This window comes from Polycladidibacter stylochi (genome assembly GCF_001562055.1).
Taxonomy (GTDB): Bacteria; Pseudomonadota; Alphaproteobacteria; order Rhizobiales; family Stappiaceae; genus Pseudovibrio; species Pseudovibrio stylochi.
Genome location: NZ_LLWE01000024.1, coordinates 57,270 through 518,642, shown reverse-complemented (window position 1 = coordinate 518,642; position 461,373 = coordinate 57,270). Strand labels below are relative to the sequence as shown.

General features: G+C 46.8%; 412 protein-coding genes, 4 tRNA genes, 1 other RNA gene, 4 pseudogenes and 1 riboswitch (2 of these 422 running past the window's edge). Of the genes and pseudogenes, 222 read left to right on the top strand and 199 right to left on the bottom strand.

Annotated elements, in window-relative coordinates; all coding sequences use genetic code 11:
* From sdhA to AYK67_RS08750, 4 genes are all read right to left on the bottom strand, one after another.
* Positions 1-294 carry the 5' end (the start) of a succinate dehydrogenase flavoprotein subunit gene (sdhA, locus tag AYK67_RS08765; RefSeq protein ID WP_068085034.1) on the bottom strand. Its footprint begins 1,569 nt before the window's first position, so only the first 294 of its 1,863 coding nucleotides appear in the window; it begins with the start codon at positions 292-294; the stop codon falls past the left edge of the window.
* Positions 295-298: 4 nt separating this feature from the next.
* The gene (gene sdhD / locus AYK67_RS08760; RefSeq protein WP_068085031.1) at positions 299-682 is read right to left on the bottom strand and encodes a succinate dehydrogenase, hydrophobic membrane anchor protein; all 384 of its coding nucleotides are present in this window, start codon (positions 680-682) and stop codon (positions 299-301) included.
* Between the two features lie 10 nt (positions 683-692).
* Positions 693-1,091: a succinate dehydrogenase, cytochrome b556 subunit gene (sdhC, locus tag AYK67_RS08755; protein ID WP_068085028.1), complete on the bottom strand. Its 399-nt coding sequence runs from the start codon at positions 1,089-1,091 to the stop codon at positions 693-695.
* A gap of 336 nt (positions 1,092-1,427) precedes the next feature.
* Positions 1,428-1,910, bottom strand: coding sequence for a GNAT family N-acetyltransferase (locus AYK67_RS08750; protein WP_068085026.1), 483 nt, complete (start codon positions 1,908-1,910; stop codon positions 1,428-1,430).
* A gap of 126 nt (positions 1,911-2,036) precedes the next feature.
* On the opposite strand from AYK67_RS08750, the gene AYK67_RS08745 reads away from it, so the two are divergent.
* Complete coding sequence (locus AYK67_RS08745; protein ID WP_068085022.1) at positions 2,037-2,735, top strand: sulfate transporter family protein; 699 nt, start codon at positions 2,037-2,039, stop codon at positions 2,733-2,735.
* Positions 2,736-2,757: 22 nt separating this feature from the next.
* On the opposite strand, the gene AYK67_RS08740 is transcribed toward AYK67_RS08745, so the two are convergent.
* Complete coding sequence (locus tag AYK67_RS08740; protein ID WP_068085019.1) at positions 2,758-4,224, bottom strand: sensor histidine kinase; 1,467 nt, start codon at positions 4,222-4,224, stop codon at positions 2,758-2,760.
* The gene (locus AYK67_RS08735) at positions 4,211-4,945 is read right to left on the bottom strand and encodes a response regulator (protein WP_068085014.1); all 735 of its coding nucleotides are present in this window, start codon (positions 4,943-4,945) and stop codon (positions 4,211-4,213) included. Before AYK67_RS08735 ends, AYK67_RS08740 begins: the two co-directional genes overlap by 14 nt.
* A gap of 195 nt (positions 4,946-5,140) precedes the next feature.
* Between AYK67_RS08735 and AYK67_RS08730 the strand changes: the two genes are divergently transcribed.
* From AYK67_RS08730 to wecB, 14 genes are all read left to right on the top strand, one after another.
* Positions 5,141-6,385: an ABC transporter substrate-binding protein gene (locus AYK67_RS08730; RefSeq protein WP_068085011.1), complete on the top strand. Its 1,245-nt coding sequence runs from the start codon at positions 5,141-5,143 to the stop codon at positions 6,383-6,385.
* Positions 6,386-6,522: 137 nt separating this feature from the next.
* On the top strand, positions 6,523-7,434 hold the full coding sequence (locus AYK67_RS08725; RefSeq protein WP_068085008.1) for a carbohydrate ABC transporter permease: 912 nt from the start codon (positions 6,523-6,525) through the stop codon (positions 7,432-7,434).
* Positions 7,427-8,314 (top strand): carbohydrate ABC transporter permease, encoded by an 888-nt coding sequence (locus tag AYK67_RS08720; protein ID WP_068085004.1) that lies wholly within the window; start codon positions 7,427-7,429, stop codon positions 8,312-8,314. Before AYK67_RS08725 ends, AYK67_RS08720 begins: the two co-directional genes overlap by 8 nt.
* An 11-nt stretch (positions 8,315-8,325) precedes the next feature.
* Entirely contained in the window at positions 8,326-9,438 is a 1,113-nt protein-coding gene (locus AYK67_RS08715) for an ABC transporter ATP-binding protein (protein ID WP_068085000.1), read from the top strand.
* Between the two features lie 346 nt (positions 9,439-9,784).
* Entirely contained in the window at positions 9,785-10,291 is a 507-nt protein-coding gene (locus AYK67_RS08710) for an AprI/Inh family metalloprotease inhibitor (RefSeq protein WP_068084996.1), read from the top strand.
* A 132-nt stretch (positions 10,292-10,423) separates the two neighbouring features.
* On the top strand, positions 10,424-11,578 hold the full coding sequence (gene zapE, locus AYK67_RS08705) for a cell division protein ZapE (protein WP_068084993.1): 1,155 nt from the start codon (positions 10,424-10,426) through the stop codon (positions 11,576-11,578).
* 186 nt (positions 11,579-11,764) lie between these two features.
* On the top strand, positions 11,765-12,727 hold the full coding sequence (gene mdh / locus AYK67_RS08700) for a malate dehydrogenase (protein WP_068084990.1): 963 nt from the start codon (positions 11,765-11,767) through the stop codon (positions 12,725-12,727).
* Positions 12,728-12,810: 83 nt separating this feature from the next.
* The gene (gene sucC / locus AYK67_RS08695) at positions 12,811-14,010 is read left to right on the top strand and encodes an ADP-forming succinate--CoA ligase subunit beta (protein WP_068084987.1); all 1,200 of its coding nucleotides are present in this window, start codon (positions 12,811-12,813) and stop codon (positions 14,008-14,010) included.
* A complete protein-coding gene (gene sucD, locus AYK67_RS08690) occupies positions 14,010-14,930 on the top strand; it encodes a succinate--CoA ligase subunit alpha (RefSeq protein WP_068084984.1) in 921 nt (306 codons plus the stop codon). Before sucC ends, sucD begins: the two co-directional genes overlap by 1 nt.
* Before the next feature lie 221 nt (positions 14,931-15,151).
* Complete coding sequence (locus tag AYK67_RS08685) at positions 15,152-18,121, top strand: 2-oxoglutarate dehydrogenase E1 component (RefSeq protein WP_068084980.1); 2,970 nt, start codon at positions 15,152-15,154, stop codon at positions 18,119-18,121.
* 73 nt (positions 18,122-18,194) lie between these two features.
* Positions 18,195-19,694, top strand: a complete 1,500-nt coding sequence (odhB, locus tag AYK67_RS08680; protein WP_068084977.1) for a 2-oxoglutarate dehydrogenase complex dihydrolipoyllysine-residue succinyltransferase — start codon at positions 18,195-18,197, stop codon at positions 19,692-19,694.
* Between the two features lie 102 nt (positions 19,695-19,796).
* Positions 19,797-20,168 (top strand): hypothetical protein, encoded by a 372-nt coding sequence (locus AYK67_RS08675; protein WP_068084973.1) that lies wholly within the window; start codon positions 19,797-19,799, stop codon positions 20,166-20,168.
* A gap of 51 nt (positions 20,169-20,219) precedes the next feature.
* On the top strand, positions 20,220-21,623 hold the full coding sequence (gene lpdA, locus AYK67_RS08670) for a dihydrolipoyl dehydrogenase (protein WP_068084970.1): 1,404 nt from the start codon (positions 20,220-20,222) through the stop codon (positions 21,621-21,623).
* 184 nt (positions 21,624-21,807) lie between these two features.
* Positions 21,808-22,920, top strand: a complete 1,113-nt coding sequence (gene wecB, locus AYK67_RS08665; protein WP_156453092.1) for a non-hydrolyzing UDP-N-acetylglucosamine 2-epimerase — start codon at positions 21,808-21,810, stop codon at positions 22,918-22,920.
* A gap of 180 nt (positions 22,921-23,100) precedes the next feature.
* On the opposite strand, the gene AYK67_RS08660 is transcribed toward wecB, so the two are convergent.
* The 6 genes from AYK67_RS08660 to AYK67_RS08635 form a co-directional block, all read right to left on the bottom strand.
* Positions 23,101-24,546 (bottom strand): FGGY-family carbohydrate kinase, encoded by a 1,446-nt coding sequence (locus tag AYK67_RS08660; RefSeq protein ID WP_068084968.1) that lies wholly within the window; start codon positions 24,544-24,546, stop codon positions 23,101-23,103.
* A gap of 16 nt (positions 24,547-24,562) precedes the next feature.
* Complete coding sequence (locus AYK67_RS08655; RefSeq protein WP_068084966.1) at positions 24,563-25,342, bottom strand: SDR family NAD(P)-dependent oxidoreductase; 780 nt, start codon at positions 25,340-25,342, stop codon at positions 24,563-24,565.
* The gene (locus AYK67_RS08650) at positions 25,329-26,288 is read right to left on the bottom strand and encodes an electron transfer flavoprotein subunit alpha/FixB family protein (RefSeq protein ID WP_068084964.1); all 960 of its coding nucleotides are present in this window, start codon (positions 26,286-26,288) and stop codon (positions 25,329-25,331) included. Before AYK67_RS08650 ends, AYK67_RS08655 begins: the two co-directional genes overlap by 14 nt.
* Position 26,289: 1 nt before the next feature.
* On the bottom strand, positions 26,290-27,084 hold the full coding sequence (locus AYK67_RS08645; protein ID WP_068084962.1) for an electron transfer flavoprotein subunit beta/FixA family protein: 795 nt from the start codon (positions 27,082-27,084) through the stop codon (positions 26,290-26,292).
* Positions 27,084-28,382, bottom strand: coding sequence for an MFS transporter (locus AYK67_RS08640; RefSeq protein ID WP_068084959.1), 1,299 nt, complete (start codon positions 28,380-28,382; stop codon positions 27,084-27,086). The genes AYK67_RS08645 and AYK67_RS08640 overlap by 1 nt, the downstream gene beginning before the upstream one ends.
* A 93-nt stretch (positions 28,383-28,475) precedes the next feature.
* Complete coding sequence (locus AYK67_RS08635) at positions 28,476-29,960, bottom strand: FAD-binding oxidoreductase (RefSeq protein ID WP_068084958.1); 1,485 nt, start codon at positions 29,958-29,960, stop codon at positions 28,476-28,478.
* A gap of 224 nt (positions 29,961-30,184) precedes the next feature.
* On the opposite strand from AYK67_RS08635, the gene AYK67_RS08630 reads away from it, so the two are divergent.
* The gene (locus AYK67_RS08630) at positions 30,185-30,886 is read left to right on the top strand and encodes a MurR/RpiR family transcriptional regulator (RefSeq protein ID WP_068084956.1); all 702 of its coding nucleotides are present in this window, start codon (positions 30,185-30,187) and stop codon (positions 30,884-30,886) included.
* 36 nt (positions 30,887-30,922) lie between these two features.
* Here the strand turns inward: AYK67_RS08630 and AYK67_RS08625 are convergent, their stop codons facing one another.
* Complete coding sequence (locus AYK67_RS08625; RefSeq protein ID WP_068084953.1) at positions 30,923-31,636, bottom strand: FCD domain-containing protein; 714 nt, start codon at positions 31,634-31,636, stop codon at positions 30,923-30,925.
* Positions 31,637-31,981: 345 nt separating this feature from the next.
* Here AYK67_RS08625 and AYK67_RS08620 point away from each other — a divergent pair, with 345 nt between their 5' ends.
* The 5 genes from AYK67_RS08620 to AYK67_RS08600 all read left to right on the top strand — a co-directional run bounded on the left by AYK67_RS08620 (position 31,982) and on the right by AYK67_RS08600 (position 37,207).
* Positions 31,982-32,881 (top strand): dihydrodipicolinate synthase family protein, encoded by a 900-nt coding sequence (locus AYK67_RS08620; protein WP_068084950.1) that lies wholly within the window; start codon positions 31,982-31,984, stop codon positions 32,879-32,881.
* A gap of 274 nt (positions 32,882-33,155) precedes the next feature.
* Positions 33,156-34,130 (top strand): TRAP transporter substrate-binding protein, encoded by a 975-nt coding sequence (locus AYK67_RS08615; protein WP_068084947.1) that lies wholly within the window; start codon positions 33,156-33,158, stop codon positions 34,128-34,130.
* Between the two features lie 122 nt (positions 34,131-34,252).
* Positions 34,253-34,708, top strand: coding sequence for a TRAP transporter small permease (locus AYK67_RS08610; RefSeq protein ID WP_082735713.1), 456 nt, complete (start codon positions 34,253-34,255; stop codon positions 34,706-34,708).
* A 13-nt stretch (positions 34,709-34,721) separates the two neighbouring features.
* On the top strand, positions 34,722-36,011 hold the full coding sequence (locus AYK67_RS08605) for a TRAP transporter large permease (RefSeq protein ID WP_068084945.1): 1,290 nt from the start codon (positions 34,722-34,724) through the stop codon (positions 36,009-36,011).
* Between the two features lie 74 nt (positions 36,012-36,085).
* Positions 36,086-37,207, top strand: a complete 1,122-nt coding sequence (locus AYK67_RS08600; RefSeq protein ID WP_068084944.1) for a glycoside hydrolase family 88 protein — start codon at positions 36,086-36,088, stop codon at positions 37,205-37,207.
* A 406-nt stretch (positions 37,208-37,613) separates the two neighbouring features.
* Here the strand turns inward: AYK67_RS08600 and AYK67_RS08595 are convergent, their stop codons facing one another.
* Positions 37,614-38,774 carry a glutathionylspermidine synthase family protein gene (locus AYK67_RS08595; RefSeq protein WP_068084942.1) on the bottom strand — a complete coding sequence of 387 codons (1,161 nt, stop codon included), beginning with the start codon at positions 38,772-38,774 and terminating at the stop codon, positions 37,614-37,616.
* Between the two features lie 516 nt (positions 38,775-39,290).
* On the opposite strand from AYK67_RS08595, the gene AYK67_RS08590 reads away from it, so the two are divergent.
* Genes AYK67_RS08590 through AYK67_RS08580 form a run of 3 tightly spaced genes read left to right on the top strand, consistent with a single transcriptional unit; the run spans position 39,291 to position 41,001 of the window.
* On the top strand, positions 39,291-39,938 hold the full coding sequence (locus tag AYK67_RS08590) for a DUF2491 family protein (RefSeq protein ID WP_068084940.1): 648 nt from the start codon (positions 39,291-39,293) through the stop codon (positions 39,936-39,938).
* Between the two features lie 15 nt (positions 39,939-39,953).
* Positions 39,954-40,364 carry a DUF350 domain-containing protein gene (locus AYK67_RS08585; RefSeq protein WP_068084935.1) on the top strand — a complete coding sequence of 137 codons (411 nt, stop codon included), beginning with the start codon at positions 39,954-39,956 and terminating at the stop codon, positions 40,362-40,364.
* A 13-nt stretch (positions 40,365-40,377) separates the two neighbouring features.
* Positions 40,378-41,001 (top strand): DUF1190 domain-containing protein, encoded by a 624-nt coding sequence (locus AYK67_RS08580; protein WP_068084932.1) that lies wholly within the window; start codon positions 40,378-40,380, stop codon positions 40,999-41,001.
* A 57-nt stretch (positions 41,002-41,058) separates the two neighbouring features.
* Here AYK67_RS08580 and AYK67_RS08575 read toward each other — a convergent pair.
* A pseudogene (locus AYK67_RS08575) lies at positions 41,059-42,840 on the bottom strand (IlvD/Edd family dehydratase).
* A 41-nt stretch (positions 42,841-42,881) separates the two neighbouring features.
* Entirely contained in the window at positions 42,882-43,592 is a 711-nt protein-coding gene (locus AYK67_RS17675) for a FadR/GntR family transcriptional regulator (RefSeq protein WP_068084930.1), read from the bottom strand.
* A gap of 340 nt (positions 43,593-43,932) precedes the next feature.
* On the opposite strand from AYK67_RS17675, the gene AYK67_RS08565 reads away from it, so the two are divergent.
* The 8 genes from AYK67_RS08565 to AYK67_RS08530 all read left to right on the top strand — a co-directional run bounded on the left by AYK67_RS08565 (position 43,933) and on the right by AYK67_RS08530 (position 52,680).
* A complete protein-coding gene (locus AYK67_RS08565; protein ID WP_068084927.1) occupies positions 43,933-44,829 on the top strand; it encodes a dihydrodipicolinate synthase family protein in 897 nt (298 codons plus the stop codon).
* A gap of 194 nt (positions 44,830-45,023) precedes the next feature.
* Positions 45,024-46,043: a TRAP transporter substrate-binding protein DctP gene (dctP, locus tag AYK67_RS08560; RefSeq protein ID WP_068084923.1), complete on the top strand. Its 1,020-nt coding sequence runs from the start codon at positions 45,024-45,026 to the stop codon at positions 46,041-46,043.
* Between the two features lie 68 nt (positions 46,044-46,111).
* Positions 46,112-46,708 (top strand): TRAP transporter small permease subunit, encoded by a 597-nt coding sequence (locus AYK67_RS08555; protein WP_068084922.1) that lies wholly within the window; start codon positions 46,112-46,114, stop codon positions 46,706-46,708.
* Complete coding sequence (locus AYK67_RS08550; RefSeq protein WP_068084921.1) at positions 46,708-48,009, top strand: TRAP transporter large permease; 1,302 nt, start codon at positions 46,708-46,710, stop codon at positions 48,007-48,009. Before AYK67_RS08555 ends, AYK67_RS08550 begins: the two co-directional genes overlap by 1 nt.
* A 120-nt stretch (positions 48,010-48,129) precedes the next feature.
* Positions 48,130-49,338, top strand: coding sequence for an enolase C-terminal domain-like protein (locus tag AYK67_RS08545; RefSeq protein WP_068084915.1), 1,209 nt, complete (start codon positions 48,130-48,132; stop codon positions 49,336-49,338).
* A gap of 3 nt (positions 49,339-49,341) precedes the next feature.
* A complete protein-coding gene (locus tag AYK67_RS08540; RefSeq protein WP_068084912.1) occupies positions 49,342-50,253 on the top strand; it encodes a dihydrodipicolinate synthase family protein in 912 nt (303 codons plus the stop codon).
* 19 nt (positions 50,254-50,272) lie between these two features.
* Positions 50,273-51,241, top strand: a complete 969-nt coding sequence (locus tag AYK67_RS08535) for a C-terminal binding protein (protein ID WP_068084909.1) — start codon at positions 50,273-50,275, stop codon at positions 51,239-51,241.
* A 608-nt stretch (positions 51,242-51,849) separates the two neighbouring features.
* The gene (locus tag AYK67_RS08530; protein WP_068084905.1) at positions 51,850-52,680 is read left to right on the top strand and encodes a hypothetical protein; all 831 of its coding nucleotides are present in this window, start codon (positions 51,850-51,852) and stop codon (positions 52,678-52,680) included.
* Positions 52,681-52,725: 45 nt separating this feature from the next.
* Here AYK67_RS08530 and AYK67_RS08525 read toward each other — a convergent pair.
* Positions 52,726-52,800, bottom strand: a tRNA-Gln gene (locus AYK67_RS08525).
* A 357-nt stretch (positions 52,801-53,157) separates the two neighbouring features.
* Between AYK67_RS08525 and purU the strand changes: the two genes are divergently transcribed.
* Both purU and folD read left to right on the top strand, forming a co-directional pair.
* The gene (gene purU, locus AYK67_RS08520; RefSeq protein WP_068084902.1) at positions 53,158-54,015 is read left to right on the top strand and encodes a formyltetrahydrofolate deformylase; all 858 of its coding nucleotides are present in this window, start codon (positions 53,158-53,160) and stop codon (positions 54,013-54,015) included.
* 43 nt (positions 54,016-54,058) lie between these two features.
* A complete protein-coding gene (folD, locus tag AYK67_RS08515; RefSeq protein WP_068084898.1) occupies positions 54,059-54,970 on the top strand; it encodes a bifunctional methylenetetrahydrofolate dehydrogenase/methenyltetrahydrofolate cyclohydrolase FolD in 912 nt (303 codons plus the stop codon).
* Between the two features lie 70 nt (positions 54,971-55,040).
* Here the strand turns inward: folD and AYK67_RS08510 are convergent, their stop codons facing one another.
* On the bottom strand, positions 55,041-55,868 hold the full coding sequence (locus AYK67_RS08510; protein WP_068084895.1) for a lytic murein transglycosylase: 828 nt from the start codon (positions 55,866-55,868) through the stop codon (positions 55,041-55,043).
* A 383-nt stretch (positions 55,869-56,251) separates the two neighbouring features.
* Here AYK67_RS08510 and AYK67_RS08505 point away from each other — a divergent pair, with 383 nt between their 5' ends.
* Entirely contained in the window at positions 56,252-57,253 is a 1,002-nt protein-coding gene (locus tag AYK67_RS08505; RefSeq protein WP_206597513.1) for a BMP family lipoprotein, read from the top strand.
* Positions 57,254-57,312: 59 nt separating this feature from the next.
* Here the strand turns inward: AYK67_RS08505 and AYK67_RS08500 are convergent, their stop codons facing one another.
* Positions 57,313-58,752, bottom strand: coding sequence for an aminotransferase-like domain-containing protein (locus tag AYK67_RS08500; RefSeq protein WP_068084893.1), 1,440 nt, complete (start codon positions 58,750-58,752; stop codon positions 57,313-57,315).
* Between the two features lie 77 nt (positions 58,753-58,829).
* On the opposite strand from AYK67_RS08500, the gene AYK67_RS08495 reads away from it, so the two are divergent.
* Both AYK67_RS08495 and AYK67_RS08490 read left to right on the top strand, forming a co-directional pair.
* Entirely contained in the window at positions 58,830-59,435 is a 606-nt protein-coding gene (locus AYK67_RS08495) for a LysE family translocator (RefSeq protein WP_208976242.1), read from the top strand.
* Between the two features lie 127 nt (positions 59,436-59,562).
* Positions 59,563-59,784 (top strand): annotated as a pseudogene (locus AYK67_RS08490) (hypothetical protein); the annotation flags it as partial.
* 79 nt (positions 59,785-59,863) lie between these two features.
* Here the strand turns inward: AYK67_RS08490 and AYK67_RS08485 are convergent.
* From AYK67_RS08485 to AYK67_RS08470, 4 genes are all read right to left on the bottom strand, one after another.
* Positions 59,864-61,069, bottom strand: coding sequence for a GIY-YIG nuclease family protein (locus AYK67_RS08485; protein ID WP_068084887.1), 1,206 nt, complete (start codon positions 61,067-61,069; stop codon positions 59,864-59,866).
* Positions 61,062-63,113 carry a DEAD/DEAH box helicase gene (locus AYK67_RS08480; RefSeq protein WP_068084880.1) on the bottom strand — a complete coding sequence of 684 codons (2,052 nt, stop codon included), beginning with the start codon at positions 63,111-63,113 and terminating at the stop codon, positions 61,062-61,064. Before AYK67_RS08480 ends, AYK67_RS08485 begins: the two co-directional genes overlap by 8 nt.
* 15 nt (positions 63,114-63,128) lie before the next feature.
* Entirely contained in the window at positions 63,129-64,031 is a 903-nt protein-coding gene (locus AYK67_RS08475) for an Abi family protein (protein ID WP_068084877.1), read from the bottom strand.
* Between the two features lie 159 nt (positions 64,032-64,190).
* Positions 64,191-66,980 carry a class I SAM-dependent DNA methyltransferase gene (locus AYK67_RS08470; RefSeq protein WP_068084874.1) on the bottom strand — a complete coding sequence of 930 codons (2,790 nt, stop codon included), beginning with the start codon at positions 66,978-66,980 and terminating at the stop codon, positions 64,191-64,193.
* A gap of 316 nt (positions 66,981-67,296) precedes the next feature.
* Here AYK67_RS08470 and AYK67_RS17670 point away from each other — a divergent pair, with 316 nt between their 5' ends.
* A complete protein-coding gene (locus AYK67_RS17670) occupies positions 67,297-67,635 on the top strand; it encodes a helix-turn-helix domain-containing protein (protein ID WP_068084872.1) in 339 nt (112 codons plus the stop codon).
* Entirely contained in the window at positions 67,635-68,654 is a 1,020-nt protein-coding gene (locus tag AYK67_RS08460) for a type II toxin-antitoxin system HipA family toxin (RefSeq protein WP_082735712.1), read from the top strand. The genes AYK67_RS17670 and AYK67_RS08460 overlap by 1 nt, the downstream gene beginning before the upstream one ends.
* An 83-nt stretch (positions 68,655-68,737) precedes the next feature.
* Here AYK67_RS08460 and AYK67_RS08455 read toward each other — a convergent pair whose 3' ends face one another.
* The 6 genes from AYK67_RS08455 to nudC all read right to left on the bottom strand — a co-directional run bounded on the left by AYK67_RS08455 (position 68,738) and on the right by nudC (position 73,209).
* The gene (locus AYK67_RS08455; RefSeq protein WP_068084869.1) at positions 68,738-69,007 is read right to left on the bottom strand and encodes a hypothetical protein; all 270 of its coding nucleotides are present in this window, start codon (positions 69,005-69,007) and stop codon (positions 68,738-68,740) included.
* Between the two features lie 8 nt (positions 69,008-69,015).
* Positions 69,016-70,311 carry a hypothetical protein gene (locus AYK67_RS08450; protein ID WP_162265094.1) on the bottom strand — a complete coding sequence of 432 codons (1,296 nt, stop codon included), beginning with the start codon at positions 70,309-70,311 and terminating at the stop codon, positions 69,016-69,018.
* A 199-nt stretch (positions 70,312-70,510) separates the two neighbouring features.
* On the bottom strand, positions 70,511-71,083 hold the full coding sequence (locus AYK67_RS08445; RefSeq protein WP_068084863.1) for a hypothetical protein: 573 nt from the start codon (positions 71,081-71,083) through the stop codon (positions 70,511-70,513).
* Positions 71,084-71,286: 203 nt separating this feature from the next.
* Positions 71,287-71,363, bottom strand: a tRNA-Arg gene (locus tag AYK67_RS08440).
* A 206-nt stretch (positions 71,364-71,569) separates the two neighbouring features.
* A complete protein-coding gene (locus AYK67_RS08435; protein ID WP_068084860.1) occupies positions 71,570-72,181 on the bottom strand; it encodes a histidine phosphatase family protein in 612 nt (203 codons plus the stop codon).
* Between the two features lie 38 nt (positions 72,182-72,219).
* The gene (nudC, locus tag AYK67_RS08430; protein WP_068084858.1) at positions 72,220-73,209 is read right to left on the bottom strand and encodes an NAD(+) diphosphatase; all 990 of its coding nucleotides are present in this window, start codon (positions 73,207-73,209) and stop codon (positions 72,220-72,222) included.
* Positions 73,210-73,547: 338 nt separating this feature from the next.
* On the opposite strand from nudC, the gene ffs reads away from it, so the two are divergent.
* The 5 genes from ffs (at position 73,548) to AYK67_RS08405 (ending at position 77,608) form a co-directional block, all read left to right on the top strand.
* Positions 73,548-73,644, top strand: an RNA gene (ffs, locus tag AYK67_RS08425) — signal recognition particle sRNA small type.
* Positions 73,645-73,758: 114 nt separating this feature from the next.
* On the top strand, positions 73,759-75,633 hold the full coding sequence (locus tag AYK67_RS08420) for a DNA polymerase III subunit gamma/tau (protein WP_068084855.1): 1,875 nt from the start codon (positions 73,759-73,761) through the stop codon (positions 75,631-75,633).
* A gap of 124 nt (positions 75,634-75,757) precedes the next feature.
* On the top strand, positions 75,758-76,063 hold the full coding sequence (locus AYK67_RS08415) for a YbaB/EbfC family nucleoid-associated protein (protein WP_208976256.1): 306 nt from the start codon (positions 75,758-75,760) through the stop codon (positions 76,061-76,063).
* Positions 76,064-76,181: 118 nt separating this feature from the next.
* Positions 76,182-76,793, top strand: coding sequence for a recombination mediator RecR (gene recR, locus AYK67_RS08410; RefSeq protein ID WP_068084849.1), 612 nt, complete (start codon positions 76,182-76,184; stop codon positions 76,791-76,793).
* 152 nt (positions 76,794-76,945) lie between these two features.
* On the top strand, positions 76,946-77,608 hold the full coding sequence (locus tag AYK67_RS08405) for a septation protein A (RefSeq protein WP_068084843.1): 663 nt from the start codon (positions 76,946-76,948) through the stop codon (positions 77,606-77,608).
* A 33-nt stretch (positions 77,609-77,641) separates the two neighbouring features.
* Here the strand turns inward: AYK67_RS08405 and AYK67_RS08400 are convergent, their stop codons facing one another.
* Both AYK67_RS08400 and AYK67_RS08395 read right to left on the bottom strand, forming a co-directional pair.
* Positions 77,642-78,187 (bottom strand): ActR/PrrA/RegA family redox response regulator transcription factor, encoded by a 546-nt coding sequence (locus AYK67_RS08400; protein WP_068084840.1) that lies wholly within the window; start codon positions 78,185-78,187, stop codon positions 77,642-77,644.
* Between the two features lie 130 nt (positions 78,188-78,317).
* Positions 78,318-79,667 carry an ActS/PrrB/RegB family redox-sensitive histidine kinase gene (locus AYK67_RS08395; protein ID WP_068084837.1) on the bottom strand — a complete coding sequence of 450 codons (1,350 nt, stop codon included), beginning with the start codon at positions 79,665-79,667 and terminating at the stop codon, positions 78,318-78,320.
* A gap of 236 nt (positions 79,668-79,903) precedes the next feature.
* On the opposite strand from AYK67_RS08395, the gene secB reads away from it, so the two are divergent.
* Positions 79,904-80,389 carry a protein-export chaperone SecB gene (secB, locus tag AYK67_RS08390; RefSeq protein WP_068084836.1) on the top strand — a complete coding sequence of 162 codons (486 nt, stop codon included), beginning with the start codon at positions 79,904-79,906 and terminating at the stop codon, positions 80,387-80,389.
* Positions 80,390-80,441: 52 nt separating this feature from the next.
* Here the strand turns inward: secB and pyrF are convergent, their stop codons facing one another.
* Positions 80,442-81,158 carry an orotidine-5'-phosphate decarboxylase gene (gene pyrF / locus AYK67_RS08385; protein WP_068085363.1) on the bottom strand — a complete coding sequence of 239 codons (717 nt, stop codon included), beginning with the start codon at positions 81,156-81,158 and terminating at the stop codon, positions 80,442-80,444.
* 209 nt (positions 81,159-81,367) lie between these two features.
* Between pyrF and hisB the strand changes: the two genes are divergently transcribed.
* The 8 genes from hisB (at position 81,368) to AYK67_RS08345 (ending at position 87,355) form a co-directional block, all read left to right on the top strand.
* Entirely contained in the window at positions 81,368-81,961 is a 594-nt protein-coding gene (hisB, locus tag AYK67_RS08380; protein WP_068084835.1) for an imidazoleglycerol-phosphate dehydratase HisB, read from the top strand.
* A 24-nt stretch (positions 81,962-81,985) separates the two neighbouring features.
* Positions 81,986-82,522 (top strand): DUF2628 domain-containing protein, encoded by a 537-nt coding sequence (locus AYK67_RS08375; protein ID WP_068084833.1) that lies wholly within the window; start codon positions 81,986-81,988, stop codon positions 82,520-82,522.
* Between the two features lie 14 nt (positions 82,523-82,536).
* The gene (gene hisH / locus AYK67_RS08370) at positions 82,537-83,187 is read left to right on the top strand and encodes an imidazole glycerol phosphate synthase subunit HisH (RefSeq protein WP_068084830.1); all 651 of its coding nucleotides are present in this window, start codon (positions 82,537-82,539) and stop codon (positions 83,185-83,187) included.
* A gap of 36 nt (positions 83,188-83,223) precedes the next feature.
* Positions 83,224-83,967: a 1-(5-phosphoribosyl)-5-[(5-phosphoribosylamino)methylideneamino]imidazole-4-carboxamide isomerase gene (hisA, locus tag AYK67_RS08365; protein ID WP_068084825.1), complete on the top strand. Its 744-nt coding sequence runs from the start codon at positions 83,224-83,226 to the stop codon at positions 83,965-83,967.
* Positions 83,964-84,743 carry an imidazole glycerol phosphate synthase subunit HisF gene (hisF, locus tag AYK67_RS08360; RefSeq protein ID WP_068084822.1) on the top strand — a complete coding sequence of 260 codons (780 nt, stop codon included), beginning with the start codon at positions 83,964-83,966 and terminating at the stop codon, positions 84,741-84,743. Before hisA ends, hisF begins: the two co-directional genes overlap by 4 nt.
* 146 nt (positions 84,744-84,889) lie before the next feature.
* Entirely contained in the window at positions 84,890-85,213 is a 324-nt protein-coding gene (locus AYK67_RS08355) for a phosphoribosyl-ATP diphosphatase (RefSeq protein ID WP_068084821.1), read from the top strand.
* Positions 85,214-85,265: 52 nt separating this feature from the next.
* Positions 85,266-86,231 carry a type I pantothenate kinase gene (gene coaA, locus AYK67_RS08350; protein ID WP_068084820.1) on the top strand — a complete coding sequence of 322 codons (966 nt, stop codon included), beginning with the start codon at positions 85,266-85,268 and terminating at the stop codon, positions 86,229-86,231.
* Between the two features lie 272 nt (positions 86,232-86,503).
* The gene (locus tag AYK67_RS08345; RefSeq protein WP_068084819.1) at positions 86,504-87,355 is read left to right on the top strand and encodes a hypothetical protein; all 852 of its coding nucleotides are present in this window, start codon (positions 86,504-86,506) and stop codon (positions 87,353-87,355) included.
* 77 nt (positions 87,356-87,432) lie between these two features.
* Here AYK67_RS08345 and AYK67_RS08340 read toward each other — a convergent pair whose 3' ends face one another.
* Positions 87,433-92,247: an NAD-glutamate dehydrogenase gene (locus AYK67_RS08340; RefSeq protein ID WP_068084816.1), complete on the bottom strand. Its 4,815-nt coding sequence runs from the start codon at positions 92,245-92,247 to the stop codon at positions 87,433-87,435.
* 380 nt (positions 92,248-92,627) lie between these two features.
* On the opposite strand from AYK67_RS08340, the gene argC reads away from it, so the two are divergent.
* The gene (gene argC / locus AYK67_RS08335) at positions 92,628-93,569 is read left to right on the top strand and encodes an N-acetyl-gamma-glutamyl-phosphate reductase (protein ID WP_068084812.1); all 942 of its coding nucleotides are present in this window, start codon (positions 92,628-92,630) and stop codon (positions 93,567-93,569) included.
* A gap of 40 nt (positions 93,570-93,609) precedes the next feature.
* Positions 93,610-94,215: a 3-isopropylmalate dehydratase small subunit gene (leuD, locus tag AYK67_RS08330; protein WP_068084809.1), complete on the top strand. Its 606-nt coding sequence runs from the start codon at positions 93,610-93,612 to the stop codon at positions 94,213-94,215.
* 94 nt (positions 94,216-94,309) lie between these two features.
* On the opposite strand, the gene AYK67_RS08325 is transcribed toward leuD, so the two are convergent.
* The 3 genes from AYK67_RS08325 to AYK67_RS08315 all read right to left on the bottom strand — a co-directional run bounded on the left by AYK67_RS08325 (position 94,310) and on the right by AYK67_RS08315 (position 96,355).
* Positions 94,310-95,050 (bottom strand): tellurite resistance TerB family protein, encoded by a 741-nt coding sequence (locus tag AYK67_RS08325; protein ID WP_068084808.1) that lies wholly within the window; start codon positions 95,048-95,050, stop codon positions 94,310-94,312.
* A gap of 113 nt (positions 95,051-95,163) precedes the next feature.
* Positions 95,164-95,652, bottom strand: coding sequence for a Crp/Fnr family transcriptional regulator (locus AYK67_RS08320; protein ID WP_068084807.1), 489 nt, complete (start codon positions 95,650-95,652; stop codon positions 95,164-95,166).
* Positions 95,653-95,671: 19 nt separating this feature from the next.
* Positions 95,672-96,355 carry a response regulator transcription factor gene (locus AYK67_RS08315; RefSeq protein ID WP_068084804.1) on the bottom strand — a complete coding sequence of 228 codons (684 nt, stop codon included), beginning with the start codon at positions 96,353-96,355 and terminating at the stop codon, positions 95,672-95,674.
* Between the two features lie 186 nt (positions 96,356-96,541).
* Here AYK67_RS08315 and AYK67_RS08310 point away from each other — a divergent pair, with 186 nt between their 5' ends.
* From AYK67_RS08310 to AYK67_RS08290, 5 genes are all read left to right on the top strand, one after another.
* Positions 96,542-97,156 carry a L,D-transpeptidase family protein gene (locus AYK67_RS08310; RefSeq protein ID WP_193788921.1) on the top strand — a complete coding sequence of 205 codons (615 nt, stop codon included), beginning with the start codon at positions 96,542-96,544 and terminating at the stop codon, positions 97,154-97,156.
* A gap of 134 nt (positions 97,157-97,290) precedes the next feature.
* The gene (gene dapF, locus AYK67_RS08305; RefSeq protein ID WP_068085361.1) at positions 97,291-98,166 is read left to right on the top strand and encodes a diaminopimelate epimerase; all 876 of its coding nucleotides are present in this window, start codon (positions 97,291-97,293) and stop codon (positions 98,164-98,166) included.
* Positions 98,163-99,422 (top strand): tRNA (N(6)-L-threonylcarbamoyladenosine(37)-C(2))-methylthiotransferase MtaB, encoded by a 1,260-nt coding sequence (gene mtaB, locus AYK67_RS08300; protein ID WP_068084797.1) that lies wholly within the window; start codon positions 98,163-98,165, stop codon positions 99,420-99,422. Before dapF ends, mtaB begins: the two co-directional genes overlap by 4 nt.
* A 60-nt stretch (positions 99,423-99,482) precedes the next feature.
* The gene (gene ftsY, locus AYK67_RS08295) at positions 99,483-100,796 is read left to right on the top strand and encodes a signal recognition particle-docking protein FtsY (RefSeq protein WP_068084795.1); all 1,314 of its coding nucleotides are present in this window, start codon (positions 99,483-99,485) and stop codon (positions 100,794-100,796) included.
* Positions 100,797-100,906: 110 nt separating this feature from the next.
* Complete coding sequence (locus AYK67_RS08290) at positions 100,907-101,380, top strand: methyltransferase family protein (RefSeq protein ID WP_068084794.1); 474 nt, start codon at positions 100,907-100,909, stop codon at positions 101,378-101,380.
* 38 nt (positions 101,381-101,418) lie between these two features.
* On the opposite strand, the gene AYK67_RS08285 is transcribed toward AYK67_RS08290, so the two are convergent.
* The 6 genes from AYK67_RS08285 to AYK67_RS08260 form a co-directional block, all read right to left on the bottom strand.
* Entirely contained in the window at positions 101,419-103,047 is a 1,629-nt protein-coding gene (locus tag AYK67_RS08285) for an ABC transporter ATP-binding protein (protein ID WP_068084793.1), read from the bottom strand.
* An 11-nt stretch (positions 103,048-103,058) separates the two neighbouring features.
* Positions 103,059-104,153 carry an ABC transporter permease gene (locus AYK67_RS08280; RefSeq protein WP_206597520.1) on the bottom strand — a complete coding sequence of 365 codons (1,095 nt, stop codon included), beginning with the start codon at positions 104,151-104,153 and terminating at the stop codon, positions 103,059-103,061.
* 92 nt (positions 104,154-104,245) lie between these two features.
* On the bottom strand, positions 104,246-105,352 hold the full coding sequence (locus tag AYK67_RS08275; RefSeq protein WP_068084787.1) for a microcin C ABC transporter permease YejB: 1,107 nt from the start codon (positions 105,350-105,352) through the stop codon (positions 104,246-104,248).
* A gap of 13 nt (positions 105,353-105,365) precedes the next feature.
* Positions 105,366-107,240, bottom strand: a complete 1,875-nt coding sequence (locus tag AYK67_RS08270; protein ID WP_068084784.1) for an extracellular solute-binding protein — start codon at positions 107,238-107,240, stop codon at positions 105,366-105,368.
* On the bottom strand, positions 107,240-109,162 hold the full coding sequence (locus AYK67_RS08265; protein ID WP_244266892.1) for an extracellular solute-binding protein: 1,923 nt from the start codon (positions 109,160-109,162) through the stop codon (positions 107,240-107,242). The genes AYK67_RS08270 and AYK67_RS08265 overlap by 1 nt, the downstream gene beginning before the upstream one ends.
* A 215-nt stretch (positions 109,163-109,377) precedes the next feature.
* Positions 109,378-109,923 carry a c-type cytochrome gene (locus AYK67_RS08260; RefSeq protein WP_068084780.1) on the bottom strand — a complete coding sequence of 182 codons (546 nt, stop codon included), beginning with the start codon at positions 109,921-109,923 and terminating at the stop codon, positions 109,378-109,380.
* Between the two features lie 527 nt (positions 109,924-110,450).
* On the opposite strand from AYK67_RS08260, the gene AYK67_RS08255 reads away from it, so the two are divergent.
* A complete protein-coding gene (locus AYK67_RS08255; protein WP_068084777.1) occupies positions 110,451-111,341 on the top strand; it encodes a prephenate dehydratase in 891 nt (296 codons plus the stop codon).
* 49 nt (positions 111,342-111,390) lie between these two features.
* Positions 111,391-112,392 carry an adenosine kinase gene (locus tag AYK67_RS08250; RefSeq protein WP_068084774.1) on the top strand — a complete coding sequence of 334 codons (1,002 nt, stop codon included), beginning with the start codon at positions 111,391-111,393 and terminating at the stop codon, positions 112,390-112,392.
* Between the two features lie 66 nt (positions 112,393-112,458).
* Here AYK67_RS08250 and AYK67_RS08245 read toward each other — a convergent pair whose 3' ends face one another.
* From AYK67_RS08245 to ubiE, 34 genes are all read right to left on the bottom strand, one after another.
* A complete protein-coding gene (locus AYK67_RS08245) occupies positions 112,459-113,082 on the bottom strand; it encodes a 2,3-bisphosphoglycerate-dependent phosphoglycerate mutase (protein WP_068084771.1) in 624 nt (207 codons plus the stop codon).
* Between the two features lie 31 nt (positions 113,083-113,113).
* Positions 113,114-113,923: a 4-hydroxy-tetrahydrodipicolinate reductase gene (gene dapB, locus AYK67_RS08240; protein WP_068084769.1), complete on the bottom strand. Its 810-nt coding sequence runs from the start codon at positions 113,921-113,923 to the stop codon at positions 113,114-113,116.
* Positions 113,924-114,128: 205 nt separating this feature from the next.
* On the bottom strand, positions 114,129-116,252 hold the full coding sequence (gene pnp, locus AYK67_RS08235) for a polyribonucleotide nucleotidyltransferase (RefSeq protein WP_068084767.1): 2,124 nt from the start codon (positions 116,250-116,252) through the stop codon (positions 114,129-114,131).
* Between the two features lie 292 nt (positions 116,253-116,544).
* Entirely contained in the window at positions 116,545-116,814 is a 270-nt protein-coding gene (gene rpsO, locus AYK67_RS08230) for a 30S ribosomal protein S15 (RefSeq protein ID WP_068085358.1), read from the bottom strand.
* 207 nt (positions 116,815-117,021) lie between these two features.
* Positions 117,022-117,969, bottom strand: a complete 948-nt coding sequence (gene truB / locus AYK67_RS08225; protein WP_068084764.1) for a tRNA pseudouridine(55) synthase TruB — start codon at positions 117,967-117,969, stop codon at positions 117,022-117,024.
* Between the two features lie 11 nt (positions 117,970-117,980).
* A complete protein-coding gene (gene rbfA / locus AYK67_RS08220) occupies positions 117,981-118,406 on the bottom strand; it encodes a 30S ribosome-binding factor RbfA (protein ID WP_068084762.1) in 426 nt (141 codons plus the stop codon).
* 73 nt (positions 118,407-118,479) lie between these two features.
* Positions 118,480-121,533, bottom strand: a complete 3,054-nt coding sequence (gene infB, locus AYK67_RS08215) for a translation initiation factor IF-2 (RefSeq protein ID WP_068084760.1) — start codon at positions 121,531-121,533, stop codon at positions 118,480-118,482.
* Positions 121,534-121,540: 7 nt separating this feature from the next.
* Entirely contained in the window at positions 121,541-122,200 is a 660-nt protein-coding gene (locus tag AYK67_RS08210) for an RNA-binding protein (protein WP_208976241.1), read from the bottom strand.
* 88 nt (positions 122,201-122,288) lie between these two features.
* A complete protein-coding gene (gene nusA, locus AYK67_RS08205) occupies positions 122,289-123,965 on the bottom strand; it encodes a transcription termination factor NusA (RefSeq protein ID WP_068084757.1) in 1,677 nt (558 codons plus the stop codon).
* An 88-nt stretch (positions 123,966-124,053) separates the two neighbouring features.
* Complete coding sequence (gene rimP, locus AYK67_RS08200) at positions 124,054-124,644, bottom strand: ribosome maturation factor RimP (protein ID WP_068084754.1); 591 nt, start codon at positions 124,642-124,644, stop codon at positions 124,054-124,056.
* Positions 124,645-124,967: 323 nt separating this feature from the next.
* Positions 124,968-125,654 carry a tRNA (guanine(46)-N(7))-methyltransferase TrmB gene (trmB, locus tag AYK67_RS08195; RefSeq protein WP_068084751.1) on the bottom strand — a complete coding sequence of 229 codons (687 nt, stop codon included), beginning with the start codon at positions 125,652-125,654 and terminating at the stop codon, positions 124,968-124,970.
* 175 nt (positions 125,655-125,829) lie between these two features.
* Positions 125,830-127,014 carry a methionine adenosyltransferase gene (gene metK / locus AYK67_RS08190; protein WP_068084750.1) on the bottom strand — a complete coding sequence of 395 codons (1,185 nt, stop codon included), beginning with the start codon at positions 127,012-127,014 and terminating at the stop codon, positions 125,830-125,832.
* 124 nt (positions 127,015-127,138) lie between these two features.
* The gene (locus AYK67_RS08185; protein WP_068084747.1) at positions 127,139-127,546 is read right to left on the bottom strand and encodes a helix-turn-helix domain-containing protein; all 408 of its coding nucleotides are present in this window, start codon (positions 127,544-127,546) and stop codon (positions 127,139-127,141) included.
* A gap of 213 nt (positions 127,547-127,759) precedes the next feature.
* Positions 127,760-129,373, bottom strand: a complete 1,614-nt coding sequence (lnt, locus tag AYK67_RS08180; RefSeq protein WP_068084744.1) for an apolipoprotein N-acyltransferase — start codon at positions 129,371-129,373, stop codon at positions 127,760-127,762.
* A 50-nt stretch (positions 129,374-129,423) separates the two neighbouring features.
* Positions 129,424-130,560, bottom strand: a complete 1,137-nt coding sequence (locus tag AYK67_RS08175; protein ID WP_068084741.1) for a transporter associated domain-containing protein — start codon at positions 130,558-130,560, stop codon at positions 129,424-129,426.
* Positions 130,561-130,603: 43 nt separating this feature from the next.
* Positions 130,604-131,113, bottom strand: a complete 510-nt coding sequence (gene ybeY, locus AYK67_RS08170) for an rRNA maturation RNase YbeY (RefSeq protein ID WP_068084739.1) — start codon at positions 131,111-131,113, stop codon at positions 130,604-130,606.
* Positions 131,106-132,170, bottom strand: coding sequence for a PhoH family protein (locus AYK67_RS08165; protein WP_068084738.1), 1,065 nt, complete (start codon positions 132,168-132,170; stop codon positions 131,106-131,108). The genes ybeY and AYK67_RS08165 overlap by 8 nt, the downstream gene beginning before the upstream one ends.
* A 193-nt stretch (positions 132,171-132,363) precedes the next feature.
* On the bottom strand, positions 132,364-133,749 hold the full coding sequence (miaB, locus tag AYK67_RS08160) for a tRNA (N6-isopentenyl adenosine(37)-C2)-methylthiotransferase MiaB (protein ID WP_173645109.1): 1,386 nt from the start codon (positions 133,747-133,749) through the stop codon (positions 132,364-132,366).
* 172 nt (positions 133,750-133,921) lie between these two features.
* The gene (gene olsA / locus AYK67_RS08155) at positions 133,922-134,743 is read right to left on the bottom strand and encodes a lyso-ornithine lipid O-acyltransferase (protein WP_068084736.1); all 822 of its coding nucleotides are present in this window, start codon (positions 134,741-134,743) and stop codon (positions 133,922-133,924) included.
* Between the two features lie 6 nt (positions 134,744-134,749).
* Entirely contained in the window at positions 134,750-135,184 is a 435-nt protein-coding gene (locus AYK67_RS08150; protein WP_068084733.1) for a Fur family transcriptional regulator, read from the bottom strand.
* A 60-nt stretch (positions 135,185-135,244) separates the two neighbouring features.
* Positions 135,245-135,733 (bottom strand): ribosomal protein S18-alanine N-acetyltransferase, encoded by a 489-nt coding sequence (rimI, locus tag AYK67_RS08145; RefSeq protein ID WP_208976240.1) that lies wholly within the window; start codon positions 135,731-135,733, stop codon positions 135,245-135,247.
* Positions 135,730-136,410 carry a tRNA (adenosine(37)-N6)-threonylcarbamoyltransferase complex dimerization subunit type 1 TsaB gene (gene tsaB, locus AYK67_RS08140; RefSeq protein WP_068084732.1) on the bottom strand — a complete coding sequence of 227 codons (681 nt, stop codon included), beginning with the start codon at positions 136,408-136,410 and terminating at the stop codon, positions 135,730-135,732. Before tsaB ends, rimI begins: the two co-directional genes overlap by 4 nt.
* A gap of 106 nt (positions 136,411-136,516) precedes the next feature.
* Positions 136,517-137,080 (bottom strand): NifU family protein, encoded by a 564-nt coding sequence (locus AYK67_RS08135; protein WP_068084730.1) that lies wholly within the window; start codon positions 137,078-137,080, stop codon positions 136,517-136,519.
* A gap of 237 nt (positions 137,081-137,317) precedes the next feature.
* Entirely contained in the window at positions 137,318-137,812 is a 495-nt protein-coding gene (locus tag AYK67_RS08130) for a universal stress protein (protein WP_068084728.1), read from the bottom strand.
* 96 nt (positions 137,813-137,908) lie between these two features.
* Positions 137,909-139,213: an ATP-dependent protease ATPase subunit HslU gene (gene hslU, locus AYK67_RS08125; protein WP_068084725.1), complete on the bottom strand. Its 1,305-nt coding sequence runs from the start codon at positions 139,211-139,213 to the stop codon at positions 137,909-137,911.
* Positions 139,210-140,310 (bottom strand): hypothetical protein, encoded by a 1,101-nt coding sequence (locus tag AYK67_RS08120; protein WP_068084723.1) that lies wholly within the window; start codon positions 140,308-140,310, stop codon positions 139,210-139,212. The genes hslU and AYK67_RS08120 overlap by 4 nt, the downstream gene beginning before the upstream one ends.
* Complete coding sequence (gene hslV, locus AYK67_RS08115; protein ID WP_068084718.1) at positions 140,297-140,857, bottom strand: ATP-dependent protease subunit HslV; 561 nt, start codon at positions 140,855-140,857, stop codon at positions 140,297-140,299. The genes AYK67_RS08120 and hslV overlap by 14 nt, the downstream gene beginning before the upstream one ends.
* Before the next feature lie 111 nt (positions 140,858-140,968).
* Positions 140,969-141,541 (bottom strand): NADPH-dependent FMN reductase, encoded by a 573-nt coding sequence (locus tag AYK67_RS08110; RefSeq protein WP_068084714.1) that lies wholly within the window; start codon positions 141,539-141,541, stop codon positions 140,969-140,971.
* Positions 141,542-141,613: 72 nt separating this feature from the next.
* Positions 141,614-142,237 (bottom strand): class I SAM-dependent methyltransferase, encoded by a 624-nt coding sequence (locus AYK67_RS08105; RefSeq protein WP_068084713.1) that lies wholly within the window; start codon positions 142,235-142,237, stop codon positions 141,614-141,616.
* A 67-nt stretch (positions 142,238-142,304) separates the two neighbouring features.
* Entirely contained in the window at positions 142,305-143,429 is a 1,125-nt protein-coding gene (gene dnaJ, locus AYK67_RS08100) for a molecular chaperone DnaJ (RefSeq protein ID WP_068084711.1), read from the bottom strand.
* 342 nt (positions 143,430-143,771) lie between these two features.
* Positions 143,772-145,673: a molecular chaperone DnaK gene (gene dnaK, locus AYK67_RS08095; protein WP_068084710.1), complete on the bottom strand. Its 1,902-nt coding sequence runs from the start codon at positions 145,671-145,673 to the stop codon at positions 143,772-143,774.
* Between the two features lie 315 nt (positions 145,674-145,988).
* Positions 145,989-146,651, bottom strand: a complete 663-nt coding sequence (locus tag AYK67_RS08090; protein WP_068084709.1) for a TetR/AcrR family transcriptional regulator — start codon at positions 146,649-146,651, stop codon at positions 145,989-145,991.
* 368 nt (positions 146,652-147,019) lie between these two features.
* On the bottom strand, positions 147,020-148,603 hold the full coding sequence (gene ubiB / locus AYK67_RS08085) for a 2-polyprenylphenol 6-hydroxylase (RefSeq protein WP_068084707.1): 1,584 nt from the start codon (positions 148,601-148,603) through the stop codon (positions 147,020-147,022).
* A 6-nt stretch (positions 148,604-148,609) separates the two neighbouring features.
* A complete protein-coding gene (ubiE, locus tag AYK67_RS08080; protein WP_068084704.1) occupies positions 148,610-149,413 on the bottom strand; it encodes a bifunctional demethylmenaquinone methyltransferase/2-methoxy-6-polyprenyl-1,4-benzoquinol methylase UbiE in 804 nt (267 codons plus the stop codon).
* Between the two features lie 113 nt (positions 149,414-149,526).
* On the opposite strand from ubiE, the gene mutM reads away from it, so the two are divergent.
* The 10 genes from mutM (at position 149,527) to AYK67_RS08030 (ending at position 160,593) form a co-directional block, all read left to right on the top strand.
* The gene (mutM, locus tag AYK67_RS08075) at positions 149,527-150,423 is read left to right on the top strand and encodes a bifunctional DNA-formamidopyrimidine glycosylase/DNA-(apurinic or apyrimidinic site) lyase (RefSeq protein ID WP_068084701.1); all 897 of its coding nucleotides are present in this window, start codon (positions 149,527-149,529) and stop codon (positions 150,421-150,423) included.
* 304 nt (positions 150,424-150,727) lie between these two features.
* Positions 150,728-151,672, top strand: a complete 945-nt coding sequence (locus AYK67_RS08070) for an L-lactate dehydrogenase (protein ID WP_068084699.1) — start codon at positions 150,728-150,730, stop codon at positions 151,670-151,672.
* 248 nt (positions 151,673-151,920) lie between these two features.
* Positions 151,921-153,348 (top strand): NADP-dependent phosphogluconate dehydrogenase, encoded by a 1,428-nt coding sequence (gene gndA / locus AYK67_RS08065; RefSeq protein WP_068084696.1) that lies wholly within the window; start codon positions 151,921-151,923, stop codon positions 153,346-153,348.
* A 110-nt stretch (positions 153,349-153,458) separates the two neighbouring features.
* Positions 153,459-154,094 carry a GntR family transcriptional regulator gene (locus AYK67_RS08060; protein ID WP_082735709.1) on the top strand — a complete coding sequence of 212 codons (636 nt, stop codon included), beginning with the start codon at positions 153,459-153,461 and terminating at the stop codon, positions 154,092-154,094.
* A 95-nt stretch (positions 154,095-154,189) separates the two neighbouring features.
* Positions 154,190-154,960, top strand: a complete 771-nt coding sequence (locus AYK67_RS08055; RefSeq protein WP_068084695.1) for a DeoR/GlpR family DNA-binding transcription regulator — start codon at positions 154,190-154,192, stop codon at positions 154,958-154,960.
* Between the two features lie 102 nt (positions 154,961-155,062).
* Positions 155,063-155,260 carry a hypothetical protein gene (locus tag AYK67_RS08050; protein WP_068084694.1) on the top strand — a complete coding sequence of 66 codons (198 nt, stop codon included), beginning with the start codon at positions 155,063-155,065 and terminating at the stop codon, positions 155,258-155,260.
* A 227-nt stretch (positions 155,261-155,487) separates the two neighbouring features.
* Entirely contained in the window at positions 155,488-156,753 is a 1,266-nt protein-coding gene (locus tag AYK67_RS08045; RefSeq protein ID WP_068084692.1) for an imelysin family protein, read from the top strand.
* A 60-nt stretch (positions 156,754-156,813) separates the two neighbouring features.
* Positions 156,814-158,355 (top strand): di-heme oxidoreductase family protein, encoded by a 1,542-nt coding sequence (locus AYK67_RS08040; protein ID WP_068085343.1) that lies wholly within the window; start codon positions 156,814-156,816, stop codon positions 158,353-158,355.
* On the top strand, positions 158,356-159,447 hold the full coding sequence (locus AYK67_RS08035) for an imelysin family protein (RefSeq protein WP_068084689.1): 1,092 nt from the start codon (positions 158,356-158,358) through the stop codon (positions 159,445-159,447).
* Positions 159,448-159,450: 3 nt separating this feature from the next.
* The gene (locus tag AYK67_RS08030) at positions 159,451-160,593 is read left to right on the top strand and encodes a DUF1513 domain-containing protein (protein WP_068084688.1); all 1,143 of its coding nucleotides are present in this window, start codon (positions 159,451-159,453) and stop codon (positions 160,591-160,593) included.
* On the opposite strand, the gene AYK67_RS08025 is transcribed toward AYK67_RS08030, so the two are convergent.
* Positions 160,546-160,797 (bottom strand): hypothetical protein, encoded by a 252-nt coding sequence (locus AYK67_RS08025; protein WP_068084686.1) that lies wholly within the window; start codon positions 160,795-160,797, stop codon positions 160,546-160,548. The two genes, AYK67_RS08030 and AYK67_RS08025, sit on opposite strands and share 48 nt — an antisense overlap.
* 40 nt (positions 160,798-160,837) lie before the next feature.
* Between AYK67_RS08025 and AYK67_RS08020 the strand changes: the two genes are divergently transcribed.
* The gene (locus AYK67_RS08020; RefSeq protein WP_068084683.1) at positions 160,838-161,815 is read left to right on the top strand and encodes a LysR family transcriptional regulator; all 978 of its coding nucleotides are present in this window, start codon (positions 160,838-160,840) and stop codon (positions 161,813-161,815) included.
* A gap of 12 nt (positions 161,816-161,827) precedes the next feature.
* Here AYK67_RS08020 and AYK67_RS08015 read toward each other — a convergent pair whose 3' ends face one another.
* Genes AYK67_RS08015 through AYK67_RS08005 form a run of 3 tightly spaced genes read right to left on the bottom strand, consistent with a single transcriptional unit; the run spans position 161,828 to position 164,459 of the window.
* Entirely contained in the window at positions 161,828-162,613 is a 786-nt protein-coding gene (locus tag AYK67_RS08015; protein ID WP_068084680.1) for a heme ABC transporter ATP-binding protein, read from the bottom strand.
* Positions 162,614-162,622: 9 nt separating this feature from the next.
* Positions 162,623-163,681, bottom strand: a complete 1,059-nt coding sequence (locus AYK67_RS08010; protein WP_068084679.1) for a FecCD family ABC transporter permease — start codon at positions 163,679-163,681, stop codon at positions 162,623-162,625.
* Positions 163,671-164,459 carry a heme/hemin ABC transporter substrate-binding protein gene (locus AYK67_RS08005; RefSeq protein ID WP_162265093.1) on the bottom strand — a complete coding sequence of 263 codons (789 nt, stop codon included), beginning with the start codon at positions 164,457-164,459 and terminating at the stop codon, positions 163,671-163,673. Before AYK67_RS08005 ends, AYK67_RS08010 begins: the two co-directional genes overlap by 11 nt.
* Positions 164,460-164,844: 385 nt before the next feature.
* On the opposite strand from AYK67_RS08005, the gene hmuQ reads away from it, so the two are divergent.
* Positions 164,845-165,159, top strand: a complete 315-nt coding sequence (gene hmuQ / locus AYK67_RS08000) for a heme-degrading protein HmuQ (protein WP_068084674.1) — start codon at positions 164,845-164,847, stop codon at positions 165,157-165,159.
* A gap of 67 nt (positions 165,160-165,226) precedes the next feature.
* Here the strand turns inward: hmuQ and AYK67_RS07995 are convergent, their stop codons facing one another.
* The 3 genes from AYK67_RS07995 to AYK67_RS07985 all read right to left on the bottom strand — a co-directional run bounded on the left by AYK67_RS07995 (position 165,227) and on the right by AYK67_RS07985 (position 167,023).
* Positions 165,227-165,547 carry an EthD domain-containing protein gene (locus AYK67_RS07995; RefSeq protein ID WP_068084671.1) on the bottom strand — a complete coding sequence of 107 codons (321 nt, stop codon included), beginning with the start codon at positions 165,545-165,547 and terminating at the stop codon, positions 165,227-165,229.
* A gap of 66 nt (positions 165,548-165,613) precedes the next feature.
* Entirely contained in the window at positions 165,614-166,498 is an 885-nt protein-coding gene (locus AYK67_RS07990; protein WP_068084668.1) for an NAD(P)-dependent oxidoreductase, read from the bottom strand.
* A gap of 12 nt (positions 166,499-166,510) precedes the next feature.
* Positions 166,511-167,023, bottom strand: a complete 513-nt coding sequence (locus AYK67_RS07985) for a gluconokinase (RefSeq protein WP_156453087.1) — start codon at positions 167,021-167,023, stop codon at positions 166,511-166,513.
* A 163-nt stretch (positions 167,024-167,186) separates the two neighbouring features.
* On the opposite strand from AYK67_RS07985, the gene AYK67_RS07980 reads away from it, so the two are divergent.
* Positions 167,187-168,098 carry a Rossmann-fold NAD(P)-binding domain-containing protein gene (locus tag AYK67_RS07980; protein ID WP_068084666.1) on the top strand — a complete coding sequence of 304 codons (912 nt, stop codon included), beginning with the start codon at positions 167,187-167,189 and terminating at the stop codon, positions 168,096-168,098.
* A 546-nt stretch (positions 168,099-168,644) separates the two neighbouring features.
* On the top strand, positions 168,645-169,058 hold the full coding sequence (locus AYK67_RS07970) for a DUF411 domain-containing protein (protein ID WP_162265095.1): 414 nt from the start codon (positions 168,645-168,647) through the stop codon (positions 169,056-169,058).
* A 59-nt stretch (positions 169,059-169,117) separates the two neighbouring features.
* On the opposite strand, the gene AYK67_RS07965 is transcribed toward AYK67_RS07970, so the two are convergent.
* Positions 169,118-170,296, bottom strand: coding sequence for an acyl-CoA dehydrogenase (locus AYK67_RS07965; RefSeq protein ID WP_208976255.1), 1,179 nt, complete (start codon positions 170,294-170,296; stop codon positions 169,118-169,120).
* Between the two features lie 34 nt (positions 170,297-170,330).
* Positions 170,331-171,863, bottom strand: coding sequence for an L-piperidine-6-carboxylate dehydrogenase (gene amaB / locus AYK67_RS07960; RefSeq protein ID WP_068085340.1), 1,533 nt, complete (start codon positions 171,861-171,863; stop codon positions 170,331-170,333).
* A gap of 202 nt (positions 171,864-172,065) precedes the next feature.
* Between amaB and AYK67_RS07955 the strand changes: the two genes are divergently transcribed.
* The 9 genes from AYK67_RS07955 to gyrB all read left to right on the top strand — a co-directional run bounded on the left by AYK67_RS07955 (position 172,066) and on the right by gyrB (position 183,044).
* Entirely contained in the window at positions 172,066-172,962 is an 897-nt protein-coding gene (locus AYK67_RS07955; protein ID WP_068084657.1) for a LysR substrate-binding domain-containing protein, read from the top strand.
* A 136-nt stretch (positions 172,963-173,098) separates the two neighbouring features.
* Entirely contained in the window at positions 173,099-173,872 is a 774-nt protein-coding gene (locus AYK67_RS07950; RefSeq protein ID WP_068084656.1) for an enoyl-CoA hydratase, read from the top strand.
* A gap of 219 nt (positions 173,873-174,091) precedes the next feature.
* Positions 174,092-174,355, top strand: a complete 264-nt coding sequence (rpsT, locus tag AYK67_RS07945) for a 30S ribosomal protein S20 (protein ID WP_068084655.1) — start codon at positions 174,092-174,094, stop codon at positions 174,353-174,355.
* A 639-nt stretch (positions 174,356-174,994) separates the two neighbouring features.
* Entirely contained in the window at positions 174,995-175,441 is a 447-nt protein-coding gene (locus AYK67_RS07940) for a rhodanese-like domain-containing protein (protein WP_068084653.1), read from the top strand.
* Positions 175,442-175,730: 289 nt separating this feature from the next.
* Positions 175,731-177,203 (top strand): chromosomal replication initiator protein DnaA, encoded by a 1,473-nt coding sequence (gene dnaA / locus AYK67_RS07935; RefSeq protein ID WP_068084647.1) that lies wholly within the window; start codon positions 175,731-175,733, stop codon positions 177,201-177,203.
* A 193-nt stretch (positions 177,204-177,396) separates the two neighbouring features.
* Positions 177,397-178,515 (top strand): DNA polymerase III subunit beta, encoded by a 1,119-nt coding sequence (gene dnaN, locus AYK67_RS07930; RefSeq protein ID WP_068084644.1) that lies wholly within the window; start codon positions 177,397-177,399, stop codon positions 178,513-178,515.
* A gap of 58 nt (positions 178,516-178,573) precedes the next feature.
* A complete protein-coding gene (gene recF, locus AYK67_RS07925; protein ID WP_068084642.1) occupies positions 178,574-179,704 on the top strand; it encodes a DNA replication/repair protein RecF in 1,131 nt (376 codons plus the stop codon).
* Between the two features lie 115 nt (positions 179,705-179,819).
* Entirely contained in the window at positions 179,820-180,437 is a 618-nt protein-coding gene (locus AYK67_RS07920) for a LysE family translocator (RefSeq protein ID WP_068084641.1), read from the top strand.
* Positions 180,438-180,575: 138 nt separating this feature from the next.
* Entirely contained in the window at positions 180,576-183,044 is a 2,469-nt protein-coding gene (gyrB, locus tag AYK67_RS07915; RefSeq protein WP_068084640.1) for a DNA topoisomerase (ATP-hydrolyzing) subunit B, read from the top strand.
* A 64-nt stretch (positions 183,045-183,108) separates the two neighbouring features.
* Here the strand turns inward: gyrB and AYK67_RS07910 are convergent, their stop codons facing one another.
* Entirely contained in the window at positions 183,109-185,262 is a 2,154-nt protein-coding gene (locus AYK67_RS07910; protein ID WP_082735707.1) for a methyl-accepting chemotaxis protein, read from the bottom strand.
* Between the two features lie 302 nt (positions 185,263-185,564).
* On the opposite strand from AYK67_RS07910, the gene AYK67_RS07905 reads away from it, so the two are divergent.
* Positions 185,565-186,599 (top strand): LacI family DNA-binding transcriptional regulator, encoded by a 1,035-nt coding sequence (locus tag AYK67_RS07905; RefSeq protein ID WP_068084636.1) that lies wholly within the window; start codon positions 185,565-185,567, stop codon positions 186,597-186,599.
* A gap of 82 nt (positions 186,600-186,681) precedes the next feature.
* Here the strand turns inward: AYK67_RS07905 and pap are convergent, their stop codons facing one another.
* Positions 186,682-188,175, bottom strand: a complete 1,494-nt coding sequence (gene pap / locus AYK67_RS07900) for a polyphosphate:AMP phosphotransferase (RefSeq protein WP_068084633.1) — start codon at positions 188,173-188,175, stop codon at positions 186,682-186,684.
* Between the two features lie 359 nt (positions 188,176-188,534).
* Between pap and AYK67_RS07895 the strand changes: the two genes are divergently transcribed.
* The gene (locus AYK67_RS07895; RefSeq protein WP_068084632.1) at positions 188,535-190,553 is read left to right on the top strand and encodes a bifunctional DedA family/phosphatase PAP2 family protein; all 2,019 of its coding nucleotides are present in this window, start codon (positions 188,535-188,537) and stop codon (positions 190,551-190,553) included.
* Between the two features lie 46 nt (positions 190,554-190,599).
* On the opposite strand, the gene AYK67_RS07890 is transcribed toward AYK67_RS07895, so the two are convergent.
* Positions 190,600-190,923 (bottom strand): ArsR/SmtB family transcription factor, encoded by a 324-nt coding sequence (locus tag AYK67_RS07890; RefSeq protein ID WP_068084629.1) that lies wholly within the window; start codon positions 190,921-190,923, stop codon positions 190,600-190,602.
* A 338-nt stretch (positions 190,924-191,261) separates the two neighbouring features.
* On the opposite strand from AYK67_RS07890, the gene AYK67_RS07885 reads away from it, so the two are divergent.
* The 3 genes from AYK67_RS07885 (at position 191,262) to AYK67_RS07875 (ending at position 203,872) form a co-directional block, all read left to right on the top strand.
* Positions 191,262-192,626: a DEAD/DEAH box helicase gene (locus tag AYK67_RS07885; RefSeq protein ID WP_068084627.1), complete on the top strand. Its 1,365-nt coding sequence runs from the start codon at positions 191,262-191,264 to the stop codon at positions 192,624-192,626.
* Positions 192,627-193,322: 696 nt separating this feature from the next.
* A complete protein-coding gene (locus tag AYK67_RS07880) occupies positions 193,323-200,387 on the top strand; it encodes a DUF7507 domain-containing protein (RefSeq protein WP_162265092.1) in 7,065 nt (2,354 codons plus the stop codon).
* An 8-nt stretch (positions 200,388-200,395) separates the two neighbouring features.
* On the top strand, positions 200,396-203,872 hold the full coding sequence (locus tag AYK67_RS07875) for a hypothetical protein (RefSeq protein WP_068084622.1): 3,477 nt from the start codon (positions 200,396-200,398) through the stop codon (positions 203,870-203,872).
* Positions 203,873-203,942: 70 nt separating this feature from the next.
* On the opposite strand, the gene coaBC is transcribed toward AYK67_RS07875, so the two are convergent.
* Together coaBC and AYK67_RS07865 are read right to left on the bottom strand one after the other, a co-directional pair.
* Positions 203,943-205,172, bottom strand: a complete 1,230-nt coding sequence (gene coaBC, locus AYK67_RS07870) for a bifunctional phosphopantothenoylcysteine decarboxylase/phosphopantothenate--cysteine ligase CoaBC (RefSeq protein WP_068084620.1) — start codon at positions 205,170-205,172, stop codon at positions 203,943-203,945.
* A gap of 136 nt (positions 205,173-205,308) precedes the next feature.
* Positions 205,309-206,592, bottom strand: coding sequence for a penicillin-binding protein activator (locus AYK67_RS07865; RefSeq protein ID WP_068085337.1), 1,284 nt, complete (start codon positions 206,590-206,592; stop codon positions 205,309-205,311).
* 294 nt (positions 206,593-206,886) lie between these two features.
* Here AYK67_RS07865 and rsmI point away from each other — a divergent pair, with 294 nt between their 5' ends.
* The 5 genes from rsmI (at position 206,887) to AYK67_RS07840 (ending at position 213,386) form a co-directional block, all read left to right on the top strand.
* A complete protein-coding gene (gene rsmI, locus AYK67_RS07860) occupies positions 206,887-207,795 on the top strand; it encodes a 16S rRNA (cytidine(1402)-2'-O)-methyltransferase (RefSeq protein WP_082735706.1) in 909 nt (302 codons plus the stop codon).
* Complete coding sequence (locus tag AYK67_RS07855) at positions 207,788-208,195, top strand: YraN family protein (protein WP_068084612.1); 408 nt, start codon at positions 207,788-207,790, stop codon at positions 208,193-208,195. Before rsmI ends, AYK67_RS07855 begins: the two co-directional genes overlap by 8 nt.
* A gap of 160 nt (positions 208,196-208,355) precedes the next feature.
* Complete coding sequence (gene gshB / locus AYK67_RS07850) at positions 208,356-209,303, top strand: glutathione synthase (RefSeq protein ID WP_068085334.1); 948 nt, start codon at positions 208,356-208,358, stop codon at positions 209,301-209,303.
* A 118-nt stretch (positions 209,304-209,421) separates the two neighbouring features.
* On the top strand, positions 209,422-210,978 hold the full coding sequence (locus AYK67_RS07845) for a YifB family Mg chelatase-like AAA ATPase (protein ID WP_068084609.1): 1,557 nt from the start codon (positions 209,422-209,424) through the stop codon (positions 210,976-210,978).
* Between the two features lie 167 nt (positions 210,979-211,145).
* Complete coding sequence (locus AYK67_RS07840; RefSeq protein WP_068084607.1) at positions 211,146-213,386, top strand: response regulator; 2,241 nt, start codon at positions 211,146-211,148, stop codon at positions 213,384-213,386.
* Positions 213,387-213,408: 22 nt separating this feature from the next.
* Here the strand turns inward: AYK67_RS07840 and AYK67_RS07835 are convergent, their stop codons facing one another.
* The 8 genes from AYK67_RS07835 to rph form a co-directional block, all read right to left on the bottom strand.
* A complete protein-coding gene (locus AYK67_RS07835) occupies positions 213,409-215,835 on the bottom strand; it encodes a transglycosylase domain-containing protein (RefSeq protein WP_208976238.1) in 2,427 nt (808 codons plus the stop codon).
* A 183-nt stretch (positions 215,836-216,018) separates the two neighbouring features.
* Complete coding sequence (olsB, locus tag AYK67_RS07830) at positions 216,019-216,957, bottom strand: l-ornithine N(alpha)-acyltransferase (protein WP_068084604.1); 939 nt, start codon at positions 216,955-216,957, stop codon at positions 216,019-216,021.
* Positions 216,958-217,338: 381 nt separating this feature from the next.
* Positions 217,339-218,073 carry a M48 family metallopeptidase gene (locus tag AYK67_RS07825; RefSeq protein WP_068084601.1) on the bottom strand — a complete coding sequence of 245 codons (735 nt, stop codon included), beginning with the start codon at positions 218,071-218,073 and terminating at the stop codon, positions 217,339-217,341.
* 163 nt (positions 218,074-218,236) lie between these two features.
* Positions 218,237-218,635, bottom strand: a complete 399-nt coding sequence (locus AYK67_RS07820) for a DUF2852 domain-containing protein (protein ID WP_068084599.1) — start codon at positions 218,633-218,635, stop codon at positions 218,237-218,239.
* 227 nt (positions 218,636-218,862) lie between these two features.
* Positions 218,863-220,146, bottom strand: coding sequence for a polyhydroxyalkanoate depolymerase (locus tag AYK67_RS07815; protein WP_068084596.1), 1,284 nt, complete (start codon positions 220,144-220,146; stop codon positions 218,863-218,865).
* 275 nt (positions 220,147-220,421) lie between these two features.
* Positions 220,422-221,585, bottom strand: a complete 1,164-nt coding sequence (gene hemW, locus AYK67_RS07810; protein WP_068084593.1) for a radical SAM family heme chaperone HemW — start codon at positions 221,583-221,585, stop codon at positions 220,422-220,424.
* A gap of 30 nt (positions 221,586-221,615) precedes the next feature.
* A complete protein-coding gene (gene rdgB / locus AYK67_RS07805) occupies positions 221,616-222,245 on the bottom strand; it encodes an RdgB/HAM1 family non-canonical purine NTP pyrophosphatase (protein WP_068084590.1) in 630 nt (209 codons plus the stop codon).
* 14 nt (positions 222,246-222,259) lie between these two features.
* A complete protein-coding gene (rph, locus tag AYK67_RS07800; protein WP_082735705.1) occupies positions 222,260-222,979 on the bottom strand; it encodes a ribonuclease PH in 720 nt (239 codons plus the stop codon).
* Positions 222,980-223,190: 211 nt separating this feature from the next.
* Here rph and hrcA point away from each other — a divergent pair, with 211 nt between their 5' ends.
* Both hrcA and AYK67_RS07790 read left to right on the top strand, forming a co-directional pair.
* On the top strand, positions 223,191-224,264 hold the full coding sequence (hrcA, locus tag AYK67_RS07795; RefSeq protein ID WP_068084587.1) for a heat-inducible transcriptional repressor HrcA: 1,074 nt from the start codon (positions 223,191-223,193) through the stop codon (positions 224,262-224,264).
* A gap of 50 nt (positions 224,265-224,314) precedes the next feature.
* A complete protein-coding gene (locus AYK67_RS07790; protein WP_068085326.1) occupies positions 224,315-225,127 on the top strand; it encodes a HesA/MoeB/ThiF family protein in 813 nt (270 codons plus the stop codon).
* A 35-nt stretch (positions 225,128-225,162) separates the two neighbouring features.
* Here AYK67_RS07790 and AYK67_RS07785 read toward each other — a convergent pair whose 3' ends face one another.
* The 8 genes from AYK67_RS07785 to AYK67_RS07750 all read right to left on the bottom strand — a co-directional run bounded on the left by AYK67_RS07785 (position 225,163) and on the right by AYK67_RS07750 (position 236,709).
* Positions 225,163-226,137 (bottom strand): precorrin-2 dehydrogenase/sirohydrochlorin ferrochelatase family protein, encoded by a 975-nt coding sequence (locus tag AYK67_RS07785; protein WP_068084584.1) that lies wholly within the window; start codon positions 226,135-226,137, stop codon positions 225,163-225,165.
* Entirely contained in the window at positions 226,115-228,814 is a 2,700-nt protein-coding gene (locus AYK67_RS07780; RefSeq protein WP_068084581.1) for a nitrate reductase, read from the bottom strand. The genes AYK67_RS07785 and AYK67_RS07780 overlap by 23 nt, the downstream gene beginning before the upstream one ends.
* Positions 228,807-229,163: a nitrite reductase small subunit NirD gene (nirD, locus tag AYK67_RS07775; RefSeq protein WP_068084578.1), complete on the bottom strand. Its 357-nt coding sequence runs from the start codon at positions 229,161-229,163 to the stop codon at positions 228,807-228,809. The genes AYK67_RS07780 and nirD overlap by 8 nt, the downstream gene beginning before the upstream one ends.
* Positions 229,160-231,622, bottom strand: a complete 2,463-nt coding sequence (gene nirB / locus AYK67_RS07770; RefSeq protein WP_068084575.1) for a nitrite reductase large subunit NirB — start codon at positions 231,620-231,622, stop codon at positions 229,160-229,162. The genes nirD and nirB overlap by 4 nt, the downstream gene beginning before the upstream one ends.
* Complete coding sequence (locus tag AYK67_RS07765) at positions 231,619-233,406, bottom strand: ABC transporter ATP-binding protein (protein ID WP_068084572.1); 1,788 nt, start codon at positions 233,404-233,406, stop codon at positions 231,619-231,621. The genes nirB and AYK67_RS07765 overlap by 4 nt, the downstream gene beginning before the upstream one ends.
* Before the next feature lie 9 nt (positions 233,407-233,415).
* Positions 233,416-234,498 (bottom strand): ABC transporter permease, encoded by a 1,083-nt coding sequence (locus tag AYK67_RS07760; RefSeq protein ID WP_068084570.1) that lies wholly within the window; start codon positions 234,496-234,498, stop codon positions 233,416-233,418.
* Between the two features lie 60 nt (positions 234,499-234,558).
* Positions 234,559-235,905 (bottom strand): CmpA/NrtA family ABC transporter substrate-binding protein, encoded by a 1,347-nt coding sequence (locus AYK67_RS07755; RefSeq protein ID WP_244266897.1) that lies wholly within the window; start codon positions 235,903-235,905, stop codon positions 234,559-234,561.
* 366 nt (positions 235,906-236,271) lie between these two features.
* Positions 236,272-236,709: an Lrp/AsnC family transcriptional regulator gene (locus tag AYK67_RS07750; protein ID WP_420800597.1), complete on the bottom strand. Its 438-nt coding sequence runs from the start codon at positions 236,707-236,709 to the stop codon at positions 236,272-236,274.
* 157 nt (positions 236,710-236,866) lie between these two features.
* On the opposite strand from AYK67_RS07750, the gene AYK67_RS07745 reads away from it, so the two are divergent.
* Both AYK67_RS07745 and ctlX read left to right on the top strand, forming a co-directional pair.
* Positions 236,867-237,949: an ornithine cyclodeaminase gene (locus tag AYK67_RS07745; protein WP_156453086.1), complete on the top strand. Its 1,083-nt coding sequence runs from the start codon at positions 236,867-236,869 to the stop codon at positions 237,947-237,949.
* 31 nt (positions 237,950-237,980) lie between these two features.
* The gene (gene ctlX, locus AYK67_RS07740; RefSeq protein WP_068084561.1) at positions 237,981-238,922 is read left to right on the top strand and encodes a citrulline utilization hydrolase CtlX; all 942 of its coding nucleotides are present in this window, start codon (positions 237,981-237,983) and stop codon (positions 238,920-238,922) included.
* A gap of 59 nt (positions 238,923-238,981) precedes the next feature.
* On the opposite strand, the gene AYK67_RS07735 is transcribed toward ctlX, so the two are convergent.
* Positions 238,982-239,743, bottom strand: a complete 762-nt coding sequence (locus AYK67_RS07735; RefSeq protein ID WP_082735704.1) for a TetR/AcrR family transcriptional regulator — start codon at positions 239,741-239,743, stop codon at positions 238,982-238,984.
* Between the two features lie 405 nt (positions 239,744-240,148).
* On the opposite strand from AYK67_RS07735, the gene AYK67_RS07730 reads away from it, so the two are divergent.
* Positions 240,149-241,039 (top strand): TAXI family TRAP transporter solute-binding subunit, encoded by an 891-nt coding sequence (locus AYK67_RS07730; RefSeq protein ID WP_156453085.1) that lies wholly within the window; start codon positions 240,149-240,151, stop codon positions 241,037-241,039.
* Positions 241,040-241,113: 74 nt separating this feature from the next.
* Here AYK67_RS07730 and polA read toward each other — a convergent pair whose 3' ends face one another.
* Both polA and AYK67_RS07720 read right to left on the bottom strand, forming a co-directional pair.
* Positions 241,114-244,047: a DNA polymerase I gene (gene polA / locus AYK67_RS07725; RefSeq protein ID WP_068084557.1), complete on the bottom strand. Its 2,934-nt coding sequence runs from the start codon at positions 244,045-244,047 to the stop codon at positions 241,114-241,116.
* Between the two features lie 48 nt (positions 244,048-244,095).
* Positions 244,096-244,962 carry a DUF2092 domain-containing protein gene (locus AYK67_RS07720; RefSeq protein ID WP_068084554.1) on the bottom strand — a complete coding sequence of 289 codons (867 nt, stop codon included), beginning with the start codon at positions 244,960-244,962 and terminating at the stop codon, positions 244,096-244,098.
* A gap of 154 nt (positions 244,963-245,116) precedes the next feature.
* Between AYK67_RS07720 and AYK67_RS07715 the strand changes: the two genes are divergently transcribed.
* Complete coding sequence (locus AYK67_RS07715) at positions 245,117-245,461, top strand: SMR family transporter (protein WP_068084551.1); 345 nt, start codon at positions 245,117-245,119, stop codon at positions 245,459-245,461.
* 7 nt (positions 245,462-245,468) lie between these two features.
* On the opposite strand, the gene AYK67_RS07710 is transcribed toward AYK67_RS07715, so the two are convergent.
* Positions 245,469-245,972 (bottom strand): FxsA family protein, encoded by a 504-nt coding sequence (locus AYK67_RS07710; RefSeq protein ID WP_068084547.1) that lies wholly within the window; start codon positions 245,970-245,972, stop codon positions 245,469-245,471.
* A gap of 291 nt (positions 245,973-246,263) precedes the next feature.
* Here AYK67_RS07710 and AYK67_RS07705 point away from each other — a divergent pair, with 291 nt between their 5' ends.
* From AYK67_RS07705 to trpS, 7 genes are all read left to right on the top strand, one after another.
* Positions 246,264-247,007, top strand: a complete 744-nt coding sequence (locus tag AYK67_RS07705) for a Tim44/TimA family putative adaptor protein (protein ID WP_068084544.1) — start codon at positions 246,264-246,266, stop codon at positions 247,005-247,007.
* Positions 246,952-248,136, top strand: coding sequence for a murein transglycosylase A (gene mltA / locus AYK67_RS07700; protein WP_162265091.1), 1,185 nt, complete (start codon positions 246,952-246,954; stop codon positions 248,134-248,136). The genes AYK67_RS07705 and mltA overlap by 56 nt, the downstream gene beginning before the upstream one ends.
* Positions 248,136-248,789 carry a Smr/MutS family protein gene (locus AYK67_RS07695; RefSeq protein ID WP_068084540.1) on the top strand — a complete coding sequence of 218 codons (654 nt, stop codon included), beginning with the start codon at positions 248,136-248,138 and terminating at the stop codon, positions 248,787-248,789. Before mltA ends, AYK67_RS07695 begins: the two co-directional genes overlap by 1 nt.
* Positions 248,786-249,157, top strand: a complete 372-nt coding sequence (locus tag AYK67_RS07690; RefSeq protein WP_068084536.1) for a helix-turn-helix domain-containing protein — start codon at positions 248,786-248,788, stop codon at positions 249,155-249,157. The genes AYK67_RS07695 and AYK67_RS07690 overlap by 4 nt, the downstream gene beginning before the upstream one ends.
* 95 nt (positions 249,158-249,252) lie before the next feature.
* Positions 249,253-252,075 carry a [protein-PII] uridylyltransferase gene (locus tag AYK67_RS07685; protein ID WP_082735703.1) on the top strand — a complete coding sequence of 941 codons (2,823 nt, stop codon included), beginning with the start codon at positions 249,253-249,255 and terminating at the stop codon, positions 252,073-252,075.
* Positions 252,076-252,080: 5 nt separating this feature from the next.
* A complete protein-coding gene (gene murJ / locus AYK67_RS07680) occupies positions 252,081-253,640 on the top strand; it encodes a murein biosynthesis integral membrane protein MurJ (protein WP_208976237.1) in 1,560 nt (519 codons plus the stop codon).
* A gap of 132 nt (positions 253,641-253,772) precedes the next feature.
* On the top strand, positions 253,773-254,858 hold the full coding sequence (trpS, locus tag AYK67_RS07675; protein ID WP_068084533.1) for a tryptophan--tRNA ligase: 1,086 nt from the start codon (positions 253,773-253,775) through the stop codon (positions 254,856-254,858).
* Positions 254,859-254,919: 61 nt separating this feature from the next.
* On the opposite strand, the gene AYK67_RS07670 is transcribed toward trpS, so the two are convergent.
* Positions 254,920-256,047: an HlyD family secretion protein gene (locus AYK67_RS07670; RefSeq protein WP_068084529.1), complete on the bottom strand. Its 1,128-nt coding sequence runs from the start codon at positions 256,045-256,047 to the stop codon at positions 254,920-254,922.
* Positions 256,047-256,403 carry a DUF3302 domain-containing protein gene (locus AYK67_RS07665; protein WP_068084527.1) on the bottom strand — a complete coding sequence of 119 codons (357 nt, stop codon included), beginning with the start codon at positions 256,401-256,403 and terminating at the stop codon, positions 256,047-256,049. Before AYK67_RS07665 ends, AYK67_RS07670 begins: the two co-directional genes overlap by 1 nt.
* A gap of 307 nt (positions 256,404-256,710) precedes the next feature.
* On the opposite strand from AYK67_RS07665, the gene trpA reads away from it, so the two are divergent.
* The 3 genes from trpA to AYK67_RS07650 all read left to right on the top strand — a co-directional run bounded on the left by trpA (position 256,711) and on the right by AYK67_RS07650 (position 259,966).
* Complete coding sequence (gene trpA / locus AYK67_RS07660; RefSeq protein ID WP_068085318.1) at positions 256,711-257,541, top strand: tryptophan synthase subunit alpha; 831 nt, start codon at positions 256,711-256,713, stop codon at positions 257,539-257,541.
* Between the two features lie 79 nt (positions 257,542-257,620).
* On the top strand, positions 257,621-258,553 hold the full coding sequence (gene accD, locus AYK67_RS07655) for an acetyl-CoA carboxylase, carboxyltransferase subunit beta (RefSeq protein ID WP_068085315.1): 933 nt from the start codon (positions 257,621-257,623) through the stop codon (positions 258,551-258,553).
* An 87-nt stretch (positions 258,554-258,640) separates the two neighbouring features.
* The gene (locus AYK67_RS07650) at positions 258,641-259,966 is read left to right on the top strand and encodes a bifunctional folylpolyglutamate synthase/dihydrofolate synthase (RefSeq protein WP_068084523.1); all 1,326 of its coding nucleotides are present in this window, start codon (positions 258,641-258,643) and stop codon (positions 259,964-259,966) included.
* 45 nt (positions 259,967-260,011) lie between these two features.
* Here AYK67_RS07650 and cysK read toward each other — a convergent pair whose 3' ends face one another.
* The 4 genes from cysK to mutS all read right to left on the bottom strand — a co-directional run bounded on the left by cysK (position 260,012) and on the right by mutS (position 265,272).
* Positions 260,012-260,977, bottom strand: a complete 966-nt coding sequence (gene cysK, locus AYK67_RS07645) for a cysteine synthase A (RefSeq protein WP_068084519.1) — start codon at positions 260,975-260,977, stop codon at positions 260,012-260,014.
* A gap of 215 nt (positions 260,978-261,192) precedes the next feature.
* Positions 261,193-261,885 carry an HAD family hydrolase gene (locus tag AYK67_RS07640; RefSeq protein WP_068084516.1) on the bottom strand — a complete coding sequence of 231 codons (693 nt, stop codon included), beginning with the start codon at positions 261,883-261,885 and terminating at the stop codon, positions 261,193-261,195.
* Positions 261,886-261,905: 20 nt separating this feature from the next.
* Complete coding sequence (gene dut, locus AYK67_RS07635) at positions 261,906-262,358, bottom strand: dUTP diphosphatase (protein WP_068084513.1); 453 nt, start codon at positions 262,356-262,358, stop codon at positions 261,906-261,908.
* Positions 262,359-262,527: 169 nt separating this feature from the next.
* Complete coding sequence (mutS, locus tag AYK67_RS07630) at positions 262,528-265,272, bottom strand: DNA mismatch repair protein MutS (RefSeq protein ID WP_068084510.1); 2,745 nt, start codon at positions 265,270-265,272, stop codon at positions 262,528-262,530.
* Positions 265,273-265,402: 130 nt separating this feature from the next.
* On the opposite strand from mutS, the gene AYK67_RS07625 reads away from it, so the two are divergent.
* The 4 genes from AYK67_RS07625 (at position 265,403) to AYK67_RS07610 (ending at position 270,455) form a co-directional block, all read left to right on the top strand.
* The gene (locus AYK67_RS07625; RefSeq protein ID WP_068084507.1) at positions 265,403-267,685 is read left to right on the top strand and encodes an NADP-dependent malic enzyme; all 2,283 of its coding nucleotides are present in this window, start codon (positions 265,403-265,405) and stop codon (positions 267,683-267,685) included.
* Positions 267,686-267,925: 240 nt separating this feature from the next.
* Positions 267,926-268,573 carry a phosphoribosylanthranilate isomerase gene (locus tag AYK67_RS07620; protein ID WP_068084505.1) on the top strand — a complete coding sequence of 216 codons (648 nt, stop codon included), beginning with the start codon at positions 267,926-267,928 and terminating at the stop codon, positions 268,571-268,573.
* 19 nt (positions 268,574-268,592) lie between these two features.
* A complete protein-coding gene (trpB, locus tag AYK67_RS07615) occupies positions 268,593-269,807 on the top strand; it encodes a tryptophan synthase subunit beta (protein ID WP_068084502.1) in 1,215 nt (404 codons plus the stop codon).
* A gap of 54 nt (positions 269,808-269,861) precedes the next feature.
* Positions 269,862-270,455, top strand: coding sequence for a glutathione S-transferase family protein (locus tag AYK67_RS07610; RefSeq protein ID WP_068084499.1), 594 nt, complete (start codon positions 269,862-269,864; stop codon positions 270,453-270,455).
* On the opposite strand, the gene AYK67_RS07605 is transcribed toward AYK67_RS07610, so the two are convergent.
* A complete protein-coding gene (locus tag AYK67_RS07605; protein ID WP_068084496.1) occupies positions 270,447-271,349 on the bottom strand; it encodes a methylated-DNA--[protein]-cysteine S-methyltransferase in 903 nt (300 codons plus the stop codon). The genes AYK67_RS07610 and AYK67_RS07605 overlap by 9 nt on opposite strands.
* A gap of 209 nt (positions 271,350-271,558) precedes the next feature.
* On the opposite strand from AYK67_RS07605, the gene nth reads away from it, so the two are divergent.
* Positions 271,559-272,254: an endonuclease III gene (gene nth / locus AYK67_RS07600; RefSeq protein WP_068084493.1), complete on the top strand. Its 696-nt coding sequence runs from the start codon at positions 271,559-271,561 to the stop codon at positions 272,252-272,254.
* Positions 272,255-272,306: 52 nt separating this feature from the next.
* Here the strand turns inward: nth and irrA are convergent, their stop codons facing one another.
* Positions 272,307-272,729 carry an iron response transcriptional regulator IrrA gene (gene irrA / locus AYK67_RS07595; RefSeq protein WP_193788920.1) on the bottom strand — a complete coding sequence of 141 codons (423 nt, stop codon included), beginning with the start codon at positions 272,727-272,729 and terminating at the stop codon, positions 272,307-272,309.
* A 382-nt stretch (positions 272,730-273,111) separates the two neighbouring features.
* Between irrA and fabA the strand changes: the two genes are divergently transcribed.
* From fabA to fabI, 3 genes are all read left to right on the top strand, one after another.
* Positions 273,112-273,624, top strand: a complete 513-nt coding sequence (fabA, locus tag AYK67_RS07590) for a 3-hydroxyacyl-[acyl-carrier-protein] dehydratase FabA (protein WP_068084488.1) — start codon at positions 273,112-273,114, stop codon at positions 273,622-273,624.
* A gap of 114 nt (positions 273,625-273,738) precedes the next feature.
* Positions 273,739-274,956 (top strand): beta-ketoacyl-ACP synthase I, encoded by a 1,218-nt coding sequence (gene fabB / locus AYK67_RS07585; protein ID WP_068084485.1) that lies wholly within the window; start codon positions 273,739-273,741, stop codon positions 274,954-274,956.
* 62 nt (positions 274,957-275,018) lie between these two features.
* Positions 275,019-275,849: an enoyl-ACP reductase FabI gene (fabI, locus tag AYK67_RS07580; protein WP_068084482.1), complete on the top strand. Its 831-nt coding sequence runs from the start codon at positions 275,019-275,021 to the stop codon at positions 275,847-275,849.
* 51 nt (positions 275,850-275,900) lie between these two features.
* Here fabI and AYK67_RS07575 read toward each other — a convergent pair whose 3' ends face one another.
* Positions 275,901-276,395, bottom strand: coding sequence for an SH3 domain-containing protein (locus AYK67_RS07575; protein WP_068085313.1), 495 nt, complete (start codon positions 276,393-276,395; stop codon positions 275,901-275,903).
* Between the two features lie 294 nt (positions 276,396-276,689).
* Between AYK67_RS07575 and AYK67_RS07570 the strand changes: the two genes are divergently transcribed.
* On the top strand, positions 276,690-277,676 hold the full coding sequence (locus AYK67_RS07570; protein ID WP_068084479.1) for a 2-hydroxyacid dehydrogenase: 987 nt from the start codon (positions 276,690-276,692) through the stop codon (positions 277,674-277,676).
* A gap of 131 nt (positions 277,677-277,807) precedes the next feature.
* Positions 277,808-279,082, top strand: a complete 1,275-nt coding sequence (locus AYK67_RS07565; protein ID WP_068084477.1) for a tetratricopeptide repeat protein — start codon at positions 277,808-277,810, stop codon at positions 279,080-279,082.
* 18 nt (positions 279,083-279,100) lie between these two features.
* Here the strand turns inward: AYK67_RS07565 and AYK67_RS07560 are convergent, their stop codons facing one another.
* The 10 genes from AYK67_RS07560 to AYK67_RS07515 form a co-directional block, all read right to left on the bottom strand.
* Positions 279,101-280,108: an alpha-amylase family protein gene (locus AYK67_RS07560; protein ID WP_068084474.1), complete on the bottom strand. Its 1,008-nt coding sequence runs from the start codon at positions 280,106-280,108 to the stop codon at positions 279,101-279,103.
* Between the two features lies 1 nt (position 280,109).
* Positions 280,110-282,047: a hypothetical protein gene (locus tag AYK67_RS07555; RefSeq protein WP_068084472.1), complete on the bottom strand. Its 1,938-nt coding sequence runs from the start codon at positions 282,045-282,047 to the stop codon at positions 280,110-280,112.
* Complete coding sequence (locus AYK67_RS07550) at positions 282,034-283,290, bottom strand: glycosyltransferase family 2 protein (RefSeq protein WP_068084469.1); 1,257 nt, start codon at positions 283,288-283,290, stop codon at positions 282,034-282,036. The genes AYK67_RS07555 and AYK67_RS07550 overlap by 14 nt, the downstream gene beginning before the upstream one ends.
* A complete protein-coding gene (locus tag AYK67_RS07545; protein ID WP_068084466.1) occupies positions 283,287-284,207 on the bottom strand; it encodes a hypothetical protein in 921 nt (306 codons plus the stop codon). The genes AYK67_RS07550 and AYK67_RS07545 overlap by 4 nt, the downstream gene beginning before the upstream one ends.
* Positions 284,204-284,998, bottom strand: coding sequence for a hypothetical protein (locus AYK67_RS07540; protein ID WP_068084464.1), 795 nt, complete (start codon positions 284,996-284,998; stop codon positions 284,204-284,206). The genes AYK67_RS07545 and AYK67_RS07540 overlap by 4 nt, the downstream gene beginning before the upstream one ends.
* Before the next feature lie 142 nt (positions 284,999-285,140).
* Positions 285,141-285,842 (bottom strand): DNA polymerase III subunit epsilon, encoded by a 702-nt coding sequence (dnaQ, locus tag AYK67_RS07535; protein WP_068084461.1) that lies wholly within the window; start codon positions 285,840-285,842, stop codon positions 285,141-285,143.
* 28 nt (positions 285,843-285,870) lie between these two features.
* Positions 285,871-286,449, bottom strand: coding sequence for a dephospho-CoA kinase (gene coaE / locus AYK67_RS07530; RefSeq protein ID WP_068084459.1), 579 nt, complete (start codon positions 286,447-286,449; stop codon positions 285,871-285,873).
* Between the two features lie 2 nt (positions 286,450-286,451).
* Positions 286,452-287,297 carry a shikimate dehydrogenase gene (locus AYK67_RS07525; protein WP_068084455.1) on the bottom strand — a complete coding sequence of 282 codons (846 nt, stop codon included), beginning with the start codon at positions 287,295-287,297 and terminating at the stop codon, positions 286,452-286,454.
* The gene (locus AYK67_RS07520; protein ID WP_068084453.1) at positions 287,294-287,890 is read right to left on the bottom strand and encodes a Maf family protein; all 597 of its coding nucleotides are present in this window, start codon (positions 287,888-287,890) and stop codon (positions 287,294-287,296) included. The genes AYK67_RS07525 and AYK67_RS07520 overlap by 4 nt, the downstream gene beginning before the upstream one ends.
* Before the next feature lie 8 nt (positions 287,891-287,898).
* The gene (locus AYK67_RS07515; RefSeq protein WP_420800596.1) at positions 287,899-288,759 is read right to left on the bottom strand and encodes a pyruvate, water dikinase regulatory protein; all 861 of its coding nucleotides are present in this window, start codon (positions 288,757-288,759) and stop codon (positions 287,899-287,901) included.
* Between the two features lie 429 nt (positions 288,760-289,188).
* On the opposite strand from AYK67_RS07515, the gene hemE reads away from it, so the two are divergent.
* From hemE to AYK67_RS07470, 9 genes are all read left to right on the top strand, one after another.
* Positions 289,189-290,220 (top strand): uroporphyrinogen decarboxylase, encoded by a 1,032-nt coding sequence (gene hemE / locus AYK67_RS07510; protein WP_082735700.1) that lies wholly within the window; start codon positions 289,189-289,191, stop codon positions 290,218-290,220.
* A 19-nt stretch (positions 290,221-290,239) separates the two neighbouring features.
* Positions 290,240-290,665 carry a protoporphyrinogen oxidase HemJ gene (hemJ, locus tag AYK67_RS07505; protein ID WP_068084447.1) on the top strand — a complete coding sequence of 142 codons (426 nt, stop codon included), beginning with the start codon at positions 290,240-290,242 and terminating at the stop codon, positions 290,663-290,665.
* Positions 290,666-290,923: 258 nt separating this feature from the next.
* The gene (gene rho / locus AYK67_RS07500) at positions 290,924-292,189 is read left to right on the top strand and encodes a transcription termination factor Rho (RefSeq protein ID WP_068085307.1); all 1,266 of its coding nucleotides are present in this window, start codon (positions 290,924-290,926) and stop codon (positions 292,187-292,189) included.
* 87 nt (positions 292,190-292,276) lie between these two features.
* On the top strand, positions 292,277-292,843 hold the full coding sequence (locus AYK67_RS07495) for a GNAT family N-acetyltransferase (RefSeq protein ID WP_068084444.1): 567 nt from the start codon (positions 292,277-292,279) through the stop codon (positions 292,841-292,843).
* Positions 292,844-293,022: 179 nt separating this feature from the next.
* The gene (gene mnmE / locus AYK67_RS07490) at positions 293,023-294,390 is read left to right on the top strand and encodes a tRNA uridine-5-carboxymethylaminomethyl(34) synthesis GTPase MnmE (protein WP_068084441.1); all 1,368 of its coding nucleotides are present in this window, start codon (positions 293,023-293,025) and stop codon (positions 294,388-294,390) included.
* Positions 294,391-294,657: 267 nt separating this feature from the next.
* Positions 294,658-296,532: a tRNA uridine-5-carboxymethylaminomethyl(34) synthesis enzyme MnmG gene (mnmG, locus tag AYK67_RS07485; protein ID WP_068084438.1), complete on the top strand. Its 1,875-nt coding sequence runs from the start codon at positions 294,658-294,660 to the stop codon at positions 296,530-296,532.
* Positions 296,529-297,200 (top strand): 16S rRNA (guanine(527)-N(7))-methyltransferase RsmG, encoded by a 672-nt coding sequence (gene rsmG, locus AYK67_RS07480; RefSeq protein ID WP_068084435.1) that lies wholly within the window; start codon positions 296,529-296,531, stop codon positions 297,198-297,200. The genes mnmG and rsmG overlap by 4 nt, the downstream gene beginning before the upstream one ends.
* 11 nt (positions 297,201-297,211) lie before the next feature.
* Positions 297,212-298,039, top strand: coding sequence for a ParA family protein (locus tag AYK67_RS07475; RefSeq protein WP_068084432.1), 828 nt, complete (start codon positions 297,212-297,214; stop codon positions 298,037-298,039).
* A 59-nt stretch (positions 298,040-298,098) separates the two neighbouring features.
* On the top strand, positions 298,099-298,995 hold the full coding sequence (locus AYK67_RS07470; RefSeq protein WP_068084430.1) for a ParB/RepB/Spo0J family partition protein: 897 nt from the start codon (positions 298,099-298,101) through the stop codon (positions 298,993-298,995).
* A gap of 177 nt (positions 298,996-299,172) precedes the next feature.
* Here AYK67_RS07470 and holA read toward each other — a convergent pair whose 3' ends face one another.
* The 3 genes from holA to leuS are packed head-to-tail and all read right to left on the bottom strand — an operon-like array spanning position 299,173 to position 303,426.
* Positions 299,173-300,222: a DNA polymerase III subunit delta gene (gene holA, locus AYK67_RS07465; RefSeq protein WP_068084427.1), complete on the bottom strand. Its 1,050-nt coding sequence runs from the start codon at positions 300,220-300,222 to the stop codon at positions 299,173-299,175.
* On the bottom strand, positions 300,222-300,827 hold the full coding sequence (gene lptE, locus AYK67_RS07460) for an LPS assembly lipoprotein LptE (protein ID WP_068084425.1): 606 nt from the start codon (positions 300,825-300,827) through the stop codon (positions 300,222-300,224). The genes holA and lptE overlap by 1 nt, the downstream gene beginning before the upstream one ends.
* Positions 300,814-303,426, bottom strand: a complete 2,613-nt coding sequence (leuS, locus tag AYK67_RS07455; RefSeq protein WP_068085304.1) for a leucine--tRNA ligase — start codon at positions 303,424-303,426, stop codon at positions 300,814-300,816. The genes lptE and leuS overlap by 14 nt, the downstream gene beginning before the upstream one ends.
* A 242-nt stretch (positions 303,427-303,668) precedes the next feature.
* Between leuS and AYK67_RS07450 the strand changes: the two genes are divergently transcribed.
* Positions 303,669-304,343: a YggS family pyridoxal phosphate-dependent enzyme gene (locus tag AYK67_RS07450; RefSeq protein ID WP_068084423.1), complete on the top strand. Its 675-nt coding sequence runs from the start codon at positions 303,669-303,671 to the stop codon at positions 304,341-304,343.
* 11 nt (positions 304,344-304,354) lie between these two features.
* On the opposite strand, the gene AYK67_RS07445 is transcribed toward AYK67_RS07450, so the two are convergent.
* Positions 304,355-305,320 carry an alpha/beta hydrolase gene (locus AYK67_RS07445; protein ID WP_068084420.1) on the bottom strand — a complete coding sequence of 322 codons (966 nt, stop codon included), beginning with the start codon at positions 305,318-305,320 and terminating at the stop codon, positions 304,355-304,357.
* 387 nt (positions 305,321-305,707) lie between these two features.
* Here AYK67_RS07445 and ffh point away from each other — a divergent pair, with 387 nt between their 5' ends.
* From ffh to AYK67_RS07405, 8 genes are all read left to right on the top strand, one after another.
* Positions 305,708-307,249 carry a signal recognition particle protein gene (gene ffh / locus AYK67_RS07440; RefSeq protein ID WP_068084417.1) on the top strand — a complete coding sequence of 514 codons (1,542 nt, stop codon included), beginning with the start codon at positions 305,708-305,710 and terminating at the stop codon, positions 307,247-307,249.
* Positions 307,250-307,567 (top strand): chorismate mutase, encoded by a 318-nt coding sequence (locus AYK67_RS07435; protein ID WP_068084413.1) that lies wholly within the window; start codon positions 307,250-307,252, stop codon positions 307,565-307,567.
* Between the two features lie 18 nt (positions 307,568-307,585).
* The gene (gene rpsP, locus AYK67_RS07430; protein WP_068084411.1) at positions 307,586-307,963 is read left to right on the top strand and encodes a 30S ribosomal protein S16; all 378 of its coding nucleotides are present in this window, start codon (positions 307,586-307,588) and stop codon (positions 307,961-307,963) included.
* 26 nt (positions 307,964-307,989) lie between these two features.
* On the top strand, positions 307,990-308,538 hold the full coding sequence (gene rimM / locus AYK67_RS07425; RefSeq protein ID WP_068084408.1) for a ribosome maturation factor RimM: 549 nt from the start codon (positions 307,990-307,992) through the stop codon (positions 308,536-308,538).
* 30 nt (positions 308,539-308,568) lie between these two features.
* Positions 308,569-309,270, top strand: coding sequence for a tRNA (guanosine(37)-N1)-methyltransferase TrmD (gene trmD, locus AYK67_RS07420; RefSeq protein WP_068084405.1), 702 nt, complete (start codon positions 308,569-308,571; stop codon positions 309,268-309,270).
* 208 nt (positions 309,271-309,478) lie between these two features.
* Complete coding sequence (gene rplS, locus AYK67_RS07415) at positions 309,479-309,934, top strand: 50S ribosomal protein L19 (protein WP_068084402.1); 456 nt, start codon at positions 309,479-309,481, stop codon at positions 309,932-309,934.
* A 307-nt stretch (positions 309,935-310,241) separates the two neighbouring features.
* On the top strand, positions 310,242-311,645 hold the full coding sequence (leuC, locus tag AYK67_RS07410) for a 3-isopropylmalate dehydratase large subunit (protein WP_068084399.1): 1,404 nt from the start codon (positions 310,242-310,244) through the stop codon (positions 311,643-311,645).
* Positions 311,646-311,883: 238 nt separating this feature from the next.
* Entirely contained in the window at positions 311,884-312,441 is a 558-nt protein-coding gene (locus tag AYK67_RS07405; protein ID WP_068084396.1) for an HNH endonuclease, read from the top strand.
* Positions 312,442-312,565: 124 nt separating this feature from the next.
* On the opposite strand, the gene acs is transcribed toward AYK67_RS07405, so the two are convergent.
* The 3 genes from acs to AYK67_RS07390 form a co-directional block, all read right to left on the bottom strand.
* The gene (gene acs / locus AYK67_RS07400; protein ID WP_068084393.1) at positions 312,566-314,515 is read right to left on the bottom strand and encodes an acetate--CoA ligase; all 1,950 of its coding nucleotides are present in this window, start codon (positions 314,513-314,515) and stop codon (positions 312,566-312,568) included.
* Between the two features lie 163 nt (positions 314,516-314,678).
* Complete coding sequence (locus AYK67_RS07395; protein ID WP_068084390.1) at positions 314,679-315,083, bottom strand: DUF1761 domain-containing protein; 405 nt, start codon at positions 315,081-315,083, stop codon at positions 314,679-314,681.
* A 73-nt stretch (positions 315,084-315,156) separates the two neighbouring features.
* Entirely contained in the window at positions 315,157-315,786 is a 630-nt protein-coding gene (locus tag AYK67_RS07390; RefSeq protein WP_068084388.1) for a glutathione S-transferase family protein, read from the bottom strand.
* A gap of 206 nt (positions 315,787-315,992) precedes the next feature.
* Between AYK67_RS07390 and AYK67_RS07385 the strand changes: the two genes are divergently transcribed.
* Both AYK67_RS07385 and AYK67_RS07380 read left to right on the top strand, forming a co-directional pair.
* A complete protein-coding gene (locus AYK67_RS07385; protein WP_068084383.1) occupies positions 315,993-317,387 on the top strand; it encodes a D-alanyl-D-alanine carboxypeptidase family protein in 1,395 nt (464 codons plus the stop codon).
* Between the two features lie 94 nt (positions 317,388-317,481).
* Positions 317,482-318,696 (top strand): CobW family GTP-binding protein, encoded by a 1,215-nt coding sequence (locus AYK67_RS07380; protein ID WP_068084380.1) that lies wholly within the window; start codon positions 317,482-317,484, stop codon positions 318,694-318,696.
* 36 nt (positions 318,697-318,732) lie between these two features.
* Here the strand turns inward: AYK67_RS07380 and AYK67_RS07375 are convergent, their stop codons facing one another.
* On the bottom strand, positions 318,733-319,668 hold the full coding sequence (locus AYK67_RS07375; protein WP_068084379.1) for a prephenate/arogenate dehydrogenase family protein: 936 nt from the start codon (positions 319,666-319,668) through the stop codon (positions 318,733-318,735).
* Positions 319,669-319,680: 12 nt separating this feature from the next.
* A complete protein-coding gene (gene hisC / locus AYK67_RS07370) occupies positions 319,681-320,784 on the bottom strand; it encodes a histidinol-phosphate transaminase (protein WP_068084371.1) in 1,104 nt (367 codons plus the stop codon).
* 312 nt (positions 320,785-321,096) lie between these two features.
* Between hisC and metX the strand changes: the two genes are divergently transcribed.
* Positions 321,097-322,308: a homoserine O-acetyltransferase MetX gene (gene metX / locus AYK67_RS07365; protein WP_082735698.1), complete on the top strand. Its 1,212-nt coding sequence runs from the start codon at positions 321,097-321,099 to the stop codon at positions 322,306-322,308.
* Between the two features lie 24 nt (positions 322,309-322,332).
* Positions 322,333-322,962: a methionine biosynthesis protein MetW gene (gene metW / locus AYK67_RS07360; RefSeq protein ID WP_082735697.1), complete on the top strand. Its 630-nt coding sequence runs from the start codon at positions 322,333-322,335 to the stop codon at positions 322,960-322,962.
* Positions 322,963-322,991: 29 nt separating this feature from the next.
* Here metW and AYK67_RS07355 read toward each other — a convergent pair whose 3' ends face one another.
* Entirely contained in the window at positions 322,992-323,792 is an 801-nt protein-coding gene (locus tag AYK67_RS07355) for a class I SAM-dependent methyltransferase (RefSeq protein WP_068084365.1), read from the bottom strand.
* Between the two features lie 173 nt (positions 323,793-323,965).
* On the opposite strand from AYK67_RS07355, the gene gloB reads away from it, so the two are divergent.
* From gloB to AYK67_RS07325, 6 genes are all read left to right on the top strand, one after another.
* The gene (gene gloB / locus AYK67_RS07350) at positions 323,966-324,775 is read left to right on the top strand and encodes a hydroxyacylglutathione hydrolase (RefSeq protein WP_068084362.1); all 810 of its coding nucleotides are present in this window, start codon (positions 323,966-323,968) and stop codon (positions 324,773-324,775) included.
* A gap of 365 nt (positions 324,776-325,140) precedes the next feature.
* Positions 325,141-326,367, top strand: coding sequence for an argininosuccinate synthase (locus AYK67_RS07345; RefSeq protein ID WP_068084359.1), 1,227 nt, complete (start codon positions 325,141-325,143; stop codon positions 326,365-326,367).
* A gap of 135 nt (positions 326,368-326,502) precedes the next feature.
* A complete protein-coding gene (locus AYK67_RS07340; protein WP_068084357.1) occupies positions 326,503-326,949 on the top strand; it encodes a carboxymuconolactone decarboxylase family protein in 447 nt (148 codons plus the stop codon).
* A gap of 2 nt (positions 326,950-326,951) precedes the next feature.
* The gene (gene sigJ, locus AYK67_RS07335; RefSeq protein ID WP_068084354.1) at positions 326,952-327,854 is read left to right on the top strand and encodes an RNA polymerase sigma factor SigJ; all 903 of its coding nucleotides are present in this window, start codon (positions 326,952-326,954) and stop codon (positions 327,852-327,854) included.
* A gap of 95 nt (positions 327,855-327,949) precedes the next feature.
* The gene (locus AYK67_RS07330) at positions 327,950-329,296 is read left to right on the top strand and encodes an anti-phage deoxyguanosine triphosphatase (RefSeq protein WP_068085298.1); all 1,347 of its coding nucleotides are present in this window, start codon (positions 327,950-327,952) and stop codon (positions 329,294-329,296) included.
* A 124-nt stretch (positions 329,297-329,420) separates the two neighbouring features.
* Positions 329,421-329,840: a hypothetical protein gene (locus AYK67_RS07325; protein ID WP_068084352.1), complete on the top strand. Its 420-nt coding sequence runs from the start codon at positions 329,421-329,423 to the stop codon at positions 329,838-329,840.
* Positions 329,841-329,857: 17 nt separating this feature from the next.
* On the opposite strand, the gene AYK67_RS07320 is transcribed toward AYK67_RS07325, so the two are convergent.
* A complete protein-coding gene (locus AYK67_RS07320; RefSeq protein ID WP_068084350.1) occupies positions 329,858-331,087 on the bottom strand; it encodes a hypothetical protein in 1,230 nt (409 codons plus the stop codon).
* A 139-nt stretch (positions 331,088-331,226) separates the two neighbouring features.
* A complete protein-coding gene (locus AYK67_RS07315; protein WP_068084348.1) occupies positions 331,227-332,408 on the bottom strand; it encodes an O-succinylhomoserine sulfhydrylase in 1,182 nt (393 codons plus the stop codon).
* Between the two features lie 50 nt (positions 332,409-332,458).
* Positions 332,459-332,536, bottom strand: a riboswitch (SAM riboswitch).
* Between the two features lie 120 nt (positions 332,537-332,656).
* Between AYK67_RS07315 and AYK67_RS07310 the strand changes: the two genes are divergently transcribed.
* Genes AYK67_RS07310 through AYK67_RS07300 form a run of 3 tightly spaced genes read left to right on the top strand, consistent with a single transcriptional unit; the run spans position 332,657 to position 334,953 of the window.
* Positions 332,657-333,772 carry a 2'-deoxycytidine 5'-triphosphate deaminase gene (locus AYK67_RS07310; protein ID WP_068084345.1) on the top strand — a complete coding sequence of 372 codons (1,116 nt, stop codon included), beginning with the start codon at positions 332,657-332,659 and terminating at the stop codon, positions 333,770-333,772.
* A 1-nt stretch (position 333,773) separates the two neighbouring features.
* Entirely contained in the window at positions 333,774-334,328 is a 555-nt protein-coding gene (locus tag AYK67_RS07305) for an IMPACT family protein (RefSeq protein WP_068084342.1), read from the top strand.
* Positions 334,329-334,335: 7 nt separating this feature from the next.
* Positions 334,336-334,953 (top strand): HAD family hydrolase, encoded by a 618-nt coding sequence (locus AYK67_RS07300; protein WP_068084339.1) that lies wholly within the window; start codon positions 334,336-334,338, stop codon positions 334,951-334,953.
* Between the two features lie 100 nt (positions 334,954-335,053).
* Here AYK67_RS07300 and AYK67_RS07295 read toward each other — a convergent pair whose 3' ends face one another.
* The 4 genes from AYK67_RS07295 to AYK67_RS07280 all read right to left on the bottom strand — a co-directional run bounded on the left by AYK67_RS07295 (position 335,054) and on the right by AYK67_RS07280 (position 337,854).
* A complete protein-coding gene (locus AYK67_RS07295) occupies positions 335,054-335,260 on the bottom strand; it encodes a YgaP family membrane protein (protein ID WP_068084336.1) in 207 nt (68 codons plus the stop codon).
* 85 nt (positions 335,261-335,345) lie between these two features.
* Positions 335,346-336,005: an HAD-IA family hydrolase gene (locus tag AYK67_RS07290; protein ID WP_068084333.1), complete on the bottom strand. Its 660-nt coding sequence runs from the start codon at positions 336,003-336,005 to the stop codon at positions 335,346-335,348.
* A 173-nt stretch (positions 336,006-336,178) separates the two neighbouring features.
* A complete protein-coding gene (locus tag AYK67_RS07285) occupies positions 336,179-337,498 on the bottom strand; it encodes an ammonium transporter (RefSeq protein ID WP_068084330.1) in 1,320 nt (439 codons plus the stop codon).
* A 17-nt stretch (positions 337,499-337,515) separates the two neighbouring features.
* Positions 337,516-337,854, bottom strand: a complete 339-nt coding sequence (locus tag AYK67_RS07280) for a P-II family nitrogen regulator (protein ID WP_068084327.1) — start codon at positions 337,852-337,854, stop codon at positions 337,516-337,518.
* Between the two features lie 428 nt (positions 337,855-338,282).
* Between AYK67_RS07280 and AYK67_RS07275 the strand changes: the two genes are divergently transcribed.
* Entirely contained in the window at positions 338,283-338,453 is a 171-nt protein-coding gene (locus AYK67_RS07275) for a sulfurtransferase TusA family protein (protein WP_082735725.1), read from the top strand.
* An 86-nt stretch (positions 338,454-338,539) separates the two neighbouring features.
* A complete protein-coding gene (locus tag AYK67_RS07270) occupies positions 338,540-339,025 on the top strand; it encodes a low molecular weight protein-tyrosine-phosphatase (protein ID WP_068084321.1) in 486 nt (161 codons plus the stop codon).
* A 71-nt stretch (positions 339,026-339,096) separates the two neighbouring features.
* On the opposite strand, the gene AYK67_RS07265 is transcribed toward AYK67_RS07270, so the two are convergent.
* Together AYK67_RS07265 and AYK67_RS07260 are read right to left on the bottom strand one after the other, a co-directional pair.
* Positions 339,097-339,960: a phosphatase PAP2 family protein gene (locus tag AYK67_RS07265; protein ID WP_082735695.1), complete on the bottom strand. Its 864-nt coding sequence runs from the start codon at positions 339,958-339,960 to the stop codon at positions 339,097-339,099.
* A 64-nt stretch (positions 339,961-340,024) separates the two neighbouring features.
* Positions 340,025-341,263 (bottom strand): hybrid sensor histidine kinase/response regulator, encoded by a 1,239-nt coding sequence (locus tag AYK67_RS07260; RefSeq protein WP_068084318.1) that lies wholly within the window; start codon positions 341,261-341,263, stop codon positions 340,025-340,027.
* A gap of 140 nt (positions 341,264-341,403) precedes the next feature.
* Between AYK67_RS07260 and AYK67_RS07255 the strand changes: the two genes are divergently transcribed.
* Positions 341,404-342,369, top strand: coding sequence for an AEC family transporter (locus tag AYK67_RS07255; RefSeq protein ID WP_068084315.1), 966 nt, complete (start codon positions 341,404-341,406; stop codon positions 342,367-342,369).
* Here AYK67_RS07255 and gluQRS read toward each other — a convergent pair.
* Positions 342,364-343,278, bottom strand: a complete 915-nt coding sequence (gene gluQRS, locus AYK67_RS07250; protein WP_068084312.1) for a tRNA glutamyl-Q(34) synthetase GluQRS — start codon at positions 343,276-343,278, stop codon at positions 342,364-342,366. The genes AYK67_RS07255 and gluQRS overlap by 6 nt on opposite strands.
* A gap of 83 nt (positions 343,279-343,361) precedes the next feature.
* Between gluQRS and AYK67_RS07245 the strand changes: the two genes are divergently transcribed.
* Positions 343,362-344,003, top strand: coding sequence for a DNA-3-methyladenine glycosylase family protein (locus AYK67_RS07245; protein WP_068084309.1), 642 nt, complete (start codon positions 343,362-343,364; stop codon positions 344,001-344,003).
* Positions 344,004-344,026: 23 nt separating this feature from the next.
* Positions 344,027-344,701, top strand: a complete 675-nt coding sequence (locus AYK67_RS07240) for an alpha/beta hydrolase (protein ID WP_068084306.1) — start codon at positions 344,027-344,029, stop codon at positions 344,699-344,701.
* Between the two features lie 9 nt (positions 344,702-344,710).
* On the opposite strand, the gene AYK67_RS07235 is transcribed toward AYK67_RS07240, so the two are convergent.
* A complete protein-coding gene (locus AYK67_RS07235) occupies positions 344,711-345,616 on the bottom strand; it encodes a polyprenyl synthetase family protein (protein WP_068084304.1) in 906 nt (301 codons plus the stop codon).
* A gap of 411 nt (positions 345,617-346,027) precedes the next feature.
* On the opposite strand from AYK67_RS07235, the gene AYK67_RS07230 reads away from it, so the two are divergent.
* From AYK67_RS07230 to ccmB, 3 genes are all read left to right on the top strand, one after another.
* Complete coding sequence (locus AYK67_RS07230; protein ID WP_068084301.1) at positions 346,028-347,290, top strand: SAM-dependent methyltransferase; 1,263 nt, start codon at positions 346,028-346,030, stop codon at positions 347,288-347,290.
* A gap of 205 nt (positions 347,291-347,495) precedes the next feature.
* Entirely contained in the window at positions 347,496-348,218 is a 723-nt protein-coding gene (gene ccmA / locus AYK67_RS07225) for a heme ABC exporter ATP-binding protein CcmA (RefSeq protein WP_082735693.1), read from the top strand.
* Positions 348,219-348,256: 38 nt separating this feature from the next.
* On the top strand, positions 348,257-348,916 hold the full coding sequence (gene ccmB / locus AYK67_RS07220; protein WP_068085293.1) for a heme exporter protein CcmB: 660 nt from the start codon (positions 348,257-348,259) through the stop codon (positions 348,914-348,916).
* Positions 348,917-349,080: 164 nt separating this feature from the next.
* On the opposite strand, the gene AYK67_RS07215 is transcribed toward ccmB, so the two are convergent.
* Positions 349,081-349,503, bottom strand: a complete 423-nt coding sequence (locus tag AYK67_RS07215; RefSeq protein WP_068084299.1) for an organic hydroperoxide resistance protein — start codon at positions 349,501-349,503, stop codon at positions 349,081-349,083.
* A gap of 129 nt (positions 349,504-349,632) precedes the next feature.
* Between AYK67_RS07215 and AYK67_RS07210 the strand changes: the two genes are divergently transcribed.
* The 7 genes from AYK67_RS07210 to AYK67_RS07175 all read left to right on the top strand — a co-directional run bounded on the left by AYK67_RS07210 (position 349,633) and on the right by AYK67_RS07175 (position 355,464).
* Positions 349,633-350,103, top strand: coding sequence for a MarR family winged helix-turn-helix transcriptional regulator (locus AYK67_RS07210; RefSeq protein ID WP_068084296.1), 471 nt, complete (start codon positions 349,633-349,635; stop codon positions 350,101-350,103).
* A gap of 281 nt (positions 350,104-350,384) precedes the next feature.
* Positions 350,385-351,152 (top strand): heme ABC transporter permease, encoded by a 768-nt coding sequence (locus AYK67_RS07205; RefSeq protein WP_068084293.1) that lies wholly within the window; start codon positions 350,385-350,387, stop codon positions 351,150-351,152.
* On the top strand, positions 351,152-351,340 hold the full coding sequence (ccmD, locus tag AYK67_RS07200; RefSeq protein ID WP_068084290.1) for a heme exporter protein CcmD: 189 nt from the start codon (positions 351,152-351,154) through the stop codon (positions 351,338-351,340). Before AYK67_RS07205 ends, ccmD begins: the two co-directional genes overlap by 1 nt.
* Positions 351,341-351,361: 21 nt before the next feature.
* The gene (locus AYK67_RS07195; RefSeq protein ID WP_068084286.1) at positions 351,362-351,982 is read left to right on the top strand and encodes a DsbE family thiol:disulfide interchange protein; all 621 of its coding nucleotides are present in this window, start codon (positions 351,362-351,364) and stop codon (positions 351,980-351,982) included.
* A 213-nt stretch (positions 351,983-352,195) separates the two neighbouring features.
* Positions 352,196-353,083, top strand: coding sequence for a cation diffusion facilitator family transporter (locus AYK67_RS07190; protein WP_068084284.1), 888 nt, complete (start codon positions 352,196-352,198; stop codon positions 353,081-353,083).
* Between the two features lie 64 nt (positions 353,084-353,147).
* Entirely contained in the window at positions 353,148-353,789 is a 642-nt protein-coding gene (locus tag AYK67_RS07185) for a Crp/Fnr family transcriptional regulator (protein ID WP_206597510.1), read from the top strand.
* A gap of 229 nt (positions 353,790-354,018) precedes the next feature.
* Positions 354,019-355,464 (top strand): pilus assembly protein, encoded by a 1,446-nt coding sequence (locus tag AYK67_RS07175; protein ID WP_068084276.1) that lies wholly within the window; start codon positions 354,019-354,021, stop codon positions 355,462-355,464.
* A gap of 112 nt (positions 355,465-355,576) precedes the next feature.
* Here the strand turns inward: AYK67_RS07175 and phaR are convergent, their stop codons facing one another.
* Positions 355,577-356,170 (bottom strand): polyhydroxyalkanoate synthesis repressor PhaR, encoded by a 594-nt coding sequence (phaR, locus tag AYK67_RS07170; protein WP_068084273.1) that lies wholly within the window; start codon positions 356,168-356,170, stop codon positions 355,577-355,579.
* A gap of 273 nt (positions 356,171-356,443) precedes the next feature.
* On the opposite strand from phaR, the gene AYK67_RS07165 reads away from it, so the two are divergent.
* Positions 356,444-357,625: an acetyl-CoA C-acetyltransferase gene (locus AYK67_RS07165; RefSeq protein WP_068084270.1), complete on the top strand. Its 1,182-nt coding sequence runs from the start codon at positions 356,444-356,446 to the stop codon at positions 357,623-357,625.
* A gap of 161 nt (positions 357,626-357,786) precedes the next feature.
* A complete protein-coding gene (phbB, locus tag AYK67_RS07160; protein WP_068084267.1) occupies positions 357,787-358,515 on the top strand; it encodes an acetoacetyl-CoA reductase in 729 nt (242 codons plus the stop codon).
* A 164-nt stretch (positions 358,516-358,679) separates the two neighbouring features.
* Here the strand turns inward: phbB and rpmF are convergent, their stop codons facing one another.
* The 3 genes from rpmF to AYK67_RS07145 all read right to left on the bottom strand — a co-directional run bounded on the left by rpmF (position 358,680) and on the right by AYK67_RS07145 (position 360,654).
* Entirely contained in the window at positions 358,680-358,862 is a 183-nt protein-coding gene (gene rpmF / locus AYK67_RS07155; protein ID WP_068084264.1) for a 50S ribosomal protein L32, read from the bottom strand.
* A gap of 153 nt (positions 358,863-359,015) precedes the next feature.
* Positions 359,016-359,675, bottom strand: a complete 660-nt coding sequence (gene mtgA / locus AYK67_RS07150) for a monofunctional biosynthetic peptidoglycan transglycosylase (RefSeq protein WP_068084261.1) — start codon at positions 359,673-359,675, stop codon at positions 359,016-359,018.
* 61 nt (positions 359,676-359,736) lie between these two features.
* Complete coding sequence (locus tag AYK67_RS07145; RefSeq protein WP_068085290.1) at positions 359,737-360,654, bottom strand: hydrogen peroxide-inducible genes activator; 918 nt, start codon at positions 360,652-360,654, stop codon at positions 359,737-359,739.
* 248 nt (positions 360,655-360,902) lie between these two features.
* On the opposite strand from AYK67_RS07145, the gene AYK67_RS07140 reads away from it, so the two are divergent.
* The 4 genes from AYK67_RS07140 (at position 360,903) to AYK67_RS07125 (ending at position 364,108) form a co-directional block, all read left to right on the top strand.
* Positions 360,903-361,454: a peroxiredoxin gene (locus tag AYK67_RS07140; protein ID WP_068084258.1), complete on the top strand. Its 552-nt coding sequence runs from the start codon at positions 360,903-360,905 to the stop codon at positions 361,452-361,454.
* 193 nt (positions 361,455-361,647) lie between these two features.
* On the top strand, positions 361,648-362,169 hold the full coding sequence (ahpD, locus tag AYK67_RS07135) for an alkylhydroperoxidase, AhpD family (protein WP_068084255.1): 522 nt from the start codon (positions 361,648-361,650) through the stop codon (positions 362,167-362,169).
* Between the two features lie 249 nt (positions 362,170-362,418).
* Positions 362,419-363,153 (top strand): fumarylacetoacetate hydrolase family protein, encoded by a 735-nt coding sequence (locus AYK67_RS07130; RefSeq protein ID WP_068084252.1) that lies wholly within the window; start codon positions 362,419-362,421, stop codon positions 363,151-363,153.
* Positions 363,154-363,298: 145 nt separating this feature from the next.
* Entirely contained in the window at positions 363,299-364,108 is an 810-nt protein-coding gene (locus AYK67_RS07125; RefSeq protein WP_068084249.1) for a nucleotidyltransferase domain-containing protein, read from the top strand.
* Positions 364,109-364,111: 3 nt separating this feature from the next.
* Here AYK67_RS07125 and AYK67_RS07120 read toward each other — a convergent pair whose 3' ends face one another.
* The 5 genes from AYK67_RS07120 to htpX form a co-directional block, all read right to left on the bottom strand.
* The gene (locus AYK67_RS07120; protein ID WP_068084246.1) at positions 364,112-365,647 is read right to left on the bottom strand and encodes an ArnT family glycosyltransferase; all 1,536 of its coding nucleotides are present in this window, start codon (positions 365,645-365,647) and stop codon (positions 364,112-364,114) included.
* 240 nt (positions 365,648-365,887) lie between these two features.
* Complete coding sequence (gene purH, locus AYK67_RS07115) at positions 365,888-367,504, bottom strand: bifunctional phosphoribosylaminoimidazolecarboxamide formyltransferase/IMP cyclohydrolase (protein ID WP_068084243.1); 1,617 nt, start codon at positions 367,502-367,504, stop codon at positions 365,888-365,890.
* A 153-nt stretch (positions 367,505-367,657) separates the two neighbouring features.
* Positions 367,658-369,376: a heparinase II/III family protein gene (locus tag AYK67_RS07110; protein WP_068084239.1), complete on the bottom strand. Its 1,719-nt coding sequence runs from the start codon at positions 369,374-369,376 to the stop codon at positions 367,658-367,660.
* 100 nt (positions 369,377-369,476) lie between these two features.
* Positions 369,477-370,889 (bottom strand): RsmB/NOP family class I SAM-dependent RNA methyltransferase, encoded by a 1,413-nt coding sequence (locus tag AYK67_RS07105; RefSeq protein WP_082735691.1) that lies wholly within the window; start codon positions 370,887-370,889, stop codon positions 369,477-369,479.
* A 183-nt stretch (positions 370,890-371,072) separates the two neighbouring features.
* The gene (htpX, locus tag AYK67_RS07100) at positions 371,073-372,107 is read right to left on the bottom strand and encodes a zinc metalloprotease HtpX (RefSeq protein WP_068084237.1); all 1,035 of its coding nucleotides are present in this window, start codon (positions 372,105-372,107) and stop codon (positions 371,073-371,075) included.
* Positions 372,108-372,390: 283 nt separating this feature from the next.
* Here htpX and AYK67_RS07095 point away from each other — a divergent pair, with 283 nt between their 5' ends.
* From AYK67_RS07095 to AYK67_RS07075, 6 genes and pseudogenes are all read left to right on the top strand, one after another.
* Entirely contained in the window at positions 372,391-372,636 is a 246-nt protein-coding gene (locus AYK67_RS07095) for a DUF1674 domain-containing protein (RefSeq protein ID WP_173645108.1), read from the top strand.
* Between the two features lie 291 nt (positions 372,637-372,927).
* Positions 372,928-374,151 carry an aminotransferase class I/II-fold pyridoxal phosphate-dependent enzyme gene (locus tag AYK67_RS07090; protein ID WP_082735690.1) on the top strand — a complete coding sequence of 408 codons (1,224 nt, stop codon included), beginning with the start codon at positions 372,928-372,930 and terminating at the stop codon, positions 374,149-374,151.
* A 3-nt stretch (positions 374,152-374,154) separates the two neighbouring features.
* Positions 374,155-374,568, top strand: a pseudogene (locus tag AYK67_RS17570) (DNA translocase FtsK 4TM domain-containing protein); the annotation flags it as partial.
* Between the two features lie 2,166 nt (positions 374,569-376,734).
* Positions 376,735-378,186 (top strand): annotated as a pseudogene (locus AYK67_RS17565) (DNA translocase FtsK); the annotation flags it as partial.
* Positions 378,187-378,440: 254 nt separating this feature from the next.
* A complete protein-coding gene (locus AYK67_RS07080; RefSeq protein WP_208976235.1) occupies positions 378,441-378,974 on the top strand; it encodes an outer-membrane lipoprotein carrier protein LolA in 534 nt (177 codons plus the stop codon).
* A gap of 36 nt (positions 378,975-379,010) precedes the next feature.
* Entirely contained in the window at positions 379,011-380,048 is a 1,038-nt protein-coding gene (locus tag AYK67_RS07075) for a hypothetical protein (RefSeq protein ID WP_068084230.1), read from the top strand.
* A gap of 20 nt (positions 380,049-380,068) precedes the next feature.
* Here the strand turns inward: AYK67_RS07075 and AYK67_RS07070 are convergent, their stop codons facing one another.
* The 4 genes from AYK67_RS07070 to yddG all read right to left on the bottom strand — a co-directional run bounded on the left by AYK67_RS07070 (position 380,069) and on the right by yddG (position 383,435).
* The gene (locus tag AYK67_RS07070) at positions 380,069-381,010 is read right to left on the bottom strand and encodes an AEC family transporter (RefSeq protein WP_068084228.1); all 942 of its coding nucleotides are present in this window, start codon (positions 381,008-381,010) and stop codon (positions 380,069-380,071) included.
* A gap of 275 nt (positions 381,011-381,285) precedes the next feature.
* On the bottom strand, positions 381,286-381,492 hold the full coding sequence (locus tag AYK67_RS07065) for a DUF1737 domain-containing protein (RefSeq protein ID WP_068084225.1): 207 nt from the start codon (positions 381,490-381,492) through the stop codon (positions 381,286-381,288).
* A gap of 59 nt (positions 381,493-381,551) precedes the next feature.
* Positions 381,552-382,451 (bottom strand): HpcH/HpaI aldolase/citrate lyase family protein, encoded by a 900-nt coding sequence (locus AYK67_RS07060; protein WP_068084222.1) that lies wholly within the window; start codon positions 382,449-382,451, stop codon positions 381,552-381,554.
* Between the two features lie 78 nt (positions 382,452-382,529).
* Positions 382,530-383,435, bottom strand: a complete 906-nt coding sequence (gene yddG / locus AYK67_RS07055; RefSeq protein ID WP_068084218.1) for an aromatic amino acid exporter YddG — start codon at positions 383,433-383,435, stop codon at positions 382,530-382,532.
* 164 nt (positions 383,436-383,599) lie between these two features.
* Between yddG and AYK67_RS07050 the strand changes: the two genes are divergently transcribed.
* The gene (locus AYK67_RS07050; RefSeq protein WP_068084215.1) at positions 383,600-384,070 is read left to right on the top strand and encodes a GNAT family N-acetyltransferase; all 471 of its coding nucleotides are present in this window, start codon (positions 383,600-383,602) and stop codon (positions 384,068-384,070) included.
* Positions 384,071-384,162: 92 nt separating this feature from the next.
* Here the strand turns inward: AYK67_RS07050 and AYK67_RS07045 are convergent, their stop codons facing one another.
* A complete protein-coding gene (locus AYK67_RS07045) occupies positions 384,163-385,182 on the bottom strand; it encodes a DUF2125 domain-containing protein (RefSeq protein WP_068084213.1) in 1,020 nt (339 codons plus the stop codon).
* A 93-nt stretch (positions 385,183-385,275) separates the two neighbouring features.
* Here AYK67_RS07045 and AYK67_RS07040 point away from each other — a divergent pair, with 93 nt between their 5' ends.
* Entirely contained in the window at positions 385,276-385,800 is a 525-nt protein-coding gene (locus tag AYK67_RS07040; protein ID WP_068084210.1) for a gamma-glutamylcyclotransferase, read from the top strand.
* A gap of 29 nt (positions 385,801-385,829) precedes the next feature.
* Here AYK67_RS07040 and AYK67_RS07035 read toward each other — a convergent pair whose 3' ends face one another.
* The 5 genes from AYK67_RS07035 to ftsE form a co-directional block, all read right to left on the bottom strand.
* A complete protein-coding gene (locus tag AYK67_RS07035) occupies positions 385,830-386,210 on the bottom strand; it encodes a hypothetical protein (RefSeq protein WP_068084207.1) in 381 nt (126 codons plus the stop codon).
* Positions 386,211-386,363: 153 nt separating this feature from the next.
* A complete protein-coding gene (locus tag AYK67_RS07030) occupies positions 386,364-387,158 on the bottom strand; it encodes a lysophospholipid acyltransferase family protein (RefSeq protein WP_068084204.1) in 795 nt (264 codons plus the stop codon).
* Between the two features lie 61 nt (positions 387,159-387,219).
* A complete protein-coding gene (locus AYK67_RS07025) occupies positions 387,220-387,876 on the bottom strand; it encodes a YdcF family protein (protein WP_068084201.1) in 657 nt (218 codons plus the stop codon).
* Between the two features lie 126 nt (positions 387,877-388,002).
* Positions 388,003-389,226 (bottom strand): cell division protein FtsX, encoded by a 1,224-nt coding sequence (locus tag AYK67_RS07020; RefSeq protein WP_208976234.1) that lies wholly within the window; start codon positions 389,224-389,226, stop codon positions 388,003-388,005.
* Complete coding sequence (ftsE, locus tag AYK67_RS07015) at positions 389,219-389,878, bottom strand: cell division ATP-binding protein FtsE (RefSeq protein ID WP_068084198.1); 660 nt, start codon at positions 389,876-389,878, stop codon at positions 389,219-389,221. The genes AYK67_RS07020 and ftsE overlap by 8 nt, the downstream gene beginning before the upstream one ends.
* 289 nt (positions 389,879-390,167) lie before the next feature.
* Here ftsE and AYK67_RS07010 point away from each other — a divergent pair, with 289 nt between their 5' ends.
* The 3 genes from AYK67_RS07010 to AYK67_RS07000 are packed head-to-tail and all read left to right on the top strand — an operon-like array spanning position 390,168 to position 391,982.
* Positions 390,168-391,028, top strand: a complete 861-nt coding sequence (locus AYK67_RS07010) for an MJ0042-type zinc finger domain-containing protein (RefSeq protein ID WP_068084195.1) — start codon at positions 390,168-390,170, stop codon at positions 391,026-391,028.
* Complete coding sequence (gene hpt / locus AYK67_RS07005) at positions 391,021-391,566, top strand: hypoxanthine phosphoribosyltransferase (RefSeq protein WP_068084192.1); 546 nt, start codon at positions 391,021-391,023, stop codon at positions 391,564-391,566. The genes AYK67_RS07010 and hpt overlap by 8 nt, the downstream gene beginning before the upstream one ends.
* A gap of 17 nt (positions 391,567-391,583) precedes the next feature.
* On the top strand, positions 391,584-391,982 hold the full coding sequence (locus AYK67_RS07000) for a response regulator (protein WP_068084187.1): 399 nt from the start codon (positions 391,584-391,586) through the stop codon (positions 391,980-391,982).
* 88 nt (positions 391,983-392,070) lie between these two features.
* Here the strand turns inward: AYK67_RS07000 and AYK67_RS06995 are convergent, their stop codons facing one another.
* The 4 genes from AYK67_RS06995 to argH form a co-directional block, all read right to left on the bottom strand.
* Positions 392,071-394,626, bottom strand: coding sequence for a TIGR02302 family protein (locus AYK67_RS06995; RefSeq protein ID WP_162265090.1), 2,556 nt, complete (start codon positions 394,624-394,626; stop codon positions 392,071-392,073).
* Between the two features lie 87 nt (positions 394,627-394,713).
* The gene (lysA, locus tag AYK67_RS06990; protein ID WP_068084181.1) at positions 394,714-395,985 is read right to left on the bottom strand and encodes a diaminopimelate decarboxylase; all 1,272 of its coding nucleotides are present in this window, start codon (positions 395,983-395,985) and stop codon (positions 394,714-394,716) included.
* 52 nt (positions 395,986-396,037) lie between these two features.
* Positions 396,038-396,259, bottom strand: a complete 222-nt coding sequence (gene lptM / locus AYK67_RS06985) for an LPS translocon maturation chaperone LptM (RefSeq protein ID WP_068084178.1) — start codon at positions 396,257-396,259, stop codon at positions 396,038-396,040.
* 141 nt (positions 396,260-396,400) lie between these two features.
* Positions 396,401-397,780, bottom strand: a complete 1,380-nt coding sequence (gene argH, locus AYK67_RS06980; protein WP_068084176.1) for an argininosuccinate lyase — start codon at positions 397,778-397,780, stop codon at positions 396,401-396,403.
* Positions 397,781-397,812: 32 nt separating this feature from the next.
* Between argH and AYK67_RS06975 the strand changes: the two genes are divergently transcribed.
* Positions 397,813-398,463 (top strand): TlpA disulfide reductase family protein, encoded by a 651-nt coding sequence (locus AYK67_RS06975; RefSeq protein WP_068084173.1) that lies wholly within the window; start codon positions 397,813-397,815, stop codon positions 398,461-398,463.
* Positions 398,464-398,546: 83 nt separating this feature from the next.
* On the opposite strand, the gene tesB is transcribed toward AYK67_RS06975, so the two are convergent.
* Positions 398,547-399,410, bottom strand: coding sequence for an acyl-CoA thioesterase II (tesB, locus tag AYK67_RS06970; protein WP_068084170.1), 864 nt, complete (start codon positions 399,408-399,410; stop codon positions 398,547-398,549).
* A 205-nt stretch (positions 399,411-399,615) separates the two neighbouring features.
* Here tesB and AYK67_RS06965 point away from each other — a divergent pair, with 205 nt between their 5' ends.
* The 8 genes from AYK67_RS06965 to AYK67_RS06925 all read left to right on the top strand — a co-directional run bounded on the left by AYK67_RS06965 (position 399,616) and on the right by AYK67_RS06925 (position 406,380).
* Positions 399,616-400,860, top strand: a complete 1,245-nt coding sequence (locus AYK67_RS06965) for a ubiquinone biosynthesis hydroxylase (protein WP_068084168.1) — start codon at positions 399,616-399,618, stop codon at positions 400,858-400,860.
* 36 nt (positions 400,861-400,896) lie between these two features.
* Complete coding sequence (locus AYK67_RS06960; RefSeq protein WP_068084164.1) at positions 400,897-401,742, top strand: SDR family oxidoreductase; 846 nt, start codon at positions 400,897-400,899, stop codon at positions 401,740-401,742.
* Positions 401,743-401,792: 50 nt separating this feature from the next.
* Entirely contained in the window at positions 401,793-402,305 is a 513-nt protein-coding gene (locus AYK67_RS06955; protein ID WP_068084163.1) for a TspO/MBR family protein, read from the top strand.
* A 34-nt stretch (positions 402,306-402,339) separates the two neighbouring features.
* Entirely contained in the window at positions 402,340-402,534 is a 195-nt protein-coding gene (locus tag AYK67_RS06950) for a twin transmembrane helix small protein (RefSeq protein ID WP_068084161.1), read from the top strand.
* Positions 402,535-402,567: 33 nt separating this feature from the next.
* Entirely contained in the window at positions 402,568-403,158 is a 591-nt protein-coding gene (locus tag AYK67_RS06945; protein WP_068085275.1) for a cob(I)yrinic acid a,c-diamide adenosyltransferase, read from the top strand.
* A gap of 484 nt (positions 403,159-403,642) precedes the next feature.
* The gene (locus AYK67_RS06935) at positions 403,643-404,392 is read left to right on the top strand and encodes an electron transfer flavoprotein subunit beta/FixA family protein (protein WP_068084157.1); all 750 of its coding nucleotides are present in this window, start codon (positions 403,643-403,645) and stop codon (positions 404,390-404,392) included.
* 20 nt (positions 404,393-404,412) lie between these two features.
* Positions 404,413-405,342, top strand: coding sequence for an electron transfer flavoprotein subunit alpha/FixB family protein (locus AYK67_RS06930; protein WP_068084154.1), 930 nt, complete (start codon positions 404,413-404,415; stop codon positions 405,340-405,342).
* Positions 405,343-405,498: 156 nt separating this feature from the next.
* Positions 405,499-406,380: a 3-hydroxybutyryl-CoA dehydrogenase gene (locus tag AYK67_RS06925; protein WP_068084152.1), complete on the top strand. Its 882-nt coding sequence runs from the start codon at positions 405,499-405,501 to the stop codon at positions 406,378-406,380.
* A gap of 96 nt (positions 406,381-406,476) precedes the next feature.
* On the opposite strand, the gene AYK67_RS06920 is transcribed toward AYK67_RS06925, so the two are convergent.
* A complete protein-coding gene (locus tag AYK67_RS06920; protein WP_082735686.1) occupies positions 406,477-406,941 on the bottom strand; it encodes a MarR family winged helix-turn-helix transcriptional regulator in 465 nt (154 codons plus the stop codon).
* Between the two features lie 308 nt (positions 406,942-407,249).
* Here AYK67_RS06920 and AYK67_RS06915 point away from each other — a divergent pair, with 308 nt between their 5' ends.
* From AYK67_RS06915 to folK, 4 genes are all read left to right on the top strand, one after another.
* Positions 407,250-407,648, top strand: a complete 399-nt coding sequence (locus tag AYK67_RS06915) for a hypothetical protein (RefSeq protein ID WP_068084151.1) — start codon at positions 407,250-407,252, stop codon at positions 407,646-407,648.
* Between the two features lie 166 nt (positions 407,649-407,814).
* On the top strand, positions 407,815-409,632 hold the full coding sequence (gene typA / locus AYK67_RS06910; RefSeq protein WP_068084144.1) for a translational GTPase TypA: 1,818 nt from the start codon (positions 407,815-407,817) through the stop codon (positions 409,630-409,632).
* Positions 409,633-409,810: 178 nt separating this feature from the next.
* Complete coding sequence (gene folP / locus AYK67_RS06905; RefSeq protein WP_244266890.1) at positions 409,811-410,629, top strand: dihydropteroate synthase; 819 nt, start codon at positions 409,811-409,813, stop codon at positions 410,627-410,629.
* A 2-nt stretch (positions 410,630-410,631) separates the two neighbouring features.
* A complete protein-coding gene (folK, locus tag AYK67_RS06900) occupies positions 410,632-411,129 on the top strand; it encodes a 2-amino-4-hydroxy-6-hydroxymethyldihydropteridine diphosphokinase (protein ID WP_244266896.1) in 498 nt (165 codons plus the stop codon).
* 6 nt (positions 411,130-411,135) lie between these two features.
* Here folK and AYK67_RS06895 read toward each other — a convergent pair whose 3' ends face one another.
* The 5 genes from AYK67_RS06895 to ccrA form a co-directional block, all read right to left on the bottom strand.
* Positions 411,136-411,567 carry a hypothetical protein gene (locus AYK67_RS06895; protein WP_068084142.1) on the bottom strand — a complete coding sequence of 144 codons (432 nt, stop codon included), beginning with the start codon at positions 411,565-411,567 and terminating at the stop codon, positions 411,136-411,138.
* Positions 411,568-411,815: 248 nt separating this feature from the next.
* A complete protein-coding gene (locus AYK67_RS06890; RefSeq protein ID WP_068085266.1) occupies positions 411,816-413,060 on the bottom strand; it encodes a quaternary amine ABC transporter ATP-binding protein in 1,245 nt (414 codons plus the stop codon).
* Between the two features lie 11 nt (positions 413,061-413,071).
* Positions 413,072-413,929 carry an ABC transporter permease gene (locus AYK67_RS06885; protein WP_068085264.1) on the bottom strand — a complete coding sequence of 286 codons (858 nt, stop codon included), beginning with the start codon at positions 413,927-413,929 and terminating at the stop codon, positions 413,072-413,074.
* A gap of 97 nt (positions 413,930-414,026) precedes the next feature.
* The gene (locus AYK67_RS06880) at positions 414,027-415,058 is read right to left on the bottom strand and encodes an ABC transporter substrate-binding protein (protein ID WP_244266889.1); all 1,032 of its coding nucleotides are present in this window, start codon (positions 415,056-415,058) and stop codon (positions 414,027-414,029) included.
* Positions 415,059-415,534: 476 nt separating this feature from the next.
* Positions 415,535-416,839, bottom strand: coding sequence for a crotonyl-CoA carboxylase/reductase (ccrA, locus tag AYK67_RS06875; RefSeq protein ID WP_068085261.1), 1,305 nt, complete (start codon positions 416,837-416,839; stop codon positions 415,535-415,537).
* Between the two features lie 248 nt (positions 416,840-417,087).
* Between ccrA and AYK67_RS06870 the strand changes: the two genes are divergently transcribed.
* From AYK67_RS06870 to AYK67_RS06845, 6 genes are all read left to right on the top strand, one after another.
* A complete protein-coding gene (locus tag AYK67_RS06870; RefSeq protein ID WP_068084139.1) occupies positions 417,088-419,079 on the top strand; it encodes a protein meaA in 1,992 nt (663 codons plus the stop codon).
* Between the two features lie 156 nt (positions 419,080-419,235).
* The gene (gene xth / locus AYK67_RS06865) at positions 419,236-420,027 is read left to right on the top strand and encodes an exodeoxyribonuclease III (RefSeq protein ID WP_274533522.1); all 792 of its coding nucleotides are present in this window, start codon (positions 419,236-419,238) and stop codon (positions 420,025-420,027) included.
* Between the two features lie 86 nt (positions 420,028-420,113).
* Positions 420,114-420,668, top strand: a complete 555-nt coding sequence (locus tag AYK67_RS06860; protein ID WP_068084137.1) for an RNA methyltransferase — start codon at positions 420,114-420,116, stop codon at positions 420,666-420,668.
* A 457-nt stretch (positions 420,669-421,125) separates the two neighbouring features.
* Complete coding sequence (locus tag AYK67_RS06855) at positions 421,126-421,632, top strand: invasion associated locus B family protein (RefSeq protein WP_208976233.1); 507 nt, start codon at positions 421,126-421,128, stop codon at positions 421,630-421,632.
* 230 nt (positions 421,633-421,862) lie between these two features.
* Entirely contained in the window at positions 421,863-423,131 is a 1,269-nt protein-coding gene (gene rlmN, locus AYK67_RS06850) for a dual-specificity RNA methyltransferase RlmN (protein WP_068084134.1), read from the top strand.
* 42 nt (positions 423,132-423,173) lie between these two features.
* Positions 423,174-424,247, top strand: coding sequence for a glycosyltransferase family 4 protein (locus AYK67_RS06845; RefSeq protein ID WP_068084133.1), 1,074 nt, complete (start codon positions 423,174-423,176; stop codon positions 424,245-424,247).
* Here the strand turns inward: AYK67_RS06845 and AYK67_RS06840 are convergent.
* Entirely contained in the window at positions 424,244-425,005 is a 762-nt protein-coding gene (locus tag AYK67_RS06840) for a GntR family transcriptional regulator (RefSeq protein WP_082735685.1), read from the bottom strand. The genes AYK67_RS06845 and AYK67_RS06840 overlap by 4 nt on opposite strands.
* A 294-nt stretch (positions 425,006-425,299) precedes the next feature.
* On the opposite strand from AYK67_RS06840, the gene AYK67_RS06835 reads away from it, so the two are divergent.
* The 4 genes from AYK67_RS06835 to AYK67_RS06820 all read left to right on the top strand — a co-directional run bounded on the left by AYK67_RS06835 (position 425,300) and on the right by AYK67_RS06820 (position 430,826).
* Positions 425,300-426,193 (top strand): N-acetylmuramic acid 6-phosphate etherase, encoded by an 894-nt coding sequence (locus tag AYK67_RS06835; RefSeq protein WP_068084132.1) that lies wholly within the window; start codon positions 425,300-425,302, stop codon positions 426,191-426,193.
* The gene (gene ptsP, locus AYK67_RS06830) at positions 426,193-428,748 is read left to right on the top strand and encodes a phosphoenolpyruvate--protein phosphotransferase (protein WP_068084130.1); all 2,556 of its coding nucleotides are present in this window, start codon (positions 426,193-426,195) and stop codon (positions 428,746-428,748) included. The genes AYK67_RS06835 and ptsP overlap by 1 nt, the downstream gene beginning before the upstream one ends.
* 54 nt (positions 428,749-428,802) lie before the next feature.
* On the top strand, positions 428,803-430,251 hold the full coding sequence (nagE, locus tag AYK67_RS06825; RefSeq protein ID WP_082735684.1) for an N-acetylglucosamine-specific PTS transporter subunit IIBC: 1,449 nt from the start codon (positions 428,803-428,805) through the stop codon (positions 430,249-430,251).
* 131 nt (positions 430,252-430,382) lie between these two features.
* Entirely contained in the window at positions 430,383-430,826 is a 444-nt protein-coding gene (locus AYK67_RS06820) for a hypothetical protein (RefSeq protein WP_068084129.1), read from the top strand.
* A 77-nt stretch (positions 430,827-430,903) separates the two neighbouring features.
* On the opposite strand, the gene AYK67_RS06815 is transcribed toward AYK67_RS06820, so the two are convergent.
* The gene (locus AYK67_RS06815) at positions 430,904-431,371 is read right to left on the bottom strand and encodes an SAM-dependent methyltransferase (RefSeq protein WP_068084126.1); all 468 of its coding nucleotides are present in this window, start codon (positions 431,369-431,371) and stop codon (positions 430,904-430,906) included.
* A 208-nt stretch (positions 431,372-431,579) separates the two neighbouring features.
* On the opposite strand from AYK67_RS06815, the gene AYK67_RS06810 reads away from it, so the two are divergent.
* Positions 431,580-431,888, top strand: a complete 309-nt coding sequence (locus AYK67_RS06810; RefSeq protein ID WP_068084122.1) for a TM2 domain-containing protein — start codon at positions 431,580-431,582, stop codon at positions 431,886-431,888.
* Positions 431,889-431,929: 41 nt separating this feature from the next.
* On the opposite strand, the gene AYK67_RS06805 is transcribed toward AYK67_RS06810, so the two are convergent.
* From AYK67_RS06805 to AYK67_RS06790, 4 genes are all read right to left on the bottom strand, one after another.
* On the bottom strand, positions 431,930-434,305 hold the full coding sequence (locus tag AYK67_RS06805) for a heavy metal translocating P-type ATPase (protein WP_082735683.1): 2,376 nt from the start codon (positions 434,303-434,305) through the stop codon (positions 431,930-431,932).
* Between the two features lie 70 nt (positions 434,306-434,375).
* A complete protein-coding gene (locus AYK67_RS06800) occupies positions 434,376-434,801 on the bottom strand; it encodes a YchJ family protein (protein WP_068084119.1) in 426 nt (141 codons plus the stop codon).
* Positions 434,802-434,837: 36 nt separating this feature from the next.
* Positions 434,838-434,912 (bottom strand) — tRNA-Gly (locus tag AYK67_RS06795).
* A gap of 40 nt (positions 434,913-434,952) precedes the next feature.
* A tRNA-Gly gene (locus tag AYK67_RS06790) sits at positions 434,953-435,027 on the bottom strand.
* Between the two features lie 358 nt (positions 435,028-435,385).
* Here AYK67_RS06790 and AYK67_RS06785 point away from each other — a divergent pair.
* The 4 genes from AYK67_RS06785 (at position 435,386) to AYK67_RS06770 (ending at position 438,022) form a co-directional block, all read left to right on the top strand.
* Positions 435,386-435,910 carry a prolyl-tRNA synthetase associated domain-containing protein gene (locus AYK67_RS06785; RefSeq protein ID WP_068084115.1) on the top strand — a complete coding sequence of 175 codons (525 nt, stop codon included), beginning with the start codon at positions 435,386-435,388 and terminating at the stop codon, positions 435,908-435,910.
* Between the two features lie 165 nt (positions 435,911-436,075).
* The gene (gene trxA, locus AYK67_RS06780; RefSeq protein WP_082735681.1) at positions 436,076-437,056 is read left to right on the top strand and encodes a thioredoxin; all 981 of its coding nucleotides are present in this window, start codon (positions 436,076-436,078) and stop codon (positions 437,054-437,056) included.
* Positions 437,057-437,094: 38 nt separating this feature from the next.
* Positions 437,095-437,778, top strand: a complete 684-nt coding sequence (locus AYK67_RS06775; RefSeq protein WP_068084112.1) for an LON peptidase substrate-binding domain-containing protein — start codon at positions 437,095-437,097, stop codon at positions 437,776-437,778.
* 52 nt (positions 437,779-437,830) lie between these two features.
* Positions 437,831-438,022 (top strand): Trm112 family protein, encoded by a 192-nt coding sequence (locus AYK67_RS06770; RefSeq protein ID WP_068084110.1) that lies wholly within the window; start codon positions 437,831-437,833, stop codon positions 438,020-438,022.
* Here the strand turns inward: AYK67_RS06770 and AYK67_RS06765 are convergent.
* The 3 genes from AYK67_RS06765 to AYK67_RS06755 form a co-directional block, all read right to left on the bottom strand.
* A complete protein-coding gene (locus AYK67_RS06765) occupies positions 438,019-438,342 on the bottom strand; it encodes a DUF167 family protein (RefSeq protein WP_068084108.1) in 324 nt (107 codons plus the stop codon). The two genes, AYK67_RS06770 and AYK67_RS06765, sit on opposite strands and share 4 nt — an antisense overlap.
* 21 nt (positions 438,343-438,363) lie before the next feature.
* Positions 438,364-438,654: a YggT family protein gene (locus AYK67_RS06760; protein WP_068084101.1), complete on the bottom strand. Its 291-nt coding sequence runs from the start codon at positions 438,652-438,654 to the stop codon at positions 438,364-438,366.
* Positions 438,655-438,808: 154 nt separating this feature from the next.
* On the bottom strand, positions 438,809-439,939 hold the full coding sequence (locus tag AYK67_RS06755) for an NAD(P)/FAD-dependent oxidoreductase (RefSeq protein WP_068084093.1): 1,131 nt from the start codon (positions 439,937-439,939) through the stop codon (positions 438,809-438,811).
* Between the two features lie 68 nt (positions 439,940-440,007).
* On the opposite strand from AYK67_RS06755, the gene mnmC2 reads away from it, so the two are divergent.
* The gene (mnmC2, locus tag AYK67_RS06750; protein ID WP_068084090.1) at positions 440,008-440,694 is read left to right on the top strand and encodes a tRNA (5-methylaminomethyl-2-thiouridine)(34)-methyltransferase MnmC2; all 687 of its coding nucleotides are present in this window, start codon (positions 440,008-440,010) and stop codon (positions 440,692-440,694) included.
* A gap of 13 nt (positions 440,695-440,707) precedes the next feature.
* On the opposite strand, the gene AYK67_RS06745 is transcribed toward mnmC2, so the two are convergent.
* Positions 440,708-442,123, bottom strand: a complete 1,416-nt coding sequence (locus AYK67_RS06745; RefSeq protein ID WP_068084088.1) for an L-serine ammonia-lyase — start codon at positions 442,121-442,123, stop codon at positions 440,708-440,710.
* A 176-nt stretch (positions 442,124-442,299) separates the two neighbouring features.
* Here AYK67_RS06745 and AYK67_RS06740 point away from each other — a divergent pair, with 176 nt between their 5' ends.
* The 3 genes from AYK67_RS06740 to AYK67_RS06730 all read left to right on the top strand — a co-directional run bounded on the left by AYK67_RS06740 (position 442,300) and on the right by AYK67_RS06730 (position 444,698).
* On the top strand, positions 442,300-443,106 hold the full coding sequence (locus AYK67_RS06740; protein ID WP_068084085.1) for a MipA/OmpV family protein: 807 nt from the start codon (positions 442,300-442,302) through the stop codon (positions 443,104-443,106).
* 169 nt (positions 443,107-443,275) lie between these two features.
* A complete protein-coding gene (locus AYK67_RS06735; RefSeq protein WP_068084084.1) occupies positions 443,276-444,082 on the top strand; it encodes a MipA/OmpV family protein in 807 nt (268 codons plus the stop codon).
* Between the two features lie 274 nt (positions 444,083-444,356).
* Positions 444,357-444,698 (top strand): L,D-transpeptidase, encoded by a 342-nt coding sequence (locus tag AYK67_RS06730; RefSeq protein ID WP_244266888.1) that lies wholly within the window; start codon positions 444,357-444,359, stop codon positions 444,696-444,698.
* 64 nt (positions 444,699-444,762) lie between these two features.
* Here the strand turns inward: AYK67_RS06730 and AYK67_RS06725 are convergent, their stop codons facing one another.
* Both AYK67_RS06725 and AYK67_RS06720 read right to left on the bottom strand, forming a co-directional pair.
* Entirely contained in the window at positions 444,763-445,785 is a 1,023-nt protein-coding gene (locus AYK67_RS06725) for a patatin-like phospholipase family protein (protein ID WP_068084078.1), read from the bottom strand.
* Between the two features lie 25 nt (positions 445,786-445,810).
* Positions 445,811-446,599: a 3-hydroxybutyrate dehydrogenase gene (locus AYK67_RS06720; protein WP_068084075.1), complete on the bottom strand. Its 789-nt coding sequence runs from the start codon at positions 446,597-446,599 to the stop codon at positions 445,811-445,813.
* A 326-nt stretch (positions 446,600-446,925) separates the two neighbouring features.
* Here AYK67_RS06720 and ispG point away from each other — a divergent pair, with 326 nt between their 5' ends.
* The 3 genes from ispG to AYK67_RS06705 are packed head-to-tail and all read left to right on the top strand — an operon-like array spanning position 446,926 to position 449,850.
* The gene (gene ispG, locus AYK67_RS06715) at positions 446,926-448,167 is read left to right on the top strand and encodes a flavodoxin-dependent (E)-4-hydroxy-3-methylbut-2-enyl-diphosphate synthase (RefSeq protein ID WP_068084074.1); all 1,242 of its coding nucleotides are present in this window, start codon (positions 446,926-446,928) and stop codon (positions 448,165-448,167) included.
* 44 nt (positions 448,168-448,211) lie between these two features.
* Positions 448,212-449,123, top strand: a complete 912-nt coding sequence (gene pdxY, locus AYK67_RS06710) for a pyridoxal kinase (RefSeq protein ID WP_068084073.1) — start codon at positions 448,212-448,214, stop codon at positions 449,121-449,123.
* 19 nt (positions 449,124-449,142) lie between these two features.
* Complete coding sequence (locus AYK67_RS06705) at positions 449,143-449,850, top strand: DUF429 domain-containing protein (RefSeq protein ID WP_244266887.1); 708 nt, start codon at positions 449,143-449,145, stop codon at positions 449,848-449,850.
* A gap of 41 nt (positions 449,851-449,891) precedes the next feature.
* Here AYK67_RS06705 and AYK67_RS17300 read toward each other — a convergent pair whose 3' ends face one another.
* The 4 genes from AYK67_RS17300 to AYK67_RS06685 form a co-directional block, all read right to left on the bottom strand.
* Positions 449,892-451,082: a L,D-transpeptidase family protein gene (locus AYK67_RS17300; protein ID WP_068084068.1), complete on the bottom strand. Its 1,191-nt coding sequence runs from the start codon at positions 451,080-451,082 to the stop codon at positions 449,892-449,894.
* Between the two features lie 291 nt (positions 451,083-451,373).
* Positions 451,374-452,330, bottom strand: coding sequence for a sugar-binding transcriptional regulator (locus AYK67_RS06695; protein WP_068084067.1), 957 nt, complete (start codon positions 452,328-452,330; stop codon positions 451,374-451,376).
* A gap of 279 nt (positions 452,331-452,609) precedes the next feature.
* The gene (locus tag AYK67_RS06690; protein ID WP_068084066.1) at positions 452,610-453,659 is read right to left on the bottom strand and encodes a galactitol-1-phosphate 5-dehydrogenase; all 1,050 of its coding nucleotides are present in this window, start codon (positions 453,657-453,659) and stop codon (positions 452,610-452,612) included.
* Positions 453,659-455,167, bottom strand: coding sequence for a xylulokinase (locus AYK67_RS06685; protein WP_068084065.1), 1,509 nt, complete (start codon positions 455,165-455,167; stop codon positions 453,659-453,661). Before AYK67_RS06685 ends, AYK67_RS06690 begins: the two co-directional genes overlap by 1 nt.
* A gap of 904 nt (positions 455,168-456,071) precedes the next feature.
* Between AYK67_RS06685 and AYK67_RS06680 the strand changes: the two genes are divergently transcribed.
* Positions 456,072-457,334 carry a D-tagatose-bisphosphate aldolase, class II, non-catalytic subunit gene (locus AYK67_RS06680; RefSeq protein WP_068084063.1) on the top strand — a complete coding sequence of 421 codons (1,263 nt, stop codon included), beginning with the start codon at positions 456,072-456,074 and terminating at the stop codon, positions 457,332-457,334.
* A gap of 670 nt (positions 457,335-458,004) precedes the next feature.
* On the opposite strand, the gene AYK67_RS06675 is transcribed toward AYK67_RS06680, so the two are convergent.
* The 3 genes from AYK67_RS06675 to rpmB form a co-directional block, all read right to left on the bottom strand.
* The gene (locus AYK67_RS06675; protein WP_068084060.1) at positions 458,005-458,316 is read right to left on the bottom strand and encodes a hypothetical protein; all 312 of its coding nucleotides are present in this window, start codon (positions 458,314-458,316) and stop codon (positions 458,005-458,007) included.
* A gap of 395 nt (positions 458,317-458,711) precedes the next feature.
* On the bottom strand, positions 458,712-459,362 hold the full coding sequence (locus AYK67_RS06670) for a VUT family protein (protein WP_068084057.1): 651 nt from the start codon (positions 459,360-459,362) through the stop codon (positions 458,712-458,714).
* Between the two features lie 15 nt (positions 459,363-459,377).
* Complete coding sequence (gene rpmB, locus AYK67_RS06665) at positions 459,378-459,665, bottom strand: 50S ribosomal protein L28 (protein WP_068084054.1); 288 nt, start codon at positions 459,663-459,665, stop codon at positions 459,378-459,380.
* Between the two features lie 344 nt (positions 459,666-460,009).
* Here rpmB and AYK67_RS06655 point away from each other — a divergent pair, with 344 nt between their 5' ends.
* Together AYK67_RS06655 and AYK67_RS06650 are read left to right on the top strand one after the other, a co-directional pair.
* The gene (locus AYK67_RS06655) at positions 460,010-460,867 is read left to right on the top strand and encodes a DUF3108 domain-containing protein (protein ID WP_208976232.1); all 858 of its coding nucleotides are present in this window, start codon (positions 460,010-460,012) and stop codon (positions 460,865-460,867) included.
* A 214-nt stretch (positions 460,868-461,081) separates the two neighbouring features.
* Positions 461,082-461,373: the start of an acetyl-CoA carboxylase carboxyltransferase subunit alpha gene (locus AYK67_RS06650; RefSeq protein WP_068084048.1), read on the top strand. It continues 665 nt past the right edge of the window; 292 of the gene's 957 nt are visible here — the first part of the coding sequence; it begins with the start codon at positions 461,082-461,084; the stop codon falls past the right edge of the window.

The following is a 461,373-nucleotide window of genomic DNA, read 5'->3' as shown; positions in this document are numbered from 1 at the left end:
AGTATCGCCCAGCCAGTCAGAGCCTTTCACGGTGTCGTACATATGCCACTGCCAGCAATCGGGCGTCATGTTCTGCAAGGAAGCTGCAATACCACCCTGTGCGGCCACAGTATGCGAGCGGGTTGGGAATACCTTGGTCACACAGGCGGTTTTCAGGCCCTGCTCTGCCATACCCAATGTGGCGCGCAGACCGGCACCACCGGCACCTACCACGATCACATCAAAATTATGATCAACATATTCGTAGGTTCTGCCGTTAATTGCGGTTGAAGCGGCTTGTGTTCTTTCAGCCATACTCTCACGCCCCCAAACTTATTTTTATAATGGCCACCACAGCTGCCAGGGCAACAAAGGACGAAAAGAAAATATTGCCAATGATTGCTAGAACTTTGGTGAATTCGCTATGAATATAATCTTCAATAATCACTTGCATACCAAGCTTCATGTGAAAACAGCTAACTAAAACAACTGCGAGAAGCATGATTGAGGTAAACGGGTTTTTAACCGCTTCAACGAAGCTGGCATAATCCGCACCCTGCATGGTGATTATAAAAATCACGAAGAAAGAAATCAGGAAAACATTGGCCAATGCACTTACGCGCTGGAGCCAAAAGTGGCCTGTTCCATCTTTTGCTGAACCAAGACCGCGGACTTTTGAAAGGGGTGTACGTAAATCACTCATAACGGCCTCCTTAAGCGACAGCGTAACCAATGATCCATAGGATCACAGTTAGGCTTACAGAGCCAATAATGGTAGCCTTGGCCAGCCATGTGCCAGCTTGCTTGGAAAGGCCATAGCCACAATCCCAGATGAAATGGCGCAAGCCGCCAAGCATATGGTGCACCAGCGCCCAAGTGTAGCAGAACAAAATAAAGCGGCCGATAAGTGAACCAAACAGGTCCATGGCAAAATCGTAGCTCTCTGGTCCAGCTGCAGCTGCGACTAACCAAAACACAACGAGCACACTACCAAAATACAAACCCGCGCCGGTTATACGTTGGATAATGGACATCGCCATGGTGATAATCATGCGATAAACTTGAAGGTGGGGCGATAACGGCCGATTGGCCCTTAATTTCGTATTCGCCATAATCTCTCTCCCTACCCATTGATAGAGTAACGTTTACGTTAACGTAAATATATCAAGGTGTTTCCTGCATTTGTAATAGCTCTAGTTTTGTGGTGCGTCAAAGCATCCTATGGTGTAACGTCGCAGGATAAACACGGTTTTTGAGGAAAACTGCCAATTTTTGAGATATTTTTTTTGAATAACTCATGTTTCCATTCATAAAAAAACTCATAATTGTGAATTATGTAGGCAAATCCTGAAAAATACCTGGATTAGATGAATCACGATTTTTTTCAGAATCATGATTTCCCATAGGAAAGCACAGGCATACCAATGAAGCTAGTGCCGTAATCCTGCTTAGACAAGGTGCTTCGTAAAATAGGCGACAGTCTTGTTGCTTTGGCTCAAGGTAGCTTTTCCTTGCTGCTCAAACCCCAGTTTTTGATGAAACTGTATCGAAATCGGATTTGGAGGGTCCAAGTTGATTTCGCAACAGATATGTTTATAGCCTGCGCTCTTTGCGACAACAAACAGGTCTTCATAAAGCGCTTTCGCCAGCCCTTGGCCACGCATTATTTTTGCGATAACTACCCGATCAATATATACGAATTTATCTAAGCGATTTTTAAACCACAAGAAGTTCGGGCTATTGTAAGGGGCACTCTGATCGAACCCCAGCAAAAAACCGGCTTCTTTTTCAAGTGCCCTTGCATAAAATGAGTCATTGCACATTTTGCGAAACTCAGTGCAGGTTACAGATGAAAGTTCTGTTGCGTGTTGTTGGTTCAGCTGGTGCGCCCATGTCAAATCGGTATTATTAAGTTGCTGTATTTCTTTCAATTTTTTTTACTCTATTGGCAATAGTTAGCGTAATTTAATCATATGTATTTGTGCATGTATGACTTGAAAAAAGAGAGCACATCCGCCATCTAAAGCACAAAGTGTTATCTGGGAAAAGTTTTATTCATGTTTTCTTTAGCTTTACGGTCCTTTAACCAGCTATTATCCCCCGAGTATCGTCCATATTTATGGCGAAGTCTTGGTCTTACAATCGGTGTTTTGTTTTTATTGTGGCTGGGGATTGAAGGCGCTGTCAGCATGTTGGTTGACTACTTGTCACTCAAATATGCCAGCGAACTGCCCGCATGGGTTGACTGGGCAATTTCGTTTATTACCGGCATTGGAGCCATTATAGGCTTAAGCTACCTACTTGCCCCTGTATGTGCTGTGGTGCTGGCCTTTTTCCAAGACGATATTGCATTGCGCCTGGAACGAAGCGACTACCCGCAGGACCCAGAGGGAAAACCGCAGCCTTTTAACACTGCATTAGCCTACGCGCTGCGTTTTGCTGCCGTTGTTTTGCTGGCCAATATACTGGCATTACTCTTGTTACTCGTACCAGTGGTGAATATGTTCGCCTTTTTTGTCATTAACGGTTACCTGCTGGGCCGCGAGTTCTTCGAGTTTGCCGCCATGCGCTACATGCCACCAGAAAAGGCAAGGCAACTGCGCAAGGAAAAATCTACGCCTGTCTTTATGGGGGGGCTGATTATTGCGGTGCTGCTCTCTATTCCGATACTCAATTTGTTCACCCCCCTATTCGCAACTCTCTTTATGCTACATGTATTCAAAGACATGAAGGCAAAAGGAAAAATCGCGATTTAGAGCTTGGTATAGCACTCTGTACTTAACCTTGATCTCTGTTTGCAATGTTACGCGGCAACGAGATATAAACCTGCAAACCATGGCCGGCATTGTCGCCCAGCGTAATTGTGCCGCCATGTTTTTCGATAACTTGCTTAACAATGGAAAGCCCAAGGCCGACAGAAGAAGAGCGCACACGCTCCACATTATCTGAACGGAAAAACGGTTCGAACACTTTTTGGTGCAAGTCTTTTGGAATACCCGGTCCAGGGTCCGAAACGATTACATACAAATAATCGGGTGAATGGGTTTCTAAGGTAATGTGGGCTGCACCGCCATACTTGATTGCGTTATCAATTAAATTGGTGAATGCACGGCGCAAGCCCGCCGAACGGCCTTTCATGACTGCACGCGTTTGTAATTTGAGCGATACAGTCCCGCCACCCCCAAACACACTTCGGGTCTGGTCTGTTCTTATTTGATTGGTAATATCAAGGCGAACACACTCACCCATGTCAGCATAATCATCACAAATTGATTCAAGAAGTGAGGCTAAAGACAAGTCTGTTTCTTCTTCGTTGCTCGCTTCAAATCGCAAGAAATCAAGGCTTGAGACAATAAGCCTTGTCATTTCTTCAATGTCGCCCACCATTTTGTCACGCAGTTGATCATTTTGCACCTGCTCTAAACGCAAACGTAATCTGGTGGCTGGCGTACGTAAGTCATGGCTAATAGAGGCCAACATGCGGGTCTGCTCAGCCAGCATATTTTCTTTTTGCTTGGCGTCATTTTCAATACGCTCCGCCAGCTTGTAAGCTTCTTTACTTACATAGTAATCCGGCAGCTGAGTATGCCCTTTTGCAAGCATCTCAAAAGGAATACTTATTGCTTTCGAAATACCGGTAACAATGTAAGCAAGCGCACATAACAGTAAAATAGCTGCAATAAACACAAAGGTTTCTGGCAATCTGTCTTGCCACAGACTTGTAGCATCTACCAACAAAGGCGGACGCTCATCGCCAAAGTTTATAAATAGCCTGGCAGCCAAGTCTTGCCTTGTAATGCCTTGGCAAAGAGCTGCAAGCCGCTCAAATGAATCCGGCAAAACATGTGGCGGAGTTTGCAGTAAACCCGGCAGTGGAGGTCGAGCGCTAAAAAGTATTGCAGCCCGCAACCGATGCCCCTTGAATTTAATAATTAAAGGCACCGTTTCTTTGCTTATTGGCGGGCGACTGGTGCTTAAACGGGTAAAGGTGAGCAACGATTCTGCAGATACCGGCTCTTTTTGATCAAGTAAAAGGGCTTGTAGCTTATTACCAAGTTCATACCCGGCGGTTTGTGAAGCTGATATCGCCCAATGCCTTGCGCTTATGGCATTAAACGTAACGGCAACTAATAGAGCACTCAAAGCTATTGAGAGAATAAAAATAGTCGTTAAGCGCTTTTCCAAACGTTTTGGTGGAAAAGCGCTGAGAAATGACTTTATCCACAGCAGGCTATGAGTTGGCATTCGATAGACGTTCTATTGGTAGCGCCATCAAATAACCTTGATGGCGAACTGTCGAGATATAATCAATTGAACTATCTGTTTGCGCCAGCTTTTTTCGAATACGACTGATTAATATATCAACACTTCTATCAAGTGGATTCAACCGCGAACCGCGCAAACTGCTTGCTATGGTGTCACGCGATACTGGTGCCTCGGGACTTTTTAACAGCAGCAGCAAGGTATCTAACTCTGATGATGATAGATGAACCACAACACCATCAGGAGCGACTAGTTTACGCGCTGTTTCATCCAATTGCCAGCCGGCAAAGCGGTACACAAAGCGCCTTGACACCTGCCTGTTACCCGCATCTTCTGCCCGTCTTAAAACCGCAGAAATTCTTGCCTGCAATTCTCTTGGGGAAAATGGCTTCTCCAAGTAGTCATCAGCACCTAACTCAAGGCCAGAAACCCGCTCATTTTCGCCAGTAACAGCAGATACGATAATTGTAGGCAAGTGCAGCTTAGACTGCATGCGCTGACAAAAACTCAACCCGCTTTCACCCGGTAGCATCAAGTCCAACACCATAAGGTCAATGGTGTTGGAAGCTAATGTCTTTTCTGCCTCTTCCGCAGAAATTGCTGTAAGTACTTCAAAACCAACAGATGAAAGATATTCAGCAGTAAGCGCTGATATCTCTTCGTCATCATCTACGATCAGCAGTTGTTTGGAGCTATGTCGCATCAATTTCTTATGAATATTCTAGAGTTTCTTTAGGAAAGGAGAGCTTATACCACTCTGCTAGAGTGAGCAATACTCAGCTTCATTACCCAATTTTAACATTTTGAAACATTTTCGTTGATGCAAAATATATCTCTACGGGAATATGATTAGCATACCAGTAAAGGTGAGGATTACTGGTTATTGGGAGGAATATCAATGAAATCTGTATTATTAAGTAGCGCTGCTGCTCTGTTTGCGCTCGCCTCTACAGCCAATGCACAACCCACAGCCGAAGTATTACACTACTGGACATCTGGTGGTGAGGCAAAAGCTGTACAAGCATTGAAAAAGGACTTCGAGGCAAAAGGTGGTAAATGGATTGACGCACCGGTTGCCGGCGGGGGCGGCGATGCCCAAGCAGCAGTTTTACGCGCACGCGTTCTTTCTGGTGATCCGCCTGCAGCTGTGCAAATTAAGGGTGTTAATATCCGTGATTGGGCCGAAGCGGGAGCGTTGGCCGATCTTAGCGCGGTTGCCAATAAGTACCATTGGGACGACATTCTACCAAAACAATTGCAAGATATTGTAAAGTACGAAGGCCACTATGTTGCCGTTCCAGTGAACGTGCACCGCGTAGACTGGATATGGGCAAACCCGAAAGTGCTTGCCAAAGTTGACGCAAAAGTACCAACAACATGGGAAGAGTTTAACCAAGTTGCCGAAAAACTAAAAGCCGCTGGAATTATTCCACTCGCTCATGGCGGTCAGCCATGGCAAGATGGCACCGTTTTTGAAACTGTTGTTTTAGGTATTGGCGGTCCAGACTTTTACAAAAAAGCATTTGTAGACCTTGACCCCGAAGCATTGAACTCTGACACAATGGTTAAAGTGTTTGACGAAATGCGTAAGATCCGGGGTTATGTGGACCCAGATTTCCCTGGACGTGACTGGAACCTCGCAACCGCAATGGTTATGCGCGGCGAAGCAGCCATGCAAATAATGGGCGATTGGGCAAAAGGCGAGTTCCTTGCTGCAGGTAAAGTTCCCGGTAAAGACTTCATTTGCGCCAGCACTCCATCGGATAAGGGCTATATCCTTAACTCTGACAGCTTTGCCATGTTTAAAGTGAAGGGCGATGATCTTGTTCAAGGTCAGCAACTGCTAGCCTCTCTCATTCTTGGTGAGAAGTTCCAGGAAACCTTTAACTTATTGAAAGGCTCTGTTCCTGCAAGAATGGGCATGGACCAGTCCAAGTTCGATAGCTGTGCAGTTAAGTCTATGAATGACATGAAAGAAACTGCGAAAAACGGAAGTCTCGTGGGCTCCATGGCCCATGAGATTGTGCAGTCCGGTGCCGTTCGCGGTGCAATTTTGGATGTTGTCACAGAGCACTTTAACTCTGACATGTCTTCCAAGGAAGCAGCCAAAAAGCTGGCAGAAAACGTTGCGTTAGCGCAATAAGTGCTGGTAGGAACGGGCGCGGGGTTCTCTCCCCCACTCACCCGCGCCCGCGACGTAAGTGCTTAAGCGTTTCAACTGTATCAATGCACCAGCTGTTCATGCAGCTGGCGCCCCTTGGAATTCATGAGAATTAAAACATGCCAAATAGAGCTCAAGAAAGAGGTCGGCCTAAATTGCTGGACCGTCTGGCCGAACGACTGCCACAAATAGTTGTCGCGCCCAGTTTTCTGCTCATCCTTGTGTTTGTTTATGGCTTCATCATTTGGACAGGATATGTTTCCTTCACCAAATCGAAAATGTTGCCAGTATACAAGCTTGATGGCTTACGCCAGTACACGCGGTTATTTTCCATGGACCGCTGGGATGTCGCCTACTCAAACCTATTTGTTTTCGCCAGCCTTTTCATAATTGTTGCCATTATCATTGGCTGCCTGCTAGCCGTTCTGCTTGACCAGCACATACGTGCAGAGGGTGCACTGCGCACGATCTACCTCTACCCAATGGCCATCAGCTTTATTGTGACAGGTACAGCTTGGAAATGGATGTTGAACCCGTCTTTGGGACTGGAAGCATATTTTCAATCACTTGGCTGGGAGAGCTTTTCGTTCAACTGGATTGTCGATAAGGATATGTCCATCTACGTGGTTGTGATTGCTGCAGTTTGGCAGGCATCCGGCTTTGTTATGGCCCTGTTTCTTTCTGCGCTACGTTCTGTCGATCAAGAGATCATCAAGGCAGCTTATCTAGATGGTGCCAGCAATACCCGCATTTATATGGGCATCATACTCCCTTCCATGCGTCCTGTTTTTCTATCGGCATTTGTTATACTCTCGCACTTGGCCATTAAGAGCTTCGATTTGGTCGTAGCCTTAACGGGTGGTGGACCGGGATACGCCTCAACCCTACCGGCGAATTTTATGTACGAGATGACGTTCCGCCGTAACCAAATCGGAATTGGTGCCGCATCAGCCATGATGATGTTGGCAACTGTTGCCGCCATCATGATTCCCTATCTCTACTCCGAGTTGAGAGGTAAAAAGAATGGCTAATCGCGATCGCCTTCCAGGAACAGACGGTAAGGGGCGTTATATCGGCCGCTTTCTTATCTACTTAACACTCGCAGTTTTTGCGATATGGTATCTTGCCCCTCTTTATGTGGTGGTTTCGACCTCATTCAAAGATTTAGCCGAAATCCGTGGCGGTGCCTTGTTGTCGTTACCGCACGAATTTAATGTCTCTGCTTGGCATAAAGCCTGGTCACAAGCTTGTATCGGCGTGGAATGTACTGGCCTGAAGCCATACTTTATCAACTCTATCTCCATGTCCGTTCCGGCGGTACTCATATCCACCTTCCTAGGCTCAATAACTGGCTATGCACTAACCAAATACCGCTTCCGCGGCGCAAATATTATTTTTTCACTCATGCTGTTTGGATGCTTTATTCCGTTCCAGGTGGTCATATTACCTATGGCACAAACACTCGGAATGCTTGGCATAGCCAATACAGTAAACGGCCTCATTTTAGTGCATGTGGTTTATGGGCTTGGATTTACAACGCTGTTTTTCCGTAATTACTATGTGAGCATACCCGATGATTTGGTGAAGGCTGCCACGATTGATGGCGCAGGCTTTTTCAGAATTTACTGGCGTATCATGCTGCCATTATCACCACCAATCATTGTGGTGACGATTATCTGGCAGTTTACACAAATCTGGAACGACTTTTTATTCGGGGCAAGCTTTACAACAGGTGGTGCACAGCCGCTGACCGTTGCCCTGAACAACCTCATCAACACAACAACTGGCGTGAAACACTACAACATTGATATGGCTGCCGCGCTCATCGCCGCCGCCCCAACGTTGTTTGTTTACATTGTCGCAGGACGTTACTTCGTCCGTGGCCTCACCGCTGGTTCAGTTAAAGGTTAAGGGGCGCTACCATGGCTACGCTCACAATTAATAATGCAGGTAAAAAATACGGCTCGGTAGAAGTTTTAAATGACATTTCTATGGAGTTAAACGACGGCGAACTGGTGGTACTGTTAGGTTCATCAGGGTGCGGTAAATCTACCTTGCTCAATATGATTGCCGGTCTTGAGAGTATCTCCAGTGGCGATATTCGAATTGACGGTGAAATCGTTAACGATATCCACCCGAAAAACCGCGATATTGCGATGGTTTTTCAAAGCTATGCGCTCTACCCCAATATGACTGTTGCCAAAAACATTAGTTTTGGCTTGGAAATGCGCGGGGTGGAAAAAGAAAAACGCGACGAGTTAGTCAACAGCGTTGCTAAAATGTTGCAAATTGACCATCTGTTAAACCGCAAACCGGCTCAACTATCCGGTGGTCAACGCCAAAGGGTGGCTATGGGGCGCGCCTTAGTACGCCGCCCTAAAATCTTCCTGTTTGACGAACCGCTTTCTAACCTTGATGCAAAACTACGGGTAGAGATGCGGCACGAAATCAAAAAGCTGCACACTTCGCTGAAAGCCACCATGGTTTATGTAACCCATGACCAGATTGAGGCAATGACGCTTGCCGACAGAATCGCCATATTGAAAGGTGGTGTTGTACAGCAATTTGCAACACCAGCCGAAATCTATTCGCGCCCGGCGAATATGTTTGTGGCCGGTTTTGTCGGCTCCCCTTCTATGAACTTCCTTCCTGTAACGGTTGCCCAACAAGGGAATGAAATAGGCGTACACTTGGCCGTTCAATACCAAGGAAAGAGCGAAAACCAGTTTGTACCCATGCGAAATAACGACAAGCTTTCGCAGTTGCTTGGGCGTGAGGTGATTTTGGGTATTCGTCCAGAAATGATTACGCAACTGGAAAATGCCGAGAAGGACTTAGCGACACTTCACTGTGATGTTGAGGTTGTAGAACCAACCGGCGCAGATACCTTGTGCATTATCAAATTGGCCGGGAAAGACAGCATTGCCCGAGTATCCCCAATCCACGCATGTGCCCCTGGTGAGTCTATGGGTTTTGCGCTGGATATCTCTCGGGCCTGTTTGTTTGACCCTGTCACCGAAGAGCTTATTTCCTAATTACAGGTTGGCTCGAAAACATCCAGAAATGGCGTCAATGCAAATTGGCGCCATTTTTATGAGAGTTATCAGGCTGTGGATGATTCTGTGATTTGTAAAATCACACTATAATTACACAGTGGCAAATAAATCCTAATAATAACATCTAGATACAGATTATTAGGGATTGAAAAATACGGGGGAATGCTCTTAGAGCCGCACAACAATACCATTTCAGTATGCTATTTTGCCATTTTGTTGACTTTTCTTCGGATTAGTTCTTTCTGTGTTTACCATTTTATTGCAACCTGTCGTCGAGCGACGGCTTATTAAGCTTAACGAATCCCTAAGGACTAGGAAAATAGATATGAATCGCAGCATGACAATCGCGCTTGTATCGTTACTAGCCGTGTCAACAGCGGCCTGTATGCGGACCAGTTACACGCGCAGTTATGTCTCCCCACTACCGGCGACCCCTGTACCAGCTGTAACACCTGGTGAATTGCAGCCTGTGTCACCCGCTGGCCAGCCTGTGCAGGCGGCTGCTGCCCCTGAAACACAAATTGCCAGCGCACCGCCAGCTACTCAAAGAGCCGGTTTGGGCCGCACCGACCTGCTTGGCGGCTGGACAGTTGCCTCTGGCGGTGACAACTGTAAGCTATTCATGACACTTACCACATGGAGTGGCGGTTATCGGGCTAACACCCGCGGCTGTAACGACCCCAGCCTATCTTCAATTGCTGCATGGAACCTCAACGGCAATCAAGTGGTATTGAAAGACGCAGCCGGTGGTAATTTGGCAACCCTAAGCGGTGGTGGCGCTGCATTTTCCGGCCAAACTGTTGGTGGTGCCCCAATTAGCTTCCAACGTTAGATTGAAGCCCAAGCGCCTTGTTTAATGAGTTTATGAACGAGCTCGGCAATCAGCCGGGCTTTTTTTCTTGCCAGAGTTACCTTACCTCCAGTATTTCAGGCAGGACATTTACTTTTGTGATCGGAATTTTATATGACCTTTGTCATTAATCAGAATACTGTCATGAGCCGATATCAAGAATTGGTCGCATCGGGAAATATCTCTCAAGACCCCGCACAGCTTGAGGTTATAAATAGGCTAGACCAACTTAATTTAAGGCTAGCAGAAAAACCGGCGGCTCAACAACAAAGCTTTTTTTCCAAATTATTTTCTAAAAACAAAAAAGAACAAGACATCACCAAAGGTGTTTACATTTGGGGCTCTGTGGGCCGCGGTAAAACCATGCTGATGGATTTGTTTTTTGACCTTGCACCTACGGAAGGTAAAATTCGCTCCCACTTTCATGAGTTTATGGAAGACATCCATAACCGCATGAAGCAGTTGCGTGCAGAAATATCCGAGGGCAAACGCAAGGACACCGACCCTGTGCTACCTGTAGCCGATGCGGTAGGTGAAGGTTTACAACTCCTGTGCTTTGATGAGTTTACCATCACCGATATTGCGGATGCCATGCTCATTGGCCGCCTGTTTTCACGGTTATTCGAACATGGGGTGGTGGTCGTAGCCACTTCCAATGTGGAGCCGGACAACCTCTATAAAGATGGCCTGAACCGCAGCCACATCCTGCCTTTCATTGATATGATCAAGCAGCAGGTTGATGTCGTGTGCCTTGACTCGTCAACTGATTATCGCCTGGAAAAACTCGGGGATGCAGAAGTCTACTTAAGCCCGCTAGGCCCACAAGCTGATCAAGATATGGCCAACCTATGGGCATCTTTAACCTATGGTCTTCCAGCTCACAGCGAGACATTGCACAACAAAGGTCGCAATATTGCCATTTCAAAAACGGCAAGCGGTGTTGCTTGGTTCACGTTTGATGAGCTTTGCGCCCAACCTCTGGGGGCATCGGACTACTTGAGAATAGCCCACGCATACCACACGATCTTTTTGGAAGCGGTACCAGCACTGAATGAATCGCGTCGCAATGAAGCAAAGCGCTTCATCAATTTAATTGATACGCTGTATGATAATAAAAACAAATTGGTTATTATGGCGGCTGCACAACCACAAGAGCTTTATCAGGCCAAACAAGGCACTGAAGCATTCGAGTTTGACCGCACAGCCTCACGGCTCATTGAAATGCGTTCGAGCGAATATCTTTCCCAGCGCAATGATTCGCCAAACTGAAAAAAATAGAATTTTTTCAGTTGCTGTAATTTAGACAGATTCGAATTTTACCCATAATTCATTGTCCAAAAGAATTAATTGAGGCTTTTTGAGCGTATTTCACTTGCACCCATACGATAAAACCGCTACTCCACTGCGACAAATAGGCACGCTAGGTGCTTGGTTTACGTTAAGGGGAGCTTAAAAATGGCACGCAACAAAATTGCTCTAATCGGCTCGGGCCAGATTGGTGGAACACTTGCGCACCTTGCAGGACTGAAAGAGTTGGGAGACGTTGTCCTGTTCGATATCGCGGAAGGCGTACCGCAGGGCAAGGCACTTGATTTGGCAGAATCATCTCCAGTTGATGGTTTTGACGCCAAGCTTTCCGGCACCAACACCTATGAGGCTATTGCCGGTTCTGACGTGGTGATTGTTACCGCTGGTGTACCACGCAAACCAGGTATGAGCCGCGACGACCTGCTTGAAATTAATTTGAAGGTTATGGAGCAAGTGGGTGCGGGTATTAAAAAATACGCGCCAGACGCATTTGTTATCTGCATCACCAACCCGCTTGATGCAATGGTTTGGGCACTACAAAAATTCTCTGGTCTGCCTGCAAACAAAGTTGTTGGTATGGCTGGTGTTCTGGATAGCGCCCGCTTCCGTTACTTCCTCTCCGAAGAGTTCAACGTGTCTGTAGAAGACGTCACCGCATTCGTGCTTGGTGGCCACGGCGACACTATGGTGCCGTTGACACGTTACTCCACAATTGCAGGTATTCCGCTCACCGACCTTGTTAAAATGGGTTGGATCACCGCTGAGCGCTTGGAAGAAATCGTACAACGCACCCGTGATGGCGGTGCCGAGATCGTTTCCCTGCTGAAAACCGGTTCCGCTTTCTACGCACCTGCTGCATCCGCCATTGCAATGGCAGAAAGCTACCTGAAAGACAAAAAGCGCGTACTGCCATGTGCCGCTTACCTTGATGGCCAGTACGGCCAAAAAGACATGTACGTGGGCGTTCCAACCGTTATCGGCGAGAATGGCATCGAACGTATTGTAGAAATCGAGCTGAACAGTGACGAAAAAACCATGTTCGACAAATCTGTCGACGCGGTAAACGGCCTTGTTGAAGCTTGCAAAAAGATCCAGCCCGCCCTCGCTTAATTGCGGCATGAGGTAATGGACCAATCAGATTTGCTGGCGCTTTTTAGTGCCAGTCATCTCCTTGAGACATTTAGGCAGAGCAGATGAACATTCATGAATATCAGGCGAAAGCCGTTCTAAAAGAGTATGGTGCGCCGGTTGCTGAAGGTGTTGCAATCTTTACAGCTGATGAAGCTGAAGCCGCAGCAAAATCCCTTCCCGGCCCGCTTTGGGTTGTGAAATCGCAGATCCACGCTGGTGGTCGCGGTAAAGGTAAGTTCAAAGAGCTGCCTGCAGAATCAAAAGGCGGTGTACGCCTCGCATTCAACCTGGACGAAGTAACTTCCCACGCAAAAGAAATGCTGGGCAACACTTTGGTCACAGCACAGACCGGTGACGCTGGTAAAGTTGTGAACCGTCTCTACATCGAAGACGGTGCCGACATTGACCGCGAGCTCTACCTCTCCTTGCTGGTAGACCGTGCTTGTGGTCAGGTTGCTTTTGTTGCTTCCACTGAAGGCGGTATGGACATTGAAGAAGTTGCACATGCAACTCCTGAAAAAATCCTCACGCTGCCAATCGATCCGATTGAAGGTGTAACTGCTGATAAGGCAAGCACCCTTTGCGATACGCTGAAGCTGGAAGGCGAAGCCCGCGAAGACGGCATGAAGCTGTTCCCGATCCTTTACAAAGCTTTCGTTGAAAAAGACATGGCTCTGTTGGAGATCAACCCGCTGATCGTTATGGAAAACGGCCGCCTGCGCGTTCTGGATGCGAAAGTTTCCTTCGACGGCAACGCCCTTTTCCGCCACGAAGACATTGTTGCCCTGCGCGATAAAACCGAAGAAGACGAAAAAGAGATCGAAGCTTCCAAGCACGATCTGGCTTACGTTGCTCTTGATGGTAACATCGGCTGCATGGTGAATGGTGCGGGTCTTGCCATGGCAACCATGGACATCATCAAGCTGTATGGTGCCGAGCCTGCAAACTTCCTCGACGTGGGCGGCGGTGCCACCACCGAGAAAGTAACTGCCGCGTTCAAGATCATCACTTCTGATCCAAACGTAAAAGGTATTCTGGTTAACATCTTTGGTGGTATCATGCGCTGCGATGTGATCGCGGAAGGCGTGCTGGCAGCCGTGAAAGAAGTTGGCTTGCAAGTGCCGCTCGTTGTTCGCCTTGAAGGTACCAACGTAGAGCTTGGCAAAAAGATCATTAATGAGAGCGGCTTGAATGTTATTCCAGCTGACGACCTCGATGATGCAGCTCAAAAGATCGTTGCTGCTGTGAAGGAGGCCGCATAATGTCTATCATCGTCAATAAAGACACCAAAATCATCGTTCAGGGCCTGACCGGTAAAACCGGTACCTTCCACACAGAGCAGGCTTTGGCATACTACGGCACCCAGATGGTTGCTGGTGTTCACCCGAAAAAAGGTGGCACCAACTGGACTGGTACTGTTGCTGGCGAAGAAAAGTCTTTGCCAATCTACGCTTCTGTTAAGGAAGCGAAAGAAGCAACCGGCGCCAATGCATCTGTTGTTTACGTGCCGCCAGCAGGTGCTGGAGCTGCGATTATCGAAGCGATTGAAGCCGAAATTCCGTTTATTGTCTGCATCACCGAAGGTATTCCGGTTGCTGACATGGTGAAGGTGAAAGCCCGCTTGGAGAAGTCCAACTCCCGTCTGCTCGGCCCGAACTGCCCAGGCGTATTGACCCCAGAAGAGTGCAAGATCGGCATTATGCCGGGTTCTATCTTCAAAAAGGGTTCTGTGGGCATCGTTTCCCGCTCTGGCACCCTCACCTATGAAGCTGTGTTCCAAACAACACAGGAAGGCCTTGGCCAAACCACAGCTGTTGGTATTGGCGGCGACCCTGTGAAAGGCACCGAATTCATCGACGTGCTGGACCTGTTCTTGGATGATCCGGCAACCGAATCCATCATCATGATTGGTGAAATCGGTGGCTCTGCGGAAGAAGAAGCTGCTGAATGGCTGAAAGAGCAAGCTGCCAAAGGCCGCAAGAAACCAATGGTTGGCTTCATCGCTGGCCGTACAGCGCCTCCAGGCCGCACCATGGGTCATGCCGGTGCTGTGATTTCTGGCGGTAAAGGTGGTGCGGAAGACAAGATCGCTGCAATGGAAGCGGCCGGTATTTCTGTTTCACCATCTCCTGCTAAGCTCGGTAAAACACTGGTTGAATTGCTTGCCAAAGAAAGCGCCTAGCGCAATGGGCAGGTGCAGGGAGGCATCTGCTTTGTAAAAGTGGATAATCGGCACAAGTGTATTACACCCGTGCCGATTTCATCCCATAGTAGTAATGTGGCAACTCGTCGCAAGTTGCCCATTTATAAGCGCAGTTGAAATACAACTGCAAATCGCGGGACCGGGCAGGCGGTTGCCAGCCCAAACGAAAGAAGGCGGGTCAAAAGCTCGCTGAACAGAACATGGCACGGCAGGACGCGAACAACATTTTCGCGCTGACGTCGTTCCTATACGGCGCCAACGCTTCTTATATTGAAGAGCTTTATGCTCAGTACCAGCAAGATCCCAACGCTCTGGACCCAGAGTGGCAGGATTTTTTTGCTTCTCTCAAAGACAACCCGCAGGACGTGCTCAAGGAAGCCCAAGGGGCCACTTGGCAACGTGCTGACTGGCCAGTTCCTGCCAACGGCGAGCTCATTTCCGCGCTTGACGGGCAATGGCCAGCCGAGGCTGTTGTTTCTAAAAAAATTAAAGCCAATGCAGAAGCTAAGGGACAAACCCTCTCTAATGAGGATGTTCTGCAAGCAACACGCGATAGTGTTCGCGCACTGATGATGATCCGCGCCTATCGTATGCGCGGCCACCTGCATGCCGAATTGGACCCATTACGCCTTGCCACACCGGGCGACCATGAAGAGCTTCATCCTGCCACCTATGGCTTCAAGGAGAGCGATTGGGATCGCAAGATTTTCCTTGATAACGTTTTGGGTATGGAATACGCCAGCATTCGCGAAATGCTGGAGATATTAAAGCGCACCTACTGCTCTACCCTCGGGGTGGAGTTCATGCACATCTCGGACCCTGCCGCAAAATCATGGATTCAAGAACGCATCGAAGGACCAGACAAGCACGTTGCCTTTACACCAGAGGGGAAGAAGGCAATTTTGAACAAACTTGTCGAGGCAGAAGGTTTCGAGAAGTTTTTGGATGTAAAGTACACCGGTACCAAGCGCTTTGGTCTTGACGGCGGTGAAGCACTCATCCCTGCCCTTGAGCAAATCATCAAACGCGGTGGTGCACTTGGCGTGAAAGAAATTGTTCTTGGTATGGCCCACCGTGGCCGTCTGAACGTGCTTTCACAAGTAATGGGCAAACCGCACCGCGCCATTTTCCACGAATTCAAAGGCGGCTCTTACGCCCCTGATGATGTGGAAGGTTCGGGCGATGTGAAGTACCACCTTGGCGCTTCCTCCGACCGTTCGTTTGATGGCAACAATGTGCACTTGTCACTGACTGCCAACCCTTCGCACCTTGAAATTGTCAACCCTGTTGTGCTGGGTAAGGCCCGCGCAAAACAGGACCAATTGGGTGATTGGCAAGAAACCACCGAAATCGATCGTGAAACCGTATTGCCGCTGCTGCTGCACGGTGATGCTGCATTTGCCGGTCAAGGTGTTGTGGCTGAGTGTTTTGGTCTATCTGCGCTGCGCGGCCACCGTACCGGCGGTTCGATCCATGTGATCATTAACAACCAGATCGGCTTTACCACCAATCCGCGTTTCTCCCGCTCTTCACCATATCCAAGTGATGTTGCGAAGGTGATTGAGGCACCGATTTTCCACTGTAATGGTGATGATCCGGAAGCCGTGACCTTTGCTGCGAAAATCGCAACCGAATACCGCCAGAAGTTTGGCCGTCCGGTCGTGATCGACATCATTTGTTACCGCCGCTTTGGTCACAACGAAGGTGATGAGCCTGCGTTTACCCAGCCGATCATGTACCGCAAGATTCGTAAGCACGAAACAACCTTGCAGATCTACGCCAACAAGCTGGTGAAAGAAGGCCTGATTTCGGCAGATGAGTTGGAGCAGTTTAAAGCTGACTGGCGTGCCCATCTTGATCGTGAATTTACCACCGGCCAAGAGTTCCGTCCAAACAAAGCCGACTGGCTTGATGGGAAATGGGCTGGTCTGAAGGCGGCCAAAGAAGCGGACGAGCCACGCCGTGGTACCACCGGTGTGCCAATGGACGAGCTGAAGGAGCTGGGCAACAAGCTCTCGACCGTACCTGAAGGCTTTAACGCCCACCGCACCATTCGCCGCTTTATGGATAACCGCGCCAAGATGATTGCATCCGGCGAGGGTATCGATTGGGCAATGGGTGAAGCGCTGGCATTTGCTGCCTTGGTGAAAGAGGGCCATCCGGTTCGTTTGTCCGGTCAGGACTGCGAGCGCGGCACCTTCTCACAGCGCCACTCGGTATTGTACGATCAAGAAGATGAAAACCGCTACATCCCGCTCAACCACATCAGCGAAAAGCAGGGTCGCTATGAAGTGATCAACTCCATGCTTTCCGAAGAAGCGGTATTGGGCTTTGAGTACGGTTACTCCATGGCCGAACCAAAAGCACTGACCATGTGGGAAGCGCAGTTTGGCGATTTTGCTAACGGTGCACAGGTGTTGTTCGACCAGTTCATCTCCTCTGGTGAACGTAAATGGCTGCGCATGTCCGGCCTTGTTTGTCTGTTGCCACATGGCTACGAGGGACAAGGACCTGAGCACTCATCTGCACGCCTTGAACGCTTCTTGCAGATGTGTGCAGAGGACAACATGCAAGTTGCCAACTGTACCACCCCTGCAAACTACTTCCACATTCTACGCCGTCAGCTGAACCGCGACATTCGTAAGCCACTGGTGTTGATGACACCTAAGTCGCTGCTGCGTCACAAGCGTGCGGTTTCCAAACTGGAAGACTTTAGCGTTGAAACCTCGTTCCACCGTCTGTTGCACGATGATGCGCAAACCAAGCCGGGCTCCACAGTTACGCTGAAAAAGGATGAAGACATCCGCCGCGTGATCCTGTGTACTGGTAAGGTTTACTACGATTTGCTGGAAGAGCGTGAAAAGCGCGGCATTGAAGATGTTTACATCCTGCGTGTTGAACAGCTTTATCCATTCCCGACCAAATCGCTTTGTGTTGAAATGGCCCGCTTTAAGAACGCCGATGTTGTCTGGTGTCAGGAAGAGCCGAAGAACATGGGTTCCTGGTTCTTTGTCCAGCAATACATCGAGTGGGTACTGGAGCATGTAGGTGCGAAGGTTGACCGGCCACGTTATGTGGGCCGTCCAGCTTCTGCGGCGACTGCAACAGGCTTGATGAGCAAGCACCTTGCCCAGCTGCAAGCCTTCCTGGACGACGCATTCACCATTTAACTGGATTGTACGGGGTCGCAAGACCCCGGCTCTCCGTGAATGGAGAGCATGAGAAACTGGAAAGATATAGAACATGGCAACGGAAATCAGAGTACCCACACTGGGCGAATCCGTGACCGAGGCAACCATTGCACAGTGGTTTAAAAAGCCGGGTGACGCTGTTAATGCAGACGAGCCATTGGTTGAGCTGGAAACAGACAAAGTAACCGTAGAAGTTCCTGCACCTGCTGCTGGCACACTTGCGGAAATCTTTGTTAAAGAAGGCGATACTGTTGAAGTTGGCGCATTGCTTGGCAACCTTACCGAAGGCGCTGGCGCTGCACCTGCCGCCGCTCCTGCAGCAAAAGCCGAGGCTCCTGCAGCTAGCGCCGAAATTATTGAAGTGGTTGTACCAACCGCTGGTGAAAGCGTAACCGAAGCTGAAGTTGGCGAATGGTCTGTTAAAGTTGGCGACAGCGTTAAAGCCGACGACATTCTTGTTGAGCTGGAAACAGACAAGGCCGCGCAGGAAGTGCCAAGCCCTGTTGCCGGTAAAGTGGTAGAAGTGCTGCAAGCCACCGGTGCCACCGTTAACCCGGGCATGGTACTGTGTAAGATTGCAGCTGGTGAAAGCGCTGCTGTAGCCCCTGTTGCTGCAGCCCCTGCCCCACAAGCAGCTGTTGCGGCTCCTGCTTCTTCCATGCCAGCAGCTCCTTCTGCCGCTAAAATGATGGCAGAAAAAGGCCTCTCTGCAGATCAGGTTGCCGGTTCTGGCAAGCGCGGTCAGGTGCTGAAAGGTGATGTGATCGCTGCTGTTGCAGCTGGCGCAACTGCGGCACCGCAAGCCACTGCTGCGCCAGTTTCTGTTCGTGCGCCTTCTGCGCCTGCTGATGAAGCACGCGAAGAGCGTGTACGCATGACCAAGCTGCGCCAAACAATCGCGCGTCGTTTGAAAGATGCCCAAAACACAGCGGCGATGCTGACCACTTACAACGAAGTGGACATGAAGCCGATCATGGACTTGCGCAAGCAGTACAAAGACATCTTTGAAAAGAAACACGGCGTTAAGCTTGGTTTCATGGGTTTCTTCACCAAAGCTGTAACCCACGCTTTGAAAGAAATTCCTGCTGTCAACGCCGAGATTGATGGCACTGACATCATTTACAAGGATTTCGCGCATATCGGTGTTGCTGTTGGTACACCTAAGGGCCTCGTTGTGCCAGTGGTGCGCGATGCTGACCAAATGTCGATTGCTGATATCGAAAAAGAAATCGGTAACCTCGGCCGTAAGGGCCGTGATGGCAAACTGTCCATGGCTGACATGCAGGGCGGTACCTTCACCATTTCCAACGGTGGTGTCTACGGCTCGCTGATGTCCTCGCCTATCTTGAACGCGCCGCAGTCCGGTATTCTTGGCATGCACAAGATCCAGGAACGCCCGGTTGCTATTAATGGTCAGGTTGTTATCCGCCCGATGATGTATTTGGCGCTGTCCTACGACCACCGCATTGTTGACGGTAAAGAGGCTGTAACCTTCCTTGTTCGCGTTAAAGAGAGCTTGGAAGATCCGCAGCGTCTGGTGCTGGACCTCTAAAAGAACTTTTAGTGCCCGGCCTTAGCGCCGGGCATAGATTTTATTATTCAACGCACATTGCCCCATTAGCTATTGTCGGATTTGAAAATCGAGGTTCAATCCATGACCGGTATTGTGAATAACTCTCAAGAGAGCGAGCAGGACGAACGTGAAGATAGCTTTGTGGGTGAAGCAAGTCGTGAGGTTGAGCAAATAGCTCAAACTTTGCCCTCGTTAAAAGGGCAGCTGATCAAATGGCTCATACGCTCACTCATCGCCTATGGACTAGCGCAAGCGTTTATCGCTTGGCGTGGTGGACCTGATTGGCTGATGCCGATCACATATCTGTATATCGCGATATCCTTGATCTTTGCTTTGGTGATCTGGTGGGTGTCGTTCCGTATGATTACCAAGGTGCGCCGGTCGGTTGACGAGACAGACGAAATGCTTCGTGACAATCTTGATGAAATCGATTCTGGGCAAAGCACGCGTTGAATACATAAGCTGATGTTGGGCAATTTGCCCCTGAACTAAGGAACGAGGAATATGTCCTACGATCTCATTGTAATCGGCACTGGACCCGGTGGCTATGTTTGCGCTGTTAAAGCTGCACAACTGGGTATGAAAGTTGCCGTTGTCGAAAAACGCAAGAGCCATGGTGGCACCTGCCTCAATGTGGGCTGTATCCCTTCTAAAGCATTGTTACACGCCTCAGAAATGTTTGAGGAAGCCAACCACTCCTTCGAAGCTCTCGGTATTAAAATCGGCAAGCCGAAGGTAGACTGGAAGGGCATGCAGGCCCATAAAGACAAAGTCATTGAAGGCAATACTGCCGGTATCGATTACTTGTTCAAGAAAAACAAGATTGACATTTTCACCGGTACCGGCCGCGTTTTGGCGCAAGGCAAAGTTGAAGTGCTGGCTGAAGACGGCTCTACCCAGATTGTCGAGTGCAAGAACATCGTTATTGCCACCGGTTCTGATGTGATGCCACTGCCGGGCATCGAGATTGACGAGAAAACCGTCGTCTCCTCTACAGGCGCTCTTGAGCTGGACAAAGTGCCGGGCCGCCTGCTGGTTGTTGGCGCTGGTGTGATTGGGCTTGAGCTTGGTTCTGTTTACCAACGCCTTGGCTCCAAGGTGACCGTTGTTGAGTTCATGGACAAAATCCTCGGCCCTATGGACGGCGATGTTTCCAAACAGTTCCAGCGTATGCTGAAAAAACAGGGTATGGAGTTCAAGCTCTCTTCCAAAGTGACCGGCGTTGATAAAAAAGGCAAGGCACTGGAAGTAACCGTTGAGCCTGCCGCTGGTGAAGCTGCGGCCGAAACAATGGAAGCTGATGTTGTGCTGGTTGCTATTGGCCGCCGCCCTTACACAGAAGGTCTTGGCCTTGCAGAAGCCGGTGTGAAGCTTGATGAGCGTGGCCGCATTGAAACTGACGCTCACTACAAAACCAATGTAGATGGCATTTACGCAATCGGCGATGTGATCAAAGGCCCAATGTTGGCGCACAAAGCCGAAGACGAAGGTGTCGCACTGGCAGAAATTCTCTCTGGCCAAGCGGGACACGTGAACTACGAGGTTATTCCGGGTGTTGTTTACACCTCGCCGGAAGTTGCTTCCGTTGGTAAAACCGAGGAAGAGCTGAAAGCTGCTGGCATTGCCTACAAGGCCGGTAAATTCCCGTTCTCGGCCAATGGCCGCGCGAAAGCCATGCTCAAGGCAGATGGCTTTGTCAAAGTGCTGGCAGACAAAGAAACCGACAGGGTTCTCGGCGTTCACATCGTTGGCCATGGCGCTGGCGAAATGATCCACGAAGCTTGCGTGCTGATGGAATTTGGCGGATCCTCTGAAGATCTGGGCCGCACATGTCATGCACACCCGACCATGTCGGAGGCAGTGAAGGAAGCGGCACTAGCCACCTTCGCCAAGCCAATACATATGTAAATTAAAATATTCTAGGCCGCAGTTTACTCTGCGGCCTTTTATTACCCTAAGAAATATACCAATATAATTTCTAGATTTTTTCTATAATCACAACAAACTTATCCTAAGCTTCTTCACACCACTGTAATAAAAATTAGCCAGCCTGTTTTGGATCATGATTATTACAGGAGGGTAAGCAGTAGCTGTGATAAAAACAGTTTTATGTATCGTCGGAACACGCCCAGAATGTATTAAAGTTGTCTCACTGGTTCGGGAGTTGCGTCGACGCGAAAATGTCCGCTGCGTCTTCCTATCGACAGGCCAACACCGCGAAATGCTCGAATCTGCATTTCAGGATCTGGATATCCATCCAGATATTGACTTACAATTAATGGAACCAAATCAAAGCCTTGCTGGACTTACTTCTCGGCTGTTCTCATCATTGGATACAACTTATCAAGAAATACAACCGGACTGGGTTGTTGTACAAGGCGATACCACAACTGCCTTTGTTGGTGGGACAGCTGCTTTTTATCGTGGCATAAAGGTTGCTCATCTAGAAGCAGGCCTTAGAAGTTTCGACATAAGCGCCCCCTTCCCGGAAGAATTCAATCGCCGCGCACTCTCACTCATTGCCGCAAAACATTACGCACCAACCAGTCAGTCCCGCGATAATTTGCTCAATGAGCAAATCCCTTCAGAAAAAATTATAATTACCGGCAATACAGGTATAGATAGTTTACTACATACTGCAGTAAAGGTGCGGGGTGACAAAATCCTCACACAAGAAATTCAAGATTTTATAGAACGCTACCCGAAATACGTTTTAGTTACCGCTCACCGCCGCGAGAACCACGGTGAAGGAATTAATTCTATTTGCGATGCGCTTATTGAGCTCAGTCACCAGCATCAAGATATCGGGTTCGTTTTGCCGGTTCACCTGAACCCAAAGGTACGCGAGATAATTCACAGCAAGCTGAACGATATCGATAATATCATGCTCACAGGGCCGCAATCTTATAAGCCTTTCATCGCCTTAATGGATTCATCTTGGATGCTACTTACAGATTCTGGTGGCGTACAAGAAGAAGCCCCCAGCCTAAGCAAACCGATTTTGGTAATGCGGGAAACTACAGAACGGCCAGAAGGGATTGAAGCCGGTTGTGCCATGCTTGTTGGTAGTAATAAAGCCAAGATATGCGAGCAGACCAACTTGTTATTAACTGACCAAAAACACTACAACTGCATGGCATTGGCAATAAATCCTTATGGGGATGGTAGCGCATCAAAGTACGTTGCTGACGATTTACTCGCCTGAAGTTATTCATCATACCGTTTCAAGAAATACAAAATCCATTTCAAATTTTGTTAGCAGAGCTTCGTAATAAGGTTTATTTTAGACAGCCTTAGTAAATTTTTTTACTTAAAGTTAGTAGATAAAACTCCACTGTGCAGGGGTAGTACACAGTGGAGCGTTCTTGGGAGGAAGCTTTTCTGCTTACGGATTGAAGATAGCGTGTGACTTCTTCAAGATACTGTCTGTTTCTGCAGGCAGATGCTGGTAAACGTTTTCGTTAATGTCTTTATAAAGAGCTACATTTTTATCTATAGGCATAAAGACATCACGTGAGTGCACCATGTTTTCAACCGCACTTTGGCGATCTGGATAAACACCCAATGCAATGGCTGCACAAATGGCAGCGCCAAGGCTTGCCGAACCGTTCACTTTATTACGGTAGGCAGGAACGCCATACACATCTGCAAAGATTTGCATGAACAATTCACCATTGGACCCGCCACCACTCACAATGATTTTGCTTAGCTCAATGCCGCGCTCATCCACCATTGCTTGTGTGTGGTTCTTCATGGTCATGGCGATGCCCTCAAGCACCGAACGGAACATGTGCGGACCTTTATGGGAGCCATTAAAGCCAATCATCATGCCGCGTTCATGCAGATGAGACGGGCGAGCCAACCAATGCAGTACGGTATAAAGACCTTCACAACCTGGTGGAACATCTTCAGCCGCAGCCTTATTCAAGTAGGCTTCTGGAGAGATGCCAAGCTCTTGTGCTGCCTTGACAATATCACCACCAAGCAGGTCTTTAATCCAGGTAACCGTTGCCATACCGCGTCGGATACCGCTTGATTCATACAAGAACTCACCGGGAACAGCGCCAGGGTTGCTCCAAAAGTCCGTTGTATCAAAGCGGTTCTCATCACCTACCATCATGGAGGTGATGTAAGTACCCAACGATACCAGCGCGGTACCATCATTAAGTAGACCAGCACCCAGCCCCTCAACAGCTTTATCGTTTGCGGTTGAAACAACTGGCAAACCCTCGGGAATACCTGTTGCTTCACAAGCAGCCTTGGTAACTTGACCCAAAACAGTTGCCGGATCGACAAGGTCGAACAGCATCTCTCTTGGTGTGTTGAATGAGGCGAATTTCTCTTCGTCCTCAAACCACTCCAGAGTTATCGGGTCGATTGGCCACGGTCCAACATAGTTCGCTCTTGTGTCTTTGGTCTCGCCTGTTAAACGATGCGTGAGATAACCGGTTGTCGTGGTAACATACCTGACATTGTCATCTTCATGCTCGTAAGGTTTGGAGAGACGCAAATCCATCCAGCTTTGCACTGGCGAGGCCAAGCTGCCATCTGCCTTCAACAAGGTACGGCAGCAACGAATTGAACCAAGACCAACCCCGATAATATCCGATTTGTTGCCGTTGAATTTTTCAAAGACACTTTGACAGGAAGCTTGCAAGCTGTCCCACAAATCGTCATCGGGGTGCTCAGCCCGGCTATCGCCATAAAGAACCATAGGACGCAACTTGACTGTGTGCGCACAAATCTCGTTGCCTTCCAGATCGAAAATGGCGGTTTTGGTGCTTTGTGTACCGCCATCTATGGCCAGTATATATTGTTTTTGCTTCGTCATAATTGAGCGACCCAAATTAACGCATCAAGTACCCACCGTCGACGGTCACTGTGCTACCGTTGACATAATCTGAAGCCGCACTGGCCAAGAAGACAGTTGCGCCCATAAGATCGGCTGTCCAGCCCCAACGGTTTGCAGGAATGTGAGCCAGAATCTCTGCATTGCGTTTTTCATCGCTGCGGGTGATTTCAGTAAGCGGTGTTGCGAAATAGCCTGGCGCAATCGCATTGACCTGGATGTTCCATTGGGCCAACTCATCGCACATGGCTTTTGTCATACCCACAATACCATGCTTGGTTGAAGCATATGCAGGAGACCATTGACCGCCAAGGAAGGAGAACAATGATGCAATATTAATGACTTTACCGCTGTTTTGCTTGATCATCGGCTTACAGCATTCATGTGTCATTTCAAACGCTGCAGTCAGGTTGACCGAAATCATTTTGTCCCACTGCTTGCGGCCAAACTTGGTTACATCTTGCTCGTTGATGCAGATACCGGCACAGTTGACCAAGATATCCACGCTGCCCCATGTTTTAATGCACTCGTCTACAACACGCTTACATTCGCCATCGGCTGTAATATCTGCCTGCAAGAATTTGTATTCTACGCCGCAGTCTTCAACCATTTTTTGGGTGCTGCCATCATCTTCTGCAAGACTTGGGACCATAATATTAGCGCCAGCTTTTGCCAGAGCTGTAGAAAATGCTTGCCCAAGACCTCCGTTACCACCAGTAACAATTGCATTCTTACCTTTTAAAGAGAAGAAGTCCATATTGAAATCAGTCGGTTGCATGAGAATTGTCCTCCATTATTTTTTTGAGCATTTTGTCAACAAATGTGGCCGCATCGCCGTGCACAACGATCTCTGATAGACTGCAAATTGGTGCATTCACATTCGTGTTGACCGAGATTATATGTTCCACCCTCTCAAGAGCCACAACGTGTTGTATTGCGCCGTGTATCCCGAGTGCCATGTATAGGCGCGGGCTGACAGTTTTTCCGGATTGCCCAACAAGTGCACTCCGGGGGATGAGGTCTCTATCTAATATTGGCCTACTGGCGGACACCTTTCCTCTCAGTGCCTTAGCCAGAGGCGCTAAGGCCTCAAAGTGTTTTGCGATTCCACCGCCTCCAGATATCAGAAGCTCACAATCGCTAATATCGTTGTTATCTACATTATCGTGCCGACTAATCTGGCGAATGCCGCCGGCTTTGAATTCTAAGTCACTCAGCTTTATTTGCTTGGTCGTCTTTTCCTGAGAACCATCATATTGAAAGGTATCTGGCCTGACGGTCAGAACAACAGGTTTGCCCGCTTTAGCCTTTATAACACCTATGTTTTGCACCCCAGCTTCTGGCGCAATAAACTGAGGTTGGCTGTCAGCATCGTGCCTCACAGCGGTTATCTCGCTCACAAAGGCAGCGCCCAACCGTATGGCAACACGTGGTGCGAGCGTGCGTCCAAAATGAGAGGCCACAAACAACAGATGGTCAAAATCGTAAGTCTTACAGAGGGTGGAAACCACATCCGTTAACGCTCTTTGGTCATAGGGCTTTAAAGCTTGATTTTGAACATCGAGAACGTAATCAACCTTACCCTGACAGACCTGCCCATTACCGTTTATAGTAAGCGCATAACACTCAAAGGCCTCATTGCCATAGAGTTGCCGCAGTACTTCAAGCAGCTGCACAGCATGCTGGCAATTTTCTTTCTCGAAGTAGACAAGGGCGCGATGCATTTCAAATAAACCGTTTTTCTTTCAGGAAGTTATAGACGTATTCGATACCTTCAGAGTCTGTGCCAACAATGCGCTGCTGAGCTGTTTTTTTACGCAATGCCTGCACGCTTATTGTTTTGGTTAGTGAGCCCTTTGGGCCCACTTCCCGTTCTTCAAAACCCAACACACTGTTGTCTATTACTTGCAGCCTGTGCCCTACATCCATCCTGCTGTCTTTTAAGCGTACATAAGGAAGTTTATGTCCGCATTTTTCTGTAAGACCCAGAAAGGCTGGTGCCGACAGCTCATAGGTTGCCATGGCCTTTTCTTCTTCGACCTCAACCAGTATTTTTGAAGAACTGAAAGTGTCCTCATCGATGCTGGAGATGCCAGAGATATAGTTGATATTGAGTAACTCGCTTACTTGAGGAGGCAGCTGGTTGATTTTGCTATCATCACCAAAACTACCCGCCAGCAGGTAATCGTAATCGATACTCTTGAGGTACTTGCCAAGTATTCTGCTCGTGGTTGCTGTATCACTACCAGCAAAAATACCATCGGAAACAAGTGTTCCTCTATCAACTCCAACCCGTAAAATGTTTTCCACCAAAGGGGTAACTGACAGCGGTGCCATTGTGACAACTTCAATGAAGAGGTCTGGATTTTGCTTTTTCAAATGCAATGCAAAACCCAAGGCATAACCATCATCCGGATTGAGTTTCATCCGGCACCCCTGCCAGATAAGCTTTTGCTTTTCGTGATTATCACCAAAGCTTTGCTTATCTGGGGTGAAACCTATGACACAGACCAGTCGCATTAGCTTTCCAGCGCTGGATTGGTTTCTAGTTCAGTTGCAGGTTTGCTATTGATCCGGCTATGGACCAGCGCAAGTAACGCACCTACAACACCAAAGCCCGCGCTAATGAGGAAGTAGGCTTCATAACCGCCGGTATCGCCAAAAGTGTTCCAAAGGTATGTATTCATCTGCGGTAGAATAATATCTGGCAGATACCCAAGGAAAGATATGACGCCAATAGCTGTGCCCATCATCGCGGCGCTAATATTGCATTGGCCGAGAAGTGACCAATAAGTGCCACGGATAGCGTAGAGGAATGCACCCAGTACCACGATAACTACATAGAACATTCCGGTTGATGTTACTGGCATAAAGGTAAGAACAACCAGAAGCGTAGAAGCGCCAGCGATTGCACCAAAAATCGTTTTCGAGCGACCAATCCGGTCTGCCAGGAACCCGCCAAGGAAACCACCGACAGGGCGCATCCATAAGACAATTGCGGTGACAGTACCTGCTGTTACAGCGTCAACACCCACGTTGGTTTGCAAGAAACCACCAAGGTAATAAACAGTCCAATAAACAGTGTAGCCCATGAAAATGATGCTCGCCATTAAGAAGACATTGCCGTTCTTAAGCAGCGCGCCAACCATGCTAAACTTGAACTTTTCCTCTTCTGTCCGCTCGCCGCTGTTTTCTGCGTGTGCTGCGAGGTTCTTGTCGCTATCTACAAAGATAATAACAAAGACTGCAGCTGCCAGTACAATGGCTGAGTAAACATTAATCACGGTCACAAGTGCTGTGGTTTTGTCGGCGACTTCTGTGCTGGTACCCAGAATAGAGGCAAAGATTGCCAGGCCGATAGTACCCATTAGCGCTTCTACAACGCCGCGGCCACCATCGAGAATCCCAAAGAAGCGCCCTTCTTCACTTGCACGTGCCAACATCTTAACAATCTTCATATGGGCACTCCAGAATGTGAATACGGAGAAGAAGCCCCAAAGTAGGAAGATGATGCGTACTTGCGCCGGGTCTGGAACTGTACCGAACCAGAAACCACAAAGCGAAGTCCCTAAAAGCGAAATTGCCAGTAGCCACTTAGCCGAGAAGCGGTCGCTTAATAGTCCGCTTGGGACATAACCGATAACAAAGGTCATTCCCAAAACAGAATAGAAGTTATTCAAGTCTGGCTGCGCCAGGTTAAATACTTCCAATATTGTCACCTGATAATTGGTGCGCAGATAAATAACTGGATAGATAGCGCCCGCCGCCATCACAACCAGAAAAAACTGGAAATAACGTCTCAAGTCACCCTTGGACATATTAACCCCCCAAAATAGTTGGAATAAGTGACCCGGTGAGGAACCCGTTTCCCCTTGCCCCACCGGATCTTTCTTGCTGCTGCCCTTGGCGCCTTAGTCTTGCTGGTAGATGTACTTTTTAACTTCTTCCGGCTGCGGGAATATGGTACCGTGGTTCATAATTCCCTTTGGATCAAAGGCTTCTTTTAGTTTTTCGAGCATGAAGTAAGCGGTGCCATGCTCTTCCAAGGTCCACTCACTGCGGTATTTACCAATGCCATGGTGGTGACACATGGAACCGCCGTATTTGAGTGTTTCTTCAACGATGATTTTTTGAATTGGGTGATGGTAAACGAGTAACTCGTCTTCCGGTGCACAGTTGATTGTGTAATTGTAGACGAAGTACATGTTCGTCCCGTTGAGATAGCTGTGTGATGAGTGGCCACCTAACATGGTGATTTCATCAGCACGGTCAAACTCTGTACGCACCCGGTTGATAACAGCGTTGTAGATGGTTGGAATGGTTTCCCAGTCCGCAGAAATTTCTGTTGTGTAACCAGCGTGCGAGTCTTTGGCCCGCATTTCGGCATATTCGTCATCAATGTGTTTTTGCGACCAGTTGAGGTGGTTGAACCAGTCTTCAATCAACTTGCTGTCGACTTGCTTAATGATGCCGTCTTTGAACTGCTCTACAGCTTCTTCAATAGCTGTGCCTGTTGCCTCAACAATGCCTTTTGGCCCTTCTGCCATAAACAGGACAATGCATTTACCTTCATGGAAATGATAGAAGTGCTGAGCGGCATCTTCTTCTGAGTACGCACGTGCGACGGAAGGACGGAAACCGTTTACCATTACTTCGCGCAGGATTTTAATGCCGGTTTCAATATCTTTCGTTAGGTAGCCATAAAACTTGTTGTTTTCTGGATAGTACTTGAAGATCTTGATTGTTACTTCAGTAATGTAGCACAAAGTGCCTTCGTTGCCGATTACGATGTGGCGGATATCCGGACCACCAGCGCGGCGGGATACGTTTTTAATGCGTGAAACGTGCCCGTTCGGGAATACGCATTCAAGGCCGACAACCATGTCTTCAATACCACCGTAGAGCGTCGAAAACTGTCCAATACTACGGGTTGCGACCAAGCCACCGTACTTGGCAACCGGTTTTGATTGTGGTGAATGGCCTGTTGTGTAACCAACTTTGCGCAGCTCGTCTTCCAGCACTTGCAAAGGAACACCGGCTTGAACGGTTGCTTGGCTGTTGTATGTATCAATCTTAACGATTTTATCAAAAAACTTAGTGTCCAGAACAATCGTTACCGGTTTCCAGTTTTCCAGCCCACCTTCAGTTGCTGTCATACCAGCACGTGGGATTACATTGATCTCGTTTTCGTTACAGAACTTCAAGATTGCGCTGACTTCCTCAGCGTTTTTCGGGTATACAATAGCAACTGGTGCAGGAACATCTAAAGCCTTACGTGCATAAGCATATTTTTTATAGCGATCTGCTGAGGCCTCGTACAAATCATCTGTATTTGTGTTTATTTGATCCGCTGTGACCAAAGTATTCAATTGGTCCAGTACACTGTTCTTGTCCAAGATTTCTACTCCCGCTCAAATGGAAATTTTCTACCAACTTTTCTATTGTGTAGCTCATAAATATGATTCCAACAACTAAAAAATGGAAATTTATCCGCTATAATGGATTTTATAGCATATATATGGAAATATTTCCATATTATCATTGGAAAATTTTCCATACCTATTGTGTTTTATGATCTTGATCTGATAGTATGCAAATAGAGAAGATTTTGGGATATACTATGATAAATATAGATCTAGAAGCATTGAATGCGCTTGAGCGCAGAATTCATGCAACTTTAACAGAGCACAGCAAGCAGACTGACAATTTACGGATTAAAGAAGCTTCCGAATTATGTGGCTGCTCAGTCTCTAAAATATCAAAGTTCGTCAAAAAACTCGGTTTCAACAATTTCAAGCAGTATCTAGACTTTCTTTATGACAGAGAAACGCCAGAAACCGCGCTTTCAACAGAACTACATAGGCTGCGACAATTTATCGATGGCTTTGATAGTGCAAAAGTGGACGAACTTGCCAAAATAATAGGGTCACATAGTAAACTTGTTCTTTTAGGGTACGGCCCCTCACACCTTTGTGCGCAATATTTTGAATATAAGTTCAAAACGTGCACCAACCGCCTTGCAATTGCTGTACCTGACGCATTATCGGCCAAATCCATGAGCGATGAGAATACATTGCTGCTCATTTTTACCGTCACCGGATCGTTTACTTCTTTTGAAGAGGTCTACAAAGATACCAAACAAAAGGGTGGTGATGTGGTTATCATTGTCGAAGAGTATAACCCGGAGGTTATTGCCCAATGCGACAAGACCTTTTTCCTCACCCAAGCTGCGCAATCAAACACTCTCCGCCCCTTCGAAAAAACAAGATCAATGCTTTTCATATTTATGGAGGAAGTGATCAAGAAGCTGATGGAGCGTTAACTACTCGTGTATTGCCGGTTCCCGATAAAGCAAATGCTAGGAGTCAAATGCGGAAGGTAAGGGCGTTAATAAACGCGAGCGATAAGAGCGCTCAAGATGAGCACTTATCAAATCTGAAGCCAATTGCGCATCTTCATTCAAAATTGCCTCGTAAATGGAGTGGTGTTCCTTATAGACAAGACGGTCGTGTTCTTTTTGTTCCTGCCATGTGGGACGGTTTGACAACATATCGTCGATATATTCGCCATAAAGGGCTATAATGATATTATTGCCAACTACATCCATTATTGCTTTATGGAAATTGCGATCGGTAATGGCAAAATCAGTGCTGCCAATAGCTTTGTAATTCTCATCGAGTCGCGCCTTGATATTGGCAATTTGCATATTGGTAGCTTTTACTGCGACTTCTTTTATAGCGCCGCTTTCAAGATACAGTCTTATTTGCTCCATTTGAGGAACAGTGTCGTTATCGCCGAGAGAATTGCGCATTTTTGATGCAGTAGACATGATAAAATCGGCAATACTGGGTTTGCAAACTCGTGCGCGTTTACCAGGCTCGCTTTTTGAGTATCCTTCAAGCTGAACCCTAAGCAAAGCTTCACGAATTACCGTTCTTGAGACAGAAAACCTCTCAGACAAATCTCGTTCAGTTGGAAACAAAGATTTCTCAGGTAGTACGCCGTGTTGAATTTCAGCGATTATAGTTAAGGATATTTCACTCGCATCGACTTTATTTCCCATAAAGCTCATTACGCCTCCTCTGGATATATCCATAATTATTTTCTAGTTTGCGCACGCCGTTGAGAGCAAATTATTGGCTTTAGTTTCTCCTCAGAATGAGGAAAAATAACGACATACCCTGCCTATGAGATGACATATTTCACATATACCATAACCAAATTGCCTGTTTGGTCTATAAAAATCAACCATATTGAACTAAATTTCTAATTTTGAAAACATTCTTGACTTTAGCGTCAACAATAATTATGTATGTGGTACACCATATTGTATATCTGGTTCGAATCACTGTATTAAGATATACAGAAACGGCGCATTAGGATGTGCTGCAGAATAAGAATAATATTGGGAGATATTATGTATAAAGTACTCTCTGGTTTACATGTAGCACTACTAACTGGCTTCGAGGATAATGGCGATTATTGCTCTAAGCGCCAGGAAAATATACTTGAATATGTTATGCGCCAGAATATTACCGGGCTTTTCGTGGGTGGTAGTAGTGCTGAAGGCGCGCTGATGACATTTGATGAACTCAAAGAACAGCAAATTCAGTGCCGCGATTACGCTAAGGGAACGAGCAAGAAACTTATTGCCCATGTAGGACAGCCCTCTTTGAGAGAAGCGATTGCATTGGCTGAAAGTGCAGCCGAACTCGACTATGATGGGCTCTCGGCTTTACCGCCACACTCATTCCCATTCAATCAGGACGAAATATTTGCCTATTATCGCGATCTGGCTGCAGCAACTGATTTGCCTGTGATCGTGTATGAAGCGCCTTTCCGTACCGGCCGCCCAACACCGATTGATGAAATGACCAAGGTCTTGGACCTGCCGAATGTTACAGGTTTGAAATTCACCAGCTCGGATCTGTTTGGCTTGTCATGCCTGCAAAAAGCCCGCCCAGAAATCGCGTATTTCTATGGTTTTGACGAGTTGCTATCCAGCGCTTATGCGCTTGGTGTTGATGGCGGTATTGGCACCACTTACAATGTACTGGGTAACCTTTACATGGCCATTCACGAAGCGGCAAAGGCCAATGATTTGGCTAAAATGCGCGAATTGCAAATGATTTCGCAAGACTATGTGCGTGCGATTATTCAAACCGGTGTTATGCCAGGCACCAAATTAACCCTTGAAGTCCTTGGCGTTGATTGTGGTCCTTCACGCGCACCATTTAGCCTGCGCGGCGACAACCCGAGAAAAGTAATCGAAGACGCTGTAAATGCACCGGCCTTTAAAGACTGGATTGCCAAGTAAATTGAAGACTGGGCAGCACAGCTGCCCACCTGTCTTAAATAGCGCTTTATAGAATTAACGCGTTTAAAGTATTTTCATGATTTCATTGGGAGGTAAATCATGAAAACTAAATGACTATGAATTAAGCCCCCCAAAGGTATCCAAGCATAGTCATTAATTCTACCTCCGCTCTAAACAGCCTCAACTTTAGATCACGGTCTAAGTTAGGGGTTTGAAATAACAAATTGTTTTCGTGATCAACTGATGCGAAACAAGATTGCTATGAGGTTATGAGATGAAATTCACTAAAATCGCTGCTGCACTGATTGGTATGACTATGGCAACTGGTGCCTACGCAACAACTTTGCGTTTGGCTGATACAATGCCTGAAGGTGTGCCGAACGCGGAAGGTGTTAAGTTCTTCGCCAAGCGTGTGAATGAGTTAACGAACGGTGAAGTAACTGTTCAAGTATTCTCCAACGGTATTCTAGGAAATGAGCGCGAAAACGTTGAGCAGGTGAAGCAAGGTGTGCTGGATATGGCACGTGTCGCCTCTTCAACGCTGGATAGCTTTACTAATTCTGTGAAGCCTGTAACGCTCCCTTACGTTTTTGCAAGCACGCAGCACCTGATTGACTCTATGAACGGTGAAGCCGGCAAACTGATTTTTGATGGTATGGCAAAAGACGGCATTATTGCTGTCAATTACTTTGTTATCGGTCCACGTAGCTTCTACACCAAAGATAAGCCAATCTATAAGCCGGATGACCTTAAAGGTATGAAAATCCGTGTGATGAACAGTCAGATGGCGATCAAAACCATGGAACTGTTGGGCGCGTCTCCAACTCCGCTACCAATGGGCGACGTTTACACTGCTCTGAGCCAAGGTGTTGTTGATGGTGCAGAAAATGCTGTTCAAGCGCTGATCGAACACCGTCATGGTGAAGTCGTCAAGTATTACTCTTGGGATGAGCACTTCAATTACCCTGAATTCATCATTATGGGTAATGCGACAAAAGCCAAGCTCACCGCCGAGCAGCTGAAAGCCGTTAAGCAAGCTGGTAAAGAAGCAACCGAGTATGAAATCGGTTTGGCAATGAACGTTGTTGACAAATCTGTCAAGGAAGCAACAGAGCGCCAAGGCATCAAATTCAACGAAGCTGACAAAGCTGCTTTCCAAGCTAAAGTGAAACCAATCTATGACGAACTTGTTGCTGAACAGCCAGAAGCACAAAAAGTTCTGGATGCAATTGCGGCAGCAAAAAAGTAAGTAAAGGTTGCGCCCGACACCCTGTCGGGCGCTGCTCCAATGCGTGTTAAACGCTAAAACAAATACAAATTACAATCTTGTCGGTGAGGTCTGGCCTACGACAAGCTCTGTAGGATGGCCCCATGAAGAAACACTTCAACTTATGTATGGAGATCCTGCTTGGCTCCATATTTGTGCTCATGTTGTGCCTAACAACTTGGCAAGTCGTCTCCCGCTTTATCCTGAATGATCCGAGCACCTTTACAGAAGAAGCCCTGCGGTTCTCTACGATTTGGCTGGTCATTCTTGGTTCGGCATATGCCACATACAATGATTTGCACTTTGGTATGACATTGTTGACCGGCAGTTTACGAGGCATGAGCGCCAAACTTTCCAAACTGTTTACACAAAGCGTCATGTTGGTTTTCACGCTGAGCGTTTTCTTATACGGCGGCTATCAAGTTTTTATCTCCAACTTATCGCAGGTGTCTCCGGTTCTCGGAATCTCAATTGGCACTGTTTACAGCGTCTTCATGATCTCCGGTGTGTTGAGCGTTGTGGCAATTATTGTCAAACTTATTGAAATCATAAAAGAATAAGCGGGGCATTGTCATGGATATCACACAACAAGCCATTATGATCCTGATTGGCGTTTTTGCTGCACTACTCATAACAGGCATTCCCATCGGTGTCGTTATGGTGGCATCGGCGTTGCTCTCTATTGCTGCTTTTATTCCTCTGGAAAGCTCGCTTTATATTGCAAGTCAGAAGATTTTTTCTGGCCTCGATAGTTTCGCATTGATTGCCCTGCCATTTTTCATATTTGCTGGTAATATGATGAACCGCTCCGGTACAGCTCAGCGATTGATTGATTTCTCAAAGTTGATTGCCGGCTCTATACCCGGGGCACTGGCAATTACCAACATCATCGGTAATATGATCTTTGGTGCAATCAGCGGTTCGGCAATTGCCTCAGCAACAGCTATGGGTACGACATTGACCCGCGCCCAAAGGGATGAAGGCTATGATCCTGCCTTTGCGGCAGCCACGAATATTGCCTCGGCTCCAACAGGAATGCTGATACCTCCGAGTGGGCTGTTTATCATCTTGTCTTTGGTAAGCGGTACCTCCATTGCCTCACTCTTTATGGCTGGTTACATCCCTGGGATTTTGATGGGCCTGGGTTGTATCATTGTGGCGGTTATCGTTGCCAAACGAAAGGGGTATCCGGTTACACAGTTCCCCGGCATACGCCAAGCTTTCTTGATCACTATTCGCGCTATACCCGTTTTATCACTGGTTGTGATTGTAATGGGGGGTATTGTTTCCGGTGCATTCACTGCAACTGAAGCTTCGGCTGTTGCTTGTGTCTATTCGATATTATTGGCTATTTGCTATCGTGAAATGAGCCCTAAAGAATACTGGGATGTGGTGATTGCAACGGTTCGCGGTTCGGTGCCGGTGCTGTTTATGATCGCGGCATCCGGTATTATGTCCTGGGCATTTGCGCTGACCGGTATTCCGGCACTCGTGAAAGATATGGTATTATCGATCCCGAACCCGATCTTGATCTTGTTGGTGGTAAATCTGCTGCTGTTGATTATCGGGACATTTATGGACGCTGCACCTGCACTTCTAATTTTTACACCAATCTTTATGCCGATAGCGCTTGAAGTGGGCATGGATCCAATCCAGTTCGGCGTAATGATCGTGTTCAACCTTTCTATAGGTATTATTACACCGCCGGTTGGAACGCTGTTGTTTGCCGGATCTGCAGTGGCTGGTGTACCGGTTGAAAAGGTTATTAAAGAACTCATCCCATACTTCCTCGTGCTGTTCGTGACCTTGATGATCGTCACCTTTGTACCGGCTGTGAGCACCTATTTGCCAAGCCTGTTGTAATTGTAGCCCCCGAAGTCTCGCAGGAGAGCCCAGGTTCTCCTGCTTCTCTCCCCTTCCTTCATTTGGTGAATATCATGACAAAAATCCGAGTTTTGCAGCAAAATGTTGTGAACCACATTAGCCGCAATTTCGATGCGATTGGCACGGGTAATCCAAAAATTGGCGGTGCCGACTTTAAATGGCAAATGTGCGAGCCGGGTTACTGGGTTGCCGGTTTTTATGTGGGTGAGTTGTGGCTTGCCTACCAAATTACCGGTGACGAGCGGTTTAAGAACCAGGCGCGGCAGCGTAATCCGTTTTTCCAGCACCTCTTGCATGTACCGGAATTGCTGAACCATGATCTCGGTTTTTTGTTCTCGCTTACACAAGTGGCCGATTACAAGCTGACTGGTAACCGTGAAGCGCGTGAGCTGGCTTTGCGGGCGGCGGAGGCTTTACGGGCGCAGTACCAGCAAATGGGCGAATTTATTCAGGCGTGGCCACTGACAAAAATCAACACTGAAAACCGCAACGAGTTGGCTGCAGGCCGGATGTTGATTGATAGCTTCGAAAACCTTGCGCTATTATTCTGGGCGCATCAGGAAACCGGCATTCAAAGTTTTTACGATGTGGCGTATGCACACGCAAAAACTGCTGTGAAGCACTTGATCCGCGAAGATGGCACGACGTTCCATACTTTCAAGTTTGACCCGTCCACTCAAGAGCCGATGTATGGCCAAACCCTACAAGGGTATGCGGACAGTTCCTGCTGGTCTCGCGGGCAATCATGGGCGGTGCATGGCTTGACACAGATTTATGCCTATACCAAGGATAAAGCCTTCCTTGATGCTTGCGAAAAAGTCACCGGCTTTGCATTGGCCAATTTGACGGAAGAAGGCATTTGTCCATGGGATTACACATTGCCTGAAGGCAGTGAGGTGATTTGGGATTCTTCGGCCACTGCGATTACCTGTGCCGGTGTGGCGGCGCTTTCACAAATTGAAGGCTATGAACATTATCGGGAAAAAGCTGCCGCGATGCTCAATGGCTTGCAACAGCATTGTGACTTAACTGGCAATGCAGAAGCGGAAGGCCTGTTAGACCATGGGGCGTACTTTGTAACACGCGGTGATAAGCGGGCAATGCTGCCCTATGGCGACTACTATTATTTCGAGGCGATCCGCCGCTTGAATGGCGAGAGCAACTTCTTCTGGTAAATCATGCCGGAGCATTCAATTAAATGTACAGGTTGGGCAGCTAATATGAGGTATTAAAAATACCTACACCATGAGCAATTATTAAAGTGTAATGGGCCACTTCTTCTTGAACAACGTGACCCATTACTAAAGCATCCAAACTATCCATAACCGTGATTATTGATATGACTTTAATTGAGAGCGAGTGAAACTCAGATATTACAAACTAACTAAGAACAGTGGCAAGACATTCAGATCATTTTATATTTCAATATCTCACATATGAATGGCAATTCTTTTCCTATCGTACAGTATTAATCTGGATCCACGAAGCTAACAAAATTCCTTTACTGCCCCAAATTCAGGAAGGTGTTGGACCGCGTTGCAATAAAGCCATTGTCTGCTTGGAAGTGCGGGAATTAAACGGCTATTTTATATAATGGGGTACAAAGCGCGATAGGTCCTTGGTTATCCGCGAGTGGTCTTCTCGAATACCAATTCCTGCCGCTTCATCGCCAATTACCCAAGAACCGATAACGCAGTAGTCATCGCCAAATTTCGGCGGTGCGTGATAGCTTTGATAAATAAAGCCCTCGCGCCCATAAGGTCCTGAGGCCTGCTCCTGCACACCGTTTGGATCACACAGGGTCACGTTCGCCCCTTCGCGGCTGAACAACGGCTTTTTGACATACTTTGAGCTCAGTGCGCTTTTCTGTGCGTCCTCTTCAAAATAAGCGGGCAGTAAATTGGGGTGGTTTGGAAACATCTGCCAAAGCAACGGCAAAATACCCTTATTGGAAAGAATGGCTTTCCATGGCGGCTCAATCAGCCGGATATTGCTTTTGGGCAAAATCGGCCCGTAGGCTTCGCGAAACATCATCTCGTAAGGGTACAGTTTAAAAAGATTGTCGATCACATAACTATGTTGGTCGGCAAAACGGTGTTGCTCATCAACCCCGATATCTTCAAGGTAAACAAAGTGGCTTTGCAGGCCTGCCTGCTTGGCACAATCTTGCAAATAGCTTACTGTCGCCCTGTCTTCCTTCGCATCACTCACACATGTTAAGTGCAAATGCTCTTGCGGATCAACGATATCAGCCAAACGGGCAATTAGTTTATCTTGAAGCGAGTTGAACTGGTCGGCATCACTAGGCAGTTGTTGATTGCCAATCAGCTCTTCTATCCAGTTCCATTGAAAAAAGCCGGTTTCATATAAGGATGTTGGCGTATCCGCATTAAACTCCAACATCTTAGCAGGGCCATGACCATCATAGAGTAAATCAAAGCGGCCATAGAGTGCTGGCTCGCCTGCCTGCCAGGAACGGTTAATCCAATCCCAGTACGCTTCTGGTATTTCGAGTTTTTGAAGAAGCTGTTCGTCACGCAATACACGGTCAACCAGCTCAAGACAGCATGTGTTCAGATCTTCGGTGACGCTTTCCAGATCATTTTCTATTTGTGAAAGCGTGAACTCATAGGCTCGAGTTTCGTCCCAATAGGGTTGTCCATACATACTATGAAAATTAAAGCCCAATGCGGCCGCCTGATGCTTCCAGTTAGGCCGTTCTGGTAAAAAAATACGTTTCATACAATGATAGACCCTATTTTGCTTGCAGCAAGTAACCAGAGCATATTGGGAGGGGATCTGGATGATCCAGCCGTCTGCGTTACTCTCCAAGCTGTTCCAATTGGGAGCGGAACTGCTCAAAATTAATAATTACAACTAATAGGCACAAGTTTTACGTGTTATTTAATTGCTAATACTTGTAATAGCCTTTATATGTCAAATAATAAATAAGCATCTATAATTATCGTTTATTTGAGGAATAATCATATGAAAATCAATTATTCGCCTCATAAATATAAAATTATAAATATACTATGGTATAATAGTAATTACTTTAATAATTCACTTAATAAATACGGTTGACTATTTGAAGGGCCACCTCATTCTAGTTGCTTTAAGAGCTGGCAGCATAGAGCGTTCATTGTACTTCAACCTAATGCTTGCTCTTCGTCACTAACGCTAAATTCTATGGCTTGGCCGGTTATGCCTTCAATTACGGCACCTTAAGTTTTCATCCTCAAAGCACAGAAGCGTACAATGTTTAACTTTTTTCGAAAATCCAACAAGCAATCTGCCTTACCCCAATTGCATGGTATAACAATTGACAGAGCGGTAGCCATCGACAGTGTCGCCGTTAAAATATTGCCAGACGACAGCCTTATGGATGTTCCAACAACAGCCTTCAAGATTGTAGCACAAGGCCACTGCGATTTGGGGGAACAGTCGCACCTGCATCGCTTTTATCCCGATGATGACCGCCTCTTACTCCAGTTACAGGGGGGGGACGGCTTCAACGACGAACGCGTCGACGAGATCATGTTGTGGACCTACTATGACGTTCAATACCCCTCCTCCGAAGAACACTGGCAAGAAGTGCGCGACAGCATTTGCCTGCCATCCTTCACATTAGATGGGCCCAATGGTGCGGTTGTTTATGAGCGGGCCTGGTTTGGCAACTCCAGCCGTCATGAAGAGCCGATGCAATACTGGGAGCAGGTCTTTGAAGACGCCTCGGGTAAAAAGAGCCGACGTATTTTCCAAACCGCCATGCTGTTTGGCCGCACATTAAGCGATGGCCAAAACGAAATGCTGCTGGTGAACATGGAAGAAGATGAAAAAAGCGGCGAGCGCAGTGTGGCGTATATGCTGGGCCGCATGCTTGCCGAGCACGAGTTGAATATTTAGTTTTTGGAGTGAATCATGAACGAGATCTATCAATCCCTCTATGGGGTCCTCCCCTTTCTTTTGTATTTTAGTCTCTCCTTCATCATGCTGCTGGTGTTCATGGTGATTTACAAATTCATCACACCGCATGATGAGATGCAGCTTATTAAAGAAAACAATGGCGCAGCCTCACTTTCTTTCACCGGGGCTGTACTGGGTTTTTCTATCCCTATCGCAAGCGCTGCGGCCAACTCTATCAGCCTTATTGACTTTGCCGTATGGGGCGTGTTGGCCGGCCTTATTCAAATCATTACCTATTTCATCGTTCGTCTGTTTTACCCCAAACTGGCCTCGCGTATCGAAAACAACGAAACCGCCATGGGCATTCACTTGGGTGGTATTTCCATAAGTGTCGGGCTATTGAACGCCGCTTGTATGACCTACTAGTTTGGAGAGAAATATGAAGCGTTCTAGCCAACTAAAACTGGTTCTCATGGCTTCGGCCACCGCGCTACTGGCTGGTTGTGATTCTGACCGCAATCAAATTAACGGGCACGTTTTCAAAGATCTTGACGATTGCGTGCACTCGGGGGTTTACAGCTTCAACCAATGTAAAGTCGCTTTTAAGGCAGGGGATAAAATCGACTTTAAAGATGGCCCGCGTTACAAAAGCGAGAGACTTTGCGAAGCGCAGCACGGTTATGATGTTTGTGGTCGTTTCAATGGCGGCAGTAATTACGGCAGTTTTTATGCGCCCTATGCCAGCGGCTTTTTCATTGCCGATGAAGCTGCAGACCGGCGTAAATGGAAAAAGCGTGTACATCCGATTTATCCGGGTAAGGACGGGCGCTCCTATGACATTTACGGACAGCCCTATAACTTTACGAGCACCTCGAGCAAAAAAAGCTCCGGCATCAAAACCACCAGTGCTTCTGGTAAGCCGAGCAGCGTTTCGGGCAAACCGAGTAGTGCATCTAGTAAGCCTAAAAGCACCAAACCAAAGGCTGTGAAGAAACAAACCCGTACCTCGGTCGCCTCGCGTGGTGGCTTTGGCTCATCCTTTGGCCGCAGAGCTGGTGGCTAATGGGTTTTTAAAGAGGTGAGCCTTTACCCAGAATACTCAGGATAAAGGCTTGCCGTATTAATGGTTATCGCGTGGGATCCCTTTATGTGCAATTTTTTGGTACTTAACAGCCGGCTTTAACACCATGCCATTATCGAATTGATCGACCATGTCACGTTGTATTTCCTGCCAAGGTGTCTGACTCTCAGGGTATTCATATCCTCCTGCGTCTTTCAGCTGTTTTTGCCTTGTTGCCTATTCTTTATTGCTCAGCAATACATTTGCCTCACAGGTATTCAAATCTATGCGCACTACATCTCCATCTTGTAGCAAAGCAATACAACCGCCAGCTGCGGCTTCCGGCGCGCCATTCAAGATAGAAGGAGAACCAGAAGTGCCAGATTGGCGACCATCTCCAATGCAGGGAAGTGCTGTAATACCTTGCTTGTAAAGTGCTGCTGGGGGCTGCATGTTTACAACTTCTGCACCGCCTGGATGGCCAATTGGACCGGCACCTCGAATAACCATTATGGTATTTTCATCGATTCCGAGTTTAGGATCTTCCAAGCGTTCCCGGTAATCATCACGGCCATCAAAAACAACGACTTTACCTTCAAAGGCATTGAGATCATTCGGCTTAGATAAATACTTCTTACGAAACTCTTTAGAGATAACGCTCGTTTTCATAATTGCTGAGCGGAACAGATTTCCTTTAAGGCTGATAAAACCAGAGGCTGGTTTCAACGGATTATCGAAGGGATAAATAACGTCATAATCGTAAACTTCTGCCTCAGCGTAGTTTTCTCCAAAAGTTTTGCCGGTTACAGTCATACACTCTTTGTTGAGCAGATCTTTCTTCAAAAGTTCACTTACAACCCCGGGCACACCGCCCGCGCGATGAAACTCTTCGCTTAAGTATTTGCCGTTTGGCTGCATATTGACCAATAGTGGAAGGCCATGTCCATAATGCTGCCAATCATCATTACTCAGCTCAACCCCAATATGTTTTGCAACAGCGCCAAGATGAATAGGCGCATTGGAAGAGCCCCCAAGAGCAGAGCAAACTTTGATCGCGTTAATAAAGGCATCTTTGCTCATGATATGAGAGGGTCGAATATCCTCATGAACCAGACCAACAATACGCTCACCGGTTTTGTAAGAAATTTCCCCCCGCTCTCGGTAGGGCGCTGGTATAGAAGCACAGCCAGGCAGGCTCATGCCCAATACCTCTGCCAGAGAGTTCATGGTCGAGCCGGTGCCCATTGTATTACAATAGCCTGGTGATGTTGCCTGGGCAGCTGTTAAATCAAAATAGCCTTGGCGGTCAATTTTACCTGACGATAAGTCTTGCCGTGCTTGCCAAACAATCGTACCACAACCAACCGTTTGCCCTTTATGATACCCATTCAGCATGGGTCCAACAGTGAGGCAAATTGAAGGAATGTCTAAGGTTGCAGCAGCCATTAGCAACGCTGGTGTTGTTTTATCGCAGCCAATCGTAAGTACAACACCATCAATAGGATAACCGTGTAAAATTTCGACAAGTCCCAGATAAGCCAGATTACGATCCAACGCAGCAGTGGGTCGGCGGCCATTTTCCTGTATGGGGTGAACAGGAAACTCAAAAGGTATACCACCAGCATCACGAATACCGGCCTTAACGCGTTCAGCCAAAACCAAATGATGCTTGTTACAAGGGGACAAATCCGAGCCTGTTTGTGCAATACCGATAATTGGTTTGCCCGAGCGTAGCTCTTCCATCGTTGTACCATCATTTAAGTAGCGCTCGAAGTAAATGGAAGCCATGTCAGCATCTGGATGGTCAAACCATTCTTGGGAACGAAGCCGTTTTTTATGCATTATTCTCTCCCTAATGCGCTAAAAGTAGTTTTCGAATTCTGTCAATCAAATATAAAAGGTGCTGGTGCCAATAAACGCGAGCGATAAGAGCGCTCAAGGTGAGCACCCATCAAATCGGAAGCCAGTTGCGCATCTTCATTCAAAATTGCCTCGTAAATGGTATGGTGTTCCCTATAAACAAGACGATCGTGTTCTTTTTGTTCTTGCCATGAGGGGCGGTGCGACAACATATCGTCGATATATTCGCCATAAAGTGCCATAATGATATTATTGCCAACCACATCCATAATGGCATGATGGAAATTGCGATCAGTCTCAGCAAACTCAGGTTGCCCTATGGCATTGTAGTTTTCTTCAAGTCGCGCTTTGATTTTGGCAATTTGAGTATTCGTGGCTTTAACCGCGACTTCTTTTATGGCGCCGCATTCAAGATACAGTCTTATTTGCTCCATTTGAGGTATACTATCTATATCTCCGAGATGATTACGCAGCTTCACAGCAGCTGACATAATGATATCAGCAATACTGGGTTTACATACACGCGCGCGTTTACCAGGTTCGCTTTTTAAGTACCCTTCAAGCTGAACCCTTAGCAAAGCTTCACGAACTACTGTTCTTGAAACAGAATATTTTTCTGATAACTCTCTCTCAGTAGGTAATTGCAAATTTTCACATATTATACCATGATGTATATCATCGATTATTTTCAATGATATTTCATGTGCACCTAATTTATTCTCTATGAAGTCCATTTCTCCTCCCCGGATATGGTCATAGTTTCATCGATTGAGACTAAGTACCAAGGCTAAGTCTCATTGTCCGCTCAAGCCGTACCAATGGCAAAAAACTGAATTCACTCTTCACGATAGACGGAAATGCAAATTTGGTACTACTATCGCTATAATTGCTCGCCACCACACCTCACTAAGTTGCGCACACACATTGTATAGGCTACACATTTTTATTATTTGTCAACAATATTACAATAATTGGTGTACCATATTGTATATCAGTAGCGAATCAATTTATAGATATATGCAGAAGTTGCGCATTAAGATGTAATGCAGAATAAGAATAATATTGGGAGATATTATGTATAAAGTACTCTCTGGTTTACATGTAGCACTACTAACTGGATTCAAGGATAATGGCGATTACTGCTCTAAGCGCCAGGAAAATATACTTGAATATGTTATGCGCCAGAATATTACCGGGCTTTTCGTGGGTGGTAGTAGTGCTGAAGGCGCGCTGATGACATTTGATGAACTCAAAGAACAGCAAATTCAGTGCCGAGATTACGCTAAGGGAACGAGCAAGAAACTTATTGCCCATGTAGGGCAGCCCTCCTTGAGAGAAGCGATTGCATTGGCTGAAAATGCAGCCGAACTCGGCTATGATGGGCTCTCGGCGTTGCCGCCACACTCATTCCCATTCAATCAAGATGAAATTTTTGCCTATTATCGCGATCTGGCTGCAGCAACTGATTTGCCTGTGATCGTGTATGAAGCGCCTTTCCGTACCGGCCGCCCAACACCGATTGATGAAATGACCAAGGTCTTGGACCTACCGAATGTTACAGGTTTGAAATTCACCAGCTCGGATCTGTTTGGCCTGTCATGTCTACAAAAAGCCCGTCCAGAAATCGCGTATTTCTATGGCTTTGACGAGTTGCTATCCAGCGCTTATGCGCTTGGTGTTGATGGCGGTATTGGCACCACTTACAATGTGCTGGGTAACCTTTACATGGCCATTCACGAAGCGGAAAAGGCCAATGATTTGGCTAAAATGCGCGAGTTGCAAATGATTTCGCAAGACTATGTACGTGCGATCATTCAAACCGGCGTTATGCCAGGCACCAAACTAACCCTTGAAGTCCTTGGTGTTGATTGTGGTCCTTCACGTGCACCATTTAGCCTGCGCGGCGACAATCCGAGAAAAGTAATCGAAGACGCTGTAAATGCACCGGCCTTTAAAGACTGGATTGCCTAAAGGTAATATCAGCATACAGGAGTTCCATTTACAAAGCAGTTATAGAGAAAGAGGGGTAACTTCAGTTCTTTCTCAATAAAAGCTACGACAAATAAATTGAATCGTAGCAAACAACCGCAAAATTACTTGAAAAATTAAATAGTAATCTTGCGACAACCCATCCAACAGTAATCCATAGGAACGGGAGTCAACTTATGGGTATTAACTTAAAAAAAACAGTAGGATCAGCAGTATTCGTCTCTTCTTTGCTGCTCTCTTCTGCTTCTTTTGCTGCAACTTGGACAATTCAAACCAGTACTGTACCTGGTGATCCTGGTATGCCTGTTTACCAAGCATGGGCTGAAAAAGTAAAAGTAATGACAGAAGGCCGCGTTGAAATAAACGTCGTGCCACAAGATGCTATTGTACGCTACGATGAGTTGTTTAATGCTGTACGCATGGGGGTTGTTCAAGGACAAATCGCATCACCAGCTTTCTGGTCAGGTACAGAACCAGCTTTCGGCTTGATGGGTGATCCAGTCGGCGCATGGTCACAAGCACTTGATTTTCTTGATTATGTTTACAACGATGATGGTCTTAACCTGATGCGAGACCTCATGAAGCCCTATGGTCAGTATGTTGTAGGTATTCAGGTTCCAGGTGTTGAGGCTTTTGTTTCTACTGTGCCAATTCATGGTGTCGAGGATCTTAAGGGCCTAAAAATCCGTTCACCAGAAGGTATGGCGTTTGCAGCGTTTGAAGCTGTTGGTGCACAGCCTGTTCAAATGTCAGGTAACGAAATTTACTCTTCTTTGGACAAAGGCGTAATTGATGCAGCTGATGCGGCTGGTTTTGCAGCAAACCAAGCGTTCGGCTATCATGACATTGCGAAGTATCCAAACTTCCCTGGTTTCCACTCCACCACTCAGATGGTACTCGCAATCAACCAGAAAGCATGGGACAGCGTCTCTAAAGCCGACCAGTTGATTATGGAAACCACATTCCAAAACGTAGCCTACGAGTTTGAATCCATGATCCGCGGTCTTGATTTGAAAGCATTGGCCGAAGTAAAGAAAAATCCAAATGTTGAAGTGATTTCTTGGGCTCCAGAAGAGAACAAGAAATTCCGCGCGATCTGTAAAAAGATTTGGGCAGGCTGGGCAGAAAAATCTCCAGCATCTAAACGCGTTTACGATTCTCTACTCAATTACCTCACTGAGCGCGGCCTTATCTAATAAGCCCTCGATCACAGAGCCCCGTAAAAGCGGGGCTCTAGCTTTCTATCAGGTTGTTGGGGAATAAAATGACAACAGATAATGTTGAAGCCCAAGTAGAAGAAATTGTAGAACAAGACCCAGTTACCTTTAGCAACGATGTGGATGTCAAGCTTGATAAACTGCTCGGTCCACTCGGGTGGTTGATTGTAGCTGTTGCTCTCATTTCATTTTACGAAATCATATCCCGCTATGTGTTCGGTTCGCCAACACTGTGGGTCTATGAAACGTCTTACACACTCATTGGCGTTGTATTTTTGCTTTCTGGCATAAAAGCATTGGCAAGAAATACACATGTCCAAATCGACCTACTCGAACAGTTTTTGCCGCATAAAGCGAAAGCTATACTTCGCTTTATTAACCGCATCATCCTGTTATTAGTGACATATGCCTTAACATACATCTCCTCCATTATGGCATGGGCGTCACTTAATATGCGTCCGGGTGAACTCTTTTCACTTGAGCGTACTGGTACCAGTTTTAACTCTTTCGCTCCGGCAATCATCAAAACGACCCTGTTTATCTCATGTGTCGTTATGGCTGTTCAGGCGACATTCCAATTATATTCCCGCTATAAAGAATTGAAGCGGGAATTGTCAGCTCATCCTGAAGGAGGTGACAAGTAATGGATATTCAAACCGCAACAATCCTTCTGTTCACTCTCGCCTTTGCTATTCTCCTTACAGGTATTCCTCTGGGTTTTGCGACCAGTGCTGTTGCAATTGTATTTGCCTACTCTTGGTTTGGGCCGGACGCACTAACAATTGTCACAAGTCGTATGTATGGCATTGTTACTGAGCCAAGCTTAGGTGCGATCCCAATGTTTGTTCTTATGGCCTGTTTACTGGACCGCTCGGGCTTGTCGACAGATCTGTTTAACGGACTTCGAATACTTGCTGGTAAATTGCGTGGCGGTGTAGCTGTTCAAACCATCGCTGTAGGCTTCCTCATGGCTGCTATGTCTGGCGTTATTGGTGGTGAAACAGTACTGCTTGGCTTGCTTGCTTTACCTCAGATGCTGCGTTTGGGGTATTCCAAAAACATGGCAATTGGCTCGGTTTGTGCTGGTGGTGCTTTGGGTACAATGATCCCCCCATCAATTGTGCTGATTATTTTTGGTTTGATGACCCGTACATCAATCAGTGATTTGTTCACTGCAACTGTTGTACCCGGCACCATTTTGATGCTCTCTTATGTCGCCTATATCCTTATTTGGTGTTATTTGCGCCCACAAGATGGTCCGCCACTTTCCGATGAAGAGCTGGAAAAAATTAAAAATAGCGATGTTAGCCCGTTTAACCTTGTTATCCTACCAGCTTGCTTAATCTTCCTGGTTTTGGGTTCCATTTACACCGGTATGGCAACAATTAATGAATCTGCTTCACTTGGTGTTGTTGGTGCATTGGCCATTCTAGTCATTAAAAAGCGCTTTACCTACAAAATACTGGACGCCTCGGTACGTGCGACAGTGAATACCTGCGGAACAGTAATTTGGGCAGGTATGGGAGCTATCGCCATTGTTGGTATCTATAATATGATGGGTGGCGGTGCTTATATTTCCAGCTTGTTTGCAGGCATTGATGCCCCTCCAATCGTAACAATTTTGATCATGCTTGGCATTTTCTTCATCCTTGGCACCTTCATGGACTGGATCGGAATTGCCATGCTGACACTGCCGATCTTTGTTCCGATTGTTGTTTCCCTTGGGTATCATCCAATCTGGTTTGGTGTGCTGTTCTGTATCAACATCCAAGTTGCATTCATGTCACCGCCAATGGGCGCTTCAGCTTTCTTCCTAAAAAGTGTTGCCCCGCCAGATATCTCGTTGTTCGATATCTACCGCTCCTTCATACCGTTTATTCTACTGCAAATATCGGTTCTGGTTCTGGTAATGATCTTCCCACAACTTGCACTTTGGGCACTGTAAATAAGTGAAGGAGGGAGGAAACTCCCTCCTTTAGTAAGTAGTGAGAGAGCACATACAGCATTGCTGGAACAGCTTGCACTAGCAACCACCCTTTTCCTTCCCTGCTAAAGAAGTAACCCCATGCTTACCATCGAGAAAACGCGTAGTATTTTATTAAGTGCACCTTATGGAGCCGAAGGTAGTGCTGAAAACTTGCTCCACCTGCCACAGGATCAGCGTATTTGCTCCATGGTGGAGATAACACTTTCGGATGGAACAACTGGATTGGGAGAGGGGTACCTTGGGGTTTTTGCCCCCGAAGTTTTCCTAAGCATAACTGATCTGGTTGCACAGAACATTCAAGGCTGCTCATTAGATGAAGGTATTGCTCCTATTGTACGCAAAGCCCGAACAGTATGTGGCTACTGGTCATTACAAGGGGCTGCTCAGCACGTTGTGTCTGCATTTGAAGTCGCTCTGGTTGATGCCCTCTCCAAGCACAGTCAAATCCCGGCGGTTGAGTTGTTTGGCGGCACAAAAGTAAAATCTATTGAAATGTACGGCTCAGGTGGCGACTCTCTCCACCCTCGGTTTATGCGTAAAGAACTAGATGAGTTGCACAAGCGCGGTATCAAAACCATTAAAATCCGCGCGCGACACGATAACATTGCCAAAACTGTATGGACCATTAACGAGGCTGCAAAATACGGCATTAAAGTTGCTGTTGATATGACGCAAAACCTTGTTATGGAAGGTCAAACTGCACAGAATGTGATTGATTTCTGTAAGACCATTGAAAAGCTGACAGGCCAGCAACTCGTGTTTATTGAAGAATGCTTGGGTCTTGATAAACTTGACCAACTCCCCAACTTAACGAAGATTGAAGGAATTAATGTGGCTGGAGGTGAGATTGTCACCACCAAGGAAGAGCTGCTGGAGCGTATAGAGAGAAAATACTACGATATTGTGCAGCCAGATGCCTCAGTTTTAGGCGGAATTCAAAGTACAATTGATGTTTGCAATTATGCGCAACAAAACAGTGTGCGCCCTGTTGTCCACTCATGGGGTGGGCCTGTGTGCATGATGGCGAATTATGTAGCCGCATTTGCCACTGGTTGCGATTTAATCGAATATCCTATGCCACCATTTGCACTGCGACAAGCCATGTGTGATTTTGAAAGCCGTATTAAAAATGGGTACTTCCACTTAAAAGACGATATCGGCCTAGGCGTGAGCTTAACGCCGGAGATTGAGCAAAAATACGCTTACGACCCAGCAACAGTTTACCACTGCATGCCAAGCGATGCCAGCTTGCAACAACTCTCTCAAAGCCAGAAAAACTGGGAGTAAGCCATGTTAACGCCGAATAAGCTAAAGGGGAATTGGGCAACGCTCCTTTTGCCTCTTCACGGCGAAGATATTTTGTGGGAGATACTTTCAAAGCAAATCGGTTACTACATAGAAGCGGGTGTAGATGGAATTTACTCGAACGGAACGGCGGGGGAGTTCTATGCACAATCCTATGAAGAGTTTTGCAAAATAACCGAAATGCTTGCAATGGCCTGCCACGAAGCTGGAATGGCATTTCAAGTGGGTGCAAGCCACTGCCACCCGCAAAGCATGCTAAAGCGGGTTGCCTTTGCGGCCCGTACTAAACCTGCAGCTATTCAAGTTATTTTACCCGATTGGTTTCCTTGTAACTTAGAAACAGCGGCAACATTTTTGCAAAAAGCGGCATGTGTGGCAGAGGGAACACCGCTTGTTCTTTATAATCCACCACATGCCAAGGTAAACCTCGCGCCACATGAACTACGCGAATTGTTTGATGCGACACCCTCGCTCATTGGATTTAAACTGCCTCGGTTGAGTGATGAAATATGCGCTACAAACCTACAGAACGATGCTTCTATTTTTGTAGCCGGTCATTTTCTAGCAACAGATTCCTTAAAAGGTGCAAGAGGGTCATATTCCAATGTGTGTTGCTTAAACCCAGTTGCCACTCAAAAGTGGACTGATGCGTGTTTAGCATCGAAACCGGATGCGATTGAGCTTGAAGGGCGTATTCAGCTGTTTATGCGCAGTTACATGGCACCGTTTATTGAACAAAAGGGCTACTGCAACGCAGCAGTTGATAAGTTTATGGCCTCACTTGGCGGGTGGTGCCCAATAACACCGGCCATGCGCTTTCCCTATAGATCAATCCCCAAAGAAGAAAGCTTTTTTCTTCGCAAGAAACTCCAAACAGTACTTCCAGAATTCTGCTAATTATTACCGGGAGATAATAATGAACAAGAACAATAGTCCCAAGGTACATATCCTAAATCATGAACATGACGACTTGTCGCTAGAGCGGGATATTTTTTCAAAAGCTGGTTATGAGCTGGTTGAGGCCTTCGGTCGCGATGAAGAGCTTATTGAGCAGGTAAAAGATACCCGTGGTTTATTGCATATTTATGCCAATATCGATGCCACTTTCGTTAATGCTCTGACCCAATGTAAGGGCGTTTCGCGCCCGGGTACTGGCTATGAAACAGTTGATGTTAATGCCTGTCGCGCCAAAGGCATCGAAGTGGCGCATATTCCAGATTACGGCGATGGCGAGGTTGCAACACATGCAGCGGCTCTTATGCTTTCACTGCAACAACGTGTAAATGAGCATGCAAGTTATACCCGTGCTGGTATATGGGATTTTAAAAAAGTCATCGCACCAAGACGCATGAAAAATAGCGTATTAGGTGTTATCGGATACGGGCGTATTGGGAAAGAATTCGTCGAGCGAATGCTACCGTTTGTACAAAAGGTAATCGTGGTAGACCCTTTTGCTGTAAAAGAAAGGCTACCGGATCGGGTCGAATTGGGAGGCCTTGATGATATTTGCGAACAAGCGCACATGATAAGTCTGCATTGCCCATTAATGCCAAGTACGAGCCATATTCTAAATGATGCAGTTTTTGAAAAGATGCAACAAAAGCCGATACTCGTGAATGCGTCACGCGGCGGGCTTATTGATACCGATGCATTGATTAGAGCACTCGATGGCGATTTATTAACTGCTGTGGCCCTAGATGTTCTTGAGGACGAACCCAATATTCCCCAATCACTTAAAGAGCGTCAAAATGTAATTATAACACCGCATGTGGGCTGGTTTTCAGCAAGTAACATTATTGAAGTCCGCACTCGAACGGCCCAAAACCTAGTTAGTATGCTAAGAGGCGAAACACCAGACCGGCCGGTACCAATGCAAGAGGGCTAAATCTGTAGCATGTAAGAATACGCTTTCTTACAGAATTACCTCAGACTTGAAACCGTAGGGTTAGGTACACACAAAGATCAAGCTTATTTGCGGTATTTGGTCCATACTTACCGCCTTGAATACGTGCCGATCAGGTATCGTCCACTCAACTCTGGCGAGAGCTTAGTCTTGTAAATCATGAGTATGACTTAAGCCAGAGTCAGTTACTAGCACCTCTGTTTTGTACCCGAGATTATTGCCCACTATACAACGCTACTAGTCTCCAGACCAACTACAAAAGTTTCTGGCGGTTTTCTCGATGCTTCGCAATTTCTTTGTTCTTTCTTACCAACAACGTAAAATTATTGGCGCTTGGCGAATAGATAATCACTCGGTAATCTCCCCATTGTTGAAGGAGCTTTGGCGTAGAGTCATGCTGCCCGTTTTAGTTTAGTGGCAGGGGGAGTTTCTAAAAAAGTTTAAGGATGGGGAGTTCACTTTTACAACTAATAACTAAAGGCTAAGTGCATTTTACAGGGTACCTGAACTGCAGCAAATAAAATGTATTCAGGTACCGACAGAGGTAGATTATTTGAGTAACTTTATTGTTAGCAAAAGGAGTAACGCAAATGAGAGCGAAAGAGCAAGAATTTGGGACAATTAATTGTGAGGACGCATTACTAAAGCTTAATAAACACTATGAAGAATTAAAAATAAATAATTGTAGTATAAATGTTATCGATAGAATGCTCGAAAGACGTTTTGAGCTGATGGATTTTTATAATGAACTAGATAATTTAGCCAATTCTAGAGAGGACGTAATATATCGTTTTATTGAAAGTATTTTATTGGCTGTAGCCCATTGGGGTCCGGAGGAAAGCGCGAAAGCCCGCGAAGCTAAAAAGCGTTTAAAAGAGATCAATGCAGATATTGCAAGAAAGGCTGCTGAGTTAGCCTCGCTCCTGGATGAACGATTAAATATTGATGGTTTATCTGGAGTTTCTGATAATACTAATAATTGTGTTTGCCAAACCCTAGAAATTGCTGCCCAAGCAAATGAAAATTATTATTACATATTTCATGTTCAAGAAAAAGTTAGAAGACTATATTGTCAATATGACTATAAATACTGGCCTACGCTTAGCGAGTTTATATATGAGGTTGCGCGAGATGCTGAGTGCGCCAAAATTGATAATACGAACGAAGTTACTGCTGAAGCCACGTTTGGTAAAAGAGGCTCTGATAAAGACTTTCTAAGGGCATTAACACAACGTATTAAACTAGAAAATGTTCCCGACCTACCTCGAATACCATTACTCAAGGATTTTTCAGATAAGGCTGTTGCATCATTAGTGAACTGTGTTCTTGATTTGCAGCCGGAAAAACTGAAAGACGCGGCATATATCAAACGATATCGTCAGGGCGAGCGTGAGAGAAAGCGAAATTTAGATAGCATATAAATTGTTATTGTATCGCTATTATATAATAATCTTTAGGAAGAAAGTTGGCTGGGGTGGTAGGATTCGAACCTACGGTACACGATACCAAAAACCGTTGCCTTACCACTTGGCTACACCCCAATGCCGTTTGAAGCTGTCCACTTGGTGGCGCTCCATCGCGTCGGTGAGGCGGTTTATAGCCAAAACCATTTGGGGGCGCAATATCTAATTTCGTGTTTCCTGTGTGAAAACTGTTTTTGAGGATCAATTTACTGATTTTATGGTTGTTTTTCAACAGGTTCACGCTACTTGAAACCATAGGAAACCCCTCGATTCTTGCTATTTTTTGCAATCTCATCAAGTTTTTTTTAACAGATGCAAATTCTGGCAGATAATTATTCCCAGTTTTTCCAAGTGGTTTGTGCATGCGACCTTTTATTCGGTATCTGCTGTGCCTATTGTGCGCCCATAAAGAGCGTAAAGATGAGCATTTACTAAATGAACAACCAAGCTAACTATGTGCTGACCCTTTCCTGTGGCGACAGGAAGGGAATTGTGGCCGCAGTAGCCAACTCGATTGCCTCGCAAAACTGCAATATTTGTGAGAGTGCCCAATATGGCGACCCTGAAACGCGCCGCTTTTTTATGCGTGTTTCTTTCGCGGCACCTGAGGGCATGGCGCGGGAGCAGTTTGAAAGCGGCTTTGCTCCTGTGGCAACGGCCTATGATTTCGATTGGCAACTACACGATTTAAGCCGCAAACCGCGCGTGCTTATTCTGGTCTCGAAAATGGGCCATTGCCTGAACGATTTGTTATATCGAAACTCTACCGGTCAATTGCCGATGGATCTTGTGGCTGTTGCGTCTAACCACACCACTTGGCAAAAACGAGTTGAACACGAAGATATTGCGTTCTACTATCTTCCAGTCAGCAAAGAAACCAAGCCGCAGCAAGAAGCGCAAATTCTGCAACTCGTAGAAGATCAAAATATCGATTTGGTCATTCTGGCGCGCTATATGCAAATTCTATCCAACGACCTTTCGGAGAAGCTCGCAGGTAAGGTGATTAACATTCACCACTCCTTCTTACCGAGCTTTATCGGTGCCAAGCCGTATCATCGGGCCCATGCGCGTGGTGTAAAAATGGTTGGCGCAACTGCACACTATGTGACCGCGGATTTGGACGAAGGGCCAATTATCGAGCAGGATGTGAGCCGGGTAGAACATGCCCACACCATTAACGAATTGATTGCACAAGGGCGTGATACCGAGAGCCAGGTATTGGCGCGTGCGGTACGTTACCACCTTGAGCATCGTATATTGTTAAACGGCGATCGCACCGTGATCTTTAAGTAATTCAGGCCGCAACTGCGGCCTTTATCTTTGACAGGACAACACAATGAGCGAACCTTTTATAATTGACGGCAAGGCGATTGCCGCCTCAGTAACCGACGAAATTGCCAGTCGTGTCGCGCGACTCCAAAAGGAAAGTGGTGTCCAACCAGGTCTGGCCGTAGTGCTGGTGGGCGAAGATCCGGCAAGCCAGGTTTATGTGAGAAACAAAGAACGCATGGCGTTAAAATGCGGCATGAACTCGATAATGCACCGTTTACCCGAAACAACAAGCGAAGCTGAGTTGTTAGCCTTGGTTGCTGAGTTGAACGCAGATGAAGCTGTACACGGCATTCTGGTACAGTTGCCACTACCAAAGCAGATTGATGAGGGGAAGGTGCTAGAGCTTATTCGTCCGGAAAAGGATGTTGATGGCTTCCACCCGATCAATGCGGGCTTGTTAGGTGCTGGCGCGCTGGATAAAGCGCTTTTGCCGTGCACACCTGCGGGTAGTGTATTGCTGGCCAAGCGGGCCTTGGGGCAGGATTTATCGGGTAAGCATGCCGTGGTTATCGGGCGTTCCAACATTGTTGGTAAGCCGGTTGCACAATTGCTGCTGCAAGAAAATTGCACGGTAACGATTGCCCACTCACGCACGCAAGATTTACCAGCCCTTGCAGCAACAGCAGATATTCTGGTCGCCGCAGTTGGGCGTCCACAAATGATTAAAGGGGATTGGGTTAAAAAAGGAGCTACCGTCATTGATGTGGGGATCAACCGCATTCCCGCGCCAGAAAAGGGCGAGGGTAAAACCCGCCTTGTTGGTGACGTTGATTATGAGGGTGCGCTTGCAAATGCCGGTGCTATTACGCCGGTTCCCGGCGGTGTCGGCCCCATGACCATTGCCATGCTCATGGGCAATACTCTTATTGCTGCACGTCGCCAGTTGGGTTTGGCTGCAGAACCGGCATTATTCTAGAGTTTGAAAGGGGCATTGCAGTGCCCCTTTTGTCTTAACCTGATAAGCTTGAATTGTGAATGAGGGCTACTTACTGTTTCAGTTTTTCGGCCATAACCTGAATGGTTTTGATATAAACTCCGGCCTTGTTCCACGCGCGAATGACCTCATAATTATTCGTGCCCGGCCCCCATGGCTCCCCGGTTTGCCAGCCATATGCCATCATATAGGCTGCGGTTGATCCCAGTACATCTGGTACAGAGTGCAGGAGGTCCCGCTTGCCATCGCCATCATAATCAACAGCAAATTTAACATAGGAAGATGCCAGAAACTGTGTTTGTCCAAGCTCGCCAGCCCACGCACCTTTCATGCGTGATACAGCAAGGTCGCCTTTTTGGATGATGAGCAAAGCATAGTACAACTCATTACGAAAAAAATCTGCGCGTCTACAGTCATACGCCAAGGTGCTCAAAGCCCGGAGGGTGGACATTTTACCAATATTTCCACCGTAGGAAGTCTCTAGCCCCCAAATTGCAACGATGATTTCTCTGGGAACGCCATAGTCACGTTCAATGCGATTAAAAAGAGCATTGTGTTTTTTTATTAAGCGACGCCCTTTATTAATCAAGGCGTTATTCACGCGTAACTTGTAAAAATCTTCAAACGATTTTTTGAAGGATTTTTGATTGCGATCGTACTTAATCACTGTTGAATTGTAGGTTTGGTTGTAGAAAGCGCTGCGCAATGTAGCCTCTGTTATACCAGCTTGCTTAAGAGTTTGTGCGTACTCTTGTTGCCATGCCTTAAAGCCCTTTGCCGTATTCCCACAGGAATTGGCACTAGAAAATGCGGGCGATGCTATCGCGACCGCGACCAAAAACGCTGCTGATATGCGTATAACTTTTCTTATATTAGTCACTCTATAAACCTTATAACGAAATTATTATGACCACCTACTCTAGGAAATATTTATTAAAAACTATCACAATAAACAGGTGCATGTAATCTTCCTTGAATTATTTTGCATGTAATTGCAAAAATACTCACTTTGCACCTTGCGGATACGCCTAGCTTATGGCCTTCTATACTTATCTGTTAAAAGTGTAACGGAATCCTGACTGGGAGGCTAAAAAATGAAAAAACAAACAATCAACTATGGACTTTCCTAAGGTAAGTTGTGCATTTACCCTGTGTGATTTTATTTTCGTTCAACGAAAGTAGAATCGCCTTTTTGTTTGCAAACTTTTTTAGTTTGTCAGGAAAATTTGTTAAAACATCTACGAATTCTGGAGGGTTGGGGGAATGAAATTCCTGAAGACTTTGGCAACAGGTGCTATTGTTGCATCGACAATGGTTGCAACTAGTTTGGCTGCTGAGATCTCACCAGCTGTTATTTTCGATATGGGCGGCAAGTTTGATAAATCCTTCAATGAAGCTGCTTATCGAGGTGCAGAAGCATTTAAAGAAAAGACAGGTATCAAGTACCGTGAATTCGAAATCACCAATCCGTCTCAACGAGAGCAGGCTCTTCGTAATTTCGCACGTCGTGGTATGAATCCGATTATCGGTATTGGTTTCTCTCAGGCATCAGCTATGGAGAAAGTTGCCAAAGAATTTCCGGATACAAACTTTGCTATTGTTGATGCGGTTGTCGACCAGCCCAATGTCCGTTCAGTTGTTTTCAAAGAGCAAGAAGGCTCTTATTTGGTTGGAATCATTGCTGCAATGGCCACCAAGACAGGTAAAATTGGCTTCATCGGTGGCATGGATATTCCTTTGATCTCGGCCTTTAGCTGTGGCTATATCCAGGGCGCTAAAGCCACCAAGCCAGATATTCAAATATTTGAAAACATGACTGGCACAACGCCATCTGCCTGGAATGATCCGGTTAAAGGCGGCGAGTTGGCGAAATCGCAATTCTCTCGTGGTAGTGATATTGTGTTTGCTGCTGCTGGCTCTACCGGCCTTGGTGTGCTGCAAGCTGCTGCTGATGAAGGCAAGTTATCCATTGGCGTGGATTCAAATCAAAACCACGTACAGCCTGGTTCTGTTTTAACCTCTATGGTTAAAGGTGTTGACGTGGCTGTTGAAGATGTCTTTACAGATGCCATGAATGGCAAATTTACTGCGGGCCTCAACCACCTTGGCTTGGCAGAAAATGCTGTTAGCTATGCGATGGATGAGTACAACAAAGACTTGGTAACCCCGAAAATGATTGAGGCAGCAGAAAAAGCTAAAGCTGCTATCGTTGCCGGCGAAATTAAGGTCCATGATTACCGCAGCACAAATAGCTGCCCCTTCTAAGCCGCTTTAAATGAAAAGAGTGAGTCTGGCTTGTTCAGGCTCACTTATATTAAACTAACTTATGCTAATGGCTCTGTTGTGCGTGAGCTATCGTGGCGTATCAGAACCTCATCTAATAGCTGCAATGCACGTTTGAAATTCTCTTCCGATTTGATTGTTGCAAGTGAAACGCGAAGACCGCCACCTTTAGGCACGTGCTCACCGCTTATATGGTGCGCTTGATGAAAGTGGTGAGCGGCTAATATGCGTACGTTATGTCTTGCGCATTCTATTTCCACTTTAGCGGCATTTATATGCTCTGGCAGTTCTAACCAAATAAAGGGCTTTTGTGTGCCGCCTGCAAACTGCCAGCGTTTTAGTATTTTACATGCGCTCTGGTAACGGCTTGCTAGAATTTTACTTTTCTCTTTCACCACTAAATCAAGGGTGCCATTGTTAATCCAGTAACTTGCTATTGCGGCACAAACTGGCGACGCCATCCAAACACTATCACCAATTGCGTTCTTTAAAGCGCGTCCATATCTTTCCGGTGCTCGAATATAACCTATTCGTATACCAGGGGATGCGAGCTTAGATATACTGGCAATACTAACTGTTTGAAAAGGAGCGTACTTGAAAAACGGCATCCGGTTTTCCGAAGCACTAATAAATGGTGTGTAGGGATCGTCTTCAATTATTATTAGGCTATGTTTTTGGCAAACACCCGCTAAATCCTCGGCTTCTTCTTTCGTCATGGTGTGTGTTGTTGGATTCTGCACACTCGGCATAAAGAAAACACCCCGCACAACATGCGTTTGGCAAGCTTGATCGAGTGCAGTTGGGTCCATAACAGTTGGTATGCCCCTTTCGTTTTCAAGCATTGCAATAGGTAATAAGCGCCTTCCTGCATGGGGAATTATATTCAGTAATGAAGGGTAGGTCAGGGCGTCAACAGCAATCATATCGCCGCTATTGAACAGACCTAAAATGGTTGTTTGAACAGCATGTTGTGCTCCGCAAGAAATTATGATTTCTTGCTCATTTGCATTGATACCATAAAACTTTGAAAGAAAGCGTTTTGCAGCAACCCTATGTGCTTGCAGCCCGGCTGAGGGTACGTAATTGTTTAAAAAATCCAAATCAGGTTCATTGCTCAAAGTCTCAAGCGCTTGTGACAGTGGCGGATTAAGGTGCGGCAATGCAAAGTTGCGCCCTAAATCAAGCTCTTCTTCATTTGCTTTCTCGCTGGGTATTAATGGAGAAAGGGCACGCTCTGTTGCTTTAATAAATGTGCCACGGCCAGTTTCCCCGCGAACCAAGTTGCGCCGTTCCGCTTCTTTATATGCTCTCGTTACGGTGCCATGTGTAACGCCGAGCTGATAAGCTAGCTCACGTTGAGGGGGAAGGCGATAGCCCTCAGCTAAGTGGCCTGCTTTGATGTCGGCCTCCATAACCTTGACGATTTCAAGATAAATGGGGCCCGCAGATTTGCTAAGTTTGGGTAGCCAAATTGTATCCATGACAATAAAACAATTGCTCGTGATTGTATCTATTGTATTTATATAGGCCTATTGTAAACGTATCAAGGATTATCGCCATGTTCGATAGTACAACAATGGGCGCCTTTGCGAGTTTTGTTATTATGATGACGGGAACACCAGGCCCGGGAAACCTTACATTTATGGCAATCGGCTCGGCAAATGGTTACCGCAAAACTTTTCCTTTAATAATTGCGGCAATGCTTGGGGGTATTGTTTTGCATGCGGCTGTTGGGTTAGGGCTAGGGCAATTGTTTTCCGGGTCAGGCCCATTTGTAACTATGTTGAAGCTGGTTGGTTTTACGTATATGGCTTATCTGGCCTATCGCATTGCTACTATTAAACTTGGAACGAGCGATAGAAGCCGACAATTAAGTATGTGGGAGAGTTTTCTCATCCATCCACTTAGCCCAAAAACCTGGGCTATGAGCTTGGTTGCGTTCACCACCTACTTTGCTGCGAATGGACAAGCGCAAAGCTTAAATACTCTTGTCGTCATTATCAGCTTTTCTTTAGGTGCTTTGGTTTTTCACTCACTGTGGGCATTGAGTGGTGCGTCTATACTGCTTATGCTTGGACAAGGCAAAACACTTCGTATTGTAACCGTAAGCCTGTCATCAATCATGCTTGGTACAACAGCGTACTCGTTGTTTATGACAGCTTAAGACCATAAGTGATGGCATTGCCCCGATTTACATATGACGAGAGAGGGGCAATTGCTACAATTTCTTGGAGAAGGTTTTCTCCCAACACCAAAACACAATTTGATGAAGTGCCTGGCAGGAAGTTTCAAATGAATTGAGGTTTGCCAACCCGCCAACCGTAGATACCGAGGTGCTTCTACCACTCTTTGAGACCTATGGGGCCAGAATGCTAGAAAAACTAGATGGTTTTTATAGTGGTATCATTTTTGATAGAGCTACTGGGCAACTTTTTTGGTGCGAAGATAGTGTTGGTAAAAAACCACTTTTTTGGCCACAGATAAGCAACATATTTACCTGGCAAGTGAGCTAAAATCTTTGCCTCAAATTACAGGGTTCAAGGCCCTAGAATCTGGTTTTGGAGAACTTGATTTAATTGTTACAAGGGTGCATTAGTCTCCCCGTTTGACGAGGGCTGCTTTTTCCGGATCGTAAACATAATGAGAGATCGAGCCGTCTTTGATTTTCTCAACCGCTTCGTTGATGATGAACAAAGGCACAAGGAACCATTCGCGCGGGGTGACCGGTTTGCCGAAACGGTCTTTAATCTCGATATCCAAACGTGCGGATGAAAAAATCCGATGAATGAGATTTTCTAATTTATTGCGGTTGATATTGTAGAGCTCATAGGTGGCGACGATTTCGACATCAGCTAGAAGGAATGTGGGGTCATTGCTGGCATTGGCAATGCGTTTTTCGACAGGGCCACTCGTCACGCCGATTTTGTGAAGCACCTCGCGGTTTTGGGCCACAACAGAATGATCTGCCTTGCTGCGCAATACATATATTGTACCGCTGGCTTCATCGCCATCGACTGATTGATCTGCAAACAACGGCCCTGCGGTTGGTTCGGAGATACGCCGCCCGGCTTCGTCTTTATATAGGGCGCGCTGAAGGGAGCGTAACAATAAATTACTCTCGGTTCCATTGGAAAAAATTGCTCTCAGTCGGGCGTCAGTCTCACCGTTTGGTGCTTTAATTGTTTCGCCAACTTGCGCCACATAGGTGGTTTGGCCGTTAAGGATAAAAAACTCGCCAACCTTGATTTCGGCCTTTGTAAAGCCTGCATCCCGAACAAAAGGCCTTGTGGTGCGCAAACCGTTTTTCAGCTCAGCTTGGACCTGATCGAACAGCGGTTTGAATTTGGCAAAATCCTCGCATTTTTCACGGTTGGCAATTTCTTCGGCCGCCTGCTTTTCGGCAGTGGAGCGCACATGTTTGAGAGTGGTGATGTCAGAGGTCTCGGCTTCGACACCCAGCTCAGCAAGCAATGCAGCATCATCCAGATCGTCTGAGGTGATTTCTGATCGTGATGCAGCGTCCTGTAAAAGTCCTTGATGGTCAAGCTCTGTTACTAGAGCGCAGCATTCTTCCTGCTCGCGAATACGATCTAAGCGCACGGCATACAAGCGCTCGAATATATCTTTATCTTCGCCATGCTGGGGAGCATGACCATGCTCTTCTACAAAGCGCTGGATTTCTTCAAAACCGGCAATAATACGCTCTTCGCGGGGCGTACGTTTCGCGGCCTTTTTGGCTTCAACCTCAACGCCCAACTCGGCAAGTAGTGCGTCATCTTCACTTGTAAATTTAGCCATTTGCTGCCTCTGCCTTCATGCGAGCGAGAAACGCAACACCTTCAGCCATGCGCTTTTCCCAAGCATCTGGAGAAGTGATGGAAGGCAAACGACCACGTTCCTGCTTGAACTTTAAAGCACGTTTTGCAAGGTCTCGCGCCTCTTCCGGTGTTAGCTTCACTTTCTTACCTGAGATTACAGCAGCAACCTGCTTAAGGCTCTCTTCGCTCATTGTCTTTCCAAGAATAGCATATGCTTCGCCAAACGGGTTAATGCGGTCTATCAAGTCAATATCGAGCTCGCGCACATCCATGGCGATTTTACGAACACCTTCAATGAGCGCTGTGTTGCCTGCGGTGCTTTCACTTTCATCTGAATTCACAACGGCCTTGGCTTGCTGCGTGAGATTTAGTGCGGCAACCGCGTGCTGGCGAACGGCCTCTTGGTCTTCGTCGTCCAGTTCGGGGAATTTTTCCTTAATAATTTTGCCCATCCGCACTTGGGTAAGCTCTTCTGGTACCAGCTCCTCATCAAACAAACCACGCTCAATTGTTGTTTTGTCTTGCACGAAGCTGGTAATGACCTCGTTCAGGTCTTCTTGGCAAATACGCTGAGCCGCTTGGCTTTTAGGGGGCGTGAGACCTTTAATTTCAATCTGGAACTCCCCGGTTTCCTCGTTAAAGCCAACATTGCATTTTTCGCTGTCATAGCCGCCCTCGCCATAATCAAAGCCCTCAATTGGCGTTGAATCGGCTTGCTTGGGTGTAAAATTAAAGCGCGGGGCAAGCACTTGCTCCATAAGCAAACTGGCGGCAATGGCTTTCAGCGTATCGTTAATCGCTTCTGCTACTAAATCTTCAGCGGCGTCCGGCTCGGCAATCAGGTTGGTAAATCGCGCACGGGTTTTGCCCTTGGCATCGCGGGTGGCGCGGCCAATGATCTGCACGATTTCAGTTAAGCTAGAGCGATAGCCCACGGTGAGTGCATGCTCGCACCATATCCAGTCAAAGCCCTCTTTCGCCATGCCCAGCGCAATGATGATATCAACGTGGTCGCGATTGTCTTTTTGCGAAGGATCTTTCAGCGCAGCCGATACCTTATCGCGCTTATTGGCATCATCGTCTACGAGATCGGCAATCTTAATAATGCGGCCATCATCGGTTTTTACAAGTTGGAAGCCGGTTTGCGGGTCCGTGCCCTGCCAATCGCCCAACTCTTCGATTATATGTTCCACCTCTCTGATTTTATCTTTTGTGCTCTCGCGCGAATTGACAGAGGGAATGTGGATGATGGTTTTCTGATTGGGGTCGAGCACTTTCAAGATGTGATCGGAATAGGAGTCGGTGTAGAAATAGTAGCCGATGTCGAGCTGCTTTAGATACTTATAGCCGTTGAGCTGCTCATAATAAGTGTAGGTGACAGTTTCGAACTTCGCTTCATCTTCGGGCTGTAATACCGGTTCGGCATCGCCGCGAAAATACGAGCCCGTCATGGCAACCATATGCACTTTATCACGTGCAATAAACTGGTTTAAGTGCATACCCAATTTATTATCAGGGTTGGCAGAAACGTGGTGGAATTCATCCACGGCAATCAAGCGGCCATCAAAAGCTTCAATGCCGAATTTATCGACGGCGAAGCGGAAGGTGGCGTGGGTGCAAACCAGCACGTGCTCATCGCTATTTAGGAATGACTTGACAGAGTTGACAGTACCGCCATCGGTGCCCGGCGCGTTGCACAGGTTCCACTTGGGAGCGACTTCCCAATCCCAATAGAAACCGAATTTTTTAAGCGGTTCGTCATTGAAGCTGGAGCCAATAGACTTTTCCGGCACAACAATAATGGCCTGCTTAATGCCTTGGTTGTTGAGCTTATCCAGCGCCACAAACATTAGGGCGCGGCTTTTGCCCGATGCGGGGGGAGATTTAATCAGCAAATACTGTTCGCCGCGTTTCTCATAGGCGCGCTCTTGCATGGCGCGCATACCAAGCTCGTTAGATTTGGTAGAGCTGCCATTTTGGGCATAGGTAACGGAAACGGAGGGAACATTTTGATAAGTATTCATTTATTTGCCCTTGAATTATGCCCAAATCATCAAATTGCGCCAGTTCTCTGGAAAACCCATTACATGTGGCTTAACCTGTGGTGTGTCTTCAATCAAACTGACAAGGTGCTGCTTCCATTCGCTATTAGGTGAGATGATGCACATCAACCTATTAACTAACACCAGCGTATTATAGACCCGCCTTTGCGCGTACTTATCTTGATTGAAATTTATCGACAAGTCAGTTGGCGTTTTCGGTAGCCTAAGCGTCACCGTGAACTGTCGATTCCATAAGCGACCATGGTGAGCACATATGTTTCTAATGTGCGTCAAATGGTGGAGAAAAGAACCAAGTACTCGATCATCAAGGCCGTATGGTTTGGCAATTGCCTTTTGGTCTGCACGTGGCTTTAGTGCCTTATACCATTTAGACAGCTGCCCAAGAGACAAGAGCTCTGACACCATCCAGATTGGCGGATCCACCGGCTCGGTGTATTTACTTGTATAGTGCTTGATAAAAGTATCTTTTGAGCGGCTTATTTCTTCTTGCAAAATATCTAGCAAATATGAATGTTGTCTTTGATCGTGTAAATTGGTTTGCAAATATCCGTGTGGCCCATGTCGTAAAGCCATGGTTTGCGACCAGCTTGTGCGAAATGATACTTCGATACGCTCGATAGCGTCTATCAAGAGCAATCTTAAATGTCGATCAAACTCGTAGAGCGCCAAGACATCTTCAAATTTCGTCGCCTCTCTAAAAGCATGATCGCCTTCATCTACCGCAGGCACTTCGTAGGGCATCCAGTAGGCCCGTAACCGATAATAACTGATATGCTTTAGAGAGTGTTCAACCAATGCCCTATTCGAGCAATCCATACCGCGCCGTTCCAGCAATTCAATTTGTTTGTCACGGGTAAGGGCTGGCTTTACATATTTCATCGAGACGCAATCAACTATGAAATGATAAAGGAAACTGATGCCTAGATACAAGTAACCCGCCATGGTGCGCAGTGCGAAGGTAAACCTTCGCCCGAGGCGTGGCGGGTATTGTTATTTGCAAAGTAGGCCCAATGGGCCTAGATTGCAAGATTAATCCTGTTAATTCCAATGCAAATCGAAATCTATCGCAGGTTTCTTATTTATCTTTGGCTTTTCTTTGGTCATTTTGGTGTAGAGTTCGAAGAGTTTTTCCAGTCGTTCGGTGTCGTTGCGAAAGCGGCGGCCGATGTAGATGCGCTCTAGAACCTCATCATTACGCGCGTGCGCGGCGCGCAGGTCGGCGGGCATTTTTTCTGGATTATAAAGCTCGGCAATGGTGGCGGGGAAATGCGCTTCGCGCGCCAGCAGAATATCCGCGGCGCAGCGGGTGAGATCGGCTTTGTTCTTCTCGGTGAGTTTTGGAACGGGAAATGTGTTCCAGCCCATAGTGTTTGAATAACGGAAATCTGTTTTCAACTTACCGCAAACCGTGGTGATCCAAACTAGATGCAAGCGAGAAACGAGAAGCGCCATGTTCCAAGCGGGGGCATCGTATAGGGCAAAGCAAAGGTTGGTAATAGTGGATTTTCCATCTATTAAACCAGCTGGAAGATATGCTCTATTCTCAGATGAGACACACGGCATTGCGACTGTTTGTGTTGCTCCAATATTCATTTCCCGCATTTGGTGGGCGCGTTTTGCCATCTCGTTTGCGCTTTTATCGCGACTTGCAAGGCGCATTGTGCGAGTACCTTCTATGCGTTGTCTGATGCCCTCAATTTCGTTGGCTTCTTCGAGATACTCGTCTTCGATCCATAAACAGTAACGTTCCAGACCCCGAATGAATTCAGCGGAGCCATATATCCGCCGGATAAATTTACTATGCTGCTGTTTGGTTAAGCAAAGAGCTTCAACCTCAGCTTTAGATAGTAACAAGTTACCACCATCGACGGGCTTGTTTCCAAAACTCATGCCAGCCAAATCAGAGAGTGGTTTTGCAGACTTTTGAATGGTTACATTCGTGCCTGAAACCAAGTAGGCGTTTATGTTGTCGGCTTCTTTAGTCAGAGTGGTGCTGCCCAAGCCATTGGAATAAAGCTTCCTTAATTTACCACGCTCAATGGCAATACCTACAATAACAACGGTTACACCTGCATTGTGACTGGCAAGGTTTGCCCATTTGAAAGAAGTGTGAGCGAATGCAATGTGGTGGCCGCTATTAAAGATTTCGGGCCACAGAATGGGCACTTGCTGGCCTTGGCAGATGGAGTTGGTGGACACGAAAGCCGCCACGCATTGCGTATGCTGGCCGTAGTCTGCCGCTTTCATGAACCAGCCTGCAACATAATCGAGCGACTTCCAGCTTTTAACGCGATGGGCAAAGATGGCCTCAAGATCTGCCTTTTGCTCTTTACTTTGCCACGTTGAGCCTAAATACGGTGGATTACCGCAGATATAGGTTTCGCCGCCTTCATTCTCGAAATCGATCTCTGCCTGATCGAGCGGGGTGCTAAACAAATCATCGCCAAGCATTTTTACCCCTGTGCCGGTGGGCGGGCAGATGCTCAGCCAATCTAGCCGCAGGGCGTTGCCGCAAGTAATCCAGTTTTTTGAATCCAGCGGCAGGAATTCGGCCAATGCCTCTTTTTGGCCGCGATAGGTGACATCGCACTGATACTCGGCAATAATAAGCGCCAACCTTGCAATTTCGGCGGGGAAGTCGCGCAGTTCAATGCCTCTAAAATTGGTGAGCGGGATTTCTGTGCGGCGCTCTGGTTCATCGCGCCGTTTGTTGATTTCCACTTCGATCTCGCGCATTTGCTTATAGGCAATAACAAGGAAGTTGCCCGAGCCACAGGCGGGATCGAACACCCGTATGCGCGCCATGCGGCCACGCAAATTAAGCAGCTTGCGGGCGTTATCTCCTGCTTCCTCAAGCTTTTCGCGCAGGTCATCGAGGAATAGCGGATTTAGCACTTTCAGGATGTTTGGCACGCTGGTGTAGTGCATGCCAAGTGCGCCGCGCTCGTCATCATCCGCCACCGCCTGAATCATCGAGCCGAAAATATCCGGGTTGATTTTCTGCCAATCCAGATTTCCGATATGAATGAGGTAGGAGCGGGCGATTTTTGAAAAGCGCGGGACTTGCACACTGCCCGAGAACAAGCCGCCATTCACATAGGGAAACTGGTCTGCCCAACGAGGGAGTTTTGCGGCTTTGCGATCGTTGATCGCTGTGTTCATGGCGCGGAACAGCTCGCTAATGATTTCGTGGGTATTAGCGGAATCCTTGGCGCTCATTTGCTCTATGGTTTGGGTGAAAACACCCTCGCCGTTGAAAATATCGGTATCCTCGGCAAAGAAGCAGAAAATCAGCCGCGCCATGAAGTGGTTCATATCATGGCGGCGCTTCTCTGTGCCCCATTCGGGGTTGTCTTTAAGCAGCTCGATATAGAGGCGGTTCAGGCGGCCTGTTGCTTTGATATCAAAAGCGTTTTCGCGGATTTGCTTAACGGTGGAGATGCCCGCAAGCGAGAGGAAAAAGCCGAAATGATTGGGGAAATCCTTGTAGTCACAGACCACCACTTCGCCGCTGTTCATATCTTCGGCGTGGAAGTCTATACCATCTGTCGCGAGTATGAATTTGGCCTTGGCTTTTGTGGTGGCCGGGCTTTGCTTGAGTTGGCTCAGCGTGGCTGCGGCCTCGCCCGTGGGTGCGACTTTGATATGGATGTTATTGGCTTGCAGTACGCCGCCAAGCTCTGACTTGTTAGTGGTGCCGCTTTTTAAGCGCTTGAGGGTGGTTTCCTTGTTACCAAAAGCCTGCAGGAACGCAAAAGGGAACTCAGAGGCATCAAACGGCTGCGCGGCAAGTAAAGAGATTGCTTCTTCTATTTCAACGGCATTCATGTTGCGTCCACGGCCCCTATCATTCAATGCAGAACTACATTTACTTAAAAGGAAATGATTTTCCAACCGTATTCATGGGCAGAACGGGAGAGTGAACAGATCAGCGCTTTATGCGCGTTAGAGATTAGCATAGTGCGACGCGAAAGCAGGAAAGTAGCACGAGGTTATTTTGGGGAACGCTCAGTTTTTTGATATAGTTTTATATATAAATGATAGTTTTGATAGGCAATAATAGATCACCAGTTGGTGTTATGATTTATTGATGATATGCTATTATAGATCGTATCTAACAATTGATGCATAAAGGCAGATCATGATGAGCTACAAAAGCGAGCACATAGCCGCTGCCTTAAAGCAGGCGCGAGAAGATAAAGGGTTAAGCCAGCGCGAGTTGGCCAAACGCTGCGGCGTGCCGCAATCGCATATCTCAAAGATTGAAGGTAATGCAGTTGATTTGAGAATCTCCAGCCTAACTGCGCTGGCCCATGCGCTTGATTTAGAACTTATGCTGGTGCCGCGTATAGCTGTACCAGCTGCTCATTCAATTATTCGCAGTATGAGCGGGGCAAATAGGCGGCTTGATGCATCGTCCTCTGAGACTCAAGAGAGCAAGCCTGCCTATAGCTTGGATTATGAGGAGGAAAATGATGCCTGATGTTTCCATTCTCAATGTCGCGCTTTATGGCAAGCCTATTGGCACGCTCACGGTCGTGCCCGGTGATCGCAGCCTTTTTGCTTTGGGCACTCGGGCAAGACCTTCCTGGTGCAGTGACAATCACCCCCGCCAATGGTGATGTCTGGCCCCCCGAGGTCGCGCAATCTGAAGACGGCACCGCGCTAGATAGAGACAATATACTGCGCTTCTCGCTTGCAGGTGTACAGCTGAAGTTTTCGGCACTTGAAAGTGCCAGTGGCGGGCTTACAATTCCGGCATCCGGTATGGGCGGTGACTGGATCGTCAAGCTACCCTCGCGCGAAGATACAGGTGTACCGGAAAATGAGTTTCCCATGATGCATCTTGCCAGTTTGCTTGGATTGGATGTGCCGGATATTGGCCTGATTGATATCGACAATATCTCCGGCTTGCCAGAGGGAATGCAGCGCTTGGGCAAAACGGCTTTTAAAATCCGGCGCTTTGACAGGCAAGCCAATGGCGAGCGGGTGCATATGGAAGATTTTGCGCAGGTGTTTAGCGTTTATAGCGATGACAAATACAAACGCGCCAGTATGCGCAATATTGCCAGCGTTATAGCCAGTGAGACAAACGATAGGGATATTCGCGAGTTCATTCGCCGACTGGTGTTTAACACCTTGATCGGCAATGGTGATATGCATTTAAAAAACTGGTCGCTAATCTACCCTGACAAACGCAATGCTGCACTTGCGCCAGCCTATGATTTCGTTTCAACCATTGCGTATATTCACGGCGATAGCTTTGCACTCAAATACAGCCGTAAGCGAGAGTTTGCAGATTTGGATTTTGACGAATTATCGCACCTAGCGGCCAAAGCCACCCTACCTGAAAAAATGGTTATAGACACCGCCCGCGAGATGACGGCTGAGTTTCTAAGCCACTGGGCGCGTGAGAAAAAGCATCTACCTATGCTTGAGGGTGTGCGCACAGCGATTGATGAACTGCTGCCAACTTTGCCACTCGTTACTGCTGTAAGCTGATAGCGAAAAAGGGTCATGTTATATAAACGAATTGCTTTTCAACTTAATCATGATCCTTTTACCTGCCACTTTCACGCCTGCGTTCAGCAGGTAAGGCTTATGTCCTGAATAGCACCGAGGTCGTGTGCTTCGGCAAGGAATATGAGGCCAAAGCGGGTTTGCGAGAATGGTTTGCGCTCCTCCGGCGTCGCATAAGAGCCACTACTACTTACCAAAGGACCGCTATGTTCATAGCGAACAGCGTACACGGATTTTGATTTGATCTGCTCAATGGCTGCCAGCAGTTCATCCAGACTATTGATGTTCTGGTGCTCGTTAATGGTAAGCTTAATGCCTTGTGAGTTGATTTGCATGGGTGATCCTATCTTTGCCAACTAAATGATTTTTTGGGTTGTTTGGCCTTTGTTATTGCTGGAGCTTTCGTTTGTGCGTTTGGCTTCACTCGACGTTGCGGTTCAGCTTTTTCTGAATGCTCTGGGCTAGGGTCATTGTCTCGCTGAGAGATTTGGCGTGTTCTTCGAAGTTTGATGGCTCTGTGAGCAAGTTGATCAAGACCGCGTTGAATTGAGCCTGCGAGTTGATTGAAGCGCTTAAGCAGGCCTGCAGATTGTCCAGCCGTTTGTTCAGCAAGCCTGTCGAGCGCTTCTCCAAGTCGGTGAGCACGCTCTGTGAATGCTCCAATGTTTCGGTTAATTGCTGCACGTAGCTGAGGAGCTCGCGCTCCATCGGGCTTTGAACCGAAGTGGCGTTGTGGTCTGTCATGGCTATGCCTTTCTGTGCTTAAGGTTGTTGCGGTTACGGTTGATTGTTGGTTGGTGGCTGAGACAGGCCGCTGCAGACGATGGTCTTCTGCCTGTCTTGGCAGCTGTGGCTGCGGCCTGTTTGCAAATCGATCAGGAGGTAGCGATTGCCGCTCGCTGGTTTTTTCTGCGGTAAGGGCTGGGAGCTCGCTGGCACTATTGACGCTTGCGGCGTGTTGGGGTTTGGAGAGAGCGGGCTTTGAGAGATCAGCAATATGAGCAGTATTGCCGTACTGCACAGGCTCACAAGCAAGTACACCGCAAGCAGCACTTGCCACTTTTTCGTTCTCGGGGGTTCTGGCCAGCTGTATTCCACCTGCTGGCGTTGTTTGAAGATGTGTAGCCGGTGCTGCAAGTCTGCTTTGATGGCTTTGTGATGGTCGGCCATATCGTTGGCGATTGTATTTCGCACGCCGTTCAATATGGCTTTGATATTGCTCTCGAAGCTCGCATTGGCTGAGGCCAGCAAGGCGGCTTGGGCTTGCTGTGCCTGTTGCATGCTCGTTTGCATGTTGTCTTTGAGCCGCATGCTGAGCGGTTTTTTCGCGGGTCCATCCTTCATGAAAGAGGGTTCCTTTCAATCGCCAGCGGATGTTTGTTTCCGGATCTTTTACGGTGAGATAGTTTTTGCCCGCGCGGGGGATTTCAAAGCCCGCGCTTTGTAAGGAACCGATCATTTCAGTGCGGTTATTTATGCGCCCTGCTACAATCAGCTCTTCCAGCCAGTTTTGAATTTCTTCGCGGCTGCTGGCGCGTTCTTTATGCTCTGGGGTGCGTTTGGTTTCTTGTGCGCGGGCGGGGTCTTGCGGGTCTGCCCAGCCATGGCGCTTATTGAGCATATCGCGCAGGCTATCCATGGCCCGCATATAACCGGGCGGCGCGATATTGAGGCTGTTGCCGGTGGTGAGCTCTAGGCGCGGCGTACAAAAATGCAGTGTTTCAAAATAAAGCGAACTTCATTTTCGTCATTTTGGCAATATAATCTTTATGGTATCTAAGACTAAACGATCAACTCTTGCTGATCATACTGCAAACACCATAGTGTAATGAGCATTACTATTTATTTTTAGCAGGTTTTCCAGAGGTCGAACTTTCTGTAGCAGGAGAAGGCGAAGTACCATTCGTTTTGGACGTATTGCTCTCATGAGCCGGAGCTTGGTTACTTAGACTAACAGGAGGGGTAAATGCCTTATCAATACTCTTAGGCGGCACAAATGACTCGTTTAATAGTTTTTTATCTGACATATTTTGACCCTTCATAACAACACTAATTACAACGGCAGTTAAAATTATAAAAAGTGAAATTACAAACACAATTTCAGCATATTTATCTGTTCGTCTAGCTTTATCGAAATTATTTTTTGCACACACTGTATCTCCACCAATTGCTTTATCACAACCCTCTTTCGCAAATCGAACTGAGATAATCATCAATGTGACAACAATTACGAAGCCTATCAAGGATAATGCCATCATGCACTGAGCTTTTATATTCTCAGAATAGTCAAGTATCGCCTTAAATAACAGCGGGATTGCAAGAGTGGAAACTGAGAAAAGCGCTTTATTTAGAAATGATTGATTTTCCTTATAAAGATCAATAAGTAATTCTTGGTATTTGTCAGGTGCCATACTTCCTCTTCACAAACGGTTGAGCACAAGCGAAGTTTTTTAAGAACAATACTTACCACTTTCGTTTTTTAATTAAAACCTAGCAGGTTTTAGAGGAACGAATATATATCGAGAATGCGCGCTAAAGCGCTGCAAATCCGGAAAACATCCGGAAGCCACTTGACGATACAAGGGCGGATCATCAGTTAAGTCATTGAAAAATATGGCGCACCCGAGAGGATTCGAACCTCTGGCCTCTGCCTTCGGAGGGCAGCGCTCTATCCAACTGAGCTACGGGTGCTTGGGGCGTTTTTTGCCCGAAGGTGTGCTCTCTTTACCTGATGCGTGCGCATTGGGCAATCATCATCTGTAATTTATTCTTGTTATGTGGAAACCACAGCATAGCTTAGCGCCATATGCTGTTGATTTCCGCTGTTTTGGGGGAGGCTTCATTTGGGGGGCCTGCCCGCTGCGTTCGCAAGACGATCCTCTCGCTGCCCTCATTGCTCACGCTTTTTGTGTTTGCCGCACCTCAATAGGTTGCCATGCCAGTTTCTCTAAAGGCAGTGAAAGAGTTTGCAGTGCAGTTTTTGGGAAGCTGAACCAATAACCACCGCCATTGGGCTGGTCGTGTGCGCGGGCAATAGCGGTATTGGCTAAATGGCATTTGAGCAAGGTACCCACGCCGCCATGGCCAACGAAAAGCACGCTTTCGTTATCTACGGTATCTTTGAGCACGCTAGTTATTGCTTTCACAATGCGGTTTTGCGCGTCCAGCGCCCGCTCCCACCCACGAATATTCACCGCAGGTCGGGCGAAGAACTCATCGGCCACTTGCTCGAACTCTTCCTTGGGTAGATATCCCGTGGCATCGCGGTTGTTTTCTTGCAGGTTCGGGGCGGTGGTCAGCTCCATGCCCAAATGCCCCGCAAGCACCTGCCCCGTTTCCAGCGCCTTTTTCTCGCTACTGCAAACAACATGATCAACTTGGGTGAGCCATGGCTGAGAGAGGCCCTGCTCTAAACGGGCGCGCCCTTTGTCGGAAAGGTTCCACTGGGAAACAGGGCGCGCGGGGTCAATATCAACATTCGGGTGGGTAAGATAAATGCAAAAAGTCATTAAGCCTCCAGCAATTATGGCGGCTTGATACTTAGTGATCACCCGCCCTTTGCAAATAGTTCCATTAAATAATAGGCAATAGAAATGTCAGGGGGGCCGTAAATACCTTCTTCAGTTGGGCCATTCATGATTTTTATCAGTTCATCACGATGAACCCAGCGGCAATCCTGCATTTCATCATAATCTATATTAAGGGTAGTCGATCTTGCTTCGCCATGGAACCCCATCATTAGACAGGATGGAAAAGGCCATGGTTGCGAGCCTTTGAAGCTGACCTCGCCTACTTCAATACCCGCTTCTTCAAAAACCTCGCGGCGTACCGCTTGCTCGAAGGTTTCGCCCGGCTCCACAAAACCAGCCAATGTGGTGTAGAGATTCTCCGGTAAATGGTAGGGGCGACCCAACAAGCACATATCACCATGGGTGATGAGCATAATTACCGCTGGGTCGGTTCTTGGGAAATGAACTGCATTACACGAAGGACAATCGCGGCGGTATCCGGCTTCAGCCATTTGTGTTGGTTCACCGCATTTGGAGCAGCGCGGGTGCGAGGTGTGCCAATTTTGCAGGGCTTGCGCTTGGGCTAATACACCCATTGTGCTGTTGGTTTGGGTTTTGGCCATGGCCAAGGTGCGCAGCCCGATGGGCTGATAGATACGCTGCTGGTTCGGCATTGCAAACTGCCCCAAGTGCGTTTCCAGCTCTTCTTCATCGCCCATGAAGTAGTGTTGCAGCGAGAAGACGGGTGCATTGTTATTTTGCTTATCCAGCCCCAGCAACACCGGGTTTTCCAGCACAACACCGAGCTGCTCTAAATCCTCAGAAGTTAGGAACGGGCTCATTTGCTCTGGCGTTCCGGCAATAATGAACTTGCCCGTGCAGGTAACAATATATTTGGCATTGTGGGCATTTTGCAAATCGGCCAACCACGCTTTATCGCTGCGTTTGGGGGCCGATCTATCGAGCCGGTTCTCGGAGAAACAAAGGTAGTGGGATGCTTCGATAGGATCGTATAAATCAATAGTCAAGGGTCATCCAATCAAGTTCATTTTCTGCTTGGCGCAGGAATAGCCGCAGCTTTTAGGGGGCAAGTCATTGGGATTTTGCATATGCAAGGCAAACCACAAGACTATTTCGTGAACTGCGATAATTATCGGTTGTCACTCAACCAGCGCAGTTTAAAAAATGCAAGTGCAACATCAGCGCAGGTTGCAACTATGGTATAAAATAATACCCTATTTAGTTGATAGCTGTTGAATGGACAGCTTGGGTATATGTGGAAGAGCTTGCCCATTGGTGTGTATTGCCGGGGCTTTTTAACAATAGGACTTGCAATTATACCGGAAATTGACCATATAGCCCCTCGGAAGGTTGGTGGTGGACGAACCACTCGCCAATCGGGTCAGGTCCGGAAGGAAGCAGCCCTAACGAGCATGGCGCGGGTCATCGTTCCAGCCTTCCACCTTTCTTTTGCATTTCCCCCGCCTTGATCTCGACAAGCGGCCGGTCTTCGTCTTGAATGGCCGGGCGATAGGTTTTTCTATATACTTGCTGCAAGCAAAGCAGGATGGGGCATGATGGACGAGCAAACTCAAGAAACAACAGCAACGCTTTCCGCAAGTTCCACGGGCGACTCCGCAGCTGCCAATAACAATAGCAGCGGTACCTACCGGGTTTTGGCACGCAAGTATCGCCCCAATTCATTTGAAGATCTTTATGGGCAAGAGCCCATGGTGCAAACGCTAAAGAATGCCTTTGAAACAGGACGGATTGCGCAGGCATGGATGCTTACCGGTGTGCGCGGGGTGGGTAAAACCACAACGGCACGGATTCTGGCCCGCGGGCTGAACTACGCACTTGCCGATGGCACCAGCCAACCCACCATTGACTTAAAGCAGCCCGGTGTACATTGCCAAGCCATTATGGAAGGGCGCCATGTTGATGTTATTGAAATGGATGCCGCTTCTCATACCGGTATTAACGATATCCGCGAGATAACCGATTCTGCCCGTTACCGCCCGGCCAGTGCCCGCTATAAAGTATATATTATCGATGAGGTGCACATGCTTTCGACAGCCGCGTTTAACGGCTTGTTGAAGACATTGGAAGAGCCGCCCGAGCATGTGAAGTTCATTTTTGCAACGACCGAGATCCGAAAGGTTCCCGTCACCGTGCTATCGCGGTGTCAGCGTTTTGATTTGCGCCGGATTGACAGCTCAACCCTTGTGCGCCTGCTACGCGATATTGCTGCCAAAGAAAACATAGAAATTAGTGATGAGGCGCTGGCGCTGATTGCCCGCGCCGGTGAAGGTTCGGCCCGTGATTCGCTTAGCTTGCTGGATCAGGCCATTGCCCATGGTAGCGGACGCATTGAGGCGGATGCCCTGCGGCATATGTTGGGGCTGGCGGACCGTAGCCGGATTATTGACTTGTTCGAGCATGTGATGCGCGGCGATGCGGCGAGTGCATTGGGTGAATTAAAAGCCCAGTATGATGTGGGGGCTGACCCCGCGGTTGTGCTTTCTGATCTCGCAGAATTTACCCACCTTGTTACCCGGATGAAGGTTGTTAGTGATGCGGGCGATGAAGGCGGCACCAGCGAGATAGAGCGGGTACGTGGCCGCGAGTTTGCCAGCAAGCTTTCCATGCGGGCATTATCACGTACGTGGCAGATTCTTTTAAAAGGTACGCAAGAGGTGCAACACGCACCAAAACCGCTGCCAGCTGCCGATATGGTGCTGGTACGACTTTGCTATAGCGCCAATTTACCTGATCCTGAAGAAGCTTTGAAAAAACTGCAAGCAGGCGCTTTTTCTGGCGCGAGCGGTAGCACTGGCAGCAACAGCCCTACCGCTGGTGGTTCTGGTGGCGGCAATTCCGGTCCACAAGGTGGGGCCCCGCGTGCGGTGGCGAATGGTGGCGCAGCCCAAGCTTTGAATGTGGTGGCCAATAGTGCCCCTATGCAGGCACAAGCAGCCCCGCAAACACAGGCAAGCGCTGAAGAGAGCGAGCGCATAGCCATTCGTAGCTGGCAGGAAGTGGCCGAACTTGCCAAGCAGAAAAAGGATATTCCGCTAAAAGTTGCGGTTGAACGCAGTTTGCGGCTGGTGAACTTCCAGCCCGGGCGCATTGAGGTGCAACCCACCAAAGATGCAAGTGCCGATGCTGCTGGTGATTTGAGCCGTAAACTCACAGATTGGACTGGTCGGCGCTGGCTGGTGGCTGTGAGCCGCGAGCAAGGGCGCCCAACACTCTACGAAGAACAGCAGGCAAATAAACGGCAACTGCTCAATGATGCGCAGTCAGACCCTGAAGTAGCCGCTGTTTTGAATGCTTTTCCCGGCGCTAAAGTGGTTGATGTAAAAATCTCTAAGCTAGAAGAGCATGAAAACGTGTCCGGTGGCGGTGATGTCACGCAAGATGATGCGTTCAATGAGGATAGCTGGCTTTAAACTCACCTGTTTTTGCTGTTGCCTAGAGGCACACAATATGGCACAGCAGCGCTAATACAAAATATGGCTTGGATAGCCGCTTTTGCAAACCGTATACAGGAGATGTCCCGTGGACTTTCTTAAAATGATGAAGCAGGCCAAGGAAATGCAGGCCAAAATGGGTGAACTTCAAGAAAAAGTGACCGAGCTTACAGTTGAAGGAAGCGCAGGAGCCGGACTTGTGAGCGTTACCTTGAACGGTAAAGGCGTCATGCAATCATTAAAGATAGATAGCTCTTTGGTAAAAGCGGACGAAGTTGAAATTCTTGAAGACCTGATTATGGCAGCACACAACGATGCCAAAGCCAAAGGCGAGGCCATGGTACAAGAGCAGACACAAGAATTGATGTCTGGCATGGGCTTGCCTGCAGGTATGAAATTGCCATTCTAATTGATCGCAATTGTTTAGTGGGGCTGCTGACCAAATCGGCAGCCCTTTCTTATATGGTGTCCCCTTGTGCCCTTGCATATTGGCGTTGATACCTTGCTAGATCTGAAAGCTTACCCCTATGAAGTCTCGCAGTATTGCCGGCCCCGAGATTGAACGACTTATTCAACTACTCGCCAAACTACCGGGCTTAGGGCCACGCTCCGCCCGACGTGCTGCACTGCATTTGATTGAAAAGAAAGAGCAGTTGCTGGCACCATTGGCAGAAGCAATGGGGGTAGCTGTGGAGACTGTGGGGATTTGCAGCAACTGCGGTAGCGTTGATACCTGCGACCCCTGTTCGATTTGCGCCGATAGCAAACGCGATGGTGCTACAATTATTGTGGTTGAAGATGTCGCTGATTTATGGGCACTGGAACGCGCTGGAACCATGAACGCGCATTACCATGTGCTTGGCGGGACCTTGTCGCCGCTTGATGGCATCGGCCCGGATGATTTGAATATCGGCAAGCTTGTTGAGCGGGTCGAGAGCGGCGCAGTCAACGAGGTTATTCTGGCGGTAAATGCCACGGTTGAAGGGCAAACCACAGCTCATTATATTACCGATATGTTGTCGGCATTTTCGCATGTTAACATTACCCGTTTGGCGCATGGAGTGCCGGTTGGCGGCGAGCTGGATTATCTGGATGAAGGTACACTTGCGCAGGCGTTAAGAGCACGCACCAAGTTTTAGAGCGAATTCTTGTCGCTTGATTGCATTCAGGCAAACGGAACGTACTCTAGCTTATGCTAAGGTATCATATCGGCCTTATGTTCTTTATCTTGCCCCAAAGGGCTAGTATCGACATTCGCCTAAGCATTAAAAGGCCCCTAAATATTTAAAGGATGAGAAGTTTGATAGAGTTTGAAGAAGGCCCTGGGGCAAAAAAAGCGAATGAGCCCTCCCCACTCGTTAAACTGAGCCTTGAAATGGGGCCACTGGCGGTATTCTTTTTAGCAAACTCCAAAGGTGAGCGCCTTGCCGAATTGTTTCCCGCGTTAGGGGCATTGGGTGAACCAATTTTTATTGCGACTGCTGCTTTTATGGTGGCAATTAGTATTTCGCTGAGTGTTTCGTATGTTCTTACAAAAACACTTCCGGTTATGCCCGTTGTCTCTGGTGTTGTGGTGCTGATTTTTGGCGCTCTTACACTGTACCTGCATAATGATTTGTTTATTAAGCTTAAACCCACAATTGTGAATGTGCTCTTCGGCAGCATTCTGCTAGGCGGTCTGGCCTTTAACAAATCGCTGTTGGGCTATGTTTTCGACAGTGCGTTTCAACTTGATGCCGAGGGCTGGCGTAAGTTGACTTTTCGTTGGGGGGTGTTTTTCTTTGTGCTGGCCGGGATTAACGAATTCGTTTGGCGCACATACTCAACCGATTTTTGGCTGAGCTTTAAGGTATTCGGCTTTATGCCGATTACTCTGGTATTCACGCTGGCGCAGTTACCGCTGATAACTAAGCACTCGATTGATAAAACTCAAGAAAAACCCGAGGCAGGCTGATTACAGCCTGCTTCCGTGGTTAACATCGCTAGATTAACGCGGTGCCCGTTTTGCCAAAATACGCTGTAGTGTGCGGCGGTGCATATTCAAGCGGCGTGCTGTTTCTGAAACATTGCGATCGCAAAGCTCATAAACCCTTTGAATATGTTCCCAACGAACACGGTCAGCAGACATTGGATTTTCGGGGGGCGGCGCTTTTTCGTTTGGTAGCCGTGTGAGAGCTGCGAAGATATCATCGGCATCCGCTGGCTTTGACAGATAGTCAATTGCACCAAGTTTCACCGCTGTTACTGCTGTGGCAATATTACCGTAGCCTGTTAATATAATGGCACGGGACTCCGGCTTTTTCATGCGAATAGCTTCAACAACATCCAAGCCGCTGCCATCTTCCAAGCGCATATCAACAACTGCGTAGTCAGGGGCCTGAATTGCTACTTTACTTAGTGCCTCTTTAACGCCGTCTGCTGTCTCAGTTTCAAAACCACGCTTTTGCATTGCGCGATCCAACCTTTGCAAAAACGCGTGGTCATCGTCTACGATCAAGAGGCGGCCCAGGGGAGCTACTTCATTTTGGTTCATCGTTTAGGGTCCGACTTTAGTTTATTCGGTTTAACATTTAGCTTTTTATTTTTGACTTCATTTCATACTAAATATCAATTTAGAATGAATGAGGAAAGTTAAATTAAGAATAGGAATCCTTAATTCTTCTTTATTCTAGTTCTCCACCAGTGCTCATCACTTGATCCATCGCATTTCTTGGCCACCTAATACGAACTATTGCACCTTTTTCTGGTGCTCTTTTGTTATAAAATGCCAATCGCGCACCTGATCTTTCCAGAAGTGTCTTGGCAATAAAGAAACCAAGACCAAGGCCACCACCTTTTTGCTTGCTTTCGCGCTCGCTTACTTCGGATGGTTTTTTATGGCCAAATCGTTTGGAAACGTAAGGCTCACCCATTTTGTCGATTACATCCGAAGCAAAGCCAGGACCATCGTCGGAGATAATAACTTCAACGCGTTCATCATCCCATACCGCACGCATAACAACCTTCATATCGGCAAAATCGACGGCATTTTCCAAAATATTACCTAGGCCATAACTCACAGCCGGATCACGCAGACCTACCGGCTCGCTCTCCGCACCTTCCAATTCGACCTGAATATCAACCCCTAAACCCCGGTGGGGTTCGGCTGTCTCTTCAAGCAAGCGCGATATGGACATTTTCTGGAAATGCTGATCGCTATCGCTAGAAAGCGAAGATAGCTTTCGCAGGATTTCCCGACAACGCTCAGCCTGTTGATAAACCAGCTCGGCATCTTCTCGTAGCGGGTCACCCTCTTCAAATTCCGAGGATAATTCTTTGGCCGTTAAGTAAATAGTACCTAACGGCGTTCCTAACTCGTGGGCTGCAGCCGTTGCCAAGCCATCGAGTGCCGATAGGTGTTGCTGGTGGGCTAGAACCATGTCACTGGCAGCCAACGCCTCTGAAAGCTGCCTAGCTTCCGAAGCAATTCGCAGAGAGTAAATTGCCATAAAGAACATGGAGCACATGAGCGAAAACCATATACCCACCATATAAACAGGGGGCAGGCTAATGGGAACGCCAGCATACCAAGGTAGAGGATAATGATAGCTTGTCAGGAACGTTACTATTGCCGCGGTCAGGGACGCCAGAATAATTGTATTCTTTGCTGAAAGCGCAGTTGCAGAAACCATAACCGGGGCGATAATGAGAAAACAAAAAGGATTTCCCAAGCCACCTGTTAAGAACAACAAGCCACCTAACTGGGAAATATCGTAGGCAAGCTGTAAAGTTGCGCCGTTTTCGGAAAGTCTTGTGCTGGAAGGCCAGCGTATTTTAAGTATAACGTTGAGCCAGGCAGATGTTGCAATAAGTACATAAGCATAGCCAATTGGTAGATCGAACTCAAAACCATAATAAACAACCAATAGGGATATGGTTTGACCAATAACTGCCAACCAACGCAACCTAACAAGCGTATCCAGCTTGACTTGATGGCCGAGCAAGTGTTGCTGGCTAGCAGGTGTGCGCTGCATTTATATTTGCTCCTTGGGTACTCTGTAATCCATCACTCATTAATCACCCTGCGACTTGTTGCCAATGGTAATACTACGCATTTTTCTCAAACTGTGCCAATTCAATTACACTGCAAGCCTTGTTTCTATCTCAGGGGCATGGTAGCCACACACTGGTTATTAAGGTGGGGCAAGATTAGCGGTACTGCTGATGCGCTCCCATCTCATTTTTTGAGCCGTGAAACGGGATTATCACTATGAGCGAAAATGAGAACGGACAAGCCGAAGCTGCGGCTCCTGGTATGAATGTCCTTGCCCAATACATCAAAGATCTATCTTTCGAAAATCCGAATGCACCAAAGTCTTTGCAGCCGGGTGAACAGCCAAAGCTGGATATCAACGTTAATGTTGGTGCCAACCCAATTGGTGAAGACCAGTTTGAAGTTGTACTTACTTTAAACGCCAAAGCCAATACAAGTGAACAGGTATTGTTTGCTGTTGAGCTGGTTTACGGCGGCGTGTTCCAGATTACCGGCGTTCCGAAAGAACACATGCACCCGTTCATTTTGATCGAATGCCCTCGCATGCTGTTCCCATTTGCACGCAACGTACTTGCCGATACAACACGTAATGGCGGCTTCCCACCATTGCTGTTGGATCCAATCGATTTTGCTGCACTTTACCGTCAAAACCTTGCTCAAGCGGCACAGGCTGCTGAAGCAAACGATCAAGTGCCTAACTAAGCATTATTTTAAAATTATGGCCGCTACGGGAGATCGTAGCGGCCTTAATTGCTTAAAGCACCGATGCGATTTGCTCGACAATTTCCTCCGCAGCTTTGCGGCGGTTTTCTGCCTTCAAAATTGGCCGCCCGACAACCAGATAGTCGGAGCCTGCCGAAATTGCTTCCGCCGGTGTCATAACCCGCTTTTGATCGCCAAGAGCAGCCCCTGCCGGACGTACACCTGGTGTGACAATAACTAGGTCTTTACCGATTTTTTGCTTCATACTGGCCGCTTCTATTGGCGAACAAACAATACCGCCCATTTTTGCAACCGCAGCATCTTGCGCGCGCTGTGCTACCAAGTCAGCTATCGGGCCTTTATAACCGGCGGCTGTTAGGTCTGCTTCATCCATAGAGGTGAGAACTGTTACCCCTAAAAGGCATAGCTCTTTGTTATCCAATTCTTGCAGCACGTTTACAGCAGCGCGCATTGTTTTGGGGTAAGCGTGCAAGGTCATGAAGCGCATGCCCATTTTGGCAACATTTTTTACCGCGCTGGCAATCGTATTGTCGATATCGAGTAGTTTCACATCCAAGAAAATTGAATGCCCCTCTTTTGCCAGCTCTTCAGCGAAAGCCAGACCACCTGCAAATTGTAATTGCATACCGATCTTATAAGTACCTACTGCACCCTTTGTCTGTGCCACTATTTCGCGGGCTTCTTCCACACTTGGAACATCTAAAGGCAGAATTAGGCGATCTGTCGGGCTTTTGGGCCGAAAAGACATGGCAGGCTCCGTTGTTACTTGATTGATTTGCATTGATTTGCGCGGTTTCTAACAGTTTCTGCCAACTCATGCCAGCTTTGTGAGCCTTTTCAGGCTTTTTCTTATTCCCCCCTTTGCAGGAAAGCGACATACTGCTAAAAGTGCGCGACTGTGATTAATAAAAACAACAATTTCACAGAGTTTGGACTTATCTATTCCAGGGATGAAATATGCGTCAGGCTACGATTTCGCGTGAAACCAAAGAGACTGAGATTGAAGTTTCTGTAAATTTAGACGGAACCGGAAAGTACGATATTAAAACCGGTGTCGGCTTTTTTGATCATATGTTAGAGCAACTCTCTCGTCATTCCTTGGTTGATATTACTATTCGTGCCAATGGTGATACGCATATTGATGACCACCACACCACCGAGGATGTAGGTATTGCACTTGGGCAGGCGTTTAAAAAAGCGCTTGGAGATATGAGTGGCATTAACCGTTACGCCGATACTCACCTTGCTATGGACGAAGCGCTGACACGTTGCGCGCTTGACGTTTCCGGACGGCCTTTCCTTGTTTATGATGTCAATTTCCCAAGGGATAAAGTCGGGAATTTTGACTGCGAATTGTTTGAGGAGTTTTTCCGCGCGTTTACCATGAACGCCGGATTTACACTTCACCTTACCAATATTTATGGCAGTAACTGTCATCATATTGCCGAAACATGTTTTAAAGCTGTTGCCCGTACAATTCGTCATGCTATTGAGGCCGACCCTCGTCAGGGTGGGCGCATACCGACGACCAAGGGGCAGCTCGGCGGCTAAGCTGCCATAATACGGGAGAGTGCCATGTCAACTTACCTCGTTTTTAAGCCAAGCGGTTTGCAAGCAGATAACTTACATAGTGAGGATGCTTTGCGCATTGCGTTTGTGCGTGACGGCTTTGCCTGGCTGGCACTATTCTTCCCGATACTATGGTTTTTATTCCACCGTATGTGGCTGGTTTTACTTGGTTACCTCGCATTGGTCGTGGCGTTTCTTTATGTTGAGCCTACGTTTAATGAAGGTGCTACCGGCTTAGTTTCGCTTGCATTTTCAATTCTCGTGGCTTTTGAAGCCAATGCACTGCGTAGCTGGACATTGAAACGCAAGAACTTTGAACTGGCAGGTATTGTCAGCGCCAGAAATGCAGCAGAAGCAGAAATACGCTTCTTTGATCAATGGCTTGCAAAGAGTTCCCATAGTGCGCAGGAGGGTATACAGCCCCGACCTGCTCCACAAAACGCGGATACTACAAACTATTCTAGCCCGACTGAAAGCAAATCATTTTCACTGCGTACCAGCGGCGACGATGTGGTTGGGCTTCCTTCTTCCCCAATGAGATAACAGGAGTAACGCCCATGCGTGTTGCAATAATTGATTACGGTTCCGGCAACTTGTGCTCAGCTGCCAAAGCTTTCGAGCATGCCGCCCATAATCATTTGCATCAGCATGATGTTATTGTCACGTCTAAAGCAGAAGACGTTTTGAATGCAGACAAAATCGTGTTGCCGGGTGTAGGCGCATTTGCCGACTGCCGGCAAGGCTTGCAAGCTGTTGAAGGCATGGAAGATGCACTTCAAGAAGCCGTCATCAATAAAGGTCGGCCATTTTTTGGCATTTGCGTGGGTATGCAGTTACTAGCGACACGCGGGCTAGAGTTTAAACAAAGTGAAGGTCTGGACTGGATTGGTGGTGATGTAACCGCCATGAAACCAAGTGATCCGACTTTGAAAATTCCGCATATGGGCTGGAATACAATCAATCAAAGCCAACAGCACCCAGTGCTAGAAGGGATAGAGACTGGCGAAAACGGCTTACATGCCTATTTTGTCCATTCCTATCACTTTGCGGTTGCCAATGCTGCACATCAGATTGCTTCCTTTGATTACTCAGGCACTTTCACGGCAATGATTGGGCGCGACAATATCATCGGCACCCAATTCCACCCCGAAAAGAGCCAAAAGCTTGGGCTGCAACTGATCAGTAACTTTTTAAGCTGGGCCCCTTGAGCCGACACCAGCAGCGACTTACCAAGGACAACCATCATGATTATTTTTCCTGCGATTGATCTGAAAGAAGGTCAGTGTGTGCGCCTGAAGCTGGGTGACATGGCGCAAGCAACCGTTTTTAACGACGATCCGGCCGCACAAGCCAAGTCGTTTCAGGACCAAGGCTTTGAATGGCTGCATGTTGTGGATTTGGACGGTGCCTTTGCTGGTGAAAGCAAAAACGGCGCGGCTGTTGATGCGATTTTGGCGGCAACAAGCAACCCCGTCCAGCTTGGTGGCGGCATTCGCACCATGGCGCATATCGACAACTGGCTTTCAAAGGGCGTTGCCCGGGTGATTTTGGGCACTGTTGCCTTGCGCGACCCTGCACTGGTGAAAGAAGCCTGTAAGAAGTACCCCGGCCGCATTGCAGTAGGCATCGATGCCAAGGGCGGCAAAGTTGCTGTTGAAGGCTGGGCCGAAACCTCGGAACTGACTGTTGTCGATTTGGCCAAGCAGTTTGAAGACGCTGGTGTTGCAGCGATTATTTACACCGATATTGACCGTGATGGTGTGTTGAAGGGCTTGAATATTCCTTCAACACTCGAGCTTGCCAATGCTGTGAGCATTCCAATTATTGCTTCTGGCGGACTGGCCTCGATTGACGATATCAAGAGGTTGGCTGAGCCTGACTGTGATATTCTGGAGGGAGCGATTAGTGGCCGTGCACTTTATGACGGCCGCTTGGACCCTAAAGAAGCCTTTGCCGTTATTAAAGCCAGTCGGGAGGGGACAGAATGAGCCTAAAGGCACGCATTATCCCCTGTCTTGATGTGAAAGACGGCCGGGTGGTTAAAGGGGTTAACTTTGTTGACCTTATTGACGCTGGAGACCCTGTGGAAGCGGCGAAAGCCTATGACGCAGCTGGTGCGGACGAGCTGACCTTTTTGGATATTACCGCCTCCAGCGATAACCGCGAAACCATTTATGATGTGGTGAAACGCACTGCCGAAGCCTGCTTTATGCCGGTTACCGTGGGCGGCGGCGTTCGCACGACGGAAGATATTCGCAAGCTGTTACTGGCGGGTGCGGATAAAGTCTCGATCAATACAGCTGCGGTGAAAAACCCCGAGTTTATTCGCGAAGCTGCCAACAAGTTTGGCAGCCAATGTATTGTGGTGAGCATTGACGCAAAGCGAGTTTCTGCGGAAGGTGAAAGCGAGCGTTTCGAGATTTTCACCCATGGCGGGCGCACAGCAACAGGTATTGATGCCATTGAGTTTGCCCGTAAAGCTGTTGAGCTCGGCGCAGGTGAATTACTGGTAACCTCTATGGATCGGGACGGGACGCAAGAGGGCTATAACATTCCCCTCACCCGTGCCATTGCCGATGCGGTGAGCGTGCCGGTGATTGCCTCTGGCGGTGTTGGCAATTTGGAGCATCTGGTTGAAGGTGTGCGCGATGGCCATGCTACGGCGGTTCTCGCTGCCTCTATTTTCCACTTTGGTACATACAGTATTGGCGAAGCCAAGGCCCATATGGCCAAAGCAGGAATTCCAGTACGCCAAGACCAATAATGCGACATGTTTGAAGCGGTTATGAGATGAACAGCTACAGTATTACTGGTTAATGCTGGTTATTTTAACACATATGCGATAACCTAATTAAAAAGCTACGTAATCAACATAATCGCTTACATGCTCACAATTCAGGCTCTAATCTAATGACTAAATTTACCCTTGATGATCTTGCCGCTATTGTTAGTGAGCGTGCCCAATGTGCAGATGAAAATTCTTACACACGTAAGCTGGCCCTTAAGGGGGTGAGTAAATGTGCACAGAAGTTGGGAGAAGAAGCCGTTGAAGCAGCGATTGCCGCTGTTGAGGGCGATAAGGACGGGCTGACCGGTGAAGCAGCTGACTTGCTGTATCACCTGCTTGTTGTTCTTGAAGTGAGCGGCGTTAAACTTGAGGCGGTAATGGCAACATTGGCACAGCGAACCGGACAAACCGGCCTTGAAGAAAAAGCATCAAGACAAAAAGACTAGCCAATTTACCATTCCGAATAATAGAAGGCGCATTTTAAGCGCATCCCAGGCCATGACTGATTCCAATGCTGTGATCGATGAAATTGACTTGTCTCCGTACACCGTGTTCTCTGAAAAGGAGTGGGCGCGGCTGCGTGCCAACACACCTTTAACGCTGACACAGCAGGACATTGAGGAACTGCAAAGCCTGAACGACTACGTTTCGCTGGAACAGGTTGAAAATATTTACCTGCCACTCTCGCGCCTTTTAAATTACTATGTGGAAGCGACCCAAAACCTCCACTATGCGACCCAGCATTTTTTGGGGGAAAATCGCAGTAAGACCCCTTACATCATAGGCATTGCCGGTTCTGTTGCCGTGGGTAAGTCTACCACCTCACGTTTGCTGCAAGCGTTGCTTTCCCGCTGGCCCAACAGCCCAAAGGTAGACTTGGTGACAACCGATGGCTTTTTGTATCCCAATGCCGTTCTAGAGCAAGAGGACTTAATGCGAAAGAAAGGCTTTCCCGAAAGCTATGACCGCATGAGTCTCTTAAAATTTTTGATTGATATCAAGGCTGGCAAAAACAACGTCCGCGCGCCTATATACTCTCACTTCCACTATGACGTGATGCCGGGGCAATATATCAGCATCAATCAGCCTGATATATTGATCATCGAAGGCGTGAATGTTTTGCAAACTTCACAAAAGATACGCGAAGCCAAAGAAGTGCCCTTTGTCTCTGATTTCTTTGACTTTTCTATCTTTATTGATGCGAAGCAATCTGTCATCGAGCGCTGGTATCTGGAGCGTTTTATGCGTTTGCGTGAAACAGCGTTTCGTGATCCCGGTTCATATTTCCATAAATTTTCCACAATTTGCGACAATAACGCTAAGGAAATCGCTGAGGACCTTTGGAGCTCTATAAATCTGGAGAACCTCAGACAAAATATTTTGCCAACGCGGCCACGCGCCGATTTGATCCTAACCAAGGGTGAGGGTCATTTGATTGAAAAGATTGCGTTGCGCAAAATTTAACAGGCTACCGCCGAGGTGCAATGCTAATGCATGTGCATCAACTGCACTCGCGGTTTGAACCTGCGAGCATCATATTGGCTCGTGCGCGATAGGCCACGCCCCATAGTGATGCTAGCGACAGTGTAAAAAGGCAAACTGCGCTACCCATTCTTAGAACAAGCACCGAATGCCGGAGCCCAGCTCTGCTGCATACGCTTGCTTTGTGCTCGCTGACAGCTTTGCGGCTGCGCGTGAATGGTAGCACTTTGCCCAAACTGAGAGAAGTGTGCCAAATGTTAAAGGTTTTACTAGCGAGCTTAGCTTTATTCGTCGCCAATATGTCGGTAAATGCTGCTCCAATTGAGTTAGAGAGTTTTGAAGAGTCTGTTGCGCCTAAAAATACACCGGTTGAGCTGCCACAAAACTCCCCTATTACTGATGGTAATTACATTGCCAGCAAGCCAATACTTGCGCAATACTGGGCAGCCCCCCTGCAACCGAACCAGGAAATGCAGCAAATTGTCATTCCAGAAGGAGCCAGCTTAACGGTCCTTAACTGGGTAGAAGACGACGAAAAAGGCAGCTTGGTTCGCATTGGTATCGAAGCAGTGGAAGGTAGTGATCTACCCACCGATATTTATATCAGCGCTGATGCCTTCGCCAAATTTTCATTAAAGGCGGCTCCAAAGCTGAGCCTTATGGATGAAGATCTGTTAAACCTTGATGAAGACAGCATCTACGACGAAGCCATTAGCGATAAATACGCATCACGTAGAAGCAGTGCTCGCTCTCGCAAGCGGCGGCGCGGAATGACCTATTGCTACCGTTATGTGAAAAAGCACCTTCTTAAAAACGGGCTTGTGAACACATACCTCCCCGGTGGCTCTGCTTATATGGCTAAAAACACACTGCCAAAACATGGTTTTAAGCGTTTGCATGTCAGTAACCCAACAAAGGCCCCGAATGGAGCAATTTGTGTTTATGATCGCGATGGCCGCCATAGACATGGCCACATTGAAGTGAAAAAGAGCGATAGCTGCTATTGGTATGGTTATGGCTGTAAAGCAAACTCAATGTACGGCAAAAGAAAGTTTGTTGATTGCTACGTTAAGGGTGGCAAATCATATCGCACTGCTAAGAAATAATTTTACACAATCTCGCGTTTTCAAACGCTTGGTATCAGGGGCTGGCATAACCAGCCCCTGTTTGTTGATAGAATATGTTAATGGCGATTGCACAACTCTGCCAAAGTTGCCGAGGCAACCGAAAGGCGCGAAACGCTTAATTCAGCATCAAGAATATCGTTTAATGCCGATAGAGAGCGTTGTGCACGTTGCTCATTGCGTTTGAGCCAAGCTGTGAAGCCCTGCTCTTCTGCAAGTGCCTGACTTGTTAGTTCGCGAAGAGAAGCTGCCAACTGCATTCGCGCTCTGTCCAAGGCCAACCCGTCGTAATAGTCACGGATTTCAAATTCGCGGGCCAACTCTTCAACCTCATCAAAGCGGAAGTGGTTTGACACCATAAAGTAGGCCTCTGCCACTTCATCGAGCGTGCGATCCGTTTTTTCTGAAACCATAACAATATCAGGTATTAATGTTTCACCCGATAAGCGGGCTATGCGGGCTGCAGTCATGATTGGTACACCCGCTGCAACATATTTGTCGGTATCTTCAGTGAGACGCGCTTTAGTCTCTTTAGAAATATAATGCTCCAGCCGTGGTGAGAGACGTTCAATACTTGCTGCGAAACGATCGACTACCGAAGCAATGCCTTCTTCAAACGACAAGTTGCGTAAGAACCAAATAGTTTGCGAGAGTACAAGTTCTTGAACTGCCGCATACAACTCTAATTGAACATCACCAGAGACTAAATTGTCGAGTGCATCAATTTCTTCGTTCAAATTGGTGAGACCGTACGAATCGCGCACCGCTGCAAAAGCTTTTGCAATTTCTTCCGGGCTCGCTCCTGACTGGTCTACAATTCTGGTAACAAATGTGGGGCCACCACGATTTATGATGGAATTCGCGAGCATGGTTGCGATGATCTCGCGGCGCAGGCGATGTTCGTTTACCTCAGATAAATAACCACTATTCATCTCTCTTGGGAAGTAACGCGCTAACTCACGACCTAGATATTCATCATCTGGGACATCGGAGGACAGCAAAATGTCGTAGAGCGTAAGCTTACCATAAGCCATAATCACACCGATTTCTGGCCTTGATAATACCTGCCCCTGCTTTTCCATTTCCTCAAGTGTAGCATCCGCAGGCAAGAACTCGACAGCACGGTCCAAATGCCCTTTTTGCTCTAACTGGCGCATCATGCGCACCTGATAACCAAAGTCTTCTATTCCAAGGCGCTGGCTAAGGGAAATTGCAAGCGTTTGCAGATAGTTGTTACGCAATACCAGCTCAGCTACTTCATCAGTCATTTTTTCGAGCAACTGGTTGCGGCCGGTTACATCAAGCTTTTGCTTTTTAATTGCAGTGCCCAGCGCGATTTTAATGTTGACCTCCATATCCGAGGAGTTCACGCCTGCACTGTTATCAATGGCATCGGAGTTACAACGGCCACCGTTTTGTGCAAATTCGATACGGGCTTTTTGCGTAATCCCTAGGTTTGCACCTTCACCAATGACTTTGACGCGTAAATCCGCTGCTGTAATACGAATTGCGTCGTTGGCACGGTCTCCCGCTTCCGCGTTGGTTTCGCTGGTTGCGCGAATATAAGTGCCAATGCCACCAAACCACATCAAATCGGCTTGCATCTTCAAAATTGCTGTCATTAGCTCTTGCGGTGAACAAGCATCAACTTGCAAATCCAGTAGCTGCTTTATTTGAAGTGTCAAAGGTATTGACTTGGCTTTTCGTGAGAATATGCCGCCACCTTGTGAGATAAGCGCTTTATTATAGTCTTGCCAACTCGAACGGCCCAATTGGAATAACCGCTTACGCTCTTCAAACGAAGTGGCTGGGTCTGGATTGGAGTCGATGAATATATCACGGTGATCAAAGGCAGCCACTAGCTTTGTGGCACGAGAGAGCAGCATTCCGTTGCCAAATACATCGCCGGACATATCGCCCACGCCGCATACGGTAAACGGTTCTTTTTGAATATCACGATCCATCTCGCGGAAGTGGCGCTTCACAGCTTCCCAGGCACCACGAGCGGTAATACCCATCTTCTTATGGTCATATCCAGCGGAACCACCAGAGGCAAAGGCATCACCGAGCCAGAATTTCTTCGCTTCCGAAATGCCATTGGCTGTGTCTGAAAAGGTTGCTGTTCCTTTATCAGCGGCAACAACCAAGTAAGGGTCGTCGCTATCGTGGCGGACCATATCAAGTGGAGGCACAATGGCCTCACCATCAATATTGTCGGTCATTTCCAAAAGTGAAGCAATAAAGGTTTTATACGCAGCTGTACCTTCAGCAAATACCTCTTCACGGCTGCCATTTTCTGGCAATTTCTTCGGTAGGAAGCCACCTTTCGCACCCACAGGAACAATAACCGCATTTTTAACCTGTTGCGCTTTTACAAGGCCCAGTACTTCTGTTCTATAGTCCTGTGCCCGATCTGACCAACGTAAACCGCCTCTTGCCACACTGCCAAAGCGCATATGCACGCCTTCGACGCGCGGGCTGTAAACAAAAATTTCACGGTAAGGGGTTGGTTTTGGCAAATCATCAACTTTATGCGAATCAATCTTGAAAGCAAAAGTTGCTGCTGGCTGTCCAGCTTCATCAACCCGATAGAAATTAGTTCGCAATATCGCTTCTATTAGGTTTGTGAAACGACGTATAATACGATCATCGTCCAGCGACGACACCGTATCCAGTGCCTTCTTTACGCATGCATCCAAACTTTCTTGTTGATTGCTGCGCTCTTCTTCTTGTAGTGCCGGATTGAACCGTGTGTGGAACAACTCAACCAGCAACTTAGAGATCTCTGGGAAGCGGTTTAACGTCCCCCACATATAATCTTCTGAATACAAAATACCCGTTTGACGCAAATAACGGGACAGCGCTCTTAACATGGCAATATCACGCCAACCCATTTCCGCCGTCAACGCAAGGGCATTATAGCCATCACTTTCCGCTGTGCCAAACCATGCTGCCAAAAATACGGCGCCCAAACGGTCAATATCGTCAGCGCTAAAACTCTCTAGCTTTTGAGGATCAACCCTCAATGTGGTGTCATGGAGATAGCAAAGTGTCTTTCCTTCTGGACGGACCCTATAAGTTCTTTCATTTATGACGCCAAAGCCCATATTTTCGAGTATTGGCACCCTCGCACTTAATTCAATAGGCGCGTTTTGATGGTATGTGCGTAAACTCAGGTTGATGCCATCATCAATATTTTCTCTTTGGAACTTGATGATGAGCGGGCGCTTATCCGACAATTGCTCAAACTGGCGAATATCGTAGACAGCCATCTGGCTGCTGGTACCTGCTGTATATGCGCCATCAAACGACTTGGCATAATGCTGCATTATGTGGCGGGCTTTTGCTGCGCCATATTCAGTTTTTAAAGCTTCATAGAGATTGTCATTCCACGTACGAACAATGTGCCCAATACCATCTTCCAGTTGTTTTTGGGTCAAACTTGGCGTTTTGCCCTCATTGCGGCCAATGATAAAGTGGACCCGAACCAACGGGCCTTCAAGAAACGAGACATACCAAGCAGATACGCGACCTTTATATTCATTTGCTAGAAATGCGCCGATTTGCTTACGTACTTTCGTAGAGAAATGATCGCGCGGCACAAAAACCAGAACTGAAGCAAAACGATCAAACTTATCAATTCGTGTGAGGACGCGCAGTCTTGGCCGCTCATTCAATTGCAGTATATCGCTGGTAAACTGGCAAAGTGTTTCAACATCAATCTGGAATAAGTCATCGCGCGGGTATGCCTCCAGAATATTACGCAGTGCCCGCCCCGAATGGCTCTCTGGATCATAGCCATGGTAATCCATGGTTTTTGCGGTTTTCTCACGTAAATATGGAATTGATAGTACCGACTTATTATAGGCCGTGGAGGTGAATAGCCCTACAATACGCAACTCGCCCGTGAGAACACCTTGTGCATCAAACAGTTTTACGCCGATATAATCCATATGCACATGGCGATGAACCCGGCTTTTAACGTTTGCTTTGGCAACAAACAATGGTTCTGGTTTTAACAGGAACTCACGGATTTCCGGGGACATGACCACAAATTCCGACCCAGCACGCATGACACGCACTTTGGGATCTTTCAAAATTCCAAGACCAGACCCATCAACATGAGACAGATCGCCTTTTTCGACGCCACCTTCGAAGATGTATTCGCGCATTCCTAGAAGGGTGAAGTTATCATCCGCCATCCACTGAAGAAAATCGACAGCCTCATGGAGCTGCTCTTTAGAGAATGGAATTTTTTGCTTCTGGTAATCCTCAATCGCAGTGGAGAGGCGCGTACACATTGGCTTCCAATCTGAAACCGCATGTTTGACGTCTGAAAGAACAAGCTCAATCTGCTGTTTTAAATGTGTTAATTCCTCGGCATTGGCTAGGCGCGGTATATGGATATGGATGAGGCTTTCACGCTGAGCTTGCTTGTTACTTGCATTAACAGTGCCCTGAAACGATTTCAGCAAACCGCCACTTTCGCGCTCAACAACAAACAAAGGATGCAGGACTAAACGAACATCAAGACCTTGTTCTTGCAACTCCCCCATAACTGAGGAAACCAGAAAGGGCATATTGTCGTTGAGAATTTCTAAGATTGTAACGTCTTCAAGCTGTGAACCCAATTTTACCTTGGGGGGATTAAAGACATTTACGCAGCTTGTACCATGTGAATGATTTTGAAACAGTTCCCATGCGGATGTTGATAGGTGTGCCAATTCATCGGCATGATATAAACATAAATCCTGAGCATCAGCTTGAGCAAACATATCTCCTACAAATTTTGCATAGTGTTTATCGGAGATATTTGAGTTCTGTATTGCTTCTTCAATCAAATTATTTTTTTTAGTTTGTAATTCTGCGGACATATGCTGCGTCCCTCATCCACTGGTTAGAAAACCACACTCACAACTGCGACAGCATGTCGCGTGTGGCATGTGCCTATGTAAGTAATTTCCAGTTTTTTTTTCAATAAACTGTTGAACTAGGCCGGTACTTATCCTCCATAGATATTCCTCTCAGCAAGATACTGTCTCCTACATACATGCCTGTGAAATATTAATACACTTTTGTATAATGCTTCTCTGGACCCTATGACTATTAAGCATGGAAAATTGGCTGGCTAACTGTCTCCCTCAATCATTATTGAAAAAGAGACAGTAAAAAGCCACTCAACAAAGATAGCAAATTCCTGTATGTGTCATTGAAATCGTTCATATTCATTTTCAAAAGGAAATAGGAGCATACAATGTCAGCCAAGGTTTTTATAGATGGTGAGGCTGGAACGACCGGGTTACAAATTCGGGCTCGACTAGCTGATCGCGCTGATATTGAGCTTCTTTCCATAGCACCAGAAAAACGTAAAGATTTAGATGCCCGCAGAAAACTGCTGAATGATGCGGATATTGCCATATTATGCTTACCGGATGATGCGGCAAGAGAAAGCATGACGCTTGTCGAGAGCAGCACAACCCGGGTTATTGATGCTTCAAGTGCACACCGCGTGACAGAAGGCTGGGTTTATGGCTTTGCAGAGATGGATGCAGAGCAAACTGAAAAAATTGCAAATGCCAGGCTGGTGACAAATCCCGGTTGTTACCCACAAGGGGTTATTGCAACTTTAAGACCACTCATAAAGGCTGGATTGTTGCCCGCTGACTTGCCAATAACCGTTAACGCCATCTCTGGCTATAGCGGAGGAGGCAGGGCTATGATGCTTGCCTATGAAGATCAAAAGGATAAAGCGGCGGCCTATATGCCTTATGGGCTTGATTTTAACCATAAGCACTTACCTGAAATGCAAAAATACGCATGCTTGAATCAGGTGCCGCTATTCCAGCCTAGTGTTGGAAATTTCGTTCAGGGTATGGTTACTGCAATACCCTTGCAGCTTTCTCAATTGTCAAATGCGCCTAAAGCGGCAGAATTGCATGCAGAACTGGAGCGCCATTTTTCGCAGTGTAAAGGCTTTGTTGAAGTTGCACCCTTTGAGGCCGTTTCTAAACGCGCCGATTTGGAGCCGCAAAGCTTTAATGGCACCAACATCATGCGCTTGCATGTTTTTGCAAATGAGGACAAGCAGCAAGCATTATTGATGGCCGTATATGATAATTTAGGTAAGGGTGCATCTGGCGCGGCAATCCAGAATATGAATTTGATGCTCGGCATCGACCAAACAGAGAGCCTTTAAGGGGTCCCGAACTTTAAGGCACAAACTCGAGGAGACACTCGTGGAAAAGTTTCAAAAGGTAACTGGTGTGGCGGCACCATTGCCGCTTGTGAATATCGACACCGATATGATCATCCCAAAGCAGTTTTTGAAAACCATCAAACGCTCCGGATTGGGCACTGCTTTGTTTCATGAACTACGCAGCAATGAAGATGGCTCGCCTAATTCAGAGTTTATATTGAATAAACAAGGCTACGAAAAAGCCAGCATCTTGGTTGCTGGTGATAACTTTGGTTGTGGCTCATCTCGTGAGCATGCCCCCTGGGCTTTGTTGGACTACGGTTTCAAAGTAATCATTTCGACCAGTTTTGCCGATATCTTTTTTAATAACTGCTTTAAAAACGGTATCCTGCCTATTGTTGTAAGCCAAGAAGACCTTGACAAGCTTATGGATGATGCCAGCCGTGGAGCCAATGCAACAATAACAGTTGACCTCGAAGCCCAACAAATTTCAGGACCTGACGGTGGGACTATTGCATTCGACGTAGATCCGTTCCGCAAACATTGTTTGCTCAATGGTCTGGATGACATTGGTTTGACACTTGAGAAAACCGATAGCATTGACAGCTACGAGGAAAAGCTCAACGCCGAGAAGCCTTGGCACTAAGGCCACTTGTTTGTTAGCTTTTACAAGCTTTTTAAATGCGCTTAAAGATCAGCTTTAAGCGCATTTTGTTAATTATATAATGTTTGATCGTGCTTTAGGCCATTGCCTCGGCAATTGTTGCATCAATATGTTGCTTCAAGTCTTCAGGTATTGCCAAACGCGCCGCTAACATTTGCAAATAAGCTTTTTCTGCTGGTAAATCCGGCTCTATTGCCATGCGTGATGCCGTGTAAAGCTCTATAGCTGTTTCCTGATCCGTGGCGGCCGCAACTACTTTTTCCAAATCTAACGGGGCACGCATTTCGTCAATAACGAAAGCCTTTTCTTCAACCCCTAGGCCTAACTCATCAATACGATCAAAAATTCGTTGCTGTTCATCAGTATCAATGTGACCATCAGCTTTCGCTGCTTGCAACATAGCTGTTAATATTGCACGGGCAAAATTCTGATCTATTTTATGCTGGAAGTCAGCCTCTGTTGCCATTTTTTCAGGCGTTGGTGATATTTGATAGCTTGGTATTTGCCCTTGCGCAGGCTGCGGCTGGTTTGGTTGCGCCGTATTCGTGGTGCCCGCTTTTGAAGTATAGTCTTTATACGCCTTGTATGCTAAGCCACCAACAACCGCCATACCGCCGTAAGTCGCGGCTTTTGCACCCATTTTACGGGCTTTTTTACTTCCCAGCAAAATACCTGCCAAACCACCAGCAAGCGCCCCACCTGCAAGACCCGCCGCATTATTTTGGGCAAAATTCTTACCCTTATTAATTATATCCCCGGTTTGTCCCGTTTTAGCAGAACCGACAAACTGATCGAGCAAACTCTTTGCATCAAACACTGGCACCTCCAAACCTGTTATGTTCTTTTTTCATATTGGAAGTATTCTTGTTTTTTAAAGAGGCAAACGCCGTTTTATTGCAATTGTCAGTACTCGATCTCTTTCATTGCTGATTATTTCCGGAAATTTTCACGACTTAAGTTATCAATATACTGTAGACGCCGACCAATGCGCGCGAGCTCGACAGAAGTTTGCTGGAATTTATTTGCCCGCTCACGAAATATCTCTTTTGCTGCATGAGGAAACTCCTCCAGCATTTTTAAAAAGGCCGTTCTCCGGATAAGAATCAAATCGCAACGCCCTAAAGCTACAGCTTTTGAAGTTCGCACACCTTCACTTAATAAGGCGCTTTCTCCCAGTAAAGTGCCAGGGCCATAAGGCCCATGAATTCGTGTGCGATTCCCCTCGCCTGTTTCCAGTTTCACGCGCCCTGCTGTTATAACCAAAGCATGGTCTGCTTTCTCGCCAATAGCAAACAGCTGTTTACCGCGGCTGGCTGTCATGGCCTCGCAGCCAAATGCAAGTACACGCAACTCCTCATCATTAAATCGCGAAAGGAGCGGCACTTGCCGCAGTGAGCTTATATCCGAGGTTACACTCATTATTATTCTACCAATATTATTAGGGCACCAGCTTATATCCACCAGCTTCTGTCAGGAGTAAAGTCGCATTTGAAGGGTCACGCTCAATCTTTTGCCTGAGCCTGTAGATATGTGTTTCTAATGTATGCGTTGTCACGCCAGAGTTATAACCCCACACCTCTTCCAACAGCACATCACGTATTACCGGCTTTTCTCCCGAACGGTATAGAAACTTTAAAATGGCGGTTTCTTTTTCTGTTAACCGCACTTTAGAGCCGTCACCAGCAACAAGTAATTTGGCAGAAGGTTGAAAAGAAAAACGGCCAATTGAGAATACAGCCTCTTCACTTTGTTCATGCTGACGAAGATGTGCCCTAATGCGGGCAAGGAGGACGGCAAATTTAAACGGCTTGGTGACATAGTCGTTAGCACCAGATTCCAGACCTAAAATTGCATCGCTATCTGTATCATGCCCTGTCAGCATGAGTATTGGAGCCGTGAAGCCACTCTTACGCAATAGCTTTACAGCTTCGCGTCCGTCTATATCGGGTAGCCCTACATCCATGAGCGCAATATCAAACGGTTCCTGTTTGGCCAAACGCAAGCCTTCCGAGGCATTTTCAGCCTCTGTGATAATAAACTCTTCATATAGGGAAAGCTGCTCAACCAATGCCGAGCGCAAATCCTCATCATCATCAACAATTAGTATTTTTTTCGTTGTCATTTAAACTCACAGATGCTTTTGAAGGCCGTTTGCTGCTTGAGCAACCTATTTGCAATGGCAATATACCACGACCATTTACAACAGCGAAGCCAACACTCGTTTAACCATGTAATTTTTGTCGTAACTTCAAATCAAATAATTGTTATAGGTAGGTCCACTATTCTAAACTTAGCAATTGATAGTCAAATGCCAAATAATAGGACACGCCAGTATGGCGAGAATGACAGCACAACTACTTTGAAAGTTCATCCCCTAAAAGATGATGGAACTAAAGGCGTCCTCACATTTGGAGCCATGCAAATGATATGCGCACTTGGACGGGGTGGTATTCAAACGAAAAAAGTAGAGGGGGATGGTGTTACACCTAGTGGCGAATATCTTTTAAAGCGCGTGTTTTACAGGGCCGATAGAGGTAGAAAACCCCTTACAAAATTGCCTATTTCGGCTATTTGCCCAACTGATGGCTGGTGCGATAGCCCCAATCACGCAATGTATAACAGACCGGTACGGCTTCCGTTTGCTTATAGTCATGAAAAAATGTGGCGTGAAGACAACCTTTATGACATCGGCGTTATATTAAGCCACAATTTTGAGCCCGTGCAACGTGGGGCCGGTAGTGCTGTGTTTTTCCATCTTGCAAAACCCGGCTTTCTTCCCACTGCTGGATGTGTTGCGATTGAGCGTCACCCAATGCTGCATTTACTCGCCTCAATTACCCCAGAAACAAGAATGAGGATTGATGTTGAGGCTATTGATTGTCCACGCCGCTTGAGAAAAGCAGCTCATTTGACTGCTATTTAGCGGTTTGATTGAGGTTTTAATGGAAATATCAATGCATTTACGGCATAAGCGAAAAAGATTAAATAAACCGCATGCAAAGTATTATAGGTGGTTGAGGTAGCATAGTGGCCGAGAAGCGCATTCCATTTTTAAAAATGAACGGTTTAGGCAATGATTTCGTGGTGTTTGACGCCCGACAAGACCCGCTTGCCTTGAAGCCGGCGCAAATTGCCGCTATCGGCAACCGGCAAAGCGGTATCGGTTTTGACCAGATGGTGACTGTCGAACGCTCTACCAATGGTGGCTATGCTTTCATGCGCATTCACAATTGCGATGGCAGCCAAGTCGATGCTTGTGGTAATGCCACGCGCTGTATTGGTCGCTTACTCCTGGGTGAAGCTGGCTTGAAAGCCGTTACAATAGAAACCAACGCCGGTTTGTTGCAGGCCTTTAGCCGCGAGAGTGAAAGCAAAGTCGCAGTTGATATGGGTGTGCCCCGATTGGGCTGGCAGGACATTCCACTTGCTGAAGAATTTGCCGATACCACGCAGATCGAGCTACAAATTGGGCCAATTGATGCCCCGGTATTGCACAGCCCATCTGTGGTGAATGTGGGTAACCCCCACGCGATTTTCTGGGTAGTAGATGTGAATGCCTATGAGCTTGACAAGCTTGGCCCCCTTTTGGAAAATCACCCGATTTTCCCCGAGAAGGCCAATATTTCTATTGCCCATGTGGTGAACAGGAATGAAATTCGCCTGCGCGTTTGGGAGCGCGGCGTAGGACTAACTGAGGCGTGCGGTACGGCTGCCTGCGCTACAGCGGTTGCTGCCATACGCAAGAATCTTTGTGAGCGCTTGGTGCAGGTTCACCTGCCCGGTGGCACCATAGAGATTGAATGGCGCGCTGAAGATGATCATATCATAATGACCGGTGAAACCGAGATCGAGTTCGAGGGACTGCTTGATTTGGAAACACTGGCTTTTGAAAGAACCGCAGCGGGAGACGCGGTTGCGGAGTCTGTAACTTGACGATTGATGTTGTAACCTTTGGCTGCCGACTGAACGCATACGAGTCGGAAGTGATGAAGCGCGAAGCCGAGGCTGCGGGCCTTGAAGACGCCGTGCTGATTAATACCTGCGCCGTAACCAACGAAGCGGTGCGTCAGGCACGCCAGACTATACGCAAAACACGGCGCGAAAACCCCGAGGCGCGCATTATTGTCACCGGCTGTGCTGCACAAACAGAATCTGCCACTTTTGCCGATATGGACGAAGTGGACCTCGTGCTAGGCAACAGCGAAAAGATGGAACGTGCCAATTATAGCAAAGTGGCGGCCTTTGGTATTGATACCAGCGAAAAAGTGATCGTGAACGACATTATGAGCGTACGCGAGACTGCCGGTCATTTGATTGATGGTCTTGAAGGGCGCTCGCGGGCCTTTGTACAGGTACAAAACGGCTGCGATCATCGCTGTACATTTTGTATTATTCCCTATGGCCGTGGCAACTCGAGATCGGTGCCAATGGGCGTTGTCATTGATCAAATCAAGCGGTTGGTGGACAACGGCTATGGCGAGATTGTACTTACCGGCGTCGATATTACCTCTTATGGCACCGACTTGCCGGGCACCCCGAAACTGGGGGATTTGTGCGCCAAGATTCTCAAGCTTGTTCCCGATTTACAGCGCCTGCGGCTTTCTTCCATCGACAGTATTGAAGCTGACGACGAGTTGATGGGCGTGATTGCCTCTGACATGCGGATGATGTCACATTTCCATTTGTCTTTGCAGGCTGGGGACAACATGATTTTAAAGCGCATGAAGCGCCGTCATGCCCGTGAAGACACCATTCGCTTTTGTGAGGACGTGCGAAAAATGCGGCCGGATGTGGTGTTTGGTGCCGATATCATTGCTGGCTTCCCCACTGAAACCGAAGAAATGTTTGAAAACACCCTACGCATAGTTGATGAATGCGGGCTCACACATTTGCATGTATTTCCGTTTTCACCGCGCCCGGGCACTCCGGCTGCGCGAATGCCGCAATTGGACCGCAAAATCATTAAGGAACGCGCGGCACGCTTACGAGCAAAAGGCGAAGCGGCTGTATTGGCGCACCTGAAGAGTGAAGTGGGCAAAACCCGGCGCGTGTTGGTAGAGCGTGAAGGCTTGGGCCGTACCGAACTATTTACCGAGGTTGAGCTGAATGCAAGCGAACCCGGTGTGTTTGTTGATGTGCGCATTACCGGTCATACCCACCGGCACCTACTGGCAGAAATTATTGACTAACAAGCGTTAGTGTGGCGTACAGCCAAGCTGTGCAACAGAATTTGAAGGAAAGCGATTCACATGAGCGAGAAAAAGCGCGGTTTTTTTGGTCGGCTGTTTGGTGGCAATACAGAGCCTGCCGAAGCTGAGCAACCTTCAGAAGAAAAAGCTGTTGCGGATGCCTCGCTTGTTGAGAGCAAAAGCGATTCTGAAACACCTAATGTGGATGTTGTAGAAGCAGCCACGGCAAGCAAAGAGCCGGTAAAGCTGGATACCACGCCAGATGTTTTGGTAGAGCCTGAGCATAATAACGGCGATGCCGACACCTTGCAGGCGGCAGATGAAGCCGAACAAGAGCTTGAAGCCATTACTACAGATGACGAAGCGCAACCAACGCCAATGGACGCGCTGGTAGAACAGGCCGAACCACCTCAAGAAGCTGCTGAGGAATTACCGCAGGAGCCTGCAACCGAGAGCCTAAGTTGGTTCCAGCGCTTGAAGGCGGGATTATCGCGCTCTTCCAGCTCGCTGACCGAGGGTATTTCCTCTATTTTCACCAAGCGCAAGTTGGATGCGCAAACACTTGAAGAGCTGGAAGATATTCTCATTCAGGCCGACCTTGGCATTGATACCGCTATGACCATTACCGAGCGTGTGGCCGATGGGCGCTATGACAAGGAAATTTCTGGTGAGGAAGTGCGCCGTATTCTGGCCGAGGAAGTTGAGGCCGTGTTGGCTCCTGTTGCCAAACCGCTTGACTTGAACACCGGTCATAGCCCGCATGTGGTGCTTATGGTGGGTGTGAACGGTACGGGTAAAACCACCAGTATTGGCAAGCTGGCGCACAAACTCGCCGGTGAAGGCAAAAAGGTGATGATGGCGGCGGGCGACACTTTCCGCGCAGCCGCGGTTGAGCAGCTCAAGGTTTGGGGTGAACGAACCGGCGCTGAAGTCATTGCACGGGACACCGGGGCAGATGCGGCCGGGCTGGCCTTTGACGCCATTGCAGCTGCAAAAGCCCAAGGGGCTGATGTGCTGCTCATCGATACGGCTGGCCGGTTGCAAAACAAGGCAGAGCTGATGGAAGAGCTTAAGAAAATCATTCGTGTGATTAAGAAGCATGATGAAACAGCGCCGCACTCTGTATTACTTTCGCTGGATGCCACGACAGGGCAGAACGCTTTGAACCAAGTGGAAATTTTCGGCAAGGAAGCCGGTGTTACCGGTTTGATTATGACCAAACTGGACGGCACAGCGCGCGGCGGTATTTTGGTGGCCATCGCCAAGAAATACGGCTTGCCTGTGCATTTTATCGGTGTTGGTGAAGGTATGGACCATCTTGAGCCGTTTGAAGCGCAAGACTTTGCCAAGGCCATTGCAGGTATGGCAGAGTAATATTGACGCAACCGTATCCAAGCCAGAGGTTGTTTAGCTCAAACTAAATTTGGCGGTTCACAATGTCTATAAAACGTGCTGCAATACCTCTTATTTTAGGAGTGCAGTAGATGAACCATCTTGAGCTGAAAATACCGCCAGTGTTTGTTTTTGCATTTAGTCTGTTAGCGCTTGTGGTGCATGACGCTTTTTTAGCGCATAACGGGCTATTGCGATTGCTACCAGCTTGGGTGCTTTACTCCATAATTGCTGCTCTGTGTGCTTTTGCCGTTTATCTGGCAGTTTCCAGTCTCTCTGGCATGCGGGCAGGAGGCACCAGTGTAAGCCCACGACAGCCTCAAAAAGCTAGTAAGCTGGTTATTCACGGGGCTTTCAAGTTCTGCCGTAATCCCATGTATTTATGTCTGGTAGTGGTGGTAAGTGTATTGGCTTTGTTAGCAGGGCATGTGCAATTGCTTATTTGGCCGTTGTTTTTGGCGTTGTATCTCACCCGCTTCCAGATCATTCCTGAAGAGCGCATTTTAACTGCGCTGTTTGGTAAGGAATACATGGATTACAAACGCAGAACACGGCGCTGGTTTTAGTGTTTGCCGGTTCTGCCTCTGTAATTGCACCAATTTCCCTAGTTACCAGAAGCGGTGAAGGCCTCTATACGAAAAGCAGCCGCCATGAGCTCGCGCGTATATTCGGTTTGCGGATTATTGAATATCTGCTCGGCCGAGCCGCGCTCTTGCACTTTACCCTGTTTCATCACAATAACTTCGTTGGACAAGGCGCGGACCACTTTCAAATCGTGGGAGATAAACAAATAGGCCAGCCCATGGCGTTTTTGTAAATCGCGCAGCAAATCAACCACTTGGGCTTGTACCGACATATCCAACGCCGAAGTTGGCTCATCCAGCATAACAAACTTCGGCTCCAGAACCATTGCCCGCGCAATAGATATGCGTTGGCGCTGCCCTCCAGAAAACTCGTGGGGATAGCGGTGGCGAATGGCGGCATCCAGCCCCACCTCTTCCAGAACATTGGCGGCTTTGCTATCGCGCTCGCTACTGGTGAGATGCGGCTGGTGGATTTTCAACCCCTCCCCAACGATTTCAGCAACCGACATTCGCGGTGACAGAGAACCGAAGGGGTCTTGAAAGACAATTTGCATATGCTGGCGCAGGGGGCGCATTTGCTTCCACGAGTATTTACTCGTTTCATGCCCTTCAAACTTGATTAGGCCTTTTGAGGACAACATACGCATGAGCGCCAAGCCGAGGGTGGTTTTGCCCGATCCGCTTTCGCCCACAATACCCAGTGTTTGCCCTGCTCTCACTTGCAGATCAATGCCATCTACCGCTTTGATATGGCCACTAACACGGCGCATAAAACCGGTTTTAATTGGAAACCACACTTTGATGTCTTGCGCTTGCAGCACCACCGGTTTGTTTTGGTCGGCTTGTGGTGGCTCGCCTTTGGGCTCTGCTGCCAACAGGTGCTTGGTGTAGTCGTGTTGTGGAGCCGAAAAGAGTTGCTCAGTTGGGCCGCGCTCGACAATTTCACCTTTTGTCATGACGCAAACATTATCGGCCAAGCGACGCACGATACCTAAATCATGGGTAATAAACAGCATGGCCATGCCGGTTTTTGTTTGCAGGTCTTTGAGCAATTGCAGGATTTGTGCTTGAACCGTCACATCCAGTGCGGTTGTCGGCTCGTCAGCTATCAGCAAATCCGGCTCATTAGCCAGTGCCATGGCAATCATAACCCGTTGGCGCTGCCCCCCTGAAAGCTGATGGGGGTAAGCGCTGAGCCGCTCTTGCGGGTTGGGAATACCCACTTTCTCTAGCAGATCGATAACACGGGCGCGGGCTTTGCTATCGCTATAACCACGATGGATTTTTAAAATTTCCGAAACCTGCCGCTCGATAGAGTGCAGCGGGTTGAGCGAGGTCATGGGCTCTTGGAAAATCATCGAAATGCGATTGCCACGCACTTTGCGCATGGCGTCTGGCTTGAGCTCCAAGAGGTCTTGCCCCTCGAAGTTAATGGAGCCGTTTGGGTGGCTGGCTGCCGGATAGGGCAATAACTTGAGAATGGAAAGCGCCGAGACGGATTTGCCCGAGCCACTTTCACCCACCAGTGCCAAGGTTTCGCCTTTGTTAATGGCGAACGAAATTTTGTTCACAGCGCAGCTGGTTTTACCATCCTGCGTGAAATCGACCGATAAATTATCCACTTTCAGGAGCGGCGTTGCATTTTCCATTATCTGCCCTCCTATTGCAGTGTTTTTCTTGGGTCAAAGGCATCCCGCACCGCTTCGCCGATGAAAATCAGCAGGGATAGCATGATGGAGAGAACCAAGAAGCCGGTGATACCAAGCCACGGCGCTTGCAGGTTGTTCTTGCCTTGCTTGAGCAGCTCGCCCAAGGATGCCGAGCCGGGCGGCAAGCCAAACCCTAAAAAGTCGAGGGCTGTCAGCGTGGAAATGGAGCCATTGAGGATAAACGGCAGGAATGTAAGCGTGGCGACCATAGCGTTGGGCAAAAGGTGCCGCCACATAATCACCCCGTTGGACACACCAAGAGCGCGGGCTGCGGAAACATATTCAAAGTTGCGCGCCCTTAAGAATTCGGCACGCACCACCCCAACCAGCGCAACCCATGAAAACGCCAGCAGGATGCTAAACAACACCCAAAAGCCCGGCGTAAGAACGGACGAAACGATCATGATCAAATAGAGCGTGGGAATGGCTGTCCATACCTCGATGAACCGTTGCAAGCCAAGATCGACCCAACCGCCGTAAAACCCTTGCACCGCGCCGGCGGCGATGCCGATGACTGATGACGCCAAAGTGAGCGCCAAGCCAAAAAGTACCGAGATACGAAAACCATAGACCAAACGGGCCAGCACATCGCGCCCCTGGTCGTCGGTTCCCAACCAGTTCCAGTTACCGAGTGTGCAATTAGGATCTTCAACGCCCAGCGGATAGCGCTCGCAGCGTTTCTCTTTACTCATCATCCACGATGGCGGTGCAGGTGCAGGCACAGGAATGTCGTTGTTCACCGTGCCATATGAATAACGCACCGGAGGCCAAAGCATCCAGCCATTGGATTCAATTTCATTCTGGTTATAGGGATCGCGATAATCGGTTATGGCCAAAAAGCCGCCGAATTTCTCTTCCGGATAGTCGACAAAGATCGGAGCCAGCAATTCGCCCTTATAATAGACCAGTATGGGCTTATCGTTGGTAATGAATTCGGCCATCAGTGTAAAGACAAACAGGAATGAAAAAATCCAAAGCGACCAGTAGCCCCGCTTGTGAGATTTAAAATTACGCCAGCGACGCTGGTTAAGCGGTGATAGGCGCATTTGCTTTTGTGGTGGCTGCGTTTGCTCGGGCAGTGGTACAACCGTTTCGAATGTTTCAGCTTCGAGCTTTTCTTCGCGTTGGTTTTGCATGCTCACACCTCCCGACTTTCAAAATCGATACGGGGATCAATGAGCGTATAGGTGACATCTGAAATCAGGTTCACCAGCAAGCCGATCAACGAGAAGATATAAAGTGTTGCAAACACCACCGCATAATCGCGGTTAATGATGGATTCAAAGCCCAAAAGGCCCAGTCCATCCAGCGAGAAGATTGTTTCGATAAGCAAAGAGCCGGAAAAGAAAGCCGAAATAAAGGCGCCCGGGAAACCGGCGACAACTATAAGCATGGCATTACGGAATACATGGCCATATAGCACTTGCCGCTCTGTTAGGCCCTTGGCACGTGCTGTTTGCACATATTGCTTGCGGATTTCATCCAAAAACGAGTTTTTAGTCAGCAAGGTGGTGGTAGCAAATGCCGACAATGCCATAGCCGAGAGCGGTAACACCAAGTGCCAGAAGTAATCCAATATTTGTTCATACCATGGCAGCTCACTCCAGCCTTCGGAGGTGAGCCCCCTTAAGGGGAACAAGTCTAAAAACGAACCACCTGCAAATAACACAATAAGCAATATGGCAAACAAAAACCCCGGTATCGCATAACCCACAATGATGACCGTTGATGTCCAGACATCGAAGCGGCTGCCATCTTGCACCGCTTTGCGAATGCCCAGCGGGATGGATATTCCGTAGGAAATCAAGGTCATCCATAGGCCCAGCGAAATTGATACGGGGAGCTTTTCCTTAATCAAATCGATAATAGAGATATCACGGAAATAGCTATTGCCAAAGTCAAAGCGGGCGTAATCCCATATCATGCGGCCAAAACGCTCTAGTGGTGGTTTATCAAAACCAAATTGTTTTTCCAGGCTCTTGATAAAATCAGGGTCCAGTCCCTGCGCGCCGCGATACTTGGAATTTATAGATTCGCTACCGGATGAAAGGGCAGCGCCGCCGCCCATATCGCCACCACCACCAGAAATGCGCGAGGTTGCCGAAACGCTTTGCCCCTGTAACTGGGCAATAACTTGCTCCACAGGACCACCGGGTGCAAATTGAATAATGACAAAGTTGATGGCCATGATACCAATGAGGGTTGGTATCATGAGCAACAAGCGACGCAGAATGTAGGCGCCCATTTATTATTTTTCCTTAATCGACCTTACCAATGCGGACAGCTTTTTCCAAGTCTACCCACCACAGTGATTCTATTGGGAAACCATAGACCGGAACTTCTTTCGGATATCCAAACATATCCCAAAAAGCTACCGTATGAACGGGCTTGAACCATTGTGGCACCCTGTAATGACCTGCTCTTAAAACACGGTCTAATGCCCGCGCTGCCACATTCATTTCTTCGCGGGTTTGGGCTGTAATGGCTTTATCAAGCAGCGCATCCACCACCGGGTCCTGTATACCGGAGAGGTTATAACTACCCGGTGTTTCGGCGGCTTTTGAGCCCCATATTTGCCGATCGCTATCATCAAATGTGGCATTTAACGAATAGTTCCTTCCTGCCACATCAAAATCAAACTCGTTCATACGCGATTCAAACTGTGCCGGATCAACCACACGGAAATTAGCTGTAATACCAAGCAAGGCAAGATTTTTAATGAAAGGCTGTACCACTCTTTCAAACGTCGATGTGTTAGAAAGAAATTCGAATGTAAATGGTTCGCCTTGCTCGTCTAACAGCTTTTCACCATCGCGCTTGAGTCCCGCTTGTGCCAGTAATTCACTTGCTTTGCGTAGCAGTTCACGATCTTGCCCCGAGCCATTGGAAACTGGCTGTATGTAGGCTTTTTCAAATACTTTTGCTGGAAGCTGTTCACGGTAGGGCTCTAACAAAGCCAGTTCGGCCTTTGTGGGTAGCCCCTCGGCTTTCATATCCGAATTTTCAAAGTACGATTGTATGCGGTCATAAAGACCAAAGAACAGGGCGTTGTTTGCCCACTCAAAGTCAAAGGCCATGCCGATGGCTTCTCGTACCAACGGGTTTTGGAATTTTTCCCGCCGGGTATTAAAGTACCATGCCTGCCCGCCATTCACACGACCATTTGGGAAGGTTTGCTTCACCACGCGCCCTTCTTGTACCGCCGGAAACTCGTAGGCTTTTTCCCAGTTGCGAGAGATGTGCTCATTACGAAAAGTAATATCACCTTTTTTGAAGGCTTCAAAAGCGGTTTGCGCCTCGCGGTAAAAGTCTATTCTTATAGCCGAGAAATTATGGTGGCCGACATTTACTGGCAGGTCTTTGGCCCAATAATCCTCCACCCGCTTAAACTCGACAAAACGGCCCAGCTCATGCTTACCCACCTGATAGGGGCCAGAGGCAAGCGGCGGCGTTAAGGTGGTCGCTTCAAAATCGTAACGGGTGTAGTAATCCTTGGAGAATATGGGAAGGGAAGCCACAAACAATGGCAGTAAGCGTGACTGCTTGCCCGAGAGCACCAGCTTCACTGTCAACTCATCGGGATAGCTGACTTCAACCACCTCATGCAGCGCCTGCGAAATCATGGGGTGGCCCTTTTCTTTCAGCAAATTGAAAGAGAACACCACATCATCGGCTTGCAGCTTGGAGCCATCATGAAAGCGCGCTTCTTCGCGCAAATGGAAAAAGTAGGTATTATGATCTTCGCTAATGGTGACATCTTTTGCCACCAAGCCATACATGGCATCCGGTTCGTCCAGCGCACTGGCCATAAGCGTATCAAAGCACAACTCCATGCGCGGCGGGGCATCACCCTTTAAAATGAAGCTATTGAAACTATTGAAGCTTTGCGGATTTTGGTTAAACATCCATGTGGGCGGTGTCATAGAAAAACGGCCGCCTTTTGGGGCCTCCGGGTTGGCATAGTGAAAATGCGTAAAACCGGGGGCATATTTCAAGCTACCGAAAGCAGAAATACCATGGCGGCGGCCGACTTCTTGCGCAAATGCCTTTGCGGGGACAATAGTCCCCAGTGCTGTGGAACCTGCGAGAAGAGCTGCCAAATGAAGGAAATCACGGCGGTTATAGTCGTGCATTAGTCATTCTCCTTCTTAACAGCAGCAGCCTTCTTTGCATCATACCACCAAATGGTTGGAAAGCCGATGCTTTGCTCTGGTAATGGCTGGGGATGCGAGAAGCGATCCCAATGGGCATAGAAGTCGCTTAATGAGGTCCAGCCGGGTATGATATAATGGTTCCATAGCAAAACCCGGTCTATTGCATGGGTAACGGCGATAACATCTTCATAGGTTTCGGCAAGAACCAATTTTTCAATGAGAGCGTCAATAATCGGGTTTTTAATACCGCCATAATTTGGGGAGGCCGGATTATCTGCCGCTTGGGAACCGAAGAAGTAGCGTTGTTCGTTACCGGGCCGCAAGGACTGGTTCCAGCCCAAATAAATCATATCAAAATCACGATTGCGGACACGGTTAACATATTGCGAGGTATCAACCGGGCGTAAAACGAGTTCAATACCCAGTTTGCGTAGTGATGTTTGATAGCGTAGAGCGATTCTTTCCAATTGGTTGCTGTGCATGAGCAATTCAATGGTAAATGGCTCACCTGTCTTTGCATTAACCAGCTGAGTGCCTTTTCGCTCATAGCCCGCAGCCTTAAGTAACTGTAATGCCTGCCGCAGGTTTTTACGCTCATCTGCCGGTTGGTTATAGCTGACATTTTTAAAGGGCTGGGTGAACAGCTCTTCCGGTAGCTGGTTTTGGTATGGTTTTAAAACCTCTAGCTCTTTCCCGGTCGGAATGCCTCTGGCGGCTAATTTGCTATCAAAAAAGTAGCTATCGATATGCGAATAAAGGCCATAGAAAATATCTTTATTCAACTCTTCAAAATTAAAGGCATAAGCCAACGCCTCGCGCACACGGATATCTTTAAACTTCTCGCGGCGCAGGTTGGGTATAAAGCCGCGCATTGTGCCAGAGCCTTTAGAGGCTTGGTCATAACTTTCTTTCACAACACTGCCGTTGTTTATGGCGGCAAAATCGTAGGCCGTAGACCAAATACGTGCAGTATATTCTTTGCGCCAATCAATTTGATCTGCTTTCAACGCTTCAAGCGAAACTGTTTGATCGCGGAAAACTTCAAAACGAATTTGGTCAAAATTATATTGTCCCACATTTACCGGCAGGTCTTTGGCCCAATAATCGTCCACACGCTCGTAAACAATAGAACGAGATGGCGTAACCTTGGCAATTTTATAGGCTCCGGAACCTAAAGGTGGCTCTAGCGTTGTTTTGCTGATATCACGCCGGTTTCCATCTGCATCTTTTCCTGTCCACCAATGCTTGGGCAGAACAAGAACCTGCCCCATAATGAGGGGTAGCTCTATGTTATCTTTTATAGAGAATGTGAACTTGACTTCGTGTGGCCCTGTTTGTTCGGCCTTGGCAACATCCGCATAGTAGCCTTGGTATTGCGGGTTGTATTTTCGGATGGTGTTGAAAGACCAAATAACATCTTCTGGGGTTATGGGTTTGCCATCGTGCCATTTGGCTGCCGGATTGAGGCGAAATTTCGCCCATGAGAGATCTGCTGGATATTGCAGCGCTTCTGCAATCAAACCGTATTCGCTACTTACCTCATCCAGACTAGGTGCCATAAGCGTATCATAGATGAGGTTGAGACTATGAAGCGGCAGACCTAATGGCGGTGTGCCTTTGGGCAGCACGGGGTTTAATGTATCGAAACTGCCGTAGTCCGGCATGCGAATCACACCACCTTTGGGTGCATTCGGGTTGACATAATCAAACCTCTTGAAGCCTTTTTTGTATTTTAACGCACCGACTGTTGATATGCCGTGATGCCACGGTAGGTTTTGTTCGACCTTTTGTTGAGCATTGTCGGGGTTTGCTTGCGATGAAGCTGCTAAAGCGGGCTGATTGCATATGAGTATGGATGTTAAAAAGAGCCACACCATTGTTCTTATTGTTTTTTTATGCAAGCTATCCCCCTATAATTATTGTGTTTTGTTAAAACAAACGCTGTGAGTTAAGCAATATTATGACAAAAGTGCAAATAGACTACAAACTAGCGCTTTTCATTTCCTATTAGTTATAGGTACCCTGAGGTTTTAGTGAAGCTATTAATAAGGGTAGCTAATAATAAAAAAGGCCAGCGTTGAGCTGGCCTTCTAAAAGTTGAAATTTATTAGTTATATTACTCAAGTGGTGCAGGGTTGTCGGAAAGAGAGCGTAAATATGCCAGCAGTGCGGCACGGTCTTTGGCTTTCTTCAAACCACCAAAACTCATTGCTGTGCCAGCAATGTAATCCTTAGGTTTTGTAATAAAGTGGTCGAGCTTCTCAAAGGTCCACGCCTCGTTTTCACCGGCAAACTCTTGCATGCTTGCAGAGTAGGAAAACCCTTCGTGGGCTGCAGGTTTACGGTTAACAACTTCCCAAAGGTTCGGGCCAACCTTGTTTTTTCCACCCTTATCGAAGGTATGACATGCGGCGCACTTTTTCGCCTGCTTTTCACCCTTTTCAACCGAAGCTGTTGGCAACAACATGAGTGCTGTTTCTTCTTGTTTCGCTTCTTCTGCACCACCTGCTTTAGCTGACGCATCTGCCAACTCTATTTCATAGCCACGCTGTTGTTCACCTATGGGTGCGAAGATGACATCTGACAACTGACCAATACCCAAGAACAAAAGAAGTGCGAGAAGAACTGCACCCGCAATCTTGTTCCATTCAAATGAATCCATGCTGACACGCTCCGATGTTGGCTAGGAATAGCTCTGCGCCCCGTTGAGCAGAGCCTCTGCTTAATTATAGAATTTTGGGGAAATTACAGGGAAAACTATTGTTTTGTCCATCAATTTATCAGGGTTTCTCCTAGGCGATACGGCTAAAGACCAAAACGCATGACAGGTTTGTGCAGAGGTTGACATATATTTTGAGTTAGAATTATCCCAAAACTGGCGGAAATTATTGTTTTAATGCATACGCACATATATTTCGTTGCTCAGCCGCCTATTATGAATGCGTCTGAAGACCCGTCGAAAAAAGGGGGATAAATTGTTGATTGTTGACGATAGCCCCTTAGCAATTAAGGGTTTTTACTTGTTTTCGTATAGGCATTTAAAAGCAGGACTGTTGAACTCTACAGTATTTTGCCTGTGTTTTACTCACCTGAACTATTAATAGGAAATAGTTAGTTTATGGTGCTTCGCGGTGATGCGAAGCGCTTGGTTTTATACACTAGTGTTTTCTTTGAGAGCGGTAAAATGAAATGACAGAACAACGGCAAATTGTTTTTCAAGGTGAGATTGGGGCAAACTCCCATATGGCCTGCAACAGCGTGTACCCTGATTTTCAGGCTATTCCTTGCGCAACGTTTGAGGACTGCTTCCAAGCCGTTGAAACCGGGCGTGCCGAGTTGGCGATGATTCCTATCGAAAACTCCGTTGCCGGCCGTGTTGCCGATATTCACCATTTATTGCCGCGCTCTGACTTGCATATCATCGGTGAATACTTCATGCCCATTCGCTTCCAGCTGATGGGGCTTAAAGGGGCCAAGCTGGAAGAGCTGACACATATTCAAAGCCATGTGATGGGCCTTGGCCAGTGCCGCAATATTATTCGCGAGAATGGAATAATGCCGGTTATTGGTGCCGATACTGCCGGTTCGGCCCGCCAAATCGCCGAGAAGAACGACCCCAAATGGGGGGCTTTGGCACCCGAGCTTGCCGCCGAGATTTACGGATTAGAAGTTATTGCCCGTAATGTAGAGGATGCTGCACATAACACCACACGCTTTGTTATTCTTTCCAAGGGCGATAAGCGGGTCGTGAATACCGGCCAGCCTGTTGTGACATCTTTTGTTTTCCGGGTTCGCAACGTTTCTGCCGCACTTTACAAGGCTTTGGGTGGCTTTGCGACCAACTCCGTTAACATGACCAAGCTGGAATCCTATCAGCTTGAGGGACAATTTTTTGCATCTATGTTCTATGCCGATATCGAGGGGCACTTAGATGACGATAACGTTAAACTTGCAATGGAGGAGCTGGCGTTCTATTCGTCTGAACTCAAGATTTTAGGCGTTTACAACGCTAGCCCTTTCCGGGCAAAAATACGTGAACCAGAGGCGAACCGGGCGTTACGCCCCTCACCCAACCAATAGTTGACCGAGTAAAGCACTAAAAGCTGCTTATACTACGCAAGGATCGTAGATGCCAAATCACACCTATGATGCACTGTGCATCGGCAATGCAATTACCGATGTCTTTTCTCATGTGGAAGAAGACTTTTTAACCGATCAGAACCTCGTTAAAGGCAGCATGCGCCTCATTGATACTGACGAGGCGCTACGGCTTTATAACCTTATGGGACAAACTACCCGCATTTCGGGTGGTAGTGCCGGCAATACCGCTGCTGGGCTTGCTTCTTTGGGCGGTAAACCCGCCTTTTTGGGCAAGGTTGCCAATGATGAACTTGGTGATAATTATGGCCATGATATGCGTGGCATTGGCGTGCACTTTGACACCCCTGCCCTACGAGATGATTTGGCATCCGGTCGCTCCATGATCCTGATCACACCGGATGGCGAGCGTACCATGAACACTTATCTTGGTTCTGCAACAAAGTTGACACCATTTGATGTGAACAAGGAAGTGGTTCAAGGTTCTTATGTAACCTATATGGAAGGCTATTTGTGGGACGAAGAGCTGGCAAAAAATGCTTTTGTGGAAGCTGCGAAACTTGCCCACGAAGCCGGACGTCTGGTTTCGCTCTCGCTTTCCGACAGCTTTTGCGTTGACCGTTTCCGCTCCGAGTTCCTGGAGTTGATCCGCAGCGGCACCGTGGACCTTTTGTTTGCCAATGAGCACGAGTTGAAAGCACTTTACGAAACTGCCGAGCTGGAAGCAGCTATTGCGGCAGTACGCGAAGACTGTAAGCTCACAGCGCTCACCCTTGGCTCCGAAGGGGCAATGGCCATTTCACGCGAAGAAACCGTTCATGTCCCTGCAAGCGAAGTTAAAACCGTTGTCGATCTAACCGGTGCCGGAGATTTGTTTGCCTCCGGTTTTCTATTTGGTTTGTCCCGCGATTACTCGTTGAGCCAATGCTGCGAGTTGGGCTGCCTATGTGCTGGAAATGTGATTTCACACGTTGGTGCACGGCCAGAGCGGCCACTGGCCCAGTTTGTCGAGCAAGAAGGTTTTCAGCTTTAACAGACCTGTATTTCCAATATAAAAAAGGCGGCTCTCGGGCCGCCTTTTTTGTTTCAGCTTGCAAAATTAAGCGCTTGCCAAGTCTTCTACAGAAAGGATTTTACCGTTTTCATCCAAACGGTAAATGACTGGCTTACCAGTGCCCAGTTCACGCTGCAAAATCTCTTCTTCAGACAGGCCTTCCAGTTCCATAATGATGGAGCGCAGGGAGTTACCGTGTGCAGCAACGATTACCCGATTACCTTCCAAAACTTTTGGCAGGATTTCTGCTTTGTAGTAGGGCAGTGTGCGCTCTGCTGTCATTTTCAAGGATTCACCACCTGGAGGCGGTACATCGTAAGAACGACGCCAGATGTGAACTTGCTCTTCACCGAACTGCTTGCGAGCTTCGTCTTTATTCATACCTGTCAGATCACCGTAATCACGCTCGTTGAGCTTTTGATCTTTGGTAACCGGCAGATTTTCTTGACCCAGCTGTTCCTGAATAAGCGCCAATGTGTTTTGAGCGCGTGTCAGGTCGGATGTGAACGCCATATCAAAAGACAGGCCAAGCTCTTTCAACTGTTTACCAGCTGCTTTGGCTTCTTCAACGCCCTGCTCGGTCAAATTCGGGTTTTTCCAACCTGTGAAAAGGTTTTTCAGGTTCCATTCGCTTTGTCCATGACGGACGAGGACCAAAAGGCGTTCCATATTATCTCTCCTCGGGAGGTTGAGAGGTTATTTAATCAAGACCGAGAACATCGGTCATGGTGTACATACCCGGTGCTTTATCGCGGGCCCAAAGCGCCGCTTTAACTGCACCGCGTGCAAATAGTTGCCGGTCTGATGCTTTGTGAGTGAGCTCAATGCGCTCGCTCTCGCTTGCAAACATAACCGTGTGCTCGCCAATCACAGAACCGCCGCGCAAAGTTGCAAATCCAATATCACCCTGCTTACGCTCGCCTGTGATACCATCACGGCTGCGAACAGCTTTTTGTTCCAGCTCTACTTCCCGGCCCTGTGCTGCAGCTTCGCCCAACAAATGCGCAGTGCCTGAAGGCGCATCAACCTTATGGCGGTGATGCATTTCCAAAACTTCGATATCGAATTCTTCATCCAATGCTGCAGCAGCTTTTTTGACCAAGCTGGCAAGCAAGTTAACTCCTAAACTCATATTACCCGACTTCACAATGCGGGCTGATGTCGCGGCTGCCATGAGTTCGTTGTTTTGCTCGGCTGTCATACCAGTTGTGCCAATGATATGCACAAGTCCATAGTGCGCCGTTAGTTTTGCGAATGCGAGTGTAGCTTCAGGCGACGTAAAGTCAATAAGCCCATCAACCTGCTGCAACGCTGTTGGCAAGTCGGATGTTACAGGAACATTTAAATGACCTAGCCCTGCAAGTTCACCTGCATCAGAACCAAGAAATGGGGAAGACTCCCGCTCGATAGCAGCACCCACGACCATATCGGGCGCTTCTGACACTGCTTTAACAAGAGCGCGTCCCATACGCCCACCAGCACCAACAACCGCGATACGCATTTCACTCATTCCCACCTCCAACATTTTGAAAGTTGGTATAACAGTTCGAATGAAACGGGGAAAGACCCATCACTTATATCCTTGCCGCGTTAACACACTGTGGTAATTGCATAGAACTATTGGCAAATCAGATCAGGCATTTTTATTGTGGGGTGGAAACAAAAAAGGCCAGCACCGAAGCGCTGACCTTAATTCTAAAGACTTTGCATTGATATTATGCTTTGTCTTCGTCTTTAGGAATTTCCTTACCGGTTTCCTGATCGACCACTTTCATGGAAAGGCGAACTTTGCCGCGCTCATCGAAGCCCATGAGCTTAACGAAGACTTTCTCGCCCTCTTTAACAACATCAGTTACCTTGGCAACTTTGCGTGGTGCCAGCTGGGAAATGTGTACCAAACCGTCACGTGCGCCGAAGAAGTTAACGAATGCGCCGAAGTCTACAGTCTTCACAACTGTGCCTTCGTAGATCACACCAACTTCAGGCTCAGCTGCAATGGAGTTGATCCAGTTGAGGGCTGCTTTAATTGCCTTACCATCGCTGGAAGCAACTTTAACCGTACCATCATCTTCGATGTTGATTTTTGCGCCGGTTTTTTCAACGATTTCGCGGATAACTTTACCGCCGGAGCCGATAACTTCGCGAATTTTATCCACAGGGATCTGGATGACTTCAATGCGCGGCGCGTGCTCACCAAGTTCGGAGCGTGCTTCGGTGATTGCTTTTGACATTTCACCAAGAATGTGAATACGGCCACCTTTTGCCTGCTCAAGCGCAACCTTCATGATCTCTTCGGTGATACCGTCGATCTTGATGTCCATTTGCAGTGCTGTGATACCGTTTTCAGAGCCGGCTACTTTAAAGTCCATATCGCCAAGGTGATCTTCGTCGCCAAGGATATCGGAGAGAACTGCAAAACGCTCGCCTTCTTTAATCAGGCCCATTGCTATACCAGCAACAGGTGATTTCAATGGCACACCTGCATCCATCAAGGATAGTGAGGTACCACAAACGGTTGCCATGGAAGAAGAACCATTTGATTCTGTAATTTCAGAAACCACGCGCAATGTATATGGGAAGTCGTGGTGTGCAGGCAGCATTGGGTGAACCGCACGCCATGCCAGTTTACCATGACCGATTTCGCGACGACCAGGGGAACCGATGCGGCCAGCTTCACCTACAGAGTATGGAGGGAAGTTATAATGCAGCATGAACGATTCTTTTTTGGTGCCTTCCAGCAGGTCAATGAACTGCTCGTCTTCACCTGTACCCAATGTCGCAACAACGAGGCCCTGAGTTTCACCACGTGTGAACAGGGAGGAACCGTGAGCGCGTGGCAAAATGCCAACTTCGGAAACAATCTGGCGAACTGTTTGCAGATCACGGCCATCGATACGAGAACCTGTGTCCAAGATACGGCCACGAACGATTTCAGCTTCCAGCTTTTTGAAGAGATCACCAACAACAGTTGCTTCAGGAGCACCTTCTTCACCTGTGACCAGCGCTTCAACGACCTTGGCCTTTACAGCATCAACAGCGTTTTTACGCTCTGTCTTTTGCATGATGGTGTAAGCTGCGCCAAGCTCTTCAGCGGCAATTTCTTTCACCTTTGCAAACAGATCAGAATGATCTGGCAGGTTCAGTTCACGTGGCTCTTTCGCAGCAGTTTCAGCCAGCTTGATGATGGCATCAATAACCGGTTGGAAACCAGCTTGACCAAAGACAACCGCACCCAGCATTACTTCTTCAGAAAGTTCCTGTGCTTCGGATTCTACCATCAACACAGCATCGCTGGTACCAGCCACAACCAAGTCGAGCTTGGTGTCTTCCATTTGGTCAACAGTTGGGTTGAGCACATACTCATCGTTGATGTAAGCAACGCGCGCGCCACCAATTGGGCCCATGAACGGAACACCTGAGATGGTAAGAGCTGCAGAAGCTGCAACCATTGCCAAGATATCTGGAGCGTTTTCCAGATCGTGGCTCAGAACAGTCAAGATAACTTGTGTCTCGTTCTTATAGCCATCAACGAACAATGGGCGAATCGGACGGTCAATCAGGCGGGATGTTAATGTTTCATGTTCTGAAGGACGACCTTCGCGCTTGAAGAAACCGCCTGGAATGCGGCCAGCAGCGTATGCCTTTTCCTGGTAATTAACAGTAAGCGGGAAGAAGTCCTGACCTGGCTTTGCGTCTTTTGCTGAAACAACGGTTGCCAGCACTTTAGTTTCGCCATAAGTGGCGATAACCGCGCCATCGGCCTGACGTGCGACCTTACCAGTTTCAAGGGTTAATGGCCGGCCAGCCCAGTCTACTTCCACGCGATGAATATCAAACATATCTCTATCCTACATTCGCTTGCATGCACTCATTTGCTTGCAAGCTGACATACTTATGCCTCTATCTGTCTACCCAAGCCCATTGGCCCGTGCGTTTACAGTAAGAAGCACTCTTTTCAGTCTGTATCCTGTGTGCCAACCCGACTGGTTGCACAACACAAAAGCAAGACAGCAAGAAGTTCTTCAATAAAACTACTTGCAATCGTGCTTTTTGCGGCCCGCTGATGGCCTTATCATCTTGAGCGTTAAAGCATAAAACGCGGCAGATTGCTCTACCGCGTTTAAAGAATCCTTAGCGACGAATGCCAAGACGCTTAATCAGGTCCTGATAGCGTGCTTCTTCTTTGCCTTTCAAGAAGTCAAGAAGCTTACGACGCTGGCTAACCATCTTCAAAAGACCACGACGTGAGTGGTTGTCTTTTTTGTGACCTTTGAAGTGTTCAGTCAGAACAGTGATGCGGTGTGTCAAGATAGCAACCTGTACTTCAGGGGAACCTGTGTCACCTTCTTTGGTTGCGAATTCTTTAATTAACTCAGCTTTACGCTCAGGAGTAATCGACATCGGTTTTTCCTTTTTGTTGCGCAGCATCGGCTGCTTTGTTTGTGCTTAAGCTGGCTTAAGCGTCGCATTGTCTGGGCCATGCCGAGATGTCGTCCAGCATGGTCTGACAAGCGAAGATAAGGGCAGAGTGCCCATACGGCGGGACTATGCCGCAAAACGAACTAAAAAACCAGTGGAAACGACTCACATTTAGTCGTTCTGCGGTTTTTAAGAGATGTTGAAGACGCGTTTTGGCTGGAATTTTCCCTGTGCAACCTCACCAAAAGCAAGAAGCTTACCGCCCGCAACCACGTAAATCTCTTCGGGACCAATTGGTGCGCCCGCCCCTTTCAAGATAATGGCGTTTCCGCGTTTTACCTTTGCAGCTGCATCGCTGGTAATAACCACCGAGCCCAACTGATACAAGGCCGTTTCTACGGGTAGGATTGTATCCATCAACTCCGGTTTTTCCAGCGGATTTTCCCCATCGTAGTCTTCGGAAATTTCCTTCAAATCATCCAGCGTGACCATATCGGCCTCACCAAACGGGCCAACAAGCAGCCGGCGCAGGTCTGTTACATAACCACAAGTACCTAGCCGCTCGCCCAAATCACGTGCCAGTGCACGCACATAGGTGCCTTTGCCACATTCAGCCTCGAAAACGGCTTTATTTTCATCTGGCATACTAACCAGATCAAGACGGTGCACCTCGATCGGACGGGCTTCAATTTCTACCAGCTCCCCGCCACGGGCCAAATCATAGGCGCGATTACCATCTATTTTAATGGCAGAAAAAGCTGGGGGGCGCTGCATGATTGTACCTACAAACTCTGGCAGCACTTCGCGAATACTTTTTTCATTCGGGCGCACATCGCTCGTGGTGATTACTTCACCTTCCGCATCATCGGTGTTGGTTTGTATCCCCCACGTCACCTCAAAGCGATAAACTTTACGCCCGTCCATCACATAGGGAACGGTTTTGGTGGCTTCCCCGAACGCAATTGGCAAGCAACCGCTAGCGAGTGGGTCAAGGGTACCCGCATGACCTACTTTTTCGGGGTGAAAAATCCGCTTTAGCTGGCCCAGTGCGTCATTCGAGCTCATGCTCAAAGGTTTATCCAGCACTAGCCAGCCGTTGACAGGATAGCGTGTTCTGCGTCGCTGTTGTCGCGCCATGCAACCTCGCCCTACTGTTCGTCGGTATTATCGTTATCTTCGTCAGCTTCAACATCCTGCTTCACCAATGGTGTGGCCAGCAGGTTGTTAATGCGGTCGTCGTCGTCAAAGCGGGTATCTGCCACAAAGCGGAAATCACAAGCGTATTTCATTTTAACCCGGCGCGAAATCTGGCCGCGCAGGTACTTTGTGTGCCGCTTTAGAGCCGTTAATATCGTATCGATATTCTCACCGCCCAATGGCATCACCATAACGGTAGCCCAACGCAAATCTGGTGACATGCGCACTTCGGGAATGGTGACAATCACGCGGTCCAGATCGGGGTCTACCAACTGGCCTCGACTTAGGATGTCGGAGAGTTCTTTACGCACAAGCTCGCCCACGCGCAGCTGGCGCTGTGAGGGCTGGCCTGCAAATTCATCGTGAGGTCTTGCCATTTTCTTTTCTCAGCAAAGGCGCCGGCACGGGGACCCGTACCGGCGCAATGTTATTTCCATTCTGGTGCATCAGTTAGAGAGAACGGGCGATCTCTTCTACCTGGAAGCATTCAATCACATCTCCAACACGCATGTCTTTGTAGTTGGTGAAGTTCATGCCGCATTCAACGCCAGATTCAACTTCTTTAACTTCGTCTTTGAAGCGCTTGAGTGTACCCAGTTCACCTTCGTGGATAACCACGTTATCACGCAGCAAGCGAACCTGTGCACCGCGCTGCACCACACCTTCGGTAACCAAACAACCGGCAACACGGCCCACTTTGGTGATGTTGAAGATTTCTTTAATGTCGGCGTAACCCAAGAAGGTTTCGCGGCGCTCTGGTGCCAACATGCCGGACATGGTGGACTTCACGTCGTCGAGCAGATCGTAAATCACGCTGTAGTAGCGGATTTCGACACCTTCGCGGCGGGCAGCTTCTTGTGCCTGCTTGTTGGCACGAACGTTAAAGGCCATGATTGGCGCTTTAGACGCAACAGCCAGCGTGATGTCGCTTTCTGTGATACCGCCAACACCGGAAGCAATGACGCGTGCACCGACTTCATCGTTGCCAAGTTCTTCCAAGGAAGAAGCAATTGCTTCAGCAGAGCCTTGTACGTCGGCTTTAACGATGAGCGCAAAGTCTTTGCGGCCATCTTCCTTCAAGCCTTTCATCATGGCTTCAAGTGAAGAGCGTGAAGAAGCAACGCGGGCTGCCATCTTGTCACGCAGCTGACGGTGACGGTACTCGGAAATTTCGCGGGCACGTGCTTCACTTTCAACAACAGCCACACGGTCACCCGCAGCTGGTGTTGCCTGGAAGCCAAGAACCTCAACAGGTTTGGAAGGACCAGCCTCTTTTACCTGTTTGCCGTTTTCATCGAGTAGCGCACGGACACGGCCCCATTCGGAACCTGCAACAACGATATCACCAACACGCAACGTACCCTTTTGCACCAAAATGGTGGCAACAGGACCGCGACCCTTGTCGAGTTTCGCTTCGATAACGGTACCTTCGGCAACACGATCCGGATTTGCACGCAGTTCAAGAACTTCTGATTGCAACAGAACCATCTCGATCAACTTATCGAGGTTTGTGCCCTGTTTTGCAGAAACTTCCACGTCGATCACATCACCGCCCATGCTCTCGACAACGATTTCCTCACGTAGAAGATCGTTGCGTACACGGGATGGATCGGCACCTGGCTTATCCATTTTGTTGATCGCAATGATAATCGGAACATCCGCAGCTTTAGCGTGTTGAATTGCTTCGCGGGTTTGCGGCATGACACCATCATCCGCGGCAACAACCAAGATCACGATATCGGTTGCCTTGGCACCACGAGCACGCATTTGAGTAAATGCAGCGTGGCCTGGCGTATCAATGAAGGTCACTTTCTGACCGTTCTGTTCTACCTGATAGGCACCGATGTGCTGGGTAATACCGCCAGCTTCGCCAGATGCTACATTTGCCTTACGCAGAGCATCAAGCAAGGATGTTTTACCGTGGTCAACGTGACCCATGATGGTAACAACCGGAGGACGCGACTGCAGGTTGCTTTCATCGTCTTCAATGTCAAAGACGCCTTCTTCAACATCCGCTTCAGAAACACGCTTAACAGTGTGACCCATTTCTACAGCGATCAGTTCAGCGGTATCCGCATCAAGGATATCGTTGATTTTCATCATCTGACCCTGCTTCATGAGCAGTTTGATCACATCGACCGCACGTTCAGTCATACGGTTAGCCAATTCCTGAATGGTAATTGCTTCAGGAATTGTTACTTCGCGTGAAATCTTCTCGCGCTGAACGGTTTGTTGGCCGGCACGTTTTTCTTTTTCGCGGCGACGACGCATTGAAGCGAGCGAACGGCTGCGCTCACCCTCATCGCTGGTTGCGCGTGCAATCGTCAGCTTGTTTGAACGGCGACGATCATCACCAGTGTTACGACCTGGTGTTTTTGGTGCAGCTTGTACCTTTTTCGCTGGCTTTGCAGCCGGCTTCAGGCCACGCTTTGCGCCTTCAAGCTCATTAGGAACTGGAACAGCAGCTTCGGCCATAGGACGACCGCCTGGACGTGCACCGCCACGAGCAGGTCCATCCAAACGCGGTGGCTTGCCATCACGCATTGGGCGATCATTACCACCTGGACGTGGAGGTCGGGCACCTGCTGGACGCGGACCACGATCTCCTTCACGGCGCGGACCACGATCACCACCTGGACGTGGGCCACGATCACCTTCACGACGTGGACCTCTTTCGCCTGCAGGACGTGGGCCGCGATCACCTTCACGGCGGGGACCTCTATCACCTTCACGACGTGGACCACGATCACCATCACGGCGGGGGCCTCTATCACCTTCACGGCGGGGACCACGCTCGCCATCGCGGCGCTGACCTCTGTCACCTTCGCGACGAGGAGCTTTTTCCGCTTGTGTTGGCGCAGCTTTCGCAGTTTCAGGAGCAGCAGCCTGCTTTTCAGCAGCAGCACTTTGCTCTTTCGCCTTAGCTTCGGCGGCTGCCTTAGCCTTTGCAGCTTCTTCTGCTTCTTTCTTTTGGCGCGCTTCTTCTTCCTGTTTTGCTTTTGCAGCTTCTTCAGCACGTTGTTTTGCAAGTGCCTCTTGGCGCTTAGCTTCGTCTGCGCGGCGCTTGGCATCTTCGACTTCACGTACCTGAGCCATACGCAGCGCTTCTAAACGCGCATCTGCTTCGGCTTTACTCAATGTTTTTTGAGCGGACGCAGACTGATTGTTATTACCGCGGCGATTATTATTACGATTACCGTTGCGGTTGCCATCTGAACGGCGTTGACCGCCCCCTTCAGAACGGCGATTTTCTTGCGGGCGTCGCTGTTCGTTCCGCTTCTCGCCACGTGTGCTTGAAGCCGCAGAGCCGGACGATGTTGTAGAAGCCCCTTCTTGACCGGGGACAACAACACGTCGCTTTTTCTTTTCCACAACGACAGCCTTCGAGCGGCCGTGGGAGAAGCTCTGCTTTACGGTGCCTTTTTCAACGCTCCCGGGCTTCAATCCCAGCGTTTTTCTTTCCCCGCCGGTAGGTTTGTCATTTGTGTTTTTGCTATCGCTCATATTGCCTTTAGTCCTGCGCTACTGCACCCTTTGCCTTGATCAACTCTTGCGGTAATGGAACTTCTCGATACTTCGCAAGCCTTTGTGCTTGCGCCCAGAAGTTTCTTCCCGCCTGACCCGGCAGCAGTGCAGCATGTATCACGTTTGCCCGCCCTAATGACAAACTCATTTGGGCCGAGGTAAAAAGACGAATCACACCTTGCAAATTCGTCTTGCTGTTTACAGAAGCGGCAATAGCCGCCAATTTTTTTGTGCCATCTTCAGAGGCATCAGTGGCATGTACCAGAGCTAAAACCTGCTCAGATCGAAGCGCTGCTTCAACCTTAGTAAAACCGGTAGAAAGATCTCCAGCTTTACGGCTCAACGACATTGCTGCCAATGCCATTTGCTCCAGCATATAATCCAGTTGGTCGGCCAAACCTTCTTCAGCTATTACCTGCTCCTTAAAGCCACGGGCAAAAACATTACGTTTTATTGCCTCTTCGACTTTTGATCGCTTTGCTGTGACCCATACTCCCCGCCCAGGAAGTATTTTTTTCACATCAGCAACAACGCTACCGTCGGGTGCCAATACAAATCTGACGAGCTGTTCAACCGGCTTCACTTCTCGTGTTACTGCACATGTGCGCTCAGTCGGTTCGTTTTTTCTTGGCACGCTCTTCGACAAGCTCCCGTCATTACCATGTTTAATCCAAGCTGTACCCAATCGCTTGGATCCAGCTTGGATATAAAATTCGACACTACTTGAAGCCTATTTACTCAGCCTTTGGGCTTTCAGCTTCTTCTGCAGCGTTGTCTTGCGCCAAATCTTCGTCCACGTCAACCGCATCTGCATCAAATTCGGCGTCTTCTTGCGACTCTTCGTCCTCAGGCTGATATAAATCGGCTTCATCTATCCATCCGGCAGCAACGCGTGCGCGCATTACGATGCCTTCCGCTTCTTCACGAGATAGATTGAAGCGACTTAATGCCCCTTCGACTTTAATCGTCTCATTCTTTTTGCGCTCAGTGTAACCAACAAGATCATCTGTAGAGCAGCCTGCAAGATCTTCCATGGTTTTGACATCGTCTTTACCGAGGGCAACCAACATGGCTGTTGTCAAACCGCTAAGCTCGGCAAGCTCATCGGCAACACCCAATTCCTGGCGCTCTGCAGTTAACTTGTCTTCCAACTCCTGCAGATAATCGCGAGCGCGCGCTTGAATCTCTTGCGCTGTATCATCATCGAAACCTTCGATTGAAGCAATCTCGCCAAGCTCAACATATGCGACTTCTTCAATCGTATCAAAACCCTCTGATGCTAACAGCTGGCTTACAGTTTCATCAACGTTTAGAGCTTCTTGGAACAGTACCGAGCGCTCTTGGAATTCTTTCAAGCGACGTTCGGATTCTTCTTGCTCCGTCATAATATCGATGCCCCAACCGGTTAGCTGGGAAGCCAAACGAACATTTTGGCCACGGCGGCCGATAGCCAATGAAAGCTGATCGTTTGGAACAACAACTTCGATGCGCTCAGAGTCGTCATCCAATACAACTTTAGCAACTTCTGCCGGTTGCAGCGCGTTTACAATAAAGGTTGCCGGCTCTTCACTCCAAGGAATGATATCAATCTTCTCGCCTTGGAGCTCGCCCACTACAGCCTGAACACGAGAACCACGCATACCAACGCAGGCACCTACCGGATCGATAGAACTGTCTGTCGAAACCACAGCAATCTTCGCACGGGAGCCTGGATCACGCGCCACAGCTTTAATTTGGATCACACCATCATAGATTTCCGGCACTTCCTGAGAAAACAGTTTTGCCATAAATTGGGGGTGTGTACGAGAGAGGAAAACCTGTGGACCTCTTTGCTCTCGGCGCACATCATAAATAAGCGCCCGAATACGGTCTCCATTGCGGAACACTTCACGCGGGATAAGCTCATCGCGACGCACAATGGCCTCGCCCTTACCGGTATCAACAACAACATTGCCGTACTCGACACGCTTCACAACCGCATTGATGATTTCGCCGACACGATCTTTGAACTCATCGTACTGCTGGTCGCGCTCGGCTTCCCGTACTTTTTGCACAATAACCTGCTTAGCAGACTGGGCAGCAATACGGCCAAAATCTAACGGTGGCAACGTCTCTGGCATGAAGTCGCCCAGCTCGATATGCGGGTTTTGCTCTTTGGCATCTACAAAGGCAACTTCGGTGGAGTAGTTTTCGACTACCTCAACGACCTGCAACAAGCGCTGCAAACAAATTTCACCCGTTTTAGGATTAATTTCCGCCCGGATTTCCGCCTCAGTTCCGTAGCGTGAACGCGCCGCCTTTTGAATCGCATCTTCAAGCGCTGCTATGACGATACCGCGGTCAATCGACTTTTCACGAGCAACAGCATCTGCAATCTGCAGCAGTTCAAGCCTGTTAGCGCTGATAGCCATGTCTCATCAACTCCTTGTATGCGCCACCCCTAACCTTGGCGCTACCATTGTTCCGACAAGTTACTCAATATCTTGTAGTTCGAGTAACCTAATGCTTATAATAGTTGTCGTCGTCTACGGGTTCGCCTCGTGCCGCACGCGCCGCTTTATCAGCTTTGAGCGCTGCATCTATCAGATCATCCGTAAGGATAAGTCTTGCCGATCCCATTTCGTTAATTGGCAGTTCCACCAGATCACTTTGTCCAGTCGCAACATCGCTCAACCGTAATTGGGCAGTATTATTTTCAGCACCAACTATACGACCGCGATAGCGCTTACGGCCCAATTGGGCCACACGCATTTCAATTTTCACTTCATGACCAGCCCAGCGGGTAAAGTCGCCAGAGCGCACCAAAGGCCTATCGATACCGGGGGAAGAGATTTCCAAATGATACGCTCCGGAGATGGGATCATCCACATCCAGCGCAGGTGATACAGCGTTTGAGATTTGTTCACAATCCTCGACACCCATCGTGCCGTCCGGGCGCTCTGCCATAATTTGCAGTGTGCAGCCATTGTTGCCATTGATCTGGATACGCACCAATCGATAGCCCAAGTCTTCGACAACTGGCTCTACAATTTGTGCGACACGGGCCTCTAACCCTTGTTCCTTAACAATTCTTGGATCGTTTACGTCCACTTTTCACCTTACCGAATGGCCATTTGGGTAACTACCCGACCTTGACCCTTTTTCACAGAGCTGAGAATACTTGATAAGCCTCAAACTCACGCCGTTTATTATGAAGCGCGCCATCAAAAATGAACCGTCAAATTCAATGGAACGTGGTCCACTGGCTTTAGGTAATAAAAAAGAGCGGGTCCGGTTTGCGGCCCACTCTCCCAACGCTCTACCGAGCCAACAGAGATTTATTGGATGGCAATATAGCCTTTTCGCAGAGGTTTGCAACAAAAAACATTCACCGTGTTTAATCGGGGCTATATGCACAGCTTTCGCACAAGGAACTAAATCCTACGGAAGGTAAGATATCGCCCTATTCGACCTTCTTTGTGCGCTTTGCGCTCATATCTTGTGCCCGGCCAATTAGCCCATGGTTTACGCCAATCATCCGCACACTGCGCAGTCCATTCAAATAGCGGGTGTTGGCGACAGTGAGAAAGCGTCCAATCAACATATGTATCAATATCACTCGCAAATCGATATTGCTGATTTGGCTTTAGCGCCCTCGCTATACGCGTTAGGTTTTTCTGGTTCACAAAACGGCGCTTCCAGTGTTTCTTTTTCGGCCACGGGTCTGGGTAGAGCTGATAAACCATGTCTAAAGATGCTTCAGGCAACCAATCTAATAAGTTGACCGCATCATCATCGTAGATCAATGCATTTTGTAGCTGATTGTCATAGACATTGGATATTCCCTTTACCAAACCACTTTGGAAAGGCTCAACACCAATAAAACCGATATGGGGATTTTCTTTGGCGCGATGAATGAAGTGCTCACTGCCACCGAAACCGATTTCAAGACATACCTGTGATACATCCGCCCTAAAAAGGCTTTTTATGTCTTGCGGACACGGTTTTGACATATCAGGGGTGATGGTCGGATAAAACTCTTCCAACAATTGAGTTTGGCGGGTGCTTAGTGGTTTACCAACGCGGCGACCGAAAAAGGATCCTTTATAATGGTCCGTCATTCTCTTTCACAGGGCCACGCAGCAGCCCAATCTTCCTAATTTACGACAAGGCAAAGTCACCAGTGCCTTGTTTACATCTACAAACCGCGCCCCGAAAAGCTGTTCACTTTATCAGTGCGCGGTTTTTTCATTACTCAGATAGTTCCTTAATAGAAATTACTTGAGATTTAAACGGCTAAGCAAACTCTTTTTGCACAACATCGCGTAGGGCATGCACCAAGTCTAACCGCTCCCACGAAAAGCCGCCATCTAGCTCTGAATCGCGGCCAAAGTGCCCATAAGCTGCAGTGCGGGCATATATTGGCTTATTGAGGCTCAAATGCTCGCGAATACCACGGGGTGTCAAACTCATGACTTCACGCAGAGCGGCTTCTACAGAGCGGGCCTCGACTTTACCGGTTCCGTGCAAGTCCACAAACACGGATTGCGGCTCTGCTATGCCGATTGCATAGGACAGCTGAATGGTACAACGATCAGCCAGATCCGCAGCAACAACATTTTTCGCCAAATAGCGCGCAGCATAAGCTGCCGAGCGATCCACTTTTGTTGGATCTTTCCCAGAAAATGCTCCGCCGCCATGCGGTGCTGCACCACCATATGTATCAACTATGATTTTGCGGCCCGTTAACCCGCAATCGCCATCAGGACCACCGATAACGAACTTACCTGTCGGATTGATGTGCCAAATCGTCGAGGGGGTAATCCAATCGGCTGGCAATGCTGCGCGGATATACGGCTCCACCACCTCACGAACATCTTGCGAGGTCATAGTCTCATCAAGGTGCTGTGTGGACAACACAATAGAGCTCACACCAACCGGTTTGCCGTTTTCATAGCGAACCGTAACCTGACTTTTTGCATCTGGACCCAGCGTCGGCTCACGACCGGATTTACGCGCCTCAGCCAGAAGACGTAAAATTTTGTGGGAATACAAAATTGGCGCAGGCATCAATTCAGGAGTTTCGCGGCAAGCGTATCCGAACATTATGCCCTGATCCCCTGCCCCTTCATCCTTATTGGAAGTGGCGTCAACACCTTGAGCAATGTCGATAGACTGGTCGTGAAGCAGAACCTCAATGTCCATGTCTTTCCAATGAAAGCCCTCTTGTTCATAGCCAATATCTTTCACGGCCATGCGGGCTATATGGGCTAGGTACTCTTTTGAGAGCGTTGCTGGACCCCGCGTTTCGCCAGCGATTACCAAGCGATTTGTTGTTGCCAGAGTTTCACAGGCAACGCGCGCTTCAGGCATTTCAGAGAGGAATGCATCAACGATCGAATCCGATACGCGATCGCAAACCTTATCGGGATGACCTTCAGAAACGGATTCTGAAGTGAATTCATAATTTTGACGAGCCATGGGCAAACGTCCTTCTGGGAAGATAATAGAATGAAGCGACGGATTGCCGCCGCTTCGACCTACATCAACCAAGGTTTTGCGGATACGTCAAGCCCAATCTCAGAAAGTTAGGGGCTACGATTTTTTAATCGGAGTCGCCTGCTATGCTACGTACTAGCTCAACAACCTTTTTTCTAACCTTCGGATCTTCAATCCTTACAAAGGCTTTATTCAGGGCTAAGCCATCGGATGATGACAGGAAGTCAACCACATAGCTGGTTTGTGGATTGTCACTAACACCTTGCACACTTTCGGGTGAGCCTGGCGCATCTTCAAAGAAAAAGGCAACCGGTACTTTGAGTATGGTGGCAATATGCTGCAAACGGCTTGCACCGATGCGATTGGTACCTTTTTCGTACTTCTGGATTTGCTGGAAAGTAATTCCTAGACTCTCACCTAGCTTTTCTTGGCTCATGCCTAACATCATTCGGCGCAGGCGGACCCTGCTACCAACATGGATGTCGATGGGATTCGGTGCTTTTTTGCTGGGCATTACGCTTGGCCCTCTTCTTAAGGTTCTTACGGTTGCTAGCCGAAAGCAGGTTACAGACCGTTCGGGTCCTTGTTTTTATCTATAAGTGCACTAGCAAGGCGCACTTTTATTCACAAGCAAGGCTTGGCGACTACTTGCAGATGCAGTGCAAACAGTATCGTCCCCTACGTAAACTCCTAGCTTGCATATCTTGACGATATTTCTTGGCGTTCGTCAATCTCTGCGCGTAGGTAATAGACCCTCAATTACCAATAGGAAACTAACAAAACCTAGAATAACAACCCCAAAAATGTAATTACCCCAACGTGCATATAATGTCGCTCCATTGTATTTCACTGGATGCACTGTGAAGAAACCCCTCGTTTCCACTTCTAGTTTCTCTAGGATATTTCCATGTATATCTATCGCAGCAGATATACCGGTATTTGCCGCACGAACAAGGGGGATACCTTGCTCTACGGCACGCATTTTCGCAAGTGACAAGTGTTGATAGGGGCCAGCACTGCTACCAAACCATGCATCATTAGTCAGGTTTGCTATAAAATCTGGTCTTTGTGTCACATTTAGGCGCGTTTCAGGGAAAATCGCTTCGTAGCAAACAAGTGGTTGAAAACTTAAATCGCCGCTGAGTTTTATAGGACGGTAGCTTAATCCGGGCGAAAAATCTTCTGGTAAGCTCACCAGTTTTTTTACACCTAGAGATGTAAGAAAGTTTCCATAGGGTAAGTATTCGCCAAACGGAACCAGATGAACTTTATCATAAACATCAATTATATTAGCATCTGTATCAAGCGCATATACAGAGTTGTAATATCTCACAGTATTCTCATTACGCTGGACTCGTATGGCACCAGCAACCAAAACAGCATTTGGGGGCAGGGTTTTCGCTATTTTTTGTAGGGCCTCCGGAGTTTGTGTAAGAACAAAAGGAAAAACAGATTCTGGCCAAATAACAACTTGCTTTTGTTTTGGGTCCGTACTTAACAGCGCCTTTTGAGTAAGTTCGAGATATAGCGGCAAAAGCTTATCGCGCATCGCTGGTGCCCACTTATCCTTTTGCGCGATATTGGGCTGGATAACGGTTATTTCAACAGGAAGCTCCACTATATCGCCAGTGCTTGTTACGCGCGAATAACCAAACCCCCAAAGAGCAATAAGAGATGCAAGGGCGCAGTAATTTATAAGCTTTGCTTTGTAGGGCACCACATTGATGAAGGCAGCTGGAGCTGAAAAAATAAATAGGACTAACGCACTTAAACTATAAGTACCGCCTATAGACAAAAATTGAAGTAGATAGACATTTTCTGCAAATACAGCAGACCATAAATTCCACGGAAAACCAGTAAAAAGGGTCGCTCTTGCAAAATCAGCGAGAGCCAGCGCAATTATAAAGACAAAAAATCTTGACGCGTTCAAACGCCACAGAAAACTTATGCTCGCTGTTATTATGGCTGGAATAAGAGCCAGAACGAGCGGCAAGCCCAATACGGCAAGCGGTATCATCCAAGCATATTTATCTGCCTCGACAAGGAATGCTTCGGCTATCCACCAAAGAGAGGCTACAAATAAAGCCGTCGAAAATGCTAATGATACATAAAAGAAATTCAGCCAACGCCGGCCCAACTTGCCTCGCGTCCCTGAGTAAGCGCTATCCAACAACCAAAGGTAAGAGGGAAGCGTTAACCACAAAACCGGAAAAAGGCCAAAGGGTGGAAACGCCAAAGCGGATAAGGCACCCATTAATGCTGCCAAAGCGAGACGCCGCACACCCCATGACAATACCAGTGGGCGTGCCCATTTATCTGCCAGGGTTATTCCGAATCCCATAGCCCCTCCACCTACCAATTACCTTAACTATTAAAACTAATTTGGTTTTATTACTCTGCAGCCTCAGGCCGACGCGTACGATTGCGCGTTGCACTCCCACGCTGATCGGCACGACGTCGATACACGCGTAGCCTTTTTATTCTGCGCGGATCAGCATCAACCACTTCAAACTCAAAGGCCGGCAGCTTTTTATTACATATCAACTCACCGCGTACCGGTACTCTATCTAATAATGTGAATAGTAGCCCGCCCAATGTATCGACTTCATCAGCTTCTTCGACAACCTTAAAGTTTGTCATCAGTTGCTGCTCCAAATCTTCAAGGTCGATACGCGGATCAACACTCCAAATCCCCTCGCCTACCGGCGTAATCATTTCCTCTTCATCTTTATCGTGCTCATCCTCAATATTGCCAACAACAGTTTCAACAATATCTTCCAGGGAGACGAGGCCATCTGTACCGCCATACTCATCAATTACAAGTGCCATTTGCACCCTAGTAACCTGCATTTTATTCATTAAATCCAAAGAGGACATCGAGGGCGGAACAAAATGCAATGGCCGGATTAGACCTGTTGCAGTTAACGGGGTGGATAGGTCAAGACAAGAGAAGTCCATAGCGCTTACCGGGCTATCATCCTTAGCGCTTTTTCTCTTTTCACTTAGTTTGGGAGTTTCGTTATTATCAACACGCTCGGCTTCTTTAGAGAAGTAAGACATCAAGTCTTTTATGTGCACCATACCGCGCGGGTCGTCCAGATTATCATGATAAACCGGCATTCTAGAGTGACCCGAGGATTGAAACAGCGATAGCACCCTATGTAGAGCCGCATCATCCTCAACAGCAATGATATCCGCTCTCGGGATCATAACATCTTCCACACGAGATTCTCTTAGTTGAAGAATATTCGTGAGCAATTCTTTTTCTGTTGCGGAAAATGCCGCCTCCGAGCCCTCACTATCGCGCGCCAATTCATCTTGTAAATCAGCTCGTAATGATGCACTCGCACTTTTACGAATTATTTTAAAAGGATTAATTTTCGACAACACACCCCATGATGCTTTCGTTGCCAGGGCTGAGCTTTCAGCCTCCTCGCTTGCAGTTTCGTGCAAATCCGGATTTTCAACGGGGCTTGTTGTTGGGGAGCTTGTACTCCCATCGGTACTTCGTGGTTCTGAAGCGTTCATTGTTTTCCTGTTTCACTCCATCCCGGATTGCGGGCAGGTGAGTTTACTCATCGATATGTAAAGGCATATCTTTATAGGGATCTGGAATTTCAAGAGCCGCGAGAATAATACGCTCTTCTTGCTCCATTTCCTCGGCCTCCTCGCTTGTCATGTGATCATAATCAAATAAATGTAATAGCCCGTGAATCATTAAATGGGTAAGATGGTGTAAAAAAGGAATAGCCATTTCCCTAGATTCGCGCTGTACAGTCTCCCAAGCAATTACGATATCGCCTAAAAGCGGCCCAAATGGCAGCGTATCACCTTCATCCCCTGGAAAGGATAGGACATTGGTTGGTTTATCTTTTTCACGCCACTGCCGGTTTAAAACGCGTATATTCTCATCATTCGTGAATACCAGCGATACTTCCGAGGCCGGTGCTATTGGCAAGTCAGCAACCAAAAATGCTTGTGCAAATGCTTTTTGGGCCAAGACAAGCAGCTCTTCCTCTTGCGGCCAACTATCTTCTTCTATGGTTACATCAATATGAACCGGGCATACAGGCTCACTCATCGATAGAGACTTCTTCTCGGTTTGCCTCGATATCGGCTGACTCTTTATGCAATTGATTTTGTAGAGTTTGTTGTATCATTCGCCGCTCGCTACGCTGACGACCATCTTCATCATAAGCGTGGACTATTCGCGCAACCAACTCGTGCCGAACAACATCGCTTTCGGTGAAATCAATTCGTGACACACCTTCGATACCAGTGAGTAAGCGCAAAGCCTCTTTAAGTCCAGAAACTTGGCCACGTGGCAAATCCACCTGCGATGGATCACCTGTTACGATCATTTTAGAATTTTCGCCCAAGCGCGTTAGAAACATCTTCATTTGCATGGAGGTGGTGTTTTGCGCTTCATCTAGAATAACAACAGCATTGGAAAGCGTACGCCCGCGCATAAATGCAAGCGGCGCAACTTCAATAACTCCGCTTTCCAGCCCTCGCTCTAGCTTCTCGGGTGAAAGCATTTCGTTCAAACCATCGTAAAGCGGCCGCAAATACGGGTCGACTTTATCTTTCATGTCACCTGGCAAGAAACCAAGGCGCTCGCCTGCTTCAACGGCAGGGCGCGACAAAATCATGCGATCAATTTGCCCCTTTTCCAGCAAAGCTGCCGCATAGGCTACCGCCAAAAATGTTTTACCGGTCCCTGCCGGCCCAACACCAAAGGTCAAATCTGCGCGGTCCATTGCTCGTATGTAGGCATCTTGCGAAGCAGTACGGGCAACAAGTGTTTTTCGCCTTGTCGTGATTTGGGCAAAGGCCATACGAGATTGCGGTTCAACCTTTGGCTCAGGTTTCTGGGCCTCTGCCGTTTCAGCCATACGAATGGCACCATCTACATCACCTGGATGTACCTCGTGACCCTTTTGAAGACGGTCATACAGGCTTTCGAGCGTTATTCGGGCCTGTTCGCAAGCAGCCTTTGCTCCGCGGAGCGTCACTTGATTGCCTCTAGCGACGGCATCCACCCCTAAGCGCTGCTCGATAAGGGCAAGGTTTTGATCAAACTGACCAAACAAATCGCCGATTAGGCGATTATCATCGAAAGCCAGTACAACATGCATTAAATCAGATGCTGCGACCGGCTTATTTAAAGCCCCAGATTGGGACTTCGACTGAGGGCTACCCTTCAAACAGAACCTCCGTGGTGTAGGTGGCCGAAAACACAAGACAACTATATTTAGTTATATGAGCGTTCAAAACGTCAAGACCACCAATAACTACCACAGATGCTATTTTTCTCAATACTAAGAGTGCCTAGTTTTGTATCAGTTTACCTTGCAAGCTATTTGCTGTTGCCGCGAGGATTTCGACCTCGGCAAATTCGCCGTACAACTCGCTTGGCGCTTCTACATGCACAGGCTGTAGCCACGGGGAACGCCCTGAAAGCTGCCCTTGCTGGCGGCCTCCTTTTTCAAACAGAACATTAATTTTCTGCCCTGTGAGCGAGTGATTAAATGCTGCTTGCTGGCTTGCCAGAAGAGCTTGAAGCTCTGCCAAGCGCTCCGATTTTACATCTTCATCAACCTGGTTCTCAAGCGTTGCACCCGGAGTACCCGGACGCGGACTATATTTGAAAGAAAATGCAGAGCCGTATGTTACCTTTTCGATCAAATCCATCGTATCGCGAAAGTCTTTGTCGGTCTCACCAGGAAAACCAACAATGAAATCACCAGAGAGCGCAATATCTGAGCGTACTTCACGTATACGATCAATCAAGCGGAAGTAATCATCTCTCGTGTGTTTCCGGTTCATCGCTTTAAGAATTGCATCTGAACCAGATTGAACTGGCAAGTGCAAGTAGGGCATCAAAATATCGAGATCACGGTGTGCGGCTATAAGTGCGTCGTCCATATCACGTGGGTGAGAAGTGGTGTAGCGCAGGCGATCAATACCATCTACTTCTGCGAGTTTGAATAGCAGCTCGCCAAGCCCCCATTCACGACCATCGCTTCCTTGCCCGTGCCAACCATTGACATTTTGGCCAAGCAAAGTAACTTCGCGCACCCCAGCGGCAGCCAACCTTTGTGCTTCACCTACGATTTGGTCCACACTGCGGGAGACTTCCGCACCGCGCGTATAGGGAACCACACAGAACGTACAGAACTTATCGCAGCCTTCCTGAACAGTTAAAAAAGCTGTTACGCCCCGTTTTCTAACCGCTTCTTTTGAAGGGGTTGCCAAGTGTTTGAACTTCTCCTGAATATCAAATTCAGTTTCAACCACTTTTTCACCACCAGCAGCCTTACCTAGTAACTCTGGTAAACGATGGTAACTTTGGGGACCAACAACTAGATCAACAACCGGTGCGCGCTTGGATATTTCCGCACCTTCAGCCTGCGCGACACAACCTGCAACACTCACCATCGTCTTTTTGCCAGCGTTGGCTCTGCTGTCTTTTATTTTTCGAATTCGGCCAAGCTCAGAATAAACCTTTTCGGCCGCCTTTTCACGAATATGGCACGTATTAAGAATAACCAGATCAGCATCTTCGGGCGTATCGGTCGGGATGTAACCATCTGTTGTCAGTGCGTCATTCATACGATCAGAATCATAGACATTCATTTGACAGCCATAGGTTTTTATAAAGACCTTTTTATCGGCTTTTCCCTTAAGAGCGTCAGGTGTCTTCTCACTGTTCATTTTTGTATTCTGATCTTCTAGTTTTTGTTCCATCGGTTCCTCAAGCACTGACATTGGCAGCGCCCTTTGCGCACATTTTGCTACTGCTGCTCGGCGAAGAGTTTTACGCAGCCAGCTTTAAGCTATTTTTTCCTTAAAGAGAAGCTTTAGTCGTGATTGATTAGTTTGCAATTTAGACCAAACTGCGGTCGTCGGCCAAAACAGGACAATTAAGCAATGCATTCGCTGTCATTTGCCGAACTTCTTGCTCAAGCCTGGCGGTAATTGCCTTGCGACTTGCCCCTTGATCTAGAAGGATAGGCTCACCCCAATGCAATGTGACATCAATACCACCCTCTTTCAAAATGTGCCACAAATGGCTTGCTAGCTCCATATCGCCATACCAGGCAACGATTGGCCGCCAATGACGCCCCATTGGAAGACCGTGAAAATGCGTATACGAAATTGAAAGGGGTTGGATATACGCCGCATTTTCTTCATCCCTACCAACATCCATGGCATGATGGACAGCGCCCACAAGCGCAGAGCGGAATGGTAGCACTTTATTGCCATTCGATGAGGTGCCTTCTGCAAACAGCAACATGGCATCGCCTTGAGCCATTCTCTCAGCAATTTCCTTCGCGACTTTGCCCGTTTCGGAGCGGCGAGAGCGATTTACAAAAACAGTTCTTTGCAATTTAGCGAAGAGGCCAAAAATCGGCCAACCCGACACCTCTGATTTGGCGACAAAACTAAGGGGCCCTGTTGATCCTATGCATAAAATATCCAGCCAAGATGAATGGTTAGACGTAACCAGAAGTGGGCGATTTTTTGCAATATTCCCAACTTGGCGCACGCGTACACCTAATGCGCGAAGCGCAACCCTATGCCAAAGCACGGGTATATAGCGTTGAAGTGGCCACTTAAATTTTGTCGCAAGCCATTGTGGCAGAATTAGCAATAAAGTTACCATTATTAGAATGGCAATGGCAATTGTGGCTCTAAGACGCGCCATTAAAATTTAGCCTTTGTCTTCATCTCCAAGCGGAACTCCATAGAGCTCCAAACGGTGATCCACCAGTTTAAATCCAAGTTTTGCTGCAACTTCTTCCTGCATAGTTTCTATTTCTTCACTGCGGAACTCGATAACATTTCCGGTACGAAGATCGATCAAGTGATCGTGATGCTCATCTGAAACGGTCTCATAACGTGAACGGCCATCGCGAAAGTCATGACGCTCAATAATTCCAGCATCTTCAAACAGCTTCACTGTTCGATAAACAGTCGAAATAGAAATTTTCGGGTCCAGAGCAACGGCCCGCCGATACAACTCTTCAACATCTGGATGATCTTCAGCCGCTTCAATTACTCCAGCAATTACACGGCGTTGATCAGTCATCCGCATACCTTTTTGGGTACACAGTTCAATTATGGTTGTTTCACTTTCTGCGGTCATCAGCCCCTCAACCCTTCAGTACGTGATCCTGAAATATTAAATTGAATCTTTTAGTACCACTTACAGCAAGCGGCATTGCATTACCAGTGCTGTTCCACTGCCTTTTGATGCAGCGTAATAACCTTTGCGCTCTCCAACTTGTTTGAATCCCAAGCGCTTGTAAAGAGACACTGCTGTTTGATTAACTTCATCCACTTCAAGAAACAAAGTCTCGACACGTTCCGAGTATAAACGAAACATCGCTTGCTGCATCAGCTTTCTACCAACACCTAAACCTTGATAGTTGGGATCAACAGCAATAGTCAGAACCTCGGCTTCACCGGCAATGCTACGTATAATAACAAAACCGCTTGTCAATTTTCCAATAAAGGCGCCTGATTGCCTCGCGATAAGTACGAAAACGCCTTTTTGCTGATAAATGGATTGAAGCTCAGCTGTGCTCCAGTAATGGGGAAAGCACGCCTGATGGATTTTTGATAGTCTGGTTAAATCTTGCGGTTGTGCCTCTCGAAATACAGGGGGACGCATCAACCAATGCTTCATATTCATAATCGCTGTACTTTGCCTTTTTGGCCTGGCACTGCATCTGGCGCTCTTAAATATAAAGGTTTTGGCGCTTCTTGTTTTATAGGTGCGCTTGCACCAAGTTTCGCAATGTGCTCAATGGATGCTTTTGTAATTTGTAATGCTACTATTTTTTGCTCATCACTGGCAAGCGCTACGATTTCTTGTGCTGCTGTGCCTGCGACAGCAATGCCATTTGTTAAATGCTCTTTGATATCATCATAGTTTGACACAAACGGCTGCGAGCACTCATTGCCATACTCATCAAATAACTGACAAAAAATTTCATTTCTTTTTGCATCCATCGCCACAAGCAGTGGTTTTTCGCAGAATTCGGCATGTCTAGCTTCATGTGCGATAGCTTGTAGCGTGGTAACACCTAGAACCGGTTTTTCCAGCACCAGCCCGAAGCCCCTTGCAATAGAAAGGCCTACCCTTAAGCCTGTAAAGCTTCCTGGACCGACATTAACCACTACCCGATCCAATGCCGTAAATGGTGTTGAGGCTTCTGCCATAACAGCGGCAACCATACCCATTATATGCTCAGCATGTCCCCGCCCCAAATCCTCACTATGAAAAGTGACGTTTTCGGAGTCGTTTTCAGATGTCAAGACAGCTGCCGCACAGGCGCTGAGGGCTGTATCAATAGCGAGTAGTTTCATATTACAGGAGTAACTCTAGACGTCTTTTCTGTCGACCAGGCTATTGGATTTACCCCTTTAGTCTGGCCTATATTAAAGGATTATAATTGAGGGCAACTACTGCCTATTAATTAATTTGTCTGACCTCTTGCACTTCCGGAATAAAATGACGCATCAGATTTTGAATGCCATGCCCAAGAGTTGCGGTTGAGGATGGACAACCGGCACATGCGCCACGCATGGTGAGGTAAACAATCCCCTCTTTAAAGCCTCTAAAAGTAATATCGCCACCATCTTGTGCAACAGCCGGGCGCACGCGGGTTTCTAAGAGCTCTTTAATGGTGTTGACGATTTCTTGATCTTCAGGTGCAAAAAATTCTTCGCCCAAATCATCGTCTCCAACGCGCTCGCCTTCTAAGATAGGCGCACCGGACATAAAGTGCTCCATAATAGCCCCCAATATAGCGGGGCGCATATGTTGCCAATCGGTTTCATCTTTCGTCACAGTGATAAAGTCATGACCGAAGAAAATTCCGGTAACACCATCAATTTGGAACAGGCGCTTGGCAAGCGGCGATACTGCGGCTTCTTCTGGGCTTCGAAAATCTAACGTACCCTCTTGTAAAACAATGCGTCCGGGTAGGAATTTCAAAGTTGATGGGTTTGGGGTCGCTTCGGTCTGGATAAACATCGATTGAATCCGTCGTCGTTGTTATTCTCCTGCAAACATTGCGGAGAAATTTTTATTATCTCATATACACCATTTTTCAAAAACGAAAGTGGCAGTTGGAATACTAATAGCTACCAAACTGCACTTATTGCTGTACTGCAATGTATCTAATCAATAACTATGGGCCGCTAATGCATCATTATTCAAGGTTGACGCATTAAGCTTGCATCAAGGATCCGAGGATTTACTCACTGCGATTTATGCAAGTGCGTCAAGTGCTTCATCGTCCAAATTCCCAGGGACAATTGTTATGGGTATCGGGAATGAACCTGATGATTTACCCGCAATTGAAGAAACAAGCGGGCCGGGGCCCTCTTTAGCTGTACCTGCTGCCAGAACCAGAATGGCGATGTCAGCATCGTCGTCTATCAACGTTATGATCTCGTCAGAACGATTGCCTTCACGAATAACAAGCTCTGGTTCGGTTCGAGCTGCAGAGCGAACTATTTGTGCCGCTTTTGCCAAGGTCGTTTCAGCTTCTTCACGTGCTTCTTCACGCATTATGTCTTCAACACCCAGCCAGTGTTGAAAATTACTTGGAGCGATTACATAGAGCAATAGCAGTACACCGCCCGTACGTGCTGCGCGTTTTGCAGCATAAACTAAAGCGCGCCCACACTCCGGCGTATCATCGACAACAACCAAAAATTTTCGGCGGTGTCCCTCTTCATTACTTTTTCGTATCGCAACCATGGAATCAAATTGCCATTAACTACAGAACACGGCAAGCCCCAAGAGATGCTATACCGTGTTCTTGCGCAACCAATGTGTGCAAAAATATAACGCAATTTAGAGAATAAATTGCGATAGATCGACATTCTTGGCCAATTCTCCGATGTTCTTACGAACATATTCGGCATCAATAACCAGTTTTTCACCGCTACTATCAGGTGCCGTGAATGAAATATCATCCAAAACCCGTTCCATAACGGTTTGCAGACGTCTTGCTCCGATATTTTCTATATTTGCGTTGAGATCTACCGATATTGTTGCAATTTCATCTATCGCATCATCGGTGAATTCCAGTTCAACCTGCTCGGTTGCCATTAATGCAACATATTGCTTGATCAAGCTGACCTCGGTATCTTGCAGGATCGAGCGGAAATCATCCTTAGTCAGTGCGCGTAGCTCGACGCGAATTGGCAAGCGCCCTTGTAACTCTGGTAGCAGATCCGAAGGTTTTGCCACATGAAAAGCACCTGATGCAATAAACAGGATATGATCGGTTTTTACCGGTCCATGCTTGGTTGTTACCACTGTGCCTTCAATCAACGGCAGTAAATCACGCTGCACACCTTCGCGCGAAACCTCTCCACCATGGCGGCCATCGCGTGCACAAATCTTGTCAATTTCATCAAGAAACACAATACCGGCATTCTCGACCAGCTCAATAGCTTCTTGTACAACCTGCTCTTCGTCAAGCAGCTTGTCGGATTCTTCAGCAAGTAAAATCCGATGACTTTCAGAAACCGATGTCCGCTTGGATTTAGTCTGATTGCCAAAAGCTTTGCCTAGCATATCGGAGAGGTTCATAACTCCAATGCTACCGCCAGGCATACCCGGTATATCCATGGAAGGCATTTGCGCCGGGGCTTGAACTTTTATTTCAATTTCGCGCTCGTCCAACTCGCCTTCCCGCAGTTTTTTGCGGAAGGTATCACGCGTCGCCTCACTGGCATTTTCGCCCACCAAGGCATCAAGTACGCGCTCCTCTGCCATCACATGGGCTTTGGCTTCTACTTCCTTGCGGGCTTTTTCACGCACCAATGTGATGCCGGTTTCAACGAGATCGCGTACGATTTGCTCTACATCACGCCCCACATAGCCTACCTCGGTAAACTTGGTTGCCTCCACCTTGGTGAAGGGCGCATTTGCAAGCTTAGCCAGACGGCGAGAGATTTCGGTTTTACCAACGCCTGTCGGACCAATCATCAAGATGTTTTTCGGCAGGACTTCCTCGCGTAAATCATCATTCAGCTGTTGACGCCGCCACCTGTTACGCAACGCAATAGCTACAGCCCTTTTGGCATCATTTTGGCCGATGATGTAGCGATCCAGTTCTGAAACGATCTCACGCGGTGAAAAGTTCGTCATTGTTCTGCTTTCTGATTTGTATTCACAGCAGGCACCAATTGTGCCAATTTTGTATTTTGAAATGGTTTCATGACAAATGTACGCAAAGGCACCCAACCAGCGCCGAGGGAGAGTACAAAAACGCCGAGGATTCCTAATGATAAGGCGAATATATTACCACCGCTTAGATCCAAATAATTTAATAGAACACCGATGGAGACTCCCACATAACCTAGAGCAGCAGCAAGCATGGCCCTGCGATCCAGAATAAGCGCGACAACACCCAGTACAGCAATAATCATGAGAGAAACAACCAAAGGGCACTCCCAATCATAATTATCTCTAATTATGGCGATGAGACCATGTACCAATAAGGGGGCCGCCAGTAAGTGGAGCCAAAAAGCACGGTCTGAGTTCAACGTTACTCTTTCAGTATCTTTTGAATCATAAAAAATAGCAGCAGCAAAGACGCAAATCCCTGAAAGAACGGATAAAATATTTAAATAACTAAAGGCATCAAAACCAACTGCTGACATTATCAATAGTATTGTAAGGATTAGGTGTCCTGCCATTAATGCAAGGATGATTGGTAGCTTAAATCTTAAGTGGTAGCCATATAAGATACCGCCAACTATGAGCGCCATAACAACAAAGAGACCTTTTTCATCCGTCGAAGATAGCTGAAAAAACGCCTCGCTGAACTTGATTGCCTTTGCATTGGCGATCAATAGCAAGCCCAGAATAGAAAAACTTATATAAGACATGATTGCAAGCAGTATGGATGGCAAAATGAGCCTTTGCCGTTTTGTAAAATACTCTGCAAGCAACCATAATGCTATTGAGAGGACAGCATAACAGACCGCTTGAAGGGCAGTATTTTTGTCTGTGAGTGTCGCGAATGCGACTACTGCCCCTATAAAGAAAAAAAGGAGTCCCATCGAGATAAAAATATCGTGGAACCCGCGAATAAAGCGGGTATTTTCGCGATCGGCTTCGCTCATTTGCGCTGCCGGTCTACTATCCGTCGTAGTATTTAAAAAATTGAATAGTGCGTCTGCCTGCTGCTTAGAAATGAGCTTTTCGTCAGCAGCAGCATATAGGCGCTCAAGCGTTATCATCCAGGCTCTCAACAGTTAGGTTATTGTTGGTGTATACGCAAATTTCTGCGGCAATTTCCATGGATTTACGGCAAATGGCTTCTGCATCTAAATCGCTATCAGCCAGTGCACGCGCAGCTGCCAGTGCATAGTTCCCACCTGAGCCGATTGCCATAATGCCATTTTCAGGCTCCAGTACATCGCCTGTACCGGTGAGAATGAGTGAAACTTTGGCATCTGCGACCAGCATCATTGCTTCCAAGCGACGTAGATAGCGGTCGGTTCGCCAGTCTTTTGCCAACTCCACGCAGGCGCGCATTAGCTGGTCGGGATGCGCTTCAAGCTTCGCTTCCAAGCGCTCAAACAAAGTGAATGCATCTGCCGTAGCACCAGCAAAACCTGCGATAACTTTACCCTTTGCTAGCGGGCGGACTTTGCGGGCTGTTCCCTTAATAACTGTTTGGCCCAGTGACACCTGGCCATCACCAGCAATAACGACCTTCCCGCCTTTTCTCACTGACAAGATTGTAGTGCCATACCATTTGCTGGGGTCTTTATGCTCGCTCATTTGTATTCCTGCCATCGCTGGTGATTATATCTTCAAGTTTAGCAACCTCCGATATTTAGGGTCTCTCAATGAGATTGCCAAGGCCTTGTTTATAACTATGTGCTGACAAGTTTATAGTTCTATGAAGCCCGCTTCTCGCACCAAACGCTTAGCAAGGGCCTGGAGCCTCGTTTTTAGTGCATCATCTTGCAAGTTGCCATCTTCATCATAAGCACTTCCGGCGTTACCAAGCGCTATCATTTCTGGAATAACTGTAGCACCAAGCCCAACTTCCATTAGGTTTCGTAGGTGCATAAGGCCACGAATGCCTCCCAGCCCACCTGGTGAAGCCGCTCCGAGCGCGAAAACCCTATTTTGAAACGGTGAGCGCCCATCGCTTTTCTCACGGCTCATCCAATCCAGCGTGTTTTTGAGTAACGGAGATATGGAGGCGTTGTATTCTGGCGATGTAATAAATACTCCTTGTTGCTGCAGCATAAATGCCCGCAACTTCAAAGCATGTTCAGGCACGCCTTTTTCCATTTCCAAGTCACCATCATATATCGGCATTGGAAAATCGCTCAGATTGATCAGCGAGACATCAGCCCCAAGCCGAGAAAAATAGGAGGACGCTAAAGCTGCCAGTTTCATATTTTGAGAACCAGACCGCTTTGAGCCAGAAATTACCATAATACGTGGTGGCATTTTATTCGTTCCTCCTCATTGGTACACTGAAAGTACCAGCCTGATTGACTATTCGTGCATGTTTTCTGCTAATTATGTGTTTTCGGTTTTCGTGTAGATCCAAACACGGGCAGGGGGGAAGTTACGCATAATCCAACTACTGTGCTTAGTTGTAAACGCCTTAGAGTTTCTTGCAATTGGCGATGATAAAGAATACGAAAATTGAATAAATGGTGCCCCCGGTTTTAAAAGTTCGAAGGCTTGAAACAAGCACGACAACCTGCGCTCTGTTGGTTGCGACAATAGTGGAAGACAAGAAACAACTGCATCCAGAGATCCTTGTTTAATAGCCGGGAGAGAGGTTTTTAAATGAAAAGCATCACCATGAACAACATCTGCATCCGGGTAACGTTTTCGTAGATTTTTCAAAAAAGTCGGACTGTACTCAAGCAAGGTAAGGTTTTGTTGCTCTATACCACGCTCTATTAGCGCTTCGGTTACTGGGCCCGTGCCCGGCCCAAGCTCTAAAACCCGAGTTTGCATTTTTGTTTGCGGACAGATAGGAATATAGCTGGCTATTTTATGCGCCAGATCTGGTCCAGAAGGTGTTACCGCTCCGGTTTTTAAGGGGTTTTGGAACCAAGCCCGGCTGAACCTCAATTCATCGACAAATTTTTTAATTATCTGGTTTGTTCGTAAATTAACGCCTGAAAACATTCTATACTCCAACAAGAGTGATAAGTAATACAAAGATATTACCTACCACTCAGATTGGATTAAAGACTTAAGTTTTCAAGTTGTCCAGAAACTCTTTTGCTCTGGCAAAGAAGCCTGTCGATTCTGGATGATTTTCACCTGAAGATTCCTGCTCGAACTCCGTTAACAGCTCGCGTTGGCGTTTCGTGAGCTTCGTTGGTGTCTCAACAACAACCTGAATATACATGTCGCCGTTTTGAGATGAGCGCATGACAGGCATTCCCTTACCTTTTAGGCGGAATTGCTTGCCAGTTTGCGTACTCTCTGGAACTTTTACCCGAGCAGTTGCACCATCAAGACTTGGAACTTCAAACTGGCCACCCAGTGCTGCCGTGGTCATTGAAATTGGTACACGGCAAAAAACGTCCGCTCCATCACGCTGGAAAAATTCGTGCGGGCGAATGGAAAGGAAGATATATAAATCGCCAGCAGGCCCGCCACGTAAGCCAGCCTCACCCTCACCACCTAGCCTTATACGGGTACCATCTTCAATACCTGAGGGGATATTGACCGAAAGTGTGCGCTCTTTGGTCGTTCGCCCTGTACCACCACACTTCTCGCAGGGGTCCGTAATTATTTCCCCGCGCCCCTGACAGGTTGGACAAGCGCGCTCCATTGTAAAGAAGCCCTGTGCCGCTCTTACGCGCCCAGCACCGCCACAGGTTGGACAAGTGGTTGGCTGAGTACCTTTTTTTGCGCCACTACCTGAGCAAGGCTCACAAGAGACTGTCGTTGGCACCTCAATTTCTACTGATTTGCCTTCATAAGCCTCTTCAAGAGAAATTTCGAGGTTATATCTAAGGTCTGCGCCTCTTTCACGACCAGATGAGCGGCGACCCGAACCACCACCAAAGAACTCATCAAAAATGTCGGACATCGCAGAAGCGAAATCGTGGCCTTGTGGACCGCCACCAAAACCGCCGCCATTTTCAAAAGCTGCATGACCATACCGGTCGTAGGCCGCTCTTTTTTGCGGGTCTTTTAGCGTATCGTAAGCTTCGTTAGCTTCCTTAAACATGGCTTCGGCTTCGTCATCACCCGGATTGCGGTCAGGGTGGTACTTCATCGCCATTTTACGATAGGCACTTTTAAGCGCCTTGTCATCGACCTCCCGCGCTACCCCCAGCACTTCATAATAGTCGCGTTTAGACATTCTATAATTCGCTCCAGCGGTGAAACGGCATTGCGTAATGAATTACGCTTTTAATTCAACATCTAACCATAGATACGTTGTTTACTTGCACCATTTTTGTGTCGCCACTCATCGTTTTAGAATAACGCCACGAAATAATGGGTCGCTTGCCGTCTCATTTAACGTCTGATTACGGGTTAGTTGCCGTAGTACATATAGTTGCTCGTATCACTTGCGTATAAACGCCGGCATCACAGATCTTTGCAGTAATGCTTGATATGCGATTCCGGCGTTTAAGAAATATACAGCGAAACGAAGCCGTAACTCGATGCAAATAGGGCGCATCATGCGCCCTATCATCAATTACTTCTTGTCGTCTTTAACTTCTTCGAAGTCTGCATCAACAACATCATCTACAGGTTTAGGCTCGTCGGCATCCGCTTCTTCGCCTTCTTCTGCTTGCGATGCTTGGTACATGGCTTCGCCAAGTTTCATTGAAACTTCAGCCAGTGCCTGGGTTTTCTCTTGAATATCTTCAAGACTTTCACCTTCAAGCGCTGTTTTGAGCGCAACCATTGCAGCTTCGATTGCAGCTTTTTCTTCATCACCCACTTTGTCACCGTAGTCTTTCAGTGACTTTTCAGTAGAGTGATGCAGCGCTTCACCTTGGTTCTTGGCTTCAACCAGCTCTTTACGCTTCTTATCTTCTTCAGCGTGAGACTCGGCGTCTTTTACCATCTGTTCGATGTCAGAATCGGACAGACCGCCAGAAGCCTGAATGCGAATTTGCTGCTCTTTGCCTGTGCCCTTATCTTTTGCAGATACGTTCACAATACCGTTGGCGTCGATATCAAAAGTCACCTCAACCTGTGGCACACCACGTGGTGCTGGTGGAATACCAACCAAGTCAAACTGGCCGAGAACCTTGTTGTCTGCAGCCATTTCGCGCTCGCCTTGGAAAACACGGATGGTTACAGCTGTCTGGTTGTCTTCAGCAGTCGAGAAGACCTGAGACTTTTTGGTCGGGATCGTGGTGTTGCGATCGATCAAACGTGTGAACACACCGCCCAAAGTTTCGATACCCAAGGAAAGTGGGGTCACGTCGAGCAGGAGAACGTCTTTCACGTCGCCTTGCAGCACACCCGCTTGAATTGCGGCACCCATGGCAACAACTTCATCCGGGTTTACGCCTTTGTGTGGCTCTTTACCGAAGAACTGTTTTACAACTTCTTGAACTTTCGGCATGCGGGTCATACCACCCACCAGCACAACTTCGTCGATTTCACCAGCAGCAAGGCCAGCGTCTTTCAAAGCTGCTTTCATTGGTGCAACGGTACGCTGTACCAGATCATCCACAAGCTGCTCGAATTTCGCGCGGGTCAGCTTCAAGGTCAGGTGTTTTGGACCAGAAGCATCTGCTGTGATAAACGGCAGGTTGATTTCGGTTTGCGATGCAGATGACAATTCGATCTTGGCTTTTTCTGCTGCCTCTTTCAGGCGCTGAAGTGCCAGTTTGTCGTTTTTCAAATCAATGCCTTGGTCTTTTTTGAATTCATCAGCCAAGTAATCAACCAAGCGCATATCGAAGTCTTCACCACCCAAGAAGGTGTCACCGTTGGTGGACTTAACTTCGAATACACCATCACCAATTTCAAGGACGGAAACGTCGAATGTACCACCACCAAGGTCGTAAACAGCAATTGTTTTACCGTCGTTTTTGTCCATGCCGTATGCAAGGGCAGCTGCGGTAGGTTCGTTGATGATGCGCAGAACTTCAAGACCAGCGATTTTACCGGCATCTTTTGTTGCCTGACGCTGAGCATCGTTGAAGTAAGCTGGAACTGTAATAACAGCTTGAGAAACTGTTTCGCCAAGGTAGCTCTCAGCTGTTTCTTTCATTTTTTGCAAAATGAAAGCTGAGATTTGGGAAGGGGAGTATTTTTCACCTTCAGCCGCAACCCATGCATCACCGTTTTCAGCCTTAACGATTTCGTAGGGAACCAGCTTTTTGTCTTTGGCAACTGTTGGGTCGTCAAAACGGCGACCAATAAGGCGCTTTACTGCAAATAGAGTATCTGTTGGGTTGGTAACTGCTTGGCGTTTTGCAGGTTGACCAACCAGTTTTTCACCGTCGTCAGAAAAAGCAACCATTGAAGGGGTAGTGCGCGCGCCTTCAGCGTTTTCAATAACTTTTGCGTCTTTGCCGTCCATGACGGACACACAGGAATTCGTTGTACCGAGATCGATACCGATGACTTTTGCCATTTTTACTTTCTCCTTTCGGCAGACCGACCGAACCCATAAGGCATTCGGAATAGAATTACCGGTCCCCATATACACTGAGAATCCGCCGCTTTAACTGAAAAGCAGCGTCAGTTTTATTGCTATATAAGTGTGGGGTTTCGACCCTGCAAGACCTGAAGGCAATATATCGCCATAAGATTTAAGCAATAACTTCCTTCAATGGGTCTTTAAAGGGTTTTCTTTGGAAAAATAATGGAAAAAGGAAGAGAGGGTTTGCCATAAGCGAGAAGAAAGCCTTCCCGCTTACTATTTGCTGTGATTTGCAAGCCTACGTACTTAAGCAACTTTGAGCTGTGGCCCTGATAGGAAAGAACGTACTCCCCCTGCAATATATTCAATACTTTTATCAAGAAGCTGTTCTTGCTCTTCATTATCTGCCGGATGCATAAGTTTTGCACCGGTCATAACGTAAATCGCTTCCAGCGTAGCACTGTGCATAAGCATAACGAGTAAATGTGACTGTTGTGAAGATAAAGGGGTGACTCCCATCGCTTCAACAAGTGAATTTGTAAGGCGCACCAGAACAGGAGAAGGTTCCCAGCCTGCCAAGATCTTTTGCCCCATTTCAGGATCTGAAAAAATTTGTCTTATTAGCACCACAAAAGGAACAAGGTCGCCCGTCTCTCTTGATATGCCATGCACCACCATAGGTTCCACAAAAGCCCTGCAAATTTCTTCTACATCAGGCTTACGTCCACCAGCTTCCAAGGCATCCATACGTTGCATACGCATGTCGTCTAATTCGCGTAAATGCCCCATTAAAACAGCACGGACCAAATCTTCTTTTGAGCCGAAATGGTAATTAACAGCAGCTACATTAGCCCCAGCTTTTTCGGTAATCATGCGAACTGATGTACCGGAAAGTCCAAATTGAGAAAGTAGTTTTTCGGCACTTTCTAACAATCGCTCACGTGTTCCAGGTTCCGAACGTTCAGACACGTTATACTCTCCGCTTGTTTCGGGTGTTAAACACCACACGGTAGCCGGATAAACTGACTACCCAATAAAAACAGTACAGATGAATTCAATTAAATTAAAATTTTAAACATAAGAGCAAGTTATTATATAAAATAAGAAATTCATCTGTACGGTGACAACATTAATTTAAATTGCGCCACCATTATGATCATTTTTAATTAATTCGTAAATATATTTGCGATGCTTTTTACTAGCGTGAGATATTTCGTAAAATCCATAGGAGCCAAATAGAACTATTTCTCAGCCTGTTACTTTTGAAGTATGCAAACCACAGGAATAAAATTTCCTGTGGGTGAGCGTTTAATACAGCTGCGAATTATACTTATGCTTTACATATATAACTGCAATGCTATTGAACCGAGCGAAAGAGCAATGAGCCAAAGGGCAATACGACCAGAGCGTGTGTGCCGCCCTTCTGCCCTACCAATAGCTTGTGTTGTTTGCTCATCAAAACGTAACCCGTTTTGAATCATTAACTCCATTTCATCTGTCAATTTACTTGCCCGCTCAGCCAGTAGTGGCAGGCTGGTTGCCATGCGCCCAAGTACACCAACGCCCATGGCAAGGTCGGATATACGCCCCATTGGACCAAGGTTTTTCTCGATCCAGCCTCGAACCACAGTATCGGCGGTATGCCACATGTCCAGGTTAGGATTGAGAGAACGACCGACCCCTTCCACAACGACCATATTTTTTTGCAGCATGATCAATTGTGTTTGTGTGTGCATATCAAACAGCTCGGTAACTTCAAAGAGCTGAGTCAAGAGACGAGCCATTGAGATTTCACTGGCATCATGCCCATGTATCGGCTCACCAATCGCGCGAATTGCCTGTGCGAAAATCTCAACATCTTGATGGGCAGGCACGTAGCCGGCTTCAAAATGCACTTCAGCCACACGGCGATAATTGCGGGTTATGAAACCGTAGAGGATTTCGGCAAGGAAACGCCTTTCGGCCAAAGACAAGCGGCCGGTTATACCCAAATCAACGGCAACCAGAGTACCATCGGCCTCCACAAACAAATTTCCTTGGTGCATATCGGCATGGAAAAAGCCATCACGGACCGCATGGCGCAAAAAGCTTTGAATGACGCGATTGCCCAGCTCTTCCTTGTTGTGGCCAGCTGCTTCTATGCCCTCGATATCAGAGAGCTTGACACCATCAATCCATTCCATGGTGAGAACAGATTTAGACGTGTGGGGCCATTTGACCTCTGGCACACGAAAATCATCATCGTCCTTAGTGTTTTCCGCCATTTCCGAAAGAGCAGCCGCTTCCATTCGGAAGTCCATTTCCAACTTGACGGAGGCTGCGAGGGTATCCACCACCGCAACAGGGCGCAGACGGCGCGAAGCGGGATCGATTTTTTCGATAATTTTAGCTGCCAGATAGAAACACTGTAGATCGCGGGTAAATCTGCGGGCGACGCCCGGGCGCAATACTTTTACCGCAACTTTATGTGTCTTACCGTGTTTATCCTTAATCACTGCTGGGTGAACTTGCGCAATAGATGCGGCAGCGACCGGTTCGCCAAATTCGACATACAGCTCGGCAATGCTTGCGCCCAGTTGCTCCTCAACGGTTTTCACCGATTGCACCATTGGAAATGCCGGAACATTATCTTGCAAAGAGGACAGTTCTAAAGCAGCTTCCTTGCCCACAACATCAGGCCGAGTGGCAAGAAACTGCCCTAGCTTGATGTAGGAGGGACCGAGCCTATTTAGCGCGTCGGTAAGCCTTGCAGCAGCGGCTTTTTTAGCAACGCCGCGGCGCTCCAACATACGTGCCATTCGAATGGCAAAGCGCGGTCCTGCGGGCAAATCAGGCAAGAAAACGAGCCCAAACACACCTTCACGCGCAAGCACAAAGCCTGCATAAATCAAACGAAAGAATGGCACGATGGAAGCAAGCATATCAGATTATATTTTCCAGCCAGAGTGGAGAGCAGCAATGCCACCGGTGTAATTGCGGTATGTCACCCGTTCGAAACCAGCGGTGCGGATCATCTGCGCAAAGCGCTCTTGATTTGGAAACTTGCGAATTGATTCCACCAAATAACTGTAGGGCGCACCATCGCCGGTAACGACTTTACCAATATGAGGAATAGCATGGAAGGAAAACAGATCGTAGACCTTATCCAGCGCAGGCATATCTACCTGAGAGAACTCAAGACACATAAATCGGCCACCACGTTTTAAGACACGGTGCGCTTCTTCCAATGCTTTTTGTATTTGCGGTACATTGCGAATGCCAAAAGCAATTGTGTAGGCATCGAAATGCTTATCTGGAAACGGGAGTTCCTCGGCATTGCCTTGAACGAATTCAATATTCTCGGAAAGACCCGCCTTTTGGGCCCGTTCCTTACCAACACCCAGCATGGAACCATTAATATCGCAGACAACCGAATTGATTGTGCGGCCGGATTTTTCGACAACGCGGGTGGCAATATCGCCCGTACCACCAGCTACATCCAGGTGTACCCAGTCTGCTGCTCCCAATTTAGGGGGATTGAGCGAAGATACCATGGCGTTTTTCCAAACACGGTGCATACCGCCAGACATCAAGTCGTTCATTAAATCATAGCGGTCCGCTACTTTGTGGAAAACATCATCCACCAAGTCCTGTTTTTCACCTTTTGCAACGGTTGTGAAGCCAAAACTGGTGGCCATTTCTGCTGCATCAGTGACGGAATTGCGGGATGAACTGTTGGTTTCACGCGCCATTTATCAATACACTCCAGTTGTGAGGCGAACATAGTACAGGTTTATTAAAAGCGCTATGTCTGTTGTTCGTAACTTCACGATTTCACGGGAAAGATATTAAGGGAGCATAAAAGATGCCAGAGTTACCCGAAGTTGAAACGGTGCGCCGGGGACTGGCACCGGTTTTTGAAAATGCACAAATTGTTAATGTGGTGGTCAATAGACCGGACTTGCGTTTCCCCTTTCCTGATGACTTTGCGCAGCGCCTTAAAGGACAATATGTCAATGCTCTCTCCCGCCGCGCCAAATACTTGCTGGCGGACTTGAGCAATTCAGAGGCTTTGGTCATGCATCTTGGTATGTCCGGCTCTTTTCGCATTAATGGGGCAGCACAACATGTGGCAACTGCAGTTCACTGCCCCGACAAATTACCTCAGCATGACCACGTGATTTTTGAACTTCAACAAACCGACGGCACGGTTGCAGAAGTTATTTACAATGACCCGCGCCGTTTCGGTTTTATGGACCTGGTTTCCCGACGGCGGATTTACGAATCTAAGTTTTTCAAAGGCCTTGGCATCGAGCCGCTTGGGAACGAGCTTAATGCAGATTATTTACAAACATTGTTTGCGGGTAAAAAAACAAATTTAAAAGCCGCTTTACTCAATCAAAAGAATATCGCGGGTTTGGGCAATATTTATGTCTGCGAAGCACTTTGGCGGACCGGCCTTAACCCAATGGATCCGGTGAATGTTATTTGTGGCGAAGATCCTCAAGCACAAAATCTAAGGCAAGATTTATGCCGTCATATTCGCGAGGTTTTGAGTGAGGCAATCGAAGCGGGTGGCTCTTCATTGAAAGATCATAGTCAGGCAGATGGCACACTTGGCTACTTCCAACATCGCTTTGCCGTGTATGACAGAGAGGGGCAGCCTTGCAGTAAACCCGGATGTGATGGCGAAATAATGCGTCAGCAACAAAGCGGCCGTTCCACTTTTTATTGCCCAATCTGTCAAAAATCACGGCTCTAGTAACGTTTGTAAAGGTTATCCCAAGGTGGTTTTGCATGGTCCCTGCGCATAAATGCATATCTTGAAAGGCATTGGTTAATATATGTTTTTAATATCAAGGCATAATAAAACGTCTCACCTAACCATGTTGTTATCATCGCGTTAGTGCGCATTTGTCTCATCGAACATATTTGCGTAGGGTGCCTTATCCGATCTAGGCATCTTGGTAGATGCAGCTTTAGCGTTTGTATTGCGTTTCTTTGAAACTCATCTTTGCATTTCGAAGAAGTGTTATAGCCTTTATAAATCCCAGGAGGATTAACCGATGAAAATTGGTGTCGTTGGTGTTGGTGCAGTAGGCAGCACAGCCGCCTATGCTATGGTGCTGAATGGCGTTGGTCATGAAATTGTACTAACCGATTATAACCCGAAGCTGGCGATGGCACAGGCCGAGGATATTCGCCACGCAACACCGTTTTCGAACCCAACTACTGTTCGCGCGGGTGACTATAGTGATTTGAAAGATGCTCGCGTGGTGGTCATTGCAGCAGGCGTTGGCCAAAAAACTGGTGAAACCCGAATTGATTTGCTGGCGCGAAATGCTGGTGTTTATGCCTCAATCATTCCCGAGGTATTGCGGTATGCGCCCAATGCAATTTTATTAGTTGCGACCAATCCGGTAGATATTATGACAAAGGTGGCCGCTGAAATTGCCGGCTTACCACAATCACGCGTTATTGGTTCTGGAACTATCCTAGACACAGCAAGGTTTAGAACCCTTTTGGGAACTCATCTGGGCATTTCTGCAAGCTCAGTACATGCTGATGTGCTTGGTGAACACGGCGATAGTGAAGTCTTGGTCTGGTCTGGTGCCCGCGCCGGTAACACACCACTAATTGAATTTGCCGAACAAACCGGCAAACCAATCACCGATGAAGTACGTGCACGAATTGACACCGGTGTGCGGCGAGCGGCCTATTCAATAATTGAGGGTAAAGGCTCTACAAACTTTGGTATTGGCAGCGGGCTTTCGCGTATTGTGCAGGCTGTAATCAATAACGAACATGCCGTTATTAGTATCAGCACTGTGAGCCGTGAAATTCTTGGCGTTAAAAATGTCGCGCTTTCGGTACCGCGTGTTGTTGGTGCTAATGGTATTGAAGCTACCTTATTCCCCACACTTGCGCCTGATGAAGCAGACCAACTGCGGGCCAGTGCAGTGGCTCTTGATAAAGCCGCTAGTGAAGTTTTATCCGCCACACAAAACTAACACCACTTTTAAAACAAGCTGGCGAGCTCCTATTGCCAGCTTGCTGTTTTGGCCCTTCGTTTATCAGTGTTTATTTGTGCGTTGGTATGCGCAAAATGTCTCTACGTTTACAAAAGCGTTATGCGAAGGCTTGGCTTTTACCCGTTTTTGCCATATGGCAACGGGGTGATTTTCATTAAAAAGCCGCAGATGTGGCATAGCGGCAGCAAAGCCGTATCCAGCAAGGTGTGAAGCGCGGAGTACGATTGATGACACAGGCAGACATTGGCCTTATTGGGCTGGGCGTAATGGGTGCAAACTTGGCACTCAATATTGCTGAAAACGGCTACAAAGTTGCTGTTTTCAACCGCACGGCTGAAAAGACAAAAGCGTTCATGGAAAACGCCGCGCATTTGAAAGACCAGTTTATCGCGTGTTACTCGCTTGAAGAACTGGTGGCCAACATTAAAGCACCGCGCCCCATTATCATGATGGTGATGGCAGGTGATCCGGTTGACCAGCAAATTGCTGCGCTAAAACCTTTCCTTTCCGATGGCGATATCTTGATTGACGCAGGTAACAGCGCATTTCACGATAGTAACCGACGTTATCGTGAGCTGGCCGATACGCCGTTTACATTCGTTGGTATGGGCGTTTCCGGTGGCGCTGAAGGTGCACGTCACGGACCTTCAATTATGGTCGGTGCTTCGCCAACAGCCTATGCCCGTATCGAGCCTATTTTAACCGCAATCTCTGCAAAGCATAACGACGAGCCTTGCTGTGGTTTGATGGGCCCAGAAGGCGCAGGCCACTTTGTAAAAACCCTGCATAACGGTATTGAATATGCTGATATGCAGATGATTGCAGAAATTCACGAGGTGATGAGCAAGTGCCTCGGCTTGAGTATCCCCGAGCAGGCTGGTGTATTCAAGAAGTGGAACGAAGGCCCGCTCTCTTCTTACTTGATTGAAATTACTGCCAATGTCATGGATGTTATTGACGAGGAAAGCGGTAAGCCAATTCTGGAAGTTATTCTGGATACTGCCGGTCAAAAAGGCACTGGCCGCTGGTCAGCTGTTGAAGCGCATATGCTGGGCGTTCCTGCAACCGGTATTGATGCTGCAGTGGCTGCACGTTGTATTTCTGCGGGGCGTGCTTTGCGTCAGGAAATTGCCAAGGTTTACCCTCAGGGAACTGACAAGCTGAGCTTTGCCGATAAGCAAGTTGGCATTGACGCCTGCGAAAAGGCCATGATTGCCGGTAAAATTGCAGCATATGCTGAAGGTTTTGATGTTTTGGCCGCCGGCTCGAAAGAGTATGGCTGGAAGTTGCCAATGGGTGACATCGCCCGCGTATGGCGTGCCGGTTGTATCATCCGTTCGCGTTTCCTAGATGAAATCGCCAGTGCGTACGACCAGAACCCTGAACTTTCTTCGCTCTATCTGGCTCCAACCATTGCCGAGCGTATGAAAGATGCGGTTCCTGGTCTTCGTGACGTTTTATGCAAAGCGATTATGAGCGAAATTCCAACACCAGGTCTTTCGGCTGCAATGGGCTCTTTTGACATGATCCGCCAGGCTCGTACTGCGGCATATGTGGTGCAAGGTCAGCGCGATTTCTTTGGTCAGCACGGCTTTGAGCGTACAGATAAAGAAGGTTCCGGCTTCCATGGCCCATGGCCTGCTGGTGGCGCATAAGCCATAAACAGTTATGGAGGAGGGCTACTGTCCTCTTCCTACTTGAATTTTTTTAAAACTCCCTCTAAGTATTTTCGCTTGTCATATATTAAATCGAGGTCTTAAGCGCCGTGTCTGTTAATTCTCCTAATGGTGCAGAAATTTATAAAATGCTTATAAAAGCAATCGAGACACGGGAATTAAAACCGGGTAACCGACTGCGTGAGGCGGAATTAGCCGAGAGGTTTGGTGTTAGTCGTACGCCAATCCGTGAGGGGTTGAAGCGGCTAGAGGCCCAAGGCCTGGCTGTACATGAGCCAAACAGGGGTATGGTCATTCCCAGTTTGGATCATAATCAAATTAGCGAACTATATTTCCTGCGTGAAGTTCTTGAAGGAACAGCCGGGCGGCTGGCGGCCCAGCACGCCTCTGAAGCTGAAATAGAGATTTTGCAAGAACTGCTAGAAAACGACCAGAAAAATTTAGCGGATGCGCAGCTTTTGATACGTACCAACCGTGAATTCCATCGCCGTTTGTACTTAGCCTCCCATAACCGCTATCTGGTTGAGCAAATCGACCATATGCGGCTTTCGCTTTTGTTGTTGGCAGGTACAACACTAAACGATGACGATCGCCGCAAAATTGCCATTGACGAGCATGAAGAAATAGTCGAAGCCATTGTCAAACGCGACTGCGAGCGTGCGGATAAAGCTGCTAGACACCACATTGCAGAGGCGCATAAAGCGCGCTTAAAGTTTTACATTTAACAGCCTTAGACGTGCTCAGCAAAAACATATCACATTAGTTTCATATGAACTGGATAGGTGTTCACTTTAAAATCATTGCGTAAAGTTGCAGGATTATGGTGGACACTCAATTAAGCGAACGGCAAACCAGTATTTTAAACAAGGTTCGTTCAACAGGTTTTGTCGGCGTAGACGAGCTTGCAAAAGCTTATGAGCTGACCACGCAGACAATTCGCCGTGATATCAATGTATTATGCCAATTGGGATTATTACGCCGCGTTCATGGTGGGGCCGAGGAAGCCGTTTTACAAAATAATATTAGCTATGCTGCAAGGCGAATTTTAAATCCGCAGGCCAAACATCTTATTGCGCAAAAAGTGGCTCATTTAACTCCTGAAGGTGCCAGCCTTGCCTTTTCAATTGGCACCACACCTGAAATTGTTGCAAAAGCACTTATCAATCATAGAAACCTTCGCTTTTTTACAAATAATATGAATGTTGCAATGGCAGCGCTACGAAACCCTCTTTCTGAGGTTACAATAGCTGGTGGTCGTTTAAGGCATGGCGATGCAGATATTCTGGGCACTAAGGCAGAAGATTTTTTTAATGGCTATAAATTTGACATAGGCATTATTGGTGTTGCTGGCATCGATAGCGATGGAACTCTTCTCGACTTCCATGAGGATGAGGTTGCTGCGCGCCAAGCCATTGTAAAGAATTGCCGTCAATCAATCCTCGTTGTAGATCAGAGTAAATTTGGCCGCCAAGCACATGTACGTGGTGGCTATCTAAATGAAGTTACTACAATAGTTTGTGACTGCAAGCCCAATGGCCGTTTTGGGAAATTACTTAACGAATTAAGCAACCAGGTTATTTATTGCTCCTAAGCAAAGCTGATAAGTGTGCATAACTATTGCAACAATAATTTTAGCTTGTTTTGGGCCAGATAATTAATTTATTCGTATTCCCGATTATTCTTGGGGCTATGAATGCGTAAAATAACTGTCACCATACTTTTTTTAGTAAGCAATTTGCTTCTAACCTCGTGCGCTGTTCTTTCCGTTGCCGATGCAACTGTTTCTGTAGCAGCAACGGCTGTTAGTACGACAGCTAAGGTTGGTGGTGCCGTCGTAGGCGGTGCTGTAGACGCTGTAACGAGCGACGATGACGAAACTGACGATGATTGATTCGAAATAACCTGACCTGATAGCTCAAGTTATCCACATAATTTGCCATATTATCTTGAGCTAATTAGTCATGTTATTTCAAAGTATTGCGAATGATTGTCATTATTATATGCTAGTGTTGACTTTCTAATAATCGCTAAGCAATTGACTTAACGCTGCAATTACGACCAAAACAGGGAAATTCCTATTGGGATTTTTATTTAGTTTGGTCAATCATTGGAGCCAGCATGTCTCGCATTAAAAACAGTCTCATGGTAGCAGCCGCTGCTTGTTGCTTATCACAGGCCGCTTTTGCCGCTACACCTACGGAAGTTATTGCCACATATGGCGATATTGCTCAGGCTGGCTATGAAGATTCATTGGTTTCAGCACAAAAACTATCGTCAGTTATTGATCAATTCCTCGCTCAACCAACTGAAGCCAACTTAAAGGCTGCACGTGAGGCATGGGTCGCAGCACGTAACCCTTACCAGCAAACAGAAGTGTACCGCTTCGGTAACGCCATTGTTGATGATTGGGAAGGCAAAGTGAACGCATGGCCGCTGGATGAGGGCCTGATTGATTACGTCGATGCTTCCTATGGCACAGAGTCTGAAGAAAATCCTTATTTTGTTGCCAATGTTGTCGCCAACAAGAAGCTATCTGTGGCTGGTGAGGAAATTGACGCAACACAAATTACCGCCGAATTATTAGAAAGCCTGCAGGAAGCAGGTGAAATTGAAGCCAACGTGGCAACTGGTTACCATGCAATCGAATTCATGCTGTGGGGGCAGGATTTGAACGGTACTGGCAAAGGAGCGGGTAACCGCCCTGCTAGCGACTTTGACGGTAAAAACTGCAGTGGCGGAAACTGTGAGCGCCGGGCAGCATACTTAAAAGCAGCTACCGAGCTTCTTTTAAAAGATCTTAAAGACATGGTTGCAGCTTGGCAGCCAAATGGCGCAGCACGCCAAGAGTTGGCCGCTAAAGGTGAAAATGGCGCACTTGCTACAATCCTAACCGGTATGGGGTCGCTCTCTTACGGTGAACTTGCCGGGGAACGCATGAAGCTTGGCCTAATGCTGCATGACCCAGAAGAAGAGCATGATTGTTTTTCTGACAATACACACCTGTCTCATTACAACGATGCACTGGGTATACGTAATGTTTACAAGGGCGGTTACACCCGTATTGATGGCAGTGAAGTGAAGGGGTCTTCACTCTATGATCTCGTTAAAGCACAGGACCCAGCAATTGCTGACGAACTCGCCGCCAAGCTTGATTTGACAGTTGCAAAATTCGAAGTGATGAACGAGCGCGCTGCCAATGTGGAAGCCTACGACCAAATGATTGGCGAGGGTAATACTGAGGGCAATAAAGTTGTTCAAGATGCGATTGATGCACTGGTTGATCAAACAGCGTCTATTCAACGCGCTGTGAAAACTCTGAAACTGGAAAAAATCGCCTTTGAAGGCTCTGACAGCTTGGACAACCCTTCAGCCGTATTTGAATAAGCAAGAAAGCCCCTGCACGCAGGGGCTTTTATCTCCTCTAGACTATGTGTTTATAAAATGATGATATTTGGTAGAGCCAAGCGCACAGTCGCTATCGCCACAACCACCTTAGGCCTGTTTGCTAGTACAGCAGCGGGTTTTGCTGCTTCTGGTGTGAGTGTAACTCATCGCACAGACCTTAGCGCTGAGGATAAGGTGAAAGTGGAACGTGTACTCCAATACACTGAAGACTTTTCTAAACCCGAAGCCTTTGAACGCATGCAAGGTGGAGCTGCTACCTCGCTTAAAAAAGTTAATCGCGATGCTTTTTCCCACCCAAGCGCAAACATTGGTTTTGAAGACCAGCAGCGTTTTCGTGTTGGCAATGGAATTTTCAGGAAGCTTTGGGTTTCCTCACCCTCCTCAACACAAGCATCCGATGGCTTAGGCCCGCTTTATAACGCTCGTTCTTGTCAAGGCTGCCATTTAAAAGATGGCCGCGGTCACCCGCCTGCACAAGGTGAACGTGCCGTATCAATGTTCTTGCGTTTATCGATAGCACCACAAACTGACGAACAGCTTGAGAAAATGGCTCGTGGTGAGTTGATGAGTTTGCCTGAGCCAACATATGGTGGGCAGTTACAAAACTTTGGCGTACCAGGTGTTGACGGGGAAGGCTCAATGGTCATTTCCTACGAGGAAGTGCCTGTAAAGCTGAATGGCGGTGAGACTGTTTATCTGAGAAAGCCCAGTTACAGCATCGACAAACTCGCTTATGGCCCTTTGCACAAAGACACACAAATTTCGCCCCGCGTTGCCCCGCCGATGATTGGTCTTGGTCTGCTTGAAGCTATTGCGGATGAGGATTTACGGGCTCAAGCGGACCCTGATGATGAAGATGGCGATGGTATTTCCGGCCGCTTATCGTTAATCAAAGACCATAAGAGTGGGTATACATTAATTGGCCGTTATGGTTGGAAAGCAAGTAATCCAACTGTTCGCGCTCAGTCTGCCGGTGCCTTTGCCGGCGATATTGGCATTTCCAGCCCAGATGTACCGAACCATTATGGCGATTGTACAGAAAAACAAGCTGCCTGTTTGCAAATGCCAACAGGTGTACAGCCACGATTGGGTGATACCGAGGCACCTGACCCTGTAATGGAGCTTGTGACTTTTTACTCTGAAAACCTTGCGGTGCCAGCAAGGCGTGATGTGAACCAGCCAAATGTTCTTGCGGGTAAGAAGTTGTTTTATGAAACCGGGTGCATTTCTTGCCATCGCCCCAAGTTTGTCACCAGCCGGTCTGCGGCGGACAAAAGCAAACAGTTTCAGCTTATTTGGCCTTATACGGATTTGCTCTTGCATAACATGGGCGAGGGGCTTGCTGACCACCGCCCTGTAGGCACGGCTGATGGTTATGAGTGGAAAACACCACCACTTTGGGGCATTGGCCTCACAAAAACCGTCAATAAACATAGCTTTTTCTTACATGATGGACGGGCACGTAACCTTCTTGAAGCCGTTTTGTGGCATGGGGGCGAGGCAGAACAAGCCAAGCAGAAAGTTATCGAGATGAGCCCAGATGAGCGCAAAAAACTCATAGCTTTTTTGGAGTCTTTATAAATGATTAAATGCCGTCATATTACCGCTTTTCTTGCCATCATAACTTCACTTTGGACGCAGCAAAGCCATGCTGAAAATCATTTTAATGCTTATGGCCACCAGTTCATAGAAAACTATGTAGACCCGCAAGTGGCGGCATTTAGCCAATCAGCCATAAAGCTGGACGATACCATCGCCCAACTTTGCCAACAAAATTCGAGCGCACATCAGCAGGCATTTCGAACGCAGTTTTCCTCGACAGTTGCTGCATTGGCGCGTGTGGACTTTTTGCGCCTTGGGCCGCTTAACAATAACAGTCTTGCCCAGCGGATTAACTTCTTTCCAGACAAGCGCGGCGTTACACAGCGGCAGTTGAACAAAGTTTTCGCCAAGCAAGACAGCTCTGTCACCACAGCCGAAAGACTTGCACGCAAAAGTGTTGCCCTGCAAGGAATGGGGACATTAGAGAAAATCGCATTCGACAAGGATGGAGCGTTGATACTGGGCAAAACGGCAACGGATGCTCCGTTTCGATGCTCCTTTGCCCAAGCTATCGGCACGCGCTTAGTCGTCAGTGCAACAGAGCTCGAAAAAGAGTGGCAAAATCCGAAAGGATACCGGCTACAACTACTTGAGCCTGATGCACAAAAACCAAACTTGAAAAGCCATCAAGAAGCAGCTGAAGCGATTTTTAATGCACTGATAACAGCACTGATAGTGAACAAGGATCAAATTGTCCTTCCCGCTATTGGCAAGTCGGCGCGTAAAAACACAGCATATAAAGCTCCCTTTGCCCGCAGCCACAACTCAGTTTTGTATTTAAGCACCAGCCTTGAAGCCATACAGAGCGCCTTAACCACAAGTGGTTTTCTCAACCAGTTGACTGATGAGCAGGCGTGGGTTGCCGATTCTCTACGTTTTGAAACTCAAAATGGTGTGAAGACACTGGCAAAGCTCAAAAGCTCTTTTAAAATGGCTGCAAAGGATGCGAACGAACGCAAACAGCTCGTTTATCTAAATATTGTTATTGGTAGCCTACGCGAAACTATGGCCACAACTCTTGCCGGTTATCTAGGGCTTGCCGGTGGCTTTAACTCGCTAGATGGGGATTAAGCCTTGCTTGCAATTTCACGCCGCGAATTCTTAGCTGGCCTTGCTGGTAGTAGCGCAAGTTTATTGATTGGTGCTTCCAGTGTGCGGGCCGAGACGCTCGCGCAATTACTTCTGGACGAGCCTGATGCTCTTTTGTTTGCCAGTGCCCGTAAACAAGAAAATGGCAGCTATAGCATAGCCATATTAACCGATTACGGTAGTGAGGTAGCCTCTTATCCATTACCCTCACGCGGTCATGGGGTGGCGTATGATCCGAACACACGTAAGTTGGTCGCTTTTGCAAGGCGTCCGGACACATTTGCCGTTGTTATTGATTTGAACCAACCTGATCTGCCATTCACTTTTCACAGTGCTTCCAACCGTCATTTCTACGGGCATGGGTGCTTTTCTCCTGATGGACGCTTATTATACGCAGCAGAAAATGATTTCACCCAAGCACGCGGTGTTATCGGAGTTTATGATATTAGCGGTGCTGCTCCTCAGCGCATTGGTGAGTTTGATAGTTATGGCGTTGGACCGCACGAGATCCTGTTTTCGAAAAATGGCCGCAGCCTAATTGTCGCCAATGGAGGCATTGAAACCCACCCTGAACATGGCCGCGACAAACTCAACCTGGCGCATATGCAGCCTTCAATAGCCTATATCGATCCGCAAAACGGAGATTTACAAGTAAAACACCAGCTAAGCGCAGACCTACACCAACTCAGCTTGCGCCATATGGACGAAGATAATAGCGGAGGCCTTTGGGTGGGTGCACAATATCAAGGCGCACCCGAAGAGCGCCCACCTTTGATTGCCCGTTTTGGCATACACGAAGAAGCGCAGCTATTTGATTTGCCTAGTTCTGTGAGCAACAGTTTGCAGAATTACGTTGGCAGTGTCACAGTTAACAACGAAAGTAGTTGCGTTGCCTTTTCTTGTCCACGAGGGGGAAAGGTCCTGTATTTTGATGTGCTCAAAAAAACATATTTAGGTGCTCAATCGATTTCTGATGGCTGCGGGATTGCGCCCATAGATGAAAACGTTTTTCTCATTTCCAATGGGCGCGGCGCAATACGCTATAGTGACAACCCATCAAACGCGCCAGAGCTACTTAGTTTAAGTGCGGGTTCGCGCTGGGATAACCACATGCGAGCTTTGCTCTAGTATTGGCTCTTGATTTGTCGCAGCTTTTTTATTTTTTACCCGCTCGTCCACTTGGTTTGGCTGGTCCAGAGTAATATCATCATTCAGCCAAGTGGGCCATTCTTGCTTATTCCCGGCAAGGCGCATCCGCTTGTTTTTCGTAGGCTCTTTTTTACGCTGGTTCTTTGAGAATGAAAAAACTTTAGTCATTAAAAATGTGAGCATGGGTCTCCCCCCCTAAAAGCATTTAATTGCTGTTTTAAGAATGGCCAATGATTATGCTGCAATAGTTTGTATTGGAATGAATGATTGTGACTGCTATTATTCATTTATGAATAAAGGGCTTTCCGACTGGCAGTTGATCCGAGTTTTTCTAGCAGTATCCGAAACCGGCAGTTTGAGTGCGGCGGCACTAAGCTTAGGTAGCTCACAACCAACTATTGGACGGCAAATTTCTCGCCTTGAAGATGATTTGCAACTACGGCTGTTCACCCGTCATCAAAATGGCTACCGCCTAACAGCAGAAGGCAAAGAATTGGCACGTGTCGCGCAAAGTATGCTTACCTGTGCCAGTGAATTTGAACGCATTGCAGAAAATACGCAACCAGCCCAAAGCTTACGGCCGTTACGCATTAACTGTGGTGAGCTGGGGCTCTATTTTCTTTCCCAACAGTTACCTTTGATGATTGCGGAAAATAGCCCCTTGCAAATTGAGTTGTTAGCGTCTTTCGAAAACTATCGATTATCGCGTAAAGAAGCCGATATGATGGTTCACAGCCACCCACCCCAAGAAGAGAATATGATTGTCGTCAAACTGGGGACTGCGCCAATGCATGTATATGCCAGCCCTGCTTTTTTAGAAAAGCACCCTGAAGCACACAGCTCTAAAAACTGGTGCAAATTAGACTGGGCTGGGTTTGGGGATACACGGCCCGAGCAACAAGGGGGACATGTGACCTCGAAAACTCTAGCGGGAGTGAACGAACGTTATGTGGCAAATCGCGGTTTTGGCGTGTTGCACTATGCCAACTCTGGTCGCGCTATTGCTGTATTGCCTTCATGGATCGCCGAGTTTGAGCCTTTACAGCGTATCAGCTCTTTGCCAGTAGCTACCCGAGAAATATGGCTTTCTTATACTCCCGAACTCCAGGGAATTAGCGAATATCGTATTTTGAAAAACAAAGTGGCAGAGTTGTTTCGCAAGCGTATCGCGCAAACCAATCAAAGCCTTGATCGCAGATAAAGCTAAGTAGCTTTAATGCGCACGCGGCTCCAGCATTTGTGTGCCCCACTTCAAATTGAGCATGCGCTGATCCAGCTCAAAACCATCCATCAACACATCCTGGTGCAAAGCCGCATGGGGATCGCCCGCCTTAAAAAGCTCCCCTTGTTTTAGCATATACACTTGATCGGCATAGGCTTTGACTAAATCCAGTTCATGGAGAACCGCCACCACGCATCCTCCTTTCCTCGCATAGCTTTTTGCAAGGTCTAATAGGGATATTTGATAGCGCAAATCCAAACTTGCTGTGGGTTCGTCCAGAAGTAAACAAGCAGGGCCATGTTGCGTAACAGGTTGCCAAATTTGGCAGAGCACACGCGCCATGTGGGTGCGCTGTTGCTCCCCCCCTGAAAGGCTTTGGTAGTATCGGTGCTCATAACCTTGCAAGCCAACTTGAGAAAGTGCTTTTGCTATGCGCTGGTTCGCTTCTTCCTTGGATAAAGCAAGTTGACTTGCTTTAACGCCAAGCATTGCAATTTCATGCACTTTGAAAGGGAAAGATAATTGTGAGGATTGCGATAACACCGCACGGTGCACGGCCAACTCTTGTGGCTGGTAATGCTTTAGGTCTTTGCCGTGCATAACAATATTGCCACCTGTTGGCGTCAACTCACCACTTAGGCAACGCAGCAATGTTGATTTTCCTGCGCCGTTTGGCCCTACGATAACCGTAAATTCGCCCGCAGCTGCTCGAAAGCTGATTGAATTGATGAGCTGGGTAGGCCCCACTGAAAATGACAGGTTTCTTGCTTCTAGCATCGTGCCTCCTTACAGATCCAATAGGGTTCGACGATTTAAAAGGATTGATAGGAAGACAGGTGCACCAATTAGGGCTGTAATAATGCCTATAGGAAGCTCGGCAGGAGCAACCAGCGTTCTTGCTAGGGTATCTGCGCTCATGAGGACTATAGCACCTAAAAGCGCCGAGAAGGGCAGCAATGTACGATGGTCAGCCCCCACAGCAAGACGCAGGACATGAGGCACAACGATACCGACAAAGCCAATAATGCCGGAAACTGAAACAGCCACGCCAACTGAGACGGATACAAGTATCATAATCGAGTACTTCAAGCGTTGGGTATTCACACCCAAGTAGTAGGCTTCGGCCTCACCCAAAACAAAGGCGTTTAACCCAAATGCAAGCTTATGGAGGCTTAAAACCATAACGAGCAAAACTGGGGTAACAATCGCCAGTTTCAACCACGTGGCACCAGACAAACTCCCCATGGTCCAATAGGTTATGTCACGCATTTGTTCATCAGTGCTATAAAACAGCATTGTGCCCGTTACAGCGGATGTGAGCGCAGCCAAAGCTATGCCAGCCAACAACATGGTGGCAATAGAAGTTTGGCCCTGACGGGTGGCAATTTTGTAAAGAAGAAACGTTGTTGCAAGACCGCCCACAAAAGCCGAAAGCGGTAAGACCAGTATTTGCAAATCAGCAGGCCAATGGGCTGTCAGCATAGGACCCAACACTATTGCCAATACAGCAAACATAGCTGAACCTGAAGATACGCCAATCAAGCCTGGGTCCGCCAACGGGTTTCTAAATAACCCTTGCATCATTGCACCGGCAACCGCAAGCATTGACCCCACTACGCCTGCGAGCAGAATACGCGGTAATCTGATTTCCATAATAATGATGTGAGCTGTCGAGATAGCTGCGCTTTCACTAGGTGCGAGTAAACCGATTTTTTGCTTGGTAGCATTTAAAATAATGTCGAGAGCTTGCAGGATATTAACTTGCCCCGGACCTATCGCGATAGAGGTGACGATGGCGCCACCCAGAACACAGATAAGCACGCATACAGCTAATTTACTTTGCATAAATAAGCCTATGTAAATCTTCTAGAGCTTGTGGTGCACGCGGGCCAAAACCTAATAGGTAAGCACCACCCATCACATAAACTTTTTTGTTCATGACAGCCGGTGTGCGCTTTAGCTGTGGCGTTGCCATAAGCGTTTCAACGCTTACTTTGCCATGACGACCCATAGCGACAATAATTTGTGGTGCGGCCTCAATAATAGCTTCTGCATTGACAGGTTTATAGCCGTCTATACCGCCAAATACATTCGTACCACCTGCCATTTTAATCATGGCATTAGCAGATGTATTATTGCCTGCAGCAACAATATTTCCGTTCATTGTAGAAATGATGTAGAGAACTGTCGGCTTCTCTTCTTGATTGTTAAGCTCTATCGCACTTTTAGTGGCGGCAAAATCGTTCTCTACCTTTGCAGCTAAACGAGTGGCTTCTTGCGATAGCTGTAGCGCGGCTCCTATCTGTTTTATTTTGGCAATCACACCTTCTGTTGTGAACTCGTCCTTGACCTCAACCATTTTAATGCCTGACGCCCTTAGTACATCCAGCACAGGTTCTGGACCTGATCCCTCTTGGAGGATGATTAAATCGGGTGAAAGTGCCATTACGCCCTCGGCGTTTAAAGCCCTAAAGTAGCCGACATTTGGCAATTTCGTAGCCTTAGAGGGATATCTACTCGTAGAATCTACGGCTGCAATCCTCTCCTGCGCTCCTAGCGCAAAAACAATCTCAGTTATTGAAGAGCCTAGAGTTATAATCCGCTTACTTTGTTCATTTGCCATTGCAAAGCTTGACAATATCACACTTAGTATAAATACTAACAAACTAATTGCTCTAGATGGTTTAGCCGCTAAAAACACAATGGCCCTCTTTGTATGAAACGCTTGACAATCAAGCGCATCAGAGTGGCTTTCGGCTTCTCTGGTGTGCTGTAGGAGATAATACATACATAATTGCATATATATGTTGACTTTCATATTCATATTTATTTAGAACGTCAACACCTTTCATCCTCAAATGCAAGGTTGTCAATCGCAGCCAGCAAGCCCTTTTCGGTCAGCCAGCTAACAAGCCCAAATGAGTTGATGTTTATCCTAGTGGAAACAAAGTCTGGCAAAATTTAAAAATCGCCTTGGCATCGCTCAGTAAGTCAATAGGATTGTTTGTATGTATATCGCCATGAACCGTTTTCGTGTTGTGCCTGGCAATGAAGAAGAGTTTGAGAATGTTTGGCAAAACAGGGAGCGTCGCCTTAGCACCGTACCTGGTTTTATTGAATTCAAGATGCTACGCGGTCCCAAAACAGAAGAATGCAGCCTATACGCTTCGCAAACATTATTTGAATCTTATGAGGCATTTGTTGGTTGGACTAAGTCCCAACAATTCGCTGAGGCACATAAAAACGCTGACAAGCGCCCGCATATGTACTTAGAAGGCCCACATTTCGAGGGCTTTGAAGTATTTATGCACGAGCCTAAGTAGGCCAATACCACAGCTAGATTAGCACACCATGCCGTGTCCTTGATGTTCGGACGCGGCAATTTATCTGTTAATTATAGCAGTGTGCAATTATATGAAAATGGCGACCATCATATAGGCGCATGATTTTTTCATGAGCTGCCTTTGCAAGTTCGCGCTTGGGCGATTGCATGGCTTCTTGCATTGCTTCATGAGATGGATAATCAATTTCTTGCATGAAGAATATTTGCGGAGCACCGTCATCAACCGCTTCTATACGGTGAATGCGCACATCAAGCACGTTGGGCATCGACTGCCAGACAGGTAGCAAATTCTCTTTTACCTCTTGATAAAACAGTTCTTCGCACCCTTGTTTTATCTTGCCTTCAAAAAAAGCTCGCCGCGTGATCATATTATTATTCCACTCATTTCATGATAGAAGGCAGCTGCGATTTACCTGCGCGCTGCCTTTTATTGGTTAGCTTGCTTGGCCATCAAGCAGTTTTATCATTTCGACAGTATCTTTATCGCCAAGACCTGCCGCCACGAGCAAGCGGTGGATCTCAACTACCTGCCCTGTCATTGGCGTTGGCGTTTTGGTTTTCATCGTAAATGCTTGTAGGGCATCAAGGTCTTTCAGCATGTTACCAATACGGCCTGTCGGGGTATAATCGCGCTCCGCGAATTTTACCATAAACTCTTGAAGGAGATTTGAATCAGCACGTCCACCCGCCAATGCTTGCGGAATGAGCTTAGGGTCAACGCCTCCTGCTTCTGCCACCTTCACAGCTTCTGCCAAGCTTTGGAAAATAACCGCGCAAAAGAGTTGGTTTATAAGCTTAGTCGTTTGCCCTGCGCCATTCGGGCCCATGAGGGTGAAGTTTGCGCATAGATCATCCATCACCGCTTTTGCGCGTGCGAAATCTTCCTGATCGCCACCAGCCATGACTGTTAGTTTACCCGAAAGAGCACCAGGTGCACCGCCTGAGAGTGGGCAATCTACCCATTTCATCTGGCAGGCATCATTCAGTTTTGTCGCAATGTCTACAGTGTCAACTGGATCAATTGAAGACATATCAATCAGCAATTTTTCTGCGCTGCCATTTGCTGCCACACCATCTTCACCAAGCACAACGGCCCGCACAATATTGGCATGATTAAGACTGAGAATTACATAGTCATTGTCTTGCACAGCTTTCGCAACAGAGCTTGCAGCTTTAGCTCCTTTGGAAACCAGACTTTCTACTTTCGCAGTGTCGAGGTCAAAAACCATCACAGCATGACCCATTTCCAACAAACGCGTGCTTATTGCCGTGCCCATGATACCCGCACCGATAACGGCTACATTTTGTTTAGTGCTCATTTTATCTTCCTTCTATTCTTCTTTATTGGCTCTTATCCAAGCAATTGCTTGTTGGACATTATCTTCAACTGGGCTATGCGCATTTAGCAAAATCGTATCTGGTTCGTTTAACGGGGGCTCATAAGCCTCATATTGGCTTGTTAGTAGACTGCCCGGCATGAAATGCCCCTCTCGGTTTTGCAAGCGCTTAGAAATCAGGTCACGCTCTCCCTCAAGGCATATAAACAACACAGAATGCTCAATATTATCCCTCAGATATAAGCGGTATTTTTCTTTCAGTGCTGAGCATGTAACGATACATTGCTCTTCCTCATTGGCTCTCTTAATTATATTTTTAAGCCAAGGGTATCTGTCTTCATCACTCAAGGCATAACCTTGAGACATTTTTTTAACATTACTTTCCGGGTGCAAGTCATCACCTTCGATAAACCGAAGGTTCATTATTTCTTCTAGTTTTTTCGCCAGAGTTGTTTTACCAGAACCACTGACACCCATTATTATAAATAGTGTTTTTTGTGGAAGCACCTTCGCATCCTATAATTGCATAGTATTTTTATTTAGTCATATGATTTGTAACTTACTTATTTGTAATCTCCTATTGCATTAGTGCTTATTGACAGCTGTGAAATAGATAGTATGTTGGCTTTATGTTATCGATACCATAACAGATTACAGGAAAGGGAACAAGATGGACAGACCTACGGCTTTGATCTTTGCGACAAGTGGTTGCCTTTATCAGCCGGAAACTGTCTGCCGCACGCTGCAAAGTAACTTTGACTGCGTCTTCATAAACTCTATTTCTGAACTAAGTAATACACTCGAGAAATACAAGCATAGCGCTGAAATCATTATTAATCTATGCGGTTACCCGATTGTAGGTGAGCTGGTTGAAGGGCTAAAGAAATTAAAATTAATTGTTGTTGCTTGTCCTAATGATAGGCAAATAATTGCACCTGAAACCTTGCAGGGCATACAAGTTATTGATTTGCGCCGCGATACGCTTGCCGATTTTGCTGAAAGTGCTTTGCTATTGCTATTGGAGTGTTATCATCGTGGCTCTTATAACTCGCGTGTGCTTTCCCGCTTACGGCGCAAACGTGTTGGTTTTGCGAGTATGGGTGCCACTAGTGAGGCGCTCGCGCGTTTATTAGACAGCTTTAACTGCGAAATAATCTATACTCATAGTAGTGTGCGTGACGATCTTCCCTACACTTTTGAAAGTAATTTCGATCGCCTGATAGAAGACGTTGAGATTTTGATCGTATCTGACAGCAGCTCTCTCATAGATGATAGTTACGCTACGCACTTGCAGTGCCATTACAGCCATTATCCCGACGTCATACTCGACCTATCTCAAGACGGTTCCGTTGTATCGCACTTGTTAGCAATTGAAAGTGCAGACAAACGCTCACAAAATTCAGGCAAGGTTGCTTATTTCACAACAAGCACTGGGACGAATGACTACAAAACAGAGCGCTCTTGTTTTGATATGCCATTTTCAAATGTTGGTTCAGAAGAAACACTGCGGCTGTTGGAAATGTCTTTATTTACCGCATTACAATGTTCTGCTCAGCCCACTCGGCTTGTTAATGCAGCCTAGTTTGGCCCGCAATTTGTTGCATCAAAGGTAATTGCAGGCTAAGCTATGCAGACCTCATAGTAACTTAATGCCTAAGGTATGCGTTTGCGACTTGCTGCTTTAATTTTTCTGCTTATATCCAGTCTGCTGCTCTTTGCACAGTTTGAAAAAGCAGCTGCACACATACAACCTGCGGCTTCTGCCAGTTATAACGTGAAGCATGAATTACATCACGCAAACAACAAAAATATAAATAAACCAATTAGAAAGCAGCATCAGGCCAAACTCACCGATGATGTTTCATGCTGCCCAAAGACCGTTGATTGTACTGGGGAGGCCGGTTGCGCTTTTCATTGTGGCCTTGCAATTGCGCCTGAGAAAGTACTTGCCTTGTCTGCTGCCACATTCAAATACATTGCTCCCAATATACAATCGCCAAATCTGGGTATTATATGGCCCCATTGGCGTCCACCACTAACCTGATCGAGTGTACTTTTAATTCAACTCAATCAGGATAATACTATGAAACTCCAAATTAACTCTGTTGTTGGCGGGCTTGTCGCCCTTATGCTTTCCTTGAGTGCGCAAACTGTGCATGCCGAAGGTGAAAACGTAACTGTATACAAAACACCATGGTGTGGTTGTTGCGAGGCATGGAGCGAAGCCCTAAAGCAGGCTGGATACTCGGTCAAAACAATCGATCTGGAAGATCTTGACGCAGTGAAGCAACAGGCACAAGTGCCAGATGAACTGCAAGGCTGTCATACGGCAATTATGGGTGAATATGTTCTAGAGGGACATGTTCCGCTTGCAGCCATTGATAAGCTATTAGCAGAAAAACCTGCTATTGCGGGCATTTCCACGCCCGGCATGCCACAGGGATCACTCGGCATGGGTAATGACCCAGATGCAAGCTATCACGTTGTTGCATTTAAAAATGGCAAAGCCTTAGCCGATAGCTTTTATGTTGTTGGGGAATAAGAACTAGCTTCGCTGGCAGGCTATCAGAATGTTTTTGGTAGCCTGCCACTGCAAAAGCTTTAAAAAAATGCTTGTAAACCAGTTTGTGCCCGGCCAAGAATTAACGCGTGCACATCATGGGTGCCTTCATAGGTATTTACGGTCTCTAGGTTCTGAGCATGGCGCATCACCATATACTCTTCCGATATGCCATTGCCCCCGTGCATATCCCGCGCCATACGGGCGATATCCAGCGCTTTACCACAATTATTACGCTTGACGATGGATATCATTTCCGGTGCCATTTTGCCCGCATCAAATAACTCGCCAACCCGCAGCGAGGCCTGTAGGCCCAGCGCAATCTCGCTTTGCATATCGGCCAGCTTTTTTTGGAAGAGCTGGGTTTGTGCCAAGGGCCTATCAAACTGCTTTCTATCCAATCCGTATTGGCGGGCACGGTGCCAGCAATCTTCAGCAGCGCCCAGTACACCCCATGAAATGCCATAGCGGGCACGGTTCAAACAGCCAAACGGACCTTTTAAACCAGCGGTGTTCGGCAGTAGAGCCTCTTCTCCCACCTCGACGCCATCCATAACGATTTCACCGGTTATTGATGCTCGAAGCGATAGCTTGCCTTCAATTTTCGGGGCACTAAGACCTTTCATGTTCTTTTCAAGAACAAAGCCTTTAATCTGGTTATCATGGGCTTCAGATTTTACCCAGACCACGAAAACATCCGCAATTGGGGAGTTTGAAATCCATGTTTTGGTGCCCGTCAGGCGATAGCCGTTTGCAGTTTTTACCGCTTTACTGCGCATGGCGGCGGGGTCAGAACCCGCATCTGGCTCAGTAAGGCCAAAGCAGCCAATATACTCGCCGCTAGCCAACTTGGGCAGATACTTCTGGCGTTGTTCCTCGCTGCCATAGGCATAAATCGGGTGCATCACCAATGATGACTGCACACTCATCATAGAGCGATATCCACTATCCACCCGCTCGATTTCGCGGGCAACCAAACCATAGGCAATATATGAAGCGCCAGCACAGCCATACTCGGCCGGTAAGGTGAGGCCCAACAGACCAAGCGCACCCATTTCCCTAAAAATATTCGGGTCTGTATGCTCGTTGCGATAAGCCTCTAGCACGCGTGGTAGTAGCTGCTCTTGAGCGTAGTTTTGGGCAGTTTGCATAATCAACGTTTCATCCTCGTTGATTTGCTCACGCATCAAGAACGGGTCTTGCCAGTCAAATTTTCCCATTTTTGTTTGATCTGCTTTCATTTTCTGTGGCGCTTCAGTCAACATCGAACTTCACCCCTTGTGCCAATGGTAAAGCGCCAGAGTAGTTGATGGTGTTGGTGGCGCGGCGCATATAGGCCTTCCAAGCATCCGAACCCGCTTCACGCCCCCCGCCGGTTTCTTTTTCGCCGCCAAAAGCACCACCGATTTCCGCGCCTGAAGGGCCAATATTGACATTGGCGATGCCGCAATCCGAGCCAACAGCAGAAGTGAACAGCTCTGCCTCTCTTAAGTCGTTGGTGAAAATTGAAGAGGAAAGCCCGGCCCCAACACCGTTTTGCATGGTTATCGCTTCCTCCAGGCTTTCATAACGCATAACATAGAGGATCGGCGCAAAGGTCTCTTGTAAAACAGGTCCAGTTTGCTCTGGCATCTCGACAAGGGCAGGGGACACATAAAAGGCGTCAGGGTATTGATCTTGCAATACACGAGCTCCGCCATGTACTTGACCACCCTCAGCTTGCGCAGCTTGCAGTGCTGTTTGCATATTATCAAAGGCGTCTTGGTCGATAAGGGGGCCAATTAACGTTGCACTGGCGGTGGGCACGCCGATGTTAACAGAGCTGTAGGCAGCTTTGAGCTTTGGAATCAGCGCATCATAAACGCTGGAATGCACAATAAGCCGACGCAAAGTGGTACAGCGCTGTCCTGCCGTTCCCATGGCTGCAAAGGCAACCGCCCGCAATGTCAACTCCAAATCGGCAGAAGGGGCCACAATAGCTGCATTATTGCCACCAAGCTCTAATATTGCACGGCCAAATCGTTCGGCAACTTTGGGGCCGACAATACGGCCCATACGTGTGGAGCCGGTGGCCGAAATAACTGGAATCCGCTTATCTTCAACCAATGCTTGGCCAACCTCTGCTGTACCTTGCACGACATGCAGCAAACCCGCTGGCGCTTGTTCGCCGTACTTGATGAGCGCTTTATTGAAGAGCGCCTCAACGGCCATCGCGGTTAGCGGGGTTTTTTCCGATGGTTTCCAGAGAACGCTGTTGCCGCAAACAAGCGCAAGAGCAGCATTCCATGACCACACTGCAACCGGGAAATTGAAGGCCGAGATAACGCCGACAACGCCGCTGGGGTGCCATATTTCCATCATTCTGTGTCCGGGGCGTTCGGTTGCTATTGTCAGACCGTATAACTGGCGCGACAGGCCAACAGCAAAGTCGCAGATATCAATCATCTCCTGTACTTCGCCCAGCCCTTCGGAGAGGATTTTACCCGCTTCAATGGAAACCAGCAGGCCCAATTCGTCTTTATGCTGGCGTAACTGTTCGCCCAACAGGCGCACCAGCTCCCCGCGCTGGGGGGCAGGAACACTGCGCCATTGCAAAAAAGCCTCACGCGCACTGACAACAGATTTTTCAACCTGTTGCATCGAATGGATTTGAACAGAGGCCAACTTCTCACCGCTAATAGGGGAATAGCACGATAATGGTCCCTGACTTAATGCAGCACGATCCACGCCCATAGTTTCCATCAGTGAGGTGGTTTCGTTTGCAAGCCGCGAAACATCCAGCGTCATTGTCATCCAGTATTCTCCCGAACCAGCTTAGATTTGTCTAAGGGAGAATCTAAGCAATCTTGCCTATCTGTCCATTGCCTATGAGGCCCATAGGCTCAATTGATTTTCACCAATTCATTCCATTTGAGAATAATATCCCCCTTGGGTTCTCTGGATAATCACGCTAGGTTTGACTTCAGGAGACGCGTATTTGAGGGGACACATGAAAAGAGGCTTTATTCCACCAATTGATTGCCTACTAGCTTTTGAGTGTGCTGCGCGCCATGGCTCTTTTACCAGAGCAGCTGAAGAGCTTTGCTTGACACAAGGTGCCATTAGCAAACAGGTTCGTTTGCTGGAAACGCGGTTGGAAGTCGAGCTGTTCAAACGTGTGCGTCAACGTATTGTGCTTACCGATGCAGGACGGCTATATTTACACGACATTCGCGGGACACTAGAAAAAATGACTGGTGCCACACGGCGGGTGATGTCGTTTGGTGGCAGTGAAGACGTGTTAAACTTGGCGGTTTTACCAACATTTGGCAGCCGCTGGCTCGCCCCTAGGCTGGCAGGGTTCCACCAGCAACACCCCAGCTCGAGTTTTAATTTTTCCGTCAAATTACGCCCCTTCGACTTTGAGGAAGAGCCGTTTGATGGTGCCATTCACTATGGCTCACCCACTTGGGCTGGTGCCATTGCCGAACCGCTTTTTCGAGAAGAAGTGGTTGCTGTATGCGCACCTAGTTTCTTGCAAAAACACAAAATTCAAGATCCGTTAGATCTCGCGGGCGTTATGCGTTTGCACCAAAGTACCCGTCCTGATGCCTGGCAGGAATGGTTTACCATGATGGACGTTGAAGCGCCCAATGCTTTTCAAGGACCGCGCTTTGAACAGTTTACAATGATATCGCAAGCGGCATCATCAGGGCTTGGGGTTGGTCTGATACCTAGATTTTTCATCGAACCTGAACTGGAAACAGGAACGCTGATTTGCTTGTTTGAACGTGCCTTACAAACCAGATCGGCCTATTATTTTGTCTATCCAGAACACCGCGTTATTCGTCCTGTGGTTCAAGCATTTAAAGACTGGCTCATGGTCGAGGCCGGCAAAAAACTATGAGCTCTTACTGGCTAATGGCCTATGACCTTACATAAGTCTTAGGCTTTCCTACTTGCTGTTTGGCTAAAGGCTAGCTGTTTCCCTTTTCGCTTCTTGCTTACATTCGACTTGAGAAGAATGCTTAGGAGGGAAGCAATTGACTTACGAATGCCTGATTGTAGAGCACATAAATAAAGTTGGGCTTATTCGCCTCAATAGACCAAAAGCATTAAATGCGCTTAATGACCAACTCATAAACGAGCTTGGGCACGCGCTTGATGCTTTTGAAGCAGAGCCTGATATCGGCTGCATTATTCTTACCGGTTCGGAAAAAGCCTTTGCAGCTGGTGCAGATATTAAGGCGATGGCCGAGAAAAACTATGTGGCAACTTACCTTGAAGACTTCATGAATAACTGGGATCGTGTAGCTGCGAACCGTAAACCGATTATTGCTGCCGTTGCCGGTTATGCGCTGGGCGGAGGCTGCGAGGTTGCCATGATGTGCGATTTCATTATTGCAGCTGATAATGCCAAGTTTGGTCAGCCGGAGATCACATTGGGTGTTATTCCAGGCGCTGGCGGTAGTCAGCGACTTACCCGCTTTGTTGGCAAATCGAAAGCAATGGACCTTTGCTTAACCGGACGCATGATGGATGCTAAGGAAGCTGAGCGAAGCGGTTTGATATCTCGTATTGTACCAGCTGATAAACTGCTGGATGAAGCGCTTGAAGCAGGCGAGAAGATTGCCAATTTCTCGTTACCTAGCGTTCTCATGACTAAAGAGTGCGTCAATAAATCCTATGAGATGACGTTAACAGAGGGGGTCCGCTTTGAGCGGCGATTATTCCAATCTACTTTTGCCAGCCATGATCAAAAGGAAGGAATGCAGGCCTTTATCGAGAAACGTAAACCCAATTTTACAAACAACTAATCACAGGTTATTACAGTATCAATGCTTTGAAATTGCTGGAATCGGTCTTTTTCTTTAGTGATTTCAGCTTTTTTATTGACGTGGCTGTCTTGCGACACTATAAGCCGTCCACAACCGATAGCGGGACTCGTCTCGCTATTGCATTCGTTTGACCGGGGCGGCTTTGGGCGGCCTCGTTCGCGATTTACCAGTGATAACTGACAGATCAGGACAGAGCCCATGGCCAATACACCATCGGCCAAGAAGGCAGCACGCAAAATTGCTAGCCGGACGGCCATCAACAAGGCTCGCCGTAGCCGCGTTCGCACTTTCGTTCGCGCTGTAGAAGAAGCAATTGCTTCTGGCGACAAAGATAAAGCAGCAGCGGCTTTTAAAGCAGCTATGCCTGAGATTATGCGCGCAGCAGGTAAAGGTGTTATGCACTCCAACACTGCTTCCCGTAAGGTCTCCCGTCTAAGCGCTCGCGTTAAAGCAATCGCATAAGAGCCCTTTTTGGTTTTAAAAAAGCCCGGCTTTCGAGCCGGGCTTTTTTTTGCCGACTAATAGACACCTTACCCCCCAGTATCATAGTTGTTAGTTACTGCCTGTGGATGAATCGTAATTCGTGACATAAAATATTCATAAAATTCAAAAGGTTATCATCAGGTCAGGAAAAACTCTTCACCTGAAACGGATTCCCTGCGAGTCAAGATAATCGGCTAAAATTATTTTTTTTTTCGGTTTTTTTGCTTGCGTTAACCATTCAGTTAGACAAAAAGTCTTTTTTTCATAGTTAGTTGGCATTATGTAGGCGGCATCGAATTAACTATAATTCATTTGCTGATATTGAATGAGAGCGAGATTGGATGTTAAAGACTGTTGCAGCTGAAATGGCTGCTGTGTATGTTTTCAACAGGCTTCAAACGGGAAATAATTACAAATACCTTTGAAGTATATCTCTATGAGAACAATAGGTAAAATTCGATTTTACTGGAATTTAGGTGGCATAATAAATGGCGCCTATGGTTTCCTGTAGACTCTTGCTGAATTTGTTCGGGATTTATTATTGAAAGCGGGTTTGTGTTCAATGAAACCGATTTTCAATTGATGCATTAACTGAGCATGGACTAAAACGGAAAAAAAATGGTCACTTCGACAAGTCTTGATTATGCAGGAGAAATAAATGTTGTTGATGCATTTAATGCGTTGAGTAATCAAGATAACGCCATCCTCGTTGATGTACGCACACAGGCTGAATGGTCTTTCGTAGGTTTCCCTGATCTATCTTTGATCAATCAAGAAACGCTTTTTGTTGAGTGGCAAAGCTTCCCAAGCGGCGAGCTCAATATAAATTTTGTTCAGCAACTTTCTCAGCAAATCGCGCAAAAAGAACTTGACCAAAGCGCTTCAATATATTTTTTGTGCCGCTCGGGTGCTCGTAGTGCAGCGGCAGCAGCTGCTATGACACAGCAAGGCTTTTCGAAATGCTTCAATATTACCGAAGGCTTTGAAGGCCCGCTAGATCAACATGAACACCGGGGAATGAGTAGTGGCTGGAAGGCATCAGGTCTTCCATGGAAACAAAACTAGCCCCTCTTTACTAGTTTTTCAGGGGGCAAGGCTCCCAGACGGGGGCTTTTGTCACCCTAATCTTAAGAAATATCGCTGCTTAAGCGTTTTGCCTATGATTGTTGTAAGAGGTTGGGACCTTCAACAATAAAACGCTAAAGCAGAGTTGGTTTGCTTGCGTAGCTTGCAGACCCTATCACAATAACAACACCCTTAGTGCTAGCTGCAGGTTACACTAGGAAAAAGCCGATTTAATCGGTCAAAACAGTTTTGGGCATCTGTGGCGGAATGCCCATACAAGGAGGCGATAATGCACGTTCAAGAAGCTTCGGGTACCGAACAATGGGATCGCGTTAAGAAGCGACTACGCGCAGAATTGGGTGAAGATGTATTCACCAGTTGGTTTGCGCGCGTTGATCTGGAAGAACACAGCAACGGCACCATTCGTCTGTCTGTACCAACACGTTTTTTGAAACAGTGGATCCAGTCGCACTATAATGACCGCTTAATGGGTCTTTGGAAAAACGAATGCGATGACATTCATAAAATCGAATTAACTGTTCGTGGCGCCGTTCGCCCTCGCCCTGCTGCACCAAAAGCAGTAGCACCCCAGCCCATGCATGGTAAAGCAGGCGATATGCGCCCTATCCATGTCAATGATCCAGTTGGATTGCGTAGTGGTGCACCGGCCATGCAAATGGGCAACCGCCCAGCAAGTCGTGCTGACATCGGCTCAACAAAAGATGTACTCGAAGGTGCCGCTCTCGATCCGAAATACACTTTTGATACATTTGTGGAAGGTGAGTCCAACGTACTTGCGCTAGCGGCAGCAAAGCAGGTTGCCGGCGGCGGGGTGGTCACATTCAACCCACTTTACCTTCATGCTTCAGTTGGACTTGGTAAAACCCACTTGATGCAAGCTGTTGCCAACCAGGCACGTAATGCTGGTCGCCGAGTACTATATCTGACAGCAGAGCACTTCATGTACCGTTTTGTGGCTGCATTGCAGGCCCAGTCTGCCATGTCATTTAAAGAAACACTTCGCTCAATCGACGTATTGTTGATTGATGACATGCAGTTCCTGCACGGTAAGCAGGTACAGCAAGAGTTCTGCCACACACTGAATGCGCTTATTGACGGTGCGCGCCAAGTGGTTGTTGCTGCTGATCGCGCACCTGCTGACCTTGAAAGCCTTGATGATAGGGTGCGCTCACGCCTAGCTGGTGGTTTGGTTGTCAATATTTCAGAACCAGACTTTAACTTGCGCCGTGCTATACTGGATGATCGCATGCGCGCACAGCAGCGCTCATACCCGAACTTTACCGTTCCTGATGCTGTTCTTGATTATGTTGCCCGCAATGTCACTTCATCCGGGCGTGATTTAGAAGGCGCTCTGAACCGCTTGGTTGCACATAACCAACTTACCAACTCACCTGTAACACTCGAAATGGCAGAGGTTACACTGCGCGATCTTATTCGTGCTGCCGAGCCACGCCGTGTGAAAATTGAAGACATTCAACGCGTTGTTTCCAAACACTACAATGTTAGCCGTGCTGATTTGCTTTCTGCTCGTCGTACCAGAACCATTGTGCGCCCACGCCAGATTGCTATGTACTTGGCTAAAATGATGACACCACGCTCCTTGCCGGAGATTGGCCGTCGCTTTGGTAACCGAGACCACACAACAGTATTGCATGCTGTTCGTAAAATTGAAGAATTATCAAAAGCAGATAACGGGTTAGCGCAGGAGCTGGAGCTTTTAAAGCGTATGCTTGACGCATAGAATTAATCCAGGAAATTGCTTTATGTCGTTGCTTTACAGCATGTAAAAGCAATTGCCCTGTGATTACCGTGGTTAAGGGGGTGTTTTCCGTAGCGCCCCCTTGATTTTTATGCGGTCAAGATGCAGTTTGTACGACCCAATTTATGTAGTTTATCAATTGTGGCCTTGTGCCCAGCAACAATGGACCTTTGCGATGAAGGCGACACTCGAGCGGACCGAGCTTTTAAAGTCACTTACCCATGTTCACCGGGTTGTAGAGCGACGCAACACTATACCGATCCTGTCGAATGTTATGTTGCAGGCAGAAGGCGGCAATATGCGCCTTAAGGCAACAGATCTTGATCTAGAGGTGGTGGAAACAATTGCTGCCATGGTCGAACAACCAGGTGCTACCACAGTTCCGGCACACATGATTTACGAGATTGTGCGCAAGCTACCCGATGGCTCGCAAGTCGTTTTAGAAACGTCAGCCGATGACACCACATTAGAAATTCGGGCAGGCCGTTCGCGCTTTGCTCTGCAAATGCTCCCGATCTCCGACTTCCCTGATCTTACAGCTGGCGAGTTTTCTCATAGCTTTACCATATCCGCAGGCGCTATTCGCAAACTCATTGACAGTACCCAGTTTGCTATATCAACTGAAGAAACCCGTTATTACCTCAATGGTATCTATGTACACACAGTTGAGACCGATGCCGGGATGCGTTTTCGCGCAGTGGCAACCGATGGGCACCGTTTAGCACAAGCCGAACTTGAAGCGCCTGAAGGCTCTTTGGGTATGCCGGGCATAATTATTCCGCGCAAAACAGTTGGCGAAATTCAAAAGCTGCTCGATGACCCGGAAGCGGAAGTCCAGGTAGAGATTTCAGAGGCGAAAATCCGTTTCAGCATGGGACCGATTGTCCTGACCTCCAAGCTGATCGACGGCACTTTCCCTGATTACACCCGCGTTATCCCGCAGAATAATGACAAGGATTTACGCGTTGATCGTGATGTCTTCAAAGAAGCGGTAGACCGTGTTTCAACTATCTCTTCCGAGCGTGGACGTGCTGTTAAGTTAGCTATCAGCGAAGGTAAGATGGTGTTAACCGTCACGAATCCTGAATCAGGTAGTGCGACTGAAGAGGTCCTGGTTGAATATGGTGCCGAAGAAATGGAAATCGGTTTTAACTCCAAGTATCTTCTTGATATTGCCGGTCAGCTTAACAAAGACACAGCACTATTTTGTTTAGCTGATTCTGGCTCGCCAACCTTGATCCGAGACGATGGTGATGCAGATGTACTTTACGTTTTGATGCCAATGCGCGTATAAGCCATTATCTAAATAGCCAATGACCAATTGGTCGTTGGCTTTTACAAATGGAGATTGTATGGCTGCGTTGGTGCCCGTAGCGCTAAAGCGCCTATCCCTTACCGATTTTCGTAATTACACGCATGCAACACTCCATTTCTCAAGTTCAATGGTTGCATTTTGTGGCCCTAATGGCTCTGGGAAAACAAATTTACTTGAGGCTATATCATTTTTTTCACCAGGACGCGGTCTACGACGCTGTGTCCTTTCTGATGCATCGAGAGCCAATGGTGCCGGCGGGTGGGCAGTCAACTGTCAAATGACTGGCGCTTTTGAAGAAACTCGTATTGGAACCGGGCTTACTTTGGGCGAAACAAGCCGAAAATTGCGCATTGATGGCGACGAGGTCCGAAGCTCTGAAGTTCTGCTTGAGTATCTACGTGTATTGTGGCTTGTCCCTAGTATGGACGGCCTGTTTACAGGGGCTGCTTCTGAGCGCAGAAAATTTCTGGATCGTTTGGTTCTTGCACTTCACCCCGGCCACGGGCGCGTGGTTTCAAACTATGAGCGTGCATTAAGACAACGAAATCGTCTGTTATTTGAAGCCGGCGGTGGCGGTTACCTGGATGCTATTGAAGCTCAGGTCGCCGAGCTTGGTAGTGCCCTGGCTTTAGCACGTAGAGAAACTGTTATGTTGCTGAGTGAAAAATTGCACCAGCAATGCCAAAGGGCAGGGCAACCTTTTCCAAGTGCCCTGGTTTCACTTAGCGGGGAATTTGAAGATGAAACCGCAGGGCTAAATGCCATAGAGGTGGAGAATGCATTCAAAGAAAGCTTGCGAGAGGGGCGTTTAAAAGACAGAGCTGCAGGTAGAACTCTTGTTGGCCCACACCGATCAGATTTAATAGTCTTACACCTTGAAAAAGAACTCCCCGCCGCACTTGCTTCCACTGGTGAGCAAAAAGCCTTGCTCATATCACTTGTTTTGGCTCATGCGGAACTGACAAGTGCCATTTCTGGCATGACACCAACCCTTTTACTGGATGAAGTTGCTGCACATTTAGACCCGATCAGACGCATTGCTTTATTTGAGCGCTTGCAAGCTCTTGGCGGGCAAGTTTTTATGAGTGGTACTGATGCGAGCCTATTTGTGGATCTACCTAGTTGTTCGGAAATCATTCAAGTGGAGAATGCTCGCATAATACAGTGAGTATTTCTAATAATAGTGCTTCATTTGCCTATCTGCGAGGCTATACGAAGCACTTATAATTCACTATGTTAAGTCCTTGTTTTAAGATACCTGTAAACTCCCCCGAGAGGCATTAATGGATTACATGAGTTTAAGTCTCTTCGCGACAACTTTACTCGTTGCAGCACTTATACCTGGACCGGGTATTACGGCGCTAGTAACTCATGCAATTGGTTACGGCTCTCGCACAGGATCGGCTTTTGGGCTTGGTATGATTGCTGGCGACTGTGTTTTATTTACCCTTGCCGTATTGGGTGTCGCCACGATTGCGAAGACGTTTGCTTTCGCTTTTTTCCTTCTTAAAATAGCAGGCTGTATTTATTTGTTGTATATAGCCTATAGCCTATGGCGTTCGGATGCACATGAGCAAACCATAACGAGCATAAAACCCAATGAGATTGGCCTAGGGAAAGCTTGGGTATCGGGGCTATCGTTGACCTTAGGTAACCCCAAACCAATAAGTTTTTATATGGCGTTAATGCCAACAGTGATATCAATAGATCAGGTCAGTTTTTTGGCCTATGGCGAAATTTTGGCAACTATAATTGTTGTATTAATTTTCGTCTGCTCGGTTTACGTGGCGCTTGCGACAAAAGCCCGAAGCTTGATGACAAGTGCACAAGCAATGAACCGCTTAAACAAAGGAGCAAGTATGATGATTGCAAGTGCAGCTGTCGCAATTGTCTCCCGTTAGGGTATTATCCCCAAATATAGAAAAACCTAGCTGATTTCGTGGGTTTACTAAGGTGATAAAGTGGAGACTAGTTGCCTCTTTACCCCAAGAACCTATAACAGCTAAGTGGTAGAAAAACCGAAGTGTAAAGTGATTCGGATGAGCGAAACGACCCAAGAGAAAAATAGTTCAGATATGCAAGAAGTCTCTCAGACTAGTGAAAGCAACCCAAGCTATGGGGCGGATTCAATCAAGGTCCTGAAAGGGCTTGATGCTGTTCGAAAACGTCCGGGTATGTACATTGGTGACACGGATGACGGCTCTGGGCTACACCATATGGTGTATGAGGTCGTTGATAACGCTATTGATGAAGCGCTGGCTGGCCATGCCGACCACGTGACGGTTACGCTAAATGCTGATGGCTCTGTGACTGTAACAGATAACGGTCGTGGTATTCCTGTTGACATACATAGTGAAGAAGGAATTTCAGCAGCTGAAGTTATTATGACCCAGCTCCACGCTGGTGGTAAATTTGATAATAATTCCTACAAAGTTTCAGGGGGTCTCCACGGTGTAGGGGTTTCGGTTGTTAACGCCCTTTCGACGACCCTTGATTTGCGTATTTTCCGCAATGAGAAGGAGCATTTTCTGCGCTTCCATCATGGTGAGGCAGAAGCACCGCTTAAAGAGATTGGTGCTGCTCCAGGGCGCTCTGGTACCGAAGTTACTTTCACCCCTTCACCAGAGACCTTTACCAAAATTGAATTCGATTATGAGACGCTTGAACACCGCTTGCGCGAGCTTGCTTTTTTGAATTCTGGTGTTCGCATCATTTTGACCGATAACCGCAATGTAGAGCCAGTCTCGGTTGAACTGCATTACGAGGGTGGGCTTGAAGCCTTTGTGAAATACCTAGACCGCGCCAAGCATCCGGTATTAGAAAACCCGATTACAATGAGCGCCGAGCGCGACGGCATTACGGTTGAAGTAGCTATGTGGTGGAATAATAGCTACCACGAGCAAGTGCTGTGCTTTACAAACAATATCCCCCAACGTGATGGTGGAACCCACTTGGCTGGCTTTCGTGCCGCACTTACACGGCAAATAACCGGCTACGCGGAAAGCTCGGGCCTATTAAAGCGCGAAAAGGTCAACCCAACCGGTGAAGACTGCCGTGAAGGACTTTCATGCGTGCTTTCCGTGAAAGTCCCAGATCCTAAGTTCTCCTCTCAAACCAAGGACAAGCTGGTATCATCCGAAGTACGTCCGGTTGTTGAGAACCTTGTGGGGTCAGCCCTATCGGATTGGCTGGAAGAAAACCCGGCACATGCTAAGTCGGTTGTTTCCAAGGTTGTGGAAGCGGCAAGTGCTCGTGAAGCTGCCCGCAAAGCACGCGAGCTTACACGCCGGAAAGGCGCACTTGATGTGGCCTCTTTGCCCGGCAAGCTGGCGGATTGTCAAGAACGGGATGCCACAAAGGCCGAACTGTTCATCGTGGAGGGTGATTCAGCTGGTGGCTCCGCCAAGCAAGGACGTGATCGCGGCAACCAAGCAGTGCTACCACTACGTGGTAAGATTTTGAACGTTGAACGTGCACGCTTTGATAAAATGATTTCCTCTCAGGAAATCGGCACGTTGATTACAGCGCTTGGTACCGGTATTGGCCGTGAAGAGTTCGATATCGAAAAGCTTCGTTACCACAAAATCATCATCATGACCGATGCGGATGTTGATGGTGCCCATATTCGCACGCTCTTGCTTACTTTCCTTTTCCGTCAAATGCGTGAATTGGTAGAAGCCGGTTACGTTTATATTGCTCAGCCTCCGCTTTACAAAGTGAAGCGGGGACAATCTGAGCAGTACCTAAAAGACGAGGCAGCACTCGAGGAGTACCTCATTAGTAGTGGACTTGATGATACTTCGCTATCATTAGCCAATGGCGAGGTGCGCCTAGGTGCTGACCTTCGCAGTGTGGTTGAGGAGGCGCGCGATGTTTCCAGTGTTCTTGAGGGCCTACATCCGCGTTATGACCGCGCCGTTGTTGAACAAGCCGCCATTGCTGGTGCCTTAAACCCAGAAACGCTTCAAAACCATGAAAAAGCCCAGGAAGCTGCGGCCTATATAGCTAGGCGCCTTGATATATTGGCGGATGAGTTTGAACGGGGCTGGCAAGGCGAGGCAACCATAGACGGTGATTTGGTATTTAACCGTGTTGTACGCGGCGTGAAAGAAGAAGCCTGCATCGATGCAGCGCTGCTGGACTCCGTTGACGCACGCCGTTTGAACTCGCATTATGAGCTGTTAAACGAGATTTTCTGTAAAGCATGCATCATGAAGCGCAAGGATAAAGAAACTGAAATTCGTGGCCCGCAAGCTCTATTAGAGGCTATCTATGCCCAAGGGCGCAAAGGTATTTCAATGCAGCGCTATAAGGGATTGGGCGAGATGAACCCAGAGCAGCTTTGGGAAACAACACTGGACCCGAATGTACGCTCGTTGTTGCAGGTAAAGATTAAAGAGGCCGACGCTGCCGATGATATCTTTACCAAACTGATGGGTGATGAAGTTGAGCCACGGCGTGATTTCATTCAAACCAATGCACTTACAGTAGCTAATCTGGATATATAATATCTTCTTAAAATAGGGCCTTCATTTGAGGCCCTATTTTTTATTTGGCTGTATTCGTTTAGTACTAAATATTTGCCGCGTCCTGCACAAACTCAGTAATGACTGCGTTGAGTTCATTGGTTTGAACCCTTACATTACCAGCAACTGTCCCCACAGTTTCGGCGTGCTCGTTCACAGCTCCTGCAATCTCGCTTAAGCCAGTGATATTTTCCGAAACACGTTGTGTGCCTGAGGCAGCTTCATTCACGTTGTTGGATATTTCGCTAGTGGCAACGCCTTGTTGCTCCATTGCACTTGCAATTCCCATGGTGAAAGCGTTCACATCTTTTACAGCCTCAGAGATGCTGGTAATCACTTCTACAGTCTCTCTTGTTGCCCCTTGGATTGAAGCAATTTGGCGTGCAATATCTTCCGTAGCTTTACCGGTTTGTGTCGCAAGCTCTTTCACTTCACTGGCAACAACAGCAAAGCCGCGCCCTGCATCTCCAGCTCTGGCCGCCTCAATCGTTGCATTTAAAGCAAGCAGGTTCGTCTGCTCGGCGATTTCTTGAATAAGAGTTACAATCGAACCAACATTATTTGCTGTTGTGGCAAGCCCACTGACTTTTTCATTGGCCTCTGTTGCATGAATGTCAGCTTCCTTAGAGACCTTAGATGCCTCAGAAACCTGGCGTGAAATTTCTTGAATAGACATAGAGAGCTCTTCCGTTGCTGTTGCAATGGATTGAACGCCCGCGCTTGTCTGCTCAGATGTAGCAGCCGCTTCGCTTGCCTGCATGTTGGCGTTTTGCGTAGAGTTTTGGAGCTCAATTCCTGTTGTATCGAGCCTTTCCATCCCAGCACTTACATTCTCAATTGCTTTGCCAACTTTTTGCTCAAAAACAACAACAAGCTCTTCCATATGCTTTTGGCGTTTTTCACGGGCAGCGTCAGTCTGCGACTTTTCATTTTCGAGCTTAATACGCTCAATTGCATTTTCTTTAAAAGTCTTGACTGCACGGTCCATATCGCCCAGCTCATCTTTCCGCTCGGCCATTGTTATTTCAACATCGGTTTCACCAGCTGCCAGGCTATTCATTGCATTCGTTAAAAGTGAAAGTGGCACCGTTACACGGCGCGTGAATAGAATTGCAGCGATAGCAACGACAAAAAACGAGCCAAGACCCAAAGCAATCATTTTCAATCGCAGCATTCTTACAGGAGCAAGAATTTCGCTTTCCTGCTGAAATGCAGTTACATGCAAATCAACACCTAAAAAATTTAAGTGCTTAACTGCTGCCATTAAATTTTTATCCAACTCAGGTGAATAAACATGAACAAGCTGATCGCTATTTGTTGACGCTCTTATAAGTTTACTCGAGACTTTTACTTTAAGGATATCATCTCCTTCTGTAAGCCTACTATCATTTCGCAATAACCCATCTGTTCCATAAAGAACCGTATCCCCAGTATTGCCTAGGCCACTTTTTTCAGAGAGAATATGCGATATTTTATCGAGAGGCATTTGATAGGCAATTGCGCCCAGAAGCTCGCCTTTCTCGTATACTGGCGATGCAATAAAGGCTGCTGCTGTACCATTGCTTGGGGCATAAGCTTCAAAGTCCGCAAAAAAGGCTTGCCCATCTTTTGACGTAAGCGTTTTTTTGATCAGTCTAGATAAGGAAGTGTTCTGCCATTTTCCAGTGTAAATATTTGTTGCATAATCACTTTCTTTAGCAACCGAATAGTTCATTGTGCCTTTCGCATCAAAAAGAAAGACATCATAATAGCCTCTATATTTGTCCAAGTTGACAAACCAGCTATTGTAGCGGTTATGAGCCACAACATATGGCGATTGCCCCGAACGTAATTCGTTAGCACGGACTTCTTTATCTGATTTAGATGCGTGGGAGTATTTTAACTTTAAATAGTTTGGGACATCTATGCCTTGCTGTTCCAAAGCTGCCCACCCATCGGCAAACCCTCTCATAGCATCGTGAATGACCTCATTATGTGCCATTAATTGTATGTCTGAACGAATACTTTCTAAATAAAATTCTAACTGTGCCTTCCTAGACAGCGCGACAGAGTTCAAATGTTCTGATGAAGTCTTTTCAGCATTTTGATAAGCCGCATAATAGCTTGAAATAGCTATCGTGATCACACTAAGTGAGGCTAAAGTCAATGTTAATGCTGGTAGCCTAAACTTCAAGCGATGGGTAGAGAAGTATTTTAACATAATTAAATCCTGAGTTTAGTTTTATCTGTATTAGTATTCCTTTAGTTGTATTAATGCAAACAGCTGGTAGTAAGTTATATTACTTAAAGACAGATACGCAAAGTAAATTTCCTATTACAAACAATACTCTAGGTAAGTGAGATATATTATACTGCTAATTTTCGTAAATTCATTCTTCCAATAATTAAACGCTGCTACTTCTCTGGGACTGCCAGCGCAAACCCTATAAAACATTTTAACTAATGCTTTGTTCACCGTGTTAATGCTGTTATTTCTAAGAGGTTAAATTACAGCGGAGCCCTATGGCATTTATGTCAACTGATAATCTAAAGAAAATAACCATGGCTGATGTTGCCCGTGAAGCAGGCGTTTCGACGATGACTGTCTCACGCGCATTGAATAAGGCAAATGTTGTCTCAGCAGCTACACTCTCAAAAATACAAAAAGCTGTCGATGATTTAGGTTATGTGCTGGATCAGTCAGCTGGTAGCTTATCGTCTCGAAAAACTGGCTTTGTTGCTGCAATTATCCCTTCAATTAACAACTCCAACTTTTCGGAGACCGCGCATGGCATTACCAAAGAGTTAGAAAAAAACGGCTTGCAGCTCTTACTTGGTTATACAGACTATATGCAGGAGCGGGAAGAAGAGCTTGTTGAAAGCCTGCTTAGACGCCGCCCAGAAGGTATTATTGTTACTGGGGGATATCATACAGACAAAACCAGACGGATGTTACATGCCGCTGCCATTCCTGTTGTAGAAATGTGGGATTTGCCGAAACAGCCAATTCAACACGTTGTGGGTTTTTCTAACTCGCGGGCCATCGAAAAGCTTGTTGAACATCTATACAAGGAAGGGTATCGGAGTTTTTGCTATTTGGGCGGTGACGATGCTGATGATACGCGAGGGCAGGACAGATTGCATGGCTATCAAAATCAGCTAAAAAAGTACGGATTAAACCACGAAAGAGTTGTAGAAATTGGGCAAACACCTCTATCCTACGAGGATGGCTCCCGCGGCATAAAAATTGCGCTTGAAAAATGGCCTCAAACCGACGTTATTGTTTGTGTGTCAGACTTAATGGCTTTTGGGGCACTGGTTGAATGCCAACGCAGTGGCTGGAATGTGCCACGCGACATAGCGATTGCAGGCTTTGGTGACTATGAGCTTTCACGAAACTGCTACCCTGAAATCACAACGATTAATGTTGATTGTTTTGGTATTGGATCGCAAGCCGCACAAATCATTTGCCAACAAATTCAATCACATAGTGAGAGTGAGTTTTCGAATAAAATCATCAAACAACCAATACACATTTTACCAAGGGAATCGACCTAGATTGCTTGAAGTCCGGAGCAGTAAGTAATATCAAGCTGCTCGCAGTGAGCAGGAAACCACTCACTGCATATAATCAACCTGATTATTCTAGCCCGTCGACATTACTCATTGCGTTTTCTAAAGCAATACAGGTTGCCTTGAGCACTTCTATGCGGGCATGGCGTTTATCTTCTGAAGAAACCAAGGTCCAAGGGGCGTACCGCGTTGACGTCCTATCGACCATATCGCCGGCAGCAATGGCATAGTCTGCCCACCTTAAGCGATTTCGCCAATCCTCCTCGGTGATTTTATAGTTTTTATAGGCAACTTCTTCCCGCTCTTTAAAACGCTTAAGCTGTTCACCTTCAGAAATCGCCAACCAAAACTTGCATATAATTATGCCACTATCAGCTAGTTCACGCTCAAAAGAGTTGATTTCATTATACGCGCGCATCCAATCGGCTTCCGAGCAAAAGCCTTCCACACGTTCAACCAGAACCCTTTCATAGTAAGAGCGGTCAAAAATTGTTGTGTGGCCCCGTTTTGGGATCCGGCGCCAAAACCGCCACAAGTAAGGGTGTAATTTTTCTTCTTCGGTTGGCGCTGAAATGGGGTGGACCTTGTAAAATCTTGGATCAAGAGGTGCGGTTAACCTACGGATTGAACCGCCTTTACCCGCTGCATCATTTCCCTGAAAAACACAAAGTAGAGAACGTTTCTTGAAAGCCTTAGAATCGATGAGATTTGCTAGTTTATCTTGCCAATCAGCTAGTTCGACCTTGTATTCTTCCTTGGGCTTTACTGGCGATAAGTCTATGGCTTCCACTGCATTTACACTACCAAGATTAGCAATAATAGCCGGGGCTGCTACTGGCCTTGCACTTTTTTGATCCAGCTTGCGCGACATTGATTCAGCTATCGTTTCAGCAAGGGCCAAATCCCGGTAATTTGAATTATGGGATGGAATGACAAACCAAGGTGCATAGCCCGTACTGGTATGTAATGCAGCTTTTTCGCCTGCAATCTCGGCTTTGCGGTGATTTTTCAAGCTACTCCACTCTTGCAAATAGTGGCGTTCGTTACGCTTGTTTTCTTTTAATTGTGTTAAGCGCACCTGCTGCTTTTCAAGTGGCAAAGTAAACCAGAACTTTAATAGCAACACATTTTCATGGGCGAGCATTTCTTCAAAGCGATTTATCGAAGCTAATTTGTGTTCAAGGCCATCATCGCTTAACTTGCCCATCACCGAAGCGCGAAGCGCTGGTTGATACCAAGACCCAAACACTATTGCAGTTTCACCGCGGGCGGGTAAATCACGCCAATAGCGCCACATTTCCGGCCTTAGTCTTTCTTCTTCTGTTGGGGGTTCTTGATAGGCATTACAGGCTAGGTATCGTGAGTCCATCCACTCATATAGTCTTGCAATAGCAGAGCCTTTTCCTGCACCATCTAAACCGGCCAATAAAATTATTGTTGCAAAGCTTTTATCAGTTTGCAAAAGATGCTGCACTTTTAAAAGCTTCTCTCTAAGATCGGGCAATCGGTCATGGTATTCTTTTTTGCTTATTTTTTGCGGTAGATATGCAGATTGAAACATGACAGAATCCTTCTCGAGCGGCTCAACTCAGGAAACACTTAATAGCTTAAAACCACTATGAGTATTATCAATATACATATACAACTAAAGGATAGAAGCTTTGTTAAATCAACATGGCTCTCTAGCTAGAATTGTGATTTATAGATAGCTACATATTGATCCTACGATCATTTCCCTAAGCTTTTTATTAACTAAAAACGCTAGGTAATTATAAAGGGTAGATTGGCAAGCATAAGCCAAGCAAAACAACAACTGCGGTGTTTTATCAATGGAAAGACAGAGGTTAGAATACGCGTGTATTGACTATAGCCTTTACCGCATAAAAATTAACTCACAACGCTTTAACACAGGGTGCCGCCTTGCCTATTGATTTTATAAGTAACTTTTTAAGTGGCATCGTAGATTTCATTGCTGCCAACCCAGCGTTTGCGGGGTTTATATGTTTTTTCGTCGCAATGGGAGAAGCTCTCTTTCTCATTGGGCTGTTTTTCCCAAGCACTGTCGTGCTGGTGGGGGCCGGTACGCTAATTGGCTTAGGCGAACTGGACTTTTGGCCCTTATTCATTTGGACAACAGCAGGTGCCGTTACGGGTGACGCTATTTCTTATTGGGTTGGTTATACATTTAAAGGTAGGCTTCGAAATATCTGGCCGCTCAACAAGTATCCAGAGTGGTTGCAAAAAGGTGAGGATTACTTTGCCCAGCATGGTGGCAAGAGCATCTTTATTGGCCGCTTTGTTCCTGGTGTAAAATCAGTCGTACCCGGAATTGCTGGAATGGCTGATATGAATTTTATCAGGTTTTCAGTTTTTAACGTGAGCTCAGCATTCGCTTGGTCTGCACTTCACCTTGTGCCTGGCGTTATGGCCGGTTCAGCCTTGTTTGCGGTAGGCGAGATTAATACAAGGCTCGCAATTGCACTCGGCGGTTTATGTGTTGCAATTTTTATCGCTGTGGTTCTTGTTCGTTGGTTTGTTCTCTTTATTCTTCCAATTTTCGGGGGCACTCACCAAGCATTAGTAAACTGGTTTGCTTCGCGTCCTGACCGCCCCTCTCAATGGATAGCCAAAACTTATGATACGGATAATCCTCGTTCCGTAGGTATGTTGGTTTCTGCAGTTGTCCTTTTGGTATTACTGCCTTTGTTTTTCTGGTTCATTGGTAATGTGACGCCTGGCATGACCATGGTACGCGCTGATCTGGCTATTAATAACTTTTTTGAACTTGTTCGTTCACCCAAGCTCGATGCCATTATGATTCCGGTCTATTTACTCGGTAGTGGCTTTGTCGTTCTTTGTGTCTCTTTAAGCGCGGGTATTTACCTCATTCTAAGAAAAGCTTGGCGACGTGGCATCGGGCTACTGATTACCATAGGCAGTTCAGCCGTTTTTGTTATGGTCATGAAGAGCTTATTTAGCCGTGGCCATAACATTGATTTGAGCAAAGGGCCTGACTACATTTCGCTAAGTTCTGGCCATGCAACAATAACCACTGTCCTTGTTGGTACTATTGCCGTTTTAATTGCTCATGAGCGCAGCCGAAAAATCCGGGCATTGGTGTTTTCATTGGCTGCATCCTATGCAATTTTAGTGGGCTTTGCCCGTATATACCTTGGTGTACATTGGACATCCGATGTTTTGGCCGGGCTTATTTTCGGTGCCGCTTTAGTTAGTGTTTTTGCATTTATATTCGGCCATATACACAATGAGAAAATTGGACGAAATGCTCTTGCAGCAATAACAATCGGTGCATGCACTATTGCCGGCTTTTGGTATGTGCCAAAACATTTTGAAAATACAGCTCACCTCTACCAACCACATCATAAAGTTAAAGCATTAAGGCTTGCCAATTGGCTAAATGAAGGCTGGGAAAAGCTACCCATGCAAAGGGTTAGCTTATCTGGTGAGTTAGAAGAAGACCTTATTCTCCAGTGGTTTGGAAAGTTATCTTCCTTGCAGGATTCGCTCAGTCAACAAGGTTGGCAGGCCGCGGCCAGCTGGAATATACCTTCCTTTAGCGGATACTTGGAAGGGCAAACACCAATAACTGCTCTACCCCCCGTACCTCACACGCATATGGGTTATTTGCCCGCACTCGTTATGGTGCGCCAAATCGATAAAGAGCATCGCCAAGTTCTCTGGATTTGGACAACGCAATTCAAGATACAAAGTGAAGATGACAAAGCAGCGCCCTTGTACGTTGGGGCACTACAGCAGGAGAAAACCCTACGCCCCTTTGGAGAGCTAAGCGCATTAACACAGGAAAAAACAAAGCCAAATGTTGCAGCTTTGTTAAAGTTTTTCCCCGGCGCTCTTCTACATCAACGCACAAACGGGGTCGACGTTATTCTAGCTGGTGACAAGCCGATACACCGCTGAGTGCCAACTCTATCACGTGTTGGTGCGCTTACCCGATAAGGTTCTGCTAGCAAATACCCGTTAATTCGTTGCTTTCTGGTGCACAATAGAGGCCATACAAGGTATTTAAGACAGCTTCAATTTCACTACTGGCAAGAGAGTAATAGATCGTTTGTGCTTCGCGTCGCGTATTCACCAGATTATTGGCTCGCATTTTTGCAAGATGTTGGCTTAATGCTGACTGGCTTAAATTAACACTCTGTGCCAAGTCTCCTACAGCACATTCACCTTGCAATAGTTTACAAAGCACCATCAAACGTTTTGGATGCGCCATTGAAGAAAGTAGTTTTGCTGCTTCTTCTGCGTTTTGCTCCAATTGCGCTATATCCATAGTTTCCAATTTTCTTATCCTGTTCTGTAGGTCGCAAGCCCGACAATAACTCTTGAAAGAAATCACCTGAAGGAAACGACCTGTAATGGCAATCTAAATGAGAACACTTTCCACATACCACTTGACTTTGCCACATTAATTCCGTCATGACAGGCTTTAAATGCCAGGTTCCATCCTAACAGTATAACGTGGCGAAGTTGTGTGCAGTTTTAATACAAGTTTTTTGTATTCCCAACAGCTTCAACTGACCTAACTTGAATCCTGTCATATTCCCTTTGCGTACTTAGGTTTAATCACGTATTGTAGCCTAAAATGGCTGTTGCTGAAAGAGAACAAAATTGACAAATTTCACCAGTCTTGGAATATCTCGTCCGCTAATTCTGGCACTTGAAGCAAAAAATTACTCTTTGCCAACACCCATCCAAACGCAAGCAATACCAATAATACTTGAAGGTAATGACCTTGTTGGGCTTGCTCAAACCGGTACCGGGAAAACAGCTGCCTTCGGGCTGCCATTATTGCAGCGATTACACGAAAGTAATGTCCGGCCAGCCCCACGAAGCATACGCAGCCTCGTTTTAGCGCCGACAAGAGAGCTTGCCGAGCAAATAACCAAAAACTTGAAAGAATATAGCAAGCGACTCAATATGCATGTTGCCAGCTCGGTTGGTGGGGTACCTATTGGCCCCCAAATTCGAGCATTGCAGCGTGGACTGGATGTTCTTGTTGCGACACCAGGCAGACTATTGGACCTTTGCACGCGCAATGCTGTTAATTTTGAAGAGCTTGAAATTTTCGTTATTGATGAAGCGGATCAAATGCTTGATCTGGGTTTCTTGGCGGAGCTTGAAGAAATTGCCTACCAGTTGCCTGTAGAAAGACAAAGCTTGTTTTTCTCAGCCACAATGCCAAAAGAAATTGAGCAGCTGGCTAAGCGCTTTTTAACTAAGCCTAAACGCGTTGCGGCAAATCCACCTGCTACAACCGTTGAGAAAGCCGACCAGTTAATAGCTCATGTTAGAGCAGAGCAAAAATTTCCCCTTTTGAAAGACCTATTGAATCGCGATCACGTTACAAAAGCATTGATTTTTACCCTCACCAAACGAGGGGCGGCCATTTTATGCCGTAAATTGCAAGCTGATTCTATCGCGGCCGCTGTGATTCATGGTGATATGAGTCAAGTTGAACGCAACAAAACACTGGAGCAATTTCGTCGTGGGCATTTGGCCTATCTCGTTGCGACTGACGTGGCTGCACGCGGCATTGATGTTCAAGATATTAGCCATGTAATAAACTATGATATGCCCAATGTAGCCGAGAATTATGTCCATCGCATCGGGCGTACGGCTCGTGCCGGGATGAGTGGACAAGCTATTTCGTTCTGCTTACCTGAAGAGCGCGGTATGCTGCAGCAAATTCAAAGCTTGATACGCAAGAAAATTGCTGAGCACCCAGACTATGCCTACTTTAAATCGGCACAAGAGCCCAAATCGCTTCGCAAAACCGGTAGCTTTTCAAAAAGGCCTCAGGTTAAGAAAACTAGAACGGATAATAGTGGTCCATCAAAGAAGCCTGCGAAGGGGAATAAGAACGCAAATAAAAAAGCTATGATTGCAAAGTCGACAAAAGCGACTAATGCGCCTGCAACTACACCGAGTTCACCAAATGCGAATGGTTATTTAAGGCGTAAAAAAACAACTTAACCGTTGCTTGATTGAAAATGTGATCGTTTTGAGTATCCCCCAAGGCGCTCACCAAGTCGGCATGTATTTTGGATTCATTTAGGGTCTGCAATAGCCGCAGTGCGCCTTACTCAATAGGTATACTTGCCTTGCAATACTCCTATACTTAATCTTGCCCGCTCTTGTTTTCATAGCTGCCCTACTTAAATAACGTAGGTGCGAAACAGCTACCCCCCTGCATCAATTCCCTTAATACTTTGATTTATTTTATATAATTACCACTATTCAATCTAATGCATTCATACCTACAGTCCACATTGTCTTTAAAAATAATGACGCACATCACTAACCTTGAGATTTGACCTAACTTTATCCACTGACTTTAGGTCAAATAATGTTTGATATATATATTTTTAGATTTAATAATATCTTGAGTTAGAAAATTGCAAATCACCAAACATAAGAACAATAAGTTCTTTTACAAAGAACATTAAGCAATCCTGGTATTTCGAGTACATATCAAAGAGTTTCTCCTGAAACTTACTTAAGGAGTATCACTCGAGGGGCTGCTTTATCGATTAAGTGGAATACAACATGCACGGTGTGTTATCGCTGTCTACATTAGTCAAGACTGCTAGCTCCAGACTTCAAATTAAAATAAAATCTTTCCTTTTTTTTAGCCTACTCAGTATTGTTCTTTGCTTTGGCTCTCCTGCAATGGCAGGGAATTACGATCTTGTTTTAGACGTGACTGACGGGGCATATGACCCATCTCCTGCAGGCGATTACATTAACTACGATGTAACAATTACCAACTCTCCTTTTGGCGTGGGCTCAACTCCTTCTAGCGCAACAACTCTCGAGGTTGCGGTCCCCGATGGAGCGCGGCTAACTGAGATAACCGGTTTGAGTTGTAAAAATGCGCTACCACTGGACGGGCCAATTCTTAATAGCTGCGATATTCCCGCGCTGGCCATTGACGAAGTTATTAGCTTTAAAATTATCATGCGTGCTCGGGCTGAGGGGTCCATTAATCTTAAGGTGACTTTGCCAAACGATGCCGACAGCTTTGATCGCAATAATAGCTGGACGGAAGGAACGACCATTATTGCAGGGCCCGGTATTCCTCCGGACCCAGATCAGACAGATCTTTCTTTGGCTATCTCTGGTCCAGTAATCGCAGCTAGCGGTGCTATCGTCGATTACACTTATAAAATCACCAATAATGGCCCGAAAGATTCAAGGCAAATGGAGTTGCAACTGCCAGTAATCGACGGTTTTTCCTACAGCAATGTCCCTGTTGGCTGCCTTGCCAATGGTGATGGTTCTTATTCCTGTAATATTTCGAGCGCCCTTGCAAATGGTGCAAGTAAAAGCTTGCATATTTCTGGGCGGGTAACCAAGCTGTTCAGCCTTGGTGCAGAGTACACTTTAAATGGCACAGTATCTGCAAAGGGTACAACTGATAACAATAATGCTAATAACTCGGCATCCCATAGCGTAAGCGTAACTGATGGGACAGATGTACACGTGGTTCTGTCCAACTCTGTTGGAACATTGGGGTTGGTAGGCGAAACTGCTACTCTTACTGTTAGTGGGACCTACACAGGTAGTGCCCCCCAAGGCTTACAGTTTCAAACAACGCTTGCAGATGCCTATAAAATTAAAGGTGTAAGCTCCTCTTCTGGTGGGTGGAGTTGTAGCTACAGCGGTCAAATTGTCGAATGCTCCCGACCTTCTGATGCACTTATAGGCGGCGAAAATATGCCGCTAGGTAGTGTCGAAATTTCTGCCTTAATCACCAAGACGGCAACAGACATACAAAACTACGTTGTTATGGGTGGTTTTACTCCCGATGATCCGGATTTAACCGACAACGATGCCTACGATATCAAACACAAACTAGAAGATCCGGTTGTCCAACTTTCTGTATCAAAATCAGGACCTTCGCCAGCGCTATTAGCGGTTGGTGAAAGCTATAAATTTAAGTTGCAGGTAAAAAACAATCGCAACACTTCATTAAAAGAAAAATTGAGCCTTACCGACCATTTACCAGCAGGCCTAGAATATACAGGGTTTGCAGGCAATGGCTGGACGTGCCCGGCAGGACCAATTGCAGGGCCTTCAGATATTACTTGTTCAAAAGCCTATGACGCCACCAACCCACTAGCTGTGGGGACCTCTTCCACACCGCTTACACTTACAGTAACCGCCACCGCTGCTGGTGATGCCAGCAACACGGCTACAGCTAGTACTCCTTCGTGGCCAGATGGCCATACAGGTGGCCACTATGATTATAAAGTCCATGATGCTGTAAACTATGCCGATATTACTGTATTGAAGACAGCCGCACACGATCCATTGGCAGTTGGTGGTGTGCAGACCTTTGGCATTGAAGTGGTCAACAATGGCCCTGGAACGTCTACCAATGTGCGCATTACTGATCACTTGACAGATTTGCTAAACAGCAGAACTGGCGATACAGCAGATACTGGCTATCTAAAATACCAAATGCAACTCAATTCAGCCTTAGCAGGAGGAGGTAGTTGTACTGAAAAATCCGGGGATCGACGCGTTGAGCTTGACTGTACTATCGCCTCAGTACCCAAGTGCTCCACTGGTGTTGATTGCCCTAAAGTTCTAGTGGATGTGCGGCCTGCATCAGGACTAAACAACGGCAAAATCCTTTCTAACAGCGTCACGGTTCTTTCCTACGGAATTGCCGATCCTGATTTAACCAATAACGAAGCAAGTATTTCCTATAGTGTGTCGCCTGTTACAGACATTTTAACGCAATTAACAGCCAAGGCCTCTTCACCAGCTGGCCAAAAAGTCAGTTTTACAACTACAGTTAGCAACCCGACATCGGATCGCTATCTTAGTTATGCTGATAACAGTAATGTTAGTATTACCCTACCAGAGGGTGTTTATTTCAACTCACTTACTTCGGCCGGCACCTGCAGTACGTCATTATCAAATGGCGAGCTGATTACATCAGCGAACAAAACAGTGATCTGTGATCTAGGGACTATCAGTACTGGAGGGTCCAAGAAAACTGTTATCACCGTTGAGCCACCGGAGGCGATGCAGGGTATTGCGATAGTGGCGAGTGCCGTGGCTACCACCAGCACAGCTGAACTGCCATATTTGAGCAATACGGCTAGCAAAAGCGTTCAAGTTACAGCACCTAGATTTAACCTCATCGTGAATAACTCCGATGATGTTGACCCTTTGGAAGTTAACACAAGTACTCATTACACAATTAAAGTGCAAAATGTAGGACCATCATTTGCCGAAAATGTACTACTAACCTATAGCTTACCGCCAAATCTTTTGTCATTTCAGTCTCTTACCAGTACAGGTATTGATTCAGGCGATATTATATGTGATCCGCTACCAGCCGTTGGCAGTTACGGAGGCGTATTAACCTGTCGATTTGCAAGATTTGATAGCGGAAAAGTGTATAGCCTGATTGTCAAAGCACAAGGCGAAGACAAGGGCACGATTACAACAACCGCTGCATTAAGCTCTGCAGCTATGACTGCTGGCTCTGATACCAATACTGCCAATGACAGTGCTAGTGAAACCACTACCATGCTAACGCGCGCAGATGTGGAAGTAATTAGCAAAGTCCCCTCTAAAGCTGAGGTGGATTTGAATGAGCCATTCACTTACAAACTCACATTGCATAATAAAACGGGTCCCGGCCTTCGTGAAGCAGATGGGGTAATTGTCTCAGATAAGCTGCCAGCCGGAATGGTGCTCACTGGCTTACCATCTATTATCTCAGGTACCAGCTTTGTAACCTCAACCAAATGTACAAATACAAGTGATTGGGCATCTTTTAAGTGTAACCTTGGTACCTTTGAAAGCGGAGGTACTGTAGAAGTTCTCATTCCTGTAAAAATAAACAGTAAAACTCAGCTCTGGAAAACATCGAGTAATACTGCCTCTATCAAATCGAAAAAGTCATTCGATAATGACCATGGCAATAATACTGCAACGGGCAGTGTGACTGTGGTCGCTTCATCCATTGCGGGGACTGTCTCCTATGATTTTGATAATGATGGCACTTTAGAAGCGGAAGATTATGGTGCGAGCGGCATAGCTGTCAGCCTTAGCGGCACCTCTTTGGAAGGCGCAGCGGTTAATCTTTCAACCACTACGAATGCAAATGGCACCTATCTGTTCAAAGATATTCCAGAGGGTACCTACAAGGTTACGCGAGGCTCAACAGCTGAAGGCTTCCTGGTCGACGGGCTGAGCCGGGCAGGCTCTTCAGGTGGTATCAATACAATTGCAGATAAAGTGAGCGCCATTACGCTTGCACAAAAGACAGATGCGACAGGCTATGATTTTACTGTCATTCCGCAGGCGCGTGTTGGCCTTGCGCAATATGTCAGTGCAGGGCCTACCATCGCGGTGGATGGCTCGTTTACATTTACCACCAGCTATGTGTTGGAGAACTTCTCCGTTGATCCGCTCAAAAGCGTTGCGATCACATCTGATCTAACTGCGGCCAGTGATGCGTTGGGGAGTTATCACAGTTTCAGCGGCGGGGAAGACCCACGCACCGCGCCAATGGCAAACGGCAGTTATGCAGTGTTGAGTGCGCCTACGGGCAGTTGCGTTGGCCTACATGGTGGCTTTAACGGGAGCAGCGATAAAACCTTGGTATCGGGGGGAACGTTGGCAGCTGCGAGCAGCTGTACGTTCACCGTTGAGATGCGGGTTATGCCGGCAACCAAAAGCGCAGGAAGTACAGCTTCCAGCTTTAGTTACAACACCCAATCCTATGTGGAAGCGCTGGGTGCGCTCACTGGCCAAGTGGATTCCGATTATTTCTTGCTGACTGATTTAAGTGATAATGGCACGAACCCGGACCCAAACAGCAATGGTCGCCCGGATGATAGCGGCGAAGATGATCCAACACCGATCAGCGCAGCGCATACTGCGGCTGTGACACTGGTTAAAACCGCAGATACTTCAGCTGTGTCGCTTGATGCGAAAGCCGGAGAGGTTGTCACCTACGCCTACGCCATCACCAATAGTGGTAGTGTTACGCTGAAAAACCTTGTTCTACAAGATCCGATGGCAGATCTTGTGCTGACCGGTGCTCCGATCGCCTCATTGGCGCCGGGCAGCACCGATAATAGTAGCTACAGTGCCAGTTACACCCTCAAGCAAACTGATGTGGACCGAGGCACACTGACCAACCGTGCCACCGTGGAAGGGATCGATCCTTTCGGCGGAAAAACCAAAGATGTTTCGGGAACCAACGCAGGCAATGATACGCCAACTGTGACCGTGCTCGGGCGTGCCCCGTCAGTGGCGCTAGTCAAAACAGCCGATACCAGTGCCTTGAGTAACCCCGCAAAGGTTGGTGAGCAGATCCGCTTTACTTTCGAGATCACCAATACGGGCAATGTGGAGCTTTACAATATCTCGGTTGCCGATACGCTTAGCGGTGTTGTTGTAAGTGGTGGCCCGATTGCGACTTTGGCACCGGAGGGGCGTGATAGCACCAGCATCACAGCGACATATGCCCTTACACAGGCTGACCTTGATACTGCAAGTGTTACCAACAGCGCCGTTGTTACAGCGTATGATAGCAGTTCCACGCCCTACACAGATATCTCGGGAACAGCGATAGATAATGATGAACCAACAAAAACTACAGTTGGGATCCAGCCAGCGATTAAGCTGGTAAAAAGGGCGGATACCTCTCACTTGCACCATAAAGGTCAGGTCGAGGCTGGCGACGAGATTTTCTACACCTTTGAAATTACAAATACCGGCAGTGTCACACTCAACAACGTGCGCCTCAGCGACCCGCTGCTCGGCGCGGGGTTAAGCGGCGCACCGATCGATGGCCTTGCGCCGGGTGCAACAGATAGCACCAGTTATACCGGTAAACTCCTTGTCGATGCTAGCACTGCCGCATTGGATAGTCTTAGCAATACAGCCACCGTCACTGGGACTTACGGAAGCTCGTCAACCGGCGATCCGCTAGAGGTGATAGATAGCGATACGGTTGAAACAGGTCTTGTGTTTATCGAGGCGCATCCTGAAACCTATCCGCCTATTTTCAGCAATGGGGGGACAACAACTACGGTTTTAGCGTCAGATCGCTTGGGCGGCACACCTGCAACCTTGGCCAATGTAACGCTGGCACAAGTTAACGCGGATGACGGGCTTACACTTGATGTTGCAACGGGGCTGATTACTTTGGCACCCGGTAAGCCTGCTGGCGACTACAAGCTCTCCTATCAGATTTGCCGCAAAGACAATCCGGCAATCTGCGCAAGCGCGACCGAGACTGTTGTACAGGCGGCAATTGATAGCCTTGAGGTGACGACAACGCAGGTGCTTCGCGACAATGGTGACGGTATCGATGGGGTCGCAGACGTTATTACCTACACAATCACAGTTGAAAACACAGGCAATACGCCGCTGCAAGGGCTCGCTCTTTCAGAGGTGTTTACAACACTTGATGGCAAAACAGAGCTAAAGTTAGACCGCATGCCAGCATTTGTCAGTGCGTCACTCGGCTCTTCCGCTGGTCGGCTCAAAATCGCCGAAACAGCAACGTATACAGCATCATTTACTCTAACCGCAGCAGCAGTGGACGGCACAGGCACACATTTGCAGTCAACTGCAACAGCGTTGCCAATCTACGTTTTAGTTATTCCTCGTAACCCTACACTGATTACGGACGCATCAGATGATGGTGATGACCTTGATGGTAACACAACCGATGATCCAACAGATTATCCTTTGGCACCTGTTGTTCTTGATAGCTATCTGGAGCTAACAAAAACCACGCGTGTTCAAACGGTAGAGCGCGGTGCAGTGGTGCCGTACACCATCACCATTCGCAGTAAACTGGCGCGTACCACCGGACCGATGACCCTGCTTGATATCATGCCCGCTGATTTTGCTTTTGTGAAAGAAACAGCAATGGTCGATGGGGCCAAATGGCCCGTAACAGTCAATGGGCGTGTAACCACTCTGGATAATCTGTACATCTCGCCTAATGCGACCATGACAATTACGCTTAATGGGCGGGTTCTTATCTCAGCACATGCAGGAGAACACACCAACCAAGCCGTGTTGAAACATAGCGTTACGAAAGAGCTGCTCGCGCCTAAAGCTAAGGCAACAGTACGCTTACTGCCCGAGCATGTGTTTGATTGCGGCGATGTTTACGGAAAAGTCTTTCATGATGTGAATGAGGATGGCTATCAAAATCCACCAAGAAAAGGCGTTGTCGAAAAAGGGATGCCAGCTGCCCGCTTGATGGGCGTTGATGGCACTATTATTACCAGCGATTCTTTTGGGCGCTACCATGTACCTTGCGCCATGCTTCCTAAAGGCCGTGGCTCTAACTTCATCTTGAAGCTGGATACACGCTCGTTGCCGAAAGGGTTCTATGTAACTACCGAGAACCCAAGGGTTGTACGCCTCACTCCAGGTAAAATGAGCGAATTAAACTTCGGTGTTGCTCAATCAAAGCGCGTAGTCATACGCGTTGGTGGTGACGCAGTACGAGGTAATCGCCTTAGCCGCCCCCTACGAAAAGCCCTAGATCGGCTATCGCAGCAACTTGAGGCCAAGACAGCTCTTATCAAGCTTGAGTTTATGTTGCCACGTGGTGAGCAAACTGCCTCACAAAAAGAACGTGCTTATAAGATGCTGGCTGATGTGGAGACTTATTTGCGATCTCGAACCGGCAACACTGCGCGCCTCACCTTTGAAAAGTCCCTCTCCAGTACTATGTAGTTGTAAAAATGAATAAGAATAATAAGTTTTGTAATCGCTTACTTGGCTCAACTGCGAAAGTACAGTTGATATTTACCACAGTAATTACCTCTAGTTTTTGCTATAGCGGATTTGAGGCGCATGCTTCGCTTCGTGGGCAAGATTTCTCGATTATCTTCGAAACTACTGAAACCCTAAATGCTCCCCAAGATGTTGAGGAGCATTCGAGGGCTGATACCGCTCATTTTGAGACACAACTCAAAGGAACAGAAGTAAACCGGTACCTTGCAATTACGGTGGAAGATGAGCGAATTCACTATGCCAATGGTGAAACCATTACCTTTTCTGCAAAGCTGAATTATTCCAAATTTATTAATCGGGCCGAAGTAATCATTCGAGAACCCAATGGTGTTTTTACACGCGAACACGCGGTATTGCCCCTTACGGCTAACTATGAAGCTTCGTGGAAAATACCGACTTCCAACTCCGCACAGTACAGCTATAGCGTACGTGTGTACGATGCCGAGGGTCGGTACGATGAAACCGCACCGCAGACCATTTCAATATCAGACGAAGTTGCACGAACGAAAACGAATAATAACACTGAAAACACAGTAAACCAACAGTCAACAACTGATCAGACGTGGCGTCGTGGCATCCCACTTATAGGCGGAATGCTGGTTGTAAGCGGCCAGGTAGACCCTGATAGTCCTCTCAACATCATGGGTGAAACAGTTCTTGTAGAGCCTTCCGGAGACTTCCTTTACAGTCGTAATTTGCCTGCAGGCAACTACGAGGTAGAGATAAAGTACGTCTCTTCTGGCCAGCAGCGCTATAAGACCTTACCAGTCGAAATTCCCAGGTCTGAATGGCATGGCGTCGGTATTATCGACGTAACAGCATCCCATAGCCTGCAAAACACCGCGAGCGAAGCTGACCCACTTTTTGAAAAAACAAAAACAGAAGGACGGGTTGCCTATTACATAAAAGGCAAAACAAAGGGTGGTTGGACGATTACTTCTTCAGCAGACACTGGAGAAGGAGACCTGGAAACGATTTTCAGGCGTCTGGATGAAAAGAACCCGGATGCCTATCTGGATCGCTTAAAATCTGACGACCTTTACCCGACCTATGGCGATGACAGCACCAGCTATGACGACACCCCCAGTTCTGGCCGTGTTTATGTCAAGGCCGAGCGCGGTGGCACTTCAGCGCTGTGGGGAGATTTCAAAACCGCGGGCAACAACACTCAGCTACTGGATAGCAGCCGCAGCCTCTACGGAGCGGAGTTTCGCAGTGAGAGCGCGGATCGAACAGCGGGCGGAAAACCTCGCGCCACTATTTCCGCCTATGGTGCCAAGCCCGATACTCTACCACAAACCGATGTGCTGCGCGGAACCGGGGGATCGGTTCTGTTCCTTTCGCATCAAGATATCAATGTGGGCTCGGAAACAGTCTATATAGAAACCGTTGATCCAGATACGGGGCGCAAAGTGGCAACACAACCGCTTACCGCCTCAACGGACTATGAAATCAACTATACGCAAGGAATCATCAAGCTTGCAAAACCGCTGAACTCTAGCAGTTCTGATGGGTCGTTGGTCAGCGGTGCCGCCGGTGCCTACGATGTTAATTTGGTCGTACGCTATGAGTACACACCCAGTTTTAGTGATGTGGAAGGGTATTCTTATGGCGCCCGTGCTGAAGGCTGGCTGAGCGATAATGTTCGCATTGGTGCAACTGGCATGGTGGAGACAACCGGGGCAGCAGACCAGAAAATGGGCGGCGCTGACCTGACTGTCAAACTGGGTGAAGTCAGCCACATTACCGCAGAGGTGGCAGGCAGCCATGGGCCGGGATTTGGCCTTGCCCAGTCTACGGATGGCGGGCTTAGCATCACCGAACAGCTTAGCAAATCGCGAGGTACAGCGATGGCCTATAAGCTGGATAGCCAATTGGATTTGCAAGAGCTGGGCATCTCGCAAAGTGGTCTGGTCAATCTCTACATGGAAAGCGCAGAGGCTGGCTTTTCTACGCTTAGCCGCAACATCGAAAAAGATGAAGTCCTGATTGGTGGGCGGCTGCAGACAAAGCTAAGCGAGCGCCTAAGTGCGGGTGTTGAAGCCGAAAGCTATCGGCAAAAGGGGGGAGAGCGCAAGCAGAGTGTGGCCGCTGATTTTGCATACGCCTTGAACCAAAAGTGGAATCTGGAAGGCGCTGCAAACTATTTGAAAGCAGATAAGCTGAAAGATGCAAGCAAATCCGGTGAGCGGCAGGATGTAAGCGCCCGTGCGACCCGCCTTTATGATGAGGATAGTAAGCTGTGGCTGTTTGGGCAGGCGACAGTTTTTCGCCGCGGCGGGTTGGAGCGCGCTGATCGCCTTGGTGTTGGCGCACAGACGCGCTTGAGCGAAAAACTGCTTGTTTCGGGGGATGTCTCGGGTGGCAGCAGCGGCTTGGGCGCATCGGCGCTGCTAAACTACCAGCAAGCGCAAGACCGCGAGTTCTATATGGGCTACACACTCGATCCGACGCGCACGCTGGACAGTTACAAACTGGTTGGAACAGATATGGGTAAGCTGGTTCTGGGTAGTAACTATCGCTATTCGGAGGCAGCAAATGCCTTTGCTGAAAACACCTTTGATCTATTTGGAAAGAGGCAATCGCAAACCAGAGCCGCCGGACTTACCTATACACCTTCACAGCGTTGGAGCTATTCCGGCGCAATAGAGAGTGGCCGGGTACGCGATCGTAACAACGGTGATTTTGACCGCGATGCGATTTCGCTTGGTGTCGCTTTCTCCGATGAAGAGGCTTTGAGCGCCCACGTGAAGGGGGAATACCGGTATGAGGATGGGACCAGCGGAACAGTTGACACATGGGCGCTGATCAGCGGGTTCGAATACAAGCAGTCAGAGGCCAGCCGTTTTATCGGTAGTGTTGATGCGCTTTTTTCCAATAACAATCAAAGCACGATTGCTGATGGCGACTATGCCAAAGCGAGCCTTGGTTATGCGTTCCGCCCGATTGAAGACGAGCGGTTGAATGTGTTGTTCAAATACACGTATCTGCATGATCTACCAAGCAAAGATCAGGTGAATGCAAGCGGTGACAAAGACGGCCCTTCACAGAAAAGTCATGTGTTTTCCATTGATGCGGATTATGATTTGAATAGCCACTTCACATTGGGCGGCAAGTATGGTTATCGCCAGTCTCTCGTGGCGCAGCGGGGCACACAAGATTACAAGAGCAACACGGCGCATCTGGGCATCGCGCGCCTAAACTGGCACGTGGTGAACAACTGGGATGTGATGAGTGATGGCCGCCTCATGTACTCGGAAGAGGATGAAACTTTGTCCTTCGGCGCGGTGCTTGGCGTTTATCGGCATATTACTAAGAATCTGAAAATCGGCATTGGTTACGAATGGGGCCATGTCTCGGAAGACATGACCGAGCTGGACTATCGCAGTCAGGGCATCTTCGCCAATATGATTGTGAAGATGTAAGCTCTTCACAAACTATAATTGCTGGTAAATGATTTTGAATGACGTTAGCCATCATTTACCGGCAATTGTTTTAGTTGGAGCAGGAGCCGAACTGTTTTTCATAGGCTTTGGCAATTATTTCAATCAAATTACCTGCTACATCGTTTTTATTCATTTTTGGCAGACTGGTCACCTCATCACGGGTAATTACGTGTACAGTGTTCTCGTCTCCCCCCATCACATTGTTCTCATGGCGTACATCATTCGCAACTATCATATCCGCTTGTTTTCTGACCAGCTTTGACTGGGCATTCGCTATGAGGTCGTTTGTTTCTGCTGCAAAACCAACAACATATTCGGGTCGATTTGTTGTTGAGCTGGCGATATTGCGCAAGATGTCGGGATTTTCAACAAGTGCAAATGATGGCAGAGTACCCGTACCATCCTTTTTTAACTTGTTCTGACCACTTTCTTCAGTACGCCAATCCGCCACCGCTGCTGCCATAATAGCAATATTTACCGGCAAAGCAGCTTCAGATGCAGTGAGCATTTCGCTAGCAGTTTCCACTGAAACACAAGTGACGCCTTCTGGTGCTTTCAAATTAACTGGACCGGAAACAAGTGTCACCTTAGCACCCGCTTCTCTGGCGGCTTTAGCAAGTGCATACCCTTGCTTGCCTGAAGAGCGATTGGCGATATAGCGAACAGGGTCAATTGGCTCGTGTGTTGGCCCCGCAGTTATAAGCACATGCTTGCCTGCTAGCGGTTGTTTTTTGGGTACAAAAAAAGATTCAATAGCAGCCACTATTTCTAGCGGCTCTGCCATGCGGCCCACACCAGCTTCATTTTTTTCGGCCATCTCTCCGCTATTGGGCCCGATGAAGTGATGCCCATCTTTTTGTAATTGCAAATAATTACGTTTTGTGGCCGGATGCGACCACATTTTCGAGTTCATTGCTGGGGCAAGTAAAACTGGCTTGTCGCAGGCAAGTAACATACATGAAGCTAAATCATCAGCTATGCCATTTGCCATCTTGGCCATCATATTGGCTGTTGCTGGGGCGATGACGACAATATCTGCTTCTCTTGAGAGGCGAATATGCCCAACATCATGCTCCGCATCACGGTCAAACAGCTCAATAAATACTTTATCTGCGCTTAGGGCCTCAACTGCCAGGGGGGTGATAAACTGGCATGCGCTTTTTGTCATGACAGTTCTGATCGTGGCTCCACGTTCTTTCAAACGCCTTATCAGATCCAGCGATTTATAGGCGGCAATCCCTCCTGTGATAACAAGAAGAATACGTTTACCCTGCAGCATATGATTTGCTCCCTGTTGAGGTGGTAGCTATTAGCCACTAGCAACAAGGTATTATCGGATAATTCGGTTGTTTTCCAGAGAGCATAATCCCCCTAACTCTAATATTAGGGGGATTTGTTAGATAGGTATAGAGCGCTTAGAAGTGGTTTGAGAACGTTCTCGGTGCCGGTGATACAACTTTTGCAGCACCTTTGCTGGAAACTGCATAAACTGCTAAGCCCCGCTGGATAATGCCATCTTGCCTGAAGCGGAAGATGCCATCAATTCCAAGAAAACCGTCTTGGTTGGTGAGTACACGAGGTGTGAAGCGATCAGCACCAGCCGAACGTACCAAGCCAGCGGCAAGAATGGCTGCATCATAAGCAAGCGAAGCATTGCGCGGTGGCACCTGACCATAGGCTTGCTGATAACGTTCCGCAAAGCGTTTAAAGTTTTGATCGTCAGGAGCAGGGAACCAGCTACCAGCCATGACAGGCGATTTTAACAGATCTGGTGTATTCCACAGACCACTACCAAGGATTTTAATTGATCCTGTTGAAGCACCGTTTTCTGTCAGTACCTGCATTACAAATGGCGGTACGCCACCACCTTCAGGTATAAATAGCGCATCAACCTGAGAGGCCAGCTTGCCAATTTTGCTTGCCTTTGCCCGGATATCATCCACATCACCTGGTGTATACCGTTCAATAGTGACTATGCGCCCACCAAAACTACCAACAGCCTGCCGGAAGGAGGCCTCAACGACGGCACCATAAGAATTATTCGGCAACATGGCTGCGTAGGAAACGCGCTCTTGCTCATGGGCAAACGAGATGATGCGTGTGACATCTGATTCAGGCAAGAAACTTAGCAAATATGTGCCTTGGCTTGCTGCATTGGTATCTGAAGAAAAGCCGATCACAGGTACACCAGCTCTGCGTGCAATGCGCGAAGCCCCTTTCACTGCCGGGCCATAAATTGGGCCAATCAACAGTTCTGCGCCTTCAGATATAGCTGCTCTGGCTGCTGCCTCAGCGCCATCTTGTGTCCCTTGGGTATCTTTTACAAGAAACTGAATATCTGCTCCCTGGAAATCCGTAAGAGCCATTTTCGCAGCATTTTCAAACAGATTAGCAACTTCGTTTGCTTGAGTTCCTGTTGTTTGCTGGGGGTAAGCTGATACATTTTGAGCTACAGCAACAGGCGCTTGCTGTTGCGAGGCTTCCAACTTGGAAAGAGGCAGCAGTAAGCCAACACGAACTGAACCTTCGCCAATCGTACGGCCATGGACTACAGGGTTTATGGTTTGCTGTGCATAGTTAGGCCCATCATAAACAGCGGGGTTCATACACCCAGAGACCAAGCCAACCATTAAAAGCATTGCAGCTGATAGCAGCTGTCGAAATATTCGTTTGTTAAGCGCGAAGCGAATTCCGCTCATATCTACCCCATCCATTCCGGCAGTGCCTGCTCTTGGTATAAATAGCAGGGTCTTTTTACACTATCGGGTGCAGTTGCGTACTCACTGGAACATAGAGTACTGTTTTGTACTGGCATTTCCCGTTTCAATACTGTTTTTACAGATACAGAACAGTTAATACAGCCTGAAACCACCCTAGGGCTGGAATTTTGCTCATTTTATGTCAAAAATCACCCATCAAGGGCCTAAGGTAGACCCATTTCACAAGTGATGCGCCCTCATGCTTGTGCAAAACTTAAGACTAGAGATAAAGAAATGCCTATCGAAAGCTCACAGGATGACAACCATTATTTTATTAAAGATCATCAGTTTTCAGCACCCAGACAACAAAGTGGTCTGTATATTGTAGCTACCCCTATAGGTAATCTTGGCGATATAACAATACGAGCACTCGAAACACTCGCATCTTGCGATATTATTGCTTGCGAAGACACACGTATTACTGGTGTGTTGCTACAAAGATATGGCATTCGTTCTCGTATGATTAATTACCATGAGCATAACGGGGAAAAGCAAAGACCTGTTATTCTTGATGCCATAAAGGCCGGTAAAGCTGTTGCTCTGGTTTCTGATGCTGGAACCCCCTTAATTTCTGACCCTGGGTACAAGCTTGTGCAAGCAATTCAGGAGGAGGGGCTCAAAGTATTTCCTATACCTGGTGCCTCGGCGTTATTATGTGGGCTGGTTGCCTCTGGCTTGCCATCTGATACCGTAATCTTCGGGGGGTTTTTACCGCACAAAAGTTCTGGCCGAAAAAAGCGGCTTAATGAGTTGAAATCTCTTAGCGGGACCATCGTCCTTTACGAAAGCCCCCACCGGCTTGTAGCCTCCTTAAAAGACATGATCGAAGTGTTTGGTCCCCAACACCAAGCTGCTGTCACCCGCGAGCTCACAAAACGATACGAGGATATTTCGCGCTGCACTCTACAGGAACTGGTTGGTCAGTATGAGGGAGATCGGGTAAGAGGAGAAATTGTTATACTGCTTGAGCCCTACACAGCGCAGGAAGATACAACAGCCGATTCGACAATGCTGTTGCAAGAGGCTTTAAAGACACTGCCAATTAGTGCGGCTGCAAAGCAGGTTGCAAAAGCAACGGGAATTGACCGTAAAACGCTTTATGCAAAAGCACTTGCTATGAAAGAGACAGGAGAAGATGGCTGACCATGCTCCCCTAAATGACAAAGACTACCGAATGCTGACCAAGAGGGCCGCGTACACAAAAGGACTGAATGCTGAAAGCCTTGTAGCCCAAAAACTACAGGATATGGGATGGCAGATAAAAGGTACGCGTTACAAAACCAAGTTTGGCGAGGTTGACCTTATTGCAGAGAATTTGGACACAGTTTCCTTTATAGAAGTCAAAGCCCGCAAAAAAGTGAATGAGGGTTTGATTTCTTTAACAAAGCGCAGCCAAAAAAGGATTATCGCTGCGGCAAGAGTTTGGCTGTCACAGTATAATGATATTTCTATGAAAACCATTCGGTTCGATTTGGCTGTTGTTTGCGGAAATCGCTGTTATTTATATGAAAACTACTTCCAAGACGATGCTGATTTTTTCTGATTTTCGCTTTCAGGCAGCCGCCATTTCATCGTCAACTTGAAAGAAGTAGAAAAATTTCTTTGACATCTGACGCCATAGGATTATTGATCGACTTTCTACGATCAATATGAGTTCATCTCATAAATCGAAACCGCCAATTGTGTATATGACGGAGCTGTTCATGCCTTTAAAAATTGCTGTGCAGATGGACCATATTTCTTCCATCAATATTGCAGGAGATAGTGCATTTGCACTGATGTTGGAAGCGCAAGCGCGCGGGCATGAGCTTTACCATTATACACCGGAGCGGTTGGCTTTATGGGGCGAGCAAGTCATGGTGAGTGTGGACCCTGTCACTGTAAGAGATGAGGTTGGCAATCACTACGAGTTTGGCGATCAAATTCGTGTTGATTTGGCCGATATGGATGTTGTTCTGATGCGCCAGGACCCACCTTTTGACCTTTCATATATTGCAGCAACACACATGCTGGAAAAGTTGGAGGGTAAGACGCGCGTCATTAATAATCCGGTTGCTGTTAGAAATGCACCCGAGAAGCTGTTTGTTACCCAATTCAGCGATTTAATGCCGCCAACACTCATTAGCCACGACCGCAAAGAAATTGACTTATTCCGTCAAGAACACGGCGATATCGTAATGAAGCCATTGTTTGGGCATGGTGGCGCTGCTGTTTTTCGTGTGACTGAAGATGATTTGAACTACGGTTCTCTCTATGATTTTTTTGCAGCTACATTCCGAGAGCCTTGGGTGATTCAAAAATTCTTACCCAATGTGAAACATGGCGATAAAAGGATCATGTTGCTTAACGGCGAATTTGCAGGCGCCATTAACCGTGTGCCCGCTGCTGGTGATTTACGATCCAATATGGTTCGAGGCGGCGCTGCTGAAGACAGTGAGCTTTCGGATCGCGAGCGGGAAATATGTCAAAGAGTTGGCCCAGCACTGAAAGAGCAGGGCCTTATGCTCGTAGGTATTGATGTGATTGATGGCAACTTGACTGAGATTAATGTTACCGCACCAACAGGTATAAGAGCTATCAAGCGTTTGGGCGGTCCTGACATTGCTACTCAGTTCTGGGAGTTAATCGAACAACAAGAATGCGCAAAGTAATGTAAGCTTATTATCTGGTTTCTTTGTTATTCCGGTCAAATAATACCGCTATTATTCAAGTGTTTCATTGCGATAAATGACAATTTAACCTAGCCTCTAACTTATAAAGAGGCTGGATATGTTTGCTAGAGTCGCAACAGTTGCTTTCCAAGGCATCGAAAGTGTCGGGGTTGATGTGCAGGTGCAGATTGGCCCCGGTGCGGTACAGTTTACACTCGTTGGACTCGCAGACAAGGCCGTTACAGAAAGTCGCGAGCGTGTCCGCGCTGCTTTAGTTGCCTCGGGGTTGGCACTCCCTGCCAAGCGCGTTACAGTTAATTTAGCCCCTGCTGATTTGCCAAAAGAAGGATCGCATTACGATTTACCCATTGCTCTGGGTTTAATGGCTGCTATGGGCGTAATACCTGCGGATGTGCTTGGCCAGTATGTAATTATTGGTGAGCTGTCGCTTAATGGTGAAATCAATGCTGTCAACGGTGCGCTGCCAGCAGCCATATATACAAACTCGATTGGTGCCGGTTTAATTTGTCCTTCTGCTAGCGGTAGTGAGGCCGCTTGGGCTGACCCAGAAATGGATATCCTCGCGCCTGTTTCGCTTAACCAGCTTGTGAACCACTTTAAAGGTGAACAGGTTTTAACGCGCCCCGAGGCACAGCTTTCACCTCAACCACGATTTATTGAAGATTTAAGTGACGTCAAAGGGCAGGAAAGCGCGAAACGTGCGCTAGAAGTTGCTGCTGCTGGTGGACACAATATGTTAATGGTGGGACCGCCTGGTGCCGGTAAATCACTGCTTGCAAGCCGGTTACCCGGGATACTTCCCAAGCTTTTGCCTGAGGAGCTATTAGAGGTTTCTATGATCGCCTCTATCGCCGGTGAGTTAGAAGAGGGGCAACTATCCCCTTATCGCCCGTTTCGCTCACCCCACCATTCTGCATCAATGGCAGCTCTTGTGGGAGGGGGTATAAAAGCAAAGCCAGGGGAGGTTTCGCTAGCTCACCATGGGGTTTTGTTCCTTGATGAACTGCCGGAATTCCAGCCACAAGTCTTAGATAGCTTGCGCCAACCAATGGAAAGCGGGCAAGCTATTATCGCTCGTGCAAATAATCGTGTCTCCTATCCTTCTCAAGTCCAAATCATAGCTGCAATGAACCCTTGCCGGTGCGGCTATGCAGGCGAGCCCGGGCATACGTGTAAACGGGGCACACGTTGCGCCCAAGATTACCAAGCAAGAATTTCAGGCCCCTTCCTTGATCGTATTGATATCCACATTGATGTTCCTGCTGTAACTGCGAGTGATTTAATCCGCTCTAACATTAGCGAAACCAGTAAAACGGTTTCTAATAGGGTGCAAAAAGCACGCCTGATACAGCTTGAAAGGTATAAAAGCAATCGCAACTGCACGACGAATGCACAGTGCCCTGCCAAAGATATTACCGAGATATGCGCACTTGAGGACAAAGCACAAAAGCTTTTTCTAAATGCTGCAGAGCAAATGCACCTGTCAGCAAGGAGTTACCACCGCATTTTGAAAGTTGCCAGAACTCTTGCGGATTTGGATTGCCAAGAACTCATTGCAAATAACCACATAGCCGAAGCTATCAACTATCGTTCTAGTAAGCAAGCAGTTGGTGTGGATGTAAATTCGCATTCACATCATGAAGTACAATTATAATTTAATGTTTGAGGTCTGTTTTGTGTATTCCGTCAAAAATATTTTTCATTTCAAATAGATTGCATCGCTTATTACTTATCTCATTTGCAATAACTTCTCTCCTGCTCTCTTTAAGTATTTATCTCTTTCTACGAGAAACTGGATACAAGCTAAGCAGCTATACCACTATGTTGTTTTTAGGATTACTTATTACTCTTTTCACACTTCTTTGGCTTGCCGTTAGAACGCATTACAAAACAGCAATGAAGGTAACAGAAGCGAAAGGCGACGTTGAAGAAGTAACTACCAGTGCTGTGAAGTTTGAAGATAGTATGCAAAGCACGCAATACCGTGAGAAAATATTCGGAGCTGCTGAAGCTGATAAAATGGATGCGGTAGTTATCCGCTGTGATGTTAAAGGCAAGGTACTTTATATTAACAAAGCTGCTTGCAACATTTTTAGAGACGAGCATTTGCCACATCAAGGTGAAATGCTCTCGTTGCCATTGATCCCTGCCAGCAATCATCCATTACACGAAGTTGATATTTCCAATCAAGAAATGGACTACTTTACCAAGGAAGTCGCTATGGAGACCCGCTTTGGTATGCGGTGGTTTTCGCGATTGGACTTGAGTATCAAAGACGAATACGGAAATCCTTCTATCGTACAGATCGTATTAAAGGATATCAGTCTACGACGTGAGCTTGAATACCAGCTTCGCCAAGACAGGGACAAGGCAACCCATGCAAATGAGAGCAAAACACGTTTTCTTGCAATGATCAGCCATGAGATGCGTACACCGCTAAACGGCATAATCGGAATGGCCGGTTTAATTAAAGACACTCAGCTTACGCCTGAACAAAGCACCTATGTTGATGCAATAGATACCTCTGGCGATACCCTACTCAAGTTAATTGATGAGCTTTTGGATTATTCCAAGATTGAGTCTGAACGTGTCGAAATTACACCAGAAACGATTGAAGTCCGGCATTTGGTTGACGATGTGGTAGAGCTTATGGCACCCAAAGCCCATGATAAAGGGCTGGAAATCGGTGCCTATGTAAATTCCGAAATACCCAAAACACTGGTAGTCGATGGCGCAAGGCTTAAGCAGATCTTACATAACCTCATTTGGAATGCTATCAAATTCACTGATAGGGGTGGCATTGCACTAAAAGTAGGTAGCGCTGCTTTAAACGAAAAGTACCGGGGAATTTTGTTTTCGTTACAAGACACCGGCCCAGGTCTTTCAACGACTGACCCCGAACGATTATTTGTTGAGTTTGAACAGTTAGACCATGGCCCTTCTCGAAAATATGGTGGTGCGGGGCTTGGTTTGGCCATATCCAGACGTCTTGCAAAATTGATGGGGGGAGATCTTTCAGCTCTCACGAAAGAAGATGGCGGGGCAAACTTTACCCTCTGTTTGCCTTTAATTAGCAATGAGAGCCAACAACTTGAAACAGAATTGTTTGCCAGTTTTATGCAACAAGTTATACCCCAGGAGCTTGACTTTACCGGCTGTACACAAAGAGCATTGTCACATTCACAACCCCTTAAGAATGCAGCATTTATACCTGCGCTTGGACCTCTTGCCTGCATCATAACAACGCGGCAACTCGAAGCTAACCTATTGGAACTTTCACTACGTGATTTGGGATTTCAAACACAAGTCTGCTCTGAGAATGCTATACACAAGTGTCAATCATTCACGCAAAGCAGTGTATATTTAATCGACTACAACAGTTTTGAAGAGGCCAGAGAGTGGCAGGATTTCATCACCTCCCAAAACCCCATAGCGAAAACGATTATTTTATTACCCCCCTCAGAACGCACTAAAATACCTGCGCTTAAACAACTCGGCTTCTCAGCTTATCTCATACGCCCAATTAGATCGCGCTCATTAACCAGCATCTTGAATATGTTAAATGAAAGTACCGACCAATTGGCTGCTATTACGGAACCCACTATTATTAATGAGGGTATTCTTGAAAGTGGCTATAGTAGTGTATTGCCGCAAAAATCTGATGATTATGAGAAAATCCATCGCCGCCTGCGTGTTCTTGTTGCGGAAGATAACCAAATTAACTGGATGCTAACCGAGGCCCTCCTTAAAAAAATGGGGCATCAAAGTGAAAGAGCACAAAGTGGTATCGAAGCAATTTCAGCAATAAACGAAAGCACCTTTGACTTAGTTCTTATGGACTTACATATGCCAGAGATGGATGGCTTGGAGGCAATTAAACATATTCGCCGTACTGGAAACCAGGTACCTATTATCGCCGTATCAGCTGATATTTTGAGCGAAACACAAGAGAGTGTTTTTGCAAGTGGCGGAAATGGCTTCTTAAAAAAGCCATTTGACGCTAGCCATATACGAAAAGAAATTGAAAAGATATTTCTAGGCTCTTTATCTGTTACCCAATAAGCCCAGCTGTTTGGTTTACTTATTACCCGCCGAACAAGCGTTGCAAAAAGCTTTTTTGATGTTGGCTAGGCAATGGCTGCGGCGGTATGGCAGCTGTCGCATTGTTATGCGTCTCTGGGTAGGTTCTCGATTGGGCAACGGGTAATGGTGCCTTTTGACCGGGTTTTGGTAGCATGGGCATGCTCGCAAACGTCAATTCATCAATACCCGGAATGGCATTTGCAGCTAGTCCATTGTGCTGATTTACCATCGCTTGATGCCAAACCTTAGCGGGTAAGCTCCCCCCTGTAACCTTTTTCATGGGTTTATTATTATCATTTCCCAACCAAACAGCGGTTGTTAAATATCCGGTATACCCTATGAACCAAGCGTCCTTAAAATCTTGACTTGTACCAGTTTTACCGCCTGACGGACGGTCTGGTAGTCTTGCCTTTTTTCCAGTGCCCGAAACCATTGTTTGCGCCAGCATATAGTTTAAATTTCTCAGGTTACTTTTTGCTATAACGCGCCCTTTGCCGCTTCCCTGACGTTTGTATAGAACTGTTCCGTCTTCGCTTATAATTCGATTAACGATGTGTGGAACAACTCCATAGCCACCATTGGAGAAAGGAACATAGGCCGTTGCTATTTCCAATGGCGTCACTTCAGATGTGCCCAATGACAATGAAAGGTTATTACGAAGCGGCGAGGTGATACCAAGTCGCCTTGCCGTATGAATGACTGTTTTGGGACCAAGAAAATTTGTTAGTTCGGCAGAGATCGTATTCAGTGAAAATGCAAGTGATTGTGCTAATGTCACCGTACCATGGTAGCGACCATCATAGTTTTTTGGTGTCCACTTTTTGTAGCGTACCCGACGGTCGTTCAATACGCTTTCTGGCTGAAAACCATTTTCCAATGCTGCTAGAAATACAAATGGCTTAAAAGATGATCCGGGTTGACGTTTGGCATATACAACCCGATTGAATTGACTGCGGGCATAACTATAGCCCCCAACCATCGCACGTATGTCACCCCTTCTATTCAGAGTAACAACAGCACCTTGCGAAACACGGTGCGTTTTGCCTGCTGCATTTAGTGTCGAAACCAATGCATTTTGCGCTGCATATTGCATTTCTCTGTCTATTGTCGTTTCAACAATGACATCACCTTTTAGACTACCTATGTAACTAGGTAGTAAATCCATAACATAATCAGCTGCATAATTGAGCGAACCGCCATTGTGCTTATCCGCAAGCTCTGCTGGTGTAATAAGCGCTATTGTTGCTTCTTCAGCAGTGATAAAACCAGCCTTATGCATGGCAGCTATAACAACTTGTGTCCTGCCTTCTGCAAGACTAGGATTTCTAGTCGGTGCATATTTTGAGGGTGCTTTTAATAGTCCCGCCAGAGTTGCCGCCTCAGTTAAGTTGACCATGCGCGCTGATTTGCCAAAATAACGCCTTGCTGCAGCATCAACACCATAGGCACCAGCACCAAGGTAAACCCTGTTGAGATACATCTCCAATATTTCGTCTTTACTGTAATGGTACTCTAACCACAGCGCCAAAACGACTTCTTGCATTTTTCTTTGCATCGTGCGGTCGGGCTTTAAAAACAGGTTTTTTGCCAACTGTTGTGTAATTGTTGAACCGCCTTGGACGGTCCTTCCACTTGTAAAGTTTACAAAAGCCGCTCTTAGTAATCCGATTGGATCAACACCAAAATGATAACGAAAGCGCCTATCTTCAATAGCTATCACCGCATTTGGCAAATAAGCTGGCAATTGCTCTAAACGCACAGCTTCGCCACCCGTTTCTCCGCGATTTGCCAGCAGCGCTCCATCTGCTGTTAGGATGCGAACATTTGGTGGTCGCTCCGGAACAGCCCATTCTGAAGCTGGAGGAAGGTGTGCAGCGTAATATAATAAAATACCTGCAACTGTTATCCCCCCCCATAGGCCAAGGACCAAGCCCCAATAAGCCAAGAACCTGAATGATTTCACCAGCCATTTTCCTAGAAAACCAGAGCTACGTTTTTCCATGGAAGCGAGAGAGCGTTTACTTTGCTTTTTGGGGCGCGGTGTAGGGTTTTGAATATTTTTTTGCTTACCTGGCCTTTGCTGTCCGTTAGGGCGTGGCTTTCGGTTCGGTGTATTGCGTGTATCTTTTGAATTAACCTGTTTACTATACGTTTTTTCTAAAGAATGTTGAACACCATTATTGCTGTTTGGCTGTTGCCTGCTTCGCTGTGTTGCTAAAGGCTTTGCTCTGGTCGCTTTTCCTTGAGTATGACTAGGTGCAGAAAGCGGCTTATGTTGAGAAGCTGAGTGTTCTCGGGGGCCATTATGCTTTGAGTTTTGTTGCGACGCTGTTTTTTGCGGAACTTTAACTGGCGCTTCAAAATAGGGCTCTACCTTTGGCTTTTGACGCGAAACCTGCCGCTTGCCTCCGGATTTACCCTTGATCATTTTACAAAATACCCTTTTTAAAGATTATGCGTAAACTAACACTACTAAGGTTGATCAGGGGTTAACTAAAAACACTCTTTGGGTTAACGGATATTTATTCGGGTATGCAGATTAAAAAAAGCCCATCATCTTATGATGAAAGGCTTTTTCTAAATCCATTAACCCATCAGTATCAAGGAATAACTAGCTAGAATAGCGGCTAGCATCCAAACCGAAATAATTGATATGACGAGAATTCAAGCGTGAAACAGGCATGATAATTAATACATCGGTAGTACCAAATTGTTGATCAATCACAGCACCATCACCAATATAAGCACCTAAACGCAGGTATCCTTTTATGAGAGGAGGTAGAGCCCGCAAAGCGGCCTTTTGATTTACCTCTTCCTTTTTCATTAAATTCATATTTACATATTGATCAGGCAGGGCTGAAACATTCCATTCATCAGGAGCACCACAATAGTGGTGAAGAAACGACAACTGCTCCGCCAACTCTTGCGGATTTGTACCTTCAATTGATGCGCAACCGATCATCACATCAACATTGTGCATAAGAACATAATGCCAAATTGCATACCACAACAGCTCAACTGTTTTTTTTGTGCGATAAGGTTTTAGTACGCATGAGCGGCCCAGTTCCATAAAGCGTAGATTGGAATTGGCTTTCATCACCGGTGCAATGTCGTATTCACTGGCTGTATAAAAGCCATTATGTTGCTCGGCAACGTCCTGCCTTAGAACACGGTAAGTGCCAACAATTCTTGGCACTGCTTTGGTGAACGGTTTTCTTTTAACGTGATTATCGTGATCAAAAACCAGAATATGATCACAAATTCTATCATAAGCGTCTTTATCTCGGCGTGTTAGCTGGGTATGTGCATCTGCAATTGCCGACATTTCCTTGTAAAAAACATTATAACGTAAGCGTTGCGCTTGCCTTAACTCTTTACCGCGAGACATCAGCTTTGCCTCAAGTGAACCGACACGCCCCAAGCTCACTTCATGCTTATTTTTGCTACGCATACGAGGTGGAAGCCAAATTGGCGCTTTACCAGTGTGCAACATATGTGGCGCAAACTTTTTTACAAGCCCCATTGGATTAAGGCGTCCATTACCAGCCATCTTTAAATCATCTCCCTAGATCTGGCATAACAACCAGCTCTTTGATGAACATTAATCATGTCCGCTCATTATTATATAGCTCAACCGATCTGGCTTTTTGCTAGTGCAAAGCTGTCTAACAACTTTACAGAACAATTAGATGACAGTTTAGCATGAAACCACCTCGGCTGACCCACCCATTGGTTGCATTAGCTAAATATGCAATGCGCCCGTTTTATGTTATTGTGTCTAAATTCTTTATTCATTCAGTATACCAGCTCACGGCAGCTTTATTAATTAAATTCATTCATCGAATTTCTGAGGACTTCAATCGCAGTAGAGGTTTTTCTGTTAAGGCATTGTATTTTATTGCATAAATAATTGATAATGACTCTCAATCATCTAAGCGATCAAGTGAAGTTTAGATCCATTCATCTTTAGCCATTTTTGTGCATTTGTTGTATCCGGCTCAAGCCAATGGCAGAGTTGCCAAAAGCTATCGGAATGATTCATGTGAACCAAGTGCGCCATTTCATGAGCGACAACGTATTCAAGCACAAACGGAGGCGCAAGTATCAAGCGCCACGAGAACGATAGGTCCTTATGTGCTGAACAAGATCCCCAGCGTGACTTTGTATCTCGAAGCGAAAACTTGCGAGGCATACATTGCATTTTATTGCCATAATAATGAATGGTTTTTTCTATATCACCAGTCGCTTCTTGCTTAAAAAAGTCCTTCACACGCCTTGAAAAAGCTGCGCTATCTCCCGGAACAAGCAGTAGTGGCTTGTTATGCTCACAAAGACCGGTTGTTACTTTTCCACGCAGTGCACCTGAAGGCTTGAGCATATGCAACTGACCACGTAAAGGAACTTCACTATTTGGTATTAACGGAACTATTTCGGGCTGACTTTGTAATTTTTTTTGTAGCCAAGCAGACTGTTTTTGCGCAAATTCTTTGGCTGTTGCCAGTGTCCCACCCCTAGGAATCGTGAGGGTAGGAATATTCTCATTTACAGGTAACCGCAGAACGTAACGTTTGGCCCTTGCATTTCTTCGTAAGCGGATTTGAAGCTGTTCACCGTCAAGGGAGATCGTGATGTGGTCCGGTACTAGTTTTTGTGAGGGAGCTCGCATGATGCGGTACCGGACCTTTGAAATAATCAATTAATTCTTATTGGCAGAGTAGTAACTAAACTTTTAGAAACTAGCAACACTTAGGGGCTTCGTTGCTTTCTACAAACGCCAAGGAGCCGGAAGAGTAACCCCTTCCGGCTTCAAAAGAACCAATGAGACTAGATTAGATATTATCACCTGCGTTGGCTTCCGATTGTGAATTGCGACGTGACATAAAGCGATCAAACTCTTCGCGATCCTTTGCCATTCTCAAATCACGCATATAGTCGTCAAAGTCTTTGCGCATTTCTTCAAGCTTACGGCGCTCTTCCTCCAACCGTTTGAGTTCTTTTTCACGGAACTCATCAAATGCTACGTTACCTGAACGCATTGGTGCCCCCATATCTTCCATTGCCTCTTTAAAACGGCTTGTATCCCATTTGGCCTGCGCATGATGCTTAAACTCATGGAGATTATCTCCCCACAAAATATAGGCAAGCATTAGAAGCCCCAAAGGCCAAGCAATAATGAATCCGAGCACCATTAAGGCGACGGTTGCTGGAGTCCAATCCGGTCTTATCATTGATTTTCCAGCAGAATAATTACGACACATCATGGTTTTATCCCTCATGAACATCACAACTATTCAGTTGGTATTGCTTATTTGCAGTTTCAAGACGAAACGTATTTATTTTTACTGTCACTACTGAAAATTTAATTTATCACGATATTTTTCTTAGTTTAATTTATTAATAAAATAACTCTAGCACATGAATTTTATTAGTATGTGCTAGAGTTTTAATTCGTTTGCTAACTGTTATAATTAGCATTATTGGGATATGATTTAATAAAATCAATTATTCGTGGTGCTATTTCTGAGCGATACCTAGAGCCGTTGAAGATACCGTAATGCCCGACGCCTGGTTGTAAATAATGAGCACTCCTTTCTTTGGGTAGGTTTTGACATAGTTTATGAGCGGCCTCAGTTTGCCCAATACCCGATATGTCGTCCTTCTCGCCTTCAACTGTAAACAGTGCTGTACCTGTAATGGCTTCAGGCTTTATAAGCTTACCGTGGTGTGTCAATTTTCCCTTTGGCAGGCTGTGCTCGATAAATACATGCTCAACCGTTTGTAGATAAAACTCTGCTGTTAAATCCATAACAGCCAAATACTCATCGTAAAACTCACGGTGCGCTTCGGCGCTTTCGCCATCACCTTCAACCAAATGCTGGAAGAATTCGCGATGTGCGACCATGTGGCGGTCCAAGTTCATACTCATGAAGCCTGATAGCTGTAAAAAACCTGGATACACTTGCCTCATATACCCTTTGTGAGGGAATGGGACATCCATAATAACATTACGACGAAACCACTCGATGCCATTTTCAACTGCCAAATCATTTACAGCAGTAGGGGCTTCTCTTGTGTCAATTGGTCCCCCCATTAAAGTCATCGTTGCTGGAGAACAACGATTCTTATTTTCTTCCATATGCGCCACCGCCGCCAGAACCGGAACAGAAGGTTGGCAAACGGCTAATATGTGGGTGTTAGGACCTAAAAATTCCAGCATTTCAACGATATAATCAATGAAATCATTTAGATCAAAATGCCCTTTGGATACCGGTACATGGCGGGCGTCCTGCCAGTCAGTTATATAAACATCCAGATCTGGCAATAATGCTTTAACGGTACCACGTAACAAAGTTGCAAAGTGTCCAGACATGGGCGCAACCACCAAAATTTTTGGCTGATCTGCAATTGTTTTGGTTAGCTTTTTGCTCTGACCATTCGCGGCGGTACCGATGGTTTTTTGAAAGTTTATCAGTTCACAAAACGGTTTCTTCCATACGATTTGTTCTTTCACATCTGCTTTTATGCCCGAAACAGTTGTTTGAGAGAGTCCAAACTCAGGTTTACTGTATCGTCTTGTTACCCGTTCAACCATCTCACAGGATGCTGCAAGCGTACGCCCCCACTGGGTTTCCGAGACTGGGTTTAACGGGCTTTTCAGTGCTAGCCTTGTGATATCACAGGCGGCCCGCATCGGCGTAATCATGGCATGATTGAACTCATATAATTGATAGAAAGTCATCTTGGCCTCCGGTGAATTCAATCACATTCAATTCTGGTTTTCGCTGCAATGCAACAATATAGGTCATCTATCTAAAATATCACAAGTTCGACAGAAGTACTAATAATTCAATAGATAATACTTTTGTCGGCAAACATTATTCTAATCAGGTGTGACTTTAGTGTAGCAGAATTAATATAATATTGCACTGCACAATTTTATAGTAATATAAAAATTAGTGCTTAAAAATGATAGGGAAGTAATTTCGTGTCATAAAACCGTATAAAATGACTTTTCTAATCTATTGATAAATCAGTAATAATTGCATTAAGTAATGGTCTGGCCTTTTCAGTAACCTTTAGCCTATTATTTGAGGCCCACTTTATAAAACCAAGCTCTTGGAGGTTGGACAGGCGCTTATTATTGAAAGAACGTCCCGAAAGGGCTTCATAACGAGCGACGTCTATTCCCTCTGCTAAACGTAAACTCATTAATAAATATTCATCTGCTTGCATTACAGATGCTAATAGTTCCTGCTCTTCGATAGAGTGCCCAGCATTTTCAACATTCAATAGCCATTCCTCAGGCATTCTATGGGTGGTTGTTGCCCATTTTTGGCCATCGGGCATTGTGATACGCCCGTGTGCGCCCGGACCAACGCCTACATAATCACCATAGCGCCAATACACCAGATTATGCTGGCATTGCGCCCCTTGTGCTGCATGATTCGATATTTCATAGGCAGGCAAACCACGGGCACTAGTGACTTCCTGCGTTATGTCGTACATATCCGCCGCATAATCCGGATCCAGCATCTCAAGCTTTCCAGCAGCGTAGAGCTTATGGAACATGGTGCCTTCTTCAATGGTTAGCTGATACATTGACAAATGATCTGCTGCCAAATCGAGGGCACGGTTTAATTCGGTCCGCCAGCCCGCATGGGTTTGCTCGGGCCTTGCATAAATAAGATCAAATGAAATACGTTCAAACGTGTTGCGGGCAACATCCACCGCCTGAATGGCTTCAGCTACACTATGCTGGCGACCAAGCCTTTTTAGCTCCACATCATCGAGTGCCTGAATACCAACGGAAAGCCTGTTGACACCAGCACTGCGATAGCCTGCAAATCTATTTGCCTCAACACTGGTCGGGTTGGCTTCCATAGAAATCTCTGCACTTGCTGGCAAGTTCCAAAGAGAGGCGATTTCATCAATAACAGCCGCAACGGTTTGCGGCTCCATCAAAGAGGGCGTACCGCCCCCAAAAAACACCGAGCCAACTGTACGCCCTTTTGTGTACTGGGCAAAATAACGCAGCTCCTGCCTTAAAGCGTTTGCATACTGGAGCTGAGAAGGGGCCTGATGGCGCACATGGGAATTAAAATCGCAATAGGGGCATTTTGCGAGGCAAAACGGCCAATGCACATAAATTCCAAAGCCGCCATCAGGTGTTGTTGTCATAATTCTACTCGGTTTGACCCAGCCGACAGCCTAGAGGCATTCGCTTTTGAATAAGGCAAAAGCCCGCGCACGATGCGAGAGCGGTTCACCATTAGCCAAGATATGCTTTTCGTCCTTGCCCATTTCACCAAAGGTTCTTGTTTCACCCTCTGGTGCAAAGATAGGGTCATAGCCAAAGCCTTCCAGCCCACGTGGTGGCCAAACAGCAGTGCCATGAACCTCGCCACGATAAAACTGGGTATGGCCATCCGGCCAAGCAACACACAAAACCGCAACAAAATAGGCGCTGCGATCAGCTGCATTTATTGCCCCGGTAGCTTGCAGCCCGTCCTCAACCTTTTGCATCGCGATTGCAAAGTCTTTGTCTGGACCTGCCCAGCGGGCGGAGTAAATGCCCGGATCATCAGCAAGGGCTTTGACACAAAAGCCACTATCATCGGCCAAAGCTGGCAATCCGGTGGCTTTCGCTGCTGCAAGGGCCTTCAAGGCAGCGTTGGCTTCAAAGGTGGTACCGGTTTCCTCTGGCTCGGGTAGGTTCAAATCACCCGCACTGAGAACCTCATAGCCAAATGGGGCAAGCATAGCCTCTATTTCGCGCAGCTTACCTTTGTTGTGGCTGGCCAAGACCAGCTTTCCCGGTTCTAACTTGCGTTGGCTCATTGCACTATCCCAGCTTAAAGGATCGAGAGCTTTTGCAGCTCTACCAGTTTGCTAATGTTGGTTTTGGCAAGGTTCATCAATTGTGCGAACTCTTCTTCAGAGAAAGGCTTACCCTCTGCAGTGCCTTGAATTTCAACAATGCCGCCATTGCCTGTCATGACGAAATTGGCATCTGTTTCTGCTGCGCTATCTTCCAAGTAATCCAGATCGGCCACTGGAACGCCCTCATAGATACCGCAGGAAATCGCAGCAATATGATCTTTCAGGACCGCATCTTTTTTCACCATATCACGTGCTTCCATCCACGCCAGACAGTCGTTCAGAGCAACCCATGCACCGGTAATCGACGCGGTACGGGTACCGCCATCTGCCTGAATAACATCACAGTCAATGGTGATCTGACGCTCGCCTAAAGCTTCCAGGTCAACAATTGCGCGCAATGAGCGACCAATTAACCGCTGAATTTCTTGTGTGCGGCCAGACTGCTTGCCAGAAGCTGCTTCACGGCGCATCCGGTCATGCGTTGCGCGCGGAAGCATACCGTATTCTGCGGTTACCCAGCCGGAGTTACGTCCACGAAGCCACGGCGGAATGCGCTCTTCCAAGCTGGCAGTGCACAGCACATGGGTATCACCAAATTTCACAAGACAAGAGCCTTCGGCATGTTTTGTAATACCACGCTCTAAAGTAACGGGGCGCATTTCTTCTGGAGTACGTTTCGACGGACGGTTCAAGCTCGGCTCCTATATTTGCCTCAAGTGAGAATAATAGCTTTATGAGTTGTCTTGTAACCCCGCTCGGGTATTTGTGCAAAGAAACTGTTGCGCTGCACGCGTTTTTTTAAAGATTATTAATGTTATAGTTTGTCCCTCTTGCTGTGCTTGGCATAAACTATCCGAAACTAGCGTTTTTTGTGGACCCTTAATTAACCCGTGGAGCCAAAATTTGAGTGGTCGTGTTCCCTCTGTACCGCTTGAAAATCTCGATCAACGCTCGCGAGAGATCTTCAAGCATATTGTCGAAAACTATTTGGAAACCGGTATTCCGCTTGGCTCACGCAATTTGTCGCGTGAACTTTCCAAGCCGCTTTCTGCTGCCTCAATTCGCAATGTTATGGCAGACCTAGAGCATATGGGGCTGCTTTATTCACCGCATACCAGTGCGGGGCGACTACCAACAGAAAGCGGACTACGTTTGTTTGTAGACGGTTTCCTAGAGGTTGGGGATTTAAGTAGCGAAGAACGCGAGCGGATTGCTTTACAAGTAAAAGCAAAAGGTGAGGAGCGAACACCTGAGCAAGTGCTGACTGAAGCCAGTCAAATGCTCTCCGGGCTGACACGCGGTGCCGGTGTCGTACTTTCCCATCGCCAAGAGAATACAATCCGCCATATTGAGTTTGTGCGACTTGATCCTCTGAAAGCTTTGGTCGTGCTGGTGGCTCAAGATGGTTCGGTGGAAAACCGCATTATCCATCTCCCCCCCGGATTACCGCCATCCGCGCTCACAGAAGCCTCCAATTACCTTAATACCATCATTCAAAACCGCAGCCTTGAGGATGTACAAAAAGAGTTGAGCCGCCAACGTGAAGACAATAAACGCGAGCTTGACGAGCTGACAGATAAGTTAGTGGAACAGGGGTTGGCCGTATGGGGCGGCGGAGCGCAAGAAGAGGGCACGCTTATTGTTCGTGGCCGTTCCAACCTTTTAAACGATGTGGGCGCAGCAGAAGATCTTGAACGCATTCGCTTGCTATTTGATGATCTTGAAAGCAAGAAAGACCTCATCCAGTTGCTAGACCTTGCTGGAAATGGTGAAGGGGTGCGGATTTTCATTGGCTCGGAAAGTCGGTTATTTTCGCTCTCTGGCTCTTCGCTCATCGTATCCCCCTATCGGGATCATGACCAACGGGTGATCGGGGTTCTTGGGGTAATAGGCCCCACACGGTTGAATTACGCGCGGGTCGTGCCAATGGTGGATTACACTGCAAAACTTGTAAGCCGCTTGCTTGGCGAGCCGTAAATGGTTACAGCTTAAGTTAGCAAAATAAGAGTTAAGTAATGGAGTTGGCTGTGTTATCTGCTGCAGAACTGGAACGCTATGCCCGTCATATTGTCCTGCATGATGTGGGCGGTCCTGGACAGCAAAAGCTCAAGAATGCACGTGTTCTGGTTGTAGGTGCTGGTGGTCTAGGTGCCCCAGTTATACAGTACCTCGCAGCTGCCGGCGTGGGCACGCTTGGCATTGTGGACGATGATTTTGTATCCCTCTCCAATTTACAACGCCAAGTTATACACGCTACCGATGCGCTGGGCGAGCCGAAGGTCGCTAGCGCTGCGGAAGCTATTGCCGCGATTAACCCCCATGTGAGCGTAGAGCCACACCCCGTTCGGCTTAATGGGCAAAACGCCATGGCGTTGATATCAAAATACGATCTTGTTGTTGACGGTACTGACAATTTCTCTAGCCGATACCTGATTAGCGATGCTTGCTTTTTTGCACAAAAACCACTGGTCAGCGCTGCGGTGGGGCAGTTTGATGGCTCGGTCACCCTTTTAAAACCCTATGAAAAAGCCGGTGACGGGAAGTACATGAATCCTAGTTACCGTTGCCTATTCCCGCAAAAACCGGCTGCGGGTTCCTTACCCTCTTGTAGTGAGGCCGGGGTATTGGGCGCACTCACCGGTTTGGTTGGCTCTTTACAGTCCCTTGAGGCTATAAAGGAAATCGTCGGGTTTGGTGATGGACTATTGGGCCGCCTGTTGTTGATTGATGCCCGCTCGATGCACTTTGAAACGATCAAATACAAACGCTCTGCTAAAAATCCTCTGAATGGTGAAAACCCGAAAAGTTGGGCTGACTTGCTTGAAGAAGAGAGTTCGTAGGTCTATCTCGCTTAAGTTTAGAATTTACAGTTTCACTATTCACGACTTATAATTACCGTCATAGGTGCATAAGGTGTTGTTAGTTCACTCAATGGCAAACGCTTAGCTTCACGGCGGGCGAGTTCCAAAATTTTATGACAAATGCCATTCTCATAGTAAATAGTATCCGCTGTTTGCAGCACACGTAAATCGCGCAGCGTTATATAATCAGCCCCAGCTTTGGGCGCATGGACATATTGTGCCATCGGCTGCGAGATCAACTCGGCACCAGCATCGCTTTCAGCTAGTTTTTTGAAAAGAGCCGTTGTGGTGGACGCATTTAAGAGGGAATTACTGCTCTTTTCCGTCCAGATATGGGATGTAAAATTATGCCAGAAACGTCGTCGTTTGGTGCTTGTCGAAAACCTATCCATAACCATGGGCCGCAATGATTGTGCAAGCCGGGCGATTTTAGCAAGATGAAGCGGTAAAACGGCTTCCAAACGTTGCCGAATGGCCTGACCGAGAACCGGAGCAGCACCTGAGGTGGAAATGCCCACCACACATGGTCCGCGATTCACAATCGAACCGAACTGAAAATCACAGCAGTTCGGCTGATCGATAATATTTACCAATAAATTGTTTTTTTTTGCTGCCTCATAAAAAGCCTGTGCGGCGCCTTGCTCGGTTAAATCGGCCAGAGCAAAAGCTTTTCCGTTAAAGTCATTCTCTTGCCAACCGCGGTTATATAACCGCGCTCGCGGGCTATTATCCACCAGCTCTTGCAGTTCTTTGCTCGTCTTAACATGCCCGGTTACAAGTTCAACACGCGCCCCTGCGGCAAGAATTAATTCCAGTTTCCATTGAATGGCATCACTGGCACCGACCATGAGTACGGTACTACCTTGCAAATTAAAGAATACTGGTAGGACAGAAAGCTTATCAATACGTACCGGACGATGCCTTGCACCCGGTGCAGCCTGCTTCACATCGGTATGTGCCAGCTTGTTATGCATGTTGGTGTTGATCATCGAGCAACCTCCCCAGTTCTGTACGACATGAACCGCAATTACTGCCAGCACCTGTGCAAGTGCTTAATGCCTCAAGTGAATTTGCACCATCTTTAATGGCCGCCTCCAGTTGGTAGCGCCCGACACCCTCGCAGGAACAAACAATCGGCCCCTTAATCGGTTGATCTCCAGCAGGTTGACCGGCCAACAACTGATGACGATCTAAGCCGCGAGGCAAAAGCTGCGTCAGGTGTTCGGCAATGTAATCGCGCTGCACCGCAATTGGCTGGGCATCGCTATAAACCAAAGCTTGCAGGGCCTGTGAGTTACTAAGTCCAAATCGTTCTCCGCCTTGCGTACTGGTGTAGCTGAAACTCTCCAATTGTGCTGCGACCAGTTTATCCAGCCCGAGCAAATGCAAGACCTCTTGCTTCTCCAAGTGACGATGATGTGCAAACTCCAGCCGCCAACCACCAGTGCAGGGCACAGCCGCCGCATAATCAACTGTTTGCACCCGCGGGCGATGCCGACTTACAGCAAAACCATAGACAGCCCCTTCGTAGCGCTTTAATTGCACTTGGCTGTGTTTAAACGACGGTTGGCCGGATATCGGGCAAGTATTTGGCTGAACCAGCTTATCTATGCGTGCATTGCTGGCAAACTGGTCACTCCAATGTAAAGGAACGAAGACTTCTCCGCTCTTTTGTGCGTCGCTTTTCAAAGCACGGAGCCGGACCACACCAAGCGCATTTGATAGGGTAACCACATCACCCGCTTGCAATCCGAGCCCGTCAAAATCAGCTGGAGACAACGCTACAAAGGGTTCGGGTAGGTGACCGCAAAGCCTTTCAGATAGGCCAGAGCGCGTCATGGTGTGCCATTGGTCACGTAAACGTCCCGTATTTAGGTGAAAGAGTTTTTGGCGCTGTTTCTGGCGTGGCTCGCCATAATCTTCAGGTGGCGCTGCACAGATAAATCTGGCCTTGCCGTCTGCGTGATAAAACCAACCATCAGCAAAGGAGCGCTTGTTTGAGTTATCGCTTAGCTGTTTTCGAGCAGGCCATTGAAATGGCTCTAACTCATTGTAATTGCCTCCACTTACTTCTTCAAAGAAGCTGATATCAAAGTCTCGCTCATTGCCGTCTTTCAGTGTATTTTGTAACCCTGATAATGCCGCATGCTCGCGAAAAATTTGCGCCGGGCTACTGTAATCAAAAGCATGAGCGAAGCCCATGCGCTGCCCCACTTGCGCAAGCTGCCAAAAGTCTGGCATCGCTTTGCCCGGCGTTGACATAAATGAACGTTGTCGCGAGATACGTCGTTCAGAATTGGTAACAGTGCCCTCTTTTTCACCCCAAGCGCTGGCGGGCAACAAAACATGCGCAGAGCGGGCTGTGTCTGTATTTGCAGTAATGTCCGACACCACCACAAACGGGCAGGCTTGCAAGGCTGCCTCTACCTTGGCGGCTGCTGGCATGCTAACCACCGGATTGGTATGCATAATCCAGAGTGCCTTGATCTTGCCTTTACGCACCGCCTCGAACAGCTCAACAGCCTTTAGCCCTTGTTTTTGTGGAAGTTTTGGCGCATCCCAAAACGTCTTTACAAGCTTGCGATGCGCTTTGTTTTCCAAATCCATATGCGCAGCCAACATGTTGGCCAAGCCGCCAACTTCGCGCCCGCCCATGGCATTGGGTTGCCCTGTCATGGAAAACGGACCGGCCCCGGGCCTACCAATTCTCCCGGTTGCCAAGTGGCAATTGATGATGGTGCCAGCCTTCTCGGTTCCACGGCTTGACTGGTTGATACCCATGCTAAACACGCTGACCGTTTTTTCATGGGCCGCAAAAAGGGCGTAGAACGCATCAAGTTGCGGTTGGCTCAGGCCTGTTGCCTTACGGACGGCGCCTTTATCCCAGTGTTTGGCCGCCGCGCGTGCAGCCTCAAATCCCTCTGTATGACCTTTGATGAAATCCGCATCGCATTGGCCATTGGCGACGAGATAATTGAGCAGCCCGCAAAAAAGCGCCGTGTCACTATCTGGCAAGATGGGCAAATGCACATCAGCCAGATCAGCGCTGGCGGTGCGGCGCGGGTCTATCACTACCAGTTTTTGATCTTTTCTCTTACGCACGGCTTCTATGCGCCGCATCAGCACCGGGTGGCACCACGCGAGGTTTGAGCCAACCAGCACAATAAGATCCGCCTCCTCCAAATCCTCATAGGTGCAGGGAACATGGTCGGCACCAAAGGCTCGTTTATGCGCCGCTACGGCGGAGGCCATGCAAAGCCGCGAGTTGGTATCGATATTGGCTGAGCCAATAAACCCCTTCATCAACTTGTTGGCGACGTAGTAGTCTTCGGTGAGCAGCTGGCCTGAAACATAAAACGCGACAGAGTCCGGCCCGTAACTGGCAATCGCCTCACTGAAGTTGCGGGCCACCAAATCCAGCGCATCGTTCCAATCTGCCTTACGCCCGTAAATACGTGGTGTGAGCAAGCGCTCTTCAGTGCCAAGTGTTTGCGCCAAAGCGCTGCCCTTGGAGCACAGCCTGCCATAATTGGCTGGGTGCTCTGGGTCGCCTTTAATCTCAACCGTCCCATCGGCCTGTACGCTTGCCAACACCCCGCACCCAACCCCGCAATAGGGGCAGGTGGTCTTTACCGGCGGAGAGGTCGCTTCAGTGTGTTCATCCATCGGCTTCACCGGCATAACTGGCCAAGGGGCTGGTACATAGCCGGATAACACCGTCTACCACTTCAACGGGATAACGGCTAACCGCGCCTTGATCTGCCCCTTGGGCCTCTCCGCTACTTAAGGAAATCACCCAGTTATGCAATGGGCAGGTCACGCAATCGTCATGCACGATGCCTTCGCTCAGTGGCCCTGCATTGTGAGGACAGCTATCCTCCAATGCAAAGACCTTGTCATTGGCGCTACGAAACACCGCAATCGTCACGGATCCCAGTTTGACCTTGCGGGCACCACGCACGGGAATATCCTCTAGACGGCCAATTTCCAGCCAGTTTTTACTTTGGGCATTCATTCTGCAGCCTCCGAGCTGATGGTGGCAAGGGGGGTGAACTCATGCGCATCGTGGCCGCTCACCCGCTCCTCCCAAGGGTCCACTTGGGCTACTTTTTGCGATTGGACGAACCGCTCAAAATAGGCTTTGCGCGCTGTGGCATCATTCATTAACCGATCACGGATTTCATCGAAGCCAATGCGATGGGCCCATTTATAAATTCGCTCCAGATAACGGGCCTGCTCGCGGTACATCTGGGTTAAGGCCACGATGTATTCCAGCGCCTCATCTTCGCTCGGGACAGTGCACAGCACTTCAGTTCCGCGAATTTCCAAGCCCGCCGCGCCGCCAAAGTGGATTTCATAGCCGCTATCAACGCAGATCACGCCGATGTCTTTGCACGTCGCTTCGGCACAGTTGCGCGGACACCCAGACACGGCAAGTTTGAGCTTGGCCGGTGTCCATGAACCCCACATGAACTTTTCCAGCCGGATACCAAAGCCGGTGGAATTTTGTGTACCGAAGCGGCACCAATCAGTACCAACGCAGGTTTTTACCGTCCGCAATCCCTTTGCGTAGGCATGGCCGGAAACAAATCCCGCTTTGCCCAAATCCTCCCAAACAGCTGGCAAATCATCCTTGGCAATACCAAGCATATCGATGCGCTGACCACCGGTGACTTTCACCGAAGGGATGTTGAATTTATCGACCACATCGGCAATTGCACGCAATTGATTAGAGGAGGTCATCCCGCCCCACATACGCGGCACAACGGAGTAGGTTCCATCCTTCTGGATATTGGCGTGAACGCGCTCGTTAATGAAGCGGGATTGATAGTCGTCTGCATAATCACCCGGCCAAGCGCAAACGAGATAATAGTTCAGTGCCGGGCGACATTTGGCACAGCCGCATGAACTTTTCCACTCCAACTCCTGCATGACTTGCGGAATGGTACGCAGCCCCTTTGCGATAATCAGCCGCCGTACTTCGTCGTGACCCAAATCAGTGCAGGGGCAAACCGGTGTCACAGCCTGCGGGTTGTAACTATCGCCTAACTGATAGGCGAGGAGCTGTTCCACCAAACCAGTACAGCTGCCACAAGAGGCACTGGCTTTGGTGTGGGCGCGCACCTCATCGAGGCTTGTTAAGCCTTTGTCTTTGATCGCACTGCAAATAGTTTGTTTGGAAATGCCGTTACAGCCACAAATTTCGGCGTCATCCGCCAAGGCTGCAACGGCTGACATGGGGTCCACTTGAGCGCCCCCCTGATAGGCTTGCCCAAATATCACCGTTTCGCGCATTTCGCTAATATCGGTTTGCTTCTTGAGCATATCGAAGAACCACGGTCCGTCCGATGTCTCGCCATAAAGCACCGCGCCGATAATACGATTATCCTTCAAAACCAACCGCTTGTAGACACCGGCACTGGCATCGCGCAAAACAATCTCCTCGCGGTCACTGCCTTGCGCAAAATCACCCGCCGAATAAAGGTCAATGCCGGTTACTTTAAGCTTTGTCGCCGTTACCGATCCTTGGTAGTTACCTGCCTCACCGAGCAGGGTTTTGGCCAGTTCCTTGGCCATGTCATAAAGCGGTGCCACGAGGCCGTAACACATGCCGTTATGCTCGGCGCATTCTCCAAGCGCGTAAATATCGGCCACGCTGGTTTGCATGGCGTCATTTACAATAATACCGCGGTTCACTTCGCAGCCAGCATCCTTAGCCAAGGCAGCAGAAGGACGAATGCCCACCGCCATGATCACCATTGTGGTTTCCAGGACGCGACCATCTTCCAGCTCCAAGGCGTTGACACAGCCATTCTCGGCAATAATACGCTTGGTACTGGCCTTAGTGAGCACATTAACTCCTAAGCGCTCAAACGCTTGGGCAAGCAGGTAGCCCGCGGCCTCATCCAACTGCCGTTCCATCAAAGTTGGCATGAGGTGAAGAACGGTGACCTCCATGCCTTGTTGCTTTAAGCCTGCGGCCGCTTCCAGCCCCAACAAGCCACCGCCAATAATAACAGCATGACCACCGCTTTGAGCGGCGGTTAGCATGGTTTCCACATCGTCCAGATCGCGGTAGGTGACAACCCCGTTCAAGTCTGCCCCTTCAATCGGCAGAATGAACGGAGAAGACCCTGTGGCGATAACCAATTTATCATAGGCGGCAATGCGTCCGCTCTCGCTGATTACCTGCTTGGTCTCGCGATCAATTCGAGTTATTTTTTCCCCTTTATGCAAGCAAATTCCGTGTTCAGCGTACCAAGCGTCATCGTGGGTGATGATTTCTTCGTAGCTCTTTTCTCCCGACAATACGGGAGAAAGCATCAGGCGGTTGTAGTTTACCCGCGGCTCACTATTAAAAATAGTAATGTCAAAGGCGTTGCTGTCCATTTCCAACAGATGCTCAAGCATGCGCCCCGGCGCCATGCCGTTGCCGATGATAACCAGTTTTTGGCGATTGTTTACTTGTGTCATTGGGCTGCCCCCAAATTTGCGTTTTGTCTTGCAATACGTGCGGCGCGTTTGGCCGCTATAGCTTCCAGCTGTTCTGGTGCCGGGTTGGCACCTCCTTCGTACGCTTCCAGGAATTCCAGCAGTTCCTCGCGATAGGCGTAGTAATCGGGGTGTGCCATGAGTGCCTTACGGGTGCGAGGCCGAGGCAGATCCACCTCCATAATGTTGCCAATAGTGGCATTGGGTCCGTTGGACATCATCACCACACGGTCAGCAAGCAAGATGGCTTCGTCCACATCGTGGGTGACGCAAATCGCCGTTACCTTGGTCTTGCTCCATACGTCCATGAGCAAATCCTGAAGTTCCCAACGGGTGAGGCTATCAAGCATGCCGAACGGTTCATCCAGCAGCAGCACCTTAGGAGAAAGCGCAAAAGCGCGGGCAATACCAACCCGCTGCTTCATGCCGTTGGAAAGGTCACGTGCCAGAGTATCTTTCGCGCCAGCGAGACCCACTTTGGCGAGATAATAGCTGCAGATTTCATCACGTTCGGCCTTGGTTTTATTTGCAAAGACCTTTTTCACCCCAAGCGCGACATTCTCATAGGCACTTAGCCAAGGCATCAGCGAGGGGGCTTGGAAAACCACCGCTTTATCCGGCCCTGCCTTGGTGATAGCTGTACCATCGAGCGAAATTGTGCCTTTTGTAATCGGATTTAGCCCCGACACCATGGAAAGCACAGTGGATTTACCGCAGCCCGAGTGACCAATAAGCGAGATAAACTCGCCTGATCTAACATCAAGCGAGAGATCATCTACAACGGTCAGCGGGCCTTTGGGCGTCGGGTAGACCTTGCTGATATGCGAGAGTTTTAAAAACGCATCACTTCCTGCTGTTACAGCCTTCGCGCTGTGGGCAGAAAACTTTGCCAGATCAAAAGCGGTTTCTTTTTCTTGTACATAGGCACCTGCCGATTGCTTTTGCGGCAATGCCACAACTTTTTGCGTTTTTTCAATTGCAGGCTTACCAGTATTTTCTTCCTGCAAGAGTAAGAAGTCGATGATGTTGGCACGCAGTTCAATATAATCGGCGTTGGAATTAAGGGTGCTGCGTTCGCGCGGGCGCGGCAGCGTGACCTTGAACTCCGGCCCTAAGTTTGCCCCTGGCCCTTTGGTGAGCGGTATCACCCTATCGGCCAGCAGCAATGCTTCATCCACATCGTTGGTAATGAGGATCATGGCGCGTTTTTCAGCCTGAGAAATCTGCGCAAATTCATCCTGCAGTTTTGCGCGGGTGAGGGCATCAAGTGCGGATAGCGGTTCATCAAGCAACAGCAATTCGGGCTGCATAGCCAAGGCACGTGCTACGGCAACCCGTTGTCGCATGCCGCCAGAGAGTTCGGCCGGCTTGCGCTCTGCTGCATGGCTCAGGCCAACCGTTTCGATATAACGCGCGACCAAAGCATGACGCTCTGCCTTTGTAAGCTTGGTATGAACGGCATCGGCTGCAAGCGCTATGTTTTGCCGAACACTGAGCCACGGCAACAGGGAGTAGGATTGGAAGACAACGCCGCGCTCCGGCCCCGGTCCGTCAATCTCCTTGCCTTTGTAAATCACACCGCCTTCGTCAACCGATATCAAGCCAGCCAGTGCCGAAATGAGCGTGGTCTTGCCGCTGCCAGAGAAACCAAGAATGGCAACAAACTCTCCGGCATCGACCTTAAGGTTGATGTTATCCAGCACTGGGCGCACAACATCGCCCGCCTGAAAGCTTTTCGAGAGGCCAGATATTTCCAATAGGGTCATGGCTGGCTCCTAAGTCGTTTCTGTGTAGCTGACGAGGTTTTGTAGCGCGTACATGAGCCTATCGAGCATGAAACCAATTAGTCCGATGGTGAGCACCGCAAGAATAATCCTTGCCAAAGACTGGCTGGACCCATTTTGGAATTCGTCCCATACGAACTTGCCGAGGCCGGGGTTTTGCGCCAACATTTCTGCAGCAATCAACACCATCCAGCCCACACCGAGTGACAGCCGAAGGCCGGTAAAAATTAGTGGCAGCGAGGATGGCAGTACAAGCTTGCGAATGGTGGTGAAGGTTGAAAGCTGCAAAACCCGGCCCACATTCATCAGGTCTTTATCAAGCGAAGCCACGCCAAGCGCCGTGTTTATCAGCGTGGGCCAGAGCGAACACAAGGTTACAGTTACCGCAGAAACCAACAGGGACTTTGGCATAAATTCCCAAGGCTGCGCATAAGTCGCACTCACCACCATGGTCACAATTGGCAGCCATGCGAGTGGCGAAACCGGTTTGAAAATCTGGATAAGCGGGCTCATGGCACCATTGACCAAGCGCGATAGGCCACAGGCAATTCCGAGCGGGACCGCAACAACGGTTGCAATGATAAAGCCTAGAGAAACAGTAAACAGCGACGTGACAATCTGGTCCAGATAGGTGGGTTTACCGGTGTATTTGCGTTGCTTCACCTTATCAGCTTTGCCAGCTGCAATAAGCTTGGCGTTGCGGGCATCTTGGCGCTCATAGAATGCGGCTGCTTTATCCCGTTCACGCTGATGATCCTGCCAGAGGTTTTCTGCTTGCGCCCAAACGGCTGCCGGGCCGGGGATTGCACCAAGCGATGTTTGAATGCGCGGTGCCATGGTGCCCCACAAAAGCAGAAAAGCAAGAATGCCAATGAGAGGGAGCAGTAAAACTCGGGACAGCTCTATGCTTTGTTGGCGCGGGTTTTCGCCAGCGCCCATGCGAAGCACAGGGACAAGAAAGCTAATACCAAGGCGCTCGCAAACCATTGCGGATTTACGCATAACCGTTTGCAGTTGCGGTACAAGTTTACTTTCGGCCGTTTTTGTACTTGAGGTCGAGGATGAAACACTCATCACGAAGTCCTTCCGATTTAATAGGATGGTGACGGGCATAGGCCCGCCTGCCTTGGCTATTTATTGGCCTTCGGTTACAACGCGCGCGTTCTTGACGGTTTGACCAGCCTTCAGGCCGATTTTCATACTTTCAAGATATGCATTGGGCTGGCGACCATCGAAGCCAATGTTATCGAGGAAATCTTCAGCAGGTGTTGGTGCTTTGTAGCCATCGCTTTGCCATGGAAAGTCTTTTTCGCTTACATGCCCTTCCGCGAGAAGTTCTTTGGCCGCTTTGAGGTAAATATCTGGACGGTAGACACTTTTGGCAGTTTCGTCATACCAGCTATCATCCTTATGCGTGCTGATTTGCCCCCAGCGACGCATCTGCGTTAAGTACCAAACTGCATCTGAGTAGTAAGGGTAGGTGGCAAAATAGCGGTAGAACACGTTAAAGTCTGGAACAGCGCGAATATCACCCTTCTCGTACTCGAAAGTGCCTGTCATCGAATTAGCGATTACATCCACATCCGCGCCCACATATTCTGATCGGGAGAGAATGACCACCGCTTCCATGCGGTTAGCATTATTGCTCTCATCAAGCCATTTTGCAGCGCGGATCAAGGCTTTGGTGAGTGCCAGTGTGGTATTCGGGTTCTTCTCGGTAAACTCCTTAGTAAGACCAAAAACTTTCTCCGGATTGTTCTTCCAGATTTCATAGTCGGTGATCACCGGCACGCCGATGCCCTTAAACACTGCTTGCTGGTTCCATGGCTCTCCGACGCAATAGCCATGAATAGTGCCTGCTTCCATTGTTGCCGGCATTTGCGGTGGCGGGGTAACCGATAAAAGTGCATCGGCCTGTAGCTGACCACTCACATCAGTATCCGAATAGAAACCAGGGTGCACACCACCAGCTGCCAACCAATAGCGCAGCTCGTAGTTATGGGTAGAAACAGGGAAGACCATGCCCATTTCAAAGCTTTTGCCTTCATCTTTCAACTTTTCGATGACCGGCTTAAGCGCTCTTGCTGAAATTGGGTGCTTGGGTTTGCCGCTCGCATCCTTGGCGATATGCGGTAGCATTTCTTGCCAAATCTCGTTGGAAACAGTGATGCCGTTGCCGTTCAAATCCATAGAAAACGGCGTTACAATATGTGCCTTGGTGCCATAGCCAATTGTTGCGGCTAGCGGTTGACCGGCCAGCATATGGGCGCCGTCGAGCTCGCCGGTGATGACACGATCTAACAGGACTTTCCAGTTTGCTTGCGGCTCGAGTGTAACAAACAGGCCCTCATCCTCGAAGTAACCTTTCTCATAGGCTATCGCCAGCGGAGCCATGTCCGTTAACTTGATAAAGCCGAGCTTAAGCTCGTCTTTCTCCACGTCTAAGGGAGCGGCAAGGCTTGGGCTAGCCATTGCAACCATGCCCAAAAGTGCCGTTGAAAGGGATAATCCATTTAAAAACCGTTCTGCAATTCTTCTCATTTCGATATCTCATGGCTCTCTACAAAGGGCGATAAAGAACGCGGTAACTGCATGTGGGTAGCTCTCATGCAGCTATTCGCAGTGACGGGGCCCATTGGTGAGATGTGCGCCCCGTGAGATATCTAGCAATTGCTATGCCATACGAAATTATACTTAAATCACAATAATTTAAGCTTTTACTTATCTACCAAAAAGTACTTATTGACTATTTCATAACCTGAAAGAGATTAAAATTGATGCACTAAATATTTTGCCAAATAAATGGGCAACTCTGACGCCTTTCTTTATAATACTCAGAGTTTTTATTTATATAGAACTTAACAGTAGGCTCGTTTCACTGTTCAACACACCATCAATCATACGAACTTCGCGTAGAATTCGGTCGAATTCTGCGAGTGAACTTGTATTAACTTCTGCCACTAAATCCCACGCGCCATTCGTTGTGTGCAACTTGGTTAGCTCCGGCATGCCACGCAGTCGCTTTACCACTTGCGTGGTTGATTTGCCGACGACCTCAATGAGCATAATCGCACGTATAGTGTTTTCGTCGTAATCCTCGCGTACCCGTATGGTAAACCCCAATAGAGCCCCACTGGCCAAAAGGCGGTCTAAGCGATTTTGAACCGTGCCACGTGACACTTTGAGAATGTCGGCCAGCTTTGCAAGCGGCGCACGTGCATCATTGCGCAGTAGCGATATTAGCTCTCTATCCAATGCATCAAACTGATGCTTTGCGTCACTCACCATTACTTCCCTTCATGATTCAATTGTCATTTTTATATTTTGACCTAGCAATTTTTATAGTAATTGCCAAAATATTTGTTTTTCTTTGATATGTTTTTTGAAAATGACCGTTTTTAAGCTCTAGGCAACACAAGTTTTATAAAAAACAGGAAACCCAATGGCTATTACCCCACCAAAAGGCATTAATCTGGTTCCATTTGTCAGCGTTGACCACATGATGAAACTGGTCCTGACCCTTGGAATCGATCGTGTTTTAACCGGAATTGCTGAATTCATTGAGAGTGATTTTCGCCGTTGGGAGCTGTTTGATAAAACCCCCCGCGTGGCCTCGCACTCTAAAGAGGGTGTGATAGAACTGATGCCTACCAGTGATGGCGAGGTCTATGGCTTCAAGTATGTTAACGGCCACCCCAAGAATATGAAGGAAGGGCTACAAACCGTCACTGCATTTGGTGTGTTAGCTGATGTGGATTCCGGTTATCCGCTCATGCTTTCAGAAATGACCCTATTAACAGCACTTCGCACTGCCGCCACATCTGCTGTTGCGGCTAAATATTTAGCGCCGCAGAATTCCAAGGTCATGGCGATTATCGGCAATGGGGCACAATCTGAGTTTCAAGCACTAGCGTTCAAAGCGATTTTGGGTATTGAAGAGTTACGCCTCTATGACATAGATCGGGTGGCAACTGAAAAATGTATGCGCAACCTTGCCGACTATGGCTTGAAGATGACTGCCTGTAGTTCGCCAGAAGAGGCGGTAGAAGGCGCACAAATTGTCACCACAGTAACCGCGGACAAGCAGTATGCCACCATTTTAACCGATAACATGGTGGGTGCGGGCATACATATTAACGCTATTGGCGGTGACTGCCCTGGTAAAACAGAACTGCACAAAGATATTCTGTTGCGCTCGGATATTTTTGTTGAGTACCCGCCGCAAACGCGAATTGAAGGCGAAATACAACAACTACCGGATGACTACCCTGTTAACGAGATTTGGGAAGTCATGTGCGGTGCGAAAGTGGGCCGAAAGGATGCGCGCCAAATAACACTGTTTGACAGTGTGGGCTTTGCGATTGAGGATTTCTCGGCACTTCGGTTTATTTACAGCCAATTAAAAGAAACCGGCATGTTTGAAAATCTGGATATGATTGCAGACCCAGATGAACCACGGGATTTATTCGGTATGCTGTTGCGAGCTTCTGCGCAAAACAACGATTTACCATCACCTACTTTTTAAGCCCGCCTAAGCCTGCACAGGAGCCAAAAGAATGAACCTTACAGCACCGCTTATACGCCCTTCAGTCCAGGCTCCTGCCGCTATTGTTATGATCAGGCCCCATCACTTTAGCGTTAATGAGGAAACAGCCTGTGATAACGCCTTTCAACGCGTAGCTAATGCCAGTGCACACTTAGCACAACAGGCTTATCAAGAAATAACCGTTGCGGCACAGACACTCGAAAAGCACGGGGTAAGGGTTCATTTGTTTGAAGACGAAGGCACCAAGACCCCTGACTCTGTTTTTCCCAATAACTGGTTTTCAACGCATGCTGGCGGTCATATTGCCATTTACCCCATGCATGCTGAAAACAGGCGAAAGGAACGCCGCACAGATATTATTGAAATGCTCAAGCAGCAGTATCGTGTACAAGATGTCATTGACTATTCCGGCCTTGAGCCAGATGGGCTTTTTCTTGAAGGTACAGGTGCCATGGTATTGGATCATATTGACCGGGTTGCCTATGCCGCTGAATCTACTCGTACCGATCCAATCGCACTGGAGCGCTTTTGCACCCACTTTAATTATGAGCCAATGGCCTTTGCCAGTGTAGACGAGAGGGGTACTGCGATTTATCATAGTAATGTGATGATGTGCATCGCCACAGATTTTGCCATGATCTGCCTTGATTCTATTGTTAATCCCAAACGGCGCGAAGAAGTTGCAGAGCGACTACAGGCGTCGGGCCGAGATGTGATAGCATTAAGCCATGCACAAATCGCCAATTTTGCTGGTAACGCTATTGAACTACAAGGAAGTAGTAACCGGCTGTTAGCCCTTTCCAGCAAAGCTCTAGCTGCATTAACAGCCGACCAAAAGCAAATTCTTGAGAAAACAACCGAGCTGGTTCCCCTGGATATATCCAGTATCGAAATGGCTGGCGGCTCGGTGCGCTGTACAATTGCAGGCATTCATCTAACCAAACGAGCTTGAACAATTAAGCTACTGAAATAATAGCGTACTATCCTAGGGTAAATTCTGGTTTGGCTTAGCTACTTGCTATTAGCGGCATTCATCGGCCAAGCAATATCTTCAAAATTATCGGAAAGTTGCTTTTGTGTCTCAGGCTCCATGAGATCTTCATCCTTGGCATCAATTGGCTCTTCAGTTGATGCCATAGTCACCTTAGGCACATAAGTTGCGGTTTCTTCCAAACGCTTTTTGGGAAGGGTTAAAGAAAGCGCTGCTTTTTCTTGCTTGGCATTATTGATGAGTAAAGCTGCTGCAAAGCGGGCATCTTCCGCCGCGCCTTTAAAAGTGCCGACTTGCGCCGAAGCAATTGCCCCTTCTTGTAGGATAAGTATTTGTCTTGCGATCATTGCCGGTTGTTTAAAGTCAGCCTCAATTGCCAAACTATGGTAATAATTCAATAAATCTTGCTTGTTATCTTTGGCAATTACCTTAGCAAAGCTATCATCCTTTTGAAACTCAGAGACAGCTTTTACCAGCATACAGCCTTTAAAGGCAGGGTCTTGAAACCATTCCTCCAATGCATCGAAAACGGCGAGTAGTTGCCCACTTGGTGTTGAAGCAAGTTGCTTAACTCTTTGCTTGAGCCACCTACGGAAATTATGGTCTCTCAACTTTAAAGTTGCCGCTATGAGTTCATCTTTTGAATTAAAATGATTGTATATTGATGTTTTGGAAATGCCGACCTTTTCTGCCAACTCGTCCATTCCAGTCGCGCTAAAACCGTTTTGATAAAAAACCTTGAGGGCAGAGCTGATAAGCAGATCTCGTTTTGTCGGCCGCACTTGTTTCTCCCAAGGATTCTTGATTATGAATTTTATTAATCTCTTAGCAAAATATCCTTTCACAAACCCTACTTTTTTATTCATTACTTTAACAGCGAAAACCTTTATTGTTCTAGTATCTTATAGTTTACTGATCGGTACATACATAATAAAACATGTTTACCGACCGGTTCATTTTCATGTAAATTTTATATTATATTTACTTCTATTTTCACCGCTGTTTAATTTGTATGTATTAATCACTATTGATATAGAAAAACCTCATTACTAAAAAAATATCTATTTTACTAGTACGTATTTAAATCATAACTTCGTCATATTAAATATTAAGGGTTCACACTGAGCAATCAGATAATCAATATAAATATTTATATTACTTGAAGCTATATGCAGAGAGCCAAAGATATGAAGTCTTTTCGTAGTTTCGTAGCTGTTGCCATAGGGCTAGCAGCCAGTATTTATTCAGTACAAAGCTTGGCAGAGACGAAAATTCGTATTTGTTCAGGTTCTGAAAACGGCAGTTATCATCAAGCCGCACTCATGTACCAAAAGGCATTGGAACGTGCGGGTTTAGATAGCGAGGTGCTCTTCGACACTGGGGGCTCTATCGGTAACAAGGATATGGCACTCAATGATGAGTGCGAAGTATTTCTTGCCCAACCTGATGTAATTGCCAACTTAAAACGTGAAGAACCCGTTGAGGCCAAACGGCTCATGACACTCGCCTCATTGCATGACGAGTATATTATCTTGCTAACCCATAGAGATGGGAAAGTTAATGAGCTAAGTGATTTAGAAAGTTACGGGAAAGAAGCAAAAATTGTTGTGGGGGATGTTTATGCTTCTGGTGCGGCGGCAACTTGGGCGAACCTAGTTGCTGAGGATAGCGACTATGGCGAGGTTACGATTGCCACAGAAGAAGATGATGCCGAACTCGCTTTAGAAGAGTTGGTACATGGAAATGTAGATGCCATTTTGCTTGTAACTGGTATGCAGGCCAACCAAGTGTTGATTGAAGCCCAACACCTTTCGGATGATATTATGATAGCACCGATGGATGATGGCGATGTGGATGATGCAAAAGATATTGATGGCAACAAAATGTTGTTCTCAGCTGGTGTCCCTTGTAACCATTTGACTGAAGGGCTTACCTCTTGCACCTTTGGCAAAACAAATACCTACAAGATGACCGCACAGCTTTATGCATTGCGGGACAAATTCACCAAAAAAGAGCTTAAAAAACTGCGCCGCGCGGCAAGGGCTTCGGCAAAAGTAATTCGTAACGCTTTGAACTAAATAAATCGCTGCGAAAATTAAATAACCCCGGCCAAACACCGGGGTTTTTTGTTTGAGGTTATTTTTTATAGAAGCTAATGTGCCTCGTCCCAGTTACTAGCAGCTTGCGCGTCAACCTTAAGCGGAACAGAGAGTTGAAGTACTGGCTCGCACGCATTTTCCATTATGGCTTTTACAACCGGAATGGTGGCGTCAACTTGCGCTTCCGGCAGTTCGAAAATCAATTCATCGTGCACTTGCAACAGCATCAGCGCTTCCAAATTGGCGTCTAAAAGCGCTTGATCCATGCGCATCATAGCGCGGCGAATAATATCGGCCGCCGAACCCTGTATGGGGGCATTAATTGCTGCACGCTCATAGAACTGACGCATATTGGGATTTTTAGTGTTCACATCGGGATAGTGTGCACGGCGTCCAAATATGGTTTCGACATAACCATTGGCGTGCACAAACTTCTTTGTTTCCTCCATATACTCCTGAATGCCTGGGAAGCGCTGGAAGTACATTTTGATATAATCACTCGCTTCACCGCGCGAGATACCTAGCTGATTGGCTAAGCCAAAGGCTGAAATCCCATAGATAATACCGAAGTTGATGGCTTTAGCCTGTCGGCGCACCATGGGGTCCATCCCCTCAATCGGCATGTCAAACATTTCCGAGGCGGTCATGGCATGAATGTCCAGACCATCAGCAAATGCGTTCTTTAGCTGCGGGATATCTGCCATGTGAGCCAGAACACGCAATTCAATTTGGCTGTAATCTGCTGAAATCAGCTTATTACCTGCACCCGCTACAAATGCCTGACGGATTTTACGGCCATCTTCTGTACGCACCGGAATGTTTTGCAGGTTCGGCTCGGAAGACGACAAGCGTCCGGTTGTCGTCGAGGCCAGAGAGTAGGAAGTATGAACACGGCCAGTTTCATTATTGATAAAGCCGGGCAGCGCATCGGTGTAGGTTGATTTCAGCTTTGCCAGCTGGCGCCATTCAACAATACGGCTTGGCATTTCATGGCCCTGAGCGGCCAAATCATCCAGTACTTGGGCAGAAGTAGACCATGCACCTGTTTTGGTTTTTTTACCGCCGGGAAGCCCCATTTTGCCAAAGAGAATTTCCCCTAGTTGTTTGGGGCTGGCGATATTGAAGTTTTCACCAGCCAAACTGTGAATTTCAGATTCTAGCGCTGCTGCTTTTTGGGCAAAATCACCAGACAAGCGAGATAGCATTTGCCGGTCGATACTGACACCGCGTTTTTCCATAGTTCCCAGCACCTGAACCATTGGCCGTTCCAAGCGCTCGTAAACTGTTGTGACTTGCTCGGCAGGCAAACGCTTTTTCAATATATGCCAGAGACGCAAGGTAACATCTGCATCTTCAGCTGCGTATGCCACCGCCTTTTCAATTGGTACCTTATCGAAGGTGATCATCGACTTACCAGAGCCGCACACCTCTTTAAACGGAATGGGTTTGTGGTTCAGCCAGCGCTCGGACAACTCGTCCATGCCATTGCCGCCTCGGCCAGCATCCAGTGCATAGGAAAGCAACATGGTATCGTCGTAGGGGGTGACTGTGATGTTGTATCTGGAAAGGACCAGCCAATCATATTTCAGATTCTGGGCGATTTTTAAAACCGCTGGATTTTCCAAAAGGCCTTTGAGAACCGGTAGGGCTTCATTCATGGCAATTTGGCCGGGCAGCAAACCACCACCACCTAGCAAATCCCCTTCACCATCAACATGGGCCAGCGGAATGTAGCAGGCCTTGCCCGGCGCCAACGCCAATGAAACACCCACCAGTTCTGCCTGCATCGCATCTAGCGATGTTGTTTCAGTATCAACAGCCACATAACCTTGAGCAATGGCTGCGTCGACCCATTGTTGCAGTTGTGCCAGTGTTGAAACTGTTTCGTAGCTTTGTGTATCAACGGGAATAGCTGCTTGCTCGGCTTGGGCTTGTGCAGCTACTTGTGAAGCTGTCCAGCTTGCTGAAGCGCTATTGCCCTGCGTGGCTGTTTCTTCCTGTTGTGTCTCAGTTGGTACAGTAGCCCAACCGGCAATTTCAATCTCGATTGGTTCTATTTGCGCCACATCCGTAGCTGTAATCTCGGCAACTTTACGGGTGAGCGTGTTCAGCCCGATGGCTTTTAAAAAACCGATTGCTTTAGCACCATCGAGCTCGGCAACAGAAAAATCTTCAACCGGTGTTTCTACTGGTACGTTTTCTTCCAGCTTAACCAAACGCCATGAAATGCGGGCCTGCTCGGCGAATTCAATAAGGTTTTCGCGGCGTTTTTTTTGTTTAATCCCTTCAGCGCTGGACAGAAGGTTTTCCAGATCACCATATTCGTTGATTAAAAGCGCAGCAGTTTTAAGTCCAATGCCCGGTACACCCGGCACATTATCCACGCTATCGCCGGCAAGCGATTGGACTTCCACCACCTTATCCGGTGCCACGCCAAATTTTTCTTCGACTTCAGGAAAGCTAATTACTTTGTTTTTCATGGTATCAACCATGCCGATTTTATCGGTCACCAGCTGCATGAGATCTTTATCGCCCGACGCAATAGTTACCTTCGCCCCTTGCGCTGCCGCTTGGCGCGCATATGTGGCGATCAAGTCGTCTGCCTCATAGCCTTCCTGCTCAATGGCCGGGACATTAAATGCTCGCGTAGCTTCTCGAATAAGGCCAAATTGCGGGATCAGGTCTTCCGGTGGCGGTGGGCGATGCGCTTTGTAGTCTGGATAAAAGTCGTTGCGAAATGTTTTGCCCGATTTATCAAAGATAACTGCCAAGTGTGTTGTGGCGTGACCAGTTTCTTTTTCAAAACCCGATTGCAATAGCTTCCATAGCATGTTGCAAAACCCGGAGACCGCGCCAATAGGAAGACCATCCGGTTTACGTGTGAGTGGGGGTAGCGCATGATAGGCGCGAAAAATGAAGGTAGAACCATCCACCAAAATCAGGTGATCGTTCTCGTTAAGAGCGGGGGCAAGACTTGTTTTTGACATGGTGCGATCATGCCCGCCAGCGCTGACAATTAAAAGAGCATAATACCACTATTCAGCATTGTTTTTTTTCTCTTTTAAGCTGTCGATTATACGAGATCTAAATTGTCCATAATCAACAGCGCCATCTGGAGGAATAAACTCAAACAAGTCCTCATTAAGCGTGTTACCGAGATACCAATTCTTGTAGTGCAAATGTGTTTGTGGTTGACCCTTCAAGTGCTTGTGGGTCAAGATTACATACAATGGCAGCAGTGTGCGTTCATCTATCCAGATTTGCCAGTCAATTTCCTTATTAAAAAAAGCAAGGTGATGAGCGATGCCCTCAATTATTTTCTCGCGGCCAATGTAAAAGGCTGATTGCGTGTAGTTATCTATAACATTGCTGGTATTTCGCTTTAGGAGCTCAACACCGGGTAGACGTAACTGGAACTGGTAGGAAAGCTCATCCATCAATCCTCCCAGGGTGCCTTCATAATTTCCCTGAGTGTACAAATTACGTTTGGCATCAAAATATGTCACGATACCATGCGCATAAATCAAAATACCCTTGCCACTTGCTTTTGGGAATGTGAGGCGTATCTTACTATCGCCCTCGACGGCTACTTGATATTCGTAGACGAAATTTATTGGAATATTACCTTTAAACACCCTCTCATCACTCACAAAAACATCTAGCTTCATCGCTTTTTGTTGCTCAAGCTTCAGTAGTGAGGATTTAAGAAGGTCAATTGCTTGTATATCCCTTCTTTGCGGGATTTTTTTTAAATTTCTCTCGGTGTTTTCATTCGTCGTTGCCTTAATTACCGAGTGAAATTTGTTGTGATTTTCTTCCTTAGCTCGCGCATTACCAATTGCTACAGTAAGGTATAGGAGACTTATAAAAAGCAAGACCCACCAACGGGATAAGGTAACCATATAATGTCATTATCCTTTCACAAGTGGTGTGATACTAGGGCTACTTGCCCACTATTATAAAATAGTTTTACAAGGATCCTTTGAAGACAAATGGTCAATTTTTCATTGATGTATGTATTATCACAGGTCTGAAAGCATTAATTGAAAGAGTAAAATGAAAGTCACATTAACGGCCTATCTCTCACTTGGTCTCGCAATAATCATGGAAGTTGCTGGCACATCACTTTTAACTGTTTCAGAACAGTTTAGCCGCCTCTTACCTTCAATTGGTGTTACCGTTTGTTATGCGGCCTCGTTTTATTTCCTATCCATCTCACTTAGCAGCTTTCCGGTGGGTATTGCCTATGCCATTTGGAGTGGCCTTGGCATTTTGCTTATCAGCTCAATCGGATATTCTTTTTTCGGACAAACACTTGATATTCCTGCAATTATTGGACTTGGCTTTATTCTTGTTGGCGTGATTATTGTTAATGTGTTTTCCAAATCATCCTTGCATTAGCCAAAGGCTACTTTTTCCAAGGGCTTTCATCATCGTTATTATCAGTATCTCGATGCCATTCGCTCTCTTGCAAATCAATTGTTTTATGATTGTCACGATTGCTTTGATTGCTGTTACGGTCACCACCTTGCATTTTTATATTAACTTCACGAACTTTTATGTTCTTTTTCATGGTTGCAATAATAGCCGAGCGTACAGCGGGTATAAAAAGAACCAGGCCAAGTGTATCGCTAATAAAGCCCGGTATTAAAAGCATAATACCTGCAAGGACGATAAACGCGCCGTGGAATAACTCTTCGTTTGGTACTCTGCCTGCATTCATCTCACCATTTATTCGCATCAAGAGAGACAGGCCCTGTGTACGTAGCAGTATAGTGCCAGCAATAGCCGTGAGCACCGTTATTAAAATCGTTGTTAATGCACCAATTTCGCTACCAACCTGTACGAACGTATAGATTTCCACTGTAGGAATAAGAATGAATGCTGCGAGCATTACAAATGGTGCGGACATGGGAGCGCCTTGTTTTTTGGGTAATTGGTACCAGTTATTTACAATGTTACATTATATTTGTCCGCCAAACAGAATTGCAATGTGATATAAGTCAAATTGGCTAATACAATGTGATTTTGGCCACAGGACAATCAGTATAACAAGAAAGACTGGTGGAACTGCTATAAAGAAACCTTAAATTAGTGACAGCAACTACATATATAATGTAGAGCAAGCTATGAGGGTAACTTCTCACAGTGATTATGTGAGGCTTATTAGCGCAACGATAACAGGAGCGTTCGGTATCGCGGCATGAACGACATTTTTGACATCTATAATATCGCCCTGCTTATTATCGCAGTATTAGTTTTTCTTAAGTTGCGGTCTGTTTTGGGGCAACGTACGGGTAATGAGCAAACACCATACGACCGCTTCTCAATGCAACAGCAAGAGAAAAACGAGGCGCAAAAGCAAGAACAAGCCAAAACTACCGGTGATAATGTAATTCAACTTCCTGGTACCGAGGAAGCACAGGCACCTGTAAACATTGACGATATAAAAGAGCGTTGCAAAACAGCTATTGATAAAGTTGCTCAACGCGATAGCACTATTTCCAACCAACTTCATGAGCTGCTTGAAGTCGAACCACAATTCCATATTGGCGAATTTCTAGATGGTGCTAAGGCCGCCTATGAAATGATCGTTATGGCTTTTGCCGAGGGTAATAAAAAAGCGCTACAAAACTTACTCTCGCAGGACGTTTTTGATGGTTTTGTCAAAGCGATTGATGAACGCGAACAACGGAAAGAGCGCGTTGAAACTGTTTTTATTGGTATTGATAAAATTGAGATCGCGAATGTTGAGCAAAAGGACGGCCTTGCCAAAATTAGCCTACGCTTAAAAAGCCAGCTCATTACTGCTACACGCAACCAGCAAGGCGAGGTTGTCGAGGGTGATCCAGCGCAAGTGACGGAAGTAATCGACCGCTGGACCTTTGCGCGTGAAATTGGCAGCAGCAATCCTAATTGGCTCTTGGTGGCAACCGAGGCTGTGTAGTTTTTTGCTAAATGATAACAAAAAGCGGTTCAGTTTGCTTTTGCAAGTGGGTACCGCTTTTTTATTTGCACTTTGTTTGGGAAGCAGCTTTGCAATAGCCAACGGAAAGCAAAGTATGAGTTTATTATTGAAAGTGCTCCCTGAAGCGATACCGGGCTGGGCCTATGAGAACCATGCAGCAGCATACAAAGCACTTAGACAACAGTGCAAGCAGAGGCATAGTTCACTAAAGAAAAATGAAGGCATTAAGCAGTTATGCCATACGATTATTAAGCGTGGCTCCTTATCAGCAAATGAAGCGAAAAAGTTTTTTGAAGCAAGTTTCGACTTTTATAAGAATACACAAGCCGGTTTTGTAACAGGATATTTCCAGCCAGTAATTGAAGCCTCTCTCCACGCTGATAGCGAATATACTGTTCCTCTTTATTCCCTACCCCGTAATATGCAACAGCTGCCCAGCCGCGGCGAAGTCATGGATGGCGCCTTAAAAGGGAAAGAACTTGAACTGGTTTTTTTGAAGAACCCAATTGATGCTTTTTTTATCGCCATTCAGGGGTCAGCACGCCTACGTTTAAAAAATGGTAGAGTTGCACAGCTCAAATATGCTGGTAAATCCGGGCATCCGTATACTCCAATTGGCAAGCATTTAATTGCATCTGGCGAAATCAATTCTGCAGATATGTCGATGCAAGCCATTCGTAACTGGTTGATCAATAACCCTGAAAAGCGCGATAATTTACTTAGACAAAACCAGTCCTATATATTTTTCAGTCTTGATTACAACACCAGTACAAGTAGTGAACCAACAGGTGCTGCCGGCATTCCTTTACAAAGTCTTCGTAGTTTGGCTGTTGACCCTAAATACCACGCGTATGGCTCTTTGGTGTTCGTTTCTGGAAAGCTTCCTTTTCTTCGGGATGACAAAACAATTAAAAGCGTTGAAACCGGGCGAATTTTCCTTGCCCATGATACAGGATCCGCCATTAAGGGACGCGCAAGAGGTGATATTTATTTTGGCAGTGGAGCAAAGGCAGGAAATTTAGCCGGAAGCGTCAAACATAAAGCAAGCTTCTACGAATTACGTCCAAAGCCGAGTAATCTAACCATTAAAACCCATGGCCGAAGTTAATGAATACTAATAAAAAAAATAGACCATGGAAGACACTCAGCAAAGGTGACCGGGAGTTATGGCATAAAGTTACATCAACACTCACGCCGACAAAGCGAGACCGTGTCCCTTTTGCCTTTGGTAATGAAGTTGACTTTTTAACTCAATCAATCCCCAAAGCTAGCCATGACCCCAAAGCTTCTTTAGTCAATAAAAGTGAAACGACAAAAGCCACCCCAAAAAATGGCAGTGGTTTACCCCCTTATGTACCTGCAAAGCCCGATAAACCCAGTGCACCTCCTCTTTCACCTCTTTCTCGGCGGGAACGTAAAAAGCTTATTCGCAGCAAAGGGCGCTCTTTTGACGGGCGGATTGATTTACATGGCATGACACAGCACCAAGCCTATGAGCGACTGCGCGGTTTTTTACATCAAAGCCAAGTTATGGGACACTCAATCGTTCTGGTTATTACCGGTAAGGGCTACACTGGCGGGTTGCACCATATCGGCGAAGGGCGCGGTGTTTTACGGCGTATGGTTCCTCAATGGTTGTCACTTCCTGATATGCGTCATTATGTTATTGGTTATGAGATTGCCCATATTAAAGATGGTGGCGAAGGTGCGCTATATGTACGAATTCGACGCCGCAAAGGAACATCCAGAGATTACCCATGACCCCTTTTGGAACCAAACTTAGGGAACTAAGAAAGAAGCGTAACATTACAATGAAAGAGATGGCGGATGCGCTATCTGTATCTAGTGCGTATCTTTCCGCCCTTGAGCATGGCAAACGTGGCTTGCCAACTTGGTATATGGTGCAACGGATTATAACTTATTTTAATGTGATTTGGGATGAAGCTGAAGAACTGCAACGCCTTGCCGAAATATCTAATCCAAAAATCACAATTGATACTGCCGGGCTACACCCCAAAGCAACAGAGCTTACTAATCAACTCGCCCTAAAGATTAATGGACTATCTGACAGCTCGCTTGAGCATTTGTTGCATCAATTACGTGTGGTTGCTGCCAAGGACAATATTTAGGCATTCAAACACATAAATGCCTAAGTTTTCAGTTTGGTTATTTTCTAAGCATTCGGTAATCTTGGTCAAATTGCCCTTTTAAATGGACAGGGAAAATGAAGCCAGAAGCGTTAATTGCAAAACAATGTATCGACACAGATCAATTAATGGGCGAGTTTGATCAATTATTAGCCCATCATAAGAATGCACAATCTCTTAAATTACGTAATGCCCTATTATCCCACTTAAAGGATTTTTATCAAAAATCCAGAAAACATATTGAAGAGCAATTACTTGAAGATGGCGCAGGGCGTCATTGTGCTGAGCGCCTCTCCTTATTACAAGACTTAATCATTACAGCCATCTATGAGTTTGCAGTAACAAAGGTATACCCCATAAAAAACCCAAGTACCGCTGAGCATCTAGCTGTTATTGCTGTTGGCGGCTATGGTCGTGGTACTTTGGCTCCTGAGTCTGATTTGGATCTTTTATTCGTATGGCCCTATAAACAAACTCCCTGGAGCGATCAGGTCATTGAGTATATTTTGTACCTTCTTTGGGATATGGGCCTAAAAGTTGGGCACGCAACACGCAATATTGAAGAATGCTTGCGCCATGCCCGTGACGACATGACCATCCGAACAGCCATTTTAGAAGCGCGGTATATTTGTGGTGAACAAGAGCTCTATCAAAACCTCCTAAAGCGCTTTGATAAAGAACTTGTGGCCGCAACCGGCCCCGAGTTTATTGCAGCTAAGTTAGAAGAACGTGATGCACGCCATGAAAGACAAGGGGCGTCACGCTATCTGGTCGAGCCCAATGTAAAGGAAAGCAAAGGCGGGCTACGTGATCTCAATACCCTTTTTTGGATAGGTAAGTACTATTACCGTGTCCGCAATGGTAATGATCTGGTCAAGCTAGGTGTTTTTTCGCGCCGTCAATTGAATCGATTCCGCAAGGCCCAAGACTTTTTATGGGCAGTACGTTGCCATTTGCATTTTATCCGCAAACGGCCTGAGGAACGGTTATCATTTGATGTACAACAAGAAATAGCAACCCGACTTGGGTATACAGATCACCCGGGGATGCGAAGCGTTGAACGTTTCATGAAGCATTATTTTCTTGTAGCAAAAGATGTGGGCGATTTAACACGAATATTTGCCGCTTCGCTAGAAGAAAAGCATGCCAAAGCAGCGCCAGGTATTTCACGCTTTTTAGAATCTATCGTTCCTGGAAAGTGGGGGCGCAGACAAAAGATTAAAGGCAGCAACGATTTCCAAATTACGAATGGCCGCATAGTCGCTGTAAATGAAGATATTTTCAAAAAGGACCCAGTTAACCTAATACGCGTTTTTTATCTGATAGATAAATGTAATGCAGATATTCACCCCGATTTGCTCAAACTTGTTCGCTGGTCTCGGCGTCTCATTACACCTCAATTTCGTAAAAATGAGCAAGCCAATCGTATTTTTTTGAAAATACTATGCTCTCGTAATGATCCCGAACCTGTTTTGCGCGCCATGAATGAAGCGGGTGTGCTTGGCAAGTTCATTCCCGAATTTGGCCGTATCGTGGCAATGATGCAGTTCAACATGTATCACCATTATACGGTTGATGAGCATCTCATACGCTCTATTGGCGTGCTTTCTGAAATTGAGCGCGGTATGGGTGGTGATGAACACCCGCTTTCCACCGAACTCATCAAAGAAATTCCCAACAGGCGCGTTTTATATGTTGCAACTTTACTGCACGACATAGCTAAAGGGCGGCCGGAGGATCATTCAGTTGCTGGTGCAAAAGTGGCGCGCAGCCTATGCCCACGGCTTGGTCTTTCTGCTGCGGAAACAGATAGTGTTGTCTGGTTAATCGCCCACCACCTTGAAATGAGTACAGTTGCGCAGTCTCGTGACCTTTCTGACCCACAAACTATCAAGGACTTTTGCCAGAAGGTACAGAGCCTTGAACGTTTGAAACTGCTACTAATTTTAACTGTAGCTGACATCCGCGCTGTGGGGCCCGGTGTGTTTAACGGTTGGAAAGGCCAATTGCTGCGGACCCTTTATTACGAAAGCGAAACCATTTTGAGTGGCGGTCATAGCAACCTTAGTCACCGTCAACGCGTTGAGCATGCCAAACAAGAACTCCATGACGCACTAAAAAATTGGCCGAACGACGTAAGAAAAAAATACTTACAGCGTCATTATCCGGCATACTGGTTACGGGTTGATTTGGAGCGTAAAATCAAACATGCCAATTTGATTTTAACAACTGACCAAAGCAACGAGCACCTTGCAACTCTTGTGGAGCCACATGCTTTTGAAGGTGTTACCGAGATAACTATTCTTGCGCCAGACCACCCGCGTCTCTTGTCTATTATCACCCAGGCCTGTTTTTCCGCAGGTGCCAATATTGTAGATGCACAAATTGACACAACGACCGATGGGTTAGCCTTGGACACAATCTGTATTCGGCGCGAACTACCTGAAGATGCTGACGAAAAGAGGCGGGGTGAGCGGATTGGTCAATACATATGTGATGCTTTACGTGGCACAGCCCCTGTTCCAGAACCGAAGCGAAACCACAAGAAAGCTGCGAAAAACAAGAGGACCTTTAAACTTGAAACCAGCGTATTACTTAGCAACTCTTGGTCAGCAAAATATACCGTTTTAGAAATTACAGGCCTTGATCGTGCCGGTCTCTTGTTTGATTTAACAACTGTGATGTCATCGCTCAACCTGAACATTGCTTCTGCACATGTGGGGACATTTGGTGAGCGGGTTGTGGATGTTTTTTATGTAACCGACTTAACGGGACAAAAAATTAGCAATGTTGGCCGTCAAGATGATATTCGCAAGAGATTAAAGGCAGCATTCGATGCTGTTCCGGTTGAAAAAACTGCCAATCGGACTAAAAAGCCGCGTCACAAAATTGCGAGTTAAATGTATTGTCCAAGCTGATAAAGAACTTTGCCAAAGTTGGTAGTGCAACCCTGTTAAGCCGTCTGCTCGGCTTCATTCGTGATGTGATGCTGGCGGCAACCGTTGGTACTGGGCCGGTAGCAGATGCTTTCGTGGTTGCCTTTCGCTTACCCAACCTGTTTCGGCGCTTGTTCGCGGAAGGGGCATTTAACTCTGCCTTTGTGCCGCTGTTTGCCCGTAAGTTGGAAGAAGAAGGCCAGCGCGGCGCACGGCAATTTGCCGGTGAAGTCGGGGCAGGGCTACTAAGCGTTTTGCTGTTAATTACGGCATTGGCACAAATTGCTATGCCTCTGTTGGTGTTGGTTCTTGCGCCAGGCTATAGCAGTGAAGCGGACAAGTTCGCACTCACCACGCTTATGGCGCGCATCACCTTTCCCTATCTGATCTTTATGTCCCTCCTGGCCTTTGTCAGTGGTATTTTGAACAGTCTTGGGCGTTTTTTCATGGCTGCCCTGGCGCCGGTGATGCTGAATGTCGTTATGATCTGTGTTTTTGTGATTGTTTGGGCTTTGGGCGATCTTTCAGACCGCAGCACCGGCATATTGCTCGCTTGGGGCGTTGCTGTTGCCGGCGTGGTGCAGCTGCTTTTGGTGCTGGTGGATTTGCGGCGGGTTGGCTTTTCCGTTCCGGTGTTGCGACCACGCTTTACCAAAGGGGTTAAGCGCCTACTTGTGCTTGGTGTGCCCGGAATTCTGGCGGGCGGGATCACGCAGATAAACGTCACTGTGGGCACGATTATCGCCTCGTTGCAGGAGAGCGCCAACTCTTATCTGTACTATGCCGACAGGGTCTATCAATTACCACTTGGTGTTGTGGGCATTGCCATAGGGGTGGTGCTGCTGCCAAGCTTAACCCAGCAACTACGCGCGGGCGAACACAAAGCAGCATTGCACGCGCAAAACCGATCTATGGAGTTTGCGCTTGCGCTCACGCTTCCAGCTACGCTTGCCCTACTGATTATCCCTGATGCAATCGTGGCTGTTCTTTTCCAGCGCGGGGCCTTCAGCGCTGAGGCTGTGGCGCAAACGGCAGCGGCTCTGCGCGCCTTTGCGTTTGGTTTGCCTGCATTTGTGCTGATTAAGATGCTATCTCCAGGTTATTTTGCGCGTGAAGATACCAAGACGCCAATGCACTTTGCAGCAGCTTCCATGGTGGTCAATGTGGGGCTTTCGCTAGCACTGTTTCCATTGCTTTCCCATGTAGGTATTGCAGTTGCTACCGCAGCTGCGGGCTGGGTAAACGCTGCGCTGCTGGGTGTGAGTTTGTGGCGGCGAGGACACTTTCAGCTTGATGCGGCTCTGATGCGGCGGGTGCCACTGTTACTGCTGGCCAGCGTATTGATGGGCGGGGTTGTGTATTTGCTTGAGGGGGCCCTAGCGACTTATCTGTGGCAAGGTGTTTTTGCTGTCCGCTTTGCGGCGCTTATGGCGCTGGTGCTGGTTGGCGTTGCCTCATTTGCATTGTTTGTACAGCTGAGCGGCGCTGTTGATCTGTTGGGGCACACGAAGCGCATAGTGCGCCGATGACGCGCACTCCCATTTTTTCCAGCTGTGGAACCTGCCTGCACTTGCGAAAAGCGGCCAAACTCGCCATAACAACCACGCAATTTCCAGCCCACTTGAGGCCCTTCCAACAGGCCGTAACCTAGGGATTATTCAATGACGACCATTCAAAGTCGCGTTTTTTCCGGTGTTCAACCCACCGGTAACTTACACCTTGGCAACTACCTTGGTGCCATCTCACGCTTTGTGCCTTTGCAAGACCAGATGCCTTCCATTTATTGTGTCGTTGATTTACATGCAATTACTGTATGGCAAGACCCAGCAGAGCTGACCCGCGCCACGCGCGAAGTTACCGCAGCTTATCTGGCAGCCGGCATTGACCCCAAAAAGGCAATTATCTTTAATCAGAGCCAAGTACGTGAGCACGCTGAACTGGCTTGGATTTTCAACTGTGTCGCGCGTATGGGCTGGCTGAAACGCATGACGCAGTTTAAGGACAAAGCCGGAAAACACGCAGAAAATGCTTCTGTTGGTCTGTTCGCCTATCCCAACCTGATGGCAGCGGACATTCTGGCTTACCGGGCGACGCACGTGCCGGTTGGCGATGATCAAAAACAACATCTGGAGCTGACCCGCGACATTGCGCAGAAGTTTAACAACGACTTTGCCGATCAAATCAAGGAGTTGGGCCTTGGTGTACCGAACCCTGAACCAAGCCATGAGGCACCGGAGGAAATTTACTTTCCTTTGACCGAGCCAATGATTGCAGGGCCAGCAACCCGCATTATGAGCCTGCGTGATGGCAATAAGAAGATGTCCAAGTCTGATCCTTCGGACTTGTCCCGCATCAACCTAACAGACGATGCCGACACAATTGCCAAGAAAATCAAGAAAGCCAAGACTGATCCTGACGCGCTGCCAAGCGAAGTTGACGGGCTGGAAGGTCGCGCCGAGGCCGATAATCTTGTGGGCATTTACGCTGCGCTTTCCGGCAAAAGCAAAGCGGATGTGCTGAGCGAGTTTGGCGGACAGCAGTTCTCGGCATTCAAGCCTGCGCTTTCTGAGCTGGCAGTCGAGAAGCTCGCCCCTATGAACGGCGAGATGACCCGTTTGATGAACGATGCTTCAGCTATCGATGCGGTGCTGAAGGACGGCGCAGAGCGGGCCAGTGCCATTGCCGAACCGGTACTGCACGATGTACGCCGTATCATGGGCTTTTTAGAAAGCCGCTATGGTTCGTAAACACACCATTTTTCTAGGCCCTTTGCTTTCATTGGGCCTAGAAAAAACGGCTGCATTATCGTTAGTGGTCGAATGAGAGGTAGTTCAACCACGCCTGCATACGCAGTAATATACGGCGAATAATTTGCAGCGGTACAAGTGTTTCTGTGTAAACAGCAACATGCGCATATGCACCGCCTGGCAAATCGAATTGTGACATATCATCTTCAATTCTTATTATCGCATTTATTCTCCCTGGAGCTGCACGTGTTTCGGGCGCAATTAGTGTTCCAGTAGGCTCGAGTTGGCCTGCGGCGATGTAGTCGACCAACTGATAGATTTTCGCTTTGAAGATTCTTCCCGGAATACCAATAAAAGCAACTTCCACTTCATCACCCGGTTTTAGCTGCTGCATATGAATTTGCAAAAAACTTGCAACAACATCCCGGCGTTGCTTGCTAATAAACACCATTGAGGGGAATAAACGACGCGCCATAAACCCCGGTTTTATTGCAAAATTAGTCGCATAACCATCTTCCGGAGCAAATATCGTTGCATGCTTGATGTTCCATTCTTCTTTTGCAATTAGCGCATCAATTTCTTCTATTTCAGCAACTGTACCATCTGCAACTTTTGTATTCACAGTTATTCTGGCAGTTTCTCTGGCTGCATATGCACTTTGCAGTGCCGCGAGTGCGCTTTCTAATTCTTGCTCTCTAAATTGGACTGCGGCAACTGTACCAACATCTTTTGTCGCTAAGTCTCGAGCGTCATCAAAGCGTATTCGCGCTAACTCCAAAGAGGCCTTTGCCGTTTTAACTTGTGCCTCTGCCTCTATAAGTGCTTGTTTCTTTCCCTCATAGTCAGCAACCACTTGTGCCCGGCGGGCTTTTAGCGTTCTTAGCTGAGTTTCAAAGGGAAAACTGTCAACTGCAAACAGCTTTTCTCCCTTATGAAGAAGTGTGTTGGGCTTCACCCAAACATCGACCACCAGTGCCCTATGTGTGGAAATAATTGGTGTGGTTCGATAAAAAGTACGTGCCACTGTTGCTGTTGGGTGGCTGTAATTCATGGCAACAATAATTGCCCCCACCAATAAAAAGCCACCAATCGAGGCTGTTGTAACCGTGTATCCGGTGACTGGTATTTTAAGCACCTTAAATGCAACCACACAAAGAGCTGCATAGGTTAACAGCATGAGGGTTTCCATTAGAACTGATCTCCCTCTTTCTTGTTTTCTTTTATTTTTTGCTGAAGGTTGCTCATTTGGCTTTCAAGCTCACTGAGTTTTTCATCTAGTGATTTTTCTTCACCTTCTTTTGCTGCAGCAAAACCAAATCCGCGGTTGGGCTGATAGGCCATGGCCCAAATCCATAAAAACGGCCACAAAGCATGCAAGGTAAATAACGATACCCACCCTGCCGCATGAATAGCATCAGCATGTGGGTGATGTCTTTTTTCTGCGATTTTCGCTGGAATGTCATGAATAAACACAATTCCATAGACAAAAACGAAAAACACAAAAAAAACAATCCCAAGAGCAAGCCAGCTTAATGCGTCGTACACCTGTACCTCCGTTTTTTGGGATAACTAAACACCGGACAGGTTAGTATTTTACTGAAGCCGCATAATTTCTGGCCTTAATAGTTTGTATGGTTATCTGAAGGTTTACTGGTCTAAATTGATTTTACTATGCGAAGAAAGGTAATAGTTTTGAAATTACAGCCTATGAATTCTTGAAGAAAACTTCGGATTTGCGGATATAAATTATTCCTTTAAATTAGGTGGTTTGATTGACAGAACAGGTATTAGGCTTCTACATCAATATACCTCACTATGAGGTTTAAGTATTCTACTCGCCATGGCTGGAAATATGACAGAAACTCGAATTGATCGCCGCTTTGCAAAGCTTAAAGCAGAAGGACGCGCCGCACTCGTTACATTTATCAGTGCTGGTGATCCAGACTTGGAAACATCACAGGCCATTCTTAACGCTTTGCCTGCCGCTGGTAGCGATATTATCGAACTTGGCATGCCATTTTCAGACCCAATGGCCGAGGGCGTTCCTATTCAGCTTTCCACCCAGCGGGCATTGGCGCAAGGGCATACCATGGAAAAAACCTTTGCCATGGTGCGTAAATTTAGAGAGCAAGATCAGGATACCCCAATTGTTTTAATGGGTTATTACAACCCTATCTTTGTTCGTGAACCCGCAAAATTTGTTGAAGAAGCGAAAGCTTCTGGCGTTGATGGGCTGATTGTTGTTGATTTGCCTGCGGAAGCTGATGATGAATTATGTATACCGGCGCTAAAAGCCGGGGTGAACTTCATTCGCCTAACAACACCCACAACTGATGATAAACGTTTACCCGTAGTACTGGAAAATACGTCAGGTTTCGTTTACTACGTTTCTGTCAACGGTGTTACGGGTGCAAAAGGTGCGCAAACCAGCGAAATAACAACGGCAGTGAATAGAATTAAATCACATACGTCGCTACCGGTTGCTGTGGGCTTTGGGGTTAAAACCGCCAAGCAGGCAGAGGACATTGGGGCGCATGCTGATGGCGTTGTTGTTGGTTCGGTATTGGTTGAAGCTGTTCGTAAAAGCCTTGATGAAAATGGGCAAGCAACAGACACAACCTTGCAAGCTGTAACGGATGTGGTTAAAGAACTACGCAGCGGCGTAAATAGAGCCACAAAATAGCCTTTTGATTTTTTAGTTGCTTGGCGTTAGGGTCAGGCACGATGATTTGATAACAATAGCAACAACTGGCGGGCTGCCTGTGAACTGGATTAATAACCTTGTTCGGCCGAAAATCCGCAGCTTTCTTGAAAAGCGCGACGTGCCGGAAAACCTTTGGATCAAATGCCCAGAATCTGGCGAAATGGTCTTCCACCGTGATTTGGAAGCCAACCAGTGGGTTGTTCCTAATTCTAATTTCCATATGCGCATAGCGGGGAAAAAACGGCTTGAGTATTTCTTTGATGGTGGCAACTTTGAAAAAGTTGAAACCCCGGAAGTCGCCGTTGATCCGCTAAAATTTCGCGATCAACGGCGCTATGTAGATCGTTTGAAGGATGCCAAAGCCAAAACAGAGCTGGAAGATTCCGTTCTGGTGGCAAAAGGTAAAGTCAATGGCTACGACTTAACTGCTGCTGTTCAGGATTTTGCCTTTATGGGTGGATCGCTTGGCATGGCTGCAGGTGAAGCTATCATTTGCGGCATGGAAACAGCTGTAGCCAACAAGACACCATTCGTTATGTTTGCAGCTTCCGGCGGCGCGCGGATGCAAGAGGGTATTTTGTCTCTCATGCAGTTGCCACGCACTACTGTTGCTGTGCAAATGCTACGCGATGCCGGCTTGCCTTACATTGTGGTGCTTACGAACCCGACAACCGGCGGTGTTACTGCATCCTATGCTATGCTGGGTGATGTTCATATTGCCGAACCGGGCGCACTTATCGGCTTTGCTGGCCAGCGCGTGATTGAACAAACCATTCGCGAAAAATTGCCTGAAGGCTTCCAGCGTTCAGAATATCTACGCGACCATGGTATGGTGGATATGGTTGTGCATCGCCACGACATGAAAGAAACCATTTCCCAGCTTTGTAACTTGTTGATGAAGCGGGAAACGCTTTTGCCAGAACTTCCTAAAGAAACTTTGGCGCTGTCTGCACCGCAAAGTGAAGCTGGTCAAGAAAGCTTTGGCGCTTAAATCTATTTTGCGCTTGATGAACAAAGTCCGGCAATTTGCCGGGCTTTTTTATTGTCCTTTTGAATAATGGCGAAACAAGAGCACGATATGTCCACTTTGAAAGAATCACTTGCCGGTTTCATGGCTCTTCACCCCAATGAAATCGACCTTTCTTTGGACAGAATGAATCGCTTGCTCGAAGCTTTGGGGCGTCCCCAAGACAAACTACCCCCTGTCATTCACATTGCCGGTACAAATGGCAAGGGTTCAACAGGTGCGTATATTCGTGCATTATTGAGCGCTATAGATAAGCGGGTACATGTTTACACATCTCCCCACCTTGTGAATTTCAACGAACGTATTCGTTTAGGTGTAAGCGGTGCGTTTGTGTCTGATACACGTCTGTTAAAAGCGCTTGATGAAGTTGCAAAAGCTAACAATGGTGAGGAAATCACTTTTTTCGAAGCCACAACAGCCACGGCATTGCATATTTTTGCGCAAGAACCTGCGGACTATTTAATCTTAGAGGTTGGCCTTGGCGGGCTTTATGACGCCACAAATGTGGTCGCAAAGCCTGCGGCCTGTGTGATTACACCGATATCGCGTGATCATGAGAATTTTCTAGGTAGTGCCCTTTCTGGCATTGCCAAAGAAAAGGCAGGCATCATTAAGCATGGTGTACCTGTGATATGTGCCGAGCAGGTTGAAGAAGTCGAGGCCGTTATCGAGCGGCAAGCGGCACGCCAAGCTGCCAGCTTGAAAATTGCCCAACAACACTTTTCTGGCCACCTAGAAGCCGGGTCACTTGTTTTTCAAGATGATTACGGCCTAATGGACCTCAACCCACCGCGTTTGGCCGGATTGCATCAGCTACAAAATGCCAGCCTTGCCTTAGCAACACTGCGCGAAATCGGCTTGCTACGCGAACCAGATGATGCGGATATCATCAGCAAGGCATTGAAAGAAACAAAGTGGCCTGCACGTTTGCAGCCTATTTTTGACGGGGCAATTGTAGACGAGTTACCGCTACGCAGTGAACTTTGGCTTGATGGTGGCCATAACCCGGATGCGGGGCGTGCTATTTCGTTATTCCTTGCGGATTTACAGGAAAAGGCATCGCGGCCAACCTACATGATTTGCGGTATGCTCAACACAAAGGACCCGCAGGGCTATTTCACGGCGTTTAATGGCCTTGTGCAAAAGGTTATTTGTGTTCCCATCACAACAAGTAGTGTGGGTATTTCACCTGAAAAGCTCTGTGAATATGCGCAGGAAACAGGGCTTGAGGCCATCGCCGTTTCTTCGTTGGAAAGTGCTTTGCAGGAAATTCGCGGTTTCTCGCTAGACGGGGCAGAAGCTCCACGTGTGCTTATTGGTGGTTCGCTTTATTTAGCGGGAGAGGTGCTGGATAAAAACGGCACGCCGCCAAGGTAGGCAAAAGAATTGCCTACCCTTGTCTTGATCAAGGTTTATTGGATCCTAGCCTTCCAGGCCATCAAACAATGCGGTTGAGAGATAACGCTCTGCAAAGCTTGGAATAATAACCACAATGTTTTTACCAGCCATTTCATCACGTTGACCAAGCTCAATTGCGGCTTTTAAGGCTGCGCCAGATGAAATCCCCACAGGTACACCTTCGGTTTTGGCGAGTTCACGCGATGTCGCAAAAGCATCGTCATTAGCGATTTGAATGATTTCGTCATAAACTGTCGTGTCCAACACGCCCGGCACAAAGCCCGCACCGATACCTTGAATTTTATGGGGACCGGGTGCGCCACCAGAGAGAATTGGTGAGGCTTCCGGCTCAACTGCAATCACCTTTACCTCTGGATTGCGTTGTTTGAGTACCTGCGACACACCGGTAATCGTGCCACCTGTACCAATACCAGAGACGAAAGCGTCTACTTGGCCTTGTGTATCGTTCCAGATTTCTTCAGCTGTTGTATTGCGGTGAATTTCAGGGTTCGCAGGGTTTTCGAACTGTTGCGGTATGATTGAGTTCTCAATTTCTTTATTGAGTTCCTCAGCTTTTTGAACCGCTCCCTTCATACCTTTCGGACCTTCTGTCAGGACCAGCTCTGCACCGAGCAACTTAAGCATTTTACGCCGCTCTATAGACATTGTTTCAGGCATGACCAAAATCAGGCGATACCCCTTGGCAGCAGCAACAAAAGCCAAGGCAATACCGGTATTACCAGAGGTTGGCTCAATCAAAGTGGTTTTATTGGGCGAGATTTTACCTTCTGCTTCCAGAGCTTCCACCATAGCAACGCCGATACGGTCTTTCACACTGGAAATCGGGTTAAAAAATTCTAGTTTTGCAAGAATGTTTGCCTTCACACCATGCTGCTTGGCGATCTTATCAAGCCGTACAAGCGGTGTGTTACCAATCGTTTCTGTAATGCTATTGTAAATTTTGCCCCGACCATTTTCGAATGAACTCATCACGCTCTTCCTTGGAATCTATAGACTGAATATCTTTGGTTGTAGGGATATTAAGAGACACCAATTGAAGAAACGAGACTAGCTAACCTAAGGATAGGTAATGTTATAGAAAATTTTTCTATAATAGGTGTTTTATATAGAAAAAATGCCATAAGCAAAGAAAGCCATGGCATTAGTTTTCATATTTTCGAATATACTGTATCGATATTAAAATATTATTCTGAACTGTCGCTCTGCACGCCTTCATCAGCCTTTAAGCCTAATAATAACGGAAGCTCAGCCATATCTGTAAAAGGTATCCCCCCTAAATCACGCATCCGGTTTTGATCGGTCATGGGGTCTGCACAATAGGCAAATACCTTCATACCTGCAGCAACACCGGCCTCAACTCCTGGATAGCTGTCTTCGATAACAACACAATCCTCGGGCTTATTCCCCATAGAAAATGCAGCGTATAGGAAGATATCTGGTGCTGGCTTGCCGTTTTTACAGTCTTGTGCGGAAAAAAGCCGTTTTTCAAAATACTTGATAAGCTTTGAGGCTCCCAGCGTAACATTCATTTTCTCATAGCGCCCTGAAGAGCCTACACAAAATGGAAGATTTGCGCTTTGTAACTGCTGGATCACAGCTTCAACGCCAGGAATGGCATCAACACCAGCTTTAAAAGCTTCAATATCACTGGCACGAACTTTATCGGCCCAATCATCCGGTAGCTCTTGATCTGTCAGCTGCTGCACTTCTTCAAAGCAGCGCTCCATTGTCTTGCCGGTGAATTTCCTATGGCACTGTTCGGGTGACATTTCGATACCAAGCTCGGCAAGTTGTTGCGAGAAGATTTCATTCGCTATGGTTTCGGTGTCGACCAATACCCCATCGCAATCAAAGATGACCAGTTTAGGTTGCTGCATATTATTCTTTCTTATTGATTTCACTTTAAACCAGAGGAGCCAAAGCCACCTTCGCCTCTTTGCGTGTCTGATAGCGATGAAACCAAGGATAGTTTTACTTGTTGCACTGGCGCTATAACCAGCTGGGCAATACGCATACCATGCTCGATTACAAATGGTTCACTACCGAAATTAACCAGTATTACGCTCACTTCACCGCGATAATCACTATCAATCGTTCCTGGAGAGTTTAACACAGTTATTCCGTGTTTTATTGCCAACCCAGAACGTGGCCTTACTTGCCCTTCAAACCCTTCGGGTATGGCAAGCTTTAAACCAGTTGCAACCAGTGCCCGCCCATTGGGCGCTATGGTAATGGGCGTGCGTAATGCCGCTCTTAAATCCATTCCTGCAGCTTGGCTGGACTCGTAAGCCGGCAAGTCTAAACCTTGCGCATGATCCAGTTGGATGATTTTCAGTGTCGGTTCACTCATTTTATCTCACAAGCCGTTAGTGTAGATGTTTCATAGCAGTACCGCCTTGAGGTATCCACACCTAGATTTTGCATTACTCTTATAGTTTATTGAAAATTAACCTTGTTTCACATGAAACACCTGTTAGCCAGCTTACATTCACAAGGTCTACCCATTTCAATAGCTCTCGTTAATCGATGTTGCTTTGTTTTCTAGCTAGTTTTAGCTGATATAGCGCTTCCAGTGCCTGCTTCGGTGTCATGTCATCTGGGTCCAAGCTATCTATCTGCTCAAGCAGAGCACTGTATTGTTCTGGCGTACCATCCTCTTCAATGGTAGCCAAATCATCAGCAGCACTATCAGTTGCAAAAGCTGCAAAAAGTGGCAGTTCTTCGGCAACACTGGTTTTCTTGTCGTCTTTATTCTGCTTCTCCAACATTTTGAGAAGCACATTGGCCCGTTTAACAACAGAAGCTGGCAAGCCAGCCAGTTTGGCAACCTGAATACCATAGGAACGATCGGCCGCGCCTTTAACTATTTCGTGCAGGAAGACAACTTCGCCTTTCCATTCGCGGACACTCACCGTTGCATTGTCCAGCCGCTCCAGTTTTTCCGAGAGAACAGTCATTTCATGATAGTGCGTGGCAAACAGCGCCCTGGAGCGGTTCTTATCATGCAAGTGCTCTATTGCAGACCAAGCGATTGAAAGGCCGTCATATGTTGCTGTGCCTCGGCCAATTTCATCAAGAATGACCAGCGAACGCTCCGTTGCCTGATTCAAAATCGCTGCGGTTTCTACCATTTCAACCATAAAAGTTGAGCGGCCTCGGGCCAGATCATCGGCAGCGCCCACACGAGAGAACAGGCGATCGACTATGCCAATATGCGCTTTTTCAGCGGGAACAAAACAGCCCACTTGAGCCAAGACAGCGATAAGGGCATTTTGGCGAAGGTAGGTCGATTTACCCGCCATGTTCGGGCCTGTGATCAGCCATATTTGCCCAAGACCAGCTTCTTTGAGAGGTCCCAATTCGGCATTATTGGCTACAAAGGCCTCCCCGGCTTTTCGCAGGGCTTGCTCGACAACCGGATGGCGACCACCTTCGATATGAAACGCCAGTGTTTCATCAACAACAGGTCGAACGTAGTTTTCAGCCTCAGCTAAAACAGCAAGAGAGCTACTTACATCTATGATAGCCAATGCCTGCGCTGCCAACTTAAGGGCCGACCCAGCCTGGATTATTTGCTCTAATAGGCGGTCGAATATTTCCATTTCGATGGCGAGTGAACGCTCGCCAGCACTAGCAATTTTCGATTCCAGCTCGGCCAGCTCGGTCGTTGTAAAGCGCATTGCACCGGCCATGGTCTGCCGGTGAATAAACCGCTCTGCATTCTCCTTCATCGGCTCACACTGGGCTGTTGGGGCTTCGATAAACCAACCCAGTACGTTATTGTGTTTTATTTTTAGCGAGCGAATTGAGAGTTCTTCAGAAAGGTCCGCCTGCATTTTGGCAATGACTTTCCGGCTTTGGTCGCGCAGTGCTTTTATCTCGTCCAGCTGCTGGTTATAGCCAACCGCCACGAAGCCACCATCACGCTTGAGTAGCGGAGGTTCTTCAGCAATTGCCTTACCAAGCTCTTCACCCAGTTGATGCGGCGCATTTTGTAAAGCTGCCAACACCTCTTTAATCTCTTTGGGGCTTTGCCCAGCGGACGCAATAAGGCCCGAAATCTCGCGTGCGCTGGCAAGCGCCGTTGCAATCGCCTGCATATCGCGCGGTCCGCCGCGCCCAACCGTTAGTCTTGAAAGAGCACGCGACATATCCGGCGCTTCTTTGAGCAAAGCGCGCACATCATCACGCAGCATTGTATCCTGTGCGAAAAAATCCAGACTGTCGTAGCGCTCTTGTATCTGCCGGGTATCTGTTAGCGGTCCGGCTAAGCGGCTAGCCAATAACCTAGAACCAGCTCCGGTGACAGTTCTGTCAATCGCTGCCAGTACCGAGCCACGTCTTTCACCAGACATGGTGCGCGTGAGTTCAAGACTCATCCGTGTTGCCGGATCAATGAGCATCTGCCCCTTGGCAGATTCCCTTTGAGGGCGATCAAGCGGAGGTCGCTCGCCAAGTTGGGTTTTATCAATATAGGCGATGATGCCTGCAGCCGCGGCAAGTTCTGGTCTGGTAAACGCGGCAAAGCCATCTAGCGTTTTAACACCAAAGAAAGTTGCCAGTCGGTCGTTTGCGGTTGCGCTATCAAAAAAAGCTCTTGGTACAGGCGAGAGAGCCGCCTTGGTGCCTTCAAATATCGCTCGTAAATCCGCTTCTTGTAACAAACTATCTGCAACAATTAATTCGGTTGGCGATATACGGGCCAAGTCAGCGCCTAAATTGACATCATCGGTTTCACAGAGGCGAAACGTTCCCGTGGACATATCAATCCACGCCAAACCGTAGAGGCAATTCTCTTTCGCACTACCAGCTTTTAAGCGCGAAACAGCAACAAGGTAATTGTTTGCGCGAGCGTCCAGCAAACGTTCTTCCGTGAGTGTGCCGGGTGTGACAAGGCGCACCACATCACGGCGCACCACTGCTTTGGCACCGCGTTTTTTTGCTTCTGCCGGATTTTCTGTTTGCTCACACACTGCCACCCGGTGTCCTGCACCAATTAGCTTTTGCAGATAATCATCGGCCGCATGCACTGGCACACCGCACATGGGAATATCATTGCCCTGATGCTTGCCGCGCTTGGTGAGAGTAATGCCCAGTGTTTGCGAGGCGATTTCGGCGTCTTCAAAAAACAGCTCGTAAAAGTCCCCCATCCGGTAAAACAGCAAGCTGTCCGGATTTGCGGTTTTTATCTCGATGTATTGCGCCATCATGGGGGTCACTTTGGACGTATCCACAGAGGCTTTAGCAGTGTTTTGTTTCGTCATGCGGGGGACCTTAGCAAAATGGACTATACGTTTCACCGTTTGTAATTAGTCTTTCAATCTTGAGGTCATGTTTTTTCGGGGATAAGGTCAGCCACAAATTTAGGTAATTGAGGGGGCTGAATAGCAGCATATGCCAGAGACCAAAAAAAGTGCAGGTAACAATTTTAATTTAACCGATCAAGAAGCACTCCAATTCCACCAGCAAGGCAAGCCGGGTAAGCTGGAAATTTCCCCTACAAAACCTATGGCAACTCAAAGGGATTTGAGCCTTGCATACTCTCCTGGTGTTGCTGCGCCTGTTCGAGCTATTGCTGAGGACCCAAGCCGTGCTTACGATTACACGTCCCGTGGCAACATGGTTGCTGTTATCTCTAATGGTACCGCTATTTTGGGGCTTGGCAATTTAGGTGCCTTGGCTTCCAAACCCGTAATGGAAGGTAAATCCGTACTTTTCAAGCGCTTTGCCGATGTGGACTCCATTGACCTTGAGCTCGATACAACAGATGTGGACGCATTTATTGAGGCTGTGCGCTACATGGGGCCTTCGTTCGGTGGCATTAACCTTGAAGATATTAAAGCACCAGATTGCTTTATTATCGAGCAGCGCCTGCGTGAGCTTATGGATATACCTGTTTTCCATGACGACCAGCACGGTACCGCAATTATCGCCGCTGCTGGCCTGATTAATGCACTCCATTTAACAAAGCGCGACATTAAAGAAACCAAAGTTGTTTGTAATGGCGCGGGCGCAGCAGGTATTGCTTGTATCGAGCTAATCAAAGCACTCGGTGTGCCTCATGACAATGTAACTCTTTGCGATACCAAAGGTGTGGTATTTGAAGGCCGCCCTGAAGGCATGAACCAGTGGAAAAGCGCACACGCAATTAAAACCGAAAACCGCACGCTGCTTGAAGCTCTGACAGATGCTGATGTTTTTCTGGGGCTTTCAGTTAAAGGGGCGCTTACTGGCGAAATGCTGGAAGCCATGGCACCTAACCCGATTATTTTTGCCATGGCGAACCCTGACCCGGAGATTACTCCGGAAGAAGCACACGCCATTCGTGATGACGCCATTGTGGCAACAGGGCGCTCTGATTACCCGAACCAAGTTAACAACGTTCTCGGCTTCCCGTATATTTTCCGTGGAGCGCTGGATGTGCAGGCCACAACCATTAATGAGGATATGAAGGTAGCTTGTGCACGCGCTTTGGCTGAGTTGGCACGCGAGGATGTGCCGGACGAAGTTGCCTCTGCCTATCGTGGTTCACGGCCGAAGTTTGGGCCGGAATACATCATTCCCGTCCCGTTCGATCCCCGCTTGATTTACACTATTCCTCTAGCTGTTGCACAAGCGGCTATGGATAGCGGCGTTGCCAAACGACCTATTGTTGATATGGCTGCCTATGAAGCACAACTCAAAGCACGTCGTGACCCGATTGCAGGAACATTACAACGAATTGTTTCCAAGGTTCGCCAAGCACCAAAGCGTATTGTTTTTGCTGAGGGTGAAGAAACACCAGTCATTCGCGCAGCTTCAACTTTTGTTGCTGAAGGGCTGGGAGAAGCCATTCTCATTGGCCGCGAAGATGAAATTCGCGCAAACGCTACCTCTGCGGGGGTAGATATTAACCGCGCGGGTATTCGTATTGAAAACGCCCGGGTTTCCAACAAGAATACCGATTACGCCGAGTTTTTGTATTCGCGCCTTCAGCGTAAAGGTTACTTGCAGCGCGATTGTCAGCGCTTGGTGAATAATGACCGTAACTACTGGGCCTCTATTATGGTGGCACGTGGTGATGCCGATGGCATGGTTACCGGCTTAACCCGTAATTACTCGGTTACGCTTGAAGTAATCCGCGATTGTATTAACACCAAACCCGGCCACAGGGTTATAGGTGCCACCATGGTATTGAGCCGTGGTAGAACTGTACTTGTTGCTGATACCGCTGTGCATGAATTGCCAAACTCGGAAGAACTGGCAGATATTGCCAGCGAAGCGGCACATGTAGCACGTCGCCTTGGCTATGAACCGCGCGTGGCGATGCTTGCTTACTCAACCTTTGGTCACCCGCATGGAGAGCGTACAGAGCGCCTACAAGAAGCTGTAAAAATTCTGGATCAACGCCGTGTTGATTTTGAATATGAAGGTGAGATGGGAGCCGATGTCGCGCTGAATATGGACAAAATGTCTGCCTATCCTTTCTGTCGTTTGTCCGGCCCTGCCAATGTGCTGGTAATGCCTGCGTTCCATTCGGCCGCAATTGCTACACACATGCTCCGCGAAATGGGGGGGTCTACACTTATTGGACCACTGCTGGTGGGGCTGGATAAGCCCGTTCAAATTGTTCCTATGGGTGCAAAAGACAGCGATATATTCAATATGGCTGCGTTAACCGCCTATAACATTACATAGCTTGTAAACTATTTAGATTGATAGTTAACAAAAGCTCATAAATAGCAAATGATTGCAGGCACTTAAACAAGTGCCTGCTTTTATGTCTTGGCATGAAGCGCTTTACATCAACTGTAGTTTTCTCGGTATATAGGCAAGGTATCATCATGTGACATTGTTGATACAATCTGATTTAACTACATAAGTTAGCAGGTATTCACTCCCTTTGTGGCTATCTTAACATGATCTAAGGAATAAGCCGTGTCGCAGCTCAAGATTAAAATATGTGGCCTAACCACAACCGATATTATTGACAGTGCGTTAGCGGCAAATGTTGATATGATCGGCTTGGTGTTCTTTCCTAAAAGCCCACGTAATGTGAGCTATGAGCAAGCACGCAAATTGGCTGATTATATGAAAGGGCGCACCAAGATTGTCGCGCTCACAGTGAATATGCCGCTTGACGAGATGGAGAAGCTGGTTCGCACTGTGCAACCTGACATTTTGCAATTACATGGTCATGAAAGCCCAGAGCAGTGTTTGAAGGTCAAGCAAGCGTTTCAATTACCAATTATGAAGGCATTTGGTATTTCAACGCGTGAAGACCTGGAAAAGGCAAATAACTATTCAGCAGTTGTTGATCGCTTCCTGTTTGATGCCAAGCCGCCAAAGGGTGTCGATGTACCAGGTGGTAATGGCGTGAGTTTTGATTGGCGGCTGCTGCAGAATACCCCCATTACCAAACCTTATATGCTCTCGGGTGGGCTGGATTGTGATAATGTAGCGCAAGCTATCAAGCTTTCTGGCGCCAGAGAGATTGATGTATCCTCTGGTGTTGAAAGTAGCCGTGGGGTAAAAGATCCCGAATTGATTTCTGCATTTGTGCGTAACGCCCGCTCTGCACTATAACTGAACTTAAGGTGACAACATGAACCAACAACACAATACGCTGCGTTCTGGCCCTGACTATCGCGGTTTTTTCGGAGAATTTGGCGGTCGTTTTGTTGCCGAAACTTTAATGCCGCTCATTTTAGAGCTTGAGAAAGCTTATAAAGATGCCAAGAATGACCCAGAGTTTTTGTCGGAAATCCAAAAGCTCAATACCCATTATACTGGGCGTCCTTCGCCGTTATATTTTGCCGAGCGCTTAACCGAAGAACTTGGCGGTGCTAAGGTTTACTTCAAGCGTGATGAGCTAAACCACACCGGCTCACACAAGATTAACAACTGCCTTGGGCAAATTCTGCTCGCGAAACGCATGGGCAAAACCCGTATTATTGCCGAAACAGGTGCGGGTCAGCATGGCGTCGCGACAGCTACTGTTTGTGCACGTTTTGGTCTTCCATGTGTTGTTTACATGGGCGCAACAGATGTAGAGCGGCAAAAGCCCAACGTTTTCCGTATGAAGCTACTTGGTGCTGAAATTGTGCCGGTCACAGCCGGTGCAGGCACGCTCAAAGATGCTATGAACGAAGCATTGCGTGACTGGGTTACCAATGTCGAGGATACTTACTACCTCATTGGCACAGCAGCAGGACCACACCCATACCCAGAAATGGTGCGTGACTTTCAAGCGGTTATTGGTGAAGAAACCAAAAAGCAGCTCATGGAAGCGGAAGGTAAGCTTCCTGATGCTCTCGTTGCCGCTGTTGGTGGCGGATCTAACGCCATTGGGCTCTTCCATCCTTTCCTCGATGATGAATCTGTCAGCATTTACGGCGTTGAGGCTGGTGGTAAGGGCCTTGATGGTGATGAACACTGTGCCTCGTTAAACGCTGGCAAGTCTGGTGTCTTACACGGTAACCGCACTTATCTTCTTCAAGATGACGACGGGCAAATTTTGGAGGGGCATTCTATTTCAGCTGGCCTTGATTACCCAGGCATTGGGCCGGAACACTCTTGGCTCAAAGAGACAGGCCGCGTGAATTATGTACCCGCAACAGACAGTGAAGCTTTAGACGCCTTTCAGCTACTAACCCGTGTTGAAGGTATCATTCCTGCTCTTGAGCCTAGCCACGCTCTTGCGCACGTGATGAAACTTGCTCCGCAAATGGACAAGGATCAGGTTATTGTCATGAACCTATGTGGACGCGGCGATAAAGACGTGTTTACCGTTGGTGGTATGCTCGGGTTCGATCTTTAAGAGTTCGTAGGGCGGAGATAATATGCTTCGCCCAACATTTGGAATGTAAATGCGATGCTTAAACTCTACAGCGCTATTGGCTCCAATAGTTCAGAACGGGTCGAGTGGGTTTTGCAATATAAACACCTTGATTGGGAACGTGTAGAAGTCTCAAATGAAGAGCTGGCAAATAGCTATCGCCAATTCATCAATCCTTTTGGATTTGTACCCGCTCTGGATCACAATGGCTTTATTCTAAGCGAATCCATGGCGATAATTGAATACCTAGAAGAGCTTCATCCTTCCCCTTCTGTTTTTGGGGAAAATACAAAGGATAGGGCACAAATTTGCTCTATTTGCTCTTACATCGGCACGACAATACACAGCCCGCAAAACCGGAGTGTTCTTCGTTTTTTCAGGCCGGAATTAAGCCCAAAAGATAAAAAAACACTTCGAGCGACATGGATTGCGAAGGGTCTTGAAAAAGTAGCCCCGTTATTATGGGGTCATAGTGGTTTTTGCTACGGTCACGCATTTAGCCTTTCGGATATTTTTGTAGCAACTATCTACCGAAAGTACTTACAGCATGGCGCTACTCCACTACCAGCCTATGAAGAGCATAGACGGTTTCTTCTGGAGCAAGACCTCATACCAACCAATCTATTTTAAGGGAAGCGACCCTTGCCCTTGGTCTGCCATATCCAGCACACCGCTAATGCCTGCTTCCCAGCCTAAAATGGCTCGTTTACGGGTTAAGCCCCAGTGATAGCCACAAAGATTTCCTGATTTACCCAATACACGATGGCAGGGCACAACAAAAGAAATCGGGTTTTTACCAACAGCTGTACCTACAGCACGCGATGCTTTTGGTTTACCTAAGTTTTTGGCGATATCCGAATATGTTGTGGCTGCGCCAAGCGGTATTTTCAACAAGCTTTCCCACACTCTTATTTCGAAATCTGTACCAATAAAAATCAGTTTTAGCGGCTCTTCAGCCCGCCATTGATGATGATTAAATATTCGCTGGACATAGGGTGCTGTAGCCGCTTGATCTTCAACAAATTCAGCAGCAGGCCAACGCTGGCACATATCTTCCAAAGTTTGCGCCTGGTTGTTGTCATCTGCAAATGCAAGGCCTGCAAGACCGCGTTCAGTCGCCATAACAAGTGCCAGGCCAAAAGGGCAGGGGTGAAACCCGTAGGAGATGGTTATACCTGCGCCACGGCGGCGATAATCACCAGGTGTCATAGCTTCGTGCGTCACGAATAAATCATGCAAACGTGCCGGACCAGATAGACCAAGCTCATATGTGGTATCAAATACAGAACTGGCATTTTGCAGCATTGCCCGCGCATGGTCGATAGTAATTGCCTGCAAAAACTGTTTTGGTGTTAACCCTGCCCATTTGCTAAATAGCCGTTGAAGTTGAATGGGTTGCATTGATACAAGTTTAGAAAGCTCTTCTAAAGAGGGTTGTTCACGCCAGTTTTCCGAGATGTACTGCAATGTGGTTTGGACAGTTTTATAGTGTTCGTTTGAATAGTCTGTTACTGTTTTGTCCATACTGCCATTACATCCTATTTTTTAAATTGGCACATTCATTGATATCTTTTAAAAAGCTAGAGGTATACTAAGGTGCGTTGCCAATGTTGACGACCCGATTTGCGAGCACTTGGTATTTCCTCAAATACCATCACGCGGATTTGCGCGTTTTCAATAGCCTTGCTTTTGGCGGGCGAATAACACACTGATCGTGAAAGTATTGTAACACAATGACTTCTCGTAGTACCCAAAAAGTAAAAGCAGCTCCAGCACGCAGATCCAACAAAAGCCGTTATTCAAAAGCTGAAATCAAGCAACTCTTTGACCGGTTTTATGAAAACAATCCCGAACCAAAGGGTGAGCTGGACCATACCAACGATTTCACACTGCTTGTGGCTGTTGTTCTATCAGCACAAGCAACAGATGCAGGTGTGAATAAGGCCACCAAAAATCTCTTTATTATTGCCGATAGTCCAGAAAAAATGGTTGCTCTGGGTGAGGACAGAATTCGCGAAGAAATTCGTACAATTGGCCTTTATCGCAATAAGGCAAAAAACGTTTATGCCCTATCAAAGAAATTGATAGAAAAGCATAGCGGGGAAGTACCGCAAACGCGTGAAGCCCTTGAAGCACTGCCCGGCGTTGGCCGTAAAACTGCTAATGTCGTTCTTAATATTGCCTTTGGTCAGCCAACCATTGCTGTTGACACTCATTTATTTCGTATTGGAAACCGTCTTGTGCTTGCACCTGGAAAGACGCCGTTGGAGGTAGAGCGCAAACTGGAAAAGCTCATACCTCGCGAGTACATTATGCAAGCACATCACTGGCTTATCCTGCATGGCCGCTACATCTGCAAAGCAAGAAAACCGGAATGCGCAAAATGTATTATATTCGACCTTTGTAAGTCGAAAGAGAAAATTGTTTAACCCCAATGACCGGCTGATGATTAAGAACAGCCGGCTTAAATGAGAGCGCACATTAGTTTGCTTTTTTCCTTAGGCGAACAACAACATCAACCCGAGTAATTTCCATACCCTCCGGTGGCTGAGGCAAGTCATCTAAAGTAACGCCTTTACCGGGGATATCGACAACGATGTTTTCGTCCTCGTAAAAGAAATGCTGATGCTCGTGCGTGTTGGTATCAAAATACGTTTTGGTACCCTCAACGGCTACTTCACGCAATAAACCAACCTCAGTAAACTGGTGGAGTGTGTTGTAAACGGTTGCCAAGGAAACAGGAACATTGGCAACAATAGCTTCCTCATGGAGGTTTTCCGCTGAAATATGTCTATTCCCTTTTGAGAAGAGTAATTCAGCAAGCGCTACGCGTTGTCTCGTTGGCCGCAAACCCGCGCCGCGTAACAATCCTGTTACATCTTGGCTTGTATTTTCTAAATGCATGGTCATTTACCCACTGTCACTTTAAGTTTTAAGCTACTCTACTGCATTATACCCAATTGATTTTAAATGACTGGGTATTATTGTTGTGTGTATCCGTGTTTCGAAGACAGCACACCTTTTGCCTTAAGTGTTGCAGCATGTGGCTGCTATTTTACAGAACAATTTGCCATTCTGCTTTACAATAATAATAAGAATAGAATTTGTCTAAGGCAACTGCGCAAATTGGGCACACGCAATCTCACATATTGTGCCCTTTCGATATTTATTCGCTTGTGCTAGGAAGGCGCGGATAGGAAACAAACAAAACCATCGTTTTGAGGGTATGCGGGTACACATTTTCCCTGCGGCATTCTTTAAAACGAACAATTAATGCGGGAATAGAATGCAAAACAGGCGTTCCAGTTTCAACTACGAAGATCTCCTTGCTTGCGGTCGCGGCGAGTTGTTTGGGCCAGGCAATGCTCAATTGCCAGCTCCTCCAATGTTAATGTTTGATCGCATCACCGAGATTTCCGAGGATGGCGGCGAGAATGGCAAAGGCCATATCCGTGCAGAGCTGGATATTCGTGATGATCTGTGGTTCTTCGAGTGCCATTTCCCTGGCGATCCGGTTATGCCAGGCTGTTTGGGTCTAGATGCCCTTTGGCAAATGACCGGCTTTTTCTTGGGTTGGCTTGGAGAGCCGGGGCGAGGCCGTGCTCTTTCTGTCGGTGAAATCAAATTCACAGGCATGGTTACACCGGAAGTAAAACGCATTGAGTACGGTGTAGAGCTAAAACGCGTCATGCGCTCAAAACTCAAACTGGCTATTGCTGACGGTTGGGTAAAGGCAGATGGTGAAACCATTTACGTTGCTAAAGATTTGCGTGTTGGTTTGTTTCAAGACGCTGAGTAATTAGCTGAACTTTGAAATGACACAATCACAAGGCACTTTAGCCTTGTTTATATGTAATTGAACCAAGCCGCGCTACACTAGCGCGGTCTTGGTGTATTTCCACGGGAGTCTTTCATGAGGCGAGTGGTCGTTACCGGTATGGGGATCGTATCCTCCATCGGCAATAATCCTGAAGAAGTTATGGATAGCCTGCGCGAAGGCAAGTCCGGGATCGTTGCAGCAAAAGATTATGCTGATCTTGGTTTTCGTTGTCAGGTGCATGGGGAGCCCAAGGTTAACCCATTTGAAGCATTAGATCGGCGTACGACCCGCTTTATGGGTGCAGGTGCTGCTTGGAACTACATGGCAATGGAGCAAGCAATTGCTGATGCTGATTTGCCTGAGGACATGGTTTCCAATGAGCGTACTGGCTTGATTATGGGTTCTGGTGGTCCTTCAACCAAAGCAATTGTTGAAGCTGCCGATATTACCCGTGAAAAAGGCCCACGCCGCATTGGCCCAACAGCTGTTCCAAAAGCAATGAGTTCTACAAATTCAGCTACTTTGGCAACACCTTTTAAAATCCACGGCGTAAACTATTCTATCTCTGCTGCATGTGCGACAACCAACATTTGTATTGGTAACGCCTTTGAGCTCATTCAATGGGGCAAGCAGGATGTGGTATTCGCCGGTGGTGGCGAAGAGCTGGATTGGTCGCTATCAAATCTATTTGACGCTATGGGGGCTATGTCCTCAAAGTACAACGATACACCCGAAACAGCTTCACGCCCTTATGACAAAAACCGTGACGGTTTTGTGATTGCCGGTGGTGCTGGTGTACTGGTTCTGGAAGAGCTGGAACACGCTAAAGCACGCGGTGCCAAGATTTACGCTGAAATCGTGGGTTATGGCGCAACATCCGACGGCCATGATATGGTAGCACCAAGTGGTGAAGGTGCCGCTCGCTGCATGAAGCTTGCTTTGAAAGATGTTGATTGCGAAGTGGATTATATTAACCCACATGCAACTTCAACACCTGTGGGCGATATCAAAGAGATTGAAGCAATTCGCGAAGTATTTGGTGATAAAGTACCGCCAATTTCTGCTACAAAAGCGTTAACAGGGCACTCTTTGGGGGCTGCTGGCGTTCAAGAAGCAATTTATTCCTTGTTAATGATGCAAGGTGACTTCATTGCCGCTTCAGCTCATATTGAGGAAATTGACCCTGAGTTTGCAGATATGCCAATTGTTCGCGAACGCGTAGATAATGCTGGCTTGAATTGTGTGCTTTCTAACGGGTTTGGCTTTGGTGGTACCAATGCAACTGTCGTCTTTAAGCGCTACGCTGACTAATTGAAACAATACTGAAGCCAGCCTTGATTGCATGGCTTCCTTTTAACAAACAGGAGTTTCACATGAGCCAGCTCATGAAGGGCAAGCGCGGTCTCGTAATGGGTGTTGCTAACGATCACTCAATTGCCTGGAGCATTGCCAAAACTCTTAGCGATCACGGTGCAGAAATGGCTTTCACCTATCAAGGTGATGCATTTGGACGCCGTGTTAAACCGCTTGCTGAAAGCGTCGGTTCATCGCTACTGTTGCCATGCGATGTTGAAGATATTGATAGCGTGGATGCAGTATTTGCTAAATTGAAAGAAGAATGGGGGTCTATCGACTTCCTCGTGCATGCGATTGCTTTTTCCGATAAGAACGAACTGAAGGGAAAATTTGCCGACACTACCCGGGATAACTTTTCCCGCACGATGCAAATTTCCTGCTTCTCATTTGTTGAGGTCGCAAAACGTGCTGCAGAGCTTATGACAAATGGCGGCTCAATGGTCACTTTGACTTATGGGGGCGCAACACGCGTTATGCCTAACTATAATGTTATGGGCGTTGCAAAGGCTGCTCTTGAGGCGTCTGTACGCTATCTTGCGATGGACTATGGGGAACACGGCATTCGCGTAAATGCGCTTTCTGCTGGTCCTGTACGTACATTGGCAGGTTCCGGTATTTCAGATGCCCGCTTGATGTTCAATTATCAGCAAAACAACTCACCATTAAAAGAAACGGTAACTGAAGAGCAACTGGGAGGCTCAGGTCTCTACTTACTCTCAGATCTGTCCGGTGGTGTAACTGGCGAAGTTCATTTTGTTGATTCTGGCTACAACATTGTTTCCATGCCACGCTTGGATGCTCTTAAGCAGGCAGATAAACTGCTTCGAGAACAGAAAGCCGAAGCTTGATCATAACAAATGATCGGAATGCTAAAAAACCCCGTTAGTTAGCGGGGTTTTTTATTCAAAATTTTCGTCACTGTAGACGCCAAACAACTTGGTTTGGTCCACCCAGCCTTCAAAATCTTTACCCGAGACGTGGCAATAGCCTCCTTGGCAGCCTAGTACTCCTGCCAAAACATAAGGTTTTAAATAGGCGATTATTCTCTCATTTGGGCCGGGGCGGCGTAATAAAGGTGTTTTTTCTGGCGCTTTATTCCATGGTGTTATCAGCGCGGAGCGATAACCAGTTAAAAGAGATTTAAAAATCCAGCCAGTTTTTCCTTCCCAATCGCGAATACGGCGCCAGTCCCCATATTCTTGGGTTATTTCAACAGGTAATCGTGCGCGAACAAATGTCCACGCAATATCGTAGTCTCTTCCCGGGCCGACTCTCACATTAACGCGATCAGACTTTAGGCTGATAAAACGAGGAACGGGATAACCGCTAGGTCCTATTTTTTGTTTTTGAGCCCAAGCGTTACCTCCTAAATATGCTAGTGCAAACAATAGCATAATACCAGATAGTAAATGACGCGTCTTAAAAATACATTTGCTTAACATAGCTGTACCAAGTTCGTGCGTTTGTGCCTAGGAGTTAGCCTATGTGGTTAGTGACTATTTTACCTTATCGGCTAGGATGTGCTTAATATCGCTGCTAGTGTAAATAGCCTTAATTTACAAGACTTGTTTTACATGCACCATCTGTTAATGAAACCATGAGGGCTGTCGGCAAAGCACTTCAGCAACTCGATAGTGGGTGGAAGAGGATTAACATATCCTCATTGGTTTTTCAAAAGGGCAGGAACTATGCCAAAAAAGAAGCCCGTTGTGGTCGTTACGCGCAAATTGCCAGATGTTGTCGAAACAAGAATGCGCGAGTTATTTGATACTAAGCTTAATGAAGCTGATAGACCTTTTACACAAGCTGAACTTGTGGAAGCTGTCAAGACAGCCGATGTTCTTGTTCCAACAGTTACAGACCGCATAGATGCTTCAATTTTGGCACAAGCCAATCCAAGTCTAAAACTGATTGCCAACTATGGTAACGGTGTTGACAGCATTGATGTAGCTACCGCAAATAACCGCGGGATTACTGTTACCAATACCTCTGGCGTAATGACAGAGGATACCGCAGACATGACCATGGCACTAATGCTGGCTGTGCCTCGTCGATTGTCCGAAGGTATCAAAAAAATAGAAAATAAAGAATGGGCTGGCTGGTCTCCCCAATGGATGCTAGGCCGTCGCATTTGGGGTAAGCGTCTTGGTATCATTGGTATGGGGCGTATTGGGCAAGCTGTTGCGCGGCGGGCAAAAGCGTTTGGTATGTCCATTCACTATCATAACCGCATTCGGGAGCCTTTAGAGGTTGAAGAAACCCTTGAGGCAACTTTTTGGGAAAGCCTGGACCAAATGCTCGCGCGTATGGATGTGGTGTCTATTCATTGCCCTTACACACCAGCAACCTACCACCTGCTCTCTGCACGGCGCTTAAAACTTATGAAACCGGATGCTTATATCGTGAATACAGCACGAGGTGAAATTGTTGATGAAAACGCGCTTATTCGACAAATAGAAGCGGGTGAGCTGGCTGGTGCTGGCTTGGATGTTTTTGAGTTTGAACCTGCGATTAATAACAAGCTACTGAATAACGAGCGTATTGTGTTGTTACCACATATGGGCTCTGCAACAATTGAAGGTCGCATTGATATGGGTGAGAAAGTAATCATCAATATTAAGGCATTTATGGATGGCCATAGACCGCCAGATAGAGTTTTACCTTCAATGCTATGAATAAAGAGCCCCTGAAAAGGGCTCTTTTAATCACCTTTACTCATGACATAAATAACCCGAATAATTAGGAAAGTAGCCACGATTCCACGAATGCTCTATCCCTGATTTAGTTATCTAAATCGAGAGTATTTATGTGGGTACTAGAAAAATTATTCTATTACCTTGCTAATGTATTAAGTGCTGCGTTGCATTTCGGGTATATATTTGTTTTCTTAATAACAGCTGTTGGCCAAACAGCTGCACAAGAGATTAGTGCAATAAAACCAGTAATTGCTCGTGACCAAAGCTATTATAGACCCGGTAATGAAATATATGAGTTATGGGCCAGCTTTTACAAAACCAATTCAGCAGACCCATCAACTGGTAGTAGCCAGCTAAAAGAGCTTGAGCACTTAACACCAAATGACCCAACGGTTTATAGGGCTCAGGTCTACTTGTTTTTGCGAACTGGAGAAAAACGCAAAGCTCTTACAGCGGCTAGAAAGTATTTGGCACTCCAACCAGATGATATCCAAATATCCCTGCAAACAGCGTATTTACTCAATGATATTGCACTTCCTGAAATAGCAGAAATGCAATTTGAAAGCTTGCTAACTGCAAAAGATGAACAAGTCGTTGATATAGCTTGTAGCTCGATTGCTAATATTCAAGCAAACAATCGTCCAATTACACAAGATCCTTGGTTTGGCGAGTTATATACCGCGCCAAGTTATAGCTCTGACATCAATGGCCTACTTTTTCCCATGCGTATTCGTTTGGGACAAAAATTGGAACATAATATCCGCCTATATGGTTTAGCGCGTGTGGACGCAGACACCGAATCAACAGGCGGTAAAAACGCTGTTATCTATGACATCAATCAAGCAGTTGTTGGAGTAGGTGGTGATATCAGGCCATTTGAAGAGTATCCAATTGTGATTTATGGAGAATTGGGAACAGCTTTTGATCTTATTGACCGCAACCGAAACAGAGCTCAATTTCATTTAGAGGCAGGGGTAACAACATTTTGGCAATCAAAGCCACCTAACTTGCCGCCTTTATTTTCCGACTGCCTTCAAAAGGAAACCTCATTTCCTCTTGAAATGTTCACTGACTTTTACGGTAATGTCGCCACATACTCACGCGAAGATTACAATGTTATCGGGCAAATTCGTAATCGCTCTGGGCTTGTTTTGTTGTCACATCCTTTTGGCGAATTGAGGAGCTACCTTATTGGCGAAATTGGCTTCGATCTTGCTGATGATGATTTCAACAACTATTACGAAATAGGGACCGGTGCTGTCTGGCATTTTCCCGGTAGTTATAATAGCAGCTTACGTACTGAATACTTAGTTGGCTCGCGTTTTGATGGTTCCCGCGATTATGGAGAATTTAGAGTTGAGCTTTCCATTTTCAAATTGTTTTAATCTAACTATTTCAATATTTTATATACAACCCTCTTTGTCTTTGGCTTCTAAACTCTGATAAATACTATGCCTATTAAAAAGCGCTATATGGAATTTTAAAGATAATAGTTGTGGCCAACCAAAAAACTTAGGGCCTTCAAAAACATAACGCTGCAATTGGGGAAAGTGTTTTTGATAGGTTGCTATTTGGTCAAATAACTCTGCTCCAGTGGCTGGCCTTGTTGTTTTATCATGATTTGTTCTAAAACTTTCCGTTATGATTATGAGGCGTTTAGTACCTAACTTTTCATGAAGAGCAGAAATAAGTTTAACTGAATTTTTTAAAGTACGTGAATGCGCACCCACACCATCTTGCCACAACACCCCGACATCTTTTGGGAGATTGTTTAATAACCATCGTGCAATTCGCCTAGGATGTTGTGCTTTTTTTATACCAGCATAAGCGGATATCCATAGTGGGCGAGGCAAAGCGCTTAAGCTTTTTTTTAAGTTTGGCATATCCTTCCAACTAGGATCAATTTCAACTGGAAAATACCACGCGAATGGTTGTCCCAAATACGCATTTTTCTCAATATAATCCAAGGAGCTTTGAACAAGGTGATCGAAGTTCTCTCGTGCCTCTGCTTCTTGGTAAATACCTGATAGGCCCACAATAATATTGCATTGTCCTGCTTGTGCTGCCAGCGTTTGCCATGATGTATTTGCCCCTAACTTTCCAGGCCAAACAATTTCAGCACCTTGATTTCCCCTAGCGACAACAGATCGAACCTTTCCAAATTGAACCATTATTGTTTTGGAACCAGCCGCTGCCCATGGTCCATATGGTAATTGCCCATGAGTTAATCCTTCCATCGTTTGGAAATCAGGTTGCCAAATGACACCTGCAAACAAATTATATTTTGGAGTTAAGTAGATCAACCATATGAGAACTAAACCTACAAAACTAAAAGCACACGGAAACGCGAAACCAAGCCACCATAAAGTCCGGAATTTATACTTTACAGCGCATTTTTGTCTGCCAATCATACTAGCGTCTTACTTTTCTCAGTGAGACTAGAAAACGAATGATAACGACAATTGCCAGGAAAATAACAATGAATAACACTGAACCTAGCAACAGCCAGTAATGGGGTAAGTCCAAAGTTAAAGAAAAAATTTCTGCCTCAACTTTATCTGTATCAAGTTCAATAAAGCCGACACTTGAGGAAAAATATAGCAGCTCGATTCCATCTGAAATAACAGGCAAATACGATGGAAGCTGCTCAATTAGCTGCTGTAATGAGTTTTCGTCAGATGCGATTATCTGATAACCAGTACCTGTAAGAGCAACAAAAACACCTTGAATATTAAGGGGTGCATGAATCCTTGATTGATTTTGGATACTAAGTTTATTGAACTCATCTGGGTCAATAGTGATGGACAATGTGGCATCTTTCTTATCTGCTGCCAGCTTCATATCCAAGCTACTATTTGGTGCTAGAAGCTTTACTGTAATGCCACTCAAGGTAAGGAGCGTTGCGAACGCAACTGAATTATCATTCAGATAAGATATCGGGCGCACAACGAGATTGGTAGGTAAAGCGCCAATACCTGTCATTGGTCTGGGTTTAATTCCCAATTTGCTGGTATCTGCTTTGATTTCCAGAAAGGCAGCATTACCCGGTAGGCAATCATCATTTGATATTAGGATAGGATCAAAACTCAACGATAAATTTCTTAAGGCCGTATTGAGTTCTACATTAAAGTTTGCAATTCCCTCGCCTTGGGTAATTTGCGTTAAATCTATCGAACCACTCATTTGGTTATTAATCAAGAAATCCAAAGCCGAACCCCGTCTTAAACCTGCCCGACTTTGGAACACAATATTGGTGATGCCATAGGGCTCAAACATATGCCCTGGGGGGGCTGTTACCAAATAGGTCGCTTGTTTTCTTGAAAGCCTTATGTTCGACATTCCATAATCTGATAGGCTCTCAAACTTGCGGTAATATCTGGCCTTTTCTTCAGATACTTCACGTTCAATAAATATTTGAGGCTTATTGAGCTGGTTTCGATACTTTTCTGATATGATTGCATACTTAGCCCATTTGAGAGCTTCTAGATCTCGAAATGTGATACGCAAACGAGCAGGCTTTTGATAGTTTGATAGGCTTGTTTCGCCATATAATGAGTAACCCGGTGGATTCCAACGCGGATACACAGAAATTATGGCCGGTGTCTTTAATAATGGACGGTGTTCTAATTCTACCTCAAAATCTACCCTTTTACTAACTTTTCGTCCTGGAGGAGACCATAGGATAGTACGCCCAAAACTTCCAAGAAATGCGGCAATCTCAATAGCTACTTCCTTAGTCGGAATATCTTTGTGATCCATAATCATCATTGCATTAAGGACTGTATCCTCTTCCAATGAGAACAACGGTTCAGGTAATGAAGATATTGCTATGGGTAATACGCTTACATAGTCTGCCAACAGTTCAACCTGTTGCAACTGCATGAACGGTATATCTTGCAACAAGCAATTATTCAGATGACGTAGATTTGGTGCTAAGTTGCCATTTGAAGCAACAAAACTAATCGAATGAAAACCATCTTCAATGTTTCCAAGTGATATTGCATAATCTTTGTAAGGTAATACCTCTATGCCTTCAATCAACTCACCATCAAGAAAAATAGTTAGTGATGTTTGTTTTGCGCCAACGGCACGAAACCGTAAATAAACATTTTGCCAGCGGCTATTCTTACGTATGTTGAAGAATCTTATTTGCCTATCAGTTTGCCCAGAAAGTGTAATTGATGAAATTCGCTCCTGTGTTTTTCCATGATAATTAGCATCAGCTATAGCCTGAGCACTCCCGACATTGAGCTGCATTGAATAGATAATCAGTACGAGGATGAAAGTTAGTAATAATCTACAATGCAGCTTAAGAGGGCACATTGGTTTTATACCTTTAATCATTTTCATCTGATCTCGACGTTTTTTCCCAGTTCATGCCTCTACCTGTTAAATTATCCTTGATGGTTAAGTAAACAGCACGAAGAGCGACAATAATAAATAACTGAATATATGTAACGTATGAAATAACTGCATAAAAATATAAAATACTTGGTGCTCTTTCCACTCTCAAAGTAAAAAAAGACTGAAGAACAAAAAGTATAAATGACATAGCCCATAGTATTGAGTAGGGACCTTTGACAGAAGTGTTTAGTAATCCCAATAGGCCACCATAAAAAATGACATGACTAAACACCAATGCTGGTAAAAAAATTATATAGCTGAACACACTGTGAAAGATCTCCATTCCCACACTTTTGGGGCGAGCGAGCCCAACGGGCAGGTATTTTTGCAATACATATAAATTACCCTGAGACCAACGCGTTCTTTGTTTGAGCCAAACATTAAAGTTCTCTGGTTCTTGTTCCCATGTAACAGCATAGGGCACCCAGCGGATTTTTTTTTCACCTGCAAAAATTCTAAGACTCATTTCGGTATCATCAACCAACGAGTTCTCGTCAAAGCCACCAAGTGTATCGAGAACATTACGCCAGATAGCATAGTTGGTACCCATAAGCGTTGATAGGTTGAGCCAGTACCAACGCCCCGCCTGAAACACCCATTGCGTAAAAATAAACTCGATCGCAATAAACCTTGTAAGCCAACTCTGGTTCCAATTACGGGTTCTCACTTTACCGTTCACAGCAACCAATTCAGGCGATTTGATCAGAGTGTATACCAACCTTTTTAGGCAGTTGGATTCCGGTGTGTTGTCGGCATCATAGACAACAATAATTTCGCCTGTTGCCTTTACCAAACCATTATTTAGTGTGCGCGATTTGCCCTTACCTCCCATATCTTTAGGGATATTGTAGACTTCTATTGTTCGGGATTGATTGGCAAAGCCCTCAGCTATATTTTTAGTTGCATCTGTCGAACCATCATTCACCACAATTATTTGTAGCTTCTTTTGATCGTAATCCAGCTGCTCCATTGCTGATAGTGTGTTCGCTATTACAGCTGCTTCGTTGTATGCTGGTATAAGTATTGTCACTGTAGGCCATTCAGTGAATTGATTTATCCCCTCTAGAATTTTATTATTACGGTTACGAAAATATACAGCAACACTGCCAATAGATAGGAGATTCCAGTATAGCTGAGCACTCCAAATACCTAAAAATCCCAGGATAAAGAAAAGGTCGTAGCTACTCATTTACCCAGCCTTCCTGCAACTAGGGCAAAAAATAGCAAAACGGTAGTAACTGCACTTACTACCACTGCTAACCAACCAAATAAGCTAGAGAGTAATTCAGAGGCCGAACCAACAGGCAATACTATGTAACTTAGGAAATAGGCTGAAAATGCCACAGCAGCCAAAACCAGCTTACCCCAGAAATCTGTTGTAATTGAATCAGGACCACTTTCGAAGTCTGCCCCTAAAAATCGCCATTTGTAAGTATAGGTTTCGGGCTGAAAGTTAGTTTCATTCGGGTTTACTTGTGTACTTGCCTTCGCACCAACAGCTATTGAAGTATTAAAAAAGACAGGGACGACACTTCTTTGCTTTTCTTTGATTATCATTGGATATAATTCAGGATAATCAGGTGTTTTTTTTGTGAAAAGAATTAATCCATCAACAGGCCTGCTGTATGCTGCATCACTTGCTATGAACATAAAGCCGCTAACAGGTAACCCTAGGCCAGCCAATAATAATGCAGATTTATAACGCTTCGCTAATTCTATTTTTTTTTGAGGCTGTACTGCGAGTGCACCTACTTTTACCAGTTCGTACGTCTCTCTTAGTTTTTGAGGAGAACGATATAAAATAAGTGGGCTTTCAGGCAGTAGAAATCCCGGCCTAATGCCATTTTTTAGTGCAACTTGTGCTATATTTAGCTTCTTCTTATGTTCAATATGCTCTGGAATGACAAGCCAACTACGATTTGGCTGCTGAAACCAATAGGGCACTTGATCCAGCGGAGCTATAATTTTTCTCTTATCAACTATAACTGATTTAACTGGACGCCTTGTGTCTCTTGCATATTGTTGAAGCCATATATTGGAAGGCTGCTCCTCTATTGGACCGTATAAACCAGCGCAGATTGAAATAGCTTTGATTAATTGGCTCATTGTAAAGCCTCTTTACTATCAAGTCTGCTTTGGTCTGTGATCTTGTTGGCTTTAATTTTGCAATTCAATTGGTGCCGACATTGCTCTTGCTCTTTGATACTAAAACCTGAAGATTTTTCTTGAGCTAACACCAAATCTATTAGTTCATTTGGCGTTATTGCGTCAGATTGCAATTTAACAAGGGCGAATAAATAGTGAGTTTTTGTGTCTACAAAAACTAGATAGCCATGCTGGTCAACCAATTGCTTAAGTTTATCTAAGAATATTCTAAGTCGTTTTTCAGCTACTGTTTTTCCTAGTAAGCCACTTATATCGCTATAATTTTCTACTAAATACCAATTTATTGTTGGTGACTTGTTTTCTGCTGTTTTCGTCAAGGCCGAAAAATGATCAGACAGCATTACGGTTGTCATTATTTTTGTTTTGGGATTTATAAGTAGCTCGTAGTTACGCTTGACTTCATTGAATTGTGCAGTTTCAGCAAGCAGATAAACACCAGCTTTAATTGCTGAAGAGGTCATCGGAGCAAGAGGAATAAAAATAAATGCTAATATAATTATTGCTGTTTGTCCTTCGCTGAACATGCCCAAGAACAAACCTATAATAGCAGCAAGAAAGGTAATAACTCCAAGCGCAATTGCAAACGGTGGTTGCAAGAAGGCACCCAATATGAATTCTATTATGATCAACGCCCATAAGCCGCGTAGATGGGCTTGGATCATTTCAAATCCTATCAAACCCAACATTGCGATAACAAGCTGTATCCAAATGAGTAAAGTGAGAGGTTTCATATCGGCTCAACAAGTGGACTTTGTCCAATCATTGTAGCTCAACTCAATTTATTTATTTGTTATAAATCGCTGCTGTAATTATAGTATTTTCACTAGAGTATATTAATTGTATTGATACCTCCTCTACTCATATCAATTTTGATTACATATATTTTTTCCACAAAGGGTCAGCTTTCATAGCGCTGATGAATTGCTGATGCTGTTCGATATCCTCGGCTGTTAGGCGTGAAACGAGTTTGGTAGAACGCTGCTTAGCTGGTGCTCTTTCAATTGTGCCTTGCTCATCAGCTTTGCCGCTATCAACTTCATCTGGTGATAGAATAAGGTTCTTTTGCTTCCCACCATTCAGCTCAAGATAGACTTCGGCCAAAAGCTCGGCATCAAGTAGTGCGCCGTGTTTGGTACGCTTAGAATTATCGATACCAAAACGGCTACACAGCGCATCAAGAGACGCAGAGCCCGTTGGGAATTTGCGTCGCGCCATTTTCAAGGTATCAAGAACTTGGGTATTAGATATCGGCGGCCGGTTGATGCGGCCCAGCTCCATATTGATGAACCCCATATCAAATGGGGCGTTGTGAATAACCAAGCGGGCGTCACCAACAAATTCCAAGAAATCATCGGCAACTTCGGAAAACAAGGGTTTATCGGCCAAAAATTCAGCAGATAGGCCATGAACACGGTAAGCTTCCTCAGGCATATCGCGCTGGGGGTTGATATAGACGTGATAAACACGGCCAGTTGGAACCAGATTCATTAGTTCAACACCACCAATTTCAACAAGGCGATCGCCATCTAAAGGATTCAAGCCTGTTGTTTCGGTGTCGAAAGAAATCTCACGCATATTATAACCTTGCTTACAATTTTTGGCTCTAGGAGAGCGCCTTTAGTATGGCATTAACCTGTTGTTCTGCCGCTTTCAAACCACGATCTGTATGCACTATGAAGTGTGCTTTCAACCGCTTTTGTGCATCCGGCATTTGTTTGCTTAAAATTGCCTGCATTTTATCAGCGGTCATGTTGGGTCGGGCTAAAACACGTTCACGCTGTAACTTTTCATTCGCTGTAACGACAACAATTGTGTCTACGCGGTCTGCAACCGGCTTTTCGAGCAGTAAGGGTATATCCAGCACAACGAACCGACGTTTTTGCTCCCATGCACTTTGAAGAAAGGCCCTTTCTTCCTCTTGAACGAGTGGATGCACAATATCCTCAAGCCTTTTAAAAGCCTCAGGATTGCCAAGCACCAGTTTACCCAGTTCTTGTCGGCAAATGGCACCCTCTTTTATGGCTGATGGAAAAGCGGCTGCTATGGCAGGTACAGCCTTTTCCTTGTATTGTTTATGGACTGCGGCATCGGCGTCGTATACGGCAGCACCTGCTTTGGCAAACATCTTAGCTGTCGTTGATTTACCCATGCCGATTGAACCGGTTAAGCCAATAATGCGCATTATCAACTTTCCATTTGCTCGATTACCAGTTGGCGCAGTTCTGCTGTGACTTCCGGTTTTACACCAAACCACTGTTCAAATCCGGGTACAGCCTGATGCAGCAGCATCCCTAAACCATCAACAACCGTGTTTCCTCTATCTTGGGCCGATTTCAAGAGATCAGTCATCAAAGGTGCATATACTATGTCAGTAACCACTGCACTTTTTGACAGGTTATCCAGTGATAACTCTAGGTTAGGCTGACCTTTCATACCTAGTGAAGTCGTATTGACAAGAAGTTGGCAGTTATGCAGCTCTTTCTCACGATTTTCCCACAGGGTTATAAAAATATTTCTACCGAAATGATCCGCAAGTTCCTCTGCTCGTTTTGCTGTACGATTAATTATGTGAATTTCTTTGAAACCGCGCTGAAGAAGTGCCCAAATAATTGCCCGAGCTGCCCCACCGGCACCTAATACAACTGCTTTTTTCCCGCAATTATCACCAGATTGGGAATCCCAGCCAGGTGCATTTTGATCCAGATTACCCAGAAAGCCCAGAGCATCGGTATTTGAACCATTCAACGTGCTATTTTCATCCAGCCATAAGGTGTTTACCGCCCCAATTGCTTTTGCAGCATCATCCAACTGAGCCGCCGCTTTAAAAGCACTTTCTTTATTTGGTATGGTAACGTTACAACCGATTAGATTATTTCGGGACAGATTTTCATAGAAATCTATTGCTGTTTCCGGCGCGACTTCAACAACGCCATATTCTCCCTGCAAACCATATTTTTTTAGCCAATATCCATGGATTACCGGGGATTTGGAGTGTGACAGGGGATATCCTGTTATTGCAGCTTTTCTCATGTTTTTAGATGTCCCTCAGATCGAAGAAAGTTAAGCAATTGTAATAGGGGAAGCCCAAGAATAGTGAAGTAATCACCTTCAATTTTCTCAAACAATTGAATGCCGATACCCTCTAATTGGTAGGCACCAACACTTTGTAAAATACTCTCACCACTATTGTGCATATACCAATCTAAAAACGCCTCTTCCAGTTTTCTAACAAACAGGTTTGCAGTAGATGTTGCTTGAAAAAGGGAGGTCCCATTCAGAGCCACGCATATTGCTGAATGGAGCTGATGGCTTTTGCCTGAAAAATCCCTGAGACGCTGTTGAGCTTCCGCCATATTTTTTGGTTTGTTGAGGCGGATATCTTCAAAAGAAAGCACCTGATCGGCACCAATAACCAACTGTTGAGGTTGCCTTTTAGAAACATGAATTGCCTTTTCCTTGGCGAGTTCCAGCGCAATTTCTTCAGGGCTTGCACCTTTTTCAGACAGTTTTGCCTCAAGTGAACGCTCATCAATATCAGCGGGATCAATTGTCAGTGTCAGGCCCGCATTTTTTAAAAGGGTTGCCCTTATCTGGCTACCACTTGCAAGAACCAAGTTGCTCATCGAGTTACCTATTTTGATTTTATTAGATCGTTGAGATCTAGTTTTCCTGCTTTATGCAAGGTTAAATACTGGATTATTTCGGCAGCGGTTTCTTCAATAGAACGCCGTGTAACATCTATAAGCGGCCAACCATTTTCTTTACACAATGTCCTGCACATTTTTATTTCCTGCGCAATTAATTTCCGATCAACATAACGTTCATTATCTGCACCTGGTGAAATTGAAAGAACACGATTTTGCCTGATGTCGCGTATTCTTTCAGCTGTGGCCATCAGTCCAACAACAAGTGGTTTTTTTAGCTTAAACAAAGCGCGAGGCGGTTTTATTTCAGGTACAAGCGGTACGTTAGCAGCTTTTACCCCTCTATTTGCCAAGTAAATACAGGTGGGGGTTTTGGAAGTACGACTTATACCGACCAAAACAACATCTGCCTCCTCCAAATCATGCGCAATTTGGCCGTCATCATGCATCATCGTGTAATTCAACGCTTCCATACGCTGAAAATACTCTTCGTCCATCATGTACTGACCACCGACTTTCCAGGTCGGCTGGACTTTCAAGTAGGCATTAAAAGCCTGATGGACCGGATCAAGTATATTTACCACCGGCAGTGAAAGCTCTTTGCACTTGGCTTCCAGCTTTAGCGCTGCATCTCTTTCCACCAGCGTATACAGCACGATACCGGGTGCAGATTCAATTTCTTCTAATACCCGATCCATCTGCTTATCTTGCCGGATTAAGGGATAAATGTGCTCAATAGGAGCAATTCCTTCGTATTGAGCCGTGGTAGCACGAACTGCAGTGAGCAGTGTTTCACCTGTAGAATCTGAAACCATATGTAAATGAAAATATTTAGCTGAGTTACCCAAGATTTAATCCTCAAGTACGAGCGCACCTGTGTAAGAAACGGGCATTTTGTGCCCAAGCGCGATTTTTCTCCCCGTATCACCAAATTCATTCACATTGCTATGTTTTGAGAACATTACTTATGAAACGATTTGGAAAACTAGGATTACACATTTTAAACCCAGAATATGCACAGCGTGCTCTAGGTACAATTCAAAAATATCAGCCGCTCTAAAAATAATTAGGCCGTTGAATATTCATTACTTTTGTAATGTTATATACAGCTGTTGATGGATCGTTACCAAATGGTTAATGAGTTTATCCCATATGAGTTTTTCTTTGGGTAGATTGTGTGTTCTCAATGATCCTTGTAATCCACTGCCTAATAGAAAAAACAAATACCCCTAAAGGGGATTCTTTATTTTAGAAGAACTGTGAAAGAGAAACGCATCATGCAATCGAACCAACGTGCTGTTATGAGAGTCTTATCTGGCGAAAAACTAGAAAGACCGCCAATTTGGATGATGCGTCAGGCAGGACGCTATCTACCCGAATATCGAGCTGAGCGAGCTAAAGCGCCAAACTTTCTTGATTTTTGCTATAATCCAGATTTAGCAACTGAGGTAACACTGCAACCGATACGCCGTTATGGCTTTGATGCATCCATTTTGTTTTCAGACATTTTTGTTGTGCCAGATGCATTGGGATATCCGGTTCGCTTTGAAGAAGGGAAGGGACCAGTCCTCGATCCCCTTTCACGTGAAATAATCGAGAAGCTTGATCAGGCTCGAATTAAAGATCATTTGAAACCAGTTTTAGAAACCGTTGGTCGCTTAAGAGCGCAGTTACCTACTGAAACCACTTTGCTTGGCTTCTGCGGGGCTCCGTGGACCGTTGCTTGCTATTCTGTCGCCGGACATACAACACAGGAACAAACAGCAGCGCGAATTGGCTCTTTCCAGAACCCGGATTTATTGCAGGCGTTTATTGATGAGCTGGTAACAGCATCAATCACGTATCTGGTTGACCAGCTTGATGCTGGTGCTGATGCTGTACAGATTTTCGATACATGGGCAGGCGTACTGGATGATCTTGGTTTCCAGCGTTGGTGTATCGAGCCAACAAGACAGATTGTTTCCGGTGTTAAAAAACTTCGTCCAGAAGCGAAAATAATTGGCTTCCCAAAGGCTTCATCATCACGACTTGTTAACTATGTTAAACTAACTGGTGTGGATGCGGTTGGGCTTGACTGGACTGTGCCTGCTGAAATTGCTGTTAAAATTCAGGAAATGGTACCTGTACAAGGCAATATAGATCCAATGCGGTTGGTAGCCGGTGGTAAAGCGCTGGATGAAGGTATTGATTATGCTTTGAAGACCTTTGAAAACGGCCCGCATATTTTCAACTTGGGTCACGGGGTTGTACCACAAACACCACCTGAGCATGTGGCGCAAATGGTAGCAAGGGTTAAAGGCAAGCTTTAATTATTTAGGAGACGGGGCGATGGATATTTATAGCTGGGTGAAATATTTACATATCATTTCGGTTATAGCCTGGATGGCAGGCTTGTTTTATTTGCCCCGACTTTTCGTCTATCATGTAACAGCCGAGATCGGCAGCGATAAAAGTGAGACATTCAAGGTCATGGAACGTCGCTTAATGAAAGCGATAATGAATCCTGCCATGATCTCATCCTGGATTTTTGGTCTTTGGACAGCCTATGAATTGGATGTTTTTACTGACTTTTGGTTTTTAATGAAATTATCCCTAGTTTTAATACTGAGTGGCTTTCACGGATTACTCGCAGCTCACTTGAAGCAATTTGCGCAGGATAACAATAAAAAGAGTGAGAAATATTACAGGATTATAAATGAATTACCAACTTTGTTAATGCTAGGAATTGTCTATTATGTGATTTTTAAACCCTAATCATATTCACTAATTAGTGATTACTGCTAGTTTTCATCGAAATATATTGCGGATTGACTCTTGCCATATGGGTTTGCAGCCTGTATGTTCTCGCCAACTTCACATCCTGTAGTGATCAATAAATATTGGCTATGCACTTTACAGGTGCAACACACGAATGTTTATTGTAGCTGCAACTTCTCCAAACAAAATTGAGTTCTCTTAGCCTTGAGTGAAACACATCCAAGTATAGAGCCTGTAGAGCCATCTGATGCACAAATGCGTTCGATGAAGCTCAGCGCCCTCAAATCCAAAACCCCTACCGAACTGCTCGCTTTTGCTGAAGAGCATGAGGTAGAAAACGCAAGCACAATGCGCAAACAAGAACTTATGTTTGCTATTTTGAAACGTCTTGCAGAACAAGATATCGAAATTATCGGCGAAGGCGTCGTCGAGGTATTGCAAGATGGTTTTGCATTCTTGCGTTCTCCAGATGCCAACTACCTTCCTGGGCCAGACGATATTTACGTTTCACCTTCGCAAATCCGCCGCTTTTCTTTGCGTACCGGTGATACTGTTGAAGGACAAATTCGTAGTCCAAAAGAAGGTGAACGCTATTTCGCTCTTCTCAAAGTCAACAAGATTAATTTTGAAGATCCTGAAAAAGCCCGTCACAAGGTTCATTTCGATAACCTGACACCTTTATATCCTAATGAACGCTTTAATCTTGAAATAGAGAATAATACTTCCAAGGATATTTCCCCGCGTATCATTGATCTGGTTGCACCACTTGGTAAAGGCCAGCGCGCTTTGATTACAGCGCCGCCACGCACCGGTAAAACCGTTTTCCTACAAAATATTGCCAAATCGATTACGACCAATCACCCTGAGTGCTATCTGATCGTGCTGCTGATTGATGAGCGGCCGGAAGAAGTGACAGATATGCAGCGTACGGTTAATGGTGAAGTTGTTTCTTCAACATTTGATGAGCCAGCAACCCGCCACGTTCAAGTGGCCGAAATGGTTATCGAGAAGGCCAAGCGCCTTGTTGAGCATGGCCGAGATGTCGTTATTCTGCTTGATAGTATTACCCGCTTGGGCAGAGCCTACAACACCGTTGTACCTTCCTCTGGTAAAGTTTTGACCGGTGGTGTGGATGCGAATGCGCTCCAGCGTCCTAAGCGCTTCTTTGGTGCTGCTCGTAACATTGAAGAGGGCGGTTCCTTGACAATCATTGCAACAGCACTGATTGATACCGGTAGCCGCATGGACGAAGTTATCTTTGAAGAATTTAAAGGTACTGGTAACTCCGAAATTATTCTGGACCGCAAGATTTCTGACAAGCGTGTGTTCCCTGCCGTTGATATTCAACGTTCCGGTACACGTAAGGAAGAACTGCTGGTACCTGCTGACAAGCTTAAGAAGACCTTTGTGCTTCGTCGTATCCTCAACCCGATGGGTACTGTGGATGCCGCAGAGTTCTTGCTCGATAAGTTGCGTCAGACAAAATCGAATGACGAGTTTTTCGATACAATGAACACTTAAAGGTTTACACCTTGCAGTGATTGTTTTGATTATCTAACATTTAGACCTCGGTAGGTGACTACCGGGGTTTTTTTTGTAGGAGTTTATATGAAATTGCGAGTTCCTGTTTTAGAAACCGAGCGTTTGAAGTTACGTGCCATTGAAGGTCGTGACTTAGATTGTTTTTTTGAGATGTGTAGTGATCCAGCTGTGATGGAGTTTTTTCCTTCTGTTATGACAAAGGACGAAACTAAAGTTATGATGGAGCGTATGATTGCCCGTGCACAGCTCAATGGTTTTTGCTTTGAAATGGTTGAAGACAAGGTAAGTGGAGAGCCCTATGGATTTGTTGGGCTTAATATTCCGCATTATCAAGATGAGTTGCATTTTGGGCCCTGTGTAGAAATTGGCTGGCGATTGAAACGCTCTTGTTGGGGGCAGGGGATAGCTGTTGAAGCAGCGAAGGCATGGCTTGGCTATGGATTTAATGAGTTAGAGTTAGATGAAATTGTTGCATTAACAGCCAAAGGAAACTTAAAATCGCAACGTGTGATGAGTAAACTTGGCATGAGTTATAACCAAGAGGATGACTTTTTACACCCCTTAGTGGAAAAGGATCACCCTTTGGCAGAGCAAGTTTTGTATCGATTAAATACATCCTCATGGACTAGCTAGTGATATAATTTACTTAAAATTTTATATGTTGAATATTGCTTCAGTTAATACATGCTAAGGGCTATTTGAGTGTGCGTTTTCTGAAGAAATGAATTTCTAAGTGTTTCACGTGAATCATCTTCCGGCTATTGTTGCGCAAAATAAGTGTGTCGATACGGACTATTGAAGCGAGATACTCTATGCCTAACGTGAGCACCCAAGAAACTATTTATGCTCTTTCTAGCGGCAGCTTACCTGCGGGTGTGGCTGTTATTAGAATTTCTGGCACTCAGGCAGGGGAGATACTGCGGCAACTAATTAAGGGGCGGTTTCCTGTTTCTCGTGAATCTGCATTGAAAAAAATATACGACCCACGAGATAATAGCGTTATCGATCATGCTTTGGTGTTGTGGTTTGAAGGACCTAAAAGCTTTACCGGTGAAGATACGGTAGAAATTCACTGTCATGGTGGACGTGCAGTCGTTGCAGCCCTTTTGGATGTTTTGGGCCAATTCCCCAATAGTCGTCCTGCAGAACAAGGTGAATTCACGCGTCGGGCCTTCCATAACAACAAGTTAGACCTGACAGAGGTTGAAGGGCTGGCTGATCTCATTGACGCTGAGACAGAAGCGCAGCGTCGCCAAGCTCAACGTCAAATGCAAGGAGCATTGGGCGAGTTGTACGAGAGTTGGCGCAAGGCGCTAATCCATTCTCGTGCCATGATTGAAGCTGAGCTGGATTTTTCGGATGAAGATGATGTGCCAGATTCTGTTGCCGAGCAGGTTTGGCAAGAGCTTGATATCATCAAGCAGCAAATAGATAGTCACCTGAAAGATTCCAGGCGAGGGGAGCGATTACGTTCGGGCTTGCAAGTGGTTTTGTTAGGATCTCCTAATGCTGGTAAGTCCAGTTTAATGAATCATTTGGCTAATCGCGACGTGGCAATTGTAACGCCAGAGGCTGGGACCACTCGTGACGTTTTAGAGGTTCATCTTGATTTAGGAGGGTATCCGGTAACTCTGCTAGATACTGCTGGGCTGCGGGAACAGGCCGGTATTGTTGAGCAAGAGGGGATACGCCGAGCACTTTCTCATGCCGAACAGGCTGATTTGATTTTATGGACACAGGCGCCACAATCGGCAGAGGGTGTTGAGCATGAGTTGATGACTGCGTTCTCAGGTGAATTATGGGTATTGCAAACAAAAGTCGATTTGCAAAAGAGTTATAGTAATCCACCACAGGCTATTGCTGAGAATTCCGTCCGCACCTTACAGTGCTCCGTAAAGGCTGAAGGTGGCATGGATCGGTTACTGTGCGAGCTAACAGAGTTTGCAGAAAAGAATATGGGGCTTAATGAGGCTCCAGTTATTACCCGCGAACGACATCGTCACTATTTGAATGGTTGTTTGGAGAATTTGAGGCGGGCGATTTCGATGGATGGATATCCAATCGAATTACGTAGTGAAGAGCTACGCGCAGCAGCCAATCAGCTTGGGCGCATCACAGGCCGTGTTGATGTTGAGGATTTGCTGGATGTGATTTTCGGCGATTTTTGCATCGGAAAATAGTGAGTGTTTCACGTGAAACGTTTTTGTTGCCCATGTTATGAAATGTGCAAATCATTGTGAGTTATTTGGATAATAGGGGAGAGGGAGAGCCGCTCCTCTATTTTTTATTGAAAGCAGGCTCGTTGGTTTTCTTTGACCAAATGCGTAGACTGCTGTATCTGTAAGCGAAAATAATCAATTCATAGCCATAACTTGCAAAACATAACGACGCTCTATTCAAGAAGAGGCGTTATGGCTGGTTGCTTGAGAGTGGAAAACAGGACCTCTATGTCTGGAATTAATCTTGCTTTTGATGTGGTCGTAATTGGTGGCGGTCATGCTGGTTGTGAAGCTGCAGCTGCAGCTGCCCGTATGGGGGCCAAAACCGCATTACTTACACACCAATTTGCGAGTGTTGGTGTTATGTCGTGTAACCCTGCTATTGGTGGTTTGGGTAAGGGGCATTTGGTTAAAGAGATTGATGCGCTTGACGGTTTGATGGGCCGTGTGGCCGATGCTGGCGGAATCCAGTTTAGAATGTTGAACCGCCGCAAGGGACCTGCTGTGCAAGGTCCACGGGCACAGGCTGATCGTGAACTGTATCGTGATGCTATGCAAAGCGAGATCAAGTCGATACCAAACCTTCATGTTGTGGAAGGGGAGGGTGATGACCTCATATTCGAGCAAGGTGTTATTTGTGGTGTTCGTTTGTCTGACGGGCGCGAGTTAGCTGCGAAGGCTGTGGTGCTCACTACGGGAACTTTTTTACGCGGTTTGATTCATATTGGTGAGAAGAAAATACCAGCAGGCCGTGATGGCGAAGCACCTGCTTTGGGATTATCTGAGACGCTGGAAAAATTGGGTTTGCGCTTGGGCCGCTTAAAGACAGGCACACCAGCACGACTTGATGGCCGTACCATTGATTGGTCGCAGTTGGCTGAGCAGCCGGGTGATGATGATCCGCAGCCTTTTTCTTACTTGTCCAAGGCTGTCTCAACAGATCAAGTCTCTTGCTACATCACTCGGACGACTTCCGAAACGCATCAGATTATTCGCGATAATATTCATCGTTCGGCCATGTACTCTGGCGAGATTAAAGGGCGGGGGCCGCGCTATTGTCCTTCTATTGAAGACAAGATTGTTCGGTTTGGCGATCGTGACGGGCACCAAGTTTTTCTAGAGCCAGAGGGACGGAATACAGATAGTGTTTATCCTAATGGAATTTCGACGTCTTTGCCTGAAGATGTTCAGATAGAATTTTTGCGGACTATTCCCGGCCTTGAAAAAGTCGAGGTGTTTAAGCCTGCTTATGCCATAGAATACGACCATATTGACCCGACAGAATTGCTGCCGACTTTAGAGCTGAAAAAGCAAAAGGGTTTGTTCTTAGCTGGGCAAATTAACGGAACTACCGGTTACGAAGAAGCTGGTGCACAAGGTTTGGTTGCCGGATTGAATGCAGCTGCTCAAGTTGCCGGTGGTGAAGAAATTGTTGTGGGCCGGGCTGATGGTTATATAGGCGTTATGATTGATGATCTTGTGACACGCGGGATCAGCGAGCCGTATCGCATGTTTACCTCGCGTGCCGAATATCGCTTGTTGTTGAGGGCCGATAATGCTGACCAGCGCTTAACGCCGCTTGGCATTAAATGGGGCTGTGTCGGCGCTGAACGTCAGCAGGCGTTTGATGATAAGCAGAAGGCATTGATAGAAGCAAAAGAGTTGATGCAGTCTTTACGCTTGTCCCCTAATGAGGGCCGTAAGCACGGCCTGCCAATCAATCAAGATGGTGTTAAACGCTCCGTCTTTGATTTGCTGTCGTATCCAAATATCAGTTTTGGTCAATTGTCTGCTATCTTCCCTGAGCTGACAGAAATAGATGAGAAAATTGCAGAACAGGTTGCTGTTGATGCAATGTATGCTGTTTATTTGCAGCGTCAGGCAGCGGATATTGAAGCATTAAAACGCGATGAGGAATTAAAGATACCTCACGATCTGGACTACAAGTCTCTCTCTGGTCTTTCTAATGAAATTTGCCAGAAACTGGAAACGGTAAGACCGGCAACTTTAGGACAAGCTGGGCGGATTGATGGCATTACGCCGGCGGCGTTAACTCTATTGCTTGCACATATAAGACGTAATGGTTTGGTAGCGGCTGAATGAACGGGCCTGATATTATGATGAACGATCAAGAACAATTAAAATTTGTCCAAAAATTATACCCATCTGTTTCACGTGAAACATTTTCAGAGCTAAGTAAATACGTTGATTTGGTGCGGAAGTGGCAACCAGCGCAAAACCTAATAGCACCATCGACTATGGGTGAAATATGGCTTCGCCATGTGGCTGACTGTATTCAGATTCAGCAGACGCTACCAGAGGCAAAGTCTTGGATTGATTTTGGCAGTGGGGCAGGTTTTCCGGGTTTGGTAACGGCAATTTTATTGCGCGATCAGCCAGAGGCAGTTGTTCATATGGTTGAAAGCAATCAGCGGAAAGTTGCTTTTTTGCGTACTGTTGCACGTGAAACAGGTTGCAATGTGAAAGTACATGCAGGACGGATTGAAAAGGTAACTGCCGGTTGGCAAGAGCCAATTGATGGAGTTTCAGCTAGGGCTCTGGCGAATTTAAAGATGCTCTGTGATTTTTCACATCAGTTTATTTCTAGGGGTGCACGCGCTGTTTTCCACAAAGGTAAAGATTATCAGCGAGAGATTGAAGAAGCATCTCACTTCTATGAGCTAGATCTGATAGAAAAAGAGAGCCTCATAGACCCGTTAAGCCGCGTACTAGTTATTTCCAAAATGGGCGCGCGCGCACCAACCAAATAGGGGTTTGTCGGATGAGTTTACTACCACAAGCACCGCGTGTCCTGACCATTGCCAATCAAAAAGGTGGTGTCGGCAAGACAACGACGGCGATTAATCTTGGAACTGCTCTGGCTGCTATTGGCGAGCGTGTTCTGATTATAGATTTGGACCCGCAAGGCAATGCCTCTACTGGTTTAGGTATTGATCGCCGTGCGCGTGAATTCTCGACCTACGATATTATGTGCGGCGATTGCTCGTTAGGGCAGGCTGTACAAGAAACGGCTGTACCAAGATTATGGATTGCGCCGTCGACTATGGATTTGCTGGGTGTTGAGCTGGAAATATCATCTGCTCCAGATCGAACTTATAGAATGCGTAATGCCATAAATGGTTTGGTTGAGTATTTAGAAGGCGATGCGAATGAGAGCTTCTCGTATGTCCTTGTTGATTGTCCGCCTTCTCTAAATCTACTTACCATTAATGCATTGGCAGCGTCGCATAGTATTTTGGTGCCGTTACAGTGCGAGTTTTTTGCACTTGAAGGTTTGAGCCAGCTTTTGAGTACTGTTGAACAGGTGAAGCAGACGCTTAATCCTGAGCTATCCATACACGGTATTGTGTTGACCATGTATGACAGCCGTAACAACCTTTCTACTCAAGTTGTTCAAGACGTTCGAGAAACTATGGGCGATGCAGTATATGAAACGGTCATTCCTAGGAACGTTCGTGTATCGGAGGCTCCCAGTTATGGTAAGCCCGCATTGCTTTATGATTTAAAATGTTCTGGATCACAGGCATATTTACGGTTAGCCTCAGAGATTATTCAACGTGAACGTGATATGCGCATGGCTGCCGCTTAGTGAGCTGAGCGAAAGAGACGTACTATTTGAATTTATAATAAGCAACGTGGTGGATTGATATGGCGAAACCTGAAGAAGGTGGCAAAGGTAATAAGCGGTTAGGGCGTGGTTTGGCCGCTTTGATAGGCGATGTGAATGCTGAGCCGATGGTTGCGCCTGACCGGACACGCGATATCAAGAAAGTACCTATTGAGTATTTAAGCCCTAATCCACGTAATCCGCGTAAATCATTTACTGAAAGTGATTTGGAGAGCTTAACCGAATCTGTGCGAGAAAAGGGAATTGTCTCGCCAATTCTAGTGCGGCCAACACCGGGAAAGCCAGGTCATTTTGAGATAATTGCTGGTGAGCGGCGTTGGCGTGCAGCACAGCGGGCCAGCTTACACGAAGCACCTGTTATTGTGCGTAATGTGACCGATCAGGAAGCGCTTGAACTTGCGATTATTGAAAATGTCCAAAGGGCAGACTTAAACCCGATTGAAGAGGCGTTAGGCTACGAGCAGCTGATTAGCGAGTTCTCATATTCTCAAGTTGAGCTTTCCAAGGTTATTGGCAAAAGTCGCTCTCATGTTGCTAATACTCTGCGGCTTTTAAAACTTCCAAATTCAGTTAAAGACTATTTGGCAGAGGGATTGATTACAGCAGGGCACGCGCGTGCTTTGATTACGGTTGAAGACCCTGCGACGATTGCTGATTTGATTGTCGAGAAGGGATTAACTGTCCGTGATGTCGAGAAGATCGCCCAGGATCCTTCTATTCTTGAAAAGAAACCACCGCAGCCTAAGCCTGAAAAGGATGCTGATACAAAGGCACTTGAAAAACGCTTAGCTGATGGTTTGGGCTTAAAGGTTAATATCGCTCATAAGGCAGAAAAAGGCGTTGGTGAGCTTAAGATTAAGTACACCAGTGTTGAACAGCTTGACGAAGTTTGTCGATTATTAGGAATTCAAAACTAGCATCTTCTACATAAAATTTGCTTATGAAAGGGGCTTAAGCCCCTTTTTTTATATCCAAATTTCTTAGAGCGTATTCCTGAAAAGTGATAGTGATTTCGGGTAGGAATAGCCGTGAATGGAATAGGTTAAAGCAGTTTGATTGCTACTATGAAGCCGCAAACTGCTTTAGTGCGTCAATTAATGGTGGGACTTTGCGCTTACATGCTTTGCAACTTGTGCAATTGCCAAAAATGTATGAGAGACGACTGAGCGACCAATAATCGGGCCATTTAAGCGAGCCTCTTTTACAGCTTCATCCAGCCTAACTAATGCGCGTTCCAGTCTGCTACTATTCCAAATAGTGAGTTGTCTTTGAACGAGTGATTTACGTTTCCAAAAAATAGGCGGGCGTGCTTTAGAGATGACGCTATCAGGGGTTTGGCCCCTATCGATATTAGTGCGTGCTAGATGTAAGAACTGGAAGTGGCGTAGCGCATTGTTAGCGATGACGCCGGCGTCCATGCCGGTTTCTTTCAAGCGTTCCAGGCCGTGGTCTAGCTTGTCGGTTAATCCAAGTGCGGCGGCATCTATGAGTTCATCTATGGCAAATGCCGAGGCATCGCCGATGATTTCATCAATATGGTGATGTTCGATACGACTGTCATCTTTGGCATAAAGGCATAATTTGCGGATTTCACCACGGCTGGCCATCCTATCAGCCCCCAGGAAGGCGTGTAGAGATATGCGCGCTTCACGAGATATTTGTAGACCCATAGATTGGGTTTCTTCATCAATCAAGTGATCAAGGTCTTTAGACGCATCCGAGTAGCACGGAATAGCGTAGGCAGTCGTACTGGCTTCGATCTTTTTTCTGAGTGGATTTGTTTTTTTAAGGTCGCCAGATTCAATAATGACCAAAGCTTCAAAGTCAGGATTTTTAATCAGTGGCTCAACAGCAGGAAATATGTTTTTTGGGCTATTGTCTTTTACCCAAATACACCGTCGCCCACCAAAAAGCGGTATGGTGAGCGCTTCATCAATCAGGCGATTGGGATCGCTGGTTACTTCAGAGGCGTCGAGCTTGATGTTGGTAAACGGATCAGAATTATCGTCACTTACAGATAAAAATAACTTCTGACAATGTTCGCTTACAAGACCAGTGTCGGGACCATAGACCAGTATCAAGTTTACATTTTGTGGCGGTGACGAAACAAAACGTTCTATCTCAACTGGTTTTAATGCAACCATTAATCCTGGGCTTTCTCGTGTGTGGCAAAATAGGAAGCCAGGCGTACTTGGATATCTTTTGCGACAACTTTAACCGCTCTGTCTTCAGCGTTTCTTTCGGCACGCTCATTAGCAAAGCGCTGCGAAGAGAAATCATAGGAGGCTTCTGCAAATGAGCGACCTGTATACAATGTTTTTTCTGTCTGGCTATCAACCAAGATAAAACTTGTATTTATGGTAAGGCTGTAAGCAGATGGTACATCAGCTAATGCTTGTACACCTACCGAACTAATGATTTTATCAGCCTGAATTTTTAGGTCGTACTTTTTATGGGTTAAAGGGTGAGCACCCCGAAAACCATAGGTGAGTTCGTTTTTCATTACCTGTGTGGCGCGATCGATACCACTGGCACTGGCATAGCTTGAGATTGCAATATCTACCGAAGCTAGTTCTTGCTGTACCGTTCCGGTTGCTTTGCCGGTTTGGTTGCTTGTTGGCAACTCACCATATAACGGACGGAACTGGCAGGCGGTTAAAGATAACACACCAAACACAACAGCGGCTCCGCCGGTTATAAACCGGCGGGCGCTGCTAGGAGTAAAGCGAGATCTGTTAGATAACGACATTCACAATCCTTTGAGGTACAACAATAATTTTACGTGGTGCATTGCCACCAAGAGCATTTTGTACACTCGAGTGAGCAAGAGTTGCGGCTTCTACTTCTTCTTTAGAGGCATCTCTTGCAATGTTAAGTTCACCCTTCTTTTTGCCATTAATCTGGATTGGCAATGTGATGGAGTTCTCGACAAGCAAGTCTTCTTCTAAAGTTGGCCACGCAGCTTGTGATATTATGCCCTCATTACCCAATGTGTTCCAGCACTCTTCCGCAAGGTGTGGAGTAATTGGACTCATAAGCAACAGCATAAAGTTTGCTGCTTCGCGCAGAGCAAAGCTAATATCCTCTTGGTTGAGATCAGACTGAAGGGCCTTAGAAATGACATTGGTGAATTCATAAAGGCGCGCTACAGCCCGGTTGAATCCAAGCCCTTCAAAGTCTTTGGTAATAGCAGACAGTGTTTTATGAGAGGCGCGGCGCAAGGCAGTTGCTTCATCACTAAACTTATCCGGCTTAGTAGTTGCCTTGGATTTTTCTGCCACTTCACCGATAATGCGGTGAACACGTTGTACATGACGCCAAGCACCGAGCACACCTTCTTCTGTCCAGATAATATCGCGCTCTGGGGGGCTATCTGAAAGAACAAACCAGCGGGCGGTATCGGCACCGTAGGTGTCGATGATATCGGTTGGATCGACCACATTCTTTTTCGATTTGGACATCTTCTCGATAGAGCCAATGATAACCGGTTCACCCGTGTCCAAAAGCGTTGCAGTACGGCCTGTGTCCGTTTGTTCAATTTTGATATCGGCAGGAGAAACCCAGCGGCCATCAGAAGATGCCTTGTAGGTTTCGTGGTTTACCATGCCTTGGGTAAACAGGCCCTTGAATGGTTCTTTTAAGTCCAAATGACCGGTAATCTGCATGGCGCGAGTAAAGAAGCGCGAATACAGCAAGTGCAGAATCGCGTGCTCAACACCACCAATATACTGATCTACCGGCAACCATGCGTTGGCTGCTTTCGGGTCTGTTGGATTGGTGTTTTTCGGGTCGGTAAAGCGTGCGAAATACCAAGATGAATCGACGAAGGTATCCATGGTATCTGTTTCGCGTTTGGCTTCCTTACCACAGTTTGGACATGTGGTTTTGCCCCAAGTGGGGTGACGATCCAGTGGATTGCCCGGACGATCAAAACTCACATCTTCCGGCAGTTTGATTGGCAGGCTTTCAACCGGCGCATGTTGGACGCCACAATCATCGCAGTGGATGATAGGAATTGGACAGCCCCAATAACGCTGACGGGAAATACCCCAGTCGCGCAGGCGGTAATTGATCTCGCGCTCACCTTGAGGTTTACCATTAGCAACTTGTTGTGAAAGCTTATCGGAAACGGATTGTTTCGCTTCCGAAATAGATAAGTCTGTCAGGAATTCAGAATTAAAGATGGAACCGTCGCCTGTATAGGCTTCGTTTTCGACAGTGAATGTTTCTGGGTTTTCACCCTCGGGAAGGACAACGGCTTTCACTGGTAAACCGTATTTACGGGCAAAGTCCAAATCTCGTTGGTCATGGGCGGGACACGCGAAAATCGCGCCTGTGCCGTAATCCATCAAAATGAAGTTGGCGACATAGACCGGTAATTCCCATGAAGGGTCGAGTGGGTGTTTCACACGCAAGCCAGTATCGAAACCTAGCTTTTCTGCGGTTTCAATCGCTTCTTCGGTAGTGCCGATTTTGCGGCATTCGGTAATAAAGTCTTGCAGTTCCGCGTTGTTTTCTGCCAGTTTTTGTGTGATCGGATGATCTGGCGACAAACCCATAAAAGAAGCACCGAACAGGGTATCTGGTCGGGTGGTGAAGATTTCTAGCTCGGTATCACCGGTTGGAGCAGCCTCTACCAGCTCAAAGCGTACTTTGAGCCCCTCGGAACGACCGATCCAGTTTTTCTGCATCAAGCGTACTTTTTCTGGCCAACGATCAAGAGTTTCCAAGCCCTCCAAAAGATCCTCGGAGAATTCGGAGATTTTAAAGAACCATTGTGTCAGTTCTTTTTGCTCAACTGTAGCACCTGAACGCCAACCTTTACCGTCAATTACTTGCTCGTTGGCAAGTACGGTCATGTCAACCGGATCCCAGTTAACTTTTGACTTCTTACGGTAAATCAAACCTGCTTTAAGGAAGTCAAGGAACAAGCGTTGCTGTTGTGCGTAGTAATCCTCGTCGCAGGTAGCAAATTCACGTTCCCACTCTAATGAGAGACCCATGGATTGTAACTGGCCGCGCATGGTGGCTATGTTTTGATAGGTCCAGGTTTTCGGGTGGCCACCGTTTTCCATTGCAGCATTTTCTGCGGGCATGCCGAATGCATCCCAACCCATTGGGTGGAGGACATTATAGCCAAGTGCGCGCTTGAAACGTGCTACAACATCACCCATCGCATAATTGCGCACGTGGCCGACGTGGATGCGGCCAGAAGGATAGGGGAACATTTCTAGCACATAGTATTTCTCCCGCGGATCATCGTTGTCCGAGGTGAATACTTTATTGTCGTTCCAAACCTTTTGCCAGCGCGCTTCAGTTTCGCGCGCGTTGTATCGCTCCGTAGCCATAAAATTCGCCATTCTTACTATTTTCATTCGGGCCACAGGGGCCACTATCTCTTGTAAGGACTGTCACCAGAAATTGCCTCGTTGGTCAAGCTAAGAACCGATTAATTTCCAAGTAGGGCTTGATAATTTTCCCATCAGTCTTGAGAATTGGCACAGATATGGTGGAACCAAAGTAAAATGGGCTTGCAATCGCGATTTTCAAAGCGCATGTGAACGGGAAATACATGTTTGCGGAGTGTGATATGTCTTCAAAAGCTAATGAGTGTCTTAATGAGGTAAAAGCTGCAATTACTTTGGCAGAAAAAGAAGCTGGACGTGCCAGCGGGTCTGTTTGCCTAATTGCAGTGTCGAAAACATTTGCTGTTGAAGATATTCGACCTGTGCTTGAAGCTGGTCAACGTGTTTTTGGCGAGAACAAAGTGCAGGAAGCTATGAAAAAATGGGCGGAGTTACGCTCGGATTACACCGATGTAGAGCTTCACCTGATTGGACCTTTGCAATCAAACAAAGCAAAAGAGGCTATAGCGACTTTTGATGTGATTCATAGTGTGGACCGTGAAAAAATAGCCCGTTCTTTGAAAAGCGAAATGGATAAGCAGGGCAAACAAGTTAGGCTGTATATTCAGGTCAATACTGGCGAAGAAGAGCAAAAGGCCGGTATTGCTCCGCAAGACACTGATGCATTTATCCAGTTGTGTCGCGATGAGCTGGGGCTTTCAATCGAAGGTTTGATGTGTATTCCTCCTGTTAATGAGGCGCCGGGCATGCACTTTGCGTTGCTAGAGAAAATTGCCAAGCGCAACGGTGTTGAAAAACTCTCCATGGGTATGTCAGCAGATTACCCAATAGCTATACAGCATGGGGCGAGCCATGTACGGGTTGGTTCTGCCATTTTCGGAGCGCGCGATTACAGTTAGTGCAGAGCTGTTTATTGCAAGATTTTACCCAGCCAATCTATAGTTCGTTTTGAAAGTGGAATGGTTGTATTCGGGCTCGAAACTTTCCCCATAATGAGATGGTTGTTTTCGTCGGAGGAGTTTGTCACGAGTATGCGCTCTTTGGCGGCTCCCCAAGTTTCATAGGCGAGGTCTGTTGCGGCTGCATCGACCGTCTTGTCTTGGGGAGAGTATATAAACAGGGCAGGGACCTGTGCTTTTTCAAAGGCTAGTGTTTGCACATAGGCAACCAGTTCAGCCATGGGGAAAACAGCAGAGAAGGGATAGTTCATTGTCCAACCATGCTGCTTTTCAGGTGATTGTTTCGTATCCGTGTTTCTTTTGCTACCAAGAATAAAGGGTAGGGCATCGCGTGTTATCGGGCGGGTGAGTAAAGAGCTGCCTGCAGCCTTGATAGCGAAGTTGGGGGAGACAAAAACAATTGCCACCACATTGCTTTTCTTTAGTTTTCCGGTAAGCGCGGCCCATGCAGCCAGTGTTCCGCCGGTAGATGTGGCAATGAGTACTGTTTTGTTACCGATACGATTGCCGATTTCCAGAGCTTCCAAAGTATCATGCATCCACTGCTCAGCAGTTGCCTTGCCCATTGCAGCGCCTCCACGTCCATGCCCTGAAAGACGTTGGTAAAACAAATTTGCCTGATAATGCTTTGCCAGCAAATCGGGGTAGGGTCTGATTTCTTCTTTGCTAGCGCTAAATCCATGTAGATAAACCAAGGCTAGATTGGTTTTTTGCTCAGGCGCATCGGCCCAAATAACCTGTTTATCTAGTCCGCTGCGAATATCTGAAAACTTTGCTTCACTTTGAGCTAGATATTGTGTTGTGGTGCCCGTGACTTGCGGTGGTTTTAAATAAGCAGGTTCATTAGTTCTTAGTGGTTGATCAAAATATAAGTAAATGGCTGAGACACTAGCTAAAATCAGAAAAAGCTTTTTCATAGGAACTCACTTATCAACCCATTTAAAATATATCTGAGAGCATCTAGTTCATAGTTATCATTTACTGAAGACAATGAAATAACGGAGTGCTGGGAATATAATGGTGCTATAGTTTTTGTTGACTTTTGGTCGCTTTACTTATAAAGGCAAGGCAATTCCACGATTGGATGACATAAGAGTAACTGACTGGGACCCGCATAGGTATAAAGAGATCCCGGAGGTCAACACCCGACAGCGCGTTGCGCCCTCGGGTGCTTTTTTGCTATGAGCTGTTGGTAGGCCATGCAAATTCGGGCGCTCTCGTGTGATCTTATCGTGAAATAGAGAGCGGCATGCCGGTGGCTAATAATCTGTGTGTCAGCAATTTAGAGATTTAAAAGGGACGCTATGTTCGAGAACCTGTCAGATCGCCTTGGCGGCATTTTAGATAAGCTCACCAAACGGGGCGCGCTTTCTGAAGCCGATGTGAATGAAGCGCTACGCGAAGTTCGCCGTGCTTTAATCGAGGCCGATGTGGCATTGCCGATTGTTCGTTCCTTTACCGATAAAGTACGCAACCGCGCTGTGGGTGCCGAGGTGGTTAAATCCATTAAACCCGGGCAGATGGTTGTTAAGATTGTTCACGATCAATTGGTGGAAATGCTTGGCGAAGAAAGCCAGAGCATTGATTTGAATGCGCCGGCACCGGTTTGTGTGATGATGGTGGGTCTGCAAGGTGCAGGTAAAACCACTGCAACGGGCAAAATTGGTCTGCGTCTGACCAAGCGCGACAAAAAGAAAGTCTTGATGGCTTCTCTTGATACACGCCGTCCGGCTGCGCAAGAGCAGCTGCGCGTTCTTGGTGAACAAAACGAAGTTGATACGCTGCCGATCGTTGAAGGCCAAGATCCTGTCGATATTGCTAAGCGTGCAATGACCGCTGCCAAGCTTGGCGGTTATGATGTTGTGATGCTGGATACAGCGGGCCGCACGCATATTGACGAGCCGTTGATGCAGGAAATGTCCGACATCAAAAAGGCGGCTAACCCGCATGAAATTTTGCTGGTTGCTGATGCCTTAACCGGTCAGGATGCTGTTAATCTGGCAAAGAACTTTGACGAGCGTGTTGGTATCACCGGTATCATGCTCACCCGTATGGATGGTGACGGGCGCGGTGGTGCTGCGCTTTCCATGCGTGCTGTAACCGGCAAACCGATTAAAATGATTGGTACTGGTGAAAAAGCCGAGGAACTTGAAGAATTTCACCCAAAACGGATTGCTGACCGTATCTTGGGTATGGGCGATATTGTTTCGCTGGTTGAAAAAGCCGCAGAAGCGATTGATGCCGAAAAAGCTGCCGAGATGGCACGCAAGATGCAGAAAGGTCATTTCGATCTTAACGATCTTGCCGAGCAGTTGAAGCAAATGGAAAAAATGGGTGGTATGTCTGGCCTTATGGGCATGTTACCCGGCGTTGGCAAAATGAAAAAACAGCTGGAAGCAGCGAACCTTGATGACAATGTCATTAAGCGGCAAGTAGCGATTATCCAGTCTATGACCAAAAAAGAGCGTGCCAAGCCTGACCTTTTGAAAGCGAGCCGTAAAAAACGCATCGCAGCCGGTTCCGGTATGCAAGTTGCGGACGTTAACAAGCTTTTGAAAATGCACCGACAGATGGCCGATATGATGAAGGCTGTGAGTAAGGGCAAAGGTAAAGGCATGCTTGGTAAAATGATGGGCGCTATGGGGGGCGGAATGCCCGGTATGGGCGGCGGTATGCCAAACATAGACCCAAAAGCGCTGGAGCAAATGGCTAAAAGTGGCCAACTGCCAGGCGGTATGGAGCTGCCAAAAGACTTTACCAGTTTACCAGGTGGTGCAGGGGCACCCAAACTACCTGGACTTGGGGGAGGCGCCGGATTACCCGGTTTAGGTAAAGGGAAAAAGTAATTGAGCGATATCGACAGCACAGCAAAAGCCCAGCAGGTTCTGGGGGGATTACGCAATAGCATCGATAATATCGATGCAGCACTGGTTCATATGCTGGCGGAACGATTTCGCTGCACACAGGCTGTAGGGGAGTTAAAAGCAACCCACGGCCTACCCCCGGCTGATCCCAACCGGGAAAAAGTTCAGATCGAACGTCTGCGCCGCTTGGCAACTGACGCCAACCTCGATCCTGATTTTGCCGAGAAGTTCCTGAACTTCATTGTGAAGGAAGTCATTCGGCATCATGAAGCTATCGCTGCCAATCGCAGCGCAGACTAAAAATTCTAGGAGAAAAACATGTCTGTTAAAATCCGTCTTGCCCGTGGTGGTGCTAAGAAACGTCCTTTCTACCGTATCGTTATTGCTGACGTACGTTCCCCACGTGATGGCCGTTTCATCGAAGTAGTTGGCCGTTACAACCCAATGCTTCCTAAAGACGCTGAAAACCGCGTTGAACTGAACGAAGAGCGCATCAAGCACTGGCTTTCCAATGGTGCAAAGCCAACCGACCGCGTACACCGCTTCCTGGATACAGCTGGCCTGTTGAAGCGTGAGCCACGCAACAACCCGAACAAAGCGAAACTTGGCAAGAAGGCTCAAGAGCGTCTTGACGAGAAACTGGCTGCAGAAGCGGAAGCAAAAGCAGCTGCTGAAGCAGAAGCTTCTGCTGAATAAGAATTGATTGGGCCAGAGGGGGCTTTATGACACACTCAGCGAGTGATAAAATTCTTCTGGCCCAAATTGGTGCCGCTCATGGCATCAAAGGCGAGGTGCGGGTTAAGCCGTTTGGCGATGACCCACTCTCGTTTTGCGACTACGGTAAGCTGGAAACAGAAGACGGCAGCCGTAAGTTCAAGATCAAGCGTGCGCGTATTCAAAAAACGGTTGTTGTGACCAAGTTTGAAGGCGTGAATACACGCAATGAGGCAGAAGCGCTGAATGGCGTGAAGCTTTATATTCCTCGGGACCGCCTGCCGGAAATCGAGGATAGCGACGAATTCTACCATTCCGATCTGATTGGCTTGAAAGCGATTGATGCCGATGGAATAGAGATTGGAACTGTACTTGCCCTACCGAACTTCGGTGCGGGTGATTTGATTGAAATTTCTCCCAAATCTGGCGCCCCGCTTCTTTTGCCGTTTACTAAAGAAGTGGTACCAAACGTGGACCTTGAGGCCGGTTTGGTGCATATCGTCATGCCCGAAGGTATGCTTGAAGAAGGTGAGCGCGAACCAGACGCTGACATTTAAGTGCGTGTAGATTTTTACTAGGAGAAGATAATGGGCTTTAAAGCCAGCGTTTTGACGCTCTATCCCGATATGTTTCCCGGTGTTTTAGGTCAAGCTCTCTCTGGTAAGGCCCTTGCGCGTGGTGACTGGTCTGTTCAAGCCCATAACCCGCGAGATTATGCCACTGACAGGCACCGCTCTGTTGATGATACACCATCAGGTGGCGGTGCGGGGATGGTGCTACGTGCAGATATTCTTGCCAAGTGTCTCGATGATGTGGCTCCTGTCAATGATGAGCGCCCCAAGTTGCTTATGAGCCCACGTGGTAAACCGCTGACACAAGCCTATGCCCGTGAATTGGCTGAAGGACCCGGTGCTGTTATTGTTTGTGGTCGTTTTGAGGGTATAGACGAGCGGGTGATAGAAGCGCGGCAACTTCAGGAAGTTTCGATTGGCGATTATATCCTTTCGGGCGGCGAGGTTGCTGCGACAGTCCTGCTCGATAGTGTGGTGCGGCTTTTGCCCGGTGTTATGGGTAATAAAGAAAGCGGTGAAACCGAGAGTTTTGAAACCGGTTTGCTGGAGCACCCCCATTATACCCGTCCCGCCGAATTTGAAGGGCGGACGATTCCCGATGTCTTGACAGGTGGTAATCACCGCTTGATTGACGAATGGCGATTGGAACAGTCTAAACGTATCACCCAAGAGCGGCGGCCTGATTTGTGGCAGGCTTATCTGGAAAAGCAAAAATAACGATTTTCGTTGAATTTTTGGGTGACATTCTCCCGAAAAAGGGCTAATAACCCGCCAACCGGAGTCTAGGGTTGGTCTGCTAAGAGCAGATTTTACAAACCTTGGTCTCTACTTCCCGGCATATTGCCAAGGCTTGGTGAATTCGTCCCGTTCGGCTGTGATCGGGTGTGGACGCTCTGACCAAAAGTTTATGAATGGAAGAACTGCCATGAATATCATTGAGCAGCTGAACGCCGAAGAAATGGCGCGTATTGAAGAGAAGCGTAAGCTTCCTGAATTTTCTCCTGGTGATACTGTTCGCGTTTCAGTTCGTGTGACCGAAGGTACACGTACCCGTGTACAGGCTTATGAAGGCGTTTGTATTGCGCGTTCTGGCGGCGGCATCAACGAAAACTTCACTGTTCGTAAGATCTCTTACGGTGAAGGCGTTGAACGTGTATTCCCAATTTTCAGCCCAATGGTTGAAGGTGTTGAAGTTGTTCGCCGCGGTAAAGTTCGCCGTGCGAAACTTTACTACTTGCGTGAGCGTCGCGGTAAGTCTGCACGTATTGTTGAAGCAACAAACGTACGCGCGAAACGTCTTAACGAAATTGACCGTGCAAACGCTGCTGCAGCTCGTGCTGCGAAAGCTGCTGAAAAGAAAGCCGAAGCTGCTTCTGAATAAGAATAGTTTTTGTTTTAAAGGTTTTGAAAACCCCGTCACTTGTGGCGGGGTTTTTGTTGTTTTGACTAATACGAGGCGCATTGAGAGAAACTCAATACTTGAAAGGCTTGTGATTTTTGCAGAACTGGTTCAAGAAATAGGGTAAGTGAAGGGCGGTTTTTGCTTTTCACACCTGAATTCTAAACAAAGCGGGATACCGCATAAAAATCGATCGTCACACGTACTACTGCCCGTTTGGACACTTCTTGAGCGCGATATAAACGCGAACTAGAATGCGTACTGTCAGATCGTTTCCAGGAGAAGCGCCATGTCGCAGGCCAAAACACTCTATGATAAAATCTGGGATGCCCATGTGGTTGCAACCCAAGAAGATGGTACGAACCTGTTATACATTGACCGTCACCTTGTGCATGAAGTAACCAGCCCACAAGCATTTGAGGGCTTGCGCATGACAGGGCGTAAGGTTCGCCACCCTGAGCGCACTTTGGCTGTTGTTGACCATAACGTGCCGACAACCGATCGTAGTCAGGGTATTGATGATCCTGAAAGTGCGCTGCAGGTTCAAACACTTGCTGATAATGCCGCTGAATTTGGCGTTGAATATTATTCCGAAATGGATCATCGCCAAGGTGTGGTACATATTGTTGGTCCTGAGCAAGGCTTTACATTGCCGGGCATGACGATTGTATGTGGTGATAGCCATACTTCAACTCATGGTGCTTTTGGTTCTCTGGCTCACGGTATTGGTACTTCCGAAGTTGAGCACGTTTTGGCAACACAAACTCTCATTCAGCGTAAAGCCAAAAACATGCGTGTTACTGTGAATGGTAAGTTGCCAGCGGGTGTAACCGCGAAAGACATAGTTTTGGCAATCATTGGTGAAATCGGTACTGCTGGTGGTACTGGTTACGTTATCGAATATGCTGGTGAAGCCATTCGCGAATTGTCCATTGAAGGGCGCATGACCGTTTGCAACATGTCCATTGAGGCAGGTGCACGTGCGGGCTTGATTGCACCAGATGAAAAAACATTTGCCTACATGGACGGGCGGCCTAAAGCACCAACCGGTGAAAACTGGGAGGCTGCTGTTGCCTACTGGAAAACCCTGTTTAGTGATGAAGAAGCAGTGTTTGACAAGGAAATCGTATTGGATGCGGCTTCTCTACCACCTATTGTCACTTGGGGCTCCTCTCCAGAAGATGTTGTTTCGATTGATGGTGTGGTGCCAAATCCTGCCGAAATTGAAGAAGAAACCCGCCGCGTTTCTAAAGAACGTGCTTTGGAATACATGGGGCTTGAGCCTGGTACAAAAATTACCGATATCAAGATTGATCGTGTTTTTGTTGGTTCTTGTACAAATGGCCGCATTGAAGACTTACGTGCTGCTGCGAGCGTTGTTAAAGGCAAAAAGGTTGCTGACAGCGTCAGCGCTATGATCGTACCTGGTTCCGGTCTTGTAAAAGCGCAGGCAGAAGCCGAAGGGCTTGATAAGGTTTTTGTTGAGGCTGGTTTTGAATGGCGTGAGCCGGGTTGCTCTATGTGCTTGGCAATGAACGCGGACAAGTTGAAGCCGGGCGAGCGCTGCGCTTCAACCTCGAACCGTAACTTTGAAGGCCGCCAAGGGTTTAAAGGGCGTACACACTTGGTATCTCCTGCAATGGCAGCAGCGGCTGCAGTAGCAGGCCATTTTGTCGATATTCGTAGTTTCTAATTTAGATTGGGCGGATACTAATCAAGGTATCCGCCTCTTCTGCACAGATTTTTTTGATTTAAGATATATCTAGAAAACAATCATTTAGCTTAGTGATTCGCTTAGACTAACACTGCAAGAACGCACAGTTATACGCTTGTGCCTTCACATAGCTGTCATTTGCTGCCTAGTATATTGCAACAGCTCACGAGCTTCGAGTTCAGGTTTTTAACCAACTCACGAATTCAAGGAGCAAGTTGTGAATGTTGCAGTTACCGCTGGTACCTATCCTTCATTGGTACTGAATGCTGACTACAGACCACTTTCTTATTATCCGCTTTCGCTTTGGTCGTGGCAGGATACCGTGAAAGCTGTGTTTCTCGATCGTGTGAATATAGTTTCGGAATATGACGTTAGTGTTCATAGTCCCAGCTTTGATTTTCGGTTGCCGAGTGTGGTTGCGTTAAAAAACTATGTAGAGGCAGAACGTAATCCGGCTTTCACCCGATTTAATGTTTTTTTGCGCGATAAATTTGAATGCCAATATTGCGGTTCGCCGAAGGATTTAACCTTCGATCATCTTATTCCGCGTTCCAAGGGCGGGCAGACGACTTGGGACAATGTTATAACGGCATGTTCACCATGTAATTTGAAGAAGTCCAATCGTTCCTGGCAAGAAATGGGTATGAGACCGCGGCAAATGCCGTTTAATCCTAGTGTCTATGATTTACACAATAATGGTCGTCATTTCCCGCCTAACTACTTACACGAGAGCTGGATGGACTTTTTATATTGGGATACGGAGCTGGAGCCGTAAACTCCATAATAGATAACTATTATTTTGACGCGTATTCTTATCCGAAAACCGGGAGCCACTTTTCAAGAGTATGCCCTAGCATTATAGCCCCGCGTAGCTATGGGATACGCGGGGCTAATACTGTTTAAGCGTCTTCGCTTCTATTTTGGCGATTATTAATCAAATCGCCAACGACAGTTGGATCTGCAAGTGTGGAAGTATCACCGAGATTATCAAAGCTATCTTCGGCAATCTTACGCAGGATTCGACGCATAATCTTACCTGAGCGGGTTTTAGGAAGTCCTGGCGCGAACTGGATTAGATCGGGTGATGCAATTGGACCGATTTCGGCACGAACGTGCTTAACCAGCTCCTTATGCAGCTCTTCGGATGGTTCTTCGCCTTCCATCAAGGTCACATAGGCGTATATGCCCTGCCCTTTGATGTCGTGTGGATAGCCAACAACAGCAGCCTCGGAGACTTTCGGGTGCGCGACGAGAGCGCTCTCGACTTCTGCAGTGCCCATTCTGTGGCCAGATACATTGATTACATCGTCAACGCGGCCGGTAATCCAATAGTAACCGTCTTCATCGCGGCGGCAACCGTCGCCAGTAAAGTAAAGGCCTTTATAGGTGGCAAAGTAGGTTTGCACAAAACGCTCATGATCACCGTAAACGGTGCGCATTTGCCCTGGCCAACTGTCTTTAATGACAAGGTTGCCCTCTGTTGTCCCTTCCAAGAAATTACCTTCGGCATCTACTATTGCCGGTTCTACGCCGAAGAATGGACGTGTCGCTGAACCTGGTTTGAGCGGAGTTGCGCCAGGTAGCGGAGTGATAAGGATACCACCGGTTTCTGTTTGCCACCAGGTATCAACAATTGGACAACGCCCCTCACCTACTGTGTTATGATACCAGCTCCAAGCTTCCGGGTTTATTGGTTCGCCAACAGAACCAAGAATACGAAGTGATTTCCGGCTTGTTTTGGTGACAAACTCATCACCTGCACCCATGAGTGCGCGGATTGCAGTAGGTGCTGTGTAGAAAATGCTCACATTGTGCTTGTCGCAGACCTGCCAAAAACGTGAAGCGTCAGGATATGTGGGAACACCTTCGAACATGAGTGTGGTCGCACCATTGGCCAGCGGGCCGTATACGATGTAGCTGTGGCCAGTTACCCAGCCCACATCTGCGGTACACCAGTAGACTTCCCCTGGTTTATAGTCGAACACATATTCATGTGTCATGGAGGCGTAAACCAAGTAGCCCCCTGAAGTGTGCACGACCCCTTTGGGCTGTCCAGTAGAGCCAGAGGTATAGAGGATGAAAAGCGGATCTTCTGCGTTTACTTCCTCTGGCGTACAGATGCTTGAAACTTTCGCGGTTTCATCGTCAACCCAAACATCGCGGCCATCTTGCATGGCTACATCTGAGCCAGTGCGGCGCACAACAAAGACTTTATCAACGCCGCCGCAACGCTCGATAGCTTTATCTGTATTGACTTTTAGGGGGACTTTACGGCCACCACGCAACCCCTCATCAGCTGTTATAACAAAACGAGAGCTACAGCCTTCGATACGTCCTGCTAAGCTATCGGGAGAGAAACCGCCGAATACGATAGAGTGAACGGCCCCTATACGAGCACAGGCGAGCATAGAGTATGTTGCTTCTGGTATCATAGGTAGGTAAATGGTGACACGGTCACCTTTTTTGACGCCGTTTGCCTTCAACATATTGGCAAACTTGTTCACTTCTTCAGAAAGTTGACCATAGGTGATTGTTTTTTGCTCACTTGGGTCATCACCTTCCCATATAATCGCTGGCTGATCAGCTTTTGTTGCCAAATGCCTATCAACGCAATTGGCCGATACGTTTAAAGTACCGTCTTCAAACCACTTAATGTCGACATTGTGGTAATCGTAGGAGGTATTTTTAACTTTTGTGTAGGGTTTTATCCAATCCAGACGTTTGCCATGTTCGGCCCAGAAACCTTCCGGATCGGTTATTGAGCGCTGGTACATTTCCTGATAGCGATCATTATTAATTAATGCACCTGCAGCGATATCGGCTGGTACAGGAAAAACCTCTGATGTCATATTTATCCTCCCGTGTTGCTGGAAAGCCAGCAGCATTTGTTCCCGGTGGCATTATGGTTTGCTCTTGCTGCGACGTCCAGCCGCAGGACCTATAACTTTCGTCGTTGGAAAGAAGTCTTCCCACTTTATGCTAGTGGACAACTGACACAGCGTCTTAAGGCTGTTAGAGAGAAGAGGCAAAAACAAAAATGACTGCTTGTAGGAGCAAAACCCCAAGCCAATGGCCTGAATCGATAATAAGTAAGGCTTTCGGTGCTTTTTGAAAGCTATAATTGATTGTCATGACTGACAGGACAAAGCCAAGCCAAACCGCAAAAGCAATAAACAAGGCCTGCTCGATAGTGTTAATTGATAGAGAGACCAATAGGGCTGCAATACCTGTTGCTGTTATGAATTGGCAAACAAAAATCAAGAGCGCTTTGAACGGCGAAATTGCCGCCTCTGATTCGCTTATTCTTGCAGCGCTCATCCACTGCTTGGCGAGCGCACCATACCAGATACTGCCATAAATTACGGAGGCCAGCGTAGCAGCTAGTATCGCCAATGCATTCGAACTGATATCAAGCATTAAATTCTCCCACCCTCAGTTATTTTGAGAGTATAAGAAAATAAAAGTACCTAGAATGAAACTTATTGGACGATTAAATTGAGCTGCTGATAATATTTATAAGTGCTTTTCTATTTAAAATGGCCTCTAAATACCGCTGAATTTTGGGGTTTTCTATTTTAAAACCAGCTTTGTTTGCCCATAGAGCACAATGCCCCATTACTAAATCCGGAATTGTGAACTTATCGCCCATCAGATATTTTTGTGTTCCGAGGCGGTCTGCTAAGGTATTTAGAGCATTATCAAAGTCATATTTGCAGGCGGCTTTGACTTCAGGTACACGCAGTTTTTCAGGTAAGACAAAACTGTGCTTGGCTGCCGTCCACAAAGCCCCTTCAATTTCATCAAGAATTAAGAAAGTGAAACTGTCTTGCTTTGCTCTTTCTATCGTACCCGCTGTAAACGTGAGCATTTGGTGTTTGTCAGCAAGAAATTCAATAATTGCAAGTGAGTCATTAATTATGGTGTCGCCAACCTGTAATGATGGAACTTTTGCATTATTGGAATATAGTTTAGCCGTATCTGACCTAGGCTGTGCCTCCACCAATTCATAGGACTGCGACATTTCTTCTAAAGCCCATAAAACTCTGAGTGTACGATTGTTTTTATGTCCAATAACTTTGTACATTTCAGTACCCATTTTGTAAGCAAGTGGTATTGTCATAATGTGCTAACTCAAAGCGAATTCCTGTTATATTGTTATATATTATAATCATGAATTTTTTTAATTAGTACTTATAGAATATAATTTACACCATTAGTTATAAAGTAACCCTACTATATTTATTATTTACTCTAAGGTAATTTAGTTTATGTAAGATGGCGATTAATGGCAAGTTTATTTGAAAAGAACTCGATTAGGATTATATCGTGCTAAAAAAAACAATAAATCTATCGATATTATTCGTATCATTAGGGGTTCTTTTTTACCCGATTTCATCACAAGCGGATGTTGCCACTTGGATTTCGGTTGATGCGCGAAGTGGAAAGGTGCTTGAGCAGCATAAAGCTACTGACCGGTGGTATCCAGCTTCGCTAACAAAGATGATGACAGCCTATGTTACATTCGAGGCAATTAAAAGCGGCCGGTTGAAATTATCTGACCCTGTTATTGTTTCTGCTCATGCCCTAGCCCAGCCACCCAGTAAAATGGGCTTTAAGGTGGGTACGGTTATGACATTGGATAATGCCTTGACTATGGTGATTGTAAAATCAGCCAATGATATTGCCGTAGCGGTCTCTGAAGCGGTGAGTGGTAGTGAGGCTGATTTTGTTGCAGAAATGAACCGTGCTGCTCAGCGCCTTGGTATGGGTAATACTCACTTTGTAAATCCTAATGGCTTACCGGCAAAACAGCAGGTGACAACTGCTCGCGATATGGCAATACTCGCGCGCAAACTCTGGTTGGATTTTCCCCAATACAAACACTATTGGAAAAATTCCGGTATCAAGTTTGGTGGCAAAACCCTTCCCTCAGGCAATAAAGAGTTTTTGCTGCGTGTTGCCGGGGCAAACGGGATGAAAACAGGTTATATTTGCGACTCCGGCTTTAATGTTGCCACGACAGTAAGCCATGGTGGGAGAGATATTATCTCTGTAGTTTTAGGGGCTTCTTCTGTTTTGGAGCGAGGTGCTTTTGCTAAAAAGCTAACTGAGGTATCGCTTGGAAGATATGATGGGCCTAGCCTTTACTCTTTGGATGGAAAAGGTAAAGAGCCCCCCAAAAAAGGGTATTGTAAGCGGGGAAAGAAACCCAAAGCTCAAGAGCTTGTTGACCGGTTTGGAAAATCGCATTTAAGCGATGATATGCTTGCTTATGCTACAACTGCTGGGGCCTTTCCTGAAGGCGAGAAGGTTTCGCGAAAATCTAAAAGCGGCAAAACCAAAGTGAACTGGCCCGCCGTTTACGAAAATATTCTTGGCCTTCGTGTCAAAGACTATAATCCCGTTCCTGTGCGAGTTGGGCTGAGTAACGGGGTTAAGAATAAAATGGAGTTGTTGGCTCGATCTGGCAATGCGCTTGTTCCAAGACCTAAACCGAAACAGGGCTCGCTGCTTCCCGTAAACTCGGCCAAAGGTGGCCTTGAGCTTGTTCGAAAAGATAAAAGGACAGACCCTTTTGGCGTTGAGGAAGCCAACCAACGAAAGGGCGCTTCTCAAGAAGCCGGTTCGCTCTATTCGACGAATAAAAAGCAGAAGGAAAAAGGTGACCTTACCCCATTGTTTAGCGGTAAGGGAGGCTTATACGCTCCAACAAATAACTGATCGTTGTAGTGTTTGATATGTCGGTTGATTTGCACAGTTACCAAGAAGTGTTTAGACAGAGTAGCTGACAACGAAGTTATGCTGGCAGGTTTTTATGAGTGAAATAGAGACTGGCTACGGTCAGGCACAGAATAGACGTAGGCCTCCTGAACCAATTCCTTTGAATATCATAACTGGTTTTTTAGGTTCAGGAAAAACCAGCCTCTTGAATGAAATTCTAAAATCGCCAGATATGGCGGATACAGCTGTTATTATAAATGAATTTGGCGAGGTTGGCCTAGATCATCTGCTGGTTGATAAGGTGGATGACGGTATTATTGAGCTTTCCTCAGGTTGTTTATGCTGCACTATTCGCGGTGATTTGGTTGCCACGCTAGAAAACCTATTGCGTAAGCTGGATAATGGCCGCCTTGAAAAGTTGAAGCGTGTGGTTATTGAAACAACTGGCCTTGCAGACCCGGCACCTGTGCTTCATAGCGTTATGCTACATCCTTATCTGGTCATGCGCTATCGTCTCGACGGGGTGGTTACGCTCGTTGATGCCGTCAATGGCTTGAATAGTTTGGCTGAGCATGAGGAAGCCGTGCGCCAAGTTGCTGTGGCGGACCGTTTGGTCATCACAAAAAGCGATTTGGTAAAGGGTGAAGAGCAGGAAAAGACTTTCATAGCTCTAAAAGCAGAATTAAAACGCCTTAACCCGGGGGCGACAACTATTACCCGCAGTATTGGTGAGCAGGAAGTTGCTGATTTGATTAATTGCGGCCTTTATAATCCCGATAGTAAAGTGCCTGAGGTGAAGCGCTGGCTCAATGAAGAAGCTTATAGAGATGCTCATCACCATCATGCCCATGAGGGGGAAGAACATAGCCACCACCACCATCATCATGGGGATGATGATGGACATGCACATGATGTGAACAGACATAGTAAGAATATTCGTGCCTTTACATTGGTAAGTGAGCGACCAATTTCAGCTGGTGGGCTAGAAATGTTTATGGACTTGCTGCGCAGCGCACATGGCCCAAAACTCTTACGTGTTAAAGGTATTATCCTTGTTGGCGAGCATCCAGATCAACCGGTAGTAATACATGGGGTACAGCATGTGTTTCACCCCCCTGCCCGTTTAGCAAAATGGCCTGATGATGAGCGCCAAAGCAAGCTGGTTTTCATTGTGAACGGGCTTGCCGAAGGGTTTGTCAAACGGATGTTTGATGCTTTTACTGGCGGTATAGCTAGTGATACCCCCGATAAAACCGCTTTGATGGATAATCCATTATCAATAGGCGGTTTTAGTGGTTTTAAAAACTAGGGTGTTTCCCTGATATTGCCTTATCAGGGCATAAACCTATTGGGCTGGATCTCCTGCCTCGTTTTGACGTCCGAAGTTTGGAGCGGGAGATTCTTGGCCCGCTTCAATCAGCTGTTTGCGAATGCCTCGTGTGCGGGTAAATAGATTAAACAGGCTGTCTCCATCTCCCCAGCGAATTGCACGTTGTAGCGCTGACAAGTCTTCGGAAAAGCGTGCCAGCATTTCTAAAATCGCATCTTTATTGTTGAGGCATACATCGCGCCACATGGTGGGATCGGAGGATGCTAAGCGGGTAAAGTCGCGAAAGCCTGAAGCAGAATATTTAATAACCTCAGATTTGGTTACAGTTTCCAAATCGTCCGCTGTACCGACTATATTGTAGGCAATTATATGAGGTAGGTGCGATACCACCGCGAGCACTAGATCATGATGCTCAGGCGCCATGGTTTCCACCTCAGAGCCGCAGGATTGCCAGTATTTTATCAGCTTTTCCAAAGCCGCTGGGCTTGTGCCTTCTTCCGGTGTTAAAATGCAACGGCGGTTTTCAAACAGGCTGGCAAAACCGGCATCCGGTCCAGAATATTCAGTTCCCGCCACCGGGTGGCCTGCAATAAAGTGCACAGTTGTTGGTAGGTGTGGCTTCACTGCAGCTATGACAGCAGCCTTAACAGAGCCAACATCTGTCACAATAGCACCCTCACTTAAATGGGGGGCAATTTGCTTTGCAACCTGCTCGCAGGCACCAACTGGTGTGCATAGTATTACTAAATCTGCGCCTTCAACCGCTTTCGCTGCGTTTAAATAATAATAGTCGCCCAGTTCCAGCTCCATGGCACGTTTTAGTGTTGCCTCGGATCGTGTTGAGATGATGATTTCTCGCGCCAATTTTTCGCGGCGCATGACACGTGCTAGTGAGGAGCCAATCAAGCCAATGCCAATTAGCGCCACACGTTGAAACAAGGGGTCAGACATTTACTCTTTCATTCAGTTGCTATGTAAAAACTCTTTCAGTGCTGCAATAACATCAAGGTTAGCTGCTTCACTGCCAATAGACATCCGAAGGCAATTGGGCAAGCCGTAAGAGCCTACTTGACGTAAAATACAGCCTTTTGATTGCAAAAAGGCATCTGCATCTTGTGCTGTTTTACCTTTTTCTTCGCTGAAGTGAATCAAAATAAAATTGCCAACGCTCGGAGTAACTTTGAGCCCCAATTGGGTGACTTGTTCTGTTACAATGGGGAGCCACTCACTGTTATGGGCTATGGCTTTATGCAGGAAGTCCTGATCTTTAGCTGCTGCAATACCAGCAGCCAATGCGGCGCTATTCATATTAAAAGGACCACGGATACGGTTCATTGCATCAATAACATGCTCAGGCCCAAAGCCCCAGCCCACGCGAAGTGCAGCCAAGCCGTAAACTTTTGAGAACGTTCTCGTCATGATAACGTTATCTGCGGAAGAAGCCAGCGAAATTCCTGCCTCATAGTCATTGCGGCGCACATATTCTGCATAGGCTGCATCTAATACCAGCAAGCAGTTTTTTGGTAAGCCCTCATGCAAGCGTTTAACTTCATCAAATGGCAGGTAGGTGCCAGTGGGGTTGTTTGGATTGGCTATAAACACCACTTTAGTTTTATTGGTAACGCGCTCTAAAACGGCGTCTACATCTGTGGTGAGGTTTTTTTCTGGTGCCACGATTGGTGTTGCGCCAGCCGCCATTATTGCAATTTTGTATACAGAAAAGCCATGTTGAGAATAAATGGCCTCATCTCCCTGCCCTAAATAAGTATAGGCAATGAGGCTGAGAATTTCGTCGGAACCACTGCCACAAATAATGCGATCAGCATTCAAACCATGAATTTTAGCGAGGGTTTGGCGCAGCTCTTCTGCACTTCCGTCTGGATAATGTTCTAAATGATTGATGGACCTATATGCTTCCAGCGCTTTAGGGCTAGCGCCTAATGGTGTTTCATTGGAAGAAAGTTTGTGCTTGGTTGGTTGGCCTGAAACAGAAGATTTGCCGGGAACATAAGGCGCAATGTCTAATATTCCTGCTCGTGGTTCTGGTCTTGAAGGCACTCGGTCCATTTTAATTCATTCCTTAACATTGAATGGTGGCATATTCGTGTGCACCAACAAACCCCAGCTGTCAAATATTACCTTTGGTTGTTATGAGCTTAAAAAGCTCAAGTTTCCTGTAGTTCACGGCAAGTATTTACAGGAGGCTAACGTATGTCTTTGTAAAATGGCATAATTTTTGAGGCTTTGCCTACTGTTGTGAATATGGGAGCATTGACAGATCAATACTGGCCGCCTAGCAAGATTATCTAGAAGATGAGCCTCCGATAATAAGGGCTGCTTCGTATTTTGAGATATTTATGAATAGTCATTGGAGATGAGATGACACAACCAACCAAAGGTAGCGCAGAAGGCGCGCAGCATCAATCGGCGCAGGAACAAGCAACACATCCTGTCGGCAAAATGATGCGCTTTGGTTTGGAAGACCCGCTCAAGCTGGATGCAGGTGTTAGCATTGCTCCTTGGCAAATCGCCTATGAAACTTACGGGGAGCTCAACGCCGATAAATCGAATGCGGTGTTTGTTTGTCACGCATTAACAGGCGATCAGTATGTGGCCTCGACCAATCCAGTGACGGGAAAGCCGGGTTGGTGGTCGATGATGGTTGGTCCTGGCTGCCCCGTAGATACAAACAAATACTTCGTTATTTGCTCTAATGTGCTGGGGGGCTGCTTTGGCACAACCGGCCCAGCAACGCATAACCCTGCTACTGGAAAATCGTATGGCCTTGATCTGCCTGTAGTTACGATTGGTGATATGGTTCGTGCGCAACGCAAACTTGTTCTATCTTTGGGTATTGAGACACTCTTTGCCGTAATTGGTGGCTCTATGGGAGGGATGCAGGTGTTGCAATGGGCAGCTGCCTACCCTGAAATGGTGTTCTCTTGCGTTCCAATTGCTACAGCGGCGCGACATTCTTCGCAAAACATAGCGTTTCATGAGGTCGGCCGCCAAGCTGTTATGGCGGACCCTGACTGGTGTCACGGCAATTATGCGGTTGAAAACAAACGCCCGACAAAAGGGCTTTCTGTCGCTAGGATGGCAGCACATATTACTTACATGTCGGATGCTTCTTTGCACGATAAATTCGGTCGAAATTTGCAAGATCGCTCATCGGTTAGTTTTGGTTTTGATGCAGACTTCCAAATTGAGAGCTATTTACGTCATCAAGGCATGACTTTTGTCGATCGCTTTGATGCCAACTCGTATTTGTATGTTACCAGAGCGATGGATTATTTTGATTTGGCTGCGCCACATGATGGGAAGCTGGCCGGAGCGTTTTTACATAGTAAAACCCGCTTTTGTGTGATGTCATTTACAACTGACTGGTTGTTCCCCACCTCGGAAAGTAAGGCGGTTGTGCAAGCTCTCAACGCGGCAGCGGCGAATGTATCGTTTGTGGAAATTGATAGCTCGCGTGGACATGACGCATTTTTGCTTAATGAACCTGAAATGTTCAAGACAATGCGGGGATTTTTGACAGGTGCCGCGAAAGCGCGTGGTATTGAAGCGCCGGTAAAGCAATCGGACTAATAGGCTGAGTGATTTAAGGATTATATGATGCGTAAGAATGTCGAAGTCGCTCATGCCCGTGGAGACTACCAAATCCTTTGTGATTTTGTGGTGCCGCAAGCTAAGGTGCTGGATATTGGCTGTGGTAAGGGTGAGCTATTGGAGCTTTTGGTCAACCTCAGGCAGGTTGATGGCCGGGGAATTGAAATCTCGCAGGCAGGGGTGAATGAGTGTGTTGCCAGAGGGCTTTCCGTTGTCCAAGGAGATGCTGATAAGGATTTGGATGCTTATCCTGATGCGGCCTTCGATTACGCGATACTAAGCCAAACTTTGCAAGCGACGATGGACCCCAAACAGGTTTTAATCGAGTTATTGCGAATAGGGAAAAAGGTTGTTGTTTCATTTCCGAATTTTGGACACTGGCGCAACAGACTACAGCTGCTATGGCGGGGCCGTATGCCGGTAACCGACTATCTGCCCTATGAGTGGTACAATACGCCCAATATTCACTTTTGTACTTTGAGAGATTTTTTGGCTCTGGCTGATGAGGTAGATGCCCGCGTGTTGCGTGCTGAAGCACTTGATGCAAAAGGAAAGCCTATCGTTTATAGTGGACCTTGGTGGTTACGAAACCTTATTAGTGACCAGGCAATCTTTTTGCTTGAGCGTAAATAGGGTTTGCCTCGTTTCAAATTAGGTGAGCTCTAGTTTTCTTGCGTAATTGGTTTTTGCGGCTTATTTGAAGTTACTATTGGCGACTGACGCTGGGCACCAACAGGTTTTGCCTCGGGAATAAATACTGGTTTTAGAACACGTACCATGCTTTTACGTGGTGTTGATATGCCTCGGTAGACCTGTTTTTCTGCTTCCATAATTAACAGGCCGGCAAAGCTTGAACCCACCACTGCACCTATACGCTCAAATAGGCGGGCATTACGCATAATAAGTCGAGATTTTGTAGGAGGCACGTAAAGTGCTTCTTCTTTTGCTGTTACCGATAGAAAGTGATTGCTTAGAAAGTTTTCCAACTGTCCGCGTGAATAAGGTGTTCCATAGCCAAAGGGAGAAACTTCCGACTGCGCCCAAACCCCGCGCCGGTTGGGTACTATGGCGATAACGCGGCCTCCAGGAACAAGCACGCGGTGTACTTCATTCAATAAAGCGCTTGGATTTAGTGCCATATCTAGAGCATGAACCAGAATGATACGGTCAATACTGGAATCTGGAAAGGGAAGACTTTGGCAATCTGTAAGGAATGCCATATTGGCATAACTGTCTTCACGTGGCCACTTAACAACCCCTTGGGCTGCTGGCATGCCTGCAAAAATTCTAGGTGTTTCTTTCAAGTAAGGTCGTAAGAATGGCCCCGTATAGCCAAGACCAAGTAGGCTATAGTTTGCCATTGCAGGCCATATCTTACGCACCCGCCGATTGATTAGTACGCGTAACATACGACCTAATGGCAAATCGTAGAACTGTTTAAGGTGCAAAACATCAAGATGCATATTCTTACCTAAATGGCCCGTTTCTTATATCTATGGTGTCGATTGAGCGATGCTGCAACAACAAACACGCTATAAATGGGAAAAAACCTGAACTTGTTCTCGACGGTTTTGGCTATTAGAACTTCCAGATAGCTTATTAATTGTTTCATGGCAGCCTACTAGCGGAGAAGACAATGAGAAACCTCCAAGATTATCCACTCATAGCGACAAGTGATTTTACGCAGGTATGCCAATTTACCTGCTTCCAAAATAATTATGGTGTGCTGCTTTATAATCGCAAGAGTGAAACAGCTGTTGCCTTTGATGTTCCAGAGGCGGGACCATATCTTGAGGCGCTGAAAGTAACTGGCTGGAAACTGACTTACATTCTTCTAACCCATCATCACCACGATCACATTGGCGGGGTTAACGAGCTGGTTGCGCAAACAGGGGCAAAAGTTGTTGGGCACGCGCGCTCTGCCCAAAAGCTGGGTTTTGTAGATCTGGCTTTAGAATCTGGCGATTGTATTGATCTAAATGGTTTGGAAGCAAAAGCAATCGGCACGCCCGGGCATACATTAGATAGCATCAGCTGGTGGGTACCCGATGCTAATATGGTTCATACGGGAGATGCATTGTTTTCTTTAGGTTGTGGCCGACTCTTTGAGGGTGATGGCGAGATGTTATGGGCCTCACTTAATCAATTGAAGCGCGAGATTCCTGCTGAAACTCTGGTTTTCTGTGGGCATGAATATACTGAGGCAAACGGGCGGTTTGCTTTGAGCGTTGATAGCAAGAACCAAACTTTATTGAAACGTCAGCAAGACGTTTTAAAACTGCGTGCTAACGATAAACCCACGTTGCCAAGTACAATGGCACAGGAGTTGGCAACCAATCCATTTTTACGGGTAGACCAGCTAGATATTCGCCAAAGCCTTGATCTTGTTGATGCTAGTGATGCCGATGTGTTCAGCAAGCTGCGCCAAATGAAGGACAACTTTTAACCACTCAAAGTGGCTAGTAGTGTTTTAAGGGGTTCAATTAACAACTTACTTGGATACCAAGCATATTTATTGTTGAGAATGCCTGAAGTTTATTAGCCTCGGCTTCAGGCAGAATTCTACTTTTGTAAAATCTCTGTGAGTTTTGAAAGAGATATATTATCATTTTTTTTAGTTATAACAGTGAGTTATCTTGATGGATGAAATTTCATGAGACCGATCTACGCTCTTTATAGCTGTGTATTAGACTAAAGTATTCTTATTAAGTGATAAATAAACGTTTGTTTTCCTCTTTGTTTTGCGTGGTCTGGCTATTAGAGTGCACAGCCGAAGCGATTAACGCATTAACGTAGTTTGGAATCTAATCAATGGCCCAAGGCGACATCAAAAAGGTTGTGCTTGCCTATTCTGGCGGGCTTGACACATCGATTATTCTCAAGTGGTTGCAGACAGAATTTGGCTGCGAAGTCGTAACATTTACCGCTGACCTTGGTCAGGGTGAAGAGCTGGAGCCAGCACGACGAAAAGCCGAAATGTTGGGCATCAAAGAGATCTATATTGATGATCTGCGCGAGGAGTTCATTTCAGATTTCGTATTCCCAATGTTCCGTGCCAACGCCGTTTATGAAGGTGTTTACCTGCTTGGTACTTCAATTGCCCGTCCGCTTATTTCCAAGCGTTTGATTGAAATTGCCGAGGAAACCGGTGCGGATGCTGTTGCACACGGGGCAACTGGTAAAGGTAACGATCAGGTTCGTTTTGAGCTTGGCTGTTATGCGCTTAACCCAGACATCAAAGTTATTGCACCTTGGCGTGACTGGTCTTTCAAATCGCGTACCGACTTGCTGAACTTTGCAGAGCAGCACCAGATTCCGGTACCAAAGGATAAGCTCGGTGAAGCTCCTTTCTCGGTCGATGCCAATATGTTGCACTCTTCTTCTGAAGGTAAAGTGTTGGAAGACCCGAATGAAGAAGCACCAGCTTATGTGTTCCAGCGTACTGTGAGCCCTGAAGAAGCTCCAGATCAGGCTACAGAAATAGAAATTACCTTTGAAAAAGGTGATGCTGTTGCCATTAACGGCGTTCATATGTCAGCTGCCACATTGTTTGCCAAGTTGAATGATTATGGTCGTGATAATGGCATCGGCCGCTTGGATCTGGTTGAAAACCGTTTTGTTGGTATGAAATCGCGCGGTATTTACGAGACACCAGGTGGTACGATTTTGCTTTCTGCGCACCGTGCAATGGAATCTCTCACCATGGACCGCGAGGCTGCGCACCTGAAAGATGAGTTGATGCCGCGTTATGCAAAACTCATTTATAACGGTTTCTGGTTCTCGCCAGAACGCGAGATGCTGCAAGCACTTATCGATAAGTCACAGGAACCGGTTTCAGGCACAGTTAAGCTGAAGCTTTACAAGGGTAATGTGATTGTTGTTGGTCGCGATTCACCAAATTCTCTCTATTCAGAGGAGTTAGTGACTTTTGAAGACGACCATGGTGCTTATGACCAGAAAGACGCAGCGGGCTTTATTCGCCTAAACGCACTGCGTTTGCGTACATTGGCGAACCGCCGCAAGAAGGTTGGTATCTAAACGCCTTCATCTTTTGGGATGCCTGTTCTGGTTTTTCTAGGGCAGGCATTTTTTTTAAGAATTTTTCGCATAGATGTAACGAATAGGCTTTGCTGATCGTCATTAAAGTATCCATTTATTAAAGGATAGATGACGATGAATGCAAGATTTTCCCTATTTGATGCTGCCGACCCATTTTTTAAAGGGCTTCAAGCTACCGAAATGGAGTTGGTAAATTCGAAAATACCAGCTTCAGTTCGCCATTTGATGCGGGTTCGGGTTTCTCAGATAAATGCCTGTGATTTTTGCCTTAATATGCACCTTGCTGAGGCACGCAATGATGGTGAAAAACAAGAGCGTCTTGATAAATTGGTTATATGGCGTGAAACCGATATATTTACACCGCAAGAAACTTCTGTGCTAGCTTGGGCTGAAGCGTTGACCCATCCAAGCAAAGAAAATACGCGTCAGCTACCAGAACTTCATGCTAATTTATTAAAAAGTTACGATGCTGATACCATACGTTCTATTAGTTATGATGTTGCGCTTATTAATGCTTGGAACCGTGTTAATATTGGTGCGCATAACGGTATGGAGCATTAGAAATGCCAGCTTTGAGCGAAAATGAAACCGCTTATCAAAGCTCATTGTTTTCAACTGAGCGCAGGAAACTGCGCTCATTAGCTTATCGAATGTTGGGCACTATTGACGATGCTGATGATGCCCTGCAAGAGACCTTTCTCAAGTTTATGGGACAAGACCTCAAAGACATAAAAAGCCCCTCTGCATGGCTTCATAAAACTTGCACGAATGTTTGCCTTGATACTTTAAAAAGTGCTTATCGAACCCGTGTAAACTATACCGGTTGCTGGTTGCCAGAGCCTATAACAAGCGAGGTTTTGCATGATTTTGCTGATCCTATGGAAAGGCGAGATCAGTTTTCTATCGCGATGATGCATGCTATGGATAATCTACCACCCAATGAGCGTGCTGCTTTTCTGCTTGCCGAATTACTGGAACTGAATTATCGCGAAATTTCTGATATTTTAGACAAGCCGGAAGGTACTTGCCGGCAGCTTGTTTTTCGTGCCCGCCATCGTTTGGAAAAAGTGCGCCCCAATATAAGGCAAAAACAAGAACAACGAGCATTGGCTGACCGTTTTTTTAAAGCCTTGGTTGCTGGAGAGATTGAGGCTTTATCGCAGTTAATTGCTGAAGATGTTGAGTTTTGGGCTGATGGTGGTGGCAAGGTTTCGGCCGCTATTAATGTTATTGCCAGTTCAGATCGGGTAACTCGGCTCATTGCGGGTTTTTGGCGAAAATTCTGGAGCAAACTGGAATACCGGTTTGTCGAAGCGAATGGTGAAACAGCACTTTTATCAATAGGTCCCCAGGGCGTTGAAACAATTATATGTCTAGAGGTGGATCGTTCGGTGAAAAGAATATTCGCTATCCGTAACCCAGATAAACTCAAGCTTTTTGCCTTAGATGAAACAGCAATGCATTGAAGAGACTGTTTTTGTTCTCCTATACATTTTCTCTCAATATGTTAGTGCAGGATTTTGAATGGATCTTTGCAATAAGATTATGAGATTTAATGGTTATGAGTAACTGGATTTTTCGCAAAAGTGGCAAAACAAAACGCAAAGGCGATGTGCGCGATCCTTTTGATATAGATTATTCGCGTATTATTCACTCTAGCTCATTTCGGCGGCTGCAGGGAAAGACCCAAATTCTTAACCTGGGTGACAACGATTTTTACCGAACGCGGCTGACGCACTCTTTGGAAGTATCGCAAATTGCTGGCGGTATTTTAAAATCATTAAATCACACGTTAGAGACAGGCCATGAAGGGCACGCATACTTACCGCCACTTAGCCTTGTGCAAACACTGGGGTTGGGGCATGATTTGGGGCACCCACCGTTTGGGCATGGTGGGGAAGTAGCCCTAAACTATTGCATGCGAGATCATGGTGGTTTTGAGGGAAATGGCCATACGCTGCGATTGATTAGTAAGCTTGAGGTTTTTTCTGAAGAGAACGGTGCAGATTTAACCCGGCGCACTTTGTTGGGACTGCTTAAATATCCTGTTGCTTATAGTCGGTTGATGAATGCTAATCAGCAGCCCTGCTTAAGCCAAGGCCCTAGTGTGGTGCCACTGATTGACCCTTTAAAGTGTGTTCCGCCCAAAGCCTATTTGGATAGTGAGCAAGATGTGGTTAGCTGGATACTATCGCCTTTGTGTGATGCAGACCAGCAAGAATTTACAGCTTTTTTTGAACGAAAAGGCCGTCATAGCAAAGCAATGCATAAATCACTTGATTGCTCCATAATGGATGCAGCTGATGATATTGCTTATGGCGTGCATGATTTGGAAGATGCAATCGAATTGGGCTTTATTAGTGAGGCACAGTTTAGAGCTGTTGTTGATGAAAAAATATGTTCTGCCTTTTTAAATGAACATGCCGAACGATATGGCCAGAAAACCGGCAATAATATTTTTGATAGTTTGGTTTCCGGTTTATTTGGTGATGGTGCTAAGCGGAAAATGTACATTTCAATGCTTGTCGGGCATTTTATTGAGGCAGTTGAACTTATCGAAATCAACCGTTTTAAAGAGCCTTTATTGCGTTTTCGGGTGCAAATTAAGCCTGGTTCCCGTGACTTTTTGAATGCTTTGCAAGAGTTAGTGGCTCAACAGGTCATTTTTAGCCCAAATGTGCAGCAGCTTGAGTTTAAAGGCCAGCAAATGGTTGTGAAGGTATTTGAGGTTGTTGCTAGCGCACCCCAAAGTTTTTTGCCTCGCGAGCATTTTAGGAATTTTGAAAGATCGCAGGGAGATATGCGTGTTATTTGTGACTATATTGCCGAGATGAGCGATGGTACACTGCTAAAGACATACGATCGGTTGTTTAGTCCGCGCATGGGATCTATTTTTGACCATGTTTAAATAAGCGCCTTTTAAGTTTGAAAGCTTCTTGTTGGTTTGGGAAGTATCCATCAATATAGTGCTTTTATAATAAAGGCTTATTAAGTATTGGTAGAACTGTGTATTTTAGCTCTAAGGATAAAAAATGGCGTTCTTACGTGTCGTACCGCTGACGGTTTTCCCGCTTATTATATATAATCTACTGGCTGCTGGTTTTCTGGGTTATGGTGGGATTAACTATTTAAACTATGACGTGATTTCATTTAGTCTTGCATCCGATGCGCTGTTTCATTTGAAGTTATCGGAGTTAATCATCGCATTTGCATTGATATTACTCTTTGTGGAGTTAATTAAAGCAACAAAATTTGGAGCACAGACCCTTTTGGATCACATGATCTCTACTGTTGTGTTCATTGTTTATTTGATTGAATTCATTTCTGTGTTTACTGCAGCAACGCCGGTGTTCTTCTTACTCACGCTGATCGCGCTTCTCGATGTGCTGGCCGGTATTGCGATTTCAATTAGTTCAGCAAGACGTGATGTTGCTTTCGGTCCAAACCTATAAGCCTAACGGGCTATCTTCTAAACGTTTGAAGGTAGCCCAAACAAAATGACTGAAAGACATAATAGAGCAACTAACGAAAAGCCTAATGCCTTTCTAGCTCGGTTTGGGATTTCCTTTTCGATACAGGTGATGGCAAGAGCGACGCCACATTGTGTTAAATAGAAAAGGGCAAAGGCCTGCGAAGCCAATGTAACGATTTGCGTGACATCGGTATTCCATAGTATTGCCAGAGCAACTACAGTGATGATGAGATAAGCGTGATTAACTGAAATATACCTTTCGCTGGTGTCTTCTAATAGTCCTGCACTCCCGAGCGAGTCTGCAATGGCGGCACCAAACTGACTGGCTACTGCACCTAGTGTTAGCATAAGTGGTAAAACCAGAGCCACGTGCCCAACCAACGATATGACGGCTGCTATTGAGCGATCTTCCTGCAAAAACCCGAAGAGAATGGTTATGGAAGCGAAGAAAACTATATAGATTACAGCGGAGAGCAGCTGCGCTTGCCGCATAGATGAAATTCGTGTTGGAGCTCCATATTCATCTCCTAAAAACCTTGATGTCTCAAATCCTTGTACAATGATGAGAAGTCCAAGAAGTACTTGAATTTTATGAAGGCTTATCGGGGTTTTTATGTTGGCAAGATGCCAAGTTCCATTTGTTAAATGCTCGCCATTATAAAACATCAGGCCAACGAGTAAGCCCGCGATGATGGCCAAATTAAACGCAACGGCATATTTTTCTACACGCTCGACGGAGGATAGGCCTCCGCAAATTCCTGCTGTTCCAATAGCAATGAGAAGCGCACTTGCAATAATTTTAGCATATAGCGTATTTTCGAAACCCATTCCTTTTAAAAGGAAATTTCCTAGCAGTACCAAATAGTAGGCGATGGAAATAAAGTAGGCAAATGCGAGTAATAATTGAGAGATTTTTTCTAAAGAGAGAGTCAGGCTATGCTTTTTGAAGGTGTCTGGTTGAGAAAATAGAGGTTCTGCATAGCGGATATTAAAGCGGATAACTGAGCCGATAAAGTAAGCTCCTGTTATGAGAATAATTATGCCGATGATGGCCCAGTTACCAATTTCGAATGCCAATATCGGTACAGAGACTAGAAAACCACTGCCGATAATGGATGCCAATGGTGTGAGAGTGGCCTGCCAGCGTTGATTATTGCGCAGCCTGTTAGATATTAAAGCTATGAAAACAATGAGGGCTGTAATTAAAACCAAAGAATTGCTGAGCATTAATTCGTCCCCTGGTCGCAATTTAAACACCAGAGCAACGATTATATATGACCTAAAATAACTTTAGGTAAATTTGCAGCAGTCCATTCTTTTATAAAGTGAAGATCACCTTAATAAGAATGGACTACAGCTCAGTCTTTTAGATTGCAGCTAATGCTTTGCTGAAATCTTCAAGCAAGTCCTCTTGATCTTCGAGGCCGACAGAAACACGTAGTGTATGATCGCTGATGCCAAGCTCCAAGCGTGCTTCTTCTGCAACACTTTGGTGGGTGGTGGTCGCGGGGTGGGTTATTAAGCTTTTTGCATCCCCAAGGTTATTGGAAAGGCTAACAATTTCCAATGCATTTGAGAACTTGAAAGCAGCTTCTTTACCACCTGCAATGTCAAAAGCTAGCATGGTTGAGCCACCACGCATTTGTTTTTTCACAATATCTGCTTGTGGGTGATCTTCGCGGCCAGGGTAAATGAGAGTGCTCACCTTCTCGCTTTGACTTAAGAGGTCAGCTATCTTGGCAGCGGTTTCACTTTGGCGTTTAACGCGAAGGTCCAGTGTTTCCAGCCCCTTTAAAAGCACCCAAGCATTGAAGGGGCTCATGGAAGGACCCGTATGCTTGAACATGTCGTGGAACTCTTCTGTGATCCACTTTTCGTCTGAGAGCACGATACCGCCCAAGCAGCGCCCCTGCCCGTCTATGTGTTTTGTGGCTGAATAGATGACAACGTCGGCCCCCAACTGTAATGGGGATTGCCAAATGGCTGTTGCGAATACGTTATCTACGATGAGGCGGCCGCCTACTTCGTGTACTAAATCCGCGACTGCTTGAATGTCAACAACCGAAAGAGTTGGGTTGGTCGGACTTTCTAAGAAGGCACCTTTTGTATTTGGGCGGATGGCTGCTTTCCATTCTTCGATGTTGCTACCATCTATTAATGTTGTTTCTACGCCATAGCGTGGCAAGATTTTCTCTATGATATAGCGGCAAGAACCAAACAGCGCTTTAGGTGCTACGAAGTGGTCACCTGCTTTTACACATGCCATAATTGCTGAATTTACGGCAGCCATTCCGGAAGATGTGGCCCGCGCTGCTTCAGCGTTTTCCAGATCGCACATTCGTTGTTCAAACATGGAAACCGTTGGATTTGCGTAGCGCGAGTAAATGTAGCCGCTGTTATCGCCTAAAAAGCGTGCTTCAGCTGCTTCTGCGCTATCGTAAACAAACCCTTGGGTGAGGAATAAAGCTTCTGACGTTTCTCCAAACGGAGAGCGTGTGGTGCCACCATGAACAAGTTTGGTAGCTGGTTTCCAGTTTTTATTAGTCATTATGGTTCCTGCGTTACAATATTGAAGAACCTCACAAAAGGACCAAGGTTACTTGCAGAAACCCGGCCCTTTAGCAAATTCTTTTATGTGGCAGCAAGCCGGCCGACCAAATCGCCACAATGAGGTACATTTATTGCAAATTGTCGCAGTCGTCAAACATATTGCACTTGGCTAAAACTACGTTCTCAGTTAATCAAAGTTCAATAGTTATTCATCTCTATCATATTGGCAAACGGGGTTTTTGGTAAATGAGTGCACAATGGACTAAGGCAACAAGTGGTATCCTGCCAGCAAATGCCATTGGAGAAATGTTTGCCAATAATCAGATAATTGCTTTAAAGCCAACAGATAGTGACCAGATACAGCCGGCGAGCCTTGATTTGCGCCTTGGGAAAAGAGCGTGGAGAGTTCGTGCCAGCTTTTTGCCAGGCCCCGGTACCAAGGTGAGTACGCGTCTTGACGATTTGATATTGCACGAGATTGATTTAGCGAAAAGCGCTGTTTTGGAAACGGGTTGCGTTTATATTGTCGAGCTGCAAGAAAGCCTTGATTTACCAAAGGGTTTGGGCGCAACGACGAACCCGAAAAGCTCCACTGGGCGTATTGATGTGTTTACCCGTGTGATCACAGATTTCAGTGCTGCTTTTGACCGAGTCGAGTCCGGTTATACGGGGCCATTATATGCGGAAATCTCTCCACGAACCTTCCCAGTGCTGGTGCGCGAAGGATCGCGCCTCTCGCAAATTCGTTTCCGGTTGGGTGATCCGTTGATTTCGGATGAAAAGCTGACGCATATTCATCATGATCGTCAACTTGTCAGTGGTGGTAATGAGGTTATCGGTGGCGGTGTTCATTTATCGATAGATTTAAAAGGTTCAGGTAAAGGCAGCCTGATTGGCTATCGAGCAAAACGGCATACGGGCGTTATTGATGTTGATGCCAAGGCGGCGCAGGATCCATTAGACTTTTGGGAGCCAATTATTAATCGCGGCAAGGAGAGCCTAATTCTTGACCCGAATGAATTTTACATTCTGGTTTCGCAAGAAGCGGTTCATGTACCCCCAGAATATGCCGCTGAAATGGTGCCTTTTGACCCACTTGTTGGCGAGTTCCGGGTACATTATGCTGGCTTTTTTGATCCCGGTTTTGGTCATGATAAAATTGGCGGCGGAGGTTCGCGGGCTGTTTTGGAAGTGCGTTCTCATGAAGTACCGTTTATTGTTGAGCATGGGCAGACTGTTGGGCGGCTGGTGTATGAACATATGACGAACCCGCCGAAAACCCTTTATGGTGAAGGCATTGGCTCGAATTATCAGGGGCAGGCTTTGAAACTTTCCAAGCATTTTAAACCGGTTGACGCATGAGATGTCGCTTTACACGGTGAGTGAAGAATTTTATGCGGAAACCGAGGAGAAGAAATCGCGCTTTATGGCGTTTCTCGTGCCCTATTCACGCTTTGAAGAGCGGCTGGAGGCTTTGCGAGCCGAGCACCGCAAGGCCAACCACCATGTGACGGCTTTTCGTTATATTTTGCCTGATGGCAGGATTATTGAGAGTGCCAAAGATGATGGTGAGCCTGCAGGAACCTCTGGTATGCCTATGTTGAAGACACTCATTGGGCATCAATTAGTTAATTGCGGCGTTATTGTTACGCGTTATTTTGGCGGGATTAAGCTGGGCACTGGTGGGTTGGCACGCGCTTATTCTGGAGCTGCCAATGCAGTTATTAGTGAGGCTAAATTGCAGCCCTGGTTCAAAATCGTATCAAAGAAAATGGCGGTAGGGTTTGCAAAAAGCGCAGAGCTTGAACGCGAGATTATGCTTTTAAAACTGGATGTTGTTGAACGTAATTTTACCGAAGATGGCGTTCAAATAACCGTAAGTGGCCCTGAGAGTGTGGTTGCGCAACTGAACTGGTGAGCATGGTTTGATCAAGTTTATTGTTTTTGATTTAGATGAAGTTCTCTATGATTTTCGCGAGGATGAGAGGCTTGAAATTCTTGCGGAGATGACTGGATTGGCTCCACAAGAAGTTCACCAGCGCTTGTTTGCTGGTTCTGCTGAAAAGCTTGCGGAAGCAGGAACACCAAGTCGTGCTGAAGAGTATTTATGCCAGTATAACCGGTTGCTGGGATTTGAGCTCACACGAAAGCAATGGGTAGACATTCGCCGCCGTGTAACACTGCCGCGCCCGCGTATGCTTGCACTTTTGACTGAGCTTAAAACCCACTACGACTTGGCATTGTTAACGAATAATGGTGCCCTGTTCGGAGCAGAAATATTTAACATTGCGCCAGAGCTACAAACCATATTTACATCTAAAGCCCATGCAACAAGTGATTTCAGCGCTCGTAAGCCAAACCCCGTTGTTTATGAGAGAATTTGCGCAAAATACGGCTATTTGCCGGGTGAAACACTGTTTGTAGATGACCGCTTTGAAAATATTGAGGGCGCGCAAATGGCGGGATTGAATGCAATCCACTTTAAAACGATAGATTTGTTTTTGGCTGAATTGCGCGTTTTGCTTGCAGCGAAAGGGGCATAAGTATACGCAGGAATTAGCCGTATGCTCCTTGGGGAGGACAGCATACGGCTTAAATCCGGGTTTTCTGGATATGAAAACCCGGAGGGGCTTTTGTATAATGCTAGCGCGCACCAATACCTAGAATACGATAAAGCAAGCAAAAGCGCATAGCGGCTGTAGCAACTAATACAACGCCAATTGCCACAGAAAGGTAAGTGTATGTAGTGCTTTGCCAAATGCTCATGGATGTAGTGAAAGGCATAATAATAAGCACGAGGCCAAGAATTAAGCGAAGAACACGATCAATATTGCCAACATTACTTGTCATTTTAAAAGCTCCTATATTAGTTAGCTCTAAATATAATGTGCATGCTGATTTGTCCGTGACAATGTCACATTGGGCGAATAAATCGCTAATGGCTGAACTCCAAACGCCGTTCGCAAAGAGAAAGAGAATCAACCAAATCGTGGAGAGAAGAAATTCTGGGATGTGCAACATCAGTATCTGCATTCGGTGAAAGCCAAATAGTGCCAAACCCTAAGCGATGAGCAGAGTCTAGGTTTTCCGGTCTATCATCAACGAGCAAAATACGATTGGGCGAAGTGTCAATGATTTCAGTAGCTTTCTCGTAGAAGTTGACTGACGGTTTGCGATATTTCAAGGTGCTGCTGACGAGCCGATGGTCTAGTATAGTTAAATGCTCAGAAAAGGCGCGTTGTTGTGACCATTCTTCTATATCATTGGCAAAGCAGCATATCATTTGAAATTTTTGGGCTGCTATTACAAGCAGCTCTTGAAGGCCGCAGCTGAGTTTATACTGGTTTAAAAACGCTTCTACATTTTGCGGAGATAGCTGGGTATTTTCCAGCAGTTCTGAGGTGGTTATTTCGCCTATACTTGCTCTAAAGTATTGAATTAAAAAATTATTTATATCTATCTCTGGTTGGTTTACCTTTAGAAATGGAATGATAATTTCTTCCAGGTCATCAGCACAGTTGTAGATAACGCCCATGGAACCCAAGGCTAAAACATCGTAGTTTTGGCAGACCCGCTCTAGAAAATCTTTATACATATCAAATCTCCAGCAAATATTCTGAAATATTACAGGTAATTCTTTTGGGGATCAAATAAATATATAACTTTCAGGGGGATTACTTATTTTTTGCTAGTTAAAAATAAGTAAAACAAAAGGCCAGCTTAGGCCGGCCTTTCGTGTGTTTCTATTCGCAGTTAAGGTACTGGCAATTAAAGTCTTTGTGAACCCTGTCCAAATTCTGGGTAAGCTTCGACGCCGATTTCGACTTTATCAAGACCCAAAGCTTCTTCTTCTTGGGTAACACGCAGGCCAACCGTTGCTTTAATGGCCAACCAGACAATTGCTGAGCTGATTGAGATGAAAGCACCGATGGAAACAACACCAATGAGCTGAGGCATGAAGGAAACTTCACTATTGGAGAGCGGTACAATCAGTGTTCCCCAAATACCGGCCAAGAGGTGAACGGGGATAGCGCCGACAACGTCGTCAATTTTCAGCTTGTCGAGCATTGGCACTGCAAAGACAACCAGCGCACCACCTACGGCACCGATGAACATCGCTTGCGGTACGCTTGGGGTTAACGGTTCTGCTGTAATGGCAACCAAACCAGCCAAGGCACCGTTTAGAGCCATTGTGACGTCAACTTTTTTGTAGAGCACTTGAGTAAGCAAGATGGTGGTGACAACACCGGCAGCCGCTGCCATGTTGGTATTGGCAAAAATGCGGGAGATATCGGAGACATCGCCAATGGTGCCCATTGCAAGCTGGGAGGCACCGTTAAAGCCGAACCAACCGAGCCATAGAATGAATGTACCCAATGTTGCCAATGGCATAGAAGAACCCGGCATTACGTTGACTTGACCGGATTTGGTGTATTTGCCGGAGCGTGGACCAAGGATAATAGCACCTACGAGTGCTGCCCAGCCACCTACAGAGTGTACGAGCGTTGAACCTGCAAAATCGGAGAAGCCCATTTCGTCAAGCCAGCCTGCACCCCACTCCCAAGAACCGGTGATCGGGTAGAGAATACCTGTGAGAATGACTGTGAAGATGAGGAAAGCCCAAAGCTTTACACGCTCTGCCATGGTGCCGGAAACAATGGAGGCAGTTGTGGCACAGAACACCATTTGGAAGAACCAATCGGAAGCAGTGGAGTAACCGGTTTCCAAAGCGTTGCCGCCAACCGGATCAAAGCTGTAAGTGCCGAAAGAGCCAAAGTAGCCGCCATCAACGCCAGTATACATCAGGTTGTAGCCTGTTACCCAGAACATGATGCCAGCAATGGAGTAAAGTGCAATGTTTTTAAGGCACTGCATGGAAACGTTTTTGGTGCGTACAAGGCCTGCCTCCAGCATGGCGAAGCCTGCTGCCATCCACATAACAAGGAAACCACCTATCAGGAATAGCAGGGTGTTGAAGATATAAGCGGTATCGACAGCAAGCGCATATTTTTCTTCAGCTAGTGCCGGAAGGGATGAGACAGCAAGCACTGCCATGCCCAAACCTGCCTTTTTAAGTGTAGATTTCATTTTGCTTACCCTCATTATTAAAGCGCTTCTGCGTCTGCTTCGCCGGTGCGAATGCGGACGACTTGATCAATACCGAATACAAAAATCTTACCGTCGCCGATTTGTCCGGTACGGGCTGTTTTGGATATTGCTTCAATGGCTTGGTCAACTAGCTCTGCTGAAACTGCGACTTCGATTTTTAACTTTGGCAGAAAGCTGACTGAATATTCTGTACCGCGATAAATTTCTGTATGGCCCTTTTGTCGGCCATAACCCTTAACTTCAGTGACTGTTAAGCCTTGAATGCCAAGCTCGGTAAGTGCGTCGCGCACTTCGTCCAACTTGAAAGGCTTTATTATTGCCATAATGATTTTCATGCTCAGTTCCCGTCTTTTTGGTTGCCGAGGCCATGGACAGCAAAGTGCTGTAGTTCAGGGTTGCGAATTGGCTTTTATAAGCTCTTATTTCACAAGCTGGCCTGCTCGGTATTAGCTTATTCAAAGAGCGTGCCAGTTTTGATTGGTGGCTATAGAAATCTCAAATATGATAATAATATCAATATATTAGTAATTTTTCTCTTGGTAAATTGCTAGCGTTGGCCGGAGGTTATTTTTTAAGCAGATTAAATATTGTGCAGCATCTAATCGTGTCATTGATTAAAAAATAGTCATTTGCTGTATTTTATTGATCTTGTCACTTAAGTACCGGGGGGGATAAGTTGCAGAAAGACGTAAAGTACCCCTCGTAAAAGGTGAAATTCTTGATTGAGTTGGATTTATTAGGCTTGAAATGCCCGCTGCCAGTGATGAAAACGCGTCAACGATTGGCGCGTTTGCAAAAGGGTGATTTACTCAAGGTTTTAGTGAGTGATCCGATGACCCAGATTGATATTCCGCATATGTGCCAGCAAGACGGATACGAGCTTATTGATAAGCAAACTACTGAAAAGAATATTATATTTGTGATCAGAAGGTAACCGGTCAGCTTGGTGGCCCAGGTGCTTAAAAGCGTATCAAGATGTGATCAAAACCGGTGTAAACCGGCTCAATAAAGGACGAAAAAATGCCAGAAAGCGCGCAACAGCAATCATATGGGGTGATGTTTGTATGTTTGGGGAATATTTGTCGCTCGCCATTGGCGGAAGGTCGTTTTCGGTATCATGTCGAGCAAGCGGGATTGAGTGATCGATTCCATATTGGTTCTTCTGGCACCGGAGCATGGCATGCGGGAAATCCGCCTGACCCGCGTTCGATTGCTGTAGCTGCAAAATATGCAACAGACATAAGCCAGCAGCGGGCGCAGCAAGTGCAGTCCAACGACTTTTTGGTTTTCGATCGATTGGTCGCAATGGATTTATCGAACTTGAAGAATTTGCAAAAAGTCGAACCTGCAGATGCAAAAGCGAAACTACAAGTCTTGCTTGGCAATCAAAAAGAGGTACCAGACCCCTACTATGGCGGTGATAATGGCTTTGAAACCGTGTTTGCTATGGTTGATAAAGGCACCAAGCAGTTGCTAGCCGATATTCGAGCGGAAATGGGTTGGTAGCGTGCATAAACCAATTGCCGGTGTGTTTATAAGCGCTGTTTTCTTGCTCTCATATGGGCAACAGCCTGCACTTATACCTGGCGGAACATATCGATAAAGTCGTGAAAGCGTTTGCGCAGTGAGCGGTGAGCACTACGCACGTTGGTGTTAAGAGATATGCCCGCTTGTGTCATCGAGTTGTTAAGTGTTTTGGGGCGGGCCCAGGCAGGCGGTGCCACATATAAATAATGATGTACAGCTATGATTATTAGTGCTGTGATCCCCCATGACATCAAAGTGTCCGAGGTGAAGTGACCGCCGAAAGCAATTCTATTGAGTGAAAACAACAAGCACAAAGAGCCTGTGAAAATAGCGGTAGGTAGTTTGTAGGCCTTGGGAACGATGAGGGTAAATGCCAGTAGCCAGAATGAAGCTGACCCCTCGCCCGAGACAAACGAGCAATTTGAGTTACACAGGTCAGTTGGGGGCCAAATACCTGTAAAGGGAAGCTGACCGCCAAAAATATCGGTATTTCTTGGACGTGGGCGCCCCCAGTATTCTTTCAGTATAATATTGACCACCAGCCCCGGGCCCAGTGCCAGGGTTGTTAGTAGGAAAATGGGTGCGCGGAGGTCCATTTTTTTGAGGGTTCTTGGAAAGACGAGTTTCCAAAGCAATAGTAGCAGGCAGAATATAGCGGCGTATAGAATGAGATTAACTGCCAAAAAGCGGATTTTATTGCCCAGATAACTATGGGCTACAGGGAAAATGGAGCCGTTGTAAAACAGCCCGGTTATTGCTGTATCAAGCCCGGGAAAAGCTATGAAAATCGTGGCTATTATGGCTAAAAGTGCACTGGTTGCGGCAAACGGATGAAGTTTGCACCACCCCAAAAGACCGGAAGTAATTTGTCCTGCTTTTTTTAGGCTGCTTTTAATTATAGAATTTTTGGCCATTAAGCTATGTGTTCCCGCATGCTGATAGAGTGCAAATAGTCTTGGTGCCGATGAAGTTCAATAGTTAATCTAGTAGTGGTTCTAATTGCACTGGATTAAGCAAGGATTTAACGGCTTTGTAAAGGCTTTGCGGCTTGAGCGGTTTTTGCAAGAACGGGCCTTGGAAGCTTGCTTGTGATTGCGGCAAGCTGGCTTCTGCCGAAATTAGAATAACGGAAAGTTCGTATTGCCGATTAATTGCTTGGTCGCTTGGTAAAAGAGCCTGTTTGCTGTGATGCGTCTGGCTTAACTCTTTGGCGAGTGCCACGCCGTTCCTATCTGGCAATGTATAGTCGATAATCGCAATATCTGGTGTGTTGTGTTGCATGAGCTGTATTGCTTGGTGCGCCGATTGTGCTGGCAAAACAGTCAGGCCAAACGAGGTTAGCATGGCTGAGATGAGCTCTAGACTCGGGGCATTATCGTCTACCAGCAATACCTGGCCTGTCAGCTTTGGGGCTGCAAAGTCCTTAGAAGCTTGAGAGGGCGGCATTTCATCATATGGTGCAAGATTGCTTTGCTGCGTCCTTTCGGGGCCTATAGGAATTTGGAATGTAAATACGGATCCTTTGGGCGAGGTGGATTGAAGCTCGACTGTGCCGCCCAAGTCTTTTGCTATTTGGCGGGCACCAAAAAGGCCAAGGCCACTACCTTTGGTTTGTGTATCTTGGGTTGCGCGTTGGTATGGACTGAACAAGCCCTCTATTGCATCCGGTTCTATGCCACTGCCGGTATCCATGACAGCGATTTTGAGCTGACTTTCATTCTGGCCCGATAGGGCGCTGGATATAATGATCGTGCCTAAAGCGGTGTAGTTTATGGCATTGGAGATCAGTGCTGATAATGCGCGCATAAGCGGTAAGTACGGCACGTTTAGTTTCGAGAGCACATGTGCTTGTTCGGGAGCAAAGGGGGCTGCGAACAAACGCAAGCCTTTACCGGCCGCAAAGGGCTGATAGAGCGCTTGTAAATCTTGCATTATTATTGAGAGTTGCCTTTGCTCTTGTTGCAACTTCTGTGCGCTGTTGTGGTTCTTCGTTTCGTTTGCTGTGAAATCCTCAATAGCGTCGTTGAGCAATGTCTGCGTAGTTTGGTCCATGTTTGTAATGGCGGTTTGCAGGATGGACAGATATCGCAATTGAGTTGGTGAAAGCGGTTCGGCAGCGATAAGCTCAGCAGCTGTTTGCATGGCCGATAGCGGTGTTTTTAAATCATGCGCCAACTGGGCTATGTCGATTTGTTTTAGCCTGTCGGTTGACCCCATGAAAAACTCCCTGAACCGTATTGGTGCAGCTACTGTGTTACATATTGAACTAATCTAGAACAGTGTATAGGTTCCGTCGCCCCTTGTAGCTTCGTGATCCCCTGAAAATGAATCAGTTTAAGCAAATTTAGGAAAAAATAATGTTAGTTACCATCACAGAAGTTGTTTTTCCGGTATTTGCACTTATCGGCCTTGGTTATTTACTTGCCATTACCGGGATTTTTTCAGAGCAGGCCGGGAGAACTTTAGGCCAGTATGCTACAAGTGTTGCCGTGCCGGCTTTATTGTTTACGACGCTTTCAAAGGCTGAGCTTTCGGGGGTTTCGCCCTGGCCAATTTGGCTTGTTTATTATCCGAGCCTGTTTTTTATTATGTTTTCTGCCGGTAGTGTGGTGCGATTTGGTTTTAAGCGCGAGGCACGTGCCGGTGTTATTGCCGGAATTTCTGCGGGGTTTTCTAACAGCGCTTTAATTGGGATACCTTTAATTACGGCAGCTTATGGGACGCAGGCGCTTGTGCCGCTTTCTCTCATGATATCCATGCATATTCCCAGTGTTACCGTGGTGAGTGTATTGGTGATGGAACGGGCGGTGGTTGTTGATGGGTATCAGGTGGCGCGCCCGTTGCCGCAGTTGATGTTGGGTGTGCTTAAGAAGTTGATCGGAAACCCGATTGTTGTTGCGATTGTGGCCGGTGCGCTTTGGAATGCCAGCGGGCTTACCATGCCGAATGTTTTCCAAAATATCATTGGGCCTTTAGGCCGTACAGCCTCACCTGTTGCCTTGATCGCAGTAGGAATGGGTATGGTAAGCTATGGCATTAAGGGCAATATTAATATTGGTTTGGTGTTAAGCTGCTTTAAAATAGCGCTTTTACCTGCCACAGTTTTTGTGATGGGGTATTATGTTGTTGGCTTGCCAGCGCTTTATACCGCAGTACTTACAATGGCGGCCGCATGCCCTACCGGCGTTATGGCTTTTGTTTTTGCCAATCAGTTTGGTACCGGCCATGGTATGTCGACCAACACGATAACAATTACAACGTTAATCAGCGTTGTTACTGCAAGTAGCTGGCTGGTGTTTTTGCATGCCATGCTTGGCTTATAAGTTATTTGTAATTGCGCTGGGCATGGATTGCAGGAGTTCTTGACGGGTAAGGCCTTGCTCGCGCAGCTCTTTTAAACTTTTGTGCCCTGCGGATTTAGATAGTTTTTCTCCTGCGCTGGTTTTGATAAGCGGGTGATGGTGATAAATTGGTGCGGGTAAGTGCAGCAAATGCTGCAAAAGGCGGTGAATGCTGGTGGCGTGGTAAAGGTCTTGCCCACGCACCACGTGGGTTATGCCTTGCGCTGCATCGTCTACCACGACCGAAAGGTGATAACTGGTTGGGGTATCTTTACGCGCTAGCACCATATCGCCCCAAGCGGATGGATCGGTTTTGATCGTGTCTACTTGTTCAAATGCTGGAAGGTCGACACTGGTTTTTGGTGGCGTAAGCTCCTGCCAATATAGGGGGGAATTTAGCATTTGTCGGGCACGGCGCATATTTAAACGTAGTGCGTACGGGGCTTTTTCATCTGACAGTTTTTGTAGTTGGGATTTGCTTAGTATTGCATCGTCACCAGGGTATAGCGGTGCTCCATCGGGATCGCTCGGCCAGCTTATTCCTTGCTCTTCTTGTGACTTGATGAATTGGGTTATCTGCTTACGGGTGAGGTAGGCTTTATAAACCAGCCCCATTTTCGCCAAGTAATTTAGGGCATTTTTATAGGCGTGAAAACGGGAGGACTGCCAAAGAACAGGCTGTTTGTACGGGATTTGCAGCCATTTTAAATCTTGCAGGGTTTGTTGCTTCAACTCCTGTGTGCAGCGGATTGTATCGATATCTTCCATACGTATGAGCAGATCAGCGTTGTATTTTTTTGCCAAAGCCGCATTTAATAGGGCAGAATAAGCATGCCCCTTGTGTAGAAGGCCATTGGGAGACGGGGCAAAGCGAAGCAGAAATTGTGACATAAATCGCAGTTCGTTTTTAAAAGTGTTGCTATGGCTTTTGTGCCTGAGCTTTTAACAAAAACCAAGCTGTTTTGGGGGAAGTTGTGCAGGCCATTGATTGTTTGGAAGACCTTGAGCGTGAATTGCAATTGTTACTGAAGCGGGACAGCCGGTTGGAAGCTGTTTTGGCAAAGGCACAAACGGTGCCACTACGCCGACGGAATGCCGACTTTGCTGGCCTTAGTAATATTGTGGTGGCGCAGCTACTTTCAGTAAAAGCGGCAAGTACCATTTGGGAACGTTTGGTGGCAGCAGTGGTGCCGTTTACACCGGAAAAACTACTGGAATGCAATGATGATGTTTTGCTCGGTGCCGGCCTTTCCAATGCGAAAATGCGGTGTTTGCGCACAATTGCACTAGAAATTACCAATGGTTTGGATTTGTTAGAGTTATGCAGGCTACAAGGGGATGAAGCGCATAAGCGTTTGGTAGAGATTAAGGGCATTGGGCCCTGGACGGCTGATGTGTATTTATTGTTTTGTGCTGGGCACCCGGACGTTTTTCCGATTGGTGATGTTGCTCTACAAAACGCTGTAGGTATGGCCTTTGCTATGGAAACGCGGCCCAAAGGCAAAGAACTCGCTGAAATTGCCCATAAGTGGGCGCCTCACAGGGGCACAGCGGCGCGGTTGTTTTGGGCTTATTACAAGGCGATGCGTGAGGGGCAAGAAACCCTGCCGATTTAGATTTTGAGCAGATGCGAGAAAAAATGCATAATAGCGAAGCTCTTATTGTTTATGGAACCGGTGCGCACAAAGGAAAAAATGGTGCGACTGGCCTTGTGGTGTTGCTGCATGGTTATGGAGCGGACGCCAATGATTTGCTTATTCATGCGCAGCAATTAGCTCGCAAATTTCCTAAAACCGTATTTGTCTGCTTGCAAGCGCCGCAAATTTGCCGTGTTTGGCCCGAAGGTCGGCAATGGTTTGATTTGGATACGCATAGCGTGGAAGAGTACGAGTATGGCGTGGCAAGCGCTGCCAAGCTTTTGACGCGTGAAATTGCAAAACTACAAGCCGATTATGATGTGACTGCTAGCAAAACAGCTGTATTGGGTTTTTCGCAGGGGGCTATGGTTGCTTTACAGGCTGGTTTGTTTGAGCTGCCGCAACTGGCGGGTGTCATGGCCTTTAGCGGCAAGCTTGCTTATGTGCCGCAAAAGCAAAATGAGGTTAAGTCACGCCCGCAAGTACTTTTGGTGCATGGAAGCGAGGATACGGTTGTTGAGCCTCATAACCTTGAATTGAGCCGGATGGCACTTGATTGTTTACGTGTGCCGGTTGAAAGCTATAGTATTTCTGGCTGTGGCCACGAAATTGACTTTGAGGGCTTGCGGCTGGCACAAGGTTTTTTACAACAGGTATTGAACGCGGCCTGGCAATAGAGTTGGCGTTTATTTGTTTCTCATTGCAATATATTTGGCAAGTTGCTGTAAAATATGCGCCTTTTCGCCAAAAACCGAGAGAAGCTGCTCGGCTTCATTAACAAGAGACACTAGTTCTTTTTGTGTTGCTTCTATACCCATATTGGCAACAAGTGTGGCTTTGCCACGGTCGGCGTCTTTGCCTGTGGCTTTACCTATTTGCGAGGCGGTGGCGGTGACGTCGAGTAGATCATCTGCCAATTGAAATGCAAGGCCGATAATTTCGCCAAAGCGGTTCATTATTTTTATGTGTTCCGGGCTGGCATTGGCAAGTGTTGCACCGGCATAACAGGCATAGCGAAGAAGCTCACCGGTTTTCATGGCTTGTAACTGACGGATTTCGGTTTCGCTGCGTTCGCGGTGCTCTGAGAGTAAGTCCAGCATTTGGCCGCCGACCATACCACAACGTCCCGAAGATTGGGCAAGCTGCTGCGAAAGCTGCAGCCGTATGGCTGGGTCTTGATGGACTTCTTGCCTAGCGATTAAATCAAACGCTAATGTTAGTAATGCATCGCCTGCCAGTATGGCTGTGGCTTCATCGAATGCAATGTGGGTTGTGGGCCGACCACGGCGTAAATCGTCATCGTCCATTGCAGGCAAATCATCGTGGACCAATGAATAGCAGTGGATGCATTCCAAAGCGCAAGCGGCGGTGAGAAGGCCGTCGTCTTTGCGATTAAAAAGGGCTGCCGTTTCTAAAATCAATAGTGGGCGCAAGCGCTTACCACCAGATAGCGCAGCGTATTGCATGGCCTTGCTTAAATGGTCTGGCAGTGGGTGCTTTTCTTGCTGGGCTTTGGTTTGCAATAGTAACGCCATGTGCTTTTCAACGGAGCTTGCTGTTGATGCTAGGCTTGTCTTGAAAGCAGGCGTCATTGTTTCCCCTCAGCTCAAATTTGATGGTGGCATAGCTATACTTCTCATTAGAGCTTGTTGGTAGAGGGCTGGCTTTTGTTTACCCAGCAAAAGATGGTGATTTTGCTGTAAATTTAATGGATACAGCAGAGAGGGATTAGAAACCTTCGTGCTATAATACTAGCATTTCTCCCTAATGAATATATATGGCTATTATTATTAGGTATTCAAATTAGTTTAATAACGAAATTATGCAATTATTACGCAGGGTTGCGAAATAAATTCCACTCCTGTTATTATTAGTAATATTGTTTATTTATTATTTTATTACTTGTGATTCTTGTGGGCATACTTGGTGTGTTTCTATTTTTAGATATCTAAACCCTTGTTTTGCCTAGGTTGTTATGGAATGCAGTGAAAGAGGTGAGATGAATGCGTGCACTTACCAGGGTTCTTGAGCGTTATATTAGCAAAGGACACTTTACTCTAATTGATGCCGATGGCAGGCACCATACAATAGCCGGAGAAGATGTAGGGTTAAAAGCTGCGGTGCGCATGAACAGCAGGCTACTTCCCTACAAAATTTTGTATGATCCCGAGCTAAAAATGGCTGAAGCCTATATGGACGGCGAGCTTACCATGGAGCCGGGCACCAGTTTATATGACTGCCTTTCTGTTATTATGGTGAATGAGGGGAAGATTGCCAATCACCCGCTCCACCGGCTGATACATGGCTTTACAGAGGGGCATGCGCGGCGCAAGCAACGGCTGGATTTGCGGCGGAACAAGGCGCAGGTACGCCATCACTACGACCTTTCTAGCGAGCTTTACAGGCTGTTTTTAGACCCCGGAATGAACTACAGTTGTGGTTATTATCGCAGTGCTGATGAAAGCCTTGTAAGCGCACAAAATGCCAAGCTGAATCATATTGCTGCCAAGCTTAATCTACGCGAAGGCATGAAAGTGCTGGAAATCGGTGGTGGCTGGGGCTCGCTGGCTATTCGCATTGCGCAATGCGGCTGTGAGGTGACAGTGCTGAATGTTTCTACCGAGCAAATCAAGATTGCAAAGCAACGGGTGAAAGATGCTGGTCTGGAAGGGCGGGTTCACTTTGTTTGTCTGGATTACAACGAATTTGAAGGGCAGTTTGACCGCATTGTTTCTGTTGGCATGATGGAGCATGTGGGGATTGGCAATTATGAAGCCTACTTTGCCAAGGTGCGGGATTGCCTCAAAGAAGATGGCTCTGCGCTTATTCATAGTATTGGGCGCAATTCGCCCCCCGGAGTTACAGGCCCGTTTTTGAACAAATACATTTTTCCAGGTGGTTATTGCCCCTCTCTTTCTGAGGTGTTTAGTGCCAGCGAGCGCCAAGGGCTGTGGGTGTGTGATAACGAGATTTTGCGGTTGCACTATCATTACACCTTGCGTGATTGGCGGCGGAATTTTGAGCAGAACAGGGCACAAATTGCTGCGCTTTACGATGAGCGTTTTTGCCGGATGTGGGAGCTTTACTTAACCAGCGTCGAACTTGGATTTAAACTGGGGCAACTCATGGTGTTCCAGCTTATCATGTCCAAAAAGATAGATGGCGTGCCGATTACGCGTGGGTTTATTGAAGAAAACGAGCGTGTGTTGAACCAGCGTTTTCCTGTTATGGTGGGGCAAGAAGAGCCTCGTGCGGCAACGGGATGAGCGGATAGTGGCCGGACTTTCAAAATTAATGGCAGTTTGAGCGTGTCGTGCTGTTAAGCCTTCAGTGTAAAGATAACCACATTGCAAGCGGTTTGAATTGATAAAGCGCTTGCTTTTCCAAGCTATTATTGACAAGTAGATATACGGTGAAACTTTGTCGTTTCGGCCTGTGAGTTTATGCGCTTGGTTTAATGTTGGAGTGATAATGGGGCAACAGGTGCTTGATTGCCAAAATGCCAGTTGCGAGCGCGGCGGGCGGCGGGTTTTGTCGAATGTCTCGTTTTCTTTAGAAAGCCACCAAGCCCTTATTATACGTGGGCCTAACGGGGTTGGAAAATCATCTTTATTGCGTACATTGGCGGGGCTGGTGTCGCTTGCTTCCGGTAAAATAGAGATACATGGCGGTGTAGCCGAGCGTAATGTGGCGGAGCACGCCCACTATTTTGGCCATTTGGATGCCTTAAAGCCAGCACTTACGGTTATTGAGAATTTACAGTTTTGGCGGTCGTTTTACGAAGGTGTGGCGTACCCTGTTCCAGCTGGACCATTGCCAATGCAGGTTGAGGGTGCACTTGATGCGCTGGGTATTGGCCATACTGCGCATTTGCCTGCGGCGTATTTGAGCGCGGGGCAGCGGCGGCGGCTTTCCTTGGCGCGATTACTGGTGGTACCACGGCCGCTTTGGTTACTGGATGAGCCGACTTCTGCGCTTGATGCTGCCAGTGAAGAGACTTTGGTTTCACTTGTTAATAGCCATATCAAGCATGGAGGTATGGTGGTAGCGGCCACTCACCTGCCATTGCAGCTGGATAATATGATTGAGCTGAACCTTGGCGAAATTGACGACACCACGACCGGTTCTGACGGCAAACCTGCGCAAAGTAGTGGTGCGCCAACTGCGCAATCCTATTGGGAAGACTGGGATTAGGCCGGGATGAATGGAATTAGGAGAATAACATGGCCTGGATGAAGAGCCTGTTCTTGAAAGAGTTCCAGCTTGGTGTGCGTGTTGGCGGTGGTGCACTGATCGGGGTTTTGTTTTTTCTGGCTGTTGTTACCGTTTTTCCGTTTGGCGTGGGGCCTGATTTAAAGATGTTGGCGCGAATTGGTGCGGCTGTTTTATGGATCGGAGCACTGCTTGCCACGCTTTTAGGGCTGGACAGACTGTTTCAAACCGACCGGGAAGACGGCACTTTGGATTTGTACCTGATGGCAGGTCGGCCCATGGAGCTAGTTGTGTTGATTAAATGTGCCGCGCATTGGTGTGCAACTGGTTTGCCGTTGGTGGTGGCTGCGCCAGTTTTGTCATTATTTGTTAATTTGGAACCGGTGGCAATTGGTGCGGTAACGCTGACCCTACTTATTGGTACCCCTGCCCTTACATTAATTGGTGCTATTGGAGCTGGTGTAACTGTTACACTACGCCGTGGCGGGGTTTTGCTTTCTATCTTGGTGATACCGCTTGCTATTCCGACTTTGATTTTCGGGGTTAGTGCGGCAACTGCTGCTGTTTCGCAAGTGGCACCTTTTAAAGCGCCGCTGCTGTTTTTGTGCGCGATTACTTTAATGTCTTTTGTTATCGGCCCATTTGCAGCCGCGACTGCCTTGCGCAATGCTGGTGATTAGGACCCAAGAATTGCAAGTGGTGGGCATAACACCTGCAACTCTTGGGTTTACCGCGGTGTTGAAAGCAGTTTGCCATTTCATGGAAACATTCAAACTGCTTTAACCTATTATTTTTGAGGCGTTTTCATACCCGAAAACTGGTAGGCACTTTTCGGGGATACGCTCTAGGTATTCACCGCGATTTTAACGTCAATATTACCTCGGGTGGCATTGGAATACGGGCAAACCTGATGTGCCGTATCCACCAGTTTTTGTGCCAGGTCTTTATCCAGCCCCGGTAAATGGACGTCCAATGAAATTTCTAATTTAAAGCCGCCGCTCTCATTTGGGCCAATGCCGACTGTGGCCTCGACACTTGCATCATCTGGTAGTGATAAATCACTCTTACCGGCGATTAGTTTTGTTGCACTTAAAAAACACGCTGCGTAACCGGCTGCAAATAGTTGCTCTGGATTTGTTGCGGTGCCCCCTTGGCCGCCAAGTGCTTTTGGCATGGAGAGCGCAACATCCAACGCACCATCGTCGCTCTTAACACGGCCATCGCGGCCACCAATTGTTTTTGCTGAGGTTTGATAGAGAACAGACATAATTGAAGCCTTTCGGTTTTGGGGAAAATTAAATCGCGCGATAATGAGTAGTGCAGTAATTAAAAAATGTCAATCGCTAGACAATTAGTCGTGCGCAAATTATTATGGAGTTGGATTAAAGGAGTAGGAATGAGTGATATCTTTGATGTGGCTAAAGAGCCCAAAATAGTGGGTTTGCATGAGCATTTATGCTTTGCACTGTACTCGGCAACGCACATGATGAACCGTGTTTATAAACCGCATTTGGATGCACTTGGTTTAACATATCCGCAGTTTTTGGTGCTGGTTGTTTTGCGAGAGAGCGATAATATTACGGTTCGTGAAATTGGCCATAAGCTGCAACTGGAAAGCAGCACCTTAACACCGTTGCTAAAACGCTTGGAAAAAGCGGAGATTGTGGTGAGGCGTAGAGATGAAAAAGACGAAAGACTGGTGCGCATTGAGTTGAGCGATAAAGGGCGCACCCTTTTGCCCAAAATAGACGAGATGGTTGGGTGTGTTTTTGAAACAACAGGCCTAAGCGAAAAAGCGGCGCAACAACTGGGTGATGATATTCGACAATTGCGTGACAATTTGAAAGTAAAATTGCAAACTAAGTAAATTCTAATTTCTAATTACTTGTAATTGTTAGGAGAAATTATTAGAGTTATATATATTTGAAGCATTGCCGTTAAATGGCCTTAATAATAGATATAAGGCATACTTAAAATGTCGGCTTAGTTTTAGCTAGTGCCTGACAACCGGCTAGAGCTGAAAAAACACTTGATGTTTTGACATGGTGTATAGTTTTTCACGTAGCATTGCGGATAATCAACGCCAGTTCAGCATCAACAAGCTAAGTAAGCATTGATGCGACCCGAGCTAGAGATTAGAATGATTCTATGACACTATTTGATCTTGCAAATCCAACTCGTTTCCTGAGCCTTGTTCAGCGTGTTCTGCCATGGCTTGTGGGTGCTACGCTGATAGCTTTTGCCCTCGGGCTCTACATGGCGTTCTTTACTGCTCCACAAGACTACCAAATGGGTAATACTGTGCGCATAATGTATGTGCATGTACCGGCTGCATGGCTTGCCATGTTCTGCTATTCCATGATGGCGGCCTCCTCTATTGGTACTTTGGTTTGGAAGCACCCATTGGCCGATGTTTCGGCAAAAGCGGCTGCGCCTATTGGGGCTGCCTTTGCTTTTCTTGCACTATTTACGGGTTCTGTTTGGGGTAAACCCATGTGGGGCACTTGGTGGGAGTGGGATGCGCGGCTGACATCTGTACTGATATTGTTCATTATGTACCTTGGCATTATTGCGCTTTGGCAAACGGTGGAAGACCCGATAAAAGCCGGTAAAGCCAATGCAGTGCTGACCCTGGTCGGGGCAATTAACCTGCCGATTATCAAGTTTTCGGTTGACTGGTGGAATACGCTGCATCAACCGGCTAGCGTATTTAAGGCTGATGGCCCGGCAATTACGACATCGATACTCGTACCACTGCTGATGATGGCGCTTGCTTATACGCTATTGTTAATGACGCTTCATTTTATGGCTATGCGTAATGAAATATACCGGCGCAGAATACGGGCGATGCGTATGCGTAGCGCAAGTGCCGCCCCGGCTGTGAATAAACTTGCTGGTGTGCAGGAGGCGAACTAATGGAGCTTTTAGGTTTCGACCTTGGTCGTCATGCAGGTTACATCATTGCAGCCTACTCGGTGAGTGCCTTTGTAATTCTTATGTTGTTGTGGTGGATCAAGGCTGACAAAAAACAACTTGATAATGAATTGGAACAGTTGGAAAAAGCCGGTATTAAGCGCCGCTCTGCCAATGCACCACGCCGGTAAAAGATAAAACAAGAGAACAATATGTCCGAAAATGATGCTAATAGCGCACATGAGCTAGAAAACGAGCCTACAAAGCGTAGCATTCGTAAAAATCCGCTTTTTTTGCTACCACTCATTGTTTTTAGTGGTTTGGCTTTGCTCATGGGCTTTTGGCTTGTTTCCGGTCACGACCCGCAAAAATTACCTTCTGCCCTAATTAACAAGGAAGCCCCGCAGTTTCAGCTGCCAATGCTGGTGGGAGCCATGAAAAATGGCAAACAGGTTCCTGCTTTTACGAGCGATGATTTTGCTGGCAAGGTAACGGTTGTCAATGTTTTTGCCTCCTGGTGTGGGCCTTGTCGCGCAGAGCACCCATTTATTAAAAAGCTAGGCAAGGATGACCGCATACAGCTTGCTGGGCTAAACTATAAAGACCCTCCGGCAAAGGCAGTTCAGTTCCTTCAAGAAATGGGGAACCCCTATGATTTGATAGGTGCTGATAAGGGCCGGGTTGGTATTGATTGGGGTGTTTATGGTGTGCCAGAAACCTTTATTGTCGATAGGGCTGGCATGATACGCTATAAGTTTGTTGGACCATTGAATAAAACAAACTACTCTCAGGTTTTCCTACCTGAACTGGAAAAAATTATTAACGCGAACTAGTTGGTTTTGCGATTTTCAACGCGGGCTTATATAAGTACTAGGCTTGCCCATTATTAATTGAATGAATGATTGCTTGCAGGATTGAAGCGCCTGTGCAACATGAGCACGACCATACATAAATGGCCCGCCTGTGTTATTGCGGGCTATCAAGCTGGTATCAATAGCGCTATTGACGGGGCACGGCCCGTTGGTTCTATGAATTAGGTGGATTTTATGAGCAAGAGCATGCAATTTGCGCTCGGCAGTATTGTTGTTGGCATAATTGTTTTGAGCATTAAGTCACTTGCCTATCTTTATACCGGCTCTATTGCGTTTTATTCGGACGCTTTGGAAAGCACAGTGAATATTGCGACAGCACTGGCTGCAGCTGGTGCGCTTTATATGTCGCAAAAACCGGCGGACCAAAACCACCAGTATGGCCACTACAAGGTGGAGTATTTTGCCTCTGTTTTTGAAGGGGTGATGATTGTTTTGGCGGCAGTTGTTATTTTATTTCGTGCCTATAAAGGCTTTACACAATCCTATGAGCTTTCCTACTCTGTTGGAGGTATACTGCTTAACCTTGGCTCTTCGCTTATTAACGGGCTTTGGGCTGTGGCTTTGATGCGGGTTGGGAGAGCGAACCGCTCGCCTGCTCTGGTGGCAGACAGCAAGCATATCATGACTGATGTTTACACCTCTGTCGGCGTGGTACTGGGCTTTATTGGCGTGTACTTAACCGGTATGACGCTGCTGGATCCGGCTATTGCAGCGCTGGTCGCTATCAACATTTTGTGGTCAGGGTGGAAGCTTGTGAAAGATTCTGTTGCCGGTTTAATGGATGAAGCCGCCCCAGAGGAAGAGCAGGAAGCTTTAAAATCACTCATTTCCAAATATGGCGATGGCGCGCTAGAAGCGCATGATTTACGCACACGCCATGCGGGACATGTGACGTTTGTTGATTTCCATTTGGTTGTACCCGGTGAAATGAGTGTTGCGGATGCGCATGTGATATGTGATCGTATTGAGGACGGTATTGCCAAGGAAATGCCGGGAGCGCGTGTGAGCATACACGTGGAGCCGGAAAACCATGCCAAGCATTCCGGAATTGTTGTTGTTTAATATTTATCAGCCTAGACGGGTGTAAGTTGATTTAACGCTACGCCCTACCCTTGTACGGATGTTTATGATGGATAATCGGGGCGCGATGTGGCTGGACGATGCTGCTGTTTTGGATAGTTTAAGCGTAACCGATAAAGAGCAGCTTTTGCAGGCAGCACAATTTATGGAGCTGCCATATGATGCACCTGTGTTTTCGCCAGGAGATACCCCGCCAGGTTTGGTGATGGTACTGAGTGGAAGAGTGCGCGTGCAGCAAATAACCGAAAGCGGTCGGGAAATTGTTTTGTACCGTCTGGCCAAAGGAGAAAGCTGCATTTTAACGACTTCTTGCCTGCTTTCTGGAGAGACATATAGCGCCGAAGCCAGAACCGAGAGTGAAGTGCGCTGTGTTGTTATACCCCATGGATGTTTTGAGATGCTGTTGGGGTGCTCAGCCGCTTTTCGATCTTTTGTTTTTAAAGACTACGCCAAGCGCATTACCGAGCTGCTGCTAATTATTGAAGAGGTTGCGTTTAAACGTATGGATCAGCGGTTATTACAAAAACTGCGTGACTTGGCCAATGATGAAAAAGAGGTTGTGTTAACACACCAGCAACTTGCTGTTGAGCTTGGAACGGCCAGAGAAGTAGTGACACGGCTTTTAAAGGATTTACAGCGAAAAGGACTTGTTGAGTTGCGGCGCGGCGGTGTGAAGTTACTAAGCTAGGGCCAATGCAGCAAAAGCGATTGAGTGAAAGCAGCTAAGTTAATTTCTCGTTTTGAAAAGCTATTTCAACCTATTTGGCAAAATCAGAACAAATATTTTACTGGAAATAAGCAGGTTTATTTAAAATTAACCAATAGTTTAACTGTAATTTTATTCATTGGAAATTCAAAGCCCACTGATAACAATATTGCTATTAATTACAAGCATGAGTTAATGGGAAGCTATTGTTATGCTTGAAAGAATTCACCAAAAGCTATTTAAGTTTGGCGCTGACCGTTCGGGCGTTATTGCTATTATTACTGCATTGCTTATGGTTGTGCTGATTGTACTGGCAGGCGCTGCAATAGATTTTGGGCGGGCAATAAATACTAAAAGGGCAATGAGCCGTGCGCTTGATAATGCAGCTTTGGCCGTTGCCAGCCAGCTTACCAAAACCAAGATTAGCGAAGATGATGCCAAAGATACGTTGGTGAGTTTGTTCAATAGTAATATGCGGCGAGCATCTTATGCGGATGTAAAAATAATATTTGATGTAAGTAATATAACAATAAATCAAAAAACAAGCAGAATTAATGCTGTGGCAAGTGCTGAGGTACCGACTAGTTTCATTAGGTTGCTTCAAGTTTGGAGTGAGGATGATTCCTTTTCGAACTTAGATGTTGGTAGCTCTACTGAGGTGGGTTACGGTACTAAGGAAATCGAAATTGCCATGGTTTTGGACCTTACAGATTCAATGAATTACGGTACTCGACTTAAGGAATTGAAAACGGCATCAGAAGGATTTATTAACTACTTCTTTCCAACTGAAGATACAGCCAAGTATAATGCAATGATTTCTCTAATTCCTTACTCAGAAGGTACAGCAATAAACCTTGATGACACAAACATTAGTTATGAAGAAACAGAGGTGGAAAAGAAGGGGGGTAATAAAAAGAAAAAAGTGAAATTTGAAACCCCTGTATTTAACGGATTTGAAAATAGTACTGTAAATAAAAAACCTTACAATAATCACTTTTGTATGACAAACCGTATAAGAAAGAAGGGTAATGAATTCAGAAGGCAACCATATATACCTGACGATTATATGTTGAGTGAAGATAAGAAAAATAAGGTTTTAAAGATTTACGCAGGAACGAATGACTGCCCATATTATTCACCGCTTGTCCCATTAACTAATGATAAGTCAAAGCTGATTGGTGCTATATCGAAGTTTAAAACGAGAGGCACAACAAACGGGATGGCTGCAATCTCTTGGGGTATGTACGCACTTTCGCCAGAGTGGAATGACTTTTGGAAAGAAAGCAAGGCTAAAAAGTATGATGATGGATCAAATCAGAAATTTCTTTTACTAATGACAGATGGCCAATTTAATACCGGATTTGAAAATATAAAATATGGTCATGGTAAATATAAATGGGATTCAAATGAAAGGTTCAACTCGACATTAAATAGCAAGTATTCATTAGCATACTGCAATGAATTAAAGAAAAAGGGTGTCGTGATTGCAGCTGTTTTTATGACTAGTGGTCAAGATGTTTCTAACACTCAAACAGGTAAGATTTTACGTAAATGCGTAACAAGTAAAGAGTACTTTAAGGTTGCAAAAAGTGGGAAGCTAAATTCAATCTTCCAAGAATTTGCTAAGAAATTTGATAATATTGTCATTGCAAAATAGTTTGGTTTTTCTTTAGTATTTTGTTGGGTTAATATAATTAAAGCGTATCTGCAGGTTTTATGTTGATACGCTTTATTTACTCGTTAATAGCCTAGAAAATACGACTTGTCTTTTAAGAGCCCTTATTGGCCAGATCGCTAATTTGCTTTTGCATTTTTGCTAGTTGCTGTTTGAGCTCGTCCAACTCGCCAGATTGCGGTTGCTTTTGTGTATTGGTGGGCTGTGCTGCAGTTTTGGGTTCGCTGCTTTCTTGTTCTGTAGAAAGCGGCACAAACATGTTCATGGCCTTGTTAAACATTTCGGTATTGCGTTTTACGTGGTCTTCCATCATTTCAAAAGCCGAGCTGCCAATTTGATGCGATATTTGTTCGCGCATGCGCTCTTGCTCCTTGGTGAGCGAAGCCATGGAATATTCCAGATAACTGGGCACCAGATTTTGCATTGAATCGCCGTAGAAACGAATAAGCTGGCGCAAAAAGGTAACAGGCAAGAGGTTTTGGCCTTTACTTTCTTGCTCGACAATTATCTGGGTTAGCACTGTGCGGGTGAGGTCTTCGCCTGTTTTGGCATCGACAACAACAAAATCTTCTTCGGCCTTTACCATAAGTGCAAGGTCTTCCAAGGTCACGTAGGCACTGGTGCCGGTATTATAAAGCCGTCGGTTGGCATATTTCTTAATTACGATAGCTTCTTTTTCGGCGACCATTGTTTGTACCTTCTTTTGCAGCATTGCACTAAGTTATACCAAGCTTTGTTTGTATGCACTGTCAAGCTTAGAAGAAGCTGTAGTGCTAGCAACCCACAATAGCGAAAGTTTTATGAACCGACTATTGTCGTATGCGAAAAATGAATATTTAACTGGCAATATGCGCCTAAAAGTGAATAGTCTTTCACACGTAAAGTTACGCGCGGACCATTACCTATATCTTACAATCATGCATTTAAGTGCTTGTCCGCACCAATTGGCAGGGAGCCATTCATGAGTTCAGCAAATGAAATTGTTATTGTAAGTGCCACACGTACGCCAATCGGGTCTTTTAATGGCTCGTTTGCCAATACACCGGCACATGACCTTGGTACTACAGTTATTAAATCTGCCCTTGAGCAAGCAAACGTTGCTGCGGATGATGTGGATGAAGTGATTTTTGGTCAAGTATTGACCGCAGGTCAAGGGCAAAACCCTGCCCGTATTGCTGCAAGAAATGCTGGGCTTGCCGATAGCTCGACAGCCATGCTTATAAACCAGGTTTGTGGTTCTGGTTTGCGTACTGTTGCTATGGGGATGCAGCAAATTCAAACTGGCGATGCTGATATTATTGTTGCTGGTGGCCAAGAGAACATGTCTTTGTCTGTGCACTGCCAGCATTTACGCGCCGGTGTGAAAATGGGCGACTACAAGATGGTCGATTCCATGATTAAAGATGGCCTATGGGATGCCTTTAACGGGTATCATATGGGGCAAACAGCTGAAAATGTTGCTGAAAAGTTTCAGATTAGCCGTGAGATGCAAGACGAATTTGCTGTTGCCTCACAAAACAAAGCGGAAGCTGCTCAAAAGGCTGGTCGTTTTAAGGATGAAATTACCCCTGTAACGGTTGTGGAACGACGTAAAGAGCGCGTTGTTGAAGATGATGAATATATTCGTCATGGTGCCACAGTGGACAGTATGGCGAAGCTTCGGCCTGCTTTTGCGAAAGAGGGTTCTGTTACCGCTGCCAATGCATCTGGAATCAACGATGGTGCAGCAGCGATTGTGCTGATGTCGCGGCAAGAGGCTGACAAGCGGGGCCTTGAGCCATTGGCGACTATTGCCTCTTGGGCTACAGCGGGTGTGGACCCTGCTATCATGGGAACCGGTCCTATTCCTGCTTCGCAAAAAGCTTTGCAGAAGGCAGGCTGGTCAGCTGACGAGCTGGACCTTGTTGAAGCAAATGAGGCTTTTGCGGCACAGGCAATTGCAGTGAACCAAGGTCTTGGCCTTGATCCTGAAAAAGTGAATGTGAATGGCGGTGCGATTGCGCTTGGTCACCCAATTGGTGCTTCTGGGGCACGTGTTTTAGTGACTTTGTTGCACGAGATGAAACGACGTCAGGCGAAAAAAGGTTTAGCGACACTTTGCATCGGTGGTGGCATGGGTGTTGCTATGTGTCTTAAACGTTAGACTTAAGACCCAATTAAATCTTCTACATTATTTTTAGTACTACAAAATGTTAGGTAATAAAGCTTAAATAATAACGAATGGCGAGGTTGTAATATCCTCGCCATTATTATTTTCTATAGGAGTGAATTATATCCCAATATTTTAAAAAGCAGGGGTGTTTTATGAGTAATACTGCGATTGTCACGGGTGGAACACGGGGAATCGGGGCTGCAATTTCTATTGCCTTGAAGGAAAAGGGCTATGACGTTGCGGCTACGTATGCAGGAAACAGCCAAAAGGCTGAGGAATTTACCAATCAAACTTCGATTAAGACATTTAAATGGGATGTAAGTGACCCTGAGGCTTGTGTTGCCGGTGTGCAGGCGGTGGAAGCCGAGCTTGGTGCTGTTGAGGTGCTGGTGAATAATGCGGGTATTACCCGCGATGGCTGGTTTCATAAAATGGATTATGAGCAGTGGTCGCAGGTGATCCGCACAAATCTGGACTCTATGTTTACCATGTCCCGTCCAGTTGTTGAGAGCATGCGGGCGCGCGGTTCGGGCCGTATCATTAATATTTCTTCTATTAATGGGCAAAAGGGCCAAATCGGGCAAACCAACTACTCGGCTGCGAAAGCAGGTGTTATTGGGTTTACAAAAGCGCTCGCACAGGAAAATGCCCGTAAGGGGATTACCGTGAACTGTATATGCCCCGGTTACATCAATACCGATATGGTTGCTGCGGTACCGGAAAAGGTACTGGAAAGCATTATTGGGCAGATACCTGTTGGCCGCTTGGGAAAAGCTGAAGAGATTGCCAGTCTGGTGACTTACCTGGCTTCTAAAGAGGCGGCCTTTATGACTGGTGCTGTCATGACAATGAATGGTGCGCAGTATATCGCAAACGGCTAGCTAACGGCTTAAAATTCATTGCATAAGATAGATAGCATGCCTGCTGACAAGTGGGCATGTTTTTTTGTGTCTGCGTGAAGGTATGGCTGCTGCAAGCTTTTAAAATGAAAAGGCCGCTTCCTTTCGGGAGCGGCCCAATTCATTCGCGCTTGTGCGCTTCAGACTTAGTCTTCTTTAGCCTGAAGAATTTGACGACCACGGTACATACCGGTTTTCAGGTCAACATGGTGCGGACGACGCAGTTCGCCCGAATCCTTGTCTTCCACATATGCCGGCTGACCAAGGGCGTCCGCAGAACGGCGAAAGCCGCGTTTCATACGCGATACTTTTTTCTTTGGAACTGCCATCGTAGCTCTCTCTTGTGCCTAAACTCACGTACGACGGTATGCGCACGTGGAGTCAGCGTGCTTTCACACGCAAACTATCAGAATGGCGCGGTTTATACAGGGTAATTGCAGAATATGCCAGCCTTTAACAAAAAATAATTTTGATATGATGGTTTAGGGCTGTAAACAGCTCAAAACATCCCCAGCCTTATGCACGCGATTGCGGTTTATCGTAGCCAAACGTTTTTGTCTACTGTGAGGATTTGCGGAGTTACGCCCTAGTGGATTGGGTAGGGATGTTGCCAGCACAGAAGCCTGATAACCGGTTAGCTGGTTTGCGTGCACCCCAAAGTAAGTTTGTGCAGCAGCTTCAACACCATACACCCCCGGCCCCCATTCTGCCACGTTCAAATACTGCTCTAAAACGCGGCGCTTGCCCAATACAAAGTCTGTCATTAAGGCTAGAGGGACCTCGAGCCCTTTTCGTAGGTAGCTGCGTGAATTCCAAAGGTAGAGGTTTTTTGCCAACTGCATGGACAGAGTGCTGGCACCGCGGACGTTTTCCCCAGCCAGTGCATGGTTTATTTGTTTTTCTAGCGCTGGCCAATCGACACCGTTGTGTTGGCAGAATTTGGCATCCTCGGAAACAATAACAGCTTTAATTAGTTTGGGCGAGATTTGCTCTAGTGGGACATAGGTGCGCCACACGGGAGTGCCTGTGAGACTGCGGTAAAGCATCAGCGTGGAGCTTGCGGGAATAAACTTATAGGCAACGCACAGAATTAGCGGTGTTGCTAAAATAAATATTAAAATGTTGCGAAGAGCTTTGCGCATATAATTCCAATGTGTGTTTGGTGATCCTGTAGCTATGGCTGGATGAGGATTACTTTATATTCTAACTACGGTTTGGTTCACGCATATTTTTAAGCAACGCGTTCATTTCGTCACATAGAAGTTTTGCATTGCCTTCAAAAGATGATTTTCGTCGCCAAATGAGGCCTAGTTTACGTGAAGCGCGGGCATCATCAACCTTGATAAGTTTGAGGTTGGTGCCAAATGTGACATTCGCCTCTACTGCGATTTGAGGCACCAGCGTGATGCCGAGGTGATTATCTACCATTTGCACAAGAGTTGTGAGCGAGGTGGCTTTGATATCTTCATCCGGAGGGGCAATACGCCCACTGGTTGCCGCGAGCACATGATTGCGCAGGCAATGGCCATCTTCCAGCAGCAATAAGCGCTCGCTTGCCAATGCATCAATGCCAACCATATCTAAATCGGCTAGCGGGTGGTTATCCGGTACAGCCAGATAAAACTCATCCATGCCAATTTCTGCCGAAATAAAGCCCTCTGTATTATATGGAAAGGCTATCAGGGCGGCATCTATGCGCCCCTCGCGCAAACTTGCTACTAAATTTCTGGTGAGGTCTTCTCTAAGGTACAATTGCAAATCAGGGTATCTTTGCCGTAGTGCGGGTAGCATGCGCGGTAGCAAAAAAGGCGATATGGAGGGTATAACCCCCAGACGAAAGCGGCCAGTAAGCGGTGAGTGGCGGCTTTTAACGCCTTGCACCAGATCTTGCGCATCTCGCAAAAGTGCTGAGGCTTGCTCTAAAACCTTTTTACCATCTTCGGTGAGAACCAGCTGACGTCCTGAGCGGTCCACCAGCTCACAGCCCAAGATATCCTCAAGCTGGCGAATCGATGCCGAGAGTGTGGACTGGGTTATATTGCTTGCCTCCGCCGCTTTGGAGAAAGACAAAAACTCTGCTAGTGATTTGAAGTATTGTAGTTGTCTGAGTGTTGGTAACATGACTGCGGCAGCTTGACACACTGAAATATTTGTAACTGTTCTAATTCTAAAGCCCATTGATTTTATTGGACTATTTTCTTTATAACACTAAATATTAAAAAAAGCGATAGGTTAGTTCGTTATTATCGTTTTGACCGATTGCTATTTGATCTGCATAACAGTCTCACTTGCAGCGCAATAGCGCAAGCAACAACAGTTTTTAAGATTAAATGCGGGAAACCGCAGGTTTGATTAAACAGGAGAGACAGATGCTCGGTATTGGTGAAAAACTTCCAGAATTTGAAGTTGTTGGAGTGAAGCCTGGTTTTAATAATCACGAAGAAAACGGTGAAAGTGCATTTGAGCCAATCACTGAAAAATCTTTTGAAGGTAAGTGGAAAGTTATCTTCTTCTACCCAAAAGACTTCACTTTTGTTTGCCCAACTGAAATTGCTGAGTTTGCACGTTTAGCCCAAGAATTTGAAGATCGTGATGCGGTTGTTCTTGGCGGTTCTACCGACAACGAATTTTGTAAGCTGGCATGGCGCCGTGACCACCCGGATCTTGACAAGTTGCCAATCTGGGCATTTGCCGACACGAATGGTTCTTTGGTTGACGGCCTTGGTGTGCGTTCGCCAGATGGTGTGCCTTACCGCTACACATTTGTTGTCGATAACGAGAACACAATCCAGCACGTTTATGCAACCAACTTGAATGTTGGCCGTAACCCTAAAGACACTTTGCGTGTTCTGGATGCATTGCAAACCGATGAGCTGTGCCCATGTAACCGTGAAGTTGGCGGCGCAACTCTGGCTGCCTAATAAGCCTTTTGCTTATTCAACCGATATTTGTACCGGGGCGTAGGCCCCGGGCATTCACCGGCACCTTTGTTAATTATGGTGTTGATGTATTTCTTCTTCTTTGATCAGCAATTGCCCTAATAGTCTGGCGCGCAACTATGGGTAAGGCTGACCCCGACGCCTCTCTATCTCACATAGAATAGGAATTCAGGTCATGTCTATTGATAGTTTAAAATCCGCAGTGCCCGACTACGCCAAAGATGTTCGCCTCAACCTTGGCTCCTTGGCGACTGACGAGAGCCTCACTGAGCAACAAAAGTATGGGCTTTTGGTTGCATGTGGAATTGCCAGCCGTAACCAGAGTGTAAAAGAAGCTTTACTGGCAGAAGCCGCGCCGCACCTTTCGGCTGAAGCGCTGGCAGCGGCAAAAGCAGCTGCAGTAATTATGGGTATGAACAATGTGTACTATCGCTTTGTTCACTTATCTTCTAACAAACAGTACCAGACTATGCCTGCCAAATTGCGGATGAATGTGATTGGTAAGCCGGGCGTTGATAAAGCCGATTTTGAACTGTGGTCATTGGCGGTTTCGGCTATTAACGGCTGTGGTATGTGCATTGACAGCCACGAAGCTGTGCTGCGACAAGCAGGGGTCACCGCGGAAATGATCCAGACTGCTGTACGCTATGCAGCGATCATTCAATCAGCTGCTGTGGCGTTGGAAGCTGAGGCTTAATTATTGATTTGTGCTTGCGGTGCTTGTCGCGTTCAAGCGTACCCAAGCTAGCTTTTTTACAGGCATGCCCGTCAAGGTGTGCCTGTTTTGCTGCGTATAATCCCTATTGATAGCTATGGTAGGCTGTTGAAGGCTGCAAATGCTTTTGCAATTCATTGGATTGCGCCGCATAACTATGATGCCTTTGGGCATAAATATTTCGCAACTTAAATAACTAAAAATAAACTCGCTGCGAAGCATGGAGAGAATATGCAAGAGATAGCACAACAGTTGATGGCTGCTCGTAATGCCGATAAGCGCATTGCCCCTGAGGATTACCCTGCACATATCCTTAGTAACGAAGATGCTCTTGCCGTTCAGCGCACGAGCGCCAAAGAGTACGGCGCTATTGGCGCTTGGAAAATAGCCAAGGATGGTGAAGGTACACCACTATTTGCCCCTATTTTTACCAGGGATATTTGCCGTAGTGGTGCGGATTTTTCGGAAGGAAAAGGCATCGCTTATGGTGTTGAAATTGAAGTGGCGTTTGAGCTGACTAAGGACTTGAAAGTCTTGCCTTTGAGCGATGATGCCTTGTGGGAGGCGATTGGCAAAGTTTACATGGTGATCGAGCTTGTTCGCCATCGCCTCGCCGAGCCATCGAAAGCTAAAGGTGCGCTTAACCTTGCTGATAACATGGGCAATGCAGGATTTGTGATTGGTGATGAAATACCCAAGTATGACCGCAGCAAGCTGGGTGAAGCGGTATTGAAACTGGATATCAACGGCGAGAGCATTATTGATGGTCCTGCCCGCAATGGCTTGGGAGACCCGGTGGCACTTTTGAAAAATGCCTTGAAAGGTATTGGTGAACACTGTGGGGGCTTTAAAGCTGGGCAAATTATTACCACAGGCTCTTTCTCGGGCTGTACTTATTATCCGGTTGGCTCGCAAGTTAAAGCCAGCTTTCCCGAGTTGGGCAGCGAAGTGGCTGTGACTTTGTAAGGTTACCGTTTCGGGCAGCGTTTATTACTGGCAGTATGAGCTGGTTGTGGACGCTTGCCTTGTTATGATTTGATTTGCAAAAGCGGTACTGGACTGTGAATGGGAAACAGGACACTCTACAGTTTTAAAATGAGACTGAATTGTTATGGCTTTAAAACCTTTTGTACCCAGTATCGCGCCTCAAATGCGTGGACGTATTATGGAAGCGCTGGCAGAGATTGAGCGCCAGCACGATGTGACTATTCTTCTTGCCATAGAAAGTGGTAGCCGCGCTTGGGGCTTTCCTTCTAATGACAGCGATTATGATGTGCGATTTGTTTATGTTCACAGGATGGACTGGTATTTAAGCCTTGAAGCCAAGCGCGATGTCATCGAGCTGCCTATTGATGACGAGCTTGATATAAGCGGCTGGGATTTGCGCAAATCCTTCAATTTAATGCTGAAGTCTAACCCTGTGCTGCTAGAGTGGTTGCACAGCCCTATCCAATACATTTGGCTTGAGCATGTATGTGAGTCAATGATGGCGATCGCAAAGCAAGCCAGCTACAACAAGGCGTGTATCTACCACTATTTAAAGCAGGGAGAGATACAGCGGCAACGCTACCTTGATGGAAAAGACGAGATTAATCTTAAAAAGTACTTTTATGTATTACGCCCTGCTCTGGCTTTGCGCTGGATGCGCCTTTTGCCGGGTACGACACCGCCTATGAACCTGCAAGAGCTTGTGAAGCCTCTTGACTTGTCGCAGGAGTTGCTAGCAACGGTGGAAGACCTGATTGCTATCAAGACACAGCTTGGCGAGGCGGCAGTGGGTGCCGCCATACCAGCGTTGGATCAGCTCATTGAACATGAATTTGCTTTGGCGCATTCCATTGCCTCGCCCCCCAAGCCGCAGGGGCTACGCGATGAGGCGGATATGCTCTTTCGGCAAATTGTTAAAAGCGATTGGCCTTGATCGCTAGTTTTCAATAATCAGCTGATTGTAAGGAAACGGTATAATCGGCTGTTGGCTGATGCGAGAAGCAAGCGTTTGCGTTAAAGGTAAAATGTTGTGTGTAGGCTTTTGTTGTGGCCTCAGTGGTTCATTATAAAGCCGTTGATATAGCTGTGCTATGTTTGGTGGAACTTGTGCTGTTTGAGGTCCCGTCCAGATTATTGCAAGCGGTTTGGAATGGGGTACATCCAGTACTGAGTATTCAAGTGTAACAACGGTGAGCTCAGAGTTATGGAAAGCGAGCTGTCCTGCCAGAGCATTTGAGTTGGTGATAACGGTTTTGATACCTTCCTGCTTAAGCTGTAGTGCAATTATTTGCGATGGAAAGCGCTGTATACTCGGTTTTTTGAATGTGCCATGGGTAAGGGCTAATGGCAGAAATATAATGATTGCTATGGCACAAATAACGACGCTCACATACAAGTATTTGATATGGCGATCATGAAGTTTAGCCCAAAAGTGGCCAACAATAACAATAGGAACCAATAGTAATAGGGGCTGCAACCAACGATCTTTAACATTTGTTGTCCCAGAAGCAACAATCGTAATTGCAACAATGACTAGCCCAATGAAAAGGGCTGTTTTTAGATAGTCAAGATGAGCTTTGTTAACATTTTGTCTTGCGATACTACTGTTTTGTAATGGTTTGAAGAGCACTGGTAGATAAAGGGCGAATACTACAGCGCAGAAATTGAACGAGGCCGTGACAAATGCCCATAGTCCTTGAAATGCTGTTTGCCAGCCGGCCTCCATTCCAAATTTATTAACACGAGATGCGGCAAGGTCTAGGTGATTTATGTTCCATAGCATTGGTTGCGTGAGTAATAGCGCAGCAACACCTATAGAGATGAAGAAGTATTTTGAAAAAAGATAGGCGCGGCCTTGCGCGTGACAGCTTAGAGCGAAAATTAAGGCAGCAAAAACAAAAAGATAATTGAATTTGGAAATAAGGCCAGCTGCAATTAACAGGCCAAAGCCGATGGATTTGAGAAGATCAGGCTTTTCTTGCAGGCTGATAAAGCCATAGATTGTCCATGAGGCGCAGGTGAAAAGTAGGACTGAATGGGTTAGGGCGCGTTGGGCTTCCCAAGATATTTGCGGCAAGAAAAATACAGATAGAGTGCACAAAACTGCAAAACGTGGAGGGCCGATTTTTTTTGCTGCTGACCAGATACCGAAATAGCCCAAGCACAGTAAGGCGTTTTTTAGAAGTGCGAGGGAGAAAAGCGTGGGACCGAAGAGCTGAAACACGCCAATTACTAGCCATGTATACAATGGAGGTTGCGAGCCATAACCCCATTCGAAGCTTTGCGCGGTAATGATTTGCTCTGCTTCATCCGTGCCAAGAGAGTTACCTATGGCAACTCTAAGTATGATTTGCAGAAGGAAGTAAATGAAAATTATATGGCCGAAATTGGCAGATAAGCCAAATATTATTATATTGTTTTTTTTGTCAGTGTAACTATTATTTGATGTTGAAACATCTAATGTTTTAAGCATTGGGGCTTTACTACCGTTTTATACATAGTGAAGTTATAGGGTTATTGTGACCCTTTGCCATTACTTTATATATGCTCCCTTATTTATAGCTGACTATACAGGAATAGACTGATTTTATATATTACGTAACGTAGCTTATATTTAATAGTTAAAGTAAAAGCCGCCGTGATTATCGGCGGCTTTTTTGCTGTTTAATTACAAATGGGCAACTAAACGAACTTTATTTGATTTCATGTGCCGTTAATGGCGGAAGTGGCGCATGCCTGTCATGACCATAGCGAGCCCTGCTTCGTCTGCTGCTTTGATAACTTCATCATCACGCATGGAGCCGCCGGGCTGAATAACCGCTGTAGCGCCGGCCTCTGCGGCAGATAACAGGCCATCGGCAAACGGGAAGAACGCATCAGATGCCACCACGCAACCCTTGGTGAGTGGTTCTTGCAAGCCCATGGCTTCGGCGGCGTCCTGTGCTTTACGAGCAGCGATACGCGCACTGTCGACGCGGCTCATTTGGCCAGCGCCAATGCCCACGGTTGCACCATCTTTTACATAGACAATCGCGTTGGACTTCACATGTTTGGCGACACGGAAAGCCATTTTCAAATCAATTAGCTCTTGCTCAGTTGGCGCGCGTTTGGTGACGACTTTCAGATCGAGATCGTCAACCATGCCGTTATCGCGGTTTTGCACGAGAAGGCCACCAGAAACGGTTTTGACGAACAGGCCTTCGGCACGTGGATCGGCAAGGCCACCGGTGAGTAGAAGACGCAGGTTCTTTTTCTTGGCGACAAGCTGCATAGCTTCTTCACTGGCATCTGGCGCGATAATTACCTCAGTAAAGATTTTGGTTATTTCCGCTGCTGCTTCTGCCTCAAGCTTTTGGTTAAGGGCAACAATACCGCCAAAAGCAGAAACCGGATCACATGCCAGTGCGCGTTCATAGGCTTGTAGAATGCTTGTACCCTCAGCAACGCCGCAAGGGTTGGCGTGTTTGATGATGGCAACAGCGCTGGTTTTGGTAGGGTCGAATTCGCTTACTAACTCAAAGGCGGCATCGGTATCATTGATGTTGTTGTAGGAGAGTTTTTTGCCCTGCACCTGTTTGGCGGTGGCGACGCCGGGTCGGTTCTCGCCAGTGACATAAAAGCCCGCTGCTTGGTGCGGGTTTTCGCCATAGCGCATTACTTCGTTAAGCTTACCGGCAATAGCACGGTAATCGGGAGCTGTTTCACCTAGCTGTGCTGCCATCCAGTTGGAAACGGCGGCATCGTAAGCAGCTGTACGGGCAAAGGCTTTTTGTGCAAGCTTTTTGCGCAGTTCCAGCGTGGTCTGGCCATTATTATTTTGCAGGGCTTCAATAACAGATGAGTAGTCTTGCGGGTCGCTTACCATGGTGACATAGGCATGGTTTTTAGCTGCGGCGCGTGTCATGGCCGGGCCGCCGATATCGATATTCTCGATTGTGTTGGCGTAATCGGCACCTGCTGCGACGGTTTCTTCAAATGGGTAGAGGTTCACGCAGAGCAGATCAATGCCGGTGATTCCATGAGCTGTCATCGCTGTTTGATGATCGGCATCATCACGAATGGCAAGTAAGCCGCCGTGTACTGAAGGGTGCAGTGTTTTAACACGGCCGTCCATGATTTCGGGAAAGCCGGTTACTTCGGAAATATCTTTGACTGTGAGGCCCGCGTCTGCCAGTGCTTTGCGTGTTCCGCCGGTGGAGACCAACTCAACACCTTGTGCGGCTAATGCCTTTGCAAAGTCAATGAGACCGGTTTTATCGGAAACTGATAGAAGTGCACGCTTAACTGAAACAAGATCAGGTGCAGGAATGCCTTTAGACACCACAGCCATTTTTAAAATCCTTATGGGATTGAAGGTGAGTTATGGCGCCCTCTAACACGGAAAACTTTTGTTGAAAAGACAAAGCTGAGCTGATTCTAGAAGTTTGGCAAAATAAAACTGAAACTGTGAAAAATGGCGGAAAACTGCGAAATATTCTCCGCTCTATGAAGATTTTCTCCGCCCCTTACCCTCGGAAGTTTTGCGCAGCATCCAGTTTATGCGATCGTGCTCTGTAACACGGCTTTCGATGACAATCTGACTGGTGCGCCGGTGACCAAAGGCATCGGACAAGTAGATACTTTCTTCCAGCGAGAGCTTATGGCCTTCTGCCGAGAACTCCCAGCCTTCGCCATCGTCGCATTGCAAGATAATAGCCTGACCGGATTGTACTGGTGAGCATTTCACTTGCGGATGTAAATGGAAGCGAATCGCATACTCGCAAGCGCCACGCTTTTGCTGTGTCCATGTGAAATGGTCACTGCCGTCCAGTACTGTTCCGTCCTTAGAAAGGGTTAGCTCGCGCTCGTGTAGCAGGTGGAATCGTTTCGAGTAACCATCATGACTGGCTGATAGCTTCTCGTATAGCTCGGTATCATTGCGCTCGATCGCAACTGCGCGTGGGCCGGACAATACAGGTGTACCAATGCGGTTTTCAAACCGAGACCCCGTTAATATATGACAAGAAGAGGTGTCGTTGATGCCAACTGTTGAGTGGGCAGCGGTAGAGCGAGCAACGTTACGCCATTGAGACTTTTGCCGCGCAGAAACACCGCAATTAACGATAATACGGTTGCGTCTTGAAGAAAATTCAAAGGCCAAACAACCGGCATGTGCTGCGCTGCTATGTGCTATTGGGGGCGGTGCACCGCAATCGATAAGGGCGAGCGCACCATTACAACTCAAGCGTTGATAACCGGAGTATGGTGCACTTGCCGGTGCTGTTCCGCGGGCATCGTCATAGGCCAAAATGGTTGCGACAAGATCGGCCTGGGTTGATGCCATGCCATTAAAGTGGGCGAATGTGCCATCACCGTGGCGGAAAAAACGCAGCATAGGCATCATGCGGTCAATAGATTCCATCATCACCGGGGTTGGCGATTGTCCGCGCATGACAATTGCCTGACGAAGTGGCAATAGGTCGACCAGAATTTCCACCAGAGCAGATGGATTGCGGGAAATGTGACCACCATCGGGCAGCAGCTGGCGTTTTAATTCATCATCCAGTTGGCTTAATGCTCTTGCTAATGATTTGCTCTGGGCTTCCATGCAAAGGTAGGCACAGGCAATGGCCATCGCAATGGTAAGGCGCGGTACTCCATCTGGCGCATAGGCCATCGAGCGGCGTAAGTAGCGTACCTGCCGGTACATAGAGCGCATAAACCGGCGATAGAACTGGGCGTCGCAACCATCCAGCAACATGGGGGATTGAGAAAGCCAACTGAGGACACGGCGGGCAATGACATCTTGCTTCCAGCCAATGGTGTGGCCATTACCGCACTCTTTTATCCAGTCTTCCACCAGAGCGCGGGCATTTTTACGGGCAACATGTGTGCCTGCGGCACGTAGGTGACGCAACCATGAAAAACCATGGAGTGAGCGTGACCAATCATCGCCGGGGGATTTGATTGTGAATGGCGACTTGCTTTCAGTTTCTACCAGCTGGCCGGCAAACAAAAAGCGTCCCGCGTAAATGTCTGAAGCGTTAAAGGCATCAGCTGTCCGCAAATCTTGCGGCGCAATAAGCAGGCGTGCAGGCGCGGGGCCGACCATGGCCCTGCGTGAAAGTAGCCCTGTTGAGAACCACTTTAGGCTAGATTTTGAGTAGCTACGTGCCAACAAGCGCATGAGGCGCAGCTTTTCTGACACTGACCCGATAGCCATTGGCACCTGTATCCTTTGTTACCTACTATAATTCAAAGTCAAATCTTGATTTATCATTGCCAGCAAATAAGTGACATTAATCATCTTTTAACCATTTATGCTAGTTCTGGGTGAAGCGCAATCGGGCTGCATAAAAACCGTCTAAGCCACTTAGATGAGGATCTTTCATTTTATTGTGGCAAGGTAACGCACGGAAATCTCCTTGCGCTGTTATTGCCTCGCTGCAGCCATTTAACTCTTCTGTTGTAACTGGTACGCGCGAAAATTGGGGGTTTTCCAAGAGAAAGCGCTGAATTTGTAATTCGCCTTCCTCAAGTTCCAGTGAGCAAGTGCAATAGACTAATAGACCACCCGGACTGAGCCAATTTGAGGTTTTTTCTAGAATTTCGTATTGTAATTCAGCTAGCTTCTCCACATCTGCTTCGCGCTTTAACCATGCGACATCCGGATGACGGCGAATTGTTCCCGTTGCGGAACAGGGGGCATCAAGCAAAATTGCGTCAAATTTCTGATTTGGTTGATAGTCTTTCAAGTCACAAGTTATTGTGGCAACTGACAGGTCCATTCGCTTGCAATTTTGTTCCAGCCGCTGAAGCCTACGTGCGGAAATATCAACGGCGGTAACATTTGCGCCCATTGAAGCAAGCTGCATGGTTTTACCACCGGGTGCGGCGCATAAGTCGGCGACATTTTTACCATCAATATTGCCTAGTAACCGTGCAGGAACAGCGGCTGCGCTGTCTTGTACCCACCAGATGCCATCGTCAAAGCGAGGTAACTTCTCGACACCACCTTTGGGCTGCATGCGCAAGCTGCTACCTAGCGAACGCTCGCAGTTCATTTCTTTTTGCAGCTCGTCCAACAATTCCGGCTGTCCGGCTTTGAGCGTAATATCCAGATAAGGCTCATTCAGGTGAGCGGTTGCGATGGCTTTTGCGTTTTCAAGGCCGTAGGCATTGGTCCAGCGTGCAAACATCCATTCCGGTGCATTGAGGACAGTTTCATCTTGCTGTTCAACGATAGATTGCCCCTCACGGGTTACACGGCGCAGCACTGCATTTATAAGCCCTTTGTATGGGCGGGCTCTGCTGTCAGCACCTGCAAGTTCCACTGCCAAAGATACTGCGGCGTGGTCGGCCACTGCCATAAAGAGGATCTGGGCACAGGCAATATGAAGAATATCGAGTGCGCGGCCGGTTTTTTCTGGTATGGGCCGCTCTAGCATGGTGTCGAGTACGTTTTGAATTTGCCCACGGCGACGTAAAACGGTGCCAATAATGGCGCGGGCTAAAGCTCGGTCTGCTGGTTCAAGTTTTTTATAGCCTGGATGGCCGTTTTGTAAGTCCAGTTCACCATCTAGGGGCATTCGTTTGGTTAGGACTTTCCCCAAAAGATCGGTTGCGACTTTACGTGGAAAATAACCGGGTAATGATTGCGGTGTTTGTTTTGGCTCCGCTTTCTTGTGGGGGGTGTTTGTTTTTCTTTTTTGTGCGGAGCGTTTGGGCGCGGTCATGAATTTTTCCAGTTATGTAAGGCCATGCGCCTGCCCGCATAGCTTATTGGCAAAGATGCCATGGTTGAATGCTGTTCTAGTTAGTAAACATAAGGAAATTCAAGGGGGATTGTGGCATGGGGCTATGAATTATCCCCATAGCCCTACCGAATGATTGCTTGGTTTGATGCAGAATTCCACAAATTAGCCCCAAGGCCCTTTTGGTTTGTCTGCCGATGAGGTGTTTTGCCTTTGTCCGCCCCATGGTCCAATATCGTCGTTTTGCCTCTCTTCATGTGTGGTACTGCTACCCCAAGGCCCTTTTGCCTCGGCTTGTGCATGTGAAGTAGATTGTGTTTGGTGGGTAGCGCCATGGAAACCCATTGGGTTTATGCCCTGCTCTGCGGCTTGCTGTTGAAGAGCGGCGATACGATTGCCAGTGTCTGGGTGGGTAGAAAACAAGTTATCGGCATTTCGCCCTGACAAAGGGTTAATGATGAACATATGCGCTGTTGCCGGGTTATCCTCTGCCGCTTGATTGGGTATATGTGCTGCACCACCCGCAATTTTGTTGAGTGCTTGAGCCAGCCAAATGGGGTTGCCACAAATTTGCGCTCCTAGTTTGTCCGCTGAGTATTCGCGGGTTCTGGAAATGGCCATCTGTACCAAGCTTGCGGCGATCGGAGCTAAAATCATGGTGGCAATTGTGCCAATAATCCCCATTGAGTTGTTATTATCGCGGTTGCCGCCAAAAAAGAAAGCGAAGTTGGCCAACATGGAAATGGCGCCAGCAATAGTGGCGGTTATGGTCATTATTAATGTATCGTGATTTTTCACATGAGCCAGCTCGTGAGCCATTACGCCTGCGACTTCTTCTCTGGTGAGAGAGTTTAAGAGGCCGGTTGTCGCAGCAACCGCAGCATTTTCCGGGTTGCGGCCCGTAGCAAATGCGTTTGGCTGTGGATTATCAATGATGTAAACCTTAGGCATGGGTAATTGTGCCCGCTGGGCCATAGTGGCGACCATGTTGTAAAGCTCTGGGGCTTCTTGCGGGCCCACTTGTTGTGCGCCGTGCATGGAGAGCACCATTTTGTCAGAGTTCCAGTAGCTGAACATGTTCATTGCAGCGGCAATTAACAATGCGATAAGCATGCCACTTTGTCCACCAATGAGGTAGCCAAGCCCCATAAACAAGGCAGTCATTGCAGCCAGCAACATGCCGGTTCTTACATAATTCATCGTATTAACTCCGCTGGCGCGTATTGTGTTTTACCTTAAAGCTTCGTGCCCTTGGTGTTTTTAAAAAAGTTAGCTGTAAAAATAGCCTGATTTTATCAATGAAGTGCTTAACTTAAACAGCATAGCACTCGCATTGGGAGTGCTTTATTGATTATTTGGCATTAAATTACAGCATTGCAAGGTTTTTAAGTGCCAATTGCATTTGAAGATCATACGCTGTTTTATGCAGGACGTAATGTGAGGAGGAGGAATAGTTGTGAGCGATCAAAAGCAATCATTAAACATTTCAGATCATTTTGCTGCGCGTGAGGTTGCATCCTCTGGTACGGGGAAAGAGGAAGCTGCGGAGAAGAAGCGCTTTGAGGACTTGCCAGCGCCCGCCCAACGGGCTTTGAGAGAAGCCGAAGCACGCCGTACACAAATTGACGCGATTACAAAGGGTGCGCAAAAAGAGCTAAATGGTCGTGGCGGGTTGGACCCTGCACGCTATAACGACTGGGAAGTTAAGGGAATTACGAGTGACTTTTGAGCACTCTAATTGTGCTTGTCATTGAAGATAGATAAGTCGAAACTTGGCGGTTTGCCTTGAGGCCTAAAATATGTGAGCCAGAGATTTGGTTTTAGCCGTATCTGCTTAGCTGGCTGATCTGAGTGCCTGTTTAAGTGTATGCATGGAGATCTTCGTTGCGGCAGGGTTGTTCCACTTTAGTGCCATATTGGTTTGTTATTGGTTGATTGCGCTTATGGTTAATACGAGATTTACCTCTCACTGTTATTGTGTGGCGCAGTAAGCAAGATTGTAAAGAACCAAGAGATTTAAGTGACAGCGACTGATCGAATTTGTGCAACTAAACCGCCTCGTGGTGGCAACCCTTTTCAACGCCTCCGTGATTTGCTGGGGGAGAGCGAGCCCGGAAAGCCACCAATTACGTTGACTATTGGTGAGCCAAAGCATGAACCCCCGGCTTTTGTTGGCGAGGTCTTGTCGCAAAATATTGATTTATTTCGCAAATATCCACCAGTGAAGGGCAGTGAGGCGTTTCGTGCCTCTGTTGGCAACTGGTTGGTTAAGCGCTTTAATCTACAACAAGAATTCGATGCTGATCGTAGTGTTATTCCGCTCAATGGCTCTCGCGAGGGACTGGTGTTTGCTTGTACCGCTGCAAGAGACTACTGGTTGGCAAAGGGGTTAAAAAGCGCTGATGAACAGCTAAGCGTAATTTTACCAAACCCCTATTACCACTCTTATGGGGCTGGTGCGCACATGGCCGGGGCTGAAGCGGTGTTATTGCCTGAAAAGGAAGATGGCACCCTGCCCGTTTTGGCTGAGCTTGACCCCAAGCTGCTAGAACGCACAATTGCGTTTTATTTTGCATCTCCTGCCAACCCTCAGGGTACTGTTGCGCCACTTTCTTATTGGCGGGAATTAATTGGCTTGGCGCGGCAATATAATTTCTTTATTTTTGCTGATGAGTGTTATTCAGAAATATACCGCGATGAGCCTCCGGTTGGGGCCTTGGAGGCCGCTGATAGTTTGCAAGAGGGTTTTGCAAACGTAGTGGTTTTTAATTCACTTTCCAAACGCTCTAACTTACCGGGTTTGCGTTGCGGTTTTGCCGCTGGAGATCCTGATTTTATCGCGTTCTTTACGGACTTTCGAAATGTGGCAGCACCGCAAGTTCCTCTTCCAGTACAAGCGGTTGCCTGTCGAGCTTTTGCCGATGAAAATCATGTTATCGAAAATCGTCGTTTATATAATGAAAAGTATGCGTTGGCAGAAGAGATGCTGGCGCCTGTGTTTGGCCCAATTACCTGTGCTGGCGGTTTTTTTATCTGGCTTAATGTGCACCAACTCGGCGGTGGGGTGAAGGCTGCAAAACTGTTTTGGGAAAAAGCAGGATTGCGTGTGGTGCCGGGTGAATATTTAGCCTCTGCCATGCCCGACGGACAAAACCCGGGGGCCGATTTTGTACGTATCGCCTTGGTTGAAAACCTTGAGGTGAGCCGAGAAGCCTTTCAACGGATTTTGACTTGTATGGAGTAAAGGATGCAGCACTCTTCTGCCATGCCGCCATATGGCTCCAACCGGATTTCACTTGAAGATACGCAAAGCCCTTTACGGCGCTTGCTGAAACGTAACATTCGTTCTTTGATCGGTGTTGTTTATATTCTTGTTGCAGGCGGTGTTGGTGTTGCGCTGGGCACTTGGTCGGTCACGGACCCTAGCTTATCACATGCAACTGACGCGCCTGTTGCCAACGCACTTGGTTCAAGCGGCGCAATTATTGCCGATTTACTAATGCAAGCGTTTGGGTTGGGCGCACTGGTACTATTGTTTCCTGCATTTATTGTTGGCGCACGTTTGTTTTGGAAAGGGTTTACCGGCCTGACGAGGCGGCGTGTTTTGAGCTGGTTGTTGGCTATTCTTTTTGGAGCGGGGCTGATTGCGCTCATTCCGCCGAATGAGCAATGGCCATTACCTACCGGGTTGGGTGGTTTCATTGGTGATTGGGTGGTTTCTATACCCACTGTATTTACCGATAGCCTGCACAAGAATATGCAAAACATATTATTGATTGGTATGTTTGGTGGGCCTGCGGCTTTGTTGCTGCTTCATAGCTGTGGTTGGCTTGGGAAGTTGGAAAATCCGTATGCACTGGATGGAGAGTACGGTGCTGATAGCGGCTATCTTGCTGGTGAAGAAGAAGACGAAGATGAGGATAGCCGGCTTTCTGCAACAATGGGTGCGCTTACGCATTGGCGCTTGATGGCTGGTGCATATTTAGCGCGTGTTTTTGCACGCAAACCCGCGGAACCGCAGTATGCCAATATTGATGAATTCGCAGATGAACCGTTAGAATATGCAGCCGCTAGTGAAACAGCAAGTGAGCGTAAAACACGGATTTATTTGCCTGAAGAGCCTGAATACGAGGATGATTATCAGCAGGTAGGTGGGGAAAATGACGCCGCAGGTATGGGTGAGCTTTCGCATGACAGCCCGAGGGTCGTTGCGGCGCAAAATGATGTAAATCCGGGCCTACTGGGTCGGTTCAAGCAAAACGTGGAAAAGCGCTTTGCCAAGCCTAAAAAGGATGACCCCTACGAATTGCATGAGATGGCGCAAGAGTTACCATTAGATGTGGCAGCTCTTGATGACGGCCGGGGGTATGAGCGGACTGTTCAAGCCGATGATGATCATGCGTACAGAGATGACGCTGCCAGAAATGATGGCCTTATTGAGCAAGAGGCTCTTGACTATGGCCAAAATGATTTCGGTGTCGAAATTGAGGGACCTTCAGTAACACCGTCATTTGTTCGCGATCATAGTGAGCGTGCTGATAGCCTAGGTGCGCTTGATGCGCGTGATCCAGAGGCTACTTTTGCGCAAAATAGCGATGAAAATCTGGCGCAAGGCGATGATAGCTCGGAGCAGATAAAAGCAATTGTTGACCATCACGTGCCTACTGCTGAATTACCTTACACTGTAACGAATGAGATAGCCGAGAACGAGGAGCCTCACGATACGGAAAACTTGTCTGATGAGGTCGAGATGCCCAAGTTTATCCGTGAGGCTATTGCTGTTATGGAAGCTGAGAAGGCGCAAAAGCAGGTTGAGCCTTCTACCGTCACTGCGCCCAAGCTGAAAATTGTTGAGACGGTAAAAGAGCACGTTGCGCCAGATGAAAGCGTTAGCGCTGCACAAAAGTATGATGAAGAAAATCTTACACAACTGATTCCACAGGCTTCTGTTGATTTGCCAGCTGATGAGCTGTTGCAGGAAGCTGATGAAGCTGACAATGAGCCGAACTATGAAATGGCGGCGCGTGATGCAATGGCCCCAGTTATCGCTCAGGATACAGATTTGGCGGCCACTGAACTAATGGATGTTCCCCTCGGTGATGAAGCTCTTACTTTAGAGGATACAAACACCGAGGTGGCTCCACAGTTGGATTATAATTCCTATCTTGAAGAGCAAAATGCTTATGATGAGGATGAGGTTGAAGAAATTGAAGCGGCCTTTGACCATGACAGCCAAGAGGCATTTGCAGAGCTTGAAGGTAATGCTTTAGAGGAGCAGCCGGAAGAAGAATGGGAACACGAAGCGCAGCGCCCAGAGGATGCTGCTGGAGAAGATGAAGCGCTTGATTTTGCCCCAGAAAGAATGGTGAACCAAATAAACGAAGAGCCACCGCGCAAATCGCGCAGTGGGTTTAATCTACTTGGCCTGTTCTCTCGTAAAATGCCAGAGGCAGCCCCTGCAAATGATTTGGAGCTACAAAAGCAACAGCTGGCGCGCCCAAGCCTTGGTGCTGCTACAAAAGCAATGCCTTTACGACCGGCGAATGATGTTCACAATAGCAACAAGCCACAGGGAGTTTCGCAAAGTGAAGCAGCTGTAAACACACATTTACAGGCAACACCAAAAGTGCCAGCTGGTTCCAAAGTTCCTGAAACGGCTACGCAGGCTGGTGGAGGTGTTGGCACGCGTGCCCCTGTTGAGAGCCGCGCTGAAAATCAACCAGCTGCCAATGGACAGCCTCGACGAAACTTTGCTGTAATTTCATCTGAGTATGAATACCCGCCCATTGGTATGCTGGCACGTCCAACGGATACGGGTCGTTTTCGTTTAACCAGTGATGCTCTGGAGCAAAATGCCCGAAATCTGGAGGGGGTGCTGGAAGATTTTGGAGTGCGCGGCGAGATAATTGCTGTTCGCCCCGGCCCTGTTGTTACGCTTTACGAGTTGGAACCAGCTCCTGGTATTAAATCATCACGGGTGATTGGTCTTGCGGACGATATTGCCCGTTCTATGAGTGCAATTTCGGCACGCGTTGCTGTTATTCCGGGCAAGAATGCTATTGGTATTGAGCTGCCAAATGCCAAACGCCAAACGGTGTTCCTGCGTGAATTGTTGGAGTCTAACGACTTTAAGCAATCGAAAGGCAAGTTGGCGCTTTCGCTGGGTAAGACCATTAATGGTGAGCCGGTGATTGCCGATTTGGCGCGTATGCCGCACTTGCTTGTTGCTGGTACAACCGGTTCGGGTAAATCGGTTTCGGTGAATACGATGATCTTGTCGTTATTGTTCCGCCTCTCTCCCGATCAGTGTAAGCTGATCATGATTGACCCGAAGATGCTTGAGCTATCCATTTACGATGGTATTCCGCACCTATTAACGCCAGTGGTGACAGACCCGAATAAAGCTGTTGTTGCGTTGAAATGGACTGTGCGGGAGATGGAAGACCGCTACAAAAAGATGTCTAAGATGGGCGTTCGCAATATCGATGGCTTCAACACCCGTGTTGAGCAGGCCAAAACAAAGGGCGAGCGCTTTACCCGTACTGTACAAACCGGTTTTGACCGGCATACCGGTGAGCCGATTTTTGAGGAAGAAGAGCTCCCCTTAGAAAAAATGCCGTATATCGTCGTTGTGGTTGACGAAATGGCCGACTTGATGATGGTGGCCGGTAAAGACATTGAAGGGGCAATTCAGCGACTGGCACAAATGGCACGTGCTGCGGGGATTCATATCATCATGGCGACACAGCGACCTTCTGTGGACGTGATTACCGGTACGATTAAGGCAAACTTCCCGACACGGATTTCCTTCCAAGTGACCAGTAAAATCGACAGCCGTACAATTCTTGGTGAAATGGGCGCTGAGCAACTGCTGGGTATGGGTGATATGCTTTACATGGCTGGTGGGGGTAAGACCAAGCGAGTTCATGGTCCGTTTGTCTCTGATGATGAAGTCGAGGCTGTTGTGCAGCATTTGAAAGCCCAAGGTACACCGCAATATCTTGCAGAAGTAACTGAAGGTGGTGATGAAGGTGAAGGCGGTTATGATGCGCTTAGCAAGGGCAGTGGCAATGCCAGCAATGACTTGTTTGACCAAGCTGTAGCTATAGTCGCGCGGGATCGCAAGGCATCGACTTCTTATATCCAGCGCCGGTTATCGATTGGTTATAACCGCGCTGCTACACTAATTGAACGAATGGAAGAAGAAGGCATTATTGGCCCTGCAAACCATGCGGGGAAACGCGAAATTCTTCTTCCCGATCATGAAGGTTCGATTTAAAGACAAGGTGTTGCCATAGTGTTGACATGGCATTTCGCTAGTGAACATTATTGATAAAATGGCGGTTTTATCTTGATAGACCAAAGCCAGCAATTGCTGGATTACAAGAGGCAAATATGGGCACAAGTTGCTTGAGAAACAAACTCATTTATTGGATTGGCATAAAGCAATTACTAGCACTCGTAATTGTAGCCTTTTCATTTTTTTGTGTGCCTACTGCAAGCTTGGCGAAATCAGCTAGTAAAGCGCAGGTCGTGGCTAGTATTAACCGCTATTTCAACTCGGTTAAAACAATGCACGGTGACTTTATTCAGTTTGGCCCTACTGGTGGCCGGGTGGAAGGCAAGTTCTTTATTCACCGGCCTGGTAAAGTACGGTTTTACTACAATAAGCCTTCATCGTTGGATATCATTGGCGATGGGGAAATGATTTCGGTTAAAGACCGGAAATTACAGACGCAGGATTTATGGCCGCTTTCACAAACCCCGCTACGGTTCTTGCTTTCTGATAAAATTGACTTGCAGCGTGATGCCAATGTTACATCGATCCAGATTGAACCAGATTTAATTTCTGTCGTGATTGATGATAAGACCAAGTTTAATTCGGGCCGCTTAACTCTTGTGTTTGATAGTGCTGATTACCGGTTGAAACAATGGACTGTACGCGATAGCCAAGGCTACGATACTTCTGTAGCTATTTACAACGTAGTTGAGAATGGCCCGACCAACCCGAAGCTTTTCAAAATCGACTATTTGGCTAATGCGCGGCAAAACCGTCATAACGACTAGTGATTTTGTAGGGCATATATAGCTAAGCATACTCTAATGGAATTTTTTGACTGCGCACAAGATAGTTCGCGTTTAAGCGCTAGCCACCGGTTATTGTTGGCGCAATGCCAGCGTCGCGGTATCGGTTTTTTTCTCGATACGCAATTTCAGTATGTTGGTTACTTTGTTTTGCCATGCGGCACGAAAATGCCCTTTAAAGGGACTGCTTATCCAGTAAATGATTATGGAGCCGGACTGGTTGCCAATGACAAGCAGTTTTGTAATGGGCTGCTTGCCAGCCAAGGCGTACCTGTTCCCCGTTCTATTCTTGTGCATAATGAGGGAGCGTTGCTTGGGTTTGCGCGCTCTCATGCCCACTTTGCCGATTCATTAAATGGTATAGAGGCTGCACTTGGCTTTGCCGACCGTGTTGGCTTTTCTGTTTTTGTGAAGCCGAATGATGGTTCGCAAGGCAAAGATGTTTATGAAGTACGCAGCAAAGAAGAGCTTTTATCGAGGCTGCAAGGTATGCTGCGCAGTTACGACAGTGCCTTGGTACAAGAAAAGATCGAAGGGCTTGATTATCGTCTTGTCGTGGTTGGGGAGCGTGTGATGGCTGCAATCGAGCGGCGGCCATTACATGTGTTTGGCGATGGTCACAGTACATTCGCCGAACTAATTGATAAGCATTTGCGCCAATTACTCATTGAGAAGCCAAGCCTGAAGCTTGCTTTTAATGATGCGCGGATAATGGAGCACATTGCGAACAGTGGCCGCTGTCTAACAGATGTGCCCTTAAAGGGTGATTGTATTGACCTGCTGGCAAATGCCAACCTCTCGTGCGGTGGGAGCTGCGTTGATGTGAGTACACTTGTGAGCCAGCATTTTCGAAAAATGGCTATTGATGCCGTTCGGGCGAGCGGTTTGCGTTATGCTGGAATTGATTTACTGGCACAAGATATAAGAGCGGAAAGTGGCGGATGTATTTTGGAAGTGAATGCCGGGCCGAGTTTTGCCGGATTTTTGGCGAGTAGCAAAGCACATGAGGCGCGGGTTATAGATGTATTTGATGAGGTTTTAAAACTCATTGTGTGATTGGTGGTTTGAGAAGCCACTTACATAGCTTGGAAAAGTATAACCAGCGATAGGGTGATGTTGCAGGCAAATGTGGTGATCAGCAAAACCTGCGAGATGGTATCTACGCGCACTTTATATTGAATAGCCAAGATAAATGGTAATGTGCCGCAAGGACCTGCAGCGACAAACATGCCCGGTCCTTCCCAGTTCGGTGCCAACTTGAATACCATTGTAAATGAAATTAGTGCCAGTATTGGCATGACCAGCAGTTTCATGGTGCTGATGAAGCTGACCAACCCGACATTACCGGTTAGTTTTTGACCGCTTAGAAACAGCCCTAACGCAAATAAAGAGCATGGAGCTGCTGCAGAACCTAAAAATCCAGTAAAAACACCTAGGCCATTGTCAAAGGATACTCCGGCTATGTTTAATACAAGACCAGCGATCAGGCTGAGCGAGTGTGGGTTGGTGCCAATGGTTTTGGCGATATGCTTTACTTTATCCGCTCTTGATGCGCTGGTGCTGCTTTTACTCGCACAATCCATTATAATAACCGTTGCGCCATACATAATCATCATATCAACAGCAATGACCGCTGTGACAGGTAGAATAGCATTCGCGCCGTATATGACCTTAGCAACGGGTAAAATAAAGAAGGTATGATTGACAAAGCCTGCCATGAAGCCAAGCAGAATACTTTCACGCAGATCACGCTTGAACAACTTATAGCTGACCAAGGCTACGCTGGCATTTATCAAGAGGCTGACAGAAAAATATGCCAGAAGATAAAGAGGCTCAAAGTCATGGAAAGGGGCCTGCCCGCTCAAACCTAAGAAGAAGGGCGGCAGCAAAGCATAGAATACCAAGCGGTTAATTGTATTAACTGCTTCGGCATCAAATATCTTCTTTTTACCAAGAATATAGCCAATGACAACAACACTGAAAATTGGAGCTATGGCGTTAATAAATGCATCTATCACGGTAGGCACTCTTCGTTTTTATATTGCTCTACACGAAAAAAAATGAAAGTGGAATGGGTAAGCTTGCCGCAACTAAATATATATCAAGTAAATCATAAGTAAAATATCACTCATCTAATAGTAAAGTGGATATATTTATTATGAATATATTTGCGTGTGGTATATTTTATATCTGCCCAGAGTTGTGGTTCATATTTTTTATTCCATTCGTATTTTGTCGGGTATGTGCAGCGCGGTGATGTAACTTTGAGGGGGCTTATTCCCCCTCGATACAATCAGTAGGCCCCAAGCTTTGTTTCACGTGTATATTCTTCGTCAGGCACGTATTTGGTGACAGCCTGTGCACAAATGGTAACGCCTTTGGTGGCGTCATAGGTGGTTGATGGTGAGCCGTGGAGCTCCCAACCACGATTAAGGGCTTGGGTTACTCTGTGGCAAAACTCCGGTGTATCCGGTTCAGTTATCAGACGATAAAGGCGCATGTTTCTCGCTTGTTGTTGTTTTGTTAATGGGCTTGCTTTGTAGCATAAAGCACGATTGCCTAACCACGTTCTAACAAGCACTCAGCCATTGCAACAACTTTTTCTCCTTGTTCGGCATGTAACCGCTCGACCATTTTGCCTTCTACCTGTAGCGCACCTTTTCCCTTATTCTCTTCGGCGTTAAATGCGGCGATGACTTTCTTTGCCCATTCCACCTCTTCCTGGTTGGGTGAAAAGACATCATTACTGACGGCAATTTGCTTGGGGTGTATTAGAGTTTTACCGTTCATACCGAGTAAAGCCCCTTGTTCGGTTTCTTTTAAGAAACCTTCCGAGTTTGAAAAATCGTTGTATACGCCATCAATTACATCGATTTTAGCAACGCGTGCTGTTGCAACACAGCTCATCAGCCAAGGAAGGAACGCTTGCCGGCCCTCAACGAGTTTTGCCCCGGTTTCTTTTGCCAAGTCGTTAGTGCCGATAACTATGGCACCCACATTACAGGGCAAATGCGGAATTGTTTCAGCAATTTCTTTTGCGGCAAGAATTGCTTTGGGTGTTTCCATCATAATCCAAAGATCAATTTCACCGGAAACACCCTGCTTTTCCATAAGTTCGGCGACTTTCCAAAGATCGTTCGCACTGCTTACTTTCGGCATTAAAATCGCGTGTGGTTTGGCTTTCGTGGCGGCCTCTAAATCATCTAGGCCCCATTCTGTATCAAAGCCGTTGATTCGAATAACAACCTCTCTATAGCCATAGCCACCTTCCTGAACAGCTTGGCAAACCAATTGACGGGCTGTTTGTTTTTGTTCCGGGGCGACGGCATCTTCCAAATCCAAGATGAGAGCATCACAAGGCAGGCTGCGCCCTTTTTCGAGTGCGCGCGCATTAGAACCTGGCATGTAGAGCACACTACGACGTGGCTTTAAGTTTTTTATTGCCTTAGCTTTGCACATAACGATTGAGCACTCCTTATTTCGCTTCTTTAGCTGAAACTAGAGACTTGATCGTGTGATGACCATTCCCCAATTGGGCTAGGATGCTGAAGGCTTACCTCGTTTTAGCAAGGACCCTACAAGCTCTTGTGCGGCAACGGCTGCGCCTCCAACAATAAGCAGGCAGGCTAGAACGACGGTCCAGGTTAAGCTCGCAAAACCCAGCGCTATCATGAGTGCTGTGGAAAGCAGTGGCGCCGTATAGGCTAAAGCCCCTAGCAGCTGTATATCGCCATGCTTCATACCGATATCCCATGTGAAGAAAGATAGCCCTAGTGGCATTACTCCCATGGCAAATACGGCAACCCATTCACTGTGGTTTTGGGGCCATACGGTTGTTTCCCAAATGAGGTGGCAGACAAGTGACAGAAGTGAGGTTGTTAAGCAAAACACGGCAACAACCTGGGTTGGAATTTGCCCAAAATACCGAGTGATGACAGAATAGCTTGACCAGACCAGTGCTGCCATAATTGCTGAGGCGTAACCGAATGTATACTCTGGTGATATGCTAAAAGATGTGCCACCAGTGACGAGAATAGCCGCACCAAGTAAGCCCATCAATGCCCCGAGGATATGGAAATATCGCAATTTTTCACCGGGCAAAGCTGCGGAAAATACGACAATAAGCACGGGCCATTGATAGTTGAGAAGGCTGGCCTCTATAGGCGGTGCGTTGCGGATGCCTAAGAATAAAAACGCATGGTAGGCAAACATGGCAAATATTCCCAAAGCATAAACTTTTGGAGGTTGACGCAGGCTTTTTGAAAAACCCGGTTTGCTTGCGTAGCCTGCAAAGGCAATGATGGATGAGATGGCAAAGCAAATAGCATTGAGCTGAAAGGCGGGTAAGCTTCCGGCATAGACGCTAAGCGGTGTGAGCAGTGACCACATGACTATTGCTGAAAAGCCAATAAGTGTGGCGGTTTGTCGCTGTATTGGCAGCATTATTTTTTTCTTTCTAAATAAATCGGTACAATGACGCGAACTGGTATATAACAGGTTGACGCGATATTGCTGTTTGTTTTTAGATTACATAAAGGTAGTTCTACCTTAATTCGTTTTTCTACATAGCCAAGTGTGGCTAGTTTGACCGAGTGGGAATGAAAGCTATGACTGATCTTAGGATCAGACCTTTGGGTCCTCATGATGCCCCTAAGCTGGCATTATTGATTGCAGAAAACGCACAGGCTGTGAAGCGCGGGGCACCAAGACGCCCTGATGAAGTGTATGCCGAAGCTATGATTGAAAACAACCAAGTTGAGCTGCTCGGAGCCTATGACGATGGTGAGCTTATCGGTTTTGCAGCTTTTTATGACTTGCCTGATTTGACCAGTGGCCTGAATTTTGGCCAGCTGGAGGATATTTACGTAAAGCCTGAGTATCAGGGAAAAGGCATCGGCCGTGCCTTGATTGGCCAGCTCGATGAAATTAGTAAAAAGCGTGATTGGGAAAACATCCGCTGGATGGTGCCTGCCAAGCCTGTTGTGGATGTTGGGTTGACTGGCCTTTATGAGCGTATCGGCGAGCCGGGCGAAAAAACCAGCTATTTTATTAATACAGATAAGCTCGAGAGTCTTTGAGTTTAGTTTTATTGATGAAACTAATAATTATCTGGGAGGGTTAATACCCTCCCTTTTTATTGCACTGCCAAAACTGTCAGCTTTGATCCCAGTTAGAGCAGTTTTTGTTGCGGTCCAAGGTCAATAAAACCAAGATATACGCGATTTTTTCTATAGGATATTGGCAGGTTAGCTGTTACCTGCCCATTGCTATCAGTCGTGCCAATGGCCATGGCCGCTGCTTGTATGGTGCTTGGTAATGATGAGCCACTTGGAAACAAGGGTTCGAGCAGGTTTGAAAGGTTTTGTGCGCCTGTCACGGTGAGTGGCAAGTCACCTTCCAAGTAGCCATTCGGGTTTAGACGGAGTGCCGTGCTGGTTTTAAACGAGACTCCGTCCACTTTGGCGTTGAGCTGCTTTATAACGAATGTTAGCGGACCATGTTGTAATAGTGCTTCTAGCGAAGAGGGCTTATTCTTAATGATGTTTGCCCCACTTTTAAGAACAATACGTGATGTTATGTCCATAGGGCTGTTAAAGGGCAATACATCTAGCCGAGCTGCGTTGGCAACGATTGCGGCTTCCAGATCTTGCTCATTTTTTGTTTCGCGTAGATGGACTTCGCCTGAAGCGACAGAAAAGTGAATTGGCAAGTCTGAAGTGGTGATTTTGGCTTTCAGCCGATTAATATCAATATCTAACTGGGTAATGCCTTCCGTCGTTGCACGTGCACTGGTTAGTGCCTCTTGCCAGTTTGCAGTGATTGTGGTTCCCGCATGGGCAATTGAAGTGCTAAATGGTGAGTGTAAAGCAACAATAATGTGACCGGGATTATAGGCTAAGGCGGTTGCAGTGAGTTGCGATAAGTCCAGCTTTATATCTTTACTATCAATAATTAGCGGCGTGCAGTTTAATTCAAACTTCCAAGGAAAACCACTTATGTCTTGTGCGCCGCAGTTAATGTTGGTGCCCTGCTGGGCAGCAACTGCGATGCCATTGCGTAAAAAGTCGCGTATCGCACCACGACCAAAATCCCAGACCATAGCCCAAGCAAAGGCAATAAATGCAATGATACCAGCGAGAATGTAATATTTTTTAGTGCTCTTTTTGGCTGTAGTATTCACATGCCCCATGAGTGCTCCAATCGTTTTAACAAATCAAGTTGCAAGAGCTTTGGCATCCTGTTAGGCGATCGGCAACAGTTATTTTACAGGAATTATACGCATATGTCAGATTTATGGGTTTTTGGATATGGATCGCTTATGTGGCAACCCGGATTTGAGTTTGAAGAGGCCATACCAGCCACTCTTGTTGGTTTTCATCGATCGCTTTGCATTTATTCCTGGATCCATAGAGGCACACAGGAGAAACCCGGCTTGGTGTTTGGACTTGATGAAGGTGGGCACTGTGCAGGTATGGCTTTTCGTGTGCGAAGTGAGCTTGTTGATAAGACAACTACGTACCTGCGTGCGCGTGAACAGCAAACGATGGTTTATAAGGAAATTCTAGCACCGGTCGAGATATCGCAAAATGGTCCGCGTAGAGTTGAGGCCCTCAGCTTTGTGGCCGATCAAGACCATGAGCAATATGCGCAAAAACTGAGCCTAGAAGAGCAGCTTGAGATTGTACAAGCAGCTAAGGGGCAGTCAGGTGAGAACGATGTGTACGTGATTAATACTTATAATCACATGGAAGAGTTGGGTATTATCGATAAAGATCTCGCTTGGATCGTCAATAATTTACGCCGGTAAACAATTGAGCGATAAGCAAATGAGTTGTGTTAGGCTGCTTGTTGGTCACCGTTACAATGCAGCTTTGCAGTTAAATCATCGAGTGCTTTTTGCCTGGATTTGGAATCAACGGCAAGGAAGTGTGCATACAAACGCACATGGTCAAGATCGTCCGGTGTCGGGCTCCAGTTTTGAAAGTCGCCCGATGCGCTTTCGCCAAGCCATACGACGCGGTAATCATCTTGTGGGCAACAAATAAGAACCACAGCTGATGGACAATCAACCAAGGCTTCAGGTTCACTCTGGGTGAACAAATACTTTTTACCGCTTTCGCCATGCCAGTAGCGAAAGCGCTCGCCCAAACCAAGCTCTTCAACCACACGAACGGCGGCATTCCCAATCGGCTCAAACTCCAACACAACAGGCTGCATCGTTCCCTCCTGTTTCGTCGTGCGTATGAATCGAGATTAGAACAAAAAGAGAACTCGAATCAAGGCACTTTTTGGAACAAAACAAGTTCACTTAATTATTATTAACCATAATTAAAGAATAGTAAACGTTATTTTTCCTGCCTGAAGCTTGAATTAATTTATGTTTTCGCCATTTCCTGAATTCAACTTGCGTTTTGCAAGAGCTTCCTTAACGATAAAATTATCAGGAGTCTTTTCTGCCGCTTGGTCAAAAAGTGTATTTGAGGCGGTTTCAATTTTGTCGGTCAAGGTCTTTAAGAATACCTCAGGCTCAAGGCCAGGCTGTATGGGAGGGAGTATCTGGGCTGTTATTGTTCCCGGTAGGCGGAAGAAACGCCTGCGTGGCCAATAGACACCCGAGTTTAAAGCAACGGGCACAACAGGGCAGTTAAGTGTTTTATATAGGTGAACAATGCCGTATTTATACTTTGGTTCGGCTCCTGCTGGCCGGCGGGTACCTTCTGGAAAAATGATAATTTGACGGCTTTCCGCTATAGCCTCTTTGGCTTTCTGGCTCATTTGTGCCAATGCGACCCCTTTGCGGCCCCTATTGACCGGAATTTGTTTTAGTTTCCAAATGTACCAGCCAAAAAGCGGGATTTTCCTTAGCTCTGCCTTTAGAATAAATGTTGCGTTACTCAAGCCTGGAAAAAGCGCAAATGTTTCCCAAGCGGACTGGTGCTTTGCGGCAATGATACAGCCACCTTCTGGGATATTTTCCCACCCCTTAACCTCTGAGTTCACATTGCAAATGTAGCGCAGCAAGAAAAAGTTAAAGTAAGACCATGTTGGAACAACTTTGTAAGCCCACTTTCTTGGCAACAGGAAAACGGGCGACAGCAGGATCATAATTACAAGAGTGCCTACGTAAAACAACAGGTTAAAGACAAGTGAGCGGAGAAAGAGCATGCGGGTATGTCCTGTTATATGGGACGAGGCTTTAAGCCGCTGTGTTTAAAGCTTAACAAGCTCAGCGCAGCAGGGCCTGTGTCTTAACTTTAATCGTCGCCAATATGAGCTTTGTGTATTCATGGAAAAGAAGGTTTAGCGTAGTTTTTTCCATATACCACTGCTCCAGTTTTAAATCCTTATGATAAACTGGGCTAGGAATGAAGGTCACATACGGCATAATTGCTTTCATTTCAATCAATGCCCGTGGCATATGGTATGCACTAGTAACAATAATTAGTGATTTAAAGCCATTATCTTTTACCCATTTCAGTGTCGAAGTTGCATTTCCTGATGTATCGAGTGCGTTGCGGTCTAAGTCAACGCAGCAATCGAACAGCTCGACATGTTGTGAGGTAAGCTTTGCTATTTGCTTGGCTTTGGTGCTGGGGTGTACACCAGTAATCAGCAGGCGATGTGCCCTTCCCTTTACTAATAGCTTTAGTGAGTGATCTATTCTTTCTTTGCCACCGGTAAGTACAACGATGCCATCAGCTTTTATTTCCGATATTTCTTGGGTTTCAATATGGTGGATGTATAGGCCGAAGCCTATCAGGAAAAGCAGGGATAATAACAGAGAAACAAATAATAGTAGTTTTACTAGTTTTTTAAGATGGCGATTCAGGGCCTTGCTTTTAGTCTTGCTGGTGGGGGCAGCATGATTAAACGGTGGGGTCATAAATAGTCCTGAACCTTACAAACGGGTTCTGATGATTTGGTAATTAATAGGATTCTATGCCTAATTATCAATAATGGCGATATTATATTCTTTATGGCACGAGTTGTTTGAAAACGCCAGAATGCTTTATTCCATATTTGCCAAATGGGCATGAACGGCTAACCGGCTTGTTAGTGCTGTTAATATAGCAACCAAAAAGATAATTGCCAGTATGCCCAGATATCCGGCGGCGCTTACTGATATTGTTCCGAACAATGTTTGTAGCTGGCTGGCGGCCACACTGCCCGTTTCCGAGTTGCCAAACAGGCTGATCGCAAAAAAGCAAAGGGTTGCGAATGTGCCACCGATCAAGCCACCTTTCAGGCCGAGAATGAGGAAGTGCCTTTGGAATTCATTGGCAATGAAGCTATCTTCGGCACCTACAAAGTGGAGAACCTCGACAACGTCCTTATTGCCGGACATGGCTGCGCGTGTGGCAAACACCACTGACAGGACCATTGAGCACAATACCAAGGCTAGAATTATAAATCCGCCAACCACTGTACCGCTAGCCATGGCTGAAAGTTGACGTGTCCATAAACGGTGGTCATCCACGCTGGAGGCTTTGATATCGTGTTCGACAGTCTTTTTGAGTTCTTGTAAATCTAACTTGAGTGGATCGGCAACTTCAACCAATATTAGGCGTGGTACTGGTAAGTCATCCAGTTCTAACCCGGCTCCAAGCCAGGGCTGCAAGAGGTCGCGTGTTTCTTTATCTGAAAGGGCTCTTGCCCCTCCAACACCTGGAAATTCTTGAACAAGGGCGAGTGTACGATCAATTTCTTGTATCATATTCACCCCGTCTGCAGGGCGTATTTGAATTGTCACTTCGCGCACCAAGTCGCTCGTCCAGTCGTTCGCAGCATCGTTGACTATGCTGACAAAGCCAACAGTTAGACAGGCCAAGAAGCTCATAATTGCTACAACGAGCATAAGAGCACGCCCTGCAATTGCTTGAGAAGGTACGATTGGTGAGGGTTGGCCTTCACCTCTCTGCCCTCTTTGTAAGGTCGTTTTAATTTTATTTCGAGCTTTGGGTGGCAACTTCAGCTTATTGCTTAAGCTATTACTTCCTATGGTTTTTTTTGTTGCTGCTGGCCTTTGGGGGCGACTTGGCGTTGCGCTTTGCCCTTTAGGCGCGCGCGGTTGGGCGGCGTGCCCTCTGGTTGCATGCGGCTGAGCTTTTTGAGGCTGAGGCTGCTTGTGCGTAACCTTTTGCTGCAGGTGCGCTCCTGAGGCCTGCCTAGAGGGGTGAGCGCTGCGCCGCTGGTTTGATAATGGCGGTTCTTTGCGGTTTTTGTGATCAGCCATATGTGGTTAACCTTCCGCCATCCAGCACAAAATGCTGCGCTTCGACTTGCTCTATTAGGTTTAGGTCGTGTGTTGCTATTAACACGGAGGTGCCAAGGCGGTTTAGTTCCATAAATAAGCGTAGTAAACGGCGTGCAAGTGGCGCGTCGACGTTACCTGTTGGTTCGTCAGCTAGCAAAACCTGGGGGCGTGTGATTAATGCCCTGGCAATAGCCGCACGCTGTTTTTCTCCACCCGATAAAACTGGGGGTAGGACAAACATCTTTTCACCCAACCCAACCCACTTCAGGAGATCAATTACATCGGGGCGATACTCGGATTCTGATTTGCCTGCAACTCGGTGAGGTAGTGCGACATTTTCATAGGTGGTTAAATGGTCGAGCAGTCGAAAATCCTGGAATACAACACCAATTTTTCTACGTAAGACCGGCAATTGCGGTTTTGTGATTCGGTTGGTGTCTTGTCCAAAAATTGTAATTTGACCGCGAGTTGGTTTTAAGGACATGAACAGGAGTTGTAGTAAAGACGTTTTTCCAGCCCCAGATGGGCCTGTTAAGAATTGAAATGATTGCGGTTCAATGTTGAATGTAAGGTCGCGAAGAACTTCTGGCCCCATTCCATAGCGTAGCCCGACATTTTCAAAGCGAATCACTCCAAAGCTCCTTTAGCTTTATGTATATTCTTATGTTTGCAAAACTACCCGCCGTGAATTAACGGATTATTAAGGCTAAATTGAAGCTAACTGTTCACAAAGCAAAAGTTGCTGATTAGAAACACCTGTTTGTTGAAGAGGTGTAATTATCGTTTTTTTAATGTCAAGCCAATGTAGATGATCTCTTAAACATAGGATGACATTATGTTCCTATTGCATTGCGGGGGTGCAACATGCAATTGGAAATAAAGTTCGTTGCTTAGCTACATAAAATCAGGGCGTTTTGCACATGAAGATAACTTGTGAGAGTTGTCAAACATCCTATCGTATTGGTGCTGAACAAATCGGTGCAGGAGGGCGTAAGGTAAAATGCGCCCGTTGCGGAAAGATTTGGCATGCCGTACCTGTTGCTGATGGTGTTGGGGAGACACCTGATGAGCGTGATCAAAGCGAGCATTACGAAGATGTGTCGCAGCCCTATGACCGCACGCTTGATTTAGGGCAAGAGCCCAAATCCGAGAGGGCAGATTATACTGAAAATGACACTCGAGGCGAGGATAAGGACGGACAAAGCTTAAGTGAAGAAGGCACACGCGCTAGCTCAGTGAAAAAAACACAAGAAAAGAGTGCAAAACGCTCGAAAAAGAAGCCCACGCAGCGAAAAAAAAGCAAGTCATCGTCCGCTTCCGGTGCTATATACCCCGCGCGCGCTTTTGGTGTTTTGGTTTTTCTTAGCTCCATAGGGTTATGTCTTGCTTTGGTTGCCTATAAAAACACGGTAGTGAAAACCTACCCTGATTTAGCCAGCCTTTACCAATTAGCGGGCATATCTGTTAATACACGAGGGCTTAGCTTCGACGGGTTGCGGACTTTCCGTGAATATGATGGAGGTCAGCCCGTACTTGTTGTTGAAGGCTCTATTGAGAATGTCTCTGAAAAACCTGTACCTGTTCCAGCAATTCTGTTGAGCATGCGTGCACAAGACCAAAGAGAACTAACGGCCTGGTCTGTTGTTCCACATGCCAAGCAGTTGGCTCCTGGGCAACGTACCCGTTTTAGAACCCGATTGGCCAAGCCATCGGATATGGCCGCCGATATCCAGCTGCGCTTCATAACGCGCAATGTAAAAAAAGCGAAAACTGATGGCTGATAAACCAGATATACGTGTTTTATTTGATGAAGACACAATAGCACAGCGTGTTCAAGAAGTTGCCGAAGAAATTGCTGCAGACAAGCCGCATAACCTTCTTGTAGTTGCTATTTTAAAGGGCAGCTTTATGTTTGCAGCCGATTTAGCACGTGCCTTACATAAATCTAATATCGCGCCGGAAATGGAATTTTTACACCTTTCCAGTTATGGAAAGGGCACAGTCTCTTCGGGAGAGGTTAAAGTCCTACGTGACATTGAGAGCAATGTTGAGGGCCGCGATGTAATTCTCGTTGATGACATTCTTGAATCTGGCAGGACACTGCTATTTGCCCAGAATATGATCGCTAGCCGGGGGGCTAAATCTGTTCGTGTGGCAGCGTTACTTGATAAGCCAAAAAACCGTATTGCCGAAATCAAATCGGATTACATTGGCTTTGATTGTCCTGACAAGTTTGTGGTTGGCTATGGCATGGATATGGGACATGCTTGGCGTCAATTACCTTTCATTGGCTACGTGCCACAGGAAGGTGATGAATAACTAGAGGAAGCGGCTTTATGGCGCGAGTACTGCTAAGTGAAGACGATGATGCCGTCAGAGCGTTTGTTAAACGCGCTTTGGAACTGGACGGACATCGCGTGATTGCCGTTGAAGATGGTAGTGAAGCCGCGCTGACTTTAAGTGAGGAAGAAGGTGCGTTTGACCTTCTTCTTTCCGATATCATGATGCCGGAAATGGATGGTATCGCGCTGGCAAAGCAGGCAAACTCGATGTTTCCACAATTGCCGATATTGCTGATGACAGGTTATGCGGATTTGCGTGAAGGCGCGGAAGATGTTCGCAACTGTGTGGAAGATGTATTGAACAAGCCGTTTTCCCTACTAGAAGTTCGCAATGCCGTTAAAAACGCGCTGGCTGATAGTGTTCCCAGTGCTGAGGGTAGCTTTTACGCCTAGCAACCATGGGGCTTTCTTGTGCCATGCGTGAGTTTGCCTGCCATTTTTATGGGAGCTAAATGTTGCAAGAAGCCTCTTCGTCAAGAGGCTAATTATATAAATCCATTAGACGCTCTAAATATTTTAATTCATCTTCCGTGCGTCCAGTTTCGGAGAGGCGGCGGCGTAACTCCTCAAGAATTTTACGTGCACGTTGCGTGTCGATCACTTTTGGTACTTCAACCTGATCGCCAAATTCGGGGCCAATAAAGCGCTGCATGCGGCCTAACGGGTCACGTGAAAGAATGTTGTTTTGTGATAGGCCTGTACCAACGGATTGATTGCTAAGCTCATTCGCCAGTGATTTGGCCATATCTTGTAGGTTTGTCAGCGCGTCCGACTGGTGGGGTATTGCTTCGCCTGCCTGTTTGTTTTTGAGGGCCTGAGTAGCTCTGCCCATGGATTTGGCCGCATCTTCAAGCTTATCCAGTTTCGTAAGCCCGCCATTTATGAGTTTATCCAGTAACTGCTCTAAGGTGCTGGAAAGTGCTTGCTGGTGCTCTTGTAGGTTCTGAAAATCTTTCGTTGAGGGGTTGGCACCTTTATCTGGCCGTAACCAGTCGGGCAGATTTTGGCCAGGATTTGCGTTTTGAGGGTCTAGTTTATGGGTTTGATCCATTAGCTGCTGTTGCTCGCCAATCATATCTCCCAGTTCACTGAGCGCTTGTAGCATCTTCTTTTGCTCTTCAGTGAGCGGTTGGGGGGCAGCCCTTTGCATATTGTTGAGCATTTCTTGCATTTGGGATAGCAGTTCGCGTGCGGCCTCATGTGAGCCGGCTTGTGCCAACTGCTCAATTTGATCCAGCATTTTTTGCATATCTTGCGGATCCAAATGCTGAGCCAAGCTCTCAAGCTGCTGTTGGTCGGGCGAATTGGGATGATCTTGCATTTTTTGCGCCAGAGCTTTCATGTAATCGTCCATGGCCTTACGCAGGTTGTCCGTCAGCTTGGAGATTTCTTCAGGTGATGCGCCCTCCTCTAAAGCTTGCTCCAGCGCCTTTTGAGCAGTTTTAAGTGCTTGTTCGATAGCGGATAAGTTACCGTCTTCGATAAGGTTGGCGAGTAGCCAGTAATCATCAATTACTTGCCGCAGGTCATCCGCGTTTTGAGCTAGAATTAATTGTTTGTAAGCAAAGCGCAGGGGTAGATAATTTCGGGAATCATTAAAAAAAACGTCGGGGGCCAATAAAAGAGCATCCATTGTATGAATAACGGATGTTAAGTTATGTAGGTTCAATGCCAGCTTCTTACGTTCCGAAATAAGCGCTTTGGCCAAGGGATGCGAGAACTTTTTTTGCGGTAAAGTCAGTGTGTAAATTGGTGAGTAGCCAACGTTACCAGCTGTATCTTTGGCACGTAGGCGCATCCATAATTTACTTCCAGACCAAGGGTGGTCGGTTATATCTTTTAGTGTCGATGCTTCGTGATTATCGTTATTGCCTGTTGGAAGTGACAGATTAAAAGCCGGCGCTGATACTAATGGTATCGGCTTTTTCTTTTGATTGCTTTGCGAGGTAAGCAGGTTTTTTTCCGCTGCTTTCTCATAGAGGGCGAGCTCAACGCTAGCCTCGTCCAATGCGTAGTCGTCTTTGATAAAATAGGTTAGCTTTAAGCTGCCGGAGAGCTGAGGCTCTGGCGTTTTTGTCAGGTAGATTTCTGGGGCAGAATCTTCTTTCACCTCTAGTAGCCAGCTATAAATTGGGTGCCCGTTTTGACTTAATGTAAGAGTTCCGTTGCTTTTCAAGGGAACTGACCAGTTCTTATTCTGCTTTGTATCGGGGGCGTTTTTTGGTGGTAAGGGTGTGGAGCTACCTGTTTTACTAGCAATAAATTCCAGTTGGTATTGCTCTTGCGAGTAGACTTTTACTTCAAACAAGCTGAGTTCCGGTACTCTTATGTGTGCTGCGGGGTCCCGAAAACTTGCAGTTTCACCTGTTAAAATAATTGGCGCTTCACCTGTGTAGGCTGGGGGAGAAATCCACGCGTCTATGCGCGGCGGCTCCTGTTTTTCCTGCTCTGGCAGCTTAAAGGGTGCAAGTAATGTTCCCCACCGGTTGGTATCTGTGAGCGAAAAGCCGATGATAAGGAGCATAAGGGCTACGACACGCAAGCCGAACGGATCTTTGCGATAGCTTTTGGGGTTGGGAGAGCCAAATGTCAGGTTATTGATTTGGTTTTGTAATCGTTTCTTGTGTGCATGCCAAAGTGCTTTGGCTTGCGGGTCGTACAAATTGCTTGGCAGATGATCATTCAGTGCCTGAAGCGGGGTGTGCTTCAGGTTTGAATGGGTTTCTATTCGCTGACGTGCTTGCGCTTTGCTTGGCCATTTAAGTGATAAAAATGGATGACAGAATGCGAAAAAAACTGCCAGTATTGCAATGGTGCTAAGTGCAGAAAGCCAATAGGGTAACCAATTCCAAAGGCCTAAAAAGCTAAAAGCTACATAAAAGCCTACCACGATTAATGGTGGTAGGCACAGTGGTAGCAGCTGCTCTGTAAAAGCAGCAAGCTGCGCCTGTTTAATTTTTCTGTTCAGGCGCACTTGTGCCTGCGCTAGGAAAGCACTGCTGTTTTCTGCTTCATGGGGCTGATCGCTGTGGCTCACGCGGACCTCGTTTCCTTGTGCTACAAGCATAGGGGGGTGAGTTTAGACGATCAACCTTGCAAAATTCTAAGCATCTCCACAAAAAGCCTAGGCTTTATTGACCCAATTTGGAACGGTGTCCTGTGCAATGAGGTCTTCGTAGCTTCTGCGCTCACGTATAACGGCATATTTATCGCCATCTACCAGAACTTCAGGTACTAAAAGGCGCGAGTTATAGGTGCAAGACTGAACAGCACCATATGCACCCGCTGAGTATACTGCGAGCAAATCACCCTCATCGACTTTTGGTAGTTCGCGATCTTTAGCAAGGTAATCACCGGTTTCGCAAACAGGGCCAACTACATCGGCGAAAATTTTGTCACCCTCTTCACGGGCTTGCTCAACAGCTGCGATTTCGTGATGAGCTTCATAGAGTGTTGGCCGTATCAAATCGTTCATGGCGGCATCAACGATAATGAAGTTTTTGGCATCGCCCTCTTTTACGAAAATTGTTTCGGTTACCAAAATACCGGCGTTTCCAGCAATTAGGCGGCCTGGCTCAAAGACTACCTTACAGCCTAACTTTTCTACGTGCTTTCGAACCACGTCAGCATAGGCGCGCGGGTCTGGGGCTTCGATACCACCACCGTAAGGAATGCCCAAACCACCGCCAACGTCAACGTGTTGAATGGCATGACCATCAGATTTCAATTGCGCCACTAGCTCGCCCAGACGGGAGAACGCGCTATCAAACGGCTCAAGCGAGGTGATTTGCGAGCCGATATGCATGTCTATACCCGTTGCTTTTAAAGCGGGTAGTTTTGCAACTTGTGCGTAAACTTCGCGGGCTCGTTGCCAAGAGATGCCGAACTTATTTTCTGCTTTACCTGTGGAGATTTTGGCATGGGTTTTGGCATCAACATCGGGATTGATACGCAAGGAGACCGGTGCAACCTTGTCCATTTCGCTGGCAACTTGCGAGAGGCGTTGCAATTCAGGCTCGGATTCGATGTTAAAGCATAAGATACCCGCTTCGAGCGCGAAGCGCATTTCACTGCGCTTTTTACCTACGCCAGAGAAAACAATTTTATTGGCTGGAATGCCGGCTGCCAAGGCGCGGCGCAGCTCGCCTTCCGATACCACATCTACCCCAGCACCTTTTTGCGCTAAGACTTGCAGTACTGCCTGATTGGAATTGGCCTTCATAGCATAGCAAATAAGGTGGTCAATTTGCGAAAATGCTTCAGCTAAAACTGCATAGTGGCGCTCAAGTGTGGCGCGTGAATAACAATAAAATGGGGTGCCAACTTGAGATGCGATTTTAGTAAGGGCGACGCTTTCGGCATGCAAGGTGCCATCTTTATATAAAAAGTGGTGCAACGGGTTCGTCCTCTGGCAGCCTGTTTTGCTGCATATTTACTTTGTAACTGATTTATTTGCCAATGAGCGGGTCAAGGATAAAACCTTTAGACTTGGGTTTATCCGGCATTGCTGTGGCTGGTGCGCTGTCAGCGCTATTGGTTTGTTTTGGTGGCTGTACTGGTGCTGGAGGGACCAAATTACCCTTGCGTCCGCAACCTGCTGTTGCCATTGTTAGTGCTAAGCAAAATATGGAAACCAAAAGAGACTTTGAGCGACAACGGGTGATAGCCATAATTTTTCCTAGGAGTTCTAAGTAATTAGTGATTTGAAGCGTTTTAAAAGCTCTATCGCTAATTGGCAGTTTGCCTGTCTGTTCTGGTTGTGGCAAGGCTTGATTTGACCTAGCCTTGCCGTGGATTGAATATGCTTTGTACTAGCTAAGCTCTTTCAGCCAGCGTGCAGCCTGCTCTTGCACGTTTTGAGGGCTGGTACCGCCATAGCTAACACGTGAGCGCACAGAGTTTTCGACTGTCAACACATTGTAGATGTCGTTGGTGATTTGCGGTTCAACACCCTGCATTTCTTCCAATGTCAACTCGTGAAGCTCGACACCTTTATCAACGGCCAGCTTCACAATGGCACCAGTAACATGGTGGGCATTTCTGAATGGCATACCCAGAACACGTACACACCAGTCTGCCAAATCTGTTGCTGTGGAATAGCCAGACCCTGCTGCCTGTTTCAAAACATCTGTGTTTGGCTCAAGATCGCGGATCATACCCGTCATGGCGGCTAGAGCAAGCGAGAGGTTAGGCAGGGCATCAAATGCTTGCTCTTTATCTTCCTGCATGTCCTTGGAGTAAGTGAGCGGCAAGCCTTTCATCATCACCAATAGGGCATTCAATGCACCGTAAATCCGGCCGGTTTTGGCGCGAATCAGCTCGGCAGCGTCCGGATTCTTCTTTTGCGGCATGATGGAGGAGCCGGTCGAGAACTTGTCCGATAACTTAATGAAGCCGAATTGGGCGGAACACCAAATAACAATTTCTTCGGCAAGGCGGGAGAGGTGCATGGCGCAAATCGAGGCATCGGCTAGAGCCTCGAGCACGAAATCACGGTCAGACACGCCATCAAGCGAGTTGGCTGTTGGGCGGTCAAAACCCAGCGCTTGCGCAGTTTGTGTCCGATCAATGGGGAAAGATGTGCCCGCCAGTGCTGCAGAGCCCAGCGGGCATTCGTTCATGCGTTTGCGCGCATCAACAACACGGCTACGATCACGGGCAAACATTTCCACATACGCCAACAGATGGTGGCCGAATGTGACTGGTTGCGCTGATTGCAAGTGAGTGAAGCCAGGCATAACATCGCCCGCGTGCTTTTGGGCCTTTTCGCTCAGTGCCTGTAGCAAATCGGTCAGCTGGGCCTCTAACTGGTCCATGCTATCGCGTACCCATAGGCGGAAATCGGTGGCGACCTGATCGTTACGCGAGCGGGCGGTATGCAAGCGGCCTGCGGTGGGGCCAATTAGCTCGGCGAGACGCGCCTCAATATTCATATGAATATCTTCAAGAGCACGAGAGAAAACAAACTTGCCTTCTTCAATCTCTGCTAGGATACTATCAAGACCCGAGGTTATTGTTGTGGCGTCTTCGTCACTGACAATGCCTTGCTTCGCCAGCATGGCAACATGGGCCTTAGAGCCTGCAATGTCCTGCTTATATAATTTTTGGTCAAAATCGATGGAAGCGTTAATTTCTTCCATGATTGCGTCCGGGCCCTCAGCAAATCGGCCGCCCCACATACGGTTGCTCATTATGTGCGCCCCTTCTGGAATTGGGATTAATTATGAAGTTGTCATCAAGTAGCCGAAACTTAAAGCTTGGAAAAGCCTTATTCGCCGGAATAATTGTAATTGCTGCCCTTGGCCGTTCAGTTTTTCCGGCCAATTCGCAAGAAACGCTCAAGAGTGATCAGGCTTGCGAGCTTTCCTTACAAGCTGCCAAGGCTATTAAAGCTAATAGCGCTAAAGACTTTGGGCGGATTCAGCCTGCCTCTAAAGCCTTAACCATGCTTGATTTGAATTTTCATGGTGCGGATGGGCAGCCAATGGATATGACAGCTTTTAATGGCAAAACTGTTTTGCTGAACTTGTGGGCCAGCTGGTGCGCACCCTGCCGAAAAGAAATGCCAGATTTGCACGCGCTGCAACAAAAACTTGGTAGCGATAAATTTCAGGTGGTGGCAGTTAATGTGGACCGCAGAGGTGATCCAAACGACTTTTTGAAAGAAGTTGGTGCAGCTGGGCTGCCAGTTTACTCCGACAATTCTATGGGCATTTTGCGCCAGCTACGTAGCAAAACCCGTGCACGCGGTCTGCCTTCTACCGTTTTGATTGGTGAAGATGGCTGTGAAATCGGCGCGATGGTTGGCCCTGCTGAGTGGGCTTCTGATGAAGCGGTTGCCTTGATTAACGAGGCGGTGGCAGCACAGAAATAAATGGATGATCGTTTGTGCAAGGGAAGGTGTCCCTTGCACTTTGAGAGGATACTGGAGCAATGAGATGCTGGAGTGGGGCTTGGCTATTTGGTTCGCTCGCGCATCAAGCCTTCTTGCGAGGTTGAGGCGACTAGTTTGCCTTCTCTCGTGTAGAGTAATCCACGAGTGAAAGCGCGACCGCCCATGGTTGCCGGGCTGTCTTGTGTGTAAAGCAGCCAGTCATCTGCCCGAAAATCACTATGGAACCACATGGCATGGTCAAGGCTTGCAACCTGTACCGAGGGATCAAAGACGGAAAGACCGTGAACATGTAGCGCTGTGTCTAGCAAGGTCATGTCTGAAGCGTAAGAGAGCACGCACTGGTGCATTCTTGGGTCATCTGGCAGCGGTGCTGTCGCTCTAACCCAGACATTTTGCTTTGCGGGAAAAGGTTTTTTGGAAAAATAGCGCTCCAATTCAACCGGGCGTAGCTCAATTGGACGTTTTCTTTGGAAGTATTTGCGAACAGGCTCCGGGGCGTGTTCAATAAATTTTTCCTTGAGGTCTTCCTCGCTGGGCAGGTCTTCTGGCTGGGGCACTTGTGGCATCTCAATTTGATGGTTCAGCCCGTCTTCCCGAACTTGAAAAGAGGCTGCCATGGAGAAAATTGCCTGACCATGCTGGATAGCCACCACTCTTCTGGTGGTAAAGCTACCGCCATCGCGAATGCGGTCCACTTCATAAATAATAGGTACCTCAGGGTCGCCAGCACGTAAAAAATAGCCATGTAAAGAATGGTTGGTGCGCTCGCTGGGTACCGTTCTGTAAGCGGCAACAAGCGCTTGGCCGATAACCTGTCCGCCAAACACACGCTGCCAGCCTTCTTTGGGGCTTAGACCGCGAAATAGGTTGTGTTCCAGCTGTTCTAGGTTAAGGATACCTAAAAGACTGTCGACAGCATTGCTCATGAACGATATTTTCCGCTTAACTGGTGTTATAAACTAAACTTGCACTAAAGAGTTTTGTTGACGTAAAAGTCAACCAAACATGTGTTTAGGTGTGATTTTGTCGCCCATGCAATCTGTGGGAGTACTTAGAAGGACGAGGTTGCTTTAAGCACATAAATTGCACCCTTGAGGAATTTGCCTTCTAAAGAACGGGAAAGAAAAATTGATGGTTACAGCGGATCAAGCAACCAACGCGCCCCTTTATGACGTTGTGATTGGTGGTGGGGGCTATGTGGGGCTGACGCTCGCACTGGCGCTCAAACAGTCCGAACCATCAATGCAAGTTGCTGTGATTGATCTGCGGCCGCGCAGCGCCATCGAGAATGATCCTCGCTCCTCTGCCATTGCAGCAGGTGCGGCACGTATGCTGGAGCAGTTGGGCATTTGGTACCAGCTAGAGCCAGAGGCACAGCCAATTCATGAAATGATTGTGACTGACAGCAAATTGAATGACAGCGTGCGCCCTGTTTTCCTGACATTTTCCGGCGAAGTGAAAGATGGTGAGCCGTTTGCCCATATGGTGCAAAACAATCATATGGTTGGGGCACTGTATGATAGCGCGGTGAACGAGGGCGTTGATGTGTTTGCCCCTGACCGTGTTCAGGATTTTGCCGTTGAAGCGGGTAAAACAACCGTAACGCTTGGCTCGGGTGCCATTTTGCAGGCCCGACTTTTGGTTGCAGCTGATGGTGTACGCTCCCAATTGCGCGGTTTGGCCGGAATTTCATGTAACCGTTGGTCGTATAATCAAAGCGGAATTGTAACGACTGTGGCGCATGAGCGGGAGCATAACGGGCGGGCTGAGGAACACTTTTTGCCATCAGGTCCCTTTGCTATTTTGCCATTAAAGGGCAACCGCTCTTCTATTGTCTGGACAGAGAAGTCGCTGGAAGCCGAGCGCTTGGTCAAGGCAGATGATTTTACCTTTGAGATCGAGCTGGAGCGGCGCTTTGGCCATCATCTGGGGGCTTTGAAGCTGGATGGGCCGCGCCAAGCCTTTCCGCTGAACCTGACTTTGGCACGCTCTTTTGTGAAACCGCGTTTTGCATTGGCGGGGGATTCTGCCCATGGTATTCATCCTATCGCTGGGCAAGGATTGAATTTTGGTTTTAAAGATGTGGCTGCACTGGCTGAGGTGTTGGTGGATGCGCACCGACTGGGGCTTGATATTGGCAGCACGCACATTCTGGAGCGTTACGAAAGCTGGCGGCGTTTTGATACCTGGCAAATGGGTGTGACCACCGATGTTTTAAACCGGTTGTTTTCTAACAATGTTGATCCGCTGCGCTTTGCGCGCGACTTTGGTTTGGGTGTGGTGGAGCGTCTGCCAATGTTGAAAAAGGCCTTTATTGGCGAGGCTGCGGGGATGAGTGGACCGACGCCAAAGTTGTTGCTGGGACATGAGCTATAGACGATTGCTGAAATTCATTGGTGGTAGGTACTCGACGTGCAAAAAACAATTTTGATTACAGGCTGTTCCACAGGCATTGGCTATCGTGCTGCGCATATGTTGCAAGAGCGCGGTTGGCGGGTAATGGCCAGCTGCCGCAAGCAAGCGGATGTGGAGCGGCTCATTGGAGAAGGGCTGGATTGTGTTCAGCTTGACTATCAAGACAGCCAGAGCATTCATAGAGCTTTTGAAAAAACGCTGGAATGGAGCGATGGCAAGTTGGATGCATTGTTCAACAACGGTGCCTATGGCTTACCGGGAGCCATTGAGGATTTGCCCGTAGATGCGCTGCGACGGCAGTTTGAAACCAACTTCTTTGGCTGGCATGAGCTGACTCGCCTTGTCATTCCGGTTATGCGCCAGCAAGAGCAAGGGCGTATTGTGCAATGCTCTTCGGTGCTCGGTCTGGTGGCGATGGATTATCGCGGCGCTTATAATGCGACCAAGTTTGCTTTGGAGGGCTATACGGATACGTTGCGTCTTGAGCTGCATGGTACTGGAATACAGGTGAGCCTGATTGAGCCGGGGCCGATTGCGACCGAGTTTTCAAAAACTGCAGTGAAGATGTTTTTTGAAGAAATTGGCGAAGAAGCCAAGACAAAATCACCATTTGCTAAAAGTTATGAGCGGCGTCTTTCCATGCTAAGTAAGGGCGGGACCACAAAGTTCAAGCTGCAACCTGATGCGGTGGTTGAAAAGCTAATTCATGCGATTGAGGCCGATAAAGCAAAGCCGCGCTATTTTGTAACTTTTCCCACTAAGCTTATGGCGGTGCTACGGCGTGTGCTTTCTACTAAGGGGCTGGATGCTTTTTTACGTCTTGCGGCGAAAAGTGAGGAGTAAGGTTTCGCTATTCTTGCTGTAAACTGCATTTGAGAGAGGGAGTAGTTGTCATGAAACGCATTACCAATAAGCGTGTCTGGTTACGCCTTTTGGGCTGGGCACTACTTTGTTATGCGGTGGCTACTTTCAGCGGAATTGTAACAAGCTCTGAAATTGCTGGTTGGTATCAAACACTCAACAAGCCTAGTTTTAGCCCTCCGAATTGGGTTTTCGCACCTGTTTGGACATTGCTATATATAGCAATCACCCTGGCAATCTGGTTGGCAGTTGAATTGCCGCAGCAAGTGGAAAAAGTCCAACAGCGCGATACGCGGAAGTTTGCTTTGCAGGTGGGGGCTATATTAATGCTTATCGGGAATGGATTGTGGTCGCAGTTTTTCTTTGGCTGGCACAATCTGGAGGGAGCGTTTGCCGTTTTAGTTGGCCTTATTGTGGTGAGCTTGTGGCTTTTAAAAGCTTTTTGGGGCCGTAATACCTATTCGTTTTGGCTATTTTTCCCCTACGTATGCTGGATTTCGTTTGCAGCGGTTTTGAACGGCGCTATTATACGCATTAATAGCTAATGTAATGTCTGGCACAGTCGTTGGGGGGTTATGTATGGAAAGTGTATTTACCTATGCCTTGCCATTAGCGCTACTTGCTGTTGCTATCGTGTTGTTTCTTGGCCTTTGGAATATGATGCGCGGCGGGACAAGTAACCGCTCACAAAAACTGATGCGCCTGCGGGTACTACTGCAATTTGTGGCCATAGCGATTATTGTTGTGGGCATGTGGTATGGCTACTTAAACTAACATATGCCGATTGGCATTTTTTCAGGTGATGACATGGTCATACTAAATAAGATTTATACCCGCACGGGTGATAGCGGGACGACAGCGCTGAGTAATGGTGAGCGCCGTGTGAAGCATGATTTACGTATCGAAGCTTATGGTACGGTAGATGAGGCTAATGCCATTTTGGGTATTGTGCGTAGCTTTTGTGAACCTAGACACCGAGCCATTGATGCTATTATCTTTCATATTCAAAATGATTTGTTTGATGTTGGTGCGGACCTTGCAACCCCCACTTCAGAAGAGGAAGAAGAAGGTAGTGCGCTGCGTGTTCAAGCTACGCAAGTGAGTTGGCTTGAAAACCAAATTGACAGTTTAAATAGTGATTTAAAGCCTTTGCGCTCATTTGTATTACCCGGTGGCTGCAAGGTTGCTGCGCAATTACACCATGGGCGCACTGTCGTGCGGCGGGCCGAGCGTCTTGCCTATGCATTGGCGGAGATTGAGGCTGTTAACCCTGCGGCTCCTAAATACCTCAATAGGCTTTCCGATTTGCTTTTTGTTGCTTCACGTTATGTGAACGAGCTTGGGCAAGGGGATGTATTATGGGTTCCTGGTAAACATCGCTTGGGCGCGGGCGACTAGGTTTTTCTTGAATGGGTTTGAACGCCTCAAAATGCGATCTAATAGAGATGATGCGTCTACCCACAGATTGTTTTGGAGTGCACCAACGCTTCTTTGATGCGGTTTGTCTCTAACATGTAGTTTTGGCCATTTTTTGTAGTTGAGAAAACCATCTTAAGGGCTGCGGCCAACTCCCAATAAGTTTTTACATGATTAGATATGTTTAGAACCTTTACCTAAACGTTAGGTATTTGGTAGAACTGGACAGAAGCCGAACCCGAACTTTTGACGGAAAAAACGCTCGTTTCATATAGTTAGCGTACTATACAATGGTTGGGGCCGCTTTGAATTATCACCTGTTTGCGCGTTGACAGTTTGCTGTGGGATTATTACCGTCGCTGCAAAGAAAGTGTGATGTTGCACTGCAATCAGGCGAAACCTTTGGGTCTTTTGGGGTGCTGCTTTTGGGTAGCGCAAGGCGATTGGTTTGGTGGAGGTATATACCATGAAAATTCTCGTACCTGTAAAACGGGTCGTCGATTATAACGTGAAAGTTCGAGTGAAAGCTGACGAGAGCGGTGTTGAGCTGGCGAACGTTAAAATGTCTATGAATCCGTTCGACGAGATATCCGTTGAAGAGGCATTAAAGATTAAAGAAGCTGGCAAGGCTGAAGAGGTCGTGCTGGTTTCTATTGGGCCTAAACAAGCGGGCGAAACAATTCGTACGGGCCTTGCAATGGGCGCGGATCGCGGCATTTTGATTAATACAGATGAAAATGTTGAGCCGCTGGCTGTGGCCAAGCTATTGAAAGCTGTTGTGGAGGCTGAAGAGCCAGGACTGGTTATTCTTGGCAAGCAGGCGATTGATGACGACAGCAACCAGACAGGGCAGATGCTGGCTGCATTGCTGGATTGGCCACAAGGCACTTTTGCCTCGAATGTTGAGGTCGCAGATGATGGTGTTGCTGTTACCCGTGAGGTAGATGGTGGTTTGCAAACCGTCAAACTGGCTTTACCGGCGATTATTACAACTGATTTGCGCTTGAACGAACCGCGTTATGCGACATTGCCAAACATTATGAAGGCCAAGAAAAAGCCAGTTGATGAGAAAACAGTTGCTGACTATGGGGTTGATATTAGCCCGAGACTGAAAGTTTTGAAAACCACCGAGCCAGCAGGGCGTCAGGCAGGTGTCAAAGTTGCCAGTGTGAGTGAGCTTGTTGACAAGCTGAAAAACGAAGCTGGTGTACTTTAAGTCTGACAGGAGGCAATACGATGACAACACTTTTATTGGCTGAACATAGTAATGGTGCGTTAAATGAGGCCACTGCAAAGGCTTTAACTGCAGCGCTGGCATTGGGTGAAGAGGTCCATGTTCTTGTCGCAGGTGCAAATAGCGGTGATGTTTGCACTGAAGCTGCTAAGCTGGATGGCGTTGCTAAGGTCTTGCATGCTGATGCCGATGTACTGGAACACCACCTGGCTGAACCGGTTGCAGCATTGATGCTTTCTCTTGCTGATAACTACAACACATTTGTAGCGGCTGCGACCACTACTGGCAAAAACATTATGCCACGTTTGGCTGCAAAGCTGGATGTAATGCAGGTTTCTGAAATCATTAAAGTGGTTGATGCAACTACTTTTGAGCGCCCTATTTATGCGGGCAACGCCATTCAGACAGTACAAACGAGCGATGCTAAAAAGGTCATCACTGTTCGTACTTCGACATTTGCTGCGGCTGAAGCTGGTGGTAATGCCCCCATTGAGACTGTCGAGGCTGCAGGTGGTAGTGAGATAAGCGCGTTTGTTGGTGAGGAACTCAGCCAGTCTGATCGGCCTGAGCTGGCTTCTGCTAAAATAATTATATCTGGTGGTCGTGCGCTTGGTTCTTCCGAGAAATTTCAGGAAGTTATTGTGCCTGTTGCGGATAAGCTGGGGGCCGCTATTGGTGCCTCGCGTGCTGCGGTAGATGCGGGATATGCACCTAATGATTTGCAGGTGGGGCAGACGGGTAAAGTGGTTGCGCCTGAGCTTTATATTGCCTGCGGTATATCCGGGGCTATCCAGCACTTGGCTGGTATGAAAGACTCCAAGGTTATTGTTGCTATCAATAAGGACGAGGAAGCTCCGATTTTCCAAGTTGCTGATTATGGCTTGGTTGCAGACCTATTTGATGTTTTACCAGAGTTAGAACAGGCAATATAAACGAAAAGATGAGAAGAAAGAGCCTCAGGACGGGAATTTTTCGTTCTGGGGTTCTTGCTGTTTTCACGAAGTCTTGCCACATTGGGGCCAAGCAAGGATAATGGCATTTGTCCCAGTTGTGGGCGCTGTCACACACAAGATGATCTGGATCAGACTATGGTAGTCGAAATAAAAAAAGTCGGCGTTGTCGGTGCCGGGCAAATGGGAAATGGTATTGCGCATGTTTGTGCTCTCGCGGGCATTGACGTGGTTATGCTGGATATTAGCCAGGAACGTATTGATGAAGGCCTTGTTAGCATTCATGGTAATATGGACCGGCAAATTGCAAAAGGTACCATAACTGAAGCACAGCGCGATGCAGCTCTGGGGCTTATTCAAAGCTCGACTGATGTTAATATCTTTAGTGATGCTGACTTGGTTGTTGAAGCTGTAAGTGAAAATGAGCAGATCAAACGCAAGGTTTACACGGCGGTTTGCCCAATTTTGAAGCCTGAAGCGATTTTGGGTACCAATACTTCTTCTATTTCGATTACGCGCTTGGCTGCGACAACGGATCGGCCTGAAAAGTTTATTGGCATACATTTTATGAACCCGGTGCCAATAATGGAACTGGTGGAACTGGTACGCGGTATTGCAACGGATGACGCGACCTTTGAATCTTGCAGGAATTTTACTGAAAAGTTAGGTAAGACCAATGCCGTTTCGGAAGATTTTCCAGCGTTTATGGTCAACCGTATTCTGCTACCAATGATTAACGAAGCTATCTATACCCTATACGAAGGTGTGGGCTCTGTTGAGGCAATCGATACCGCTATGCGTCTTGGTGCGAACCACCCTATGGGGCCGTTGCAACTTGCAGATTTCATTGGTCTGGATACCTGCCTTTCGATTATGCAGGTGCTTTACGAGGGCTTGGCTGATACGAAGTACCGCCCCTGCCCGCTTCTTGTTAAGTATGTAGAAGCTGGATGGCTTGGCCGTAAAAGCCAGCGTGGTTTTTATGACTATCGCGGTGAAGTACCTGTACCAACGCGATAAGGTTTATTTTGTTTCTTTTGCTCTCTTGTTTTCGTAACAAGCAAAACTAACGCTAAAGCCCGGATAGTGGTCCGGGCTTTTTATATTGGCGAGCGACTACAACAAATTATCGCGCATTTTTTTTAGCAAAATATATGCTTGCTCTAATTCGCTGTCACTTAAATCACCATATGCTTGCGCTTGAGCCTTGAGGCCAACCTGCTTGACCTCTTTCAATAGCTCCATGGCTTGGGGTGTTAAGGCGACAATATTACACCGCCTATCTTCTGGATCAGGCTTTCTCTCAACTAGCTTTTGTTCTTCAAGAATGTCTAGGTGACCTACCAGTGTCATCGGGTCAAGTGACATACGTTCTGCGAGTTGGTTTTGACGTAATCCGGGAAATGCAAGCGAGTAAAAAAGAACGCGTGCACCAGATGGTGTTATGCCAAGCCCGGCTTTGGCGAGCTCTTTTTCAATAAACTTACGTAGCAACCTAGCAAGGTCTTGAACAAGAAAAACATATGATTCTTGTTGTTGTGCTGCAGGCGTTGTTTCTACTGTATCTAAGAGGTTCGTCATATAATCTGGTATCCTTATCAAAATAAAATGAAAATACTAAATTGCATGCAAAAACAGACACACGTCATGCATATTGAAATATCAAGATGCAATCTAAGCGCGTACCCTACGTGATCACTCTACGTGATATTTCTAAAATATCCAAGGAAAAGCCGGTGTTTAATTGTAATAGAGTGTGAATTGAAGGGGTGAAATTGTGAATTTTCGAACTACTACTAAGGAATGATCTTTATAAAAATACTAATAGTATTCTACATACAGGTAAATTAGTATTTGACAACATTAGAATTATAAGTGGTTCAATCACAGTGCTTAAAGTTAATAGAAGTGATGTTAAGTCAGGTTGCATAGAGGAAGAAGCTTTTGAAAATATTAAAAGAAGCTTAGTTGAACTGGGTTATCAGTGTGTTTTGAAATCTAGCAGGAGAGACAAAATACTGCGCAATTTATACTCTGAAGCGAGTGATGTAATTTCACCGCTTAATTGCGATCTGATTGTAAAGTTCAATGGTGTTGTGCATAGAATAAAACCAAAACAAGAAATAATGTTACCGGAAGATGTGGTTTTTGATTTATGTGGTATTGGGGCTGATACGTGCTTTTGGGTCTACGGCTATGAATTGGCCGCGACCCTACCCGCTACGCGTGTGCTTCGTCGTGAAGGGTTGTTAACCTATGAAGATTGGCAATTTTACCATATGGGTTAGTTGTGCTTTTGCTTTTTATGCAGCCAATATCGTAGAAGCTATTTTATTTTTTCCACAAATGCTGTAGAAGACCTGCAAATTCCGAACGAAACTAACCGCACAGCTATAAAGTCAGCACTAACAAGATTGGCTGACATCAAGCTCGGCTGTGCTTTATGGAGCCTGCATGGAACTTCGCAATATCGCGATTATCGCCCACGTTGACCACGGGAAAACAACACTTATTGACGTCTTGCTGAAACAGTCTGGCGTATTCCGGGACAACCAGCGTACTGAAGAACGCATGATGGACTCTAACGACATCGAGCGTGAGCGCGGCATTACCATTCTTGCCAAGAATACGTCTCTCGTTTGGAACGATACACGTATTAATATTGTTGATACGCCAGGCCACGCTGACTTTGGTGGTGAAGTTGAGCGTATTTTGCATATGGTTGATGGTGTGGTGCTATTGGTGGATGCCGCAGAAGGGCCAATGCCACAAACTAAATTTGTGCTTGGTAAAGCTTTGAAGCTTGGTCTGAAGCCAATTGTTGCCATTAACAAGATTGATAAGCCGGAACAGCGCGCTGAAGAAGTGCTGGATGAGGTATTTGATCTGTTTGCTTCTTTGGACGCTAACGAAGAGCAGCTGGATTTCCCTGTTGTCTACGGTAGCGCCAAACAAGAGTGGATGGCACTTGAGCCACACGGACCGCAAGAGAGCATGGCACCTTTGTTTGATATGATTTTGGAAAAGGTTTCGCCGCCAGAATCTGAAGAAGGTGAATTCCGTCTGCTGGCCACAACAATTGAATCCGACCCATTCTTGGGCCGCATTTTGACAGGTCGTGTTGCTTCAGGCGTTGTAAAGCCCAATATGGCCGTTAAGGCACTTTCCCGTGATGGTAGCCTGATTGAATCGGGTCGTATCTCCAAGGTGCTTGCTTTCCGTGGTCTTGAGCGTCAGCCGATTGAAGAAGGTGAAGCCGGAGACATTGTTTCTATTGCTGGCCTGACGAAAGCAACAGTGGCGGATACTATTGTTGACCCTGCTGTAGGTGAGCCAATCCAGGCACAGCCAATTGACCCGCCTACCCTTTCTATGATGTTCCGCGTTAACGACGGTCCGCTGGCCGGTACAGAGGGCACGAAAGTGCAATCTCGTGTTATTCGCGAGCGTCTGTTTAAGGAAGCTGAAGGTAACGTTGCGCTGCGTATTGAAGAAACCGATGAAGCGGATGCTTTCATCGTTTCCGGACGTGGTGAACTTTTGCTGGCCATCTTGATTGAAAACATGCGCCGTGAGGGCTTCGAGCTTTGTGTTGGCCGTCCGCGTGTGGTTTACCAAGAAGATGAAGCTGGGAACCGCCTTGAGCCAATCGAAGAAGTTATCATCGATGTGGATGAAGAGTTCTCAGGTGCCGTTGTGCAAAAGCTTACAGAGCGCAAGGCTGAATTGCTTGAGATGCGCCCTTCTGGTGGTGGCCGTACCCGTTTGGTATTCCATGCGCCGACACGTGGTTTGATCGGTTATCAGGCCGAGTTGATGTCTGATACGCGCGGTTCTGCGATCTTCAACCGTGTGTTCCATGAATACGCACCTTATAAAGGTACGATTCAAGGACGTCATACCGGTGTTCTGCTTTCCAACGGTCAGGGTGAAGCTGTTGCCTATGCATTGTTCAACCTTGAAGATCGCGGTCCAATGATGATTGATCCGGGTACAAAAGTGTATCAGGGCATGATTGTTGGCGAGCATACCCGTGGTAACGATCTGGAAGTGAATGTGCTCAAGGGCAAGCAGCTGACTAACATTCGTTCTGCTGGTAAAGACGATGCAGTTAAGTTGACAACGCCAATGAAGCTGAGCCTTGAGGGTGCGCTTTCCTACATTGCTGATGATGAATTGGTAGAAGTGACGCCTGAATCTATTCGTTTACGTAAAGCATTGCTGTGCCCGCATGAGCGTAAACGCGCAGAACGGGCTGCAAATAAAGGCTAAAATCGCTTTATATCAAGGCGCAATCATTGCGCCTTGATAATTTTACATGAGAAGTCTTCTTTATTCTTTTCTCCAAGAATGGTTTAACTCTCTTAATTCTAGAGAGTATTTGGCTTGTCTATATGCCTGGTTTCGTCTAAGGGGACTTGTTGTCTGACTTTGAAAACTGGAGCGCCTTTTGAAAGACCGGCTTCCCCTGAAATTGAACCCGGATCAGCCGTTGGTTATGGGTATATTGAATGTAACACCGGACAGTTTTTCGGACGGTGGGCAGTTTAATGCTGCGAAGGCGGCTATTATCCATGCGGATTTAATGATCAAAAACGGCGCTAAGCTAATAGATGTGGGTGGGGAATCTACACGCCCCGGGGCAGTTGAGGTTGATGCGGAAGAAGAGTTGAAACGGGTTATTCCTGTTCTTGAGCAGCTTCGCGAACTGCCTGTTGTTTTGTCGATTGATAGTTATAAAGCACGTGTTGCCAAGCAGGCTTGCGAACTCGGTGTGCAAGTTGTGAATGATGTCTGGGGATTGCAACGTGATGCGGCTATGGCTGATGTTGTTGCCGATGCTGAAGCGCATGTGGTTATGATGCATAACCGATTAGAAGTTGACCCTGATATTGATATTGTAAGTGACGTGAAACGTGGGTTTGAGGCTTCAATTGCTAAAGCTGATCGCGCAGGAATACCTAAAGAAAAGCAAATACTTGACCCGGGTTTTGGTTTTGGGAAAACGCTAGAACAAAACTACCGTGTTCTTGCTTGTTTCGAGGAATTTCAGAGTTTTGAGCGGCCATTACTTGTTGGTGCATCACGTAAAAGCATGATCGGACGCGTTTTAAATAACGAACCTGAGGAAAGGCTGGCAGGTAGTTTAGCTGTCCATAGTTTAGCACTTCAAAAGGGCGCTGATATTGTTCGGGCTCACGATGTGAAAGAGCACGTTGAGATTTGCGAAATTATAGCTGCCTATCGAAAATGGGGGCAGTCCAATTGAGCGTGTTGAAGAAAGCTGCCCTTGGGCTTGGCTCTAATATAGGTGATACTAAAAACTATATTGATCAGGCCGTAGATTTATTATGCAAACACCCACGTGTAGAGCTTTGCTCGCGATCACGTGATTATCGTACCCCACCTTGGGGGCCTGTTGCACAGGATTATTATAGAAACTGTTGTATTACCGTGAGAACTTCACTTGAACCTGAGGAGCTGTTACGCCACTGTTTGCAAGTTGAGCAAATGCTAGGGCGTACAAGAGAGGTTCGGTGGGGTCCGAGAACAATTGACATTGATTTATTGTTGATTGAAGGCATTGAGCATACGAGTGATGCGCTAATTATTCCTCATCCTAGAATGAGTGAGCGGGGTTTTGTGCTCATGCCACTTGCAGAAATATGGCCTGATGGACCGATTAATAAGCAACAAACTGTTCGCGGCGCACTCCAGCATAGTAAAGACTTAGCGGGTATTACTTTATACGAAAAAGAGTATGCTTGAGATTGTTTAGTGCCCATCGGGTATCCGGCTTGGTAGCTCAAGCCAGCGCTTTATGCTCTTTTGGCTTTGAGGGGTCATAGCTGAAATAACTTGTTCATTTTGTGTCCCCTCTTCGAATGTGGTCGTCAAGTTTGTGATGACGCGTGTTTTGATACCTTTAGGAACCAATATTATATGAAGGGTATACTCATTTTCTGGAATTATACTTGCATATTTGTATAGTTCGAGTTTCTTTTCGGGCGGGATAATTACATAAATAGCATTTTTTGTTTGGGTTTCTATGATGAAATTATGTTTAGTTAATTTTTCGATTAGCAATCGTTTGGTTTGCTGCGCCTCTGTATTGTATAGTATCTCGGGCCTTCCACTATCAGTTTGATAATCGTAAGTGCGACATGAAGAAATAAACAGTAAAAATATAATAAAGAAATTACGCATCGTATCCCCGCTCAATAGAAAATATATATAACCTTCTATAGGCGCAAGCAATGCTCTATTTAGTATGATGTTGGTCTATTAGAAGACTTTGCGTGAATAGGTAATGAAAATTATATTATAATCCAAAGCAAAAATATTGCTATATTCGTATTGGACTGTATTGTTTAAATTGAAAAATGGTTGTGGCTAGTCATTCATACCAGTTTAATAAGGGAAAAGGCTGAGAGAGCAACCCTCAGCCTTTTATATCAGGAAGCTTTTTTCTCTAATGCGACTGCCCTCGATGGTAATGTGTCATTATCATCATCTTGGTTTGTTGGCTCTGGAGATAAAGCCGAACCGACCTCTTCCGGGTGCAAGACACCTTCAAGTTGCCCTTCATCGTTAACAACAGGTACAGGGTGATCACAATCAAGCGTAACTGGTAGCGCTTCTTCTAGTGTGTGTCCTGTTACAATCGTCGAACTATCATCTGCATAATCAAAAAGAGATGGTGACTTGCCTGGTTTGGCAACCTCTTGAGCGAGATCTTCACGGGTTACGACCCCGCGATACTCATCATCCTCAATCACATAGCCATAATCATGACCTTTGCGATGCATTTCGGCCAATGCACGTTCCATGTTGTCTGTGGTGATACGATAGTGAGGTGGTTTCATTACTGTATCGACAGTTAAAACACGCGCACGGTTCACATCACGAACAAAGGCACTTACATAATCATCTGCCGGGTTCGTTAGAATTTCGGCTGGCGTTCCAATTTGCGAGAGCACGCCATCCTTAAGAATTGCAATTTTATCACCAATTCTAAGGGCCTCATCCAGATCGTGTGTTATGAAAATAATGGTCTTTTGCAGTTTCTCTTGCAACTCAACCAGCTGATCTTGCATTTGGGAACGAATGAGCGGGTCAAGCGCTGAGAAAGCTTCGTCCATGAGCAAGATATCTGCATTTGTTGCGAGTGCTCTTGCTAAACCAACACGTTGCTGCATGCCGCCTGAGAGCTGGCTAGGGTACTGGTGGCCATAGCCCTGCAGACCAACGGCTTCGATCCACTCTTCAGCGATTTTATGACGCTCTAATTTTGGAATGCCTTGTATTTCAAGACCGTACGCAACATTTTGCAAAACAGTCCTATGAGGCATTAAACCAAAGCGTTGAAACACCATCGACATTTTCTTACGACGGAAGGCTTCTAGCTCTTTAATAGATAGGGAGAGGACGTTCTTGCCATCAACGAGGATTTGGCCATCAGTGGGATCTATCAGACGGTTAAAGTGGCGGATAAGAGTGGATTTACCGCTACCGGATAGGCCCATGATAACAAAGATCTCGCCTTTTTTGATATCTAGCGAGATATTATGTAAACCAAGCGTGTGACCAGTTTCTTTTAAAAGCTGTTCTTTACCCATACCTTTTTTAACAAGGTCCAAAACCTGGTTTGGGTTTTTTCCAAAAATCTTAGTTACATTTTTAACGGATATGACAGTCATTTGGCGTTTCACTAATTGCTTTGGTTTTTGTGGGATTGCATGCGATTGCCTGCTGACTGGGTAATACGGTCGAAAACGATGGCAAGCAGAACTATAGCCAGACCGCCAATAAGCCCTTGACCGCTATCGTTGCGTTGCAAGCCAAGAAGAACAGTTTCGCCAACGCCTCTTGCGCCAATCATTGAGGCAATGACCACCATGGCTAATGCCATCATCATTGTTTGGTTTATGCCTTGCATAATAGCTGGCAAAGCGAGGGGAATTTGTATTCCTTTGAGAATTTGCCACTTGGTTGCACCGAATGCGCGGCCTGCTTCGACAACTTCATAATCAACTTGACGTATACCAAGGTCAGTTAGGCGTGTTAATGGCGGTGTTGCGTAAATAACGGTTGCTAGAATGGCCGGGATTTTACCAAGGCCAAACAACATCGCTGCTGGAATAAGATATACGAATGCGGGAATTGTTTGCATTAAATCCAGTATAGGATTTAAAGTTGATTGAAAGCGGTTGGAACGTGCTGCAGCAATTCCTAGCGGAATGCCAATCAATGTGGCTATAACGACAGAAACAAGCATGATGGCAATTGTTTGCATAGCTTGTTCCCATAGCCCAAGCGTGCCTATAAACCACATGGCTAAAACCATGCCTGCACTCAGCAGCAGCTTACGACTTGCCCAAAACGCCAGCAGGCCTATGATCAAAAGTATAATTAGGGGATCTGACGAGCGTAAGAGCTTTTCTAATTTCACTAGGAAAAAAAGTATAAAGTTTGAAAATGCTTCAAAGCCATCAGCAAAATTCATAATCAAATAGTCAACAAACTGGTTTGTTGAAGATCTTATGGCCTTTCCGATATTCGGAAAAATATCAATTAACATCATCGCCTCTGAGATTTGTTATTTTTTTTGGTAAATTTTGGTGCTGAGTGCGCCAGGCCCAAGAGCCGGCGCACTTTTAGAGAATTTACTGCTCTAGAGCTGCTGTTACGCGTTCTGCAACATCGGCTGGCACCCATGTGGTCCACAGGTCGCGATTATTTTTCAAAAAGTCGATTGCTGCATCGTCCACAGTACCGCCTGTGTCTTGCATATAAGCAAGAGCTTCAGAGGTGATGGCATTTGAAGTTTCATATTTCTTCAAGAATTCAACCAATTGCGGTGCTTTGCCAGCAAATTCGGTATTTGCATAGACATATGCATGAGATAGTGGATAGGCAACTGCCTGTTTGACATTCGTTGGATCGGTCTCTTGATTGAGTGCATCCCAAATCGTTTTATCAAATTTCGGCTCTTCTAAAGCAACGAGATCTTTACCGATTTTACCCATCACCCATGTTGGGCCCCAATAATAGAACAGGATTGGTTTTTTGCGTTTGATGTTTGATTCAATTGCTGCTGCAAGTGCAGCGCCTGTCCCTGGTCTAAAGTTTACGTAATCATCTAGCAGGCCATATGCGTTCAGCTTCTTGGTGTTGATCACCTCACAGCCCCAGCCGGCAATACAGTTATAGAAGCGACCTTTGGATGGCTCTTCCGGATCTTTGAAAACCTCTTTGTATTTTGGGAGGTCAGCAACACTTTTGAGGCCTTTTGCAGGGGCATCTTCGCCCTCTACAAGATACTTAGGTACGAACCAAGCCTGTACAGCATCCGGAAAGTTAATGCCTAAATCAACGATCTTTTTTTCAGCAGTAGCTTTTGCAAGTGCTTCGGTTACATTGTCCGGCCAAATTTCCATAGTGATGTCAATATCACCACGGCTCATACCGTTGAGCAGCGGTATTGTGGAGCCAGGAATCATATCTGTTTCGCAATTATATCCGTGTTGCATGATATAACTCGCAACCGATGTGTGGAATGCATTTGAATCCCAATCCAAGCCAGCGAAGACGACTTTGCGATCCAGTTCACATTTACGATCTTCGGCCATAGCAGAAGTACTGCCCAACACAAAAAGTGTGGCCATTGTAACCAATGATTTTTTAAAGCTTAGCAATTGTATTCTCCGGTTTATAATAACTCAGAAATTTAGATTTCTTGAGAGGCTGAGCCGGTGCCCAGCAACTAGCGCGTAAGTGGGTGATGCATTCCCAATAGAATTCGCAGGCAGACAATAAGCTTTTGAAACCATCTGTCAAGGAAACTAGATATATCTTAGTGTATTTCTATGAAATCTTGTAGGTTTTGTATAGAAAATATTGAGCAACATAATAATATCATATTAAATAATAATTATGAATATGTTGGCTTAGGTAGTATGTATATACTTTATATATATGTAAAATTATTATCTATTATATTGCTTATACATAATTTATTTATATATTTATTTGTAGCTTAAATATACCTAATATTTAAGCTTAGGAGAAAAGATCTGAATCCCTTCATGGTTCTTGATTAAAATCCAAAATCCGAACCATGAAGGATGACCTTTAATAAATTGAAATATCTTACTTTTATTCGTATCGAGGATTACTTGAAAAGTGCTTTTGAAGCTTCAATTGTGTCCTCGAAAGTTCTTATTCCTGCATGGGGACTATTTACTAGTACAGACATGTTTCCGGGTGCATGCTTATTTTGTAGCATTTTTGTGTGGGCAACTGGTATTTGCTCCCATGGAAACACCTCGCTCATGCAAGGATCAATACGCCGATCGATAACACATCTGTTCGCTTCACCAGCTTGCTTCAGGTGCGCAAAGTGGGATCCTTGAATGCGTTTTTGCCGCATCCAGACGTATCTGGCATCAAAGGTGATATTGTATCCTGTGGTGCCGGCACAAAACACAACCATACCACCGCGTTTCACAACCAGCGTGGAGACCGGGAAGGTTGCTTCGCCAGGGTGCTCAAACACCATATCAACATCAATGCCTTTGCCAGTGATGTTCCAAATTGCTTTTCCAAAGCGGCGCGCCTCTTTAAGCCAGCGCGAGTATTCAGGAGAATTCACTTTGGGCAAAGGACCCCAGCAATCAAAATCCCTCCTATTTATGACTGCTTTGGCACCAAGAGACATGACATAATCACGCTTATCCTCGTCTGAGATGATACCAATTGGATTTGCACCGGCTGCTGCTGCCAATTGAACACCGAACACGCCAAGCCCACCAGATGCGCCCCAAATGAGTACGTTTTGGCCGGGCTTGAGGTCATGTGGTGCGTGACCGAAAAGCATGCGGTAAGCCGTGGCTAGAGTAAGTGTGTAGCAGGCCGATTCTTCCCATGTCAGATGTTGCGGGCGCGGCATTAATTGTTGCGATTGAACGCGAGCGTATTGTGCAAAAGAGCCATCAGGAGTTTCATAGCCCCAAATGCGTTGCGAGCTGGAAAACATCGGGTCGCCGCCGTTACACTCTTCGTCGTCGCCATCATCCTGATTGCAGTGAACAATCACTTCATCGCCAACTTTCCAGCGCTTCACCTTAGAGCCTACAGCCCACACAATACCCGAAGCATCGGAGCCGGCGATGTGGTAGGGAACATCGTGAACATCGAAAACGGAAATGGGTTCACCAAGTCCGGCCCATACGCCGTTATAATTTACACCAGCGGCCATAACGAGAACGAGAACTTCATGGCTGTCTAACTCCCATGTGGGGACAACCTCTTTCACCATCGCTTTTTCGGGTTCGCCATGGCGCTCGCGGCGGATTGCCCATGCCCACATGTTTTTTGGAACATGACCAAGTGGCGGTATTTCACCCACTTCGTATAAGTCTTTCCTTGGTGCCGCGTCGTCATGCTGACCTTCAAGGGGGGGGGTAAGTGAACTCATTGCTCTCTCCTTAGCTTGCACGCAGCTAACAGGCTTTACGGTAATAGCTCGCAGGAGCAGTTTTTGCACCGCAATATGTAAAAGCTGCTTATTCGAAATTTGCGTAATTATTGCAAAGAAATTTTGTATTTGGATATGCAACTATTGCTCAACTTGCTTAAATGCTCCCTTAATTTATTGCATTGCAAACAAGGGTGCAAACCGTCAAACTTAGGTAATTGATAGTCGATGAGAATGAAGGGGTTAATATGAAACAGCAAATAAAACGCGATCGGCCTTGGTTGTTTCGTACATATGCCGGCCACTCATCGGCGCAGGAAAGCAACCAGCTTTTTCGGAGCAATTTAGCTAAGGGCCAAACGGGACTTTCAATTGCTTTCGACCTGCCAACTCAGACCGGTTATGACCCGGACCACGTATTATCGAAGGGTGAGGTGGGTAAGGTTGGGGTTCCTATTGCTCACTTGGGTGATATGCAGCGTTTGTTCGACGGGATTCCTCTTGAAAAAATGAATACTTCGATGACCATTAATGCCACAGCTCCGTGGCTTTTGGCGCTGTATATTGCTGTGGCAGATGAGCAAGGAGCAGATCGCAAGCTGCTTTCCGGAACAACGCAGAATGATTTAATCAAAGAATATTTATCACGTGGTACCTATGTTTTTCCGCCAACACCCTCTTTAGGGCTGACCTGTGATGTGATTACCTGGACCTATGAGAATATGCCGAAATGGAACCCTACCAATGTGTGTTCCTATCACTTGCAAGAGGCGGGAGCCGAGCCGGTGCAGGAGCTGGCTTTTGCACTGGCTACTGCAACGTCGGTTCTTGATAGGGTTCGGCAAAGTGGGGTGATTGCCGAAGATGATTTTCCCAAGGTTGTTGGGCGCATATCGTTTTTTGTTAATGCTGGCATGAAATTCATTACCGAAATGAGTAAAATGCGGGCATTTACCGAGCTTTGGGATGAGATTTGCCGGGAACGCTACGGTATTGAAAACGAAAAATACCGACGTTTTCGCTATGGGGTTCAGGTGAACTCGTTGGGACTGACCGAGCAGCAGCCCGAAAATAATGTAGCTAGAATATTAATAGAAATGTTGGCGGTAACGCTTTCCAAAAATGCCCGCGCACGGGCAGTGCAATTACCTGCATGGAATGAAGCGCTGGGGCTACCACGGCCTATCGACCAGCAGTGGTCGTTACGAATGCAGCAGGTGCTGGCCTATGAAACCGATTTGTTGGACTTTGATGATATTTTTGAAGGAAGTCATGTCATTGAAAGCAAAGTGGCCGCGCTTAAAGAAGCAGCATTGAGCGAAATGCGCCACATTGAAGAAATGGGCGGCACCATTCAATGCGTTGAAAGTGGTTATATGAAGCAACAGCTTGTGGAGTCCAATGCGCAGCGCGTCGCTAAAATCGAAGCGGGCGAGCAAGTGGTTGTGGGTGTGAACCGATGGGCTGAAAGCGAAGCCTCTCCCTTGGTGCGTGAAGGTGATGCTTCGTTTTTGAGCGTGGATGACAATGTGGAGTTGCAGGCGCTAGAGAGTTTGGAGGCCTGGAGGCGATCGCGTGATGATGATCGTGTGCAACAGGCTCTTGCAAAGCTGCGGGAAGCGGCCCGCGAAGGGCGTAATGTGATGCCCGCATCTATTGATTGTGCCAAAGCCGGTGTCACTACAGGAGAATGGGGGGCAACTTTGCGCGCTGTGCATGGCGAGTACCGTGCTCCGACGGGTGTGGGGCAGGCTGCACGAAATGATGTGGAGAATTTAGAGCCGCTTCGCAATGCAGTTTCAGCCCTAAGCCGTAAGATGGGCTGTCTGCCTAAAGTATTGGTGGGAAAGCCGGGGCTGGATGGCCATTCAAATGGTGCAGAGCAAATTGCCGTGCGGGCGCGTGATGGAGGTATGCAAGTCGTTTATGATGGCATACGGTTATCACCAGCCGATATTGTGGCATCCGTGAAACAGGAGAAGCCACATATTGTTGGGCTTTCTATATTGTCTGGTTCGCATGTGGCACTGGTTCAGGAGACACTACGTGAGTTGCGGGCACAAGGGCTAGAGGATACACCGGTAGTTGTTGGCGGCATTATTCCTGAAGAAGACGCATTGGCTTTAAAAAACGCCGGTGTGGAAGCCGTTTATACGCCCAAAGATTTTGATATTTCTAATATCATAGAAGATTTGCTGGGTATTATCGAGCATAAGCATATTTCAGTTAAGACTGCATAATCAGGATTTTTGTTCTGTATCTGTTCAATTGAGCTGTCAGTCTGTATCCTGTGCTGATTCGTCGTGATAACAGGCAGGTATGTTTTGGCAGCATTAGAAACAACAGATCCCCAGCAAGATGTCTTGCAAAGCGCAGCCACAGGTGGTGCGCTACCTATTAAGATAGTGAGCTGGAATATAAACAGTGTTCGCCTGCGGATGCCGATTGTCGAAAAATTGCTGCTGGATCACGCACCAGATATTTTGTGCCTACAAGAGACCAAATGTCCGGATGGCAGCTTTCCCAGCTCTGCTTTTCAGCGTTTGGGTTACAAGCATATCTACTTTCATGGGCAAAAGGGATACCATGGGGTTGCAATGATTGCGCGCAGACCATTGGAGAATGTCAGCTCAAAAGAGTTCTGCCAAATGGGGGATACGCGTCACATTGCAGCGGATTTTGAATGGCTGGGCCGACCGGTGCGTTTACATAACTTCTATGTTCCGGCAGGCGGTGATGTGCCGGATCCTGAAGTAAATGACAAGTTTGCTCATAAACTGCAATTTCTGGATGAAATGGAAGCATGGTTCGCAGAGTTTGAAGGGGAAAGTATTGTGGTGGGGGATTTGAATATTGCCCCCTATGAAAACGATGTGTGGTCGCATAAGCAGCTTTCAAAGGTTGTTAGCCATACACCGCTTGAATGTGAACGCCTTGAAACCGTGCGCGAGTCTGGTGGATTTGTGGACTGCATGCGTAAGCATACGCCAGCGAGTGAAAAGCAATTTAGTTGGTGGAGTTACCGGGCTAAAGACTGGTCTAAGGCTGACAAAGGGCGGCGTTTGGATCACATCTGGATGACGCCGGCAACCGCAGCTTCGACTAAAGAAGTTTATGTATTGCGTGAGGCACGCGGTTGGGAAAAGCCATCGGACCATGCGCCGGTTATTGCCGTATTGGCACCCTAAGCATTATTTGGTTCGAATCGACGCTTGCCAAGTTGCAGCGCAATTGTCTATGTAGCGGCCAAAGCTAATAATGAGTACAGGCGGTTATGCGCGGATATTTTGCAGTTGGTTCTGAGGGGCTTTCCAAGCCCTTCAACTTGGGTAGTTTGATGCGGACCACCCATGCGTTTGGTGGAAGTTACTTTTTTACCGTTGATCGGGCCAAAAAACTTGGTGCGGCACCTAAGTCGGATACTTCGAAAAGTACGGAGCACATTCCGTATTTTGCATGGGATAGCATTGATGATATGCGCTTTCCGAGCCAGTGCCAGCTGGTTGGGGTAGAATTGACAGATGATGCGGTGGATTTACCAAGTTTTCGCCACCCTTTACAGGCCGCATATATTTTAGGGCCAGAGCGGGGCAGTTTGTCGCCCGAGATGCAACAGCGCTGCGACTTTACTGTTAAAATTCCGACCAAGTTTTGCTTGAACGTGGGTATTGCAGCGGCACTTGTGTTGTATGACCGCACGATAACACTTGGTAAATTTGCAGAGCGTCCTGTGGCCGCTGGTGGGCCAACAGACCCGCTGGTCGCCCATGTACACGGCAAGCCAATTTCACGGCGAGACGTGCGCCCGACGCTCAAAGACCCTGAGTGAGTCTTGCTGATTTTGATTTGAAATGCTGCCAACTCATTAAAATAGGCGCTCTATCGTGTAATTACTAATGCTATTTATTTAACCTTGTTATCAACAATAGCAGGGAGTATCAACCAATAGTTGCTACTTGATTTGAGCTTCAATTCACTTTTGGATGGAGTTATTTTCATTTCAGATAGAATAGCTAATTGATTGGAATATATAGTATATTATGTTTTTATGTTGAGTAAAAATATCTCCTTGTTATCTACCGGGGTGCTTTTGCAGGCAGTGAGTGCCACACTGTTGCCAAGTTTATAAGGCCAGCGTGGAACTTAACCAATCAGCATATGGGTATCGAAAGAGTACAGTTTATCAACCCTTTCGTAACCATATTTTAGGTAGTCTACGATCAAATTAGTATGGGTCCTAAGCGGGCGCATCCAACTAGGCGCAAATAATAAGCGGTTTGGAGAAGATGAAAGCACGTATTCTTACAACTGCCATCATGGCTTTCGGCCTTTCAAGTGTGGCTGCATTGGCGCAGTCCCCGACACTTCGGGAACAAAACAAAGACTGGGCGACTTACACTTTCAGCAGTAGCGGGGGGAAGCTTTGTTATGCACTCTCCCAGCCTCTAGAAAAGCTGCCAGCTGACCGTAACCACGGCGATGTATTTTTCTTTGTTTCCAACAGACCTGCCGAAGGTGTTGTGAATGAACCAAACTTTATTGTTGGTTATCCATTCAAGGGTGGTTCAATGGTTACAGTTGATGTTGATGGTCAGGTATTTTCTTTATTCACCAAGGGCGATGGCGCTTGGGTGCAAAATGCAGCGGATGAGAAACGCCTTGTGGCTGCGATGAAAGCCGGCAGCAAAATGTTCGTTAAAGGTGTTTCCTCGCGTGGCACACAAACGAGCTATCGGTTTTCACTTTCCGGTATAACAGCATCAATAAAAGCTGCGAATGCTGCTTGCCGTTAATCTTTGATTTTATTTATCCTGGTGGTTGCCAGGGTAAATGTAAGATAAGTGCAATTTACTAATGCCGTGATTGGTTGTTTCCAATAGCGGCATTTTCTTTTTGTATTTTTTCCGCTATATAGGGCGCAACAATAGAGCTTTGGCTATGTGAGGCATAATGCCCATCACTGCAATTCATCGCATTAAAGCGGTTGAACTGCCCTGCTCCCTCAGAAATACTGGTATAACGAATGGCGGTTTCTCTCGATATCGCGCATCAGCACGTAAGCACGAATGCGCAAGGCAATTACAAAACTAATAATCAGGTTGCCCCAACCGTGAAACCTGCATTTGCGGAAGAAAAACCGTCGCTGATTGGTTTGTCTCGAGAAGATCTTGCGTTGGCTCTAGAGGCTGTTGGCGTACCTGCAAAGCAAACCCGTATGCGTGTGAACCAGCTTTGGCATTGGCTGTATGTGCGTGGTATTTCTGATTTCGATAAAATGTCCAATGTTTCCAAAGATCTACGTGCGAAACTGAAATTTGCTTTTACTATAGAACGTCCTGAAATTGTAACAGAGCAAATTTCGGTAGATGGCACGCGTAAATGGTTGTTCCGCTTTCCTTCACGCGGCGCTGGCAGGCCTGTTGAGGTCGAGACTGTATACATTCCCGAGGAAGATCGCGGCACATTATGCATCAGCTCGCAAGTTGGCTGCACGCTAACTTGTAGTTTCTGTCATACTGGTACTCAAATGCTGGTTCGAAATCTCAATTCCGAAGAGATTTTATCGCAGCTCTTGTTGGCCAAAGATCGGTTGAATGACTTCCCGGATGCTGATGCACCAGAGGGCGGTTTGGATACCACATCCAATCGTCGCCGGGTGACCAATATTGTTATGATGGGGATGGGTGAACCGCTTTATAACTTTGAGGCGGTCAAAAAAGCACTATTAATTGCTTCTGATGGGGATGGCCTATCGCTTTCCAAGCGGCGGATCACTCTCTCGACATCCGGTGTTGTACCCGAGATCGGGCGTACCGGTGATGAAATTGGCTGTATGTTGGCGATTTCCTTACACGCTGTGAACGATGATTTGCGTAACGAGCTGGTGCCGATTAATAAAAAATACAATCTTGAGGCGCTGCTAGAGGCTTGCCGGAACTATCCTGGGCTCTCGAATGCCAAACGGATTACTTTTGAATACGTAATGCTCAAGGGCGTTAATGATAGCGTTGAGGATGCTAAAAAGCTGGTGAAGCTTTTGAAGGGCATTCCTGCAAAAATTAACTTGCTACCGTTTAACCCTTGGCCAGGCTCCCCCTATGAATGCTCAGAGTGGGAGCAAATTGAGCTGTTTGCCGATATCGTGAATAATGCCGGTTATGCTTCACCTATTCGTACCCCGCGTGGGCGCGATATTTTTGCGGCGTGTGGTCAGCTCAAGTCTGCTTCGGAGCGACTTCGTAAAGCGGAGCGGGAAGCGCTAGAGCGCGGTAACGCAAATGCCACTAGTTAGTATTATTTAATCGGGTTTTGCTATTCGTGCTTTAGAGTTGGAATGATTATGCGTACTGGGCCAATTGCAATTGTGCTGCCGCGGAAAATGCAGTTTAGCCCACGAAATGCGACAAGCATTGATCTTTGCGTGCACGACTTTGTCTTGCACTCTGCTTACAAACAACAAACTATTGTTGTTGCCGAAGAGTGCGAACAGCCGTTTGACGATATCAATCTCGAAAGTTTTCCAAAGAGCGGTGCAATGCACCGTATGCGCAATATTAGTCGAATTCTTAACCGTATTCAGCCTAAGGTCATCGTTGTTCATCAGCACTTATTGACTGCTTCTAAGCTTGCTAAGGTATTTTCACATATACCTGTCGTTTTGCATCGGCATAACTTTACACCAAAGGCAAAAAACTGGTTGAGCCAGAAAATTGTAGCGAGGCGGATGAGGAAACTCGCCGCTTTTGTTGTGGTTAGCGAAGCGTGTAAACAGCAATTACGACAAGATTGGCCGGGGCTGCAATGTCCCGTGCATGTGGTTCATAATGGGTTAGATCTAAGTGGCTGGTTTCCAAAAGCAGAACGAGAGAAAACAATTGTCTGCGTTAGTAATGGGCACCCTAACAAAGGAACCTTGGAAGTTGTCGAGGCCATGTTGCAGGTGCTGCCTGATTATCCTGAGTGGCGCGGGAAAATTATATGTCCTGAAGTGAAAGGGCATGAAGACTACTACACGCGTCTCAGTGAGGGTGCGGCGCGCAGTTCACAATTAGAGCTGATAAACGGTTTGCCTTTTGCGCAAATTAAAAGCCTTTGTGAAGAGGCTTCAATCAACATTGTTGCCTCGCATATGGAATCTTTTGGTCGGGTTGCTATTGAGGCATTTAGTGGTGGTTCAGCCTTGATATCCACCAGGTCAGGTGGGCTTGACGAGGTTATCGGAGATGCTGCGGTTTCTTTCGACAGTGGCGATAGTCAGCAGCTGGCAGAAAGCTTAGGCCGGTTGATGGATGATAGCGAGCTGCGACGTTGTTATGCGCTTCGCGGGCAAAAACGCGTTAAAGCACTTTTTGACATAAACGCGGCCTCAAAACAGTTAGATCGCGTTTATACGTGTATATCAGGCTAGTTTAAGGTAAGTTCAACGACAAAGTCGTAGGCGTCCCCGCGGTAATGGGATGTCACAAACTCTAGCGGCATACCGTTTTCAAGGAATGTTCGGCGTTCAATATATAGGGCAGGAGCCCCTTCTGGAAGTTCGAGGTGCCTTGCTATATCGGGTATCAACCGCACTGCACTCAACCGTTGTAATGCACGGTGAGGCGGATGGCCCAAGTTCCGAAAGTGATTATATAAGGAGCCGTCTACAGCAAATGGGTCTGGCAAATATTTTGTTGGCACAACACAAAACTCAATTGCCAGCGGTGTGCCATTGGCAACTCTGAGGCGATGTAAGCGTGCGACTTCCTCACCCGGACGCAGATTTAATGCTAAAGCCTCTTCAGGCATGGCTGTGGATAAAGATCGATCTAGCCAGATACCTTCAGCACGCAACCCTCTCGCCGCCATATCCTCTGAAAAGCTCGTCAGGGCCGATAATCTTTGTTCGACATGTGGACTTTGATTGATGAACCAACCTGAGCCTTGTCGTTTGTTCAATAGTCCTTCTGCCGTTAAGGATGATAGTGCCTTACGGATAGTTACTCGTGATACATCAAGGACTTCCGCTAATTCCCTTTCCGAAGGTAAGGCACCATCATCATTTAGTTTACCGTTCGTAATTGCGGTTCGTAAATGCTTAGCCAACTGCAGGTAAAGCGGTAATGGTAGTGTCGGTGAAAGCTTGATAGCTTCTAACCAGTCTGCTGTTTTTGTTGACATAGCCATGGTTGATACTCACAAAATAATTGGTTGCTTATAAGCATACCAATAAGCAACCAATTATCAAGTTAAAAAGGGCACTTAGAGGACTTTTGGTCGCGGTTTTGCTCTAGAGTCCAGTAAAATATTTATTAAGCGAATAATATCAATAGGATACACGTTAGTGGTGGTCATAATTTAGACACAAATGCCCATCTTGTATGCAATTGGTATCAAATATGGTATTGCATAACTGGTAATTCATAGGTAGATTTATTGCTGTCCAATCTAAGTCCAATTGTGGTTGGCATGGAGTAAATGATGTCAGTTGGTAGTGAAGAAGCATCAAACCGTTTTATAGGTTTAGATACTTGGCAGACAAAAGATATAATATCTGCCCTTTGGGAAGGTCAGATGAAGGCTGTCGCTTCTTGCATGTCTTCACTTGAGGCGTTGGCCCCTGCAATTGATGCTGCGGCGCTAAGGGTATCTCAAGGAGAAGGACGGTTAATTTATGTTGGAGCTGGCACATCTGGTTTAATCGCGGTTTTAGATTCACTTGAATTATTTGCAACTTTTGCATGGCCGTTAGAGCGAATGGTTACTGTGATGCCAAGTGGGCTGGATTTCTCGAAGCCCATTGATGGCTCTATTGAAGATGATGCGTTGTATGGGGCAAAGTGCCTTCAAAAACTTGAGCCTCAAGCGGGCGATGTTGTTATTGGCGTGTCAGCGAGTGGTAAAAGTGCTTTTACGATTGAGGCATTACGTTTTTCACGCGAGGCAGGCGCCTTAACCATAGCCTTTGCAAATAACCTTGGCACACCATTAGAAGTTGTTGCCGACCATAGCGTTGTGGCGCTGAGCGGTGCTGAAGTTATCGCTGGCTCGACCCGGCTTGGTGCGGGAACGGCTCAAAAAGTACTGTTCAACCTTTTTTCAACCGGGCTTATGGTTCGACTAGGGGCTGTTCATGACAATCTGATGGTCAATGTGCAAGCAGATAATGTCAAATTACATCAACGTTGTGCTGCTATGGTCTCGCATATTTCAGGTGTCGATCTCGGTCGGGCTTCGCAGGCGATTGATGAATATGGTTCTGTAAAAAAAGCTGTTCTCGGACTGGCAGGTTTTACTGTCAGCGATGCTGAAGCTCGACTTCAAGATGCTGCCGGCAACTTACGCTTGGCTCTGTCTTCTAAGGAAAATAATTGATGAATTCTATCGGAATCAAAGCACCAGTAGCAGGCTGGCTAACGCCTCTTTCTGTGGTACCTGATCAGGCATTTGCCCAAGGTATGGTTGGGGAAGGTGTTGCGATTGACCCCTTTGTTTCTGAGCTTCGTGCACCATGTGATGGGACGATATCTTCTATTCATAAGTCTTTGCATGCCTGTTCTGTTCGGGCGCAAAATGGTGCTGAAGTCCTCCTGCATATCGGCGTTGATAGTGTTGCTCTTCAAGGTAATGGTTTTGTTGCACATGTTAAAGAAGGACAACGTGTAGCAACAGGAGATCTTTTAATCAGCTTTGATATGGACTTGGTTGCTCAAAAAGCGAAGAGTCTACAAACCATGGTTATCATTAGTAATAGCTATGAGCATGGTGTTGTGATCGGTGCGCTTGATCGTGAAGTTGGTTATGGAGATGAAGTATTTTCAGTTGATGGCCAATTGAGCGAAGAATCGGAAGGTTGTGTAGCTCCCGAAACCGAAAGTGCAGAGGCTTACGTCAAGTTGATGATTGCAAGCGGTCTCCATGCTCGACCCGCTGCGGCACTTTCCTCTCTTTCCCGTGATTTTTCGGGGGAGATAAATATAGGTAACGGTGCTAAATCTGCCAATGCTAAAAGTGTAGTTGCTTTGATGTCATTAGACACAAAACATGGCGATGAGCTATGTGTTCGTGTAGTGGGGAATGGTGCTCAGGCAATGGTTGATCAGTTGGTGAGTGCTATTGAGGCCGGTTTAGGCGATGCGGTCGTTGACGTTGCTCAAACGCAACCAGCAGAAAGAGCAAACGAGAGCAAGCCACAGACAATAGTACTTAGCCAAAAACCTCTATTTTCCAACATTGAAAAAGTAACTTTGACTGGGGCCGGCGCTGTGCGTGGTTTGGCCACGGGACAAGCTGTACGCCTATTTCATGAGCAATATGAGTTTAGTGAAAGTGGGCAGGGCGGTGCGCAAGAGAAAGCACGTTTCGAGGCAGCGCTGCATAACCTGCAAGTCAAGCTGAAAGAGGCTGCACAGGGCGCGAGTGAGTCTGCAGAAATTTTTTCTGCGCATCTTTCGCTCTTAGATGATCCGGAAATTATAGAGGGAACAAATAACCTCATTAACGATGGCAAGTCTGCAGAATATGCTTGCTCGGAAACGCTTGAAAATATGGCGCAGGTTTTTGCGCGTTTACAAGAACAAAAACTGGCAGAACGAGCGGCAGACCTAAGAGATATAAAAGTACAACTGCTTGCGCTGTTAAGTGGCCATGATCCTCGCTCTGTGCTGCAAAGCTTTCCAGAAGGTGGCATTCTAGTTGCTGATGAGGTGTTGCCTTCTGAGTTGGTTATGGTGCCTGCTGGTCGATTGGCAGGTATTGTTATGGTTGCTGGGGGTGCCACTTCGCATGTTGCAATAATGGCAGCATCAATGGGCATACCGACACTTGTTGCTGTTGGGGGCGAGGCTTCGAGAATTGCCGATGAGGCCAAGTTAATCATTGATGGTAATGCGGGTGAATTGCGCATCAATCCAGATGATGAGGAATTGGCACGCTGTGTTGCTGCTGTCGATAAGCGCCGCAAAGAACATGAGGAAAATCGCCAATCTGCGAACCTTGATTGTTATAGTTTAGATGGTGAACGAATTGAGGTGTTTGCAAACCTCGGTCACGTGGAAGATGCTGGTGTAGCTGTGCGTGAAGGTGCTGAGGGTTGTGGTCTGCTGCGCTCTGAGTTCTTGTATATTGGCCGTGCACAGGCACCAAACGAGGATGAGCAGCTTGCGCAGTATCAAGCTATTGCTGATGCCCTAGAGGGGCGTCCACTTATCATTCGTACGCTGGATGCTGGCGGTGATAAACCGCTTAGCTATTTTCCAATTGCTGCTGAAGAAAATCCGGCGCTTGGTATTCGTGGAGTGCGGGCAACCTTCCAGCAAGAAGATCTATTTCGTACCCAGTTACGTGCCATTTTACGTGTCAAACCCTATGGGTGCTGCAAAATAATGGTACCTATGGTCACGAGTGTTGCCGAGTTGCGGCGCGTTAAAGAAATGATTGGCGAGGAAAGTAAAGCGCTTGGGCGTGAAGTGCCAATTGAAGTTGGTGTGATGGTTGAGGTGCCGGCTGCGGCGCTTACTGCAGAAACACTAGCACAAGAAGCTGCTTTCTTCTCTGTTGGTACAAATGATTTGACCCAATATGGCCTTGCCATGGACCGCTGTAACCCTGCTTTGGCAGCGCAAACAGATGCACTGCACCCTGGGGTTCTTCGTTTAATTGAACAAGCTGCTATTGGAGCAAAACCTTTGAACCGTACCGTGGCGGTATGCGGTGGTGCTGCTTCTGATTTGGCAGCTGTTCCTATTCTTATCGGTTTAGGTGTTACTGAGCTTTCAGCAACACCTGCGGTGATCGCTGATATTAAGGCGCTCATTCGCAAACTCAGCCTGGCAGAGTGTCGGGCCTTAGCACAAGCTGCATTAAGGGCTGAGTCATCAGAGGCAGTGCGCCGCCTTGTTTTTGAAACAGAAGTTTTTAAAGGAAACTGACGGCGCATATCGCAGATTCCAGTTATTGTTTTCACCCACCGGGAGGAACTATAAATGTCTAATAGTGCTTTCTCAGGCGTTCAAACACTTGGACGTACTTTGATGTTGCCAATCGCAGTGCTGCCTGTTGCAGCTATTCTGCTGCGTATTGGTCAGGGCGACTTGCTTGATTTGCCATTCGTGGCAGCAGCAGGCGCTGCCATTTTTGAAAACCTCGGCCTTTTGTTTGCTGTAGGTATTGCTGTTGGTTTTGCTCGTGAAAACCACGGCGCTGCTGGCCTTGCTGGCCTGGTTGGCTTCTTTGTGGCGCAAAAAGGTGCCGTTGTATTGGCAGGGCTTGAGCCGGACTTGGCTGCGAAAATGCCTGGCCGTATTGCGATCCCGGTTGGTATCGTTATGGGCCTGACAGCTGGTTGGCTTTACAACCGCTTTGCAGACATTAAATTACCAGACTTCTTGGCCTTCTTTGGCGGTCGCCGTTTTGTGCCAATTATTACTGGTTTTGCTGCGTTGATTGTGGCTGTGTTATTTGGTTACGGCTGGCCAATCTTTGATGCCGGTTTGACTGGCTTGACTGAAGGTATCACCCATATGGGTGAGTTTGGTCTGTTCCTCTACGGTACACTGAACCGTCTGTTGATCGTCACTGGTCTGCACCACATCGTGAATAACATTATCTGGTTCTTGATGGGCAGTTACACAGATGCAGCTGGTGTCGTTTCTACTGGTGATCTGAGCCGCTTCTTTGCTGGTGACCCAACTGCCGGTGCTTACATGGCTGGTTTCTTCCCAGTAATGATGTTCGGTCTTCCTGCCGCATGTTTGGCTATGTACCAAATGGCAAAACCAGAAAACCGCGCCGCAGTTGGTGGTGTGTTGTTCTCTATGGCTTTGACATCATTCTTGACCGGTATTACTGAGCCAATTGAATTTGCGTTCATGTTCCTTGCGCCAGCACTTTATGCGCTGCATGCTATTTTGACCGGTGTTGCGCTGGTTGTTATGGATATGCTGAACGTGAAGCTCGGCTTCGGCTTCTCTGCAGGTCTGTTTGACTATGTATTGAACTACAAACTGGCAACGAACCCAATTATGCTGCTGCCAGTAGGTGCTGTATTCTTCGTCATCTACTACTTCCTGTTCATCTTCTTTATCAAAGCATTTGATCTGAAGACAATGGGCCGTGAAACAGCTGCTGAATCCATTTCTACCGCTCCTACAGCAAGTGGTGTTGCCGCAGCAGCTCCTGCAGCAGCTGCAGGTAGCCGTGCAGAAGGTTATGTGAGCGCACTGGGTGGTTCTGCAAACATCTCTACTGTTGATGCTTGTGCAACACGTCTGCGTCTCACTGTTGTTGATGACAAAAACATCAATGAGCCTGCATTGAAAGCACTTGGTGCACATGGTGTTATCAAGCCAGCTGCTGGTGCCGTGCAAGTGATTGTTGGTCCAATAGCTGATCAGCTTGCAGGTGAAGTGAAGTCTGTTGTTGCTCGCGGATAACTGTTAGCGTTTTAAAACTATCCCCTCGCAGCGTTGGTTGCGGGGGGATTTTTATTTGTATTTACAGTATGCACACCCCAGCTATAGAGAGTAGATAAGCAGAAATTGGAAGCAACAGCTTGGAGTTTTTTATGGATGGAATGAAGTTGTTGATGCAGAGCCTAAGAGTGATACTGGGTTACTTGCTCGCACTGCTTACCGCAGGTCTTTATTTTAGCTACGGTGCTGTTTGGGTGAGCGGGGCTGGCAATGCAGAATATGCTTATGGCCTGACTTTTGTCGGTGGATTGTTGTCTGCAACTCTTGTCGGGGCGATTAGCTTTTTTCCAGCGCTACTCATGATTGTTTTTGCCGAAGTTTTTCGCTGGCAGAGCATTTTGGTACACTTGCTTTACGGCGGCGGTGTTGCGTTGATTGTATGGTCATTAGGGGGCGCGGAGTTTGCTCAGCAAGCAGCTTTTCCTCGCCCTGGGACAAGCGTGGCAATGTCGGCTGGTTTCATTGCGGGCTTTGTGTATTGGCTTTTTGCGGGACGCTTATCGGGCTGCTGGCACGGTCGAAAAGATGTTTCATAATCATTGCTTATTTTGGGGGAGAGGATTTAGGCTTGGCGTTGCCTAAATCCTCTTTTCTATTTACTTATCTTTGAGCGTTAGTAGGTGAACTCGTTAGACCAATCAAACTCACCTGAGGCTTCGTAGGATTTTGGCCAATGTGAGAGTTGTTCTGGAACCCTTGCCTCTTCAACGAGATCTGATGAAGGGTTGTAGGGCTTAATATCAATGATCTTTGTGCCATCAAAGCAATCGATATAAGGTACGGTGATACGCCCCTCAGCCATATCGACATCGATAATTTGCGCGATAGAGATGCATATGGGGTTTGGCCGTAGTGGGGACCTGCTAGCAAAAACTCCATAGTCCTCTGTTGATTTAGTATAGGGTTTTTTACAAATGAGGTATTTATTATCCGCCTCATTCGCAACCCATACAACATGTAAATGGCTATACTTATTTAATCCGAGTAAAGCTTCTTTATATTCATCATTAATTTTGATTGCAAATCCATTATTATTTGCAGTTAAACAACCTATTACTTTCATATTAATTGTATTTGTCATGTTAATCTCCAGTTTTTTCCTAGAGGATTAGGTTGCTCTTACTTTATAAACACTACAATGTGGCAGACGGTCTCACCCTAAAGAGCAAAAAAAGGTCTTTTTACTTGAAGATTGTGAGAAAAAAACCATCTAACAATTAGTGACTACCTTTAATGACAGGAACTTTATTTGAAATAATAGGTGATTATACCGTTACTGGAGGTTTTTTATGAACCGGATAACCTATTTGAATATTATTGAAAGTATGCGTGACCGGCTGCAAGCACAGCAGCAGGAAACATTTGACCGGCTCTTCATTGACCAAGAGCGAAGCCCGCTTCTAGCGTTGGGGTTGAGTTTCTTTTTGGGAATGTTTGGCGTTGACCGCTTTTACCTTGGCCAGATTGGCTCGGGGATTTTAAAGCTTATTACTTGTGGCGGATTAGGTTTTTGGTGGCTCATTGATTTGTTTTTGATTATGGGGGCCACACGGCGCAAAAATATAACTACTGCACAACAAACAGTGTTTCTTGTGTAGTGTGCTTATGGCTGCACCTACCAGAAGTGCAGCCCAAAACCTTATTGCGCCTTTGTATTCTTCAATAGTCTCATAGCGTTGGCTACTACAAGCAGGGTTGCTCCGACATCACCCAAAATTGCTGCCCACAAGCTGGAAAGGCCCATTGCGGTGAGCACCACCAGTGTTGCCTTAATAATGAAAGCAATTGTGATGTTTTGCTTAATGATTTGTATAGTGCGTTTTGAATGGTTTATGAGCCATGGAAGTTTACTTAAATCATCATTCATTAATGCGATATCAGCCGTTTCGATAGCTACGTCAGAACCAATTGCTCCCATGGCGACACTGACAGTCGCTTGAGCCATGGCTGGGGCATCGTTAATACCGTCGCCAACCATTGCGACATATTGATTGTCCTGAGCGAGCTTGGTAACAGCTTGCAATTTATCTTCCGGCAGTAAATTGGCTTTGACTTGATCAATGCCGACTTGCTGCGCAATTTGCCTCGCGGTGCTTTCATTATCACCTGTGAGCATGACGAGTTTGGAAATGCCAGCATTGTGGAGTTCTTTGATAAGCTCTTTGGTGCCAGGTCGCAGTTGATCTGCCAGTGCAATAAAGCCAAGAACCTGTGTTTCGTTACCAAGAATAACTGCTGTTTGGCCAATTGCTTCAATATTTTGTATCTGCGTTGTGAGCTGCGGGGTCATAAAACCCTGCTCCGTTGCAAAGCGTGGTGACCCTAGCCAGTATGGTGTATCGCCTAGTTCTGCCCTTAATCCCAAGCCTGCAAAGGTTTGCGTATTGCTGGCGGACTTGAAACTAATGTTTTTTTGCTGGGTCGCCTCAATAATAGCATTGGCCAAAGGGTGGGAGCTGTGACTTTCTAATGCTGCAGCGAGTGCTAAAAGTTCATTTTCACTTAAGCTTGAGAAGCTGGATATGTTCGTAACTGCTGGCTTGCCGCTCGTGATGGTGCCGGTTTTATCAAAGGCAAGGGCGTTGAGCTTAGCGGGCAATTCCAGAAAAACGCCTCCTTTGATCAGGACACCATTTCTGGCGGCGGTTGCAAGGCCGGCTACAATGCTTACAGGCGTTGATATGACAAGAGCGCAGGGGCAAGAGATAACCAGTAAAACCAAGGCACGGTAAAACCAATCGTTCCAGCTGGCCTGAAAGGCAAGAGGCGGGATAAGGAAAACGAGTAGAGCCAATATCATAACAGCGGGGGTGTAAATTCTGGCAAATTCTTCCACCCACTGCTCAGAGGCAGCGCGGCGACTTTGGGCCTCATTTACCAGCTGGGTAATTCTTGCCAGTAATGTGTTGCCTGCCGGTTTGGTGCAGCGAACCGAGATGGTACCATCGCAATTTAAAGTACCTGCAAAGACCTCGTCGCCAATATCTTTAGCAATAGGCAAACTTTCTCCGGTTATTGGCGCCTGATTGATTGTGGTTAGGCCCTCTTCAACGATGCCATCAAGCGGCACTTTATCACCTGCACGTACTATGAAGGTATCATCCGGTTCTATTTGCTCAACGGGTACTTCTTGCTCAGTGCCATTTGGTAGACGCTTGCGAGCCGTTGAGGGGGCAATATTGAGAAGGGCCTCAACAGCTTTGCGGGCCCGGCCTACACTCCAGCTCTCCAGATATAAGGAAAGCGAGAATAAAAACGCAACTGTCGCACCTTCAAACCATTCGCCGATATAGAGAGCACCAAACACGGCAATAGCCATGAGCAGGTTCATATCTGGCCGGAGTGTTTTTGCTGCATATAGCGCTTTAGGAGCTACAAAGCGCCCACCACTGATGATGGTGACCAGATAAAGGATATCGAGGCAAGCGGTCAGCGTTGTTGTTAAGCCATTAGAAAACCCGCCAGTGCCGAAATGAAGGCTAAGCCAAGTAATGATTGCCAAAAGCCAGCTCACACCACTGGCTGTTGTCCAATAAAGTAGTTGCTGGTGTTGTTTGCGCTGTGCTGCTTGGGCATCTTGCTTGTTGAATATGGTTGCTTTCATACCAGTAGCATTAACGGCGGTGATAATGGCTTCATTACTGATGTGGCGCGCTTCGGTTGATAGCAGCATCTTTGTGTTTAACAAGTCGAAGGCGAGGTAATTGGTTGAGCCTAACAATGGGCCGAGTACACGCTTTAGAATGGCCACTTCTTCGGCACAACATAAGCCCTCAACACGAAAACTGCGGTCTTGCTTAAAATCTTTGGCGAGGGATGGTTCTTCGCTGTTTGCGGAACCACAGCCACAGCCAGTTTTGGTTGGTGTGTGTGCGTGGTGGTTATGCTGGGAGGAGCAACAGTCATCTCTTTGTGATTGGTGCTGCGGCGTATCGTTAGAGCTATTCGGGTTTATATCTGGCTTTGCCAAATGCGCGCTACAGCCGCAGGATGTCTTTTTGCTTTCCGCTGTCATAATGCAGACCTTTTAAATGGACTGCATTGTTCTTAATCCCTCTAGTGGCTATAGCTTCAAGCCCAAAATATTATTTTTTGGGGGTGGGTTTTTCAGGAAGTGGTTTTACAAAGTACCATTGGCCACTTTTGCGTTTGAAAAGGCTTAGTTCGCGATGCGTTTCTAATCGGCCGTTTTGGAGATATTTTGCATTGAACAACACGGTGCCCTGTGTTGCTTCTGCTGTGCCTCCTGTGCATTCAATAACTTCTAGGGAAAGCCAGTTGGTGGATTGTGCCCAGACCAATAGCTCAGTGTGATCCAGCTTTTTTCGTTGGGCGGGCCATGTGGTCTCAATGATAAAATCGATGTTGTGTTGGGTATAAGCGCAATAACGAGCCCGCATAAGCTGTTCGGCTGTTTCGGCTTGTTTTTCACTGGCATGAAGCGGGGCGCAGCAATGGCTATACGGACGCTTTGTGCCACATGGGCAAGGTGAACTAGCTTCTAATGCCATTAGCGTTCTATTCATTTTAAGGATAATAGAGTGTTTTGGAGCGGGCGATGAGATTCGAACTCACGACCCTAACCTTGGCAAGGTTATGCTCTACCCCTGAGCTACGCCCGCATTACCAAAACATTTATTACATCAACCATTCTTAAGAGAATGGAGCGGGCGATGAGATTCGAACTCACGACCCTAACCTTGGCAAGGTTATGCTCTACCCCTGAGCTACGCCCGCTTGATGTTTTCGGCTTGGCTTGTGTGCCCCGCCGGTGAGGTGGGCGTTATATGGCAAAAGCTTGGGCTGATTGCAATATGAAAATTTCATTTTCTAAGAAAGAAATGTTCAAACTGTGGATTTATATCTTGATAACTCTTGTTGAAATGGCAGAATTCAGCCAAAAACACTTGTTTTGAGAAAATATGAAGAAAGCAGGATATTAACAGTGACATAGTTGGTGTAAAGCCAAAATATCAGAACTTCGAGTGCTTTAGAGGCATAGTTGATTGATCATAGCATCGCGGCTAAGACCTAATCATTGGTTCATATGGCAGAATGTAAATTATAGAATGAAAAATTAGTTCAAGAGGTGCGCGTGGCAGTTTCCAGAGAAGATTTGATGCGTTTTTTTGACGAGAATAATATAAAAACGCAAACACTTGATCACCATCCCATGCATACTGTGAGTGATGCAGGTGATGTTTATGCACGTGTGGCTGGTGGACATGCCAAAAATCTCTTTCTTAAAGACAAGAAAAGTAATTTATATTTATTGGTCGCGCTGCATGATGCTGTTATCGATTTAAAGCAAATTTGGCGACACATGGGAGCAAATGGCAGAGTATCCTTTGGACGTGCTGAGCAATTGCAAGAGGTGTTGGGTGTAATGCCAGGTTCGGTGACACCATTTGCGCTTATAAATGATCGTATTGATAGCAAAGTGAATGTTATTCTTGATAGTGAGTTAATGAAATATGACGTGCTGAATTTCCATCCTCTGGAGAACACAGCAACAACAAGCATATCAAGAGAAGATCTTCTAAAATTCATCGGCTTGTGTGGACATCAGCTTCAAGTGCTGGCGGTATCACAGCAAGCAATTGATAATCAAGTGGACTAGGCTATCTTGATTGATGGTATCGCTGAATTATATCTATCGGATTATCATAGTGTTTTGCCTTGAGAGCAAGGTAAGTTGTAATTAAAGTCCTGCGGCCCTGTGGTCACTTATGGATTTATAGGCATTAGGTACCGACTGGTGCCGTAAACAAGAGGTCATGAACGGATGAGCGGATCTGGATTCTCAGTAGGTGGACGCCTCGCTGGTGGTATGGGTGCAGGCTATTCAACAGCAACAGCAGCACCAACAACGTCCAATGCAAGTCAACCGGCGGCAAGCGAGTTAATCAAGGACACGACAACGCAAAGCTTCATGAGCGATGTTATTGAAGCTTCAAGCCAACAACCAGTTTTAGTAGATTTTTGGGCACCTTGGTGCCAACCTTGTAAGCAGCTGGGCCCTGTGATTGAAAAGGTTGTACAAGAGGCTCGCGGGGCCGTTAAACTGGTGAAAATGAATATTGAGGACTACCCTGAAATTGCTGGGCAAATGGGCGTTCAATCCATACCAGCCGTGGTGGTTTTCAAAAACGGGCAGCCCGTGGACGGCTTCATGGGGGCGCAACCGGAAAGCCAGATTAAGGCTTTGATTGAAAAGCATGGCATTGCTGTTGGACCTTCCGATACTGAGCAATACCTGGAAGCTGCCGAGCAAGCCCGTGAGGCCGGACAATACAGCCAAGCTGCACAGCTCTATGCGAATGTATTGGGACAAGAAGCTGGTCATGTTGTGGCTTTATCTGGCCTTGCCCAATGTTATATCGCAACAGGTAATTTGGACGGTGCGGCACAGCTGTTAGAAGCCGTGGAAGAAAAGGCGAAAAGCGAGCAAGCTTATGTGGCAGCAGTCGCTGCACTTGAGTTGGCCCAGCTGGCTGAAGATCTTGGTGATCTTGGTGCATTAATCGCTCGTATTGAAGCAAATCCTGCAGACCATCAAGCGCGGTTCGAGCTCGCAGTGGGTTTGAATGCCAAAGGCAAAAAACAAGAGGCTGTGGACCAGCTTATTGAAAGCTTGCGCGTGGATAGAGAATGGAACGAAGAAGCTTGTAAAAAGCAGTTGTTACAGTTCTTTGAGGCGTGGGGCTTTAAAGATTCTGCTTCTGTCTATGGGCGGCGTAAGCTATCTGCCCTATTATTTGCATAGGAATAACTGACCTGTAAGGCAGTATTGGAGAAATAAACTTGACCAATAACACTGTTGGGAATGCGCAATACCTGAACATTGATGACGTGCCAAAAGTTGTCCCCCTGTTTCCCTTGAAGCAGGCACTACTTTTACCGCGCTCGCACATGCCGTTGAATATCTTTGAACCTCGTTATGTGGCAATGATTGATACGGCACTGCGCACTGACAGGGTTATTGGTATTGTCCAGCCTGATTTTACTGTTCAAGAGGGGGAAGCAAATAAGCGGCCCCCGCTTTGTAAAGTGGGAGGTCTTGGGCGGATTACAGCTTTACAGGAAAGTGGTGACGGGCGTTACCTGATTACGTTGAGTGGCATTTGTCGGTTTGATATTAAAGGAGAGCTGGAAGAGCGGTCTTCTTTTCGTCGGGCTGCCATTGATGTGAGCCGTTTTAAAGACGATCTGACACCCGGTGTTGGCGAGGGCGAAGTTGATCGCAGTACGCTTATTGAAACACTGAAGAAGTATGTATTGTTGAATGAGCTGGAAGTAGACTGGAGCGGAGTTAAAGATGCTTCAGTTGAAACACTTGTTAATGCGCTATCCATAATGAGCCCTTATGGATCAAAAGAAAAGCAAGCGCTATTGGAAGCTGAAACTTTGAGTATTCGCGCTGAAACGCTTATTGCTCTTACCGAAGTTGAATTGGCGCAAGAGGCTGGTGGTACAACCTTACAGTAAGCTTGATTCACTTTGGCTTTTATAACCGAATATTAAATACCGGGATAAAACAATGGTTGATGAAACAAATGGTGAGCTGGACAGAAAGCTCTTAGAACTTCTTGTTTGCCCTGTGAGTAAAACAACGCTTGAATATGATACTGAAAAGAAAGAGCTAATCTCTAGAGCTGCGAAACTGGCTTACCCAATTCGCAGGGGAATTCCGATTATGCTGGAAGAAGAGGCGCGAAAACTGGAAGACTAAAGTGCTTCGAGTTGTTGCAGTACATCCCGGGCTGTGTGCGTATTGCACGTGATGGAGATTGTTTTTAGGCACGACGTTGCGCCTGAAGTTATTTCGATTGCCGATTTGCTGAGGCCCAATTTTTTAGCAAGCACAATGACGAGGGCTTTGTTGGCCGCATTCTTTTCCGGTAGAGCTCGTACTCTTGCTTGAATAAAAGCTTTTCCATCGGCTTGAAAGCCGATGGACTCGATCTGATCTTTCGATGCTTTTGGTGTCAGGCGGACCGTGAGTTTTAAGCCTGAGGACGTTACCTGCCATGGCCGCTCAATTGATGTCATGGATGCGTTAATTCACAAATCTTACCAAACAATTTGATAGAGGTATCTGCTAATCACGCTTTGAATAAATATAACACCAAGAAGCAAGATAAGTGGAGATAGATCAAGGCCACCTATGCTCGGCACCACGCGGCGAATAGGCTTTAAAAATGGCTCTGTTAGTGCGTAAAGCGCTTGACCAATGCTAGCAACAAACTGGTTGCGTGAATTGATTACATTGAATGCGTAGAGCCAAGAAAAGATGACATTTGCAATAACAACCCAATAATATAGGTTTAGAATTATCATGATTATATCGAGTACTGAGCGCATTTTTAATCTTATCTCCTAGAATGAGGCAATGTGCCATTTAAAGTGGTGCAGATCTGGTGAGTGCCGCACGCTAGGCTATTTTCATGTAACCGTGGCAGCTGTCATCTTCAAGTGTTTTACCCTAACATTTGTTGGTTTATGATTTGGTTTTAAACTACGTAACTTGCTTGAAGTGACTTTCGGGGCGAAAACTTGCGGGAACCATTATTTGCCGCTGCGTTTGCATGGTTATTTCTTCAAGTAATGCAGCAGCGATGCGATGCGCTATGCCATAGGATATTTTAAACCCACCAGTTGCAACATAAATATCTTCATGGCCCGGTATGGTGCCTACAATCGGGTCGCGCATTTTACATTTTGGTCGTATTCCTGCCCAAGTATCAATTACTCGTGCGCCTTTTAACTGCGGGCAAAACACTAATGCTTTGGCTAAGATGGCATTTAAATCTGCATCGTGAGGGTCTTTGTCTTGCCAATCATTTTCTGAGGTAGAACCGAGAGCAACCCGACCGTTCTCGTGCGCAATGACATAGATACCGTCATCATAAATAACTGGTAGATTTGCAGGAAGGTCAAGCTCAAGGAGTAAAGATTGCCCTTTCACGCCAGTGCCAATTGTTTGCTCTGTAATATTGCTGATGAGGTCAAACCCCTCATAGCCCGCGGAGATAACTACTTTTTTTGCGGAAATACTTTCACCATTTTGTAGGATGACGCGGCCATTTTTCTCATCAAAGCTATTGAATTCTGTACCTTCTAGAATGGTTATTTTGTCTAAAAGGTAGGTTTTTAGGGCTGTACAGTAAGCCCTAGGGTTTGCGCGGGCGGCAAAGTTATCAAACACAAAGCCGAGTGGGGCAGATTCCGGGGTTAGCCAATTGCCGAAAGGAGATTCTTTCAAGACCTTAAACGAAAAGCCTGTCGTTTCGGTATGCCAGCGGTCTTTGCTTTCCTTCTCGCGTTCAAGTGCGTATTCATATTTATCTTGGGTATACAATGGCATCAGCCGACCTGTGCGAGCATAACCCAAACTAAGGCCAGTCGCCTCCTTCAACTGCTCGGCTAAAGCAGAAAGCTCGTTTAAGGCATCGAACTGGAATTGCTTTTTATCATTCCATCTGGTGGGGACATGCGGCATCAATGCACCAACCAACCCATTGCTGGCACCCGATGCCACGCGATTTTTTTCAATGAGAATGGTTTTTAGCCCGTACTGGACACATTCGCGCGCAATGGAGAGGCCAAATATACCGCCGCCAACAATAGCAATGTCGTAGGATTTCATTTCTTTTCAACCCTGAACTTATTATAAGTCCCAATTGGAGCTTATGTTTCTTGTTTAAGGGCTACGTTATGGCAGATGCGCCAAAATTGGAATGGGAAGAGGGAAATGTTCCCTTTTCATCGCAGTTTAATGATACTTATTTTTCTCGGGCAGGTGGTAGAGATGAAACCAGCTATGTGTTTTTAGCGGGAAATAAGCTTACAGAGCGGTTTTTAGGTACTGAAGCTTTTGTGATCGGTGAGCTTGGCTTTGGCACAGGTCTGAATTTTTTTGTTACATTGGACGCTTGGCTCAAAACGCCTCATGAGCATCGCTGCCCATTAACATTTATAAGCTATGAGCTGTATCCATTATCAGCGCAGGATATGCAGCAAGCACTTAAATCATGGCCCGAGTTTCAGCCCTATCTTGACGATTTGTTGACTTGTTGGCCGCCAAAGGATGGTTGGAATAGCTACGATGTACAGGGCGTTACGTTGAAGCTGGCTGTGGGTGATGCAAATGATTTGCTGCCCACATGCGCTGAAAGCGTTGATGCATGGTATCTGGATGGCTTTAACCCATCGCAGAACAAGGCCCTTTGGGAGCATGCGTTAATGGAGGCGGTTTTTTGCAAAACAAAACAAGGCGGTAGCTTTGCCACATATACAGCTGCAGGCTGGGTACGGCGCAACTTGCAAGATGTGGGCTTTACAGTGCGCCGCCTTAAGGGCTTTGGTCGAAAACGAGAAATGTTGGTTGGTACACGTGATTAGTAAGCAATTACTGCTAACATTCAGGGTGGTTGACTGCTAACCCACCTTGGCTGGTTTCTTTATATTTCTCGCTCATTTCCTCGCCAGTTTGCCGCATAGCTTCTATGCAATTATCTAGCGGCATAAAATGAAAGCCATTGCCACGAAGAGCTAAAGAGGCTGCAGAAACGGCTTTAATAGCCCCAAGGCCGTTGCGCTCGATACAAGGCACCTGGACCAACCCTTTTACAGGATCGCATGTCATACCCAGGTGATGCTCTAGTGCGATTTCGGCAGCGTTTTCAATTTGCTCGTTGGTGCCGCCCAATGCAGCGCAAAGACCTGCAGCGGCCATAGCAGCAGCTGAACCGACTTCTCCTTGACATCCGACTTCAGCACCAGAGATGGAAGCATTTGTTTTTATCAGGCCACCTATGGCGGCGGCTGTAAGTAAAAAGGTTTTTATACCCTCATCCGTACTGCCCGGACAATGGTCTCGGTAATACTTGATTGTTGCAGGAATAACCCCTGCGGCACCGTTCGTTGGAGCGGTGACAACTTGCCCGCCTGCAGCATTTTCTTCATTTACTGCCATAGCATAGACAGAAAGCCAGTCGTTGCTTACGTGTGGCATGGCCATGTTGGTGCCGCGTTCATCATCTAGCTGCTGTTTGATTTGAGCTGCGCGGCGCTGGACACGAAGCCCTCCTGGTAAAGTACCAGTACTGTTTAAACCGCGCTTGATGGAAGCATGCATAACTTGCCAAACCTGCCATAACCTCTCTTCGAATTCTACAGGGTCTTGTGTGACTAGTTCATTTGCCAGCTTCATTTGTGCAATTGTTTTACCGGAAGTTTGTCCCATTTCTAGCATTTGGGCAGCGTCGGCAAATGGATATGGTTTTGGCTTTTCTTTTTTTTGCGTGGCGACAAGTGGTGAAGTACCTTTTTGCTGCGCATCTAACTGCTCTTGGGTTAATATGAAGCCGCCGCCTACAGAATAATAAATTTGCTGCAAGTGCAGATTACCATCACCATCAAATGCCTCTATCTTTAACGCATTTGCATGGCCGGGCATTTTGGTTTCGTAGTCGAAAATTATATGGTGAACTGGGTCAAAAGTGAGTTCTGGCAGATTTGGCAGCTTAATCCTCTTGTTTTCCATTAAGCTGGCAAGAAGTGTTGGCGTTTTATCCGGATCGATATTTTGAGGGGTTTTGCCAAGAAGCCCAAGCATTATGGCCTTGTCCGTTGCGTGTCCTTTTCCAGTCCAAGCAAGAGAGCCAAAAAGCGTCACAACGATGGACTCAGGGGCCTTAGAACCAGGCCATTTATGGGAGCCTTCTTCGAGCTCTTCGATGAAGCTATAAGCGGCATTCATTGGACCCATTGTGTGTGACGATGAAGGGCCAATACCTATTTTGAAGATATCGAAAACGCTTAAAAACATGCAGCTTCAGTCCTTGTTAGTACTACAAAAATACATATTGGCAGTTTTACCTAGGCATTCTCAAGCTATTTCTCTTTCTTCGACAATAGGATAGGTATTGAGCATGCTACAACACCTAATAGGTGTACATGTAATTTGATGAAGAATGTGTAGTTTTTGTTCAAGGGATAAGGGTAATGATAAATATAAAAAGCATCTACCCAATAACTCTCATAGTCCTCTGGGTTTCTCCCGCTTCGTTTTCATATGCAGATGACTTTTCAATTATGCAGCCATTAACGAAAGAGCAAAAACAATTTCAATATGTTATAGATTTAGGTCTTGGGGCATTGGGTAAAAAGAAATACCCAGGAGCAAACCAAACAGCTATACAGCCATTCCTATTAGGAACATTTGGCCGCTATTATATACCCTACCTTGGACAAGTTCGAGAAGATCGCAGTGATGGTTTGTATTTCTTTCCTGTATTTGGTTCTGAGGGCGCACGTAAGGCTGACGACATTCCACGACTGGAAGGATTGCGAAGTATCGACTGGGCTGGTGAGCTCGGACTTGGTGTAGGCTATAATTGGTTAGGCTGGAATGTTTTTGGTCAATTTAAAAAGGGTGCCGTTGGCCATTATGGCACTGTATTTCGAATTGGCGGGGATTATACCTATTGGCTCAATGAGCACTTAGCTTTGCGTGTCGGACCTCGAGCCGATTTTTATAATAATGAATATATTGATACATACTTTTCTGTCAGCGATGAAGAGGCTAGTCGAGGTTCGCTAACTAGTTTTAATGCAGATGCCGGGTTAGGGAGTTATGGTCTTTCCGCATCTGCAAGCTACGCATTATCAGAGCATTACACATTACAGTTGCAAGCTGAGTGGAAGCGGTTTGCTAATGACGCTGCTAAAAGTCCTGTTGTTGTCTCACGAGACACTGTTTACGTATCGACAGGTGTTAGCTATAGATTTTCCTTTGATTTTTTTAATTGACTTGACAGTCATTATTTACTTACTACATTGTTCTTATGTTATATGTGAGTCTTTTACTTGTGAATGCCGAATATAAACTAATAAAGCAGTGTCTTCCAAAATAAATATCTTTTGAAGGCCATGGCAAATGTAACATAAGTGTCATATTAGCTCATTAAAGGATAAAAACATGAGTTATTATTTCAAAAAAGAACTGGCGCTTATTGCTCTAGGTGCTTTTTTTATTCTTCCCCCTTCTGCAAGCGCAAATGATGATTTCCTAACGCGTGAGATGTCCGATCAGCAAAAAGAAAAGCAATATGTAATTGACGTAGGTGTCGCTGTTTTTGCCAATCCTAAGTACGATGGGGCGAGTGACTATGACTTCACCGTCGATCCTTTATTGGGGATTAGTCGCATGTATCTGCCCATTTTCGGGCAAATAGATGATGACGGGGATGAGCTGAATACTTTTTTTCTGTATCCTTCATTCAACTTCATAGACGGTCGTAAGCCAAGTGATGATGACTCGCTGGCAAATACCAGGAAGGTGAATTGGGCCGGTGAGATCGGTTTAGGGACTGGATTCCGCAGTGGTTGGTTTAGAGCATTTACAGAATTTAGGAAAGGCTTTAACGGCCATACAGGTTGGGTCGGGCGAGCCGGTATTGATATTGTTGGTGATGTTCGTGAGGACTTAACGCTGAGTATTGGGCCTCGTGTGGATTATGCGGACTCGGAGTACATGAGTACTTATTTTAATACGCTAGGTACTGATACTAGTGCAGGTTTTGATGCTGACGCAGGCTTTAAGAGTGTCGGTTTGGTGGGGCGCGCAAGTTACCACATGACAAATGACATGTCTTGGCACCTTCAAGTTGGCTACGACCGTCTTTTAGGAGATGCTAAAGATAGCCCTGTTAGCGAGAATGACGACATGTTTAAAGTTGGCGTTGGCGCGACCTATCGTTTTGACTTCAATGTCTTCGATCAGTAAGCATGTGATTGTCTTATGGGGGCTGGTCAGAGCTGGTTCCCATATATTTAGTTTTGTTTTTTATGGTTTGTTTTGTAATAGTTGAACGTTCTTAATTACTTTCGATTATTCTTAATAATATACCAGCCTAGCCAATACCTCTAGTGAAAAGCTATGATTCTCTTTCAAATAGGGAGTCTGGTCTGTGTGTTGGTGGCTCAAGAGTATCGTCGCTAGTGTAATGCTATGCCCTTTATTGGTATCGAACGCAGAAGCCAATCGGTTGGTTGCACGGGTGGATATCTCAGATCAGACCATGCATGTTTTTGTAAATGGTGAAACCAAGTACTTTTGGTTGGTATCAACAGCACGGCGCGGATATCGTACTCCTATTGGAAATTTTAAACCTTTTCGCATGCATCGGGAATACTATTCAAAAAAATACCATGGCTCGCCCATGCCTTATTCGGTTTTCTTTCATGGCGGTTATGCCATTCATGGTACAGATGCGATTAAGGCACTAGGTCGCCCTGCCTCGCATGGATGTATTCGCCTTGATCCAAGAGATGCAGAGAAGCTATATTGGCTTATTAAAACTGTTGGGCACCAAAATACTCATATTGAAATTACCCGTTAATACGGCTCATTTCTTGTTTCAGTATCACCCATGTACAATGATATCTGCCTGTAGAGTGTTTTAGTTACTCGAATTCAGACTTTAAATCGAGTGAGCTATGATTGCCTATGCTTTTAGAGTGACCTTGATACCAACTCTCAGCGGTATCACGACCTATTTTGAATAGTTTTTCAATAAATTCCCATTGTGGGTTGAGTTTGGAAGAAGCGCCAAAACTACTTAATTCTGTTGACGCTTCAATGCGGTGCATGTAGACCTGCGTATATTCATCATGCGAGAGCTTGCCTTCGTCGAGCAGGCGTGTGACGAAATGAATGGCACGTAGTTCACGCAGAAGTGTTGAGTTGAAAGTTATTTCATTCAATCTCTCGCCAATTTCAAAAGCCGTTTTGGGTATATCGTCATGTTTGACGGGATTTATTTGAATAAGAAGAATGTCTTTCTTACCACCATTTGAGTATAAAGGGAAAAGCGGCGGGTTCCCCATGTATCCACCATCCCAATATGCTTCGCCTCCAATTTCAACTGCTTTGAATACTTGTGGCAAGCAACAGGAAGCCATTAAGGTCTCAAGAGAAATTTCCTGGTTTTTGAAGACTTTTATCTTTCCACTGCGAATATTGGTTGCAGCTATATGAATATCGATAGTACTAAAATTTTTAACTCTATCGAAATCAATAATTTTAGCGAGAAGATCGCGCAGCGGATTTATATCTAGCGGGTTAAGTTGATAGGGAGACCAGATACGTGTGAGCAGGTCATAAGATGAATACACTGGAGAATTTTCCAAGCTCCAGTTGCCAGTTAACATATCATAAAATGTACGTTGGAAGGGGCTACTTTTTCCTAATTCGCTAATCGCGTGCCATAGATTACTTAGGCTTTCGCGGGCACCTTGAGAACCGTTTTTTGCAAAACCGTCGATTAACGCAACTGCATTCATGGCACCTGCGCTGGTGCCGGAGATGGCCTCTATTTGAAGTTCATCATGTTCTAATAACCAGTCCAAAGCTCCCCAAGTGAATGCGCCATGGGCACCGCCCCCTTGCAATGCAAGGCTGATTTTTTTAGGAAAATTTTGCTGCAAGCGGGGCTCCTAAACAAGAGGATTGTTACTGGGCTGTCCAACCACCATCCATTGGCATCACAGAACCGGTAATGGATGCTGCTGCATCAGAGCATAAAAACATTGCAAGTTGTGCAACCTGGTCCACTGTCACGAATTCCTTCGTTGGTTGAGCAGCTAACAGAACATCTTTTTTGACTTGCTCTTCAGTCAGACCTCGCGCCTTCATAGTATCTGGAATTTGTTTCTCAACGAGTGGTGTCCAAACATAGCCCGGGCAAATTGCATTGACAGTGATGTTATCTTGCGCAAGCTCAAGCGCAACTGTTTTGGTTAGACCCGCAATACCATGTTTTGCTGCAACATAAGCAGACTTGAATGGTGAGGCCACCAGTGCATGCGCAGAAGCTGTATTGATAATCCGGCCCCAGCCTTGTTCTTTCATCGATGGTACTGCATGACGAATAGTGTGAAAGCTGGAGCTTAAGTTAATTGCAATAATGCTATCCCATTTCTCTACGGGAAAATTTTCGATTGCTTCAACGTGCTGTATACCAGCGTTATTTATAAGAATGTCTATAGCACCGAACTCATCAATTGCCTGGGCCATCATCTTAGAAATTTCATTTGGCTTGGTCATATCGGCAGGTGAGTAAAGGCATGTAATGCCATACTGATCTGCAAGGGATTTGCGATTTTTTTCAATCTCTTCGAGGCTGCCGAACCCGTTAAGCATTAGATTAACACCATTTTGAGCCAGGTGTTGTGCATAGGCAAGGCCAATACCAGAAGTCGAGCCAGTGATAACCGCTGATTTACCTTTTAAGTTATGCATCTTATTACCTTCAAATATTTTGTGTTAATGAGCTGTAACCCAAGTGCTCGCCAGACTAATAATATGCTGCATAGCACAAAATGAAAAAGGCTTGAATTCCTAATAATCTTCTGGGTGCTATACCAATGTATTAGAATGAAGGGGATGTAGAGCCAATTTGGCTGGGCTCTGTAAAATCTAGAGCTGAATTGTTGAAGGGTATCATTGTTGGAAACTCTCGCTCAAAAGCACTTTTAAAAACAGCAGGTGTCGTATAATACATTGACATAGCGGTAATGTTGCTTCACTTGCTCTAATTATCCCGTATTTTGTTCCTTGGATCCCATATGACAGAGAACGCGCTAAACTTCATTTCAGCTCCATTTCCACGTCGCCAATCCGTTGGTGTTGATGTCGGCGGCATAATGGTAGGAGGCGGTGCCCCTATTGTTGTGCAATCCATGACAAATACAGATACAGCGGACATTGACAAAACTGTTGCGCAAGTTTCAGCTTTAGCGCGTTCAGGTTCGGAATTGGTACGCATTACAGTAGATAAAGATGAAGCCGCGGCGGCTGTTCCCAAAATTAAAGAGCGTTTGCAGCGTATTGGCGTTGAAGTTCCATTAATTGGGGATTTTCATTATATTGGGCACAAACTGCTTGCAGATCATCCCGCTTGTGCCGAAGCACTCGATAAATATCGTATTAATCCTGGTAATGTTGGCTTTAAAAAGAAAAAAGACCAGCAATATTCGCAGATTATCGAAACGGCAATCCGATACAATAAACCGGTTCGCATCGGTGTTAACTGGGGCTCACTAGATCAAGAACTGCTCACCCATTTAATGGATGAGAACCAGCAAAAAGGGTCGCCCCTTACCGCAGAGCAAGTGGTTCGAGAAGCAATTTGTCAATCAGGGTTACATTCGGCGGCTCGGGCTGAAGAGCTCGGATTGGGACGCGATAAAATCATATTATCTGCTAAGGTCTCACAAGTTCAGGATTTAATTTCAGTTTACGTGGATCTGGCAGCGCGCTGCGATTATGCATTACACTTGGGCTTAACTGAAGCTGGTATGGGTACAAAGGGTATTGTTGCCTCCTCAGCGTCAATGGGCATATTATTACAGCAAGGTATTGGTGATACGATACGCATTTCGCTTACCCCAGAACCTGGGGGAGATCGTACGCGTGAAGTCCAGGTATCGCAAGAACTGTTGCAAACCATGGGTTTTCGAAGCTTTGTACCTATTGTGGCCGCTTGTCCTGGCTGTGGGCGAACAACATCAACTGTATTTCAAGAGTTGGCACAAGATATTCAAGAACACATTCGCACAAGCATGCCCCAATGGCGTGAAAAGTATCCTGGTGTCGAAGCTTTGAATGTGGCTGTTATGGGTTGTATTGTTAATGGGCCAGGGGAATCAAAGCATGCCGATATTGGAATATCTTTACCGGGCACCGGAGAAACGCCAGCTGCCCCCGTTTTCATAGATGGCCAAAAAACGACCACTTTGAGGGGCGAGGGAATTGCTGATGAATTTAAAGGAATGGTGCTAGAGTATATAGAACAGCGCTATGGATAGAATGTCCTCATCATAAACTTAGGCACAAAAAGTAAAAGCACATTATGTCACTGGAACGGTTCGTTAAGAAAATTGACTATCAAAAAGAAGAGAAGCGCAATCGGCCGGCTGTTCTTGTGGTGACATCACAGGTCGTGCGCGGCGGTATTGGCGGGCGAAGCAGTGTCTTTGCATTGGAGCGGTTCGGTTTTCCTACTTGGTTTTTACCAACTGTCATGCTGCCTTGGCATCCTGGGCAGGGAGCAGGTACACGTATTTGTGCCGAGCCACAATCATTTGCGCATATTGTAGATGAATTGAGTAATAGCCGTTGGTTAAGTGAAATTGGCGGCATTATAACCGGCTATATGGGGAACGAACAGCAAGCGCAGGAAGTGGCGCAATTGGTGCGTGCTGTAAAACAGCAAAACCCTGATGCGCAATATATGTGTGATCCTGTGATCGGTGATGCTGGTGGCCTTTATGTGCCTGAAAGTGTTGCAAACAGCATCAAAGAGCACCTCCTACCGCTTGCCGATTTTGCATGTCCTAATCGATTTGAGCTGTCTTGGTTAACAGCTATGGAGTGCGAAAGTGAAGTTGGTGCGGTTGCTGCGGCCCGCTCGTTGGGAGTTGAAAGAAGCGTTATTACTTCTGCGCCAGCGATGCGCCGCAACTCTATTGCCAATTTATTAGTAAGCTCGCAAGGTGCTATGGCTGTGGAGCATGCCGAAGTAATTGGTGCACCACACGGAACCGGTGATTTGTTGGCAGCAATTTTTATGGCTCGTGTCCTCAGTGGCTCCAGCGAAGAAGTTGCTTTGAAAAAAGCCACAGCCTCAACTTTTGAGCTTGTGGCTAGAACCGTTAAAATGGGTTCGACAGAGTTGCTTTATGCTGGCAATCAAGAGCCGATTTTACAGCCGCTTGCTCTTGTGAATGAACGGCGTATCGCCGAGGCTCCCGCACGTGCTTGATGGGCTACAAGCCCCCTGTGTGGCGGGTGTTGATGGCTGCCGCTTCGGTTGGATTGTTGTGGTGCTCGATGCGAATAATCAGGCACAATTTAATGTTTTCTCCAGCTTTCGCGAATTACTTGATGCATTGCCGGAGATAAAAATCTTTGCAGTTGATATGCCTATTGGGTTGCCTGATCGTGTGGGTGCTGGCGGGCGTGGACCAGAGGCTAATATCCGTCCACTGTTAGGGATGCGTCAGTCAACAGTATTTAGTATTCCGCCTCGGGCAGCGGTTTATGCAGAAGATTATTGGGAAGCTTGCCGTTTATCACAAATGCATTCTCAGCCGGCGAAAAAGGTATCGAAGCAGGCTTATAATCTTTTTCCTAAAATCCGTGAGCTAGATGCACTTATCACGCCAGATCTAGAACATAAAATTTTTGAAGTTCACCCTGAGCTTGCTCTTTGGCGTTTGAATGGGGAGCAGCCTGTTGCTATTCCTAAAAAGATAAAGGGTCAGATCAATCCAGAAGGTATGCAGGAAAGATCAAAGATTTTGTCAAGGAATGGCATAGCTTCATCTTTTTTATCTTCGAATCTGCCAAGAGGATGTAAACAGGACGACTTTTTAGACGCTTGTGCAAATGCACTCATTGCAAAGCGTTTGCTTGTTGGCAAGGCGCAGCCATTCCCTAAGAGTTACAGGCGAAACTCTCAGGGCTTACGTATGGCGATTTGGGCTTAATGCCTCAGCTTTTGCTTTACCCAGTTCAAGTTTTTGCAAGATCAATTATTATTGGGCTTCCCCACTGGTAGCTTATTAATCGGAAGTACCGGCTGTTGCTTTAATGTGGGATCATTTTTCGAGTGGCCCGGCTTGGCGTTTTGAGTTGATTGGGATGAAAACAGTGAGCTGAAAAAACTACTTGCACTTTCATCTGCTGAATTCTCAGTCTGCTGGGTACTGGATGTTATTGTCGGATTGGGCTGCGGTATCAATGGCGGTAGTTTTGGTGCTTTTGGGTTGGCCTGTGCGCGTTGTGGCGCACTACCAAACATCGTAGCGACCGGGTTGATCGTTGTTTTGCTTGCTTCTTCGCGCTGGACATACTTTGCAAATATTTGAGCATCATTTGCTTTTCGTTTCGCATAGGCGGGGGCAATGTCTGCCGGTAATTTATAGGCGGGACATAAGCCATTGGCGTTGAAGCTTTTAAATGAACCTTGCACAACAGGGTTGAAAACATACTTGCCCTCACAGACCTCAACTTTAGGGGGCTTGTGTGAGACCTCAAATTGATCGTAACCGACTTTGAGCATTTTCCAGAAAGCGAAGTGGCGGCTATGGCGGTGCTTTGCCATGTTTTGGGCTGTCATATGGAAAGGGTAAGCCTGCACTTGGAATTTACGCTGTCCACCTAGAAAGGCATCTCTGCCCAAAGCATAAATATCAGCGATCTGTTCGTCAGTCATTGCGTAGCAACCGCGGGATGAGCAAGCGCCATGAACCATGAGGTTGGAACCAGTGCGACCATGTGCGCGATCATACTTATTAGGAAAGCCGAGATTGAATGACAGGTAGTAGCTGGAGTTCGGGTTCATACGTCCTGGCGAGACTTCATAAAAACCTTCAGGTGCCTGACGGTCTCCCTCTTTGAATTTTGGCCCCAACTTCCCAGAGTATTTGCAAATATCGTAGGTCTCCAAGAGTGCATAGGTGCCATCCTTGGTTTGCTTCCATACTTCCAGCTCTGACTCTTCTTTAAATATGCGCACTAGGACGGGAGCCTTTAACGCCATATTTTTACGCTTCATTGCCCGCTTTAGGCTACTGGATACCGGTTGGTCTGCCTTTTCAATCCCGAAACCACCCGTTTGGCAGCCAACCAACGCAATTGAGATGCCTATGACTGCAAGATATGTTGTCGTGTTTTTTTTAAAAGCTGCAATTGGAGCCAGTTTAAAAAAGCGCTGCATGGAACCTCAAAGCATATGGCCAACTTGGCAAGTAATGGCCATTTGAAAGCAAGAGATATTTTTCTTACGTAATGGCACATCCTCACGGTGCCTACACTAGGCATTCAATTAAATCAAATATAAGGCGTAAAAATAATTACATTTAAATAAAACTAAGGGCGCTGATAGTTTAATTGAGCATGATGCTACTTAAGAAAAGAGCGCCGCCTTTAACGATTGGTGAATAGGTCTCTCATTTTGTTTATATCTGTATTAGTTCAGGGCAAAGAAAATATATAAGGAACATTGCACTCAAGAGGCGGCAAGGAGTGCGCGGGCGGTGGCCTCGTCAGAAATCAGGCCATTCGCGATTTTGCCGCGCAAAGCCCCTAAAATGGGCTGTATCTTATGCGCTCCGCTGCCAACAGCAATGGTTTTACGCTCCGCCAATACTGAAGGGTGAATACCTGTCACCCGGTCATTAATGGAATTATCCAAAACATTGCCAGCACGATCAAAGGTCCAGCCGGCAATTTCGCCCACCGCACCATTATCTGCCAATTGAATAATTTCCGCTCCTGTCAAAAACCCGTCACTTTGCAGCGGACAGTTCCATGCAATTTCACAAACACCCACAAAACAAATAGCGGCTTGTTTGGCCAAATCTTCAATAGTTTTGTAAAAGCGCTGGCCCTGCATCAGCTCCCGCTCTTCCACACTGCTCGTTACTACGGGAGTTGGCATGGGATAGCACTGCGCTTTGGCTTTATCAGCAAGCCTTCCGGCAATTTCAAAATGACTGGATTGCCCTTCGCGGGACATGGCACCTACCAAGGCGACCACCTTATGGTTGGGACATTCCATATGCGGCACTTCTTCGACGGCTGCACGAAGCGATCGGCCTGTCGAGACCCCAATAACCGTAGGTTCGGTGATTGCAAGTGCATCTTCCATATGGTCGGCTACAGCTACAGCAAGGCCACCTAAAGCAGTATGGCCGCCCTCTGCAGTTGGAACGATTTCGCAAAGTTGCAGCTCAAAGCGCTCTTGCAATTTACGTTCCAGTTCCACACACGAAGCTATTGGGTGATCTAAACGAAACTTAATGAGCTTTTCGCTCACAGCCAGTGACACCAACCGTTGTGCGGCTTGACGTGAAACATTGAGTTTAGCAGCAACTTGGTCTTGTGTGTCACCCACAACATAATAGAGCCATGCAGCACGTGCTGCCTGTTCAAGTTTTTGCTCGCTTCTGGAGGCTCTACTCATATGTTCCCTCTCGTCGGTGTTCTCACCCTCAACTCACCCTAGGGCTTCATAGGGGCTTTTGGGCCGTAATTAAAGGTAGCGAGCGCTTCGGCTCAAAAAAAATGTAGAATTTTCCAAAAAACAACGAATTGTCAGTATTCATAAATTGTAATAGTGGCAAACGCATTCCATGGATGTTGCTAAACTTGGAGGGGGCCAAGACAGCAATGGTAACGCGTTTGCCAAAGATTTGGTTGCAGATAATAGCTCTGGAGTCAGCAACCAAAACGCGAGTTGGTTTTAAGCCTGGCAATCAACGATTATTTTACCTTTCACCGCCCCCTTGGTTTGCAGCAATTCAATAATCTGCGGGGCTTGTGAAAGTGGCACAACCTTATCGACCAGGTTATCTAGGTTGATTGTTCCGTTAGACAGGATGTCTGCGCCGTATGTCCACTCCCAGCCTGGGAATGGTGCTGAGTAATTCATCCACGAGCCTTGAACTATCAACTCTTTACGATTAATCAACTCAAACTCGGCTGGTTGTAATGTAAGTGGAGCATGTGGTGTGCCCACAAACATCACTTTACCATTAGGACCTGCCACCTTGAGCGACATAATTTCAGCAGCAGGTACGCCAGAATTCTCAAAAACAGCGTCAAAACCCGCAGCGCCTTCGGTCGTTGCCATAGCAGCTTCAACTTCTTCTGGGCGCATTGAATTACAGGTGTATGTTGCCCCAACCTCTTTCGCGGCGGCCAGTTTTTCATCATCCACGTCAAATGCAGTTATCGGGCCAGCACCCAAGCTTTTGAGCGCCTGCAGCAGCAGCTGTCCAATGGTACCTACACCAATAACAGCAACCGGACGGCCCGGTTTAAAGTCCATAATATTAATGGCGTGCAAACCTACGGTCACAGGCTCCAGAAAACTACCTGCTTTAAGATCAATGCTTTCAGGCAGAGGCACTGCATTAATCAATGGGATGCTGACATATTCTGCTAACCCACCCTGTTGTCGCGAACCAATAAAGCTATAGCCTTTCGACAAAGAATAGTTGCCACGGTGAGATTGCGGGTCATCAAAGTTTGGCACCAATGGTGCACAGGCAACTTTCTTACCCACCCAGCTATCAGCAACGCCTTCACCGACAGCTTCAATAACGCCTGAAAATTCATGTCCGAGAATAATTGGATAGAAATGAGCACCATCTTTAATCAGGCGAGGGATATCTGATCCGCAAATGCCACAATAGGCTACTTTTACAAGTACTTCACCGGCGGCTGGACGGGGGGTATCGACTTCGTCAACGCGCAAGTCGCAGTTCGCATGTAATTGCGCCGCTTTCATTATACTTCCTCATAGTTTTTACGCAGGGCAGTCAAGCCTGCCATAGTCTCAAGATTATCTTCGTAAGTCTTGATGAATAACGCGAATAAGTCGCTGTAATAGGAGCGGGTCTTCGTACCTGGCTTCAAAGTTTGAGGTGCAGACAAGCTATTCATGCCCTCTTTCACATTGTCAAACTTGCCAATTGCGGTTGCAATTAAAACTGCAAGCCCCAGATTGCCCAGTTCAGCCTGAGTTGGAATATCCAGCTCGATGCCGCTGGCTTCAGCAAACATGGCAGACCAACGCGGGTTGTTGGTAATGCCGCCAGTCAATGTGGCTCTTGTTGGAATATTATTGGTGAGCTTGGAAAACACGTGGCGCGAGCCCATTGCAGCGCTCTCCATGAAACTGCGTGCCAAGTGAGCACGCTTGCTATCTGGTGAGATACCAAGCATCAAACCGCTGAGGCTATCGTTCCAGTGCGGTGCTCGCTGTCCAGTCATGTAAGGTAAAAAGATCATTGGATGCTCGGCTGGCGCGGTTTCGTCGGCCAACTTGCACAGCTCTTCAAAACTGGTGTTTTCAAGTAGATTGCGGAACCAAAGCATTCCAGCTCCACCGTAATCAACCCCGCCATTAACCAGCCAATACCCCGGTACACCAGAGTGATAAATTAGCGCGTCACCTAGCTTGGCGCCTTCACTTTCAAAAGGTGTTTTGGTTAGTAGGCCAGCATTAATAACTGTTCCGGCTGCAATGTAGGCATCACCTTCGTTTTGCAGCCCCAAACCCACTGTTGCGGCAACGTTATCCATAGCGCCTGCAATTACAGGTGTGCCTTCTGTTAGGCCAAATTCCTCAGCGGCTGCCTTGGTTACATAGCCTGCAACAGCTGAAGGTTCGACAATAGCGGGTAACTTAGAAGCATCTAGTCCACACAGATCAATCAACTCTTCAGAATATTCACCCGTGGTGCCATCACAAATCTGCGATAAGCCGGCCTGAGAGCGATCCATAGTGAATTCACCGGTCAACTGGTGCACTAAATAGGCGTTACAGTGCAACAAGTATGCTGCCTTGGCATAAATTTCCGGCTCGTTATCACGTAACCACATGGCCTTAGGGCCAAAATTGGACGGATCAGAGCGGTTGCCATTTATTTCAATCTGCCGATTTTCAAAATTCTCTTTTATGTAGTCGCTTTGTCTTTGCGCCCTACGGTCTAACCAGATCAAGCCAGGGCGAAGAGGGGTTCCGTTGGCATCTACAGGCAGTAACATAGAGGACATACCAGCAATACCAATACCGGCAATTTGAGAGGCCTTTAGTGCACAGCCATGTAACAACTCTTGAATACAAGTGCCCATAGCAGCCCGCCAATAGCTTGCTTCGTGTTCGGCCCAGCCTAAACGCGGGTATAAGGTCTCGTACTCTTGCTTTGCTTGACCTGCAATATTTAAATCAGAGTCAAACAGTACAGCTTTAAGGCTTGTGGTACCAATATCGAATGTCAAAAAGTATGACATGAAAACTCCTGTTTGACATATGCTTGTTCTTGCGCCCAAACGATTTCTTCTGCCCAGAATAAAAGTCGCTCAAGTGGCCTGTTTAGCCTTACTGCCGTCACTTCAAATAGCGCCAGCATTCAGTTTACTAGCAAATTTTTATTATTAGAGCAAATATTCATTATCTGATTTTTTGTCGCTATTAACTGGTAGGCTTTAATAGTCTTATTGATAGTTAATTATAAATCATTGAAATTACTGAATATTATTAGGAGTTTGATATTTGAGAACCCGTATTGTGTTTTTGTGTCGCACTTCTTTGCGCGCCAAGAAGGAATTTTATGATCGACGATTAAATTAATAATTATTTCCCAATAAAGCTAGGTTTTACAATATGATAGCTTTTGTGTATCGATTTTCATAGAATCGTTATTGATGAAATTTCTTGATATGTACTCTTTGTGTATTGGTGTATGTATCAGTGCTTACATCAAATAAAATACAATAATTTCAATATAATAGAATATTATTTGCCTTCATCAAATGCGTGGTCAGATAATTCAAATTAAGCATTTGTGGTTTTTTTGGGCGAAATTGCAAGTTTGGGTTGACATTCAGTGTAAATTTATGCCCCATAGCTGAGTAATTGTTCATTTAAAGAACTCTTGCTCAGTAATGCAAATACTCGCCCTCTGGGTAGAAAGATATTTTGCAGGTCAGACAAAGTTCATTCGCACCTAGCTGAATGCGTGGATTGCGGGAGGTTTGGTAAATGGGATCGCCCTAAGAAAATCGCTAGCTAAGCAGCAAGTCTCACAATGAGCTTTTGTTTGTCAGCAACCATTATTCCAGTTGATCACCTTTAAAAATCACAGGCCAAAGCCGCAACTTTGGCAACGGGTTTCTATTGCCCGAAGGAGGACATATGAAAACGATTATTGAAAAGCAAGATAAAGGCTTACCAGCTGGTATCTGCTCCGTCTGCTCCGCTTCTCCATTGGTTATTGAAGCAGCATTGCGTTTTGATCTAGAAACAGATCGTACGGTGCTTATTGAGGCCACCTCCAACCAGGTAAACCAGTTTGGTGGCTATACTGGCATGAAGCCCGTCGACTTCCGCGAATTCGTATTCGCTATTGCCGATAAAATCGGTTTTCCGCGTGAGCGTATTTGCCTCGGTGGCGACCATTTGGGTCCAAACACTTGGCGCGACAAAACACCCGAAGAAGCCATGCAGCTATCTTGCACACTGGTTGCCGATTACGTTAAGGCCGGTTTCCGTAAAATCCACCTTGACGCCTCTATGGCGGTATTGGGCGAAACTGACCCGCTAGACCCCGCTGTTGTTGCTGAGCGCGCGGCCGATATGTGCGTTGCAGCTGAGGAAGCTTGTACTGAAGGTGAAAAGCCACTTTACATTGTGGGTACTGAAGTTCCCGTTCCAGGTGGCGAGACTGACGGCCTAACAGGTATTCAGATTTCTAAAGTACCTGATGTTAAAGAAACGATTGAGTTACACCGTAAAGCATTTGAAGCTCGCGGTTTGCAAGATGCATTCACCCGCGTTATTGGTGTTGTCGTTCAGCCAGGTGTTGACTTCGACCACACTTCCATCATTGCCTATGATCGCCCGAAAGCAAAAGAGCTCGCAGAATTTATTGCTGATCAAAAAGGTCTGGTATTTGAAGCACACTCAACCGACTATCAGCCGAAAGAAAAATTCCGCGAATTGGTTGAAGATCACTTTGCAATTCTAAAAGTTGGTCCAGCACTAACATTTGCTTTACGTGAAGGCCTTTTTGCTCTTGCTGCGATTGAGGACGAACTCGTCTCCGTTGAGAAGCGTTCACAATTACGCTCAGTAATGGAACGTGTCATGCTTGACGAGCCAGGACAATGGCAGCGTTACTACCAAGGCAACGCGTCAGCACAAAAAGTACTGCGCGGCTACAGTAATTCGGACCGCATCCGTTACTACTGGCCTCAAGAGGATGTGCAGTCCGCCGTTGAAAAATTGATGCAAAATCTCAATGAAACGACGATGATAGACAGTCTTGTGCGCCAATATGCTGGCCTTGAGCGGGCACGATTGCAAGACGCGGGTAAAGAAATCACTGCACAGAATATCTTGCTAGATAAAGTGCAGCAAATCCTTGAGGATTACCGTTACGGTTGCCAAGAGGTTTAAGTACTACTGAACTTTGAGGGCGGTTGTCTTTGCACAGTGGCAGCCCCCCTTAAAGTGTAGCGTCTGGTCTTCCCTTTTCACGACCATGTTGCAAGGTTACTCCTCCGCCTTGTGGGCGTTACATATGAGGATGCTTTGTCAGTCTCTTCCACCCTGCTCTTGAACGCCAATGCACTCCGGCGCGACTAGAGCGCCTGATGATGTATCCCCATAACCAGAGGGTGACCTCTGGAAAAAGTCTCGCTGCCTCTCCACCCCCCTTGAGCAGCGAGACTTTCTCTTATCCATTCAGGTGGGTAGACGCTTAGCTTAGAGAATTAACTTATTATCTAATAACATCACATTTGATAGGCCCTGCCATTCTTGTCATAGCATCTGTTCGAGCTGGTATGAATGTACCAAGAAACGAGTTGTAGTTAGCCATTCTACTTGCGATGTTTTTAAAATTTCAATTTTCTTATAGAAGTACTTTGCTGATATGAGCCATTGAAAACCCCATTCTTCGGGTGTTTCTTGGTCTTTGAGATGTAACGGTCAGAATTTGAGGCGTGATAATAGTGCGTCGATGATTAATGAAATCGCTGAGCACTTTAGAGTGCTGCAGAGTAATTAATAATAATACCAGAGGAAAGAAAGGGTAAAAATCTACCCTTTCTGATGACCATCCCGATTAATCGATGGTTTTTTCAATGGTGACTTTCTTACCGCGTGTTAGCAAGACAAACAGACCTAAGAAAAGATCACCAAATAGCCAGACGGATAGAACAAGACCTGTACCAATAGTTCCGCCAATACCAAGGCTAGCACGCTCAAAATCATTTGACAGATTTTGGCTCATATCACCTAGATCCATCCAATAGGACCCAAGCCAGGTTAGCATCAATACATTAAAAATTATAAATAACCATTTGATGATTTTCCCAAAAACGCCTCTCTGGCGCTCTTCAACTTTTACTACTCTTGTCATTTCTATTTCAGCCAATAATGTGTTACTCAAGTATTTGCAAAATGCAGTTAACTATTTACATTAGTAATAGTCTTGAAGGCAATAAGAACTCCCAACAATGTTTGTATATAAAGCGTATATAAAAATATTTTATTTATAAATCACTTATTTGACTTATTGGAGTTCATTTATATTTACTTTTTGATGAATATTACTAATATTTAGATAATCTTCATGTCATTTTACTTGATTGTTAGGTGCTCAAAACAGACATTGGGAGGTGTGATTTTGATATCTAAATCTGAGGTACTTGGGGATGGCCTTAACATTACTACAAAAGAGTCAGCACTACGCTTTGAAACTTTCATAAAAACAAAAAGGGCGACCCAAAAGGCCGCCCTTCCAAAAAACCATTTGTGTAGTCTAGTCGACTATCCACGTTGTAAATCTGGTGCTGCGCCCAAAAGTGATAGAACGACACGATAAGGCACCAGCATGCACATGGAAACACACATTTTAACGCTGAAATCGCCAACGGCCCATGATACCCAGCGCGGAACATCTACCGGTAACATGCCAAACATAGGCGCGCTTTCTACTGCAAATGCATCATAATAGCCCATGAATGCAAAAGAAGCGGAGAAGGCGATACCAAAGAATAAAATCGTATCCAGAACACCACCAAGCACCGAAGAGACAACCGGCGCTTTCCACCAACTCAAAGTGCGCAGGCGGTTGAATACATACACATCCAACAGTTGTCCGCACATAAATGCAATACCCGAAGCAACTGCAATACGGTAGGTTGCCAGATATATGGACAGCACAACTGCAACAGCAAAGCCGGCATAGACAATACGGCGCGCAGTTGCTGGTCCGTATTGGCGGTTTGTCAAGTCAGTTACTACAAAAGCAAGCGGATATGTAAATGCACCCCAAGTCAGAAGGTCGGCAAGATTAAGCGACCCTAATGTGGCATGCACTGGAAACTGGACAAGATAGTTAGATGCCACGACAACAGCAGTCATCGCGGCAATACCGTAAATCAGTGGCTGTGCTTGTACAGCTTTCTTAGCGCTCATAATTGCTGCTATAAATTAAGCTGCAGCCTGACGGCGCTTGATTTCTGTTTTCAAGATGCGTGCTTTAGGAGAAAGCTCAGCTTCAGCAGCTTTCATCAAAAATGCGTCCAGACCACCGCGGTGCTCAACAGAGCGCAATGCGTGTGCGGAAATGCGAAGCTTGTATGTTTCGCCCAGAGTTTCACTCATCAAAGAAACGTTACACAGGTTAGGCAAGAAGCGACGACGGCTCTTGTTGTTAGCGTGTGAAACGTTATTGCCGGTCATTACATCTTTACCGGTAAGTTCGCAGCGGCGTGCCATTGGGGTCACCCTTTATTCTCATCTGGCCCACTGATATCGGGCACATTGGTTAAGGCAGAAAAGTGTAGCGGCGCTACTTGATTGCGCACAAGCCAACACCCGGCCTGTAAAGAAAAGTTGGCTTGCTATAAATAGTAGAGCCGTGTTCGTCAAGACTTTGCGTACTCTTTGACTCTATTGAGGCCTTTTTTCAACCCTCTCGCACCGTTTTTTATCGCTTTAACCCCCCCGTTACCATATTTCGCTAGAGTTCGAAAGTTACAGGCAAACACAAGGTTAAACTTAATATCTTGTAGAATAAGCGGCTGCTTAACAGGCAAAGCAGCACTGAGGGGACAAAACAAGTGTCGGTATTTAGTTATTTTTCTAAAGCATGGACTGTCACAAAATACACAGGCTTGTTTTTTTTGGCGCTACTTATTCCCCTTTCCACAGCTGCTGTGGGGAAAACCGGCCGTGTTGGAGGTATCTACGATATCACTGTGGCAGGTATTACCGTTGGGCGTGGCAGTGTATCGCTAATTTTGCAAGATAACGCTTACTCAGCCAAAATTGGCATGGAGCCAGCTGGTATTGGTACGCTTTTTTCCACAGGTGCTGGGGGAGCGGAAGCGACCGGCTGGATTCAAAATAACACTATTTTGCCCTCACGTTATACAATGACATCTAAAGCAGCAGGCCGAGATTTCTATGCCAATTTACAAATGGGTTCTGGTCATATTCGTGAAGCAGTAATTTCACCGCGTTTCAAGCCATCCAAGACACGCGTAAAAATGACAGAAGCGCACAAAAAAAACGCTATGGATCCCATCAGCGCTGCACTCTTAACGCTACCTGAGGGGGCACATAGCATTAGTGATACTGCGTGTAATCGTAGGTTACACATTTATGACGGCTGGACACGGTTTGATGTTGAGCTTGCTTACAAAGAAACCAAGCAGGTTCAAGGAAATGGTTATGATGGTAAAGTGGTTGTTTGCCAGGCTCAATGGATTCCGGTTGCAGGCCATAAGCCCGAGAGAGAATCGGTAAAGCTGTTGGTCAATGCCCAAAAAATTGAGGCCTGGTTTGCCCCTGTCGGTAATAGTGGCATTCTCATACCCTACCGAATTGCAATGCCAACAATAACGGGTGACCTTGTTATTAAGGCACAAGAGCTTATACTTTCTTACGGTAGCGAAGGCACGAGCGCGTTACACTGAAACCGGCAAAATAATATTTTTAACAAGCTACACCCTTTTTTTTACCTAAATTAAGCAAAAAAGCTTGAAGGTTGGGGTCTGGTACTCAATTTTAATAAGGTTAGTCTTGACAGATAGCGACATGAGAGACAGTGTCGCGCAAAATTAAGGTGTATTCCGACACCACATAAACAAGCGGAGCCTTTCCTGCTAGTTGCAACGAGTGATTATATAAATGCACAGTTACCTTGAATTTGAAAAACCTGTAGCGGACCTTGAAGGTAAGGTTCAAGAACTCAAAAGTCTTGCAGAAAGCGGTGAGGCCGTTGATGTTGACGATGAGATATCGAAACTACAGGAAAAAGCAAATCAGGCGCTATCGGACGTTTATGCGAAATTAACCCCTTGGCAAAAAACCCTTGTAGCCCGCCACCCTGACCGGCCACATGCACTCGATTATATAAATGGGTTAATAACTGACTTCACTCCACTGGCTGGGGACCGCAAGTTCTCCGAGGACAACGCCA

Coding starts and splice junctions, on each gene's coding strand:
- ccmA (WP_082735693.1), top strand. CDS start 347,496: ATGGGGCAACAGGTGCTTGATTGCCAAAATGCCAGTTGCGAGCGCGGC.
- phaR (WP_068084273.1), bottom strand. CDS start 356,170: ATGGTCGCCGAAAAAGAAGCTATCGTAATTAAGAAATATGCCAACCGA.
- AYK67_RS07745 (WP_156453086.1), top strand. CDS start 236,867: ATGGCTATTACCCCACCAAAAGGCATTAATCTGGTTCCATTTGTCAGC.
- AYK67_RS07905 (WP_068084636.1), top strand. CDS start 185,565: ATGGCATTTATGTCAACTGATAATCTAAAGAAAATAACCATGGCTGAT.
- AYK67_RS08165 (WP_068084738.1), bottom strand. CDS start 132,170: ATGCATGTTGTACTGGCTTTCGATGATAATCGCCTAATCGGCGATTTG.
- trmD (WP_068084405.1), top strand. CDS start 308,569: ATGGGCTTTAAAGCCAGCGTTTTGACGCTCTATCCCGATATGTTTCCC.
- AYK67_RS07275 (WP_082735725.1), top strand. CDS start 338,283: ATGAAAACGCGTCAACGATTGGCGCGTTTGCAAAAGGGTGATTTACTC.
- AYK67_RS06935 (WP_068084157.1), top strand. CDS start 403,643: ATGAAAATTCTCGTACCTGTAAAACGGGTCGTCGATTATAACGTGAAA.
- gshB (WP_068085334.1), top strand. CDS start 208,356: ATGCCTTTAAAAATTGCTGTGCAGATGGACCATATTTCTTCCATCAAT.
- AYK67_RS08475 (WP_068084877.1), bottom strand. CDS start 64,031: ATGAAATATGTAAAGCCAGCCCTTACCCGTGACAAACAAATTGAATTG.
- nth (WP_068084493.1), top strand. CDS start 271,559: ATGACTTCTCGTAGTACCCAAAAAGTAAAAGCAGCTCCAGCACGCAGA.
- AYK67_RS07625 (WP_068084507.1), top strand. CDS start 265,403: ATGCCAGAGACCAAAAAAAGTGCAGGTAACAATTTTAATTTAACCGAT.
- AYK67_RS08745 (WP_068085022.1), top strand. CDS start 2,037: ATGTTTTCTTTAGCTTTACGGTCCTTTAACCAGCTATTATCCCCCGAG.
- pdxY (WP_068084073.1), top strand. CDS start 448,212: ATGTCACTGGAACGGTTCGTTAAGAAAATTGACTATCAAAAAGAAGAG.
- htpX (WP_068084237.1), bottom strand. CDS start 372,107: ATGAATTATGTAAGAACCGGCATGTTGCTGGCTGCAATGACTGCCTTG.
- AYK67_RS08435 (WP_068084860.1), bottom strand. CDS start 72,181: ATGACTTTTTGCATTTATCTTACCCACCCGAATGTTGATATTGACCCC.
- rpmF (WP_068084264.1), bottom strand. CDS start 358,862: ATGGCAGTTCCAAAGAAAAAAGTATCGCGTATGAAACGCGGCTTTCGC.
- rpsO (WP_068085358.1), bottom strand. CDS start 116,814: ATGTCGATTACTCCTGAGCGTAAAGCTGAGTTAATTAAAGAATTCGCA.
- dctP (WP_068084923.1), top strand. CDS start 45,024: ATGGGTATTAACTTAAAAAAAACAGTAGGATCAGCAGTATTCGTCTCT.
- AYK67_RS08605 (WP_068084945.1), top strand. CDS start 34,722: ATGGATATCACACAACAAGCCATTATGATCCTGATTGGCGTTTTTGCT.
- AYK67_RS08275 (WP_068084787.1), bottom strand. CDS start 105,352: ATGGGCGCCTACATTCTGCGTCGCTTGTTGCTCATGATACCAACCCTC.
- AYK67_RS06870 (WP_068084139.1), top strand. CDS start 417,088: ATGAAACAGCAAATAAAACGCGATCGGCCTTGGTTGTTTCGTACATAT.
- AYK67_RS07835 (WP_208976238.1), bottom strand. CDS start 215,835: ATGATCAAGGGTAAATCCGGAGGCAAGCGGCAGGTTTCGCGTCAAAAG.
- AYK67_RS06890 (WP_068085266.1), bottom strand. CDS start 413,060: ATGACTGTCATATCCGTTAAAAATGTAACTAAGATTTTTGGAAAAAAC.
- AYK67_RS08045 (WP_068084692.1), top strand. CDS start 155,488: ATGTCTCGCATTAAAAACAGTCTCATGGTAGCAGCCGCTGCTTGTTGC.
- AYK67_RS06695 (WP_068084067.1), bottom strand. CDS start 452,330: ATGAGTAGAGCCTCCAGAAGCGAGCAAAAACTTGAACAGGCAGCACGT.
- zapE (WP_068084993.1), top strand. CDS start 10,424: ATGACCTTTGTCATTAATCAGAATACTGTCATGAGCCGATATCAAGAA.
- ptsP (WP_068084130.1), top strand. CDS start 426,193: ATGAATTCTATCGGAATCAAAGCACCAGTAGCAGGCTGGCTAACGCCT.
- AYK67_RS07140 (WP_068084258.1), top strand. CDS start 360,903: ATGCTCGGTATTGGTGAAAAACTTCCAGAATTTGAAGTTGTTGGAGTG.
- AYK67_RS08405 (WP_068084843.1), top strand. CDS start 76,946: ATGAGAAGTTTGATAGAGTTTGAAGAAGGCCCTGGGGCAAAAAAAGCG.
- AYK67_RS07295 (WP_068084336.1), bottom strand. CDS start 335,260: ATGACAAGTAATGTTGGCAATATTGATCGTGTTCTTCGCTTAATTCTT.
- trxA (WP_082735681.1), top strand. CDS start 436,076: ATGAGCGGATCTGGATTCTCAGTAGGTGGACGCCTCGCTGGTGGTATG.
- AYK67_RS07235 (WP_068084304.1), bottom strand. CDS start 345,616: ATGACGCCTGCTTTCAAGACAAGCCTAGCATCAACAGCAAGCTCCGTT.
- hisH (WP_068084830.1), top strand. CDS start 82,537: ATGCGTGTTGCAATAATTGATTACGGTTCCGGCAACTTGTGCTCAGCT.
- AYK67_RS08285 (WP_068084793.1), bottom strand. CDS start 103,047: ATGGAAAATGCAACGCCGCTCCTGAAAGTGGATAATTTATCGGTCGAT.
- coaBC (WP_068084620.1), bottom strand. CDS start 205,172: ATGCTGCAGGGTAAACGTATTCTTCTTGTTATCACAGGAGGGATTGCC.
- AYK67_RS06685 (WP_068084065.1), bottom strand. CDS start 455,167: ATGTCATACTTTTTGACATTCGATATTGGTACCACAAGCCTTAAAGCT.
- truB (WP_068084764.1), bottom strand. CDS start 117,969: ATGGCGCGACAACAGCGACGCAGAACACGCTATCCTGTCAACGGCTGG.
- AYK67_RS08600 (WP_068084944.1), top strand. CDS start 36,086: ATGACAAAAATCCGAGTTTTGCAGCAAAATGTTGTGAACCACATTAGC.
- AYK67_RS08640 (WP_068084959.1), bottom strand. CDS start 28,382: ATGTCCAAGGGTGACTTGAGACGTTATTTCCAGTTTTTTCTGGTTGTG.
- AYK67_RS08150 (WP_068084733.1), bottom strand. CDS start 135,184: ATGACCGCAGAAAGTGAAACAACCATAATTGAACTGTGTACCCAAAAA.
- AYK67_RS08250 (WP_068084774.1), top strand. CDS start 111,391: ATGCCAAATCACACCTATGATGCACTGTGCATCGGCAATGCAATTACC.
- mnmG (WP_068084438.1), top strand. CDS start 294,658: ATGTCTGGAATTAATCTTGCTTTTGATGTGGTCGTAATTGGTGGCGGT.
- sigJ (WP_068084354.1), top strand. CDS start 326,952: ATGCCAGCTTTGAGCGAAAATGAAACCGCTTATCAAAGCTCATTGTTT.
- hemJ (WP_068084447.1), top strand. CDS start 290,240: ATGGATATTTATAGCTGGGTGAAATATTTACATATCATTTCGGTTATA.
- hpt (WP_068084192.1), top strand. CDS start 391,021: ATGGCTGATAAACCAGATATACGTGTTTTATTTGATGAAGACACAATA.
- AYK67_RS08495 (WP_208976242.1), top strand. CDS start 58,830: ATGTTCGATAGTACAACAATGGGCGCCTTTGCGAGTTTTGTTATTATG.
- gluQRS (WP_068084312.1), bottom strand. CDS start 343,278: ATGTCACAATTTCTGCTTCGCTTTGCCCCGTCTCCCAATGGCCTTCTA.
- AYK67_RS08650 (WP_068084964.1), bottom strand. CDS start 26,288: ATGCATCGCGCCCTTGTCTACTTCGAGAAAGAAAATTGCCAGCATGCT.
- metK (WP_068084750.1), bottom strand. CDS start 127,014: ATGGCTCGTCAAAATTATGAATTCACTTCAGAATCCGTTTCTGAAGGT.
- AYK67_RS07265 (WP_082735695.1), bottom strand. CDS start 339,960: ATGGCCAAAAATTCTATAATTAAAAGCAGCCTAAAAAAAGCAGGACAA.
- AYK67_RS07255 (WP_068084315.1), top strand. CDS start 341,404: ATGTTAGTTACCATCACAGAAGTTGTTTTTCCGGTATTTGCACTTATC.
- AYK67_RS08620 (WP_068084950.1), top strand. CDS start 31,982: ATGTATAAAGTACTCTCTGGTTTACATGTAGCACTACTAACTGGCTTC.
- AYK67_RS07520 (WP_068084453.1), bottom strand. CDS start 287,890: ATGAGCAACTTGGTTCTTGCAAGTGGTAGCCAGATAAGGGCAACCCTT.
- AYK67_RS06860 (WP_068084137.1), top strand. CDS start 420,114: ATGCGCGGATATTTTGCAGTTGGTTCTGAGGGGCTTTCCAAGCCCTTC.
- AYK67_RS08010 (WP_068084679.1), bottom strand. CDS start 163,681: ATGCAAAGTAAATTAGCTGTATGCGTGCTTATCTGTGTTCTGGGTGGC.
- AYK67_RS06945 (WP_068085275.1), top strand. CDS start 402,568: ATGGTCATACTAAATAAGATTTATACCCGCACGGGTGATAGCGGGACG.
- AYK67_RS08655 (WP_068084966.1), bottom strand. CDS start 25,342: ATGCAACCGACTGATTTCAATATGGACTTCTTCTCTTTAAAAGGTAAG.
- hslU (WP_068084725.1), bottom strand. CDS start 139,213: ATGACGAACTTTTCACCGCGTGAGATCGTTTCAGAACTGGATCGCTAC.
- tsaB (WP_068084732.1), bottom strand. CDS start 136,410: ATGAAACTACTCGCTATTGATACAGCCCTCAGCGCCTGTGCGGCAGCT.
- AYK67_RS17675 (WP_068084930.1), bottom strand. CDS start 43,592: ATGGACTTCATAGAGAATAAATTAGGTGCACATGAAATATCATTGAAA.
- hslV (WP_068084718.1), bottom strand. CDS start 140,857: ATGAGCGAGCATAAAGACCCCAGCAAATGGTATGGCACTACAATCTTG.
- AYK67_RS08130 (WP_068084728.1), bottom strand. CDS start 137,812: ATGGTTGCGATACGAAAAAGTAATGAAGAGGGACACCGCCGAAAATTT.
- AYK67_RS07315 (WP_068084348.1), bottom strand. CDS start 332,408: ATGACTAATAAAAACTGGAAACCAGCTACCAAACTTGTTCATGGTGGC.
- AYK67_RS07880 (WP_162265092.1), top strand. CDS start 193,323: ATGGCAGGGAATTACGATCTTGTTTTAGACGTGACTGACGGGGCATAT.
- AYK67_RS07970 (WP_162265095.1), top strand. CDS start 168,645: ATGCTTTCCTTGAGTGCGCAAACTGTGCATGCCGAAGGTGAAAACGTA.
- ftsY (WP_068084795.1), top strand. CDS start 99,483: ATGAGCGAGAAAAAGCGCGGTTTTTTTGGTCGGCTGTTTGGTGGCAAT.
- AYK67_RS08730 (WP_068085011.1), top strand. CDS start 5,141: ATGAAATCTGTATTATTAAGTAGCGCTGCTGCTCTGTTTGCGCTCGCC.
- argH (WP_068084176.1), bottom strand. CDS start 397,780: ATGAGCAACCGTATGTGGGGCGGCCGATTTGCTGAGGGCCCGGACGCA.
- AYK67_RS07375 (WP_068084379.1), bottom strand. CDS start 319,668: ATGTCTGACCCCTTGTTTCAACGTGTGGCGCTAATTGGCATTGGCTTG.
- AYK67_RS08055 (WP_068084695.1), top strand. CDS start 154,190: ATGGTGGACACTCAATTAAGCGAACGGCAAACCAGTATTTTAAACAAG.
- gloB (WP_068084362.1), top strand. CDS start 323,966: ATGAGAAACCTCCAAGATTATCCACTCATAGCGACAAGTGATTTTACG.
- rimI (WP_208976240.1), bottom strand. CDS start 135,733: ATGAATATGAAGCATTGGTTGATGCGTCCCCCTGTATTTCGAGAGGCA.
- folD (WP_068084898.1), top strand. CDS start 54,059: ATGAGCGAACCTTTTATAATTGACGGCAAGGCGATTGCCGCCTCAGTA.
- AYK67_RS07325 (WP_068084352.1), top strand. CDS start 329,421: ATGGCGTTCTTACGTGTCGTACCGCTGACGGTTTTCCCGCTTATTATA.
- purH (WP_068084243.1), bottom strand. CDS start 367,504: ATGGCTGTGGTGTCTAAAGGCATTCCTGCACCTGATCTTGTTTCAGTT.
- AYK67_RS07540 (WP_068084464.1), bottom strand. CDS start 284,998: ATGAAACCTCTCACTTTACTCATTTGGATACAGCTTGTTATCGCAATG.
- AYK67_RS06690 (WP_068084066.1), bottom strand. CDS start 453,659: ATGAAAGCGGCGCAATTACATGCGAACTGCGACTTGCGCGTTGACGAA.
- AYK67_RS07450 (WP_068084423.1), top strand. CDS start 303,669: ATGTCTTCAAAAGCTAATGAGTGTCTTAATGAGGTAAAAGCTGCAATT.
- AYK67_RS06800 (WP_068084119.1), bottom strand. CDS start 434,801: ATGGCATTAGAAGCTAGTTCACCTTGCCCATGTGGCACAAAGCGTCCG.
- AYK67_RS17670 (WP_068084872.1), top strand. CDS start 67,297: ATGAGCTACAAAAGCGAGCACATAGCCGCTGCCTTAAAGCAGGCGCGA.
- AYK67_RS07110 (WP_068084239.1), bottom strand. CDS start 369,376: ATGGCTATCGGGTCAGTGTCAGAAAAGCTGCGCCTCATGCGCTTGTTG.
- AYK67_RS07995 (WP_068084671.1), bottom strand. CDS start 165,547: ATGATCACGCGGCGAGCTTTTTTTGAAGGCAAGATAAAACAAGGGTGC.
- AYK67_RS08590 (WP_068084940.1), top strand. CDS start 39,291: ATGTTTAACTTTTTTCGAAAATCCAACAAGCAATCTGCCTTACCCCAA.
- AYK67_RS08110 (WP_068084714.1), bottom strand. CDS start 141,541: ATGCCACCACGTATTATGGTAATTTCTGGCTCAAAGCGGTCTGGTTCT.
- AYK67_RS08040 (WP_068085343.1), top strand. CDS start 156,814: ATGATATTTGGTAGAGCCAAGCGCACAGTCGCTATCGCCACAACCACC.
- AYK67_RS07230 (WP_068084301.1), top strand. CDS start 346,028: ATGCGTGCACTTACCAGGGTTCTTGAGCGTTATATTAGCAAAGGACAC.
- AYK67_RS06760 (WP_068084101.1), bottom strand. CDS start 438,654: ATGCGCTCAGTACTCGATATAATCATGATAATTCTAAACCTATATTAT.
- tesB (WP_068084170.1), bottom strand. CDS start 399,410: ATGAGCAATGCTGTCGACAGTCTTTTAGGTATCCTTAACCTAGAACAG.
- AYK67_RS08585 (WP_068084935.1), top strand. CDS start 39,954: ATGAACGAGATCTATCAATCCCTCTATGGGGTCCTCCCCTTTCTTTTG.
- AYK67_RS08290 (WP_068084794.1), top strand. CDS start 100,907: ATGAACCATCTTGAGCTGAAAATACCGCCAGTGTTTGTTTTTGCATTT.
- AYK67_RS07475 (WP_068084432.1), top strand. CDS start 297,212: ATGAGTTTACTACCACAAGCACCGCGTGTCCTGACCATTGCCAATCAA.
- AYK67_RS07470 (WP_068084430.1), top strand. CDS start 298,099: ATGGCGAAACCTGAAGAAGGTGGCAAAGGTAATAAGCGGTTAGGGCGT.
- AYK67_RS08580 (WP_068084932.1), top strand. CDS start 40,378: ATGAAGCGTTCTAGCCAACTAAAACTGGTTCTCATGGCTTCGGCCACC.
- AYK67_RS08660 (WP_068084968.1), bottom strand. CDS start 24,546: ATGACGAAGCAAAAACAATATATACTGGCCATAGATGGCGGTACACAA.
- fabB (WP_068084485.1), top strand. CDS start 273,739: ATGAGGCGAGTGGTCGTTACCGGTATGGGGATCGTATCCTCCATCGGC.
- AYK67_RS08645 (WP_068084962.1), bottom strand. CDS start 27,084: ATGCGACTGGTCTGTGTCATAGGTTTCACCCCAGATAAGCAAAGCTTT.
- AYK67_RS08280 (WP_206597520.1), bottom strand. CDS start 104,153: ATGCGCCTATCACCGCTTAACCAGCGTCGCTGGCGTAATTTTAAATCT.
- AYK67_RS07560 (WP_068084474.1), bottom strand. CDS start 280,108: ATGATTGGCAGACAAAAATGCGCTGTAAAGTATAAATTCCGGACTTTA.
- AYK67_RS07445 (WP_068084420.1), bottom strand. CDS start 305,320: ATGAAAAAGCTTTTTCTGATTTTAGCTAGTGTCTCAGCCATTTACTTA.
- dut (WP_068084513.1), bottom strand. CDS start 262,358: ATGAGTGAACCGACACTGAAAATCATCCAACTGGATCATGCGCAAGGT.
- AYK67_RS06855 (WP_208976233.1), top strand. CDS start 421,126: ATGAAAGCACGTATTCTTACAACTGCCATCATGGCTTTCGGCCTTTCA.
- amaB (WP_068085340.1), bottom strand. CDS start 171,863: ATGACGCTGGATGTTTCGCGGCTTGCAAACGAAACCACCTCACTGATG.
- AYK67_RS07980 (WP_068084666.1), top strand. CDS start 167,187: ATGGACAGACCTACGGCTTTGATCTTTGCGACAAGTGGTTGCCTTTAT.
- AYK67_RS08450 (WP_162265094.1), bottom strand. CDS start 70,311: ATGGATAGCCTGCGCGATATGCTCAATAAGCGCCATGGCTGGGCAGAC.
- acs (WP_068084393.1), bottom strand. CDS start 314,515: ATGACATCAGAGGTTTTTCCTGTACCAGCCGATATCGCTGCAGGTGCA.
- AYK67_RS08345 (WP_068084819.1), top strand. CDS start 86,504: ATGTTAAAGGTTTTACTAGCGAGCTTAGCTTTATTCGTCGCCAATATG.
- AYK67_RS08630 (WP_068084956.1), top strand. CDS start 30,185: ATGATAAATATAGATCTAGAAGCATTGAATGCGCTTGAGCGCAGAATT.
- AYK67_RS07355 (WP_068084365.1), bottom strand. CDS start 323,792: ATGCATCTTGATGTTTTGCACCTTAAACAGTTCTACGATTTGCCATTA.
- AYK67_RS07650 (WP_068084523.1), top strand. CDS start 258,641: ATGTCCACTTTGAAAGAATCACTTGCCGGTTTCATGGCTCTTCACCCC.
- AYK67_RS07840 (WP_068084607.1), top strand. CDS start 211,146: ATGTTGTTTTTAGGATTACTTATTACTCTTTTCACACTTCTTTGGCTT.
- AYK67_RS07190 (WP_068084284.1), top strand. CDS start 352,196: ATGAGCAAGAGCATGCAATTTGCGCTCGGCAGTATTGTTGTTGGCATA.
- AYK67_RS06815 (WP_068084126.1), bottom strand. CDS start 431,371: ATGACAAATACAATTAATATGAAAGTAATAGGTTGTTTAACTGCAAAT.
- AYK67_RS06745 (WP_068084088.1), bottom strand. CDS start 442,123: ATGTTTTTAAGCGTTTTCGATATCTTCAAAATAGGTATTGGCCCTTCA.
- trpA (WP_068085318.1), top strand. CDS start 256,711: ATGACAGAAACTCGAATTGATCGCCGCTTTGCAAAGCTTAAAGCAGAA.
- AYK67_RS08245 (WP_068084771.1), bottom strand. CDS start 113,082: ATGGAACGCCTTTTGGTCCTCGTCCGTCATGGACAAAGCGAATGGAAC.
- AYK67_RS07610 (WP_068084499.1), top strand. CDS start 269,862: ATGCTTAAACTCTACAGCGCTATTGGCTCCAATAGTTCAGAACGGGTC.
- holA (WP_068084427.1), bottom strand. CDS start 300,222: ATGGTTGCATTAAAACCAGTTGAGATAGAACGTTTTGTTTCGTCACCG.
- rsmG (WP_068084435.1), top strand. CDS start 296,529: ATGAACGGGCCTGATATTATGATGAACGATCAAGAACAATTAAAATTT.
- AYK67_RS07760 (WP_068084570.1), bottom strand. CDS start 234,498: ATGAGTGTTTCATCCTCGACCTCAAGTACAAAAACGGCCGAAAGTAAA.
- AYK67_RS06925 (WP_068084152.1), top strand. CDS start 405,499: ATGGTAGTCGAAATAAAAAAAGTCGGCGTTGTCGGTGCCGGGCAAATG.
- argC (WP_068084812.1), top strand. CDS start 92,628: ATGTCAGCCAAGGTTTTTATAGATGGTGAGGCTGGAACGACCGGGTTA.
- AYK67_RS07285 (WP_068084330.1), bottom strand. CDS start 337,498: ATGAAATCTACACTTAAAAAGGCAGGTTTGGGCATGGCAGTGCTTGCT.
- AYK67_RS08675 (WP_068084973.1), top strand. CDS start 19,797: ATGACCGGTATTGTGAATAACTCTCAAGAGAGCGAGCAGGACGAACGT.
- AYK67_RS07185 (WP_206597510.1), top strand. CDS start 353,148: ATGATGGATAATCGGGGCGCGATGTGGCTGGACGATGCTGCTGTTTTG.
- mnmE (WP_068084441.1), top strand. CDS start 293,023: ATGCCTAACGTGAGCACCCAAGAAACTATTTATGCTCTTTCTAGCGGC.
- AYK67_RS08480 (WP_068084880.1), bottom strand. CDS start 63,113: ATGAATACTTATCAAAATGTTCCCTCCGTTTCCGTTACCTATGCCCAA.
- AYK67_RS08175 (WP_068084741.1), bottom strand. CDS start 130,560: ATGAACGCTTCAGAACCACGAAGTACCGATGGGAGTACAAGCTCCCCA.
- AYK67_RS07815 (WP_068084596.1), bottom strand. CDS start 220,146: ATGACTTTCTATCAATTATATGAGTTCAATCATGCCATGATTACGCCG.
- AYK67_RS07565 (WP_068084477.1), top strand. CDS start 277,808: ATGTGGGTACTAGAAAAATTATTCTATTACCTTGCTAATGTATTAAGT.
- AYK67_RS07550 (WP_068084469.1), bottom strand. CDS start 283,290: ATGAGTAGCTACGACCTTTTCTTTATCCTGGGATTTTTAGGTATTTGG.
- dnaQ (WP_068084461.1), bottom strand. CDS start 285,842: ATGCGTGAGATTTCTTTCGACACCGAAACAACAGGCTTGAATCCTTTA.
- AYK67_RS07670 (WP_068084529.1), bottom strand. CDS start 256,047: ATGGAAACCCTCATGCTGTTAACCTATGCAGCTCTTTGTGTGGTTGCA.
- AYK67_RS08505 (WP_206597513.1), top strand. CDS start 56,252: ATGAAATTCCTGAAGACTTTGGCAACAGGTGCTATTGTTGCATCGACA.
- AYK67_RS06740 (WP_068084085.1), top strand. CDS start 442,300: ATGATAAATATAAAAAGCATCTACCCAATAACTCTCATAGTCCTCTGG.
- AYK67_RS08550 (WP_068084921.1), top strand. CDS start 46,708: ATGGATATTCAAACCGCAACAATCCTTCTGTTCACTCTCGCCTTTGCT.
- AYK67_RS06845 (WP_068084133.1), top strand. CDS start 423,174: ATGATTATGCGTACTGGGCCAATTGCAATTGTGCTGCCGCGGAAAATG.
- AYK67_RS08565 (WP_068084927.1), top strand. CDS start 43,933: ATGTATAAAGTACTCTCTGGTTTACATGTAGCACTACTAACTGGATTC.
- rplS (WP_068084402.1), top strand. CDS start 309,479: ATGAATATCATTGAGCAGCTGAACGCCGAAGAAATGGCGCGTATTGAA.
- nagE (WP_082735684.1), top strand. CDS start 428,803: ATGTCTAATAGTGCTTTCTCAGGCGTTCAAACACTTGGACGTACTTTG.
- AYK67_RS08555 (WP_068084922.1), top strand. CDS start 46,112: ATGACAACAGATAATGTTGAAGCCCAAGTAGAAGAAATTGTAGAACAA.
- AYK67_RS08120 (WP_068084723.1), bottom strand. CDS start 140,310: ATGATAACGCTTGAGCGCCTATATGCTGCTGCTGACGAAAAGCTCATT.
- AYK67_RS07695 (WP_068084540.1), top strand. CDS start 248,136: ATGAATACTAATAAAAAAAATAGACCATGGAAGACACTCAGCAAAGGT.
- cysK (WP_068084519.1), bottom strand. CDS start 260,977: ATGAGTTCATTCGAAAATGGTCGGGGCAAAATTTACAATAGCATTACA.
- AYK67_RS07390 (WP_068084388.1), bottom strand. CDS start 315,786: ATGACAATACCACTTGCTTACAAAATGGGTACTGAAATGTACAAAGTT.
- AYK67_RS07105 (WP_082735691.1), bottom strand. CDS start 370,889: ATGACCGCGCCCAAACGCTCCGCACAAAAAAGAAAAACAAACACCCCC.
- hisF (WP_068084822.1), top strand. CDS start 83,964: ATGAGCCTAAAGGCACGCATTATCCCCTGTCTTGATGTGAAAGACGGC.
- AYK67_RS07215 (WP_068084299.1), bottom strand. CDS start 349,503: ATGTCTGTTCTCTATCAAACCTCAGCAAAAACAATTGGTGGCCGCGAT.
- AYK67_RS06955 (WP_068084163.1), top strand. CDS start 401,793: ATGAAACGCATTACCAATAAGCGTGTCTGGTTACGCCTTTTGGGCTGG.
- recF (WP_068084642.1), top strand. CDS start 178,574: ATGGCTGCGTTGGTGCCCGTAGCGCTAAAGCGCCTATCCCTTACCGAT.
- AYK67_RS07060 (WP_068084222.1), bottom strand. CDS start 382,451: ATGTGCAAAGCTAAGGCAATAAAAAACTTAAAGCCACGTCGTAGTGTG.
- AYK67_RS08185 (WP_068084747.1), bottom strand. CDS start 127,546: ATGCCCAGCAAAAAAGCACCGAATCCCATCGACATCCATGTTGGTAGC.
- recR (WP_068084849.1), top strand. CDS start 76,182: ATGAAGTCTCGCAGTATTGCCGGCCCCGAGATTGAACGACTTATTCAA.
- ccrA (WP_068085261.1), bottom strand. CDS start 416,839: ATGAGTTCACTTACCCCCCCCCTTGAAGGTCAGCATGACGACGCGGCA.
- dnaA (WP_068084647.1), top strand. CDS start 175,731: ATGCACGTTCAAGAAGCTTCGGGTACCGAACAATGGGATCGCGTTAAG.
- hisB (WP_068084835.1), top strand. CDS start 81,368: ATGCGTCAGGCTACGATTTCGCGTGAAACCAAAGAGACTGAGATTGAA.
- AYK67_RS07175 (WP_068084276.1), top strand. CDS start 354,019: ATGCTTGAAAGAATTCACCAAAAGCTATTTAAGTTTGGCGCTGACCGT.
- AYK67_RS08610 (WP_082735713.1), top strand. CDS start 34,253: ATGAAGAAACACTTCAACTTATGTATGGAGATCCTGCTTGGCTCCATA.
- AYK67_RS06755 (WP_068084093.1), bottom strand. CDS start 439,939: ATGAAATCCTACGACATTGCTATTGTTGGCGGCGGTATATTTGGCCTC.
- AYK67_RS08025 (WP_068084686.1), bottom strand. CDS start 160,797: ATGCTCACATTTTTAATGACTAAAGTTTTTTCATTCTCAAAGAACCAG.
- AYK67_RS07705 (WP_068084544.1), top strand. CDS start 246,264: ATGAACGACATTTTTGACATCTATAATATCGCCCTGCTTATTATCGCA.
- AYK67_RS07545 (WP_068084466.1), bottom strand. CDS start 284,207: ATGAGCCAATTAATCAAAGCTATTTCAATCTGCGCTGGTTTATACGGT.
- rimM (WP_068084408.1), top strand. CDS start 307,990: ATGACACACTCAGCGAGTGATAAAATTCTTCTGGCCCAAATTGGTGCC.
- AYK67_RS07120 (WP_068084246.1), bottom strand. CDS start 365,647: ATGCTTAAAACATTAGATGTTTCAACATCAAATAATAGTTACACTGAC.
- rlmN (WP_068084134.1), top strand. CDS start 421,863: ATGGCGGTTTCTCTCGATATCGCGCATCAGCACGTAAGCACGAATGCG.
- AYK67_RS08615 (WP_068084947.1), top strand. CDS start 33,156: ATGAAATTCACTAAAATCGCTGCTGCACTGATTGGTATGACTATGGCA.
- ffh (WP_068084417.1), top strand. CDS start 305,708: ATGTTCGAGAACCTGTCAGATCGCCTTGGCGGCATTTTAGATAAGCTC.
- AYK67_RS07730 (WP_156453085.1), top strand. CDS start 240,149: ATGAAGTCTTTTCGTAGTTTCGTAGCTGTTGCCATAGGGCTAGCAGCC.
- AYK67_RS07240 (WP_068084306.1), top strand. CDS start 344,027: ATGCATAATAGCGAAGCTCTTATTGTTTATGGAACCGGTGCGCACAAA.
- AYK67_RS07010 (WP_068084195.1), top strand. CDS start 390,168: ATGAAGATAACTTGTGAGAGTTGTCAAACATCCTATCGTATTGGTGCT.
- nirB (WP_068084575.1), bottom strand. CDS start 231,622: ATGACACAAGTAAACAATCGCCAAAAACTGGTTATCATCGGCAACGGC.
- AYK67_RS08625 (WP_068084953.1), bottom strand. CDS start 31,636: ATGAGCTTTATGGGAAATAAAGTCGATGCGAGTGAAATATCCTTAACT.
- polA (WP_068084557.1), bottom strand. CDS start 244,047: ATGTCAAAAACAAGTCTTGCCCCCGCTCTTAACGAGAACGATCACCTG.
- AYK67_RS08005 (WP_162265093.1), bottom strand. CDS start 164,459: ATGGCAAATGAACAAAGTAAGCGGATTATAACTCTAGGCTCTTCAATA.
- hmuQ (WP_068084674.1), top strand. CDS start 164,845: ATGTATATCGCCATGAACCGTTTTCGTGTTGTGCCTGGCAATGAAGAA.
- AYK67_RS07555 (WP_068084472.1), bottom strand. CDS start 282,047: ATGAAAATGATTAAAGGTATAAAACCAATGTGCCCTCTTAAGCTGCAT.
- AYK67_RS07525 (WP_068084455.1), bottom strand. CDS start 287,297: ATGAGAAAAGCTGCAATAACAGGATATCCCCTGTCACACTCCAAATCC.
- AYK67_RS07875 (WP_068084622.1), top strand. CDS start 200,396: ATGAATAAGAATAATAAGTTTTGTAATCGCTTACTTGGCTCAACTGCG.
- AYK67_RS07990 (WP_068084668.1), bottom strand. CDS start 166,498: ATGAGCACTAAACAAAATGTAGCCGTTATCGGTGCGGGTATCATGGGC.
- AYK67_RS07020 (WP_208976234.1), bottom strand. CDS start 389,226: ATGGCTGATCACAAAAACCGCAAAGAACCGCCATTATCAAACCAGCGG.
- AYK67_RS07690 (WP_068084536.1), top strand. CDS start 248,786: ATGACCCCTTTTGGAACCAAACTTAGGGAACTAAGAAAGAAGCGTAAC.
- AYK67_RS08070 (WP_068084699.1), top strand. CDS start 150,728: ATGAAAATTGGTGTCGTTGGTGTTGGTGCAGTAGGCAGCACAGCCGCC.
- AYK67_RS07040 (WP_068084210.1), top strand. CDS start 385,276: ATGTCAGATTTATGGGTTTTTGGATATGGATCGCTTATGTGGCAACCC.
- dnaN (WP_068084644.1), top strand. CDS start 177,397: ATGAAGGCGACACTCGAGCGGACCGAGCTTTTAAAGTCACTTACCCAT.
- mnmC2 (WP_068084090.1), top strand. CDS start 440,008: ATGGCAGATGCGCCAAAATTGGAATGGGAAGAGGGAAATGTTCCCTTT.
- AYK67_RS06920 (WP_082735686.1), bottom strand. CDS start 406,941: ATGACGAACCTCTTAGATACAGTAGAAACAACGCCTGCAGCACAACAA.
- AYK67_RS07955 (WP_068084657.1), top strand. CDS start 172,066: ATGAAAAGAGGCTTTATTCCACCAATTGATTGCCTACTAGCTTTTGAG.
- AYK67_RS07035 (WP_068084207.1), bottom strand. CDS start 386,210: ATGCAGCCTGTTGTGTTGGAGTTTGAGCCGATTGGGAATGCCGCCGTT.
- nusA (WP_068084757.1), bottom strand. CDS start 123,965: ATGGCTATCAGCGCTAACAGGCTTGAACTGCTGCAGATTGCAGATGCT.
- AYK67_RS08260 (WP_068084780.1), bottom strand. CDS start 109,923: ATGGATTCATTTGAATGGAACAAGATTGCGGGTGCAGTTCTTCTCGCA.
- odhB (WP_068084977.1), top strand. CDS start 18,195: ATGGCAACGGAAATCAGAGTACCCACACTGGGCGAATCCGTGACCGAG.
- trpS (WP_068084533.1), top strand. CDS start 253,773: ATGACGACCATTCAAAGTCGCGTTTTTTCCGGTGTTCAACCCACCGGT.
- AYK67_RS07715 (WP_068084551.1), top strand. CDS start 245,117: ATGAAAGTCACATTAACGGCCTATCTCTCACTTGGTCTCGCAATAATC.
- AYK67_RS08105 (WP_068084713.1), bottom strand. CDS start 142,237: ATGTTTTCAGGCGTTAATTTACGAACAAACCAGATAATTAAAAAATTT.
- AYK67_RS08540 (WP_068084912.1), top strand. CDS start 49,342: ATGTTAACGCCGAATAAGCTAAAGGGGAATTGGGCAACGCTCCTTTTG.
- AYK67_RS08310 (WP_193788921.1), top strand. CDS start 96,542: ATGCCAAATAATAGGACACGCCAGTATGGCGAGAATGACAGCACAACT.
- AYK67_RS07045 (WP_068084213.1), bottom strand. CDS start 385,182: ATGGGGCATGTGAATACTACAGCCAAAAAGAGCACTAAAAAATATTAC.
- AYK67_RS08015 (WP_068084680.1), bottom strand. CDS start 162,613: ATGCTAGAAGCAAGAAACCTGTCATTTTCAGTGGGGCCTACCCAGCTC.
- AYK67_RS07025 (WP_068084201.1), bottom strand. CDS start 387,876: ATGACCCCACCGTTTAATCATGCTGCCCCCACCAGCAAGACTAAAAGC.
- secB (WP_068084836.1), top strand. CDS start 79,904: ATGAGCGAAAATGAGAACGGACAAGCCGAAGCTGCGGCTCCTGGTATG.
- ubiB (WP_068084707.1), bottom strand. CDS start 148,603: ATGCTTGCTTCCATCGTGCCATTCTTTCGTTTGATTTATGCAGGCTTT.
- ahpD (WP_068084255.1), top strand. CDS start 361,648: ATGTCTATTGATAGTTTAAAATCCGCAGTGCCCGACTACGCCAAAGAT.
- AYK67_RS06670 (WP_068084057.1), bottom strand. CDS start 459,362: ATGAGCGCTAAGAAAGCTGTACAAGCACAGCCACTGATTTACGGTATT.
- AYK67_RS06840 (WP_082735685.1), bottom strand. CDS start 425,005: ATGGCTATGTCAACAAAAACAGCAGACTGGTTAGAAGCTATCAAGCTT.
- AYK67_RS08535 (WP_068084909.1), top strand. CDS start 50,273: ATGAACAAGAACAATAGTCCCAAGGTACATATCCTAAATCATGAACAT.
- AYK67_RS07280 (WP_068084327.1), bottom strand. CDS start 337,854: ATGAAAATCATTATGGCAATAATAAAGCCTTTCAAGTTGGACGAAGTG.
- AYK67_RS07305 (WP_068084342.1), top strand. CDS start 333,774: ATGTCGCTTTACACGGTGAGTGAAGAATTTTATGCGGAAACCGAGGAG.
- AYK67_RS07260 (WP_068084318.1), bottom strand. CDS start 341,263: ATGGGGTCAACCGACAGGCTAAAACAAATCGACATAGCCCAGTTGGCG.
- AYK67_RS17300 (WP_068084068.1), bottom strand. CDS start 451,082: ATGCAGCGCTTTTTTAAACTGGCTCCAATTGCAGCTTTTAAAAAAAAC.
- AYK67_RS07825 (WP_068084601.1), bottom strand. CDS start 218,073: ATGCGAGCTCCCTCACAAAAACTAGTACCGGACCACATCACGATCTCC.
- AYK67_RS07685 (WP_082735703.1), top strand. CDS start 249,253: ATGAAGCCAGAAGCGTTAATTGCAAAACAATGTATCGACACAGATCAA.
- AYK67_RS08715 (WP_068085000.1), top strand. CDS start 8,326: ATGGCTACGCTCACAATTAATAATGCAGGTAAAAAATACGGCTCGGTA.
- AYK67_RS07920 (WP_068084641.1), top strand. CDS start 179,820: ATGGATTACATGAGTTTAAGTCTCTTCGCGACAACTTTACTCGTTGCA.
- ispG (WP_068084074.1), top strand. CDS start 446,926: ATGACAGAGAACGCGCTAAACTTCATTTCAGCTCCATTTCCACGTCGC.
- AYK67_RS08420 (WP_068084855.1), top strand. CDS start 73,759: ATGGACGAGCAAACTCAAGAAACAACAGCAACGCTTTCCGCAAGTTCC.
- AYK67_RS07330 (WP_068085298.1), top strand. CDS start 327,950: ATGAGTAACTGGATTTTTCGCAAAAGTGGCAAAACAAAACGCAAAGGC.
- AYK67_RS08340 (WP_068084816.1), bottom strand. CDS start 92,247: ATGTCCGCAGAATTACAAACTAAAAAAAATAATTTGATTGAAGAAGCA.
- AYK67_RS07890 (WP_068084629.1), bottom strand. CDS start 190,923: ATGGATATAGCGCAATTGGAGCAAAACGCAGAAGAAGCAGCAAAACTA.
- AYK67_RS07145 (WP_068085290.1), bottom strand. CDS start 360,654: ATGTTACCAACACTCAGACAACTACAATACTTCAAATCACTAGCAGAG.
- sucD (WP_068084984.1), top strand. CDS start 14,010: ATGTCTATCATCGTCAATAAAGACACCAAAATCATCGTTCAGGGCCTG.
- phbB (WP_068084267.1), top strand. CDS start 357,787: ATGAGTAATACTGCGATTGTCACGGGTGGAACACGGGGAATCGGGGCT.
- AYK67_RS07395 (WP_068084390.1), bottom strand. CDS start 315,083: ATGCTTGATATCAGTTCGAATGCATTGGCGATACTAGCTGCTACGCTG.
- AYK67_RS06805 (WP_082735683.1), bottom strand. CDS start 434,305: ATGACAGCGGAAAGCAAAAAGACATCCTGCGGCTGTAGCGCGCATTTG.
- AYK67_RS08725 (WP_068085008.1), top strand. CDS start 6,523: ATGCCAAATAGAGCTCAAGAAAGAGGTCGGCCTAAATTGCTGGACCGT.
- infB (WP_068084760.1), bottom strand. CDS start 121,533: ATGAGCGATAGCAAAAACACAAATGACAAACCTACCGGCGGGGAAAGA.
- AYK67_RS07855 (WP_068084612.1), top strand. CDS start 207,788: ATGGCTGACCATGCTCCCCTAAATGACAAAGACTACCGAATGCTGACC.
- hisC (WP_068084371.1), bottom strand. CDS start 320,784: ATGGACCGAGTGCCTTCAAGACCAGAACCACGAGCAGGAATATTAGAC.
- AYK67_RS06895 (WP_068084142.1), bottom strand. CDS start 411,567: ATGCGTAATTTCTTTATTATATTTTTACTGTTTATTTCTTCATGTCGC.
- ubiE (WP_068084704.1), bottom strand. CDS start 149,413: ATGGCGCGTGAAACCAACAGTTCATCCCGCAATTCCGTCACTGATGCA.
- lpdA (WP_068084970.1), top strand. CDS start 20,220: ATGTCCTACGATCTCATTGTAATCGGCACTGGACCCGGTGGCTATGTT.
- AYK67_RS07640 (WP_068084516.1), bottom strand. CDS start 261,885: ATGCAGCAACCTAAACTGGTCATCTTTGATTGCGATGGGGTATTGGTC.
- mutM (WP_068084701.1), top strand. CDS start 149,527: ATGCCAGAGTTACCCGAAGTTGAAACGGTGCGCCGGGGACTGGCACCG.
- AYK67_RS06680 (WP_068084063.1), top strand. CDS start 456,072: ATGAAAACGATTATTGAAAAGCAAGATAAAGGCTTACCAGCTGGTATC.
- AYK67_RS07290 (WP_068084333.1), bottom strand. CDS start 336,005: ATGTATAAAGATTTTCTAGAGCGGGTCTGCCAAAACTACGATGTTTTA.
- ccmB (WP_068085293.1), top strand. CDS start 348,257: ATGAAGAGCCTGTTCTTGAAAGAGTTCCAGCTTGGTGTGCGTGTTGGC.
- AYK67_RS07605 (WP_068084496.1), bottom strand. CDS start 271,349: ATGGACAAAACAGTAACAGACTATTCAAACGAACACTATAAAACTGTC.
- ctlX (WP_068084561.1), top strand. CDS start 237,981: ATGAACCTTACAGCACCGCTTATACGCCCTTCAGTCCAGGCTCCTGCC.
- hisA (WP_068084825.1), top strand. CDS start 83,224: ATGATTATTTTTCCTGCGATTGATCTGAAAGAAGGTCAGTGTGTGCGC.
- AYK67_RS07865 (WP_068085337.1), bottom strand. CDS start 206,592: ATGAGCGGAATTCGCTTCGCGCTTAACAAACGAATATTTCGACAGCTG.
- rsmI (WP_082735706.1), top strand. CDS start 206,887: ATGCCTATCGAAAGCTCACAGGATGACAACCATTATTTTATTAAAGAT.
- typA (WP_068084144.1), top strand. CDS start 407,815: ATGGAACTTCGCAATATCGCGATTATCGCCCACGTTGACCACGGGAAA.
- AYK67_RS08320 (WP_068084807.1), bottom strand. CDS start 95,652: ATGAGTGTAACCTCGGATATAAGCTCACTGCGGCAAGTGCCGCTCCTT.
- AYK67_RS08400 (WP_068084840.1), bottom strand. CDS start 78,187: ATGAACCAAAATGAAGTAGCTCCCCTGGGCCGCCTCTTGATCGTAGAC.
- lnt (WP_068084744.1), bottom strand. CDS start 129,373: ATGGGATTCGGAATAACCCTGGCAGATAAATGGGCACGCCCACTGGTA.
- AYK67_RS06770 (WP_068084110.1), top strand. CDS start 437,831: ATGGTTGATGAAACAAATGGTGAGCTGGACAGAAAGCTCTTAGAACTT.
- dnaK (WP_068084710.1), bottom strand. CDS start 145,673: ATGGCAAAAGTCATCGGTATCGATCTCGGTACAACGAATTCCTGTGTG.
- leuC (WP_068084399.1), top strand. CDS start 310,242: ATGTCGCAGGCCAAAACACTCTATGATAAAATCTGGGATGCCCATGTG.
- AYK67_RS08395 (WP_068084837.1), bottom strand. CDS start 79,667: ATGCAGCGCACACCTGCTAGCCAGCAACACTTGCTCGGCCATCAAGTC.
- AYK67_RS08470 (WP_068084874.1), bottom strand. CDS start 66,980: ATGAATGCCGTTGAAATAGAAGAAGCAATCTCTTTACTTGCCGCGCAG.
- AYK67_RS08020 (WP_068084683.1), top strand. CDS start 160,838: ATGGCCAATGATTATGCTGCAATAGTTTGTATTGGAATGAATGATTGT.
- AYK67_RS06835 (WP_068084132.1), top strand. CDS start 425,300: ATGTCAGTTGGTAGTGAAGAAGCATCAAACCGTTTTATAGGTTTAGAT.
- AYK67_RS07345 (WP_068084359.1), top strand. CDS start 325,141: ATGGCCCAAGGCGACATCAAAAAGGTTGTGCTTGCCTATTCTGGCGGG.
- AYK67_RS08545 (WP_068084915.1), top strand. CDS start 48,130: ATGCTTACCATCGAGAAAACGCGTAGTATTTTATTAAGTGCACCTTAT.
- dnaJ (WP_068084711.1), bottom strand. CDS start 143,429: ATGTCTAAACGCGACTATTATGAAGTGCTGGGGGTAGCGCGGGAGGTC.
- AYK67_RS07320 (WP_068084350.1), bottom strand. CDS start 331,087: ATGCTCAGCAATTCTTTGGTTTTAATTACAGCCCTCATTGTTTTCATA.
- AYK67_RS07940 (WP_068084653.1), top strand. CDS start 174,995: ATGGTCACTTCGACAAGTCTTGATTATGCAGGAGAAATAAATGTTGTT.
- AYK67_RS08455 (WP_068084869.1), bottom strand. CDS start 69,007: ATGCAAATCAACTCACAAGGCATTAAGCTTACCATTAACGAGCACCAG.
- AYK67_RS08595 (WP_068084942.1), bottom strand. CDS start 38,774: ATGAAACGTATTTTTTTACCAGAACGGCCTAACTGGAAGCATCAGGCG.
- rdgB (WP_068084590.1), bottom strand. CDS start 222,245: ATGAGCCAACGCAAGTTAGAACCGGGAAAGCTGGTCTTGGCCAGCCAC.
- ybeY (WP_068084739.1), bottom strand. CDS start 131,113: ATGAGTGAGCCTGTATGCCCGGTTCATATTGATGTAACCATAGAAGAA.
- sdhC (WP_068085028.1), bottom strand. CDS start 1,091: ATGGCGAATACGAAATTAAGGGCCAATCGGCCGTTATCGCCCCACCTT.
- sdhD (WP_068085031.1), bottom strand. CDS start 682: ATGAGTGATTTACGTACACCCCTTTCAAAAGTCCGCGGTCTTGGTTCA.
- lptM (WP_068084178.1), bottom strand. CDS start 396,259: ATGGCTATCACCCGTTGTCGCTCAAAGTCTCTTTTGGTTTCCATATTT.
- trpB (WP_068084502.1), top strand. CDS start 268,593: ATGAACCAACAACACAATACGCTGCGTTCTGGCCCTGACTATCGCGGT.
- miaB (WP_173645109.1), bottom strand. CDS start 133,749: ATGAACAGTGAGAAGACACCTGACGCTCTTAAGGGAAAAGCCGATAAA.
- metW (WP_082735697.1), top strand. CDS start 322,333: ATGATGCGTAAGAATGTCGAAGTCGCTCATGCCCGTGGAGACTACCAA.
- purU (WP_068084902.1), top strand. CDS start 53,158: ATGAACAACCAAGCTAACTATGTGCTGACCCTTTCCTGTGGCGACAGG.
- AYK67_RS08135 (WP_068084730.1), bottom strand. CDS start 137,080: ATGTTTATCCAGACCGAAGCGACCCCAAACCCATCAACTTTGAAATTC.
- AYK67_RS08485 (WP_068084887.1), bottom strand. CDS start 61,069: ATGGCTAAATTTACAAGTGAAGATGACGCACTACTTGCCGAGTTGGGC.
- AYK67_RS07270 (WP_068084321.1), top strand. CDS start 338,540: ATGCCAGAAAGCGCGCAACAGCAATCATATGGGGTGATGTTTGTATGT.
- AYK67_RS07820 (WP_068084599.1), bottom strand. CDS start 218,635: ATGATAAGACCGGATTGGACTCCAGCAACCGTCGCCTTAATGGTGCTC.
- rbfA (WP_068084762.1), bottom strand. CDS start 118,406: ATGGCAAGACCTCACGATGAATTTGCAGGCCAGCCCTCACAGCGCCAG.
- AYK67_RS07910 (WP_082735707.1), bottom strand. CDS start 185,262: ATGTTAAAATACTTCTCTACCCATCGCTTGAAGTTTAGGCTACCAGCA.
- AYK67_RS07065 (WP_068084225.1), bottom strand. CDS start 381,492: ATGCGCCTTTATCGTCTGATAACTGAACCGGATACACCGGAGTTTTGC.
- AYK67_RS08445 (WP_068084863.1), bottom strand. CDS start 71,083: ATGGCACCTGACAAATACCAAGAATTACTTATTGATCTTTATAAGGAA.
- hemW (WP_068084593.1), bottom strand. CDS start 221,585: ATGACAACAACACCTGATGGCGGCTTTGGAATTTATGTGCATTGGCCG.
- AYK67_RS07310 (WP_068084345.1), top strand. CDS start 332,657: ATGAGTGCACAATGGACTAAGGCAACAAGTGGTATCCTGCCAGCAAAT.
- AYK67_RS06965 (WP_068084168.1), top strand. CDS start 399,616: ATGGTTACAGCGGATCAAGCAACCAACGCGCCCCTTTATGACGTTGTG.
- AYK67_RS08375 (WP_068084833.1), top strand. CDS start 81,986: ATGTCAACTTACCTCGTTTTTAAGCCAAGCGGTTTGCAAGCAGATAAC.
- AYK67_RS08050 (WP_068084694.1), top strand. CDS start 155,063: ATGCGTAAAATAACTGTCACCATACTTTTTTTAGTAAGCAATTTGCTT.
- AYK67_RS07380 (WP_068084380.1), top strand. CDS start 317,482: ATGAGTGAAATAGAGACTGGCTACGGTCAGGCACAGAATAGACGTAGG.
- AYK67_RS07075 (WP_068084230.1), top strand. CDS start 379,011: ATGGAATTTTTTGACTGCGCACAAGATAGTTCGCGTTTAAGCGCTAGC.
- dapF (WP_068085361.1), top strand. CDS start 97,291: ATGAACGGTTTAGGCAATGATTTCGTGGTGTTTGACGCCCGACAAGAC.
- metX (WP_082735698.1), top strand. CDS start 321,097: ATGACACAACCAACCAAAGGTAGCGCAGAAGGCGCGCAGCATCAATCG.
- AYK67_RS07575 (WP_068085313.1), bottom strand. CDS start 276,395: ATGCTATTGTTTGCACTAGCATATTTAGGAGGTAACGCTTGGGCTCAA.
- olsB (WP_068084604.1), bottom strand. CDS start 216,957: ATGGCTGGTAATGGACGCCTTAATCCAATGGGGCTTGTAAAAAAGTTT.
- AYK67_RS08530 (WP_068084905.1), top strand. CDS start 51,850: ATGAGAGCGAAAGAGCAAGAATTTGGGACAATTAATTGTGAGGACGCA.
- AYK67_RS08415 (WP_208976256.1), top strand. CDS start 75,758: ATGATGAAGCAGGCCAAGGAAATGCAGGCCAAAATGGGTGAACTTCAA.
- AYK67_RS06930 (WP_068084154.1), top strand. CDS start 404,413: ATGACAACACTTTTATTGGCTGAACATAGTAATGGTGCGTTAAATGAG.
- AYK67_RS07845 (WP_068084609.1), top strand. CDS start 209,422: ATGTTTGCTAGAGTCGCAACAGTTGCTTTCCAAGGCATCGAAAGTGTC.
- leuS (WP_068085304.1), bottom strand. CDS start 303,426: ATGGCTACGGAGCGATACAACGCGCGCGAAACTGAAGCGCGCTGGCAA.
- pnp (WP_068084767.1), bottom strand. CDS start 116,252: ATGTTTGATATTCATCGCGTGGAAGTAGACTGGGCTGGCCGGCCATTA.
- trmB (WP_068084751.1), bottom strand. CDS start 125,654: ATGACGGACCATTATAAAGGATCCTTTTTCGGTCGCCGCGTTGGTAAA.
- AYK67_RS07965 (WP_208976255.1), bottom strand. CDS start 170,296: ATGGGAAAATTTGACTGGCAAGACCCGTTCTTGATGCGTGAGCAAATC.
- mtgA (WP_068084261.1), bottom strand. CDS start 359,675: ATGCGCAAAGCTCTTCGCAACATTTTAATATTTATTTTAGCAACACCG.
- AYK67_RS06720 (WP_068084075.1), bottom strand. CDS start 446,599: ATGCATAACTTAAAAGGTAAATCAGCGGTTATCACTGGCTCGACTTCT.
- AYK67_RS06950 (WP_068084161.1), top strand. CDS start 402,340: ATGGAAAGTGTATTTACCTATGCCTTGCCATTAGCGCTACTTGCTGTT.
- olsA (WP_068084736.1), bottom strand. CDS start 134,743: ATGGCGCGTCTTAGAGCCACAATTGCCATTGCCATTCTAATAATGGTA.
- AYK67_RS07205 (WP_068084293.1), top strand. CDS start 350,385: ATGACACTATTTGATCTTGCAAATCCAACTCGTTTCCTGAGCCTTGTT.
- coaA (WP_068084820.1), top strand. CDS start 85,266: ATGACTGATTCCAATGCTGTGATCGATGAAATTGACTTGTCTCCGTAC.
- gyrB (WP_068084640.1), top strand. CDS start 180,576: ATGAGCGAAACGACCCAAGAGAAAAATAGTTCAGATATGCAAGAAGTC.
- AYK67_RS07755 (WP_244266897.1), bottom strand. CDS start 235,905: ATGGTTGCAATGGCTAGCCCAAGCCTTGCCGCTCCCTTAGACGTGGAG.
- AYK67_RS06975 (WP_068084173.1), top strand. CDS start 397,813: ATGAAGTTGTCATCAAGTAGCCGAAACTTAAAGCTTGGAAAAGCCTTA.
- AYK67_RS08735 (WP_068085014.1), bottom strand. CDS start 4,945: ATGCGACATAGCTCCAAACAACTGCTGATCGTAGATGATGACGAAGAG.
- AYK67_RS07720 (WP_068084554.1), bottom strand. CDS start 244,962: ATGGTTACCTTATCCCGTTGGTGGGTCTTGCTTTTTATAAGTCTCCTA.
- AYK67_RS07780 (WP_068084581.1), bottom strand. CDS start 228,814: ATGGATGAACACACTGAAGCGACCTCTCCGCCGGTAAAGACCACCTGC.
- AYK67_RS08315 (WP_068084804.1), bottom strand. CDS start 96,355: ATGACAACGAAAAAAATACTAATTGTTGATGATGATGAGGATTTGCGC.
- yddG (WP_068084218.1), bottom strand. CDS start 383,435: ATGCTGCCAATACAGCGACAAACCGCCACACTTATTGGCTTTTCAGCA.
- coaE (WP_068084459.1), bottom strand. CDS start 286,449: ATGCGCATTATTGGCTTAACCGGTTCAATCGGCATGGGTAAATCAACG.
- sucC (WP_068084987.1), top strand. CDS start 12,811: ATGAACATTCATGAATATCAGGCGAAAGCCGTTCTAAAAGAGTATGGT.
- irrA (WP_193788920.1), bottom strand. CDS start 272,729: ATGCATTTAGAAAATACAAGCCAAGATGTAACAGGATTGTTACGCGGC.
- fabI (WP_068084482.1), top strand. CDS start 275,019: ATGAGCCAGCTCATGAAGGGCAAGCGCGGTCTCGTAATGGGTGTTGCT.
- AYK67_RS08355 (WP_068084821.1), top strand. CDS start 84,890: ATGACTAAATTTACCCTTGATGATCTTGCCGCTATTGTTAGTGAGCGT.
- AYK67_RS07165 (WP_068084270.1), top strand. CDS start 356,444: ATGAGTTCAGCAAATGAAATTGTTATTGTAAGTGCCACACGTACGCCA.
- AYK67_RS08500 (WP_068084893.1), bottom strand. CDS start 58,752: ATGGATACAATTTGGCTACCCAAACTTAGCAAATCTGCGGGCCCCATT.
- pyrF (WP_068085363.1), bottom strand. CDS start 81,158: ATGTCTTTTCGGCCCAAAAGCCCGACAGATCGCCTAATTCTGCCTTTA.
- AYK67_RS08460 (WP_082735712.1), top strand. CDS start 67,635: ATGTTTCCATTCTCAATGTCGCGCTTTATGGCAAGCCTATTGGCACGC.
- AYK67_RS06820 (WP_068084129.1), top strand. CDS start 430,383: ATGGATGGAATGAAGTTGTTGATGCAGAGCCTAAGAGTGATACTGGGT.
- AYK67_RS08740 (WP_068085019.1), bottom strand. CDS start 4,224: ATGCCAACTCATAGCCTGCTGTGGATAAAGTCATTTCTCAGCGCTTTT.
- AYK67_RS06735 (WP_068084084.1), top strand. CDS start 443,276: ATGAGTTATTATTTCAAAAAAGAACTGGCGCTTATTGCTCTAGGTGCT.
- gndA (WP_068084696.1), top strand. CDS start 151,921: ATGACACAGGCAGACATTGGCCTTATTGGGCTGGGCGTAATGGGTGCA.
- rpsP (WP_068084411.1), top strand. CDS start 307,586: ATGTCTGTTAAAATCCGTCTTGCCCGTGGTGGTGCTAAGAAACGTCCT.
- lptE (WP_068084425.1), bottom strand. CDS start 300,827: ATGTCGTTATCTAACAGATCTCGCTTTACTCCTAGCAGCGCCCGCCGG.
- rpsT (WP_068084655.1), top strand. CDS start 174,092: ATGGCCAATACACCATCGGCCAAGAAGGCAGCACGCAAAATTGCTAGC.
- rpmB (WP_068084054.1), bottom strand. CDS start 459,665: ATGGCACGCCGCTGCGAACTTACCGGTAAAGATGTAATGACCGGCAAT.
- AYK67_RS08255 (WP_068084777.1), top strand. CDS start 110,451: ATGACAGAACAACGGCAAATTGTTTTTCAAGGTGAGATTGGGGCAAAC.
- AYK67_RS07340 (WP_068084357.1), top strand. CDS start 326,503: ATGAATGCAAGATTTTCCCTATTTGATGCTGCCGACCCATTTTTTAAA.
- pap (WP_068084633.1), bottom strand. CDS start 188,175: ATGTTTCAATCTGCATATCTACCGCAAAAAATAAGCAAAAAAGAATAC.
- AYK67_RS08720 (WP_068085004.1), top strand. CDS start 7,427: ATGGCTAATCGCGATCGCCTTCCAGGAACAGACGGTAAGGGGCGTTAT.
- AYK67_RS07030 (WP_068084204.1), bottom strand. CDS start 387,158: ATGCTCTTTCTCCGCTCACTTGTCTTTAACCTGTTGTTTTACGTAGGC.
- AYK67_RS08710 (WP_068084996.1), top strand. CDS start 9,785: ATGAATCGCAGCATGACAATCGCGCTTGTATCGTTACTAGCCGTGTCA.
- AYK67_RS07210 (WP_068084296.1), top strand. CDS start 349,633: ATGAGTGATATCTTTGATGTGGCTAAAGAGCCCAAAATAGTGGGTTTG.
- AYK67_RS07000 (WP_068084187.1), top strand. CDS start 391,584: ATGGCGCGAGTACTGCTAAGTGAAGACGATGATGCCGTCAGAGCGTTT.
- mdh (WP_068084990.1), top strand. CDS start 11,765: ATGGCACGCAACAAAATTGCTCTAATCGGCTCGGGCCAGATTGGTGGA.
- ccmD (WP_068084290.1), top strand. CDS start 351,152: ATGGAGCTTTTAGGTTTCGACCTTGGTCGTCATGCAGGTTACATCATT.
- AYK67_RS07570 (WP_068084479.1), top strand. CDS start 276,690: ATGCCAAAAAAGAAGCCCGTTGTGGTCGTTACGCGCAAATTGCCAGAT.
- AYK67_RS07050 (WP_068084215.1), top strand. CDS start 383,600: ATGACTGATCTTAGGATCAGACCTTTGGGTCCTCATGATGCCCCTAAG.
- AYK67_RS06765 (WP_068084108.1), bottom strand. CDS start 438,342: ATGACATCAATTGAGCGGCCATGGCAGGTAACGTCCTCAGGCTTAAAA.
- mutS (WP_068084510.1), bottom strand. CDS start 265,272: ATGACGAAACAAAACACTGCTAAAGCCTCTGTGGATACGTCCAAAGTG.
- hemE (WP_082735700.1), top strand. CDS start 289,189: ATGCAATCGAACCAACGTGCTGTTATGAGAGTCTTATCTGGCGAAAAA.
- AYK67_RS07710 (WP_068084547.1), bottom strand. CDS start 245,972: ATGTCCGCACCATTTGTAATGCTCGCAGCATTCATTCTTATTCCTACA.
- AYK67_RS07195 (WP_068084286.1), top strand. CDS start 351,362: ATGTCCGAAAATGATGCTAATAGCGCACATGAGCTAGAAAACGAGCCT.
- AYK67_RS07130 (WP_068084252.1), top strand. CDS start 362,419: ATGCAAGAGATAGCACAACAGTTGATGGCTGCTCGTAATGCCGATAAG.
- AYK67_RS08685 (WP_068084980.1), top strand. CDS start 15,152: ATGGCACGGCAGGACGCGAACAACATTTTCGCGCTGACGTCGTTCCTA.
- AYK67_RS07125 (WP_068084249.1), top strand. CDS start 363,299: ATGGCTTTAAAACCTTTTGTACCCAGTATCGCGCCTCAAATGCGTGGA.
- AYK67_RS08035 (WP_068084689.1), top strand. CDS start 158,356: ATGATTAAATGCCGTCATATTACCGCTTTTCTTGCCATCATAACTTCA.
- AYK67_RS07495 (WP_068084444.1), top strand. CDS start 292,277: ATGAAATTGCGAGTTCCTGTTTTAGAAACCGAGCGTTTGAAGTTACGT.
- dapB (WP_068084769.1), bottom strand. CDS start 113,923: ATGAGTGAAATGCGTATCGCGGTTGTTGGTGCTGGTGGGCGTATGGGA.
- rho (WP_068085307.1), top strand. CDS start 290,924: ATGCGTTCGATGAAGCTCAGCGCCCTCAAATCCAAAACCCCTACCGAA.
- AYK67_RS08270 (WP_068084784.1), bottom strand. CDS start 107,240: ATGCACGACTATAACCGCCGTGATTTCCTTCATTTGGCAGCTCTTCTC.
- AYK67_RS07785 (WP_068084584.1), bottom strand. CDS start 226,137: ATGATCAACACCAACATGCATAACAAGCTGGCACATACCGATGTGAAG.
- AYK67_RS07765 (WP_068084572.1), bottom strand. CDS start 233,406: ATGACCCTATTGGAAATATCTGGCCTCTCGAAAAGCTTTCAGGCGGGC.
- fabA (WP_068084488.1), top strand. CDS start 273,112: ATGCAAAACAGGCGTTCCAGTTTCAACTACGAAGATCTCCTTGCTTGC.
- nirD (WP_068084578.1), bottom strand. CDS start 229,163: ATGAATGCCCAAAGTAAAAACTGGCTGGAAATTGGCCGTCTAGAGGAT.
- AYK67_RS06810 (WP_068084122.1), top strand. CDS start 431,580: ATGAACCGGATAACCTATTTGAATATTATTGAAAGTATGCGTGACCGG.